General features: G+C 63.1%; 302 protein-coding genes and 6 pseudogenes. 167 read left to right on the forward strand and 141 right to left on the reverse strand.

Annotated elements, in window-relative coordinates:
• Positions 1–392: 392 nt before the first annotated feature.
• The 4 genes from QQS38_RS10870 to QQS38_RS10885 are packed head-to-tail and all read left to right on the forward strand — an operon-like array spanning position 393 to position 4,787.
• Complete coding sequence (locus QQS38_RS10870) at positions 393–1,253, forward strand: glucose 1-dehydrogenase (protein ID WP_479645388.1); 861 nt, start codon at positions 393–395, stop codon at positions 1,251–1,253.
• Positions 1,254–1,270: 17 nt separating this feature from the next.
• Positions 1,271–3,466, forward strand: a complete 2,196-nt coding sequence (locus QQS38_RS10875; RefSeq protein WP_479645389.1) for a VTT domain-containing protein — start codon at positions 1,271–1,273, stop codon at positions 3,464–3,466.
• A gap of 41 nt (positions 3,467–3,507) precedes the next feature.
• Complete coding sequence (locus QQS38_RS10880; protein ID WP_479645669.1) at positions 3,508–4,305, forward strand: endonuclease/exonuclease/phosphatase family protein; 798 nt, start codon at positions 3,508–3,510, stop codon at positions 4,303–4,305.
• A complete protein-coding gene (locus QQS38_RS10885; RefSeq protein ID WP_479645390.1) occupies positions 4,302–4,787 on the forward strand; it encodes a phage protein NinX family protein in 486 nt (161 codons plus the stop codon). Before QQS38_RS10880 ends, QQS38_RS10885 begins: the two co-directional genes overlap by 4 nt.
• A 39-nt stretch (positions 4,788–4,826) precedes the next feature.
• Here QQS38_RS10885 and QQS38_RS10890 read toward each other — a convergent pair whose 3' ends face one another.
• On the reverse strand, positions 4,827–5,990 hold the full coding sequence (locus QQS38_RS10890) for a metallophosphoesterase (protein ID WP_479645391.1): 1,164 nt from the start codon (positions 5,988–5,990) through the stop codon (positions 4,827–4,829).
• 210 nt (positions 5,991–6,200) lie between these two features.
• On the opposite strand from QQS38_RS10890, the gene QQS38_RS10895 reads away from it, so the two are divergent.
• Positions 6,201–6,524 (forward strand): hypothetical protein, encoded by a 324-nt coding sequence (locus QQS38_RS10895; RefSeq protein WP_479645392.1) that lies wholly within the window; start codon positions 6,201–6,203, stop codon positions 6,522–6,524.
• 88 nt (positions 6,525–6,612) lie between these two features.
• Here the strand turns inward: QQS38_RS10895 and QQS38_RS10900 are convergent, their stop codons facing one another.
• Positions 6,613–7,197, reverse strand: coding sequence for a malonic semialdehyde reductase (locus tag QQS38_RS10900; RefSeq protein WP_479645670.1), 585 nt, complete (start codon positions 7,195–7,197; stop codon positions 6,613–6,615).
• Positions 7,198–7,451: 254 nt separating this feature from the next.
• Here QQS38_RS10900 and QQS38_RS10905 point away from each other — a divergent pair, with 254 nt between their 5' ends.
• From QQS38_RS10905 to QQS38_RS10935, 7 genes are all read left to right on the forward strand, one after another.
• Positions 7,452–8,054, forward strand: a complete 603-nt coding sequence (locus QQS38_RS10905; RefSeq protein WP_479645393.1) for an alpha-ketoglutarate-dependent dioxygenase AlkB family protein — start codon at positions 7,452–7,454, stop codon at positions 8,052–8,054.
• 496 nt (positions 8,055–8,550) lie between these two features.
• Positions 8,551–9,117: a hypothetical protein gene (locus QQS38_RS10910; protein ID WP_479645394.1), complete on the forward strand. Its 567-nt coding sequence runs from the start codon at positions 8,551–8,553 to the stop codon at positions 9,115–9,117.
• 137 nt (positions 9,118–9,254) lie between these two features.
• Positions 9,255–9,608 (forward strand): DUF3564 family protein, encoded by a 354-nt coding sequence (locus QQS38_RS10915; RefSeq protein WP_479645395.1) that lies wholly within the window; start codon positions 9,255–9,257, stop codon positions 9,606–9,608.
• Between the two features lie 692 nt (positions 9,609–10,300).
• Positions 10,301–11,455, forward strand: a complete 1,155-nt coding sequence (locus QQS38_RS10920; protein WP_479645396.1) for a porin — start codon at positions 10,301–10,303, stop codon at positions 11,453–11,455.
• 261 nt (positions 11,456–11,716) lie between these two features.
• Positions 11,717–12,793, forward strand: coding sequence for an NAD(P)/FAD-dependent oxidoreductase (locus tag QQS38_RS10925; RefSeq protein ID WP_479645397.1), 1,077 nt, complete (start codon positions 11,717–11,719; stop codon positions 12,791–12,793).
• A gap of 108 nt (positions 12,794–12,901) precedes the next feature.
• Entirely contained in the window at positions 12,902–13,357 is a 456-nt protein-coding gene (locus tag QQS38_RS10930) for a universal stress protein (RefSeq protein ID WP_479645398.1), read from the forward strand.
• Positions 13,358–13,506: 149 nt separating this feature from the next.
• On the forward strand, positions 13,507–14,892 hold the full coding sequence (locus QQS38_RS10935; RefSeq protein WP_479645399.1) for an amino acid permease: 1,386 nt from the start codon (positions 13,507–13,509) through the stop codon (positions 14,890–14,892).
• Here QQS38_RS10935 and QQS38_RS10940 read toward each other — a convergent pair.
• The 9 genes from QQS38_RS10940 to nirB form a co-directional block, all read right to left on the reverse strand.
• Positions 14,822–15,145 (reverse strand): hypothetical protein, encoded by a 324-nt coding sequence (locus tag QQS38_RS10940; RefSeq protein ID WP_479645400.1) that lies wholly within the window; start codon positions 15,143–15,145, stop codon positions 14,822–14,824. The genes QQS38_RS10935 and QQS38_RS10940 overlap by 71 nt on opposite strands.
• 717 nt (positions 15,146–15,862) lie before the next feature.
• Entirely contained in the window at positions 15,863–17,647 is a 1,785-nt protein-coding gene (locus tag QQS38_RS10945; RefSeq protein WP_479645671.1) for a chloride channel protein, read from the reverse strand.
• 21 nt (positions 17,648–17,668) lie between these two features.
• Positions 17,669–18,085 (reverse strand): MarR family winged helix-turn-helix transcriptional regulator, encoded by a 417-nt coding sequence (locus QQS38_RS10950; RefSeq protein WP_479645401.1) that lies wholly within the window; start codon positions 18,083–18,085, stop codon positions 17,669–17,671.
• 163 nt (positions 18,086–18,248) lie between these two features.
• Complete coding sequence (locus tag QQS38_RS10955; protein WP_479645402.1) at positions 18,249–19,391, reverse strand: HPP family protein; 1,143 nt, start codon at positions 19,389–19,391, stop codon at positions 18,249–18,251.
• A gap of 219 nt (positions 19,392–19,610) precedes the next feature.
• The gene (locus QQS38_RS10960) at positions 19,611–20,717 is read right to left on the reverse strand and encodes a CmpA/NrtA family ABC transporter substrate-binding protein (protein ID WP_479645403.1); all 1,107 of its coding nucleotides are present in this window, start codon (positions 20,715–20,717) and stop codon (positions 19,611–19,613) included.
• Positions 20,718–20,724: 7 nt separating this feature from the next.
• Complete coding sequence (locus tag QQS38_RS10965; RefSeq protein WP_479645672.1) at positions 20,725–21,300, reverse strand: ANTAR domain-containing response regulator; 576 nt, start codon at positions 21,298–21,300, stop codon at positions 20,725–20,727.
• Between the two features lie 55 nt (positions 21,301–21,355).
• Positions 21,356–24,112: a nitrate reductase gene (locus QQS38_RS10970; RefSeq protein WP_479645404.1), complete on the reverse strand. Its 2,757-nt coding sequence runs from the start codon at positions 24,110–24,112 to the stop codon at positions 21,356–21,358.
• Positions 24,109–24,429 carry a nitrite reductase small subunit NirD gene (gene nirD, locus QQS38_RS10975; protein ID WP_479645405.1) on the reverse strand — a complete coding sequence of 107 codons (321 nt, stop codon included), beginning with the start codon at positions 24,427–24,429 and terminating at the stop codon, positions 24,109–24,111. Before nirD ends, QQS38_RS10970 begins: the two co-directional genes overlap by 4 nt.
• An 18-nt stretch (positions 24,430–24,447) precedes the next feature.
• Positions 24,448–26,880 (reverse strand): nitrite reductase large subunit NirB, encoded by a 2,433-nt coding sequence (nirB, locus tag QQS38_RS10980; protein WP_479645406.1) that lies wholly within the window; start codon positions 26,878–26,880, stop codon positions 24,448–24,450.
• A 540-nt stretch (positions 26,881–27,420) separates the two neighbouring features.
• On the opposite strand from nirB, the gene QQS38_RS10985 reads away from it, so the two are divergent.
• Entirely contained in the window at positions 27,421–28,074 is a 654-nt protein-coding gene (locus tag QQS38_RS10985; RefSeq protein ID WP_479645407.1) for a peroxiredoxin, read from the forward strand.
• Between the two features lie 58 nt (positions 28,075–28,132).
• Here the strand turns inward: QQS38_RS10985 and chrA are convergent, their stop codons facing one another.
• Entirely contained in the window at positions 28,133–29,347 is a 1,215-nt protein-coding gene (gene chrA / locus QQS38_RS10990; RefSeq protein WP_479645408.1) for a chromate efflux transporter, read from the reverse strand.
• 52 nt (positions 29,348–29,399) lie between these two features.
• A complete protein-coding gene (locus tag QQS38_RS10995) occupies positions 29,400–29,726 on the reverse strand; it encodes a hypothetical protein (protein WP_479645409.1) in 327 nt (108 codons plus the stop codon).
• Positions 29,727–29,943: 217 nt separating this feature from the next.
• Between QQS38_RS10995 and QQS38_RS11000 the strand changes: the two genes are divergently transcribed.
• Both QQS38_RS11000 and QQS38_RS11005 read left to right on the forward strand, forming a co-directional pair.
• A complete protein-coding gene (locus QQS38_RS11000; RefSeq protein WP_479645410.1) occupies positions 29,944–30,390 on the forward strand; it encodes a VOC family protein in 447 nt (148 codons plus the stop codon).
• Positions 30,391–30,612: 222 nt separating this feature from the next.
• On the forward strand, positions 30,613–31,266 hold the full coding sequence (locus tag QQS38_RS11005) for a glutathione S-transferase family protein (protein WP_479645411.1): 654 nt from the start codon (positions 30,613–30,615) through the stop codon (positions 31,264–31,266).
• On the opposite strand, the gene QQS38_RS11010 is transcribed toward QQS38_RS11005, so the two are convergent.
• From QQS38_RS11010 to QQS38_RS11050, 9 genes are all read right to left on the reverse strand, one after another.
• Positions 31,263–34,358 carry an efflux RND transporter permease subunit gene (locus QQS38_RS11010; protein ID WP_479645412.1) on the reverse strand — a complete coding sequence of 1,032 codons (3,096 nt, stop codon included), beginning with the start codon at positions 34,356–34,358 and terminating at the stop codon, positions 31,263–31,265. The genes QQS38_RS11005 and QQS38_RS11010 overlap by 4 nt on opposite strands.
• Before the next feature lie 57 nt (positions 34,359–34,415).
• Complete coding sequence (locus tag QQS38_RS11015) at positions 34,416–35,486, reverse strand: efflux RND transporter periplasmic adaptor subunit (RefSeq protein WP_479645413.1); 1,071 nt, start codon at positions 35,484–35,486, stop codon at positions 34,416–34,418.
• Positions 35,483–36,877: a TolC family protein gene (locus QQS38_RS11020; RefSeq protein WP_479645414.1), complete on the reverse strand. Its 1,395-nt coding sequence runs from the start codon at positions 36,875–36,877 to the stop codon at positions 35,483–35,485. Before QQS38_RS11020 ends, QQS38_RS11015 begins: the two co-directional genes overlap by 4 nt.
• An 80-nt stretch (positions 36,878–36,957) precedes the next feature.
• Positions 36,958–38,223 carry a sensor histidine kinase gene (locus QQS38_RS11025; protein ID WP_479645415.1) on the reverse strand — a complete coding sequence of 422 codons (1,266 nt, stop codon included), beginning with the start codon at positions 38,221–38,223 and terminating at the stop codon, positions 36,958–36,960.
• Between the two features lie 31 nt (positions 38,224–38,254).
• Complete coding sequence (locus tag QQS38_RS11030) at positions 38,255–38,944, reverse strand: response regulator transcription factor (RefSeq protein WP_479645416.1); 690 nt, start codon at positions 38,942–38,944, stop codon at positions 38,255–38,257.
• Positions 38,945–39,004: 60 nt separating this feature from the next.
• Positions 39,005–39,337 carry a DUF4148 domain-containing protein gene (locus QQS38_RS11035; protein ID WP_479645417.1) on the reverse strand — a complete coding sequence of 111 codons (333 nt, stop codon included), beginning with the start codon at positions 39,335–39,337 and terminating at the stop codon, positions 39,005–39,007.
• Between the two features lie 99 nt (positions 39,338–39,436).
• Positions 39,437–40,144 (reverse strand): glycine zipper 2TM domain-containing protein, encoded by a 708-nt coding sequence (locus QQS38_RS11040; protein WP_479645418.1) that lies wholly within the window; start codon positions 40,142–40,144, stop codon positions 39,437–39,439.
• A gap of 236 nt (positions 40,145–40,380) precedes the next feature.
• Positions 40,381–40,539 carry a hypothetical protein gene (locus QQS38_RS11045; protein WP_479645419.1) on the reverse strand — a complete coding sequence of 53 codons (159 nt, stop codon included), beginning with the start codon at positions 40,537–40,539 and terminating at the stop codon, positions 40,381–40,383.
• Positions 40,540–40,707: 168 nt separating this feature from the next.
• Positions 40,708–41,628 (reverse strand): bifunctional helix-turn-helix transcriptional regulator/GNAT family N-acetyltransferase, encoded by a 921-nt coding sequence (locus QQS38_RS11050; RefSeq protein WP_479645420.1) that lies wholly within the window; start codon positions 41,626–41,628, stop codon positions 40,708–40,710.
• A gap of 231 nt (positions 41,629–41,859) precedes the next feature.
• Here QQS38_RS11050 and QQS38_RS11055 point away from each other — a divergent pair, with 231 nt between their 5' ends.
• Positions 41,860–43,275: a two-partner secretion domain-containing protein gene (locus QQS38_RS11055; RefSeq protein ID WP_479645421.1), complete on the forward strand. Its 1,416-nt coding sequence runs from the start codon at positions 41,860–41,862 to the stop codon at positions 43,273–43,275.
• A gap of 225 nt (positions 43,276–43,500) precedes the next feature.
• Here QQS38_RS11055 and QQS38_RS11060 read toward each other — a convergent pair whose 3' ends face one another.
• Positions 43,501–43,935, reverse strand: coding sequence for a hypothetical protein (locus QQS38_RS11060; RefSeq protein WP_479645422.1), 435 nt, complete (start codon positions 43,933–43,935; stop codon positions 43,501–43,503).
• Positions 43,936–44,025: 90 nt separating this feature from the next.
• Positions 44,026–46,062, reverse strand: coding sequence for a methyl-accepting chemotaxis protein (locus QQS38_RS11065; protein WP_479645423.1), 2,037 nt, complete (start codon positions 46,060–46,062; stop codon positions 44,026–44,028).
• Between the two features lie 243 nt (positions 46,063–46,305).
• Between QQS38_RS11065 and QQS38_RS11070 the strand changes: the two genes are divergently transcribed.
• Entirely contained in the window at positions 46,306–48,174 is a 1,869-nt protein-coding gene (locus QQS38_RS11070) for a chloride channel protein (RefSeq protein ID WP_479645424.1), read from the forward strand.
• A gap of 23 nt (positions 48,175–48,197) precedes the next feature.
• On the opposite strand, the gene QQS38_RS11075 is transcribed toward QQS38_RS11070, so the two are convergent.
• The gene (locus tag QQS38_RS11075) at positions 48,198–49,406 is read right to left on the reverse strand and encodes an MFS transporter (protein ID WP_479645425.1); all 1,209 of its coding nucleotides are present in this window, start codon (positions 49,404–49,406) and stop codon (positions 48,198–48,200) included.
• 515 nt (positions 49,407–49,921) lie between these two features.
• Positions 49,922–52,009, reverse strand: a complete 2,088-nt coding sequence (locus tag QQS38_RS11080) for a hypothetical protein (protein ID WP_479645673.1) — start codon at positions 52,007–52,009, stop codon at positions 49,922–49,924.
• Positions 52,010–52,262: 253 nt separating this feature from the next.
• On the opposite strand from QQS38_RS11080, the gene QQS38_RS11085 reads away from it, so the two are divergent.
• The 3 genes from QQS38_RS11085 (at position 52,263) to QQS38_RS11095 (ending at position 54,632) form a co-directional block, all read left to right on the forward strand.
• The gene (locus QQS38_RS11085) at positions 52,263–52,406 is read left to right on the forward strand and encodes a hypothetical protein (RefSeq protein ID WP_479645426.1); all 144 of its coding nucleotides are present in this window, start codon (positions 52,263–52,265) and stop codon (positions 52,404–52,406) included.
• A gap of 264 nt (positions 52,407–52,670) precedes the next feature.
• Complete coding sequence (locus QQS38_RS11090) at positions 52,671–53,354, forward strand: cation diffusion facilitator family transporter (protein ID WP_479645427.1); 684 nt, start codon at positions 52,671–52,673, stop codon at positions 53,352–53,354.
• A 510-nt stretch (positions 53,355–53,864) separates the two neighbouring features.
• A complete protein-coding gene (locus QQS38_RS11095) occupies positions 53,865–54,632 on the forward strand; it encodes a fused MFS/spermidine synthase (RefSeq protein WP_479645428.1) in 768 nt (255 codons plus the stop codon).
• A 111-nt stretch (positions 54,633–54,743) separates the two neighbouring features.
• Here the strand turns inward: QQS38_RS11095 and tnpB are convergent.
• From tnpB to QQS38_RS11130, 7 genes and pseudogenes are all read right to left on the reverse strand, one after another.
• A pseudogene (tnpB, locus tag QQS38_RS11100) lies at positions 54,744–55,145 on the reverse strand (IS66 family insertion sequence element accessory protein TnpB); the annotation flags it as partial.
• Positions 55,121–55,219, reverse strand: a pseudogene (locus tag QQS38_RS11105) (transposase); the annotation flags it as partial. The pseudogenes tnpB and QQS38_RS11105, both read right to left, overlap by 25 nt.
• 177 nt (positions 55,220–55,396) lie before the next feature.
• Positions 55,397–56,161 (reverse strand): TPR end-of-group domain-containing protein, encoded by a 765-nt coding sequence (locus tag QQS38_RS11110; protein ID WP_479645429.1) that lies wholly within the window; start codon positions 56,159–56,161, stop codon positions 55,397–55,399.
• 26 nt (positions 56,162–56,187) lie between these two features.
• A complete protein-coding gene (locus tag QQS38_RS11115; protein ID WP_479645430.1) occupies positions 56,188–59,196 on the reverse strand; it encodes a tubulin-like doman-containing protein in 3,009 nt (1,002 codons plus the stop codon).
• 59 nt (positions 59,197–59,255) lie between these two features.
• The gene (locus tag QQS38_RS11120; protein WP_479645431.1) at positions 59,256–60,182 is read right to left on the reverse strand and encodes a DUF4384 domain-containing protein; all 927 of its coding nucleotides are present in this window, start codon (positions 60,180–60,182) and stop codon (positions 59,256–59,258) included.
• Between the two features lie 42 nt (positions 60,183–60,224).
• Entirely contained in the window at positions 60,225–61,550 is a 1,326-nt protein-coding gene (locus QQS38_RS11125; RefSeq protein WP_479645432.1) for a caspase family protein, read from the reverse strand.
• Positions 61,551–61,669: 119 nt separating this feature from the next.
• The gene (locus QQS38_RS11130) at positions 61,670–62,413 is read right to left on the reverse strand and encodes a hypothetical protein (protein WP_479645433.1); all 744 of its coding nucleotides are present in this window, start codon (positions 62,411–62,413) and stop codon (positions 61,670–61,672) included.
• Between the two features lie 949 nt (positions 62,414–63,362).
• On the opposite strand from QQS38_RS11130, the gene QQS38_RS11135 reads away from it, so the two are divergent.
• On the forward strand, positions 63,363–64,649 hold the full coding sequence (locus QQS38_RS11135; protein WP_479645434.1) for a PIG-L family deacetylase: 1,287 nt from the start codon (positions 63,363–63,365) through the stop codon (positions 64,647–64,649).
• Positions 64,650–64,754: 105 nt separating this feature from the next.
• On the opposite strand, the gene QQS38_RS11140 is transcribed toward QQS38_RS11135, so the two are convergent.
• From QQS38_RS11140 to QQS38_RS11160, 5 genes are all read right to left on the reverse strand, one after another.
• On the reverse strand, positions 64,755–65,594 hold the full coding sequence (locus tag QQS38_RS11140) for a hypothetical protein (protein ID WP_479645435.1): 840 nt from the start codon (positions 65,592–65,594) through the stop codon (positions 64,755–64,757).
• Between the two features lie 76 nt (positions 65,595–65,670).
• On the reverse strand, positions 65,671–66,576 hold the full coding sequence (locus QQS38_RS11145; RefSeq protein WP_479645436.1) for a vWA domain-containing protein: 906 nt from the start codon (positions 66,574–66,576) through the stop codon (positions 65,671–65,673).
• Between the two features lie 410 nt (positions 66,577–66,986).
• Positions 66,987–67,430: a hypothetical protein gene (locus QQS38_RS11150; protein WP_479645437.1), complete on the reverse strand. Its 444-nt coding sequence runs from the start codon at positions 67,428–67,430 to the stop codon at positions 66,987–66,989.
• A gap of 107 nt (positions 67,431–67,537) precedes the next feature.
• Positions 67,538–68,080, reverse strand: a complete 543-nt coding sequence (locus tag QQS38_RS11155; protein WP_479645438.1) for a hypothetical protein — start codon at positions 68,078–68,080, stop codon at positions 67,538–67,540.
• Between the two features lie 232 nt (positions 68,081–68,312).
• Complete coding sequence (locus QQS38_RS11160) at positions 68,313–71,501, reverse strand: hypothetical protein (protein WP_479645439.1); 3,189 nt, start codon at positions 71,499–71,501, stop codon at positions 68,313–68,315.
• A gap of 422 nt (positions 71,502–71,923) precedes the next feature.
• Here QQS38_RS11160 and QQS38_RS11165 point away from each other — a divergent pair, with 422 nt between their 5' ends.
• Together QQS38_RS11165 and QQS38_RS11170 are read left to right on the forward strand one after the other, a co-directional pair.
• Positions 71,924–72,631 (forward strand): SDR family NAD(P)-dependent oxidoreductase, encoded by a 708-nt coding sequence (locus tag QQS38_RS11165; protein ID WP_479645440.1) that lies wholly within the window; start codon positions 71,924–71,926, stop codon positions 72,629–72,631.
• Between the two features lie 175 nt (positions 72,632–72,806).
• Complete coding sequence (locus QQS38_RS11170) at positions 72,807–73,271, forward strand: RidA family protein (RefSeq protein ID WP_479645441.1); 465 nt, start codon at positions 72,807–72,809, stop codon at positions 73,269–73,271.
• Positions 73,272–73,324: 53 nt separating this feature from the next.
• Here QQS38_RS11170 and QQS38_RS11175 read toward each other — a convergent pair whose 3' ends face one another.
• From QQS38_RS11175 to QQS38_RS11190, 4 genes are all read right to left on the reverse strand, one after another.
• Positions 73,325–74,269: a LysR family transcriptional regulator gene (locus QQS38_RS11175; RefSeq protein ID WP_479645442.1), complete on the reverse strand. Its 945-nt coding sequence runs from the start codon at positions 74,267–74,269 to the stop codon at positions 73,325–73,327.
• An 84-nt stretch (positions 74,270–74,353) separates the two neighbouring features.
• Complete coding sequence (locus tag QQS38_RS11180) at positions 74,354–75,454, reverse strand: NAD(P)H-dependent flavin oxidoreductase (RefSeq protein ID WP_479645443.1); 1,101 nt, start codon at positions 75,452–75,454, stop codon at positions 74,354–74,356.
• Positions 75,455–75,496: 42 nt separating this feature from the next.
• Positions 75,497–76,759 carry an MFS transporter gene (locus QQS38_RS11185; protein WP_479645674.1) on the reverse strand — a complete coding sequence of 421 codons (1,263 nt, stop codon included), beginning with the start codon at positions 76,757–76,759 and terminating at the stop codon, positions 75,497–75,499.
• A gap of 242 nt (positions 76,760–77,001) precedes the next feature.
• A complete protein-coding gene (locus tag QQS38_RS11190; RefSeq protein WP_479645444.1) occupies positions 77,002–77,928 on the reverse strand; it encodes a LysR family transcriptional regulator in 927 nt (308 codons plus the stop codon).
• Between the two features lie 502 nt (positions 77,929–78,430).
• Between QQS38_RS11190 and QQS38_RS11195 the strand changes: the two genes are divergently transcribed.
• Both QQS38_RS11195 and QQS38_RS11200 read left to right on the forward strand, forming a co-directional pair.
• Positions 78,431–78,808: a copper resistance CopC family protein gene (locus QQS38_RS11195; protein WP_479645445.1), complete on the forward strand. Its 378-nt coding sequence runs from the start codon at positions 78,431–78,433 to the stop codon at positions 78,806–78,808.
• Positions 78,809–79,619: 811 nt separating this feature from the next.
• Positions 79,620–80,846 carry an MFS transporter gene (locus QQS38_RS11200; RefSeq protein ID WP_479645446.1) on the forward strand — a complete coding sequence of 409 codons (1,227 nt, stop codon included), beginning with the start codon at positions 79,620–79,622 and terminating at the stop codon, positions 80,844–80,846.
• Between the two features lie 64 nt (positions 80,847–80,910).
• On the opposite strand, the gene QQS38_RS11205 is transcribed toward QQS38_RS11200, so the two are convergent.
• The gene (locus tag QQS38_RS11205; RefSeq protein WP_479645447.1) at positions 80,911–81,285 is read right to left on the reverse strand and encodes a VOC family protein; all 375 of its coding nucleotides are present in this window, start codon (positions 81,283–81,285) and stop codon (positions 80,911–80,913) included.
• Positions 81,286–81,561: 276 nt separating this feature from the next.
• Here QQS38_RS11205 and QQS38_RS11210 point away from each other — a divergent pair, with 276 nt between their 5' ends.
• On the forward strand, positions 81,562–84,078 hold the full coding sequence (locus QQS38_RS11210; protein ID WP_479645448.1) for an EAL domain-containing protein: 2,517 nt from the start codon (positions 81,562–81,564) through the stop codon (positions 84,076–84,078).
• A 161-nt stretch (positions 84,079–84,239) separates the two neighbouring features.
• On the opposite strand, the gene QQS38_RS11215 is transcribed toward QQS38_RS11210, so the two are convergent.
• From QQS38_RS11215 to QQS38_RS11240, 6 genes are all read right to left on the reverse strand, one after another.
• Positions 84,240–85,883 carry a DUF2334 domain-containing protein gene (locus QQS38_RS11215; RefSeq protein ID WP_479645449.1) on the reverse strand — a complete coding sequence of 548 codons (1,644 nt, stop codon included), beginning with the start codon at positions 85,881–85,883 and terminating at the stop codon, positions 84,240–84,242.
• A 12-nt stretch (positions 85,884–85,895) separates the two neighbouring features.
• Complete coding sequence (locus QQS38_RS11220; RefSeq protein ID WP_479645450.1) at positions 85,896–86,174, reverse strand: hypothetical protein; 279 nt, start codon at positions 86,172–86,174, stop codon at positions 85,896–85,898.
• A 336-nt stretch (positions 86,175–86,510) separates the two neighbouring features.
• On the reverse strand, positions 86,511–87,671 hold the full coding sequence (locus tag QQS38_RS11225; RefSeq protein ID WP_479645451.1) for an iron-containing alcohol dehydrogenase: 1,161 nt from the start codon (positions 87,669–87,671) through the stop codon (positions 86,511–86,513).
• Positions 87,672–87,766: 95 nt separating this feature from the next.
• Positions 87,767–88,480 carry an RNA polymerase sigma factor gene (locus QQS38_RS11230; protein WP_479645452.1) on the reverse strand — a complete coding sequence of 238 codons (714 nt, stop codon included), beginning with the start codon at positions 88,478–88,480 and terminating at the stop codon, positions 87,767–87,769.
• Complete coding sequence (locus tag QQS38_RS11235) at positions 88,477–88,839, reverse strand: cupredoxin domain-containing protein (protein WP_479645453.1); 363 nt, start codon at positions 88,837–88,839, stop codon at positions 88,477–88,479. The genes QQS38_RS11230 and QQS38_RS11235 overlap by 4 nt, the downstream gene beginning before the upstream one ends.
• A complete protein-coding gene (locus QQS38_RS11240) occupies positions 88,820–89,359 on the reverse strand; it encodes a DUF4142 domain-containing protein (protein WP_479645675.1) in 540 nt (179 codons plus the stop codon). The genes QQS38_RS11235 and QQS38_RS11240 overlap by 20 nt, the downstream gene beginning before the upstream one ends.
• A 293-nt stretch (positions 89,360–89,652) precedes the next feature.
• Between QQS38_RS11240 and QQS38_RS11245 the strand changes: the two genes are divergently transcribed.
• A complete protein-coding gene (locus tag QQS38_RS11245; RefSeq protein ID WP_325339688.1) occupies positions 89,653–90,381 on the forward strand; it encodes a FadR/GntR family transcriptional regulator in 729 nt (242 codons plus the stop codon).
• A gap of 169 nt (positions 90,382–90,550) precedes the next feature.
• Here QQS38_RS11245 and QQS38_RS11250 read toward each other — a convergent pair whose 3' ends face one another.
• Positions 90,551–92,296, reverse strand: a complete 1,746-nt coding sequence (locus QQS38_RS11250) for an IlvD/Edd family dehydratase (RefSeq protein ID WP_479645454.1) — start codon at positions 92,294–92,296, stop codon at positions 90,551–90,553.
• Between the two features lie 415 nt (positions 92,297–92,711).
• Here QQS38_RS11250 and QQS38_RS11255 point away from each other — a divergent pair, with 415 nt between their 5' ends.
• The 9 genes from QQS38_RS11255 (at position 92,712) to araH (ending at position 103,125) form a co-directional block, all read left to right on the forward strand.
• Positions 92,712–93,683 carry an ABC transporter substrate-binding protein gene (locus QQS38_RS11255; RefSeq protein WP_479645455.1) on the forward strand — a complete coding sequence of 324 codons (972 nt, stop codon included), beginning with the start codon at positions 92,712–92,714 and terminating at the stop codon, positions 93,681–93,683.
• Positions 93,684–93,709: 26 nt separating this feature from the next.
• Positions 93,710–95,230, forward strand: coding sequence for a sugar ABC transporter ATP-binding protein (locus tag QQS38_RS11260; protein WP_479645456.1), 1,521 nt, complete (start codon positions 93,710–93,712; stop codon positions 95,228–95,230).
• The gene (locus QQS38_RS11265; protein WP_479645457.1) at positions 95,227–96,270 is read left to right on the forward strand and encodes an ABC transporter permease; all 1,044 of its coding nucleotides are present in this window, start codon (positions 95,227–95,229) and stop codon (positions 96,268–96,270) included. Before QQS38_RS11260 ends, QQS38_RS11265 begins: the two co-directional genes overlap by 4 nt.
• Complete coding sequence (gene yjfF, locus QQS38_RS11270) at positions 96,267–97,376, forward strand: galactofuranose ABC transporter, permease protein YjfF (protein WP_479645458.1); 1,110 nt, start codon at positions 96,267–96,269, stop codon at positions 97,374–97,376. Before QQS38_RS11265 ends, yjfF begins: the two co-directional genes overlap by 4 nt.
• 18 nt (positions 97,377–97,394) lie before the next feature.
• A complete protein-coding gene (locus QQS38_RS11275; RefSeq protein ID WP_479645676.1) occupies positions 97,395–98,324 on the forward strand; it encodes a dihydrodipicolinate synthase family protein in 930 nt (309 codons plus the stop codon).
• 14 nt (positions 98,325–98,338) lie between these two features.
• Positions 98,339–99,265: a Gfo/Idh/MocA family protein gene (locus tag QQS38_RS11280; protein ID WP_479645459.1), complete on the forward strand. Its 927-nt coding sequence runs from the start codon at positions 98,339–98,341 to the stop codon at positions 99,263–99,265.
• A gap of 221 nt (positions 99,266–99,486) precedes the next feature.
• Positions 99,487–100,491, forward strand: a complete 1,005-nt coding sequence (locus tag QQS38_RS11285; protein WP_479645460.1) for an arabinose ABC transporter substrate-binding protein — start codon at positions 99,487–99,489, stop codon at positions 100,489–100,491.
• A 50-nt stretch (positions 100,492–100,541) separates the two neighbouring features.
• A complete protein-coding gene (gene araG / locus QQS38_RS11290) occupies positions 100,542–102,053 on the forward strand; it encodes an L-arabinose ABC transporter ATP-binding protein AraG (protein WP_479645461.1) in 1,512 nt (503 codons plus the stop codon).
• A gap of 76 nt (positions 102,054–102,129) precedes the next feature.
• A complete protein-coding gene (gene araH, locus QQS38_RS11295) occupies positions 102,130–103,125 on the forward strand; it encodes an L-arabinose ABC transporter permease AraH (RefSeq protein WP_479645462.1) in 996 nt (331 codons plus the stop codon).
• 161 nt (positions 103,126–103,286) lie between these two features.
• Here araH and QQS38_RS11300 read toward each other — a convergent pair whose 3' ends face one another.
• A complete protein-coding gene (locus QQS38_RS11300) occupies positions 103,287–103,871 on the reverse strand; it encodes a Spy/CpxP family protein refolding chaperone (protein ID WP_479645463.1) in 585 nt (194 codons plus the stop codon).
• 382 nt (positions 103,872–104,253) lie between these two features.
• Here QQS38_RS11300 and QQS38_RS11305 point away from each other — a divergent pair, with 382 nt between their 5' ends.
• From QQS38_RS11305 to QQS38_RS11315, 3 genes are all read left to right on the forward strand, one after another.
• Complete coding sequence (locus tag QQS38_RS11305) at positions 104,254–106,323, forward strand: NAD(+) synthase (RefSeq protein ID WP_479645464.1); 2,070 nt, start codon at positions 104,254–104,256, stop codon at positions 106,321–106,323.
• A gap of 221 nt (positions 106,324–106,544) precedes the next feature.
• A complete protein-coding gene (locus tag QQS38_RS11310) occupies positions 106,545–107,999 on the forward strand; it encodes a carbohydrate porin (RefSeq protein ID WP_479645465.1) in 1,455 nt (484 codons plus the stop codon).
• A gap of 216 nt (positions 108,000–108,215) precedes the next feature.
• Positions 108,216–109,778 carry a porin gene (locus QQS38_RS11315; protein WP_479645466.1) on the forward strand — a complete coding sequence of 521 codons (1,563 nt, stop codon included), beginning with the start codon at positions 108,216–108,218 and terminating at the stop codon, positions 109,776–109,778.
• 180 nt (positions 109,779–109,958) lie between these two features.
• Here the strand turns inward: QQS38_RS11315 and QQS38_RS11320 are convergent, their stop codons facing one another.
• A complete protein-coding gene (locus QQS38_RS11320) occupies positions 109,959–110,627 on the reverse strand; it encodes a hypothetical protein (protein ID WP_479645467.1) in 669 nt (222 codons plus the stop codon).
• Positions 110,628–111,578: 951 nt separating this feature from the next.
• Between QQS38_RS11320 and fusA the strand changes: the two genes are divergently transcribed.
• Positions 111,579–113,630: an elongation factor G gene (gene fusA, locus QQS38_RS11325; protein ID WP_479645468.1), complete on the forward strand. Its 2,052-nt coding sequence runs from the start codon at positions 111,579–111,581 to the stop codon at positions 113,628–113,630.
• Positions 113,631–113,735: 105 nt separating this feature from the next.
• On the opposite strand, the gene QQS38_RS11330 is transcribed toward fusA, so the two are convergent.
• From QQS38_RS11330 to QQS38_RS11355, 6 genes are all read right to left on the reverse strand, one after another.
• Positions 113,736–115,097 (reverse strand): ATP-binding protein, encoded by a 1,362-nt coding sequence (locus QQS38_RS11330; RefSeq protein WP_479645469.1) that lies wholly within the window; start codon positions 115,095–115,097, stop codon positions 113,736–113,738.
• Complete coding sequence (locus QQS38_RS11335; RefSeq protein ID WP_479645470.1) at positions 115,094–115,756, reverse strand: response regulator; 663 nt, start codon at positions 115,754–115,756, stop codon at positions 115,094–115,096. The genes QQS38_RS11330 and QQS38_RS11335 overlap by 4 nt, the downstream gene beginning before the upstream one ends.
• A 186-nt stretch (positions 115,757–115,942) precedes the next feature.
• Positions 115,943–117,295 (reverse strand): GGDEF domain-containing protein, encoded by a 1,353-nt coding sequence (locus QQS38_RS11340; RefSeq protein ID WP_479645677.1) that lies wholly within the window; start codon positions 117,293–117,295, stop codon positions 115,943–115,945.
• Between the two features lie 222 nt (positions 117,296–117,517).
• Complete coding sequence (locus QQS38_RS11345) at positions 117,518–118,165, reverse strand: DUF4136 domain-containing protein (RefSeq protein ID WP_479645471.1); 648 nt, start codon at positions 118,163–118,165, stop codon at positions 117,518–117,520.
• 85 nt (positions 118,166–118,250) lie between these two features.
• The gene (locus QQS38_RS11350) at positions 118,251–120,689 is read right to left on the reverse strand and encodes a CHASE2 domain-containing protein (protein ID WP_479645472.1); all 2,439 of its coding nucleotides are present in this window, start codon (positions 120,687–120,689) and stop codon (positions 118,251–118,253) included.
• 11 nt (positions 120,690–120,700) lie between these two features.
• A complete protein-coding gene (locus QQS38_RS11355; protein WP_479645473.1) occupies positions 120,701–122,161 on the reverse strand; it encodes a FecR domain-containing protein in 1,461 nt (486 codons plus the stop codon).
• A 385-nt stretch (positions 122,162–122,546) separates the two neighbouring features.
• Here QQS38_RS11355 and QQS38_RS11360 point away from each other — a divergent pair, with 385 nt between their 5' ends.
• Positions 122,547–123,287 carry a response regulator transcription factor gene (locus QQS38_RS11360; protein WP_479645474.1) on the forward strand — a complete coding sequence of 247 codons (741 nt, stop codon included), beginning with the start codon at positions 122,547–122,549 and terminating at the stop codon, positions 123,285–123,287.
• A gap of 311 nt (positions 123,288–123,598) precedes the next feature.
• Positions 123,599–126,706 carry a hybrid sensor histidine kinase/response regulator gene (locus QQS38_RS11365; RefSeq protein ID WP_479645475.1) on the forward strand — a complete coding sequence of 1,036 codons (3,108 nt, stop codon included), beginning with the start codon at positions 123,599–123,601 and terminating at the stop codon, positions 126,704–126,706.
• Positions 126,707–126,841: 135 nt separating this feature from the next.
• Here QQS38_RS11365 and QQS38_RS11370 read toward each other — a convergent pair whose 3' ends face one another.
• Complete coding sequence (locus QQS38_RS11370; protein WP_479645476.1) at positions 126,842–127,129, reverse strand: H-NS histone family protein; 288 nt, start codon at positions 127,127–127,129, stop codon at positions 126,842–126,844.
• Positions 127,130–127,633: 504 nt separating this feature from the next.
• On the reverse strand, positions 127,634–128,653 hold the full coding sequence (locus tag QQS38_RS11375) for an AraC family transcriptional regulator (protein WP_479645477.1): 1,020 nt from the start codon (positions 128,651–128,653) through the stop codon (positions 127,634–127,636).
• A 342-nt stretch (positions 128,654–128,995) separates the two neighbouring features.
• Here QQS38_RS11375 and QQS38_RS11380 point away from each other — a divergent pair, with 342 nt between their 5' ends.
• From QQS38_RS11380 to QQS38_RS11405, 6 genes are all read left to right on the forward strand, one after another.
• A complete protein-coding gene (locus QQS38_RS11380) occupies positions 128,996–130,129 on the forward strand; it encodes an acyl-CoA dehydrogenase (protein WP_479645478.1) in 1,134 nt (377 codons plus the stop codon).
• Between the two features lie 349 nt (positions 130,130–130,478).
• Positions 130,479–131,186 (forward strand): succinate dehydrogenase iron-sulfur subunit, encoded by a 708-nt coding sequence (locus QQS38_RS11385; RefSeq protein WP_479645479.1) that lies wholly within the window; start codon positions 130,479–130,481, stop codon positions 131,184–131,186.
• 37 nt (positions 131,187–131,223) lie between these two features.
• Positions 131,224–131,559, forward strand: coding sequence for a cupin domain-containing protein (locus QQS38_RS11390; protein WP_479645480.1), 336 nt, complete (start codon positions 131,224–131,226; stop codon positions 131,557–131,559).
• A gap of 37 nt (positions 131,560–131,596) precedes the next feature.
• A complete protein-coding gene (locus QQS38_RS11395; protein WP_479645481.1) occupies positions 131,597–131,809 on the forward strand; it encodes a hypothetical protein in 213 nt (70 codons plus the stop codon).
• Positions 131,810–131,935: 126 nt separating this feature from the next.
• Positions 131,936–132,289: a carboxymuconolactone decarboxylase family protein gene (locus QQS38_RS11400; protein ID WP_479645482.1), complete on the forward strand. Its 354-nt coding sequence runs from the start codon at positions 131,936–131,938 to the stop codon at positions 132,287–132,289.
• Positions 132,273–132,848, forward strand: coding sequence for a hemerythrin domain-containing protein (locus QQS38_RS11405; RefSeq protein ID WP_479645483.1), 576 nt, complete (start codon positions 132,273–132,275; stop codon positions 132,846–132,848). Before QQS38_RS11400 ends, QQS38_RS11405 begins: the two co-directional genes overlap by 17 nt.
• A 606-nt stretch (positions 132,849–133,454) precedes the next feature.
• Here QQS38_RS11405 and QQS38_RS11410 read toward each other — a convergent pair.
• The gene (locus QQS38_RS11410; RefSeq protein WP_479645678.1) at positions 133,455–134,258 is read right to left on the reverse strand and encodes a helix-turn-helix domain-containing protein; all 804 of its coding nucleotides are present in this window, start codon (positions 134,256–134,258) and stop codon (positions 133,455–133,457) included.
• 748 nt (positions 134,259–135,006) lie between these two features.
• Here QQS38_RS11410 and QQS38_RS11415 point away from each other — a divergent pair.
• From QQS38_RS11415 to QQS38_RS11435, 5 genes are all read left to right on the forward strand, one after another.
• Positions 135,007–135,255 carry a hypothetical protein gene (locus tag QQS38_RS11415; RefSeq protein WP_479645484.1) on the forward strand — a complete coding sequence of 83 codons (249 nt, stop codon included), beginning with the start codon at positions 135,007–135,009 and terminating at the stop codon, positions 135,253–135,255.
• Between the two features lie 365 nt (positions 135,256–135,620).
• Positions 135,621–137,333, forward strand: a complete 1,713-nt coding sequence (locus QQS38_RS11420; protein WP_479645485.1) for an AMP-binding protein — start codon at positions 135,621–135,623, stop codon at positions 137,331–137,333.
• A gap of 145 nt (positions 137,334–137,478) precedes the next feature.
• Positions 137,479–139,005 carry a CoA-acylating methylmalonate-semialdehyde dehydrogenase gene (locus QQS38_RS11425; RefSeq protein WP_479645486.1) on the forward strand — a complete coding sequence of 509 codons (1,527 nt, stop codon included), beginning with the start codon at positions 137,479–137,481 and terminating at the stop codon, positions 139,003–139,005.
• A gap of 33 nt (positions 139,006–139,038) precedes the next feature.
• Positions 139,039–139,935, forward strand: a complete 897-nt coding sequence (gene mmsB / locus QQS38_RS11430; protein WP_479645487.1) for a 3-hydroxyisobutyrate dehydrogenase — start codon at positions 139,039–139,041, stop codon at positions 139,933–139,935.
• A gap of 71 nt (positions 139,936–140,006) precedes the next feature.
• On the forward strand, positions 140,007–141,206 hold the full coding sequence (locus QQS38_RS11435) for an enoyl-CoA hydratase/isomerase family protein (protein WP_479645488.1): 1,200 nt from the start codon (positions 140,007–140,009) through the stop codon (positions 141,204–141,206).
• Between the two features lie 80 nt (positions 141,207–141,286).
• On the opposite strand, the gene QQS38_RS11440 is transcribed toward QQS38_RS11435, so the two are convergent.
• The gene (locus QQS38_RS11440) at positions 141,287–142,009 is read right to left on the reverse strand and encodes an autoinducer binding domain-containing protein (protein WP_479645489.1); all 723 of its coding nucleotides are present in this window, start codon (positions 142,007–142,009) and stop codon (positions 141,287–141,289) included.
• A gap of 89 nt (positions 142,010–142,098) precedes the next feature.
• On the opposite strand from QQS38_RS11440, the gene QQS38_RS11445 reads away from it, so the two are divergent.
• From QQS38_RS11445 to QQS38_RS11455, 3 genes are all read left to right on the forward strand, one after another.
• Positions 142,099–142,542, forward strand: coding sequence for a DUF4902 domain-containing protein (locus tag QQS38_RS11445; RefSeq protein WP_479645490.1), 444 nt, complete (start codon positions 142,099–142,101; stop codon positions 142,540–142,542).
• Between the two features lie 248 nt (positions 142,543–142,790).
• Positions 142,791–143,411 (forward strand): acyl-homoserine-lactone synthase, encoded by a 621-nt coding sequence (locus QQS38_RS11450; RefSeq protein ID WP_479645491.1) that lies wholly within the window; start codon positions 142,791–142,793, stop codon positions 143,409–143,411.
• Between the two features lie 300 nt (positions 143,412–143,711).
• The gene (locus tag QQS38_RS11455) at positions 143,712–144,611 is read left to right on the forward strand and encodes a hypothetical protein (protein ID WP_479645492.1); all 900 of its coding nucleotides are present in this window, start codon (positions 143,712–143,714) and stop codon (positions 144,609–144,611) included.
• A 242-nt stretch (positions 144,612–144,853) separates the two neighbouring features.
• Here the strand turns inward: QQS38_RS11455 and ribA are convergent, their stop codons facing one another.
• On the reverse strand, positions 144,854–145,501 hold the full coding sequence (gene ribA / locus QQS38_RS11460; protein WP_479645493.1) for a GTP cyclohydrolase II: 648 nt from the start codon (positions 145,499–145,501) through the stop codon (positions 144,854–144,856).
• Between the two features lie 211 nt (positions 145,502–145,712).
• Here ribA and QQS38_RS11465 point away from each other — a divergent pair, with 211 nt between their 5' ends.
• The gene (locus QQS38_RS11465; protein ID WP_479645494.1) at positions 145,713–146,189 is read left to right on the forward strand and encodes a CBS domain-containing protein; all 477 of its coding nucleotides are present in this window, start codon (positions 145,713–145,715) and stop codon (positions 146,187–146,189) included.
• A gap of 45 nt (positions 146,190–146,234) precedes the next feature.
• Here QQS38_RS11465 and QQS38_RS11470 read toward each other — a convergent pair whose 3' ends face one another.
• Positions 146,235–146,564, reverse strand: coding sequence for a hypothetical protein (locus tag QQS38_RS11470; RefSeq protein WP_479645495.1), 330 nt, complete (start codon positions 146,562–146,564; stop codon positions 146,235–146,237).
• 491 nt (positions 146,565–147,055) lie between these two features.
• Between QQS38_RS11470 and QQS38_RS11475 the strand changes: the two genes are divergently transcribed.
• Positions 147,056–147,760: a helix-turn-helix transcriptional regulator gene (locus QQS38_RS11475; protein WP_479645496.1), complete on the forward strand. Its 705-nt coding sequence runs from the start codon at positions 147,056–147,058 to the stop codon at positions 147,758–147,760.
• On the opposite strand, the gene QQS38_RS11480 is transcribed toward QQS38_RS11475, so the two are convergent.
• Positions 147,723–148,052 (reverse strand): helix-turn-helix domain-containing protein, encoded by a 330-nt coding sequence (locus tag QQS38_RS11480; protein ID WP_479645497.1) that lies wholly within the window; start codon positions 148,050–148,052, stop codon positions 147,723–147,725. The two genes, QQS38_RS11475 and QQS38_RS11480, sit on opposite strands and share 38 nt — an antisense overlap.
• 164 nt (positions 148,053–148,216) lie before the next feature.
• Here QQS38_RS11480 and QQS38_RS11485 point away from each other — a divergent pair.
• Positions 148,217–148,783: pseudogene (locus tag QQS38_RS11485) on the forward strand (acyl-homoserine-lactone synthase); the annotation flags it as partial.
• Between the two features lie 21 nt (positions 148,784–148,804).
• On the opposite strand, the gene QQS38_RS11490 reads toward QQS38_RS11485, so the two are convergent.
• Together QQS38_RS11490 and lhpI are read right to left on the reverse strand one after the other, a co-directional pair.
• A complete protein-coding gene (locus QQS38_RS11490; RefSeq protein ID WP_479645679.1) occupies positions 148,805–149,473 on the reverse strand; it encodes a DNA-3-methyladenine glycosylase in 669 nt (222 codons plus the stop codon).
• A 52-nt stretch (positions 149,474–149,525) separates the two neighbouring features.
• Complete coding sequence (gene lhpI / locus QQS38_RS11495) at positions 149,526–150,452, reverse strand: bifunctional Delta(1)-pyrroline-2-carboxylate/Delta(1)-piperideine-2-carboxylate reductase (protein WP_479645498.1); 927 nt, start codon at positions 150,450–150,452, stop codon at positions 149,526–149,528.
• Positions 150,453–150,724: 272 nt separating this feature from the next.
• On the opposite strand from lhpI, the gene QQS38_RS11500 reads away from it, so the two are divergent.
• A complete protein-coding gene (locus QQS38_RS11500) occupies positions 150,725–151,579 on the forward strand; it encodes a helix-turn-helix domain-containing protein (protein ID WP_479645499.1) in 855 nt (284 codons plus the stop codon).
• 49 nt (positions 151,580–151,628) lie between these two features.
• Here QQS38_RS11500 and amaB read toward each other — a convergent pair whose 3' ends face one another.
• The 3 genes from amaB to QQS38_RS11515 form a co-directional block, all read right to left on the reverse strand.
• Positions 151,629–153,140: an L-piperidine-6-carboxylate dehydrogenase gene (amaB, locus tag QQS38_RS11505; protein ID WP_479645500.1), complete on the reverse strand. Its 1,512-nt coding sequence runs from the start codon at positions 153,138–153,140 to the stop codon at positions 151,629–151,631.
• A 152-nt stretch (positions 153,141–153,292) separates the two neighbouring features.
• Complete coding sequence (locus QQS38_RS11510) at positions 153,293–154,537, reverse strand: aminotransferase-like domain-containing protein (protein WP_479645501.1); 1,245 nt, start codon at positions 154,535–154,537, stop codon at positions 153,293–153,295.
• A gap of 40 nt (positions 154,538–154,577) precedes the next feature.
• Positions 154,578–155,525 (reverse strand): 2-oxoadipate dioxygenase/decarboxylase family protein, encoded by a 948-nt coding sequence (locus QQS38_RS11515; protein WP_479645680.1) that lies wholly within the window; start codon positions 155,523–155,525, stop codon positions 154,578–154,580.
• A gap of 271 nt (positions 155,526–155,796) precedes the next feature.
• Between QQS38_RS11515 and QQS38_RS11520 the strand changes: the two genes are divergently transcribed.
• Positions 155,797–156,696 (forward strand): LysR substrate-binding domain-containing protein, encoded by a 900-nt coding sequence (locus QQS38_RS11520; protein ID WP_479645502.1) that lies wholly within the window; start codon positions 155,797–155,799, stop codon positions 156,694–156,696.
• 94 nt (positions 156,697–156,790) lie between these two features.
• Here QQS38_RS11520 and gcvA read toward each other — a convergent pair whose 3' ends face one another.
• The gene (gene gcvA, locus QQS38_RS11525) at positions 156,791–157,657 is read right to left on the reverse strand and encodes a transcriptional regulator GcvA (protein ID WP_479645503.1); all 867 of its coding nucleotides are present in this window, start codon (positions 157,655–157,657) and stop codon (positions 156,791–156,793) included.
• A gap of 106 nt (positions 157,658–157,763) precedes the next feature.
• On the opposite strand from gcvA, the gene bla reads away from it, so the two are divergent.
• Both bla and QQS38_RS11535 read left to right on the forward strand, forming a co-directional pair.
• The gene (gene bla / locus QQS38_RS11530) at positions 157,764–158,702 is read left to right on the forward strand and encodes a class A beta-lactamase (protein WP_479645504.1); all 939 of its coding nucleotides are present in this window, start codon (positions 157,764–157,766) and stop codon (positions 158,700–158,702) included.
• A 21-nt stretch (positions 158,703–158,723) separates the two neighbouring features.
• The gene (locus QQS38_RS11535) at positions 158,724–160,010 is read left to right on the forward strand and encodes an NAD(P)/FAD-dependent oxidoreductase (protein ID WP_479645505.1); all 1,287 of its coding nucleotides are present in this window, start codon (positions 158,724–158,726) and stop codon (positions 160,008–160,010) included.
• 3 nt (positions 160,011–160,013) lie between these two features.
• Here the strand turns inward: QQS38_RS11535 and QQS38_RS11540 are convergent, their stop codons facing one another.
• The 6 genes from QQS38_RS11540 to QQS38_RS11565 all read right to left on the reverse strand — a co-directional run bounded on the left by QQS38_RS11540 (position 160,014) and on the right by QQS38_RS11565 (position 166,143).
• Positions 160,014–161,132 carry a hypothetical protein gene (locus QQS38_RS11540; RefSeq protein WP_479645506.1) on the reverse strand — a complete coding sequence of 373 codons (1,119 nt, stop codon included), beginning with the start codon at positions 161,130–161,132 and terminating at the stop codon, positions 160,014–160,016.
• Between the two features lie 495 nt (positions 161,133–161,627).
• Positions 161,628–162,398 carry a PAS domain-containing protein gene (locus tag QQS38_RS11545; RefSeq protein ID WP_479645507.1) on the reverse strand — a complete coding sequence of 257 codons (771 nt, stop codon included), beginning with the start codon at positions 162,396–162,398 and terminating at the stop codon, positions 161,628–161,630.
• Between the two features lie 56 nt (positions 162,399–162,454).
• Positions 162,455–163,780: an FAD-dependent oxidoreductase gene (locus QQS38_RS11550; protein ID WP_479645508.1), complete on the reverse strand. Its 1,326-nt coding sequence runs from the start codon at positions 163,778–163,780 to the stop codon at positions 162,455–162,457.
• Complete coding sequence (locus QQS38_RS11555) at positions 163,777–164,091, reverse strand: (2Fe-2S)-binding protein (RefSeq protein WP_479645509.1); 315 nt, start codon at positions 164,089–164,091, stop codon at positions 163,777–163,779. The genes QQS38_RS11550 and QQS38_RS11555 overlap by 4 nt, the downstream gene beginning before the upstream one ends.
• Complete coding sequence (locus QQS38_RS11560; protein ID WP_479645510.1) at positions 164,033–165,169, reverse strand: NAD(P)/FAD-dependent oxidoreductase; 1,137 nt, start codon at positions 165,167–165,169, stop codon at positions 164,033–164,035. The genes QQS38_RS11555 and QQS38_RS11560 overlap by 59 nt, the downstream gene beginning before the upstream one ends.
• A complete protein-coding gene (locus tag QQS38_RS11565) occupies positions 165,166–166,143 on the reverse strand; it encodes a 4-hydroxyproline epimerase (protein WP_479645511.1) in 978 nt (325 codons plus the stop codon). Before QQS38_RS11565 ends, QQS38_RS11560 begins: the two co-directional genes overlap by 4 nt.
• A gap of 199 nt (positions 166,144–166,342) precedes the next feature.
• Here QQS38_RS11565 and QQS38_RS11570 point away from each other — a divergent pair, with 199 nt between their 5' ends.
• Together QQS38_RS11570 and QQS38_RS11575 are read left to right on the forward strand one after the other, a co-directional pair.
• The gene (locus tag QQS38_RS11570) at positions 166,343–167,248 is read left to right on the forward strand and encodes a dihydrodipicolinate synthase family protein (RefSeq protein ID WP_479645512.1); all 906 of its coding nucleotides are present in this window, start codon (positions 166,343–166,345) and stop codon (positions 167,246–167,248) included.
• Between the two features lie 293 nt (positions 167,249–167,541).
• Positions 167,542–168,450: a hypothetical protein gene (locus QQS38_RS11575; RefSeq protein WP_479645513.1), complete on the forward strand. Its 909-nt coding sequence runs from the start codon at positions 167,542–167,544 to the stop codon at positions 168,448–168,450.
• 11 nt (positions 168,451–168,461) lie between these two features.
• On the opposite strand, the gene QQS38_RS11580 is transcribed toward QQS38_RS11575, so the two are convergent.
• The 6 genes from QQS38_RS11580 to QQS38_RS11605 form a co-directional block, all read right to left on the reverse strand.
• The gene (locus tag QQS38_RS11580; protein ID WP_479645514.1) at positions 168,462–169,253 is read right to left on the reverse strand and encodes an alpha-amylase family protein; all 792 of its coding nucleotides are present in this window, start codon (positions 169,251–169,253) and stop codon (positions 168,462–168,464) included.
• A 141-nt stretch (positions 169,254–169,394) separates the two neighbouring features.
• A complete protein-coding gene (locus QQS38_RS11585; RefSeq protein ID WP_479645515.1) occupies positions 169,395–171,080 on the reverse strand; it encodes an NfrA family protein in 1,686 nt (561 codons plus the stop codon).
• Positions 171,080–173,026, reverse strand: coding sequence for a glycosyl transferase family protein (locus tag QQS38_RS11590; protein ID WP_479645516.1), 1,947 nt, complete (start codon positions 173,024–173,026; stop codon positions 171,080–171,082). The genes QQS38_RS11585 and QQS38_RS11590 overlap by 1 nt, the downstream gene beginning before the upstream one ends.
• Before the next feature lie 254 nt (positions 173,027–173,280).
• Positions 173,281–174,495 (reverse strand): non-hydrolyzing UDP-N-acetylglucosamine 2-epimerase, encoded by a 1,215-nt coding sequence (wecB, locus tag QQS38_RS11595; RefSeq protein WP_479645517.1) that lies wholly within the window; start codon positions 174,493–174,495, stop codon positions 173,281–173,283.
• Between the two features lie 293 nt (positions 174,496–174,788).
• On the reverse strand, positions 174,789–176,432 hold the full coding sequence (locus QQS38_RS11600) for a DUF2334 domain-containing protein (protein ID WP_479645518.1): 1,644 nt from the start codon (positions 176,430–176,432) through the stop codon (positions 174,789–174,791).
• 10 nt (positions 176,433–176,442) lie between these two features.
• Positions 176,443–176,754, reverse strand: a complete 312-nt coding sequence (locus tag QQS38_RS11605) for a hypothetical protein (RefSeq protein WP_479645519.1) — start codon at positions 176,752–176,754, stop codon at positions 176,443–176,445.
• A 424-nt stretch (positions 176,755–177,178) separates the two neighbouring features.
• Here QQS38_RS11605 and QQS38_RS11610 point away from each other — a divergent pair, with 424 nt between their 5' ends.
• Positions 177,179–178,615: an MFS transporter gene (locus tag QQS38_RS11610; RefSeq protein WP_479645520.1), complete on the forward strand. Its 1,437-nt coding sequence runs from the start codon at positions 177,179–177,181 to the stop codon at positions 178,613–178,615.
• A gap of 51 nt (positions 178,616–178,666) precedes the next feature.
• Here QQS38_RS11610 and QQS38_RS11615 read toward each other — a convergent pair whose 3' ends face one another.
• The 8 genes from QQS38_RS11615 to QQS38_RS11650 all read right to left on the reverse strand — a co-directional run bounded on the left by QQS38_RS11615 (position 178,667) and on the right by QQS38_RS11650 (position 186,625).
• Positions 178,667–178,939, reverse strand: a complete 273-nt coding sequence (locus QQS38_RS11615) for a hypothetical protein (protein WP_479645521.1) — start codon at positions 178,937–178,939, stop codon at positions 178,667–178,669.
• A gap of 79 nt (positions 178,940–179,018) precedes the next feature.
• Complete coding sequence (locus tag QQS38_RS11620; protein ID WP_479645522.1) at positions 179,019–179,447, reverse strand: DoxX family protein; 429 nt, start codon at positions 179,445–179,447, stop codon at positions 179,019–179,021.
• Between the two features lie 143 nt (positions 179,448–179,590).
• A complete protein-coding gene (locus QQS38_RS11625) occupies positions 179,591–181,036 on the reverse strand; it encodes a sigma-54 dependent transcriptional regulator (RefSeq protein ID WP_479645523.1) in 1,446 nt (481 codons plus the stop codon).
• A 638-nt stretch (positions 181,037–181,674) separates the two neighbouring features.
• Positions 181,675–182,946 carry a glycosyltransferase family 87 protein gene (locus QQS38_RS11630; protein WP_479645524.1) on the reverse strand — a complete coding sequence of 424 codons (1,272 nt, stop codon included), beginning with the start codon at positions 182,944–182,946 and terminating at the stop codon, positions 181,675–181,677.
• 41 nt (positions 182,947–182,987) lie between these two features.
• Positions 182,988–183,479, reverse strand: a complete 492-nt coding sequence (locus QQS38_RS11635; RefSeq protein WP_479645525.1) for a GtrA family protein — start codon at positions 183,477–183,479, stop codon at positions 182,988–182,990.
• A complete protein-coding gene (locus QQS38_RS11640; protein WP_479645526.1) occupies positions 183,479–184,216 on the reverse strand; it encodes a class I SAM-dependent methyltransferase in 738 nt (245 codons plus the stop codon). The genes QQS38_RS11635 and QQS38_RS11640 overlap by 1 nt, the downstream gene beginning before the upstream one ends.
• A gap of 17 nt (positions 184,217–184,233) precedes the next feature.
• The gene (locus QQS38_RS11645; protein ID WP_479645681.1) at positions 184,234–185,292 is read right to left on the reverse strand and encodes a glycosyltransferase family 2 protein; all 1,059 of its coding nucleotides are present in this window, start codon (positions 185,290–185,292) and stop codon (positions 184,234–184,236) included.
• Position 185,293: 1 nt separating this feature from the next.
• The gene (locus QQS38_RS11650; protein ID WP_479645527.1) at positions 185,294–186,625 is read right to left on the reverse strand and encodes a glycosyltransferase family 87 protein; all 1,332 of its coding nucleotides are present in this window, start codon (positions 186,623–186,625) and stop codon (positions 185,294–185,296) included.
• Between the two features lie 1,056 nt (positions 186,626–187,681).
• Between QQS38_RS11650 and QQS38_RS11655 the strand changes: the two genes are divergently transcribed.
• From QQS38_RS11655 to QQS38_RS11730, 16 genes are all read left to right on the forward strand, one after another.
• Positions 187,682–187,852 (forward strand): Flp family type IVb pilin, encoded by a 171-nt coding sequence (locus tag QQS38_RS11655; protein WP_479645528.1) that lies wholly within the window; start codon positions 187,682–187,684, stop codon positions 187,850–187,852.
• A 109-nt stretch (positions 187,853–187,961) separates the two neighbouring features.
• A complete protein-coding gene (locus QQS38_RS11660) occupies positions 187,962–188,132 on the forward strand; it encodes a Flp family type IVb pilin (RefSeq protein ID WP_479645529.1) in 171 nt (56 codons plus the stop codon).
• 132 nt (positions 188,133–188,264) lie between these two features.
• Positions 188,265–188,495 (forward strand): Flp family type IVb pilin, encoded by a 231-nt coding sequence (locus QQS38_RS11665; protein WP_479645530.1) that lies wholly within the window; start codon positions 188,265–188,267, stop codon positions 188,493–188,495.
• A 78-nt stretch (positions 188,496–188,573) separates the two neighbouring features.
• A complete protein-coding gene (locus QQS38_RS11670) occupies positions 188,574–189,110 on the forward strand; it encodes an A24 family peptidase (RefSeq protein ID WP_479645682.1) in 537 nt (178 codons plus the stop codon).
• 93 nt (positions 189,111–189,203) lie between these two features.
• Entirely contained in the window at positions 189,204–190,604 is a 1,401-nt protein-coding gene (locus QQS38_RS11675) for an ATP-binding protein (protein ID WP_479645531.1), read from the forward strand.
• Between the two features lie 36 nt (positions 190,605–190,640).
• Positions 190,641–191,477: a Flp pilus assembly protein CpaB gene (gene cpaB, locus QQS38_RS11680; RefSeq protein WP_479645532.1), complete on the forward strand. Its 837-nt coding sequence runs from the start codon at positions 190,641–190,643 to the stop codon at positions 191,475–191,477.
• Between the two features lie 133 nt (positions 191,478–191,610).
• Entirely contained in the window at positions 191,611–193,569 is a 1,959-nt protein-coding gene (locus tag QQS38_RS11685; protein ID WP_479645533.1) for a type II and III secretion system protein family protein, read from the forward strand.
• A 24-nt stretch (positions 193,570–193,593) separates the two neighbouring features.
• Complete coding sequence (locus tag QQS38_RS11690; protein WP_479645534.1) at positions 193,594–193,926, forward strand: hypothetical protein; 333 nt, start codon at positions 193,594–193,596, stop codon at positions 193,924–193,926.
• A gap of 26 nt (positions 193,927–193,952) precedes the next feature.
• Positions 193,953–195,206: a pilus assembly protein TadG-related protein gene (locus tag QQS38_RS11695; protein WP_479645535.1), complete on the forward strand. Its 1,254-nt coding sequence runs from the start codon at positions 193,953–193,955 to the stop codon at positions 195,204–195,206.
• Between the two features lie 41 nt (positions 195,207–195,247).
• On the forward strand, positions 195,248–195,754 hold the full coding sequence (locus tag QQS38_RS11700; RefSeq protein ID WP_479645683.1) for a TadE/TadG family type IV pilus assembly protein: 507 nt from the start codon (positions 195,248–195,250) through the stop codon (positions 195,752–195,754).
• Complete coding sequence (locus QQS38_RS11705; protein ID WP_479645536.1) at positions 195,751–196,215, forward strand: TadE/TadG family type IV pilus assembly protein; 465 nt, start codon at positions 195,751–195,753, stop codon at positions 196,213–196,215. Before QQS38_RS11700 ends, QQS38_RS11705 begins: the two co-directional genes overlap by 4 nt.
• A 25-nt stretch (positions 196,216–196,240) precedes the next feature.
• Positions 196,241–197,452, forward strand: a complete 1,212-nt coding sequence (locus QQS38_RS11710) for a CpaE/TadZ family protein (RefSeq protein WP_479645537.1) — start codon at positions 196,241–196,243, stop codon at positions 197,450–197,452.
• Positions 197,453–197,476: 24 nt separating this feature from the next.
• A complete protein-coding gene (locus tag QQS38_RS11715; RefSeq protein ID WP_479645538.1) occupies positions 197,477–198,844 on the forward strand; it encodes a CpaF family protein in 1,368 nt (455 codons plus the stop codon).
• Positions 198,845–198,892: 48 nt separating this feature from the next.
• Positions 198,893–199,870, forward strand: coding sequence for a type II secretion system F family protein (locus QQS38_RS11720; RefSeq protein ID WP_479645539.1), 978 nt, complete (start codon positions 198,893–198,895; stop codon positions 199,868–199,870).
• 41 nt (positions 199,871–199,911) lie between these two features.
• Complete coding sequence (locus QQS38_RS11725) at positions 199,912–200,880, forward strand: type II secretion system F family protein (protein ID WP_479645540.1); 969 nt, start codon at positions 199,912–199,914, stop codon at positions 200,878–200,880.
• 98 nt (positions 200,881–200,978) lie between these two features.
• Positions 200,979–201,257, forward strand: a complete 279-nt coding sequence (locus QQS38_RS11730; RefSeq protein WP_479645541.1) for a hypothetical protein — start codon at positions 200,979–200,981, stop codon at positions 201,255–201,257.
• 171 nt (positions 201,258–201,428) lie between these two features.
• Here the strand turns inward: QQS38_RS11730 and QQS38_RS11735 are convergent, their stop codons facing one another.
• Positions 201,429–201,830 (reverse strand): Hsp20/alpha crystallin family protein, encoded by a 402-nt coding sequence (locus tag QQS38_RS11735; RefSeq protein ID WP_479645542.1) that lies wholly within the window; start codon positions 201,828–201,830, stop codon positions 201,429–201,431.
• Positions 201,831–201,872: 42 nt separating this feature from the next.
• Entirely contained in the window at positions 201,873–202,319 is a 447-nt protein-coding gene (locus tag QQS38_RS11740) for an Hsp20/alpha crystallin family protein (RefSeq protein ID WP_479645543.1), read from the reverse strand.
• Between the two features lie 245 nt (positions 202,320–202,564).
• Between QQS38_RS11740 and QQS38_RS11745 the strand changes: the two genes are divergently transcribed.
• Positions 202,565–203,464, forward strand: a complete 900-nt coding sequence (locus QQS38_RS11745) for an ATP adenylyltransferase family protein (protein WP_479645544.1) — start codon at positions 202,565–202,567, stop codon at positions 203,462–203,464.
• 65 nt (positions 203,465–203,529) lie between these two features.
• Entirely contained in the window at positions 203,530–205,062 is a 1,533-nt protein-coding gene (locus QQS38_RS11750) for an SH3 domain-containing protein (protein WP_479645545.1), read from the forward strand.
• Positions 205,063–205,074: 12 nt separating this feature from the next.
• Here the strand turns inward: QQS38_RS11750 and QQS38_RS11755 are convergent, their stop codons facing one another.
• Complete coding sequence (locus QQS38_RS11755; RefSeq protein WP_479645546.1) at positions 205,075–206,373, reverse strand: MFS transporter; 1,299 nt, start codon at positions 206,371–206,373, stop codon at positions 205,075–205,077.
• A gap of 155 nt (positions 206,374–206,528) precedes the next feature.
• On the opposite strand from QQS38_RS11755, the gene QQS38_RS11760 reads away from it, so the two are divergent.
• From QQS38_RS11760 to mdcH, 8 genes are read left to right on the forward strand one after another with little or no spacing between them, the layout of a single operon-like run.
• Positions 206,529–207,383, forward strand: a complete 855-nt coding sequence (locus QQS38_RS11760; protein ID WP_479645547.1) for a GntR family transcriptional regulator — start codon at positions 206,529–206,531, stop codon at positions 207,381–207,383.
• Positions 207,384–207,427: 44 nt separating this feature from the next.
• Entirely contained in the window at positions 207,428–209,089 is a 1,662-nt protein-coding gene (gene mdcA, locus QQS38_RS11765; protein WP_479645548.1) for a malonate decarboxylase subunit alpha, read from the forward strand.
• 3 nt (positions 209,090–209,092) lie between these two features.
• Positions 209,093–210,031, forward strand: a complete 939-nt coding sequence (locus tag QQS38_RS11770; RefSeq protein ID WP_479645549.1) for a triphosphoribosyl-dephospho-CoA synthase — start codon at positions 209,093–209,095, stop codon at positions 210,029–210,031.
• Positions 210,019–210,330: a malonate decarboxylase subunit delta gene (locus tag QQS38_RS11775; protein WP_479645550.1), complete on the forward strand. Its 312-nt coding sequence runs from the start codon at positions 210,019–210,021 to the stop codon at positions 210,328–210,330. The genes QQS38_RS11770 and QQS38_RS11775 overlap by 13 nt, the downstream gene beginning before the upstream one ends.
• Positions 210,327–211,229, forward strand: coding sequence for a biotin-independent malonate decarboxylase subunit beta (locus QQS38_RS11780; RefSeq protein WP_479645551.1), 903 nt, complete (start codon positions 210,327–210,329; stop codon positions 211,227–211,229). Before QQS38_RS11775 ends, QQS38_RS11780 begins: the two co-directional genes overlap by 4 nt.
• A complete protein-coding gene (gene mdcE, locus QQS38_RS11785; protein WP_479645552.1) occupies positions 211,226–212,044 on the forward strand; it encodes a biotin-independent malonate decarboxylase subunit gamma in 819 nt (272 codons plus the stop codon). The genes QQS38_RS11780 and mdcE overlap by 4 nt, the downstream gene beginning before the upstream one ends.
• Before the next feature lie 59 nt (positions 212,045–212,103).
• A complete protein-coding gene (locus tag QQS38_RS11790) occupies positions 212,104–212,775 on the forward strand; it encodes a malonate decarboxylase holo-ACP synthase (protein WP_479645553.1) in 672 nt (223 codons plus the stop codon).
• The gene (gene mdcH / locus QQS38_RS11795) at positions 212,775–213,722 is read left to right on the forward strand and encodes a malonate decarboxylase subunit epsilon (RefSeq protein WP_479645554.1); all 948 of its coding nucleotides are present in this window, start codon (positions 212,775–212,777) and stop codon (positions 213,720–213,722) included. The genes QQS38_RS11790 and mdcH overlap by 1 nt, the downstream gene beginning before the upstream one ends.
• On the opposite strand, the gene QQS38_RS11800 is transcribed toward mdcH, so the two are convergent.
• The 3 genes from QQS38_RS11800 to QQS38_RS11810 all read right to left on the reverse strand — a co-directional run bounded on the left by QQS38_RS11800 (position 213,715) and on the right by QQS38_RS11810 (position 216,626).
• Positions 213,715–214,467 carry a fumarylacetoacetate hydrolase family protein gene (locus QQS38_RS11800; protein ID WP_479645555.1) on the reverse strand — a complete coding sequence of 251 codons (753 nt, stop codon included), beginning with the start codon at positions 214,465–214,467 and terminating at the stop codon, positions 213,715–213,717. The genes mdcH and QQS38_RS11800 overlap by 8 nt on opposite strands.
• 205 nt (positions 214,468–214,672) lie before the next feature.
• Positions 214,673–215,836 carry a porin gene (locus QQS38_RS11805; protein ID WP_479645556.1) on the reverse strand — a complete coding sequence of 388 codons (1,164 nt, stop codon included), beginning with the start codon at positions 215,834–215,836 and terminating at the stop codon, positions 214,673–214,675.
• 334 nt (positions 215,837–216,170) lie between these two features.
• Positions 216,171–216,626 (reverse strand): hypothetical protein, encoded by a 456-nt coding sequence (locus QQS38_RS11810; protein WP_479645557.1) that lies wholly within the window; start codon positions 216,624–216,626, stop codon positions 216,171–216,173.
• A 203-nt stretch (positions 216,627–216,829) separates the two neighbouring features.
• Between QQS38_RS11810 and QQS38_RS11815 the strand changes: the two genes are divergently transcribed.
• The 15 genes from QQS38_RS11815 (at position 216,830) to QQS38_RS11885 (ending at position 230,875) form a co-directional block, all read left to right on the forward strand.
• Complete coding sequence (locus tag QQS38_RS11815) at positions 216,830–217,516, forward strand: CDP-alcohol phosphatidyltransferase family protein (protein WP_479645558.1); 687 nt, start codon at positions 216,830–216,832, stop codon at positions 217,514–217,516.
• A gap of 86 nt (positions 217,517–217,602) precedes the next feature.
• Entirely contained in the window at positions 217,603–218,334 is a 732-nt protein-coding gene (locus QQS38_RS11820; protein WP_479645559.1) for a HalD/BesD family halogenase, read from the forward strand.
• The gene (locus QQS38_RS11825) at positions 218,331–219,341 is read left to right on the forward strand and encodes a flippase-like domain-containing protein (protein WP_479645560.1); all 1,011 of its coding nucleotides are present in this window, start codon (positions 218,331–218,333) and stop codon (positions 219,339–219,341) included. Before QQS38_RS11820 ends, QQS38_RS11825 begins: the two co-directional genes overlap by 4 nt.
• Positions 219,342–219,391: 50 nt before the next feature.
• Positions 219,392–220,156: a phosphocholine cytidylyltransferase family protein gene (locus QQS38_RS11830; RefSeq protein ID WP_479645561.1), complete on the forward strand. Its 765-nt coding sequence runs from the start codon at positions 219,392–219,394 to the stop codon at positions 220,154–220,156.
• Entirely contained in the window at positions 220,153–221,853 is a 1,701-nt protein-coding gene (gene aepX / locus QQS38_RS11835) for a phosphoenolpyruvate mutase (protein WP_479645562.1), read from the forward strand. Before QQS38_RS11830 ends, aepX begins: the two co-directional genes overlap by 4 nt.
• Positions 221,850–223,022 (forward strand): phosphonopyruvate decarboxylase, encoded by a 1,173-nt coding sequence (gene aepY, locus QQS38_RS11840; protein WP_479645563.1) that lies wholly within the window; start codon positions 221,850–221,852, stop codon positions 223,020–223,022. Before aepX ends, aepY begins: the two co-directional genes overlap by 4 nt.
• A gap of 13 nt (positions 223,023–223,035) precedes the next feature.
• Complete coding sequence (locus tag QQS38_RS11845; RefSeq protein WP_479645564.1) at positions 223,036–224,109, forward strand: 2-aminoethylphosphonate aminotransferase; 1,074 nt, start codon at positions 223,036–223,038, stop codon at positions 224,107–224,109.
• A 104-nt stretch (positions 224,110–224,213) separates the two neighbouring features.
• On the forward strand, positions 224,214–225,341 hold the full coding sequence (locus QQS38_RS11850; RefSeq protein ID WP_479645565.1) for an AAA family ATPase: 1,128 nt from the start codon (positions 224,214–224,216) through the stop codon (positions 225,339–225,341).
• A 237-nt stretch (positions 225,342–225,578) separates the two neighbouring features.
• The gene (dhaL, locus tag QQS38_RS11855) at positions 225,579–226,181 is read left to right on the forward strand and encodes a dihydroxyacetone kinase subunit DhaL (RefSeq protein ID WP_479645566.1); all 603 of its coding nucleotides are present in this window, start codon (positions 225,579–225,581) and stop codon (positions 226,179–226,181) included.
• 3 nt (positions 226,182–226,184) lie between these two features.
• Positions 226,185–226,574, forward strand: a complete 390-nt coding sequence (dhaM, locus tag QQS38_RS11860) for a dihydroxyacetone kinase phosphoryl donor subunit DhaM (RefSeq protein ID WP_479645567.1) — start codon at positions 226,185–226,187, stop codon at positions 226,572–226,574.
• 14 nt (positions 226,575–226,588) lie between these two features.
• Positions 226,589–226,906: an HPr family phosphocarrier protein gene (locus tag QQS38_RS11865; protein WP_479645568.1), complete on the forward strand. Its 318-nt coding sequence runs from the start codon at positions 226,589–226,591 to the stop codon at positions 226,904–226,906.
• The gene (ptsP, locus tag QQS38_RS11870) at positions 226,899–228,554 is read left to right on the forward strand and encodes a phosphoenolpyruvate--protein phosphotransferase (RefSeq protein ID WP_479645569.1); all 1,656 of its coding nucleotides are present in this window, start codon (positions 226,899–226,901) and stop codon (positions 228,552–228,554) included. Before QQS38_RS11865 ends, ptsP begins: the two co-directional genes overlap by 8 nt.
• A complete protein-coding gene (locus QQS38_RS11875; RefSeq protein WP_479645570.1) occupies positions 228,551–229,033 on the forward strand; it encodes a hypothetical protein in 483 nt (160 codons plus the stop codon). The genes ptsP and QQS38_RS11875 overlap by 4 nt, the downstream gene beginning before the upstream one ends.
• A 79-nt stretch (positions 229,034–229,112) precedes the next feature.
• Positions 229,113–230,105, forward strand: a complete 993-nt coding sequence (gene dhaK / locus QQS38_RS11880; RefSeq protein WP_479645571.1) for a dihydroxyacetone kinase subunit DhaK — start codon at positions 229,113–229,115, stop codon at positions 230,103–230,105.
• Positions 230,106–230,155: 50 nt separating this feature from the next.
• Positions 230,156–230,875, forward strand: coding sequence for an MIP/aquaporin family protein (locus QQS38_RS11885; RefSeq protein WP_479645572.1), 720 nt, complete (start codon positions 230,156–230,158; stop codon positions 230,873–230,875).
• 34 nt (positions 230,876–230,909) lie between these two features.
• On the opposite strand, the gene QQS38_RS11890 is transcribed toward QQS38_RS11885, so the two are convergent.
• Positions 230,910–232,370: an aminotransferase-like domain-containing protein gene (locus QQS38_RS11890; RefSeq protein ID WP_479645573.1), complete on the reverse strand. Its 1,461-nt coding sequence runs from the start codon at positions 232,368–232,370 to the stop codon at positions 230,910–230,912.
• A gap of 121 nt (positions 232,371–232,491) precedes the next feature.
• On the opposite strand from QQS38_RS11890, the gene ltaE reads away from it, so the two are divergent.
• From ltaE to QQS38_RS11910, 4 genes are all read left to right on the forward strand, one after another.
• Positions 232,492–233,523, forward strand: coding sequence for a low-specificity L-threonine aldolase (gene ltaE / locus QQS38_RS11895; RefSeq protein ID WP_479645574.1), 1,032 nt, complete (start codon positions 232,492–232,494; stop codon positions 233,521–233,523).
• A gap of 81 nt (positions 233,524–233,604) precedes the next feature.
• On the forward strand, positions 233,605–234,381 hold the full coding sequence (locus QQS38_RS11900; RefSeq protein WP_479645575.1) for an arylamine N-acetyltransferase family protein: 777 nt from the start codon (positions 233,605–233,607) through the stop codon (positions 234,379–234,381).
• Positions 234,382–234,490: 109 nt separating this feature from the next.
• A complete protein-coding gene (locus QQS38_RS11905; RefSeq protein WP_479645576.1) occupies positions 234,491–235,411 on the forward strand; it encodes an RNA polymerase sigma-70 factor in 921 nt (306 codons plus the stop codon).
• 70 nt (positions 235,412–235,481) lie between these two features.
• Positions 235,482–235,934, forward strand: coding sequence for a carboxymuconolactone decarboxylase family protein (locus QQS38_RS11910; RefSeq protein WP_479645577.1), 453 nt, complete (start codon positions 235,482–235,484; stop codon positions 235,932–235,934).
• A gap of 12 nt (positions 235,935–235,946) precedes the next feature.
• Here QQS38_RS11910 and QQS38_RS11915 read toward each other — a convergent pair whose 3' ends face one another.
• The gene (locus QQS38_RS11915) at positions 235,947–237,014 is read right to left on the reverse strand and encodes an AI-2E family transporter (RefSeq protein WP_479645578.1); all 1,068 of its coding nucleotides are present in this window, start codon (positions 237,012–237,014) and stop codon (positions 235,947–235,949) included.
• 109 nt (positions 237,015–237,123) lie between these two features.
• On the opposite strand from QQS38_RS11915, the gene QQS38_RS11920 reads away from it, so the two are divergent.
• The 3 genes from QQS38_RS11920 to QQS38_RS11930 all read left to right on the forward strand — a co-directional run bounded on the left by QQS38_RS11920 (position 237,124) and on the right by QQS38_RS11930 (position 242,674).
• Entirely contained in the window at positions 237,124–238,842 is a 1,719-nt protein-coding gene (locus QQS38_RS11920; RefSeq protein ID WP_479645579.1) for a S10 family peptidase, read from the forward strand.
• Between the two features lie 448 nt (positions 238,843–239,290).
• Positions 239,291–241,042 (forward strand): S53 family peptidase, encoded by a 1,752-nt coding sequence (locus QQS38_RS11925; RefSeq protein ID WP_479645684.1) that lies wholly within the window; start codon positions 239,291–239,293, stop codon positions 241,040–241,042.
• 234 nt (positions 241,043–241,276) lie between these two features.
• The gene (locus tag QQS38_RS11930; RefSeq protein WP_479645580.1) at positions 241,277–242,674 is read left to right on the forward strand and encodes an MFS transporter; all 1,398 of its coding nucleotides are present in this window, start codon (positions 241,277–241,279) and stop codon (positions 242,672–242,674) included.
• A gap of 76 nt (positions 242,675–242,750) precedes the next feature.
• On the opposite strand, the gene QQS38_RS11935 is transcribed toward QQS38_RS11930, so the two are convergent.
• Positions 242,751–243,677 carry a LysR substrate-binding domain-containing protein gene (locus tag QQS38_RS11935; RefSeq protein WP_479645581.1) on the reverse strand — a complete coding sequence of 309 codons (927 nt, stop codon included), beginning with the start codon at positions 243,675–243,677 and terminating at the stop codon, positions 242,751–242,753.
• 109 nt (positions 243,678–243,786) lie between these two features.
• Here QQS38_RS11935 and QQS38_RS11940 point away from each other — a divergent pair, with 109 nt between their 5' ends.
• Both QQS38_RS11940 and QQS38_RS11945 read left to right on the forward strand, forming a co-directional pair.
• Positions 243,787–245,040, forward strand: a complete 1,254-nt coding sequence (locus QQS38_RS11940; RefSeq protein WP_479645582.1) for an MFS transporter — start codon at positions 243,787–243,789, stop codon at positions 245,038–245,040.
• A 135-nt stretch (positions 245,041–245,175) separates the two neighbouring features.
• On the forward strand, positions 245,176–246,387 hold the full coding sequence (locus QQS38_RS11945) for a winged helix-turn-helix domain-containing protein (protein ID WP_479645583.1): 1,212 nt from the start codon (positions 245,176–245,178) through the stop codon (positions 246,385–246,387).
• Positions 246,388–246,413: 26 nt separating this feature from the next.
• Here the strand turns inward: QQS38_RS11945 and QQS38_RS11950 are convergent, their stop codons facing one another.
• Both QQS38_RS11950 and QQS38_RS11955 read right to left on the reverse strand, forming a co-directional pair.
• Positions 246,414–246,992 carry an NnrU family protein gene (locus QQS38_RS11950; protein ID WP_479645584.1) on the reverse strand — a complete coding sequence of 193 codons (579 nt, stop codon included), beginning with the start codon at positions 246,990–246,992 and terminating at the stop codon, positions 246,414–246,416.
• A 95-nt stretch (positions 246,993–247,087) separates the two neighbouring features.
• Complete coding sequence (locus tag QQS38_RS11955) at positions 247,088–248,548, reverse strand: M20 family metallopeptidase (RefSeq protein ID WP_479645585.1); 1,461 nt, start codon at positions 248,546–248,548, stop codon at positions 247,088–247,090.
• On the opposite strand from QQS38_RS11955, the gene QQS38_RS11960 reads away from it, so the two are divergent.
• Entirely contained in the window at positions 248,497–248,964 is a 468-nt protein-coding gene (locus tag QQS38_RS11960) for a superinfection immunity protein (RefSeq protein ID WP_479645586.1), read from the forward strand. The genes QQS38_RS11955 and QQS38_RS11960 overlap by 52 nt on opposite strands.
• 60 nt (positions 248,965–249,024) lie before the next feature.
• Here the strand turns inward: QQS38_RS11960 and QQS38_RS11965 are convergent, their stop codons facing one another.
• Both QQS38_RS11965 and QQS38_RS11970 read right to left on the reverse strand, forming a co-directional pair.
• A complete protein-coding gene (locus QQS38_RS11965) occupies positions 249,025–249,324 on the reverse strand; it encodes a YodC family protein (protein WP_479645587.1) in 300 nt (99 codons plus the stop codon).
• A 579-nt stretch (positions 249,325–249,903) separates the two neighbouring features.
• On the reverse strand, positions 249,904–251,556 hold the full coding sequence (locus QQS38_RS11970; RefSeq protein ID WP_479645588.1) for an ATP-binding domain-containing protein: 1,653 nt from the start codon (positions 251,554–251,556) through the stop codon (positions 249,904–249,906).
• Between the two features lie 105 nt (positions 251,557–251,661).
• On the opposite strand from QQS38_RS11970, the gene QQS38_RS11975 reads away from it, so the two are divergent.
• Positions 251,662–252,288 (forward strand): glutathione S-transferase family protein, encoded by a 627-nt coding sequence (locus QQS38_RS11975; protein ID WP_479645589.1) that lies wholly within the window; start codon positions 251,662–251,664, stop codon positions 252,286–252,288.
• A gap of 89 nt (positions 252,289–252,377) precedes the next feature.
• On the opposite strand, the gene QQS38_RS11980 is transcribed toward QQS38_RS11975, so the two are convergent.
• The 3 genes from QQS38_RS11980 to QQS38_RS11990 form a co-directional block, all read right to left on the reverse strand.
• A complete protein-coding gene (locus QQS38_RS11980; RefSeq protein WP_479645590.1) occupies positions 252,378–253,967 on the reverse strand; it encodes a PAS domain-containing hybrid sensor histidine kinase/response regulator in 1,590 nt (529 codons plus the stop codon).
• Between the two features lie 298 nt (positions 253,968–254,265).
• Positions 254,266–254,676 carry a response regulator gene (locus QQS38_RS11985; protein WP_479645591.1) on the reverse strand — a complete coding sequence of 137 codons (411 nt, stop codon included), beginning with the start codon at positions 254,674–254,676 and terminating at the stop codon, positions 254,266–254,268.
• A gap of 282 nt (positions 254,677–254,958) precedes the next feature.
• On the reverse strand, positions 254,959–255,909 hold the full coding sequence (locus QQS38_RS11990) for a TonB family protein (RefSeq protein WP_479645592.1): 951 nt from the start codon (positions 255,907–255,909) through the stop codon (positions 254,959–254,961).
• 423 nt (positions 255,910–256,332) lie between these two features.
• Between QQS38_RS11990 and QQS38_RS11995 the strand changes: the two genes are divergently transcribed.
• The 13 genes from QQS38_RS11995 (at position 256,333) to QQS38_RS12055 (ending at position 270,606) form a co-directional block, all read left to right on the forward strand.
• Positions 256,333–256,533, forward strand: a complete 201-nt coding sequence (locus QQS38_RS11995) for a DUF3562 domain-containing protein (protein ID WP_479645593.1) — start codon at positions 256,333–256,335, stop codon at positions 256,531–256,533.
• Positions 256,534–256,988: 455 nt separating this feature from the next.
• Entirely contained in the window at positions 256,989–258,626 is a 1,638-nt protein-coding gene (gene treA, locus QQS38_RS12000; RefSeq protein WP_479645594.1) for an alpha,alpha-trehalase TreA, read from the forward strand.
• A 173-nt stretch (positions 258,627–258,799) separates the two neighbouring features.
• Positions 258,800–260,629 carry a type VI secretion system baseplate subunit TssF gene (tssF, locus tag QQS38_RS12005; RefSeq protein WP_479645595.1) on the forward strand — a complete coding sequence of 610 codons (1,830 nt, stop codon included), beginning with the start codon at positions 258,800–258,802 and terminating at the stop codon, positions 260,627–260,629.
• Between the two features lie 265 nt (positions 260,630–260,894).
• Positions 260,895–261,188: a BrnT family toxin gene (locus QQS38_RS12010; protein ID WP_479645596.1), complete on the forward strand. Its 294-nt coding sequence runs from the start codon at positions 260,895–260,897 to the stop codon at positions 261,186–261,188.
• Complete coding sequence (locus QQS38_RS12015; RefSeq protein ID WP_479645597.1) at positions 261,172–261,450, forward strand: BrnA antitoxin family protein; 279 nt, start codon at positions 261,172–261,174, stop codon at positions 261,448–261,450. The genes QQS38_RS12010 and QQS38_RS12015 overlap by 17 nt, the downstream gene beginning before the upstream one ends.
• A gap of 427 nt (positions 261,451–261,877) precedes the next feature.
• On the forward strand, positions 261,878–263,266 hold the full coding sequence (locus QQS38_RS12020) for a cytochrome ubiquinol oxidase subunit I (RefSeq protein WP_479645598.1): 1,389 nt from the start codon (positions 261,878–261,880) through the stop codon (positions 263,264–263,266).
• A 70-nt stretch (positions 263,267–263,336) separates the two neighbouring features.
• Positions 263,337–264,338 (forward strand): cytochrome d ubiquinol oxidase subunit II, encoded by a 1,002-nt coding sequence (gene cydB, locus QQS38_RS12025; protein WP_479645599.1) that lies wholly within the window; start codon positions 263,337–263,339, stop codon positions 264,336–264,338.
• 700 nt (positions 264,339–265,038) lie between these two features.
• Positions 265,039–265,359, forward strand: a complete 321-nt coding sequence (gene flhD, locus QQS38_RS12030; protein ID WP_479645600.1) for a flagellar transcriptional regulator FlhD — start codon at positions 265,039–265,041, stop codon at positions 265,357–265,359.
• A 14-nt stretch (positions 265,360–265,373) separates the two neighbouring features.
• The gene (gene flhC, locus QQS38_RS12035) at positions 265,374–265,952 is read left to right on the forward strand and encodes a flagellar transcriptional regulator FlhC (RefSeq protein ID WP_479645601.1); all 579 of its coding nucleotides are present in this window, start codon (positions 265,374–265,376) and stop codon (positions 265,950–265,952) included.
• 399 nt (positions 265,953–266,351) lie between these two features.
• Entirely contained in the window at positions 266,352–267,344 is a 993-nt protein-coding gene (locus tag QQS38_RS12040) for a substrate-binding domain-containing protein (protein WP_479645602.1), read from the forward strand.
• Positions 267,345–267,482: 138 nt separating this feature from the next.
• Positions 267,483–268,418, forward strand: a complete 936-nt coding sequence (locus QQS38_RS12045) for an ABC transporter permease (RefSeq protein WP_479645685.1) — start codon at positions 267,483–267,485, stop codon at positions 268,416–268,418.
• 78 nt (positions 268,419–268,496) lie between these two features.
• Positions 268,497–269,294 carry an ATP-binding cassette domain-containing protein gene (locus QQS38_RS12050; RefSeq protein WP_277429568.1) on the forward strand — a complete coding sequence of 266 codons (798 nt, stop codon included), beginning with the start codon at positions 268,497–268,499 and terminating at the stop codon, positions 269,292–269,294.
• 109 nt (positions 269,295–269,403) lie between these two features.
• Positions 269,404–270,606 carry an ROK family transcriptional regulator gene (locus QQS38_RS12055; RefSeq protein ID WP_479645603.1) on the forward strand — a complete coding sequence of 401 codons (1,203 nt, stop codon included), beginning with the start codon at positions 269,404–269,406 and terminating at the stop codon, positions 270,604–270,606.
• A gap of 89 nt (positions 270,607–270,695) precedes the next feature.
• Here the strand turns inward: QQS38_RS12055 and QQS38_RS12060 are convergent, their stop codons facing one another.
• From QQS38_RS12060 to QQS38_RS12085, 6 genes are all read right to left on the reverse strand, one after another.
• Complete coding sequence (locus QQS38_RS12060; protein ID WP_479645604.1) at positions 270,696–272,552, reverse strand: hypothetical protein; 1,857 nt, start codon at positions 272,550–272,552, stop codon at positions 270,696–270,698.
• Between the two features lie 291 nt (positions 272,553–272,843).
• Entirely contained in the window at positions 272,844–273,242 is a 399-nt protein-coding gene (locus QQS38_RS12065) for a DUF2384 domain-containing protein (protein WP_479645605.1), read from the reverse strand.
• 137 nt (positions 273,243–273,379) lie between these two features.
• A complete protein-coding gene (locus QQS38_RS12070; RefSeq protein ID WP_479645606.1) occupies positions 273,380–274,891 on the reverse strand; it encodes an efflux transporter outer membrane subunit in 1,512 nt (503 codons plus the stop codon).
• Positions 274,892–274,910: 19 nt separating this feature from the next.
• Positions 274,911–278,108: an efflux RND transporter permease subunit gene (locus tag QQS38_RS12075; RefSeq protein ID WP_479645607.1), complete on the reverse strand. Its 3,198-nt coding sequence runs from the start codon at positions 278,106–278,108 to the stop codon at positions 274,911–274,913.
• A 37-nt stretch (positions 278,109–278,145) separates the two neighbouring features.
• Positions 278,146–279,366 carry an efflux RND transporter periplasmic adaptor subunit gene (locus QQS38_RS12080; protein ID WP_479645608.1) on the reverse strand — a complete coding sequence of 407 codons (1,221 nt, stop codon included), beginning with the start codon at positions 279,364–279,366 and terminating at the stop codon, positions 278,146–278,148.
• A 40-nt stretch (positions 279,367–279,406) separates the two neighbouring features.
• The gene (locus tag QQS38_RS12085; RefSeq protein WP_479645609.1) at positions 279,407–280,252 is read right to left on the reverse strand and encodes an alpha/beta hydrolase; all 846 of its coding nucleotides are present in this window, start codon (positions 280,250–280,252) and stop codon (positions 279,407–279,409) included.
• A gap of 158 nt (positions 280,253–280,410) precedes the next feature.
• On the opposite strand from QQS38_RS12085, the gene QQS38_RS12090 reads away from it, so the two are divergent.
• Positions 280,411–281,415 (forward strand): LysR family transcriptional regulator, encoded by a 1,005-nt coding sequence (locus QQS38_RS12090; RefSeq protein ID WP_479645610.1) that lies wholly within the window; start codon positions 280,411–280,413, stop codon positions 281,413–281,415.
• A gap of 140 nt (positions 281,416–281,555) precedes the next feature.
• Entirely contained in the window at positions 281,556–281,855 is a 300-nt protein-coding gene (locus tag QQS38_RS12095; protein ID WP_479645611.1) for a DUF4148 domain-containing protein, read from the forward strand.
• Positions 281,856–281,987: 132 nt separating this feature from the next.
• Here the strand turns inward: QQS38_RS12095 and QQS38_RS12100 are convergent, their stop codons facing one another.
• From QQS38_RS12100 to QQS38_RS12125, 6 genes are all read right to left on the reverse strand, one after another.
• Positions 281,988–283,049 (reverse strand): purine-nucleoside phosphorylase, encoded by a 1,062-nt coding sequence (locus QQS38_RS12100; RefSeq protein ID WP_479645612.1) that lies wholly within the window; start codon positions 283,047–283,049, stop codon positions 281,988–281,990.
• 120 nt (positions 283,050–283,169) lie between these two features.
• Entirely contained in the window at positions 283,170–285,707 is a 2,538-nt protein-coding gene (locus QQS38_RS12105; protein ID WP_479645613.1) for a mechanosensitive ion channel domain-containing protein, read from the reverse strand.
• Between the two features lie 131 nt (positions 285,708–285,838).
• Positions 285,839–286,912: a selenide, water dikinase SelD gene (selD, locus tag QQS38_RS12110; protein WP_479645614.1), complete on the reverse strand. Its 1,074-nt coding sequence runs from the start codon at positions 286,910–286,912 to the stop codon at positions 285,839–285,841.
• An 11-nt stretch (positions 286,913–286,923) separates the two neighbouring features.
• Positions 286,924–291,786, reverse strand: coding sequence for an NAD-glutamate dehydrogenase (locus tag QQS38_RS12115; protein WP_479645615.1), 4,863 nt, complete (start codon positions 291,784–291,786; stop codon positions 286,924–286,926).
• Positions 291,787–291,867: 81 nt separating this feature from the next.
• On the reverse strand, positions 291,868–292,641 hold the full coding sequence (locus tag QQS38_RS12120; protein ID WP_479645616.1) for an alpha/beta fold hydrolase: 774 nt from the start codon (positions 292,639–292,641) through the stop codon (positions 291,868–291,870).
• A complete protein-coding gene (locus QQS38_RS12125) occupies positions 292,638–293,678 on the reverse strand; it encodes a M14 family zinc carboxypeptidase (protein WP_479645617.1) in 1,041 nt (346 codons plus the stop codon). The genes QQS38_RS12120 and QQS38_RS12125 overlap by 4 nt, the downstream gene beginning before the upstream one ends.
• A 422-nt stretch (positions 293,679–294,100) precedes the next feature.
• Here QQS38_RS12125 and gabT point away from each other — a divergent pair, with 422 nt between their 5' ends.
• The 4 genes from gabT (at position 294,101) to QQS38_RS12145 (ending at position 299,353) form a co-directional block, all read left to right on the forward strand.
• Entirely contained in the window at positions 294,101–295,384 is a 1,284-nt protein-coding gene (gabT, locus tag QQS38_RS12130; RefSeq protein ID WP_479645618.1) for a 4-aminobutyrate--2-oxoglutarate transaminase, read from the forward strand.
• 43 nt (positions 295,385–295,427) lie between these two features.
• Positions 295,428–296,897, forward strand: coding sequence for an NAD-dependent succinate-semialdehyde dehydrogenase (locus QQS38_RS12135; RefSeq protein WP_479645619.1), 1,470 nt, complete (start codon positions 295,428–295,430; stop codon positions 296,895–296,897).
• A gap of 364 nt (positions 296,898–297,261) precedes the next feature.
• Complete coding sequence (locus QQS38_RS12140) at positions 297,262–298,032, forward strand: ABC transporter substrate-binding protein (protein ID WP_479645620.1); 771 nt, start codon at positions 297,262–297,264, stop codon at positions 298,030–298,032.
• 205 nt (positions 298,033–298,237) lie between these two features.
• Complete coding sequence (locus QQS38_RS12145) at positions 298,238–299,353, forward strand: succinylglutamate desuccinylase/aspartoacylase family protein (protein WP_479645621.1); 1,116 nt, start codon at positions 298,238–298,240, stop codon at positions 299,351–299,353.
• 50 nt (positions 299,354–299,403) lie between these two features.
• Here QQS38_RS12145 and QQS38_RS12150 read toward each other — a convergent pair whose 3' ends face one another.
• A complete protein-coding gene (locus QQS38_RS12150; RefSeq protein WP_479645622.1) occupies positions 299,404–299,724 on the reverse strand; it encodes a hypothetical protein in 321 nt (106 codons plus the stop codon).
• 86 nt (positions 299,725–299,810) lie between these two features.
• Here QQS38_RS12150 and QQS38_RS12155 point away from each other — a divergent pair, with 86 nt between their 5' ends.
• From QQS38_RS12155 to QQS38_RS12205, 11 genes and pseudogenes are all read left to right on the forward strand, one after another.
• Positions 299,811–300,275, forward strand: a complete 465-nt coding sequence (locus QQS38_RS12155; protein WP_479645623.1) for an SUF system Fe-S cluster assembly regulator — start codon at positions 299,811–299,813, stop codon at positions 300,273–300,275.
• A gap of 4 nt (positions 300,276–300,279) precedes the next feature.
• Positions 300,280–301,728 carry a Fe-S cluster assembly protein SufB gene (gene sufB, locus QQS38_RS12160; RefSeq protein ID WP_479645624.1) on the forward strand — a complete coding sequence of 483 codons (1,449 nt, stop codon included), beginning with the start codon at positions 300,280–300,282 and terminating at the stop codon, positions 301,726–301,728.
• An 18-nt stretch (positions 301,729–301,746) separates the two neighbouring features.
• The gene (gene sufC / locus QQS38_RS12165; RefSeq protein WP_479645625.1) at positions 301,747–302,529 is read left to right on the forward strand and encodes a Fe-S cluster assembly ATPase SufC; all 783 of its coding nucleotides are present in this window, start codon (positions 301,747–301,749) and stop codon (positions 302,527–302,529) included.
• The gene (sufD, locus tag QQS38_RS12170; protein ID WP_479645626.1) at positions 302,526–303,833 is read left to right on the forward strand and encodes a Fe-S cluster assembly protein SufD; all 1,308 of its coding nucleotides are present in this window, start codon (positions 302,526–302,528) and stop codon (positions 303,831–303,833) included. The genes sufC and sufD overlap by 4 nt, the downstream gene beginning before the upstream one ends.
• 17 nt (positions 303,834–303,850) lie before the next feature.
• Entirely contained in the window at positions 303,851–305,113 is a 1,263-nt protein-coding gene (locus tag QQS38_RS12175; RefSeq protein ID WP_479645627.1) for a SufS family cysteine desulfurase, read from the forward strand.
• Positions 305,110–305,553, forward strand: a pseudogene (gene sufU, locus QQS38_RS12180) (Fe-S cluster assembly sulfur transfer protein SufU); the annotation flags it as partial. The gene QQS38_RS12175 and the pseudogene sufU, both read left to right, overlap by 4 nt.
• A gap of 63 nt (positions 305,554–305,616) precedes the next feature.
• Complete coding sequence (locus QQS38_RS12185) at positions 305,617–305,928, forward strand: DUF59 domain-containing protein (RefSeq protein WP_479645686.1); 312 nt, start codon at positions 305,617–305,619, stop codon at positions 305,926–305,928.
• A 73-nt stretch (positions 305,929–306,001) separates the two neighbouring features.
• Positions 306,002–306,148, forward strand: a pseudogene (locus QQS38_RS12190) (integrase); the annotation flags it as partial.
• A gap of 191 nt (positions 306,149–306,339) precedes the next feature.
• On the forward strand, positions 306,340–307,059 hold the full coding sequence (locus tag QQS38_RS12195) for a phosphatase PAP2 family protein (protein WP_479645628.1): 720 nt from the start codon (positions 306,340–306,342) through the stop codon (positions 307,057–307,059).
• 281 nt (positions 307,060–307,340) lie between these two features.
• The gene (locus tag QQS38_RS12200) at positions 307,341–307,595 is read left to right on the forward strand and encodes a DUF2866 domain-containing protein (RefSeq protein WP_479645629.1); all 255 of its coding nucleotides are present in this window, start codon (positions 307,341–307,343) and stop codon (positions 307,593–307,595) included.
• Positions 307,596–307,734: 139 nt separating this feature from the next.
• Positions 307,735–308,139, forward strand: coding sequence for a DUF6232 family protein (locus tag QQS38_RS12205; protein ID WP_479645630.1), 405 nt, complete (start codon positions 307,735–307,737; stop codon positions 308,137–308,139).
• A gap of 28 nt (positions 308,140–308,167) precedes the next feature.
• On the opposite strand, the gene QQS38_RS12210 is transcribed toward QQS38_RS12205, so the two are convergent.
• Positions 308,168–310,645 carry a glycogen/starch/alpha-glucan phosphorylase gene (locus QQS38_RS12210; protein ID WP_479645631.1) on the reverse strand — a complete coding sequence of 826 codons (2,478 nt, stop codon included), beginning with the start codon at positions 310,643–310,645 and terminating at the stop codon, positions 308,168–308,170.
• A 226-nt stretch (positions 310,646–310,871) separates the two neighbouring features.
• On the opposite strand from QQS38_RS12210, the gene QQS38_RS12215 reads away from it, so the two are divergent.
• On the forward strand, positions 310,872–311,111 hold the full coding sequence (locus QQS38_RS12215; protein ID WP_479645632.1) for a hypothetical protein: 240 nt from the start codon (positions 310,872–310,874) through the stop codon (positions 311,109–311,111).
• 51 nt (positions 311,112–311,162) lie between these two features.
• On the opposite strand, the gene QQS38_RS12220 is transcribed toward QQS38_RS12215, so the two are convergent.
• The 5 genes from QQS38_RS12220 to QQS38_RS12240 form a co-directional block, all read right to left on the reverse strand.
• Positions 311,163–311,885 (reverse strand): peptidoglycan DD-metalloendopeptidase family protein, encoded by a 723-nt coding sequence (locus QQS38_RS12220; protein WP_479645633.1) that lies wholly within the window; start codon positions 311,883–311,885, stop codon positions 311,163–311,165.
• Positions 311,886–312,194: 309 nt separating this feature from the next.
• A complete protein-coding gene (locus QQS38_RS12225) occupies positions 312,195–312,536 on the reverse strand; it encodes a DUF4148 domain-containing protein (RefSeq protein ID WP_479645634.1) in 342 nt (113 codons plus the stop codon).
• 195 nt (positions 312,537–312,731) lie between these two features.
• The gene (gene gndA, locus QQS38_RS12230; RefSeq protein ID WP_479645635.1) at positions 312,732–314,141 is read right to left on the reverse strand and encodes an NADP-dependent phosphogluconate dehydrogenase; all 1,410 of its coding nucleotides are present in this window, start codon (positions 314,139–314,141) and stop codon (positions 312,732–312,734) included.
• A 63-nt stretch (positions 314,142–314,204) separates the two neighbouring features.
• Positions 314,205–315,107, reverse strand: coding sequence for an NAD-dependent protein deacetylase (locus QQS38_RS12235; RefSeq protein WP_479645636.1), 903 nt, complete (start codon positions 315,105–315,107; stop codon positions 314,205–314,207).
• A 115-nt stretch (positions 315,108–315,222) separates the two neighbouring features.
• On the reverse strand, positions 315,223–316,119 hold the full coding sequence (locus QQS38_RS12240; protein ID WP_479645637.1) for a LysR family transcriptional regulator: 897 nt from the start codon (positions 316,117–316,119) through the stop codon (positions 315,223–315,225).
• A gap of 114 nt (positions 316,120–316,233) precedes the next feature.
• Here QQS38_RS12240 and QQS38_RS12245 point away from each other — a divergent pair, with 114 nt between their 5' ends.
• Positions 316,234–317,463 carry an MFS transporter gene (locus QQS38_RS12245; RefSeq protein WP_479645638.1) on the forward strand — a complete coding sequence of 410 codons (1,230 nt, stop codon included), beginning with the start codon at positions 316,234–316,236 and terminating at the stop codon, positions 317,461–317,463.
• Positions 317,464–317,472: 9 nt separating this feature from the next.
• Positions 317,473–318,357, forward strand: coding sequence for an alpha/beta fold hydrolase (locus QQS38_RS12250; RefSeq protein ID WP_479645639.1), 885 nt, complete (start codon positions 317,473–317,475; stop codon positions 318,355–318,357).
• Positions 318,358–318,474: 117 nt separating this feature from the next.
• Here the strand turns inward: QQS38_RS12250 and QQS38_RS12255 are convergent, their stop codons facing one another.
• Positions 318,475–320,325 (reverse strand): M24 family metallopeptidase, encoded by a 1,851-nt coding sequence (locus QQS38_RS12255; protein WP_479645640.1) that lies wholly within the window; start codon positions 320,323–320,325, stop codon positions 318,475–318,477.
• A gap of 258 nt (positions 320,326–320,583) precedes the next feature.
• Here QQS38_RS12255 and QQS38_RS12260 point away from each other — a divergent pair, with 258 nt between their 5' ends.
• Positions 320,584–321,339, forward strand: a complete 756-nt coding sequence (locus QQS38_RS12260; protein WP_479645641.1) for a helix-turn-helix domain-containing protein — start codon at positions 320,584–320,586, stop codon at positions 321,337–321,339.
• Positions 321,340–321,416: 77 nt separating this feature from the next.
• On the opposite strand, the gene QQS38_RS12265 is transcribed toward QQS38_RS12260, so the two are convergent.
• Entirely contained in the window at positions 321,417–322,223 is an 807-nt protein-coding gene (locus tag QQS38_RS12265) for a COG4705 family protein (protein ID WP_479645642.1), read from the reverse strand.
• A gap of 175 nt (positions 322,224–322,398) precedes the next feature.
• Entirely contained in the window at positions 322,399–322,974 is a 576-nt protein-coding gene (locus QQS38_RS12270) for a DUF1697 domain-containing protein (protein WP_479645687.1), read from the reverse strand.
• Positions 322,975–323,383: 409 nt separating this feature from the next.
• On the opposite strand from QQS38_RS12270, the gene QQS38_RS12275 reads away from it, so the two are divergent.
• Positions 323,384–325,096 carry an acid phosphatase gene (locus QQS38_RS12275; protein ID WP_479645643.1) on the forward strand — a complete coding sequence of 571 codons (1,713 nt, stop codon included), beginning with the start codon at positions 323,384–323,386 and terminating at the stop codon, positions 325,094–325,096.
• 74 nt (positions 325,097–325,170) lie between these two features.
• On the opposite strand, the gene QQS38_RS12280 is transcribed toward QQS38_RS12275, so the two are convergent.
• The gene (locus tag QQS38_RS12280) at positions 325,171–325,590 is read right to left on the reverse strand and encodes a secondary thiamine-phosphate synthase enzyme YjbQ (protein WP_479645644.1); all 420 of its coding nucleotides are present in this window, start codon (positions 325,588–325,590) and stop codon (positions 325,171–325,173) included.
• 149 nt (positions 325,591–325,739) lie between these two features.
• Between QQS38_RS12280 and mnmH the strand changes: the two genes are divergently transcribed.
• On the forward strand, positions 325,740–326,801 hold the full coding sequence (gene mnmH, locus QQS38_RS12285; RefSeq protein ID WP_479645645.1) for a tRNA 2-selenouridine(34) synthase MnmH: 1,062 nt from the start codon (positions 325,740–325,742) through the stop codon (positions 326,799–326,801).
• A 67-nt stretch (positions 326,802–326,868) separates the two neighbouring features.
• Here mnmH and QQS38_RS12290 read toward each other — a convergent pair whose 3' ends face one another.
• Positions 326,869–328,428, reverse strand: coding sequence for a methyl-accepting chemotaxis protein (locus QQS38_RS12290; RefSeq protein ID WP_479645646.1), 1,560 nt, complete (start codon positions 328,426–328,428; stop codon positions 326,869–326,871).
• Between the two features lie 316 nt (positions 328,429–328,744).
• Here QQS38_RS12290 and QQS38_RS12295 point away from each other — a divergent pair, with 316 nt between their 5' ends.
• Entirely contained in the window at positions 328,745–330,022 is a 1,278-nt protein-coding gene (locus QQS38_RS12295) for a DUF445 domain-containing protein (RefSeq protein ID WP_479645647.1), read from the forward strand.
• Between the two features lie 422 nt (positions 330,023–330,444).
• Complete coding sequence (locus tag QQS38_RS12300) at positions 330,445–331,629, forward strand: hypothetical protein (protein ID WP_479645648.1); 1,185 nt, start codon at positions 330,445–330,447, stop codon at positions 331,627–331,629.
• 147 nt (positions 331,630–331,776) lie between these two features.
• Here the strand turns inward: QQS38_RS12300 and QQS38_RS12305 are convergent, their stop codons facing one another.
• From QQS38_RS12305 to QQS38_RS12335, 7 genes are all read right to left on the reverse strand, one after another.
• Positions 331,777–332,205 (reverse strand): VOC family protein, encoded by a 429-nt coding sequence (locus QQS38_RS12305; RefSeq protein WP_479645649.1) that lies wholly within the window; start codon positions 332,203–332,205, stop codon positions 331,777–331,779.
• A gap of 200 nt (positions 332,206–332,405) precedes the next feature.
• Entirely contained in the window at positions 332,406–334,706 is a 2,301-nt protein-coding gene (pbpC, locus tag QQS38_RS12310) for a penicillin-binding protein 1C (protein WP_479645650.1), read from the reverse strand.
• A gap of 11 nt (positions 334,707–334,717) precedes the next feature.
• The gene (locus QQS38_RS12315; protein ID WP_479645651.1) at positions 334,718–340,786 is read right to left on the reverse strand and encodes an alpha-2-macroglobulin family protein; all 6,069 of its coding nucleotides are present in this window, start codon (positions 340,784–340,786) and stop codon (positions 334,718–334,720) included.
• A 162-nt stretch (positions 340,787–340,948) separates the two neighbouring features.
• The gene (locus QQS38_RS12320; RefSeq protein ID WP_479645652.1) at positions 340,949–341,212 is read right to left on the reverse strand and encodes a hypothetical protein; all 264 of its coding nucleotides are present in this window, start codon (positions 341,210–341,212) and stop codon (positions 340,949–340,951) included.
• A 206-nt stretch (positions 341,213–341,418) separates the two neighbouring features.
• Positions 341,419–342,903 (reverse strand): cysteate racemase, encoded by a 1,485-nt coding sequence (gene cuyB, locus QQS38_RS12325; protein WP_479645653.1) that lies wholly within the window; start codon positions 342,901–342,903, stop codon positions 341,419–341,421.
• Entirely contained in the window at positions 342,900–344,177 is a 1,278-nt protein-coding gene (locus QQS38_RS12330) for a dicarboxylate/amino acid:cation symporter (protein WP_479645654.1), read from the reverse strand. The genes cuyB and QQS38_RS12330 overlap by 4 nt, the downstream gene beginning before the upstream one ends.
• A 208-nt stretch (positions 344,178–344,385) precedes the next feature.
• Positions 344,386–345,288: a LysR substrate-binding domain-containing protein gene (locus tag QQS38_RS12335; protein WP_479645655.1), complete on the reverse strand. Its 903-nt coding sequence runs from the start codon at positions 345,286–345,288 to the stop codon at positions 344,386–344,388.
• Positions 345,289–345,474: 186 nt separating this feature from the next.
• Between QQS38_RS12335 and QQS38_RS12340 the strand changes: the two genes are divergently transcribed.
• The 10 genes from QQS38_RS12340 to QQS38_RS12385 all read left to right on the forward strand — a co-directional run bounded on the left by QQS38_RS12340 (position 345,475) and on the right by QQS38_RS12385 (position 354,917).
• Complete coding sequence (locus QQS38_RS12340) at positions 345,475–346,662, forward strand: cytochrome P450 (protein ID WP_479645656.1); 1,188 nt, start codon at positions 345,475–345,477, stop codon at positions 346,660–346,662.
• The gene (locus QQS38_RS12345; RefSeq protein WP_479645657.1) at positions 346,659–347,015 is read left to right on the forward strand and encodes an antibiotic biosynthesis monooxygenase family protein; all 357 of its coding nucleotides are present in this window, start codon (positions 346,659–346,661) and stop codon (positions 347,013–347,015) included. The genes QQS38_RS12340 and QQS38_RS12345 overlap by 4 nt, the downstream gene beginning before the upstream one ends.
• Positions 347,016–347,254: 239 nt before the next feature.
• Positions 347,255–348,994, forward strand: a complete 1,740-nt coding sequence (locus tag QQS38_RS12350) for a fumarate reductase/succinate dehydrogenase flavoprotein subunit (RefSeq protein WP_479645658.1) — start codon at positions 347,255–347,257, stop codon at positions 348,992–348,994.
• 51 nt (positions 348,995–349,045) lie between these two features.
• Positions 349,046–349,291, forward strand: coding sequence for a 4Fe-4S dicluster domain-containing protein (locus tag QQS38_RS12355; RefSeq protein WP_479645659.1), 246 nt, complete (start codon positions 349,046–349,048; stop codon positions 349,289–349,291).
• 47 nt (positions 349,292–349,338) lie between these two features.
• The gene (locus QQS38_RS12360) at positions 349,339–350,751 is read left to right on the forward strand and encodes an ABC transporter substrate-binding protein (protein WP_479645660.1); all 1,413 of its coding nucleotides are present in this window, start codon (positions 349,339–349,341) and stop codon (positions 350,749–350,751) included.
• A 104-nt stretch (positions 350,752–350,855) separates the two neighbouring features.
• A complete protein-coding gene (locus QQS38_RS12365; protein ID WP_479645661.1) occupies positions 350,856–351,719 on the forward strand; it encodes an ABC transporter permease in 864 nt (287 codons plus the stop codon).
• Positions 351,716–352,504: an ABC transporter ATP-binding protein gene (locus tag QQS38_RS12370; RefSeq protein ID WP_479645662.1), complete on the forward strand. Its 789-nt coding sequence runs from the start codon at positions 351,716–351,718 to the stop codon at positions 352,502–352,504. Before QQS38_RS12365 ends, QQS38_RS12370 begins: the two co-directional genes overlap by 4 nt.
• A gap of 46 nt (positions 352,505–352,550) precedes the next feature.
• Positions 352,551–353,531 (forward strand): HEAT repeat domain-containing protein, encoded by a 981-nt coding sequence (locus QQS38_RS12375; RefSeq protein ID WP_479645663.1) that lies wholly within the window; start codon positions 352,551–352,553, stop codon positions 353,529–353,531.
• The gene (locus tag QQS38_RS12380; RefSeq protein ID WP_479645664.1) at positions 353,528–353,845 is read left to right on the forward strand and encodes a DUF971 domain-containing protein; all 318 of its coding nucleotides are present in this window, start codon (positions 353,528–353,530) and stop codon (positions 353,843–353,845) included. Before QQS38_RS12375 ends, QQS38_RS12380 begins: the two co-directional genes overlap by 4 nt.
• Before the next feature lie 367 nt (positions 353,846–354,212).
• The gene (locus tag QQS38_RS12385; RefSeq protein WP_479645665.1) at positions 354,213–354,917 is read left to right on the forward strand and encodes a glutathione S-transferase N-terminal domain-containing protein; all 705 of its coding nucleotides are present in this window, start codon (positions 354,213–354,215) and stop codon (positions 354,915–354,917) included.
• Between the two features lie 76 nt (positions 354,918–354,993).
• Here QQS38_RS12385 and QQS38_RS12390 read toward each other — a convergent pair whose 3' ends face one another.
• The 3 genes from QQS38_RS12390 to prpR all read right to left on the reverse strand — a co-directional run bounded on the left by QQS38_RS12390 (position 354,994) and on the right by prpR (position 357,947).
• A complete protein-coding gene (locus tag QQS38_RS12390) occupies positions 354,994–355,233 on the reverse strand; it encodes a hypothetical protein (RefSeq protein ID WP_479645666.1) in 240 nt (79 codons plus the stop codon).
• Positions 355,234–355,402: 169 nt separating this feature from the next.
• Positions 355,403–355,831 (reverse strand): CopD family protein, encoded by a 429-nt coding sequence (locus tag QQS38_RS12395; protein ID WP_479645667.1) that lies wholly within the window; start codon positions 355,829–355,831, stop codon positions 355,403–355,405.
• A gap of 28 nt (positions 355,832–355,859) precedes the next feature.
• On the reverse strand, positions 355,860–357,947 hold the full coding sequence (gene prpR / locus QQS38_RS12400) for a propionate catabolism operon regulatory protein PrpR (RefSeq protein WP_479645668.1): 2,088 nt from the start codon (positions 357,945–357,947) through the stop codon (positions 355,860–355,862).
• A 129-nt stretch (positions 357,948–358,076) separates the two neighbouring features.
• Between prpR and prpB the strand changes: the two are divergent.
• Positions 358,077–358,209, forward strand: a pseudogene (prpB, locus tag QQS38_RS12405) (methylisocitrate lyase); the annotation flags it as partial.

A 358,209-nucleotide genomic window follows, 5' to 3' on the forward strand; every position in this document is an offset into this window, starting at 1 on the left:
CCACGCCGATGATAGTGCGGATTCCCGTGTGAAAGTAGGTAATCGTCAGGCTCCTTCTGCCTCCAAACCCCCGCTAGCCTCAGCGCTACCGGGGGTTTGTGCTTTTAACGCCTCACAAAACACTCGCTGCCGGTCAGCCGTGAAAGACGAGGCTGCGGCTCGGCAAATCGTCTCGATCTACCGTCGCAGCAGCAAATCGTGAGATCCGCGGGGCCGCATTTTTACCGTGAGAGCACTAGTGCGTTCTCTCGCCGCGCTTTCCATCCCCGATTTTTCCGTCATTCTCCACCGAGCGCCTTCTGAACCTCTAGCCCGCATACCGGGGCATGTCCGTTGCTCGCCGTCGTTCGTGGCCGCTGTGTTTGCGGCGCTTCACGTCAAAGGAGCGAACGATGACGAGCAGACCGACACCGCCCATGCCCGAGCAACAGCAGGAGCAAGTCCCGGGAAGAACCGCACCGATGTCCCCTCAACCGGATCACGGTGAGCATAGCTACGAGGGACATGGGCGTCTTTCCGGGAAGGCTGCGGTCATTACCGGCGCCGATAGCGGTATCGGCCGTGCGGTCGCAATCGCGTTCGCACGCGAAGGCGCCGATGTCGTGATCGCCTACTTCAACGAACATGAAGATGCCCGCGAGACCGCACGGTGGGTGGAGCAGGCTGGCAGGCGTGCCGTGCTGGTCGCCGGCGATCTTGCACGACGTGAACATGCGCGCGAAATCGTCGATCGAGCGGTGGAAGCCTTCGGCCGCATCGATGTCCTCGTGAACAACGCGGCGCATCAGATGGACTATGAAACGGTCGAGGAGATCTCCGACGACGAATGGGACCGAACCTTCGATATCAATATCGGAGCGATGTTTCGGCTCGTCAAGGCGGCGCTGCCGCACATGAAACCGGGCAGTGCGATCGTCAATACGACGTCGGTCAACGCAGATAAGCCGCGACCCACGTTGCTGCCGTATGCCACCACCAAAGGCGCGATTCAAAACTTCACCGGCGGCCTGGCGCAGTTGTTGGCGGCTCGGGGGATCCGGTCCAACTGCGTCGCACCAGGGCCGATTTGGACGCCGCTGATCCCAGCGACCCTTCCGCCCGACAACGTGAAGGAATTCGGTAAGCAGACGCCAATGAAGCGGCCCGGCCAACCCGCGGAACTCGCCCCCGTCTATGTCATGCTCGCAAGCAACGAGGCGAGCTACGTGTCGGGCGCCACAGTGGCCGTCACGGGCGGGGTGCCCATCATTTGACAGCCGCGCATTCAACGATGACGGGCGTTACCGATGTGCGCGTTAGAGTGCGAGCGAGCGAGCCGGCGCACGGAGCTCGGGCGTCGTCGCATCGGCATGGAACGCTCGAGGTGGGGCGCAATTGCGAATCGATCTTGCATGCCGATCGATTCGCACTCCTAATCGATGGCAGCGCCTATTTTTCGGTCCTGCGGGAGGCGCTCGCGCGGGCCGAACGCACGATCTTCATCGTCGGTTGGGACATCGACAGCCGCATGCAACTGGTCCCTCAGGGGGCGGACGACGGCCTTCCGGCGCCGTTGGGGGCGTTCCTGCAAGCGCTGTCGGCCAGGCGCCGACGTCTGCGCATCTACATCCTAGCGTGGGATTTCGCCATGATTTATGCGTTCGAGCGCGAATGGATGCCTGTCTATCAGACCGGCTGGCGCTCGCAGCGAGGAATCGTATTCCGGCAGGATGGGACGCATCCGCGCGGCGCGTCGCACCACCAGAAGATCGTGGCGATCGACGATCGCCTCGCATTCGTCGGCGGACTCGATTTGACGCGCTCCCGTTGGGATACCCCCGCGCACGCGGCGCACGAGTCGCTGCGCCGCGACGCGAACGGCGCGCCATACGGGCCGTTTCATGATGTTCAGGCCATGTTCGACGGCGCTGCCGCCGCTGCGATCGGCGCCCTGGCCCGAGAGCGCTGGCATCGCTCGTGCGGCAAACGAATCGCGTTGCGCGCGCATCGGGCCGTCGACCGGGATGGGGACCCCTGGCCGCCCAATGCACCGGTAGACGTAAGCGATGTGATGGTCGGCATCTCGGTGACGGAGCCGCCCTACCGATCCCGCGAGCCGGTTCAGCACGTGCGTGCACTGATCGCCGATTCGATTGCGTCCGCGCGCACCAATATTTATATCGAAAACCAGTACTTCACGGCCGCCGTCGCTCGAGAGGCGTTGGGTAGTCGCCTCGCGGAGGACGACGGCCCCGACGTGGCGGTCGTCGTGCCGCGCGCGCAGAGCGGATGGTTGCAAGAGGCGACGATGGGTGTCCTGCGCGCGCGCTTGTATCGTGCGCTAGTCGACGCAGATCGCCACGGGCGGTTCCGTATGTATTGCCCGCACGTCGACGGCTTGGGCGAGGCATGTGTCAACGTGCACAGCAAAGTCATGATTGTCGACGATATGCTCATGACTATCGGCAGCGCGAATCTGAACAATCGGTCGATGGTGCTCGATACCGAATGCAATGTGACGATCGATGCCGACAACGACGCGCGCGTGCGCGCCACGATCGCGCGCTGGCGCAACCGGCTGCTGGCCGAGCATCTGGACGTGACCGAGTCAGATGTCGAGAACGCGTTGGCACGCGAGCACCGGTTAAATGCCGCGATCGACTCATTGGGCCGCCCTCGGGGGCGAACATTGCGGCCATTCACGCCAGTCGTCACCGCGGATCTGGACGCTCTGGTACCGGTCAATGCTTGGTTGGACCCGGAGCGACCCATTGCGCCGGACGAACTCGTGAACGAGTTCATCCCGCAGGGGCGGCACCGGTCATTGACCACGCGGTACTTGTTGCTCGGCGGCCTCGTCCTCGCAGCCGCGATCATGGCCGCTGTTTGGCAGTTCACGTCGATCGGCCACCATCTCAATCTGGTGGAACTCGCAAAGCTCATCAGACGAATCGAGGCGCTGCCGTTCGCGCCCGTGATCGTGCTGAGCGGATACGTTGCGGCAGCAATCGTTTCGGTGCCGATCACGTTGCTGATTGCTGCGACGGGGCTGGTCTTCGGCGCATGGCCTGGAATCGGGTACGCCCTGGGCGGAACGATGCTTTCCGCGATCGCCACCTACGGTCTGGGCGTTGCGCTAGGGCGCGATGCCGTGCGCCGGCTAGCCGGCACGCGCGCGAATCGGCTCAGCGAGCGGATCGGCGAACGCGGCATCGTTACCGTCATGGCGCTGCGCTTGTTGCCGATCGCCCCGTTTACGATCGTCAACCTCGTTGCGGGCGCGTCGCATATTCGTCTGCGCGATTACATGATCGGCTCGATTCTCGGCATGGCGCCGGGCATTTTGTTGACCGTGACTTTCGCGCATCAGTTGCTCAATGCGATCCGCCACCCCGATCTCGGCTCGGTGGTCGCGATGGCGGCAATAGGCGCTGCGCTCGTTGGCATCTCCGTGTTGCTGCAACGCTGGCTGGGGCGACGCAAGTGAATGCGAACCCGAACGAACGCGACGACGCCGTACTTACCTCCATCGCGGATGCCGGCGAGCTCGAGCAGCGTGCCGATGCGGCGCGGCCCCGATCATGTGAACTGAGGATCGCCACCTACAACATTCACGGCGGCCTGGCGTCATGGACCGCTCAGGCGAAGCGGCAGATGATTGCGCGCATCGCGCAGGTCATCGGCGAGCTCGATGCCGACATCATCGCATTGCAAGAGGTGCCGCTCGGTGGTTCGGAAACCCCGGACGTTTTATCGCAACTGCGCGAGGCCACGGGTATGGCCGCGGTCGAAGGCCCCACGCTCGATACCCCGAAACGCCGCTACGGCAACGCGGTGTTGTCCAGGCTGCCCGTACGCCTGGCGCGCACCCTCGACTTGTCGTTTCACCGGCGCGAGCCGCGCGGCGCCCTCGATGCCGATATCGAATGCGGCGGGCGCTTGGTCCGGGTCGTGGCGACGCATCTGGGGTTGTCCGCCACCGAACGCAGCACGCAGGTGCGCACACTGCTCGCCGCCTTCGATAATAGCGAGCTTCCGGTTATCTTGGTGGGGGACATCAACGAGTGGTTCGTACGGGGGCGCGCGTTGCGGGCGCTCGTTTCGCATTTTCGACGAGCCCCCGCGCCGCGCACTTTCCCCACCTTTTGCCCGGTTTTTGCCCTCGACCGAATATGGATGCACCCGGGCGAATATTTGGTCGACGTGGCCGTTCATCGCAGCACGCTCGCGCGCCAGGCGTCCGATCACTATCCACTCGTCGCGCGCATACGTATGCCTCCACATCCGCCACCGCACCTGGATCCCTTCGAAGGAGAGCTGCCATGAACACGAGCGAACTCGACGGTTGCGCACTCGATTATTGGTGCGCGCGCGCATTGGTCGACGATGACGAGGAAATCGTGTTCATCCAAGTCGAGCCCAGTGTCGTCGTTACCTTCACGCACGGTGCGTTGCGCAAGCTGGCCCAGCCGTTCTCGCCATCGGGCGAGTGGGGCGATGCCATCGAGATATTGGAGCGCGCAGAAGACCTTAGGTGGCTGCGCAGCGAGCAGGGCACGCACTGCCGGGTGCGGTTTCGCGCCTGTGATCCGTGCGAGGCAGATGCAGCTCATCCGCGCATTGCGCTGCTGCGTGCGTTCGTGCGGGCTCGCTTTGGCGATGCGCTCGAGGCTCACCCGGTCGAACCGCATGCGGTGCGCGAGCGCAAGGTGCGCCCGTATGATGCGGGCGGCGTGCCGCCTACATACGGCGACAACGCCAGCGCGGACAGCGAAATCGGAAATATCCGCTCGGTGCCTCGGCCGTAGCCGTACGCTTTCCGTGAGGCGAGGCGTGGGCTTGCGCTTTCAGATCCGCGCGTGCGCCACGAGTCGCAGCCGTGTGATTTCCGACGGCGCGCCCAGCCGCTTCGGCGGCCCCCAATAGCCGGTTCCGCGGCTCGTATAGATCCAAAGGGCGCCGAGCCTTGCAAGCCCCGCGGTGAACGGCTGTTGCAAGCGAACGAAGAAATTCCACGGGAAAAACTGCCCGCCGTGTGTATGGCCCGACAACTGGAGCGTATATCCCGCGTCGGCCGCTGCATGCGCCGTGCGCGGCTGGTGAGCGAGCAGCACCTTGAGGATGATGTCGTCGGGCGCGTCGGCCAACGCCGCCGCAGGATCGCTGCGATGCGTTTCGTCGAAGCGCCCCGCTGTGTAATCGGTGACGCCTGCGAGGATGAACGGGGTGCCCCGGTGTTCGAGCACGACGTGCTCGTTCAACAGGACACGCAACCCGAGGCGCTCGAATTCCGCGATCCATTGCACCGCGCCCGAGTAGTACTCATGGTTCCCCGTGACCAAGTAGGCGCCGTAACGGGCGGTCAGCCGACCGAGCGGCTCGGTGTGGCTGGCCAATTGCGCGACGCTGCCGTCCACTACGTCGCCCGTGACGGCGATCAAATCGGGACGCAGCCGGTTGACGGCATCGACGATCGCATCGACGTATCGCGCTTTGATCGTCGGCCCGACGTGGATGTCGCTGATTTGGACGATCGTCAGCCCGTCGAGCGACGCGGGCAGTCCTTCGATCGGCACATCGACCGATACGATCCGGGCGCGCCGACGTGCGTTGACCAGACCGATCGTCGTAGCAAGCAGCGCGAGGCCGGGTACGCCTACCGCCGTATCGATTCTCCAGCGGTCGAGCGAGAAGACGTGACCCCATAACGCATCGACGGTCAATGCCGAGGCAAGGACGATGTCGCGCAGGAAGGTGAAAACGAGCAGCGATGAAAACAACCCCATCGCGATCAAGCCGACCCACGCGATGCGATCGGCGTGCGGCTGGCGTTCGAACCTTCGAGCGAGCATGCCGAGCGGGATCAAGCCGCACGAGAGCGCGAGCGCGCAAGCGGCGAGAAGCTTGGCCGGCAAACCGATCGGCAACTCGGGAATGATGCGCAGTCCCACGTACAGGTGCATCAGCACGCCGATGAAAATCGCGCGCGCAAAGAAAGAGGAGGGGCGCATAGAAGCAGAGGGAGGGAGCCGAATCGTGGCTAACCGTGCCGCGGACGCGGCCACGAGCCATTGTACCGAGCGGCGGAAAACGCTGCCGGGAGCCGCTGCACGCGAGACAGGGGTGGGTTAACGGCGACTTCCCATGTTATGAAATCGATCTAAGCTATGAATATTCGCGATTCGATTCCTGGGGATCGGTCTTCGCGAGAGAGGGGACGAATGATGACAGCCGACAAATGGGGCCATAAACCGCACCGCCCTCATCATCTCGACTACGAGGGCAGTCATGTCATGCTGCCGCTCGTTGTGCTTTCGCTGATGGCGCTGGCAGTCTATTCCATCGTTCGACGCTTCGATTGGCTAGAGGTCAGTCGCAGCGCGCTATTCGACGTCGTGATGGTATTCGTTGCACTCGGCATCGCCGGGTTGTTCGGCGTGGTGGGCGACTGGCTGCGTTCGGATGGCGATGGGAAGAGCGAAGGTTTTTGTTTCGTCGGCGCGTTGATCGGCGCAGTCGTGTTCTATATTGCGCTGTTCGCGTAGGCGAGCAGGGGCATGGCAGTGGGCTCGCCTATTCGAGCCATCTCCATATAGCCTGAGCGCCGCGGCGAAGGCGGCGTGAGGCTGCGACTCACGCGATCCGGGCCGCCTCGTCGAACGATAGTCGCGGGTTGCGCGGATGCAGCTTGGAGCGATCGCCGTATCCGAGGTTGACCAGGAAGTTCGATTTGATCGTCGTGCCAGCGAAAAACGCGTCGTCCACCTTGACTGCGTCGAACCCCGACATCGGACCTGCATCGAGCCCCAATGCGCGGGCCGCCATGATGATGTAGGCCCCCTGCAACGAGGAGTTGCGCTGCGCCGTGGCGCGAATCGCTTCGTCGTTGCCCGCGAACCAACTGCGCGCATCCGCGTGCGGGAACAATTTCGGCAGATGTTCGTAAAAGGCCAGATCCATCCCGACGATTACCGTGACCGGAGCGGCCATCGTTTTTTCGACGTTGCCGGCCGAGAGCGCCGGCTTCAGTTTCTGTTTGGCTTCGGGCGTTTTGACGAAGACGAAGCGGCCGGGGCTCGAGTTCGCCGACGTCGGACCCAGGATGGCCAATGAAAAGATTTGCCGAAGCAGCGTATCGTCGACCGGCTTGGGCAGCCAGGCATTGACGGTGCGTGCTTCGCGGAACAACTGATCGAGGGCGTTCTCGGAAAGTGGCATGATCGACGGTGGTGACGGCACGCAGCCTAGCGTTCCAAAGGGTTCCATGATAGCGGCTCCGGCCCTCCCTTGCAGCCGCCGCAATGGCCCGGCCGCCGCTGCGTCCCTTGGGCGCGAGCAAGATTTCGGATGGCGCGGTTCGTTCTTCGTGTTCTGCTTGCAATAGCGGCGTTGGAACGCGTTAGGCCGGCTTGCGGCCGGCGAAGACGTTCGAATGGACAATAGGCGTTGAAGGTATCGAAGGTATTGATCGAATGATCGAAGACATGTTCGGCGGTGTGCCGCAGGTCGATGTCGACTGGTATCCGCATTGGTTGTCGCCGGACGAGGCATCTATCGCCTTGTCCGCCCTCTTGGATGAGGTGCAGTGGAAGCAGGATGTCATCGGCACGCCCGGCGGCATCAAGCCGTTGCCGCGCCTCACCGCCTGGCAGGGCGATCCGGGCGCAATCTACGTCTACTCGGGTATTCGCAACGAGCCGCTGGCGTGGACGCCCACCGTCCAGGCGCTGCGCTCGCTGGCCGAAGCGACATGCAAGACCCGCTTCAACAGCGTTTTGCTGAACCGGTATCGCAGCGGAGAGGACAGCATGGGCTGGCACGCCGATCGCGAAGCCGAGCTCGGGGCGGAGCCGGTGATTGCCTCGGTGAGCCTCGGGGTCGCACGGCGGTTCGATCTTCGACACAATGCGACAGGGCAACTGCGCGCCTATGAATTGACGAACGGTAGCTTGTTGGTCATGCGGGGGCGCACGCAGCGCGAATGGCGGCATCGCATCGTCAAAGCGCCGGGCTTGCGGGGCGAGCGCATCAATCTGACGTTTCGCTTCGTCGCGCCTCGGGCGGCCGCGCGCTGAATCCAGAGTGCGCGTTTCGACACGGTGCGAGACGCGCACCTGAATTGCGCGGTGCCCTGCGCTCTCCACCGATCAACGGTCACCACGCATCGTGGGTTTGAGGCCCGCGCTCGTCTGCGTTCGCCGCCGTTTCTCGCTCCAGGGAGTGAGATCCACGCGACGCAGTCTCGCTGTCGCATCCGCCTAGTGGCCGCTGCGGCGATTCATTCGGACTCCTAATGAACTGCTCGCGGGCGACACAGTATTTTCGAAAGATAAATTTATGCGCATAAATTTTTAAGAAGTCTTAGTAAATCTGTCCCTTATTGCGGAGGATATGGCCGATGGTGCCGATACTCTTTCGCCATGTCCGGCCTATAGGCTCCTATGCTGGCGGTATGTCGTAGTCCGGCGCAGGTCGATTCGCTCGATCTTCGCCGGCAGAGTCTTGGCTCTCGTGCGGTGTGTCGTACATGTCAGGGAGTCGATCGATCCGGACGCGGAAGGAAGAGAGCCGATGAAGATTGCCCCGGTTGCAAGCGTAGTCAGCGTAGTTATCGTGTCGTGGTCGACGACGACCTTGGCGCAGCAGCCGGCGGTCTATCCGCTGCGCAGTCAGCCTGCGGCAACCCAAAGCGTCGACAGCGCCTATTGTTATTGGCAGGCGAAGCGTCAAACCGGCGTCGATATGACGCATCTATCGCAGCGTCCCAATCGCACCAAACCGATTCAATTCGCCGCCGATGCGGGCAAGGGCGCGAGCGAGCCGCCGCTGCCGCCTGCGCACGGCGCGCCCGGTGGCGCCGCCAAGACAGCGCAGGCGCTGACGACGGCATCCGAAGCGGGTGGCGCGTCCGCCGCCAGCGGTGCGCCGCCCGCCGCTCGCTCCAACGCCGCATCGGCTAACACAGGTTCCGCGCAGGTGGCCCCATCCGCCCCGGGCGCGTCAGGCCCAGGCGCCGCTTCGGCGAGCGCTTCCGCTTCCGCTAACCTTCCGCCTTTGCCCCCGCCGCAACCGCCTATGACGACCTATTGGCAAGCGTACGGAGACTGTATGCAAGCCCGGGGTTATGGGGTGCGATGACGGTCCGCCCGTGGCCTGCATGCGGCATGTGGCTCGCTCCGATGCTCACCGGTCGGCCCGCGACGTTTCCTCGCCTTGAATTCGAGGCATCGCGGCATAGACTTTAGTCTCGGCGAACATCGTGAGAGGAATAGCAGATGCGTCTGACCATCTTGATCAACGGTTCCGATCCCACTGTCAATCATGATTACGCCGTGCTTTGGCTCGACACGGAAGAGCGCGTATGGTCCAGAGAGTCGCATGACGGGATCGATCTGCCACCTTGGGGCGAATTGCGAGACGAGGGCGGGGTGACCAAGCTCTGCGCGCCGACGAACGAGCAACCGCTATGCACCTTGAGCGGGCTGCACGTCGAATGCGATTGTCCGACCGCGGCGCAAGGCGGTGCACAGTGGGCTTCAGGCAAGCAGATTCGAACCGATGGCGTCTGGCGCCTCCAGGCGGTCGAAAAGAAGGCCGTCCACGCCGAAAACAGTGTCTTCCGCCGGTGAGCCGATGCGCGCCGCGCCGCCGGCGCACCGAATGTTTTACCGTTCGTTACGAAGCGCCCCCGGCGAATTTCGATTAGGTATAGTCGGCCTTGGCTATCTCGAGGCCAACCCTCCTCGGCCCGTTCGGCGTTTCGCCGTCGGGCCGTCTTTTTTTGCCCCCCCATACGCCATCGTCCTTCGCGTCGAGAAAAGCCTGACGGCGGCCACTGCATAACCTCTTGCCTGAAATAGCTTGCATAGGCCCTCGAATGCGCCCCAGCCCACTTCATGATGCGGGCGCGCAAGCGACCAGCGCTTCGTTCTCCGCCGATCGATACCGTGGACGGGCGGATCCAGCGCGTTGCACTTGCTTGCAGTCGGAAGTGACGCCGTGATGAAAACCGTTGCGGATCTGCAACTAGACGCCTCGGTCGCTGGCCTAGCGCACCCGGCACGATGCGTGCCAATATCACAAAATAAATCCGTTCAAAAACAATAACCTAGGGGTTTTCACTAGGTTGATTGTTTCAATTTTCGCAAAAGCCTGTTGTGTGGCTCGCGTATACCCTAGATAGGGTCAACACGTAGACTCGGCGCTCATCGGACGGCCTCAATCGTTTCGATTACGCGGCCGCCGCTATCTCGGCGCCGGCCGCAAAACCGTCCATTCCGAAGTCTGGCAGTGAGCCAGTTTTATAAAAGGGACTTCTCTAATGAAAAAAACCCTGGTCGTCGCAGCGGTTTCCGCCTCTTTCGCAGTCGCCGCACACGCTCAAAGCAGCGTCACGCTCTACGGCGTGCTCGATGCAGGCCTTTCGTACACCAGCAACGTCGGTGGCAAGTCGAACTGGCAGCAAACGTCGGGTGGCATCAGCCAAAGCCGCTTCGGCCTGAAAGGCTCCGAAGACCTCGGCAACGGTCTGAAGGCAATCTTCACCCTCGAAAGCGGTTTCAATCTGAACAGCGGCCGTTTCGCCAATAGCGGCAGCGAATTCAATCGCCAATCGTTCGTCGGTCTGTCGAGCAACTACGGCACGGTCACGCTCGGTCGTCAATACGATGCCGCGCAAGACTACCTGGCGCCGCTGAGCGCCACGGGTAGCTGGGGCGGTACGTCGTTTGCCCACTACGGCAACTTCGACAACCTGAACACGAACGGTGGCTTCGCGGTCAACAATTCGATCAAGTTCACGAGCGCGAACTACGCAGGCTTCACGTTCGGCGGCACGTACGGCTTCTCGAACCAAGCCGGCGGCTTCTCGAACAACCGTGAATACAGCCTCGGTGCGGCTTACCAGTTCCAGGGCCTGAACGTTGGCGCGGCATACTCGCAGCAAAACAACCCGGTCGCCGGTAACACCGGTGCGTCGGACGGCTCGACCCTCGGCTTGCTCGGCAATGGCGTGGCGACGGTCGTGAACGGCGGCGTTCCGGCAACGATCGGCCACGTCCGTCAGCGCACGTACGGCGTCGGTGCAAGCTACGCGTTCGGCCCGGCGCAAGTTGGTGCGGTGTGGACGCAAGCGCGTCTGGACAACGCTCAGAATCTCCCGCTGACGCTGCGTCAAGACAACTACGAAATCAATGCGAAGTACAACCTGACGCCGGCTTTGGGTCTGGGCGTCGCATACACGTTCTCGAACCTGCGTACGTCGTTGGCCGGCGTCGATTCGGGCGTTCGCTTCCACCAGATCGGCGCGCAAGCTGACTACGCGCTGTCCAAGCGTACCGACGTCTACGCGCAGGTTGTGTACCAACACGCAAGCACCGCTGGCGTGGCTTCGGTTTACAACGGTTCGTTCGGTTCGTCGATCAGCTCGTCGGACAACCAAACGGCTGCTACGGTGGGCTTGCGTCACCGCTTCTAAGCCTGTGCTGCTGGTCTAGTTGCGCAAAAGGCGCCGCGCTTGTCGCGGCGCTTTTTTATCTCCTTGCCGCGGCGATCGGCCGCGGTCATCGTCGCGCGCTCGCGTCGCTTCCCCCTACTCGCCGGCGGGCCACTGCGGCGAGATCTCCGGGTTCTCCCTATACTTGTTCTTGTCATGCGCGTCGGGCGCGGGGTTGCACGCACGCATGCACGCGCGCGATGCAGGTTGTCGCACGGCCATCGACATCATCGAGGATCCAACGTGAGCGAAGAAGCGGCATCGGTCGACGAAAGCGTGCTACGCACGGACGTCGTCATTATCGGCGCAGGACCTATCGGGCTTTTTGCAGCCTTCGAAGCCGGTGTGTTGGGGTTGTCCTGCCATATCGTCGACGCGCTCGAGGAAGTAGGCGGCCAGTGCATCGAGCTCTATCCGGAAAAGCCCATCTTCGACATTCCGGCCGTGCCGGTATGTACGGCGCGGCAGTTGGTCGAACGCCTCACCGAGCAGTGCAAGCCGTTCGCACCGCCGATTCATCTGGCGCAGCGCGTGATGAAGGTCGAGCGCCAAGGACAGACGCAGCGCTGGCGCGTCGAGACCGATCGCGGGCTCGCCTTCGATACGGCCGCCGTCATGCTGGCCGCGGGTAACGGGGCCTTCGTGCCGCAGCGCGTGGGATTGCCCGAGGCGCAGGCGCTCGAAGGCCGGCACGTTCATTACGCAGTGCGCAAGCGCGCGATCTTCGACGATAGCCGCGTGGTGGTTGCCGGCGGGGGCGACTCCGCGCTCGACTGGGCTTTGGCGTTGCGCGGTCACGCCAGGCACATTACGCTCGTGCATCGGCGTGACGCATTCCGCGCGGCCGAGGCGACGGTGCAGGAGGTCAAACGCGCTGCCGCGGCCGGCGAACTCGATATCGTCATCGGAACCATAGCGGCGCTCAACGCCTCGGACGGCGTGTTGCAGTCCATCGACGTGAAAACGATCGGCGGCCCCACGGCGATCGAGGCGGATCACCTCATCGCACTGTATGGCCTCGTGGCCGATTTGGGGCCGATCGCCGATTGGGGCCTCGACGTACGGGCGGGTCGCGTGGCCGTGGACACGTCCTACTATGAGACGTCGGCCCCGGGCATCTTCGCCGTCGGCGATATCGCCGTTTATCCGAACAAGCAAAAGCTCATCTTGTCGGGGTTTCACGAGGCGTCGCTCGCGTTGCGCAAGGCTTATAGCTATGCGTATCCGGATAAAAAGCGGGTGCATGTGCATTCGAGCTACGACGCCACGTTGTCCGAACGCATTCTCGGTTCGCAGGCGGCAGAAGAGGTCCATTCGTAAGCTGGGCAGGCGATCGAACGCGGCAACGTCACGACACTGCTTGGGGCGCGAACGGTTTCGAGATAGTCGCGCGCCGGTTCGGGCGCGGCGCAAGTCATGGAGAGTGCCATGTACAAGCGGATTCTAGTTCCCGTCGACGGCAGCGAGGGCGCGCGTCGTGCGCTGGACGAAGCGATCGAGCTCGCGCAGTTGGCGGGGGCGCAATTGCAAGCCGTGTACGTGCTCGAGCATCCGACGCGAGTCGTCGATGTCTCGGCCGGCTTCGCCGAGCAAATGCCGGTGCGCGATACCTCGAGCGAGACGGCCACGAGCGTGCTGGGGGAAGCGCGCGAGCGCTTTGCAGCGTTGGGCGAGCAAGGCAGCGTTCGCGCCATCGACGCCTACGGGGAGAGCCTGGCGGCGGTGCTGGCGCGCGCGATCGATGACTTCGACGCCGATCTCGTCGTCATGTATTCCCATGGACGCAGCGGCATTCGCCGTCTGTTTGCCGGGAGCGTGGCCGAATCGCTGTTGCACGATACGACCGTCCCGTTGCTGTTGCTGCGCAATGGAGAGCAAGAGTAGGTCGGGGCTCCGGGTCGGGCCAGGGCACGTTTGGAAGCCGGGAATTAGCGTGAACGGGCCCTGGCTATAATGCTAGGTTTTTGTCCGGTCGAGAACGATCGATCGGCGCCTCGCTTATAGATAAATCCGATCAGGAGAGGAGGGTTGTTTTGACGGGTCACACGCAGCAGCACGACGGCTTACAGCGCGGGCTAAAAAATCGCCACATCCAATTGATCGCGCTTGGCGGCGCGATCGGGACCGGCCTCTTCCTCGGGTCGGCAAGCGTGCTGAAGGCGGCAGGGCCGTCCATGATTCTCGGCTACGCGATCGGCGGCCTCATCGCCTTCATGATCATGCGTCAACTCGGCGAGATGGTCGCACAGGAGCCGGTGGCGGGCTCGTTCAGCCATTTCGCATACAAGTATTGGGGCGACTTCCCCGGGTTCCTCTCCGGCTGGAACTATTGGGTGCTGTACGTGCTCGTCAGCATGGCGGAACTGACCGCCGTCGGCACTTACGTCCACTTCTGGTGGCCTGCCGTTCCCACTTGGGTGTCCGCGCTCGTGTGCTTCGCCGCGATCAATGCGATCAATTTGGCGAACGTCAAAGCGTACGGCGAGACCGAGTTCTGGTTTGCGCTCATCAAGGTGGTGGCCGTCATCGGCATGATCGTGTTCGGCGCCTACTTGCTCGAAAGCGGACGGGGCGGCCCGCAGGCATCGATTTCGAATCTGTGGCGCTATGGCGGATTCTTTCCGCATGGCTTCAACGGCTTGTTCATGACGCTGGCCGTCATCATGTTCTCGTTCGGCGGCCTCGAACTGATCGGCATCACGGCCGCCGAGGCCGACGATCCGGCCCGCACGATTCCGAAAGCAGTCAACCAGGTGCTTTATCGCATTTTGATTTTTTATATCGGCTCGCTCGTCGTGCTCCTCGCGCTGCATCCATGGAACGAGGTGGCGCAAGGCGGCAGCCCGTTCGTGATGATTTTTTCGCAGATCGGTGCGGGGCTGACGGCCAACATCCTGAATCTGGTCGTTCTGACGGCTGCGCTTTCGGTCTACAACAGTTCGGTCTATGCCAATAGCCGGATGCTGTATGGCTTGGCCGAGCAGGGCAACGCACCGCGAGCGCTGCTCAAGGTCGATCGCCGCGGCGTGCCGTATGTCGCCATCGGCCTGTCGGCGCTCGCCACGTTTGCTTGCGTCATCGTGGATTACCTGATTCCCGCGCGCGCATTGGATATTCTGATGGCGCTCGTCGTAGCGGCGCTCGTCATCAATTGGGCGCTGATCAGCCTCACGCATTTGAAAGCGCGCAGGGCGATGGTCGCGGCCGGCCAGCAACTCGTGTTCAAGTCGATCGCGTTTCCGCTCGCCAATTGGGTTTGCCTCGCGTTCATGGCGATCGTGCTCGGCATTCTCGCGTTTACGCCGGGGCTGTCCGTTGCCGTATGGCTCGTGCCCTTCTGGCTTTTCGTCATGTGGCTTGGGCATGCCGCGAAGCGGCGTTCGGCGGCGAGCCTGCCGGCTGGAGCCGGCGGCCGATAGGCCGGCGACGCATCGGTAGCCAGCGCGCGCGTTTGCGCAGCCGTGCCGACGCCGCGTGGCGCGCGGGCGGCGCATGACGTTTGAGCGAATCTCGCTGGGCAGCCGATGCGTCGCGCGCCAGCGCTTCGATCGCATCCGCGAAACGCTGCAGTGCCGGCAGCGAACCGGAGACGCTGTGATAGGTTTGGCTGCCGATGCGCGCATCGAGCAGCACTTGCAAGCCCGCCTGCCGGGCCAACTCCAGGATGTCCATGTCACGCCTCCCCGTTCGGCGCCGCCGCACGGCGTAGCGTTGCGAAACCGGCTGAATCACTCGCCCTAGTTTCTTGGAAGTTGCGCGCACCGATCCTGCGCGCAATCTTATTCGTGCCAAGTGTTCAGCCGGTACCCCCGCTCGCTCGTTCTCGTTTTGTGCAGACGCCATTGACGTACACGATCGTTAATTCACGTGGAAGGGCGTATTGCCATCGATATCGTTCTTCCGCGTGAGCGTATTTTCGTGCTCGCCGTCCCGTCGCGAATGTGCGGGGCCGAACCGCCCACCGCTTATCGTTCGACTTTTATTCGCGAAAGCGTCCACTGCTCCCTGCGCCGGCGCTATCGAAGCGCCCCCCGTATTCTTTCCGTCGACTATTGTTCTGAAGAATGGTAGATGAGCACCGGCGGCAGCGACAGCGTGGTAACTACCTAGACTATGCGGCCGTTATACGGGGACTGGCGCACCATGCCGCGCCAGTCGGGTTCACGCACATTCCAGGGGCGAGCCACGACCATCGCCGAGGCGCCGATGGCCGCGGGGTGGCGCAGTGCACGCAGGGGGCGGCTGCTCCGGTCAACCCATGGTGATGTTCGTCAACTCGAATCGATACGGAACGGCTGTCGTGCCGCCGCCGCCCGTCATGACGACGTCGGCGCTTGCCACGCCGAGCAGCAACGACTCCGTGTTGATTTCCGAGAATACGGCCGAACGCTAAGCCTGCCGGCGGCGTTTCGCGGGCCGCCAGGCGACGCGCCGGAAACGCTCTCGCTTCTGTTCTTCTTCGAAGTGCAAACGCGCGGGTTTGACGAGATCGCTGCGCGAGACGATGCCGGTCAGTTTCATCGATTCGCGATCGAGCACGACCGGTACGCGCTCGAGGCCCTGCACGGCAAGCCGCGCTGCGACGAGCCGGCAGGTTTCGCCCGGCAGGGCGACGGCAGGCGTGTTCGCGGAGAGTGCGTCGCCAAGCGTCATAGTGCGGCCGATGCCGTTTTCAGCGTCGGTCAACGCCACGAGCGTTTCGCGATCGGCAACGCCGACAAGCCGATCACCGCGTACGACCGGGTAGGCGCGATGACTCTGGCTCGGGCCGAAGAACGAAGCCAGCGCTTCGCGCACGGGTACGCTCGCGTCGATCGTTTTCACCTCGCGCGTCATGACCTCGTCGACGTGATGCCGCTCGAGCGGATCGACGCCGTACTCGCGATAGATGTGGTACCCGCGCCGCGCGATCTTCTCCGTCATGATCGAGCGGCGCATGACGACGGTGGTGAAGCCGTGCGCCACGAGCGTGGCGGCCAACAAGGGCAGCAGCGCGTTGCTGTCGTGCGTGAGCCCGAAGGCGAAGACGACGGCGGTAAGCGGCGCGCCGAGGGTGGCGCCGAGCGTCGCGGCCATCGCCACCAGAGGCCACAACGCGACTTCATGGCCGGGAAGCAGCGGTCCCATCACGATACCGAGGCCGGCGCCGAGCATGAGCAGCGGGGCGAGCACGCCGCCCGACGTGCCGGAGCCCAACGCGATCACCCAAATGATCGCCTTCACCACGAGGATCGCGATAGCGACCTTGACCGCGAGGTGTTGGTGCAGCAGATCGCCGATCACGTCGTAGCCGACACCGAGCACGCGCGGCTCGATCAACCCGCCCAGGCCGACCGCGAGCCCGCCGATCGCAGGCCACCACATCCAATGCAGCGGCAACTTGGCGAACAGGTCTTCCGTCGCATAGAGCGCGACCGACAGCCCCGAAGCGAGCGCGCCGCTCGCTACGCCGAGGATCAGGCAGGAGACGAGCGAGATGGCGGAGGGCGGCGCGGTTTCGAGCGGAAACAACGGCCCTACGCCGAACCAGGTGGCGCGCAGGAAACCCGCCACGGCGCACGCCAGCGCCACGGGCAAAAAGCTGCGGGGGCGCCATTCGAATAGAAGCAGCTCGACGGCCAGCAGCACGGCGGCGACAGGCGTGCCGAACACGGCCGTCATGCCGGCGGCGGCGCCCGCCACGAGCAGCGTTTTACGCTCAGCCGCCGTCACTTTGACGCACTGCGCGAGCAGCGAGCCGAGCGCACCGCCCGTCATGATGATGGGGCCTTCGGCGCCGAACGGTCCGCCGCTGCCGATGACGATGCCGGAAGAAAGGGGCTTGAGCACGGCGACTTTCGGCGACATGCGGCTCTTGCCGAACAAGATCGCTTCGATCGCTTCGGGAATGCCGTGGCCGCGAATCTTGTCGGAGCCGAAGCGGGCGATCAAGCCAACGATGAGGCCGCCGAGCGCGGGGATGAGCACGACCCAGACGCCGAGGTGGTTGTCGGCGGGCGAATGGTTCTGGAACGAGAACGTGCCGAAAAAGAACACGTTCGTGAATAAGTAGATGAGATTGAGCAGCGCGAAGGCCGCGATGGTGCCGAGCACCCCGATGACGGCCGCGAGCGCGCAGATGCCGGGCAAACGCGCGTTGGCGGAAAAATCTCTCTTGCTGTGGTCCATGCTCATCAATTCGCCTAGTTCAAACACTCATAAATCGATCTGCGGCACGCTGAACGCGCCTTGCAGCGAATTCAACTCGGCGCGGTGCAGCGCCGCCAGTTTCACCAATACCGTTTCGCCCGCTTTTTGCAGATGCACTTCCACTTGCCGCCGGTCGGTCTCGCTCACCTTGCGTTTGACGAGATCGAGCGCCTCGCAGCGCGAAACGAGCGCGACGACGCCGTGGTGTTGCGCCTGCAAACGTTCGGCCAATTCGCCGATCGTCGCCCAATCGCGGCCCGGGTAGCCCTTCACGTGCAACAAGAGCAAGTACTGGAGCGGCGTGATACCTTCTGCATGCGCGGCGCGCTCGGAAAAGCGCTCGAAGCGTCGCATCTGGTAGCGAAATTCCGACAACTGCTCGAAATCGGTCTTGGCCAGGGCACGGGAAGCGGTGAGTTTCATCGGAGTCACGCAAGGGACGAGTTCGAAAGCGGAGATAATATCACGTTGTGATATATTTTCCCGCTAAGGCCCGTCAGGTAACGCTTCAACTCTCAGCGTAGCAACCGCTGCTCAGTGCGAAGCGTGGGCGAGAGTCCGATCCTCGTCCTCGTACGCGCGCGCTTTAAGCCGTCCTCAATTGTCGCGTCTGGGCTTGCCGATGCAGGCCGCCGATCAAATCCGCCTGCGTGATCATGCCGACGAGACGTCGCTCGCCATCCACGACCGGAATATGGTGGTGCCCGTAGTGCGCGAACACCGGGATCAGATCGGCCACCGGCAACTGCGCATCGACGGTGCGCACGTTCGGCGTCATCAAATCGTCGACGCAGCGCCTTTCCGACGTATCGCGCCAGAGCGAGAAGCCACGATTGCGCGGGCCGCGCAGGCCGAATGCCGTGCGTCCGACAAAATCGGTGCGCGTCACGATGCCCACGACGCGGCGCGTCTCGTCGATCACCGGAAGCGCTTTGATGCGATTCCGCTCCAGCAGGCGCCAAGCGGCGGCGGCTGTCGTCTCGCTCGATACGTGGACGGCATCGCGCGTCATGATGTCGGCGCATGTCAGTTCGCTGAAGCTGCGCGCATAGGCAAGCAGTTGCGCTTCGCGCACGAGCGATTCGAGATCGTCGGACGCGACGTCGATCAATTCGCCGCGCTCGCGCACCAGCGCTTCGAGCTCGGCGCGGGTCACGCCGGCTGCGCCCGGCGCCCCATGCGAGGCGGCGCGGGCAACGTGCGGGTAGCGGTGGCCCGTCACCGTGTGATAGACGATGGCCGATGCGAGCAGCACGAACGATTGCAGCGCGACGGGTTCCAGCACGAAGCGAAGCCCCAGCGCGTGAATGGCAGGGCCGCCGAGCACGGCCGTTAGCGCGACGGCGCCCGAGGGAGGGTGAACACAGCGCAGCGCGAACATCACGCAGGTGGCCGCGGCCAGGGCAAGTGCGGCGGCGGCGATGGGATCGTCGATCCACATCGCGCTGAGCACTCCGACCGTCGCGGCGACGAGATTGCCCCCGATGAACGACCATGGCTGCGCGAGCGGGCTGGCGGGCACGCCGAACAGCAAGACAGCCGAGGCACCCATGGGGGCGATCAAAAACGGGATCTGCGCTTGCGTGCCCAGTAGCCAATGCATGGCGGCGCCGGTCGCGGCAATGCCGAGCAGCGCGCCGAAGCACGAGCGTAGACGCTCGCGCCACGAAACGGCGACCGGATGCGGGGCGAAGCTGGCGAACCAACGCAGAACGGCTTGACTAGGCACGGGTTTTCTTCGAATCACATGACAAAAGCGCGGCGAAAAGTCGCATGCTGCGCCGCGGAAGCGCGAGATTATATGTCAATGTGATATATGTGCGCCATCGTGAGCAGGCGACCGTTGCGGCGACGCCGCAAATGTCGCCCATTGCACGGGCAGCTCGGGCAGAGGTAGGCGGAACCGGTACTAGCGCCCGGCGTTTTTCCTAGCCGCGTTGCTCACCATCTAAACGGCATCGTCGCAGACGATATCGGGCGGGGCGGCGCTTGCCGACGGCACCGGTACTTCGACCACGGTTGCCGCTTCGCGATAAAGCGCGGTTTGATTGATGCGCGCGGCGATCGCCTCGTCGTTGATCGCTGGCGCATCCGCTTCGCGCAACAGACCCCAGCGGCGATATTGGGCGAGAAACCAGCGGCCCTCGGATTCATGCGGGAAGTTGACCGCGCCGCCATCGAAGAACGATACGGGCAGCGGCGCTCGCACGAAGCGCTTGCCGCCTTCGCGGCCGCTCAAGCGCGGGGCGATGAGCTCGAGCGGCACGTCGAGCGCATCGGGTTTCGCGAGCCAATGGGCGATTTCGTCGCGATGGCCGGGTGCATCGACCCATCGGCAAGCTTCCAGCATGGTGCAGATCAGCGCGCGCGCCGTGGCCGGGTGGCGCGTGACGAAGTCGCGGCGGCTTGCCAACACCTTCTCGGGATGATTCGCCCAGATCTGACTCGTTGCGACGACGGTCTCGCCAGCGCCGCGCGCTTCGGCTACGGCATGCCAAGGCTCGCCCGCGCAAAAGCCGTCGAGCGTTCCGCTTTCGAGTGCCTCGACCATCCGAGGCGGCGGGATGACGACGCTTTCGATGTCGGCGCGCGGATGCACCCCGTGCGCGGCGAGCCAGTAGTAAAGCCATAGCGCATGGGTGCCGGTTGGAAACGTTTGAGCGAATACGGGCGCTCGCCCAAGTGTGGCGAGCGCCGCCTTCAAATTTCCCTCGACGTCGAGCGCATGCGCGAGCTGCGTCGACAAGGTGATCGCCTGCCCATTGCGATTGAGCACCATCAATACGGCCATCTCGTCGCGGGGGCCGCCGATGCCCAGTTCGACGCCGTACACGAGGCCATAGAGCGCATGGGCGCAGTCGAGCTCGCCCGAGAGCAGCTTATCGCGCACTGCCGCCCAAGACGGCTGCCGGCACAGCTCGAGCGTGAGGCCGTGACGATGGCCGAATTCGAGCACCTTGGCCGCGACGAGCGGCGCGGCGTCGGAGAGCGAGACGAAGCCGATGCGCAGGTGCGTCTTTTCCAGGGGATGCGCGCCAGGCGTTGCGATGTCCATTGCGTTGCTACCTCGAAGATTCGTCCGCTTCGATCACGCGGCGCGCGATCTCGGCCAAGCGTACGCCGGCATCCATGGCTCGCCTGCGTAGCGTGGCGTATGCGTCGTTTTCGGAAAGTTTGCTGCGCTCCATCAACAGGCGCTTGGCCCGATCGATGGTCTTGCGTTCTTCGAGTTCGCTCTCGGCTTTCGTCAAGCGCCGTCGTAGTCTTTCCTCATGGGCAAAACGCGCGAGCGCCACTTCCAGGATCGGCGCGAGCTTGTCGGGGGACAAGCCCTCGGCCATATACGCGGTGACGCCGGCGTCGACGGCCGAACGGATCAACTGCTGATTGGCGTCATGACTGAACATGAGCACCGGGCGCGGGGCCGTCTCGTTCATCACGGCCAATTGCTCGAGCGTGTCGCGCGAAGGCGATTCGGTATCGATGATGACGACGTCCGGCCGCTCGCGCTCGACCACCTTCGACAACGCATGAGGCGCGGCCGTCTCCGGCAGCATCTCGTAGCCGAGACGAGCGAGCGCCTCGCGCAGTTCGCCAATCGGTTTGTCGGTATCGGAAACGAGCAATATACGCAGCATCGAGAGTCTGTTCACATCGCTAACGCACGTGTGTCGTCGCGCCCGGTGGCGCGGCTCACGCGGGCGTCGTCGCGTTCAACAAGCGCTTGATTTCGGGCACGCACGAGCCGCAAACCGTACCGCAACCGAGCGTCGATTTGAGCGCATCGAGCCCGGCTCCGTTCGCTATCGCTTGCTCGATCTGCGGTTGCGTCACTTGCTTGCAATTGCAGAGCACGCGCACGCGCGGCGTCAAACCGCGCCCCGGGGTGTCGCCGCCGAGCAGGACGATGGCGTGTCGCGGGCCTTCCCATGGGCTGGCCGTGCGAATTTGCTCGATCAGCGCCGCGGCGGGGCTCGTATCGCCGGTTACCAGAAAACCGTCGACCAGTTCCCCGTTCCAGGCGACGCGTTGCGCGCGGCCGCGTCGCGCATCGCGGTACTCGAGCAACTCGTCGCCACGCGCCAATCCTAGCGCATCATGCAGTCTTTCGGTCCATTGTGCATCGGCGTCGACATCGGCGGCCGAGACGACGAGCAGGTCGTCGCCCTCGACGCGAATCGAGGCGTAGCGGCGCGCCGCCAATAGCGGTTGCACCGCCTCGCGCAAAGCGAGCACGTCGCCGCGTTTTGCGGCAACGAGCCGCCACGGCAGCTTGGCCGCTTCCACGCGTACCGCCGCATGCTTGAGCTCGGGTTGCTTCGAATCGGGATCGACCGCGCCGATCGTCGCTTCGTTGATGCCGCCGCTCGCGAGAAATTGACCGCTCCAATGCATGGCGGCGAAAACGGTGCCGGATGGCAGGTCGTCGTTGGTTTCGACGGGCAACACGAGGCGGCCGCGCCGGCTCGTCACGGTGACGAGATCGCCGTCCTTGACGCCGCGGCGAGCCGCGTCGTCGCGCCGCATCGACAACGTCGCTTCCGGCGCGTGATTGAACGAAGCGCCCGTGCGCCCGCTGCGGCTCATGCCGTGCCACTGGTCGCGCAGACGCCCCGTCAGCAACCGGAACGGATAGCGTGCATCGGCCGGCTCGGCCACGCCCCGGTATGCGGTCGCGTGAAAACGGGCGCGGCCGTCGGCGGTGGCGAAGACGCCGTCGGTGTAGCGGCGCGCGGCGCCCGTCGCCGCATCGGACGCATAAGGCCATTGCTGCGGGCCGTCGGCTTCGAGCCGCGGGTATGACAGCGCGCCAATGTCCAGATCTTGCCCGACGGTGAGCGCACGATGTTCGTCGAACACCTCTCCGGGCGATGCGAAAGGAAAAAGGGTGGAACGATCGGCTCGCGTCTGGCCGGCGGCAAGCCGCGTCTCGAGCCTGCGCGCGATCTCGTTGGCGATCCACCAATCGGCGCGCGCTTGGCCCGGCGCATCGACTGCGGCGCGCACGCGCGAGATCCGGCGTTCGGAATTCGTCACCGTGCCCGATTTTTCTCCCCAGCTCGAAGCGGGCAGCAGCACGTCGGCGTATGGCACGGTGTCCGTCTGCGTGAACGCTTCCTGCACGACGACGAACTCGGCCTTGCGCAGCCCCTTGCGCACGCGTTCGATGTCGGGCATCGAATGGACCGGGTTGGTGCAGGCGATCCAAACCGCTTTGATCTTGCCCTCGGCGAGCGCGTCGAACATCTCGACGGCCGGCAAGCCGGGACGCGCCGACAGCCCGCTCACGCCCCACAGCGCTTCCACTTGCGCACGATGCTCGGCGTTGCCGATATCGCGGTGTGCGGCGAGCATCGTCGCCATGCCGCCGACCTCGCGCCCGCCCATGGCGTTCGGCTGGCCGGTCAGCGAAAACGGTCCTGCGCCCGGCTTGCCGATCTGCCCCGTCGCCAAATGAAGGTTGATCAGCGCAAGGTTCTTATCGGTGCCGTGGCTCGATTGATTCAGGCCCATGCAATAGAGCGACAGCGACGCGGGGCTGGCGGCGAACCATTGGGCGGCCTGCAGCAGATCGGCCTCGGCGATGCCGCAGATTTCTGCCGCGATACTGGGCGTGTAGCCGCGCACGAGCGCCTTCAGCGCCGCGAAGCCGTTCGTGTGCGACGCGATGAAAGCGGCGTCCACGGCCCCTTCCCAGATCATGTGATGCAGCATGCCGTTGAACAGGGCGACATCGGTGCCCGGTTCGATCGCCAGGTGCAGGTCGGCCAGCGCGGCGACGTCGGTGCGGCGCGGATCGACGACGATCCACCGAATCGACGGGTCCTTGGCCTTTGCCTCCTCCAAGCGCCTGAACAGCACCGGGTGCGCGTAGGGCATGTTGCTTCCCGCGAACAGCACGGTGCGGGCAAGTTCGAGATCTTCGTAGCATGTCGGCGGACCGTCGGCGCCGAGCGACTTCTTGTAAGCCGTCACCGCGCTCGACATGCACAAGCGCGAATTGGTATCGATGTTGTTGGTCCGAATCAGCCCTTTCGCGAGCTTGTTGAAGACGTAATAGTCTTCCGTGAGCAACTGCCCCGAAATATAGAACGCGACGGCGTCCGGTCCGTCGCGCTCGATCACCTCGGCAAAACGCGCGGCGACGTGATCGAGCGCGTGGGACCATTCGGTCGGCTCGCGCGGCGCTTCGCGGGTGAGCCGAATCTCGGGATGCAGCGCGCGGCCCGCCGCGCTCGCGGCGGTTGCCGGCAGCGAGCGACCCTTCGTGCAGAGCCGGCCGAAGTTGGCCGGGTGCTCGGGGTCGCCCTCGATGCCGGTGATGCGGCCGTTCTGCGATTCGATCAAGACCCCGCAGCCCACGCCGCAGTAGCAGCAGGTCGAGCGTGTGACCGTTTTGGCGACACCTCCCTCGCGGTCGGTTTTCATCGCGATGTCATCCTCGCTCATGCGAAGCGAACGAATACGGCTTCACCGTCGACCTTCACGGCGAAACGCATCGTGCAGCCGTCGTCGGGGGCGCACGCTTGACCCGTCTCGAGCGAGATGTTCCAGCTGTGCAACGGGCACGTGACGGTATTGCCGTGAACGATCCCTTGCGAGAGCGCGCCGCCCTTGTGCGGGCAATGATCGTGCAAGGCGAACACCTCGTCGTTGGCCGTCCTGAACAAGGCGACGTCGCCGTCGTCACGTTTGACGACGCGGCTGCCCAGACGCGGAATGTCGGACACGCTGCACACGTGCGTCCAAATGGAGGAAGTCGGCATATCCATGTATCGATGACCTCAAGCGATGACTTTGATCGGAATGTATTCGCGCTGGTGTTGCCCTTCGATGCGCGCTTGCCACGGATCGGGCAGCCCTTCGAGCGAGTAGAGCAGGCGCTCGTAGAGCGCGCGGCGACTGGCGTCGTCGTCGACGATCTTGCGCTTGATGTAATCGAGGCCGACGCGCGCGATGTAATGCACGGTGCGATCGAGGTAATGCGCTTCCTCGCGATAGAGCTGCAGGAACGCCGCCGTATATTCCTTCACTTCCTCGGCCGTTTTGACCTTCGCGAGAAACTGCGCGACTTCGGTCTTGATGCCGCCGTTGCCCCCGACGTAGAGTTCCCAGCCGCTGTCGACCGCGATCACGCCGACGTCTTTGATGCCGGCTTCCGCGCAATTGCGCGGGCAGCCCGACACCGCGAGCTTGACCTTGTGCGGCGACCACATGTTCGCGAGCATCGTCTCGAGATCGATCCCCATCTGCGTGCTGTTTTGCGTGCCGAAGCGGCAAAACTCGCTGCCCACACAGGTTTTGACCGTGCGAATCGACTTGCCGTACGCGTGGCCCGATTTCATGCCGAGGTCTTGCCACACGTTCACGAGGTCTTCCTTCTTGACGCCGAGCAAGTCGATGCGCTGCCCGCCGGTGACCTTGACCATCGGGATGTGGTACTTGTCCGCGACATCGGCGATGCGGCGCAATTCGTCCGGCGTCGTGACGCCGCCTTTCATTTGCGGCACGACCGAAAACGTGTTGTCCTTCTGGATGTTGGCATGCACGCGTTCGTTGACGAAGCGGCTTTGCGGATCGTCGAGCGCTTCGTGCGGCCAGGTGGAGACGAGGTAATAGTTGATCGCCGGGCGGCACGTGGCGCAGCCGTTCGGCGTGCGCCATTCGAGGAAGTCGAACACGGCGCGATGCGTGAGCAGCTTGTGCTCGCGAACGGCTTTGCGCACTTCGTCGTGGGTTCGATCGGTGCAGCCGCAGATGGCCTTCGTTTTCGGCGTTTCTTGAAAGCTCGTACCCACCGTGCTCATCAGAATCTGTTCGACGAGGCCCGAGCACGAACCGCACGAGCTCGCGGCCTTCGTGTGCTTCTTCACTTCGTCGAGCGTGAATAGGCCCTTTTCGGTGATGGCCTTGACGATGGTGCCTTTGCATACGCCGTTGCAGCCGCAGACTTCATCCGAATCGGCCAACGAGGCGGCGCGGTTGTGGCCCTGCACGCCGGCGTCGCCGATGCTCGATTCGCCGAACATGAGGCGATCGCGCAGTTCGCCCAGCTTGCGTCCCTCGCGCAGCAATTTGAAGTACCAAGCGCCGTCGGCCGTATCGCCGTATAGGCAGGCGCCGACCAAGCGATCGTCCTCGATCACGAGCTTCTTGTATACGCCGCCCGCCGGATCCGACAGCACGATTTGTTCGGTGGTCTCGCTGCCGATGAAGTCGCCGGCGGAGAACAAGTCGATGCCGGTCACTTTCAGCTTCGTCGAGAGCACCGAGCCCTTATACGTGCCGATGCCCATCAACGCGAGGTGGTTCGCGCAAACTTTGGCCTGTTCGAACAGCGGGGCGACCAGACCGTATGCGACGCCGCGATGGCTCACGCACTCTCCCACGGCATAAATGCGCGGGTCGTAGGTTTGCAGCGTGTCATTGACGACGATGCCGCGGTCGCAGTGCAGCCCGGCCGCTTCGGCCAGCGCCGTGTTCGGGCGGATGCCTGCCGCCATGACTACGAGATCGGCTTCGATTTCCTCGCCGTCCTTGAAGCGCACGCCCGCCACTTCGCCGGCGTCGTTGCCGATGATTTCGCTCGTGGCCTTCGACAGAAGGAATTGCAGGCCCCGCGCCTCGAGCGAGCGCTGCAGCAGACGGCCCGCGTTCGCGTCGAGCTGACGCTCGAGCAGCGTCGAAGCCAAATGCACGACGGTCACGTCCATGCCGCGCAGCTTCAGGCCGTTGGCCGCTTCGAGACCGAGCAGGCCGCCACCGATCACGACGGCGCGCCGTTTCACCGTTGCCGCATCGATCATGGCCTGCGTATCGCCGATGTCGCGATACGTGATCACGCCCTTGAGCTTGGCGCCGGGCACCGGCAGGATGAACGGCTGAGAGCCCGTTGCAATCAGCAAACGGTCGTAGGGCGCCTCGACGCCATCCTCGGCCACGACGACGCGGCGCTTGCGATCGATGCGCGAGATCGCCTTGCCGGTATGCAGCCGGACGCCGTTTTGCTCATACCAATCGAGCGGGTTGAGGATGATGTCCTTGAACGTCTGTTCGCCGGCGAGCACGGGCGAGAGCAGAATCCGGTTGTAGTTCGGATGCGGCTCCGCGCCGAAGACGGTGATCTCGTAGTGATTCGGCGCGAGCGCGAGCAGCTCTTCGATCGTACGGATGCCGGCCATGCCGTTGCCGATTACGACGAGTCGGGGCGCGTTCATCGTTGCTTACTCCTTGAACCGTTGAGGTCGCAGCGTCATTGCTCGACGGAAAGAAAAAACCAATCAAAAGGCATGCATCAACGAAAACGGCGTCCGCTCGTGTCGAGGCACGAGGGGACGCCGTTGTCCTTGAAGCGTGCGCGGGGTGAATCGGCGTTTGGGCGAACCGCCTTCGACCATCACCACACAATCGCGTTGCGTTGCATGCATCCCGACGCCATTGCCGGGTACGGGCGAGATCTATGCAAGGGCTATGCCAAGCGCGTGAAAGGCTTATCGGGTGGGGCGGGGCGGCAAGCTGCGCCCCGCGCGAAGGCATGCGGTGCGGCGCTTGCCGCACCGCAGCAGTGCAGCGCCGGCCGATGTCGCACTCGTTCGGCGCGATGCCGTCCGCTTCGGTGCGCGCTTGCACTGATGGACTCGCTCCACGCGGTCTATAATTCGGAGCCTCATCGTTCCCATGCTGCGCGGCCGTCGTATATCGATAGCACGGCGCGTGGATTACCGGCTTGCCAACGTACCTAACCCAGGAGGTTCGATATGACCATCCGTATTGGCGACGTCGCCCCCGATTTCACCGCCGAAACCACCGAAGGCACGATCAAGTTTCATGAGTGGATCGGCGACAACTGGGCCATTCTGTTTTCGCACCCGAAGGATTTCACGCCGGTTTGCACGACCGAACTCGGCTATATGGCGCGCTTGAAGCCGGAGTTCGACAAGCGCAAAACGAAGATCATCGGGCTCAGCATCGATCCCGTCAGCGACCATAAGAATTGGGTTGGCGATATCGCGGAGACGCAGGGGCATGCGGTCAACTATCCGATGATCGGCGACGCCGATCTGACGGTGGCCAAGCTCTACGACATGATTCATCCGAACGCCAGCGGCGGCGCGCGCTCGGCGAACGACAACGCCACGATTCGTTCGGTGTTCATCATCGGCCCGGATAAGAAGGTGAAGGCGATGCTCGTCTACCCGATGAGCGCGGGCCGCAATTTCGACGAAGTGCTGCGCTTGCTCGACGCGCTGCAGATGAACGCGCAGCACGCGGTGGCCACGCCCGTCAATTGGCGTCCGGGCGATGACGTCATCATCCCGACGTCCGTCTCCGACGAGGAAGCGAAGAAGAAGTATCCGCAAGGGTTCAAGACCCTCAAGCCGTACCTGCGCACGGTCGCGCAGCCCAAGTAACGGCGGGCGCGTTCGCGCTGCCGGTGCAGCCGAACGCGAGCAAGGGTGGGCTTGAGCGCTACCCCAAGACGGCGGCCGCGATCCCCGCGGCCGCGCACAGCGCAACCACGGCCAGCGGCGGCGTTTTCCATCTGACGAGTAGCAGGCACGCAATCGCCGCAATGGCGAAGTCGAGCGGCCGATGCACGGCGCTCGTCCAGACCGGCGAGTAGAGCGCCGAGGCGAGCAGTCCTACGACAGCGGCGTTGATTCCGGCGAAAGCGGCGGCCGTCGAGGCACGAGCGCGCCACGCTTGCCAGTGGGGCAGGGCCGCGACGACGAGCAGCAGCCCCGGTAAGAAGATCGCAACGGTAGCGAGCGCCGCGCCGGCGATCTTAGCGCCCGGGCCCGACATCATCCAGCCCAGATAAGCGGCGAAGCTGAACAGCGGCCCCGGCACCGCCTGCGCGGCGCCGTACCCCGCAAGCAACGCGTTCGAACTGACTGCGTGCTGGATCGCGCTCTGCTGCTGCAGCAGCGGCAGCACGACGTGGCCGCCGCCGAACACGAGTGCGCCCGAGCGAAAGAAGGCATCGAAACCCTGCAATGCTTGGGTAGCCGAGCCACCCGTGCCAGGAATGAGCCGCACGGCTGCGGGAATGCCTACCAGCAACAAGAAGAACAAGGCGAAGGCGAGCGCGCCGGCGGTGTGAGAGACCCTTCCCGGCAGTAAAGCGCCGGCATCGTCGGCAGCCGGGGCGGCGCGAATCCCCAGCGTGCCGCCGCGCCGGTAGAACGCGAATCCGGCTGCGGCGCCCAATGCAATCACGGCCAGTTGCGCATAGGCCGAATGCATCACGGCGAGGAGCGCAATCGAAGCGAGCGCGATGGCCGTGCGGCGCAAGTCCGGGCACAGCCGCCGGCCCATGTCCCAAACCGCCTGAGCCACCACCGCGACCGCCGTCAGCTTGAGCCCATGGACGAGTCCTTGGCCGAGAGGTCCTCCAAGATCGGGCGCGAGCGTTGCGAACACGAGCAAAAGCAACACCGAGGGCAGGGTGAAGCCGCACCATGCGGCGAGGCCGCCCAGCCATCCGGCGCGCAACAGCCCCACGGAAAACCCTACCTGACTGCTTGCCGGCCCCGGAAGAAATTGACAAAGCGCGACCAGATCGCCGTAGGCGGCTTCGTCGAGCCAGCGCCGCCGTTCCACGAATTCGCGGCGAAAGTAGCCGAGGTGTGCGACCGGGCCACCGAACGAGGTCAATCCGAGTTTCAGGAAAACGGCGAGCACTTCGAGCGCGCCGTAGCCGCGCGCGGCCGCGGCGGCGCCGAGTGCAAGCGGTTTAATGGTTGAACCTCTTCATCGCTTCCGATTCCATCGCAGCCTGCCATTCTTCCGATGCTTCGATGGGGTTGGTCTCGTCGTCGATCGAAAACTGCGCGCGCTCGGCCGCGGTGCGCGCGTCGCCGAAATCGGGGTCCAGGTCGTCGTCGCCGAGCGTGTCGTCGTCCGGCGGCTCGAGCATGTCGCGCAGCATGGCGTCGAGCTCCGGGGTGTCCCACGGTTTGCCGTGCTGCTTGCACACTTTGATGTAATGCCTGATTTCGGCGTCTTGCTCGGGTGTGAGCGGAAGCCCGCGGAAGGTCCGCGCGGGATCGATGTCGGTCATGATGGCGCTCCGCGACGAGGGATATCTGAGTGTAGCCCCGTTGCCCCCTGCGCGCTAGACCGAACGGTTCGGCGATTCGCATTCGCAGCCCGCCGCGTGGGCGGCTGTTTCGCCGTCGCGGCTGTCCGAGCCGCAATGGGCTACGAAAAAACGTAAGCGCGTCGATGCACAACCCGGCCTACAATCTCTGGCGTTCCCCACCCACTTGGAGACGCCGATGCGCACGACGAACGTACGCCCTATACCGGAGGGATTTCATACCGTGACGCCGTACATTACGGCGTCCGACGCGCAAGCTGTCATCGATTTCCTGCAACGTGCGTTCGACGCTGTCGTCTTCGAGCGCATCGACGATGACAAGGGGCGCATTCGACACGCGCAGTTGAAGGTCGGGGATTCGATCCTCATGCTGAGCGACGGCAACGACGAGTGCCGTCCGGCGCCGGCCGCATTCCATCTGTACATGGACGATGTCGATGGGGCTTATGCACGGGCGCTGCGTTCCGGCGGGGAATCGGTGATGGAGCCGGCCGATCAGTTCTACGGCGATCGCAATGCGGGTGTGCGCGATGCGTGTGGCAACACGTGGTGGCTCGCAACGCACATCGAGGATGTCTCGAGCGAGGAAGTCGCGCGCCGCGCCCGAGCCATCGGGCGCACGTAGACGGTCCGTCGCGGCTTTCTTCATCGCGAGCAAGCGGAGGCTCGACACGCAGCGCCGCATTTCTTTGGCTGCGGGTGTCGATTTCCGGATTCGTCGCGCGTCGAGCATATGAGCTCGGCAGGGCTTCGATCGAAGCGAATCGAACGCAAAACGACAGGTCGTTCGTCGCCGAGCCGCCTGCACGCATCGGCGTGCGCCCGAATCCATGGAGCCAAGAACGCTATGAAGCTGTACGCCCACCCGTTTTCCGCCTACTGCCAGAAGGTCCTCACAGCGCTGTACGAGAACGGCGCGCCGTTCGAATTCGCCATGCTTTCCCCCGAGCACCCTCAGACGGGGGCCGAACTCGCAGCGCTTTGGCCGATGCGGCGCTTTCCCGTGCTCGTCGATGACGGACGCACCGTGCTCGAGTCGAGCGTCATCATCGAGTATCTCGATCTTTTCCATCGCGGCGCCGCGCCGATGATTCCCGATGACCGGCGCGCGGCGCTGGACGTGCGCATGTTGGACCGCTTCTTCGACAACTACGTCATGACGCCGACGCAGAAGATCGTCGGCGATCGGCTGCGTGCGCAGGCCGTGCGCGATCCGCATGGTGTCGAAGAGGCCAAACGGATGCTCGAGGTTGCATACCGATGGCTGGACGAACGAATGCGCGAACGCGAATGGGCGGCCGGCGATGCGTTCAGCCTGGCGGACTGCGCCGCGGCGCCATCGCTGTTTTATGCCGATTGGGCCCATCCGATCGACCGCTCGCTGCGGCACGCCTTTGCCTACCGGCAACGTTTGCTCGCACGCCCCTCGTTCGCTCGCGCGGTCGACGAAGCGCGCCCCTACCGCTCGCTGTTTCCGCTCGGGGCACCCGATCGCGATTAATCCGCCGGCTCGTCGCGCGCGAAACGCAAGCCCCGCAGCGCCAACGTGGGCAGCACGAGCAGATTCAGGGCGGTCGACGTGAGTAGGCCGCCCAGGATGACAGTCGCCATGGGGCCTTCGATCTCGTTGCCTGCGGCGCCGCTCGTCAGCGCGAGCGGCAGCAGCGCCAGCGCCGTGGCGAGCGCGGTCATGAGGATCGGCACGAGGCGTTCCGACGCTCCTCGCAGGACCGTGTCCGCATTCCATGGTAAGCCGTCGATGTGCACGAGATGTTCGTAGTGGCTAACGAGCATGATCGAGTTGCGCAGCGAAATGCCCAGCAGCGTGACGAAGCCGACCATGCTGCCGAGCGTCAGATTGCCACCGGTCGCGGCGACGGTGATCACGCCCCCGACGAGCGCGAACGGCAAATTGAGCATGACCACGGCGACGGCGCGTGCGCTGCGCAGCGCGAGCGAGAGCAACACGACGATACCGGCCAGCGAAACCGCACCGTAAGCCAGCAAGTCGTGCTGCGACTGGCTACGCGCCTCGCTTTCACCGCCGAAGACGGCGTAGACGCCCGCCGGCATGCGAACGTCATGACTCACGCACGCCTGTGCTTCGCTCACGAAATCGCTCACTGGCCGGTTGCCGAGCGTAACCGAGACGGTTTCCACCCGCTGGCCCCCGTCGTGTGTGATTTGATAGCGGCCCGAGACCTGGCGAATCGTCGCCAGCGTGCCGAGCGGCACGGCCAATCCGTCAGGGTTCCTAACGACTAGCGCGCTCACGTCGCTCAGCCTGCGGCGTGCGGAGGGCGCGAGCTGAACGGAGAGGTCGTAAGCGCGGCTGCCTTGATGAACTTGAGCGACCGTTACGCCCTCGTAAGCGGCCTGGATCGCGTCCAGCACCTCCCCGGGGCGCAAGCCTTGCCTGCTCAGCTGCTCCGGTCGGAGCCGAACCTCCAGCTCCGGGATACCCGGGGGCGATTCCACGTTGACGCCCGCGACGCCATGAATCGTGGCCAGCACCTGGGCGATCTGTTGCGCTTTGCGGTCGATGAGATCGAGATCGTTGCCGTAGACGTTCACGACCACGGGGGCGGTGACACCCGAAATCGTCTCGTCGATCCGCTCCACGAGAAATGTATTGATCGAAGTCGTCAGGCCGGGAAATCGTGCAAGAGCACGACGCATGGCGGCAATCGTGGCATCTTGGCGCGACGGGCTCATCGGGTCGAACTCGACTTCGAACTCGGAGAGTTGCACGCCTGTCGGATCGACGACTTCGTTGGCGCGGCCGGCGCGCTGTGCGACGAGCCGCACGCCGGGAACATGCATGAGCGCATTCGATACCTTCGTGCCGATCCGGATCGCTGCCGGCAGCGAAGTGCCCGGCGCGAGGCCCATATGCACGATGTAGTGCCCTTCGCGCAACTGCGGAATGAAATTGCCGTTCATGAAGGGAAGCGCGCCGAGCGCGGCGACGCATAACAGTGCGACGAGGACGATCGTCGCTCTGGTGCGTCGTTCGACTGCAGCGAGCATGCGCGCGTAACGCGCCTTGAGCGCAACGATCGAGCGCGGCTCGCGCGAAGGCAATGCGCCGCGCGATAGCAACGCCAGCGACATCGCCGGTGTGACGGTCAACGCGACCGCCAACGATGCCAGCACGGCGAGGATATAGGCGACACCGAGCGGCGCGAACAACTTGCCGGCCACGCCCGATAACGTCAGCACCGGCAGAAAGATCAACATGACGACGAAGGTGGCGAACACGACGGCGCTGCGCACTTCCAACGATGCTTTGAGCACGACGCGAAGCGCAGGCAGCGGCGTTGCGCGAAGTCGATTCTCCCGCAACCTTCGATAGATGTTCTCCACGTCGATGATCGCATCGTCCACCACTTCGCCGAGCGCAATCGCCAAGCCTGCCAGCGTCATCGTGTTCAGGCTGGCGCCGAAGGAGGTCAGTACGACGATCGCGGTCAGTAGCGACAACGGAATCGCGGCCGCCGAGATCGCCGCCGTGCGCAGATCGAGCAGAAACAGAAACAACACGAGGACGACCAACAATGCACCGGCCAGCAGCGCGGTGCGCAGGTGCTCGATCGCTGTCGTGATGAAATTGGCCGGCCGAAACACGTCGCGGTGCAGCTCGACGCCTTGCCGGGCCAAGACCGGGGCCAGCGCGGCCAGCCGCTGCTCTATGCTGCGCGTCACGGCCATAGTGTTGGTGCCGTATTGATTCTCCATGACGATCATGACGCCGGGCTGGCCCATGATCGTCGCAGCGCCGACTTCGGTGGCCTCGCCCCATGTGATCTCGGCGACGTCGGCCAGATGCACGGCCGCGCCATTGCTCCAGCGCAGCACGAGAGCGCCGAGCGTCTTCGGATCGGCGATTTGTCCATCGACATGCACGGCGATGCGTTGATTTTCGTTTTCGATGAAGCCTGCCCCGCGCGTGCCCGTCGCTTGGCGGGCGGCTGCGATCACGTCTTGCAGCGAGAGGCCGTAGCGCAACAGTTGTTGCGGGCCCACTTGCACCTGCAATTGCCGCGCCGCCGCGCCGAATACGATGGCGTCGGCCACGCCGGGTGCACTGAGCAGTTGCGGTCGAACCGTCCACTGCGCGATATCGTAGAGTGCGGTCGGCGAAAGCGTCTTCGAGGTGAGGCCGATCGTGCGCACCACGCTCGTCGTCGTCGTGAGCGGCAGCAGCGTCGGCGGCATCACGCCCGCAGGCATAGCCGCGGTCAGCATATTGAGCCTTTCCGAGACCAACTGCCGTGCTTGCAATACATTGGCGCGATCGTCGAAGACGAGCGTGATCGAGGCCAACCCTTGCATCGACCGTGACCGGATCGACTTGAGTCCGGCCATGCCGGCGAGCGCGTTCTCGATCGGCTGCGTCACCAGCGTTTCCACTTGCTCGCTCGTCAAGCCGGGTGCTTCGGCTTGGACGATGCTCATCGGCGGCGCGAATTCGGGAAAGACGTCGAGGTTCGCACGCGTCGTCGAATAGATGCCATAGCCGGCTGCGGTGAGCGCCAACGCGTAGATGACGCCGCGAAAGCGCAACGAGAAACGGATGATGGCTTGGAGCATGGGCGGCCGGGGCGCAAGTGGAAGGGCGACGCGCCGCGCTGCGGCCGTCGGCTGCGATCAGTCGTCGCACTCGGGCGGATCTTTGCAGGCAGTCGCAACGCCTTGTGGCTTCAGCTCTTCGGAGAGCAGCAATTGCGCGCCGCGTGTCACGATCGAATCGCCCGCGCGAAAGCCTGCAGTCACGGCAACTCCCGCATCGTCCTCGCTGGCCGATTGCACGAGCCGGCGGGCGAATCGGTCAGGGGCGGTGCGCACGTAGGCCCAGGTCTGCCCGCCATACCAGACGATCGCATCGGTGGGGATCAACCACGCAGGGGCGCTCGTCTGCGGCGCTGCCGCAACCGCCAGCGTATGCATCCCGGCCGGCAGTGCGCGCGGTGCGGCATACAACCATGGCGTCCCTTGGACGGAGGGGTCGACGATGGGCGAAGGCGACAGCTTGTTCGCCGCGATCGATTCGCCATCGGGCGTGCGCAAGGTCAGGCGCTCTGGTGCGCCGCTTCCGAGCGTCGAGGGCAAGGTGATGCGCAGGAGCGACGTGCGCCCGGATTGCAGACGCGTGAGCCATTCCGAGCCGGGCGCAGCGACTGCGTGCGCGAGCACGTCGCCGAATTGCGCGCGTGCCGTCGCGCTCAATCCAGCAAGCGCCGCTCGCGCCGATTGCAGCTTGTCTCGGTCCGCTTGCATGAGCGCATGCGCATCCTGTAGCGCTTTTAGCGAGACGTTGTGATCGTCGTCGAAGAGTTGGCGGCTGCGCTGATATTGAGCCTCCGAGTTTCGCGCCTGCTCGGCGAAGGTAGTGACATCGGCTCGTGCGGCGGCGAGCTTCGTGCTCAGATCGAATAGCGGCTGCGGATCGACCACGATCGCATACGCCTCGTATTGCGCCCGCACGCGGGTGGCGGTGACCGGTGCGACCTCGATGCCGCTCGCTCGTTGAGCGTCGAGCCCGACTGTAAGGACCCTTTCAGCGCCGATGGTTTGCGCCGCCGGCGTGGATGCGGGCCGGGGCGCGGACGCATCGGGCGTCGCCGTGCCCGGGTTCGCGACGGTTTGAAAGACGTACCAGGCCGCCGCCGTGGCGATGGCCAGCGAGGCTGCTAGCGCCAATGACAGTCGTAGGTTCATCGTGGCTCCTCCTGCCGATGCGCTTGCAAGTCATCCAACCCTTCACGATCGAGCGGGCGCTGCATGGCATCCTCGAGCGCCGCTGCCGCCTGCCAAGCCGCGACGAGCGCAGACAATCGGAGACCGCCGTTGCCGTCGAAATCGACCTTCGCTTTCGTGTAGGCAAGCCGATCGATCTCGCCGGCGGCAAATCGAGCGGCCTCGCCGGCGAGTTGCTCTTGCGCGCGCTTCAGTTGTTTGTCTGCGAAATCGAGCGCGCGAAGCGTCAGCCGATAGCGCGATAGCGCTTGATCGAGATCGCCGATGATTGTGTCTTGCAGCGCGGCGGTGCGCGCGGCAGCTTCTTTACGCCTGTCCTCGGCTTCGCGAATGCCGCCTTGGTTTTGATCGAAGATCGGCAACGTGATGCCGGCCAAGCCGAACGCGATGCGCCGTGTGCCCGTGTCGTATGTGTAGCCGGGCCCCAAATGCACATCCGGGTATTGTTTGGCGACTTCCAATTGCAACGCCGATTCGGAAGCCGCATAGTCGGCCAGCGAAGCGAGCAAATCCGAGCGATGAAAAATCGCGTCGCGCTGCGCCTGGGCAGGGGGTGGCGCGGGCGGGGGCGCCATGAACGAAGTCGTGTCGATACGGATACCGTCGATGGCCGCAAGCGGCACGCCGATCGCGGCGGCCAGTTGCGCGCGAGCATCGGCCAGCGCGGCGCCGGCCGCAGCGTAGTCGTGCTGCGCCTGGTCCAGCGCCAACATTGCAGCGCCGAGTTCGGCTGCGGAGTTCTCGCCAACCGTCTGTCGTTTCTCCATCATGGAGACAACGTCCCGTTCATCGGCGACATGGCGTGCCGACAACGCGCAATGTCCTTGGGCACTGTAAAGCGCGATCAATGCGTCGCGCACTTGGCCGCTCACCTTCCATGACTCGGTTTGGATGGCCAATTGCGCCGCATCGGCGAGGTGCTTCGCCTGGCCGATCCGATAGCCTCGTTTCCCTGCGGTTTCGATCGGGATATCGAATGCAAGCCCCATAGTGAAAGGCGCGCCGGGTCCCGGGTTCGGCGTTGCGTATTCCGCGGGCAACTGAAGCGTCGGATTCGGCAAAGCCCCTGCGACGTCGACACCCGCGCGTGCCGTGTCGGCCTGCGCACGAACGATTTCGAGCGCAGGGTTGTCGTACCAGGCCGCCAATGTCAGCAACCGGCGATTCCATTGCTCTGGCGGCCAGGGCGCAATGTCGCGGCCCAGCGCACGCGTGACATAGTCATGCAGGCCGGCATCGGCAAACGAACGGAGCTCGAACCGGCGCGCAAGATCGTCGGGGGCGAGCGGCTGCGCATGGTAGGCGGCGCAGCCGGTCAGCAGGCAAAGGGCGAAGGGCAGCAGGCGGCGCATTTCGGCATTCGTCGATCGATGAGGCGCTCGAGGCGAGGCCTTCGACTGTCGATGCTACGCGCCCGCCTGTGAAGTTTTCGTCAAGAAAGGCTCGGTGCGGGGCTGGTCTGATCGGGGCCTGGGTGGGGCAGCAAGAGCGATACGCGCGTGCCGCGCGACGGCTCGCTCTCGAGCTGTATCTGCCAACCGTAACGCTCTGCGATTTTCTTGACGATCGACAGGCCGATGCCAACACCTTGTTCCGTATGCCGAACCGGATGCGCTTGGTAGAACCGATCGAATACGTGCGGTGCTGCGCAGGGCGCGATACCCGAACCGGTATCTTCAATCCGCAACCATGGATGAGCGTAGGTGAAGCTCAGGTGACCGCCCGCCATGTGGCGCTCGGCGTTGTCGATCAGATTCGATAAAACGATCGCCAGTGCGGAAGGGTTCGCCGCTACGCAAACATTCCGCTCGATTTCAACGCGCGTATCGATGCGTTTTGCGGCGAGGCGATCGGCGAACGGCGTCAACGCCTCGCCGATCGCGGTGGCCAAGGGAACGCTGACGGTGTCCCGCACGCTATGTTCTCTGGCGAGCGTGAGCAGCGCGTTGACCAACTGGCGCATGTTCTCCGTTGCGCGCTCGATTTGAGCAACCCGTGCACGCGCTTTCTCGCCGAGCGAGGCGTCTTGTTCCAATAACTCGCAACTGGTTTTGATCGCCGTGAGCGGGGTGCGCAGCTCGTGGCTCACGTTGCCCGTGAATTCCTTTTCCCGCTCGATCATCGCAGCCATGCGGTGGTGATAATCATTGAAGGCATCAACGAGCGCGATCAGTTCGGTTTCATCGTACTTCCCCGGTTGGATCGGGGCGGAAGGTGTCGATCCGAGCGTTTTCACTTGCTTGGCCAAGCCGGCGACCTGTCGCACGAGCAATCCGGACAGACCGAATGCGAGCCAGATGGTGAGAAGGGCGAACACACCGGTGACTGCCATCAGCGCGTCGATAACTCGCTTGAAACGCTGCTCGTAGGCATTGAAGTTATAAACGCGATAAAGACGCGCATCGCCGAACGGTACCGCAGCAACATGAATCTCGCGGCCGCTCAAGATGATTTCATGGACGCCGTCGGGCAACGCGGCGACCGAGGCGGGCAGCGAGACCGGCGAACGATCGGCGCTGGATACATAGGCCCTCAGGCGCGAATCGAAAGGGGGGAGAAGCGCGGAGTCGGAGCGATAGGCTTTCGTGACGCTGGCCATGTCGTCTTCGACGAGCGCCGTGATGAGCCTTTCTTCCTGCGCCTCGGCCAGTGTGCGCACGCCCAGCGCTTGCGCCACGAGCAGCGCGATGGTGAGCATCGAAAAAACGACGGCGACCTTGAAGCGAAGGCTACGATGCGCGCGCATGGGGAGCGACGAGCCGATAGCCGATACCGTGGACCGTTTCGATCAGGTCCTCTTCGCCGTGCGCCGTCAAAGCGCGGCGCAATGTGTAGACGTGGGAGCGGAGCGTATCGCTGTCAGGCAGTGTATTGCCCCATATCTGCGTTTCCAGTTCCTCTCGGCCGAGAACGCGGCCTGGCGATTGCATCAGGATGCGCAACAAGTGAAGACATTTGGGCGGTAGGCGCAGCGCGCGGCCCGATCTCAGCACTGCGAGGGTCGAGACGTCGAGCCGCACGTCCTCGAAGCGCAGTTGGCTTGCCACGACGCGCCCGCGATAACGCTTGATCAGCGCCTCCAGCCGTGCCCCCACTTCTTTGAGCGAGAAGGGTTTGACTAGATAGTCGTCGGCGCCGTGATGGAATCCGGCCAGCTTATCGTCGAGCGTGTCGCGAGCGGTCAGCATCAACACGGGGGTGTCGCGATGGGCTTGCTCGCGCAACTCGCGGCAAAGCGAGAGTCCATCCATGCCCGGCAGCGAAAGATCCAGCAAGATGGCGTCCCAGGTTTGCGCCACGGCAAAGCTCAGCCCCGCCAGCCCGTTCGTCGCCAGATCGACCTCGTAGCCCTGGCTCGTCAGGTAGTCGTATAGGTTGGCCGCAATCGCGGAATCGTCTTCGACGATGAGCACTTTCATGAGCAGTCGTTGCGGCGGCGCGGCGCCGCAACGTGGGCAAACCCGCTACCCGTGATTGGGTTAGTGATGACCATACATAGCGTGCCAGCCGACGCTCGTCGTCATGCGCGAGCCTGACAGCGTGGCGCCCGCTTGTGCCCCGCCGACGCCGCTAGTCGATGCCGTGCTCATGCCGGGTTGCACGCCGGGCTGCATGCCGGCGCGTGCTTGCGCTGCCTGGATATCGGCAGGATAGTGGATTTTGTTCGGGACGTAACCATTTTGCCGCAACTGCGTCAGTTGGTTCAGCACCTGAGCGTGCGTGAGCGGCTGATCGCTGGGTTGCGCTTGCGCGAACGCCGCGGCGGATGTGAGCGCAAGGGCGAGCGTGGCGGTTCGGAATAAGGTCTTCATGATCGGTACCTCCTGTTTCGCGTCAGCTGCGAGCGGCGATCGCCCGCAGCCTGCCATACCAGTATGTCCGATCAAGCTTAAGGCTCGGTTAAGCGCCTCTTAGGCGGCCGCCAGGGAATCGCCTACCACGCGCACATGCTCGCCCGGCTGGAACTGCGGCTGCGTCGTGTAGTTGAAGTTCCGGTAGCTGCCGTCTTGCATGCGCACCTGCACCTGGTACGACGTTGCTTTGTGCACCTCGTGCTCGATGCCGTTGCCCGCGAGGCCGCCGCCCACCGCGCCAGCGATGGTGGCGAGCGTGCGGCCGCGGCCGTTGCCGATTTGGTTGCCGAGCAATCCGCCCGCAATCGCGCCGCCGACTGCGCCGATGCCCGTCGTCGGCGCCGGGGCTTGCACTGCGTTGATCGCAACGACTTCGCCTGCGTTCGGGTCGTAGGCCGTGGTGCGCGCATTTCCCTCGTAAGCGCCGGCATTTTGCTCGACCCCGCCGTTGCCGCCATAAGCGGGCGAGGGCGCGACCTTCACCACATGGTGACGACGGCGGGCTTCGGCGGCCGCGGCGCTGCTCGTCTCGCGGGGCTCGCGATACACGGGGGCGACCGTCACGGGGGCGCTGGCGACTTGGGCGCTCTGCATCGCCAAAGATGCGTTCTGCTCGGACGGTGCGGAGACGGCATGCGATGTCGGCAGCCATCCGGCAATCGCCGCGATGCCCGTCGCGCTGACGAGGATGACCGCAACGGCCGCGCCGGCGATCAAAGGATGAATGCGGTTGCGGGTTTGATTCGAAGGAAGGTTTGCGTTCATGACAGACTCCGGACAAGGATGTCTGCAGAAACGCCGGATTGCGTGTATCGGTGGACCACGCATTGGTGACATCTGTAAGCAGTTGTAGCGCCGCGTGCGGCGGCGGCGCCAATTGCCTAGCAAGCGAACGCGCCGGCTGGGGAAGCCGGTGCGAAGGTCCATGCACACCCGCCTCGAACGGGGCGGGCTGCCAGCGCCGCGGCGTGCGCGGCGACCGGCGATGGGCGTGACCCGTATTAATCGACGAGACGAATGCCGAACACGGTCGCCTGCGAGCGACGGACGCGCTCGGCTTCGCGGTGACGGGCCTCGAACGAGTAGTCCGAATCGAGCGGCAGGTGCGGTGAAGCGAAGAGATCGTTGATCTTTTGAACGAGGGCGAAAACGAAGCTCATGGCGACTCCCGGGTTGAATGCGTATCAGGGTTTATCCTTAGAACGAATTTTAGGGTTTTCCCTTACGCAAGTCTAGTGCGGCGCACAAAAATACCGCGAGAACGCCGGTTTCATAGCCTCTATAGCGATGTCGCGTTGCACAAAGACAACAGCTTTATCGGGACGCGATCACAATTCACGGCCCCAGACCTGGCCGACGAGATCCTTACCGAAGCTGTGGTGGGGCGCCTCTTCGAGTAGTTCGAATCCGGCTTTTTCGTAGATGCGCCGGGCATCGGCGAGCACGCTGTTGGTCCACAGGATCATCCTCTTGTAGCCGGCGAGCCGGGCGAAACGCAGACATTCGTCGACTAGGCGACGCCCGATTCCGAGGCCGCGCGCGCTGGCCTCGACATAGAGCAACCGCAATTTCGCCGTGTCGTCGTCCTCTCGCACGACGAACACCGACCCCACGGCTCTTCCGTCCTTTTCCGCAATCCAGCACCGCTCCGACTTCGGATCGAACTCGCGAATGAACTTGGCGACGATTTCTGCGACGAGCGCTTCGAACTCGGCGTTCCAGCCGTGTTCGTGCGCATAGAGCACCGATTGCCGATGCACGATCCAGCCCATATCGCCGGGGCGCGGATCGCGCAGGACGTAGCTGGGCTCGGCTTCGCCGAGCAGCGCATGGATCTGCCCCATGGCGTCGACGAGGTCGAGCTGCGCGGGCTCCGCCAGTCGCTCCAGCATGGCGCTGACCTCGCGCTTCGATGCGTCGTTCAATGGCTGAAACGCTTCGTGTCCTTTCTTCGTCAGTTGCAGTTGCGCTACGCGCGCATCGGTGGCCGACCGCGTTTTGGCGAGCAACCCCTTCTTCTCGAAGCCGGTGATGACTCTGCTCACGTAGCCCGCGTTCAAGCCCAATTCGCGACACAAGTCGGACGACGTGATGCCGACGCGGTGGGCGAGTTCGTACAAGATGCGCGCCTCCGTCAACGAGAACTCGCTATCGAGCAGGTGTTCGTGCAGAAGACCGATCTGACGTGTGTAGAAACGATTGAAGCGACGTACGGCTTCCGCGCGATCGTCGAGCTGGGCAGAGGTCATGGTAAGGTCTCCATATTTGCTTTTAGCACATTATTAGTTGCTGAAAGCACATATGTCAACGACTCATCGACGGCCGGCGCGGCGAGCGCATCGACCGAAAACGCCGAATGCTTGGCGCAATGCGTGGACATGCGCCCCACTGTTTCGTGAGTTACACCGGCTATCGTTGTGATCGCGCCCGCCTCGCGGAGAAAGGCGGCGCTGTGCGAATTTCAATCTTTGGAGACAGGGATGGCCGAAAGTATCGGATCACAGACCGAGGGTGCTGCTCGCAGTAGTCGTGGGTTGGAGGTTGGACGGTTTGCGCGTAGACGGCCGCTTGCGGGGCTGACCTCGATCGCCGTGGCGCTGTGGGGTTGGGGCGTGCCGACGACGCCGGCGCAGGCCGCCGGCCCGCTCCCGAGCGGCGGCCATTTCATCGCCGGTTCGGGAGCGATCGGCGGCAACGCTGCCGCTTTGACGATCGATCAATCGACGAATCGCGGCGTGATCGAATGGTCGAGTTTTTCGATCGGCGGCGGCAACCGGGTGACGTTCAACAACGGCACGGGCGCGACGCTCAATCGTGTGACGGGCGGCGATCCGTCGGCGATATACGGGACGCTGTCCGCTACGGGCAGCGTTTACTTGATCAACCCGCAAGGGATATTGATCGGCCCGAGCGGCGTTGTCAGCACCGGCGGCCGTTTCGTCGCCTCGACGCTCGATACCTGCAATTGCGGCTTCATGAAGGGCCATCGGCTCACGTTCAGAGGCAATTCGAACGCGAGCATCATCAATCTCGGCACGGTGGGCTCGACGGGCGGCGACGTCATGCTCATTTCCAGCAACGGCATCGTCAACGCGGGGCGAATCCTAGCGCCCCACGGCACGGCCGAGTTGGCCGTCGGACAAAACGTGATGCTGCAGGACTCGTCGACGGGCAGGCAGGTGTTCGTCCAATCAGGCAGCGGCGGCAACATCGAGAATGCCGGGCCGATCGATGCCGCACAAATCAGTTTGCAGGCAGCCGATGGCAACATTTTTGCGCTGGCTGGCGAACATACGACGCTGCGCGCAACCGGGACCGCGACGCGCGGCGGGCATGTCTGGCTCGTGGCGGATACGGGCGCCGTTGCGCTCGGCGGCACGATCGAAGCGAAGAACGCAGACGGCAGCGGCGGTACGGTGGATACGAATGGCGCACTGCTCGAACTCGGGGCGGACGGCATCAAACCATTGGTCAAGGCCGGAAAGTGGAACGTGACCACGCCGGACTTGACGATCGACGATGCGGCGGCGGCCACGTTCGATCGGAGCTTGAACGCAGGGACGTCCATCGATGCGCAAGCGACCGGGGCCCAAGGCGGGATCGGCGATGTCGACGTCATGTCGTCGGTTCATTGGAACGGTGCGGCATCGCTCACGCTCGGCGCCTATCATTCGCTGACGATCGAAGCGGGCGCAAAACTCAAGAACTGCGGCACCGGAAATTTGACGCTCGATGCGGACAGCGCGGCCGTCGACAACGGCGGCAGCATAGCGAACGGTGGTCTCATCGATTGGTCCAGGAGCAAGGGCGCTGTAACCGTGCTCTACGATATGAACGGCAGCTATAGCCCGGGCGCTCATCCCGTGCTGCAATGGCAACTCCAAGCGCAGCAGTGACGCCCAGCCCGTAGCGCGCAATTAACTGCGCCGTCCCGCGGGCACAGCGCTCGTGAGCGGGGCGCGCCTTATGCCGAACGAATGGCTCGGAGCACGGCGGCGCAACGTGTCGACCGTCATTCGTGCAATCAGGACCCGTTGCCGCGAAGGGGGCAAAGCGCCTGGCGGAAGCACCCCGCGCTCGGCGGCATGCCCGCGCGTGGCCCGCGGCGCAGGACGGAGGGGTCAGTTTGGAGTGGGAGCGGCCTTGCGCGTGTGATGTTGATGACGCGTCGAGACGGCCACGCTGTGGTGCTTCGACGCCGGGCCCACCGCATCGGTATCGCCCACTCGATCCGCTTGCGTGTCGGAGCGATCTTCCGCTCGCGCCAACCCCTTGTCCCGATCGCCGGACGTGGGGCCGTTGGTGTTGCTCATTCCTTTGGCGCTCATATGTCCCGCGGACGTCCCGCCTGCGCCCATGGCTGCACCCATCGCGCCTCCATGGCCGCCGCCCGCACCGGCGCCTCCATTGCCGCCACCGCTGCCTCCGCCACCACCGCCACCACCGCCACCGCCGCCACCGCCACCGCCACCGCCACCGCCCGCAGCGAACGCCGCCGAAGAAACAGCCAGCGCCAAACCAGTCATCGCGATGACTGCGAAACGATTCGTTTTCATATAGTCCTCCCAAGTTTTCATATAGTCCTCCCAAGCGAGCGCCTGTGAGGCGATTGTACGAACGTCGCGCCGCAAATCAACGCAACCTTGTTACCGGTTGTATCGAGACGCAACCGGCGCGGACGGACGCAGGGTAGCTGCGTTTCCGCCGGCAAGCTTGAACGTGGAGACGGCGCCATCCAGACTCGCTGCTTGCGCTTCGAGCGTGCGCGCTACATCGGCTGCCGCCTCGACGAGGGCCGCATTTTGCTGCGTGGCTTCGCCGATCTGCGCGACGGCGCCACCCACTTGTTCGATCCCCGCGGACTGTTGACGGGAGGCGACGGCGATGTCCGCAATGATCGCGCGCACTTCTTCCACGCGGGACAAGATGCCGTGCATGGCTGCGCTCGCTTCTTCGGCCACCTTGTAGCCCCCTTGGACGGTCGACGTCGACTCGGCGATCACCCCGGCGATCTCCTTCGCCGCCGCGGCGCTGCGTTGCGCGAGCGCGCGCACTTCGGCGGCCACCACGGCGAAGCCCCGGCCGTGCTCGCCTGCGCGCGCCGCTTCCACAGCGGCGTTCAGCGCCAAGATGTTCGTTTGGAAAGCAATCCCTTCGATGACGGTGGTGATGTCGGCGATCTTCTGCGATGAGCCGTTGACCTCGCTCATCATCGATACGACCCGTTCGACCGCGCGGCCGCCCTCCATCGCGGCGTCGGCCGCACCGCTCACGACATCGCTCGCTCGGGCGGCGTGATCGGCGTTTTGCTGCACCGTCGACGTAATTTCTTCCATGCTGGCCGCCGTTTGCTCGACGCTTGCCGCTTGGCTCGCAATGCGCGCCGCGATGTCCCCGCTACTGCTCGAAATGCGCGTCGTGCCGTCCGTCACCCCGGCCGATGCTTCGCGCACTTGCGCCACGATTCGGGCTAGCCCTTCGCCCACCCCGTCGATCGCCTGGACGAGCCGCCCGATTTCATCGCTCGGCGCTTGGCCTTTGCTCGCAGCCGCGCCCCGTGCGCCCAGCCGCACGGTCAGATCGCCCGCCGCGAGATGCCCCGCTGCGGAGGCCACTTCCTCGAGCGGCCGGCTCACGAGGCGGCGCACGACCATGAGAAAGACGACGGCGAACACGATGAGCAGCGCGAAGGCGATCGCGGCGAAGCGATTGCGGATCGACGTCACATCGGCCATGACTTCATCGCGCATCGCGACGCCGCCGATCAACCATTGCCATTCAGGCACGGTGAGAAAGGAAACGGTCTTCTCGCGTGCGTGCGTTTCGCCGAGCGTTGGATCGGTCGACGTATAGTCGATGCGGCCTTGCTTGGCCTCGAGCATGTGCGAGTAGGGGCCATTGTTGTCGTCGAAATGCTGGCCGGCCGCATTGGGATGCACGATGAACTTGCCGCGATCGGCGCCCGCCGATGCGTCCATGACGAAATAGAAACCGCTGTCGCCCACTTTCAGCGCACGAATTTGATCCTTCAGCGCTTGGATTTGCGCCTCGACATCGACGCCGACGAACAGCGCGCCGATGACATGCCCGGAGGCGTCGGCAACCGGCTTGTATTGCGTGATGTAGCGTTTGCCGAACAACGCGGCGAGGCCCGTATAGGTGTGCCCCGATAGCACGAGCGCATAGGCAGGGCCTTTTCGATCGAGCAGGGTGCCGATTGCGCGCGAGCCGTCTTGCTTCTTGAGCGAAGTCGTGACACGCACGAAGTCGTCGCCGTTGCGAACGAACAGCGTCGCGATGGCGCCGCTGCGGTCGAGGAATTGATCGGGGATCGAAAAGTCGAGATTGAGCACGCGCTCGCCCGCTTTGAACGTTGGCGTGGCAACGCCGTTGACGTCGACCTTGCTGCCCTCGTCGACGCTGAAGCCGCCCGGCAAGAAGCTCTCGAACAATGCCATCGTTCGGCCCACCTCGGCCGTCAATGCATGATCGAATAGCCCGATCATGTCGGCGATCGAGCGATCTTTCTCGTCGATGCGCTTCATGACCTGCTCGCGCACCTGTGCGCCCGCGGCTTGCGTGAGCGCCCACGAGAAGGCGACGAAGATAAGCCCGACGAGCACGCACGAAAAAGCGACGAGCCGCGCGCCGATACTAAGCCTGGGCCGGTAGGGTACGGTCATCTGCATCCCAAATATTGAACGAGTGTTGTGACGAAGTGTTATGACGAATAGGCGCCTGCGCGGACGATGCTTCCGCTGGGCCTTCACGCATAACGGCACGGTTCTGGCTAACTTGAGCGGCATTCGGCGAAGAGCGACGGCGCGGCGACGGGCGGCTCGCACATATTGCATCACGTTGTGATATAAATGTGACCCTGCGGCCGGGAAGGCCATTGCATCAGTGCATGTCTATCGAGGAATTTCATGAGCGAGCACAAGGGCGATTTTGCGACCGACGTCAGGCTTTTACGCATTACCGCGATCGCCGCAGTGGGGGGCGCGCTGAGCACGGTTGCTGCCGATTTCTTGCTCCACTTGATTCGGTTGTTCAACAACCTGTTTTTCTTTCAGACGATATCGACTGCCAACCGCTCCCCCGCGGAAAACACGCTCGGGTGGATCGTGATTGCCGTGCCCGTCGTCGGCGGACTGCTCGTGGGGCTGATCGCCCGTTTCGGGTCGGAGCAAATTCGCGGGCATGGTATTCCCGAGGCGATCGAAGCGATCTTGTTCGGCAAGAGCAAGATGTCGCCGAAGGTGGCCGTGCTCAAACCGCTCGCTTCCGCCATTGCAATCGGCAGCGGCGGGCCATTCGGCGCCGAAGGTCCGATCATCATGACGGGCGGCGCGATCGGCTCGCTCGTCGCGCAGTTCTTCCATCTGTCGAGCGCCGAACGCAAGGCATTGTTGGTAGCCGGCGCCGTGGCAGGGATGACGGCGGTGTTCGGGACGCCCGTTGCCGCGGTCCTGCTCGCAATCGAATTGCTGTTGTTCGAACTGCGGCCGCGCAGCCTGTTGCCGGTTGCCATCGCATGCGCCGTGGCGGGCTTTACGCGCCCGCTGCTGCTCGGCAGCGGGCCGCTGTTTCCGCTGCATACGCTGCCGCTCGGCCCCATCGGCATCGTGTCTTCGGCCGTGGCCGGTTTGATCGCGGGCTCGTTGTCGTGGGGCTTGTCGACCTGGCTCTACAAGGTGGAGGATGCGTTCGGCAAGTTGCCGATTCATTGGATGTGGTGGCCGGCGTTGGGGGCCATCGCGGTGGGCATCGGCGGGTATTTTCAGCCGCGCACGCTCGGGGTGGGATACGACGTGATCGGTGACCTGCTGCAAAACCACCTCGTGTTGCATGCCGTTGTTTGGATCGTGATCGTCAAAGCGGTGATTTGGGTCATCGCGCTGGCTTCGGGCACGTCGGGCGGCGTGCTCGCGCCGCTGCTCATGATGGGCGCCGGGGTGGGGGCCATCGTCGGGCCGTACATGCCCGGTGGCGATCCCACCGTTTGGCCGCTCATCTTCATGGCCGCCGCCCTGGGCGGGATGATGCGCGCGCCGGTGATGGCAGCGGTGTTCGCCTTCGAATTGACCGGCGATGCGAATGCGTTGCTGCCGCTGCTCGCGGCGGCCGCGGTGGCCTACGGTTTCACCGTCTTGCTCATGCGCCGCTCGATTCTGACCGAGAAGATCGCTCGCCGCGGGTATCACATCTATCGTGAATACAGCATCGATCCGTTGGAGCGGCACTACGTGGATGAAGTGATGACGGTCAACGTCCAGACGATCGATTCGAATACGCCCATCGCCGATGTCATGCGCGAGTATTTCGGCGCCACGCAGAAGTTTCGCGCCTATCCGGTGGTGGAGAACGGGCGGTTGGTCGGCATGGTGGATAAGGCCGTGCTCGACCGTGTTCGCGCGGGGCGCGGCGATAGCCCGGACGGCCTCGTCGGCGAGGTGTTCGCCCGATCGCGGCCCGAGACGGCGTTACCGGACGAGACTTGTCGAAACGTAGCTGCCCGGCTCGCAGCGATGGGGCTCGAGCGTGTTCCCGTCGTAGAGGATCAGAAAAGCTATCGGCTGGTTGGCATCGTGTCGCGGCACGATCTGCTGAAACCGTCGGTGTCCGTCTTCGCCGAGGAGCGACAAATGGAGCAGTTCCGGCGCGTGTGGCCTTCGAGCGGGTCCCTGTTCGCCACGATCGAGCGCAATGAGGATGGCCAAAGCGGTGACGAAGCCTCGAGCCAAGGCGTCAGCGTCATCCGGCAGAAGATCACGGCAGAGCACCGCGACGGGTAGGTTCTCGCGCGGTTTCGGTTCGTCTAGGAATCTGTCAATCGCTCCCGCTGCGCCAGCGACGGAAATACCTTCGTCCAGAGCGCAACGATCAAGATCGTCCCGGCGCCACCGATCAAAACCGACGGAACGGCGCCGAACCAACCGGCGGTGATTCCCGATTCGAATTCGCCGAGCTGATTCGATGCGCCGATGAAGATCGAATTGACGGCGCTCACGCGGCCGCGCATGTCATTTGGCGTATCGAGCTGAACCAACGATTGCCGCACCACCACGCTCACCATATCGAATGCGCCCGTCAGCGCGAGCGCTGCGAGCGACAACGAGAACGAACGGGACAGCGCGAAGAGCAAGGTGGCCAGGCCGTAAAGCGCCACGCACCCGAGCATCGTTTTTCCGGCGCGACGTTCGATCGGGTTTCGCGTGAGATAAAGCGAAACCGCCAACGCGCCGCCCGCCGGCGCCGATCTCAACAATCCCAAGCCCCACGAGCCGACATGCAGGACATCACGGGCGAAGATCGGCAGCAGTGCCGTTGCACCGCCGAACAACACGGCGAGCAAATCGAGCGAGATCGCCCCCAAGATTTGCTCGCGTTGCCAGATGAAGCGAATGCCCGCTAGTAAGCTGTGCAGGGTAACGGGCTCGCGGGCGGGCCGCACGTGGTCGTAGTGAATCAAATAGAGCATGGCGGCGGCGAATACGGACAGCGCGGCACATGTTGCGTAGACGACGGCCGCCCCGGCTACGTATATGAAGCCCCCCACTGCAGGGCCGAGAATGGTGGCGAGCTGCGATGCGGCCGAGCTGATGGCCAAGCTTTGCGGAAACGATGCGAGCGGAACGAGGGTAGGCAGCAGCGCTTGCTGCGTTGGCAACTGGAATGCCCTCGCCGCACCCAACGCAAGCGATGCGAGCAGAAGCACTTCGCGCCCGAGCCATCCATACTGCGTGCCTGCGGTCAGCAACAAGGCGGCGCCGCCTTGCACGAGCTGGCATCCGATCAGGATGTAGCGGCGATCGCACCGATCCGCGACTTGCCCGACGACGAGGCACAGTGCGAGCGCCGGGAGGAATTGCGCCAAGCCGACCATGCCTAGATCGAAAGCGCTATGGGTAATGTCGTACATCTGCCAGCCGACGATCACCATCAGCATTTGATTGGACATCGTCGTCGCTATGCGGCTGAAAACGAAATAGCGAAAGGACGGAATTTCAAGAACCGTGTTCTTCATGTACCGATAGGCGCAACGAAAGAGGCACGGTATTGTAGAGCGCTGTGCAGCGATCGATGCCGAATTGCGGTCTTCGCACCGCAATTCGCAGGTGTTTTTTGATTTTTCGGTGCGGATGCCTGTGTGCTACTGCTTGCGGCGCGCGATGGTGAAGCGGACGAGTCACAAGAAGGCGCCTTGCGCTATTGCGAGACCCTTGTACGCGCTCGGATACTTTTTTGAACCGGAGGATTGCCTATTGCGCCAAGTCGACAAGCGACAAGGATTGCCGGCTAGGCGCTTGGAACTGCGCTCGCAGGACGGGCGGTTGATCGGCCCGGACGACGCGGCGGTCGTGTCGATCGGCGAGATCGGGTTCCCTTACGTGGCGCCTTCTTCGTTATTGCATGCCCGTGAGATGTCCAATGACGGCGAACGATAGGGCGCTTCGCGATGAGGACCCGCACAGCGCGGCGGGTCCGTTTCCATGTCGATTGCGGTAGCAACGACGGCTCGTCACGGCGATCGTTCTAGCGCTAGCGCGCCGCAACCCTTTCATCTCCGTTTCGCGTTTGCCACCAGTATCTTCCCGCTCGCAGGTTCGGATCGGTAATCGCAAGGTAGGTGGTGCTCCACAACTGCGCGGCGTTTGCCTCGGTCGCATCGGCGCTGTGCGTGCCGAACGCTTCGGCCTGATAGGCGCCGTTGGCATATGACCACGTCCACATCTCCGATGCACGCATGCCGGACGCATTCGAAATCACCTGCCAAATACGTGAGCGCGCGTTGGTGAGCAGCGTTCTCGTGTCGGCGGGCAAGTCCTGACGAGCAAGTTGCCGGTCGAGCCCGGCCACCCACATCGCCTGCTGCCAAGACCAGATTACTGTGCCGTGATACGCCGCGTTCGTGAAGCGTGGCCATAGCGAAGCATCGGCATAAGCCGGATTGGCGATCAGCATCCCGGCATCGGTGACGAGCCCTACCGGGAACGGCTGCACTGCGGCGGTCACGATTCGGGAGAGGACATCGGTCGATGGCGTGCCGAACAATAGGGCGAACCCGCCATCGGAGTTCATGATTGGGATCGGATTGCCTTGCTCGTCGAGCGACAGCGCGTAGAACGATGTGGTCGTGCTCGGTAGCGTGCCGGCTGGGACGCCGGTTTGGGCGGCGTAATTCGGCACGGCCGTCGCGGCTTGTGCGGCAGGAATCGACACTTGGAACAATGCGGCCGCGGCCGCCTCCCAAACCGATGCCTGCTGTGCCGCATCCGCCAGCGCGGCGCGCTGCTCGCTATTCAGGTATGGATCGAGCAGGCCGCTATCGAGGAAGCGGCTCGCGGCACGCAGTGCGGCCGGAACCAGTATCGCGTTGACATCGTATGGGTACACGCCGCCGCCGAGGCCGTCGGTGCTGTCGCGCCAATTGCCGACAATTTGGCCCGAGCGTAGATGAATGAGGTTCGAGGCGACGCTTTGCTGCGAAAAAGGTCGAGCAGTAGTGGCGACATGAACGAGATTGGTGACGAAGCGGCTGCCGTTGGTCTGTCCGTTTTCTTCCGTTTGCGCAAGATAGGCGGCTGCGCGGGCGGCGCCGCGCGCATCGTCGATGAGCCAAGCCGCCATCACCGGGGCGAGTAGGTAATCGCCGTCGATCATTTTGTAGTCATAGGTGGGCGTGGCCGTGTTGCCGCGCCCATTTCGGTCGTTGTCGATGACGGCAAATTCGCCAATGCCTTCTTCGTGCGCCACGATGCCGTCGGATGAGAGCCGGCTCAAGACGGCGGTGAGCCCCGCCTCGATCGCGGGGGGCTGTAGGACGGGCATCAGCATGCGCACGGAGATGAGCGTGTCGCGGCCGAAGTAGGTGTCGTACTGCCAAGAGCCCGCGAGGAGTTTGTCCTGGTAGCTCAGGAATTCGACGACGTTTTGGCTCTGCGTATCCGGGTTGACGGTGTTGTTGAACAGGCTGACGTGTGTGATCGGTGTGAGCGGCGTCTCGCCGGTCCAGGCAAGAACGCGAAAATGCAAGGCGTTATCGCCATTGGCCGCAGTGAATACGAGCGAGCCCGTCGCATTCGTGGTGACCGTGCCGCCGTTGATCAGTTGGAGCACGAGCGCGTAACCGGGCGCACCGTCCACGCGATTGCGCTGCCAATGAATCGTATTGCCGCTTATGACCGGCTGCGTTTGGATGTTCGGCGGAACTGAATAGCCGCCGCTGAAGTCGCGCATGAAGCGCACCGAGGTGAGCAATGCGCCACGCAAGGTCAATTGATTGGTATTCACGGAAACATTGGCGGAAATTCCGTAGAGGTTGCGGCCCTGGTTGTCGCGATTCACACTGGGGGAGATCGGTGAATCGAGGCTCCAGGCGACGGGCTGAGCCGTATCTTGGAACCATAAGCCCGTGCCGCTGTTTCCGGCGGGAAACACGACCAGCAGCCTTGGTTTGGTCGATGAGCGCATGAGTAAATGCGCGGCTACGTTGCCTTGGCGGTAGAACGCATTGGTTTGTCCACCGGCCTGCATTTGAAAGGAGAGGGCGTCGCCGCTGGGTTGCGCGCTGTCGTCGTTGCCGCCGCCAGAGCAGGCGGCGAGCAGGCTCGTGAGGCCGATGAACATGTAAAAAACGCGATTCCAAACGAATTTCTTCACGTATGCCTCCATGTTCGTTTTGTTATGGAAGTTGGGTGATATAGATTGGCAATGGGGTGAGGCGTGCTTGCATGTTTTTGTTGGGAGTTGCGGAAATGGCGCGTGGGGACGAGCAAGTGATGTGCCTCGTTTTTTTGAAATGACCATAAATTCTGGATTGATTGTTGTCGCGCCTTAGGGCGGCGAAGGTCATTGGAGACGCATCGCATGATGCGAGGGAATGGAGGACATCCCCGAATGGACTCTGCCCAATTACGACGCCATCGGTTCGGGCAACGGCCAAACGGACGGGTCCGGTACGCTGGTCCACAAGGACTTTGCCGCGAATTATTCGCGCGTATTGACCCAAGCCGAGGGACTGTGACGCAATTCCTCACGACAGGCTCATGCATCGGTCATGCACACGCCAGCATGCCGAATGATATTGAATCCGATGCCGGGGCAGGCAACACACTCGATGAGCGTGTCGAGCTAGCGATCGACGGCCACGCGGCCGTACACTTGTCCCTGCGACCGGGAAGACCCAGCCATTCGGTGTCGATCACGGAACTCGGTGCGACGACGGTTCTATTTTGACCGTTTCGATCGACGCTGCTGCGACGGTAAGGTCGAACCTGCGAGAAGCGTCATGGCAAATTGTTGCGAAGATAAAAGTTGTGAGGTGAATGCGCTCCGGGAAAATCATAGTCGCGTGCTATGGGCCGTTCTCGCCATCAATGCCGTAATGTTCGTCGCGGAAGGCGCAGCAGGCCTCCTGGAGGATTCAACTTCGCTGTTGGCGGACGCTCTGGACATGCTGGGCGATGCCCTGGTGTACGGTTTCACTCTCGTTGTGCTGGCGCGCTCGGCGCGATGGCAGGCGGGCGCCGCTTTGGCGAAAGGGGGCTTCATGGCGCTTTTTGGCTTTGGAGTGCTGGCAGAAGCCATCTACAAGGTGTTGCACCCGGTGATGCCGGCTGCCGTGGCGATGGGGATCGTGGGTGGGCTGGCGCTGTCCGCCAATCTCATCTGCTTCAGCCTTCTTTATCGGCACCGGGGCGACAGCCTCAACATGAGCTCGACCTGGCTGTGCTCGAGAAATGACCTGATTGCCAACGTCGGAGTATTGCTGGCTGCTGGCAGCAGCTACACACTGGGCTCGCGGTGGCCGGACATCATCGTCGGGACCCTCATCGCAGGTGTTTTTCTGAGCTCGGCGCTAGGCGTCTTGCGGCAGTCCCTTCGTGCACTACGGATGGCTGACTCTCTGCCACCGTCGGCTATGGAGCCAGCGACTATCCGTCTATCCAGAAAAGACTGCCGTGATCCTTAAGGTACGAACAAGCCCGTTTCTCGAGGGTGCCCCTCGGAAGATTCCCAAAGCGCGGAAGAGCGCTCGCGAAGCAGAATGCTCGGGCGCACGAAGTCTGTCGTACAGTTGATTTGACATAATGACAATTATCAACGTTTCAGGTGTAGGAGCAAAGTTCTAATGTCGTATCTGGGCAAAGTTCAAATGTCGTAGTGCCGTGCTGTTTGAGCGCGACATTTGAATCTGGCGTTGACATTAGAAATGTCCGTTTTTGAGTGGCGTACGCTGGCCGCCACGCAAATCAGCGCATCTCATGCGGCATGTGCAATCCGCAACGACGACTTCAAACGCGCGGCAATCGACTCGATGTCACCGACGCGGTTCGCTGCCGGACCAACTAATTCGTTGCGCGACGCGAACCCCAGCCGATACGAACCTAAACTCACTCCAACCTATCGCACGGCACGCGATACCCCCGAAAACCGGCATGCAAATACGTCCCCGAGAATGCGCAAATGAAAGAGGCGCCCAATGATCGCTGAGGATTCGCGTGTGGCGAGCACCGGAAAATATCGCGTTCGTGAAACCGACGGCCGCCTCTTCCTTCACCTGGCAGACGACGAAGCCAGTGCGATGTCGGTCATGAACCTATCGCAGCCCGACGCGCTTCCTGCGCTCTACACGCAGAAGATGTTGCTGCCGCTCGCGTTCATTGCAGCGCCGACCGATGTCATCCTGATCGGGCTCGGCGGCGGACAGCAGGCGAAGTTCATTCACCGGCATTTGCCTGAACTACGAACGATCGCGCTCGAGATCGAGCCCGAGGTGGTCGAACTGGCGCGAACACATTTCAGCCTCCCCCCCGACGACGAACGGTTGCGCGTGGTGGTGAGCGATGCTGCGCACTTCATCCGAGGCCATGGCAACGCGCAGTGCGACTTGATCCTCTCCGACGCGTTCGACGAACGCTATGGTCCGGTCGATGCTTTGCATACCGTCGAATTCTATCGGGCATGTCATCGAGTCCTACGCACGGGCGGCATAATGACGGTCAATGTCTATCGGCCTACGGCCGCATGGGCAGCCGAATTCATGTCGACCGTCTCGTCTGTCTTTCCGTGCAAAAAATTCATGCTCGTTTCCGAGGTACAAGGGGTCATGGTGCTTTGGAAAGATCGGCCAAACTTAGACTGGAGCGCTATCCGCAATCGAGCCGCCGAGTTGAACGAGAAAACCCAGTTGGATTTCTCGGCATTCGTGGATGCGTTGGAAAGTGAGTGCGCAGAAATCAACGTCTAGCAATTAGACGTATGCGGTCTTTAATTCACGCCTCTCAGTGTTGTAGCGTCGAACTCTGAGGTGTGGCAGCGGGGACTCAGCGGAGATCGGCGGGCATCTTCCACGGCAACAAGGGGCGTACCCGTCGGTCATCAGCACCGCGCCTTCGCGAACGTCGTCGAACAGCTTGTCGGCCAGTTTGCCGCCGCGACCAGGCGTGTAGGTAAACTCGCGCACGGACGTGTCCGAGTCCGTCATCTGAGCCCAGAGATAACGCTTTGTCTGCGGCTGTCGGCCTTCTTCCTTCAGGACGCCCGCTTCGAGCCGCTTGAGCAGGAGCCAGAAACCGTTGGGCTCCCAGCCCAGGATCTTGATGCGATCGCGGCGCCGGTTACCGAACACGAACAGTGCGGGCGCCATCGGGCTCAGGTGCATGGCCTGTTCGACCAGGATCGACAGACTGTTGATCCCGCAGCGGAAATCCACCGGATCGCGATGGACGTAGACCTTCAGTTCGTCGTCGAACCGGAACACGGCAGCCTCCCGAACATCTGGACCAGCGTGCTCAGTTCGTCGATGCCGGCCTGGCCCAGGTTGAACTCAACACCGACGATTCGGTCACGACCATACGGTGAGGAACGATTCCAGCGCCTTCAGGCGTTCACATTCCGACGTGGTGACGCCCTCACGCTCGCCGCTATCGAGAGACAAGTCAGATTGCGTTGAGCAAGCAGGGAGCAGCGCCGCCGGCACCATCACGGTCGCGGCCAGAAGACGCAATGATGCTATACCGCCATTCGATACTTTTTCACAAGGCCGATAAAACGCGGATCATTCCGAATCGCGTTCAGATCAGGATCCTTCGCCATCTCATCGAAGTAATTGAATCCGTTGAGAAAGCTAGCTTCGAACTGCTTGAGTGCCTCGTCCGTGCGCCCCTGCTTCAGGCGCAGCACGCCCATGTTGTAGTACACGAGCGATTGCTTGGGGTCACGGGCGGCCGCGTCGTTGAGTTCCTTTTCGGCGTCATCGAGCTTGCCTTGCGACATCTGGGCGATGGCAACTTTGATCATTTCTTTTGCCGCCACCTCGTTGCTCTCTGACTCTGCACCCTGCGCATCGCCGCTCGAGAGCTTCGTGTCACTATCCTTTCGCTGGGCGGCAATCTCTGTGTCCGCCGGAGCGATGCCGCCCGCATGGTCTGCCACAGGCACACTCGCCGGCTGATCCTTGGCGGCAGCCGCGAACTGGGTTGTGGGAGACGAAGCCGCAGTGGCGGTCGCGACGGCAGTGATCCCGGTTGTGGCGATTGCATGCGACTTCTTGAAGTAAAGTCCCCCGCCTACGCTAGCCGCAATCACGAAGACAGCGGCGGTGGCGATCGTGATGATCTTCGGATTGGCAGGCGTAGGCGACTTGTGATGCTCCTGAAGCACCATCAGCGTCGAACATTCCGGACAGCGGATATCTTCGGCCGCGGTGCGCTCAAAAATCTCGCCGGTGTTAGCCTTGTCGCAGTCACCGACGGAGGGGCATTTAAATTTAGGCATAGCTGTTGGGTCCAGTCAGGGTTCGCTCAGTCGATATTCGCAGGCAACCCGATAATTTCGCGTATGTGCTTCTGCATTGCGCTCAACGCAAGGAATTGGGGATCCTGATCGTCTTCGCCGGCTTCTTCAAAGCGTGCCGTCGCGAATTCGATATAACGCTGGAAGACCTTTTCCTTCTCGTCCTTATGTTTTAGGTCAACGTCGATACGACGGCCCACCTCGCGTTCGATCAGTCCCTGCAGATCGACCGGGTGGTCTTCGTCAATGATCGCCTGCCATGTCGCTCCCCGTAGAACCTTGGAGGCGGGCAATCCGTTCGCCTTGTAAATGAAGGCCCACTCCTGCGCACCTGTCGTCTTGTTCTGCCGCTCCTTGAGCATTTCCAAGAGGCGTGCGAGAAGCAGATATGGTTTGCGCTTTGCCTGTGCACTGACTTCCGCCGATGAGCGCGCGTAAAGTGGCGGCAGTTTCTTGCCGTCGCCTTCGCTATGCAGCAGAAAAGATTCGTTGATGTCCTTTAGTAGGCCGTCGTAGTGCCGTCGCATTATGTCGAGGGGCTCGATGAATCGCGCAGGCATGAGCGACGCCACTTTCAGAATGACAATCTCGTTGGACAACTTACCTGGCGCTACCACGGTGTCCGAAGCCGGATCCTTCTGCTGCTCGAAGAGGCGGGTCAGATTGGCGTGGAAATCTTTCTGACTTTCGCATTCGGGCAGGAATACTGCAACCGTGTTCCGCGTGCCGCGCGTGCCACCTGCATTATTGGCCACCGATCGGTCGACTTCCGTCTTGTTGTAGCGGATCATTGTTCCCGATTTTTCGTACAGATCAGACACGAACGCCTTCAGAGCATTGGGGTTGGCGTCATACTGCTTCTGCAACCGCTCGACGATATTTACCTGAAGGACCGGTTGAAGGTTCTTCGCGATCTCCGCGTGCGCCATCTCGACAACGACCGCCGACGTTTGCGAAATCGTTGAAATAATGGCGCCGAGCGACACCCCTCTCACTAGGCGATCGAACGAATCCACCTCTGTGCCAGCAAGGTCGATGACCGACTGCCGTATCTTCTGGGTGCGCGCAATCTGAGCCTGCTCGTCGACGATTACCGCCTTCATGATGTTCGCGATGGCCTGGCGATCAAAGATCCGCTGCTGGTAGGCCGAGTCGGCGCCGGCCAGACGTGCGGCCTGTTCCTGATGCACCCGCTCGGTTGCTGCCGCCAGCATCTGATGCATATCGTCGATTTGGCCGCGAAGTGTCGTCAACTCGTCCTTGATGAAGGGAATCAGGCTGAGCGCAAACTTTTGCCCTTCCTGAATCGTACGCATCACATACAAGTCCTGATGACGCGCGGCGACCTCCGCGAATAGCGAGCTCCGCTTGTCCGTCAGATGCTGGCCCAGGAAGCCAACCTTGTTGAACTGGGTGACCAACTGCTCGATGTTCTGCTGGACCGCACCCTGAGCCGTCGGCGCTTTGGTTAGTTCGTCGGCCAGGACCTGTAGCCGCTCATCCAGCACGCCGAGAAGCGCATCGATAAACTGCCGAAGCTGAATCAGCGAATGCGTGCCGATTTTCCATCGGGCGAACAAGTCTTTTTCAATCTGGCGAACGACGTGGCGTGCCATCTCGAGACGAGCGCTCCCCTTGATTTGGTAGAACTTGCGCACCCCGCCAAGCTTGCGGTAAGTCTCGTCGAAGACCTTCCCTAGCCTGGCATTCAGTGCGGAAGCCCAACTCGTCGGCGGAACCGTGGTGTCGGTACGCACTTCGGTCGAGATGACGCCAACCACCTGCTTCCAGAACTCGGCCGCAGGCTTCCATCCTCCGCTGCGCGCATCGTCTTCGAGTATGCCCACCTCGAGCGTGAGATGCTGGTCACTGAGCAGCATGTTCTGCAGTGTGTCGGGCTTGCGCGCCTCGCTGCCCCAGTCCTTTTGGACCGGCTCGTCAGCGTAGCCTTCTCCCTGGCGGAAATTATTGAACATGAGCTGACGAGTGGCCTGCTCCGCAAACCCGTAAGCAAGATACTCTTTGATCTCCTGCTCCGGCACGACTATCCGTTCAACGCCAAATGACAGGAAGAGCTTCGCCCGGGCTTTGCCATCCTCTTCGCTTTCGAAGTTCTTGATGTCGTTCTCGCCCTTCTCGGCACGACCAAGGCCGTCCCACTCTTTGTTCAGCGTCTTCTGGTAGATGAACTCGCCGACCATCCGAGGAAGCTCGGATTCAACTTCGAATTGGATGTTGTGCTCGTTCAAGTTGCTGACGAGATAGCATCCGTTGAAATACACGTCGTGCTCCATCGGGGAGCCGTCGAGGATGTTCACCGGATGGTAGCGCCCGACAGCGATCGCGTTGAGTTCAGCCAACGCCGCATAGCCGTTCGCGTAGTAGTTGGAGAAACCCGCTACGTCTGCAACACGTCGCGAATCCTTCTCCGGCAGAATTGCGTAGATGATGATGCGGTATTGATCCTGGTTCGGATATTTATTGCGAATCTGTGCGACCGCATCGACGACAGAACCACTACCCGTGCCGCCCGCGAGACCGCATACAACGTGGATGACAGCGCCTGCGCGGCCTCCGGGCGCCTGCTGCAGCACACGCATGCGGTCTTCGACCGCCCGGACGAAGTGCGGGGCGTTCTGTGCGAACACAAGGCGCCCAAGCTTGCGCCGCTGTGCAGCGCCGACCGTGCTGGGCTTTACGAAATCGAAAACACTGCGCGGTTCGATCCAATCTCGAAGACCGGGAAATGAGTCAGGGTCGTCCAGCACCGGCCGGATACTGCCTGCGGTGTTGATCATGTACTGACTGCGGGCAAGGTCAATTTCCTTGCCCAGCACTTTCCACTCATCATGCTTGTCGATCTCATCGCTCGACGTGTCGACGTACAGGTATTCGAACCGTGCATCTGACGGGCTGTTGCTCTGAGCGTCGCGGTTGCGTTCGATGGTCTTGCGAAGGTGACGGATGATCTTGCCGCCAGAACCACCCAGACCGATGATGAGATGATTGTGTTCCATGTTTTCCCGCTTCGATGACCTATATCTCGTTGGCTGACGCGTGCTTGCGGCGCTGCCGGTTACTCGTGTGCCAGGTTGATTTTCAGGAAAAGCGTCGAATTCGCTTTGCTTGTCTGTTTCACTACGTAGGACGCGGGATGCTCTCCGGCCGCGGGTGCAGCGTCGTCGCTGAATACGATGCCCTTCGAGACGTATGCGGAATTACCGGCCTGAGCTACTACCCCCGGGCACGCGTCGGTGCTTTCCGGCGCGAACGCGATCCCCTTCGCCGAATAATCGGTCGACGCACCGGCAAGCTGAAGCGGTGCTGTCACGTCTGAAGCTGCTGGCGTTGCCGCGGCGACAGTAGCACCTGTCGACGGGCAGGCATGATTGTCCGCAGCCGTCTGTGCAACCGGATTTGCGACAATGTCGGGAGCCATGCCGCGCAGGCGCCGCGTGACGTTGTCGCGCGCAGGCTGCGGCGAGAGGAAGACCAGCAGCTTTTCCATTCCAGGCTTTTCGTCGAACTGGAACGATCCCTTCGCGGGGAAGAAGACGACGCCCATCGCGTCGACGAAATTGTCCTGAGACGTCTGCGGGTAGATCTGCGTGATCGTGCCGTCGGGCGCCTCGTTCAGGATATAGACATACGAAGGCTTATTGACGCGCACGCCCAACTGGATCTTCTCACCGCTTTTGAAGATGCGGCGGGTAAGCACATCGTGCGTCGTGCCATCTTCGTCCTTCAGGCGGATGAAATAGCTCGCACCGATGTGTGCCACGTGCCTTTTGCTCGAAGTTTTGACTACGGACAGTGACGACTTGTTCGCCGCAGGTTGCGCCGCCGCCACGGCAGTGGGATCCTCTGCCGACTTGTGATTTGTGTTAACTGCGACGACCGAGTTATTCGCCAAAAAAAACAAAGACTTCGCGGTGTACCCTTCCTGGGCATTTGCATGTACGGCCATCGCTACCAGGCTCAACGCGATGATGGGGTATCGCATGATTCTCTCCAGTTCAGGGACGCTAGCAGCACGCCCATTGCTTCAATTGATTACGTTTGCTCCGTCCGGGACGGTTGAAAATTCCCGTGGAGTCTGGTGCGCTGCGCCCCTGCTCGCTTGACTCGCCGTTTCCGATGTGAACACCTTAGCGCGCTGGAAAGCAGAGTCGAGGTGGCCACCGGATGCGTATAGATAGGCGAACAAAGATTGCGTGAAATAGGAGCCGTACAGCTGGCCGCTACCGGCAGGATTCTTAAAAGTTTGACCCTTGGGCGGCCCTAGCGACTCTTCGTTGGGACTCGTCGCGGTAATAATGGTGTACCCGTTGCGATTGCGATCCCCATGCGCCCCATTGCCATGCTGGGGGCTGCCTATGCCGCTTGCCGTATCGGCCGCAAAGTGAATTCCTTTCCGCGTGAAATCGGGCGTCGTCCAGGATGCCAACGATATCCCTGCGACTTCCTTCTTTCCGCCATTTGTTTTCAGAATGTAGGTGGTGCTCTCGTTCTGAACGTCGTCGAGCATATCACCGCTATAGCAGGTATCGATAACAATGCGGGTCATTCGACTGGGGTGTCGGGCCACGTCTTGCACAAGTGTGTCGGGCACCGAATGACGTTGAACATACAGAAAAAATTCCGCCGCATCCTTTATTGCCATCGTATGGCTGTCACCTGAGTCAAACGCGAGGATGGACATCTTTCGCTGGTCGACGCCGCCCGGCGTGGGAACTGGCGGCGCACCATGACTGGAAATGAAGACGAAGACGTCATCGTTAGGGCCGATACTTCGGTCGAGTGTGCGTAAGGCACCTTCGATGTTCGCCTTAGTGGCTTGTTCATCGAGGAACGTGGTGACCTCGTACCCTGCCCGGCGGAGATAGTCTTGGACCACGATGGCATCGTCACGGCCCTGTATGTCCTTCATGTTGTAGGGATCGCCGAAGCGGTTCAGTCCCACGACCAGAGCGCGCTTGATAGGAATCGCTGAACGGGGCGCAGTTGAGTGGAGGGTGGCCTCAAGTGCCTTGCCGGCCGCTATCTCCCAGCGCTTGTGCTCGATATTGTGCGGATAGAACGGAGAAGTCGATTTGATACCGACAATCGACTGCACGATGACGAAAGCCGTATCGACCTCGTCCTCGTCGTGGTAGATCCCGGTCAACTGGATACGGCCGGTGTTGTCACGTGCTACCGAAGCTCGGGCGAGGCCATGTTCCCGGAATTTGACATTGATGCGATCGACCAGGCTTTGCGGAACGTTGTATGCCTGATAGGCGTTCTGATAGCCAGGTAGGCTGCTGGCTGCACAGGCGGACAGCACGAGGGCACAAAGAACCGCCGATACGCGTTTGCAGAAGGAAATCATCGCTCGAAGACAGAAAGACCGCTGCGCCGAGTTCTCATTGATTCTCGACGGTCCCAGGAACATCCAAAGACAGACATCAAGGCCGCGTCCATTGCAACGCGGCCCGAGCCGCGAACGGCTTATTCCGAGATGGTGAATTTCTGTGTGCTAGTCGAAGCCGGCTTGTTATCGGCTGCAACGCTGAATTCGATGCGGTAGACGCTGCCCGCCTTTGCATCGTGAGGGATCGGAATTCGCACCGTATCCTGCTGACGGCCGGGCGCAACCGTATACTGTTGCGAGGCATTCCCGGGAAAAGGAACAAGCGCCTCTTTGCCGTCGGTACCCACGACATAAAGCTTGCGCTCGACGGTTACGGGTACCTCGGCGCCATCTGGCGTCATGACAATGAACACGCTGTTTACGATCGCCCGACCGTCGGCCTTTACAGGCCCATCAACGGACACCGCAGCTGCGCGGGTAATTACGCCTTGAGAGGCCTTGTAGTGGATTTCGTTCTTTACGTTTTCATACGACTCGGTGCGTTGAATCTGGGATTCGGGAATCCAGGACGGATTCTTTTTGTAGCACGTATCGATAGCCGTATAGTAGGCGGTTGCAAAGCCGGCAGCGCCTCCGACAGCAGCGCCAATCAGAGCACCTTTGAGCGCGTCATCTTTCTTGTGTGACACCAGCACGGCCGCGAGGCCCGTGAGCGCACCAATACCGGCGCCCTTTGCCGTCGTCAAAAGCTGCTCCTTTTTCACACAGGAGTTCAGTTCCTCATTGGCCGACTCTTGTGCGCAGGCACCTGTTGACAATAGCAGCAACCCCGTCGCAATGGCGGTCAAGGCCGTTGCGCCCGCATTCGATCTTATGGTCATGATTTTTCTTTTGTTTTCAATCAGTTATTTCCGGCATTTACCCCACGGATGCCGCGCCATCGAACCTGAAGTGGCTTCTCTCGTTTGCCTGCGCATTCAACGTCGGCGCCGACTAGAATGTTTGGAACTTTAGCATCCGGCACATCGAATGTTGATGATCCGTCAAAGTATTTTTATTTTCTTATGTATCTCTACAGAGACTTGACAGTCGATGTAAATCGTGATCAATTGCAATTTAACCATGCCTCCGATGTGCGCTAATTTGTCGCGACTTGGCCAAAGTCATTATCGTCACGAGAGCCTCACAAGGGATCGGAGCTGAAACCGTTAGAGCGTGCTGGGAGCAAGGCTATTGCGTCGTCGCCAACGCTCGTCATATCACATCGGCAATCGACCCAGATTATATCGCTGTGGCCGGGGATATCGGCGAAGCGGTCACAGCACGGCAGATGCCGTTTAGTATGTGCGACCGCCCCCGATTTCATTGCGGCCGCCGTTCGTTCAAATTGTCCAACCTCGGAACGGTCGGTCCGATCATCTTCTTCAACGTCAAATCTCCAATCGTGGGATCATAGCCCGCGCGCCGGGCATCGCGCATTTCCGCTCCGATGGCTTCTTCCAGAAGCCGCTGCCAGATGAACGGGCAGAGAAGTCGCAAGTGAAATGAATTGGCGACTACCGCGCATGCGGCCCTGTGCCGGTCGTTGCCCCTGTCCTCCAGTATGGGCGCTAGAGCCCCCTCGACCGTCGATATATACGAACGACAGGCGAATCTCGCGGTTGGCGGGACTGACGAGCATCGATGCACCGCATGTCGCCTGCCGAGCGTTGCGAGATTCGCTGCTGCTTCTCGCATTTCTTCGGAAATCATCGACGCGCTTCGCGTGGCATGCTATGCCTGCCGGCAGACGGCTCTACTATCGCCGCAATATGCGAAAAGGAGTGCCTCATGCGCGTTGGCGACAATCAACCTCCCCGTCCGACCGTCCCTGCTCAGGCGAAGGGCGGCAAACAAGAGCCGCAAGAGCCCATCGCGAGGCCGAGCGCAGCGGCGCAAGGCGTTCCTCTGCCGGCTCGCACGCCGGGGGCCGGAAAGACAGCTGCCTTCGGGAGCGCGGTTTCTAAAGCCGACGACACAGCAGCCGCAGAAGCCTCGCTGAGTGGTCCGGAAGGGGCTGCCGCATCGCAGGCGATCGTATGGCCGCCGCTTCAGCCGGAGCCGAAGCGGCCTGCGGTGCTCGGCTTCTATCCGCATCGCGACGACGAAACCAATGCTAGCGGCGGTGTACGCCGGCTGATCCGCCACGGCGTGCAATTCGACGAATTGCATGCAACGAGCGGAGAAGGCGGCAAAGAAGTCGTCACCGATCGCAGCACGGGTACGATCTCTCAGCAAGACCCTGCCGATCCCGCGGCGCTCGCCGCCCGGCGAGGCCGCGAATCGCAGCGTTTCCTGCGCATGCTGGGTGCGGGACGAAGCTCGACCATCACCTCCATACGGGGCAACCCCGACTGCGATCCGTTCGCCCCTGGGGCACGTCAGGACACGGCACACCTGCTCGATCCCGAGCAGGGCGTGTGGCGAACCTTCGAAACGAAACAGCAACTCATCAACCTGTTGGCCGAGCGCCGGCCGGTCGCCGTGTTGACGATGACGCAAGACGGCGCCGTCCACCAGGCGCATCGCGCAATGCATGAACTCGTTCAAGAAACCGTCGCAGAGTTCGCCGCTCATTACGGCATCGACGCGCCAGGCGTGTTCGGCGTACGGGAAACAGGATGGGCGCCGGACGACCGCTTCGACCCGATCGACCCCGAGCGCAGCGTCCGCATCGATCTGTCTCGCAGCGAGCAACGAGCAAAGGTGCGGGCATTGGTACAGTCGTTCGAGTCACAGCCGCCCGGGCACCCCTATCGCGCGGAGAGCGCCAAGGTCAACCCCCTTCATCGCTTCGACGTCTATCTCGACAGCGCGGGGACGCTGGCCACCGAAGGCACCGAGCGCGAGCGCGAAGAAAACGTGCACGGCTGGGATCATCTACGCCCCGAGGAATATTTCATCGCCAGCGACGAGACCGGACAGGCGCAGATCCAGGCATTTCAAGCCCTGTTCGAACGCAATGTTTCGGTTCGGAAAGCGATCCGGCAAGCGCTCGCGAGTCGCCTGCCGTTGCCCGGCCCTCGCAGACGAACGGTCGAGGTGGGGCCGCCTCCGGGCGATACGCAAGAAGGCTAACGACGCGCGCGTGAAGCGAATCGCGAGGGCGGACGAGCTGGGCATCGTCGAGCACGCCCACATCGCCGTCCTCCCCTCGCGTCTTCTGCTTCGCTGCGCATCCCATCAAGCCGAACATTCGGGCCGATTCGCACCCGATTGGTCCTCGACGGCGTGAACTTGCGGCTCGGTCCCGTGCAACACCAACACTTCCAACACCTCACGTTGCTTCGCGGGATCCAAACACTTGATGGCATCGAACATCGCGCGCTTACAATCGCCGCGGATCCTGTCATCCAGTCCCGCAACCGCGCGACAGAGCGATTTAAGCGGTCTTGACCTAGCACCTACCGGCAGGTGTCTAATGGCATCGACCATCTCGTCGAACGCCTCCGCCTGCGCCGGATACGGGACCCGCTCGAATTCCCAGCAGGCGACCGCTTCCAGCAACGCGCGCCGAAGCCGCGAAGTCAGGCTCCTATGCGTCCGCAAGGCCGTGTCGATATTGATCGCCAACACCGCGGGCGGCTGATTATCCCAATCGCTCACGACGCTCAGTAGTTCGAGGCTCTGCTTCTCCGGTAACTTCTGCAGCGCACCCATCAAGCGGCGGAAGTCTTCGATGTTCAGTTCATCCGCTTGCGAAGCATCATCGCTCAGCAAGTAAAGCAGTGCTTCGTATTCGGATTGAAGATCCAGATCCGACTGCTGCGTGTCCCCTGCACTATTTGGCGATTCTGTCCGCACGTCGTAGATCGATCGAGTCGACGCAATGAATCGCGGCAGGCCACTCAGCGACGCCGACATGTTGCCGCTTGGCGACTCGGCCTGAACATCGGCGAGCGATTCGCCGACACCCGGCTCGCTTTCGGCGGCCGAAGGAAGAACTAGGTTGGGTACCGCCGATTCTGGAACGCGTGTCATAAGCGGGTCTCCGCGAGAACGGCAAGGTTCGATTCCATGCAACCGAAGCCTGCCGGTGTGAGTGCAATTGGGCCGTGCATCAATGGGGGCGCCGGTGCGACCCCACCGGGCGCCGATTTCATTGGCGCCGCCGTTCGTTCAAATTGTCCAACCTCGAAACGAGCGGCCCGACCATCTTCTTCAGCGTCAAGTCTCCAGGCGTGGGATCGTAGCCCGCCAGCCGGGCGTCACGCATTTCCGCTCCGATGTCGTCAGACACGTCCAGGTTCTTGATGCCGCCACGCTTGTCATCGTCCAGCGCCGCGTAATAGGCTCCCGCGCTCCCACCTTTGCGGACCGCATCGAGCAGGAACTGCTTGGCTTCTTCTTCCGAAAGACCGGGGGGCACGGGCGGGTAGTTAAATGGTGCGTCATCGTCACCGACATATTGGATCGAGACGTACACCTGTCTTCTGTATGCCTCGTCATCGCTTACGATACCGTCGTCGATCATGTGCCTCAACTGCGTTTCGAACGCCAAGCGGCTTGCCGTTTTGTCGAAGTAACCCCAGCGGTCGGTGACATCGGTGGCGTCGCCATCCGTCGAGATGTAGATCACGACGCGCTTATTACTTTTTTCGTTCTTCAGATCGCTCTCGATTTTCTTCAACGTCTCGGCCAGCGGCGTGCTGCCACCGATCGCTTCGAACAGACGCCGGGTTGCAGGATCATCGGGAGACGCTTCGTCGATCCGTTCGCCTTTGAGGTCGTACATGCGGGTCGGCTGCTTGGCGAAGGCATTGAGCATCCGAAGCAACTGCGTGCCACTCGCCAGTTGCTCCTTGAACCTAGGCTCCGGTCGCAACGGCGTGCCGTCGAGCGCCGTCTTCGTCACCATGGTCGTCATCGATCCACTCGTATCGATCACGAGAATCGGCTGCTTGTCGGCGAGCAATGCCGCCTCCTCGGGTGTGACGAAACTCAGATCGAGATCGTTGTCTTTGTAGAAATCGACCCGATCCTCGTGCGTTTTGAGGAAGCTCACTCGAGCACCGGATCGCTGACCACCGAGGTCCGGATTCGCAACGTTGGATGGAGGTGCAATGCCTTGACTCTGCGTGCCGCCTGGAGAAAATCTGGCTGACCGACCGTCGCCGGTCGGCGCTTCGTCGCCTCTTGCACGGAGTCCTCGGATTAAGCCCCTCATTCCGTTACGCCGGGCTTCCGGCGCTTGTTGAGCGCCATCGCCGTGATCCGACGGCGTGACGCTCCCAGCATTGTTCCAGCCCGGTCGTCCGGGCCCGGTCGATCCAACATTGTGCGACATCAATATCTCCTTAGGCGTAGGCGAGCCAATGCTGTCGGGCCAGAGGCAAGACCACGAGTCCGTAGTCGCATCCCAATCCCGTTTCTCGCTCGGATGATTGCGTTGGCCCTGATGGCGAACTCGCCTCGTCAGTTCTTTCCATGTTCGATCAAGATTTCCAGCAACCGATGTTGGTCCGCGGGATCCAACCACCTGATCACATCGAACAGCGCACGCTTGCAATCGCCCCTGATCCGCTCATCCAATTCCGACAACGAGCGACAGACAGGTCTAAGGGCGTCAGCTCTCTCGCCCAACGGGAGCTGTTCGACAGCCACGAGCGCCCGCTCGAACGCTCGTGCCTGCTCGTCCACTGCGGCTGTATGCTCGGTGCCGCTTGGCGTTACTGGCCGCGTCTCGTAGGTCGACCGCGTCGACGCATTGGGTCGGGCAAGCTCCGAGAGCAACGCCGACGGATTGCCGTTTGGCGATGCGGCATGCACGGCGACGCATGGTCCGTCGGCGTCGGCCTCGTTATTCACGAGCGACGAACGAATCGGTTTAAGTCCAGACGATTCTGAATTGCATTTCATGTGCGGATCTCCAGAAAGGCACATTTCGTTTTCAGCAAACGGACGCCCTCGATCCCGTCGGATCGATGACTGCAAGAGAAGCGAGGTATAAGTTTGGGCGCTGAGATTTACGCGCGACGCAACTCGTCGGCGCGAGCCGCGTAGTCGGCCAGATTCACCGTTTCAGTCTTGACACGAGGCGTCCATAGCGGCGGCCGCCGTGGCGGCGACGAAGAAGTTGCCGAACCTTCCCTGATTTTCGCCTCGAGGTGGTAAATGCTGTTCTTGCCTTCAACATCACTGACGGCCGCCATTCCTACGGGCCATAATTCGAATCGCTCTACTTCGATACCGAGGGCATTCAAAGCCAGTTCCATGCTTCGACCGGCCTTCGTTTCCGCCAGCTTATTCGTGGCGACCGCTTCCTCATCAATCCCATCAGGAAGCTGTCCAAAAAAAGCGCTGTGTTCCGACGCTAGTCGCGTGCTCGGTGTGAGACGGAAATGGTCCAGGAAACTTGCGAGCACGAGGCCTGCTTTCTCTTCGCTTTGACTTGCTCGGTGCAGCCCGCTCACCAGTGTCGAAGTTGGCGCCTGCTTCCTTCGTAGCTCGGTGGTGCTCGAAATCCGGAAGCTGAGATCTTCCGGCAGCGAGGCCGAGAACGTCTTCATCCCGTGCTCTACGCGTCGGCTGAATCGGATCGTCGTCAGTCCATCGACCTGATCCGAACCACGCGGGGCCGACAAAGGCTGCCCGATGCGCGCCGAGTCTCCCTCTCCGCCTCGAGGTGTTGCGCGGACGGGATCACGCTGCAAACCGTCTTCCCGATTGATTCTCCGGTGCACGATGGGTATCTCCGTTTTCGACGTGACGATTGTGATGAGGCTGGGAAGACGCCGACGTTTAGCTGCCGGACTCGCGATCGATGCGGCGCGGGCGAATCCCAGATGCTTCCGCGATCCGCGTGGATTCCCGCTTGACGGTTTCATCGACATCGCCGGCGCCCGCTTCGATCACGTGCACGCCCATATCGCCCAAGATTTGCCGTCCTTTCGCAATCCGTTCCGCTCGCGTGGTCAACGACTTGTCCGCTGCTCCAAAGAATTCCATATAGCCGTCCGCGAGCCGCTTGCCGTCCGGCATGAGCGAATTGATCAGGACCATGGGCTTGTCTTTGGCCAGCGGATGCCCCGCGGCTTTTAGCGCGATTGCAAAACCGATTTCCTGCGCGGTGCCGATGCCGCCTGCCAGAAAAGCGCCCATATCGGCGCCGAACAGCAATGCCATGCGCGACACGATATCGCGCGTGATATACGGAACGTCGAGTTCCTTCGGCAATTCGTTCTTCGCGGTTTCCTTGCCGACGACCATGTCGGTGCTGACGCCCGCGATTCGTCCGTCATCGCCGAGATCGCGGTTCGCCAGCTTGAAATATTTGATCACCGCACCCATCAAGCCCTTCGCACCGCCACCGGTACGCGCGTCGAATCCGCTTTGTGCGATCCATTCGGCCACCGCCTTGGCTTCGCCGACCAGTCCCGGCTGCTCCGCCTTGCCGGAGGCCAACACCACCACGCTCGGCGGCGCAGTCTCGCGCCCACGCGCAAGCGCCCCATCGAGATCGAACTCGCCTTCCGCTCGCGCCGGCTCATCGGATAAAAGGACGCGTTCATAGCCGTTCCAATGCCGTTGCAGCGACCGCATCGCCTCTTGCGCGTTGCGATAGGGTTTAGCCATCGTCACGAGTTCCTGACTGAGACCGTATGTGTGCTGCACGTCCACCAGCTCGCCCAGGATCTTCAATTGGGGATCGTTGGCGTTGACCAGCACCTGCATGCCCGCGTAGTCCGGATGCAGGCTCTTGAAGACCAACGCCGAAAAATAGTCGTAGAAGAGCTTTGCTTGTCCCACCTTCGACGAGGGCACCGAATCGAAGACGATCGCATCCGATCGATCAACGCGTTCAAGAATGTCGTAGGGGTCGAAGCTCGAGCCGGCGAACATGTCGCGATACGGCGTGTGCAGCGCTCGCCGGGCCCCGTTCTTACTTTGAACCGAACCGCCCTTGCTCGGCGTTGTGCGGAGCTCGTGCGTGACATAGTCGTCGGCCTGTTGCTGCAGCGCTTGGCCGCGCGCCGCATCTGCTTCGCCGACGAAGTCGATCCGATAATCGTCGACGCGCTCTTTGCCGCGCGCATTATGGAACACGAGGCCGGCGGCCTCCATGGCTCGCCCAGCCTTGACCCAGGGCAGCAACGCTTCGAAGTCTGGAACGCCGCGCTCGCCATCCATGAACTGCTGAATGGAATATCCGCCCGGATTGTTCTCCATGGGCACGAACCAGCACTCCGTCGTATCGGCGCGCTTGCCTTGCTCCGGACGCCGGATCTCGTAGGTCGACGCGCCCGTGAAGTTGCGGATCTGCGCCTTGCCCGTCGCAAGGTCCATTCCGACCAAGCTGGCGGCAACGACGCTGGTCGTCTTGCGCGAGAGCTTTTCGCCGGTTGCTCGTTCGTACGCATCGAACGCGTTCGCGAAATGCTTCATCAATTGCTCGACACCGCCGGCTGCGTTGATCCACCAGGTGGACTCGACGCCGGGCACCGCTTGCAACGTCGTATCCTGTCCGCCTACTTTCTCGGCGATGAGAGCCAGTGCCGCCTGTTTGGTCTTCTCGTCGAAATACGGCTCGATCTTGCTCCACTCGGGGACTTCGAAGCCGCGGTCGTCACTCATGAAGAAGAGCTTGTCGCCCCGCGCGACATCGACGCCTTGCGACTTCAGCCGCTGCAGAAAGGCGTCTCGGCTCAAATCGCGATGTCGGCCTTGCAGCACCTGCTGGATCGTTTCGATATAGGACTGCGCCTTACCGGAGTTCGCGGGGTGCTCGTTTAGCGCCGCTTGCGGACGCGCTCTTCTCGACATCCATGCAAACGCCCAGGGATAACGCGCGAATGTCGCGTGGCGCGAAAGTTCATCGGCGACGGTGCCCCGCGCGTTGGCCACATAGGTTCCGTGCCGCTCTTCAGGCTCGCCCAGGATGTCGATGCCTTCCATCAGCAGGCGAACGTCGACATCTTTTCCGTTGATGCTCGCGCGCCAATGCTCGGCCTTGTCCTCCTTGGTCGTGCCGATATACAACTGAGGGATGATGATTTGCTCGGTTTCTACGAGGAACGGATCCGCGCGCCTGACTGATTGAAGTGCAGACGCGATTGCCGACGGAGGCGAGGCGTGCTGCGCCGCCTTGATGTCGCTGTCGGCGATGTCGTACAGAGATTTCGGCGTCAGTACCACCGCATTGCGGTCGCTATGCTTGCCGCCGCGTATCCATTGTTGAAGTTGCTTCTTATAGAAAGCGCTCGCCGTCGAGTCCTGCGGGACTGGACCGAACAGCCCTGCCCACAGCGGCTCGTAAAACTCGAGCACCGGCTCGCTGACGACCAGCGGCGTGTTCTTGACCTTGCCGGAGCGCAGATGATGTAGCGCTTCGATGATCTGATGCGGCGCATGCAAATCCCCTTCGGCCAATACGATCGCGTCCGCGGCTTTGAGTTGCTTGAGTCGTCGACGTTCGTCGGGCTTGCGGCCTCGGTAGCCGGGAACGACGATATCTAGCGAAAGGAACAAATTCTTCGCGTTTTGAGCCGCCTTAACCGTGTCACCGGAAAGTTCGTTCCAGCGCGTGTAGATGTGATCGGTATCGAAGCCGTCGCGGTTGACGTATTCCGCGCCGTTCTGCACCAAGTGATTGCCGGCCTTCATCCGGTCGAGTAGGTCCGTCACCCATGATTCGTGCGATTCGAGCTGCGGCTTGCTGTTGCTCGACTCGTCGATCAACGTACGAAATACGTCGCGTGCGCGCGCGATGCGTGCTTCCGTTACGCGCGTTTGAACGTCGTCGTTCAGCGGGGGACGATTCCGGATACCGGCGTTCCGCAGTGGCCGCAATGGCCTCGTCAGGGCCGACAGGACGTTCGCCGAGCTAGAGGGTCCGCCCTCTGGTGTCGATCTCGTTGGGTCGGTGGCTGCCCGTCCGTTCGGTTGATCGAAGTTCGTGAGATGGAGCGCCCTGCGGATGTCGAATGCCATTTATTTACCGGTCGATGGATTAACCGCTACCCAACTGGCTCGAGGTAATGCGGCGACGCAAGCAATGATGCGACATCGTCCTCGAGGGGGCGCGCGCCGACGCGAAGCGAGCCGTGGCTCGGCGAAGAAGTGTTTGACCGCGCGAATGAGTGTCCAGTGAAACGAACAAGTACGCAGCTTTGGGGGGGCGGTGCCACGGGGCCGCCGGACCGGCCGGGCTGGTTGCGGCGCGGGAAGGATAGCGACCACCCAAGCCGCATCAGCGGGGAACCGTCGCGCGTGGCCCATTTGTTCCCGCGACGCAAGACTCTTTGTCCACCGTGTGTGTTCGAATCCGCGGCGGATACGCCTACAGTGCTTCTCCATCGGATCCATCGATTCGCACGGCCAGCAGGCCGGATCAATCAACTGTGAGAGAAACCATGGGCACTTCAAAAGTCGTCATCGTCACGGGCGCGTCGCAAGGCATCGGCGCTGAAACTGTCAAGGCGTTCCGTGCGCAAGGCCATCGCGTCGTGGCCAACGCGCGTTCCATCACACCGGCAATCGAGGTGGATTACATCGCTGTGGCCGGGGATATCGGAGAAGCGGCCACTGCACGTCGCGTTGTCGATGCCGCCATCGAACACTTCGGACACGTCGATACGCTCGTCAACAACGCCGGCATCTTCATCGCCAAACCCTTCACGCAGTACACGTCCGAAGACTATGCAGCCATCCTGAACGTCAATCTGAATGGTTTTTTCCACATTACCCAGCGCGCCATCGAAGCGATGCAGAAGCACGGCAGCGGTCATATCGTGAGTGTCACCACGACGCTTGCCGAGCAGGCAAACAGCAATGTGCCGTCAGTGCTCGCGTCGTTGACGAAGGGAGGGCTCAACGCCGCGACACGTTCGCTAGCAATCGAATACGCCCGCTCGGGTATCCGCGCCAATGCAGTAGCGCCGGGCGTGATCAAATCGCCGATGCATCCTGTCGGAGCACACGCGACGCTCGCGGAACTGCACCCGGTCGGCCGCATGGGCGAGATGAGCGACGTAGTCAACGCGATCCTCTATCTCGACGCGGCCCCGTTCGTAACCGGCGAAATTTTGCATGTGGACGGCGGTCAGAGCGCAGGGCATTGAGCAGCCGAGCGCCGCCCCGCTCTACCGCTCGCTTGCAACGCGGTGGCGACGCTCGAGCAGCGCGCCCGCACTCGCCCGCATCGGCTCGCGGCAATGCACTGATGCGGGCATCCGCGGATTCCGCGCGCAGCCCGCAATCCCGTTACGCGTCCGATACGATGCCCAAGGAGCCCCCATGTCTGTCCAACAGAAACTCGCTGCATTGGGCCTTCGATTGCCTAGCCCCCCGGAACCGTTGGGCAGCTACACCGCTGTCAGCGAAGCTGGAAATCTGCTTTTCATTTCAGGTCAGGTGCCGCTGGCCGAAGGCAAAATGGCCTTCACCGGGCGTGTCGGCGAGAACTTGACCCTCGAACAGGGCCGCAAGGCTGCCGAACTCGCTGCGCTCAACGTGCTGGCGCAGATTTCTCGGCATCTCGGAGGCTTCGAGCGTCTGCATCACTTGGTTCGCGTCGAGGGGCACGTCAGTTGCGCCAATGGATTTTATGCGCAGCCTGCCGTCATCGATGGCGCGTCAGACCTCTTCGCCGCCGTACTTGGCGACAAGGCCGGGCATGCACGGTCGGCGTTCTCGCATAGTCAACTGCCCGCGAATGCCGCCGTGGTCCTCGTGGTCATCGCTCAGATCGTCTCGGCGTGATGCACCGCAGCCCGGCTAGTAGAGCGCCGCGCTCGTCACGAAGCGCGAGCCATTCATCGCGCCGGCTTTCGTGGCGCGATACTCGACACTTTGACTACCTCCTCCGCCAGAAAATCGACGAAGGCCCGCACGCGTGAGGTCAGATAACGAGCGTGCGGATAAAGCAGAATGAATGGCCGCGTGTGTCCGCCCGCGTCGCGCAACACCTCTATCAGTCTGCCTTCACGAAGATCTTCTGCTACGACGAAGCGATAGGTTTGAAACAACCCCGCGCCGGCACGCGCGAGCGTGACCCCTGCCAGCGCATCCCCCGACGTTGCATAACTTCCCCTCGTCGGCACGTCGCCATCGTCGCGTGACCCCTCGAAGCTCCAGGCGATATGGCGCCCGCTACTCGGCAATTCGAACTGTATGCATTCGTGCGCTTGCAGATCCGCAATCGTGTTCGGCACGCCTGCGCGCTTCAGGTAGGCGGGCGCCGCCACCACGACTATTTCCGCGTCTTCGAGCTTGCGCGCCACGAGGTTCGAATCGGCGGGCGCACGCCCCCGTATCGCCAGATCGAATCCGTCTTCCGCAAAGTCGATGTTGCGATTGCTTAGATGCGTCTCGACCTGCACTTGAGGATACCGTTCGCGAAACGCCGGTAGCAGCGGCAAGACGCGATAGTGCCCATAGGGCGTGGGCATGCTGATGCGCAATACGCCGGCCGGCGTGGTCTGTTCCCCCGTCACTTCGCGTTCCGCATCCGCAAGTTGGGACAGGGCCAGCCGGCACTGCTCGAAGTAACGCCGCCCAGCGTCAGTCAGGCGAATTTGGCGCGTGGTGCGTACGAACAGTCGCACACCGAGGCGCTCCTCGAGCCGCGCCACCGATCGGCTCACGGCCGCCGGCGTGACGCTCGCGGCATTGGCCGCCAGCGTGAAGCTGCCCAATTCCGCCGCGAGGCAGAAAAGCTCGATGCTGCCCAGCAACAGATCGTCGAATTTACGTTGCATGCGTTTGGTCAGCTTGCTTCAGTTAGAACGACTCGTCGATCCGCTGCCATGCAGCGCCCGTCAATTCGAGAAAGGAAAGCGCGCTCAAGCCCACGCCGATCGCAGCCGCTCGATACTCTCTCTCGTTTCGCGCTCGAGCTGCGCCACCAGTTCGCCCGCGGGCAGCGCGCGGGCCAGCGGCGCCGCCTGCCCCGCCCATTGCGCGCCGTAACCGAACTCGCCCTTGGCCTTCGCGGCTGCATGCAGCGCTTTGCCCGCATCGTAGGTGATCGGGTAGGACGGGGTGCGTGGCGCCTGCGGGTCCTCACCCAACGCGGTGAAGCGATTGACGATGCTACGTGCGAGACGGCCCGAAATGGCAGCCGTGAGGGTGGTCGAGCGAGCGGCATCGCTGAGCAAAGCGCGGCGGTAACCCTCATCGATCGAGGTCTCGGGGCAAGCGACGAACGCCGTGCCCAACTGCGCCGCTTGCGCGCCGAGCGCGAGCGCCGCAGCGATACCCGCGCCGTCCATGATGCCGCCCGCCGCAATCACGGGCACGTCCAATCGGCTCGCCAGAAGGCGCGTCAGCGCGAAGGTGCCGAGGCGCTCGTCGCGCGCGGTCGTGTCGAACAGGCCGCGATGGCCGCCTGCTTCGATACCTTGGGCGACGATCGCGTCGACTCCCGCCTCGACGGCTGAATCGGCTTCGTCGAGATTGGTTGCGCTCGCAAGCAAACGGATGCCCGCATGCTTGAGTTCCGCGATCACCGCGTCGGGCGGCAAGCCGAAGTGAAAGCTCACCACGGCCGGTTTCTCCGCCAACAACATCGCCTGCATTGCTTTATCCGCGACGAAGCTCGTATAGATCTCGGAGAGCGATTGCGGTGGTGTTGCGCCGTATTGCCGGAAGACGGGCTCGAGCCAATCGAGCCATGCGCGTTCGACCTTCGCATCGGGCGTGGCCGGACGATGGCAAAACACGTTGACGTTGATCGGATTCGGCGTCAGCTCCCTCGTTTGATGGATCGCGCGGCGCGCGGTCTCCGCCGTCATCGCGGCAATGCCGAGCGAGCCCAGACCGCCCGCGTTCGATACCGCGGCCGCGAGCGCCGGTGTGGTCACGCCGGCCATCGGAGCCTGAATGATCGGCTTTTGGATGCCGAGCGTGCGCAGCAACGCCCGATTGTCCGCTTGAGTGTTCATGTCGTTTCCTCCTATCCGTTGGAAAGTCCAGCATGCTCGCCGTCAGGCGCGCTCGCCGCGGTGCGCCCAGTGCGCAAGCGCGCCGCAAGCGATCAGCAGCGCGCCCGTGACGAAGAACACCGCGCGCAGGCCGAGATGGACGCCGATCAACCCGCCGATCACCGGGCCCACCACCTGGCCGCTGAATTGCGCCGATTGTAGATAACCGAGCATCCGCCCTCTCCTGCTTTCATCTACGGATTGCCGCGCCAGCTTTCCGATGGACGGCAACAGACCCGCGAGCGTCATGCCCATCAGCACACGCAGCGCAGCGAGTTGCCACCAATGCGTGACAAAGGCCTGAGGCGCCATCGCCAGCCCCGTCAGCACGAGACAAACAATGATCACGCGCCAGCTCCCGAAGCGGTCGGCCAGCGCGCCAAGGCGTGCGGCGGTCAACATGCTCCCGAGCGCCGAGCATGCCATAACCACGCCCGCCACGCGCGCAAGATGCGCCGCGCCCACGCCGAGGCCACCGATATACAGCGTGATGATCGGCTCGATCGACATGTTGGCGAGCAGCACCATCATCGCCGTGACGAGCAGCGCCGCCATCACGACATAGTTGGCGCGAACCGCAGGTGCTACCGCTTGGCCGTGCGCCTGCGCTCTTGCGTCGCGCTCCGGTTGAAAATCTTCCTTGACGAGCACGATGGTCAAGAGCGCCGCCACGGCGATCATCGCGCCTCCGGCGAAGAACGTCCCGCGAATGCCGATCCAGTCCGGCAGTACGCCGCCCACTAGAGGACCGACGAGGTTGCCCGCGAGCGCGCCCGTCGACAGTATGCCGAGCGCCCATCCGGCGCGCTCGTGCGGAGCCTGGGTACCCACCATCACCGTTGAAGCCGATGCATAGCCGCCCACGAGGCCAGCGATCAATCGCAACGCGACCAGTTCGTAAACATCGTGGGCGACGCCGATCAAGGACATCACTACGGCCATCCCGATCGCCGCGCGAACGAGCATGGGCTTGCGGCCGAAGCGGTCGGCCAGGCGGCCCCACAGCGGTGCGGTCAGCGCCGTGCCGAAGAATGTCGCGCCGAATGCGACCCCCGACCATTGGATGACCGCGGACTGCGAGTCGACTCCGAGTTGCCGTACGTAGAGCGGCAAGAACGGCAGCAGCATGCTCAGACTCACGAGCGTCGTGAACGAGCCGAACACGCAGACGATCAGATTGCGGCGCCAATACCGGACGTTACGTTCGGCATAGCCGAGCGGCCGTGGACGCGGCTGGTGTGGATGCGGCTCGACGAGCGCAACCATCGAGGAAGAGGCTGGTGAATTCATTTCGCGCTCCGCGTGGAAAACCGGCCCACGGCGAACGCGAGCAATCGCGCTGCCGTACGCGGCCCAAGCGAAGGTGGTGTGCTGCGTGGCGACTCCCTTGGGTCCGATGCTGTTAAACATCCGATGAAGATGGAACTCACTCTAGCCGATCTCGCGAGGCGAGAGAACCGCCGCGGCGCGTAAGTCATTCTTCCGCGAATCGATCGAACGGAGGCCTGTCAATCGGCGGCCGTGATTTGCCGCGCTTCATCGAAGTATTTGCTCAGGCGGGGCGCCGCGAAATCGACGAAGCTGCGGACTTTCGGCACGGAAAGGCGTCCATGCGGCGTCAAGAGACTGACGGGAATCGGCGCATGCTCGCTGTCGCGCAACACGATTTTCAGCGCGCCTGCCTTCACTTGCTCGGCCACGTGGTAGGAAAACAGGCGCGTGACGCCATGCCCCGCTACGGCCGAAGCCAGCGCCGCGCGAATCGTATTGACGATCGAGCGCGGTGTGAACTGCACGGTTTGCGGCAAGGCAGAGCGCCCCGTGGCCGGAAAGCTCCACGAATCGAGCCCGAAGTGCGTCATCGAAATGATCGCGTGACTGGCGAGATCGGCCGGGGTCACGATCGGCGGATGCGCGGCGAGATAGTCGGGTGACGCGACCACGACCCGCCTCACCTCGCCCACCGGAATCGCGACGAGCGTCGAGTCCTGCAGATGCGCGATTCGCAATGCCAGGTCGATGCCTTCATCTATCAGGCTCACGGGCCGGTCGAGCAAGTGCAGACGGATCGACACCTCGGGATGGCAGTCGAGAAAAGCATCGACGATCGAGTTCAGCACTTCCTCGCCCACTGCCACGGCGGCGGTCACGCCCAGCAAGCCTCGCGGTGCGGAATGCGCGTTCGCTGCGAGCAAGTCCGCTTCCTCGAGATCGGCAAGGACGCGCCGGCACGCCTGCGCATAGCGCTCGCCCGCCTCGCTCAATCGCACCGTGCGCGTCGTGCGATACAGCAGCGCGGTGCCCGTATGCGCTTCGAGAAACGCAATGGCACGACTTACCGCCGCGGGCGAGCGGCCCAGGCGGCGGCCCGCGCCCGCGAGGCTGCCCTCGTCGAGTGCGGCGACGAATACCTTCATAGCCTCGATACGATCCATTGCGCTTTCGATCTTGATTTGGCTTCGGCTTGGGGACCGGGTTTGATGCTGCGCCGCAGCCGGTGTGGCCGGTGGATTTCGGTCGATCTTAGCGGAATACGAGAACCGCGGGGATGGCCGGCCGCGCGTGCTCCGAGGATCGATGAGAGGTCCGTGTTTCCGCTTGGAGCGGCCCGCCTCGCAGCCGCCCCGTATGGCATAATCGGTCCCGTTCCTTTGGGCGATCGAGCTTCGCCGCGACGGTGCGAGCCGTCCAGCATACCGTCGTCAGGCGGTTCGAAAGCGCTTGCCGCGTGAAACCCAGACGTCTGCCCCGCCCGCGCCTTCATTGCCATCCTGGGCGGAGTCCGATCCCGGCGGTGCAGCGCCTGAGCTTACGTGTCGGGGCATCCGGCGTGCGGCGGCATTTCGCTGTCTCAGCGAGCCGCATAGCGCTTGCGGTGCAGCGCCGCCCCAACTGTGATTCATGCTCCCCGACTTACCGAAAGATCATCGACCGATCGTGAGAACTTTTACGCCACGCAGTCTTTGGGTCCGCAGCCTAGCTGCGGCGTTTTTGCTGACCGCCGCGCAATTGGCCCATGCGCACGCCTATCCCACGCATCAAACGCCGCCCGCCGGCGCCAGTGTGGCCGCGTCGCAACGAGACGTGGTCATTGATTTCGACGACCGTCTTGAACCGGCGTTCAGTTCGATCGCCGTGACCGATAGCCGCGGAAAATCGATTACCGCCGGCAAGGCGCTCGTGGATGCCGCGAACAAGAAACGGATGTCCGTCGCGTTGGGCGAGCTCACGCGAGGCGTGTACACAGTCGCGTGGGTGGCCGTCTCGGCAGACGGACACCGGACGCAGGGCCGCTACAGTTTTACGGTCAAGTAGGTAGTAGGCGCGAAGGCCGGTCACGCGCGGCCGAACGAGGTGTAGGTCGCCCCGCTGCACGGAATTTCGCATCCGGCGAAGATGCGGTCCCCTCGAAAATGGCAGCATCGGTGCGTGTATTCCACCGGAGACGACCTTGCGCGCGCTCTCGCCTGCCCTCGTTTGTCGCGTTTGCTGCGCGGTCATGCTCTTGTCGACGAGCGCCCTCGCTCGACCGATGCCGCCATCCGCCGACAAGCCCCAGTGTGCCGCCGCGCGCGCTCGTTTGATTCTCGTCGGTGCGCGCGAGGATGATCTTCGCGCCGAGAGAGTTCGGCAAGAACGAATACATCGGCAATCGCTGCATCAAGAAGCGTTACACGAAGAACGATTGCGGGAAGAACGTCTGCGCGAAGAACGATTAGGACAGGAGCGCCTTCAAGACGAGCGCCTCCAAGACGAACGGCTCCAAGCACAACGCATGAGCGATGAACGGCTGACACGAAAGCGGTTGCACGAACGGCGCCTGCGTCTTCTGCGCTGCCGAAGCGATGCGCGAACTGCCACCGACGACTACTGCAGTCGCCTCCTAGGTCGGTAGGTCTCCTGCGTCGGAGGCAGGCGCTCGCCTCCAATTGTCCCCCGCGCGCATCTCGGAAACTTGCTGCGCTCATCGGAAGTACACTATCGTCCGACGACGCTCGCCATCTCGGCGGCATCCGAATCGCCATGCATGCGCTGCAAATCGGCCGGCTCACGCCGGGCCTCTTTCACGCCTGAATCACGTCGACGTATCGTCGCGCTACAACCGATCCCTTAGCAGAAGTCAGAAGTGACCGACTCCCATTACTCCCACACCCGCGCGATCATCTTGGCGGCGAGCCTCGCATTGATCGCATTCTCGCTGCGCACGCCTATTACCAGCGTCGGCCCGATCCTGCTGGAAGCGGCTAAAGCCACTCGCCTTTCCCCCGCCGGCGCCAGCTTGCTGACCACGCTGCCGTCGTTGTGCTTCGGGCTCTTCGGTCCGCTGGCGCCGATGCTGGCGCGCCGCGTGGGCAGCGAGCGCGCCTTGCTGTGGCTGCTGGTGTTGCTCACGACGGGCACCGCTTTGCGCGTCGTGCCCGTGTGGCAGACGCTATATCTCGGCCAGGTCGTCGCATGCTTTTCGATCGGGTTGATGAATGTGCTGCTGCCAGGCGTCGTGAAGCGCGATTTTCCGGAGCATGTCGCTTTGATGACCGGGCTGTACAGCGCGGCCATGTGCGCGGGCGCAGCAGCAGCCGCAGCGGTCACGGCGCCGGCGGCCAACGCAATAGGCGGGCTGCTGGGCGATGCCAGGGCCAACGCATGGGCGTGGGCCTTGGCGCTATGGGCCGTCCCCGCTGCATTGGCGATGCTCGTATGGTCCACGCAACTGCCCCCCGCCGAGGCCCAAGCGGGAAAAACGCGGCGCAGCGTGCGTGCGTTGTGGCGCGACCCGCTTGCGTGGCAAATCACCCTCTTCATGGGGACGCAGTCGTCGCTCGCCTACATCGTTTTCGGTTGGTTGCCCACGGTGCTGCGCATGCGCGGCATGAGCGCCGTCGACGCTGGGCTCATGTTGTCGCTCAGCGTGATTACGCAAGCGGCCGCCTCGCTGTCGTTGCCGTTCCTTCTCGCCCGTCTTCGAGATCAGCGTGCGGTCAACGTCGCCGCGCTGGCGTTGGCCGGTGCGAGCCTGCTCGGCTGCTTCTTCGCGCCGCTATCGACGATGTGGGGCTGGGCGCTGCTGCTCGGCGTCGCTCAGGGTAGCTCATTCACGCTGGCGCTGACCGTGATCGGATTGCGCTCGCGCGATTCCGACGTGGCAGCTCGATTGTCGAGCATGGCGCAGGGCATCGGTTATCTGCTCGCCTCGAGCGGCCCGTTCATCGCCGGCTCGCTGTTGCATGCGACGGGATCGCTTCACAGCCTGGCTGTTCTGTGCCTCGCTGTCTGCGCCGTATCCGCTTGGTTCGGTTATGCAGCGGGCGGGCGCAGATACGTAGCGGCTGGCTCGCAAGCGAGCAGGGCTTGACCGCTACCTCCATCTCGCGCGGCGCCCATCGATGAGCGGCCGTGCAACGCCAATTGCGAGCGAGCTAGCTAGCGCTGCAATAGGCCTCGAGCCGGTATCCGTCCGGGTCGATCACGAATGCCGCGTAGTAGTTCGGGCCATAGTCGGCACGCAGTCCCGGCGCGCCGTTGTCTCGGCCGCCCTCTGCGAGCGCCGCCGCATGGAAGGCGTCGACGCTCGCACGCGTAGGCGCGGAGAAGCAAAAGTGCAGGCCCGACCTCATGTCGGGCTCGACAGGCCGATCCGATTGGGAAATCCAAAGCTGCACGGATTGCTGGCCATATCCCAACGAGCCCTCGCTCGAATGCAGGCAGCGGTAGCCTAGCGCACCGAGCGCGGCATCGTAGAACGCCTTCGTTTTCGTCGTATTGGGCACACCGATCGACACGTGGTCGAGCATGGTCGTCTCCTGAATGAGTGATAAGCCAGCCTCGATTCTGAATGCGACGACGCCTCCCTACTTTGCAAAAATTGCGCTCGAAGCGAGCGCCGGACCGCTCGCGCGAGCCGGACGCCCGTCGCCATACAGGCCCATTCCGTCGCTGCTAGTTGAAGCGGTTCGCCGATGGCAGGCCACCGCCTCGACGTTGACTTGCATCAATACCGATCGGTCCACAAAGTTCGAGCATTGCAGGCATCTCAATGGATTCTTTCGCCTCCCGAAGTCACTCATCGCATGCGTTCCATCAACTACGATGTTCCGATCGAGCAAGTCCTCGCCGCCCCCCTGCTCACATGCCCCTCGCACACCTCGTTGAGGGAAGCCGCTCGGCTCATGACGGCTCACCATTGCAGCGCGATCGTGGTGCAGGACGATGCAATTGCAATCGGCATCTGGACCGAACGCGATGCGCTATCGGCCGCCGCCCAGGGCCACGGGCCGGAGCGGCGCATTGGCGGCCTCATGAGCAGTCCTTTGATCACCGCGGACGCAAGCCTGACGACGGGCGAAGTCACGGCGCGGCTGGGGCGCGCCGGCGTCCGTCACGTCGTGGTCGTCAAGAACGGCAAGCCCCTCGGGGTGTTGAGCCAGTCCGACCTGATCGCGAGCCCGAGCGTCGATTTCTCCCATTTCCTGCTGCGGTTAAAGCCTATCGAGTCGCTCGGCGTACCCTCTGCTCTCGTCGCTCATTCCAATGCATCGGTGCAGCAAACCGCGGCGCTGATGTTGTCCCGCGGGCTCGATGCCGTCGTGGTGGACTATGTCGATTCCTCGCCGGGTATCCTCACGGAGCACGACATCGTTGCAGCCATCGCGCAGGAGAGGCATCGCGGCACCGTTGGCGAACTCGCCACGAGGCCGATCGAGACGCTAGCGGCAACGGAAAGCCTGTACGCCGCCCAGCAGTGCATGTCGAAGGGGCGCATTCGGCACGTCGGCATGCTGGATCGCGAGGGCCGCCTTTCCGGCCTGGTCGGGTTCGCGGACATTCTGCAGTTCGTTCGCACCGAATATCTCGAGGAACTGCGAAATGTCCTGCTCGGCCGCGCCAAGAGGGCCGAGCTATCGCCTAGCGGCGCCGACTTGGCCGATCGCGTCATCGAGTCGGCACTTGAAGGGATTATCGTTACCAGCAAGGACGGCATCATCGAACGCGTGAACCCGGCCTTCACCCGCATCACCGGCTACACGCAGAAAGAAGTCGTCGGACGCAATCCCAGCTTGCTGTCGTCGGGGCGCCAATCGGCGCAGTTCTACCACGATATGTGGCAATCGCTGACGAGCACCGGCCAATGGCAAGGGGAGATTTGGAATCGGCGCAAGAGCGGCGAGTTGTACCTCGAATACTTGACGATCGCGAGCATTCGCGACGATGCCGAGAACGTCTTGCATTACGCTGGGATATTCTCCGACGTCACCCAAAGGCGGCAGGCCGAAGAGCGCCTGAATTACCGCGCAACGCACGATGCGCTGACCGGATTGCTCAATGGTTCCGTGCTGGACGAGCGACTCAAGCGCGCCATTGCGCATGCGGCACGCGCCCGAAAGAAAGTCGCGGTCTTGTATATCGACCTCGATGGATTCAAGCTCGTCAACGACACGCTCGGCCATCTGGGCGGGGACGAAGTGCTGAGAGTGGTCGCGCAGCGGCTCACGCAGCAAGTTCGGTCGAGCGATACCATCGTGCGCTTGGGCGGCGACGAATTCGCACTCGTGATCGAGGAAGTCGACGAAGTCCGAGACGTGGTGCGCGTTGCGCATTCGCTCCTAGATGCCGTTGCCGCACCCATCGATTACCAGACGCATCAGGCCTGCGTGACGCCGAGCATCGGCATCAGCGTCTATCCCGACGATGCCGCGGACCCGCGCCAACTGGTATCGCTTGCCGACCTCGCGATGTACGCCGCGAAGAACAACGGCAAGAACAACTACCAGCTCTTCAATCGCGACGTCGAATCTTCGGCGCGCGCGCAATTGCAAATGCTCACGGACCTGCGGCATGCCTTGGATCAGGGGCAATTCTGTTTGTATTACCAGCCGCAATGGAAACTTGCGGGCAATGCGATCGTGGGCGTGGAGGCGCTTCTTCGATGGCGGCACCCCGAGCGCGGCATCATCGAGCCGCCGGAATTCATCGCGCTAGCCGAGCAGTCCGGGCTGATCACGCCGATCGGCGCATGGGGGCTGCGCGAAGCTTGCAGGCAAGCGCGCCATTGGCTCGACGGCGGCCTCGAATTCGGGCGCGTCTCGGTGAATATCTCGGCCAGGCAGTGCTTGGCGCCGGGCTTCCTGTCCAATCTCGACGCCGCGCTCGCGGATAGCCAACTGCCGCCGGACCGGTTGCAGCTCGAAATCGTCGAGAGCGTCGCGATGAACGAGCAAGCGGAGATCGTCGCCCTGCTGCACGAGGTGGCCCGACGCGGCATCTGCCTTGCCATCGACGACTTCGGCACGGGCTATACGTCGTTGGCGTATTTGAAGGACTTGCCCGTGAGCACGCTCAAGATCGACCGGTCGTTTTTGCAGCAAACGACGGCGAAGGACGGTCGTGCGATGAACGCCGCGGTCATCAAAGCGATCGTGGCGATGGGACATGCTCTCGAGATGAACGTCGTGATGGAAGGCGTCGAAACCGAAGAACAATTGGCGTTTTTGCGCGCGGTCGGCTGCCCGGAAATACAGGGATTCCTGTTGGGCAGGCCCGGACCGCCCGAACGCGTGCCGCTCGTAGACGCAAGCGCGCAGACGTGAGGGAACGCTTGACTCGTTCATCCGCGCGGCCGACTTGGTTGCCGAGGCAGGCAACTTCGCGCCCGACGTATGCGGGGAACGGTCCAAGGCGATGCAAGCGCCCGCATGAATAAGCGGCCATGCCCGCATCCAGCAGGCATGACCAATCGCGCTATCCGCTATTACTGCACGGTATCGGCGGCAACCCAACTGAAGCCGAGCCCGGTGATGCCTTGCACGAGGTTCTTGAAGTCTTGAAAGCCCGGTGTGCCGAGGTCCGGCTCGAGCCAGAACGGGTGAAAGAAGAACGAAGCGAACCCATCGCGCACGACCAACGCATATTGCGCGTTGGTGTAGAGGTCGTTCCACGTATAGCTCAGGCACGAGAACGGATCGACCGAGCAGATGTTGTACTCGATATTGCCCAGATTCTCGGGGATGATCCGCTGCCCATAGTAATCGCCATTGATGATGTACGGAAAGAACTGACCTACCGCATAGTCATGGTTGGCCGCGGTGGAATTCAAAACCGGGGTATCGGACGTGTAATACACGGCCCGTTGATACGTGGTCTTGAACAGTGGCGGAACGGCTTTCATCGCGAGCGGCGACGATTGATAATGCGGCGCTTCCCAAGCAAATGGGGTGTAGCCGTTCGATGTGAACTCCTGCAGCCCGGCGCTCAGGCGGCCGCTAGCCCATTGCACCGAGTCTTCGTCGACCGGGCGGTTTTGGGTTGCCAGCCAGAACTCGTAATCGTTGCCGCTCACCGCGTTGTCGATATTTGGCGTCGAATTGTATTGATGCGTATAGCCATGCATCAGCACTTTTCCCCCGCGCGCAAGTGCATAGTCGAGCGATTGCTTAAGCCCCGTCGCTTGCGATAGATGAACCGTCAGCGGCACGCCGCCGTTGTATGCGCCGAGCGGATCCATATAAAGCGGGATCGTGGCAATCGAAAATGGAATGCGCTTGTTGTAAAGGTAATCGGTCAGCGTTTTCATCGATGCGGTCGTGGTGAACGCATTGACGTCCTCGAAGCGCACGAGCGCGCGATGCAGCACCGCTTGATTGGTTCCGAGAATGTCGTGCAGCAGATCGCACAAAACCAGGTACCGGTCTCGCGGCCCGATGTACGACAGCGGCAAATCGGCGAAATACCAAAAGTTGCCCGAACGCATGACGTACGGTGCCTGAGCGCCCGTTTGACTGTCCTTGATCGTGACGAGCGAAGCGGCTTTGGTCGCATCGCTCACGGCGGTCAAGCCGATGTCCGGGTCGGCGCTAATCACCCCGGTGCTTGCGTTGAACGCATAGTACTTGACCATGTTCTGGTTCTTGTACGTCACCGTATCGAAGAAGTCCGGCGTCGGATTGGAGCTCGATGGCGTCGTGGCCAGCCCGCGCAGGCCGGTGAACGTGAAGCCATAGCGCGTGGTGAATCCGTAGCTCGAATCCCATGCGAGTTGCCACAGGTTGTACTTGAACCATACGACCGTCTTGTTCGTCTTGGCAACATCGCCGAGGAACGCGGCCGGGATGGCGTTATCGAAGTAACTGCCCAGATAGAACGTCGCCTGATAGTTTTCCACGTTGCCGGACGTGTAGCTCGAAACGGGAGCGAGCGTCACATTGGTGTTGAAGTGGCCGAGCAAGTTGCGAAGCATGATCGCGTAAGCGAAACCGAGCTTCGTGTAGGGATCGTTCGGCGGGGCGTCGTAAAGCACGAGCACGTTCGCGGTCGTCGTTTGCGCGTGGGCGGTGCCGGACCATTGCGCAGTCAAAAGACCGAGCGACAGTACGCATGCGAGCAATATTCTTTTCATGGTGGTCCCCTTTCAGTCGCGCTTGTAGTTGCCATTCGGCAACCGATGACGGCGCGCATCGAAACCGCGCGGCTTGCCTTTTCCCTGCTCGGTCACGCTACGCTCGTACTCGGGAATGCCCGGCATGATTTCCGTGACGACGAGGGGTTTCGCGGGGGGAACGACGCGATGGGGCCGTGACGATGACGCGGTGTTCGATGCGAGCGGCTCGACGGCCTGGGCGCCTGCGGTGAGCAGCGCGGCCACACAGACGGTCGGCGCTATACGAAAAGATAGCTGGAGAATCTTCACAAGAGGCTCCGATGGACGATGGCGAGCGAAGGACGCACGTCGACCCAGCAAGCATTGCGAGCTGTCGCACGTGACGCCGTGGGGGCGCATCCGCAACGCAGCCGTGCCCGTTGCATCGGCGTTGCGCGGGGGCGCGCAGACCGATGCAAGCCGCCATACACAGTGTGCGAACACTGCGAACGCGAGCGACCGCCTCAGGGCGCGCTAAAGCGCCCTCAGGTGCGGCTCGACTGTCTTACGGTGCGTAAGGAAATCGTAATCGACGGGCGCAAACGTTACTGTGCGCGCAGGCACACTCGTGCCCGGCCAACGGACTGTCTCTCGGGACGGCTGTCGTCAGAATGCGGCGGTGTAGATCGCCAATGCGTCCGTTTCGGAAACGGGCCGGGGATTGTTGACGAGCAAGCGTTGCTGAAGCATCGCGTCCTTCGCCATGCGTTGCAGTCCTTCGCGTTCGATTCCGACTTCGCGCAAGGTACGGGGGATGCCCGTTTCGGCGATCAGGTGCTCGATATGTCCGATCAATGCGCGAGTCTTGTCGTCGTCGTTGCCCGCCACCGAGGGCAACACGGCTTGCGCCAATTCAGCGTAGCGCGGCGCGGCAGCCTCGGCATTGAACTTCAACACGTGCGGCAGCACGAGCGCGTTCGATAACCCATGCGGTACGTGATAGATGCCGCCGATCGGGTAAGCGAGCGCATGCACGGCCGCCACGGGGGCATTGGCGAATGCCTGCCCGGCGAACGTCGCGCCGAGCAACATCGCTTCGCGCGCGGCGCGGTCTTGGCCGTTGCGGCAAGCCGTGAGCAAGTGGTCCGAGAGCAATTGCAATGCGCGCACGGCCAGCATGTCGGAGATGGGGTTCTTCAGCCGAGCCGACGTATAGGCTTCGATCGCATGGACCATCGCATCGATTCCCGTCGCGGCCGTTGCCGCCGCGGGTAGCCCCAGCGTCAGCTCGGCATCGAGAATGGCAAGGTCGGCGAGCAATTGCGGGGCAACCACGCCCATCTTCGTCGCCTCGCCCACCGTCACGATCGAAACGGCCGTCACCTCCGAGCCGGTCCCCGCGGTCGTCGGGATTTGCACGAGCGGCACGCGCGAGCCCTCCACCCGATTGACGCCGTACATCTGGGCGAGCTGCTGTTCGTTCGGAAGCAACACCGATAGCAGCTTGGCGACGTCCATCGACGAGCCGCCGCCGAGCCCGATCACGATTTGCGCTTGCGCATCGCGCGCATGCGCCGCAGCATCGAGCACCACCTGCTCCGGCGGATCGGCCACCACGTTATCGAGGACGGTCACCTGCCACCCATTCGCGGCCAAGTCGCCGAGCGCGGGCGCGAGCAACCCGCTGCGGTGGAGAAATCCGTCAGTGACGAGGCAAAGCCGCACGAGCGCGGGATACCGCTCGCGCAGCAATGCGCCAAGGCGCCGGGCCGCGCCGAATTCGACGACGATCGTAGGGACGGTTTGAAAGCGAAATGGCTCTGCCATGTGAGGTCTCCGCGCGCGATATCGCTATGCATTCGCCATGCATCTTAGCCGAAACGCGCGAAGCATCGGCCGTGGTCGTGCGGCCGGTGCTCGAGTCATGACTTCGCCGATTCGTCGAGGCGTGCGAGGACCGTGGCGACGATGCGATCGCACCGGGCGCCGTCGAACGAAAAGACATCGCGCTCTGCTAGATCGAGATCTTGAGCCAGCGATTCACGCAACAGGCTGCGCGCGCGGAAATGGCGCGTGCGCACCGTCGCCTCGGGGATGCCGAGGCACTGCGCCGTTTCTTCCACGCTCAGTTCCTCGACGCAGCGCATGACGAAGACGACACGAAACGATTCGGGTAGCGCATCGAGCTTGCGCTCGATCAACCGGCGCAGTTGAGCGCGCGTCAATGCCTCGTCGGGCGATGCAGCGTGGGAAGTATCCATGAGTTCGCGATCCGATCCGTCGTTCGCCGATGTGCTGACCATCGGTGCAGCGGCCTGCCTGCGTGCGTCGCGCCTGAGCCGTGCGAGGCAAGCGTTCGACACGAGCCGCGACAACCACGTAGACAGCTGCGCGTCGCCGCGGAACGTGCCGATCGCGCGATAAGCTGCGAGGTAGGCGTCCTGCAACGCGTCTTGCGCCTCGGCGTCGTCGCGCAAGATGGCTCGCGCCAGGCGATAAAGCCGACGATTGTAACGGCGCATCAAGGCAGCGAATGCATCGCGCTCGCCGGCGCCGACGGCGGCCGCGAGCGTGCGATCGTCGGCGAGTTGCCAGTCTCGCGCGGCCGTGCCGCCGGCGGCCGGGTCCAAGGTCATGGTGTCCCCTTCACGATCAGCGTCGCGTGCATCGTCGGATGAAACGTACAGGCGTACGGGTAGCGTCCCGGCGCCGTCGCACGATAGCGCCAATTGCCGCCGGGCGCGATCGTATGCGAGTCGAAGCGCGAGGCCGAGGATGTGACGGTATGCGGCACGAGATCATGATTGACCCAAACGATTGTGTCGCCGCGCGCAACGGTTACGCTCGCAGGTTGGAACTGCATGTCGGCGATCGCGATCGTCCAAGTCTTCGCCGATGCGGGAAGGGCAAATGCGAGCGCGCCCGCACCGGCGGCGCAAAGGGCCACCGTGATGGCGCGAAAGCGCCGCCCGCGCCTATTCCTGACCGTGTCCATCGAGTTGCTCATCGAGTGCTTTGGCGTGGCTGAGGTGAGCGACGAACGCCGGCCGCACTTTGACGAGCAGCGCCTTCAACTCGGCATTTTTGGCATCGGGTATCAAGGTCTTGTCCATCGCATCCAATACCGCTTGATGGTAAGCCACTTCGTGGGCGACGTAGGCTTTGTCGAACGCTTTGCCCTTCAACGCTCGCAGCTTCGCCAGGTTCTCATCCCCACCTTGCTTGAGCGATGCGCTCGTCGCATTGGGTTCGGGAGTGACGTTCAGCTTGTGCACCAGATCGGCGGCGGCTTGATTGACACCCGTGTGATCCCGCACCATCGTTTGTGCGAACGCTTTGACGTCGTCGCTGCTGCCCTTTTGCTGCGCGAGCTTCCCGGCGTCGATGTCGACTTGGTTGGCCGTGACGACGATAGCGGCGATTTGGGCGTCGGTCGGTGCGTCGGCACCCGCTTGCGCATACAACGCCGGCGCAGCGAGTACGACGGCCAGCAAGAGCTTGGGTATGGGTTTCAGGTTCACGTGGTCTCTCCTAAGTCGTGGTGGCTTCCGTCCGTTCAGGGAAGAAAGCGGGTGGGTCTTGCCGCGATAGATGTCACGTCGCGCCGCCGCGTTCCCGTTTTTTTGCGTGACGTTCGCCGCCCGGCCGAAATGCGAAAAGACTCCGCAATACAGGGGACATCAAGGGTTATTCGGGTCGTAATGAGGATATTGCCTGTGCTATGCTGGCGAACACCTCGCCGCCTATGCCGCCGCGCGTTCCGCATCGGATCTGACGCTGAGCTCGGCCGGCCGCAATCTCGAACTCTATGGACTATCGACATCTCAAGAACCGCAAGAGCATGCACGCGCGGATCGTGCAAGAACTCGGCATCGAGATCGTCAGCGGCAAGTTCGCACCCGGCGAACGGTTGCCGCCCGAACCCACGCTGTGCGAAGCCTACGGTGTAAGCCGCCCCGTCTTGCGCGAGGCCACGCGTGTGCTCGTCGCGAAGGGCCTCGTCGTATCGAAGCCGCGCGTGGGCAGCGTCGTGCGTCCGCGCGAAGAATGGCACATGCTCGATCCGGATGTGTTGTTTTGGACGATCAGCGTGACGCCCGAGGGCGAGTTCTTTCGTTCGCTACTCACGGTGCGCCGCATCATCGAGCCGGCTGCGGCAGCGCTTGCCGCGACGGAAGCGACCGAAGAAGACGTCGCGCGCATTCGGCGTTGCTATGAGCGGATGGAAAGCGCGCAAACGCCCAGCGATTTGCTGGAACCCGATCTCGAGTTTCACCGAGCCGTCATGGCTGCCACGCATAACGACATGCTCGCCTTTATCGGCAATATGATGTCGCTCGCGTTGATGGAATCGATCAAGCTGACCAGCCGCCATCCCGATACCCATGCCCTTTCATTGCCGCGGCATCGGGCGATTTTGACGGCGATCGAGCATCGCGATCCGCTTGGGGCGCGGCAAGCAAGTCTCGTTCAACTGGAACACGCGAAGGCGGATGCCGAGACGATCCTGGTTATCGGGCAGCCGGGGCGGCCCTAATCCCGCCTAATTCGAATGTCAGGCGAGCCGATGAGGGCTCGCGTGCCGTATCGGCTTTCCCTCCTCCGGCTGGGACCGGGGTAGGTCGATAAGAGAAGAGGTTCGCTGCGCAATCGTTCCGCTCGTTCCGATGCGCGCGAACCTCCCTATATGGCAGCCCCTCGCGATGTCAATGCGAGTGCGGCGGCACCTCCGCGCCGCGGCAGCCTACCAGGAAGTCGAAGTCGCATCCCTCGTCCGCTTGCAGCACGTGATCGACGTAGAGGTTGCGATAGCCGCTGGCGTCCGCCGCGTTCGGCCGCGCGTTCGTCTCGCGCCAGGCGGCCAAGCGCTGGGTCATTTCCTCTTCGGTAATGTCCAGATGCAAGCGCCCCGCTTCGCAATCGAGCTCGATCCAATCGCCGTTGCACACGATGGCGAGCGGCCCGCCCGCCCGCGCTTCGGGCGCGACGTGCAAGACGACGGTGCCGTACGCGGTGCCGCTCATGCGCGCATCGGAAATGCGAACCATGTCCGTCACCCCTTGCGCCAAGATCTTGGGCGGCAAGCCCATGTTGCCCACCTCGGCCATGCCCGGATATCCCTTCGGCCCGCAATTTTTCATCACCAAGATCGAATCGCGCGTCACGTCGAGTTCGGGGTCGGCAATGCGTGCTTTGTAATCGTCGAAGTTTTCGAAAACGACGGCGCGGCCGCGATGTTTGAGCAGCGATGCCGTTGCAGCGGACGGCTTCAATACTGCGCCGCGCGGCGCGAGATTGCCCCGCAGCACGCACAACCCGCCGTCCGGAACCAGCGGTTTCGCGAGGGGGCGAATCACCTCGTCGTTGTAAATCGGCGCTTCCTTGCAGTTTTCCCAGAGCGAATGGCCGTTCGCCGTCAACGCATCGGGGTGCGGCAGCAGCCCTACCTCGCCCAAGCGCCGCAACACCGCCGGCAACCCGCCTGCGTAATAAAACTCTTCCATCAAGAAGCGGCCCGACGGTTGCAGATCGACGAGCGTCGGCGTGCCGCGCCCGATGCGCGTCCAATCGTCGAGTTCGAGCTCGACGCCGATTCGTCCGGCAATCGCCTTCAAATGAATCGCGGCATTGGTCGAACCGCCGATCGCCGCGTTGGCGCGAATCGCGTTTTCGAACGCTTCGCGCGTCAACAACTTGGAGAGCCGCAGGTCCTGCAGCGCCATTTCGACGATGCGCATGCCCGATAGATGCGCGAGCACATAACGGCGCGAATCGACCGCCGGAATGGCCGCGTTGTGCGGCAAGGTCACGCCGAGCGCCTCGGCCATGCACGCCATCGTCGACGCCGTGCCCATCGTATTGCAGGTGCCGGCCGAGCGGGACATGCCCGCTTCGGCAGCCATGAACTCGTGAATCGAAATGCGGCCGGCCTTCACCTGCTCGCTCAATTGCCACACGACCGTGCCCGAGCCGATGTCGCGCCCTTCGTGTTTGCCGTTCAGCATCGGCCCGCCGCTGACGACGATGGCCGGCACATCGCAACTCGCCGCGCCCATCAGCAGCGCGGGCGTCGTTTTATCGCAACCGGCCAGCAACACGACCGCATCGATCGGATTGCCGCGGATCGACTCTTCGACGTCCATGCTGGCAAGGTTGCGGGTGAACATCGCCGTCGGCCGTAGATTCGATTCGCCGTTGGAAAACACCGGGAACTCGACCGGAAAGCCGCCCGCCTCGAACACGCCGCGTTTGACGTGCTCGGCGAGCTTGCGAAAGTGCGCGTTGCACGGCGTGAGTTCCGACCAGGTGTTGCAGATGCCGATGATCGGCTTGCCCTGGAACTCGTGATCGGGAATGCCCTGGTTCTTCATCCAGCTGCGATACATGAAGCCGTTCTTATCGGCAGTGCCGAACCATTGGGCGGAGCGAAGCTTGGCGGGTTTGTCTGTCATTGCTCGATGCCTGTCTTAGGCAGATATAGTAAAACGATTGAAGATCAGAGTGCTTGCGCCGCGATTCATCGTAAGATGACTTTTCTTGCTAGGCCGTGCACCGAAATTTCCCACATATTGACACGATCAAGCGGCTTCGCGGCGACTTTTCTTAAGATCGGACATAGAAATAGCATGACTATTGAGGTAGCGAAGCTGGGGAAAACGCTAATCGCTTCGAAGGAAGGTGATGCCTATAGTTTGGCTATTTACAAAATCACGCGCCGAACAGCGGGAAAGGGCAGTGCTGGCGCGAGGCGGATCGTTGCGACCGATTGACGCGGCCGCGCGGGCCGCCGACCAACCGCTCGCGGTGAGCGGGTGAGCAGTTCGTTCGATGTAACAAAATCAAGCACGCAGACAAACGGAGACAAGCATGGGACGTACGGTACGGTTGGCGCTGAACGCATTGCTCGGAGTTGCGGTCGCAATGTCGGTCGTCGTGGATAGCCACGCGCAGGATGGCAAGAAAATCACCCTGGGTTTTGCTCAGGTCGGCGCGGAAAGCGCATGGCGGACGGCTAACACGGTTTCGGTCAAGCAGGCCGCGAAAGACGCCGGCATCAATCTGAAGTTTTCCGATGCACAGCAAAAGCAAGAGAATCAAATTCGTGCGATTCGTTCGTACATTGCGCAGAAGGTCGATGTGATCGCCTTCTCGCCCGTCGTCGAATCGGGTTGGGAGCCGGTGTTGCAGGAAGCGAAGAATGCGCATATCCCGGTGGTCTTGACCGATCGCAACATCGACGTCAAAGACAAGTCGCTCTACGTCACGATGATCGGCTCGGACTTCCTCGAGGAAGGACGTCGGGCGGGCCGCTGGCTGGAAGAGAATTACAAGGACAATCCGGGTCCGATCAACATCGCCGAATTGCAGGGCACGGTGGGCTCGGCTCCGGCGAACGATCGCCATTCGGGTCTGATGGAGATCATCAAGAACGATCCGAAGTTCAAGATCATCGCTTCGCAAAGCGGCGACTTCACGCTCGCGGGCGGCAAGCAAGTGATGGAGGCGTTTGCCAAGACCTACGGCAAGCAGATCAACGTCGTCTACGCGCATAACGACGACATGGCGCTCGGCGCGATCCAAGCGATGGAAGAAGCGGGCATGAAGCCGGGCACCGACGTCAAGGTCGTTTCGTTCGACGCCACCAAGGGCGGCTTCCAAGCGATGATCGCGGGCAAGATCAACGTCGACGTGGAATGCAGCCCGCTGCTCGGGCCGCAATTGATGAGCGCCGTGAAGGACATCGTCGCCGGCAAGACGTTGCCCAAGCGCATCGTCACGAACGAAACGGTGTTCCCGATGAACGTGGCGGCGCAAGTGCTGCCGCAGCGTAAGTACTGATCGCGCCCGGTAAGCGAGCGAAGCCCATGACCGGCCCTCTCGTACTCGAAACGCTCGGTTTGACGAAGTCGTTTCCCGGCGTGCATGCGCTCTCGAACGTCGACTTCCGTCTATTTGCGGGCGAAGTCCATACGTTGATGGGCCAAAACGGCGCAGGCAAGTCGACGCTCATCAACGTGCTGACCGGCGTTCATGCGCACGACGCGGGAGAGATCCGCGTCGATGGTCGAAGCGTGCGCTTCTCCGCCCCGCTCGAAGCCGAAGCGGCCGGGATTCGCACGCTCTACCAGGAAGTCAATCTGTGCCCCAACCTCTCGGTTGCCGAAAACATCTTTGCGGGCCGCCAGCCGCGGCGCCGCGGAGCGATCGATTGGAAGGCGATTCACGCGGGCGCTCGCGAGGCGCTCGCGCAGTTGAATCTCTCGCTCGACGTCACACAGTCGCTCGATACCTACCCCATCGCCGTGCAGCAAATGGTGGCGATCGCGCGCGCGGTCAGCGTGGACGCGCGCGTGCTGATCCTCGATGAGCCGACCTCGAGCCTGGACGATTCCGAGGTGGCGAAGTTGTTCGAAGTCCTAACCAAGCTGAAGCAGTCGGGCATCGCGATCCTGTTCGTCACGCACTTCTTGGAGCAGACGTACGCCATTTCCGATCGCATTACCGTGATGCGCAACGGCAAACGTGAAGGCGAGTATTTGGCGAAGGATTTGCCCGTCGACGAACTGGTGCGCAAGATGGTGGGCGAGGTTCCGGTGTCGGTCGAACGTAAACGTTCGCCGTCGGCTAGCGACGCCGCCAGCGCGGGCGGCAGCACGTCGCCGCGCTTCGAAATGCGCGGCATCGGGCGGCGCGGCGCGGTGCTGCCCATCGATTTGACGCTCGAATCGGGGCGTATCGTCGGGCTCGCCGGGTTGCTCGGCTCGGGACGCACCGAGACGGCGCGGCTCTTGTTCGGGGCCGATCGCGCCGATACCGGCTCGATCACCGTGGACGATGTGCCTGTGAAGCTCGGTTCGCCGCGCCACGCGGTGAAGCATGGCATCGGCTACTGCCCCGAGGATCGCAAGAAGGAAGGGATCGTCGCGGCGCTGTCGATCCGCGAGAATATCGTGCTCGCGCTACAAGCCAAAATGGGCTGGTGGCGCCCGCTCGGCCGCGCCAAGGAGAAGCGTATCGCCGAGCACTACGTGAAGGCGCTCGGGATTCGCGCACGCGACATCGAGCAGCCGATCGAATTGCTCTCCGGCGGCAATCAGCAAAAGGTGGTGCTCGCGCGTTGGCTCGCGATCGATCCGAAGATGTTGATTCTGGACGAGCCGACTCGCGGCATCGATGTGGCCGCGAAGTTCGAAATCATGGATCGCGTGATGCAGTTATGTGCGAAAGGGCTCGGCATTTTGTTGATTTCTTCGGAGATTGGCGAAGTGCTGCGCGTGAGCGATCGTATCGCCGTCTTGCGCGATCGCCGTAAAGTTGCCGAGCTCGCGGGCGATGCGCTCGACGAGCATGAAGTGTATCGACTCATTGCCGGGGGCCAAGCATGAACTCGCGTTCGTTGCAGACGATCGCGCGCCATCCGCTGCTATGGCCCATCGTCACGCTGCTGCTGCTATTCGCACTTGATGTCGCGCACCGGCACGATTTCCTGATGATCACGGTGCTCGACGGACACTTGTTCGGCGCTCCGATCGACATTCTCAACCGCGCTGCGCCGCTCGTCGTCGTCTCGCTCGGCATGACGCTCGTCATTGCCACCCGGGGCATCGACATTTCGGTGGGCACGGTCGTCGCGATCGCCGGGGCCACGGCTGCCGTGTTGTTGGCGGACGATCCGAACCGGGTCGGTCTCGCGCTTGCCGCCGCACTGGGTGTCGGCTTGTTGGCCGGCGCATGGAACGGGCTGCTCGCCGCCTTCGTCGGTATGCAACCGATCATCGCGACGCTGATTCTGATGGTTGCCGGGCGCGGGGTCGCGCAATTGCTCACGGGCGGACAGATCATTCCGATCGGCGCACGCGGCTACTTGCGGCTCGGCGACGGCTTCGTGGCGATGGTCCCGTGTGCCGTCTGGATTGCGCTGATCGTCGTCGTGATCACTTCGCTGCTCGTCAATCGCACCGCGCTAGGCTTGCTGGTGCGCGCGATCGGTGTCAATCCCGTCGCGGCGCGGCTGGTCGGCTTGCGCTCGAGCGCGATCGTCTTCGGCGTGTATGTGTTCTGCGGCCTGACCGCGGCGATCGCCGGGATCTTGGCGAGCTCCAACGTGCGCAGCGCCGACGGCAACAACGCCGGCCTGCTGCTCGAGCTCGACGCGATTCTGGCCGTGACGCTCGGCGGCACGTCGCTCGCAGGCGGGCGCTTCTCTCTGATCGGAACGGTGCTCGGCGCGCTCATCATTCAGACGCTGACTTACACCACGTATTCGATCGGCGTTCCGCCGGAAGCGACGCTCGTCGTCAAGGCGATCGTCGTGCTCGTGGTGAGCGTCATTCAATCGGCGCGTGCGCGCGAGTTGCTGGCCCAACTGGCAACACGGCTCGCAGCGTCGGTTTCTTCCACTCGCGCCCGCACGGAGGTGCAATGAGCGCGTTCATTCGTCGTCTTCTCGATCCACGCACGCTGCCTATCGTCGTGACGATCGCGCTGTTCGCGGCATTGTTCGGTTTCGGCTCGTTCATGTATACCGGCTTCGGTTCGATGCAGGTTCTGCTCGGCCTGCTCGTCGACAACGCCTTCTTGCTCATCGTCGCCATCGGCACGACGTTCGTGATCTTGTCGGGCGGCATCGATCTATCGGTCGGCGCCGTCGTGGCCTTCACGACGATCGTCTGCGCCGTCTGCGCCGAGCGTTGGCATTGGCCGATTTGGGCCGTGGCGCCGCTCGTGCTCGCGATCGGCGCGGCCTATGGCGCGGCGATGGGCGCGCTGATCCACTACCTGCGCCTGCAACCGTTCATCGTGACCCTTGCCGGCATGTTTCTCGCGCGCGGCGCGTGCTTTCTCGTCACCACGCAATCGATCACGATCAGCGAGCCGTCGTTTCACGCCGTGGCGAGCTATAGCTTGCCGATCGGCGGCGGTGCGCTCAACGCAGGCGCGCTGATCGCCCTCGTGACGCTTGCGATTGCGATCTACGTGGCGCATTTCACGCGCTTCGGGCGCAACGTCTATGCGCTCGGCGGCAACGAAAAATCGGCATTGCTGATGGGTTTGCCCGTCGCGCGAACGAAAGTCGGCGTCTATGCCTTGGGCGGTTTGTGCTCGGCGCTGGGCGGCCTCGTGTTCACGTTGTACGTGCTGTCGGGGTACGGCTTGCAAGGCCAAGGCATGGAACTCGACGCGATCGCGGCAAGCGTCATCGGCGGCACGCTGCTGACGGGCGGCGTCGGCTACATCATCGGCTCCGTGTTCGGCGTGGGCGTGCTCGGCACGATCCAAACGCTGATCACGTTCGACGGCACGCTCAGCTCGTGGTGGACGCGCATCGTCATCGGGGCCCTGCTCTGCGTGTTTTGCCTGCTGCAGCGCGTGATCGAGCGGCAAGCCGCGCGGCGCAAATCGAATGGCTCTGGGCTCGGCAGCACGGCCATGCGCGATCCCGCCAAGCGCGGCGCCGCGGACGAACAGGGCGACACCGCCCCGCTCGGGTTGCGCGCCCGCCTGACGCGCCTGAACCGGATGCATGGATAGTTTTTATTAGGAGTACGAATAGTGACCGTATCGACCCGCCCTTTCTCGGGTGTATTCCCAGTCGCACCAACGCCGTTTACGGAAACCGGCGAACTCGATCTCGAAGGCCAGCGCCGCGTGCTCGATTGCATGATCGATCAACGCGTGGACGGTATCTGCATTCTCGCGAACTACTCCGAGCAGTTCCTCCTGACTGACGCCGAGCGCGACGTGCTGATCGACCTGTGCTTGACGCACGTAGCCGGGCGTGTGCCGGTGATGGTCACGTGCAGCCACTTCAGCACCCAGATCGCAGCTGAGCGCGCACAGCGCGCCGCTGCCGCCGGCGCCAGCATCGTCATGGTGATGCCGCCGTACCACGGTGCGACGCTGCGTGTCGATGAAAACGCCATGTTCGACTTCTTTGCGCAGATCGCTGCGTCCGCGAACGTGCCGGTCATGATCCAAGATGCGCCGCTTTCCGGCGTGACGTTGAGCGTGCCGTTCCTCGTGAGGATTGCGCGCGAGCTGCCGCTGGTTCGCTACTTCAAGATCGAAGTGCCGCAGGCGGCCGCCAAGCTGCGTGCGCTGATCGCCGCGGGCGGCGATGCGATCGAAGGCCCGTTCGACGGCGAGGAAGCCATTACCTTGTTGCCGGACCTCGATGCCGGCGCAACCGGCACGATGGCGAGCGCGCTGCTGCCCGACCTGATTCGCACCGTGTTCGACGATCACCGTGCGGGCCGTCGCGATCAGGCGCGTGCCGGTTATGCGCGGATCCTGCCGCTCATCAACTACGAGAACCGCCAATGCGGCTTGCGTGCGGCCAAGACGGTGATGAAGGAAGGCGGCGTGATCAAGAGCGATGCGGTGCGCCGTCCCTTGGACCCGCTCGCGCCAGCCACTCGCGCCGAGTTGCTGGAACTCGCACGTGAGGCGAACCCGCTCGCGTTGCGTTGGGGCCTGTGATCGCCGAGGCTGAGATGAAGAAGATTTCTATCGCGCTCGTCGGCATCGGCAAGATTGCGCGTGACCAACATTTGCCGGCGATCGCGGCCGACCCGCGTTTCGAGCTGGTCGCCTGCGCCAGCCGCAATGCCAGCGTGGAGGGGGTGCGCAATTACCCCACGCTCGAAGCGCTGCTGGCCGCGGAGCCCCATGTCGAAGCCGTGTCGCTGAGCGCGCCTCCGCTGCCGCGCTTCGCGCAGGCCCGCGCGGCGCTCGCCGCGGGCAAGCATGTCATGCTGGAGAAGCCTCCAGGCGGTTGCTTGAGCGAAGTGCGCGTGCTCGAGGAAATGGCTAGCCGCGCCGGCCTGACGCTGTTCGCGAGTTGGCACTCGCGGCATGCGCTGGGCGTTGAGGCGGCACGCACCTGGCTCGCCACGCAAGAGATCCGCTCGGTGAACGTGCGCTGGAAAGAGGATGTACGCCGTTGGCACCCAGGGCAAACGTGGATCTGGGAACCCGGCGGCCTAGGTGTGTTCGATCCCGGCATCAACGCGCTATCGATCGTCACGCGGATCATGCCTCGCGAACTCGCGCTCGTGTCGTCGACGCTCGGCATCCCGTCGAACCGGCAAATGCCGATCTCGGCGGATCTCGAACTGTTCGACGCCGCGGGCGTACCCGTGCATATCGAGTTCGATTGGCGCCATGGGCCGCAGGAATTGTGGGAAATCGAGGTCAAAACGGCCGATGGCGTCTTACTGCTGTCCCAGGGCGGCAATCGTCTGCAGATCGACGGCCGCGAAGTCGCGCTCGGTGCGGTGCATGAGTATCCCTCTCTCTATGCTCACTGGCGCAATCTGATCGCGCGCGGAGAGCGGGATGTGGATGTGCGCCCGCTTGGCATCGTCGCCGACGCCTTCCTGCTTGGAAGACGGGAGAGCCTCGAACCGTTCGTCGAGTGATTTGCGGGAGCGGTTTTCGGCCGGAACGCCGGTTGCCGTATCGAGCCGGCCGGACCCGAGCTCGGCCTTGACGCCGCTCCCTACCCGTCGCGTTGACTGACGGGCTCCGAACGAGCCCGCTATCGGGGAACGCAGGCAGTTGATTAGGACTACTAACGTTTGTATCGATTCGCTTTTGAGTCACAACACGGTCCACTGAGACCGACAAGAAGGAGACTAGTATGACCAGCAAGCTTCGCCGCTTCACGTTGCGCGCCACGATGGCCGCTCTTTTGGCCGCTCCCCTCGCGGTCCCGCTTGGCGTCCACGCAGACGAGCCCTTGAAAATCGGCTTCCTGGTGAAGATGCCCGAGCAGGCGTGGTTCATCAACGAGGAGAAGGCAGCCACTGCGCTTGGCAAGAGCGAGGGCTTTTCGGTCGTCAACATCGGCACGCCCGATGGCGAGCGCGTTCTGAGCGCGATCGACAATCTGGGTGCACAAGGTGCGAAGGGCTTCGTGATTTGCGCCCCCGACGTGCGCCTCGGACCGGCGATTCAAGCGCGTGCCAAGAAGTACGGCATGAAGTTCGTCACGGTGGACGATCAGCTCGTCGATTCCGCCGGCAAGCCGCTTGCCGATGTGCCGCACCTGGGCATGTCCGCTTTCAAGATCGGCAATCAAGTGGGCCAAGCGATTTCCGACGAGATGAAGCGGCGCGGCTGGAAGCCGGAGGAAGTGGGCGCGATCCGCATCTCCGACTATGAACTGCCGACGGCCAAGCTGCGCACGGACGGTGCGACGCAAACGCTGCTCGCCAACGGCTTCAAGAAGGAAAACATCTTCGACGCGCCGCAAAAGACGACCGACGACGAAGGCGGCTTCGTCGCTGCTTCGCCGGTGTTGTCGAAGCACCCGAACATCAAGAAGTGGGTGGTGTTCGCGCTGAACGAGGAATCGGTGCTGGGCGGCGTGCGGGCCACGGAGCAGTTGCATATTCCGTCGGCCGACGTGATCGGCGTGGGCATCAACGGTGCGGGCGAAGCGTTTGCCGAGTTCCAGAAGAAGGAACCGACGGGCTTTTACGGCACGATCGCGGTGAGCTCGACGAACCACGGCAAGGACAGCGCCGAGAACTTGGTGCAGTGGATCAAGACGGGCAAGCAGCCGCCCGCCGATACGCAAACCACGGGCAAGCTGATGACGCGCACCAACTGGCTCGACGTGCGTAAGGAACTGGGGATTTAAACGTCATGCATGACGCGAACGATGCTACGGTAGAGAGCGGCGCAAGCCGCATGGACGCGACGAATGCCGATCCGGCTTCGTCATACCTGCAGCTGGACGGGATCACCGTCAGTTTTCCCGGCGTGCTCGCCCTCGATCGTGTGTCGTTCGCGGTACGCGCCGGCGAAGTGCACGGCTTGATGGGCGAGAACGGCGCCGGTAAATCGACGCTGCTCAAGGTGCTTTCGGGTGTCAACGTGCCGCAATCGGGCACGTTGAAACTCGGCGGCGTCGAGCAACACTTTTCCGGCACCAAAGCGGCGATCGAAGCCGGGATCGCCATCATCTACCAAGAATTGCACCTGGTCCCGGAATTGACCGTGGCCGAGAACCTGATGCTCGGCCAGTTGCCGAGCCGTCTTGGCGTGCTCAGCGAACGGGCGCTGATCGAGCGCGCCACCGAGACGCTCGAACGTTTGGGCGAGCGCATCGACCCGCGCGCGCAAGTGAAGGATCTTTCGATCGGGCAGCGCCAAATGATCGAGATCGGAAAGGCGCTCATGCGCGATGCACGCGTGATCGCCTTCGACGAACCCACGAGCTCGCTCTCGGCGCGCGAAACGACGCAGTTGTTCAAAATCATCAATGGCCTTCGCGCCGAAGGCCGCGCCATCGTCTATGTCACGCATCGGATGGACGAGGTCTACGAGCTGTGCGACCGTGTCACCGTGTTTCGCGACGGTCACTCGATCGAGACCTTCGACTCGGTCGATGGGCTCGACCGCGATCGCCTGATCAGTTCGATGGTCGGACGCTCGATTCGCGATGTCTACGGCTATCGCGCGCGCCCGGTCGGCGACGTGCGGCTCGAAGCCAAAGCGTTGCTCGGCCCGGGCTTGGCGCAGCCTGTTTCCTTCAGCGCGCGCCGTGGCGAGATTCTCGGGTTTTTCGGCCTCGTCGGCGCGGGGCGCTCCGAGTTGATGAAGCTCGTGTGCGGCGCCGTGCGCCCGAGCGCTGGGCACATCGAATTGGATGGCCGCGCCAGACGCTTCGGCACGCCGCGGGACGCGGTGCGGGCCGGCATTGCCATGTGCCCTGAAGACCGCAAGCAGGAAGGCATCGTCGCGATCGCGTCGGTGGCCGACAACATGAACATCAGTGCGCGACGCCATTCGAGCTTCGCTCGTTGGCTGCTCAACGAGCGGCGCGAGCGCGAGCTGACGGACGACTACATCGGGAAGCTGTCGATCAAGACGCGCGACGGCAATACGCCCATCGGCACGCTCTCGGGCGGCAACCAGCAGAAGGTGATTCTGGCGCGCTGGCTGGCCGAGCAGATCGACGTGTTCGTCATGGACGAGCCCACGCGCGGGATCGACGTCGGAGCGCGCGCGCAGATTTACGACCTGCTCTATGGCCTTGCCGAAGCGGGCCGGACCGTGTTGCTCGTATCGAGCGATCTGGCGGAGGTGATCGGGGTTTCCGATCGCATCATCGTCATGAAGGAAGGCTGTGTCGTGGGCGATTTGCCCAAGGAGCAAGCTACCCCCGATCAACTGATCAAACTTGCACTGCCCCGCTGACGCATCGATTTCACCGATTCATTAGCACTACTGATTTTCCTGCCGCGCAGCCAGCGGCAACGAACGAGACGAGACCATGCAACAACCTCAAACCCTTTCGCAACCCGCTGCGCGCGGGCCGGCCGCCTATGCGGCGAAAACCTGGCGGCTGCTCAACAAATCCGGCATCGTCATGGTGTTCGCGATTTTGTTCATCGTCCTGTGCTTCACGGTGCCCGATTTCCTGACGAGCCGAAACATGCAGGGGTTGCTGCTGTCGGTCACGTTGATCGGCTCGATCGCGGTCACGATGATGTTCGTGCTCGCGCTCGGGGAGGTGGACCTTTCCGTGGCTTCGATCGTGGCCTTCTCCGGGGTGGTCGCATCCACGCTGATCACGGTCACGCATAGCGTGTTCCTTGGCGTCACGGCGGGTGTGCTCGCGGGCGGCGCCGTCGGTCTAGTCAACGGCGTGTTGGTGGCGCGCTATCGCATCAATTCGCTGATCGTGACGCTCGCCATGATGGAAGTCGTGCGCGGCCTCGCCTTCATCGTGTCGAACGGCGACGCCGTCATGATTTCCGAAGAGCGCTTCTTCGACCTCGGCGGCGGCTCGTTCCTCGGCATCTCCTACCCGATTTGGAGCAACATCGTCGGCTTCGTCGTGTTCGGCTTCATCTTGCGCAAGACGGTGTTCGGCAAGAACGTGCTCGCCGTCGGCGGCAATGGCGAAGCCGCGCTGCTGGCAGGCTTGCCGGTCACACGCATCAAGGTCCTCGTGTTCGTCTTGCAAGGGCTGGTGACGGGATTTGCCGGCGTCATGCTTGCGTCGCGGATGAGCTTGGGCGATCCGAAGACGTCGGTCGGGCTCGAACTGGGCGTGATTTCGGCGTGCGTGCTGGGCGGCGTGTCGTTGACGGGGGGCGTCGCCACGATCTCGGGCGTGCTCGTCGGCGTGCTGATCATGGGTTCCGTGCAAGATGCGATGAGCCTGCTGAACGTGCCCACGTTCTATCAGTATTTGATACGCGGCGGTATTTTGTTGCTCGCCGTTTTCTTCGATCACCTGCGCCGCAGCCGTCGCGTGCACTGAAATGAACACCGGCGCTTAACTTCAACCCTTACCGGGCAGCGTACCGGGCGCAGCATCGCCCGGCCGCTCCCACCTTCTTCGCGGGCGAGACCCGCATCGATCTCCGACTGACGAGGCGATTTGGCCGAACGATTCGTTCGGCCTTTTTTTTCTACGCGCGGTTACCAGCCCCAGCGATCCTGCTCGCGATAGGCGCGCAGCTTCTCGAGCTGCTTGGCGGTGAGCACCGCCTCCATCCGCTTGTGCGCTTCGACCGAAGAGTCGATCATTTTTTGCCTCAGATCGCCGATCGTCTTGTAGGTATCGTCGATCGCCGCCGAATCGCGCTTGGGCGCTTCGTACAAGTCGCGCAGTTTGGCCTGCTGATCCATCATGCTGTTCATGAGCGCCCAATGTGCGTGCCGCGTATCGTCTTGGATCCGATTGATCTTGGTTCGCTGCTCGTCGCTCAGGCCCAACGCGTCCAACCAGCCGCCGCCGTAGCCCATCATGCCGGGACCGCCGCCGAATTCGCCGCCCATCATGCCTCGACCAGGGCCTCCACCCATCATGCCCATGCCCATGCCCATGCCGTAGCCATAGCCGCCGCCCATCATGCCGGAACCCGGACCATAGCCATTTCTGCCGCCGGAACCCCTGGCGCCGGACGCTTGGGCGAACGCCGGTGCGGGCGCCACGGTGATCGAAACGAGCGCCGCGCCTGCCGCGGCAAGCGCGGCCATCTTCAGATTCTTTATGGACAACATCACAATCTCCCTGATTTGCCTGGATCGCACGTGACGAATGGGTGGTCATCTTCGATGCATTGACTATAGGCATGCGTGAAGACGCGGCGGTTGACCAAGGTCAACGGTCGGTCGCGCGATATGCCCTGCGGCGGCGGCAATCTTCCCGTAGCGGGCGCCGTCGAGCGATCCCCCGCGGGATCCATCGGCCCTTGCGCGACGCGAAAGCGCGAACGAACGGCATGTGCCGCCCCGATCTGCTATCAATACGGAAAGCGCGCCCCGGCATCGCGTAAGAGCGGAGACCACGGCCGTTCGCGAGGGACCCGCCGCGCCGTCCGCTGCGTGCCGAGCGCCGCTTTCCGCCAGCCGATTTCGCCTTTTCGACCGAGGGGGATGTGCGATGACCGATGGACCGAGTTTCTTCAATTTGTACCGGCACAACTTCGCACGCATCGCGGTTGCCGTACCACGTACCCATGTGGCGGACCCCGCGTCGAACGCCAAGGAAACGATAGCGCTCCTGCGTGAAGCCGAAGGGCGACACGCAGCCTTGACGCTGTTTCCCGAGCTGGGACTGTCGGCGTACTCATGCGACGATCTGTTTCATCAGCGCGCGTTGCTCGATGCGAGCCTCGCCGCACTGGGCGAGGTGGCGGCTGCTTCGCGCGACGTCGAATCGGTGGTCGTGGTCGGTTTGCCGCTCGAGATCGACGGCATGCTTTTCAACTGCGCCGCGGTGATCCACCGAGGGTGGCTACTCGGGGTCGTGCCCAAGACCTATTTGCCGAACTATCGGGAGTATTACGAGCCGAGGCAATTTGCGCCTGGCGATCGTTTGCTGCGCGAATCTATTTCGCTGCTGGGCCAAGCCGAGGTTCCATGCGGCAGCGCCCTGCTGTTTCGCTTCGAACAGCAACCGCTGCTCACGTTCCACATCGAGATCTGCGAAGACCTATGGGTGCCGGTGCCGCCATCGTCGTTCGCGGCTTTGGCCGGCGCCACGGTGTTGCTCAATCTGTCCGCATCGAACGTGACCGTGGGCAAGGCCGATTTTCGCCGCGCGCTAGTGGGCGATCAATCGGCTCGATGCTTGGCCGCGTACGCATACAGCGCGGCGGGCTACGGCGAATCGACGACGGATCTCGCCTGGGACGGTCACGGCGTCATTTACGAAAACGGGAATGCGCTGGCCGAGACGCGTCGCTTTCTCGACGCGCCGCAATGCGTCTTCGCCGATATCGATCTCGATCGGCTCGTCAACGAGCGCATGAGGCAAACGACGTTCGGCGACACGGCGCATGCTCATCGCGACGCCTGCGCCCGCTTTCGAACCGTATCGGTGCCCGCCGCGTTGCCGCGCACGATTCGCCTGCCGCTCGCGCGCACGTATGAACGCTTTCCCTACGTTCCCTCGGACCCCGCGCGCCGGGACGAGCGTTGCCGCGAGGTCTACGACATTCAGGTGCAAGGGCTCGTTACCCGCATGCGGGCGGCCAATGTGTCACGGCTCGTCATCGGCGTCTCGGGCGGTCTCGATTCCACCCAGGCGCTGCTCGTATGCATGCGCGCTGTCCAAGCATTGCGGTTGCCCAGCACGGCGGTCATCGGTTGCATCATGCCCGGTTTCGGCACGAGCGCGCGTACGCTCGACCAGGCGCGACGCCTTGTCGCCGCCATGGGCTGCGAGGCGAAGGAGATCGATATTCGGCCGAGCTGCCTGCGCATGCTCGAGGATATCGGCCACCCCTATGCGAACGGGGAACCGGTGCACGACGTCACGTTCGAGAACGTGCAAGCCGGCGAGCGCACGAGCCATTTGTTCAGGATCGCTAATCGACACGGCGCGCTCGTCGTGGGCACGGGCGATCTTAGCGAGCTCGCACTGGGTTGGTGTACGTACGGGGTCGGCGATCACATGTCGCACTATGGCGTGAACGCGAGCGTGCCCAAGACGTTGATTCAATACTTGATTCGCCGTAGCGCGCAATGGGGCTCCGTGAGCGAGGCGGCCAGCGCCGTTTTGCTCGATGTGCTCGATACCGAGATCAGTCCCGAACTCATCCCTGTGGGAGAAGCTGGGGACATTCAGCGCACGGAGGACAAAGTTGGGCCCTATGAATTGCAGGATTTCAACTTGTACTATCTCCTGCGCTTCGGCTACCGGCCTTCGAAAGTCGCCTTTCTCGCATGGACGGCGTGGCATGACGTCGCGCTGGGATCATGGCCGGATTTGCCGCCGGAAAAGCGGCGCAGCTATGAGATCGGGGCGATCAAAACGTGGCTCGGCGTGTTTCTCCAGCGCTTCTTCGGCGGGCAGCAGTTCAAGCGCAGCTGTTTGCCCAACGGCCCCAAAGTCGGCTCCGGCGGCTCTTTATCGCCGCGCGGCGATTATCGTGCGCCGAGCGATTCGAGCGCCGACGCATGGCTTGCCGAGCTTGCCGCGATCCCCGACGAAGACCCGGGCGCTTAGGGGGAACGCGCGCAACGATGGCGAGCGGCGCTGCGCGAATAACATCGAGGACTAATGCGAATAAGTCGCATTACGGTTTCAATTTTCCGGTTTGCTGAGTAGAATGCGTTCCCATCTCGCGCCAAGTCATTCGGCCACGCGGCGCGATGCGTCATTTCGCAAACCGGGTCCCCGCCATGCAACCGGCGGCGGCCGCGTCATGAAAAAATTAAGGAGTTTCGATGTCTCAAGCTGTTGCCCGCTGCGCCTGCCTTCCTTTGAATCGTTGCGCCGCGCTGGTCTTGAGCGCGCTGACATCGTGCGCGGCCGTGGCTGCGGGCGCGCCCGATTCGCCGCCGCAATCGGCCGGAGCCGACAGCAGCGCCCAGGCCGCATCGCCGGAGGCATCCGATAGCCTCGCCACGCGTCAGAATTTGCTCGGCGACATGGGCGGACTGCGTCCGTGGCTCGATAAGCACGGCGCAACCTTCACGCTGACAGAGACGAGCGAATACCTCGCGAATCTGCGCGGCGGCCTTGCTCGCGGCGGCGCGTACGACGGTTTGACCACGGCGACGTTCGGCATCGACACCGCCAAGGCCTTCGGCCTGCCGGGCGGCGCTTTCAACGTGAGCGCGCTGCAGATTCATGGGCGCAACCTGAGCCAATACAACCTGGGCACGCTCAACACCGCGAGCGGCATCGAGGCGGACGACACCACGCGTCTGTGGGAACTCTGGTATCAGCAGTCGATCCTGGGCGAGCGTGTCGACGTCAAGATCGGGCAGCAGAGCCTCGACCAGGAATTCATGGTGAGCACGTACGCCAACACGTTCGTGAACACGATGTTCGGGTGGGCCGGCGTGCCCTCGTACGATATGCCCTCGGGCGGCCCCGCTTATCCGTTGTCCTCGCTTGGCGTGCGCGTGCGGGCGCAACTCACGCCGTCGCTCATGGCCCTGGCGGGCGTATTCGACGGCAACCCGGCGCCCGGCGTGGGCGATCCGCAGCGATTGAACGGCAGCGGCACCCGCTTCGATCTGCACAATGGGGCGCTTTACATCGGCGAGCTTCAGTACGCCGTCAACCAGCCGCCGCAAGGTCAAGCCGGCTCCGATGCAGTCAAGGCGAGCGGCGGATTGCCCGGCACCTACAAGCTTGGCCTCTGGTACAACAACGAACGGTTCGCCGATCAGCGCTCGGATGGCGCGGGTCTTTCGCTGGCCTCCCCTGCTTCGACCGGCGCCGCGGAGCAACACCGCGGCGATTACAGTTTTTATGCCGTAGCCGATCAAATGGTGTGGCGCGCGGGCGCGGATAGCCCGCGCAGCATCGGCGTGTTCGCGCGGGTAATGGGTGCGCCCGGGGATCGCAACCTCATCAGCATGAGCGCCAATCTGGGTGTGGTCATGAAGGCCCCGTTCAAGGGCCGGGACAACGACAGCGTCGGCTTGGCCCTCGCGTACGTGAAGGTGGGTAGCCATGCGCGCGCGCTGGACGCCGACAGGGGCTACGTCGTGCGCGGCAGCGAGACTGCGCTCGAAGCAACCTACCAATATCAAGTGACGCCGTGGTGGATCGTACAAGGCGACGCGCAGTACACCTTCAATGCGGGGGCCGGCCAGAATCCAAACGATCAAACGCAAGCATTACGCAATACGTTCGTCGTCGGCGTGCGCACGACGGTTACGTTCTAACGCAGTCGTTCGAGGTTTCGCTCTTCTGAACGTCGCGGCCGGGCCGGCACGCCGCTGACGGTCCTTTTTGCCCCGAGCGGCCACGCTCGTGCGCCCGGTTGTCTATCCGCTCATTCATTCGCACGCCCTCTCTATAGGGGGCTGCCGAAGTCTTGAAGTAGTTCCTCGCGGTGCGGCGGCGGCTCTCGCGCAGAGCCGCTCGCGCCGATTCAGGTCATGTTCGCGTCCATCACACATGACCTGCCAAATCCGACCAACCTTCCTTCGCCGCGGCGGCCGGCCCGTGCAGACGCCTTCGATGGAATGCAACCCAGTGCGAATGCACGGATGCACGACACCATTGAACAGGCGGAAACGTTTTCCGTCCTGCCGTACGAGTGTTCGCCGATTGTCGCAAGGTTGTCGCAATACAGAACACACGAGCCGACGCATCGCTCTTCGATGAGATCGATCCGAGAACCCAGGGCTTGGGCTATCGGGGGCTGGCTTGCCGGCTCCCGCCCGATGCATAGGCGTCCTAACTATCGGGCCGACACGGCAAGTAAAAACTGGCATGCATGTTGCATTCGCTCGCGGCGCCGTTCCCTCAGGGGATTGGTGCATTGCTCGACAAAGGAGCCGACCCGGTTCGGCCAATTCAAAATTGATGGAGACACTATGCGGAATCAGCACTATCGACGATGTGTTCTGGCGGTCATGCTCAGCTGCACGGCGGGCGCAGCCGCCGCGCAATCGTCGGTGACGCTCTACGGAGTCATCGACGCGGGCCTGCTCTATACGAACCACGCGGCCACCGGCTCCGGCAGTCAGGTGCAGCTCGCGACCGGCGGTATCAGCCCAAGCATCTGGGGGCTTCGCGGCGTTGAGGATCTCGGCGGCGGCATGAAGGCCGTATTCGATCTCGAAGGCCACTTCAGCAGCAATTCCGGCACGCTGACCAGCGGCCCGGGCTACTCGGCGGAAATCTTCCGGCGCCAGGCCAATGTCGGATTGAGCACGACGTGGGGCACGGTGACGCTCGGGCGCCAATACAGTCCGTCGTTGCTTGCCGCGCTGACCACCGACCCGCGCGGCATGAAGGAGAACCTGTCGGGTCTGTATCCGTGGGCTTATACGCAGCTCGCCGCACCGGGCAATGCCATGGGCGCGGGCACCAGCCCCGGCAACGACGTCGGCGTGTTCATCGGCAACGCGGTGCAATACTCGAACACGCTGGGCCCCGTCTGGATGGGTGCGGCCTATTCGCTCGGTGGCGTCGCAGGCAGTTTGAAGCGCGGTAGCGAAATCTCCCTGGGCGCGACCTATACCGGCCCGCTTACGGTCTCTGCGTCATATCAGACGATCGCAGACAGCGTGACTGGCGCGAACGTCAGCCGGCTGTGGAGCGCCGGTATCGCGGTGCCCTATGGCCCGGTAACCGGCAAGTTCAACTATATCGACGTGATCGATCGCACGCTCGCCGGGACGGACATCTCCACGGTTCATTCGTTCGGCGCGGGCATCGACTACCGGTGGAGCAGCGCGAACACCGCAACGCTGGCCGGTTACTACAACGCATACAGGGGTGCGCACAATAGTGCAGCGAAAGCGCTGGTGCTGAGCAACGACTACTTCCTTTCGAAGCGCACGACGCTGTATGAGCAACTCGCGTACATCGATGCCGGGGCGGTCGGCACCGTCGATCCGCTGGAAGGACTGAAGACGTCGATCCTCGCCGGTGGAACGGCGACGGCGGCGAGAACGGTCGCGGCCAACATCGGGATCAAGCACAGTTTCTGACCGGAGCGAGCGTCATCCGCACTCGTGTTCGATGCGGAACGCGAGTGCGGCGCTTTTCGTGATTCCAAGTGATTCCGATTCAAGTTCCAGCAGGCCGCTGAAAGCGCTGGTTCGTTGGCTTGGCGATGAGGCGTGCGGGGCTCGGCGCAGACCAAGCGCGCCGAGCCGGCCACGCGTCCCCTAGGCGATCGAGAGCGCGCGCGCTGTCCCCGCGCGCACCGATAGCGCGCCTTGCACTGCGCGCGCGGGCGATACGCGTTCGGGAAGCGAGCGTCGGACGTGCCACCATGTCGCCGTCCCGGTCTCGGGCAAATCGTCGAGCAATACGGTGCGCTTGCGCAGAATCCGGTATTGGTCGTCTATCGCGGCCAGATATCGCGCGCCGTTGACGAGTCCGACGTAGTTCAGCTCTCCATACTTGAGATGTGGCGACAGATCGCCCGAGGGGCAGACGTGGCCGTCACGCCCCACCCTCAGTTCGCTCGTGTACGTCACCCACCAGGTGCACGAGTCGACGCAGGTCGGGCGCCGTTCGGCCATGATCGACCGATTATCCAAACGGCTGACCGAGAGCATCCGCGAGTTGCCCTTGTCGTCGACCGCTTGTAGCCGGAGGCGATCGGCGAACTGAACGGGGTCGCCCCATTTTCGCTTCGCGCCCACCACCGGCAGCAAGCGCCACTGATAATCGCTTGCCGGATGCTTATCGGCTTCCGATACCTCCGTCGACAGCAACAGCGGATTGCGGCGGCCTTCGAACCGCCTGACGAACCCCAAATACAAAGGGTCGCTACCGTCGCAACTTTCCAAGACGATTGAATCTCCATAACGCACGACATCGCCGCCCATGTTTATGCCCTCGGTTATTTAATGAATAAACACGTCGCTACTACTCGAACCGAACATCCTGGTAATCCTCCGTGCCGGCACGCGGGGGGCATCGCCATCGATCAGGTGCAGTTACCCCTCGGCGTCAGGGCCGAAAGCATCGGAAAAACGTGGCAGCTTTGTGTGCCGCTGCGTTGACGAGCCGCTATCGGGCTTTCTCGCGAACCACGGACTGGTAAGGATGGATTCCGGTGCGGCCAGGGACGGCATGTGGCCGTCTCGGGTCCGGACGATGAAGCGCCGAGTGCCGCTGTCGCCACAGGCCGCGCGCGGCGCGGCGATCAGTACCGCTTTGCTTCGGATAGCATTGCATCCAAGGTGCCCCGCGTCAAAAACTCGTCTCCGCACGAGCCGCGCTACGGCGGCTTCACGATTGATTCGCGCCCACTCGGTCGGAATCTTTTCGAATACATGTTGAGAGAGAATCTAGTGAGTAAGAGTTTCGCTGTCAAGGAAGCACAGGAAAATTTAGGATTGTTATTCCATAACGGAAAGCCATCGTGCTTTTTCACATGTTCAAAATTCGACGGTCGAAAAACCCGAATTGCGGACGAAAGAACTGCGCAACACCGAACCACCACCTAGAAACCCATCGACTCCGCTTGGAGAGGCGGCACTTCGCAATCGGTGACTTAACAATTGTTATGTATTGAATGTTTGGATGCAGAAATCGTTTCAACCGGAAGAGCTCGATTTATCTCGAATAACCACTGGACTCATCCTGCTCGCGCGGCCTAATTAGTATGATGATAGATCTCATGATAGGCTTCCTGCGCGGTTGCCCCTCACCGCTATTGCGCACCAGGCCACGCGGGCGGCCCGCCGGCAGGGTCGACCGGCGCGCATCCACCTGGCGGTAGGCCGCGTTTTCGCCAATAATTGCCCCATTGCGATCGCAGGACGAGGGCGGCCATGGACCATCACCCCGAAGCCATTCGTACCGTCGCGTTGGTCGGCCATGCCGGCTGCGGCAAGACCTCGTTGATCGAAGCGTTGCTGCATCGCAGCGGCGCCATTCACAACGCCGGCAGTGTGGAGCGCGGCACCACCGTTTGCGATTCCGATCCGCTGGAGCGCAAATACCACCATTCGCTGAGCTCCGCCGTGACGCACCTCGATTACCACGGTACGCGCGTCTACCTCGTCGACACGCCGGGCTACCCCGATTTCTGCGGGCTTTCGATGAGCGCCCTCGCTGCCGTGGAAACGGTGGCGCTCGTCATCAATGCGCGCATCGGCGTGGAAATGGCCTCGCGCCGCATGATGGCCTGGGCTAAAGCACGCAAACTCTGCACGATGATCATCGTGAACGGCATCGACGGCGAGAAGGTCGATTTGCCGGGACTCGTCGAACAGATCCAAGACGCATTCGGCAAAACCTGTTTGCCGATCAATCTTCCCGCGCAGCAGGCCCAGCATGTGGTCGATTGCTTTTTCAATCCCGCGGGCGAGGCCGATTTTCTCAGCGTCCAATCGGCGCACGACGCGCTCGTCGACCAGGTCATCGAACTGGACGCCGATTTGATGGAGCTTTATCTCGAGCAGGGCGAAGCGATCGAACCGGAACAATTGCATGCGCCCCTCGAGCAAGCGTTGCGCGAAGGGCATTTGGTGCCGATTTGCTTTGCATCGGCCGCGACGGGCGCAGGGATCGAGCAGCTCTTGGACGTCTTGGTGCGCTTGCTGCCCAGCCCGCTCGAAGGCAACCCTCCCCTCTTTTACCGCGAAGTCGACGGTAGGCGAGAAACGGTGCGCGCGGCGCCGGACGCCGGCAAGCACGTCCTAGCACACGTCTTCAAGATCGTGGTGGACCCCTACATCGGCAAAATGGCGGTGTTCCGCGTGCACCAAGGAACGGTGCGGCGCGACGCACTGCTGTACATCGGCAGCGCGCGCCAGCCTTTTCGCGTCGCCCACCTGATGCGGCTCCAAGGCAAGGAGCACGCCGACATCGCGCAAGCGGGGCCGGGCGATATATGCGCAACGGCGAAGGTCGACGAGATAGGCTACGACGCCGTCTTGCACGATGCGCTCGAGGATGGCGACATCCATCTCGCGCCGCTCGAGTTTCCGAACTCGATCTACGCGCTCGCCATCGAGCCGGAACGCCGCGGCAACGAGCAGCGCCTGTGGGAGATTCTGCAGAAGCTCGCCGCCGAAGATCCCTGCTTGCGGATCGAACATCCCGCAGGAACGAACGAAACGGTCGTGCGTGGTTTGGGCGAACTGCACTTGCGGCATATGCTCGAGCGGCTTGCCGATCAATATAAGCTCGCAGTGCTCACGCGGCCGCCCAAGATCGCCTACAGGGAGACGATCGGCGCGGCGGCCGAAGGGCACTACCGCCACAAAAAGCAAACGGGCGGTGCCGGTCAATTCGGAGAAGTCATGCTGCGCGTGGAGCCGTTGCCGCGCGGCGCCGGTTACGAGTTCGTCGATGCGGTCAAGGGCGGTGCAATTCCAGGGCAATTCATGCCCGCCGTCGAAAAAGGCATTCTTCAAGTCATCGAAAGCGGCCCGCTCGCCGGTTTTCCGATGCAGGACGTTCGTGTGGTGGTTCATGACGGCAAGTACCATCCCGTCGATTCGAAGGAGGTTGCATTCGTCGTCGCGGGCCGCAAAGCATTCATCGATGCCGTGCTCAAAGCGCAACCGACCTTGCTCGAGCCTGTCGTCGATCTCGAAGTCACCGCGCCCGAGGCGGCGATGGGCGACATCATCGGCGACTTATCGTCGCGGCGGGCGCAGGTTCACGGCTCACGGACGCTCAACGGCCAATCGGTGGTGGTGACCGCGAAAGCGCCGTTGTCCGAACTGAGCGAGTATCAATCGCGCCTGAACGCGATGGCGGGGGGCGATGGCAACTACAGCATCGAACTGAGCCATTACGATCCCGTGCCGCCGACGCAACAAGACAAGCTTGCCGCCCAGTACCGGCGGCAAGAGGAAGCGGGCGAGCGATGAGATACGGCTCACTTGCGGACCTCTCCCGCCCCGCCTGCGTTGGCGCTCGCAGCGCCTATCTACCTCCGACGGCTACCAAGTGGAAAGGGAAAGCAAACGCGCACATCAGCCCGCCCTCTCATGAAGGGTGGGTGAAGCGGCTTGCAGAGGCGATACCGTGACCGACAATCCAATGCCGTGCGCATTGTTGCGCAAGGTCAGAGCGGCCCCGTGGCGGCTCGCGATGCGCGAGGCAATCGCCAAGCCCAGGCCGCTGCCCTCGCCCGCCGCCCCTTCCCCTCGATAGAATCGATCGCAGACTCGCGCGAGCTCGGCTTCTGCGATACCCTGGCCGGTATCGCAAACCTCGAAATCGACCCGCGAGCCAATGCGGCGCAGAATCAAATCGACGCGGCCTCCTTGCGGCGTGTGCCGGATCGCGTTGTCGACGAGATTATTTAGGAGTACCGATAAACCGTTCGGATCGCCGCGCACTTCGAATGGATCGTCTTCGCCTGCAGCGGCGGCAAGCTCGAGCCCCAGATCGATCGATTTCGCTTCGGCTATCAACGAGAAGTCCCCCACGGCCTGCTCCGCAAGGCGACGCAACGAGACAGGCGCCAGTAACGCCGATGGCTCCGCGTCTTCTCTCGCGAGCGCAAGCAATTGCTGCACGAGGCGGATGATGCGATTCAAGCGTGCTTCGATGCGGGCGAGCGTCTCCCCTTCGCCCTTGAGCGAGCCATCGCGCTCGGCAGCTTGCAATTGAAGTTTGAGCGCCGCTAGCGGCGAGCGCAGTTCGTGCGCCGCATCGGCGATGAACGTGCGCTGCGCGCTCGACGCGGCGTGCAGCCGCTGCAGCAAGTCGTTCAACGCGTCGACCAAGGGCCGAATCTCTTCGGGCACCGAGCCTTCGGGGTGCAAGGGCTCGAGCGCATCGAGCGAACGCGTCGACAAGGCGCGCGAAAGCGCACGGATCGGCGATAAGCCGCGCGAGACCACGATCAGCACGAGCACAACGATCAACGGCAGCAAAAGGCCGAGCGGCCACAGCGTGCGCAATGCTAGACGCACCGCGAGCGCCTCGCGTACGGACACAGGCTGGGCGACTTGCACGAAGCGCTCGTTCTGGCGCAGGCCGAACACGCGCCAATGCTTCTCCCCGCGTTCGATCGTGCGAAAGCCTTCGGTTAGCTGGCCGATGCCAGGGGCATCGGGCGAGCGGTAGATGCCCCGGCCCTTCGCGTCCCATACTTCGATCGCGATGCGTTCGTCGGATATTTCCCGCGATTGCACCGGGGCGTGCGTCAAGGCGTCGGCCCCGGCGAGCGTGGGCGGCACCGAAAGCGCCACCGCGTGCAATTCGTAGTCGAATAGCTCGTTGGCCTCTTCGTGCACGGTTCTGAAAATGCCATAGCCCGCGATAGCCGATGCCGCCATGAAACCAAAAATGAGCCAGCCTAGGAGCCAGCGGCGGATCGAACTCATGCAATGCGCTTCAAACGATAGCCGACACCACGTACGGTCACGATCTGCTCGGGGCCGATCTTGCGGCGCAAGCTGTGAACGTGGACTTCCACCGCGTTACTGCCCACCTCCGCCCCCCAGCCGTAGAGCTTCTCCTCGAGTTCCGGCTTGGTATGCACACGTGTGGGCGCTTCGATCAGCGCGTGCAGCAGTGCAAACTCTCGAGGGACGAGCGCAACGGGCACGCCGTCCTTGGTGACTTCGTGAGCCGCGGGATCGAGCGCGAGTTCCCCATGGGTGTAGACAGGCTGTTTTTGCCCGGTGCGCCGCCGCAGCAGCGCTCGCACGCGCGCCGCAAGTTCGTCGAGGTCGAACGGTTTGACGAGGTAATCGTCGGCCCCCGTATCGAGGCCGCGCACGCGTTCATCGACTGCGTCGCGTGCCGTCAGAATGATGACAGGCGCGATGCCGCCCGCGTCGCGATAAGCCCGCAAGACAGCGATACCGTCTTTCTTCGGCAGCCCCAGATCCAACAGCACGAGATCGTAGACGTCGTTGTCGAGCGAGAGCTCGGCCGCGCGCCCGTCCTCGGCCCAGTCGATCGCATAGCCGGCACGGCGCATGGAATCGAGCACGGGCTCGGCAATCATTCGGTCGTCTTCGACCAACAGCAAACGCATGATTCATCCGTTTCGAAGTGGCTTTGCTCGGCGCAGCATGTCACAGGGCTGCTTAACGCAGCCTTAAGTCCGGCTGCATCGAGTGGCGTCGATCGAACCGCTGGCGCGTTGCCTTTCGATCGGGCCGCTGCTGCGCTTCTATGGGCGTGCGGCTCGAACGGCTCGGACCGCTACCGCTTTGACGGCTCAGACGGCGATGACGCAGTTGCGGCCGTGCGTTTTCGCTCGCTTCAAGCGTTCGTCGGCCGTGCGCATGACGGTGTCGCCCGTCGTACCGTCGGGACCGAATTGGGCGATGCCGATACTCGCGGTGACCGAGAAACGTTCGTTCCCGCCCTCGAAATACAACGATTGAATTGCCGCGCGGATGCGCTCCCCTACCATGAGCGCCGTATCGAGTGCGGCATGGGGTAGCATCGCCATGAACTCGCCACCGCCTACGCGCGCGAGCCCTTGATAGGGCCGCATCGCTTCCATGCATGTCGCCGTCACGGCCTTCAGGATCTCGTCGCCCATGCGTTCGCCGAAACGCTCGTTGATACGCTGCAAATTGTCGATGTCGAGGGCCAGCAGCGAGAACGGCGTGCCGCCTCGCTTAGCCGCACCCGCCTCCGCCTCCAAGCGTTCGACGAACGCGCGCCGGTTGATGGCTCCCGTTAGCGGATCGACGGCCGCCAGCGATTCGAGCTTTTGATTGCTGCGTTGCAGCTCTTGCAACGCGCCCTCGGTGCGGGTCATTTCTTGTTGCAGGCGAGCCAGGAGATCGGCTTGGCTGTAAATCGTCGAAAACGAGCGCGTGGTGTGAAAGGCCTGAACGATGCCGTAGCTGAGCAAGAAGAACCCGCCCGCGAATATAGCGTGGGCCAGCCACCACATATGATTCCACGGTTTGCCGAGGATAAAGGCAAGCGAAGACAAAGCGAACGCCATCACGGAAATACCGAAGATTTGCATGAGCGGCGAGCGAATTCTGCGTGCGACCAGACAGCCGGCGTTGAGTAGCGAAATCACCATTGCGCCGCCTTCGAGCGATAGCCGCACCGCCAGCGAACCCGCGATCGCCGAATTCGCGAGCACGGCGACCAAGAGATCGACGACGACGAAGGCAACCATCCACATCCCCCACAGCCATCGATCGGTGCGCCGGTCGACGGAGTCGGTGCGCGCTTCGTAGGACAGCAGGCCGATGAACAGCAGGATCGCCATCACGAGACGTGAGGCCGGGCCGTACAGCAAGAACAGCCACATGTGGTGGTGCGCGAGGGGCGTGAACGCGCCATGCGGCGCATAGACCAGTACGAACCCCGTGAAGCCGAGCGTCAACCAACGCAAAATCGGCTCGCCCGAGAGGCGATAGCACTGCCAGGTCACGTAGCTGACGAACGCGCCTTCGAGCGTCGCGGCGGCAATGGCGAACTCATGGAACGTGTGGCTTTCGAACAGCAGCCGAGGGTCTTGGAAGTAGTAGAGATAGGCGATCAGGTAGCCAGGCAGCAGCGCGAACGCTGCTAGGAGAAAGTTCGCGTACCAGCCCGTCATGCGGCGAACTGACGGCAGGGTGGCGTCGGACGGCGTCGTTGTTGTGCTCATCGCATGTCTCCACGGAGAGTGAATCGGCCCGACTGCGCATTCTACGGAAGATTTGCGGTGAGCACGAGCCGGGGCTGTCGCCCGATGCAAACCCTCACCGGCCGATCCCGGCGCCGGCGAGAAGCCGGAACACGAAACGCGCATGGCGTCGTCCCGGCGCTTCGCCTCCCCTCAGCGTGGCATCGGAGCGACGCCGGTCACGCGCGGTTCCGTATCACGCTCGCCCTCGCGCAACGTGACTTTCCATTCGGTCGGCCCGCCTCCTTCTGCGTCGCTTCCGGCCTCGTTCGGCGTTTCGCGTTGGAACGGCACCCGCGCCAGCGCGCTGGCGACGAGCGCGTCGACGGCGGCCGACGCGCTCGATTCGCGGTCGCGCGTGGTCGCGCTCACGGCATAGATTTCCCGGCCATCGGCGCGATCGAAGAACCGCAGCGTGAGCGAATGCGCGTAGGTTTTCATACCGGGCCACGGAAAGCCGGGAGCGCGCAATGGCGGCGGCGGGCCGCACGGGCTCGCCCCTGCGCAGGGTGCATAGGCCAGGGTGGCGGACGCGAGGCGCGTGTCGTGCGAGAGTGCGACGCGATATTGCGCCGATCGAGCCGGCGCGGCGGAGAACCCGAACTGCGCGAGCCGCCTGGCGACAGCGGCCTCCCAGCGCATTTTGTCGGGATCGGCGACGCCCGGCGGGCTGTCCGCAAACGCGTACGTGTGCTCGCCTGAACTCAAGCCCGGCGCGGCTCGCACGCGCACGGCCGTCTCCGTTCCCGCGCATCCCGTCAGCACGGCCACGCAAGCCGCGAGCAACAAAATCTGTCTCATGTTCGATCGAGTCGTTGTTTGGTCTTTGTCATCGGCATTGCAGCGCCCGCGTGGCGCGCGGCAGCGCCGCGCAACGCGCTCGCATTCAAGTCGCGCCGTCCCACTGCGGCACCGACACGGTGACGACCGTTCCGCGCCCGGGCTCGCTCTCCACTTTCACTTCCCCTTCATGGCGGGTGACTACGGTCTTGACGAGCGCCATGCCGAGACCTGCCCCTTGCGAGTGCGGCTGCCCCGGCACTCGGAAGCGGCGGAAACGCTCGAATATGTGAGCCCGCGCTTCCTCGGCCATGCCGTAGCCTTGATCGGCGATGCGGCAGTCGATGCGCCTCGGCGCACCCGGCGCCAAGGTCACCTGAACGACCGTGTCGTTCGGGCTGTACTTCACGGCGTTGTTCAGCAGGTTCGTGATCGCCCGTGTCATTAGCGAGCGGTCGGCGCGAATCCAGTGCGCCTCCGAGTCGAACCGCGTCTCGATGCGAATGCGCTTCGCGCGGGCCTGCGGCCAGATCTCGTCGCTCGCATCGAGCACGACGTCGACTAAATTCACCGGTTCGAAATCGTAGGCTTGCGATTCCGCGCGCGTCAGTTGCACGAAATCGTCGGCCAACGTCAGCGCGCGCCGCGTATAGCGCTCGATGTGCTGCAACAGCGTGCGCATGCGATCGGAAGGCGTCGAGGCGATTTCTTCTTCGATCAACGCGAGCACCGATGCGTGCGGCGAACGCATATCGTGAGACAACAGCCTCAATGCATCTTCCCGCGCTTGTTCGGCCGTATGAAGCGCCGTCACTTCGACCAGGCCGACCACCCAAAATCCCGACACCTCACCGCGCGCATTGCGGCACCGGGCGTAGCGCAACAAGTAGTCGCGACCGACGCGGTCGCGCACTTCGATACCGCGTTTGACGGTCCATACGCGGCTCATATCGGTCGGGTCGAGCACGGCCGGCCAATGCGCTTGAATCTCCGCATCGGCAACGGCCTCAGGACCGATCGTCTTGATGAACGTCAGTTCGCCAAGGGCGTGAATCAATGCGCGGCCCTCCGGCGCGGGACTGTCCATGCGCGCGAAATAGTTACGCGCCGCTTTGTTCGCGACGCACACGAGACCTTGGCTGTCGGCAATCAGAATCGGCTCGGGCAGGCTATTGAGGCAATCCCAGACGAACCGCTTCATATCTTGCACGCGATCGGCCGCTTGCTCGACCAGCGCGATGTGCCGCTCGAGGGCATCGCCACGCACGCCGCGCGGTTGAGCCGAGAAGTTGGGCAAAATGTCGGCATCGTCGGCAAGCCGCTGAAGCTCGCGTTGCAACCGCCACATCGTCATTTCCAGCCTGCGCCAGCTCCACAGCGGGTAGACGATCAGCAATGCGACCAAGGCTGGCGTTGGGGAGATCCAGACATAAGCGCGCTCGAGCATGACGGCGCTCAGCGCGATCGAAACGACGGCCAGGCCGAACGTCAGCACCAGCGTTCGCCACGGCGAAAAGAACAGGAAGCCCGCGAGCAAAACGGCCAACAGCGTCACCGATATGGCGAACAGCCACGTCGAATCCGTCTGATGGATCGCGCGCCCAGTCAACAACGCACTGAGCACATTGGCGTGCAGCAAGGTATCGGAGGTTGGGCCCCACTGCCCCGATAGGGGCGTCGCCAAATGCGTGTACAGGCCCGAGGCGGTCAACCCGACGAAAACGACTTTGCCGCGTAATGCGTCGGGCGGGAGGTTGCCTCCGAGCAATTGTCCGGCAGAGATGTAGTTCTCTCGCGGCAGCCGCGCCGAAAACGGCACGAGTATGCGTGTTCCCGCGCGTTCGAACGCCTCGTCCGACGACCCCACGGCCGTGGCCATCCCTTCGCCGGGCTCGGCGCGGTACCGTCCGCCCGCAATCGCAAGCTTGCCGCTGCGAATATCGTTGAACAACGGCATGACGATGTAAGGCCAGCTAGCTCCCCCCGCGTTCTCTCGCAGGGAAACGCCGCGGACGATGCCGTCCGCATCCGGCTCGACGTCGATATGCCCGCTGGCTGCCGCCGCTGTCGCGAACCGGGGCAACGGACGGACGACTTGCGTGCCGCTGCGCGGATCCACGAACAGCGGTAAATAGGTCGGCGCGGTGTGCAGCGCCCGAGCGAGATCGTCGTCTCCCGGGGCGGGCTCCGTCAGCAGCACGTCGTACACGATCGCGGCGGCGCCGGCATGCGCCACGGCATCGATCAAGCGAGCCTGCTGATCGCGCGGCCAGGGCCAACGCCCGTGCTCCGCTATGCTTTCGTCGTTGATGCATACGATCGCGATGTCGCCGGCGAGCGGCTGCGTATGCAACGTCAGCAACCGATCGTAGATGAGCCGATCGAGGTTGGCCGCGACTTGGCCGTAGATGCAGGCCGAGACGATTGCCACCCCAAGGCTGCCGATGAAGAGCCATTCGCACACGAAGCGTTGCCAAACACTGAGCGCCGGCCGCCAGTTCGAGCGATGCTGGGACGGCGTCGCAAGCGTCTGCTCATGGGTCATTCTGCCATTCCTCAATGTGCCAGCGTGAATTCGCGCACCGGTCCAATCGTCTGATAAAAACGCCCGTCTTCATATTGCTCGGCGATGACGCACCAGTAGTAATCGCCGGGCGGCAGTCGTGAAACGACGAGCGACGTGGCAGTCAAATCGACTGCGTCGACAACGGGGTCGCGCAAGTCTCGATGGTGCGAGAGCATCACGCGGAACCGCGTGCCGGCGGTGTCGGCGCGCGAGGCTCGCCAAAGAAAACGGTATTCATGGGAGCCGTTGGTTGGCTCGGCGGCGGTGTCGACCTGGTTCGCGCGGCGTTCGAACGCATAGACACGGGGCAGCCCTTCCAAGCCGTGACTGTCGATTGCGGATACGCGCACGAAGTAGGTGCCGTCGGGCACGTCGGTGAACACGGCCGTAGGCGCTTGGACGCGCGTGTCGCGGATCAAGTCGAGTAAATCGGCGTCACGCGCGATCTGCACACGATAGGCTCGCGCGTCGGCTTCCGGCTCGAGGTCGAAGGTGACCGCTTGGCCGTCTTGCACCTTCCCGGGATCCACGAGGGCCGGTGAGGGCAGCAACGGCAAAGGCGCGCCGATGTCGCCGCCGGTGGGCGTGGCGCTGCCTTCGCCGGCCGCCACCAATTGCGCCGTGCCGGCAGCGGGGCGACTCGTTTCCGGCCGGACGGCGTCCTTGGTCACACCCAGTGCGACCTTGCCGTCCAGCACCTCGACCGCCGTCATCGAAGGCGCGATCTGCACGCGAAAGTGCGTCCCGCGCACGCCGGCGACAATCGACGGCGTTTGTATTTCGAAACGGTCGCCGGGCTGTTTGGCGTGCGTCACCTCGTTGCTGACCTCGCCGTGCTCGAGCTCGATCACGCGTTCGTTGATGCCGGTCAACGCCATCTTGCGCAATATCGACAGCACGATACTGGTATTAGGCGTGAGGCTCACGTACGAGCCGTCGGCCAGTTCGAGCGTTGCAAATCCGTTGGGGCCCGTGCTGACCGCATCGTTTTCGCCGAGCACCCGCCCGACGAGCAACGGCACGGCCGGCGCCAGCGCGACGCGAGCCACGGCGTCGCGGCTTCGGAGCATCACCGGACCGCTCGTCGCAATGACGCTCACCGGCATCGCATCGCGGCGCAGCAAAGCAAGCGGCAAGCGCAACGCGATGCCGGCAGGCAGGCGCCGTGGCGCACTGACGTGGTTCAAGCCGGCCAATTCGCGCCACCCGCGCACGTCGCTCAAATAGCGCTGCGCGACTTCGTAGAGCGTATCCCCCGCCGCGGTCACGTAAGTGACCGTCTTGTGCGCGTCGATCGTTTGCGCCTGCAGGGGTGCGGCAAATAGTAGAGAAAGCGCTATGCCGACTATCGCCGCAAGCGAGCGCGCTCGACGCGAAAGACGGCCGCCGTTGTCGATATCGAATGTTTCGCCGGTCAAGGCTGCGCAAGAGACGGCTAATCGGCTGTGCATCGTCGTATCTATCAATGCTCCGTTGTTTTTTTACGAAACAGCGCTTGCGATGAGCGATGAGGGCAGCCTCGGAATGGGCACCTCTTCGAAGAATATTTACCGCGCAATGGCGGACACGCGCTGCCAGCCCGCGAGCTTAACGAATTTCGCATGGTTTTGCATCGAATTCGTTCATGCGTAAGCACAGTGCCGCATGAGAACCCGTTATGGGGCCGCGCAGATAGACAAAAGCAGAGAGAAAAAGCGATTGCAAACAAATGTCAAGCGGGGCTCACGCCGCGCCCGACTCAATCCACACTTTGGTAAAAACGCTACAATTCGCTTGAAAAAGCGAGCCGCACGCTTCAGAGGCATACGTCATTCATCCATTCGAGACCAGTACGAAATGAAGATCGCTTATTTGGAAGACGACGACATTCTCGCGGAACATATGGAGTCGATCTTGACTTCAAACGGTCACGAATGCGAGGTGTTCCGCGATGGCAGTCAACTCATCCGCCGATTAAAACGCGAGCGTTACGATTTGCTGCTGCTCGATTGGAGCGTTCCCGGGGTCACCGGACACCAGGTGACGATCTGGGCGCGCGCCAATTTGACCGAGCGCATTCCGATCTTGTTCATGACGAGCCGCTCGCTCGAAACCGACATCGTCACGGCGCTCTCGTCCGGCGCCGACGATTACATGGTCAAACCGATCGGCAACTCCGAACTGCTTGCGCGCATCGATGCGCTCGCCCGCCGCGCCTATCCCGGCGCGGGGGCAGCGCAAACCGTGATCGAGGTGGGCCGCTACCGAATCGATGCGGTCGGCCGCACGTGCTTCCTGCACGATGTGCCGATCGAATTGACCGGCCGCGAATTCGATCTCGTGCTGCTGTTGTTCCAACATGTGGGACGAATCCTATCGCGCGAACATATCGGCGGCACGCTTTGGGGGCAACCGCCCAATGCTATTTCCCGCACGCTCGACACGCACATGTCGCGCGTGCGGTCGAAGCTGCAACTGAAGCCCGAGCACGGGGTCAGATTGATGCCGGTTTATGGGCATGGTTATCGGCTCGAAGTGGTGTCGGATGCCTCGCAGGCTGCGCTGCCGGACGCCGAGCCGCGCACGAGCCACGCTTGAGTGCAAGTCCCCTGCTTCGAGCAGAAAAAGCGCTGCGATCGCTTAAATCCGGTCTAGCGCTCGCACTATGGGCGCCGGCCGACATCGCATGTTCGCTTCGACCGAGCTATCGGAGCGCTAAATCGCGGCCGGGCCCACCTGGAACCCGTGTCGATCGGATTCGATCGATACGGGCCGTTCCAATTCGTCGCCTCTCGCCCCTTGCACTTCCAAAAAACAAGTCTGAAGTTTCCGCGCCGCGCGCCGTAATAACGGTTATCCGCGCGATGACTGCGTCATTGCAGCTTCCCCGTTTTTTGCGAGTGTCGCATATGGATGCTCCCCCAGTTTCCGAAGAAGACACACCGCGCGTTTCGGCGCCTGGCCCGTCGCGCAAGTCGATGCTGCCCCGCTTCACGCGCGTGAAGCTGCAGACGCTGCTCTTGATTGCATCGCTGTGGTTCGCGCTCGGCGCGCTGACCATTTGGGACGCCAACGCAGAAATGCGCAGCGCGCGCTCCGGCGCGATGGCGCTCGCCGACGCCCTGACCGCCCACACCGTGCGTGTCATGCGCGAAGCCGAACAAGTCGCCGCGCTCGTTTCCTGGCAGGTGCAAAACGACGGCGTATCGATCCCGCTCGCCTACTACGTCAGTTCCGGATTGCTCAAGCTCGATGTGTTCGTGCAGGTGGCCGTGCTCGATTCGCACGGGTACTTGCGCGCCTCCACCGTGCCCGGCTTCAAACCGATCGACTTGTCCGACCGAGAGCACTTTCGCATTCATTTGAACAACCCCAGCAACGCTTTGATGATCGGCCGGCCGGTGATCGGCCGCGCGAGCGGAAAGCCATCGCTGCAACTGTCGCAACGCATCAGTTCGCTCGACGGTCGCTTTCTCGGCGTCGTCGTCGTATCGGTCGATCCGAGCTACTTCACCGAGCTGTACAACGGTCTGCGCATAGGCGCGGACGGCGTCGTTGCGGTCGTCGGCACGCGCGACTATATCGTCCGCGCGCTGCGCTCCGGTCGCAATCAAGCGGTCGGCGCGACGCTGCCCCCACGCGACCCGCTGAGGGAGGCGCTCGCACGTTCGCCATCGGGCAATTTGCGCGCGGCGTCGTTCATCGACAGCCGCGACGCGGTCATCAGCTATCGCACGCTAAAAGACTATCCGCTCGCGGTCGTCGTCGGCTACTCGACCGACGAGTTCCTGGCGGCATGGCGCACGCGTAGCTTCCTGTTGCTGGCGGCCGCCGTCATGCTCACCGTTTTGATCGTCGCAGCGGAACGCCGCACGAAGGCGTTGCTCTCGAATTTGGCCGCCGCACATGATCGGGAAATCGCCAAGGGCGCGCAACTCGAGCAGGCGCGTTGCGATGCGGAAGCGGGGTCTCGGGCGAAAAGCGCTTTTCTCGCGACCATGAGCCACGAAATTCGCACGCCGATGAACGGCGTCGTCGGCATGACCGAGGTCTTGATGCGATCGTCGCTGTCGGCCGATCAGAAGGAAATGGTTTGCACGATTCGCGATTGCGCGTCGGCGCTGCTCAAGATCATCGACGACATCCTCGATTTCTCGAAGATCGAGGCGGGCAAGCTGCAAATCGATCGCGTGTCGACATCGATCGAAGAGGTAGTCGACGGGCTGTCGACCTCGCTCGTCACCGTGGCCGACGCACGCGGCGTCGCCCTGCGCACTTACGTTTCGACGCAACTGCCGCCGAGCGCGATGTTCGACGATACGCGTCTGCGCGAGATTCTCTACAACCTCGTCGGCAACGCGATCAAGTTTTCCGCAGGCCGCCACGGCGTGCAAGGCCAGGTGGCGCTGCGCGCGACGCTCGTCGAGGGCGCCGCTGCGCAAGTGCGCTTCGATGTCAGCGACAACGGGATCGGCATGACGGCCGACACCCTCGGAAAACTGTTCCAGCCGTTTAGCCAAGCCGAGGCATCGACCACTCGGCGCTTCGGCGGGACCGGCCTCGGACTTGCGATCTGCCGCCGTCTCGTTGCAATGATGGGCGGGGAAATGTCCGTGCAAAGCGAGCCGGGGCGCGGATCGACCTTCACCGTGGTGCTCCCGCTCGAGCTGGCTGACGGCGGCACGCAGCGCGCTGTCGCCGACCTATCCGGCTTGTCGTGCATCGTCGTCGCGTCGCCCGACTGGCACGGCGAAGATGCCGCCGAGTACTTGCGTCACGCAGGCGCGCAGGTCGAGATCGTGACGGGCCCGCACGATGCCGCGCAAGCCCTCGCACGCGCGAATGGCGCGCGGGTGCTGGTTCACGACGAACGCTGCGCCGCCGAGGCGGTTGCACCTCGCGGGTCGCATACGGCCTCGATGCTGCTCGGCGACGTGCAAATCGCGGCGTCGCGCAGCCTGGCCTTGATGACGCGAACCGGCGGCACGGTGACGCTCGGCGCTCAAGCGCTGCGCCGGCGGGTGCTGGTCGATGCGGTTGCCCTCGCGGCCGGCCGCGGCCATGGCGATGCCGTTGCCGTCGGCGGGCAAGAGGATGAAGCGAGCGTGCGCAGCGTCGCCGACGGCGTCATGCTGCTCGTCGCCGAAGACGACGAGATCAATCGGCGTGTGATATCGCGGCAACTGGCGCTGCTCGGCTATGCGGCCGATATGGCCGTGGACGGTGAGCAAGCGCTGGAGATGTGGCGCACCAAGCCCTATACGCTCGTATTGACCGATCTGCACATGCCCCGACGGGACGGCTATGAGCTCGCACAGGCCATCCGCGCCGAGGAAGCGCAAGAGGCCCGCGCACGTGTGCCGGTGGTGGCGCTCACTGCCAATGCGATCACCGGCGAAGCTAATCGCGCCAAGGCGCTCGGCATCGACGATTACCTGACGAAGCCGCTCAAGCTGCACTTGCTCGAGCAGGCCCTCATCCAATGGACCGCCGAGCGCCGCCAAGAAGCCCAAGCGCCGCACTCGCCTGGTGCCGCGGCGCCGGAGCCCGTCGCGCCCGCGCCCGGTCATGGCGGTCGCGATGCGGCTGCGGCAGTTGCCGAGGGGCCGAGCGAGCGCGGGCTCGACGAGCGGGACGAAGCTCGCCCCATCGGCGAACAAGCCGATGCAGTCGTGGATATAGGCGTGCTCAAGAGCATCGTCGGCGACGATCGTGAGACGGTGCAAGCGTTGCTGATGGAATACATCGAATGCTCGGCGGAACTGGCCGAACAGTTGCGCGAGCACTTGGCGAACGGCCGCGCTCGCGAAGCCGCGTCCGTTGCGCATAAATTGAAGTCCTCTTCGCGTTCGATCGGCGCCCTGCCGCTCGGCGAGCTTTGCGCGGAAATCGAAGCGGCGGCATCCAAAGGGGATGCCGCCGGTTTCGAGCAATTGGGCGTGCAATTCAACGCGTCTTACCGGCGTGCGATCGAAATCGCTCGCGATATCGCCATGACGATCGATATCGAGCGTTAGGCGCTGCCGGCCGCCGGAAGAATTTACGAGAAAGGACGCGCAGTTTTACCGTCGGCCGAAGGGCGAAGCACCGGTTCCCGGCACTCGTTTGCCGGCGCTGCGCATCAGCCCCGTTCGTGATTGAGCCGCCCCCCCTCAGTTGCCCACGCGAAATTGTTCGGGGTCTTTGCCCTTCAACCAGCGAGGACGGGGCCCGCGGCCACCCCACGTTTCGCCGGTTTCCGGGTGGCGAAAACGCGGAGCGGTATTGTGCGCGGCTCGCGATTTCCGGCGCGGACCAAATACGTCGTCCGGGGTAAATCCGAATGCGGCGATAGTCTCGCGAATCGTTGCGAGCGCCGCATCCGCTTCCTCTTTGCGCGCCTGCTCAATTTCTGCGTCGAGTGCTTGTTTTCTTGCTAGTAATTCCTTGTACGTCGTCACGGACTCATTCCTCCATACGGTTAATCGTAAGCGCTGGGGCTCCGCCGCTCGGACCTGGACCAGACGCCCTGGTCTTCGCAACAGCGCAATTGTGCGCACACTGCCGTGCTCATAGGCATTAGGCGGAACGGCAATGAGCAATGCGCGTGCCTGATCCGTTCGAGCTAAATGAAAATGGGCCGTTCAATAACGGTAAGGCAAAAGGCCATGCTATCTGCTGGGCATTATAGAGCCGGGATAAACGAGTCGATTCGACGCGCGCATTGCGTGGACGGCCCCGGCCGTAATCAGCATCAGTACCGCGATGACGGCAAGCCCCATCCGACCCAACTCGATGCGGTACCGCGGAACCGGTTGACGGTTTTATCCATGTCCCTCACCTCGAACTCCTATGCACGGCTCGCCTATACGTTACAAGATAGGCAATTGCGCTGAAGAGTCGAGCGACAATTCGTAGGCGGCATCAAGGCGCCTCAACGTGCTGTGGTGGAGCAATCGGCGTGCTCAGCGGCGGGCAGCCTTGGGCGGCCGATAGTCGGTCGGTCGAGCGCCGGTCCACTTGCGAAAAGCACGATGGAACGCGCTTGGCTCGGCGAAGCCGAGCGCGACGGCGATGTCGGCAATGGTTCGGTCACCGCCTTGTAAGGCGGAGATGGCCATGTCCCGCCGCAACGCGTCTTTGATCGATTGAAAGGTCTCCCCTTCGCGCTTGAGCCTGCGCCGCATCGTCGCTTCGGCGAGACCCAGTTCGACGGCCAGGGTATCGGCGCCGGGCCATGCCTCGATCGGGTGCGTCCGCAGCGCGCGCCGCACGCGCGCACCGAGCGAATCGGGGTTGCGGTACTTGACGATGAAACTCGCAGGCGCATTGCGCAGAAACGTTTTCAGCGAGTTCGCCGTTTGAATGACGGGCAATTCCAAGAACGCCGGCGCGAGGTCGACATAAGAGGCGAGTTCGCCGAAGCGCAGGTCGTCGCAAAACATCGAGCGGTATTCGTGCCCCGCAGCAGGCTCGGCGCAACTGAAGCGTGCTGCATGCACCGGAATGCGCCGCCCGACCAGCCAACAGACGACGCCATACACGAGGATGAAGTGGGTCGCGTAGGCGAACATTTCCTTCTCGCGCACGCCCTCGCGCAATCGGTACACCAGGCGTACGCGTTCATGCGTCGCGTCGACTTGGGCAGCGAGATCGTCCAGCACGAGCCGCATGAATCCCGTCGTGCGTGCGATTGCCTGTGCGCCGTTACGTGCGGTCAGCGCCGCTTGGCACATCGCGATGAAACTGCCGCTGCGCATCGGGTGCGAATCTTGACCGAAGAACTCGTCGTCGAGCCCACGGCCGATCGCATTCCACAACGCGCCGTATTGCGCCGAGGAGACGCGGGCGTGCGGGGCCGCCAGCAACTGCGGCGAGATGCCCGCTTGCTCGAGCATGGGCGCAGGATCGGCGCCGCGGCGCTTCACGCAACGAACGGCTTCTTCGACGAGCCTGACGGCGATGGTCCCTTTTTCTTTGTCCATGTCTTGTTGCTTTCGACCTGCCGGTGCACGCAGCCGCCCCGTGGCAAATGCGCTCACGACGAATGAGCGGCCTGAGCATCGAAAGCGGCCGCCGCTGTGCCTACACTTCGTCGCATGCCGGCCGCTCGCTGGCGGCGCCAGGATGCCAGCCTCAGCCGGCCGCGCTCTCGCGTGCATCGAGTCCGAGAGTGTAATGCCGGCGCAAGGTCTCGCCAAGACCGAGCCGCCCACGCCCATGGTCGCGATACGTCGCCGTTCGCTCGTTACCGATCCATGCGGTTGCAATGGCTGGACGCGGGCTGAATCGATTTCACCCTTCTCGAACAATTGACTGCCACTGCGATGGACGAGCTTTACACCGACGAACAAAGAATGATTCGCGACGCTGCGCACGAATTCGCGACACAGTGCTTGGCGCCGCATGCCGCCGAGTGGGACCGTGACGGCGCCCTGCCCGCGCAAATCGTTCGCCAGATGGGTGAGCTTGGACTGCTCGGTATGATGGTGCCGCCCGAACTTGGCGGCACTTATACCGACTACATTGCCTATGCGCTAGCCATCGAGGAAATCGCAGCCGGTTGCGCGGCCTGCGCGACACTCATGAGCGTCCACAATTCGGTCGGCTGCGGCCCGATCTTGAAGTTCGGCACGCCCGAGCAGCAGGCGCGCTGGCTGCAGGCGCTTGCGCTCGGCAAGACGATCGGCGCGTTCTGTCTCACGGAGCCGCACGCGGGCTCCGAAGCGCACAATTTGAGGACTCGCGCCGTCCTGACCGACGGGCGATGGGTTATCAACGGCAGCAAGCAATTCGTCACGAGCGGCGGGCGTGCCGGCGTGGCGATCGTGTTTGCCCTCACGGATCCGGACCTGGGAAAGCGCGGCTTGTCGGCCTTCATCGTGCCGACGGACACCCCTGGTTTCACGGTCGGGCGCCCTGAAAACAAGCTAGGGATTCGTGCCTCAGACACCTGCCCGATCACGCTCGAAGATTGCGCCGTGCCCGAGGAAAACTTGCTTGGCGCCCGCGGCGAAGGGCTCAAGATCGCTTTATCGAATCTGGAAGGCGGCCGGATCGGGATCGCGGCGCAGGCCGTCGGCATTGCACGCGCCGCTTTCGACGCGGCTAGGGAATATGCTGGCGACCGAATTCAATTCGGCAAGGCGATCAGGGAGCATCAAGCGATCGCCCATATGCTCGCCGATATGGCCACGCGCCTGAATGCGGCACGTCTGCTCGTCCATCACGCCGCACGGCTGCGCAGCGCGGGCAAACCTTGCTTGTCGGAAGCCTCTCAAGCGAAATTGTACGCCTCCGAAGTGGCGGAACAGGTGTGCTCGAAGGCGATTCAAATTCACGGGGGCTACGGCTACCTCGCCGACTACCCGGTCGAGCGCCACTACCGCGACGCGCGCATCACGCAGATCTACGAGGGGACGAGCGAGGTCCAGCGGATGGTGATCGCTCGGCATTTGTGACCGTGGATTTGTGACCGTGGTAATCACCGGGTCTGCCATCTGACGCAGCCACCCTTCACGGAGATCTTCCGCAAGCCGCGCCACGGCGCACGATCGTGCCCGGCGGGGTCACCGCCGCCTGGTTCGTCAGCATCTATATATCATGTTGTGATATAACATCGATATCTTGATCTACCGCAACCGCCTCCGGTTTTGCCGAGCTAATCTACGGAAAGCATAGGAGTGCAATCGCGACGGCCGGCTCGAGAAGGTGGCGCCCAGCAACGCGTTGCGTCGCCGGGTCGGACACGACCTTCGAATCGCTCAACGCCAACGCACCACGAGCGCTGCTCCACGAGGAGGAAACATCGTGAGTGAGACAAGAGTCTTCGAAATCTTTCGCTACGACCCGGACCGGGATCCGAAGCCGTACATGCAAACGTACGAGATCGAGGTGTCGCCGCATGACCGGATGTTGCTCGACGTTCTCATCCGGCTCAAGGCGCAAGACGAGACGCTAAGCTTTCGACGCTCGTGCCGCGAAGGCGTGTGCGGCTCGGATGCCATGAATATCAACCGCAAGAACGGACTCGCCTGCATCACCAACCTGAACGAGCTCCCCCGTCACACGGTGTTGCGCCCGCTGCCGGGATTGCCGGTCGTTCGCGACCTGATCGTGGACATGACTGCGTTCTTCAAGCAATACCATTCGATCAAGCCCTACTTGATCAACGACACGCCCCCACCCGAGCGGGAAAGGCGCCAGACGCCGGAGGAGCGCGATCAACTCGACGGCCTTTACGAGTGCATTCTGTGCGCGTGTTGTTCGAGCGCGTGCCCCTCCTTCTGGTGGAATCCGGACAAATACGTTGGCCCCGCGGGGCTGCTACAGGCCTATCGCTTTCTCGTCGACTCGCGCGACGAAGGTACGGGCGAGCGGCTCGACAATCTCGACGATCCATATCGCCTATTCCGCTGCCGCACAATTTTGAACTGCACGGACGTCTGTCCCAAGGGCCTGAATCCGGCAAAGGCAATCGGCGAAATTCGCAGCATGCTTGCGCGCAGGGCAATTTGAACGATGCGCCGAGCAAAACTAAAGTAGCGAGGCAGTGATGGCAATTCCACGGGCGACACAGGGCGAGTTGATCGACGTTAGACCACTCGGCGATGCATTGCACGATTCGAAGTCCCTCACGCTCATACGCACGGACCACCTGGAGGTCGTTCGGCTCGTACTTCCGGCCGGTAAGCACATTCCCGAGCACCGGGCGCCGGGAGAGATCACCGTGCAGTGCCTGGAAGGTGCGGTCAAATTCGGCACCGCCGCGGGAGTGCAACTGATGCGCAGCGGCGACATGTTGTTCCTGCCCAGCGAGGAAGCGCATTGGCTCGAGGCCGTGGAAAGCGCCTCTGTGCTCGTCACCCTCTATCTCCCGCATGATCGTTAGGCCGGCCGGGCCCGGTCGGCCAGAGGAATAGATGCCCATGAGCGAGCAGCGACGCATTGAGTTTCTCGTCGAACGCGAGGGCCTGCAGCAGGCCACCGAGTGGGTGCGTCGCACGATGCAGATCTACCGCCGGGCGGTCCTCAACAAGGGACATTTCGCGCACTCCTATCCCTACCGGCGCCGCTTCATCGTGGCGTATCTGGAGTTCAAGAGATGGTTGAGAGCGGGTTCCACGACAGGCCCGACGTAACGGCAGGCTTCGCGGCTCACGCAATTTCTCGCGGCGTCGGCACCGGCGCGTCGTGCGCGATTGGCGGCGACCATGTCGAGTGCGAACGTCCGCGTTTTTCGTAAGAGGTGAATGATGGAAAACTCGATGTATCCACAGTCAAGCCCGGACATTGCCCGGCAACGCAGGGAACTCGCACCCGATACGCTCGCCGCGTTCCGGGCTTTCAGTGCCAGTGTTTTTGCCGACGGTGCGTTGCCGGCAAGGACGAAACAACTCATCGCAGTGGCCGTCGCGCACGTCACGCAGTGCCCTTATTGCATACGGGGACATACGAAGGAGGCCTTGAAGGCCGGCGCATCGGAAAACGAGATCATGGAAGCAATCTGGGTCGCGGCTGAGATGCGAGCCGGTGCAGCGTACGCGCATTCGACACTTGCACTCGACGTCATGAGGCAAGAGGGGCTATCGCGCGAGGCTCAGCATGGCGAGCATCATTGACAACTTGATCGCCGAACACCGGCGTTTGGAGCAGCTCGTGCGACTGCTCGAACGCCGATCGATGCTACGCGATGCACAAGCCGCGGCCAACAGTGCGCTGCTCGTGGATGCCCTGTACTACTTGACGCGGTTTCCCGACGTGAATCACCACGCGTTGGAGGACCGCATTATCGATCGCCTGCTCGAGAAGAAAATGTTGCCCCCCGAAGTGGGAAGCGAACTGGCGGCGCAGCATGCGACGCTGGCTCGCCAAGGTCACGAGCTGATTCAGGATCTCGAATCCATGTTGCGCGACGAAAATATGTCCGGCGAGCTCCTCGAGTTTCGTGTCCGGCTGTACGCTGAGCGGCTGCGGCACAACATGGCGGTCGAAGAACTCACGATGTTTCCTATCGCGGCGCGCCACCTGGATTCCGTCGATTGGGCCTCGATTCTGCAGGCAAGCGTGCAACGGCCGGCCGACCCGCTCTTTCAAATGCCGGTGCATGAGCGGTTCGTGCAACTGCACCGCGTCATCGCTACCGAAGCCGATTGCGGATGCCAGGAGGGCAGCGAGTAGCGGCGCCGGCGCCACAAGGCGGGGCCGTCGACCGCGTCCGTGATCCCGCTCCGCTTGCGATCTATGACGGCGTTCTCCTCGATGCTATCCCAGTTGCGACGTCCGTTGCCACTGGCCGCGGTTCCGGATGGACCGCGGGAGGATCGCTTGCCGGGAAGCTCTCGGCCCCCGCCTCGTCGATCAGGGCTTCGAGGTGATCTGCGCGCTGACTGGCCGCGCGCTCGACTTCACGAAGAATTTGCATGATTGGCCTCACTGATGGCCTCGACCGAGATTAGTCCGAGGATGCCACTTTGGATGCCCGTCGCGGCGAGCTACAAAGCCGGACAACGAGATTATCGCCCAATGGCGTGACGAGCGGTTTGCCCCGGCACCTTCGGCACTTGTCGATTTTGATCAGATTGCAGCTCACTAACGGCTGTAGGTCGGGCCATTCGATGCCGACCTCGTCGGGGGTACGAGCGACCAGCATGAGGGTAGCGATTTCATGCGGCGTCAACATCGGGAAATTCGTGGCGCATTCGCGGGGGTCTTTCATCAATGTCCTCCTGGCCGGCTTTTTTGACAAGCGATGCTCGAGCACGTAACACGTACGCGTACTGCGTCCTACTGAACCAGGAAGGCAGAACTGCAAACGTCCGGCTCCTGATTGCGCAACCCATCGATATCGAGAATTCGCAGATCCCTGCCATGCACCTCGATCAAACGCCGCGCCTGCAATTTCGATAACATCCGGCTAACCGTCTCGAGCGTCAGTCCCAAATGACTACCGATTTCCTCACGCGTCATCTTCAGCGTGAACGCTTCGGCAGAGTAGCCACGTGCCTGCCAGCGCCGCGACAAGTCGGCCAGAAAGATGGCCACCCGCTCCTCTGCCGTCGCGACGCCGATCAGCATCATGAGCGCGGATGCTCGTACGATCTCGGCACTGAGCATCTGGTGGACATGGTGTTGGATCGCTTTCACTTCCCGGCATAACATCTCGAGCAGATCGAACGGCATCACGCACACGGAACTGTCTTCCAGTGCGATCGCCTCGCAACGATAGCTGCCACTGGCAATGCCATCGAAGCCGAGTGTTTCGCCCACTATCGCGAAACCCGTGACCTGCTCCCGCCCCTCGCGATGGGTGACCACCGTCTTGAACGACCCTGAGCGGACCGCATAAATGTTTCCGAATGTGTCGCCCGGGCGAAACAACGCATGCCCGCGCCTTACGGTGCGCACGCACTGCACGGCATCGTTGAGGCGCTCGTGTGCCAGGGGGTCGCTTGGGCGAGCGGCGCAAAGCGCTGCCATCGCGCACGTTTTGCAGCCGATGTCCCGCGTGCCTTGATTGCCCTGTTGCGCGATGAACTCACGATACGTGCTAGAAGGGCGGACTCTCCGAGGTTCGATTGGAGTCGACATATTTTCCTCTGGCCGTGAGCATCGAGGTGGCCGGACGTATGGGCAAGGCGGACCAAACGCGAGGTTGGTCATCCTCGACTCGCGTTTAACGTGTACCAACTATACATGTTTTGCAGTAGATTAACAATGTCAGTTGGCGGGCGACTCGATGCCGCATCGAGTTACCGGCTGAGCACCGCAGCACCAGCGACATCCCGCCAACCGGTGCTCTGGACGCCATCGCGTGGCGCATTCACCTCGCAAGCGAGAGATCTACTCGGAATCGGTCGGGGTCCGTCTGTCGCCGCTAAAAGATATGCAGCTTGTATATGTTATAAGCGAGACAGCGCCCCATGGGGTGTACCACCAATCGAGTCCGGTTCTCGTCTCCCCGCCCGTCCCGCCACGCCAAATTCGAGCACGTGAAGACGGGCCCCCATCGACGCGCCTCACTACCGCCTTAGCGGCCAGCCGCCGGCGAAGCTGCAAATGGCCCAAGCGCGATGCAGGCGCCAGGCCAATCCCCGATGAACCCGAGGCCAATTTTCGATGCGTCTGGCGTTTCCCGCCCAGCTACTCGATTACTCGTGAAATGTGTAACACCGTGATACGCGATGGCACCCGACGGCACGCAATCATCCTTTGTTTTCATGGTGTTATCGCCGTGGGTCGCACACGGAGCGACGCCAGAAACGTTCTCGTCTTAAGGATCGTTTAAGCCGGCTTGAGCAACATCGGCGCGCTGCTATTCGCGATGGAGGCCGGCCCGATGACTGACCCGCAACAACATGCCATGCCGCGCAAGCCGTCTACGATGCTGCGGCGCATCCTGAGCCATCACGAAATCGCCACGCTGCTGCTGTTGCTGCATTCGCCGATCGACGTGTCCGCCAAGCCCGAGATCCCGATGCTGCAAGAGGCGGGCCTCGTCGAGCCGATCACCTCCGAATCGGGCGACACCCGCTTTCAATTGACCGACGACGGCAACGCCGTCCTTCGCGGCCTGGGCGTGCGCTGATCAGCGCTTTGCATCGCATCGGCATTCGGCCTGCCCGGCTGCGTGTTCCCCGCTTTACGCGCACCCGGGTTTCTCGGCGCAACGCTCGGCCAATTTGCGATCGCGTCCTCATGCTTCGGAGCGGGCCACAGGTCTCTATGACTGCCGCGCTTGCGCGGGGTGGTAAATGCGCTCACGCAAAGTGAGCGGGTTGAGCATCGAAACCGGCCCGGCCGCTGCCTACACTTCGACGCGTAGCACATCGGCATAAGCGGCCGTAGGCGCGGCGCGACTACGCTGCCAGCATATCGGCGTCTATAAATAAGAATCGACCCGGCGCGCATCGAACGCGCGAGACATGGCCAAAGCGACACAGGAGACAAGCTATGACGCCAGCACAGCGCTTTCTGACGGCGCGCGACTTCCTATTGCGCCATCGCACCGACTATGAGCTCGCCTACCGCGAGTTCGCTTGGCCGGCTCTGGATGCGTTCAACTGGGCGCTCGACTACTTCGATCCAATGGCGCGCGGCAACGATAACCCGGCGCTCGCGCTCGTCGATGCGGGCACCGGCGAGGCGACCGTGTTTTCTTTCGCGCACATGTCGGAACGCTCGGCGCGCATCGCGAATTACCTGCGTGGGCTCGGCGTCGAACGCGGCGACCGGATCTTGCTCATGCTGCCCAATCGCGTCGAGCTGTGGGACGCCATGCTCGCTGCGATCAAGCTGGGCGCGGTGCTCATGCCCGCCACCACGCAGTTGTCGACCGACGATTTGCGCGACCGGATCGGCATCGGCCAGCCGCAGTTCGCGATCGTCGACGCCGCCGAATGCGGCAAGTTCGACGCGATCGATGCCCGCCTCGTCAAGATGGCCGTGGGGACGAGCGGCGCCGCGCCGGCCGGATGGCACTCCTTTGCCGAAGGCTACTCGGCGAGCGCCGCATTCGAGCCGCGCGGCGTGACGCAAGCGCGCGACCCGCTGCTGCTCTATTTCACCTCGGGCACGACGTCCAAACCGAAGCTCGTCGAACATACCCACGAGAGCTACCCCGTCGGCAGCTTATCGACGATGTATTGGATCGGCCTGCAGCCTGGCGACGTCCATTGGAACATCAGCTCGCCGGGCTGGGCAAAGCACGCGTGGAGTTGCTTTTTCGCACCATGGAACGCTCAAGCGTGCGTCTTCATCCTCAATTACGCACGCTTCGATGCGCAGGCCACGCTTGAAACGCTGGTGAGTCGCGGCGTCACGACGCTGTGCGCGCCGCCAACCGTCTGGCGCATGCTCGTGCAAGAGCCGCTCGCCTCGTACGCCGTTTCGTTGCGGGAAATCGTCGGCGCCGGCGAACCGCTCAATCCTGAAATCATCGAGCGCGTGAAAGCCGCGTGGGGCATCACGATTCGCGACGGGTACGGCCAGACCGAGACCACGTGCCAAATCGGCAACTCGCCAGGGCAACCGGTCGTCCCGGGTGCGATGGGGCGCCCGATGCCGGGGTACCGCGTCGTGCTGGTCGACCCCGACGGCCAGCCGGCCGAGGAAGGTGAGATCGCCCTGCCGCTCGATCCTGCCACCGGCCGCGGGCCGCTCGGGTTGATGACGCGCTACGCGAACAACGCGGATGCCACGGCGCACGTCCTGCGCGACGCGCGCTATCACACCTCCGACATCGCCATGCGCCGCCAGGACGGCTATTACGTATACGTGGGCCGGGCCGACGACGTCTTCAAATCGTCGGACTATCGTCTAAGCCCGTTCGAACTCGAAAGCGTGCTGATCGAGCACGAAGCGGTCGCCGAGGCCGCGGTCGTGCCCAGCCCAGACCCGTTACGGCTGTCGGTCCCGAAAGCGTACGTCATGCTGCGTCACGGCTATGAGTTCACCCCCGAACTGGCCAAGCGCATTTTCGCGTTCTCGCGCGAGCGGCTTTCGCCGTACAAGCGCATCCGGCGCCTCGAGGCCTACGACTTGCCGAAAACCATCTCAGGCAAGATCCGCCGCGTCGAACTGCGTCGCCGGGAAATCGACCGGGGGGACGCCGCCGAGCGCCTGCCCGGCGAGTATTGGGAAGAAGATTTCCCGGACCTTCGATGACGATCCCCGCGATGCGCCCTGCGCCCCACTCGCCTCACCCGCTGCAACGATCCTCGCAAGCCGCGCAATCGTGCGCGCGGGCTTGCCGTTTCGCGCCTGGCTCGCGCCAGGCGTGTTTTCCCATTCAATGAACCGGAGCCTATCGATGAGCGCATCTTCCGCCAACGGCGCCAGCATTCCGACCGTCAAGCTTCTGATCAACGGCGAATTCGTTCAATCCGTTTCCACCGAGTGGCGGGACATCGTCAACCCGGCCACCCAGGAGGTGCTCGCGCGGGTGCCCTTCGCAACCCGTGCCGAAATCGACGCCGCGGTGGGGGCCGCGCAGGCGGCCTTCGCTCAGTGGAAAGCCACCCCGATCGGGACGCGCGCGCGAATCATGTTGAAGTACCAGGCGCTCATTCGCGAACACATGCCGCGAATCGCCAAAATCCTGACGGCGGAACAAGGCAAAACGCTGCCCGACGCCGAAGGCGACATCTTTCGCGGCTTGGAGGTGGTCGAGCATGCCGCTTCGATCGGCACCTTGCAACTGGGCGAGTTCGCCGAGAACGTCGCCTCCGGCGTCGACACCTACACGCTGCGCCAGCCGATCGGCGTTTGCGCCGGCATCACGCCGTTCAACTTTCCGGCAATGATCCCGCTGTGGATGTTCCCGATGGCGATCGTCTGCGGCAACACGTTCGTGCTCAAGCCGTCGGAGCAGGACCCGCTTTCCACCATGGCGCTCGTCGAATTGGCGCTCGAAGCGGGCATTCCGCGCGGCGTGCTGAATGTCGTGCATGGTGGCAAAGAAGCGGTCGACGCGCTGTGCACGCACGAATCGATCAAAGCGGTTTCCTTCGTCGGATCGACGGCCGTGGGCACTCACGTGTACAACTTGGCGAGCCAGCACGGCAAACGCGTGCAATCGATGATGGGCGCGAAAAACCACGCCGTCGTTTTGCCCGACGCCAATCGCGAACAGACGCTCAACGCGCTCGTCGGCGCCGGCTTCGGCGCGGCGGGGCAGCGCTGCATGGCGACTTCGGCCGTCGTACTCGTTGGACAAGCACGCGAATGGCTCCCCGATCTCGTTGCGCGCGCGAAAACGCTGAAGGTCAATGCCGGCATCGAGCCGAATACCGACCTCGGCCCCGTCGTCTCCAATGTGGCCAAAGAGCGCATTTTGTCGCTGATCGCCAAAGGCGTCGACGAAGGCGCGACTTTGGCGCTCGATGGACGCGGCGTGACGGTGCCCGGCTACGAGTGTGGCAACTTCATCGGCCCGACCGTCTTCACGGGCGTGACGACCGATATGACGATCTATCGCACGGAAATCTTCGGTCCCGTGCTCGTCGTGCTCGAAGCCGCAACACTCGACGACGCGATCGCCCTCGTGAACCGCAATCCGTTCGGCAACGGCGTCGGGCTCTTCACACAAAGCGGCGCCGCGGCCCGCAAGTTCCAAAGCGAAATCGACATCGGCCAAGTCGGGATCAACATCCCGATTCCGGTGCCGGTACCGTTTTTCAGCTTCACGGGTTCGCGCGGCTCGAAGCTGGGCGATTTGGGACCCTACGGCAAGCAAGTCGTTCAGTTCTACACGCAGACGAAAACGGTCACCGCGCGCTGGTTCGACGATGCGGGTCCCGCGGCCGGCGCCGTCAACACGACGATCAGCCTGCGCTGAACCCGCGCCTTTACTTCGCGAAGGAGACTTGCCATGAAGGTTGGATTCGTCGGCTTGGGCAACATGGGCGCGCCGATGGCGCGCAATCTGCTGAAGCACGGCCACGCGCTGCAAGCATTCGATTTGAGCGAAGCGGCGCTGCGCGCTCTGGCCGATGCGGGGGCGGTGGTCTGCAGCTCGCCCCAGGCGGCCGCGACCGACGTCGAACTCGTGATCACGATGCTGCCGGCAGCGGCGCACGTGCGCGAGGTGCTCGCGGGCGAGCAAGGAGTGCTGGCCGGTATCCCGGCCGGCGTGACGATCGTCGATTCGAGCACGATCGATCCGGCCAGCGTTCAGGGCTTCGCCAAGCTCGCGGCGGCGCAGGGCAACGCCTTCGTCGATGCGCCGGTTTCGGGCGGCACGGGCGGCGCCGCAGCCGGAACGCTCACGTTCATGGTGGGCGCGAACGAGACGCTCTTCGCCGCCGTGAGCCCCGTGCTCGGCGCGATGGGCAAGAACATCGTCCGCTGCGGCGACACGGGCATGGGCCAAGTCGCGAAGATCTGCAATAACCTGCTGCTGGCGATCACGATGACGGGCGTGGCCGAAGCGATGTCGCTCGGCGCCGCGCTCGGCATCGATCCGAAGGTGCTGGCGGGCATCATCAACACGTCGACGGGCCGCAGTTGGAGCTCGGACACCTACAACCCGTTTCCCGGGATCGTCGAATCGGCGCCCGCATCGCGCGGCTATACAGGCGGGTTCGGTGCGGACCTCATGCTCAAAGACCTAGGCCTCGCTGCAGAAGCGGCGCGCTCGGCGAAGCAGCCGATCTTCATGGGCGCCCTTGCGCAGCAGCTTTACCAGGCGATGAGCGCGGCGGGGCGCGGGGGGCTCGACTTCTCGGCCATCATCTCGCTCTACGAACGACGCACCGGACAGTCATAAAGGTGCGGCGATGCGCCGCACGACATCCTTTCGTTCAAAACACCAAACCCCAACACCAACGGAGTCCCGCAATGAATGCACGTGTCGAACCTTCGCAGGCCGCTCGCGATGGCGCATCGGGCGCACCGGCCGAGGGGCGCGTGCTCCATCACGTCGTCAATGGCGTCGCGATCTTGACGCTCGATCGACCGCAAGCGCTCAACGCCCTCTCTCACGCGATGTTGCGCGAGCTTGCCGCGCACATCGAGCGCTGCCGCAACGACGAGCGCATCGTGGCCTTGGTGCTGCGAGGCAGCGGCGAAAAAGGCTTTTGCGCGGGTGGCGACGTCCGCGCGCTGTACCACGGGGCCCTCGCGGGACGCGTCGACGGCGCAGACGGTTGGCGCCAATTTTTCATCGACGAGTACCGGCTCGACTTCGCGCTGCACGCGTTTCCCAAACCGATCGTCGCGCTCGCGGACGGTATCGCGATGGGCGGCGGCATGGGTCTAGCGCAGGCGGCGGGGCTGCGCGTCGCCACCGAGCGCAGCAAGATCGCGATGCCAGAAACGCGGATCGGATTCGTTCCCGACGTCGGGGCGACGCGTTTCCTGAGCGTCATGCCGGTCGAACTGTCGTTATACGTTGGTCTGACTGGCGTGGTGCTATCTGGCGCCGACGCGGTTTACTGCGGCTTGGCCGATGTTTGCGTGCCAAGCGAATGGCTGTCCGGATTCGAGGAGCGCCTCGCGCGCCTGCCGCCGAATCAAGTGCTCGAGCGCCTGCGCGAAGCGTTCGTGCCGCCCGCCTCGCCTAGGGCGCCTGCGACGATCGAAGCGTTCGTCCCCGCCATTGAAAAGCATTTCAGCGCGCGTTTGGCCGTCGACGAAATGGCGGCATCGCTGGCGTCGGCGCTGATCGCGAACCCATCGACCGAAATGCGCCCTTGGCTGCAAGCCGCACTCGACGCGCTGCACGGCTACTCGCCGACGATGCTGCACGTCACGCGTGAGGCGCTCTTGCGCGGAAGGCAGGTCACGCTGGCCGACGCTTATCGCATGGAACTGGGCATCGTCTCGCGTGCGATCGAAGAAGGCGATTTTCGCGAGGGCGTGCGCGCGCACCTCGTCGACAAGGACCGCGCGCCGCGCTGGCAGCCGTCTTCGCTGGGCGAAGTACGTCTCGAGCGCGTTGCGCATTTCTTGAATTCGCCTTGGCCGAGCGACACTCATCCGCTCGCCGATCTCGGGGCGTTGCCGCCGCTGCGCTCCTCGTCGCGATTGCCGTCTTGATCTCCACGGGCGGCCTCACGCAGGTCGCCCGCGCATCGACGGCCGATTCGACGAGATCGATCAGCCAACGCGGCGCCGCTTCAGCAAGAAGCGATCAACCCCATCGCAATGGCTTTGACCACGGCTTGCACTTTGTTGGTGGCGTTCAGCTTCAGCAACACGTTATTGACGTGAAAGTTGACCGTGCGCTCGGAGATATTGAGGATCTGGCCGATTTCGTGGGCGGTCTTGCCCTCCCCGGTCCAGCACAGCACCTCGCACTCGCGCGGCGTAAGGACGACGCTGGCCTCCGGCGCGAGGCTCGGCACCAGAAATTCACTCATCAACGAGTGCGACAGATTGGCGAGCCAACTCGCTTGCAATGTCAATTCGTCGACCTCGGCGCTCGTCAGGGCATCGGCGGAGCGCGCCAGCGTCAGCAAACCATACACGCCATGAGCGGCCCAACTGGAATGGGCCACCCCCACCCGCAAGCCGAAATCGTGAGCGTCGCTCCATAACCGGGGGGCGTTGGACGACGCCTCGGGCCAGAGAATGAGCCGCGAACTGGACATGCCCTCGCGCACGGTGGGATCGATGTCGATGAAGCGATTTTCTTGATAGTGCTTCATCCATCCGGACGGATACGTGTCGTAGATGGCGACGGCCGGATTGGATACGGGCAGCGGCACGCGGATCCCATAGCAGCAGTACTCGAAGCCGAGCCGCTTGGCGAATTGTGCTATCCGATCGAACAACTGCCGCTCGTCGCTCGCCGCACGCAGCTCTTCGTAACTGTCCTGCCACCGCAAGGGCGCTTCCATGATTACCCCGAAACGTAACAAAAAGTGGGACACAACGCTGTCATAGTTGCCAGGTCCCACGGCCGCGCCGGACTGCTACAGTCCGGCGCATGAAACATTCTTCCGCCACGCAGTTCAGCCCGAGTGTCGACGGCTATGTCCGTCTCCCGGAGCAGGCCCTCGCCGATCTCCACCTCGTCCACATGGATTCGGCGTCGGACCCCGACTTGCTCGACGATCTTCGCGCCGAAGGCGTCGATGCGAGCAGCGCCGGATATACCGAATGGCAGCGTCCGCGCGGCCCTGGGGGCGCGCACGTCACGCTCGGATGGGATTGGTATGTCGATCGGGCATCCGGTGCGCTGGTCGTGGCGTGGGACGACATCCGCAGCAATGTCATGTGCGTCGACCCCCACGGCTTCGATCTCGGCCCGGCCCAAACCGCGCGAGCGCTGTTGCGACGCGTGGCCGACCTGAACTGGCCGAACGCCGTCGCACAAACCGCGCTTGCGCCGTGGGGACAACCGGCCTTGCGCGGCTCGACGCTCCAATAAGGCAAAGCGCGACCGCCGTTTCGGCCGGGCCGCGCTCGATTGATCTGCTAACCCATTCACAGTGCTCATTTATAAGCAAATCGCCGCCTAATTTCAATCTCATTATTAGAAACGACCGCCATGCCCTGAAGCGTCTCAAAGCTTCGGCAGGCTCGTTCGCACCTGCGCAGTCCTGTCAACGTTGACAGTTACCGACCCTCGGAGCGCGCGCTGTAATGCGCTCATCAAAAACATAAGCGAGGGATTTCATGCGCACATCCGTTCACGGCGACGGGAGCCTGCCCGACGAACTGGGTGCCGCGCTTGCGCATTATCGGCACCGGGTCTTCGTCGAGCAGTTGGGGTGGAAGTTGCCGTGTGCTGATCAACGGTTGGAGCGAGACCAATACGACCGCGACGACACCGTGTATGTCGTCGCCCATGATGAATCGGGGGCCATTTGCGGCTGTGCAAGACTATTGCCCACTACGCATCCTTATCTATTGCAAGAGCTTTTTCCGTCTCTGTTGGCCGACGGGATGCAGTTGCCGAAGTCGCTGCATGTCTGGGAGCTCTCGCGCTTTGCCGCGAGCACGGCTGGCGACGAGGATGGCGCTTGGGCCGTGCGGCCGATGCTCGCAGCCGTCGTCGAGTGCGCACTGAAACTCGGCGCACGGCAATTGATCGGGGTCACGTTTCTGAGCATGGAGCGCCTATTTCGTCGAATCGGCGTGCACGCGCACCGGGCAGGGCCCGCGCAGCGCATCGACGGGCGAATGGTCGTCGCTTGCTGGATCGATTTGGACGAGCAAACGTTGCACGCCCTGGGGCTCGACCCGGCGCCGGCGGCGGAACGTCTCGGCGAACCGGCGCTGCAAGCCTGCGCGTGACCCGGCCGCGGCGCGCGGCCCGTCCCGCTCGAAGACTGATCCATGGGGGCATTGCCCCCGAGGCGCTCGTGAAGCGGCTCAGCACCATGACTTCGCCATCGCGCCCGCCCCCATCAGCCATCACTGGTATCGAAGCGCATGTTTTGCAATCGAGCGATCGTCTACGACGGCGTCTGCGCGCACGGCGAGGCGGTCGCCCCGCTGGGTCGCCCTGTTTTGCGCGTCGGTCGATCACATCAATGGCCGCTCGCACCGGGTCGCGGACGCCATCGAACCCGCGCCTTTTGAAGGAGAACTACTGTGTACACAGCCTGCGACGCGCCCCCCTTTGATTTCGATGAAGCGTTCGCCGCGTGGGCACGAATCGGGGTGAAGATCGTCGATCTCGACGAATCGATGCCGATCGTGCGGCTCGGTCGTAACGGGCTGACGGTCGCGGTCGGCGGCCGGGCGACGCTGCCGCCCATCGGCCTGCCGCGACGCGCTTTGATCATCGGCGAGGCGACCGAGCTCTGCGAGTTGCGTCTCGTTGCGCGCGCGGTGACGCGCATCGATGAACACGCGGCCGAACTCACGTTGCAGCCATCGCGTGCCGACGATCATGCCTTGCTATGGCAAGCGTTACGTGCGTACCACTTGCAGTCCGGTGCGGCTTCGTGGGACGAGGCTCCTGCCGTCTCCCGTCAGTTGAGCGACGCTGGCTCGACCGAGCATCTGACGCCCACGGCTAGACGCGAACGCCCCATGACGCGGGAGACGCCATTCGCCCCGGCTGGGGCCGAGGTTGCAGGCGCAGTCGTGGATGGGCGCGGCGATGCGCCGCATAAGCCGGTGCGGTGCGATACCGTCTTCACGCTGGCTAGCCCAGGAGATGCATGGTTCTTCGCGCATTGGCTCGAATACCATTTCGCCGAAGTATCGGCGCGAGCGCGAATGCGCGATGCGTCGGCGCTACTGCACGAAATCGCGATGCGAGTAGCCGATCACGAAGTGGAGGTGCGCTTCGTCTTTCTGTCGGCCGGACGCGTGGTTCGCGCGGCGACCGATGCATGCTGCCGCTGGATTGCCTCCGAAGCATCGCGCCAGTTGCATATGACGGTCGAGCATTGGCTTGCTGGGGTGTCGCCGGTTGAACACGGGACCGCCGGTTGGCCGCGGCACGAGATTCGTGTCCCGCGCTCGGTGGGCTGCCGCTCCTGACGAAAGCGGGTGTCGGCCGTTATTCGATGAGAAGCGAGCAGGGGCGGCACACCGCCTAATCCTCTCCACGCATACGTGCGACCGTTCCCGTCGAGAAACGGATGGCCCCAGGCGAAAGCGCCCATGACCATTCCCGGCGTCCCAGTCCGCCAGATCGCCCCACGTCGAAGAGGTTCGTTATATTTCAAACGCCTCTGGCGCAACACCCAAGCCCAGATGGGCTCTCCCCACCTGAGGTAAAACTACTCGTTCTCGTCGAAGTAATGCCCGAACTTCGCCTGCTTGGTCCGAATGTATCGCTCGTTCTCATCGCGCACTGGAATCGCGAGCGCAACACGCTCGCAAACGGGAATACCATGCTTGGCGAGCGTGTCGAACTTTTTCGGGTTGTTGCTCATGAGCCGCACTGACGCTACGTTGAGCTCGCGCAGAATGGCGACGGCGGAATCGTACTCGCGGGCGTCGTCGGGCAACCCGAGTTCGAGGTTCGCCTCCACGGTGTCGAGCCCCTGCTCTTGCAGCGCATAAGCGCGGATTTTGTTCGATAGCCCGATCCCCCGGCCTTCGTGGCCCCGAAGATACAACAGGACGCCCCGCCCTTCCGCGGCGATATAACGCAATGCGAGATCGAGTTGCTCCCCGCAGTCGCAGCGATACGAACCCAGCACATCTCCCGTCAAGCACTCCGAATGCAGACGCGTGAGCACCGAGGCCTGGCCGCTCACGTCGCCCATCACCAAAGCCAGATGTTCGGCTTCTCCCGCCGAAACGCGAAAGGCGTATGAGGTGAACGTTCCGTACCGGGTGGGCAAAGTGGCCTTGGCGGCGAGTGTGACGCACTGCGTGGCGCTATCGCCGCCGACGCGCGGCGGCTGGGAGGGCGTGGACATGACTTCTCGAGAATAACGTTATAACGGTTCGTCGGCACACCGACAGCCGGCGCGCGCACCGCGAGTTTAACCCCAATCGCCATCGGCGACCGCGGGCGCAAGCCGCCGCAGCCGCCGCCAGCGCCTATACTGGGAAACAAGCCCCCGCGTCGCAGATGCCGCGCACGCCGGCGCCGATCCCCGCCCACCGAACGAGAAGACGGAGACTCACATGCCCAACGTAGCGCAAATTCTGAAGTCGAAATTGGACGACCCAATAGCCGCCAAACGAACGGGCGAGCAGCCGGTCCTCACGATCGACGCCGAGGCGTCCGTCTTCGAGGCGGTGAAAATGATGGCGCAATACCAGATCGGCGCGCTGATCGTGACTCAGGGCAGCGAGAAGAAAATCGCGGGCATCGTCACCGAACGCGACTACGCGCGCAAGATCGTCCTCATGGATCGCTCGTCCAAATCGACGCCCGTGCGCGACATCATGACGGCGCAGGTGCTCCACGTGCGCATGTCGGACACCGACGAGACGTGCATGGCCTTGATGACACAGCACCGAATGCGTCACCTGCCCGTGATCGACGGCGGCAAGCTCGTCGGGATGGTTTCGATCGGCGATCTCGTGAAAAGCATCATCTCGGAGCAACAGTTCACGATCCGGCAGCTCGAGCACTACATCTCGGGCGTTCACATGTAACCACGACGGCGCGGCCGGAGCCGGCCGCGCCGAACCGCCGCTCGATCACATGCCGAAAAAGAGCGATCCGGGACCCTTCGGCTCGCGTGCGCCCGATTCGCTTCGCGGCCCCATTGGCCGACCGTAACCGGTACTATCGGCAAGTCGCGCGTGCCCCGCCGGGCTTCGCCCGGCGCGTTGCACAACCGCTTCAACGTTCCCTGGGTAGGCCGTTTCATCGCCGGTGGCGCGGTAGCCCACATCGGCCAGCTCGCGCATTTGCGCCGCGACTGCCGCACGGCTGACGGGCAGTGTCTCCTGCGCGAAGACGGCCGAAGGCGTGACCGATGCCCCGCCCATCAGTATCCCTGCAATTGCGAACAAAATCGATTTCACCGGTTCTCCTTCACGTTTGAGTGCGCAACTCCGTAAACTGCGACGAAGTTGAAGCCCAAGTCTACGATTCGGACCCGTAGCCGAGAAGCCCTCTTTCTGTTAATCACCGTTGCACGAATCGAAAATATCGAAATCCAGTTTACGCGAAATACTCCTACCATCTCGCGAAGCCGCAGGCAAATGGAATCGGTTTTTATCAATGCTCGCCATGAAGGAGCGCTAGCATCGTCCCGATAGACATTTTAACGAACGCCATCGATCTGAAATCGATCCCGCGCGCGCCATGATCGAAGTTCTATTCAAAAGCACCGGGTTTTCAAAGATATTCAGCCATCACATCTGAAAAACCAGCGGATGGTAGAGGATGTGTCTGATATGATTTCGCAAAAAAAGACGCCCCGAAATAAATAAGCTAGAAATTCCTTTCGCTGTTTCGGGCAAGTAATATTTTCGATATGTGAGGGTATATGCCGCGCCAGTTCATTGAACCGATGTCATCGCTTTGGCGTGCGGTCGACGAAAAATCGTGGTTCGAGGCTCTTGCTTCGCTCGGAAGAAAATATGGTTTCGACCATACGCTCTTCGCGGTCATCCCGAGGCCGGGCTTGCGGTTCAGCGACGCCTATTTGCGCAGCACCTATGACGCGAGCTGGCGCCAAACCTACGACGAGCGTGCGCTCTTTCGCATCGACCCCACCGTGGCACATTGTTTGACGCAAACTTCGCCGCTTATTTGGACCTCGGCTCATTTCGCCGAGCGCAACCAGCAGGCAATGTACGAAGAAGCCTGCCAACACGGCCTTTGCACCGGCATCTCGTTGCCGATTCACGGTCCCAAGCAAGAGGTCGGGATGCTGTGCTTCGTGCAAAGCAACCGCACCGAGTGCGCGCTCGATGCCGACGTGGAAGACAAGCTGCCGATGCTGACGCTTTTGCGCGACGTCGCGTTCGATACGAGCCAGCGCTTTCTGGACGGATACACTGAACGGCTCGTGCCGAAGCTGACGCCACGCGAATACGAATGCTTGAAGTGGACCGCCCAGGGTAAATCGACCTGGGAGATCGCAAGAATCTTCGGCTGTTCCGAGGCGACCGTGAACTTCCATATGACGAACATTCGCAGTAAGTTCGGGGTCAACTCGCGAAGCGCCGCCGCGGTCAAGGCGACCCGTATGGGGTTGATCGATCCTGATTGATCAGCGAGGGGCGAAGCGCGGGCGGCCGCTTTTGCGAGACGCTGCGAATATCGTCGTCGGATATCAGCGCTTCGAAATACAACCGGAGCAAGATCATGACCGGCTTCGGAATATTGGCGCCTAGCTCGAAGCGGCTTCCTCGCGATTGGGTAACACCGAAGCGAGCCCAAAAAGTCTTTTGACTTTCTCTTACTTGCTTTCGATAAGCTTGGATGAATGCGCTGTCTACTTCGGTCCGAACCGGCCGAACTGAGGCCTCGGGCTCCGGTTGACGAATATCGGCTATGGACATGGCTCTCTCACCTGATCGGGAACGTACTCGATATCCGAATCATCCCAAGGGTTACCGGCGATTTGTACCTATCTTGCTTGACAGTTACGCGCGGCACGCAAACTGCATATGGTCTATGCCCCGCAGGTCACAAGCAATCACAATCAACGATCCCGGAGAGCGAGATGAATGCGAAGATCACCATCGATAAGCAGCACGGCTTCGATCTCGACGCACTTGCGCAGATGTATCGCTTGCGCGCGAAAATATTCGGCGAACGCATGGGATGGGAAGTCGCCGTTTTATCGGGAATGGAAATCGACCATTACGATGCGCAGTCGCCATACTACATGCTCGTACGGGACGGTTCCGGCGCCGTTTGCGGCTGCTGGCGGCTACTGCCGACCCAAGGGCCCTACATGCTGCGCGACACATTTCCTCAACTGCTGCACGGGCAGCGCGCACCGGCCTGCGCGCACGTGTGGGAATTGAGCCGCTTTGCGATCGTCTCGCCCGAACGAGCGGGCTACGGCTTCGGTGAACTCGCGCTCGATGCCATGCGCGCTGTCGTCGATTTCGCCGATCGCCTGGGCATCACGCGCTATGTAACCGTCACGACCACCGCGGTCGAGCGGCTACTCGCGCGCACGCGCATCGAAATGCATCGTTTCGGGCCGCCCGTGAGGATTGGGTGCGCTCACGCGGTCGCCTTGACGATCGACCTCGGCAAGCAAACCCACGAGGCCCTGTTTGATCACACGCATCCATGCGGCTCAGCGCAGCGGCGGCTCGAGCAACCGCTTCGGGCCGCTGACGAACGCGCTGCCCGGCTCGTAAAAACGCAGGAGCGCATGCATCTCGCGCGACAGCCCGATTCGCTTGGTTGCCGCAACGCGGGCGACGGGCGGCTCGCAACCACTTAAGCGCCCAAGCCAAAGCGCACCGCGTGCGCACAGGTCCGCCCCGTCGGCTTCAGAGCCGATACCGAAAGCGGCGCACAGGCGCCCCGGCCCACGCGCTAGATCGACGAGTTTCGCGCCAGGGCGCTTCGCCTGCATGAGTGGAACGCCATCGAGCGGTTCCACGGCGCGAAGCAGCACGGCGGCGCCTTCGCCTTCCGGCTCGGCCGATAAATTGATCATGTAACACGCGCCGTAGACGAGCCGCACGTAAGCATGCCCCGGTGCGCGAAACAGCGCGCGGTTGTATGGACGCAGGCCGCGATAAGCGTGGTTGGTCGTATCTCCGAGCGGATATGCCTCGGTCTCCACGATCCGCCCGCTCAGGCGGCCGGGCGCGGAATCGTGCACGAGACATTTGCCCACCATGAAACGCGCGAGTTCCACGGTATCGACGGGCAATTCGTCGCGAGAGAGCGGCACGATGGGATGGCACACGTCGCTCATGCCGCTCATGCCGCTCATGCCGCTCATGCCGCTCATGCCGCTCATGTCGTTCGCGCCGACCATGCGGTCGAGCCCCCTCCCCAGGCCGCTAACCCAGCACCTGCCGTGCAACTCGGCACGCGGCCAAATCCCACGCGGCACAACCGACGCTTTTGAAAACGACCGGTTCGGCGTCCGCGCCGGCGCTGGGCGCCGCCGTCGATTCGAGGGGCAGCGCGTCGGCAAGCGCACCGACGCGCGCCCAATCGATGCGCGCCTGGATGAAATCGCCGGCCTCGTGCGCGGCCCCAGGCAAGTCGTCCACGTACAGCCGGCTGCCTTCGAGCGTGCGCGCGCCGATTTCCGCCATCTCGGGCGTGAACGCCCCGACGCCGATCACGAGCCGCCCACGGCGCGCGGGTTCATCATATACAGGCTTACGGCTGGTCGTCAGCGTAATGACCGTGTCGCAGGCGTCGAACGTCTCCGCGTCCGTCAAGGGGCTGAGCGCCATCAAGTGACCATGTTCCTCGCAGAACGCCTTGGCACGCGCCAACGAACTGCCGCGCACCCGCACCTGCGCGCCGGGATAGACCGCCGCCAGCGCATGCACATGGTGGGCAGCTTGCGTCCCAGTCCCGACGAGCAGAATGTTCCCCGGCGCCGAGCGCGAGAAGGTGCGCATGGCGAGCAGCGTCACCGCGGCCGTGCGCCGCCCCGTCACCGTGGGACCATCCAGCGCCAGCAGCGCCTCGCCCGTATCGGGATCGCAAACGCTGACATGACCGTGGATCGTGGGCAACGAGCGTTCGCGGTTCACTGGGCACACCGTGACCAGCTTATGGATGGCGAGGTCGCGCGCCGCGGCAGGCATGGACAGCATCGTTCCACCCTGGTTGAGCGGCACGACGAGCCGCGCGGGGCTCGCGATTTCACCGCGCGACGCCTCGACGCATGCCTGGGCGAGCGCATCGACGAGCGCGGGAAACGGTGTCAACCGCGCCGTTGCCGCGGCGTCGAAAAACTGCATCCTCATAGGGTTTTCTCCAATGCGACGGCGCCCGACGGCGCGTCGAACGTGCATTGTCGCGGTCGAGCGCGCTCGCGGCAATGTTTCGGGCGAATTGTCGCCGGCCGCGCCATTGACTACCAGTAACGAACGTAACCTGTCGATACATATTTGACGGCCGTGCGCAGGTGCGTTGCCCGTTAAAATACGCCGCGCCTACTCACTTTTGAATGCGGTGCGCGACGCACGGGTTGCTTATCGCGCATCCCTTACTCCGCAGCATCGATGCATCCTGAAGTATGACCACTGAAGCCACCCTAGCGGACTCTCTGACCGTTGCCGACCGCGTGCGCGCGCTGATGGTTCGCCATGGCATAGGCAAACGACAGCAGACGACCGAGCTGTGCCGGATCCTCGATTTGAGCTTTTCTCAAGGGCACCGCAAGTTGCGCGGCAGCAGCCCTTGGACGCTTGCGCAAATCCGCAAGGTGGCCGAAGCATTCGGCGAACCGCCCACGCAACTGTTCGGTGCGCAAGAAAATGGCATCGGCGGTGCAGGCGTGCAGCCGCGCGAGGCCGTGATCAACGTCGGCGCTTTCGAAGGGCCGTGCATCGCGTGGATCGGCGAACAACTCGGTCCGTATGAGCGCGCGGAATTCGTCGCCTATGGCGAGGGCGATCGCTGGCGCATCGTTTGGTGCGACGGCGTACCGGGCGAGCGCGCGCATGAAGTCCTCAAGATCGAGATTCACCCGCGGCGCACGGAGGCGCAGCGTGCGAGCGTCGCCGTGGTCGACGCCGACCCCGCCGCTGCCGAGGCGCTGTGCGACTATCTCGAGCAAAACGGCTTTGCGGCCACGGCGTACGACGATCTCACGACATTCACCGATGCCTTGCGGACGAAAACGTTCGATGCCGTGATCACCGATTGGCTCTTCGGCGAGCGCACGGCCGCATTCGCCGTCGAAGCCGTGCGCCGGTCGCCGCGGCCCGATGCCGCGATCTTTCTACTAACGGGCGATCTGCTGACCGGTAAAGCCAGCGAATCGGACATCAGCGAAGTCATTCGCCGGTTCGACGTTGCCTGCTATGAAAAGCCGGCGCGCCTGGCGATTCTCGTCGCCGATCTTTCCAAACGCCTCGGTCGCGCGTGACGCGAGGCCCCGGCTCGAGCCGAGGCCGGCCGCGACGCGACGCTCGCCCTCAGACGTCGAACTTCACCCCCTGTGCAAGCGGCAACTCACGGCTGTAGTTGATCGTGTTCGTCGCCCGGCGCATGTAGTTCTTCCACGAGTCGGAGCCCGATTCGCGTCCACCACCCGTTTCTTTCTCCCCGCCGAACGCACCGCCGATCTCGGCGCCGCTCGTGCCGATGTTCACGTTGACGATGCCGCAATCGCTGCCGGCGGCCGACATGAATTGCTCGGCCTCGCGCACGTCGTTCGTGAAAATGGCCGACGAAAGTCCTTGCGGCACGGCGTTGTGCACGGCGAGCGCTTGCTCGAAATCGTCGTATACGAGCACGTAAAGGATCGGCGCGAACGTTTCGCGCTCGACGACGCCCGTCTGCGCCGGCATGCGCACGATCGCGGGACGCACATAGTAGGCGTTGTCGTGACCGACATCGACGCGCTCGCCGCCCGCCACTTGGCCGCCGTCCTTGCGCGCCTCGGCCAGCGCCGTTTGCATCGCGTCGAACGAACCGCGATCGATCAGCGGCCCCACGAGCGTATCGGCGTCGAGAGGATCGCCCACTTTCACCGAAGCGAAGGCTTTTTCGAGGCGGGGCAGCAACGTCTCGACGACACTGCGATGCACGATCAGGCGGCGCAGCGTGGTGCAACGCTGACCGGCGGTGCCCACGGCCGCGAACGTGACGGCGCGCACGACCAGATCGAGATCGGCGCTCGGGGCGACGATCATGCCGTTGTTGCCGCCCAATTCGAGAATGCTGCGCGCGAGCCGTTTGCTCAGCGTTTGCGCTACCTCGATGCCCATGCGCACGCTGCCGGTCGCGCTAACGAGCGGCACTTTGTGCGAACGCGTCAACGCTTCGCCCACTTCACGGCCGCCGATGACGAGCTGCGTCAGCCCTTCGGGCGCAACGCCGGGATGGGCTTGATCGAACTCCCGAACGGCTTGGGCGAAGAGCGCCTGACAAGCGATCGCGGTGAGCGGTGTCTTTTCCGACGGCTTCCAGACGATGGGATCGCCGCAGACGAGCGCAAGCGCCGCATTCCAAGCCCATACGGCTACGGGGAAGTTGAACGCCGAGATCACGCCGCATACGCCGAGCGGATGCCATGTCTCCATCATGCGGTGGCCCGGGCGTTCCGATGCGATCGTCAAACCGTAAAGTTGGCGCGACAGCCCGACCGCAAAGTCGCAGATGTCGATCATTTCCTGCACTTCGCCGAGGCCCTCGGAGCGGATCTTGCCCGCCTCGAGCGTCACCAAGCGGCCAAGCGGCTCCTTGTGCTTGCGCAGTACGTTGCCGAACACGCGCACGAGTTCCCCGCGCAGCGGCGCGGGCACGGTACGCCACTTCGAGAATGCGGCGTGGGCGGCGTCGATCTTGCGCTCGGCGTCCGTCGCCGAATCGACGGCGAGCGTCGCAAGCGTTGCACCGTCGCGCGGCGAACGGGACGTCAACGCGTCGCCCTTCCAGGTCGAAAGGTCGACGCCCAGCGTTGCAAGAATGTCGTTGACTACCATCACGTCCTCTTTAGGTCGAATCGAAACAATGTTGCGCGGAATGACCAGGATGCTCAGCTTGCCCGATCATACGGCGAGAGGCACCCTGCTTCAGCAATTCAAACGCGTTCGCGCCGCCTGCGCAAGCCGATGCATGCGGGCGCGAGCGCAGCCTATGCTTGCGCCAGCGCGACAGCGAGGCGGCGAGCGCCTTCGAACGCTTCTGCCTCGCTCGGCGCGGCGAACGATAACCGCAAGCTGCTTGCGTCCGGCGTGCGGACGAAAAACGCCGCGCCGGGAACGAACATCACGTTCTGTTCGATGGCGCGCTTGAGAACCTCGGCGGCATCTCGGCCGGCCGCCAGCCTTGCCCATACGAACATGCCGCCCTGCGGCACAGTGAACGCGATGTCGTGCGGCGCAAAATGCTCGAGCGCCTTGAGCAATGCCTCGCAGCGCGAGCGATAGGCGCCGACGATCGAACGTAGATGCAACGCCAAGCTGCCGCTGTCGAGGTAGTGTCGCGCCGTTTCTTGCGAAAGCGGCGCCGTGCACAAGTCGCTGGTCTGCTTGGCGACGATCATACGCCGCGCGATCGGTGCCGGCGCGATGGTCCAACCGATACGCAGCCCCGGCGCGACGATCTTGGACAGGCTGCCGAAATAGACGACCCAATCCCTCGCACCCGGGCACGCGTCCGCGAGCGCCAGCATAGGTGGCACCGCCGTACCGGAGAATCGCAGTTCGCCGTAAGGATCGTCTTCGACCAGCACGATGCGCCGCGCCGCGGCCAGCTCGATCAACGCTTCGCGCCTTTCCCGCGGCAACGTCGCACCGGTGGGATTCGCAAAGGTGGGCACGGTATAGAGCAGCTTGGGCCGGCTCGCCGCGGGCAACGCATCGAGTTGCGCGGCGAGCGCCTCGACATCGATTCCGTCGGCATCGGTGCGCACCGGCACGATGTTCGCGCCCGCCAGGCGCAGGGCTTGGATCGCGGCCGGATAAGCGGGCTCTTCGATGAGCGCCGTATCGCCAGGGGCGATCAGCGTGCGCAGCAGCAAATCGAAGCCTTGTTGCGAACCGGTCGTGACGACCACATCGTCGGCACTGCAGCGCACGCCGCGCGCCATCATGAGTTGGGCCAGCGATGCGCGCAGCAACGGCGCACCCGCGGTCTCGCCGTATTGCAAACACGCGATGGGATCGCTCCGATACGCGGCCTCGAGCGCGCGCGCGACACCGTCGCGATCGAACAAATCCTTCGACGGATAGCCGCCCGCGAACGAAATCATGCCGGGTCGGCCGACGTACTTGAACAGCTCCCGGATCGGCGAGCCTTGCGGCGCGCGAAAAGGCGCCGCGAACGCGTAGGCTTGATCTTTCTGCGCCGGAGGCGCCGTGGTGCATGACGTGGTCAAGGTTACCTCCGCCTCGAGATTGGCTGCGCGATCGTCTCGTTCATGCGGCCGCGGTCATTTTGAAAATGCCCGTCGCATTCCCGGCGTCGAAACCGAGATCGAGTGCCTCGCGGCCCGATTCCTCGTCGGCATACATCTCGCGCGTGATGAATTCGTAGAAGGAGCCCGGCACTTCCCGGCGCACCTTGCCGCCCTGCTCATCGATAAAGTCTCGCACGACGCGATCGGCTTGGAACGCCGTCTGCTTCACGCGGCCCGACTTCGACACTTCGACGCGTTCCTTGATCGGCCGGCCCAAAGCCCGCTGCGCCTCGGCCACCGCGAATACGTCGGCGACGCGATCCGTGGCGTGGTTGAACGCGTTGCCCTCCGTGGCGATCCACGCCATTTCCGCCGATTCTTCGAGCAATGTCAGGTAATCGGCCAAACGCGGCGTCCCGTGCTGACGATCGAAGCAGCGCACGAGGACGGGCAGCAACGCGCACGCTTCGGCGATCGGCAAGGCGGCATCGCGCTCGAGCTCCGCGAGCCATGCGACGGCCTGCGGCGTGAGCGGATCGGCCGACGCGCCGACGACGTCCGTCACGGCTTGCTGAAACTTGGGCGAGAACCGTTCAGGATGCAATTCGCTGACGAAGAATTGAGCGATGTGTTCGGGCGCATCGAGATGGGCGTAGGAGCGCCCGGTCATCTTGATGCGCTCGAGCGGATACGTACCGTTCAAGCGATAGCCGAGCGGCCTCAGAATGCGCGTGAATGCCGCTTCGCCCGGCGGCAGCGCCCCGCAATGCGGCCATCGTACCGTGCGCAGCGCGCCATGATCGAATTGCACGCGCGCGCCGTGGCGAACGACGTCGTCCGTGTAGGCGCGCCCTGTCGGCGCACGTTCGAGCAGCCCCGCGAAGAGCGCCATGGTCAGCGCCTGTGCGAGCTCCGCGCGCGTCGCAAGGCCCGCCTCCCAGCGTGCCATCGAAGGCGGTACGTTCATCAATTGCACCAACCGCTGGGCAGCGCCGGAGCCGCAGGCCGCTTCGAGCAGCGCGTCGAGATTGCCGTTCATCGAATCATCCCCTGTTTTACGAGTTAAAGCCGTGCCTTCTAGAGCGAGGCTCGTGGCGCTTCTCGCGAGCACGTGGGAGCCCTGCCGACGAAGGCGATTGTCGCCGCCGCGACGGTTCGTCACAATTGATTTAAACTCACGACTTCATTCATAAAACTCACTAAGTCGCCGCCGGGGCCGCTCGACGCGCGCTCCAACGATGAGAAAGGGCATCCCCAATTTGGCTGCGCTGCAGATATTCGAAGCCTCGGCGCGGCACGAGAGCTTTACCCGAGCGGCCGACGAGCTCGCCCTCACGCAGAGCGCCGTATGCCGCCAGATCGCGGCGCTCGAGAGCCGGCTCGGCGTCGCCTTGTTCCTGCGCATCAAGAAGCGCGTCGTGTTGACGCCGCACGGCAGGCACTATGCCGCGCAGATCCGCAAGAGCCTCGAGCGCATCGAACGCGACACCCTCGAATTGATGGCGCAGCGCGGTGTGGGCCGCGTGCTCGAGCTGGCCGTCGTGCCGACCTTCGCCAGCCAATGGCTGATTCCGCGTCTGCCGCAATTCCAGGCGCTGCGTCCCGATATCACGGTCAATCTTTCCATCCGAACCGAACCGTTTCTCTTCAGCGATTCGCCGTTCGACGCCGCCGTCTATTTCGGCCGCTCCGTTTGGCCGGGCACGCAGGGCGCGCTCCTGTTTCGCGAAGGCAACGCGGTGCCGGTCTGCAGTCCGGCTCTCGCGGCTCGCGCCGCGCCGCTCACGGAGGAGCGCCTGATCGATATGCCTCTCTTGCATCTTTCGACGCGGCCGGACGCCTGGCGCGAGTGGTTTCGCGCGCATGGCTTCGGCGATGACGCACGCGCCGTGCGCGGTCCGCGCTACGAGCTGTTCACGATGCTTTCGAGCGCCGCGCTAGCCGGTATGGGCGTCGCGCTGATGCCCGAAATCCTGATAGCGGACGAGTTGGCATCGGGGCGTTTGACCGCCCCGCTCGACCTGCCGCTCGCCAGCGATGCCGGCTACTATCTGGTCGCGCCCGACGCGGTCGCGAACGACGAGCCGTTCGTTGCGCTCACGCAATGGCTCTCCTCGTTGGTGCCGCGGGCCGATTGACCGGCCGCGACAGGGTGCGCTCCACAAGGTCGATTGCAGCGGCGCCTCATGATCGAGGCCGACGGTGTCGACCTGCGCGTGCGCGGTAGCGGGGCTATAGCGCCGCCTCGGCCACGATCCACGTATGAAATGCCTGCATGGCCGGCGTCATCCGTTTGGATTTGAGCCAGATCAGCCAATAGCTACCGGTGTCGACCTCGAGTTCGAACGCGCGCACGAGGCGCCCGGCTCGAATCTCGCGCTCGAACATCCGCGCCGGCGCGAGCGCAACGCCCGCGCCTTGCATCGCGGCCTCGACCATCAAGCGCGACGAATCGAACACCGGCCCGCGAATCGCCCCGCCGGGCAGTCCCGCCCGAGCAAGCCAGAGCGCCCACTCATCGCTGCGATACGAGCGCAGCAGCGTTTGCCCGGCAAGGTCGCGCGGCGTGCGCAGGCGTGCCGCCAATTCGGGCGCGCACAGGACGGTCAGCGGCGCATCGAGCAATGCCGCGGCCTGCGTCCCCGGCCAATTGCCATCACCGAAGCGAATGGCGAAATCGAACCCTTCCGCCGCGAAATCGACCAGGTTGTTGTGCGTCAGTAGCCGCAGTTCGACGAATGGATGGGCCGCACGGAAGCGGTTCAATCGCGGCATGAGCCAGCCGACGGCAAATGTGCCGACGACGCCCACGGTCAGCACTTCGTGAAAATGTCCGCCCTCGAACTGCCGCAGCACCGCCTCGATCCGTCCGAATGCGTCGGATAGGACCGGCAGCAACGCAAGCCCCTCGTCGGTCATCCCGAGACCGCGGGGCAAACGCGTGAATAGCCGAGCGCCGAGCTTCTCCTCGAGCGCCCGCACTTGCTGGCTGACGGCGGCCTGCGTCACGTTCAGCTCGCGCGCCGCACGCGTGAAGCTCAAATGGCGAGCCGACGATTCGAACGCGCGCAGCGCATTGAGCGGCAGGTGTTTGGCCATGCTCACGCACCCAAAAGAAATGGTTATGTGTCTGAAAAGTTATCATCGATTGTCACTAACCGCTGGAAACGCGATATTCATTGCCTTTTCCAATGGAGCGAACGAGATGCAAAGAAGAAAATTTCTGGGAACTGCAGTGGGCGGAATCATAGCTGGCCTATCGACTCAGGTGTTGGCCTGTCCTACCTCGAAAGCGCGGGCAGGCTCCCATGGGCTCGCGGCGAAGCAATCGCCGCGGCTCGCCGCCCGAGCGAAAGCAATCGAATCCGACCTGGCTGTCATCGAGCGAAACGTCGACGGGCGGCTCGGCGTAGCGGTACTCGATCTCGAAACGGGGATGCGCGCCGGCCATCGAACCGGCGAACGATTTCCGACTTGCAGCACGTTCAAGCTGTTGCTTGCCGCCCAAGTGCTAGCGCGCGTCGATCGCGGTCAAGAGGATCTCGAGCGGCGCATCGTGTTCGGCGCGGACCGTATCGAACGATATGCGCCGGTCGCCAGCAAGCATATCGGCGCGCCGGGCATGAGCATCGGCGAACTGTGCGATGCGATCGTCACGATGAGCGACAACACCGCGGCGAACCTGCTGCTCGACACCGTGAACGGTCCGCCCGGGTTCACTGCCTTCCTGAGGCAGTTGGGCGATACTGTCACGCGCCTCGATCGGAACGAGCCGTCGCTGAACGAGGCGATCCCCGGCGACCGACGCGACACCACGACGCCGCTGGCCATGCTCGGCAACGTGCAAGCGGTGTTGCTCGGCGATGCCTTATCGGCGCCTTCGCGGGCACGACTGCTCGCCTGGGGGGCGGGCAATCGCACTGGCGACGCGCGGCTGCGCAAAGGTGTGCCGCGAGCGTGGCGCGTTGCCGACAAAACGGGCACCGGGGAGCGCGGCACGACGAACGATATCGGGCTTCTTTGGCCGCAAGATCGGGCCCCGATCGTCGTAACTGCTTATCTGACACAAACGGATGCGCCTGCACGCGCGCGCGACGCGGCAATAGCAGACGTCGCCCGGGCGATCTGGACACACCTGGCGTAACCTTCGACATAGGGCGCATGAATGCGAACAGCCGCATCGAGTTACTACGAAGCTACGGTCGAACGCCCCGTTTATCCGTCGTCGAGCACGTCGCGCGAAGAAGCGCGAGTGTGCATCGTGGGCGGCGGTTTTGCGGGACTGGCCACGGCGCTCGGCCTCGTCGAACGCGGGATGCGCGGCGTCGTCTTGCTGGAAGCCGAACGCATCGGCTTCGGCGCATCGGGGCGCAACGGGGGGTTCGTTTTTGGCGGCTATAGTCTCGAGTGCGCGGATTTGCTGCGCTCGCTGGGGCCGCACGACGCTCGTTCGCTCTACAGGCTCACGCTCGACGCCGTCGAACTCATCGGCAAGCGCATTGCGCGTCACGGCATCGAGTGCGACGTCGTACAGGCCGGCATCATTCTCGCCGATTGGTTTGGGCGTGCAGACGCGCTGGCCGCCCAGCGCGAATTGATGCGCACCGCTTTCGGCGTCGAATGGGAGCCGATTTCGAGAAGCGCCTTGCGCGAACGCCTGAAGACCGATCGTTACCGCGGCGGTCTGCTGGAGCGGCATGGCTTCCATTTCCATCCGCTCAAGTACGCGCTCGGTATAGCGAAAGTGCTGGCGGATGCGGGTGTGCGCATCTATGAACACAGCCCCGCCCTCGCCTTCGATGCTGAGCGCGATCGCCATTTGGTTAGGACGCCTAATGGTTCGATCGCGGCGCAGCACGTCGTGATGGCGGCAGGCGGATACGCGCGCGGCGTTTATCGCGCCGTCGAGCGTGCAGTCCTGCCGATCGCCACCTACGTCGTGGCAACCGAGCCGCTCGGCAACCGGTTGAAGGATGTCATGGACTGCGCGGCCGCGGTCTACGATACGCGGTTCTCGTTCGACTACTACCGGCCCTTGAGCGACACGCGCATCCTTTGGGGCGGCCGCATCTCCATCTTCGAGCGTGACCCGCGCACGATCGCGAAGCTGCTCATGCGCGATATGTTGCGCGTCTACCCGCAGCTACGAGGCGTGAAGCTCGAGCATGCATGGAGCGGCCTCATGAGCTACGGGCGACGCAAGATGCCTCAAATCGGCCGCTGCCGCGACGGCGTTTGGCATGCGGTCGGCTTCGGCGGTCACGGCGTGGCGCCGACGACCGCGGCCGGCGAACTGCTCGCTGCGGCTATCGCCGAAGAACGGCCGATTCCCGCGCCTTTTGCTCGCTTCGGGTTGGAGTCGATGCACGGGGTGTTGGGACTGGCCGCCGCCGAAGCGACGTATTTGGCGAAGATCGCAGCCGATGCAATTGCGGATTTCCGGCAGCGATGAACCTCACTGCACCATCGGCACCTGAACGTTGTCCGGTCCCGGGCCCGCCGGGGCAGTCGCCGCGCCCGACTCGATGATCGCACGGTCCACGAGCGCTTTCGCCTCCGTGCTGCTCGCATCCACCGAGAGCGCTGCGCCGGCGTTGTGCCACACGCAGTGCCAGCGCGACTGGACCACGCAAGCGCGCGCGGCGTTCAACGACGCATCGCGCGCTTGCTCCCGAGAGGCCAATTGGTCGCGCAACGAGAGCGCGTAACCATTATGCGGATCGGCCGCTAATACCCCTGCAAGCGAAGCCCGGGCCCCGCTCAAATCGTTTTTCGTCAGGCGCGCTTGGACGCTGTCCAACGTGCGTGTCACCGAGCCGCTACCCGAGCGCGCCGCTTTCTCCTGGAAGCGCGGTTGCGGCTGAGCATCGGATGGCGACGGCACGCTGGTATGCAGGTACGTCGTATCGCCGGGTCGCACACGAGGGTCGTTGCCATGCCCGTGCCCGCGCGTTCGCGCATGCGCTTTGCCGCGTCCCACACCCCTTTCCGGAACGTCCGCGTCGTTCGGCTGCGCTTGCACGACGCCTTCGGTTACCGCAGGCTGCGCCGGCGCGCCGGGTGCGGCCATCGACTGACTTTGCACCGGCGCCGCGGTTGACGGATTGGGCGCCGGGGCGCTGGGCGCTTGGCTTTGCGCCGGAGCAGCAGGCGCAACGGACGCCACGGGCGGTGCGACGGACGCGACCGGCGGCGGCAAGTTCGCGATGGACAAGTCGGGCGAGACCGAGTCGTCGAGCTTTCCGCCCGGCGGCGCGTTACCCGCATCGTTCGTCCCATTAGGGCCGATCGATCCTTCGACCGCTTTGGCCGGGTTGTCACTCGACACTCGCGACACGGCAGGTTGGTCGTATCCGTACTTGTGCATCAGCACCGCGCCGCCGTAGAGCACCACGAATGCGGCAAGAATCAATCCCATCCCGCCCTTGACGTTCCACTGACGCCCGCCGCGAAATGCAGGCGCGCGCCCTCGCCCGCGCGCACTGCCGCCTGCCGAAGCGAATAGCGGAGTGGGAGGGCCGGGCCACGGTGTGTCCAGATCGCCTTCGAAATCGGCGGGTTCGAACGCGCGCATGGACGGCTCGACGCGGGCGGGACCCGCCGGGCGAACGCTCTCCTGCGCAGCGGGCGACGGCGAGGCGGCCGCAGCCAAGGCAAAGCGCGCGTGTGCGCCGCAGTGGGGACAGAAAGCAACCGGCTCCGAAATACGGCCGCCGCAACGCGCGCAGGCGACGGGAAACTTCGGACCGCGAGCGGTTTGATCACGCATGTCCGTGCTCCCAGCGCACGAACGAAGACGAAGCGCAGATAACGCCTCGCTTCGAATAGGCGCTCGTTGGTGGGAGTGGGGAGAGGAGCGCGACTAACCGCTCGATTCGATGAAGAAACTTGACCATGAGACTGACCACTCGAATCGAACTAGTAGCCCACTATGGTGGAGCGGCTTGCAAGCGTCAAGAATGCCGCGGCGTATTCGCCACGGCCAAATGCGCCACATCGCCCGCGATTTGCGCCAATCGCGTACGACCCGATTTGTTTCGCGGCCGCGTAGTTGCATCCCACGCTCATTTCAGCGAAGCGTCGTCCCGTGCAGCATCGCGCGATATTCGCTTGGCGTGACGCCTACCGTGGCCTTGAATTGGCGCGTGAACGCGCTGTGATCCGTGTAACCGCACAGGGCGGCGACGTCGGTCACCTTGTCATCCGATGCAAGCAGCGCGGTAGCCGCGTCCAGGCGCGTTTTGAGCAGGACCTGCCGCGGGGTCAAATGAAAGACTTTGTGAAAATATCTTTCCAATTGTGCGACCGACATTCCGGCCATGCGCGCGAGATGCGTCAAATTGAGGGGCTGTACGTAATTCTCTTGAATGTATTGCACGACTTCCGCAAGCTTCGTATAGGCCGGATGGGTGCGCTCGTTGGCCTTCAGATCGCGCGACGCGCCCGCGATGCCGACAATCTGCCCCGCACTATTTCGCAGCGGCACCTTCGACGTCAAGCACCAACCGGGCTGGCGCCCCGGATACAGATGCAACTCGAGCTGGTCGATCATCTGCGCGCCGCCGTTCAGGATCGATTGGTCTTGCTCCAAATAAGCCGCGCCGAAACGGGACGGGAACACCTCCTCCGTCGTCTTGCCCACGATCCCGCGTTTATCCTTGCAGCCGCACCGAGTCGCCAAGGTGCGATTGACGAGCGCATAGCGCGCCTCGCGATCTTTCACGAAGAACACCAAATCGGGCAAGGCATCGAGCACCGGCTCGATCTGCGCGTAGTACGGCAGCATGTCATCGAGCGTTTCAGCGGCAGGCATTTGCGGCAAGGGTATCGTCGGAGGCATCGTCACAAGGCGCAGGAAACGGCGCGGCCGGCATGCGCCCGCGCAAAGCGCCTCGATTATAGGCGAGCAGTGTTCTCGAACCGCACTTGTGGCTCGTGCGGCTCGTGCGGCTCTTGTGGCTCTTGCTCGAGCGCTGCCTCCAACAAAGCGCCGATGGGCGCGGGGGCGAACGGCGGCCGCGGCGTCGCCGCATTCCAACCGAAATAGGTCTGTGCCGCCGCGCCGCAAATCCGCCCCTGGCAGGGACCCATGCCGCACCGCGTATGCAGTTTCGCGTCACGCCAATTTCCATGAGCGGCAACCTCGCCGTACGTGACGTCCTCGCAGCGGCAAAAAATCGTTTCGGCGGGAGGGCGCGTGCGCGCGAGCTCGCAGAGTTCGAATGCGGTCGCTACGCGCTGCGCAAAACGCCTCCATCGTGCGCGCGTGTGCAGGAGCGGCAAACCGATCGGACGGCCACTCGCGCCAAGGCCCGCGATCTCCCCCTCCGCCCGTGCGAGTTCCATGCCACCGATGCCCGTGCATTCGCCCGCGGCCCAAACGCTGGGCACGGATGTGCGCTGCGCGTCATCCACTTCGATGGCGCCATCGGCGAGACTGCATCCGAGTGCTTGGGCAAGCGACACGTTCGGCACGAGGCCATAGCCGCACGCGAGCCGGTCGCATTCGAGGGTCGTTTCGCGTTCGCCGCGCCGAACGACGACGGCTTCGACGCGCTCGTCGCCAAGCGCCTCGCGCACCACGCTGCCGGGCCAATAGCGGGTTGCTGCGAACCCATACGTCAGTTCGATCGCTTGCAGTGCTTTGGACGGTGTGGCGCCTAGGGAAAGGCCGAAGCGCAGCAGCGCCCGCCACGGCGCCTGCTCGAGCACGGCGACGATGTGTGCCCCCGCCGCCCGCGCCGTGGCCAACGCAGCAATCAACAAGGGGCCGCTGCCCGCAAGCACCACCCGCTCGCCTTGCAACGGCATGCCGCCTTTGATGAGCGCTTGCAGCGCGCCCGCGCCGGTCACTCCCGGCAGGGTCCATCCGGCGAACGGCAACAAACGCTCGCGTGCCCCCGTCGCCAAAATCAGTTGGCCAAAGGAAAGCACGACGCCCCTTGCGCATGCCGTCGAAACGATCATCTCGTGTTCGCCGGAAAACAAAGACACGCGTGCCCCTGCGTAGTGCGTTACTTTAGGATTCCTAAGCAAATCGCACAGCATCTCGCGCATTGCCACCGGCGAGCTGGCATGGGGTCCTTGACGCCACACTTGCCCGCCCGCTCGAGGATTATCGTCGACGAGCGCGATACGCATGCCGCTAGCAGCTGCGGCACGCGCGGCCGCGAGGCCGGCCGGTCCGGCGCCGACGACGACTAGATCGAATGCCGTCTTCATGACGACGCGGCCTCGGTTGAAATCGTCATTCCGTTCCTGCAAACCGTTTGACAAGCGAGAACATGGGCACGCCCATCGATCGTCATTCGACACTCCTGACATATGCCCATCGCACAGAACGCAGCGCGCGGCTGCCCGCTCACCGAGACGCGTGTGCCGCGCACGCCGTAGCGGCTGAAAACGGCAGCGACCACCGTCGTCTGCGCCGGCACCTGCAAGGGGACACCGTCGATCGTCACGACAACGCACGCATCATCGGCCGCCACCGCTTGCCTCCATGCAGAAACGATCGACTCGATACGGCGCCGCATCGATGGCCGTATCCGCGCCCGCGATTTGCGCCGCCAACAGCTTCGCCGTCGCCAGCGAAGTCGTGACGCCCAAGCCTTCGTGCCCGGCGGCAACCCAAACCCCGGGCGACGACTCGCCCGCCGGCCCGATGAGCGGCAACCCATCGGGCGTCGCAGCGCGAAATCCGGTCCATGCCCGCATTGCATTGAGCGACGGTAAAGCCGGCAAATAGCGCGCCGCGCGTTCGACCATCCGCGCCAGCACGGGCCATTGCACGGCGGCATCGAGCGTATCGAACTGACGCGACGAGCCGAGCAAGACCTGTCCAGTCGGGCGTGGCTGCGCGTTGAACGCGACCGAGGCGCCCTGTGTCTGATGCGCGCTTTTGATGTAGCCGAGCTCGAGCACTTGATGTCTGAGGTAGCCGCGATAGCGGTCCGTAATCAACAGATGCCCCTTCTTGGCCTCGATCGGCAGCGTTGGCACGAGTTCGCGCGCGGTCAATCCATTTGCGACGACGATGTGGCCGCCCGCGATCCGGTCGCCGTTCGCGAGGCGAACCTCGCCGGGCGTGACCGCGGCGGCCGCGCAACCGAGGCGCACGCGAATATTTCGGTGTCCTGAAGAATGTTCGAGTAGCCACTGCGCGGCGCGTGGCGCATAAACGATTGCATCGTCTGAAACGAGCAAGCCGCCCGTGAGCGACGGCGCCAGCGACGGCTCGCATTCGCGCAACGCAGACGCATCGAGCATATCGGCCTTCACGCGCGCGCCGGTCAACGCATGATGGAGCGCCTGTGCGGCTTGCCATTCATCCTCATCGGCCGCCACCCAGAGCGTGCCGCAGCGGGCGAACGCATCGGTCGCGCGTAACGATGGCGCAAGCGCTAGCCACAAGTCGCGCGAGAAGCTCGACAGGGCCAATTCCGCAGGCGAGTCGTTCATCACGACGATATGACCCATGCCCGCCGCGGTGGCGCCGCCTCCGATACCCGGCGCGGCATCGAGCACTTCGACCGTCATGCCCTGCGCGGCCAACTCGGCTGCGCAGGCGGCCCCCACTATGCCTGCGCCGATCACGACGGCATCGGCCGTCATACCGGACGTGTACCGGGAATGCCAAGGGCGAATGGATCGTCCGCTTCGAACAGCAATCGACCTTCGGCCATGATGTTCGCGCGGCCAGTGATCGTCGGTTCGATCGCCTCGATGTCGGGCGATATCCCATCGACGGGCCCGAGCGTCGTATAGCTCGCCTCGAAGACGCTGCCGATGATGCTCTGCTGGCGCCAGCGAGCGCCCGGCGCGAGCTTGCCGTCGGCGGCAAGGCACGCGAGCTTGGCGCTCGTGCCGGTGCCGCACGGCGAGCGGTCGTATGCGTCGCCCGGGCACAACACGAAGCTGCGGCTATCGATGCCGGCGCCCTGGCCGGGCGCGAACAACTCGATGTGATCGATGAGCGCACCGTCGGCGCCCATCACGCCCTGCGCGATCAAGGCCTCGCGGATGTCGTGGGTGAAGGCCGTGAGCGCGCCGATGTTCGACGGCTCGAGCGTGCGTCCATGGTCAGCCACCAGAAAGAACCAATTGCCGCCCCAAGCGATGTCGCCGACGAGCATTCCCGCGCCCGGCACCTCGACTGCAACGTCGCGCCGGTACCGGTACGCCGGCACGTTGCGCACGGAAACGCTGCGGTCTACGTTCAGGGTCGCTTCGACGATGCCGACCGGCGTCTCGATGCGATGCGCCCCCGGCGAGAGCCGGCCCATAAAAGCGAGCGACGCCACGAGGCCGATCGTGCCGTGTCCGCACATGCCCAGATAGCCGACATTGTTGAAGAAGATGACCCCCGCCGCGCAACTCGCATCGAAGGGTTCGCACAGCAATGCGCCGACCATCACATCGGAACCGCGCGGCTCCGTGACTACACTTGCGCGCCAATCGTCGTGGCGCGTGCGTAAGATCTCAAGCCGCTCCGCGAGCGGGCCGTTGCCCAAGTCGGGGCCGCCCGCGATCACGAGACGCGTCGGCTCGCCGCCTGTATGGGAATCGATGATATGGATGGTTTTCATGCGGCAATGGTAGAAACGCAAAGCCCACGCGTCTTGGTGCGTGTGCGCGTTCCGCATGACGATTTCGGCATAATCGGCGCAAGCCTGCGCTCTGTGCCGAAATCGGCATCGCAAATGCGTGAACGACGCAAGACGCGATCCTTACCGCGGCCTACACTGCTCTCGCAATTTGCTCATCGACCGTATTTGGAGAACCGAAATGGCACCAGTCTGGCAAGGCGTCATGCCCGCCGTCACGACGAAGTTTCACGAAGATTTCAGCATAGACAGCGCGTGGACGAAGAAGAATATCGAAGCGCAAATCGACGCCGGCGTGGACGGCATCATCGTCTGCGGATCGCTCGGCGAAGCGTCCACGCTTTCGCTCGACGAAAAGCTCGACGTGCTCGATATCGCAGTGGACGCCGCAAGCGGCCGGGTTCCGGTATTGCTGACGATCGCCGAAGACAGCACGCTGGAAGGATGCCGTCAGGCCGAGCGCGCCGCGCAGCACGGCGCAGCCGGCTACATGGTTCTGCCCGGGCTGCGCTATCTGTCGGACCGGCGCGAAACGATCAATCACTTCCGCATGGTGGCCAAGGCGAGCCCGCTGCCGCTGATGATCTACAACAACCCGCTCGCCTACGGCGTCGACATGACGCCCGACATGTTCAAGGAAATCGCGGACGAACCGAAAATCGTGGCGATCAAGGAGTCTTGCGGCGACGTGCGCCGCGTGACCGATTTGATCAATGCGGTCGGCGAGCGTTATGCGATTTTCTGCGGGGTCGATAACCTCGCGATGGAAGCGATATTGATGGGCGCGCATGGTTGGGTTGCCGGGCTTGTCTGTGCGTTTCCGCACGAAACGGTGGCGATATATCGGCTCCTGCAGGCGGGGCGTATCGGAGAAGCACGCAACCTGTACCGCTGGTTCGCGCCCCTGCTTGCGCTCGATGTTTCGTCCAAGCTCGTGCAGAACATCAAGCTCGCCGAAGCGATCGTCGGGCTCGGCACCGAACCGGTACGCCCGCCTCGGTTGCCGCTCGTCGGCGAAGAACGGAAAGCGGTCGAGCAACTGATCCGCCAGTCGATCGAATCGCGCCCCGCATTGCCCTCGCTTTGACCCTCCTCGAAGCGGCAATTTCTGCCGCTTTGATGCGCCTACGCGACGCCCATCAGGTGTCGATCCCCCTTCGAAGCAACCGTTCGCTGCGCTCGGACCGCCGGCGAACGGTTGTGTGCGCAACCTTTTTCGTGCCGATCCCTCACACGAATATCGAGCCTATCGTCGGATAATTAGTATTTATTTCCATGTAACATCGCGCTTCTTTCAACTGGCCCCGAGGAAGAGACGTGACGTTCAGACGATTTAAAATCTTCTCCAAACTTGCAGCCAGCGCACTCGTAACGTGCGCGATGTCCTTGCCTTTGGCGCAAACGGCGCATGCGCAAGTGGAAACGCCGAAAGCGCCCATCTACGGCGTGACGCTCGACGACTTGAGCAAATTCAACGCGATCATTGCCTCCCTGCAAAATCTGCCCTACCGGCCCACCGTTCGCGTGGTGTTCGACCCCGGTACGTCGGCAGCGGACTACTACCCCTATATCGTCAAGCTGCATCAGTACGCTTACGTGATGGGCGAAATTTATGACTCGTATTATTTCCCGACCGATTTGACGACGTACACCGCACGAACCAAGGAACTTGTTTCGACCTTGGGCGCAAACGTTGACGTGTGGGAAATTGCGAACGAAATCAACGGCGAATGGCTGCGCGCGGATTCGAATGGACCGACTTCCACGGCAACGACGGAAGAGCAGCAAATCGGTCAGATGGTTCAGTCGGCCTACACCGTCGTGAAAGGCGCCGGGGGCAAAGTGGCGGTGACCCTGTACTACAACCAAGATCCTTCGGGCAACAACTGCTGGCAGTTGCCGATGGACAACTGGCGCACGTGGCCGACGCAATTCCTTTCGTCGACCGTGCGTAACGGGGCAGACTATGCGCTGTTCAGCTACTACCCGTATCAGGATTGCTCGGGGCTGACCCCGTCGTGGAAGAACGACTTCGCGGCGCTCGAGAGCCTATTCCCGAACGCGAAGGTCGGTTTCGGCGAAATCGGGACCTCCAGTACGGGGGCCCCTTGGTCGGTCCAATCGAACTTGATCAAGACGTACTACCCGATGGTGAACACGATGAACGATCCGAAGTTCATCGGGGGTTTCTTCTGGTGGTACTACGCTGAAGAAATGCTGCCCTATTCGACCAGCCAGTACTTTCAGTTGCTTCGCAACACGATCATCAACCTGAAAGCGCCGTCCTGATCGACGGTTCGTCAGCGAGCCGCAGCGCGTCGACGCGCTGCGCGCGGCGCCAAGGCTTTAGTCAGGTCGTTCGACACGTAATGCGGCCCGTCGAATAGGTACACGGCATAGCCGCGATACGCCGCCAGTTGCTGCTGCAACTCGTCGGCGGTCGCGGCGCGAAAACCGCCTTGTTGATTGGGGCGGAACGCTTCCGCGATGACACGGACGCGATCGCTGCCGAGCTTGGCCGACAACGCATCGAGATATTCGCGCGTGACCGTCGGCACCCGGGCATAGACGCCGCAGCCGTCCTGAAAGAAAACGCCGATATCGGACGGCAGCCACGACGCAAGCCAATCGGCGAGCGTCTTGCCGCCGACATTGGAGCGGTCGTACACGGAAATCCATAGGGGGCGCGGCAAGTCGCGCAGCAGCAACGCGAGCTTGCGGGCGTCGGTCCAACTCGGATCGACCTCGACAGGGAAGTAATAGCCCGTGACATGCAAGGGCAGCGACACGCCCGCGATTTGCGCCGACAGCTTCGCCAAATGCTCGACATTCGCTCGGGCCCGGTTCTCGTCCGCATAACCCGCAAGACCGAGCACCACATCCTTCGCCCAAGGCTCACGGCCGATACGAGCCCAATCGGGCATGTTCGCCGCCGCCGGCAATCCGAGGTTCGGCGCGAACGCCGTATCGTCGACGACGATCCATTGAATCAACAACTGGCGCACGCCCAGCAAATCCCAATCGCCGACGGGACGCGCCGTAGCATTGTCGATTTGCCAAACGATGCCCTGCACTCGGCTATCGCTTGCCATGTTCGCACACGAAGCCGTAAGCGTGACGGAGGCGCATAACAGGCTGAGGGCCGCCAGACGACGCGTCGAGCGGGCGCCCAAGCAGGCCCCGGGTGAGCGCAGCCTTCGCCCTCGCATGAAGCGCAACATGATGGCCTCCGCTCAGTACCACAGCGTCAATTGCGCGGCGAGCCCGCGAGCCCGGGCCGCCGATGTCAGCGGGATATGGTACTGCACCGTCAGGTCGGCGTAGCTTGCGGGCGCGCTGTAGTGGTGCTCGCGGAACCAGAAACGGAACTGCACGCCCGGCCCCACGCTGATCGCCGTTCGATTTTGCGCCTTGCTGTCGTGGTCGAAAATGAGCGCGAGGTGGGGATACACCGTCAGATGATCGCTGACGGCGGGCACCGCCCACGTGTGTCCATATCGTAACTGAGAATACAAAATGTAACGGCCTTGATGCAGGAAGTAGTCCGCTTCCGCATACACTTGCCACGCGCGCCAACTCGGTTCCGTCACGCGCAGATCGTTGCCCGCTTCCGAGGAATACCCCATGCGCAAGAGCCAATCGTTTTGCGAAAGGCTGCCCAATTTGACGAGGCGTTCGGCGCTCAATACGAGGTTCTGATCGACGAGCGGCTTATAGCGCGCGCCGACCGATCCTTGCAGCGTAGGCAGTCCCGTGACGTTTCCCGATCCATCGTATGCCGTGCCGTAGCCGCGCACGAAGAACTGCAAGATGCGGCCATTTCGATAGCCGATTTTCGGCGGCTGCCAATATGCTTCGATACCCGGCTGCAAGACGCTGACGGTGCCTTGATACGAAAACGCCGAGACTTGATACGGCAAGCTGAGAACGAAGCCCCACGTCCGCTCGAGTTGCTGCACTTCGCGGCGATACCCGAAGCGCCTTTGTTCGTCGAACGCGTGCTCGTGATCGTCCGCGTCGAGGCTCGCCTCGAATAGCTTCACGGCGGCGTCGTTCTCTCCCGCACGTTTGGCTGCATAGCCCGCGTCTGCGTAGTTGCCGGCGTTGCCTCCGCCCAGCGCGAAGCCCTTCTGGAATTCGACGAGCGCTTCGCTGTCCTTGTTTTCCCGCAGCAAGTCGTAGGCGCTTTGCAGCGTCTTTTGCGCTTGCTCGTTGCGCGGATCGGGCTCGGGTTGCTCGGCGTAGGCGATCAGCGCAGCAGCGCTTTTCTTGTCGTCGTCGGAAACCGCATGCGCTTGCGCGAGTTGCGCTGCCGCGAGCGCGCCTTTGCGGTCCCCATTGCGCAAGCGCAGTTGTGCAACACGCAACTGTATCGCGACGTCGGGATCGTGTTCGAGCGGCGCCAATGCCTGCGCCGCTTGCTCCGGGCGATGCGCCATCAGCGCGCTGTCGGCCCAGGCGAGTCGGAGATTGCGCTGCTGCGTGTCGTCCCACTGCCCCTTGACGAGCGCGGCCGCGAAATCGTCGGCGGCCAAGTCGTACCGCTGTTGTTTTTGTTGCAGGAAACCATGTTGTGCGAGGACGTTGCCATCGTCCGGATAGCGCTTGAGCATCGCGTCGGCCTGCACCTGCGCCGCGTCGATCTTGCCTTCTCGAACGTAGACGTCGAGCAGCAATAAACCCAACTGCAAACTCGACGGCTGCGCGCGCAGCGCCTTGGACGCATAGTCTTCCGCCCGCGGCAAATCCCCCGCCGCGATCGCTTTATAGGCGGCGTCGGCCAGACGATATGCGCGCGGCGTCAAGGGCTGCGCCCACGAACAATTTGCGTGAAGGGCGAGCGCGGCAAAGGCCGCAAGCCCCCCCGTGCGAACGAATGCGCGCAGGCGCTTCGCTCGCTTGGATGCGGCGCGTTTCATTAACATTCCCCCGGATGAATCGACGACGCGACGCGACGCGCGGCTTCGCTGCCGCGATCGCCATCCGAGAAACGCGCACGACGCGCGAGCTCGGATGCGATCTCGGCGTCGCTCGCCACGAAGTACGCGACGTTGCAGCCCGCGGCTCGTTTGACGGTCTCTCGCTCGTCTTCCGTGAGGGGACTGCCGACAGCGACGTTCAAGGTCCCATCGTCCGCCGTCGAAAATGGTATGGCTCGATAAGTCTGCTGCAGCTCCGTTGCAAGCGTGGCTTTGAACCGCCCCGCCACCACGTTGGCCAAACTCACACGCGGCAGTTCGGCTTGCTCGGCCAGCGCGTCGGCAAGCGACTCGGGGCTTATCGCCTCGCTTTCGAGCAACAGCTCGCCAAGCCGCCTGCCGCACGTCGCTTGGCGCTCCAAGCAAGCATCGACCAGCGCCGGGGTGACGACACCCCAGTCGACGAGAATCTCACCGAGCTTGCGCCGCTCTTTGCCCAACTGATCGTTGGACAGATACGTGTGGCTCGTCTTATCCCACGCGATCGGCTTGCCTGTGATGAGGTGATGGATGAAGATCCGCCAGGCTCGACAGACGGCCAGGAAGTTGATGACGTTGTTGACGAAGAGTCTCGGCAGCGACAGCGCGCCTTGCAGCACGCCGTTCAGCTTGGCCACGAAGTAGAAACGCTCTGTGAGCCGTAAAGCGAGCATGACGCTGTTGAGCGCCAATAGCGGCGCGAGCGATCCGCCCACCAGTGCTTGACGTGCGGCGCCTGGGGGCGCGATGCCGGTCGCGCGCAAAAGCGCAACCGATACGTAATTGATCAAGACCGCATAGGCAACGACGGAGATTAGCGAGGTCACCATGCCTTTGCGGTCGCGGAAAAACATATAGCGGTCGCGCCAGCTGCCCCTCCACCCGAGCTGCTGCCAGCCTTGAAATGAAATGCCTAGGATCCAGCGTGTACGTTGCCGATAAGCCGTGCGTAACGTGCTCGGGAAGTACTCGCGGGTCGCGAGCAGGTTGCGCGCCGTCGCGAAGCGCTGCCGGTGCCGGCGCACTTGATCGAGCACGACTTCGGTGATCGGGAAACGCGCGAACGTCTCCTTCATCCCCAGTGCGCGCAACCGGAAGCTGAAGTCGTAATCCTCGGTCAGCGTCGTCGTATTGAACGGCTTGCCGTCACGCTCGACCGAAGCCGCCTCGATCGCGCGCCGGCTATAGCACGAGGCAACGCCGGCGCCCGGCACGATACCGGTGAGCAGCTGACGCGATGGAATATCCTTTTGATGCGTCTCGCTGAAGTCGTCCATATATGTGCCGGCCACGAATTCATTCCATTTCCGAGGCAGAGACAGCACGGGTAACTGAACCAAATCGTAATCGCCGATCGCGTAATTGAAGTACTTCAGCTCGATCGGATGAATAACATCTTCGCAATCGTGCATGATCACGCCGGCAAATTCGATGTGATGGGCCGTCTCATAGCGGCGAATGGCCGCAACGATCCAATTGAGGCAATCGGCCTTGCAGGTGGGCCCGTCGTTCAGAACGGCCGCGCGTACGACTCGCCCAGGGTGCCTGCGCACCATGCGGTCTACTTCGGCCGTGGTCTCGGCGTCATTGTGATAGGTACCTGCGAAGATGATGTAACGCTCGTACTCCATCGTTGCGAGCGTGTTCTCGATCATCTTTGCTATGACGTCGTACTCCTTCCATGCCGGCACCATGATCGCCAAGTAGCGTTCGTCCAGCGCACGCAACGCATGCGCATCCACGCTCGTCTTCGGCTCGCGGCGCAACATTCGTTTGATTTCGAACAGCCAATAATAGCCATCCATGAACAAATCGTCGATTGTGCTGACGAATATGATGATCGCCGTTGCCATAGCAACGGCATTCAGTCCGCCTAGATACCAACCCCACATCGAAATTGCGTGCATTTTTCACCAGCCGCTTTTAACATTCGCGCATTTATCGTATGGCGAATGCCTTTGATTGACTGTTCGTCGTCACACACAGAAATCCGGTCAATGACGAATAAACAAGGCGAATAAGACCGGCTCGTTCGATAGGAAAATCCAACGAGTCGATTTTGCGAGCTTTATGAAATAGCGGTTGAAAATTCACCGCATGGCGAATTCGATGAGACGCTGCGAGGCAGCGCAATTGCCGCCTACTGCCTCGCGTGCATCGATCAAGCCGAACGCAGAGCTTGGAGTCCGGATGCGATCGCGTTGTGCAACAGCACCGGCTGCGGTGCAACGTGAGCCATCGCGGGGATCTCCGCGGGAATGGACATCATCGCATCGACTATCCTCTCGCTTGCATGTCCGTCGCCGTAGGGATTGTTGGCGTGCGCCATGGCCACGTACTGACTGCGGTCCTCCAGCAGAGAGCTCACCTCCGATACGATGCGCTCGGTTTGCGTGCCGACGAGCCGCGCCGTACCGGCGCGAACGGCCTCGGGCCGCTCCGTCGTCTCGCGCGTGACCAGCACCGGCTTGCCGAGCGCCGGCGCCTCTTCCTGAATACCGCCCGAATCGGTGATGATCAAATACGCCTTGGACATCAGGTAAACAAATGGCAGATAGTCCTGAGGATCGATCAGATGCACATTCGGCACATCGCTGAGAACGGCGTTGACGGGCGTTCGCACATTTGGATTCAAATGAACCGGATAGACCAGTTGCACGTCGTCGTACTTGAGTGCGATTTGCCGCAGGGCTTCACAAAAGTGCTTGAACGGTTCGCCGAAGCTTTCGCGCCGGTGCCCTGTGACGAGAATCAAGCGGCGCGAAGGATCGAGAAACCGATAGCGGGCAGCGACCGAATCGTTCAATCGCTCGTCGACGTCGAGCTTGCGTTTGACGTGGACCAACGCGTCGATCACCGTATTGCCGGTCAGCACGACGTGCGCGGCGGGCGCGCCTTCGCTGAACAGGTTGTGCTTGGCCTGTTCGGTGGGCGCGAAGAGCCACGACGAAACGGCATCGGTGACGCGCCGGTTCAACTCTTCTGGCCACGGCGACCAAACATTGCCGGTGCGCAGTCCCGCTTCCACGTGCCCCACCGGAATGTAGCGATAGAACGCTGCCAGGCTCGCGGCCAGCGTGGTGGTCGTGTCGCCGTGAACGAGCACCGCGTCCGGCTGCCACTTGTCGTACACCGTGCCGATCGACTGCAAGATGCCCGAGGTCAAATCGCCGAGCGTTTGGCCTTCGCGCATCAAATCGAGATCGAAGTCGGGAACGATCTCGAACAACTCCAATACCTGATCGAGCATTTGGCGGTGTTGTGCGGTTACGCACACTTTGGCGTCGATGCCATCTTCATCTGCGAGCGCTTTCACCAACGGCGCCATCTTGATCGCTTCGGGTCGCGTACCGAATACCGTTAAGACCTTCTTCATTTTTTCCCCGCTGCCTGGGCCGACGCCCGCAATATGAGAACGTGTAGGTGCAGCACGCGCACCCATCACGCACCTCGTCAGTCGAAACCTTTCAAAAACGCAAGGTTACGTTACGGTATCGGCGATTACTGCGTCTGTGGCCCTTCGCTCACACGGCTCGCACGGGCGCAGCGACGAAGCGCTGCAATCAGGCCGGCGAACGACGCCATTGCGATGAGCCCCCTCGTTCGTGCGCATCGCCGGCAACGGCGACGCGCACGATGCACTCGATGCTCTCCTGCAATGCGCGCTCATCACTTGGCGGTGGTGCCGTCGACCCATGTGAAGCCCAGCTTCGAAACACCCGAAACGAGGCTCTTGAAGTCAGACATCGCCGGCACGCCCAAACCGGGCTCGAGCCAATATGGATGGAAGAAGAACGAAGCGAAGCCGTCTCGCACGACGAGTGCGTATTGCGCGTTCGTCAGCACTTGCTGCCATGTGTAGGCAACGCACGAGAAAGGATCGATGTTGCAAATGTTGTATTGGATACTGCCAAGATTCTCGGGAACGATGCGCTCCCCGTAATAGTCCCGATTGATGATGTATGGAAAGAATTGCCCTGCGGAGAAGTCCTGATTGGCCGCGCCCGTGCCGATCTGCGGGTCGGTGGCGGTGTAATAGACGGCTCGCTGGAACGAGGTGCCGAATTGAGCCGCCGCTGCCTGCGACGCAAGCGGCGACATCTGATACTGAGGCGCGCCCCAGCCTGCCACCTTGTAGCCGTTGCTCGTGAACTCGGCTAAGCCATCTTGCATCCTGCCCTGCGCCCATTGCTGAGAATCCTCGTCGACAGGCCGGTTCTGCACCATGAACCAAAACTCATAGTCATTGCCCGATACGGCGTTCTGCACGTTAGGCGTCGAATCGTATTGGTGGGTGTAGCCGTGCATCACGATCTTGCCGCCGCGAGGCAGCGCATAGTTGAGTGCGGACTTCAATCCGGTGGCTTGCGCGAGGTGAATCGTCTCCGGCACACCGCCGTTGTAGTAGCCGTTGGGGTCCGTATAGAGCGGGATCGTCGCCATCGTGAAGGGGATTCTCAAGCTGTAGAGGTAATCCGACAGCTGCCTCATCGAGGAAGTCGTCGTAAACGCATCGAGGTCCTCCAATCGCACGAGTGCCCGATGGTTGACCGGCGCGCCCGTATTGAGAATGTCGTGCAGCATGTCGCAGATCACGAGATAGCGGTCCGTCGGGCCGATATAGGTAAAGGGCATGTCGGCGAAATACCAAAGGTTGCCGGAACGCATCACGTACGGTGCGGTGGCTTTGGTTTGGCTGTTCGTGATCGTGACCAGCGACTGCGCCTTCGTCGCATCGGCGACCTGGGTGAGACCGATGTCTGGATCGGCGTTGACGACGCCTGTCGCGGCGTTGTACGCGTAGTACTTCACCATCGACATGTTCTTGTACGTGACCGTATCGTAGAAGCCGGGGTTCGGATTGCTCGAGGAAGGCTGCGCATTGAGCCCCGCCAAGCCCAGGAAATTGATACCGTAGGTCTGCGTAAACGTATAGGCCGAATTCCACGCGATTTGCCAGAGGTTGTACTTGAACCAGACGACCGTTTTGGTCGCCGTCATCACGTCGCTCATGAAGGCGGCCGGCAATGGGTTGTTGTAGTAATCGCCGATGTAGAACGTGGCGGTGTTGGCGCCGATCTGCCCCGCCGTATAGTTCTGCACGGGTTCGATTGCAACCGTCGTATTGAAATGCCCGAGCAAGTTGCGCAGCATGATCGCGTACATGAGCCCGAGCTTCGAGTACGGATCGTTGGCCGGGTTGTCGTAAAGGATCAACGTGCTCGCAGTCGTTGCTTGCGCGCGCGCGGTGCTGGGCAGCATTAGCTGCGCGAACCCGGCCAATAGCGCAAGGATCAGAATGAGCTTTTTCATGTCGGTCTCCCTAATCGCGTTCAACGGTGCCGCCGACGTGCTTGACGGTATGACGTTCGAACTTGGGACGACCGGTTTCCTTGTATGCGTCGTGCCAATCCTTGTCCGACATGCCGGGTCGAAGCTGGACGTGCGCCGAGCCGAGCGGCAGCGGCGGCACTTTGAAGCTCTTCGTGGGATCGAGGGATTTCACTCCGTTCGCGGTCGCGCTTTGTGCATTGGCGCTGCTCGGCGCAACGCCGCTCGACAAGACGATCGTCAAAAGCGCAGCCGTCACCGATGAGAGAAGCTGGGTGCGTGCTGACATATCTCGGACAGGCATAGCGGACTCCTTCTTCTGCGCCCGTTCGCGCGCTCTGCGGCAACGGGCTTTTGGACGTGCAGCGGCCCGTCGGGATGCTCGGGGGAACATCTCGATGGAGGCGTCTCAGATTTGAAAAGCACGGGGCGAACAGATCGAAGGGGGTTCGAACGCCGTTCGTTGCCCTGCGTTATCAGCATGCACGCTCGCGCGCGCTTGCGCGCTATCTATCCGACCGACTATGTCTGAAGCCGCACACTGATTTAGCCGGTGCCGTGATAGCGCAGTTGATATGTTGATAATTTCTTATTCCGAATGGCGGGAATAAATGCCGTTATTAAATGCCGCCTGCACGTGGCCTACCACAGCGCTTTCCAATGCGCGAATTCGACGATTCATCAGACCGCGAAACATCTCTGCGACGACGCTGCTAGCATCCCCCGGCATGAACGCTCGTCACTCCACCCCCATCGTCGGCCCGACGGTCGCGCGCGTGCTTGCGACCGTCAGCGTCGCATTCGTCGTCACACAGCTCGACGTGACGATCGTCAACATCGCATTACCGAGCATCGGCTCGCAATTGCACGCGCCGGTGTCGACGCTGCAGTGGATCGTCGACGCTTACACGCTCGCGTTTGCCGTGCTCATGCTATCGGCCGGCGTGCTGGGCGATCGGTTCGGAGCCCGGCGCATGTTCGCCTCGGGCCTGTTGCTGTTCGCCGTATCGTCGCTCGCCTGCGGCCTCGCGCCGAATGCCGCCTCGCTGGTCGCGGCGCGAGCGGCGCAGGGCGTGAGCGCGGCGGCGATGTTGCCCAATTCGCTCGCGCTGCTCAATCGCGCCTGCAGTCACGATCCCCGCCTTCGTGCGCGGGCGGTCGGCCTATGGACCGCGTCGGGTTCGATCTCGATCGCAGCCGGTCCCGTGCTTGGCGGCATCCTCATCGCCGCCTGGGGTTGGCGTGGCATTTTTCTCGTCAACGTCCCGCTCTGCCTCGCCGGCCTAGCGGCCGCGCTCGCCTGGATACCGCACCGGGAGCGCACGAGCACGGAGCACGCGCATCGGCCGGCCGGCATCGATCTGCCCGGACAATGCATCGCCATCGTTGCGCTGACCGCGTTCACGGGCGCCGTCATCGAAATGCGGCCGCTCGGCGGGAGCCACCCGCTCGTCGTCTTCGCGCTTGCCGTGTCGGTGCTTGCGGCCCTTGCGTTCGTCGTCGTCGAGGCTAACAGCCGCGCGCCGATGGTGCCGTTGACGTTGCTGCGCGATGCGACGTTCAGCGCCGCCGTGGTTTTCGGCATCTGCGTCAATATGGCGTACTACGGCGCCATCTTCGTCATCAGCCTATACCTGCAGCGCGTGCACGGCGACACGCCGTTACAGGCCGGGCTCGCGTTCTTGCCGCTAACGGGCGGATTTCTCGTATCGAACATCGCAAGCGGCTGGGTCGTCGCCCGCTGGGGGCCGCGCCGGCCCATGATCATCGGCGCCGCCGTGGGCGCGCTCGGCTACGCGCTGCTGCACATGGCACACGCCGGCACGCCCGTCGTTGCACTGCTGGCGCCGTTTCTACTCATTCCCGCCGGGATGGGACTGGCCGTGCCCGCGATGACAACCGCAGTGCTCGCGTCGGTCGATCGCAGCCGTGCCGGCACCGCTTCCGCGTTGTTGAACACGGCGCGACAAGCTGGCGGCGCGGTGGGCGTCGCCGCGTTCGGCGCGCTTACCGACACGGGCGCCGCCTCGTCGGTCGTCTGGGGGTTGCAAACCTCGGCAGCAATCGCGACCGGCCTACTGCTGGCGGCAATGGCGTTGGCCACCCGCGTCCATCCTGACTCCCATGCCCGGGCGAGCGCAGAAAACGAAAGCGCAGCGCGTTAAAGACGGCCTACCGCCTTCTCGCTACTCGCAGGTTTGCGTGAAGCGCCAGCGCTACAGGGTAGCGTTCTGAATGGCTCCCGTATCGAGCGCGCGTTGGATCAGCCCTTCGTCGCACGCTTTGCGGATGGCGTCGGCGAGGAGTCTATCGGGCGCGGCCATTTCTGCCTTCAAGGTCCCGATCAGCCCGGACGCATCGAATACCACTAGAGTCTCGGCGGAGTCGTCGCGGCTGATGATGACGCGATGCGTCGACTCTCCCTCGCCGAGGCTGGCGCAAAAATGCATGGTGCGTCCGTCGATTTGCTGCTCGAAGCTTTGAATCATTCGCAGGCCCTCCCTCTCGCGCACGGATCGAATATGAAAGCGCAAGCAAACTCCGTGCGCGCCGCGGCTCAAAATGCGGCTAGAGCGATGGGCGTCTCGGCGCACGAGCAGCATCGATGCTCGCGCCGCCCGCGCCAGTGACGAAGAGCAGCAGAAAGCCGCCCGCCAACCCGACGTTTTTCCAGAAGTGAATGACCATATCGTGCTGAAGCGCCGCATCGGCCACGTTCCAAAAGTCATGGCCCACCACCGCCGTCGCAAGCGTATACACGGCCATGACCAGCCCGAGCGGACGAATCAAGAAACCGACGACGAGCAAGACTCCGCCGAGCACCTCGACCGCCGTGGCGAGAGCAGCGGCAATTTGGACGAACGGTACCCCCTTCGAATGCAAGTAGGCTACGAAGGCGCCGTAGGCCAAGACCTTCATCACGCCCGACCATAAAAACAGCACCGATAGCGCCAAACGTGCAATGAGAATGAATACCGAATCGACGGCTCGCGTCATGAACCTTGTCCTCCAAGTCCGCAAAAAGGAACCGCGCGCCTCGCGGGCGCGCGGACGGTGAAGGTCAGGATATGCGGTGCGGGCGGGTTTTCCAAGCGCGTCGCACGAGACGCGCCGCTTCGACCGTCAGGCGAAGGCGCGCCTCACGGCGCCGTGTGCTCGATGCTGCGTTGCGCCGGCTCGACCGCGCAGGCGTGAGCTTCCGCGGGTGCGCGCGAGGGACGTTGACTCGATCCTTCATCACGGAGCCCGACCGCATTGAGCAAGCGATACAGCGTAGCGCGCGAAATGCCAAGTTCGGCCGCGGCGTTGGAAAGGCTATAGGCGTGGCGCGCGAGCGCTTCTCGCACGGCCGCGCGCTCGGCGTCGCACCGAATTTCCGCCAAAGTGCGGCCCACTTTGATTTCTACACCCGGCAAGCCAAGATCGACCGCCGTGATGAAGCGCCCCTCCGCCATCACGAGCGCCCGCCGCACGCAGTTGATGAGCTCGCGCACGTTCCCCGGCCAGCCATAGTTGTACATCGCCGCAATGGCGTCGCTCGAGAACCCGCGGATCTTGCGCGCGCCATCGCCGCGATGAAGATCGAGCGCGTACAGCGCGAGCAGCTTGATGTCTTCTCCGCGTTCGCGCAGCGGCGGCTCGTCCAGGCGCAGCACGCACAAACGATGATATAGGTCCAACCGGAACCGCCCCGCTTGAATCGCGCTCATGAGATCGACGTGGGTGGCCGAAATGACACGCACGTCGACCTTGATCGGGGCCGTGCCGCCTAGCCGCTCGATCGTACCTTCCTGCAGGAAGCGCAGCAGCACGGCTTGGCATTCTTGCGGCATGTCGCCGATTTCATCGAGAAACAGCGTGCCGCCCGCGGCGGCTTCGATGCGGCCGATTTTTCTTTGCAGCGCACCGGTAAATGCGCCGCGTTCGTGGCCGAACAATTCCGATTGCAACAATGCGGGCGGGATCGCCGCGCAATTGATTGCAACAAACGGCTGCTTGGCGCGGGCGGAACGGTCGTGGATTGCGCGAGCCGTCAACTCCTTGCCGGTTCCTGACTCGCCGGCGATGAAAACCGGCGCTTCATTGCGCGCGCATTTATCGACGCCGCGATTCAGTTGCTGCATCCCATCGGACTGGCCGATCATCGTACTGTCGGCATGGTCCGGCTCTGCATGGCCCTCCGAAGCGCGCAACGTCCATAGGCCGTCGGCATGCCCGATCAGGATCGTCAGCCGGGCGTCGTTACAAGGCTGGGTGACGAAGTCGAAGCAATAATCGAGGATGAACCGGCGAATAGCCTGCTCCTCGGCTTGACCGGGTTGCACCTCTGCAATCCATGCGACTTCGGTGTCCGAAATGCACGCTTCCAACTCGGCCAGGTGCTGCGCCGTGCAGGGGTGGGGCAATTGCACGAGACCGACGTGAATCGCGCCGCGCGCGGCCGCCCGTTGCACTTGTTGCGGCGTCTGGGCGTGAACGATGTGCCACCCAGCTGCCATCAGCGCATCGATGCCCGCTGTGTCGGGTTTGAGCGAAACGAGAAGAACGCTACGGTCTTCCGGCATCGGACTGAAAGCGGTGCTCATGTACTGCCCCCCGTGTCGAAAACCGAGTCTTGCCCGAGAACAGGGTAACTCGCCAATTCGACGTTATTTTGATCTCGGTCAGCGCGCCCATGCATCATTGCACCAGCGCAACTGCCCGATTTCCCGTAGGCACGCCGTCTAATGCGGCGTTGCCTCCCATCGCGCTTCGGTGCGCGTCGTCCGCGACGTCTGCATGACTACCGCTAAATCGTCACGCCGATATGCACACCACCACCTCGGAATCTCTCGTTAAAGCTCCGGCAATCTGCCCGCCGTGCTTTTCTTGCTTTCATGCATTGCAACATAGGCTCGTACCTTACGAAATACTATAGGAAAAAACGCCATCAGGCTGAATACGGAGTCGCAGTATTTTTTACCTATTTTTGTTGGCGACGGCACACAAAGCTTGATTGTTTTCCATGAGGAGGCGGCGCAGTCTCCAATGGGGGCCGCGTCTCCGCGATGCGACAACCTCGAACCGGCGCTTTTCCAGAACTCCGCGTTTCGGCCCTACTGGAATGACGAATGCGGTCACAGTTACGCGTAGATGCGCTGACGCACTGCAGCAATGGCGTCGAAAGGGCAATCCGAGCGCTCGTTCCTCCCCGCGCAAAGCGCCTGTCAATCGTCGGCTTCAATCAATTGCGCAACCTCGCGGCGACACGGCGGTTATTGCTTCGAAGCCGTGGCGAATGCGCCCCCGATTTGCCGTGCTCGCCCGGTTGCGCCGCTCGCTGCTTATGCCGGCAGACGATCAGGACAAGGAGCAACGCCAGAACCGCTGGCGTCCAATGCCCCATCCCTTGAATCAGCCTAGCGGCAACGGACTGCAAGGGCATGGCCCACGCAACGACGAGCAAGAGCCATTCGAAGGTGCGCGCGGCGTGCCGATACAGATCCACTCCCATGAAAGCAATGGGGATCGCGAGCCAAGCGAGATCGTAATAAAGCAGATAGGGCTGAACGAGCAGCGTGCAGCAACACAATGCCGCAGCTTTCAGTTCGTATCTTGCAGCCTCCCGCCATAGCCATGCCGTCACTGCGCAAGCAGGTACCGCAACCACCATCTGTAGAAAATAAGCCAATCGAGCAGACGCGCCCACTCTTCGCGCAGTTGCATAAATCGTCGGCATACAGCGCCACATCTCAGGATTGTGCTCGACCCAAGTGTCTTTAAACCAGGACACGGTATGAACCCAAGCCGACAGCATTTCACCGCCCAGCGCCAGCGTACTAACACCCCATAGCAGGACCGAGCATACCGCCGCCGATGCGAAACAACGCCACTGCCGCGCGCAGATCAGTGCCAGTGGAAAGACCAGCCCTAGTTGAGGCTTCACGCTAAGAAGCCCGACGAAGGTACCGGCCAATATCGGTCGCGTAGGCATCAATACGAGGGCGGCTGCGGCCGCGGCTGCCGTGAGAAGCGAGTTCTGCCCGTAACAAAGCGCAAGCCAAAACCCGGGGAATGCCGCCACCGGAACAAGCACCAGAAATCCGGCACGGTGCACTATTCCCCACATCGAGCGAAGATAAGCGACTGCCCCAACGATGCTGAACGCGGTCAGCGCGACGCCCAAAGGCACCATCCCGAGCGGCAAGAGAAAAATGAGAAATGTAGGGGGATAGAGCCACGGCGCACCCGCGCCCGCCAAGAGCGGGCCCGATCGGACCGCACGCTCAACGGTCATCATAAGATCTTGATCGAATACGGCTAGCGGGCCGTGCGTAAGTGCCACCGCTGCCGCGCTCCAGTACACGGAAAAGTCGATCCCGAATCCCCCTTGCAGCGGCCCGAAACGTGTAAATGTGCTCCAAGCTAAACTTGACGCGAAGCCGAGCTCGATTGCGAGAACAACGCCTGAGCATAACGCAACCCGAAATAGCCACGGCGCATTGAGTTGTCTCATGGTTTTCCTTCGGAGGTCGCAGTTGGTCTTTGCCCGAAGCTTCAGATCTTCGGCCGGCAAGACAGCAGGTGGTTGCTCGGAAATACGAAATACCGTGCCCCGATGTAGGCAACCAAGGTGTAGGTCAGCATCCCATCAATCTGAACGAACAGGCTGCCTTGACTCAGCCACCGCTCTAGTAGTATCACCACGAGCAGGTTCATCCCGTAGGCCACTAGCATCACTAGCACGTAACGCAGCAAGGCAGATCTCACATCGCCTTTGTGATAAAACGTCCACTTCCGGTTGAGTGCAAAGCTCCATAAGATCGCAACCAAGTAGCCAGCGGCATTGGCCGCGACATTGCTGAAGCCAAAGCAGCGCAGCGCGACCCAGATTACCGAGAAGCCCACTGCCGTATTTGAAAGCCCGACCAACAAGTACCGCACCGATGAATGAGCGAACGGTCTCATGAGCGTCTTAGCCGGACGAGTATGGCCGGGGTCCCACGCGATATTCGAAGCGTGGCCCGGCGAGCATTTCGGGCCGGTCATCACGAGTCAGCCTTCAATACGGCAAGCAGTGAGACACCAAAGGGGAATCCATGACGCGCGAGCCATGACGATTCACTCTTGAAAATGCCGTATAGCGCGGCATTCAACGGCTCAGCCGGCACCGCATCTCCGCTCGATTTTCCGCGCCGAAGCAGCCGATCGCACAATCGGGCCGCCACCGCAAGCGGAAAGAGTAGCGTGTTGAAATAGGTGATGCGCTCGATGCGATAACCTGCCGCCTGCGCACACCTCGTCAATGACGCACGATCGTAGCGCCGACGATGATGCAGAAACTCGTCGTGTGCACTCCACAACCATTGATAAGCCGGTACCGTCAGCACGATTGATCCGCCCGGTGCTAGCAGCCCATGCATGCGCTTGAGCGTGCCGACGTCGTCCGAAATGTGCTCCAGACAGTCCAAGAAGCAAATCAGATCGAAGGTCCCATCATGGAATGGAATCTCGTCAGGACAGCACCCTGAACGTATGTCGAAGCGCCCCCTGGTCCGCTCGACACTGATTGCAAGCGCATTCGCATCCATCTCCAATCCGCTCACGGCGCCGAATTCAGCCAGGAGATCGAGATTTCCGCCCGTGCCGGACCCGACTTCGAGCACACGCGTTTGAGGCGCCAATGCGAGCTGGCGAAGAATCGAACCAAGAACATCGCGTCGGCCGCGGAACCACCAGTGCTCGATCTCGGTCTCCGCCATCTCCAAATAGGCTTCCGGTGACATAACACTCTCCTCCCAGATTAGCGACCCATCCGCGCATGGGTCGTCGCGCGCCTGCGCGGGACCTGCAGCGCAGCGACGTTGCGCGCGCCAGCTTCGCCGCGCCGCAGGGGCAGCGCGCTCACGTTGCTGTTCATCTGATAGCGCCGCCGCACGATGTAAATCGGGCGTTCCTTTGTCTCGTGATAGATGCGTCCGACATATTCGCCGATCACGCCGATGCCGATCAGTTCAATCCCGCCCATGAAAAGTACGATCGAGATCAGCGACGCATATCCAGGCACGGGGTTCCCGAACAGCATCGTGCGCCCGACAATCGTCCCGCCGTAGCAAAAAGCGAGCGCCGCCATCGCGAGGCCGATATATGTCCAACTGCGCAGCGGTACCGTGCTGAAGCTCGTGATCCCTTCAAGGGCGAAATTCCAGAGCCGCCATCCCGAGAACTTCGACTTCCCCGCTGTGCGCGGCTCGCGCTGATATTCGACTATGACCGTCCGAAAGCCGACCCATGCGAAAAGCCCTTTCATAAAGCGATGGCGTTCCGGCAGACGCCGCAACGCATTGACGACTGACCGGTCCATCAGGCGGAAATCCCCGACGTTTTCGGGCAGCTTGACATCGGAAAGCGCGTTATGGACGCGATAGTAAAGCGCGGCTGTCGTGCGTTTCAAAAACGTATCGCAAGCCCGATCGCTTCTTTTCGCTGCGACGACCTCTGCCCCTTGCAGCCAGTGCTCGATCATGACCGGAATCAGACTAGGCGGATCCTGCAAGTCGGCATCGATGGGAATTACGGCATCACCCGAAGCTTCCTCGATACCTGCGGTCAGCGCAGCCTCCTTGCCGAAATTGCGGGTGAAATCGAGCACACGCACGCGCGTGTCGCTCGTAGCAAACCGCACCAGCTTATCGAGTGTGCCATCGGTGCTGCCATCATTGATGCAGACGATCTCGAACCTTATCGTTTCGATCGTCTCTAGCAACGGCACAATGTGGGCAAAGAATCCGTCAACCGCTTCAACCTCGTTATAAAACGGCACTACTAGCGAAATCAATGGTTTGCCGATAGGCGTATCCATGTTATCCCCCGTTATTTCCACTCTGCGCCGCATTGAGACCACATGGGCAATCACCAGCCACCCTTTTTGCAGCGATCACATTTTCCGCCCGTGAAAACGTCCCCTCGGCCGTTGCACGCATACGCCGCGGTATGAGCAGCAACGCGGCAAGTAAGATGATCGGGCCGATCTGGGGTAGATCCAAATACGGATTGACGTATTCATAGAGCGGCAACAGCCACGCAAACCCCAGGACCTCCTGCTCCCCCCACAGCCATCCCTCCTTTGACCCCAGCGACGCCAGGCATGCCAGCGCGAGGCCAAGCCAAGTCAGCTCGTAATGCCATACGTAAGGATTTGCGACCATCGTCGAAATGAGCAGAACCGAACCACGCAGTCTGGTGTCTCTCGTTCTCCTCCAGACATGGCACGCGGCCGCGATCGCGGCGATCGCTACCCACGCCTGCCCAGCCTGTGCCAGCGCGAGTCCGACGCCGTTGATGCGCAGCGCAGCGAAGGTAGTTGGTGATGCGCGCCAGAAGTGGAAATAATGCTGGATGACTACGCTGCGCTGAATGTCCGCGTTGAGAAGGAACAGGTGCACTGTCTCCATGCCGCCCGCAAACACGCCAAGCGCAGTGATCGACAACGCGCTGATAGCAGCAACCACAAAAGCCCGCCAAGCCCCCGCGGCGATCAAAACAAAAGGAAACACAATCGCCATCTGCGGCTTGATCGCGAGCAAGCCTATGCAAATGCCGGCGAGCACGGGCTTGCGATCAACCCAGTGCACGGCGAGCGCGGCGAATGCCGCGGTAAGCAATGAGTTCTGACCCGCGAGAGCGGCCACGAACACGCTCGGGGAGCCTGCCACGAACAGTGCAGCCACGCGCGATCTTCCGATCGCCTGGCCGAGCCCCGAAACACGCAACGTTGCGAAGGTGAACAGCAGGACACCGATGCCAACAAACAAGAGGTACGAGACTGCGAGCGAAAGCAACGCAAGCGGGGCGACTACGAAAAGGAACGCCGGCGGATACAGCCAAGGCAGAAAGTGGCTCGATTGAATGCTAGGCAAGAGCATCGCTTCGGCCTTGGCGAACGCGAGGTGGTTATACACTTGCCACGGCGAACCATGGAGCACGACGTGCGAAGCCACCCAGAACACGGCGAAGTCAATGCCCGGACGAGCGACATCCGATCTGCTAAAACCATGTGTGGTCCACGCCCACGCGCCCAGCACTATCGCGTATACCACGATCATCGCGCAGCTGTAGAGCAGTAACCGGCTAGGCGTCAACCAGCCGTGCACGCAGCGCTCGGCGCCGCGCTCCCCCCGACTCAAACCGTACATATCTTTCGCCTTATGTGGCCATCACTCGAAATGCGATGACCCGGTTCGTATTGATTTTTTTCTCTTGTTTCTATCGAGTGATTTCGACCGGGATACCCATGTGCGAATCACGTGACTCATTGTTGGCAGAAAACGATCTGGCTTTCAAGAGCGTCTTCCCCCTGGGACGCAACGCTTGCCTTGGATACGTGCGGTAGCGCACGCAAGCAAGTGCGTGCGGTAATTGGTGACTTATAGGGACGAGTTTCAATATCGATACACTTCGGTCAATCGCGCCGCCGGGCAGTTCGATATGTGTTTCTTCGAGCGTGCACTAGAACAAATGCGAATCCGCGCGCTGCGCAGTAGGGTGCCATGGTCTCTAAATCACCTCGAGGTTGTCGCAAACCTGAGACAGTTAATCCACAAATCGTGCGAGGCACGGCATCCGGCTCTTCCGGAAACCTTGTAGATCAAGGGATTTGCTGGCGTTGGTCCAGACCTTGCATTGGAAGCCGCGCAGTCGACGACGAGACGACCCCAGTGATTTGAACCGCTCGACAAAGATCGAGCTGAAGAACACGAATGGGCGTCACCCGCGGGGAGGGTCCTTCCCGTTCCCGCCACCCATCCGGATGGCGGGAACGAGGCGGGGACCTCGGGGGAATCGCCGACTGACAAGTTGGCATCGGTCTGGACCAGATGCCGGAGAAAGGCGCTGAACGCCCGGGGGGGGATCAGCATGAGCACAACGAATCGACGCGGTGTATCTCCTGTCGCAACGGCGAGAGGAGTCACATGCATCGGGCCCATCGTCCGCGATGCCTTCGCCGCTGCCCGCCCCCGCGTCCCACGCCTGCCGCTTCAACGTTTCATGCTCGGCACCGCGCGGCATAGATACGTGTTCGCGACGTTAGACCGTCTCTCTCTGCACACACGTATTGCGATCCCGATACGCGCACGCGTCCGCCGACAGGCAAATTGCCCAAGTTTTTTCCGCAGCACCTTCAGCAGTGCCTTCCCGAAGCCAATCCCGGCAAGGGCCTTGTAACTCTGTATCTCATGGAGAGTCAGAAAATGCAAACCATCCTTAACCAAGCAAAGCGTTTCCTTCGCGACGAAGACGGCGCCACGATGGTCGAGTACGCGCTCATGCTCGCCCTCATTGCAGTCGTATGTATCGTGGCCGTGACGGCGATCGGTACCGGCGCAAACGGCATGTTCAACAAAATCGCGAACGATCTTTGACGAGCTTGGGCGGACGGAATCGTTTCATCGCCTCGTCCGCCGTTTCTCCAATTTAGCGGTCTTTCCTCAATTAACCGAGACCCGAGGTCTCTTCAGAAGGAGAGTACGAATGCAACGCTTTCTCATTCAGGCAAAGCGCTTCATGCGCGACGAGGACGGCGCCACCATGGTCGAGTACGCACTGATGCTCGCCCTGATTGCGGTGGTTTGTATCGTAGCCGTTACAGCGATCGGCACCGGCGCAAACGGCATGTTCAACACAATCGCGAATGACCTTTGAACGGCGGTCATGCAAAGAAAATTCAAGGTGATTGCGAATGGACTTTGGTGAAACGAACGAACTCGCTCCAGAGCGTTTGTTTCACCGCTCGACAAACATGAACTCGATGGCAACCTGCCGAAGGAGTTGATCGTGAATGCAAATGTCTTCTTTGGACGTCCCGTTATGCATGACCTCGTGAGCTCTGTACGACGCTTGCGCGCCGTTGCAGAGGCGAAGGCCTTTCTCCATGACGACGGCGCCGCAACGATGGTCGAGTACGCGTTCATGGTCATGCTCATCGCCATCGTATGCGTTGCGACTGTTTCAACCATCGGTTCAAAACTGAGTACCGTCTATAACACCGTCGCGAATGATTTCTGAGTGGGTCTTGCTGCGCAGCTAACGCGCGCGATCGCCGCTCCCACTGCAAGCCAACCAACCGGACCGAGGCTCTTGATGTTGACCGTACCCCTTCCACCTCAACCGATTCCGCTGCTCGTAGTCGGACTGGTCGTTCTGACCGCAAGCACGGATATCGTGTGCCGTCGCATCCCGAACCCGGTAATTGCGATGGGCCTTATTGCCGCATTCGGGGTTCAGGCTTGTCTCCTCGGCCCTGTGACGGGTATCGGCAATGCGCTCGCGGGCACGCTTACCGGTTTCGCCTTGCTGATTCCGTTGTATCTGCTGCGCGCAACCGGGGCGGGAGACGTCAAGCTGCTCGCGATGATCGGCGCATGGGTCGGCCCAACGATGATTCTGTACGTTGCGCTCGCGGCCTTCGTCATTGGCGGCGTTTGGTCGATCGCCTTGACGCTGTTCCGAGGCCGCATGCAGCAGTTTCTCTTGAATCTTTGGTCGATCACGCACGGAGGCTGGCGTCTGCAACAAGATGGGCCGAGAGATCAGTCAGGCATCAAATCGGTCGGGACCTTGCCGTACGGCGTCGCCATCGCCGCCGGGACTTTGGTCACGCTCTCTATGTCCGTGGCCTAGGGATCGGAAGCAACGGGAATTGCGGACAAGAGCTTGAGTAATCGACGTTTCTCGCGGTTGCATGCCAGCTAAAAACTATCCGGGGGTTTGGACATGGACGAACACAACATCGAACAGGGCGGCTCGGCGCAAATCACGCGCCTGCCTGAGCCGCAGCTCTTGCGCGCGCGCAATGCGGATGTTTCGCCCGTCGCGCTGCGCGCACCGCGCACGTTGGCGGACACGGGCTTGCCACACACGTTCGTCGGCCGTCTCGTGTTGAAGTCCACGTTGCTGAACGGCAAGTCGACATTCTCCGATTTGTCCGAGCGCCATCGGCTACCTATCGCCGTGCTCGAAGATGTGCTGTCGTTCCTGGTGCGCGAGCATCTCGCGGAGATCACTCACCGCGGCGCGACCGATATCGATGTCACGCTTCGCCTCACCGAGGCGGGCCGCACGCTGGCCGCCGACGAGTTGGCACGCTGCAGCTATTGCGGCCCCGCTCCCATCGCATTCGAGCAATACGCGGAAATCGTACGCGAGCATTCAGTTCGTCGGCAGCGCATCACGCATGCCGACGTGGATGCTGCGTTTGGAGATGTGCGTGTCAACCACGCGTTGCTCGATAGTGCTGCCGCGTCATTGAATGCCGGACGGCCCCTTTTGATGTACGGGCCAGCCGGCAGCGGCAAGACGTACATCGCCGAACGGCTCGGCAACCTGCTGCGCGGCGATGTGCCGATCCCCTACGCGCTTTATATCGGCGGGGAGATTGTGCAGCTATATGACCCCCTCGTTCATCGCGACGCGCCCGCGGCAGCCCAGAGCGCCGTCGGCGACAAGCGATGGCGGCTATGTCGCCGGCCTGTGATCATCTCCGGGGGCGAACTGACGCTCGAGGGCCTCGACCTTCGCTATGACGTCAACGCAGGCTTCTACCAGGCGCCGCCGCACCTGAAGGCGAACATGGGACTTTACATCGTCGACGACCTTGGGCGTCAGCGCGTAGCGGCTCACGAACTGCTCAATCGCTGGATCATGCCGCTCGATCGCGGTATCGACCTCTTCACACTGCAGTCGGGAACGCGCTTCACGGCACCGTTCGACGTATGGCCAGTGTTCTCGAGCAACCTCGATCCGGCTCAGATCGGAGATGAGGCATTCCTGCGCCGTCTTGGCTCGAAACTGCAAATCGGCCCGCTTTCACTCGACGACTATCGCGCCGTTTTCGATGCATGTTGTGCATCGATCGGCTTCAGGATGTCGCCGCCGGCGTTCGAATTCTTGTTACACGACCTGCATATGGCGACGAACAAGCCATTCCTTGCGTGCTACCCGCGCGACTTGCTCCACCTGCTTGCTGCTTCTGCGGAATATCGCGGGGCAGCGCGCGAAGTCACCGAGGACGGGCTTCTCGAAGCATGGCAGAGCTATTTCGGCGAAGTCGGAAGTCGCACCGGGCCTCATCCGCCCGCCATGAAGCAGCCCGATAAACGATTGGCGGCGCGTTGAACGACGCTCGTCCCTTGATCCACGAGGAGTCTTGTCATGAAAAACAGTCGCGCTCTCATCATGTTTGCGATGGCCATGATCGCCGGCCTTGCAGCTGTCGTCTTTGCGTCTCGGTGGCTGATCCACACCTCGTCGAGCGGCGTCACACAGGTCGCCGTCGCGAGGGATGACATCAATCTCGGCCAGCCGCTCAACGTAAACATGATCCGCGTCGTCAGCTGGCCGACCGGCAGTGTGCCGCCGGGCGCGTACACGGATATCAAAGCGCTCGACGGACGCGTGCTCCGCACGAGTCTTGCTCGAGGGGAGCCCGTCCTCGAATCGAAGCTCGCGCCGATCGGCACGAAAGGCGGCCTATCCGCGGTGATCGAAAAAGGCGATCGGGCCATTACGGTTCGAGTGAATGACGTCGTAGGCGTGGCGGGCTTCGCCTTGCCGGGAAACTATGTCGACGTCATCGTGAACACTCAAGAGCCCGGTAAAGGCGACCAGCAGAGCATTTCGAAAATCGTGCTCGAAAAGATTTTGGTCTTGGCCGTTGCGCAGCAAGTGAGTCGAGACGATACCCAGCCGAAGGTGGTTAACGCGGTCACCCTCCAAGTTTCGCCCGATCAAGCGGAAAAACTCGATCTCGCACGCAGCGTCGGCACCTTGTCGCTCGTATTGCGCAACCAGGTTGACAAGGACGCGCTCGCGACGAAAGGGGCAACCAAGGTCACACTGCTCGGTGCGCCTGTCGCCGCGTCGGCGCCAGCACCCGCGCCCGTCAAGACGACGCAGGTGCGCTACGTCGCCGTGCGCCCTGCCCCGCAAGCGAAGCGCAATTGCATCGGGGTGCTTTCCGGCGTGACGGGCAGTCAAGAATGCTTCTAGCGGTACACGCGGTACGCATGCGAGGACCGATACGCATGCGGGAAAAGCAAACGCGTGAATAGCAAAAAACACGGCAAGACCAATCAACGAAGTACAGGGTTCACAGATATCAGTAACCGGGGGGCATCATCAAATGGATACGAGAACGGAGTTGATTTCGGGCCGGAGCCCGCGGCGCTGCAAGACCGGCAGCGCGGTATTCGCGGCCCTTGTTGCAGCGGGGGTCATAAGCATGCAGCCCGTTATCGCCAAAGAGGCACCCAAGGGCAACCCGGATCCCAAAGCGGTAGCGCCGGCCGCCGCGCAGCCGCTGCGTGGTCCGAGTTGCAGGGGCGAAGTGCGCGAAGGAACGAGCGTCGTCGTGCCTGTCGGCAAATCGACACTCGTTTCGCTCGACGAACCTACGATCGCCCGCACGATCGGTAATCCAGTCGTTGCACAAGCAACGCTGGTATCGCCACGGACGCTGTATGTCGTCGGCATGTCTATTGGCACGACCAATATGATCATTCAAGGGCACAGCGGCGCCTGCCAGATGATTGACGTCATGGTAGGTATCGACGCCGATGGCGTGCAGCACACCTTGAGGCAGCTGATGCCTGCCGAACGAGGCATCCGCGTCACGACCGCAGCGGGCAACCTGGTGCTTTCGGGAAATGTATCGAGCGCACCGGCCGCAGCGCAGGCGGTACAAATCGCCACGGTCTACGCTGCGTCGCAACCCACCCAGCAATCGCAATCGAACTCATCGAACGCCGGGGGCGTCAGTTCGAGTCAGCAATTTTCGAGTTCTGGCGGCTCGACAGGCGTGCTCAATATGATGACGGTCGATGCGCCCCAGCAAGTGATGCTCGAGGTCAAGGTTGCGGAAGTCGCAAAGACGGTCGTCAATCAGATGGGTTCGGCGCTCAACCTTCAAGGTGGCTTTGGAAGCTGGACCGGCGCCTTGGTAAGCAGCTTGCTGACCGGCGCACAGACGGCCATTGCGGGCAGCAAAGCGAACCGCCTGCCGTTTTCGGCGGCAATCGATGCACAGAAGACCGACCAACTCACGAAGATCCTTGCCGAACCGAATCTCGTCACCATCAGCGGTCAGGAAGCCTCGTTCCTTGCGGGCGGCCGTGTGTTCATTCCGGTACCTCAAAGCAATTCGAACGGCGGTACCACTATCACGCTGCAGGAAGAGGAGTTCGGCGTGGGACTCAAGTTCACGCCGACGGTGCTGGCCAACGGCCGCATCAATCTGAAGGTGTCTCCTGAGGTATCGGAGCTATCGCCGACGGGTGTCGCCGTCAGCGCGGCGGGCACGAGTTCGACGGCCATCCTCCCGCTCATCAATACGCGCCGGGCTGCGACAACCGTACAGATGAACGACGGTGAGTCCTTCGCGATCGGTGGCCTTATCGGTAACAACATCACTGGCGCGTTGAAGGCGTTTCCCGGGTTAGGCGAAGTCCCCGTTATCGGTGCTTTGCTGCGTAGCACGAACTTCCAGCAGGACCGCACGGAGCTCGTGTTCATCATCACGCCGCATCTCGTGAAGCCGCTGGCGAACCCGAACCTACCGTTGCCGACCGATACCTTCACGCAACCGAACGAGGCGGACATCTACGCGACCGGCAACATGGAAGGTCGAGGCGCCAAGCCGCGCACGGCCCCAGCTGCCGCGCCGGCCGCGTCGAACGCGCCGGCCACCCCTGCGACGCCCATGCTTGCGGCGCCGACGGGCACCTCCACGCCGCCGAGCGTTCCACCATCGAGTTCGACGACGCAACCGCCTGCAGCAGTCGCGCCCAGTGAAACCGGGTCGACGTCGTCCGCGCGGTTCCCATCACCGGCCGTATCGCAGCCTGTACCGACCGTCGATATCACTGCCACAGCCCTGCCCCACTCGGAATCGGGCAGGCCGGCCACGCCGCGCACATCGCCGTCTACGCCTGCGACACAGTCACCGAGTGCGGACGCGGCAGCGATCGTCGGCGACGCGGCGCGCATCGAACACATCGAACGCACGGCGGCGCGACTTGACTCAACTCAAAAGCGCAACCAGCTGGCGATGTCGAAGGAATCGAACGGTTCAGCCAAGCAGTAACGCTTGGGGATCAAGGGGAATCTCATGAAAGTCAAACACAATCTCATCGCACGCCGGGCCTTCCTGTTGGTCGCAGCCCCGGCTTGCGCCGCGCTCGGCGGTTGCATGTCGAGTACGCCTATCTGGGACGCGCACTTCGGCGAAGCAGTCAAAACGGTAACGCAAGCGCAAGTCATCGATCCGGATGCGGGCGCACGCAACCCCTCGACACCGGGCATCGACGGCAAGGCGGCCAATTCGGCGATGGGCCAATACCAGAAGTCTTTCGATGCGCCGCCGCCGACCTTTACGCCATTCGTACTCGGTGTCGGCAACGGCGGCGGGGGGGGCGGTGGCGGTAGCGGAGGAGGTCAGTAAACAAATATATCGAGGGGGAAGTCATCATGCGTCGCCAATGGCAATCAGGAAAACGAAGCAGGACTCGTCGCACTCAGGGCGGCGCCGTGGCGGTCATCGTCGCCCTGTCGCTCGCGGTGCTGATCGGGGTCGTCGGGCTCGCGCTCGATCTCGGCAAGCTCTACATCGTGAGAAGCGAGTTGCAGAACAGCGCGGACGCCTGCGCGCTCGCCGCAGTGCGCGACCTCACCGGCGCGACGATCAACCTCTCGGTATCGGAGGCGGCCGGCATCACGGCCGGCAGCCTCAACCGCGTGTTCTTCCAGAGCGCGGGGGTACAGTTGGCGACCGACAGCAACGTGACGTTCAGCGATTCGCTGGCCAATCCGTTCCTGACTAAGGGCTCGGTCGCGAACCCAGCCACTATGAAGTTTGTGAAATGCACGGCCTCCCTATCGAACGTTTCGAACTGGTTCGCCCAAGTGCTCAATGTATTGCCCGGCAACTCGGTCGCCAATGCGTCGGTAGCGACCGCAGCCGTCGCTACGATCAGCCCCGCTCAAACTACCTGCGCTATTCCCGTGTTCGTCTGCCAGGCCGGGACTCAGGTGAGTCCGCCGATCGCGGGACAAAGCTACACGCGCGGCCAGTGGATCGCGTCCAAGACCGGTTCACCGCCCACTTACGGCCCAGGCAATTTTGGCTGGGCCGCCCTCGACGGCAGCAACAACGCGAATTCCATCAGGGATGAACTGACTGGCAACTACTGCGCGTTGCCGGCCGTCGGCTCGAATGTCGGCTCGCCGGGGAACAAGATCACGGACACCGGCGCATGGAACTCCCGCTTCGGTATTTATGCGAATCCGTATTCGCAATCCGCCGACACGCCCGATTTCACTGGATTTGCCTACACGACCACGAGTTGGCTTGCCGGCAGCAACGCGTATAGCGATTTCGTCGGCAAGCGCTCGACGTTCACGCCGTATCAGGGGGACGCGAATGCTTTTGGAGGAACCGCCACCACGAAAGGATCGTATTCGACGACGACCTATTCGGCTGGCGCCGATCGGCGGCTTGCTCTCGCCCCCGAAGTCGACTGCACCCAGTTGCTGAGCGGCCATAAGGCGAACATCCTTTGGTGGGACTGCGTACTGATGCTCGATCCGATGGACAAGGCCGGAGACGCAGTCCACCTGGAATACGAAGGAAAGTCGACTGACGCAAGTGTTCCGTGTGCCACGGCAGGTATTCCCGGCGACGGCAGTTCGGTCGGTCCGCTCGTTCCCGTGTTGGTGCAATAAGCGAGACGATCATGAAAAATCACCGCCCCACTCCCAAACGCATGCGCGGCGCAGCGATGGTGGAATTCGCCATCGTGGTGGTCCCGCTCCTGCTGCTCGCCATGGGCGTTGCCGAATTCGGCCGGGCGATCTACCAGTACGAAGCACTCACCAAGTCGACGCGAGACGCGGCGCGCTTTCTGTCGTCGTACCTGTCGACCGATCCCGCTTACCCGATAGCTAGCGCCCAATGTCTCGCCGTCTATGGCACCTCGACCTGCCCGAGTGGCACGGCAACGCCGCTCGTCGACGGTTTGACGACCTCGATGATCGTCGTCTGTGACTCCTCGCATACGACGGGTTGCCAGGATGCCTCCGACCCTCCGCAATTCGCGAGCGTCGCGACTTACGACACGAACAACGGCGCCTCGAACGGATCCCCCACGGGTAGCGTGAATCTCGTCGAGGTCAAGATCACAGGCTACCAGTACACCCCGATCGAAACCTTCTTCAATTTGCAGGGACTCACCTTCGGCAACATCTTCACTGTGATGAGGCAAGCATCATGAAGCCGCAGACGCGATCTTCGATCCCCAGGCGGCGCAAAGAGCGTGGCGCAGCCCTCGTAGAGTTTGCGATCGTTGCCGCACTGTTTTGTACGGTGCTGGTCGGTATCCTCGAGTTCGGTCGCGTGCTGTTCTACTGGAACACAGCAAGCGAAGCGGTGCGACTCGGCGCGCGCACCGCCGCCGTGTGCGATGCCGATGCCTCTGTCGTCAAGTCCAGGATCACCGGGTTGCTCCCCTTGCTAGCCTCGTCGAACGTGAACTTGAGTTATACCCCGTCCGGCTGCGACTCCGATCCGGCCACGGCGCGCTCCACTTGCACGTTCGTAACGGTCAGCATCACCAACGTAAGCGTGAAGACGATGATCCCGTTCGTTCCAGTCACGCTCACCATGCCGCCACTCACTACCACGTTGCCCCGCGAAAGTCTCGCGACGTCAACGGGCGGCACCGTGTGCCAATAATCTCGATAGCTCGGGCAGAAACATCATGATCGATATCCTCAGCATCTCAAGCGACGCCTCGCGCCTTTCCCAGATCTCGCGCCATATCGGCGAATGCGGCAGCTACCGGACGACGCGCATCGTTGGAACGCCGGCGCAGCTCGCAGAACGCGGCGACAGTCTGGAGTCATTCGATGTGCTGATCGTCGATGCATTTACGCTGCAAGACGCGCAGCTACCCGTCATCGCGAATCTATGCCAGCGCCTGGCGCGGCTCACCTGCATCTTGTTAACCCCCGATACATCGCAGCAGACGCTGATCGAAGCGATGCGTGCCGGTGTGCGCGACGTCCTCCCCTGGCCGCTCGAGAAGCATTCGCTTTGCGAGGCGCTGCACCGCGTCGAACAAAATCGCATGCTGCAGGGCGGACATGTGACTCGCGTCTTGTCCTTCATGTCATGCAAGGGCGGCGTGGGGACCACGTTTATTGCCTGCAATGTGGCGCACGCACTATCCGAGTTTCAGAAGAAGCGCGTACTTTTGATCGACCTCAATCAACTTTATGGCGACGCGTCGTTTCTCCTCACGAGCGAAACCGCCCCTTCAACCCTGCCGCAGGTGTGCGGAAACATCGAGCGCATGGACTCGGCGTTCCTCGACGCGAGCCTCATGCATGTGAGCGACACGTTTCATCTGCTCGCCGGCGCGGGCGATCCGGTCAAGGCGGCCGAAGTCCAAAGCGACCGGCTCGAATGGCTGCTCGGCGTCGCAGCTCCGCGATATGACTTCGTCATCTTCGATCTCGGGCAATCGATCAATCAGCTTTCGATCGTCGCACTCGATCGCAGCGATGAGATTCATGTCGTGCTGCAGCCCGGCATGCTGTATGCCCGCGCGGGACGTCGTCTCCAGGAAATTCTGACTTCGCTCGGATATCCACACACGCACCTGAGATTCCTGGTCAACCGATATACGCGACACGCAGAACGTGAAAAGGCGGCGCTCGAGGAGGTCCTCGACATGTCGCCTCACCTCGTGCTACCCGAAGACGACGAAGCCGTCACAGCGGCGTTGAACCACGGCCTGCCCGTCTTCGAAGTCAACCGCAAGAGCGGCGTGTCACGCGGTCTGCAGCAATTTGCGGAGGATATCGCCAATGGGACCCCCGCGCTTTCGCAAGTGCACAAGGGATCCACCTCGCAGCGGCCGGGTTGGTTCAACCGCCTTGCAGCGCCCAAGCTCAAGACCTCGATGTAACCGACACAGGACGAGGAGAACAACATGTCGCTACGTGAACAGATTTCCAGTCAATTCCTGCAGCCGCTCAGCGAACGCAATCCAGCGGGGAGCATGCACAATGGCATGGCCCGCGGCCCATACCAGAAACTCAAGCGCGAGGTCCACCAATTGGTGCTCGAACGGGTCGAACTCGAACGCATCTCGCGTCTATCGCCCGATCTCGTTCGTCAGGAACTGACTACGCTCATCATGCGTATCCTCGACGAGGAAAAAGCGCCCGCCAACGATCTCGAGCGCAAGCAACTCGTCGTCGACGTCTATGATGAAATGTTCGGCTTCGGTCCGCTCGAGGTACTACTGCGCGACCCGGGCGTGTCCGACATACTCGTCAATACGTTTCAACAAACGTATGTCGAGCGCAAGGGCCGCCTCGAACTGACCGATGTCACGTTTTACGACGATGCGCACTTGATGAAGGTGATCGAGAAGATCGTGTCGCGCGTAGGGCGGCGCATCGACGAGTCAAGCCCGATGGTCGATGCGCGCCTGCCCGACGGATCACGCGTCAACGCCATCATCCCGCCCTCCGCGGTAGATGGGCCGCTCGTGTCGATCAGGCGCTTTGCCGTCAATCCGTTGCAGGTGTCGGATCTGATCGAATTGCAGACGCTCACGCCGCCCATGGCCGACCTGCTTGACGCTCTGTCTCGAGCCAAGGTCAACATCCTCATTTCCGGCGGCACGGGCAGCGGCAAGACGACGCTGCTCAATATTCTCTCGGGCTTCATCCCTGCCGATGAGCGCATCATCACGATCGAGGACGCGGCAGAACTTCAGCTTCGCCAGCCTCATGTGGCGAGGCTCGAGACACGTCCTCCCAATATCGAGGGCCGCGGCGAGATCACGCAGCGCACACTAGTGCGCAACGCCTTGCGGATGCGCCCGGACCGAATCATTCTGGGCGAAGTGCGCGGCGCCGAGGCCATGGACATGCTCGCCGCAATGAACACCGGCCATGAAGGGTCGCTTGCGACGATCCACGCGAACACTCCGCGCGACGCCCTCACCCGCCTCGAAAACATGATCAACATGGCCGGCATGTCGCTTCCGCCGAAGACGATGCGTCAACAAATTGCGTCGGCGATTCACGTCGTCATTCAGGCTACGCGGCTCAACGACGGCCGACGCAAGATCGTCAGCATTCAGGAACTGACCGGAATGGAAGGCGAAGTCATCAACATGCAGGAGATTTTTGCCTTCAAGCGCACCGGCGTCGATCCGAACGGAAACGTGCGTGGCTATTTCTGCGCGACCGGCGTGCGGCCGAAATTCGTCGAGCGCTTGCAGGCGTTCGGGATCAATCTTCCAGATCAGCTCTACGATCCGGCGCGCCGATTTGAAACCAATTAGCAAGACGGCCGGGGGCGCTGTCTGAGCTACGGAACCCAGGAGACTCGCATGGATTCGATCTTCTACGCATTTATCGTCTTGATGTTCGTCGCCGTCGTGCTAGCGTTCGAAGCCATTTACATATGGTGGAACAGCCGCCATGGCGCCGCGGCACGCCGCATCGACTCTCGCATCCGCGCGTTGTCCGCCGGCGGACACGTGAACAAGGAACGCCTGTCGATTCTCAAAGACAACATGCGGAAAGAGGGCAGCTTCTTTGAAAAATTGATGCTGCAGATGCCGCGTGTGAAGTCGCTCGAACTTCTGCTGCAGCAATCTGGGGCGCGAACGAGCGTCGCGCGGTTGTGCGCCACGAGCCTGATCATGGCGTTCTGCGCCTTCGTCGTAACCGCACTCTTGCCTGTGCCGGTGGCAGTTGAGCCGATTGCCGCAGGGCTCGCGGGCGCCCTTCCGTACCTCAATATCATCCGCCTGCGCAACAAGCGACTGCACAAGCTTGAAAAGCAACTGCCCGACGTTGCCGATACGATGAGCCGTGCCCTGCGCGCCGGGCACTCGTTCGCGAGCGCCATCGGCATGGTGAGCACGGAGTTCCCTGAGCCGATGGGCGGCGAATTCCGGATTACCTTCGATGAAATCAACTACGGTGTGCCCCTCAACGAGGCCTTGCTGAATCTCGCGAATCGAGTGCCGATCCGTGATTTACGGTATTTCGTCATCGCCGTTCTGATTCAGCGAGAAACGGGCGGCAACCTTGCGGAGGTGCTCGACGGAATTGGTTTTCTGATCCGTGAGCGGTTCAAGCTCTTCGATAAGGTCCGGGTGCTGGCTGCAGAAGGCAAATTGTCCGCATGGGTGCTGTGTCTGCTTCCGTTCGTGACGGGCGCGGCGGTCATGATCTTCAACCCGAAGTTCCTTCCGGTGCTTTGGGAGGATCCGCTCGGCCAGAAAATGCTCGCGGGGATGGCGGTCATCATGGTGACGGGCGTGATGTGGATGCGCAACATCATTAAAATCCGCGTGTGAGTGCGCGAGCACTCGTCGCGATGCTGCTATACGGGGGTGTCATGGAATCGCCCAATACGGTAAACATGGTTTTGCTGGCCGGTCTGTTCGTCATCGTGTTCGCGGGAGCATTCGGCGCGATGGTCTTGTTCGCACCGCGCGACATGCGCCGGCGCATCGAGCAGGCTGGCGGGGGGCCACAAGTCAAACTGCCGTCCGAACCCGAATCGATCGGCTCTGCCTGGCTTGAAAGGATTGCGGATATATCACAGCCGATCGCGAAGCTGTCAATTCCCAAAGAGAACTGGGAGAAGTCAGCCTTGCGGCTGCAACTCATGAATGCGGGCTGGCGGTCGCCTCACGCTGCCGCCGTCTATTTCGCGGCCAAGACCGCGCTTGCTCTGGCGCTGCCGCTCATCGCGTTGCCGTGGCTTGCCACGAGCTCTGTCTCGACCAATCCGACCGAACTGAGCGGAATCTTGATCTTGATGGGCGCATTCGGCTACTACCTGCCGAACGGCGTGCTCAAGCGCCGCGTGGCTGCGCGCAAGCGCACGATCTTCGAGGATTTTCCCGATGCGATCGACCTGCTGACCGTCTGCGTCGAGGCCGGCCTGGGCCTGGACGCCGCATTGGTGAAGGTGGCCGAGGAAATCAAGCTACGCAGCCCTGTGGTGGCCAGTGAGCTCCAATTGATGCTGCTCGAATTGCGCTCTGGCTTTTCGAAAGAACAGGCGCTGCGGAACCTCTCTTTGCGCACGGGCGTCGAAGACATCGAATCGTTCAGCACGATGCTCATCCAGGCTGAACGCTTTGGCACGAGTATCGGCGACTCGCTGCGCGTGCTTTCCGAAACGCTGCGCACGCGCCGACGGATGCGCGCCGAGGAACAGGCGGCGAAAATTGCCTTGAAATTGCTGCTTCCGCTCTGTTTCTGCATCTTTCCCGCGATGTTCATCGTGTTGCTGGGACCTGCGGTCATTCAGGTCTACAGGGTTCTCTTGCCGATCATGAACAGCGGGAGCATTTGAGCATGTTCCCATGGATACGGCGCGGGAGCGCCGCGTCCATCATCCCGAGCGGGGCGGCGTATCGTAGACTGTCGTGCAACTTTAACGAGGAACTCGACATGACCCGCAAAATGCGCAACGCTTCGCAGTTGCAAGAGAAAGTGAGCCGCCGCATCCATCGCGCTCATGAAATCGTCGAGGACGGCGTTAAGATTCGCGTGCCGCGTCCGCAAAAACAGCAGCCAGACACAACCGGCTGCAATTGGACGATGAAGCACTTCGGCAATGCGGTTGGGTATGAGCGATTCGTCGACGAAGTGCTGACGGCCGTGCGAGCGGAATACAACTTGTCCGACGCCGACGAGGGGAAGGATATCCGGAGCCTCTTCGGTGAATAGGTTTTAATCCTGGGCGGCTGCCCGGGAGGGCGGCAAGACATTCGTGCGGCATGCGCTGTCGCCTCATCCCGCTGCTCTCCCCAGGCCCGGCGCCGGCCGTCAGCTCGGCCGCTTGCCGCCGCCTGCAACGCGGGCGGCAAGCGGGTTTCGCACCGCGTCGCAGCGTCCTTCTCAGCCCGCTTTGACCTCGATGCGGCGCGGCAGTGCCGCATCGCGGCGCGGGATGCGCAGGGTTAGCACACCATCTTGCAGGCTCGCATCGACCCGGCCGGTATCCAAGTCCGAACTGATCGAGAACGCCCGCTCGTAGCGCGGCGCGCGTACCTCGACATGGGTCACGCTCAGGCCGGCCGGCGTCGGCACGACGGCCTCCGCCTCGATCGACAAGTGTCCGTCATGGACTTTGACTTCGAGCTTGTCCTTCGGCACGCCGGGCAAGTCCGCCCAAACCGTCACACCGGTCTCGTCCTCGACAATGTCGACGGCCGGAAGGAGCGCGGCGCGCCGGGCCGGCGTATCGCGCTGGGCCAATGTCCCCGCTTCGCGGGGTGCCAGATCGGTTTCGCTGCTCATGGAAGACTCCTTCGCCTAGTCGTTAGGATGACTGATTAATGGTTACTGAACCGTGATGCTGCGCGGCTTCGAAGATTCGTGCTTGCCGATGCGAATCGACAGACAACCGTCACTGTACTTCGCCTGCACGTCGTCCGGGTTCGCGGTCGGCGGTAGCTCGACCACGCGCCGGAACGCACCGGCGAAGCGTTCTCTCGCGTACGAACGCGCATCGTCGAGAGTCGCGGCCTCAGGCCGTTTGCGCTCTCCGGCGATCGTCAGCAAACCCTTATCGATGGAAACATCCAGCCCAGCGGGATCGATGCCGGGCACAAAGACCACGATCTCGATCGACTCGTCCGTAGCGCCGATATTGATCGCTGGAAACACGCCTTGGCTTGCGCGCAGGCTCGCCGGTAGGCCGGCAGTGAGCGTGGACATTTGCTGCTGCAGCCGGTTGAATTCGCGAAACAGATCCGGTCCCAAATTTCCGAAGAAAAAATCGCTCATGATGGGTTCCTCCAAGTTGTTCGGCGCGTCCGCATGAAGTCCCGCGCTGTCCGTCTACGCATCCAAAATAGCGTCGCCTCGCACGATTTCAAGAGGGTGGCTCGTCAGTGGTGCGGCAGTGGCAGAGGGGCCCCGGGTGAGGCCTAGCGCGCCCACCGCTTCGTGGGTTATTCCGGTGGCGATCGATCGCTAGCGTCCCCACTTGCGCGACAATCTCGGCATTCACCTTTCCGTAGAAGAAAACCATGCCACTGCCTTCGTTGCAACCCGGCACGCTATGGGCCGCCCTGACCGCGCGCACCGAGCGCGCCCTCGCCCGCGGCGCGTTGCTGCCAGTCGAAACCGTACAAACGGCGATCGACGATAGCGGCTTGCGGTTCGTCGTGCGGCAGGTCTCGAGTTTGATCTTCAAGCCGCGCGTCGATACGGCCGCCCCCACGCCATTCGTCGACCCTTTTCTCCCGTACGACCCCGATCTGTTCGTCGCCGATATTTCCGCCACCCATGTGGCCTTGCTAAACAAATACAATGTCCTACCGCACCATCTCCTGATCGTCACACGCGCGTTCGAGCCGCAGCAGGCGCTCGTCGATCTCGACGATTTCGTCGCATGGTTTACCTGCCTCAATGAGTTCGACGGCTTGGGCTTTTACAACGGCGGGCTCGAAGCCGGCGCAAGTCAGCCGCACAAGCATATGCAAGTCGTGCCGTTGCCGCTCGGCGAATGCGGGCAGTCATTGCCGCTTGCCCCGCTTCTCGAAGCCGCGACGTTCGACGGCCCGATCGGCGCCTTGCCCGGTTTTCCGTTCGAACATGCATTGGCGCGATTGACGCCGGGTCCGGTCGAGCAAGCTGCGGCGCAGGCGCTCGATCGTTATCGGATGCTGCTCGATGTCGTCGGAGTAGGCGCCATGGCTGTCGACGGGCGTGCGCATCACCGCACTCCGTACAACCTGCTGCTAACGCCGCAGTGGATGCTCCTCGTGCCGCGCTCGTCCGAGGCTGCGGCAGGCATCTCGATCAATTCCCTAGGTTTCGCGGGGTCGTTTTTCGTCAAGGATGCGGAGCAACTCGCTGCGCTGCGGCGAATCGGGCCGATGACGCTGCTTCTCCGCGTCGGCCTGCCGCGGCGAAGAAGCGCGTAGCGGCGCAGCCGGTAATAGGCCGTATCATGTTGGCCTCACGCTTTCTTCGTCGAGTGCCTTGCCCCATGTCCGTCCATCCCGCGCCTACTCGATCCGCACTCCCCGTGCGCGCCGCTCTGGCCGCGCTCGTGCTGGCGCTTGCCGCCTGCTCCACGAACCCGCCGAGCACCGGCCGCGCCGAGGTCGATCCGATCGGGCTGTTCCCGATGGCGCACTACGATCAGAACGTCGACCACTGGATCGATCCCGCCAGCCCGAGCTACGACACGCCCTTCTTGAGCCCCGCCGAGCAACACGCCCACTGGAACGCGTTCCTCGCGAGATACTTCGGCACGAACGAGCGCGATCCTTCGCCGTGGAATCCGGCCTTCATCGCCAGGCGGCTTTACGGCGGGGGCGGGGCCGATATCGTGGATCTCCAATTGCGGCGCATCGGCAGTTACGACAACGAAGGCAAGCCGAACCGCGCGGTCGGCTACGGTCAGAACTTTCGGCCGCATACACAAGAGTGGCTCGACGATATCGAACGCAACATGAACCTGCAGCAGTTCGCGGCGGCGCCTCGCTACACCCCCGCCGCGCGCGCCATCGCAACCGATGCGCTGCTCGTGCGCGAATTGCCGACGATGGACCCGTCGTTCTATTCGCACCGGCTGGCCGGACAAGGCTACCCGTTCGACAATCTGCAGATCTCGTCCGTGCGCCCCGGCACGCCGCTGTATGTGCTCGGACAGAGCGCCGACGGCGCGTGGGACTACGTGCAAACGCCGGACGTTCAAGGGTGGGTGCTGTCTAGCGGCGTCGGCTTTGTCGACGATGCGTTCATATCGACATGGTCGCATCGCGGCTCCGGTGGTTGGGTGGTGGTTACCGCGGCGAGCTCGCCGGTACGAGACGATAGCGCCACCTTCCGATTCAACGCGACCGCGGGCACGTTGCTGCCGCTCGCGCAACCACGAAGCGCCGCGTCGAACCAGCAGCTTGCCGCACTCGTCCCCGCGCGAGGTATCGACGGTCGTGCGGTAATACGCGAAGCTCGGTTGCCCGATACGATGGCCGCACAGGCGCCGATCGCCGCTACGCCGCGGCATTTGGCCCTGCTGATGAAGTCGCTGATCGGCCGCCCCTACGGCTGGGGCAACATGAACTTCTACAACGACTGCTCATCGGAATTGCAGAGCATCTTTGCCGCGTTCGGCGTCTGGCTGCCGCGGCATTCGTCGGCGCAGATGTCGGCGGGCGACATGACCGATCTTTCATTGAATTCACCCGCTCAGCGGCTAGAGTATTTGGTTCGCAACGGCAAGCCCATGCGTACGCTGATCTATATCGGCGGGCATGTCATGTTGTATTTGGGGAATACGACGCGAGACGGTCATACCGTCCCCGTCGTCTATCAGGACATTTGGGGCTTGCGTCCGGCGGACAACAGCCGTCGCGCCGTGATCGGCGGATCGGTCATCTTCCCGCTGCTGCTGACGATCCCTGAAGACCTCAGCCTCGAATCGCTTGCGGCAACGCGCATCTTTCAAGTGAGCGTGCTCGGCATGCCAAGCGGCGCAGCGCCGCCGGCAACCGACGAAAACCCGGCGAGCTGAGGCTTCGCCAGGCTACTGCGGCAACACGTCTCCCTTGGTCTCGGGCGCGAACGGAATAATGAACAGCCCGACCACGAACGCGCCGGCAGTCAACGCAACCGGCAATCCAAGCGTATGCGTATGCAGCACGGCCGCGCCCAAAACGAAGTTCACCCCCGCCCCGATGAAGCGGCCGAAGGAGGTGCAAAACGCGAATGCGGTCGCACGCACGCGTGTTTCGAACTGCTCGGGCAGCCACAAACTGAATAGCGCGAAGTTGCCGCCGAAGAATCCGAGCGCGAACAGCCAAGCGATGAACGGCGCCAACCCGTTCGGCAAGTAGAACGCCCAACCGAAGCTGCCGATGATGGAAGCCGCCATGCCGGCGAAATACACCGCGAGCGTCTTCTTTCGGCCGATGCGTTCCGCGAGCGGCGGCAGCGCCAAACACCCGAGAATCGTGCCGATCGAAAGCAAACCCGTCGCCAGCGATGCGGTCTTGATCGCGCCGGCTTTATCCATGCCCGACTTCATCGCGAGCTGAATCACGGCCGACGGTTCGTACACCGCGCCTGCCCACAAACCGACGATTGCGATGGTCAACAACGCACACGCCACCCAGGTGCGCCGACGATAGCCGGGACCGAGGATTTGCGCGAGCGGCTTCACGTGCACCACGCGCGCCTCCGATTGCTTCCACTTCTCGGGTTCCTTCACGCGCAACAGGATGAGAATCGCGATCACGACAGGTACCGCTCCCGTCAAAAACATCGCGCGCCAGCCGAAGTGAACGCCGATCGTATAGTTCAGCGCAGCAGCCAAGAAAAAGCCTGCGTAATAGCCCGTCTGCAAGTAACCGGCCCCCATCTTCCGGCGATCTTCGGGCCACGCTTCGGCCACATAGGTGCCGGCCAGCGCCCATTCGCCGCCGATGCCCACACCGGCGAGAAAGCGGTAAATGCCAAGCTCGTAGACACTGTGCGAAGTCGCGGAAAGACCCGTGAAAATCGCGAACGTGAAGATCGTGCCGGCCAATACTTTGGTGCGCCCGAAGCGATCGGCTAGCGGCCCCCAGATGAAGGACAAGCCCCATCCCACGAGAAACAGCGCGAACAGGATCGAACCGGCAAGCCCGATGTTCGCGGCGCTCGCCTCGAACCCCGAACGCGGCAACAGTTCGGTCAGCGCCGGCGTGAGCACGAGCGCGTAAATGAACGAATCCATGCCGTCGAGCGTCCAGCCCGCCCAAGCACCCCAAAATCCCGCTATTTGCGAGCGGTTCAGCGGCGTGCGCTGTCGCGCCGAACGCGCGCTGTCTGTCATTGAACTCATCGACTCCTCCGGTGAAACGGTTTTAACTACCCACGATGACGGCGCAAGCGCGCGACACCTTTGCCGCGCCTGGCTCCAGGTCTGCATCTAGGGCCCGATGTACCCCGGGTTTGCCCCATTTCCTATCGAATATTTTGTATATAATATCTAGCACCATGGATGATGCAACGAATCGTTTTCCCCTAGAGATCGAGGTTCCCGAAGGCCTGCCGCTTGCGGCGGTAGCCGTCGCCCCTCGCACCAGCGCCTCGCGCATGGTGGCCGACGCCTTGCGCGCGGCTATCGTCGACGGCCGGCTGCCTCCCGGCGCGCCGTTGCGCCAGGACGCCTTGGCGCGGCATTTCTCGGTCAGTGCGATCCCGGTGCGCGAAGCGCTGCGGCTGCTCGAAAGCGAAGGCTGGACGAAGGCCGAGATGAACAAGGGGGCCACCGTCGCCCCGCTTTCGGCGGACGAGGCCCGCGAGATCTATGAGATCCGCGCCGCATTGGAAGGTCTCGCGCTCACGCTTGCCATTCCGAACCACACGAGCGAGACCTTGCGCGCGGCGCAATCGCTGTACGAAGCCGCGGAACTCGAGCGCGATCCCGCGCTCTATGTCGCTCGCAACGAGGCGTTTCACATGAGCCTTTACGCGCCGGCGGCGCGACCGCAGTTGCTCGAGATGATCGGCACCTTGCACCGTCGCGGCGAACGCTACCTGCGAGTGAAGTTCGGGTTGCCCGAGCACAAACGCGTGTCCGATCACGAGCATGGCCAGCTCATGCGATTCGTGAGGCGCAAGGACATCGCCGCCGCGCAAAAGCTCATCTCCGACCACTTGCTCGGCACCGGCGATTTGCTCTATCGCTTGCTCAGCGAGCAGGCGCCGCACTCCCCCGCTGCAGGAGGTAAGCGCGCTGGTAAGGGCGCGAGCAAACAAGCCAGGGCAGCCAACGATGCCGAGGCATCGGAGCACATGCCGATGATCGCAGCGAAGAAGCGTCTGCCTTCGCGGCGCAACAACGGATGAATCTCGTCCGCCGTCGTTTCACGTATTAGGAGCCGCTTCGCCCGATGATTCCCGCCGCCGAACCCCCGGTCCCGCGCACGTGGACCACATTGCGTGACGAAAAAGCGCGACGCCTCGCTGCCGTAGCGCCTTGGCTCGAAGATGGCATCCTGCCGTCGGAGCGGATCGTCGATGCGCTTCAAACGCTGATCCGTCCGGGCGATCGCGTCGCGCTCGAGGGCGACAACCAAAAGCAGGCCGATTTCCTGTCTCGTTCGCTCGCCCGGGTCGATCCCGACATCGTCAACGGCATCCATCTCTTGATTTCCAGCATCAGCCGCCCCGAGCATTTGACGCTGTTCGAGCGCGGCATCGCGCACAAGGTCGACTTCTCCTTCGCGGGGCCGCAAAGCCTGCGCGTCGCTCAACTGCTCGAAGATGGGCTGCTGGAAATCGGCTCGATCTATACCTACGTCGAACTCTACGCACGCATGTTCGTCGACTTGACGCCTCAAGTCGCGTTGCTGTGCGCCGAAAAAGCCGATCGCCACGGCAATCTTTATACCGGGGCGAACACCGAAGACACGCCCACGATCGCCGAAGCGGCAGCGTTTCGCCACGGCATCGTCATCGTTCAGGTCAATGAAATCGTCGACACCCTGCCGCGCGTCGATATTCCCGCGTCGTGGGTCGACGTGGTGGTCCAGGCGGACCGCCCGTTTGCGGTCGAGCCCTTGTTCACCCGAGATCCGCGGCACATCGGCGACTTGCAGGTGCTCACCGCGATGATGGTGATTCGCGGCATTTACGCGCCCTACGGCGTGACCTCGCTCAACCATGGCATCGGGTTCGATACTGCCGCGATTGAACTGATACTGCCCACGTATGGCGCCGAACTCGGATTGAAAGGGAAAATCTGCCGCAACTGGACGCTCAATCCGCACCCCACGCTGATTCCGGCGATCGAATCGGGGTGGGTGGAAAGCGTTCATTGCTTCGGCAGCGAAGTGGGCATGGAAGACTATGTCTCGGCGCGTCCCGACGTGTTTTTCACCGGGCGCGACGGCAGCCTCCGCTCCAATCGCGTGCTGTGTCAATTGGCCGGCCAGTACGGCGTCGATCTCTTCATCGGCTCCACGCTGCAGCTCGATGCCGATGCCAATTCGTCCACGGTGACGCGCGGGCGGCTAGCCGGCTTCGGCGGCGCGCCGAACATGGGGCACGATCCGCGCGGGCGTCGCCATGCGAGCGAAGCTTGGCTCAAGCTGCTCAAGGCCGCCGACGGGCCCATCGCGCGCGGGCGCAAACTCGTCGTTCAACTGGCCGAAACCTATAAAAAAGGCGGCGAACCCACGTTCGTCGACGAGCTCGATGCGGTCGCCGTCGGCGCCAAGAGCGCGATGCCGATCGCACCCGTGATGATCTACGGCGACGATGTCAGCCACGTCGTGACCGAGGAAGGCATCGCCTATCTGCACAAGGCCGAGGGCATCGACGAGCGGCGCGCGGCACTTGCCGCCGTGGCAGGCGTGACGCCGATCGGGCTGCGAGCGAAGCCCGAACGTACGGCCGAACTGCGGCGGCGCGGCATCGTCGCCTACCCGGAGGACCTCGGCATTCGGCGCGCTCAAGCCAAGCGCGCATTGCTGGCCGCACGCAGCATCGACGATCTCGTGGCTTGGTCCGGCGGCCTGTATGCGCCGCCGGCGCGCTTTAGGAGCTGGTGAGCGATGCCCGCGACGGCAGTTCGTCTGGTGAATCGGCGCAGCCGAGGGGCGAACCCGACGTTACGCGGCGACGATGCCGCCGCGTGGCTCGCGCGTGTTGCCACCCATGCGCTGCTCGAAGAAGCGCGGCTGACGCCCAAGCCCGCGCTCGTCGATCGGCGCGGCAGCGGCGCCCATCGCGATCTCGATCTTGCCTTGATGGAACGCTCGGCTTACTCGCTGGAACCGACTTTTGCCGCACTCGCTCGCGCATCGGCGGGCATGCGGCCGTCGGCGCTGTTGCGAGCGCGATTGGCCGCCATCGGCCGCGAAGGCGAAGGCGCAATGATGGAAGCGACGCAAGGCAGCAACGCTCACCGCGGCGCGATTTGGATCGTCGGACTGTTGGTTTCGGGCGCAACGATCTGCGACATCGGCGCACCCACGCGGCCCCAGCCGGACGTTGCACGGTCGATCTGCGCCACCGCCGCGCAGATCGCCTGCTTTCCCGATCATGGTGCGCCGGTCGTCGATAGCAACGGCTCGCGCGTACGTGCTCGCTACGGCGTCGGGGGGGCGCGACGGGAAGCGCAGGAAGGGTTTCCCCATGTCGTGCGCATTGGTCTGCCCGCGCTTCGCGCGGCAAGAGATCGTGGCATCGGCGAAAACGCCGCACGCATCGACGCCCTGCTCGCCATCATGACCTCGCTCGACGACACCTGTCTTTTGCATCGCGCCGGGCCGCCCGCGCTCTCGGCTGCGAAAGCGGGGGCGCATGAAGTGCTGGCGCTCGGCGGTTGCGCCACCGCGCGCGGCCGCGCCGCGCTCGAACGGCTCGAAGCGCGCCTGCTGTCGCTCAATGCGTCGCCGGGCGGCGCCGCCGATTTGCTCGCGGCCACCCTTTTCATGGACAAGCTGGCGCAGCACGGCGCCGGCGGGAGGACATCATCATGGAGCATCTGACGTTCGATTACCCTGCGCGCAGCATAGTGTCCGCGCGCGCGCATGTGGGCGTGGTGGGCTCGGGCGACCTCGAAGTGCTGCTTGCGCCGAACGATGCGATGCAGGCCCGGGTCGTCGTCAACACGAGCGTCGACGGTTACGGCCATATTTGGAAAAGCGTGCTGGATCGGTTCTTCTCGCGCTACGACGGTGCGGCGCAGATCGAAATCAACGATTTCGGCGCGACGCCCGGCGTGGTTGCATTGCGGCTGGCCGAGGCCGTCGAAGCCGCACAAGGCGCACAGGGAGAGAACGCATGAACGCTGCGTTCGAAGCGGCCACGCCGAGCTTCGCGGCACGCGAAAGCTTCATCGAACTGACCGCACGCGAGCGAGCGCGGCGTCTCCTGGACACGGGCACGTTTCGCGAACTGCTGGGCCCGTTCGATCGCCTCACCTCGCCTTGGCTACCGCTGCAGGGCATCGTCTGCCAAGCCGACGACGGCGCGATCATCGCGCGTGGAAGCATCGACGGCGAGCCGGCGGTCGTCGCGGCGATCGAATCCGCGTTTCAGGGCGGCAGCATCGGAGAGGTCTCGGGCAGCAAAATCGCAGGCGCGCTGGAACTCGCGTTGCGCGACTGCGAGCGCGGTCGCACCGTGCGCCCCATCATCGTGTTCGAGACCGGCGGCGTGCGCTTGCAGGAAGCGAACCTCGGGCTTGCGGTCATCGCCGAGATCCAAGCCGCGATCGTCGCACTGCGCCGGCACGTCCCGGTCGTGGGCGTGATCGCCGGCATGGTGGGATGCTTCGGCGGCATGTCGCTGGCCGCGGCCCTGTGTTCGCGGTTGATCATGACGCGCCAAGGGCGGTTGGGCATGAACGGGCCGGAAGTCATCGAGCAAGAGGCTGGCATCGAGGAGCTCGACGCCAGCGACCGCCGTCGCATATGGCAATTGATCGGCGGCGAGCAGCGCGCCGCATCGGGCCTTGCCGACCGCCTCGTCGACGACGATGTCGGCGCAGTCTGCGCCGCGGTTCGAGAGTGCTTCTCGGCGGGTGTGCCCCTGGTACATCGGAGCGAGGCGGTCGATCATTACCTGTCGCTGCTCTCGCAAATCGATCCCGATACGGTCACGCCGGAATCGATGAGGTCCGTGTTCGGCGATATCTCATGCGGGGATCGCAACCGAAGCGCAGATACTAAGGAGTCCGAATGAACGATACCACGGCACTCTCCCGTGGCCAGCGCTGGCTGCGCGCGCTTGCGGGCGAGCCGAGCGGCGCAGGGCCGATCTGGCATGCCGATGCGCCGCTCGGCGATGACCCGGCGCGCTTCATCGCTGTGGTGCCGGACCCCGTGAACCGGTTTGCTCGCGCCCGCGACAATGTGGTCGGGCTGGAACAAGGCTGGCGGCTCGCGCAAACCGTGCGCGCGGTCGTCGAGGCCGATGCGCACGCTCCGCGCCGGCGCCCGATCGTCGCCATCGTCGACGTAAAAAGCCAAGCATACGGTTATCGCGAAGAAATGCTGGGCATTCATCTCGCGTGCGCCGCGGCGGTCGACGCCTATGCTTGCGCAAGGCTCGCGGGCCACCCCGTCGTCGCGCTGATCGTCGGACCGGCGATGTCGGGCGCGTTTCTCGCCCACGGCTATCAAGCCAACCGCATTCTAGCGCTCGATGCACCGGGGACGATGGTTCATGCGATGGGCAAGGAAGCCGCCGCGCGCGTCACACGCCGCTGCGTCGAAGCGCTCGATGCACTCGGCGAAACGATCACACCGATGTCGTATTCGCTCACCGGCTTTGCGAAGCTCGGTTTGCTCGATCATCTGATCGAAGAGGTCGACGCAGATGCGCCCACGCAAGAGCAGATTGCGCGCGTGCACCGCGCGCTCGCGGACGCGGCGCTCTCGGCCCGAGCCGATGCAGCCGATCTGTCGCACCGGCTCGACTCCGAAGCCGCGCGCGCCACTCGCGCGGCTTCGATCGAGGTTAGACGCCGGCTGGCCTTGCAATGGGACGCTGCTTGAGCGATGTGCGGGGCGAAGTCGATGCAGCGGTGGGCAATACAAGGCACGGTGGGCCGCAGATGAAAATGGACACCTTCGTAACGGGTAAGCAGTACGAAGCACATGACCTGCTTCGGCTGCGTACCCTGCCGGCGATGAGCGACACGCCCCCTTGGCTAAGCCATGCTTTCGCCGATGCGCCTTATGCCGTCGTCAGACGGGCCGAAGCGCCGCCCGGTTTCGTCGCCGTGGGTTTTCGCGGGCCGTCGCGGGCGCAACGATACGGCGCTTTCGTCGCACTCGATTCGATTGCAGCGGCGTGCTCGCCGGAGCATCTCCTAGATCGCACCCGGCACCCGGAGCGGCGCACGCTCGGCGCGTTCCAAGCGCTCGATGCCCTCGCCCAGGAGGGCTGGCTCGATGCACTCACTTGGGGGCCGACCGGCAGCGTCGGCTTCGAACTGGCGACGGAGCACCCCGTCGTCTCCGATACCAGCGATCTCGACTTGCTAGTCCGGATGCCGAGGCCGTTGCCACGCGCGAGCGCACGGACGCTGCGCACGCGTTTGTCCACCGTGGAAGCTGCCTTCGGCGTGCGCATCGATACGCAGCTCGAAACGCCCGCCGGAGGCGTCGCGCTCGACGAATGGGCCGACCACAAGCCGCGCGTGATGGTGCGCTCGATCCGCGGCCCGAGTCTCGTCGCAGACCCTTGGTTTATGCCCGGACCATATGACGAGGTGCAACGCTGATGTTTGCGCTGCTCTATCCCGGCCAAGGCGCGCAGAGCCCAGGGTTCTTGCATCGGCTGCCGCCCCACGCCGCTGTAGCCGCAACGCTGGATGAAGCATCGGATATCCTGGCCCTCGACGTTCGTCGACTGGATACGGCCGAAGCTCTGCGCTCGAGCATCGCCGTGCAGATCACGCTCGTCGTGGCCGGGGTTGCAGTGCAACGGCGGCTCGCCAACGCCGGCATAGCGGCGCACGCTCACGCCGGGCTGTCGGTCGGCGCCTACGCCGCCGCGGTGGGAAGCGGCGCGCTATCCTTCGCCGATGCCTTGCACATGGTGCGAATGCGGGCCGAGTTGATGGAGCGGGCGTATCCGAGCGGATATGGTTTGTCGGCAATCGAAGGGTTGACCGAAGCGCAAGTCGAAGCGCTGGCCGATACCTTGGCGCGTTCGTCGAACGCGCAGGTCTACATCGCCAACGTCAACGCACCGCGTCAGATCGTCGTTGCGGGTTCGATCGCGGCGCTCGATGCGTTCAATGCGTACGCCACCGCCGCCGGCGCGCATCGAGCAAAGCGGCTCATGGTCAGCGTGCCTTCGCACTGCGAATTACTGCGCGAAGCATCGGATGCGCTCGTCGCCTATGCCGCCGATGTCGCGTTCCGCAGCCCGGCGTCCGTGTACATCGGCAACCGGCGCGCCCGCGCGCTGTATCGGCCCGCCGATATCCGCGACGACCTCGCCACCAACATGCGCTACACCGTGCGCTGGTTCGACGCGCTCACGGCGCTCGTGGAACGCGGCGCGACGCTTCTCGTCGAAGCGCCGCCAGGCCAAGTGCTGACGGACATCGCGCGGGCGGCGTACCCCGAAATCCCGGCGCTGGCGGCAGCGTCGTTCGCGGACGATCGCTTGGTCGCCGTGATCGAGCGGCGACTGATGGACAAACACAGCCCGTCTACTTGATCTCGAACTCGATTTTCCCGAAACCCTCGACGGTTCCTCGAACGATGCCGGGCCCCGACGCAATATAAAACGGCGTATACGAACCCGTCGTCAACATGGTCCGCGCCGGAATCGAATGCCCCGTCTCTAGCGTGCGCGCGACGAGCCAGGCAACCAAGCGCCGTGGATCGCCCGCTGGGTGCTTTGCCCTGCCTCGAAAAATTTCATGGTTGTCCCAGTAAAAATCGAGGCGCGGCGCACTGAAATCGAAGTTGCGGTCGTACGGCCGCGTATCGCCTATCACGAGTGCGCCGTTGTTCTGCAAATCGGCCAATTGCAGCAGCGGGTCTACGTTTGGCCAGCTCTCGAAGCGGCTATCCACCACTTCGACGACGACCGACATCGTGTCGATGGCGTCGATTACCTCCTCCGCCTGCTCAGCCGACGAACGGTCCACGTCGCTCGCAAAGCTGAACGCGATTTCGAGCTCCAAACCAAGCTGCGCATAGTCGCCGCGACGCAAGCCCGTAGCCGCGCCAAATACCCGGGTTGCCGGCAGCGGCGCAAATTGCGGCACGGCCGTCGGAGATCCGGCGCCGATCTTATAGCCCGCGCAGCCACCCAATTCGTCGAGCACGAGTTGCTGCACGAGCAAGGCCTCGTCGACGCTTTCCGGTTTGCAGGAGCCGAGCGACTCGGGATCGATGAGCGTGTGCGTTCGTCTGGCCTGCAATAAACGCGAAGCAAGTTCTTGGGTCCGGGCCATGTTGTCTCTCCCTAGTTATCGTTCGGGCGACCGGATAAACGCGAGTCGCAGTCAAGAATACGCCCCTTCGCAAGTTGCGCGCCACATCGACGCCGCAAACCGAGCGCATTGGCGCGACAGGCAAATAAAAACCCATCCGCGCATGAGCGCCGGATGGGTCGAGACGAAACACGCGGCGCCATGCGCCGCATCTTGTTCGTTTTTATTAGAACTTGTGGCGAATGCCCACGCGCGCGACGGCCTGCTTCGACGAGCTCGAAACGTCGTCCGCCCCGGGCACGTAAGCATGATCGAGCGAAGAGCCGGTGCTGTCACCCGCCACCTTTTGGAACGCGCCTTGGATGTATACGTCGGTGCGCTTGGAAAGGTTGTAGTCGACCATCAGCCCGAACGTGTGAATCTTCGGCTTCACGCCGCCTAGCGACGTGTCGTAGTTTTCCATGGTGTAGACATACTGGGCGCCTACGTAGAGCGCCGGCGTCAACTGATATTTCCCGTTCAGCTCGAAGTTCTGAAACTTGAGCGAGTTCAAGGTCGAGCCGGCAAGCGGCCCTGTGATCGGCACGAGCGAATCCGCGGCCGTGAGGTACGCATCGGAGGTCGGATTTCGCACGGTCGTATTCGTATACACGAAGCCGGCTGTTGCAGGCCCGAACGTGTAATTGACGCCGCCGCCGAACACACGCAAGCGAGACGAGACGAAATTGGCGTCGTTCGTCGCGATCGCGCCGCCCGCCGTTACGCCGGGATTGTTCGCTTGCAAGTAAGCGCCGGCCACCAACAGGCCGCCGTTCTGATATTGAGCGCCGATGCTGTATTGGCGGTTATTCGAGAATCCCGGATCGTTGCTGAAGCTGTACGTGCCGCCGAATTGCAAGCCCGCGTAGTCGGGACTTGCATATTTAATGGTGTTGTTGACACGAAACGAGTTATCGGTGTTGTCGTTATCGAACGGGTGCGACAACAAATAGCCGCCCCAATTACCGTTCGCGGTAGTGGGGGCGAGATAGTCGACCAGCGCATCGTATTGGCGGCCTAGCGTCACCGTGCCGTACGGGCTGGCCAGCCCGACGAACGCTTGGCGGCCGAACATACGGCCACCCTGGTTCAACCGGCCCGTATTGACGTCGAAGCCGTTTTCCAACTGGAAGATCGCTTTCAACCCGTTGCCCAGATCTTCGGCGCCCTTCAAGCCCCAGCGGCTGCCTTGCGCGAAGCCGCTTGCAAGCTCGTAGTTGTGGCTGCCGCGCACGTTGTTCGTATAGTTCAACCCTTCGTCTATCAGGCCATACAACGTCACGCTATTTTGCGCGAACGCGGGAACGGCGAACGCCGTCGACGCGGCGAGACAGAGGACGTGCTTTTTCATTTCGTGCTCCAAACCGGCCAATTGATTCGAGAGACCCCGTAGATCGGGCCAAGCCCGCAGTCTTTGGCGACCGGCGATGCAATCGCTGTCGTCTCATCCGAACCGCTCGTCATCATCGTGACGCGATGGACCGAATGGTTGCACGACCCCGACGGCAAGTCCATCCCGACTAGATGCGCCGTCCAGGGTCGTTGCTTATTGCCAACTGCCGCCGCGATGGTCGTTCGGCCGCACCGATAGCCGGCAGCAAGAAATGCACACCGATAGGGTGTAACCCTGAGAAGCAAATACCGCCTGACCGGATGCGGCGCGCCATTCGAAAGGCGGTCGAAAACTAAGGGCGATCCGCCGCACCGCTTTGGTCCATTTGACAGAAAATCGCCGTGACGAACGGCGCCACGTGATGAACGATCGCCTTGCTGCCGGCCGTCCTGACGGCGGCTGCCACGCTGTCGGTCGTCCCCATCACGACCGCACCATAAGCCGAATCGGCAAGCGGTTTGCCCTTGCCCCTCTGGAACATCGGATCGTCCTTTTGAAAGCCGACGATCGCGAACACGTGATAGCCGAATGCGGTCAAATCCGCGCCGTGAGAAGGATCGAACGCATTGATCGAATTGGGCTCCACCCGCGATGGATGCGGATCGATCAAGCCTTTGTCTTCCAATTCGCCGATGAACGCATGGGCGGACCGATCGCAATGCAGCGGCTCGTCGAGCGATGCGGCCAATAGCGGGGCCGAACGCACGGCCGATAAGAATACGAAGGTGGCGAGGGCGAGACGTTTCATGGCGGCAAAAAAATTACGCACCGTTACACCGGAGGGCTCAGGATTCGGAAGGGACCGAGCGCACGAACCATGCCGGAGCGGCTTAACGAAGAAAGATGGCACTCTACCGGGTTTGGCAACTCGGCGTTCGCCGCCCCGCGCCGGTCCGGCGCGAATGCGCCGTTCGCAAACAACGCTCCGTAAAAGCGTATATATTGCTTCGGATGGAAAATCGCGCCGAACCTTCCCTTCGCGCCATCGCTCCCATGCCCCGAACGTGGGACGCTCGGCTCGCTCGCCTGCTCGTCACGCCGCTGAAAGACACGCGCGTCACGCCCAATCACCTGACCACACTGCGCCTCGTCGTCGGCATGGCCGGGGCGGCCGCGCTCGCTCAACCCGGGTTCGGATGGCTCAACGCCGGCGCCCTGCTGGTCGTCCTGTCCAATTTCTTCGATCACACCGACGGAGAACTGGCGCGCATCAGCGGTAAATCGAGCAAGTTCGGGCACTTCTACGACCTTGCAAGCGATGCGTTCGTGACCATCGCATTGTTCGTCTCGATGGGCGTCGGCATCGCGAGCGGCCACGGAGATGGCGTGTTTGCGCAAGCCACCTGGTTAGGCGGAGTGGCGGGCGTCGCCGTCGCCCTCATTTTCTATTTGCGAATGCGCATCGAATCGCTGGCGGGTAAAGCCGGGACTCGGCAGGCGTCGGCGGCCGGCTTCGAAACGGAAGACGTGCTCTATCTGTTGCCGCTCGTCACGCTCACGCGCACGGTCGAGCCGTTTCTGATCGCCGCTTCGATCGGCGCTCCGATCTTTGCGCTGTGGGTCGCATTCGATTATCGGCGCATCGTGCGGCGCGCGCCGCCGCGCGAGCCGGCAAACGAAGCCTGGGTGTCGCGATGAATGCACGGGTACATGCAAGCGATGCCCGAGTACCGGCATCGTCTCCGGGCCATGAGCCGCAGGCCCGCGCTGCGTCGATCGACACAATGCTGAGCGACACGCTGCGCGGGCTCGATCGCAATGCGCTGCGGGCGCAGTTCATGCGGCAGGGCGCATTCCTTTATCTCGACACGTTCCTCCCGGACGGGCTCACCGCTCGGCTCGCCGACAGCGCTCGCTCGCTCGAGCCTGCGGTCAACCGCAACTACTTGCCCGGCCATAAGCAAGGGGGCAGCGTCAGCCGCCATACGATCGATCGGCTCGCGCCGCAGATCGCCGAGCTGTACCGCTCTCGCGCCCTGATCGAATGGCTCGAAGCGATCACCGGCGACAAGCTGCTGCTTTCGCCCGACGACGACCCGCACGCGTATGCGCTTTATTACTACACGCGCGCGGGCGACCACATCGGCTGGCATTACGACACCTCCTATTACGACGGGCGCCGTTATACGCTTCTGATCGGCGTCATCGACGAATCGTCGTGCCGGCTCGACTACGAGTTGCATACGCGCACTCCCGGCGTTGCGACGATCGCGGATTCGATCCAGTATCCGCCGGGCGCGATCGTGCTGTTCGACGGCGACAAGCTTCGTCACCGAATCACACCGGCCAAAGCCGGCGACATGCGAGTGTCGTTGACGTTCGAATACGTGACCGACGCGCGCATGCGCCCCTGGCGGCGCTTCGTCTCGAACATGAAAGACGCGATCGCCTACTTCGGTTTTCGCCAAGTGTTCCGCTCGCGCGACGCAGCGTCCGCCGAGAAGGGCGCGACATGACGCGAACGGCGGCGATCCTGCTCTCGCTCGGCGCGGCGGTTTTCGTGGCCCTGCTGGCGCGGCAAGGCGCAGGCGCGGTCGCAGCCACGCTCGCGTCGGCGGGCTGGGGGCTGCTCGCCGTTGCGGCGTTTCACGCATTCCCGCTCGCCGTCGACGCCGCGGCGCTCGCCGTGTTGCTCGCGCGCCCAGCCTCGTTCGTCGATGCGCTGCGCGCGCGGTGGGCCGGGGAATCGGCCAACAGCTTGTTGCCGGCGGGTCAGATCGGCGGCCCTGTCCTCATGGCGCGGCATTTGGCGCAGCGCGGCGTGCCGATGCCCGAGGCGGCCGCCGCCGTCACCGTATCGACCACGCTGCAGTCGGTCGCGCAAATCGCTTTCGCATTGATCGGGCTGACGGCGTTCGCCGCTTTTTCGGCCACGCATCATGAAAATGTCCACGCGGCGCACACGCTGCACGTTGCGACGCTGGGTGCGGCGGGCGTCTTCGCGGCTGCGCTCGCGACGTTTTATTACGCGCAGCAACGCGGCCTGTTCGGCCGCTTCTCGCGCTTGATCGGCAAGGCGCTAGGCGCGCAGCGGGCTTTGCGCGCGACCGCGCGCGCCGATGCGATCGACCAAGCCGTGCGCAATCTCTATCGCGCGCACGGGCGCGTCGCCGCGTCGTTCGCGCTGAGCTTTGCGGGGTGGGTCGTCGGCATCGGCGAGGTATGGCTCGCCCTCGCCTTCATCGGACATCCGGTCAGTTGGCTCGATGCGCTGCTGCTCGAAAGCGTGGGCCAGGCGATACGCGGCGCGGCGTTCGCGATTCCCGGCTCGCTCGGCGCCCAGGAAGGCGGCTTCCTGCTGCTCGCCCCGCTCGTCGGGCTCACGCCCGATGTCGCGCTGGCGCTGTCGCTTGCCAAGCGCGCGAGAGAGCTTGCACTCGGCTTGCCAGGCATGGTCTATTTGCATTGGAGTGAACGGGATTGGCGGCGCCGGCGTGCGCCGCGCGTGCCGCTTACCGATTGACGCGAGCCGGCCGCCGCGTCTTTCGGCTTCTTGCCAGGAGAAAAACAAACATGCGAGCGATCATTCTCGCCGCGGGCCTCGGCCTGCGCCTGCAGCAACCGCCCGGACAGCAATTTCCCAAGTGCTTGTTGCGCTTTCAAGGCGTGACACTGCTCGAACGCCACTTGCGTGCGTTGCGCGCGACCGGCGTCGAGCAAATCGAGCTCGCCCTCGGGTTCCAGCCCCAAAGCATCGAAGCGGAGCTCGATCGCATCGAGTGGCGGCCACGGCCGCGGATCGTGGTCAACCCGCGCTACGACCTGGGCAGCGTCTTGACGGTGCATACGATGGCCGAGGCGCTCACACGTGGCGGCGACGTGTTGCTGATGGATGCCGACGTGCTGTATGACGAAGCGATCTTGCGTGCGCTCGTGGCGGGCGCAAGCGTCGATCGGCTATTGATCGATCGAGACTTCGAAGCCGGCGACGAGCCCGTCAAATTGTGCTTGCGGGAAGGCATGCCGGTCGAACTGCGCAAGCAGCTCGCGGTTGGGTTGCAGTACGACACGATCGGCGAATCGATCGGCTTCTTTCGCTTTAGGGAGAGCACCGCACGCCGCCTTGCCGAGATCGTCGCCGGCTATGTTGCGAGCGGCCGCACCAACCTGCCGCACGAAGAAGCCGTGCGCGATCTGTTGTTGGAAGGAGCTCGCCCCTATGACGTCGCCGACGTCACCGGCCTGCCGTGGATCGAAATCGATTTCCCGAGCGACGTCGCCCGCGCCGAGCGCGAGGTGCTGCCCCGTCTCGCGCAACCGGCGGGAGCCGAACGATGAACGCACGCGAGCCAGCTATCGTCACCCGTTCTCGCTTCGAACGATTGCGCGAGATGCTCGTCAGCGACGAGCTCGAATTCTTGATGGAGGCACATAACGGTCTATCCGCTCGCATCGTGCGCGAGGCCGGATTCAAAGGCATATGGGCGTCCGGGCTCGCGATTTCGGCGCAGTTCGGCGTGCGCGACAACAACGAGGCAAGCTGGACCCAGGTGGTCGACACACTCGAGTTCATGGCCGACGCGAGCGACCTGCCGATCCTGCTCGACGGCGACACGGGCTACGGCAACTTCAACAACGTTCGGCGCCTCGTGCGCAAGCTCGAGCAACGCGGCATCGCCGGCGTGTGCATCGAAGACAAGCAGTTCCCGAAAACGAACAGCTTCATTGGCGGCGAACGGCAGCCGCTTGCCGATATCGACGAGTTCTGCGGCAAGATCAAGGCCGGCAAAGATTCGCAGTCCGAAGCGAATTTTTCCATCGTGGCACGCGTGGAAGCGCTCATCGCGGGTTGGGGGCTGCAGGAAGCGCTCGCACGCGCGGAGGCCTACCGGCTCGCCGGCGCGGACGCCATCTTGGTCCACAGCAAGCTGTCGCGTCCCGATGAGATCCTCGCGTTCGCTCGCGAATGGGCGGGCCGCGCCCCGCTCGTCATCGTGCCGACGAAGTACTACAGCACGCCAACAGAAGTGTTTCGAAAGGCGGGGATCAGCACGGTCATTTGGGCCAATCATCTCGTTCGCGCGGCAGCGTCGTCCATGCAAGCGGTCGCGAAGGAAATTCACCGCAGCGAGACGCTCGTCAACGTCGAAGAACGAATCGCCAGCGTAGAGGAAATCTTTCGGCTGCAAAACGCAGACGAATATGCGGCGGCCGAACGTGTCTATCTGGCTGCCTCGCGCAAGCCGAGCGCCGCGATCGTCCTGGCGGCGAGCCGCGGGCGCGGGCTCGAAGCCGTCACCGCCGAACGCCCGAAGGTGATGCTGCCCGTTGCGGGCAAGCCGCTACTGCGCTGGCTCGTCGATGCATTCAAGAAACATGGGATCAACGACATCACCGTCGTGGGCGGGTACCGCGCCGATGCAATCGATACGGCGGGCATCAAGCTCGTCCTCAACGAACACTATGCGCAAACGGGCGAGCTCGCCTCGCTAGCCTGCGCCGTCGACGCCGGCGAGCTTACCGCCGACACGATGATCTCCTACGGCGACTTGCTCTTTCGCAGCTACATCCTGCGCGACCTCGTCGAAAACGATGCGCCGTTCACTGTCGTCGTGGATTCTTCGCACTCCCAGGCATCGAATCGCACTGCGCGCGACTTTGCCTATTGCTCGGCGCCGGACGAGCGCGCCCTGTTCGGCCGCAAAACCCTGTTGCAGCGCATTCGCAGCGGCAAGGCGGACAGCGCGTCGCCCGACGGTAGATGGATAGGCCTGCTGAGTGTTCGCGGGCGAGGCATCGAACGCCTGCGATCGATGCTTGCAGAACTGAGGTTGCAACCGGACTTCGACTCGCTCGACGTTCCGGCGCTCATCAACGCGCTCATCGACGCGGGCGAGCAGATCGAGGTGCAATACGTCCATGGGCATTGGTGCGGGGTGAACGACCTGGAAGATTTCAGGCGCGCGGGCGATTTCGCGCATGCGCAAACGCCATTCGCGCTCGGGCGCGGCAACGGTCAGGGGGACGGGCAATGATCGAAGCCGCACAATTCGTCGAGGCGGCGCGGCGCCGTGGCTTCTCGTGGTACGCAGGCGTGCCCTGCTCGTTTCTCACGCCATTCATCAACTACGTCCTGCAAGACCCCTCGCTGCACTACATCAGCGCCGCGAACGAGGGCGATGCGGTCGCGCTGATCGCAGGGGTTGCGCTCGGCGCGCGCGCCGGCGAGCGCGGCGTCACGATGATGCAGAACTCCGGCCTAGGCAATGCCGTCAGTCCGCTCACGTCGCTGACGTGGACGTTCCGCCTGCCGCAGTTGCTCATCGTGACCTGGCGCGGAGAACCGGGCGTGGCCGACGAGCCGCAGCACGCGCTGATGGGGCCGATCACCCCGGCACTCATCGAAACCATGGAGATAGCCTGGGAGCCGTTCCCCACCGACGCCGAAGCGGTCGAGCCCGCACTCGAGCGGGCCGTCGCGCATATGGATAAAACCGGCCGCCCCTATGCGCTCGTCATGCGCAAGGGTAGCGTCGCGCCGTATCCGCTCGCGCAAACGAAGGCGCCGAGCCGAGCTTCATGCACGGCACGCACGCAGTGGCGCGGCGCGCCTGCGGACGGCTTGCCGTCGCGGCGCGAAGCACTCGAGCGCGTCGTTGCGCACACGCCGCTCGACGCGACGGTGGTGCTTGCCTCGACGGGGTTTTGCGGGCGCGAACTCTATGCGTTGGACGATCGGCCCAATCAGCTCTATATGGTGGGCTCGATGGGATGCGTGACGCCGCTTGCGCTAGGCCTTTCGCTCGCGCGCCCCGACTTGAACGTCGTTGCCATCGACGGCGACGGCGCCGCGCTCATGAGGATGGGCGCCTTCGCCACACTGGGCGCATACGGCCGCAACAACCTGACGCACCTGCTGCTCGACAACGGCGCGCACGAGTCCACCGGCGGGCAGGCTACGGTCTCGCCGCACGTGTCGTTCGCCGCGATCGCTGCCGCGTGCGGCTATGAAGCCGCGATCGAAGGCGACGACCTTTCCGTCGTCGATACGCTGCTTGCGCAGCCACGCCCTGACGGCGCCGCTGACGGGCCCCGTTTCGCGCGCTTGGCGATTCGGCGCGGCACCGCGGACAACCTGCCGCGCCCCACCATCACGCCCGCAGATGTAAAAGCACGCTTGATGCGCCATATCGGCGCGACATAAGGATATTTGCCCGATGAAGACGCTCTTGCTCAACCCCGGCCCCGTGACCCTATCCGAGCGCGTGCGCCAAAGCCTGCTGCAACCCGATCTATGTCATCGCGAAAGCGATTTCTATGACCTGCAGGATGAGGCGCGCAAGCGGTTGCTGGATGCCTACGGCCTCGATCCGCAAAAATGGGCGGCGACTCTGATGACGGCCTCGGGCACCGGCGCCGTCGAAAGCATGATCGCTTCGGTGGTTCCGGCCGATGGCCGCTTGCTCGTCGTGCAAAACGGTGTCTACGGCGAGCGCATCGCGAACATCGCCAAGCAGTACGGGATCGAATATCTCGCGCTCGCACACGATTGGATGAGCGCCCCCGATCTCGCTGCGGTTGCGAGATGTCTCGACACGGAAGGCCCCTTTTCGCACGTGGCGGTCGTCCATCACGAGACGACGACGGGCCGCCTGAACGACTTGCATGGGATCGGTGCGTTATGCGCATTGCACGGCGTGCAGCTACTCATCGACGCGGTCAGCAGCTTCGGTGCGGAGACCATCGATTTCGATGCGGCGAACATTGCCGCGGTTGCGGCGACGGCGAATAAATGCTTGCACGGCGTGCCAGGCGCGTCGTTCGTCATCGCTACCCACGAGGCGATCGAGCGGGCGGCAAGCCGGACCTATTATCTGGATCTGGGCCGCCTTGCCCGAATGCAAGCGGCGCGCAACACGCCGTTCACGCCCTCTGTCCATGCGTATTACGCGCTGGTCGAAGCGTTGCGCGAGTTCGAGGACGAAGGCGGTGTGCCCGCAAGGCACGCGCGCTATGCGGCGCTGGCCGAGCAAGTGCGCAGCGGCCTCGCCGCGCGCGGCATGGCCTCGATCCTGCCGCCCGAGCACTCGTCGGTCGTGCTGCGTGCGTATGAGTTGCCGAGCGGCGTCGCCTATGAGCCGTTGCACGATGCGCTCAAAGCACACGGCTTCGTGATTTATGCGGGGCAAGGCGATTTGTCGAAACAGCTGTTCCGAATCTCCACCATGGGCGCACTGACCGCGGCCGACATCGAGCGCTTGCTGCAAGCCTTCGACGTACTGACGCGGTGATGCAGCTCGCACTCGATGTGCGATGGACGATGGACGATCCACGGTTATCCAAATTATACCGATAAAGTATAATTATCAATTATCTGTTAACTCAGGATAACCCAATGGAGCTAACCGAACTGTGGCACTTCCCGCGCCCCGATCTTGCGCGCGCCTATCTCGCCACGCTCGATGCCGGACTCATTACGTCCACGACGATATTCGCACCGCGCCGCACCGGTAAAACCGCGTTCTTATTGCGAGACCTCAAGCCGTACGCCGAGGCCGAGGGCTACACGGTGGTCTATGCGGATCTCTGGCAAACGCGGCAAACGCCGGGCGCCGCCTTGGTTCGAGCCCTCGAAGAGGCCCTCGAACCGCATTCGCTGCTCGAAAAAGTCATCGCACGGCTTCAGACGCCGGTCAAGGCCCTGAAGGGCAAAGCGGAATTCGCCGGCGCCAAGATCGAAGGGCACATCGAACTCGAAGACGATCAAACGCGCAAGATCACCGACACCGCCCTGCTCCTCGACGCCCTCGTGGCCGAGCTCGCGAAACGCAGGCCCGTGCTGTTCCTCATCGACGAAGCACAAGCGCTAGGCCGCAGCAAGGAGGGCGAGGAAATGGCGCGCGCGCTGCGCACCACGTTGACCAAACATCAGCGCAAGCTTCGCATGCTGTTTACCGGGTCTTCGCGCACCAAGCTCGGCCATGTCTTCACGAATGCGAACGCACCGCTTTACTCGGCCGCCAGCACGGTGCAGGACTTCCAGTTGCTCGGCGACGAGTTCGTCGATTACATTGCCCGCCGCTTCAAGGAATCGACCAAGCGCAAGCTCGACACGGCCGCCGCGCGCGAGGCGTTCGCTCTCTTCGGGCGGCGGCCCGAGCCCCTGATGGAAACGGTGCTTGCGCTCATGATGAGTCCGGCGCTGACCTTCCCCGAGGCGATCGCGATGCAACAGGAAAAGCTCGCACGCACCGAGAACCACGAGGGAACATGGAATTCGCTGGACGCGACCGAACGCGTTCTGGTGCGGATGTTTGCCGACGATCCTTCGATGAAGCCCTTTGCCAAAGCGACGCTCGTGCGGATTCGCAAGCGCGTGGGTATCGAAGATCTGCAGGCCACCCACGTCCAAAAGGCGCTCGGCCGCCTCGCGGAAAAGACGGTGGTGGCCAAGAGCCCGCGAGAGGTCTACGAATTCGAGAACGATAGCTTCGCGGACTGGGTACGGAATATCGTCGACTGAACGAATCACTCAACAATAATTCGTTTTCATTAAACAATTACGACGGCCGCGCGCTCGCCCGCCTCGCTCCGCCCGCACCGCCATCCCGCTTAATTTCCAAGGGTTTTCCATAGTTCAAGTCGGCCGCAGCGCTGCTAGACTTCGCCTCAAGTTTAGTAACTCAACAATCAACTAAACAATCGTCGGCGCACCGGCACGCGCCGCTCCGATTGCGAACGGCTGGACATGGAGGTGGCAATGACGCCCGAAACTCTGGAAGGACTGCTACGCGCCATCGCACGAACGATCGTCGAACATGCCGATGAATTGACGGCGCTCGATCAGGCGATCGGTGACGGCGACCACGGCCTGAACATGAAACGCGGCTTCGAACACGTGGCGGGACGAGCGGCCGAGCTTTCCCAGCGGCCATTGGCCGAAGCCGTGACGGAAGCGGGCAAAATGCTGGTCATGACCGTCGGCGGCGCGTCGGGCCCGCTTTATGGCACGTTCTTCATGACTTTCGGCAAGGCGCTGCCCACCCAGCCCGGATTGCCCGATCTGGCCGAGGCGTTCGATGCCGCCGTGGCGGCCGTCGAGCGGCGCGGCAAATCCACGGCTGGCCAAAAGACGCTGCTCGACGTGCTCGTGCCCGTGCAGCAGCAACTGCGTGTCCCCGGCGAGCGACTGCTCGCACGCATCAAGCAAACAGCGCTTCATGCCGCGCAGGCCACCACGCCGATGCGCGCGATTCGGGGCCGCGCGTCGTTTCTTGGCGAACGATCGGTTGGCCACATGGACCCGGGCGCGCGTTCTTGCGCGCTCGTCATTGCAACGTTGTGCGATTTTCTCGAGGGTTGAACCGTGTCGAATGTCGGAATCGTCATCGTCTCTCACTCCGCCAAAGTTGCCGAAGGCGCGGCGGACATGGTGCGGCAAATGGTAGGCGATAGCGTGCCGCTCGCCTATACCGGCGGCAATGCCGACGGCGGGCTCGGCACCGATGTCGGCGCCATCGCCGACGCCATCGAGCGCGCGTGGTCGGACGCGGGCGTCGTCGTGCTCGTCGATCTCGGCGGCGCGGAAACGAACAGCGAGATGGCCATCGAAATGCTCGACGACGCTCGCCGCGACAAGGTATTGCTGAGCAATGCGCCGCTCGTCGAAGGCGCGGTGATCGCCGCCGCCGAAGCATCGGGCGGCGCAAGCGCGCTGCAAGTGAAAAGCATGGCCGAAGAACTCCAGTCGCATTGAACGAGGAACATCACATGTCGGATACGGTTGTCGCCGGTCACGCCTGCTTGTCCAACCCCACGGGGTTGCATGCTCGGCCGAGCGTGAGGCTCACGCAACTTGCCAAATCGTTCGTCGCGCAAGTCGAAATTGCCCTCTCCTCAGACGGCCCGTGGGTCAACGCAAAAAGCCCTGTCAAAGTGATGGGCTTTCAGGCCGAAGCGGGTGCGGTGCTGCATTTTCGCGCCACCGGTGAACAAGCGGCGCAAGCCGTCGCGGCGATGATCGCGCTCGTCGAGGGCAACTTCGGCGAAGCTGCCCACGCTCACCCGGAGGACCACCGACATGGTTGAGCGCGTGCTCTCGGGTCAACCCGCCTCGACTGGCTTCGCGGCGGGACCGCTCATGCGCCTCGCGCCGGCTCGCACGCCGGTGCGCGAGCGCGTCAAACACGCCAAGATCGAGCATGAGCTGCAGGCACTGCGCGAGGCAGTGTCGCGCGCGGCGCAGCAATTGCAAGCGCTCACGGAACGGGCCGATACCGCAGCCGCCGACGTTCTCGGCTTTCAGTTGGCGCTCATCGAAGACGAGACGTTGACACAGCCCATCTATGAAGCCGTGCGATGCGGACAAGCTGCCGATCGTGCCTGGGCCGGCGCGTTGGACGATGAGATCGAGCACTACACGGCTTCGTCGAATGAATACTTCCGCGCGCGTGCATCCGATTTGCGCGATCTGCGCGATCGTGTGCTCGGCATCCTGTTCGGAGACGATGCAACGCCAATACTGCGCCCAGGGGCCGTCGTCGTGGCCGACGATCTCTCACCCTCGGCGTTTCTTGCGATCGATTGGTCCTCGGCACGCGCGATCGTGCTCACACGGGGCAGCGCCAGCAGTCACGTCGCGATGCTTGCGCGCGCCAAAGGCGTGCCGATGATCGTCGGCCTCGCGGGCGAGCTCCCCGATCAAGCAAGCGAAGTGCTCGTCGATGCGGTGTCGGGCACACTCCACGTCGACCCCGACGAGGACGATCGCCGCCGCTTCGCTACGCGGATGGAACGCGAGGCGGCTCGGCGCGCTTCGGCTACGCGGCGCATCCGCGAGGCCGCCGTCACACGGGACGGCGTGCGGGTGGCCGTGCGCATCAATGTGGCCAGTCTCGAAGAACTCGAGCGCTTCGATGCCGCCGCTTGCGACGGCATCGGGCTCGTGCGCACGGAGTTGATGTTCGGCAAGAACTTCGCGCACGCCGACGAAAACACCCAATATCACGCTTATCGATGCCTCCTCGATTGGAGCTTGGGCAAGCCCGTCGTCGTTCGTACGCTCGATGCCGGCGCTGACAAGCCCATGGACGGCATCACGCTCGAACATGAATCGAATCCGTTTCTCGGCGTGCGCGGCGTGCGGCTCTCATTGGCGCGCCCCGACCTGTTTCGCGTGCAGTTGCGCGCCCTCGCGCGGGCGGCCGCACACGGCAATCTCAAGGTGATGATCCCAATGGTGACGACGCCGAGCGAACTCGAAGCCGTGCGCGTCATGCTCGCCGACGAATTACGGCAACTCGAGCGCGCGGGCGTCGACGCACGCATGCCGCCGCTCGGCATGATGGTGGAAGTGCCCGCCGCCGCGCTTGCGCCCGAGTCGTTCGACGCCGATTTCCAGTCGATCGGCTCCAACGATCTCACGCAATACGTGACGGCCGCCGGGCGCGACAACGCCGCGGTGGCGAGCCTGGCCGATCCGCTCAATCCAGCCGTGCTGCGGCTCATTGCGCACGTCGCGCGACACGGCGCCGCGAGCGGCGTCGAAGTGAGCCTGTGCGGCGATGCCGCGGCCGACACGGCCGTGCTCCCATATTTGCTCGCTTGCGGGCTGCGCACGCTTTCGGTCGGAGTCGCCAGCGTCGCACGCGTGAAAGCAGCCATTGCCGAACTCGACCTCCGCGCATCGATCTCGACGCTCGCCTTCGATGTCGCCCCGCTTCGACTCCAATCATGACCGACGACTCCAAAAGCGCCGGCGCGCGCGAAGACTTCGTCGCCGAATACAAGCGCATCCTCGCTCGCGTGCTGGACACCCGCCCTTCGGGCACACGCCAGCATTTGGCAGCGGCGCTCGGCAAGCATCGCTCATTCGTCTCCCAGATCAGCAATCCGGCATACGCGACGCCGATTCCCGTCGATCACCTGAGCACGATCTTCACCGTCTGCCACTTCTCCACCGCGGAGAAGCGCGTCTTTCTCGATCTGTACCGGCAGGCGCATCCCCGCCGTCAGTTGCCCACGGGCAATGGACACGGGACCCGGACCATTAGCGTGACACTGCCCGATTTGGGCGACGAAACGAATCGCCACGTCGATCACCTCGTCGCCGAGTTCGTTCGCACACTCACGCAGATGGCGCAAACCTTCGCATCCGATACGTCCGGCATTGCCGACGCTTCCGAAAGGCAGCGGCCTTCGGCGGGACTCGACTAGCGCTGGCCGGTGGCTGCCGAGCGACTGTCAGGTAGCCAACGGCCGAACCCTGCAACGACGCAAAACAGGAGGGGACATAGTGAAAAAGCTCATCAACGCACCCGAGACCGTGCTAGCCGAATCGCTCGATGGCTTCGCACTCGTGCATGCCGACCTCATCGAACTCGGCGAGGAACGAAAATTCGTGCGGCGAAAGCAGTTGACGCCGGGCAAAGTCGCCCTGATTTCCGGCGGTGGCTCCGGGCACGAACCCCTGCATGCGGGCTTCGTCGGGCGCGGCATGCTCGATGCCGCCTGTCCCGGACAGATCTTCACCTCGCCCACGCCCGACCAAGTCGTCGCCGCCATGCAGTCGGTCGATTCGGGCGCGGGATGCCTGCTGATCGTGAAGAACTACGAAGGCGACGTCATGAACTTCGACATGGCCGCCGAAATGGCCGAGGGCAATGTGCGCACGGTGATCGTCGACGACGATGTGGCCGTCGATCGCTCGACCTATTCCACGGGCAGGCGCGGTGTGGCCGGCACGCTGATCGTCGAAAAGCTCGTCGGCGCCGCGGCCGAACAAGGGCGCGACATCGAGCAGTTGGTCGCGCTCGGCAAAGCCGTGAACAGTCGAACGCGCTCGATGGGCGTCGCGCTGACCTCGTGCACCGTGCCCGCGGCGGGCTCCCCGACTTTCGTGCTCGGCGAGAACGAAATGGAACTCGGCGTGGGCATCCACGGCGAGCCGGGTAGGCGCCGCGTCAAACTGGATCGCGCCGATGCGATCGCCGAGGATTTGGTCGCACCGATCGTCGAAGACCTCGCGCCCGGCAACGGACGCGAATGCGTTCTCCTCGTCAACGGCTTCGGCGGCACGCCGCTATCGGAGCTCTATTTGATGGTCAATGCGGCGATGGGGCGATTGCGCGCACGCGGTGTACGGGTTGCGCGTTTCTTGACCGGCAACTACGTGACGTCGCTCGAGATGGCCGGTTGCTCCATCACGTTGACGGAGCTGAACGACGATTGGCTTTCGCTTTGGGATGCGCCGGTCCATACCGCCGCTTTGCATTGGGGCCAGGCGTGAACGCGCGCATGCGCATGTAGTCGAGAACGATCGAATCGATGGAGAACGTCATGAACGGATTTGTCGGTGAATTGATTGGCACGGCTATTCTCGTGCTCATGGGCAACGGCGTGGTGTCGAACGTGTTGCTGACGCAGTCGAAAGGACAGAACTCGGGATGGATCGTGATCGCGACCGGTTGGGCCTTCGCGGTGCTGGCCGGCGTGGTGGCCGCCGTCGCATTGGGCAGTCAAGGCCACCTGAACCCCGCCGTCACGCTCGCGTTTTACGCCCTCGGGCATTTCCCCGGCAACGAAGTATTGCCTTATCTGGCCGGGCAAGTCGTCGGCGCATTCATAGGCGCGGTGCTCGTGTGGATCACGTACCTCGCGCATTGGAAAAAGACCGATGACGCGCGCATCAAGCTCGCCTGCTTTTCGACCGGGCCGGCCATCCGCGCGCCATTCTCGAACATGTTGACCGAGCTGATCGGCACCTTCGTGCTCGTGTTTCTCGTCGTGGCCATCTTCACCAAGGCCGTCGGCACCACGGGCGTGCTGGGGCCGCTCGTCGTCGCCCTCATCGTCTACGGCATCGGCCTCTCGCTCGGCGGGCCGACGGGCTTCGCGATCAACCCGGCTCGCGACTTCGGCGCTCGCGTCGCGCACGCAGTGCTACCGATCGCCGGCAAAGGCTCGTCCGATTGGTCGTACGCCTGGGTGCCGATCGTCGGCCCCATTCTAGGCGGTATCGGTGCGCTCGGCGTCGCGCGGCTCGCCGGGCTGATGTGAACGCCAAACGAGCGAAGCCGGCCATGGCACGAGCCTATGCCGCGAGCTCGCCGAGCCGGCGCACGGCTGCGTCGAGCTCGCTCGTCCAGCGATTGCCCGCATTCAACCTGAGGCAATCGTCGAACGCCCCGCCTTCGCCGAACAAATGCCCGGGCGCGAAGCTGATCCCTTCCGCCCGCGCGCGCTCGAATAATTCACGCGTGCTGCGGGGCGGCCCGTCCCCGCTAGGCAGCTTGGCCCACAATACCAAGCCTCCGGCCGGGCGCGTCACCTCCGTGCCGGCGGGAAAATGGCGCAGCACGGCCTCGCGCAACGCTTGTTGCTGACCGAGCAGCGCGGCCTTCAGGCGGCGCAAATGCAGGGCATAGCCGCCGCCGGCCAACAACTGCGCCACCGCGGCTTGCTGCAACTCGGCGGTCGCCATGCTCGTCGTGTACTTCAACGCTTTCACGCGCTCCGTGAAGCGTCCCGGCGCAATCCATCCCAACCGCAAGCCCGGCGACAAGCTCTTGGAGAAGCCGCCGCACAGCAAGACGTTGCCGTGCGTGGCGTCGAACGCGCGCACCGGCCTCGGGCGCGTCTCCCCGAAGCATAGATCGCCGAAGATATCGTCCTCGATCAAGACGATGTCGCGCTCGCGTAGCAGTTCGACGAGTGCACGCTTGGACGCGTCGCTCGGCACGCTGCCTAGCGGGTTGTTGCCGTTGGCAACCGTCACCACGGCCTTGATCGGTGCACCGCGGTCGAGCGCTTGCTTCAAGGCAGCGAGGTCGATGCCCGATCGAGGCCGGCATGGAATCGGATAAGCGGGCATTTCCAAGGCGCGCAGAATCTGTAGGAGTACGAAATAAGTCGGCGATTCGACGGCGATCACGTCGCCTGGACGCGCAACGGCTCGCAGCGCCAGATTCAATGCTTCGACACAGCCGTTGGTCACGACGATTTCGTCCGGATCGAGCTCGCAGGCGTACTGCATTGCCTGGCGCGCGATCTGCGCGCGCAATGCCGGATACCCCGACCCGCGCACGTGTGAGCCGACAAGGTCCCGATGCTGATAAGCGAGCCGTCGCAACAGCACGCTAAAACGCTCGATCGGATAAAGGCCCGCTTCCGCCGAGGCGAGATCGAGCCGCACCGCCGTGGGCGCGCCGGCAATCGCCAGATGGTCGCGCGCCTGCGCATCGAGTTCCGCCGCGGGGCGTGCCCATCGCTTCGATGCCCCGCTTTTCGGCTCGCTTTGGCCGCCTGCCCGCTTGCCGCGGCGCGTGCGCTTGGCAACGAAGTAGCCCGAACGCGGCCGAGCCTCGATATGCCCGCGCGTCTCGAGCCAACGCAGCGCCTGGAGGGCAGTCGTCAAGCTCACGCCGTGCTGCGCGGCAAGCGTGCGCACGGACGGCAGCCGCTCGCCCTCGTCCATGGCCGCCCCTTGAACGTTTTCCCAAAGCCGCTGCGCCAGTTGCCGATACAACGGCTCGTCCCGCTCTGCCGAATCCATGACGCCTCTTAGAATCGCAAAATCTGTTATGTAACAGATTGGGCACAGTTGTGTATAGGGTCGAAGCGCGGCGCGTGCCACCATGAGCGCATCGAACGAGGCATGCCATAGGAGAAACGCAATGGAACAGGCAGCATTGAAATACGACTTTCGCAGCGATACCGTCACGCGGCCCAGCACCGCCATGCGTGCCGCAATGGCCGCGGCGGAAGTCGGCGACGACGTCTTCGGCGACGACCCGACCGTGAAGCGCCTCGAAGCGCGCGTGGCCGAGACGATCGGCAAGGAAGCCGGCCTCTTCGTTCCGTCGGGCACGCAGTCGAACCTGATCGCCCTGATGACGCATTGCGAGCGCGGCGACGAATATATCGTCGGCCAGCAAGCGCACTGCTACCGCTGGGAAGCCGGCGGCGCCGCCGTGCTCGGCAGCATCCAGCCGCAGCCGCTGGAGAACGCCACCGACGGCACGATGGCGCTGGCCGACATCGAAGCGGCCATCAAGCCGGACGATCCCCACTTCGCTCGCAGCCGGTTGCTGGCGCTCGAGAACACGATCGGCGGCAAGGTGTTGCCCGCCGCTTACGTGCAAGCCGCGACGGCGCTCGCCAAGCAGCATGGCTTGCTTTGCCATCTCGACGGCGCGCGCCTATTCAATGCAGCCGTGGCCTCCGGCACGAGCCCGGCGCAACTCGCCTTGCCCTTCGATACGGTTTCCGTCTGCCTCTCCAAGGGCCTCGGCGCGCCGGTGGGCTCCGTGCTCGTCGGCTCCAAGGCCGCGATCGCGCGCGCGCGGCGTTGGCGCAAGATGCTCGGCGGCGGCATGCGGCAAGCTGGGATTCTCGCGGCCGCCGGCCTATATGCCCTCGAACACAACGTCGAGCGCCTGGCTGTCGATCACGCCAACGCGCGCACGCTCGCGCAAGGATTGGCGAAGCTGCCGGGGCTGACCGTCACCGCACCGGACACCAACATCGTGTTCGTCAACGTCGAAGCGTCGCTTGCCCCTGCGTTCGCGTCGCACCTGGCCCAGCAGGGCATCGGGATCGTTTCGTCTTACGGCAGCACGCGCCAACGATGGGTCACGCATCTCGACGTCGATTCGGACGCGGTGGATTACGCGCTGTCCGTGGCGTCGGCGTTCACCCCGCAATGAACCCCGAATTGTATGAGTGAAGATATTTAGTTGCGCAGGCAACGATATCGAAGAGACAACCAGAACAGAAACGAGCACGCCATGCACGCCGACAATTTTTCCCTCACCGACTATTTCTCTCGCATCGACTATTCAGGTCCGCGCACGCCCGACATCGAAACCGTGACACGCATGATGCGGCGCCAGTTGTTTTCCGTGCCCTTTGAGAATCTCGACGTCCAAGCAGGCAAAATCGTATCGCTCGTGCCCGAGGAGATCGTCGACAAAATCATTCATCGCAAGCGCGGTGGCTACTGCTACGAAGTCAATGGGCTGTTCTCGATGGCGCTCGAGGCGCTCGGCATCACGTATCGATGGGCCGCGGCGCGGCCGATGACCTACTCGATGCGCCGCCCCAGGACGCACATGGTCGTCATCGTCGAGCTGGGCGCGCAACAGTGGCTGTGCGACCTCGGTTTCGGCGCCAACGTCATCCGCGCGCCGATTCCCCTCACTGCGCTAGGGATGGAAATCGACCAAGAGGGCGATATTTATATGCTCACCCTCGGCGACGACGGCTTCTACGTTCTGCGCACGAAGATCGAAGGCGAATGGGCGAATCTATACGCGTTCGATCTTTCCCCGCAGGAGTGGGTCGACTTCATTCCGGCTAATTATCTGAACTCGACGCATCCCGACGCGATCTTCGTACAAAAGCTCGTCGCCGTTCTGCTGACCGACTCGGGCCGGAAAACCTTGGTCGGCGATACCTTCAAGACCGTGTCCCACGGCCGCATCGAAAAGCGGAGCGTCGCGCCAGACGAAGTGCCCGGGTTGCTGGCGCGCGAATTTGGCCTCACGATGCCGCCCCGGCTATAACCCTTTATAAGCGCCTATAACAATGGCAAGTGCTGTCACAAAACGCCGGGGTGCGCCGTCTAACCGTGGTTGAGGCCGTCGCCTCGATCCACCCGCTTTCGAGCCCCATATGACTACGCATCCCCCCGCCCCGGCAACCGATACCGACCCGTTCGACGCCTTGCGTTCGCGCCTGTTTCTCGTGGCGTACCGCATGCTCGGCACCCGGGCGGACGCCGAAGACATCGTGCAAGAGGCATGGTTGCGGTGGCGTCAGAACACCGACCGCGCGGCGGTGCAATCGCCCGAGGCTTGGCTCGTCACGATCGTGACGCGACTGTCGATCGACCGGTTGCGCTCGCTCAAAGCCGAACGCGAAGCTTACGTCGGCGGGTGGCTGCCCGAGCCGCTCGTCGAGGCCGACGAGCGCAAGCCCGAAGCTGCCGTCGAACTCGCCAGCGATTTGTCGATGGCGCTGCTATGGGTGCTCGAACGATTGTCGGCGGAAGAGCGCGCCGCATTTTTGCTGCGCCAGGTGTTCGACCACGGCTACGATGAAATCGCCGCATTGCTCGGCAAGACCGAAGCCGCTTGCCGCCAAATGGTTCATCGCGCCTCCGAGCGCGTGCAGCAAAACCGCACGCGGTTCGAGGTGCCGCGCGAGGCGCACCGGCGCGTGGTCGAAAAATTCATTCGCGCGGCGCAATCGGGCGAGCGCGACGCCATCCAAGCACTACTGGCCGAGGATGTCGAACTCGTCGGCGACGGTGGCGGCAAAGTGCCAGCCGTATTCAAAGTGCTGCACGGCGCCCATAGAATCGCCAATCTCTTCTGGGTCACAGGCCGGCGCTTCGGCGATCGGACGGCGTACCGTCATGCCCTGATCAACGGCGAACCGGGGTTTCTGCGCTACGTCGACGGCAAGCTCGAATCGGCAATGGCGCTCGCAACCGACGGGGAGCACGTGCTTGGGATCTACGCCGTGCGCAACCCTGACAAGCTCACCGGGATTGCCCAGTCACTGGCGCCTCAAGAGTTGTCACAAAAATAGGCGGCGCCTCGTCTTGGAAGCATGGGCGCCGCATGGGGCGGCGCTCCGCTTCCACTCGAAAGGCACCGCAATGACGCACACCGCCCGAATCAACTATGCCCAATTGGCCCCGGCAGCGTTTCGCAATCTCTACCAACTTTCGGCCGGCTTGCGCCGCGATTTGCTGGGGCACCGTCTGGTCGATCTCGTCCTGCTCCGCGTTTCGCAAATCAACGGCTGCGCTTACTGCATCGACATGCACTGGCGCGACCTCATCAAGATGGATGTCGATCCGCGCCATGCGAACGCGGTGGCCGGATGGCGCGAAGCGCCATTTTTCGCCGAACGCGAGCGCGCCGCGTTGGAATGGGCCGAACTGGTCACGGGGCTGCCGCATACCGACCCGAGCGACGAAGCTTTCGCGCGCCTACGCACGCAATTCACCGACGAAGAAATCGCCGAACTCGGGTTCGTGATTGCGACGATCAATGCGTGGAACCTGCTGAACGTGAGTTTGCGCAACCCGGTGCCGGAGCAGGCCTGACACGCGTGCGGCTCAGCGCGTCCCTTCGCGCCACAGGAGCGTCAGAACCGTCATCAGGGCCGGACCGATGAAAAGTCCGACCAGACCGAAGGTTTCGGCGCCGCCGAGAATGCCGAACAAGACGAGCAGGAACGGCAGTCGCGTCGTACTGCCGATGATGCCCGGGCGCACGAAATGCTCGGCGATGAAGACGACGATGGTCCCCGTCGCCAGCACGGCGAGCGCGCCCACGACTTGGCCGTGCAAGAACAGCCATAGCGCCGCGCCGCCGAATGCGAGCGGCGCGCAAAACGGCAGCATGGCGGCGACCGCCGTCACGAGGCCCAGCTCCGCCGCATGCGGCAAGCCTGTCGCGAAGTAGGACGCGCCGATCAGCACGCCTTCGCCGAGCCCCACTACCACGAGGCCTGTCACCGTCGCACGCACGGCGGCGGTCATTCGTATCGCAAGGTGCGTGCCGTCCGCACCGAATACACGCCGCACGCTACGCAGCGCCTGCTCGGCCACGCGCGGGCCCGAACGCAGAAAAACGAACAGCGTGAGCAACATGAAACCGAAATGCACGAGGCCTTTCAACGCGGCGCTACCGAAGTGCCGCCCGGCCGTCGCCACGTGCCCGCCGCGCAGGGCGTCCATGGCGGGCGATCCTTCGAGAGGCCGGGCGAGATTGGTCTGCCACCAGGCCGCGATTTGATTGCCGAAGGGCAACCGGGTCACGAACTCAGGCACGGCAAAACCGGTTTGCGCGATTTCTTTGATCCACGTGAGCAATTGATGTGCTTCGTGCAGCACCTGCGTGAAAACGAGCACGAACGGCAGGACGACGAACACGCCCACGACCGTCGTCAACAGCAGCGCGACCATGCTTGCGCGGGTCGCACTCTGCTTGGCTTGGCTCAGGCGCTGCAATAGCGGCCAGATGACGATCGCGATCACGAGCGCCCAAACGATGGCGGGAATGAACGACCGGATGATCCACAGTGCCAGCGCCACCAGCACCGCGTAGAGCGCGAGCGTCGCAATGCGCTGACTGCGCTTTCCGTCTGCGGTATCTTTCGTGGCAAGCGGGGGATTTGACATGACAAACGCCTTGGTGAGGTGACGGTCGATCGTCGACATGTTAGCGAAGATCGCGCCCGGTACGCTCCGGCGACCGACCAGGGAAGGCTGTTTGCTAGGAAATTCCTCCATGTCACGGTCCGCGTCCGTCACACAAGGTCCAGCCATGCCCCATCGTTTCGCCTCAGCGCCATCCGGCAATCGTGCGGCCAAGCTCGCCGCGCTTTCGATTGCGCTCGCGTGCGCACTGGGCGCGAGCCGTCATGCCGCCGCCGACGATGAAAGCGACAGCGACGCCGCTGCCGCCACCGCAGCCGCAGCCGCCTCGACCGCGACGCTGGCCACAGCGCCGAACGCCAAGGTTCATGGCAGCCTTTCGGCAAACATGGCGCATGAGCAATCGGTCGGACCCAACGCCGCGCTGCCCGTCCCGCGGGAAAAATCGACCGTCACCGACCACACCCTGAAACTCGGCGGCCGCACGATCGATTACCGCGCCACGGCGGGCAATCTGCTGCTGCGCGACGACGCGGGCGAGCCCGAGGCCAGCGTGTTCTACGTGGCGTATACACGTGCCGCTCGGCACGACGCCCCGCGCCCCGTGACCTTCCTGTTCAACGGCGGGCCGGGTGCGGCGAGCGTGTTCTTGCTGATGGGATCGGTGGGCCCCAAGCGCGTACATACCTCCAGCCCCGCAGCCACCTCGCCCGCGCCCTACGTGCTGGCCGACAACCCCGACTCGTTGCTCGACAAAAGCGATCTCGTCTTCATCGACGCGGTGGGCACGGGCTACTCGAAGCTCGTCGGCCACGGAAACGGGAAACGGTTTTGGAGCGTCGACGGCGATCTAGACGCCTTCACCCGATTCATCGACCGCTACCTGAGCGTGAACGATCGATGGAATTCGCCGAAGTTTCTGCTGGGCGAATCGTACGGCACGACGCGGGCGGCCATGCTGGCCTACCGCCTCGCGCAGCACAACATCTCGCTGAACGGCGTCGTGCTGCTCTCGTCGGTCCTCAACTCAGGCGTGCGAGCCCCCGGCTTCGATCTCATGTACATACGCTATCTGCCATCGTATGCAGCAGCGGCGTGGTACCACGACAAGCTCGGCCCCGGCAAAAACGCCGATCTGCCGGCGTTTCTCGACGAAGTGCGCGCATTCGCGGCGGGGCCGTATGCCGCGGCGCTGGCCAAGGGCGACGCGCTGCCCGATGCCGAGCGCGACGCGATCGCGGGCCGGATCGCCCGTTACACGGGGCTGGACCCGCAGTATGTGACCGGCGCGCGACTACGCATCTCGCCCTCGCACTTTCGCAAACAGCTGTTGTTGACGCAAACGCGCAGCGTAGGCCGCTACGACAGCCGCTTCGAAGGAATCGAGTACGACCAGGATTCCTCCTCGCCCGATTTCGACGCGTCCGAGAAGTACATCACCGGCGCCTTCGCCGCCGCGTTTCACCAACATCTGGCGCAGGATCTGCACGACGACGCGCACGACAGCGCTTATCGCGTATTCAACGATCGCGTATTGAGCGCCTGGAACTGGAAACATCATGTGTGGTGGGGCGAGACGCTCAGCGCGCCGTATGCCGCCGCCGACCTCGCGGAAGCGATGCGGCAGAACCCGCACCTGCGCGTGTTGTCGGCCAACGGCTACTTCGATTTGGCCACGCCGTTCTTCGCGACCGAATACGACCTCGAGCACATGGGCCTCGAGCCCTCGCTGCGCAAAAACCTGCGAGTGACGTATTACGCGACGGGTCACATGATCTATCTCGACGATTCGGCCCTGCACGCACTGAAAGGCGACTTGGCGCGTTTCTACGACGAAGCGATCGGTCGATGAGCTCGGGTTTTAAACGCATGACATCATGCTCTTTAAAACTAGAAGTGAATTTCCAAACGAAAGAATGGGCTCGGCGGTAAATTGAAACCGTTCAGAACCCCCCGTCTACGGGACATTAATACCGATTATTCTTGCCGAATCGATTCTTCTGAATTATCTTCCCTTGAAGCTTGCATTCGATGCCACGCAACCTTCTCATATGGCGCGAAGCCGCTCCTCCGCCGGACAGACCCGCATTTCCACTACCACTCCTAACAGCTACACGACCACGTTTTTGACCTGTTAGGTTAAACATGCTCAATAAATCATTGAGTGTCGTTATCTCCATTAATTAATCACAACGTTGGCTCGAGACGGCAGCTTAACTCAAATCCGTTGACTCACCGCATTCCCGCGGATACGGCGTCTCTTGACGTTGAAATCCTAGGAGGTTCAATTGAAGTCGACTGTGAAATCGAAAGGGGCGGTATCGGCTATTTTCAAAACCGCGGCGTTGGCGTTGCCGCTCGCTGCCGCGGCGCCCGCGCATGCGGCCAGTTCGCCGACGACATGGGTCGGCACCGAGACCAGGGCCTTTCTCACGCCCGAGCAAATGCACGCTTTCACGGCGGCGCCCGCCGCGCAAGCGTCGGCCGGCGAACCGGAGCACGTCGTCGTCGGTCTACGCGTGCGCAATTTGAAGAAGCTCGAGGCGCTAGGCCGGGCCGTGAACGAGCGAGGCAACGCGCGCTACGGCCATTTCCTCACGCCGAAAGCGTTCCTGGCCGAGTTCGCGCCTAGCGAAGCGCAGGTGCAAAAGGTCGTCGCACACCTGCGCAATAGCGGGTTCGTCAACATTCGGGTTTCGAAAAACCGCATGCTGATCTCCGCCGACGGCACGGCCGGCACGGTGAAGACGGCGTTCAACACGCCGCTCGTGCACATGCGCAAGGGCGAGCGCACCGTCGTTGCCAATTCAGCGCCGGCGCAAGTGCCCGAAGCGCTCGGCGACACCGTACTGTCGGTGCTCGGCCTGCAAAACGTGACGCTGGCGCACACGATGGCGGTCAGAGGCCCACGTACGCAACCGAAGGCTCGAGCCGCGGGGACCGAGACCGGGCATTACCCGCTCGAATTCGGTTCGATCTATGGCGCGGGGAGCCTGCCGAGCGCAGCGCAAACGACGGTGGGCGTCATCACGATCGGTGGCGCCAGCCAGGCCACGCAGGATCTGAACCAATTCACGGATGCAAATGGTCTCGCGCAAGTCAACGTCGCCGCCGTGCAAACGGGGGATCCCAACGGCAATTACAGCGACGATCAAGAAGGGCAAGGAGAATGGGATCTCGACAGCCAAGATATCGTCGGGGCCGCGGGCGGCGCGGTCAATCAGTTGATCTTCTACGAAGCCGACATGAATGCATCGGGCAATACGGGCTTGACGCAGGCGTTCAATCAAGCCGTCAGCGACAACACGGCCAAGGTCATCAACGTCTCGCTCGGATGGTGCGAAGCCGACGCCCAGGCCGACGGCACCGTGGCCACCGAGGATCAGATTTTTGCCGCAGCGCTCGCGCAGGGGCAGACATTCTCGGTTTCGTCGGGAGACGAAGGCGTGTACGAGTGCAACAACCGCGGCTATCCTGACGGCAGCACGTACTCGATTTCGTGGCCGGCTTCCTCGCCCAATGTCATCGCCGTCGGCGGAACCACGCTTTTCACTTCGAGCGGCAAGTGGGCCAAGGAAACCGTATGGAACGAAGGCCTCGACGGCAACGGCAAACTGTGGGCCTCGACCGGCGGCATCAGCGCGGTCGAGCCCGTGCCTTCATGGCAAAGCGCGCTTTCCGTAAGCCCCGCGCCGAGCGGGCGCGCCGTGCCCGATATTTCCTTCGACGCGGCGCAAGGCTCCGGGGCGCTCGTCTACAACTACGGCCAGATCCAGCAGATAGGCGGCACGAGCCTGTCTTCGCCGATCTTCGTCGGCTTGTGGGCGCGGCTGCAATCGGCTCACGCCAACTCGCTGGGATTCCCCGCTTCGAGCATCTATAGCGCGGTGAAATCGACGCCATCGCTCGTCCACGACGTGACGTCCGGAAACAACGGCTACAGCGGCTACGGGTACAAAGCCAGCACCGGCTGGGACTACCCGACCGGCTGGGGCAGCTTCGTCATGTCGAACCTGGCCTCGTACGTGAGCGGGCATCCGTTCGGGCAATGAGCGGAAAGACCGCCTGAACCGAGCCCGCGGCGGATCGCCCTTAGACGGGCGGTAAGCTCTACTCCAAGGCGACGTCCATCGCATGCCGGTCCGGCCCTGTTTGGCGGACCGGCAGCCGTTTTCGTTGCGCACGCAACAATCGCTTGCGCGTCCGCACGCAAGATTGCGCGAGTCGGCGCATAATCGCTGCTTTGCGTCCTCGCCCGCGATTCGCCGCTGCAGCGCCGCTCGTCCATGCCGCTCGCCATCAAAGCTTTCCTCGCTCCGCTGATCGTGGCTTGCGCCATGTTCATGGAGAGCGTCGACGGCAACATCATCGTCACGGCATTGCCGTCGATGGCGCGCGATTTCGGCAGCGACCCGGTCGCCCTGAAGGTCGCCATCACGAGCTACGTCGTCGGGCTCGGCGTGTTCATTCCGATTTGCGGATGGCTTGCCGACCGGTTCGGGGCGCGCACCGTCTTTCGCACGGCCATCGGCATCTTCATCGCCGGTTCGATCATGTGCGCCGTCGCGCGCTCGCTGCCCGTCTTCACGGTCGCGCGCTTCCTGCAAGGCATCGGCGGCGCAATGATGGTCCCCGTCGGCCGCATCATCATCTTTCGCGCCGTACCCAAGAGCGAATTCGTACGGGCCATGAACTACCTGAGTTTGCCTGCCATGTTCGCGCCGGCCGCGGCGCCGCTGCTGGGCGGGTTCATCACGACGTACCTGCACTGGCGCCTCATCTTTTTCGTCAACGTGCCCGTCGGTATTCTCGGCATCTATCTTACGAACCGCCACATCGTCAACACGCACGAGCCGCATCCCGGCCCGCTCGATTGGTTCGGGTTCATGCTCTCGGCCAGCGGCGCGTCGCTTCTTCTGCTCGGCCTTTCGCTGATCGGCAGCGAACTCGTGTCCGACCGCGCCGCCTACGAAATGTGCGTGACCGGCGCCCTGCTCGTCTCGTTTTACGTGCTGTACGCGCAGCGCGCGCAACGGCCCTTGCTGGACCTGCGCCTGCTCAGCGCACCGACGTTTCGCGCCAGCGTGCTGGGCGGCTCGATGTTTCGCATCGGCTTGGGCGCCGTGCCGTTCCTGCTGCCGCTCGCGCTGCAGGAAGGACTCGGCATGTCGGCCTTTCAATCGGGCGCGATCACTTGCGCCTCGGCCTTCGGCAGCATGTTCATGCGCTCGTTGACTTCGTCGGTGTTGCGCAGGTTCGGTTTTCGCACGGTGCTGATCTACAACGCGGTGTTCTCAAGCATCGCGATCGCCGCGTACGGCGCCTTCTTCCCCGGTACCCCCGTCTGGGCGATGTGGCTCGTCGTGCTGCTAGGCGGCTTTTTTCCCGCGCTTCAGTTCACCGCTTTGAACTCGATGATCTATGCGGAGATCGCGAGCCGGGACGTTGGCCGCGCAACGAGCCTCGGCAGCGTCGTGCAGCAGATGTCCCTCGGCCTGGGTGTGACCGTCGGTGGCATCGTGTTGCAGATCGCCCGCGCGCTGCATGGCCATACGCATGCAATGTGGTCGGATTTCTGGCCGTCGTTCGTGGTCGTCGGCCTGTTCTCGCTCGGATCCATCCCGATCACGCGCAAGCTCTCGCCCAACGCCGGCGACGAAATCGCCCGGGGCACGAGAGGGTAAGTCCTTTGCTATCTCGCCGAGCCAATGCGACATCCGGCTCCCGAAGCGGCAACCCTGCCGCCAGCGACCCAGTCGGTCAAGCCGCGATTCGCTCGACGCCCCGCTCGCTCGCGAAGCCACGCACGGCTTCGACCACGATCTGCGCGAGTTGATCGACCGGAGGCGCGGCGACGCTCGATGCGCGCAGCAACGTAAGGCCCAGCGCCGGCAACGCAGGCAAGCCGTATGCGCCCGGATCGATCGTGCGCACTGTCGGCGGCAAACCATAGGCCGTGCGCACGGTCATGCCGAGCCCTGCCGCGGCGGCAGCCCACAAACCGGCGAGGCTCGGGCTAGTCAGCGCAACGCGCCATGCGATGCCCGCGCGATCGAGCGCGTCCGTCGCGAGCGAACACACCACGCACCCGCCGTCGAACAACACGAGCGGCAGCGGTTCGCCGCAATCGCGCGTCCATTGCAATGCGTCCGAGCCGATCCAATGCATGGCCGGCTTGGCGAGATCGACGCTGACGCCCGATGCGCGCCGCGAGCGCGTCGTAAGCTTGAAATCGTCCCACACGAGCGCAAGATCGAGTTCGCCCGCATCGAGCCGCTCCGTCAGCTCGGCGTTGCGCGCGACACGCGCTTCGATGCGCACCTTCGGGTGCGCCCGAGCAAAGCGCCCGAGAACGCCCGGCAGCATCGACTCGCCGAAGTCCTCCTGCAAGCCCAGCCGCACCCAGCCCTCGAGATCCGTTCCGCGGGCAGCGGCAACGGCCTCGTCGTTGAGCTCGACGAGCCGGCGCGCATAGCGCAGCATCACCTCGCCGGCGTCCGTCAGCCCCAGACCGCGTCCCGCCTTCCGAAACAGCGGCGCCCCCACCTGCTCTTCCAACTTTCTGATCTGCGCACTGACAGCCGAAGTGGAGCGGCCCACGCGGTCCGCGGCCTTCGCGAAGCTGCCCAAGTCCATGCCCGTGACGAAACTGCGCAGCGCCGCCACATCGAAGTTCGCTTGGCTCATATCGCTTCTATCGTCCTATTTTTCCGAATGATAGGTTTTAAATTATCCGATTTTCAGCACGATGATAGGGTGGGACACTCCCTCCGTCAAATCTGACGCGGAGTGATTCATGGATGCGCAATATCTCGTCGACACACGGACCAAGACGTTCCGCGCCTCGCATCGATGGAAGGTGCTGGGGGTGGGCGTCGCCGCGAATGCCGCTTTTTCCGCCGTGGCGGCCGGCATTCCGACGACGGCCGTCTGGATACGCACGGGCTACCATCTCGGCAATGCCCAACTCGGACTCGTGCTGGGCGCCACCGGACTCGGGATCGCCCTGTCCGAGCTGCCGTGGGGCGTGGCCACCGATCGGTTCGGCGATCGGCCGGTGCTCGTGGCCGGATTGATCGGGACCGCGCTCGCGCTGCTGTCCATGGCGCTTTATCTCGTCCCCTCGCCCACGACCGTCCCAGCGTTATCGCTGCTCGTGTTCGCCATGGCGCTCGTCGGGTTGCTGGGCGGCAGCGTCAACGGGTCGAGCGGCCGCGCGATCATGAGTTGGTTCAAGGAAGGCGAACGCGGCGTCGCCATGAGCATCCGGCAGACCGCCGTGCCAATGGGCGGCGGCATCGGCGCCTCGTTGCTGCCGTGGCTCGCTTCGGCGCACGGCTTTGCCGCCGTCTACAGCGTGCTGGCGCTCATGTGTGCGGCGCCCGCGATCTTCGCGCTGCGCTGGCTCCACGAGCCGCCGGACGCACCCGCTGCGCCAAGCGCGGCGCAGCCGACGGCGGTCGCGAACCCACCCAGCGCGCTGCGTGAAATACAAATATGGCGCGTGGCGTTGGGCATCGCCACGCTGTGCGTGCCCCAGTTCGCCATCCTGACGCTCGGGACCGTGTTCTTGCACGACTTCGGACACCTCGGCACATTTGGCATCAGCGCAGCGATGGCGTCGCTCCAGGTGGGCGCAATGGCGATGCGCGTCTGGAGCGGCCGCTATACGGACCGTCACGGCAATCGGCGCGCCTATCTGCGCGGCTCCACGATTGCAGCGGCCTTGCCTTTCGCCGCATTGACCGCGGTCGTATCGCTCGGGCACGCGGCGCCGCTGGCCGCCATCGTCGTCATCACCGTTGTCGCTGGCGTGTGCGTGTCCGCATGGCACGGCGTCGCTTATGCAGAACTTGCGACGCTTGCGGGACCGGCTCGCGCAGGCACCGCGCTCGGCATGGCCAACGCGCTCGTGTATGCCGGCCTTTTTCTCGTGCCGATCGCGCTGGCTCATCTGCTCGCTGCTACGTCATGGACGCTCGTGTGGTTCGTCGCCGGGCTCGCTCCTCTTCTCGTTCGCCCGCTCTTTCCTCGGCCGCTTTCCGAATAGCCCTCGAAGGCTGCATCGGCTACGGCGGCCCGAGCTTGGGGCCGGCCGCCCTTGCTCGGCCCGAATGCACGAAGCGCCCCGCCGGTGTACGCCGCGGCTTCCGCTACGAAGAATAGGTATCGCGAGACCTTGCCGATGACGACGATTCCGCTCGCCGCCGCGCGCACGCTGCATCTGGCCGCGCAGGGGCTACTATCGCCGCCGCGCCGCAAAGCGAATAAAGACGATGTGCTGGCCGCCATTCACCGCATGGCGCAATTGCAGATCGATACGATCCACGTCGTCGCGCGCAGCCCTTATTTCGTCCTGTTCAGCCGCATCGGGCCGTACGTTCCGCAGTGGCTCGACGAGCATCTCGCACAAGGGCGCCTGTTCGAATACTGGTCGCACGAGGCTTGTTTCTTGCCGATCGAAGACTACGGACTCATGCGCCATCGCATGCTCGATCCGAGCAAGATGGGCTGGAAATACGCGGCCGATTGGCACGAACGGCACCGCGACGATATCGAGCGCCTGCTCGCTCACGTGCGCGAACACGGGCCGGTTCGCGCGGCCGACTTCGCACGCGAAGCCGGCCGCGGCAATGGCTGGTGGGATTGGAAGCCCGAGAAGCGCCATTTGGAAGTGCTATTCACGCTGGGGCGCCTCATGGTCGCACAGCGGCGCAACTTTCATCGCGTGTACGACATCGCCGAGCGCGTGATGCCCGACTGGAACGACGAGCGCGACCTGTCGCCGGCCGATACGGTGCTGCAAACGCTCGTGGCCCGTACCTGCCGTGCGCTTGGCGTCGGCCGTGCCGACTGGATTGCCGATTACTATCGAATCGAGCGCCGCCCCTACACGGCCGAGCTCCATGCGCTGGCCGATCGGGGCGAAGCCGTCGTCATACGCGTAGAAGGATGGAAACAGGATGCTTTCGTGCCGATCGAGTTGGCGCCGTTGATCGACGATGCCGCGCAGGGCCGCCTGCGCTCGACGGTAACGACGTTGCTCTCGCCGTTCGATCCGGTCGTGTGGGACCGCAAGCGCGCCGCGGCCCTATTCGACTTCGACTATGCGATCGAATGCTACACGCCGGCGGCGAAACGCAAGTACGGCTACTTCTGCCTGCCGATTCTGCATCGCGGTAAATTGATCGGCCGCGTCGACGCCAAAGCGCATCGCGAACAAGGCCTGTTCGAATTGAAGTCGATTCATCTCGAGCCGGGGGTGCGCACCGGTGTGTCGATGCTCTCCAAGCTACGCCGCGCGGTGCATCGTTGCGCACAGTGGCACGGCACGCCGGCGTTGAAGATCGGCTCGGCGCCGCCCGAAGTCGCACGAGCGGTCCTCGCCATGGATTGAACGGCCGAGCGCCGGCGCGATACCCCTCACCCCAGCGGGCTCATGCCGATCAGCCAGCGATGCAGCACGAAGGCGAACAGCGCCCAGGCGATCAAGCCGACGATCACGACTTTGGTATCGCCCGAAACGGTCCCGGCCGGATATTGCACGCCGACCATCCGATCGCGCCGCCGCGAAACGACCGCGCCGGCCGCCCCCCAAAGCAGAAATACGCCGAAGAGCACAACGGCGTTGAGCGTGCCGTTCGCCAGTAGATGGGCAAGCGCCCAGACGGCCACGCCCACCATCATCGGATGCCCGATCGTTCGCTTGATCCGATTGCCCGGCACGTAAGCGGCGGCGATCAACACGAACGCCATCGCAACGAGCAATGCCGTAAGATGCCGCGCGCCGATGGGCGGCGACCACAATACCGCCGGCGTTCGCCTCGCGACGCCGTAACCCCATACGATCAATACGAATCCCACGAGCGACGCGACAGAATAGAGGCCCTTCCAGCCATGCTCGCCGAATCGCGCGACCTGCTGATTGCGCCATGCCGGCGCGACGAGCCGCGTGCTATGAACACCGATAAAAATGAGCAAGCCGAGAATCAATATCGCCACGTCGAACCCCCTTGTTATTGTCCAATGCCATTCGTGCTGCGAGCGCGATCGGCAGACGCCCCGCGGCATCCGCGCTTAAACAGAGCCCCTGCGCGTCACGGCGTTGCCGCGATGACATGCGCCATTGCGGCCGTCAACTTTTTGGCGAACGGCACGTGCAAGAATTCGTTCGGCCCGTGGGCATTCGATTTCGGACCCAGCACGCCGCAGACGACGAACTGAGACTTCGGGAATCCTTCCTGCAACACGTTCATCAAAGGAATGGTGCCGCCCTGCCCGATGAAGGCGCAGTCGGCGCCGAAATGTGTGCGCGATGCATCGCTGACCGCGCGTGCGAGCCACGGCGCCAGGTCCGGCGCGTTCCAGCCGTCGGCGCTGGCATCGGGCTTGAACGTTACCTTCGCGTTATAGGGCGGATCGAGTTCGAGCAGCGCCTTGAGATCGGCGACCGCACGCGCCGCATCGACGAGCGCCGGGAGCCGCAGGGACAGTTTGAAGGCCGTTCGCGGACGCAGCACATTGCCGGCGCTGGCGAGGGGCGGCAACCCTTCCGCGCCCGTGACCGACAGCGAAGGCCGCCAGGTCGCATTGAGCAGTGCTTCGTAGGGGTCGGCCGTCACCGGCAATACAGGCTTACCGTCTTGCCCACAAGCCCATGGCGAGGCCTTCCACACCTCGTCGCCGAGAATGGCCGCCGTCGCGCGCGCTTGCGCCAGCCGGCTGGGCGGTATGTCGCAGTGAAATGCCGCCGGCAGCAGATTGCCCGTCGCCGCATCCTCCAAGCGCTCGAACAACTGCCGCATGACACGAAAGCTCGATGGCACGATGCCGCCGTAAGAGCCCGAATGAACGCCCTCGTCGAGCACTTGCACTTCGAGTGAACCGCCGACGAGACCACGCAGCGACGTAGTCAGCCAGAGTTGGTCGTAATTGCCCGCGCCCGAATCGAGACAGACGACGAGCCCGACATTGCCGAGGCGCGCGCGCAGCGCATCGACATAGGGCAGCAGATCGTAGCTCCCCGATTCTTCGCAGGTCTCGATCAGGCCGACGCAGCGAGGGCGGGCGACCCCCTGCTCGTCCAGCGCCGCAAGCGCGCACACGCTGGCGTAAATGGCGTACCCGTCGTCGGCTCCGCCCCGTCCGTACAGCTTGCCGTCCTCGTACTTCGGCGTCCAAGGGCCGAGATCCTTGCGCCATCCGTCGAACTCGGGCTGCTTGTCGAGATGGCCATACAGCACGACGGTGTCGGTGCTGCCGGGTGCCGTGGCCGGCGCCTCGAAGAAAATGACGGGAGTGCGCCCCGGCAAACGCACGATCTCGAGCGTCAGGCCTTGCACCCGCTGCGCTTGCGCCCAGCTCGCGGCGTCGGTCACCACGCGTTCGAGGTAACCGTGCTCTTGCCAATGCGCATCGAACGCGGGGCTTTTGGCGGGGATCGCAATGTATTCAGTCAGAGCGGGGACGATTTCTTCATCCCATTTGCGTTCGACGAACTGAGTTAATGCGCGCGGATCTATCGATTTATTTTGCTGCTTCGCATCATGTGCTGTCATGGCGGCGGGCTGGGGCAGTCAAAGCGCACATGATAGCCCCGATCGTCGTGCGCAGCCGTAACGAATGCGCGACAATCGAACTCACCCCATTCATCGAGGGGAGTGCCATGTTGGGCCACGTAGCCTTAGAAGTCGTCGAGGTTGTCTTTGCTCTGGCGATTTACTTTTTGCCGGCCATCGTGGCAGATCGCCGCGACCGCTACGACCTGCTCACGATCGCGCTGTTCAACGCATGTATCGGTTGGACGGTATTCGGCTGGCTGCTCGCGCTTTACTGGGCGTTTCTACCCAATCCCCCGGCCGGCATCGCTCGCGATATCACGGCAAAGCGCCGCCTAATGACGATGAGCGCCTTCTCGAGCGCACTCTTCTCGCATATCGAACAGCGCGCGGCCAAGCGCGGTGACAACCGCTGATCACGCCCGAGCGGTGTCTTCGCGCTGCCGGTCGGTCCGGTTGGGTTCGGCTGCCCCCGGCTACACGGCGGATTTGAGGGCCGTCTGCGCGAACGGGGAGACCACCGCCAGCGAACCGACCCATGCCCCGGCGCCGTACCCGCGAACGTGAACGAGCCCGGGCGGAATCGAGCGCGGCTCTTGGTCGAGCACCTCCCGTGCGAACGTACCCTGCCGAAACTCCCCGTGCTCGTCGAACCATTGGCACAATACGCCTTCGGCGGTAATGGCCGTTACCGTCATGCGCGAGCCGCCCCCTTTGAGCGTTACGACGTCGCCTACGCAATACTGTTCAACCGGGTCACGGGTAGCAATCGACATAAGGACTCCGTCGCCAAGCATTTGAACCGTCGCGTGCGCGACGGCGTTCCAATTGTGCGGTGACGAACGGAAAAGAAAATAACCATGCCGTCCGCCCCTAGCCCCTCTTCATAACCGCCGAGGTCAAGCACAGACTAACAATAGAATTTTTATTCTACAAGTAATTCTAGGGAAAACATGGAGAAAGATTTTGTCGCAATCGGGATCCCGACAATGCGCCATGCGATTTTTGGAAGATAAAGCAACCCCGCCTCGATTAGGGCCGGATTATCATCAACCCTTAACAATCGTACTTTTCAAAGTGCTCGCGCGGCTCCGCGCGAAGCCCGCCAGGCAAGCCTCATGATGCATTCCATAAGCACCGGCTTGGCGCCCCGCCCCTCGATATGCGAGCAGGATTCGGCCTTCGCTAACTTGATCCAAATCAATTGATGCATTGCGTCATGATCCGATTCGTATATTCTCCACGCGATGAATTGCATTCGGAACATGGAAACGTTTTCTGCCCATCGGTTTATCTTTGAATAATCGATAGTATCTGTGAAACGAACCCAGACCTGATTGATTCGACGTATGACTTCAAACGTTCGCGCCGAGCATTAAGGCTGAGCGGTGCGAAGCCACCACGATCAGCTTCATCGTGGCGCGCGTCGCCCCGACGAACAGCTTGCGGGCCGCGCGTTCGTCAAACGCCTCGAAGTCGACTTCGGTCAGCACCACGCACGGCGCCGACTGCCCTTTGAAGCGATAGATGGACTCGAGCAGCACGTCGCCGTCCCGGTATTCCGGGCTGCCGAACAAGTCGTACTTGCCCGTAAAGCTGCGCAGCCGGTGCGGCCCCAGGTGTTCGAGCGCAGTCAGCGCCGAGCCTTCGCGGCCGCGGAACGACAACACGGCGATGTCTTGCTTGCGGAACCCCAACGCAAGCGCCTGGGTAATGGCGCGCTTGGTCGAATCGACGACGGTCTCGCCGGCGGCTTCGTCGTACGAAGCGATGGAGATGTCGGATCCGTCGAAGGGACTGCCCGCGACGAGCGCAGTCGCGCGCGGCACCGCTCCCCCCACCTTCTCGCGCACGAAATCCAAGATGTCGCGAGGACTGCGATAGTTGGTCGTCTCGGTCAATACCGTCCATCCTGGCAATGCGACCGGTTCGCGCATGTAAAGGTTCTGCAGCGGGTCTTCCAACCACCACCAAGCGCCGCCCGGACGAATCAGACGCGACAGGGCGGCCACCCAAGCTTCCTGAAAGTCCTGCCCCTCGTCCACGATCAAGACGTCGAAGGTCCACCGCTCGCCGATCGGCGCGTCGGCAAATACCGTTTCGAGCCGGCCGAACGCGTCCGGCGCCTGGAAATCCTGCACCGCGCCGACATCCCTGGCGACCCAATCGCACAGCTGATGGTAGTTGGCGACCTTGGCACCTTCGGGCGCGACCCGCGCGATATGGTCGGCCAGCGGCCGGTTGAAGCAGACGTACAGCACGCGCTTGCCGGCTGCGGCCGCATCCTTCATCACTTGCACGGCCAACTGAGTCTTGCCCGAACCCGCCGTGCCCACTACGCGCAGACGAAACGGCGAGAATTCTAGCCTGCGCGCCCACGTGGCCAAGCCACCGGACAAGCGCGTCACGAGCGTGCCCGCCTGTCCGACCAGCGCGCTCGTATCGGGCGTGAGCGACAACTCGTCCGACAAAAAGTGATGGATCTTGGCGGCGCAGGGCAGCTTAGGCTCGTCGGCAGGCAACGCCGCGAGGATGATCGAGGCGAGACGATCCTTTCGAGCGGCATCGACGATGGCTTCCGCAGGCACCCCGGCGATCGCCGTCTGCTTGACGACATAATCGGGACAAAACAACAGCGCTTCGATACAGTAGGTGCCGGCGCCGAAGGCCGCGGTGAACCGGCGATGCATCCGTTCGACGGTCTGGGCCAACTGAATGGAAACGTTGCGCTCGGTTTGCAGGTAGACCTTGACGAGCCCCTTCGGCGTTTCGCGCAGGAACCCCGCCTTTTGTTCGATGAGCATGACGCGCCCCGCCGGGCTCACGATGACGAAGTCGGCCTCGCCGAATACGGAGAAAGCCCGATTCAGCCGAGTCCAATGCACGCCGTGATACACGGTGTAATCGGCGGGCAACGCGGCTTCGAGCAACATGAGCGTTTCGCGCTCGCGCTGCGCGGCGCCGGTTGCGGCCAAATTCTTCCAATCATCGGGAATTAGGCGAGCCATGGCGGGTCGATCCTCGCTTTGACGTTTTGGATTCGGCGTATTGTACAAACCGCGCGCCGGATGCCTCGTTTCGAGGCGTCGCCGCATTCTTTCGGAGGACAGGTAATGCTGAAGATTTGGGGACGCGCCAACTCGGTCAACGTGCAAAAGGTGCTGTGGTGCTGCGACGAGCTCGGCCTCCCGTTCGAGCGGATCGATGCCGGCTTGCAATTCGGCCGCGTCAACGATCCGGACTATCGCGAACTCAACCCGAACGGGCAAGTGCCCACGCTCGTCGACGGCGCCTTCGTCTTATGGGAGTCCAACGCCATCCTGCGCTATCTCGCGATGCAATATGGCGCTTCGAGCGCCCTGTATCCCAGCGAACCGAAGCTGCGGGCCAGCATCGACCGCTGGTTGGATTGGTCGCTCTCCACGCTTGCGCCCGCGGAGCGGCCCGTGTTCATGACGCTCGTGCGCACGCCCGCACAAGACCGGGACATGATCGCACTCGCGTCGAACCTCAAGACGCTCGTCGTGCGTTGGAAGATTCTCGACGCGCACCTTCAGGGACGCTTTCACGTCGAAGGCGACCGCTTCACGCTCGCCGACATCGTCCTTGGCGCATTCGCGAAACGCTGGTTCGGCGTGGAAGGGATCGATCGTCCGCCGATGCCGAGCCTCGAGCGCTGGTATCAGCGTTTGACGCAGCGCGCGCCGTTCAAGAAATACATCGATCTGCCGCTGACCTGAGCCGGTACGTTGCATGGGCCACGGCCGTGCGGCGCGCTGGCCTCGTTGCGATCAGCCGGGCCGCGCAGCCGACGGGAGCGCGGCGGCATTCACGGCAAGCGGCCGCGCTCGCCTGCCGGCCATAGCAACGAATCGAGCAGCGGCAACTGCACGGGCTTCGTGAGATGCAGATCGAAACCCTGCGCGAGCGAACGCGCGACATCGCTTTCTTGCCCAAAGCCCGTCATCGCGGCGAAACGAGCGCCGCGCATCGCTTTCGTGCTCTTCAACTGACGCAAAACGGTGTAACCGTCCGCCCCCGGCATGGCTAAGTCGACGAGGGCGGCGTCGATCGCATCCGCGCATTCGGCGAGCTGCACTGCTTGTGCGCCGCTGTAGGCTACCTGCACGCGGTGCCCCATCATGCGCAGCAACATGGCCATGCTATCGGCGGAATCGCGATTGTCGTCCACGACGAGCACGGCCAGCGCACCACGCGGGCCACCGCTGACGGCATCCTCGCCCATGCCTTCATCGTTGGCGGCGTCGTGAACGGCGAAGAGCGGCAGCTTCACCGTGAAGGTGGCGCCGCGCTCCAACCCGTCGCTGGTCGCGTCGATCGAACCGCCGTGCATTTCGACCAGCCAGCGGCACAACGTCAGACCGATGCCCAACCCGCTTTCCCGGCGCTCGAAGCGATTGTCGACTTGCACGAACAAATCGAAAATCGAATCGATTGCGCTCGCCTCGATGCCGCAACCCTCGTCGGTCACGCGCAAGCGCGCGAACGCGCCTCCGATCTTATCGAGGCTGACAGTGATGCGGCCGCCTTGCTCGGAAAACTTCGATGCATTGTTCAGCAGGCTTTGCACGACTTGGACGAGCCGCGTCGCATCGCCATTGACCACGATGCCACCCGCCGCGGCGTGCACATCGACCGATTGCTGGCGCAACGACACGTGCGGCCGCGTCATTTCGACGGCGCGCACGACGATTTCCGACAGATCGACGGGCGCGAGGCGCAGCGACACCTTGCCCGTGGTCACGCGCCCCGCGTCGAGCAGATCGTCGACGAGCCGTGTCAGATGCGAGATTTGCCGGTCGATCATATCGCGGCACTGTCGCAGTGTCGGACTCACGAGCGGCTCCAGCATCATGACGCTGAGCGCATTGCCGACGGGCGCGAGGGGGTTGCGCAGTTCATGGGCGAGCGTGGCCAAGAACTCGTTCATGTGCTGGCTCGCGGCTTCCAACTCGCGCAGGCGTTTGCGCTCGGTCATGTCGCGTGTGACTTTGGCATAGCCGCGGACTTGACGGCCGTCGCCGCCCGCGGCATAGACGGCCGTGAGCACGACGTTGGCCCAAAACATCGTCCCGTCCTTGCGCACGCGCCAACCTTCGTCTTCCGCTCGGCCGGTGCGCGCCGCAACCGCGAGTTCCGCCTCGGGCTTGCCATTGGCGATGTCGTCCGGCGGATAGAAGATCGAGACGTGTTGCCCGATGATCTCCTGTGCCGTGTAGCCCTTGATCTTTTCGGCGCCGTTGTTCCAGCTGACGATCACGCCGTCGGCGTCGAGCATGTAGATCGCATAGTCCTGAACGGACTCGAGCAGGATCCTCAAACGTTCCTCTGGAGGAACCACCTGTTCTGGCGGTGGCGAAAACGACTGGCTATCGCTGGCGAAGCTATCCGGACGCATGACGGCGGCTTTCGTTTGGAAGAAACGCGACAGGTATATTGCCGCTGGGGACCAATGAAAGCACGACCCATGCCTGGTCTGATCCTCCGTGCCTCGTCCCGCAATGCGGTGCTGCCGTGGCCGCAGCGCGACGCTGCCGCATGGCCGATCGGGCGTGCTTCGCCACGCGATGCTTGCGCCGCATCGAGCGGGTCGAGCGCCGGCTCGAATAGTTGCTAAAGCAAGTTTGACAGGGCTTTTTTGCAAAAACTTCCGCACGCGCGATAGCGCGGCCCGGGGCGACGCGTCGTGCGCGACGCTACCCTAGCGCGCGAGCATCGACGGCATCGGCGAGGAGCGCGACGAGGCGCTCCGGGTCCGCGGGCTTTCGAATGAAATGATGAAACCCTTCGCCTATGCTGCGCAGCCGGTATGCTTCGCCGGCATGCCCGGTGATGGCGACCGCAACGGCGGGCGAGCGGCCACTACGGATCTCGTCCTCGCGCAACCGTTGAACGAGGTAAAAACCGTCCATGGCGGGCAAATCGATGTCGCAGACGACGACATCGGGCGCCAAGCTCAACGCAGCTTCGATGCCTTCTTCGGCATCCGCTGCGGCCACGACTCGCGCGCCCTCGGATTCGAGCACCATTGCGAGCGACTGTCTGCTGGAGGGGTCGTCCTCGACGAGGACGACCGTCACCTGCTCGAGTCTCATGAGTCCGTTCATACGATTTGTTCTAACTGTCCATACCTGCACTTGAGCCTCGGACCGTTGCACCCACGCGGAAGTTGCATGTGGCACCAGATTACGGCCGATAAGCTGCACCTCGACCATCGAGGGCCGAGGACGGACGAACGATAGCACGTCGATAAGTTAGATCGATGACCGTGCGCTAGGCCCGAAACACGACGTATTACCATCCAAAGGCGCAAACGCGCTTCGTCGAACGATGTCGCAGACGGGCGCTTACGTTGCTCGAGAAACCAAACTGCCGAACCGGAACGTCCCCTAATTCGCTGTACCCGTTTTATCCGCGCGGAGCGCGGAGGAATCGGTCGACGGATCGAACTCGTATGGCTGCAGGAACACGAGGCGTCGTTCAAGCCCGCTGCAAACGGTGCCGACAGCCGCCTTCATCGCCTCGGCGTCCAGCGCCGTACTGCCGCTGGATTCGGCCAGCGTTACTTGATTGACGACGCTCGGCGGCGATACCGTAATGCGTACGATGACCGTACCCGATTGGCGCGGCCGCTGATCATCGCCGGTTGATTCTGCCAGCGGAACGAGGCAAAGGACCTGCTTGCCCGCAACGACCTTCGTGACCGTCCGAGTTCGCGAGTGAGGCGCAGAAGCCGCGGCGGGCATTGACGCGGCAGTAAGCTCGCTAGGCTCGGTGGCTGCTTGGGGGCGCGTTCGTGCGACAGTCGGCGACAACGCCTGCGACGCGCAGACCGGCTCTCGAATACCATGCCGCAATTGAATGGGACACTGGTCGGACGCCAGCGACGAAGGCGTTTCTTTGTTGGACGAATCGCTCGGATCGACAAACGTAGTGCGCTCGAGCAGCGCTTTGGCATCGGCCTCGTTGACGGGTTCGATCTTCGAGCACTTCATACTGGGCGAGATCGAGAAGTAGCGCGTCGCACCACCCTGTGCGACAAACGCCTTGCTGTCTTCCTTCCAGGTGGGCGACCATCCGCCGAAGCACTTCACGGTAATCGTGTGAGGTCCGCTAGGGATCGCGAAGTGCGTGTTATCGCCCGAGCGAATGCTGAAAACGTCCTTACCGTCCAGCGCGACATAATTGCTGTTGGCCATGCCGATCACATTGCTAGGGCGAATTAGGACCAATGTCGCCGAGTCGGAGCTATCCGCAACGACCGGCAGATCGCCGATGCGGCCGGCGCTGGCGCACCCTGCCAGGATAAGCGCGGCAATGCTAGTGGTTATCTTTTTCATGCTGACTCAATTCGATGCGAGAGACGATCGTGTCGCGGAGCTTACCGGCCTACGCGCGCATTGTTTATCGGCCGAACGATATGATTCTTTAGCTCGACGCATCAGAAAATTTCAATAGTCGACGGCACGGATTCCTTACAGGATCAAAACAATGATGCGCACTGGCGAGTGCCGCATCATGCGTTCTCGACGCGGCACATACGCGCTCTTCTATCGCTATTGCAAAAATCGAGATTCGAAATCCCAGCGCTTGCAGCCTGCGACGAATCGCCTCGACGGTAGCGCACACATCCGGTGCACCCGCCCGCCCCATGGGCCGCGCTACGAACCCTCGCAGCGCCGATAGGCCAATTCAATTGGCATACGCGCGAGGTCGCCTTCTATAGTGGTACGCGTTTTCGCCCGCCCTTCCTGGAGAATCAAATGGCTCAGCCGAACGTCGACGATTTGGTGGAATCGATTGCGAAGGACACGGGCGCACCGACCGAGACCGTTTCGCAGATGGTCAGCCAGACGTGGGAAGCGTTCAGCAATGGCGCGCACATCACCGACTATCTCGCTGTGCTCGTCACCAAACGTGTGCGCGAAGACCTGCGCAGTCAACGACGGTCTGGTCACCACTGATTCCTCCGACGTATCCTCCAAGGGATGCGTCCTTAGCCGGCGCATCGCTTGGCGCGGCTATTGACTGCCCGCGACGAACGCGCTCGAGTGTGTGCGAAGTGCGCCAGCGATTGCTCCGTCCGCGAATGACGCCTTGTCGCATCGTCTCGCGTTTTGTCGCAAATCTCGCCCGCATTGCCAATTCCAAATACGGCAAAAGCTCGAGTAGCGTGGCAATCGCCCCCTCATCGATCGTTTAAACCGATCGCCCCCGATCGATAAACTATCTACGTAAATTCGTAGCAGCCTATCGCGCGTGCGGCTAGTGTCACCGATTCCGCTTGCGCAAACGTTTTACATCGATTTATTTTCACTTCTTCTTTGGCAAAATCGCCAAGCCGCCGCAGGGAGAAACGCGCACCGGCCGACATAACAAAAGGGGACCAAGAACGAACCATCAACCCCATGGAGGAGTCATGTTCGAATCGTCCCTCGCGCGCTGCCCAAGCGCTTGGCGCGCGCGCACGACCCGGCTTGCAGGCATCGTCCTGCTGGCAGGGCTCACGGCGGCGTCCGTATGCCGCGCCGATACCGTCGCCTCCCTCCCCCCGCCGCCTTCGGAACTGTATGGCGACCTGTTCGTCGCGGTTCAAACCCAGCAGATCTTCCCCGACCAAAAGACGTTCGTCGATGCGGTGCCGAACGGCGATCCGGCCTCGATCGTCCAGATGTACGACCTACAGAAGGGTCAGCCGAACTTCGATCTGAAGCGGTTCGTGCTCGCCAACTTCACGTTACCGAGCGAGCCCGTCATCACCCCGCCCAGCGGCCAAACGCTGCGCGAGCACATCGACTGGCTCTGGCCGAAGCTCACGCGCACGACCACTGCCGCCGACGTGCCGGCCAACAGCTCGCTGATCCCGCTGCCCAAGCCCTATGTCGTGCCCGGCGGACGTTTTCGCGAAGGCTACTATTGGGACACCTATTTCACGATGCTGGGGCTGCAGGAATCGGGACACGAGGATCTCGTCGACGACATGCTCGACGACTTCGCCTACGAGATCGATCGCTTCGGCCACATACCGAACGGCAACCGCACGTACTATCTGAGCCGGTCGCAGCCGCCATTCTTTGCCCTCATGGTGCAACTCGCGGCCAAGGTGGAAGGCGAGCGCGTCTATCAGAAGTATTTGCCCGCGTTGAAGAAGGAATACGCCTACTGGATGATGGGCGCCGCTACGACAGCGCGCGGACAAGCGACGCGCAACGTCGTGGTGATGAACGACGGCACCCTCCTGAACCGGTACTGGGACGCACGCGACACGCCGCGCGACGAATCGTATCTGGAAGACGTGACGACCGCGAAACAGGCAGTCGGCCGCAACCCTAACGAGGTTTATCGCGATTTGCGCGCCGCTGCGGAATCGGGCTGGGATTTCAGCTCGCGTTGGTTCGGCGACAACAAGACGCTCACGTCCATCCGCACCACCTCGATCGTTCCGGTCGATCTGAACAGCCTGTTGTTCGCGCTCGAAGCAACGATCGCGAAAGGGTGTGCGCTGTCGCTCGATTTCCGGTGCGCGGGCGACTACGTGCAGAAAGCCGAACACCGGGCGCAAGGCATCAACCGATATCTATGGAATCCGAAAGGCTATTACGCCGACTACGATTGGCGACTCGGCAAGCTGCGGGACAATGTATCGGCGGCCGCCGTCTACCCGTTGTTCGTTCGCGCCGCATGGCCGGAGCGTGCCGTCCACACGATCCACGCCGTTTCCGATCAGCTCCTGAAAACGCGTGGGCTAGCGACGACGACGTTTCAAACGGGACAGCAGTGGGACGCGCCTAACGGATGGGCGCCGTTGCATTGGCTGACGGTTAAAGGGGTGCAGCATTACTTGCCGGGCGCCCCGCTCGCCAAGGAAGTCGGAACGCGTTTCCTGGCAGACGTGAAACAGGTGTATGCGTCCGATCAGAAACTCGTCGAAAAGTATGTGGTCGAGGGGCCTAATGCCGGCGGCGGCGGTGGCGGCGAATACCCACTGCAGGATGGCTTCGGCTGGACCAACGGCGTCACGCTGAAACTCCTCGATATGTACGCGCCGGGCGAGTAAAGCCGCGCCTTCGGCTTGCGCGGGAGCGCCGTGCGCCTCCCGCGCCGTGCAGCGGCCGAAAAATCTGATTAGTCGAGATGGCAATCGTATATCGGTAATAATAGGCGGATCGCTCGATATATCGGCCTAGCCGCGAGCCGCAAATAGCCCGCCCTCTCGATATCGGATTTTGAATGGAAGACCTGCTTCCGCATTACGAACGCGAACTCGCCATGCTGCGCCGATCCTTGCATGATTTCGCGGCGAAATACCCCAAAATCGCTGCGCGTCTGGCAATTTCGGGCGAGCATTCCGACGATCCTCATGTCGAGCGCATGCTTCAATCGTTCGCGCTACTGGCTGCGCGCATCGACACGCGCCTTCACGACGACTATCCCGAATTCACCGAAGGCATGCTGCAAACGCTGTATCCGCAGTATCTTCGCCCTTACCCTTCCTGCTCGATCGTCGAGTTCGACGCCGAGAAGATTTTCGAAGCGCTCACGGGACCGGTCAAGATCGCGCGCGGGGCCGATCTCGTCAGCAAAGCGCAGCCTTGCCGCTTTCGCACGGCCTACGACGTCACGCTCGCGCCGGTGCGCATCGCGTCGGCGCGCTACTTGCCGAGCGCCTCGGCGCCGGCCAATGCATCCTTGCCCCCCGAAACGACCGGGCTCGCCGCGATCACGTTCACCTCGGCATCGACGGCCGCCGGGCTCAAATCCATCGCGCCCCCGACGATCCGCATGCACATGCATGGTCAACGAGAAATCGCGACGGCGCTCATCGATACGTTGTTGCTGCGCGCCGCGAAGGCGTTCGTCGAGCCGGACGGCACGGGACGTTGGATACCGCTCGAGCGCGTTCCCATCGCAGCGGCCGGCTTCGCCGAGCACGAGGCGCTCATCGAAGAGGAGCGCGGCGAATCGGCGCCGTTCCGTCTACTCGCGGAATATTTCGCGTTCCCGGACAAATTCGATTTTCTCGATCTCGACGCGGCGTCGATGCTCGCCGCCGCGGGCCCTTGCAGAACGTTGACGCTGCATGTAGCGATCGAGGGCGTGCACGAAGACTCATGGGCCGCGCAGCGCATCGCTCAGTTCAGCGAAAGGCACTTGAAGCTGTTCTGCACGCCCATCGTCAACCTGTTTCCGACGAAGGCCGAGCCGATCAAGATCGATCCGCTCAAGCACACGTACGTCGTCACCCCCAAAGTGCAGAAGGCCGCGAGCGCTTCGGACTTCGACGTCTATCGCGTCGATGCCGTCTACCCGGAGAAGCAATCGGCCGCGAGTCCCTCGGCGTTCCAGCCGTTCTTGGGGCTCATGCATGGCAGTGCGGCGGCGTTGAGCGGGCCTTATTGGGTCGCTCGCACCGACGACGCACCGGAGCAGCCCGGTATGGCGCACACGCAGTTGGCGTTCGTCGGCTTGGACGGCCAACCGGCGGCGGTCCCGGTCACCCAGGTGGCCGCCGACGTGACCTGCACGAACCGAAACATGCCCGCCTCGCTGCCGTACGGTTCGGCAACGGGCGATCTCGTCGTCGAAGGCGGCTCGGTGGCGGCGCGCCTCGTGCTGCTGCGGCGCCCGACCGAAAGCGTGCGCGCTCAACAAAACAACGGCTCGCTCTGGCGCTTGCTTGCCCAGTTCACGCCGCACGCTATGGCGCTGAGCACGGAAGGACTCGAGGAAATCAAACGCCTCTTGCGACAATTCGCGGCGCTCTCTCCCGCGCCGGCTCGGCACATCGAAGGCATCGCCTTCGTGGGCGCGCGCTCGACCATGCAATGGATCGTCATGGATCCCTGCCCTTCGCTCGTGCGGGGAATCGAGGTGACGCTCGCCGTCGACGAGCAGGCATTCTCGGGCAATAGCATCAGCGCTTTCATCGACGTCATGGACCGCTTCTTTGCCCCCTTCGCACCGGAAAACAGTTTCGTTCAATTGGTGGTCGTTTCGAAAACGAGCGGCGCCCCACTGCGCCGGTGCGAGCCGCGACAAGGCGCGCTAGCGTTGCTTTGAGGCGATCGCGCCTCGGTCTTCTCGCGCCCCTGGTGTTGCGCGCCAGGAGGCGCGCATACCTCTTCCCTTTGGCCAGTCCGGCCGTGCTTTCAGCTGAAATTCGACTCCAACGGACCACACGCTAAAACGCGACAGCTAGCCTGGGCGACGGCGGCCCGTGGTCAAGCATGCTCCCGTCCCTGGCTCCGATCCGCGCGCCAAGCACCGAGCTGACTCCCCCATGGTGTCGCCCGTTTTCGTTACTACAACAACGGGCTTGTGAACTATGTTTTTTGTAACTACAATAACTAGGAAAGTTACCTTCGACGCGGCGAAGAACGAAGCGAACCGGCACAAGCATGGCGTATCGCTGGAATTGGCTAAAGCCATCGACTGGTCGGAGCTCTGGTGTGCGCCGGACAACCGGCGCGACTACGGCGAGCTGCGCGAAATCGGCTACACGCAAATCGAAGGGCATCTGTACTGCGTGGTGTTCACACAGCGCGGTCGCACATTCCGAGTAATCAGCCTGCGCAAGGCAAATTCGAGAGAGGTCAAACGCTATGTCGAACAAACCTAAGCTTCACGTTCCGACTCCAGCGGAAGATGCCGCCATCGCACGCGGCATCGATAGCGATCGGGATACCTACATCCCCACCGACGCGCAATTCCAGCAAATGAAGCGGCGCGGCGGAAGGCCCAAGCTCGAGCATCCCAAAATTGCGCTCACCGTCCGGTATGACGCCGACATCATCGAGCGCTTCAGAGCAACTGGTGAAGGGTGGCAAACACGCATGAACAACGCGCTCAGGGAATGGCTCAATTCACACCGGCTTGCATGACGCCCTGCATGCTCTTCCCCGGTCAGGTCCGCACGCGCGCCGCCGGCCACGGTTCGAGCCGGCCGCGCCATCGGATGTAATCGGTATTCCCAACCATCGCCTGGCCGGCCGTCCGAGACGGCGCTAGCACGCCATGCGCGCCTGGACAGCCGACATCCATCAAGCAATCGGCACGAAAATGCGCGGTGTATTGCCGCAGCGGGGGGCCTCGTCAGCGAAGCACGCGCGCTGCGGCGCGTCAATTTTTTGCTTGCGCTTCAGCGCCTTAACGCATGTCGATACGGTAAATTGCCGCATGCGCGCCCCTGCCTGCGTCGCGCCCGCAGCGCACCATTTTTTCTCCCTCTGATCTACTCTTGCGACCGGCTGCTCATGCAGTGCGCGTCGACACGAGCCGGCGCGCGTCGCTCGTCATCGGTATAACGCTATGGAATCGTCTTCGTTCAGCGCCCTCGACCTCGCGCGCATTCAATTCGCCTTCACCGTTTCCTTTCATATCGTCTTTCCGGCCCTGAGCATCGGGCTATCGAGCTTCATCGCCGTGCTCGAATGGCGCTGGCTCAAAACGGGCAAGCCCTATTACAAGGACTTGTGCCTGTTTTGGTCGAAGATCTTCGCGATCGCGTTCGGCATGGGCGTGGTATCGGGCGTCGTGATGGCCTATGAATTCGGCACCAACTGGGCGAGCTTTTCGAAGTTCGCGGGGCCGATCACTGGCGCGCTATTGACCTATGAAGTCATGACCGCGTTTTTTCTCGAAGCCGGCTTTCTGGGCATCATGTTGTTCGGTTGGAACCGCGTGGGGCCTCGGGCCCACTTCGCCGCAACGCTGACCGTGGCGGTCGGCACGCTGATGTCGGCCTTTTGGATCCTCGCATCGAACAGCTGGATGCAAACGCCGCGCGGCTTCGCGATTTCCGACGGCCACGTCGTTCCGGTCGATTGGTTCCAAATCGTCTTCAATCCCTCGTTCCCCTACCGCCTCGTTCACATGACGCTGGCCGCCTTCCTCGTCGCCGCATTGCTGGTGGCTGGCGCCGGCGCCTGGCACTTGCTCAAGGGCCGGCGCGATCGCGCCATCAAGAAGACTTTCTCGATGGCGCTGTGGATGGTGCTCGCGATCGCGCCGCTGCAAGCCTTCGTCGGCGATCAACATGGCTTGAACACCCTGCGCTATCAACCCGCGAAGATCGCGGCGATCGAAGGCCTATGGGACACCGAGCAGAACGGGACCGCGCTCAATCTTTTCGGCCTGCCCGACATGCAAGCCGAAACCACACGGTACGCGTTGTCCGTGCCGCATCTGGGCAGCCTGCTGCTCACCCATACTTGGGACGGCGAGATCCGCGGGCTCAAGTCGTTCCCGCCCGAAGAAAGGCCGAATTCGACCGTCGTCTTTTGGAGTTTTCGCATCATGGTGGGGCTCGGCGTTCTCATGATCGCGCTCGCCGTCATCGCCTGGTTCCTCGATCGGCGCGGGCGGCTCTATGAGACCGCATGGTTTCATCGTTTCGCACTCCTAATGAGTCCCACGGGCTTCGTTACGTTATTGGCCGGGTGGGTCACGACCGAAGTCGGGCGACAGCCTTGGGTCGTGTACGGCGTCATGCGGACCTCGCAAGCAATGTCGCCGCTCAGCGCGCAGCAGGTGGGCCTCTCGCTGATGGCGTTCGTCGTCGTGTACTTCCTCGTATTCGGCACGGGCATTTACTACATGCTCAAGCTCATGCATGCAGGCCCGCACGTCTCGGCGCCGGACAGCGACGACACCGCACAAGCGCAACATCGGCCGCCCGCGCTCACCGCCACGGCCTGATTCCGCGGCGTCGAGCTCGCGTCTGCAACACCGCAATTTTCGGCACTGTTTTCGTCATTTGAGGATCACCATGGATGTCACCGTCGTCTGGGCCGCGATCATCGCGCTCGGCCTGCTCATTTATGTCGTGCTGGACGGCTTCGATCTCGGCATCGGGATCGTGTTTCCGCTCTTCCCCGACGAACGCGAACGCGATCTCATGATGAATACCGTCGCGCCCGTATGGGACGGCAATGAAACGTGGCTCGTCCTGGGCGGCGCGGCGCTGTTCGGCGCATTCCCCATCGTCTATGCAACGGTGCTCTCCGCCCTCTACCTCCCCCTCGTCGCGATGCTCACTTGCCTCATCCTGCGCGGCGTATCGTTCGAAATTCGCGGCAAGGCCACCCGCACGAAACACCTATGGGATCTAGCGTTCATCGGCGGCTCGACCGGTGCGGCATTCTTTCAAGGGATCTCGCTCGGCGCATTCATTCAAGGCATCCCGCTCGCAAACGGGGAATTCTCCGGCGAAGCATTCGGCTGGCTCACGCCGTTTACGCTGCTGACAGGGCTTGGGGTCGTCGCGACCTATGCGCTGCTCGGCTGCTGCTGGCTCGTCGCGAAAACCGAAGGCGATCTGCAACGGCGCCTGCATCGGCTCGTATGGCCTGTCACGCTCGTACTGATCGCCTTCATCGCTGCCGTGAGTATTTGGACGCCGCTGCAGGAACCCGATGTGGCGGCGCGGTGGTTCAGCGCCCAATGGTTTCACCGCATGCTGCCCGCCCCGTTCCTCGTCGCGGCCTGCGCATACTTGATGCGGCGCGCGGCGCGCGAGCGCCATCACACGCGCCCCTTCGTGCTGGCGATGGCATTTGTCGTTCTGGGCTATGCGGGCCTGCTTGCGACCCTATGGCCCTATGCGATTCCATCGTCCGTCACGCTCTGGCAAGCGGCCGCGCCGCAGCGCAGTCTCACGTTCACATTGACGGGCGCCGTCGTGATTTTGCCGATCATCGTGGCTTACACGATGCTCGGTTATTGGGTGTTTCGCGGCAAGGTGCGGCATGGCGAGCATCGGTACCATTAAACGGAGCGTCGCGGTGCGGCGCTGGGTCTGGTTCGCCGCGCTCTGGTGCGGGGGCGTGGGCGCGGCCGTCCTGCTCGGCGAAGCCTTCAAGCTCTTGATGAACGCGACGCTGTTTGCCGTCTCCAAGTGACGGCTCACGTTCCGGCCGGGGCAGCGCGCGGATCGGCCGCATGCCGCGGCCAAAGCGCGGCGCCGTAGCGAATTCCAGATCGGCCAGCGCTGCGCTGCGCGAAGCGCCGCGATTGATGATGCAAGGCGATGCGCGCCCAGCGCGCTCGTCGTGTCGATGGTCACTCGCGCTCGCGGCGTTGTCTTTCCAATCGCTGCGCCCGCCCGCTATCCGTAGGTCGAGCATGAAGTCGACCCGACCGGAAGCGTACATTTTTCCTACATCCGCTCTCCATCGCCCAACCTGCGGGTCGCGCGACCCAAAGTCCAGATCGAACTCGGTCAATTTTTCCTGTTACAGAAGCATGAAAAAATTGCCGAAAACCCTAAGTGTGCTTTTTTCCTACATTTTATTGGGAAGGGATTGCTTTCGGTAAATATGGTTCTTAGAATTGGCCCCATGGTGTTACAAGATGTAACGAGCTGTATCAGATTCGCAGCCGGACGCGCAAACGATGTCGTGCTCGTCAAGGCAAAAAATATACGGTAAATAATGCCGATCTGGATCAACGGGGCTTCGGAAACGTGAGAAATGGACCTGAACAGCGATACGCTGGAATCAATCCGCGAAATTAACCTGTCATACGTGATGCTCGCGCAACGCATGTTGCGCGAGGACAAGGCCGTCGGCATGTTTCGCCTGGGCTTGTCCTCGGAACTGGCCGACTTGCTTGGCGGGCTTTCGCTCGCGCAGTGCGTCAAGCTGGCCTCCTCCGATCAACTACTGTGCTTCTTTCGCTTCAACGATCATGCGATGTTCTCGGCATTGACGCAAACCGCCAAGAACACCGAGGTCGCCGCCACTCATACCGCGATCCTGCTTGCCAGCCAACCGGCCGAACAGTTCGCTTAACTTGGGGGTGCGCCATGGTTCAGAAGAAGAGCCTGACGGAAGATGCTCAGGAGGTGTTTCGCGCCATCGCACTCATCGAGTTGGGCGCACGCCTGCAGGTGCTCGAAAGCGAACTCTCGCTGTCGCGCGACCGCATGATCCGTCTGTACCGTGAAATCAAGGGTGTGTCGCCGCCCAAGGGCATGCTGCCATTCTCGGCCGACTGGTACATGACTTGGCTCGCGAACCTTCATGCGTCGCTCTTCTACAACACCTACGTGTTCCTCAAGAACGAAGCCGGATGCTCGCATCTGGACGCGCTGACGAAGGGATACCGCCTTTACGTCGAGCATTGCAAACACAGCGACGCCGAGCCCGTGCTCGACCTGACGCGTGCATGGACGTTGGTCCGCTTCTTCGACGCAGACATTTTGCAATTGACGCCATGCTGCCGTTGCGGCGGTAAGTTCGTCGCGCATCAGCACGATTTGCAGCACAACGTCGTTTGCGGCGCCTGCCAGCCGCCATCGCGCGCCGGAAAGACCAAGCGCGCGAGCACGGCGAAGCCAGCCGTCCCTGCTCCATTGGCCGACGAAACCGTGCGAGCCGCATAGGCGCCAGAGAACGCCCCTTGCGCGTGCACTGCTTCATCGGGGGGCCTGACCGACGCGTTGGGCGGCAGTCTCCGGAGCTGCGATGTATGAGCGCCGGCAGCGCGAGATCGCATCGCACGGGCGAATAAACGCGGCGTCACCCGCACGAAGCTGACTTAGGACATTCCCTGAGTCGGCTTTCTTTTTTCTGCATCGCAACATTCCTTCTTTCCCTCCATTGGCGGCGGCTCGACACGCTCGGACACCGCTGTCTTTAATGCACCGCAGCCAAGACCCGCCCTTGACTCGCTCACCGTCGCCTGCTGTACTAAATCCAGGCAGTTGATTTAGTCGAGCAGCTAAACGCGATGCGCCATACGCTGCCAATTCGTTGTCAACCACTTGGAGGAGGAGCGTTCGATGAAGACCCGTCCCTATCTTGCCGTTGCGCGTCGTGCGATGCTCGGCGCCGCTGTTGCCTCGGTCGCATGTACCGGCGCAGCTTTCGCCGATCAACCTGTCATCGGCCTCATCACGAAGACCGATACCAACCCGTTCTTCGTGAAGATGAAAGAAGGCGCGCAAACCGCCGCCCAGAAGGACGGCGCGAAGCTGTTGACCGCGGCCGGCCGATACGACGGCGACAACGGGGCGCAAGTCACGGCGCTCGAGAACATGACGACGGCCGGCGCGAAGGCGATCTTGATTACACCGAGCGATACGAAAGCGATCGTGCCGTCGATCAAGAAGGCCCGGGCGGCAGGCGTCATGGTCATAGCACTCGACACGCCGACCGACCCGCAAGACGCGACGGATGGACTGTTCGCCACCGACAACTTCAAGGCGGGCGTGTTGATTGGCGAGTATGCGAAAAAGGCCCTCGGCGGCAAGCCCGCGAAGATCGCCACGCTCGACCTCGCGCCCGGCATTTCGGTGGGCATCTTGCGGCATAACGGCTTCCTGCAAGGCTTCGGCGTCAAGCAAGGCGATCCGAGCATCGTCTGCAGCCAAGACACGCGCGGAGATCAATCGAAGGGACAAGCAGCCATGGAAAACTGCTTGCAAAAGGCGCCCGACATCAACGTCGTCTACACGATCAACGAACCCGCGGCAGCAGGCGCTTACCGCGCGCTCAAGACGGCGGGCAAGGAGAAAGACGTCCTGATCGTCTCGATCGACGGCGGCTGCGAAGGCGTGCGCAACGTCAAAGCGGGCGAAATTGCCGCGACCGCTCAGCAATACCCGCTGAAGATGGCGTCGATGGGCGTCGACGCCGGCGTCAACTACGCAAAGTCCGGCAAGAAAGTCAGCGGCTACACGGATACCGGCGTCACGCTGATCACCGATAAGGCAATGCCTGGTGTCGACAGCAAAGACACGAAGTTCGGTTTGGAAAACTGTTGGGGTAAGTAACGGCGCTCGGCGCGGCGCCCCTCCCCTCGCCGCGCCCGCTCAGTTCTCGATTTCGATCGTAGGAGACGACGCATCATGACGACTCAATCTGCCGGACCGCTCGCACCGGCCCCCACTCCTCACTCGCGCGGCCATCGCATGCCGACCATCGCCGAGGCAGGCCCGTTGATCGCCCTTATTGCCGCGTGCGCCTTCTTCATTTCGCAAAGCCATCGGTTTCTATCGTTTCAGAATCTATCGCTGATTCTGCAGCAGACGATGGTCGTCGCCGTCATCGCCATCGGACAAACGCTGATCGTGCTCACGGCCGGCATCGACTTGTCGTGCGGCATGGTGATGGCGTTCGGCTCGATCGTGATGACGAAATTCGCGGTCAATCTCGGTGTGCCGCCTGTCCTGGCCATACTGTGCGGCATCGGGGCAAGCACTTTGTTCGGGCTCTTGAACGGTGTGCTCGTCACGCGCGTGAAGCTGCCTTCTTTCATCGTGACCCTGGGCACGCTGAACATCGCCTTCGCACTGACGCAGATTTATTCGAATGCCGAAACCGTATCGAGCCTGCCCGATGCCATGATGTTCCTCGGCAACACGTTCCGCCTCGGGCCGGCAGAGGTCACGTACGGCACCGTGCTCGCGCTGCTGCTGTATTTGGTGACTTGGTTCGTGCTGCGCAACACCGTGCCTGGCCGGCACCTGTATGCACTCGGCAACAACCCCGAAGCCGCGCGGCTGATGGGCTTGTCTTCGCAACGCATTTTGCTGACGGTTTATTCGCTCGCCGGCCTGATCTACGGCATTGCAGCGCTGCTGCTCATCTCGCGCACCGGCGTGGGCGATCCGCAGGCTGGGCAAACCGACAACCTCGATAGCATCACGGCAGTCGTACTGGGCGGCACGAGCCTGTTCGGCGGACGCGGCTCGATCGTGGGCACGCTGCTTGGCGCGCTCATCGTCGGCGTGTTCCGCAACGGGCTGACGTTGATCGGCGTTTCGTCCGTCTATCAAGTGCTGATCACCGGCATTCTCGTGATTCTCGCCGTTGCGGCCGACAAGCTGTCGCATCGTCGCGCCTGACGCACCGCTTTCGGCCGAAGCGTCGATTCGACTCATCCTCATCCTCGTATCCGCATTTGCATTCGCCAAGGAAACGCCATGTCGACCTCAAGCTCACGCTCCACGACGACGCCCGTGCTCCAAGCCCGCGGCCTCGTGAAGCGCTACGGACAAGTGACCGCGCTCGACGGCTGTGATTTCGAAGTCATGCCGGGCGAGATTCTCGCCGTCATCGGCGATAACGGCGCGGGAAAATCCTCGCTGATCAAAGCGCTTTCGGGCGCAACGGTGCCCGATGAAGGCGAAATCCTGCTCGATGGCGCACCGGTCAAATTTCGCAGCCCGCTCGATGCGCGCGAGAAAGGCATTGAGACGGTTTATCAAGAGTTGGCCGTCGCCCCCGCAATGACGATCGCCGAGAATCTGTTCCTCGGCCGCGAGCGGCGGCTGCCCGGGTGGCGCGGCTCGCTACTGAAAATGATCGACAAGCGGCGCATGCTCGAAGAAGCGACCGGCCATATGAAGGACTTGCAGATCGGCATTCGATCGATGCGCCAGGCCGTCGAAACCTTGTCGGGCGGTCAGCGCCAAGGCGTCGCCGTTGCGCGTAGCGCGGCGTTCGCGCGCCATGTCGTCATCTTGGACGAACCTACGGCTGCCCTCGGCGTGAAAGAAGGCAACATGGTGCTCGAACTGATTCGACGCGTGCGCGATCGCGGCCTGCCCGTCATCCTGATCAGCCACAACATGCCGCACGTTTTCGAGATCGCCGATCGCATCCACATTCAGCGGCTCGGGCGGCGCGCAGCGCTCGTCAATACGAAGGACATTCATATGTCCGACGCCGTTGCAATCATGACGGGCGCCAAACAAGCCGACGTTCGGGCGATCGCTTGATGGTTCGCAAGCGGCGCGGCGCTCTGCGGTGCTCTGTAGTGCTCACGGTGCTTCGCGCTGCGCGCAAAACCGTTTCGATGCCCGCGCCGATGCTCGAGGAACCTTTGATATGAATGCCCGAACGCAACCGCACGCTTCGAGAACGGTCGGCTCGAACCAAGTGGGCATGCGGCAGTTCAACGAGCGAATCGTCCTGCAAGCGATTCGCTTGCATGGGCCGCTGCCGAAGGCCGACGTGGCACGGCTGACGCGACTCAGCATGCAAAGCGTATCGACGATCGTGGACCGGCTGATCGACGACGGCTTGCTCGCCAAGCAAGCCAGGGTGCGCGGGCGTATCGGCCAACCCTCGGTGCCGATTGCGTTACGGCCCGAAGGCGCATATACGATTGGCGTGAAGGTCGGGCGGCGCAGCCTCGACGTCCTCGCGATGGATTTCACCGGGCACGTCCGTACCCGTGACGTCCTCGACTATGCATACCCCGATCCGAACACGTTGTTCCCTGCGCTGGAAAGCAAGGTCGCACGCGTCATCGATTCGCTGGGCGAGCACGCGGCCAAAGTCGTCGGCATCGGCGTTGCCGCCCCGCTCTGGCTGGGAGGGTGGCGCGATTTCCTGGGCGCCCCGCCCGCTGCGCTGGAAGCGTGGAACGCCATCGACATTCGAACGCGGATCGAGGCGATGACGGGATTGCCGGTCGAATTCGCCAAGGATACGACGGCCGCATGCGCCGCCGAACTGGTCATGGGGCAAGGGCGCGGCATTCGCTCGTTTCTCTACCTGTTCGTGGGAACCTTCATCGGCGGCGGCTTGGTCATCGACGGCCGCTTGCACGGCGGCCCGCACGGCAATGCGGGCGCCGTGGGCTCGATGCCGCTTTCGCTCGGCAATGGGCATGCCCCGAGGCAGTTGTTGCACACTGCGTCAGGCTTCGTGCTCGAGCAACGGTTCGTCTCGGCTGGCGCCCCGGCCGCTGCCGCACACGATCACCGCGCGCTGGCCCCGGACGTATGGGCGGTAACCGAACGTTGGCTGGAGGAAGCGTGCCCGGCGATTGCGATGACGATCGCTACGTCTTCGGCATTGCTCGACTTGGAAGCCGTCGTCATTGATGGCGAGATCGATCGGCAACTCGTGCGGGAGATGATTCGGCGCACGCAGGGCGCGCTCGACCGGATCGAATGGGAAGGCATGGTGCGGCCGCAACTGATAGAAGGGACGATCGGCGCCGATGCGCGAGCGATGGGCGGAGCGATCCTGCCGCTCTATGCGCACTTCGCGCCGATGCACGAGTTGTTCTTGAAGGATTGATTGCACGCGCTCGTTATCGGAATGGAGTCTGCCGGGCCAAGGTAGGTTGTGGACAAGACATTGGCCGCGCCCTCGATTCGAGCGGGCCGTCAGCTTTGCTCTTCCTCCTTGTCGTTCCGGACCGCTGCTTTCGCGCCTTGTTTTCCTGTTTGCGCCACGTGCTTGAACGCGCCTACTCCATTCGCCCCCTGCACCACTCCGTATGACGCTTCTGCTATGTCGTTGCTGCCTGACCCGACGACTGCTTCGGCAATTCGCTGTGGTGTCTCGCCAAGGTGTTTTCCGATAAATTTCGCCTTGACCAACCATTTAGCCCCACTCCCAAGAAACGGGATCAGTTCGAAACCCAAAAAAACCGCGGCATTCTTGTAATCCCTCTCGAGAACCGCCTTGGCGAAATCATAGTATGGAACAACAGTGCCGAGTATCGCGTGAAAAGCGTCCGCGACCGGCGATGCGTTGCTCACGAGGCCTGCCATGTTCGTCAACGTCTGATCGATGATCGGTTTCAGTGTGTGTATGATGCCGAGCTTCACCGTATCGAGAGAATTGGTCTCGGTCGCTATTGCCGGGGTGACGAAAAATTCCGTGCGATCGGGTATCGACCCGGGATCTTGAAAGAACAAATGCTTGCCGATCGAGTTCATCCATCGCTTCCACAGCGCGGCGTCGCGGGGAACATTGCTCACCACCATATTGTGGGCATGAGGAATGATCGCAAACCGCTGGATGTGTCCGTTCTTCTCGACTTCGATTATCGAGCCGAGCGTTGCTCTGAGCCCGGTGTGAGGCTGCATCGAGCCAACGAAGCTTTTGCCGGCGGTACCGTCTACATGGTACACGGTTGCCGGATCGTCCAAATCGATTCCATATGTCTCGAGCCTTTTGCCGATGATTTCAACACCCTCGCTCTTGAATTTATGCTTGAGCGGCTTGATTCCCTCGTGCTCGAAAAAATTCTGCCGATGATGCTTCCAAATATGTTTGATTCGCCCTATCAATTTGGCAGCTTTCTCGGAATCCGGCGTCATCGTTATCGCATTCTTCTCCGTGGTCGAAAAATGCTGCACGACTTCCGCCGCCGAGAGTATCTTGGTCTGCGAACCGCTATTGGTTTGAGTGTTCAGTTCGCCCGCATGAACGACCGTCACCACCAACGGCGTATCCGGTTCGAGACCAAGTTTCTTCAACCCCGGAGCAATTAAATTCTCAAAGGACCCGACGGCATTGATTAGGTCCCGCATATACTGGCTCAATCTATCGGCCGGATAGACGGTAGCATTCCGTAAATGGGCATGGCCGTGAGGGTGCGTCCCGGTGCGATGATGTTTCCCTGCGCGAGAAGCCGTAACGTGATAACGGCCGAATTGGTTATCGCGCTTGTTCCGATTCAAAGGCAAAGAAATCTGCCCCGAGGTAGACGGTGCCTCGCTCGAAGGGAACGGGTCGCCGCTGCCGTCCGGCCCCGGACCGGGCGCAGGTCCGCCTTCGCCGCCTCGGAATCTCGTGAAAAATTTCAAGAGATCCGATGAAGAATCGGGGTGATTGGTGGAGGCTCGACCGTCATGATCGTTCGGGCCCGGCCCTGGCACGGGCGGCGCTTTCGGCAAGCGGTAAGGCTTCACCCAAGTGCCGGCGTAAGCATCGCCAAAAAAGTTCAATATCATCATTAAGAACAAATACAGCCCCGCTCCGTCCAATCTGGGCAGGCTCGGCGATTCGTCCTGCGGCCCTTGTCGTAGCGCGTGGGCGATATCGAACAATGTGGCCTGCCAGATCTCCCGGTACCAGCTTTGTTCGTTCAGCGCTTTTGCATGCTCATGCGGGTCTGGGCGCCTTTGGCCCAGATTGCGGCGAATCCTTTGCTCTAATTTCTGTCGCCCTTTCTTCGTCTGCGGTCTCTTATTCGGCGGCTTCTTGTTGGGTACTTCATGGGTCACTGTCATATGACGGGCCCCTGTAGGTTCGATCTTGCTCAACGCCTATAGGGGCGCGCCGAGGTTGTGCGTGGGATCGTCGACAGCGTTGCACGAGCGGGGCCGAACTCGCTCCATTACCGCAAGCAAATACGGCACGATCCTCGATCGGTTCGCCATCTGCTCGTACGCTAACTGATGGGCGCGCGCGCGTACAACCGTCGCCCGCGCAAGCACGTTTCCGGACTTATCGTTGGCCCACATATTGAAAAGACACGAATGCCGAACCGCCGTCGCGGATTCACGCCGCCCGAGTGCGGCTCACCGCTGGCGCAGCACGATATACCGCAATACGTCTTCGGTCCGGCCTGCGCACACGAGCTGTTCCGCCGTCTTGTACTCGAACTCCGACAACGGCTCGTTCCGGTACCAGAACAGCGCTTGCTTCACGCAGCCCTGTACGTCCGTCGCCGCGCGAATTACCCGCAGCGCCTCGCGCAAAAACCGCTGCACGCTCTCCGATGCGGGCATCCGGCTCAGCGTATTGCGATGCACGCCTGCCTGCTTGGCAAGCGTCTGCAGGTCGATATGCAATGCATCGGAAAAACGCCGCGCCGAAACGATGGGCGCAGCGAAAGCCGGATCGCGCAGCGAAGTCATGAATTGCTCGAAGCTCACGCCCTGCTCGATGTCTTCATCAACCGCAACCGTCGAGTTCATCTACCGTCCCTCGCTTCCTTCGTGCACCATCCAGCGCACACAGACCGGAGCCCTCTCGCGCAAGCGACTGCGCGACAAACGCTCCGTCGGTTCGAAACGCGCCGCCCGCTCGGGCGAGCGGCGCACTGCACACTGCGTCACTGCTTGGCAACCTGCTGGGTATCGGCCGGCTTCGCATCGCCCCAGCCACCGCCGAGCGCGCGAATCAGGCTGACCGTCGCCACGGCCTGCGACCCCGCGAGCTGGCTCGCCTGACGCTGCGCCAACAACACCGTGCGCTGGCTGTCCAGCACATCGAGATAATTGACTTGGCCCTCGCGATATTGCGCTTCCGACAAATGCTCGGCGCGCGCCGCCGCGTTCACCGCATCGTTTTGCGCACGGATTTGATCGTCCAGCAGGCGCAAGTCCGCCAAGCTGTCTTCGACTTCGCGGAAGGCCTGGAGCACTTGCGAGCGGTATGTTGCGACCTGCTCGTCGTATTGCGCGCGCGCTCGCGCAAGATCGGCCTTGCGGCGCCCGCCGTCGAAGATCGGCAACGTGAGCGCCGTGCCGGCGAACGGCCCGAGCAGGAACGTGCGGCTCGACCATTTGAACAACTGGCTCAAGCCCGAGGCCTCGTAACCGAAGGCGCCCGTGACGTCCAACTGCGGGAAAAACGCCGACTTGGCGAGACCGACGCGGGCGTTCGCCGCGGCCATCGCCCGTTCGGCCGCAGCAATGTCGGGGCGGCGTTCGAGCAGCGACGAAGGCAAGCCGGACGGCACGCGCGCGAGCACAGGCGCGAGCGGCTGCTGCGCGAACGTGAACTCGGCAGGCGGTTTGCCTAGCAACACGGCAAGCGCATGTTCGGACGCGGCCCTTTGACGTGCAACGCCCGCGGCTTCGGCCTTCGCCGTGGCAAGCGAGTTCGTGGCTTGCTGAAGATCGAGTTCGCTGACCTCGCCCGCGTCGTAACGATGCTTCACGAGCTTGAGCCCCTCCTCGCGCAATGCCACCGTGCGGCGATACAGGTCCTGCTCGGTATCGAGCTCGCGCAGCGAGAAGTAATTCGCCGCGACGTCGGCCTGCAACGCGAGCTGCACCGAGCGGAACAATGCCTCGGATTGCTGCGAATCGGCGCGCGCCGCGGATACGTTATCGCTCACGCGGCCGAACAGCGGCGCCTCATAGGACACCGTAGCCTGCGCGCGCCACAACGTCACCGGCGGCACGTACGCATTCTGCGGCAAGCCCTGCGACGCCGGCGAAAGCCGCTCGCGCGTCGGGCCGAAGCCAACGCCCAGATCGGGAAACCATGCCGAGCGCGCGGCGTCGAGCCCCGCCCGCGATTCGCGCACGCGCGCCGCGGCCGCCTTCAAGTTTTGGTTGGCCGCGAGCGCCTCGTCCTCGAGTTGGTTCAGCGTCGCATCGTTGAAAATAGCCCACCACTGTCCGCGTTGCGCCGCATCCGCAGGCTGCGCGCTCTTCCACGTGCCCGCCTCGGACGCCGGCAGCGGCGCTTCCTTGAACGCGGTCGGCGTATCGACGTCGGGCCGCTTGTAGGTCGGCCCCATCGAGCAAGCTGCGACGAGCGTCATCAAAAGGCCGCCGGCCAAAGCGCGCCGTGCGAGACGCGAGCCGCCTGCAACCGAATCAATTCGTTTCATTGTTGTTTCCCTCTAAGCCTCAAGCATCCGACAGAGCGGGTTCGTCGACGTCCGCATCGTCTTTCGAGTCCTTGCCCGCCACATGGATCTTGCCCCCGGCAAGCGTGCGCAGCACCACGTAGAAGACCGGCGTCAACATCAGGCCGAACAGCGTCACGCCCAGCATCCCGAAGAACACGGCGATACCCATCGCATGGCGCATCTCCGAACCCGCGCCCGTCGACAGCACCAGCGGCACCACACCCATGATGAAGGCGATCGACGTCATCAAGATCGGACGCAGCCGCAGGCGGCTCGCCTCGATCGCGGCCGCGACCGGGGTTCGGCCATCGTGTTCCAACTCACGTGCGAATTCGACGATCAGGATCGCGTTCTTGGATGCCAATCCGACCAGCACCATCAAACCGATCTGCGTGAAGATGTTGTTGTCGCCCCGCAGCAGCCACACGCCCGTTAGCGCGGACAGCACGCTCATCGGCACGATCAAGATGACTGCGAGCGGCAACGTCAAGCTCTCGTACAACGCGGCAAGCACGAGGAAGACGAGCAGCACGCTGATCGGGAACACCCAGATCGCCGAATTGCCTGCCAGCACCTGCTGGTACGTGAGGTCGGTCCATTCGAAGCTCACGCCGCGCGGCAGCGTTTCCTTGGCGATGCGTGCGATCGCGTTCTGCGCTTGATCCGACGAGTAGCCCGGCGCGGGGCCGCCGTTGATGTCGGCCGCCGTATAGCCGTTGTAGCGGACCACCATTTCGGGACCAAACGTAGGCGACACCTTCACGACCGATGACAGCGGCACCATATCGCCCGCGGCGTTGCGCGTCTTCAACTGCAAGATGTCGTCAGGGTGTGCGCGGAACGGCGCATCGGCCTGCACGCGCACCTGATAAACGCGGCCGAAGCGGTTGAAGTCGTTCACGTACAGCGAGCCGAGATAGATCTGCATCGTGTTGAAGACGTCGGTCACCGATACGCCGAGCTGCTTGGCCTTCACGCGATCCAGATCGACGTTCAACTGCGGTACGTTGATCTGGTAGCTCGTGAACAGCGGGCCGAGCTCGGGCGCTTCGTGCGCGCGCTTGATGAACGCTTGCGTCGCCTCGTCGAGCTGCGCGTAACCGAGCGCGCCGCGATCTTCGAGCTGCAGCTTGAACCCGCCGAGCGTGCCCAGGCCGAGCACGGGCGGCGGCGGGAACACGGCCACGAATGCGCCTTTGATGCCCGCGTACTTTTGGTTCAGCGCACCCGCGATGGCCCCGGCCGACAACGCCTTCGAACCGCGCTCCTTGAACGGCTTGAGCGTGACGAACACGATGCCCGCGCTCGAGCTGTTCGTGAAGCCGTTCACCGACAAACCGGGGAACGCCACCGCGTGCTCGACGCCCGGTTGCTTCATCGCCAGGTCGCCCATTTCACGGATCACGCCCTCGGTCCGATCGAGGGTCGCCCCGTTCGGCAACTGCGCAAACGCGATCAGATACTCCTTATCCTGCGCGGGAACGAAACCGCCTGGCACGACGTGCGTGACCAGCAAAGTTGCGCCGACGAGCACCGCATAGACGCCGAGCATCAGCGATTTGCGGCCGAGCACGCGCGTCACGCCGCGGCCGTACGACTGCGAGCCGCGCTTGAACACCTTGTTGAACTGCTTGAAGAATCCGCCCAGCACGCTGTCCATCGCGCGCGTCAGCCAATCTTTGGGCGCATCGTGCCCGCGCAGCAAGATCGCGCACAGCGCGGGCGACAGCGTCAACGAGTTGAACGCGGAGATGACCGTCGAGATCGCGATCGTCATCGCGAACTGCTTGTAGAACTGGCCCGTCAATCCGCTCATGAACGCAAGCGGCACGAACACGGCAACCAGCGTGAGCGCGATGGCGATGATAGGTCCGCTCACCTCGCGCATCGCCCGATAAGTGGCGGCCCTCGCACTCAAGCCCGCCGAGATGTTGCGCTCGACGTTTTCGACCACGACGATCGCATCGTCGACCACGATACCGATCGCAAGCACCATCCCGAACAACGACAACGCATTGATCGAGAATCCGAACGCAAGCAGCAGCGAGAACGTCCCGACGATCGACACCGGCACGGCGACGAGCGGAATGATCGACGCGCGCCACGTCTGCAAGAACACGATCACGACGATGACGACGAGCGTGATCGCTTCGAGCAGCGTATGGATCACCGCTTCGATACTCGAACGCACGAACTGTGTCGGGTCGTAGACAATGTCGTAGTCGACCCCCGCCGGGAAGTCCTTCTTCAGCTCGGCCATGTCCTTGCGCACTTGATCGGAAATCGCGAGCGAATTGGCGCCGGGCTGCTGATTGATACCGAGCGCGACAGCCGGCTTGTTGTCGAGCAACGAACGCAAGCCGTACTCGGATGCGGCCAACTCCACCCGCGCGACGTCACGCAAATACGTGACGCCGCCGTCGGGCGAGCTCTTGATGACGATAGCGCCGAACTGCGATTCGGTCTGCAAGCGGCCGCGCGCATTCACCGACAATTGCAGCGGTACGTCCGGCGACGACGGCGAGCCGCCAATCACGCCGGCAGCCACTTGCACGTTTTGCTCGCGAATGGCGCTGACGACGTCGTTGGCCGTCAAGTTGCGTTCAGCCAGTTTGTTCGGATCGAGCCAGATCCGCATCGCATAGTCGCCCGCGCCCCACAGTTGCACTTGGCCTACGCCCGCGATGCGCTCGAGTCTGTCCTTGACGTTGAGCAACGCGTAGTTGCGCAGATACGTCATGTCGTAGCGGTTGTCCGGCGAGATCAAGTGGACGACCATCGTGAGCGTAGGCGAGCTCTTGATGGTCGTCACGCCGAGACGCTGCACGTCGTCGGGCAGGCGCGGCATCGCTTGCGACACCCGGTTCTGCACGAGTTGCTGCGCCTTGTCGGGGTCGGTGCCCAGCTTGAACGTGACGGTCAACGTCATGTTGCCGTCGCTGTTCGCCTGCGCCTGCATGTAGAGCATGTTCTCGACGCCGTTGATCTGCTCTTCCAGCGGCGAAGCGACGGTCTCGGCGATCACCTTCGGGTTCGCGCCCGGATACTGCGCGTGAACGATGACCGAGGGCGGCACCACTTCGGGGTACTCGGAGATCGGCAGCTGAAACAGCGAAATCACGCCGGCCAGCAGGATCAGGACCGACAATACCCCCGCGAAGATAGGTCGGTCGATGAAAAATTTTGAGATGTTCATGTGGCGTTCTGAGTGTGCTTTAAGTCGAAGCTAAAGCTCAGGAATTCGTCGATTGGCCTGCACCCGCTTGGCCCGCATCGGCGCTCGCGCTACCCTCGCTCGACGGATCGTCTGTCATCGGCACCATATGCGCCCGCACCGTTTGGCCCGGACGAACACGCTGCACGCCGTTCACGACGATGCGCTCGTCGGCCGAGAGGCCGGCCGTGATCACGCGCAAGTTGCCGTGCAATGCGCCGAGCTTGACCTCGCGGTACGCCACGGCGCCCTTCTTGTCGACGACGAGGACGTATTTCTTGTCCTGGTCCGTGCCGATCGCGGCTTCGTCGATCAGCAGCGCGGGATGCGGCTGCCCGCCGCCCACTTTGATGCGCGCATACAGGCCCGGGACCAACGTGCCGTCCGGGTTGTCGAAGCGCGCACGCACGCGGATCGTGCCGGAGGACGTATCGAGCCGGTTGTCGACCGAGGCGATCGCGCCCTTGCGCGAGTAGCCCGTTTCGTTCGCTAGGCCGAGCTCCACCGGCACGGTCGTACCGCTGCGGGCACGACCGATGTATTGCAGATACGTCTGCTCGTCGACGTCGAACGACGCGTAGATCGGCGACACCGACACGAGTGTGGTCAACGGCGCCGCGCTCGCGCCTGCGGACACCACGTTGCCAACTGTGATCTCAGCGCGGGAAACGCGTCCCGCCACCGGAGCGACGATGGTCGTATAGCCGAGGTTGATTTGCGCGGCTTCGAGCGCTGCCTGCGCCGCCTTCACGTCCGCAGCGGCGCCCAGGGCATTGTTCTGCTTTTCGTCGTAGTCGCGCTTGGCGATCGCGTTGTCGGCCATGAGACGCTGCGCGCGTTGCCAGTCGGTCTGCGCGTAGCTCTCACGCGCCTTGGCCGCCGCGAGCTGGGCTTTGGCGCGATCGACTTCGGCCGCGTACGGACGCGGATCGATCACGAACAGCGTTTGGCCCTTCTTGACGAGTGCGCCATCCTTGAAGTCGACGGACACGATCGTGCCGGACACTTGCGGGCGAACGTCTACTCGATCGACGGCTTCGAGACGGCCCGAATAGCTTTGCCAATCGGTGACGGTCCGGTTCAAGACTGAGGCGACATCGACCTCGGGCGCCATCGGCGCGGCTTGTGCGGGCGCGCTCGCGTTGACGCGAATCGCACTGAACGCACCGATGCCGGCCACCGCAGCCACGGCAAGGACGGCGTAGGCGATGCGAGTACGAGAAAGAGGCTTCTTTGGCATGACGAGGCTCCGGTGTGGTGTTGTTGTATGACGTTTCTGGTCAACCGATTGTGACAGCGCGCGGTTCGAGGTGACGCTCGAAGAAGCGCGCGGCGTCTTGCAAAGCTTGCGGATCGTACGCGATCCGCTCATGTGTTGCATTCGAGTAGCGCATGACCTGCGTCGGCACGCCGGCGCCGATCAGGCGAGCGGCGTAGGTTTCCGCTTCGACGTGCAGCACGTCGTTGCGCGCCGTCGCGATGAAGGCCGGCGGCAACCCCGCGAGCCGCATCGATTCGAGCGGCGCCGCGTACGGATGCAGTCTCTGCGACGCTTGCGGCAGGTAGGCGCGATAGCTCGCCAGACACTGACGCGGCGTGATGTCGGACGCCACGTGGCGCTCATCGGCCAGGCACGTCATGCTCGGATCGAGCATCGGGCTGAACAGCGCTTGCGCGGCGATGCCCACGTCGCCGCGATCTCGTGCGACGAATGCGAGACCGTTGGCGATATGCCCGCCCGCGCAGTGCCCCGCCACCAGCAGCCGCTTGCCGTCGCCGCCGAGCGCTCGGCCCGCGCCTTCCACCCATCGGGCGGCACGGTAGGCGTCTTCGAGCGCAGCCGGAAACGGATGCTTCGGCGCGAGCGAATAACCTACGGATATGACCAATACCGATAGATGCTCCGCGAAATAACGCGCTGCAAATTCCGCATCGTCGAGCGAGCCGCTCACGAAAGCGCCGCCATGAAAATAAAGCATGACCGGCAATGAGCGTACACCGGCGCGGCGATAAAGCCGCAACGGTATATTGCTCTCGTATCCTGCAATCCGGACCTCATTGACCTCGAGCGGATCCGTGCCCCAAGGCGATCCCGCGGAAACCCCACGGGAATGCGTAGTTCGCATGATCGAACGCGCAAAGCGCGACAGTTTCACAATGATGCGAATTGTGGGTTCGGCAGACTCCGGGATAAATGCCTATAATCCGGCAACACAATTCACCGCGCCCGAACAATTGTTCTCATTACTTGGGACAGTCGACGGGAGTATTCCGGAGAACGACGATGGATCGGCTTCAGGCCATGCAGGTGTTCACGCGTGTAGTCGACACGAACAGCTTCACGAAGGCTGCGGAAACGCTCGACCTGCCGCGCGCATCCGTTACGACGATCATCCAGAACCTCGAAGCATACCTGGGCGTACGGCTCATGCACCGCACGACGCGGCGGCTGAGCCTCACGCCCGACGGCGCCGCTTATTACGAACGCTGCGTGCGCATTTTGGCGGATGTCGACGAAACCGAAAGCAGCCTTCAGAACGGCAGCAAGAAGCCCCGCGGCAAGTTGCGCGTCGACATGCCGGGTGCGCTCGGGCGCACGGTCGTCATTCCCGGGCTCTGCGAATTTCATCAGCGCTACCCCGATATCGATCTGCAGCTCGGCTTCTCCGACCGCCCCGTCGATTTGCTGCAAGAAGGCGTGGACTGCGTGATTCGCGTCGGTGCATTGGCCGACTCGTCGCTGGTCGCGCGCCGCATCGGTTTGTTCGAGGGCGTGACTTGCGCGTCCCCCGACTACCTGGCGCGCGCGGGCGAGCCGCAAACCATCGACGAATTGGGCCAATATCAGGCGGTCAATTACTTTTCTAGCAGAACCGGCCGGATCATCAACTTCGACTTCCTCGTCGACGGCAAGGAAGTCGAGGTGAAGATGCCCGGTTCAGTGTCCGTCAACGACGCCGACGCTTATGTAACCTGCGCCCTCGAGGGTTTCGGCCTGATCCAAGCGCCGTTGTTCATGGTCCTGCCGCATTTGCGCTCGGGGGGGCTCAAGGAAGTGCTGCCCGCATGGAAACCGCTGCCGATGCCGATTTCGGCCGTCTACCCGCACAGCCGCCACCTCTCGCCGAAGGTGCGGGTGTTCGTCGACTGGATTGCCGAGGTGTTCGACCGCTGCCCGTTGCTGAGCGGCCGTCAAGGCCTCGATGCGCCTTGCAGCAAGCGCACGCTCGAGGAACGCGAAAGCGCCCCGGCGCTCGATACGCCCGTGCTCACGGAGTGGGTGGCGTGAGATCGAGGGCGGCGATTGTTTTGCCGCACCGACAAATCATTTCGTCAAATTCGGGTTTATCCTGATTCCGCCTGAGCCTACATTTGCTCCTGTCGCGACGCCGATCATCGACGCCGCACCCTACAAGACAGGAGCAAATCATGAAGCGCACTCTCGCAGCAGCACTTTTCGTTTCCCTCTTCGCCAGCACGGGCGCATTCGCCGACGGCGGCATCGGCCACAACGGCTCGTATCAAGACCAATCGTGGGTCGGCGCCAGCACGAAAACGCGTGAGCAAGTTCGTGCGGAACTCGTCGCTGCCCGGCAAGACGGCACGCTGCCCTCGCTGAACAAGCAAAGCTATCCGAGCTTGAGCCTCGAAGGCCAAACGCAAGCGGCCCGCTACGCACGGCGCGACGAAGGCAATGCGCGTGTCGATCTGGCCCGCGCAGGACAATGATGAGTAGTCCTAACGTAAAGGAATCCTAAATGTTCGAGGTATCGCCTTCCATGCTCGATCATTGGGACAGCGACGCGCCCGTTTGGACGCCGTTTCGGCCGCCGCGGCACAGCGCCGCCGCGGCCGGTGCGCTCAGCGTTGCGGCACGCCGTTGCGCCATTGCCCCCAATGCATCGCAATTTCCTGCACGAGCGGGTTGCCCGCCGCATACAGGTTCGCGATCGCCAGCGGGAAACCGCCCTGCGCTTGGTAGTTGAGCAGGTTGTCCGCGCTCGTTTGGCCATCGTACGGACGATCGAAATCCGAACCCGTGCGCAGGACGGCGACGCGCGCGAGATCGACACGATGCGCATTGGCAGCGCGCGTGAGCGCCTCGTAGGTCGCGTTGTCTTCCTGTTGCGTGGTGCAGTAGGTGCCTTTGCCGTCCGTCATGATTTTGGTCCAATCGCGCGCGCGTTGGCCTAGATCGGTACCGGAAAACCATGTGTCGCCCGCCAAGGTGTCGCATTGAATCACCGAGGGCGGCTGGTTCGCGGGTGCGTAACTGAACTTCGCTCTGGCGGCTTGCGCCTGCGCGCTGTCGGTCAGCACGACATTGCGCGAGAGCGCATACGCGGCGTCGGCCAACTTCGCGTTCAGTTGAAATACCTCGGTCTTGTAATCGAGCGGCGGTTTTTGCGTCGGGCTCGTCGTATTGATGCCGAGATAACCGGTATTCCAGCCCGGCGGGATTTCGCGCCCGTCGAGTTCCCATTGGATTCCGAAATCGACGAGGTATTTCGCCCACGCCGCCGACCCGAGCGTACCTTGCGCGGGGTCGATGCCGGCGATGCCGGCAATCATGAAGTACGTGTGGCGCAAGTCGAAGCGCGGCGAAAACGTGAGGGCCATGGTCGAGGCAGCCGCGTTCGCATGTCCCATGCCGGTGGTCATCACACAGATCTCTTGCTTGTTGCAATGCACGTCAGGGTAGTCGGGCGAGAGCCCGGCGACGGGGATCGATTCCCAGGGACCCAGATGATCGAGCCAGACTTGCCCTTCCGGTGCGAACATCGAAATGATCATGACTTTCACGTGCCGGCCGTGCGCGCCGGATTCGGCAAAGGCCGCGTCGTTATCCTGCGCGATCGAAGCCGTGGCCGCGCAGGCGGTCAGCGCGATCGCGCCGAGCGAAGCGATGGTGCGAGTATGCATGGACACTCCTTGGATTCGTGACTTGTTGGAGAGAACCGCTCGCTGAAGCTGATACCGATACTCCTACTGATGCGAATGCCGGTGCTGCGCGCGTCAGTATAGAGGCGTGCTCATCGCTCGTCATGGGTGCGTCGAAGGCTTCTTGTCCGGTTCGGGGCGCTGAGTCTGCGCGCCGTCGTTCGTGCCGCCGTTCGCGCCTTCGTTCATGCCCTCGTTCGCACCGTCGGCCCGTGCGTCACCGTCGGCGAGCGGCTGATGGGCCACGGCCGGCACCAACACGTTTCGCAACGGATTGGCGATGAGGATGCCGCGCTCGCGGAAGGTCTCGGCGATGCGCCGGTTGAATTCGCGCTGCGTCGGCCAACGCGCCGTATCGCGGCATTGCATTTGCCCCAGCAGCGTGATCATCGAGCCATCCACCTGATCGACGCCCCAGAAGCTGAAGTCGCCGACGATGCCGTCCTTGAATGCCGGGTCTTCGCGCAAGCTCGCCCCGATCTCGTTGAGCGTACGCACCGCGAGATCGATGTCTTGCCCATAGGCGATGCTCACCTTCACCGCGGCATTGCCGAGCCCGCGATTCGCGTTGCTCACGGTCGACACCGAGCTAAACGGTATGGTGTGCAGCGCACCGTCCCCGCCGCGCAGGCGCACCGTACGAATCGACAAGTATTCGACCGTTCCCGACAGGCCCGCCAGCGTGACCCAGTCGCCGACTTGCATCGCGTTTTCCATCAAGAGGAACGTGCCGGTGAGGAAATCCTGCACGACCTTTTGCGCGCCCAAACCGAGCGCGACGCCGAACACGCTCGCGCCGGCCAGTAGCGGCCCGATGTTGACGCCAATCTCGCTCAAGCCCGTCAGACCCACGATGAGCCCGATTCCGATCAGCAATGCGGAGCGAAGCATCGGCAACAGCGTGCGCAAGCGCGCCGCCCGCATCAGATCGCCGGCGTCGGTCCAGCGGCGCAGCCGCCGCTCGATCGACACGTTGATCGATTCCCAGACGAGCAATGCGACCAACACGGCAATGGCGATCGTCGTGCAGGCCGATGCGAGCCGGCGCCCCACGAAGTTGCTCGTGAACGCGTGCCAGACGTGGATGTTCCACACCCACAGCACCAGCGAGACGGCCGTAACGACGATGGCGAGCCAGATCAAGCGGCGCAGCATGGGGTAATACCGCTGCGCGCGCTGCACCGCCACGGATGCGGCCCCGCCGTTTTGATCACCGAACATGCGCCCGAGAATGCCGAAGGTGACGATGGCGACGACGCGCGCGCCTATCAGAATCAGCAATGAAAAACCGCCGTGCTCGAGCAGCGCCTGGTACCCGTTACGCACGTCCAGGGCCCAAATGAACCAAAGCGCCATGACGAGAAAGACGGCGAGCGGCGCCCATATGTCGGCCAACCAGTTCCCGAAGAAGCGCAGCACGTGCGAAGAAGCGGCTTTCGTTCGCAGCCAGTCCGCCACGGGACGGCGAATCTGCAAGATCAGCATCGCGATCATCACGTGGCCCGCCAGCGCCACCGCCTTCGCGATGCCCAAGTGCGCTTCGGCCGTCAGGCCCAGCGGCACCGGTGTTTCGGCGAGCGCCACGCCGATGCCGAGCACGACCACCAGGCGCAATACCCAGTTTTGCCCGAATGCGGCCCAGGCGTCGCCGAGCGGCAGCATGCGCAGCCTCGGCGCGCCGCCGGCGAACAGGAACGCGCTCACGAGCACGACGGCCCGAGCAATGACGTAGATTTCGATCACCGTCTCGACGACATCGGCCTCGGGCGTGCCATCGTCCGTCAACAGCGACATGGCGACGATCGCCACGCCGATGAACGCGGCAAGCGGAATCGCTTCGAGAAACGTGTGCAGCAACGCATACGGCAGCCGCTGCAGCACCGACCAGTGGCGCCCGGCATGTACCGCGTCGTGCCCGCCGCGTGCCGCGCGCAGCGCGTTATCGTCGATGTTCGCGCCAGGCACGTTCGCGTTGAAATGCCGGACTGCCGAATCTGCCCGGGCATCGGCAGCCGCAGCCGCCCCGCTTGCGGCGCCATCGCCCGCGCTGGATGCGCTAACCGGTTCGGCTTCGCCCGTCGCCAAAGCCCGAACGCGCTTTCGCAGCAGCCATGAGAAGAACCAGCTAACGAGCCAGGCCGGCACGAACGTCGCGGCAAGCGTCCACGCGAGTTGCTCGAGTTGCGCGCGCCCTTCTTTGCTCGTCATCTCGTAGGCCCACCATGCGCGGACCGAACGGATATCGAGCAAAGCGGCCGCGGAGTGACGCAACGAGGCACCGATTGCGCGAATGCCTCGCACCGTCTGGCGCGATACCTGCGAGACCAGCCCGTTCGACGCGATCGCCGCCAAAACGGCCGACGCGCCGCTGGCCGGCGCGGCCGCAGGCGCGCTTGCAGCCGGAGGGCTCGCCAATGCGCCCGCCGCTGCAATTGCGCGCAGCGTGTCCTCCATCTGAGCGCGCGATTTGGGGTCGCTCAGCACTTGCAACGCGTGCTTGGCCTGCTCCGGACTCAGTGCGACCGTGGAAGGATTCGAGACGGGCTCGGCCGCAGCAGGCGTCGACGCGGGCGCGGCCCGAGCGGTAATCGATAGACAAAACAGTACGAATAAAAGGCCGAGAAACGTGGATTTGCGCATAGATACGTGAGGAAGAGACAGCAACGACGGATCGCGAGCACGGCGTGGAGCCTGCCGCTCGCGCGATCCTCATCTGACTTCGTTCTCACCTGAACGATCCCTGAAACTTCGCCGCAACCCGACGCCGGCCGTCACTCGACGCTGACGCGCGCCTGCCCGCCGATCACTTCGCCAATCACCGCCGCATCGGCGAACCCTTCGGCGCGAAAGCAAGCGAGCACTGCTTCGACCGATTCCGGCGCGCATGCCGCCAGCAGGCCGCCCGAAGTCTGGGGATCGGTGAGCAATGAACGTGCCGTTTCGGGCAATTGCGCGCCGAGATCGATATCGGCGCCGTATGAACTCCAATTGCGCGCCGACGCGCCCGTCACGATCCCACGCGCGGCCAATGCCTCGACGCCGGCCAGCAGCGGCAACGCCCGATAGCGCAGACGAATGCCGAGATCGGCGCCGCGCGCCAATTCGAGCACGTGCCCCAGCAGCCCGAAGCCGGTCACGTCGGTCAGCGCATGGACGCAGGACAACTCGGCGAGCGAGATGCCGGGGCGATTGAGCCGCGTCGTCGATTCGATCATCGCCGCATACCCGCGTTCGTCCAACTCCCCTTTCTTCAAAGCCGCAGACAAAACGCCGACGCCAAGCGGCTTGCCGAGCACCAGCAGATCGCCTTCGCGCGCCGTGCAATTGCGCTTGACGCGCGCCGGATGCACGACACCGAGCGCCGCCAAGCCGTAGATCGGCTCCACCGAATCGATCGAATGCCCGCCCGCGATCGGAATGCCCGCCTCGGCGCACACGCTTTCGCCGCCGCGCAATATCGCCGCGATCGTCTCGCGCGGCAGCACATTGATCGGCATCCCCACGATCGCCAAGGCGAGAATCGGCCGAGCGCCCATGGCGTAGAGATCGGACAGCGCGTTGGTTGCCGCGATCCGGCCGAAGTCGAATGGGTCGTCGACGATCGGCATGAAAAAATCCGTCGTCGCGACGATCGCTTGCTCGTCGTTCAGCCGGTAGACAGCAGCATCGTCCGCCGTTTCCCTGCCGACGAGCAGATCCGCAAACGCAGCGACCGGCGCCGCTGCGGGTTGCGTGGCCAGCAATTCGGCAAGCACGCCGGGCGCGATCTTGCAGCCGCATCCGCCTCCGTGCGAAAGACTGGTCAAGCGCGGCGCTTGCGCGTGGTCATCGTGTCGATCGTTCATACCCAACTCGTTCATCTCCGTTCCAATACCGCCATTTCCCGTACCAGCACGAGCAACATCGACAAGCTCGCGCCGCCCGACGCGCGCTGCTCGGCAACCAACTGCGCGAAGCGGTCCAGTTGCGGTGCGCGTTGCTCGCGCCATGCAGCCGCGATTGCGTCGGCCGATGCGCGCTCGGGCGCATGCGCGAGGGCGCTCGCCGTCAGCGTGCGCTTGAGCCGCGCCAGCTCGGCCAGCGCCGCCGCGCGCGCAAGCATGTCCCAATGCGTGTGCGTTGGCAACGCACTCGCGCGCTCGCTGATGAACGCATAGTCGAGCAGAGTGCCCAGCGCGAAATAGACCCCCGCCACGAGTTCCAGAGGCTGAGCCGCGCTCGAGGCCACGTCGGCGATATCGAGCACCGCCGCCGAAATGTCCCCGCTGGCAACCCGCGCGGCCAAATCGGCGTCGACGCCCGCGTCTTCCAGCGCGCGCCGCCGCTCGTCCAGCGCCGCCAGCTCCGCGCTCGGCAACAGCGCCGGCAAACGCGGAGCCAGCCGCGCCGCCGCCTCGCGGCAACGCTCGATCAGCGCCGCGACGCCCGCGCTATCTCGCGCGAGCTGCGCAGCCTGCAATTGTCGCAGGAACCAGAGCGCCGCGCGCTCCACGAGCCGCGCGACATCGACGAACATGCGCGCCTGCGCATCGTCGGCGACGCGATTGTCGAGCGCGTCGATGCGCACCCATAGCTCGCCGATATCGAAGACGTCTCGCGCCATGATGCAGGCATGCACGATGTCGCTGGGCTTGGCGTCGGTTTCCTCTTGCAGCCGATGCACGAAAGTGCAGCCGACGCGATTCACGAGCGCGTTGGCCAAATGCGTCGCGAGGATCTCGCGCTTGAGCGGGTGGCGGGCGGCGGCGCCGGCAAAGCGCGTTTGCAGGGGCTTGGGGAAGTAGTCGCGCAGCATGTCGGCGACGAGCGCATCCTCGGGCAAGTCCGAATCGAGCAGTTCGTCATAGAGCCACATCTTGCTGTAGGCAAGCAGGACGGCGCGCTCGGGCGTGGTCAAGCCGAGCTTGTCCGCTTGCCGCTCGGCGATGTCTTCGTCGCTCGGGAGGAATTCGATCGCCCGATTCAGGCGGCCGAGCCGCTCGAGCGAACGCATGAGCCGCACTTCGGCTTCGAGCAGTTCAGGCGCATAGCGTCCGGCGATCGACAACGCCTGGGTCTGCTCGTAGTTGTCGCGCAACACCAGTTGCCCGACCTCGTCCGTCATCTCCGCGAGCAGGGCGTTGCGCTGCTTCTCCGTCATTTCGCCGTCGGCCACCACGAGGCCGAGCAGGATCTTGATGTTCACTTCATGGTCGGAACAGTCGACACCGGCGGAATTGTCGATCGCATCGGTGTTGATGCGGCCGCCCTTCTGCGCGAATTCGATGCGTCCCAACTGCGTAAGCCCGAGATTGCCGCCTTCCGCCACGACTTTGGCGCGCAGTTGCGCGCCGTTCACGCGCACCCCATCGTTCGCGCGGTCGCCCACTTGGGCATGCGTTTCGCGCGTCGCCTTCACGTATGTGCCGATGCCGCCGTTGTAGAGCAAATCGACCGGCGCGAGCAAGATTGCGCGAATGAGCTCGTTCGGCGCCAGCGCCGCCGCTTGAATGCCCAGCACCGCTTGCACCGCGGGCGAGATCGGAATCGCTTTGGCCGTGCGCGGGAACACCCCGCCGCCGGCCGAAATCTTGGCCGGATCGTAATCGGCCCAGCTCGAACGTTCGAGCGCGAACATCCGCTCGCGCTCGGCGAAGCTCGCTTCCGGATCGGGATCGGGGTCGAGAAAGATGTGCCGATGATCGAACGCGGCGACGAGCCGGATGTGGCGCGAAAGCAGCATGCCGTTGCCGAAGACGTCGCCCGACATATCGCCCACGCCCACCACCGTGAAATCGGTCGTCTGCGTATCGAATCCCATCTCGCGGAAATGGCGCTTCACCGATTCCCACGCACCGCGCGCGGTGATGCCCATCTTCTTGTGGTCGTAACCGACCGAGCCGCCGGAGGCGAACGCATCGTCGAGCCAGAACCCGTATTGGCGCGCGATGGCATTCGCGTAGTCGGAAAAGGTGGCGGTGCCCTTGTCCGCGGCCACGACGAGATAGGGATCGTCGGTATCGTGACGCACGACGTCGGGCGGCGCAGTGATCGCATCGCCTTGGCGGTTGTCGGTCACGTCGAGCAACCCTCGCAGGAACGTTTGATAGCAGGCGATGCCCTCGCGCAGCATCGCCTCTCGATCGCCCCCCGCGGGCGGATTCTTGACCACGAAGCCGCCTTTCGATCCCACCGGCACGATCACCGTGTTCTTGACCATCTGCGCCTTCATGAGGCCCAGCACTTCGGTGCGGAAATCCTCGCGCCGATCTGACCAGCGCAACCCGCCGCGCGCCACCCGCCCGCCACGCAAATGCACGCCTTCCACACGCGGCGCATACACCCAGATCTCGAACATGGGCTTGGGCTCGGGCAGCCCCGGCACGCGCGAGGGATCGAGCTTGAACGACAGATACGGCAGCGGCGCCCCCACATCGTCCCGGCGAAAATAGTTCGTCCGCACGGTCGCATTGATGACGCCGAGAAACTGACGCAGGATGCGATCTTCGTCGAGATTCGGGACCTGATCGAGGGCCGTTTGGATACCTTGCAGCAGGCGTTCGGTGCGCTCGGCCCGCGCGGCGCCGACGGCCGGATCGAAGCGCGTGAGAAATAGATCGACGAGCCCGCGCGCGAGCGCCGGATTGCCCGTTACCGCGCGTTCGACATACGCGTCGCTGAATGTCGATCCGACTTGGCGCAAATATTTCGCATAGGCACGCAAGATCGACACCTCACGGGCCGCGAGCTGCGCGCGCAGCACGAGCCGATTGAAGTCGTCGTTCTCCACTTCGCCGGCCCACACGCGTGCGAAGGCTTCCTCGAACAGCGCCTTCACGCGCTCGATGTCGAATTCGACGGAATCGGTCAGTTCGAGGCCGAAATCATGCACCCATGCCGGCGCACCGCCGTGCGGCTCGATCAGGTAAGGACGCTCTTCGTCGACGCGCACCCCCAAATGCTCGAGCATCGGCAAGCTGCGCGAGAGCGCGATCGATTGCCCGACCCGGTAGACCTTGAACCGAAACACGCGCGGCGCCGCTTCGATCGGCCGGTACAAGTTCATGGATAGCGATTCGCTGCGCTGCGCGGCCTCGATCAGTTCGATGTCGCGCACGGCCGTGCGTGCAAGGTAGTCTTCGCGATATCCCGCCGGAAACGAATCGCCGTAGCGTTGCAACAGGCGGTTGCCCTCTTCTTCGCCGAAGCGTTCGAGCAGCGCGTCCGCGAGATCGTCCTGCCAACGGCGCGTCGCTTGGACGAGGCGCTTCTCCAACTCCGTGGTATCCACCTCGGGCAGCACACCGTTATTCGTGCGCACGACGATGTGAATGCGCGCGAGCGGCGACTCCGACAAGAGCGGCGTGAACTCGACGCCGGTCCCGTTGAATGCGCCCGCGAGCAGCTTCGCGATGCGCTGGCGCAAATCGGTGTTGTACTTTTCGCGCGCCACGAAGATCAGGCACGACACGAACCGCTCGAAGCGGTCCCGCCGCACGAAAAGCCGGGTGCGCTGGTGCTCTTGCAGACGCAGGATGCCGAGCGAGATGTCGTACAGCTCGTCCTCGTTCGTTTGAAACAACTCGTCGCGCGGATACTGCTCGAGTACCGAGACGAGCGATTTGTGCAAATGCCCTTTCGCCAAAAACCCGGCGCGCCGTACGACGTTCGCGCACTTGCGGCGCACGATCGGAATCTTGTCGATCGAATCGGTGTAGGCCGTCGACGTGTACAACCCGAGCATGCGGCGCTCGCCTGTCAGCTTCCCGTCGGGACCGAACAGCTTGACGCCGACGTAGTCGAGATATCCGGGCCGATGCACGGTGGCGCGCGAGTTGGCCTTCGTCAGGAAGATCGGCATCGTTTCGCCGATGATCGCACCGGCCGCCTTCGGAAGAGGCGTCAAATCGGGCGCATCGGCCAGCTTCTGGTCGTCGCGCAAGATGCCCGCGCCGGTGCCGTTTACGCCCCGCAGCGCAAAATCGTCGCCATGCGGCACGAGCGCGTAATCGCGCAAGCCGAGAAAGGTGAAGTGATCGGCCACCATCCATTCGAGAAAGGCGCGCGCCTCCTCGGTCTCCTCGCTCGTTTCTCGCGCGGCCAAGGCCTTGATCGTCTCCTTCGCCACGGCTTGCATCTTCGGCCAGTCTTCCACCGCCGCGCGCACATCGCCCAGCACGTGCGCGATGCTCGAACGCAATTGCGCGAGCTTGGCCGCGTCGCCGCAGCGATCGATCTCGAAGTGGATGAACGATTCCAGGCGCGAGCCGTTGGTGGCAGCTTCATCACCGCTCGTCGCGCCGCCCGGCTCGATGCGCACGATCGCCGCTTGCGCGTCGCGCCACACACGATAGACCGGATGGATCGCCGAATGCAGCGTGAGCCCGCAGCGATTGACCTCCATCGTCACCGAATCGACGAGGAAAGGCATGTCGTCGTTGACGATCTCGATCACGGTGTGATCGGAATGCCAGCCGTGTTCGTCGAGCACGGGGTTGTAGACGCGCAGCGCCGCGACCCCGCCCGGTACGAATCGTTGCGCCGTCTGCCAATGCGCCATCGCGGCGCCGTACAGATCGGCGATGCTGCGGCTTTGCAAATCCTGCGTGTCGACGAGCTCGTAGTAAAAGCTCAAGAATGGCTCGAGCGGGATGAATGCGTCCGGCGACCAGCGTCCGCGCGCATACTCGACGAGGTCGGCGAGCAGATGGGCGATGGCTTCTTCGTTGTTCGCTTGCATGGTGCCCTCCGCGGCGGATGACGCTGCTTGACGATGTTCTGTGGGTTCGGCCTGCTCGGCCGGTGAGCGCGATTATGCGCCCTAGCGCGACGCCGCGACAGCGCAGACGCTGCCCACCCATGCAGCAATCGTCCCGGCCAGCCAAGCGGGATCGTCGTGCGGCAGGTCATGTCCCGCCCAAGGATGCTCGATCGAGGCCGCGCGCCATGCGGCTGCCAACTGCGCTGAGCAAGCAGGATGCACGAGCGCGTCGGCCCGCGAGGCGATGGCGAGGATGGGGCAGCGCGGGGCGGCCGCCGGCCCGCGATAACGCGCCGCGGCGAACAGTTGACGCAGCGCATTCGTGCGCGAAGGCGGCGCGCTTGCGTAGATGGCGGTCCATGCGTCCAAGTCGGCCTCGCGACTGTCGATGCGAGCGCAGGTCAGCTCATGAATCGCCGCTTCCGCGCGACGCCGCGCGCGCCAAAACCGAAACACACGTGCGATCGCCGGCCAAGCCCCGGGGCGCAGCCGCCGAATCAGCCCGCAATGGCGAGCCATGCTCGTGTTGATGAGCACCAAGCCTTCTACTTCGCCGGGATAGCGGTGCGCCCAATCGACGGCTACCATTGCGCCAAGCGATAGTGCAACGATGCGAAATGGCGGCGCATGGCCTTGCGCCAGGATTGCCCGCCGCACGAAGTCGGTCGTCGCGGCTATCGTCAACGGTGAGCGCGCATGCGCGTGCCGACCGCTTCCGGGCAGGTCGGCAGCGACGATCTCGCCTTCGAGGCCGCACGCACGCAATTCATGAGGCATGTCCGCCCAGTGCCTCGACTCGCGCGTCAAGCCGCGCAGCAAGATCCATGCGCTCACGCCCGGGGCCTCCGATACCAGTGCTCGACGGCGCGCGTCATCAATTGCTGGCGATGCGTGCCTTGCGGCAGCCAGCGCGGCGAGGCGTAGGCCGCGCGCGCCAGAAAATCGAGCAGGTTCGTATGACGTCGCAGCACACGCTCGGTGCGGTGCGCCTTGATCGGGTTGAAGATGCCCTCGCGCCGCAAGACCTGCATCGGGTTCTTCTTGATCCAGAGCCACGAGCCGAGTTCGAGCGTCAGCGGCAGAAAGATCGCCGGCGCGCGGCTACGGTCGTAGGCGCAATCCCAAAGATCGCCGTGCGCAAGGTACTGTCTGCTTTGCGGCTCGAATAGGTAACCGTGATGCGGGTGGGCCTGTTCGAACATCGCCTTGAGCATGAAGATCTCCGGCAAATGCTCGATGTGCTTCGTCGATTTGGCGTAGGGAAACCAAATGCTGTCGTGAAAGCCGTACCCCGAGTGGCAATCTAGCGCGATACTGAGCGGGCGCGAGGCGAGTTCCTCGTCTACGACGCGCAGCAGCGTCGCGGCTTCGGCCTCCATCGGCGCGCCCCTCGCCCCGCGGTACCAGGGCAGCCACGGGCCGATGCGTTGGCCGCCTGCCAGAAACGGCACGCGCCCTTCCGCGTTCTGCGGCGCGTTACGCATCAGGTCGACACCGTTGGGATTGGAACGCCGCATCGCCCACATGCCGCCCGGGTTGACGATCGGCATGAAGACGAGCCGAATCTCGCTCAGTTGCGCGTGCAGCAGTTCATCCCATTCGAGCCGTCCGAGCAACGCGCGCATGTAGTCGAGCAGAAGCAGCGTGCCGATCCTTTCCAGCCCGTGAATTCCCGCGAAAAACCCAATGGCCGGGGCGCTCGGATCGAGTGAGCCTAGCGTGGCGACGTAAATGGGAAAGGTGAGCCCGGACGCGCTGACATCGCATACGACGCGCACGGTCATGCGCCGGCTGCCGGCATCGAGAATTTGCTTGAGCGCTTCGTATTCGGCGAAGGTGGTCTCGGGCAACGAGGGAAGAACGGCGGTCATCGCTGGCACCGAGCGAGAATCGAAAGTGTGCACACGCCCGTCAGCGCGGACGACTCACTCAATATAGGCTGTTTGTCGCAGATTTTCGGTTCGCGGCCGCGCCTTTTTTGCAGCCGAGCGGGCAAGCTGCGCCGTCGCCTCGAATGCCGGCGGCCGCCCGGCCACGCAACGCGGGCGCGTCCCGGCACGCCCGCCCAGCCCGCCGCGCGGATGGCATCGCCGACCGATGGGCTCCCGCACGCGATGGCTTTCAAATGCCTGTCCGAGCGGCGCTGCCCGCTCGGTTCGCACCAAAGTGGTTCCCTCGTTCGAGCGAAAATGGCTCTGAAGCTAAGAGCCAAAGCTCGTTATAGTCGCCGTACCGAGTCGGCGGCGGGCCCGTCGACAAGCCACCATCGATCAGGCACGACGAGGAGAACACCGTGAAAAATTCCGATCTGCAAGCCCGTAAGAACGCCGCCACGCCGCGCGGCGTAGGCGTCATGTGCGATTTCTACGCGGCGCGCGCCGAAAATGCCGAGCTCTGGGACATCGAAGGCCGCCGCTTCATCGATTTCGCCGCGGGCATCGCAGTGGTCAATACGGGCCATCGCCATCCGCGCGTCGTAGCCGCCATTCGCGAGCAGTTGGACCGCTTCACGCACACGGCGTATCAAATCGTGCCGTACGCATCGTACGTCGAGCTGGCCGAAAAGATCAACGCGCGTGCACCGGGCGCCTACCCGAAGAAGACGGCCTTCTTCACGACCGGCGCCGAAGCCGTCGAAAACGCCGTGAAGATCGCGCGCGCGGCCACGGGCCGGCCCGGCGTGATCGCGTTCGCAGGCGGGTTTCACGGCCGTACGCTGATGGGCATGGCCCTCACCGGCAAAGTGGCGCCGTACAAGATCGGCTTCGGCCCCTTCCCGTCCGACGTTTATCACGCCCCCTATCCGAACGCCGTTCACGGCGTGTCGACGGCCGACTCCCTGCGCGCCGTCGAAACCCTTTTGAAAGCCGATATCGAGCCCACTCGCGTTGCCGCGATCATCTTCGAACCCGTGCAAGGCGAAGGCGGTTTCTATGTCGCGCCGCCCGAGTTCGTACGGGGCTTGCGCCGCCTGTGCGACGAGCATGGCATCGTCCTCATCGCCGACGAAGTGCAAACGGGTTTCGCCCGCACCGGCAAGCTCTTTGCGATGGAACACTACGATGTCACGGCGGACCTGACGACGATGGCCAAGAGCTTGGCGGGCGGCATGCCGCTGTCGGGCGTCGTCGGCCGGGCCGACTTGATGGACGCGGCCGCACCGGGCGGGCTCGGCGGCACGTACGCGGGCAATCCGCTCGCGCTGGCCTCGGCCCATGCGGTGCTCGATGTCATCGACGAAGAAGGCCTGTGCGAACGCGCAACGGTACTGGGCGAGACGCTCAAAGCGCGCCTCCAAGCGTTGCGCGCCCAGGTCCCGCAGTTGGCCGACGTGCGCGGGCCGGGCGCCATGGTCGCCGCCGAGTTCCTGCAGCCGGACAGCCGCACGCCGGACCCGGCGTTCGCCAAGCGCGTGCAGGCGCTCGCGCTCGAGCGCGGTTTGCTGCTGCTGATCTGCGGCACGTACGGCAACGTCATCCGCTTCCTGTTTCCGCTCACCATCGAGACATCCGTGTTCGACGAAGCCTTGGGCCTGCTGGAAGATGCATTGAAGGAAAGCGTCGGCACGATGGCGTAAGCTTTTCGTCTTAGGCCTTCTCGATTCACGCGTTGGAGCTGACATGCAGAACCTGGAACCGATCGATTTGAAAGACCCGTCGCTGCTCGAGACCCGAGCGTTCATCGCCGGAAGCTGGCAAGACGCCGATAGCGGCGCCTCGTTCGAGGTGCGTAACCCGGCCACGGGCGGCGTGCTCGCCACCGTGCCCAAAATGGGCGCGGCGGAGACGCGCCGCGCCATCGAGGCGGCGAACCAAGCGTGGGCCGCTTGGCGGGCGCAACCGGCGAAGGCGCGCGCAGCGGTGCTGCGCAAATGGAGCGATCTGATGCTCGCCAACGCCGACGACCTCGCCGCCATCATGACGGCCGAGCAAGGCAAGCCGCTGGCCGAGGCCAAAGGCGAGATCGGCTACGCGGCGTCGTTCTTCGAGTGGTTCGGCGAGGAAGCGAAGCGCGTGTACGGCGACACGATCCCGAGCCCGACGGCCGACAAGCGCATCGTTGTCGTGAAGGAACCGGTGGGCGTCTGCGCGGCAATTACGCCGTGGAATTTTCCGGCCGCGATGATCACGCGCAAGGTGGGACCCGCGCTGGCCGCCGGTTGCCCGATCGTGGTCAAACCGGCCGAGGCCACGCCGCTGTCGGCGCTGGCGCTCGCCGTGCTGGCCGAGCGCGCTGGCGTGCCGGCCGGCGTGCTGAGCGTGGTAACGGGCGAGCCCAAGGCGATCGGCGCAGAAATGACGAGCAACGCGCTGGTTCGCAAGCTTTCGTTCACCGGATCGACGGCGGTCGGCCGCTTGCTGATGCAGCAATGCGCCCCCACGGTCAAGAAGGTGTCGCTGGAACTGGGCGGCAATGCGCCCTTCATCGTATTCGACGACGCCGATCTCGATGCGGCCGTCGTCGGGGCCATCGCCTCCAAATATCGCAACAGCGGCCAGACCTGCGTTTGCGCGAACCGCTTCTACGTTCACGAAAAAGTCTACGACGCGTTCGCGGACAAGCTGCGGGCGGCCGTTCAGCAACAGTTGAAGGTTGGCCGCGGCACCGAGCCCGGCGTCACGCAAGGCCCGTTGATCAACGAAGCGGCGTTGCTGAAAGTCGAAACGCATATCGAAGACGCCCTTGCCAAGGGCGCGCGCGTCGTCACGGGCGGCAAGCGCCACGCGCTCGGCCATAACTTTTTCGAGCCGACGATCCTTGCGGGCGTGACCTCTGAGATGAAAGTGGCGAAAGAAGAGACGTTCGGTCCCGTCGCGCCGCTGTTCAAGTTCGCCAGCGACGAGGAAGTCGTGCGCCTCGCGAACGACACCGAGTTCGGCCTTGCCGCCTACTTCTACAGCCGCGACATCGGCCGCGTTTGGCGTGTGGCAGAAGAGCTCGAATACGGGATGGTCGGCATCAATACGGGCATCATTTCGAATGAAGTGGCGCCTTTCGGCGGCGTCAAACAATCGGGGCTCGGGCGCGAGGGATCGCATTACGGCATCGACGAATACGTGGTCGTCAAGTATTTGTGCATGGGGATATAACTCGCATAACGATTCAACACGTTGATTCTTTAGGTGTATTCCGGTCATGGCGCAAATGGCGCGGCATAACGAGCGCGCACTAGAGGAACGATTCGAAGACCGGTGACGCAATGCCGCGTCTTTGATTCGAGCCGCAATTGCCCTGTTTGGACGGGCTTGCGGCGGCATTCGACGGCTTTCGAAATGTTGCGTTTGCGCGCCAAGCAGTGTTTTACTAGCTGCGCCTCAATTTGTCTTGGTATGCTTTGCGCCGCGCTGCCGCACTCGGCAGCCAGGAAAACCATCGGGCCGCCTGCCGCGCAGGACGGCGCCTCGATGCGGCTCGCGCAGCATCGAGGTCGATCGAACCACTCGAGGAGTCAACGTGAAGAAATTATTAACCGCCGTGACCGTCGCCGTACTCGCCGTCTCCGCCGGCGCAGCGCAGGCCAAAGACTGGAAACAAATCCGTATTGGTGTGGACGCGAGCTACGCCCCGTTCGAATCGAAAAGCTCCGATGGCAAGCTCGTCGGCTTCGACATCGACCTGGGCAACGAAATCTGCAAGCGGGTGCATGCCAAGTGCGTGTGGGTCGAGAACGACTTCGACGGCATGATTCCCGGCCTGAAGGCCAAGAAGTTCGACGGCGTGTTGTCGTCGATGACGGTCACCCCGGAGCGCGAAAAGGAAATCGCGTTCTCCAAGCCGCTGTTCGAGACGCCTACCGCGCTCGTCGCCAAGAAAGGCTCGGGCTTGAAACCGACGGCCGAATCGCTCAAGGGTAAGTCGGTCGGTGTCGAGCAGGGCACCACGCAAGAAAAATACGCGAAAGACAACTGGGCCGCCAAAGGCGTCAACGTCGTTGCTTATCAGAACCAAGACCAGGTCTATCAAGACTTGATCTCGGGCCGCCTCGACGCCGCCTTGCAAGACAAAGTCCAGGCCGAGCTCGGCTTCCTGAAGCAACCGCGCGGCGCGGCGTTCCAACAAGCCGGCGACGAAATCCAGAGCGGCGCGGCCGCCATGGGCCTGCGCAAGGACGACGCGGACTTGAAGGCCGCTGTCGACAAAGCCATCGACGGCATGATGAAGGATGGCACGTACCAGAAGCTCGAGAAGAAGTACTTCGACTTCGACGTCGCGCCGAAGAGCTGACGATCCCGGGTCGGCCGCACGCGCGCGCCGACCCGGGCGACATCACGTCGCACCAAGCCGTACGAAGCAAGAGGCTCCGCGTCGAACCGGAGCCTTTTTTGCATGGCGATCAGATCGGCTTTTGTCCGTCATGGCGCGGCCGACGTACAATCGAACACTATCCTTTCGATGTGCGGCGTGCACGAGCGGCGCCAAAAAAATCGCTATGCAAAAGAAGATTCATCCGCTGATTGCCCCTTCGCTCGGTACCGAGCGCACGTTGACGAGCTTCCACTACGGCCCCGAAGGCGGGCAAAAAGTTTACGTGCAATCGTCGCTGCACGCCGACGAGCTACCCGGCATGCTCGTCGCGTGGGAACTGCGCCGCAAGCTCGCCGCGCTCGAAGCGGCGGGCAAGTTGAAAGCCGAATTCGTCGTCGTGCCGGTGCCCAATCCGATCGGTCTCAATCAACACGTGCTTGGGCAATTGATCGGCCGATTCGAAACGAATACGGCGACGAACTTCAACCGCAACTTCTACGATTTGACGGCATTGGTCTCGCCGCGCATCGAAGGCCGCTTGACCGGGGACGCCAACGCCAATCTCCGCGCGGTGCGTCAAACCATGCGCGAAGCGCTCGATGCGCAAACCCCACGCACCGAACTCGAATCGCAACGACTCGCTTTGCAGCGGCTATCGTTCGACGCCGATATCGTCCTCGATCTGCATTGCGATTTCGAGGGCGCGATGCATCTGTATACGAATCCCGAGCTGTGGCAGGACGTCGAACCGCTCGCCCGCTATCTGGACGCAAAGGCGTCGCTGCTCGCGCTCAATTCGATCGGCAATCCGTTCGACGAAATCCATAGCTTCTGCTGGTCGGAACTGCGTGCGCGCTTCGGCAGCCGCTTCCCGATCCCGAACGGCTCGATCTCGGTGACCGTCGAGTTGCGCGGCCAAGCCGACGTCTCCTACGGTCATGCCGAACACGATTCGCAGGCCATCGTCGAGTACTTGACGCAGCGCGGGCTAATCGACGGTACGCCCGCGCATCTCCCGCCGCTCGCGTTTCCCGCCACGCCGCTCTCCGGCACCGAGCCGCTGATCGCGCCGATTTCGGGCGTGCTCGTCTTTCGCACGCCGGCCGGTATCTGGATCGAGCCTGGACAGGAAATCGCCGATATCGTCAACCCCTTGACCGACCACGTGGAAACGGTCTGCGCCGGCACGGCCGGCGTGCTGTATGCCCGGCATCGCACGCGCTTTGCGACGGCCGGCATGGAAGTGGCGCGCATCGCCGGGGCCAAGCCTCTGCGCACAGGCAGCCTGCTTTCGGCTTGACGGCAAGGCGCTGGCGGCGGGCCGGCACTGCACGAACCGCCAGTCGGTAATCATGCGTGCGACGCCGCCACCATTGCCCGGCACGCCCCAAAGCCGACCCACGTAAAACCCTCGCGCTCGCACCACCCCTGCAGAATCAGCGTGTCGTCGTTCTCGACGAAGGAGCGCCGCACGCCGTTGCCCTGCGGCACCGGCGTGCGCGCCAACCGCGCCAACCGCGCCAACCGCGACAACCGCGACAACTCGATCAGCGCGCCGGCCCGCCCTTCGCCCGGCCCGAGATCGTGCCGGAGCCCAGCAAATCGCCGACGTTCATTGGACAGCCGTCCGACGTGCGATACGCGAGCATCTCCAAAATACGGTGCTGGCACATCGCGCGTCCACATTGCTCACACAGCTTGCAAAAATCCCTAAATAGGACTAATTTAGTACTGTTTGAAATGACGCGTAATGGACGATGCTAAGACTGAGCAAAATGGCCGACTACGGCACGGTGATTCTGGCCGCGATGGCCGACGAGCCGCAACGCAGCCGCAGTGCAGCCGAAATCGCCGACACGATCCGAGTGCCGGCGCCCACCGTCAGCAAAGTTCTCAAGATTTTGGGGCGCGGCGGGCTGGTCGCATCGCAGCGCGGCGCACGCGGCGGCTATCTGCTGAGCCGGCCACCGGGTGAGATTACGCTGGCCGAGATCATCCTTGCCATGGACGGACCGATCGGCATGACCGAATGCAGTGTCACGCCCGGCTTGTGCACCCAGGAATCGTCGTGCGCGGTGCGTGCCAACTGGCTGCGCATCAACCGCGCTGTGTTCGGCGTGCTGCGCGAGATCACGCTCGACCAATTGAGCGCGCCCATACCGCAACCGGTCGACACTAGTGCGCTCGCCCGCAAGATCGCCCCGGCAACGAAAAGGAAATGACATCATGACAGACGCAGCGATGACGCTCGACGCCCTCATCGGCAGCGAATACCGGCATGGATTCATCACCGAATTGGAAACCGATACGGTGCCGCGCGGCTTAAGCGAGGATACGGTCCGCCTTATCTCGGCGCGCAAGAACGAGCCGGCATTCATGTTGGAATGGCGCTTGAAGGCGTTTCGCCACTGGCTAACGATGAAGGAGCCTGAGTGGGCGTCGGTCTGCTTTCCGAAGATCGATTACCAGGACATTATTTATTATTCGGCTCCGAAATCGCTCAAGGATGGGCCAAAGAGTCTGGACGAAGTCGACCCGGAGCTGTTGCGCACCTATGAAAAGCTTGGCGTGCCGTTGCACGAGCGCGAGCGCCTCGCGGGCGTAGCGGTGGACGCGGTGTTCGACAGCGTATCGGTCGGCACCACCTACAAGGACAAGCTGGCTGAACTCGGTATCGTCTTCTGTTCGTTCTCCGAAGCGGTACAGGAGCACCCGGACCTGATCCGGCAGTATCTGGGGTCGGTCGTGCCCTCTTCCGACAACTTCTTTGCCGCGCTCAATTCGGCCGTGTTCTCCGACGGCTCGTTCTGCTACATCCCACCCGGCGTGCGCTGTCCGATGGAACTGTCCACCTACTTCCGCATGAACGCCAAGGATACCGGGCAGTTCGAACGCACGCTGATCATCGCAGACAAAGGCGCCTTCGTCAGCTATCTGGAAGGCTGCACCGCACCGATGCGCGACGAAAACCAACTGCATGCCGCGGTGGTCGAACTGGTGGCCCTGGATGACGCCAGGATCAAATACTCGACGGTGCAAAATTGGTACCCCGGAGACAAGAACGGCCAGGGCGGCATCTATAACTTCGTCACCAAGCGCGGCGATTGCCGCGGCGCGAACTCGCATATTTCATGGACCCAGGTCGAAACGGGCTCGGCCATCACTTGGAAGTACCCGAGTGTGCTGCTGCGCGGTGACAACTCGACCGGGGAGTTCTATTCGGTCGCGCTGACCAACAACTACCAGCAAGCCGATACCGGCACCAAGATGATCCATCTCGGGCGCAACACGCACAGCACCATCGTTTCGAAGGGTATCTCGGCCGGCAGAGGACAAAACGCCTACCGCGGGCTGGTGAAGATCATGAAGAACGCCACGGATGCGCGCAACCACACGCAATGCGATTCGCTGCTGCTGGGCGACCAGTGCGGCGCGCATACCTTCCCTTATATCGAAGTGCGCAATCCGACGGCGCGTGTCGAGCACGAAGCCACCACGTCGCGCATCGGCGAAGACCAACTCTTCTATTGCCGTCAACGCGGACTGTCGGCGGAAGATGCGGTGTCGATGATCGTGAACGGCTTCTGCAAGGAAGTGTTCAAGGAACTACCGATGGAATTTGCCGTGGAGGCGCAAAAGTTGTTGAGCGTGAGCCTGGAAGGCAGCGTGGGTTAAGCAAAGGAAAAGACAAGCATGTTGACAATCACCAATCTGCAAGCGTGCGTCGACAAGACGCCGATCCTTCACGGACTGAACCTGACCGTGAACCCGGGCGAGGTGCACGCGATCATGGGACCGAACGGCTCGGGCAAGAGCACGCTGGCACAGGTGCTGGCTGGCCGCGAGAGCTACGAAGTCACCGGCGGCGAAGTGCTGTTCCAGGGGCGCGATCTGCTGCCGCTGGCGCCGGAAGAACGTGCGCGCGAAGGCATCTTCCTGGCGTTCCAGTATCCCGTGGAAATTCCCGGCGTGAGCAACGTCCATCTGCTGAAAGCAGCCGTGAACAATGTTCGCAAGCATCGCGATCTGCCGGAACTCGACGCGATGGAATTCCTCAAGCTAATCAAGGAAAAAATGAAGCAGATGGAGATGCGTGAAGATCTGCTGTACCGCTCGGTGAACGAAGGTTTTTCCGGCGGAGAGAAGAAGCGCAACGAAGTGCTGCAGATGGCGCTTCTGGAGCCGAAGCTGGCGATCCTCGACGAAACCGACTCCGGCCTCGACATCGACGCACTGCAACTCGTGGCCAAGGGCATCAATGCCTTGCGCAGCACCGAGCGTTCGATGATCGTCGTGACGCACTACCAGCGTCTGCTCGACTACGTGGTGCCGGATTACGTGCATGTCCTGTCGAAGGGGCGCATCGTCCGAACTGGCGGCAAGGAGCTAGCGCTCGAACTCGAGGAGCGCGGCTATGGGTGGCTGGACGAAACAGCAGCCGTGAAAAAAACACCGGTGCGGGCGGGGGCACGATGAATAGCGACGCACGCAGCCATTATCTGGCCGAGTTCGCGCGTGTGGCCGATCTGCTGCCTGGTCGCGGCGTGCCGTGGCTCGCCCGGTTGCGCAAGGATGCACTGGATCGGTTCGCCCAACGCGGCTTTCCTACTCGGAACGATGAGGACTGGAAATACACCAGCGTGGCGGCGCTCGAAAGGCAACGCTTTCACGTTGCGACGGACGGTAGTGCGCATGCCGGCGCGAATCCGCTGATGAATCACCATGCGCTTGCCACCGACGTGGGTCATGTGCTGGTGTTCCTCGACGGTCGTTATGCGCCGTGGCTGTCCAATATCGGTGCGCTGCCGACCGGCGCGCGCCTCGCCAGCCTCGCCGATACACTGGAGGCAACGCCGGATCTGCTCGAGTCATATCTTGCCGCCGACGAGCATCAGACGGTGTTCGGTGCGCTCAGTACCGCCTTCATGGCCGATGGCGCCTTCCTCTGCCTGCAGCGCGGCATTGTGCTGGAAGCGCCGGTGCACCTGCTGTTCCTGTCGACGAAATCGGATGCCGCGCACCACATACGAAACCTGATCGTCGCCGAAGGCGGCGCGCAGGCCACCGTGATCGAGCACTATGCCGGCATCGACGGCATACAGTATTTCAACAACGTGGTGACACGGATCTTCGCCGAGGGCAATGCAGCGATCGCGCATCACAAGCTGCAGCAGGAAGGCTCCGCGGCCTTTCACGTGGCGGGCATCCATGCCGCGCAGCAGCGCGACAGCCGGCTGGAGTCGCATTCGATCTCGTTCGGCGCGGCGCTGGCCCGTAACGACATCACGATCGCGTTCGATGGACACGGCTGCGAAGCCACGCTCAACGGCCTGTATCTGGTCAGCGGCACGCAGCATGTGGACCACCACACCTGCATCGACCATCGCCAGCCGAACGGCACCAGCCGCGAGCATTATCGCGGGGTGCTGGAGGGCAGCTCGCATGCAGTATTCAACGGCAAGGTGATCGTGCAGCCCGGCGCGCAGAAGACGAATGCCTATCAGACCAACCACAATTTGCTTTTGTCGCGCGATGCGGAAGTGGACACCAAGCCGGAGTTGAAAATCTATGCCGACGATGTGAAATGCAACCATGGCGCAACAGTCGGCCAATTGGACGAAGCGCAGCTGTTCTATTTACGCTCGCGCGGCATCGACGAAGCCGTGGCGCACAGCCTGCTGGTGCATGCGTTCGCGCACGACGTGATCGAGCGCATCCGCGTCGCGTCGCTGCGCACCCGTCTTGAGCAGATCCTCTCTGCCCGCTTGCCGCAGGCATAACGCATCGAAGAATCGTGATGAAAATGGAAACGGAAGTATTTAGTAGTCCTGATCATGCCGAAAGCGATGTTTCGCGCTGGCGAGAAGATTTTCCGGTGCTGCGCGAGACCGTGCGCGGCAAGCCGCTGGTATATCTCGACAACGCGGCTACCACGCATAAGCCGGCATCGGTGATCGACGCTGAAGCAGCCTTCTACCGCCACGCCAATTCCAACGTGCATCGCGGCGTACACACGCTGAGCCAGCGCGCCACCGACCAGTACGAAGAGGCGCGCGAGAAGGTGCGGCGCTTCATCCATGCTGCCAGCACGAAGGAAATCGTTTTTGTGCGCGGCACGACCGAGGCGATCAATCTGGTGGCGCAATGCTTCGGCCGGCCTCGTTTGACCGAAGTAGACAACATCATCGTCAGCGCGATGGAGCACCATTCCAACATTGTGCCGTGGCAGATGGTGTGCGGGCAGACGGGAGCGGAGCTGCGCGTAGCGCCAGTGAACGATGCCGGCGAACTGGACATCGAGATGCTGGGACGCCTGATCGGGCCGAAAACCAAGCTGGTCGCGATCACACATCTGTCCAACGCGCTCGGCAGCATCACACCGGTGAAAGATATCATCGAGATGGCGCATGCCCACCAGGTGCCGGTGCTGCTGGACGGCGCACAGGCTATCGCGCATCTTGACGTGGATGTGACTGCGCTGGGTTGCGATTTCTACGCGTTCTCCGGACACAAGATCTACGCGCCGACCGGCATCGGCGTACTGTACGGGAAGGAAGCTTGGCTGGACGCGATGCCGCCTTACCAGGGCGGCGGCGACATGATCAGCTCGGTTACCTTCGGCGAGACGCTGTACAACGACCTGCCGTACAAGTTCGAGGCAGGCACGCCGAACATCGCCGGCGCCATTGGGTTGGGCTATGCACTGGATTATCTGGCATCGATAGGCATCGGCGCGATCGCGGCTCACGAGCGCGACTTGCTGGAATATGCCACCGATCTGGCGAACGGCATCAGAGGCCTGAAGATCATCGGCACTGCGCACGATAAGGCGAGCATTCTGTCGTTCACGCTCGAAGGCGTGCACCCGCATGATGTCGGCACAATCCTCGACCATGATGGCATCGCCATCCGCGCCGGCCATCATTGTGCGATGCCGATCATGCAGCGCTTCGGCCTGGCCGGCACTGCACGCGCATCGTTTTCGCTGTACAACACGCGTGCCGAAATCGATGCATTGATGGCGGGCATTGCCAAGGTACAGGAGATGTTTCAGCGATGAGCGATCTGCGAGACCTATATCAGGAAGTGATCTTCGATCACTACAAGAAGCCACGCAATTTCCACGCGATGACTAATGCCAACCATGTCGCGCACGGCCACAACCGGCTGTGCGGTGATGAACTGACGATCTATCTGCGCCTCGACGGCGACGTGATCAAGGAGATCAGCTTCGAAGGCACCGGCTGCGCGATTTCTACAGCGTCGGCATCACTGATGACCGATGCACTCAAGAACAGGAATGTGAAAGAGGCCGAGCATCTGTTCGAGCAATTCCACCATCTGGTCACCCATCACGCCGCCGAGCCGGCGCCCGACCTAGGGAAGCTGGAAGTGCTGGCCGGAGTGCGCGAATTCCCGGCGCGCGTGAAGTGCGCGACGCTGGCCTGGCACACCCTCCAGGCTGCGCTGAAGGACCACGCCGGGTCCATAACCACCGAGCAGTTATCGATACGAGATACAACCATGGATCTGGAGAATGCAAGCCCGAGGCAAGAAGCGACCATGGACGAAGAGCAGTTGCGCAAAGACATCATCGCCGTGCTGCGCACGATCTACGATCCCGAAATTTCCGTCAACATTTTTGACCTCGGGTTGATCTACATGCTCGACATCGACCCGGAAGGGACCGTGCAGATCGAGATGACGTTGACCGCGCCGGCCTGCCCTGTGGCCGGCACCTTCCCTGGCGTTGTCGAAGGCCGCGTGGCCGAAGTGCCGGGCGTGAAATCGGTGCATGTAGAGCTGGTATGGGAACCACCGTGGAGCATCGATTCCATGTCGGATGAAGTGAAGCTAGAGCTCGGACTGCTTTAAACGGTTTTTCCAACGCCTGCGCTTGGGTCGCCCGCAATACGCGGCGGCACACGATGGCTCACGTAAATTCTTTTATTCGATCGGCCTCGACGCGACCGCATACGGTTCCCGCACGAAGCGCCGCACAAAAGCTTCGCTGATCTACCGGCGAACGAAGAACCTTCGGGCGGTGCAGTTGCTGCTCGGACCTACGAAGCTGGAAAGCACTGTCCATGCCTGACAAATACTCCTGGGACATACGCGCCAGCGCACATACCCGGGTGCATGTCCATTCGATGATCGTCGTTGCCAGCCATGGAACGCTTCGTCGGGTAATGCGGGGGAGTATCGATGCTCGATGCGGCATTGTGGCAACGGCCGCGGCCAACCATGAAATTCTGGCGATTGGCGCGCATAAGGGAGCAAAAACTAATGAATACCATCGATACGGGGCTCATCGCATCCATCAGTAACGTGGCCGCTCACTCTCCAGGCTTCACCCATGTAGTTGAAACGGTCGTGAGTTCGTACATCGCCAAGGGCGTCGTGTTGGTTGGGCTGCTATGGTGGGTCTGGTTCAAACCCGAACGTGCGGAAGGTCCCGACCGTGAAGCCATCCAGCGATACCATCGCGAACTCGTCGTGATCGCCATCGTGAGCGGCCTCATCGCGCTGGCGGCGGGACGCCTGCTTGCGCACAACCTACCGTTTCGCCTGCGGCCGATGTATGAACCGGCGCTGCGTGCGTTCTATCCGGAGGCCAACGTGGAGGAGCCGGTGCTACGAACGTGGAGTGCGTTTCCGAGCGATCACGCCATGCTCTGGTTCGCAGTTGCCATGGGCATTTTGCTAGCGTCGCGGCCCGTTGGGATCTACGCACTCTTGCACGCCGTGGTGCTGATCGCCTTGCCGCGCATCTATCTCGGCTTGCATTACCCGACGGACGTGCTGGCCGGCGCCGCGCTTGGCATCGGCATCACGTGCGTGCTGAACGCTAGGGTGATACGCACGCGCATCGCCGCCCCGTTTCTGGCTTTCGCGCAGCGCTATCCGGGCGTGTTTTATGGTGCCTCGTTCGTCCTTAGCTTCGAGTTGGCCACACAGTTCGACGAGTTGCGCGTGTTGGCGCACGGTTTGATACACGGGATGTAGCTACGCGTCGTAGCTACCAATCAAATGTGTAACAGCACGATACGCGACGGCACACGAGGGCACGCACAAATTCTTCTATTTCAGTGAGTTAGCGCTCGTTCAGACACACACCGAGACACCCAGAAACACCCCTCGCCTTAAGTTTGGCTTAATTCTGGGCTGCGACTATGCAGCCATACCACCCCTGTTGAGCCGCCGGAGCATCGGCGGCGTTTTTTTAGACTCCTTCACGCGGCGGCCGCACGGCCCTTGCGGCGCCGTAAAACGGAAACGGAACGGCAATGATCGAAGATACGGTGTTCAAGCATCTGCGCACGAAGCTCAAACGCGAGCATGCGTTGCCGGTCCAAAGCTGCCGTGTATCCATGCCGGTGCAGCGCCCTTGGGGGCGCACCTATCGATTGGTCGAATGGACGATGTACAAAGACGCGCCTTCGCATCGCTGTGTCGTGCCGGCCGAGTACACCGACACCGACATCGCACGCCTCGTCGCATCGCACATCCCCGGGCGGCTCTACGTCAGCGAAGTGTGCTGAGTCCCCGCCGCCTCATCCCCTAGCTCGTCCGCGGCTTCGGCTGAGCCGCGCCCAAGGCGTGATGGCCGCGCGCTCGATGACGCACCGCCTCGTTCTCTGCTAGGCTGGCGGATCCACACCTACATTCCAACGTTTTTCGATGGACAACACCTTCAACGAGCGTGGCGTCATGATCACGCGCAACGGGCTGAGCGCGGGCGGCCAAATCTTCTCGTTGCGCGAAATCCTCGACGCACGTACGGAGACGATCCAAAAGAACAAAATCGTGCCGCTCTCGCTTTCGCTCATCGGCGCTATTGCCGCCATCACGGGCGGCGTGCTCGGTTCCGGTGCCGGTTTGACGCTTGGCGTCATGCTGGCCGTCGTGGGGATGCTCGCCTGGTCGACGCAAGACATCACGCACCGGCTCATGCTAGTAACGCACACCGGCGACCGAGAAGCACTGTCCAGCCCCGACCTCGCTTTCGTCAAACGCGTCGAGCAAGCGCTACAAGGCGCGCTCGAAGCATTGCGCCAAGCCGCCGCCCAGCAGTCTGCCTCGTAGCGCTCGTTCGGCGCCGCCGGCCCGTTACTTACGCAGCGCGTCCCGCTTCGTCCTCGTCGACGAGCAATGACTTGACGCGCCAAATGTTGCGCGCGTATTCGGCGATCGTCCGGTCCGACGAAAAACGCCCCATTCCCGCCACGTTCTCGATGGCGCTCGCCGTCCATGCCCGCGGGTCGCGAAAGCGCGCGTCCACCGCATCCTGCGCGTGCGCGAACGCGGCGAAATCGGCCAGCACCATGTAGTGATCGCCCCAATCCACCAGCGTGTGAAAGATGTCGGAGAAACGGTGAGGGTCGCCGTCGGAGAAGTAGCCGGTGCGAATCTGATCCAAAGCCAGGCGCAACTCGGGATCGCGCTCGTAGATCTCCCGCGGCCGGTAGCCCGATGCGCGCAGCTCGCTCACGCTGTCGGCAGTGTTCCCGAAGATGAACATGTTCTCGCGCCCCACTGCCTCGCAGATTTCGATGTTCGCCCCGTCCATGGTGCCGATCGTGAGCGCACCGTTGAGCGCGAGCTTCATGTTGCCCGTGCCCGAGGCTTCGGTACCGGCCATCGAGATCTGCTCCGACAAATCGGCAGCGGGAATCAACATTTCCGCCACGCTAACGCCGTAGTTCGGCACGAACACGACTTTCAACCGATCGCCGATGACCGGATCGCGATTGACCTTCTCGCCCACGTCGCCGATCAGCCGGATGATGGTCTTCGCCATCTTGTAGGCCGACGCCGCCTTACCGGCGAAGATCACGACGCGCGGCACCCAGTCCTCGTTCGGGCGAGCGCGGATGCGGTTATAGCGGACGATCACATGCAGCACGTTCAACAGTTGCCGTTTGTACTCGTGAATCCGCTTCACCTGCAAATCGAACAGCGCATCCGGGTGGATGGTGCAGCCCGTTTCGTGCAGCAGATGCTGGGCGAGGCGAATCTTGTTGCGCCGTTTGGCGGCGCGAAACTCCGACGCAAACGCGCTGTCGTCCTTGAACGCTCGCAGCTTGCCGAGCTCGAACAAATCGGTGCGCCAGTGCGTGCCGATACGCTCGTCGATGAGTGTCGACAACGGCCGGTTGGCTTGAGAAAGCCAACGCCGCGGCGTGATGCCGTTCGTCACATTCGTGAAGCGCTCGGGAAAAAACCGCGCGAACTCGCTGAAGAACTCGCGTTCCATCAATTGGGAGTGCAGCTTCGATACGCCGTTCACCTTCTGGCTAGCCACGATCGCGAGATGCGCCATCCGCACGCGCCGCTGCCCGTATTCGTCTACGAGCGACACGCGCCGAATCACCTCGATGTCATGCCCGAAATGCTCGCTCGCTTCCTTCAAGAAACCGGCATTGATCTCGAAGATGATCTCGAGATGGCGCGGCAACAAACGCGCGAGCAAATCGACGTCCCAAGTCTCGAGCGCTTCCGGCATCAATGTGTGATTCGTGTAGGAGAACACCTGATGCACCATTTTCCAGGCGCGCTCCCACGGCACGTGATGTATATCGACGAGCAGGCGCATGAGTTCCGGAATCGCGAGCACCGGATGCGTGTCGTTCAGATGGATCGCCACCTTTTCCGCGAAGCGGCCGAATGTGCTGTGCGTGCGCTGATAGCGGCGAATCAGGTCTTGCATCGTGGCCGAAACGAAGAAGTACTCCTGACGCAAACGCAACTCGCGGCCGGCGGGGGTCGAGTCGTCCGGATAGAGCAACCGCGACACGTTCTCCGAATGTTCCTTCGCTTCGACTGCGCGCCGATAGTCGCCCTGGTTGAATGCGGATAGATCGAGTTCCTCGGTGGCCCGGGCAGACCAAAGCCGCAGGGTGTTGGTCGCGCTCGTGCCGAAGCCTGGAATGACCGTATCGAACGCCATCGCATTCACATGCTCGGTATCGATCCACTCGCTGCGTCCATCGCGCACGACCGTGCGTCCGCCGAAGTGCACGATGTACTGCACCTCGGGACGCGGAAACTCCCATGGGTTGCCGGCGCGCAACCAGTAGTCAGGCGTCTCGATCTGCTCCCCGTCGACGATCTGCTGACGGAACATGCCGTACTCGTAACGAATCCCGTAGCCGAATCCGGGAATCGCAAGGGTGGCCATCGAATCGAGGAAGCAAGCGGCGAGTCGGCCCAGGCCGCCGTTACCGAGCGCCGCGTCCGGCTCGAGATCGACGAGCGCCTGCATGTCCACGCCCAGGCTCGCCAGCGCTTCTTTCATTTGGTCGTAGATGCCGAGCGCGAGCAGCGCGTTGGTGAACGTGCGCCCGATCAGAAACTCCATCGACAGGTAATACACCCGCTTGACGTCTTGCTCGTATTGCTGCCGCGTGGTTTTCATCCAACGGGCGACGAGCCGGTCGCGGACGGCGAGCGCGGCCGCATTGAGCCAATCTTGCGGTCTGGCGGCCACGGCGTCTTTGCCGACGCCATACATCAACCGATTGGAGATAGAGCGCCGAAGCGCATCGACGGTACTGTTGAGCTGGTCGAACTCCAGATCGACGGCTGTCATCGAACTCCTCCTCGTGGGCAAACAGCGGCATGCGCTTTGCTGACGAGCGGCGCTTCGCGCCTACCGCGTGAACGTTCAGGTTACGCTCTTTTGAGCGCGCGCGAAGCCGATGCTTCCATCCATGCCTCGTGTATCGCATCCCGCGTGTTTCGACCGACGTTGGCGCATCGATCCTCACGGCCTAGTATTAGTATGGAACGCATGCGCCCCCTCCTCGGAGATCCGTATGACAACGCACACGAACATCCATTCGGTCTTGGGCATGCTGCACGCGCAGGAACTCCTGACGCTGTCGATCATCCGCGCACTTCCTCCCGATACTCGATGCAAAATCGCCGACGAGTTGAAGGTTCACGCCGAGCTCGCGGCTCAGCCTCAATCCAACGCGCCCGGCGAACGAGACACGCTCGAAGCGTTTCGAGCCAACGTGCGACGGCTGTCGATCTTGCTCGCCTCGCTGGCGTGAATCATCCGCACGCGAATGCGAGCACAACCGGTGCCTGCGCCGGAGGCGGTGTCAGCGAGGTAGATAAGCCAAGGGGTCGACGGGCTTGCCTGCGCGGCGGATTTCGAATTCCACCGTGCCGCGCCCCGAGGTATCGGCGCCCATCTCGGCGATCTGCTGGCCTTTCTTGACGGTATCGCCCTCTTTGACGAGCACTTCGCCGTTCACCGCGTAGCCCGTGACGACGTCGCCCCCGTGCTTGACCACGACGAGCGACTTGTATTGGTCGACGCCCGTGCCGACATAAATGACGCTGCCGTCGGCCGAAGCCTTGACGGGCTCGCCGGGCCGCCCGGTAATGACGATGCCCTTGACGTTGCCGGCATCGGTCAGCCGCACCACTTGCCCGTAAGCGGGCCACGCCGGGCGCACGATCGGTGCATCGGCCGGGTTTGCGCCGGTGCCGGCACTGACATTGGCGCCCGGCTGCGGCGCCACGCGCAGCACTTGACCGGGCGTTAGCCTAGCGGTGCTGGGCAGGTTGTTCCACGCGGCCAGGTCGTCGACATGCTGGCCGAACGCCATTGCGATGCCCGGCAGCGTATCGCCGGGATTGACGCGGTAAAAGCCTGCCGGCACGCCGGGGCGTTGCTGCAGTGCGGATTGCGATGCGAAAGGCGACTGCCCGAGCCAGTCGGTCGTTGCACAGCCGCCCAAAAAAGTCGCGCCGGCCAGCGCCAGCGCGAGCTGCGCCCATGCCGGGCATTGTCGTGCGGGAATGGTCACCGTGTTCACCCTCGGCCCTCGATCGATGCGATGTTGCACTCAGAACTCGCGAGCGCCGCTAGCCTACGAGCAGCTTGCGGCGTTCGCCCGAATCTCCGACTTTCGCGGCCCTTTGAAGGTCCTTCAACGGTGTTGCCGATGATGATGATGACGGCCTGCCGCAGTCGTGTTCGGCGAGGATCGCACACCCTGGCGGGAAAAAGCAAAACGAAACTGGCCCGCACCCCCTTGCGGGAGCTGCGGGCCAGTGTGCTCGGAACCGGCCGCTCCGCTCATCGAGAGCGTGTGCGGCAGGGTTCCCGTCTACGGCTGTAAAGCTTAGCGGCCGAAATACAGCGGCTGTGCGCCGTCGGCGCTAGCGGGCTGCACCTGCATGCGCGCCCCGGACTGCACGGAACCGGCCGCCACGCCGCCGTAGCCGCTCGTTTCGCCCGTCGCGCCAGCCGCGCCCTGTTGTTGATGGACACGTTGCTCCGCCGCTTGGATGTCCTCCGGGTAGTACGCGTCTTTCGCCGCGGGGTTATACCCGGCTTGCTCCAACTGGATCAATTCTTGGCGCACTTGCGCGCGCGTCACCGGCCCGTTATCCGATTGAGCGAACGAAGCGAGGGGGATCGACAAAGCGGAAGCCGCAACCATTGCATACGCGAGTGATTTCATGATGAACCTCCGAAAACTGTGATTCGCCACGTGCGGGGCGCCGCGGCGGTTAACCACAGTCTAGGCAGCGGATCACCTAGGGAAAACCCCTCATTCGATCAAATTGAATTTCGCTACCAGCAACAATGACAAATCGTTACCAAGGTTTGCTGTGCAAAATCGCTGTAATCGATTTCTGCCGGCGTCCGTGCGCATTTAGGACCAATCGGCGTGAAAGCTCCCCTCCCGGTCGATTCGTTCGAACGTGTGGGCGCCGAAGAAATCGCGTTGTGCCTGCACCAGGTTCGCGGGCAGACGCTCGGACCGGTACGCGTCGAAGTAAGCGATAGCCGACGCAAACGCCGGCACGGGCACGCCCGCCGTGACGGCGGCCGCCACGATCTCGCGCAGCGCCGCTTGATAGCTTTCCGAAACCTGACGGAAATACGGGTCGAGCAATAGGTTTTCCAGTGCTCGGTCGTGCGCGTAGGCATCGGTGATCTTCTGCAGAAACCGAGCACGGATAATGCATCCCGCGCGAAAAATCTTGGCTATGCCGCCCAAGTCCAACCCCCAGCCATATTCTTGCGACGCCGCGCGCAACTGCGCAAAGCCTTGCGCGTAGGAAATGACCTTGCTCAGATACAGCGCACGACGCACCGCTTCCACGAAGGCAGCGCGGTCGCCGTCGAACGGTTTGCGGGCCGGGCCGGACAAAACCTTGCTCGCGGCGACGCGCTGATCTTTCAGCGACGACAGCACCCGGGCGAACACCGATTCGGTAATGAGCGGCAACGGCACGCCGAGGTCCAGCGCGTTTTGGCTGGTCCACTTGCCGGTGCCCTTTTGCGCCGCCCGATCGAGAATCATGTCGACGAGTTCGCGGCCCGTTTCGTCGTCACGCTTACCGAATATCTTTGCCGTGATCTCGATCAGATAACTATCGAGTTCGCCTGCGTTCCATTGCGCGTACACCTTCGCCAATTCGGCGTTGGTCAGCCCGGCCACTTGCTGTAGCACCGCGTAGCTTTCGGCAATCAGCTGCATGTCGCCGTACTCGATGCCGTTATGCACCATCTTCACGAAGTGGCCAGCGCCATCGGGGCCGATGTAGGCAACGCAGGGTTCGCCGTCGGGCGCCTTCGCGGCAATCTGCGTCAAGATTGGCGCGATCAAGTCGTAGGCGTCGCGCGGGCCGCCCGGCATGATCGCAGGCCCCTTCAGCGCTCCCTCTTCTCCCCCCGATACGCCCGTGCCGATGAAATGCAGGCCGGCTTGCGCGAGTTCCTGATTGCGCCGCACGGTGTCGGTGAAATGCGTATTGCCGCCATCGATCAGTACGTCGCCTCGATCGAGCAGCGGCTTGAGAGCCGCGATCGTCGCATCGGTCGGCTCGCCGGCCTTGACCATCATCAGGATGCGCCGCGGCTTCTCCAGTGAATCGACGAACTGCTCCAGCGAGTATGCAGGGACGAGCTTGCGATCGGGAAATTGTGCAACCAGTTCATCGGTCTTCGCGCGGCTGCGATTGTAGACCGCCACCGCATAGCCGCGGCTTTCGATATTGAGCGCTAGGTTGCGGCCCATCACTGCGAGACCGATGACGCCGATGGCGGGTTTGGTCATTTGTCGAATTCTCCAAGAAACGGGCAAGGGCGCGTGCAACGCCCCGCCACGACGGCTCGGCCGTCAACGATAAGAAACCGGGGAAGCGAGTTGCGCAGCCACCGCGCTCAATGCGTCGCCGCACGGCGACTCTATCTTCAGCGCAAACAGCGCGTCGGCACGGGTGCGCCCGATGTTGATCGCGGCGATCGGCGTGCCCGCCTGCGCCGCCCACCGGCAAAAGCGATACCCGGAAAAGACCATCAGCGAGGAGCCGACGACGAGCATGGCATCTGCCGCTGCGAGCGCCTGCTCCGCCGCGGCCACCCGTTCGCGCGGCACGTTTTCGCCGAAGAACACGACATCGGGCTTGAGCATGCCGCCGCAATCGGGGCAATCCGGCACGCGAAAGCGATCCAGCGCCTCCCATTCCAGATGAGAATCGCCATCGGCCGAAACCGCGGCGCTCACGCCGGTCAGGGCGGGATTGTCACGAAGCAGCAAAGTCTGAATCGCGGCGCGGTGGTGACGCGCGCCGCAGCTCAGACAGATCACCGCGTCGATGCTGCCGTGCAGTTCGATCACTTCGGCGCTGCCCGCGCGTTGATGAAGACCATCGACGTTTTGCGTCACCAGCCGCGTGATACGGCCTGCGGCGCCGAACCGCGCCAGCGCGCGATGCGCGGCATTGGGCTCGGCGCAAGACAACATCGGCCAGCCCACCATGCTGCGCACCCAATAACGCCGCCGCGCGTGCTCGGAATCGCGAAACGCTTGCCATTGGATTGGTTGCGCGCGCATCCAATCGCCGTTCGCGTCGCGATAACCCGGAATGCCGGACCCGACGCTGACACCTGCTCCGGTCAGCACGAACAATCGCTCGTGGCGCGCCATGAACGCGCGAAGTGCATCCAACGCAACGGCGCTCGACGCCTGCTCGGCAGGCAAAGGCTCGGCGAATCGAATCGAAAGGGACGATTCGGTCATGATGGGCGGCAACTCCTTTCACGGCTTACGGCCCGCAGGGACAACGACGCGAATTTTACGCCGTTCGGCGCTGGCGCGTCATTGCAACGCGCACCGGCCGAAGGTGGCCCCAAGCCTACAGCCTTTCGCCCGCCAGCCGCGCAGCGAGAAAGTCGATCAACAGACGTGTCCGTGCGGGCATGCGACGCGTGCGCACCCACAGTGCGAATAGCGGCAAAGGCGCCGGCTCGTATTCCGGCAGCACGATGCACACGCGGCCCGCTTCGACGGCTTCCCGGATTTGCCAAAACGTAGCGAGTCCGACGCCGAGCCCTCCCGCGACCGCCGCATTGACGGCCGCCACCTGATCGCTTTCGAAGCGGCCCGATACGGTGACGACCCGCTCCTCGCCCGTGCGTGCTTTGAAAGACCACCGGCAGGGGTGCGTCACTCCGGTTCGCACGACGCACGCGTGGGAGGCGAGGTCTTCGGGCGCTTGCGGATGACCGTGCGCGGCAAGATAGGACGCGGACGCGAAGGCGACGCGCCGAACCTCGGCAAGTTTGCGCGCCACCAATCGCGAATCGGGCGTCTCGCCGATACGCAGCGTCACGTCGGCGCCGCTCGCGGCGGGATCGCTGAAGCCGTCTTCAAGTTCCACCGTGGCGCTCAAACCGGGATGCCGTTGCAGGAATTCGGCAAGCAACGGCACGACGTAAGCGGGCCCGAACAGCGTCGGCGCGTTCACGCGCAGGTTGCCTGCGAGCCGCTTCGCGTCTTCGGCCAGTTCCGTTCGTGCGATCTCGAGATCCGCGAGCGCGGCCTTGACGCGCGCATAGAATCGCTGCCCTGCCTCGCTCAATTGCGACGTGCGCGTAGTGCGCACGACGAGGGTCGCGCCCACGGTGCTCTCGAGTGTTTGCAAGCCGCGACTCACTGCTTGCAACGACCTGCCGAGCCGTCGCGCCGCCGCCGTCAAGCTGCCTTCCTCCGCAATCGCAACGAAAGTCTCGAGTTCGCGCAATGATTGCATCCGATTCTCCCGATTTTATGGATTATGTATCAATGCTTCCGTCGATTACTCGCATCGAACGAGAGAGTAGCATCGACAGCGTTCGTCTCCCAACATGGATCAAAAGGCAAAGACATGAATTCCTGTCCGCTGGCCGCCACGCAGGCAGCCGCGCGCGGCGTCCCGACGTTGCTGTTCGGCGTGCTCGTCGGAATCGCGGTGCTCCCGTTGTACGCATCGCAAGTCATGCTCGAAGCGCTCGATGCGTCGCTGCATCTGCACTCATGGACCGCCCTAGTCACCGCGCTGACGATGCTCGGCTATGCGGCCGGTCTCGTCGCACTGGTGCCGCTCGTCGATCGGCTACCGAACCGCCCACTGATCATCGCGACGCTGACGGCGCAGGTCGTTTGTCTCATCGCCGCCACCAGCGCTCGTGCGCCGTTCGTCTTTCTCGCCGCTTCGTTCGCGATCGGCGTCACGGCGAGCGCAATTCAGATGCTGGTGCCGGCCGCCGCCTCGTTGGCGCCGCCCCAAGCGCGCGGCGCCGTCGTAGGCAACGTCATGAGCGGCCTGATGCTAGGCATCCTCTTCTCCCGCCCGCTCGCCAGCCTCGTTACGCGCTACTTGGGATGGCGCGGCTTTTTTTTCGCGGACGCCGCGATCCTCGCAGCCGCCACCGCGTGCGCCGCGCCACGTCTGCCTGTTCTCGTGCCGCTCGACCGGCCGTCTTACCGTTCGCTGATCGCCTCGCTCGGACGGCTCGTCGTGACGACGGAGGTCCTGCGCCGACACGCGCTATATCAAGCGCTTTTGATGATCGGCTTCAACGCGTTTTGGACGAGCATTGCCGTTGTACTGTCCGGTGCCCCGTTCCATTGCAACGCGGCGCAAATTTCCGCGTTCGCGTTGGCGGGCGCGGGTGGCGTCGCGGCCGCGCCGCTGGCGGGCTTCGCCGCCGATCGAGGCTATTCGAGGCAGGCAAAATATGCGGCCCACTCCATTGCGATCGTCGCCGTGCTCGCCGCCGCCTGGGCGCTGACGGCTAGCCTGCCGCGCACGACAGCGATCGTAGTGGCCGCAGCGGCGGCCTTTTGCCTCGATGCAGGTGTCATCGCAGATCAAACGCTCGGGCGGCGAGCCATCAATTTGCTGCCCGCCGAATCGCGCGGGCGTGTCAATGGGCTCTTCACCGGCCTATTCTTCGTAGGGAGCGCGCTAGGCGCGGCTCTCTCCGGGCCGGTATCGGCTCAGGCCGGATGGCTTGGCGTCAGCGCCGTCGCATTCGCCGCATTCGCCGCCGCGGCCGCCATTCATCGAATGCATTGCAGTGAACGTTGTCCCGACCCACCCAGGTTCGATTAGGAGAATCCAATGAACTGGACTCGTGCAAACGTCAGATATCGATCGGTCGACATTGACGGTCTCGACATCTTTTATCGCGAAGCCGGCCCCGAGCAGGCACCGATCCTGCTGTTGCTGCACGGCTTTCCGTCGTCGTCCAGGATGTATGAAACGTTGTTGCCGCCGCTTGCGGATCGATACCGCCTCATCGCGCCCGACTATCCGGGGTTCGGGCATAGCACGGCCTTGCCGCCGAGCGAATTCGTCTACACATTCGATCATCTCGCCCAGGTGATGCAGCGCTTCGTCGATCGACTGGCGCTCGATCGCTTCGCCCTGTTCGTCCAAGACTATGGCGGCCCTATCGGCTTTCGGCTAGCGCAGGCACAGCCTCATCGGATTCGCGCGATCGTCGTGCAAAATGCCGTCGCGCACGAAGAGGGCCTCGGTCCCCTCTGGGAGACGCGCAAAGCGTTCTGGGCCAATCGCGCAAGACATGAAGCCGCATTGCGCGCCAACCTCCTTTCGTTCGATGCGACTCGACTGAGGCATGTCGGGCACACGCCGCACCCCGAGCGGTACGATCCGGACGCATGGCACGACGAGTTCGCGTTCTTGTCGAGCCCGGGCCAAATCGACATTCAAACCGAACTGTTTTACGACTATCGGACCAATGTCGAGCGTTATCCGCAGTGGCAACACTACATGCGCGAATATCGCCCTCCCATGCTCGTTCTCTGGGGCACATACGATCCTTCGTTCACCGTGGCCGGAGCGCACGCCTACCAGCGCGATGTTCGCGATGCGCAAGTTCATTTGCTGGAAGCCGGGCATTTCGCGCTCGATGAGGCGTGCGACGAAGTGGCCTCGCACACGCGGCGGTTCTTGGCGTCGCTCGACGACGCAACGCATTGACCGGGCAGCGCCGTGGCTTCGGCAATCCGCACTCGTTAGCCGCGCTCTCCGGCGGCGAAGAGACGGCCCGCGCTGCACGGCGCTACGGCCGTGCGCATTCGCTAAATCGCTAGATCGCTACAGCAGCGGGCATGCGGTGACGCTATTGCCGAGCTCGGCGCACGTTCGCTCGTATTCGCGCAAGTACGCGCGCTCGTCTTCATCGAGCAGCTCGAGATCGATGAGGTCCCAATCGTAGCCCACCGCGACGAGGTTCTCGAACTCCACTTTGCCCCTTTCGCGCGAACTGGGATGGATCACGACGACGTTTTCGATGCGCACGCCGCCCCTGCCCGCCACATAGATGCCCGGCTCCACCGAAACGACGGCGTTCGGCACGAGCGCATAGCGCGATCCGGGCGCAAAGCGCACACCGCCTTCGTGCACGTGAATGCCGATTCCATGCCCCGTGCCATGGTTGAAGTCATAGCCACGCGCGCGGCAGACATCGCGCACGGCTCGGTCGACGTCTTCCCCTGTGGAATCGCCGGGAAAGCGCGTCACGAGCCCCTTGATGCACGCCTTGAGCGCGACCGTATAGATTTCGCGCTGCCACGGCTGCGCGTGCGTTGCCGCATCGGTCTTGCGCAGCACTACGCGTGTGCAGTCCGTCGCGAAGCCGCTTTCGTAGTAAGCCCCGCTGTCGAGCAGCACGAGTTGGCCATCATCGAGCACGATGTCCGGGCTGGCGGCCGCGTAGTGCGCCAATGCGCTGTTCGGGCCATGCGCGGCGATCGTCGTAAACGTGAGCCCAACCGCGCCGCGCGCGCCGTAAGCATCGTTGATCCGCCGCGCGAGATCGTGTTCCGAATGGCGCTGCCCAGGCTCGCCGTACTTGGCCCAGCGCATCGTCTGCGCGATCGCGGCGCTGCTGCGCGCAAAAGCGTCGCGGAATCGATCGAGCACCTGCGGCGTCTTGGACGCGCGCATCGCCTCGACCGGGCTGAAATTCGTATGGCGCGCGTCGGGCCAAATCCGGCGCAACGCATCGGGCATCGCGCAATTGACGGCGTCGGCGCTGTAGCAAACCTGATCGACGTCGAACAGCGCAAGGAAACGGCCGAGCGCAGCCAGGTCGTTTCGGAACACCTGCAGCTTCGGATAGGCTTCGAGTTCGACTGGGCACCGCTCGCAGCCCTCGGGCAAAAACAGCGCCGCTTGATCGCCGATGACGAACAAGTAACCCAGGTGCGACGACGCATTCGGCATATGGTAGCCGCGGCTGTTCAACAGATGGCCGATGTCGTCCGCGGCGCAAGTAAGCCAGCAAAGGCGGCCTTTCGGTGCGCGCAGCTCGGCACGCAAACGATCGTTCAACGTCTTGATGTTCGCCGTTACGCTCACGCCCGTCACGGACTCGGGCAGCTCGAATATCGGCCGCTCGACCTGCCACCCCGGCAACGCGATGGCACGATCGATTTCGCGCGCCGCCAGGGCTGTCCACCGCTGCGCCGCATGGCGCGTACCATCGAACAGCCGGTCCCGCTGGGCGGCGCTCACGCGCAGCGCGTCATACCCTAGCGAGCGCAATGCGCCGGCATGCTTGGACACCCAATCGACCAGCGCGCCCCAGATCGGTACGCCGAGCTCCAGCTTTTCCAGCCGCACGTGCGCTCTGTCGCACTGCGACTCGGCCTGCAAATGGTAGCGGCCGTCGACGAACAAGATAAAGCGGGGGCTGCCGATTTCCGCCGCCGCGGCGGCGCTCAGGAATATTCCCGATCCCGCCGACCCGTCGAATCCGGTCAACGCGAAACGCTGACTATTGCGGCGCGGCACGTATTCGCTGATGAATTCGTCTTGCGACGTGACGACGAGCGCGTCCAGTTCCATTCGATCGAGCCATGCGCTCAGACGCTCATGCGTTTGCGCCACCGAAGGTTCGTAGGCCGCCAGATCGGAGAAGTTGTATTTAAGTCGATCGATCATCGCATCAGCTCGTTCTGTCCATGCCGGCATGCTCGCCATGCACCCCATATATCGATGGCAAAAACTACCGTCGGCGCGAATTTACGTCAAGCTAAAATTTAGGTGGGACTAAAAAAACGGCTCGAATGCCCCGAACGACGGCGTTCTGGGAGCGCGGTACAATGCGCGCTTGCGGCGGCGCGGTCCGCGGCGCCACCGTGTTGCGTCGGTGCGGTACGGCGGCGGTGCGGCCGCCCGCGAACGCCTCCAAGAGGATTCATGGATTCGGATATCAACCATATCGGCCAGCGCATTCGGCGGCTGCGGCGCGACTCGAAAATGACACTGCTGGAAGTCGCGACGGCGTCGAGCCTATCGGTGGGCTTCTTGTCGCAGGTAGAGCGCAACCTCACCGGCATTTCGATCTCATCGCTCGTGAACGTCGCCAAAGCGCTGGGCGTGCCGCTTGGCGCATTGCTCGAACAGCCGCGCCAAGCACAACCCGATTCGCACGCCGGGCGCCGCGAATCGTATCGCGTCGGCCCGATGCGCCAGCGCTACGAGCGGCTGTCGACCACCTTCGACGGCAGTCAATTGAACGCCGTCAAAGTGCAAATGCTGCAAGGCTATAGCTCCGAATGGGTCGCGCACAGCGGCGACGAGTTCGTGTACGTGCTCGCGGGCCAAGTGCGTTATACGCTGCGCAAGAAAGACTACCTGCTGTCGGCGGGCGACTCGCTGCATTTCGATGCGCACGAGCGGCACCGGGTGATCAACGTCGGACCTGAGCCGGCGGAAATGATCGTCGTCGGCACGCTGCCCTTGTTCGATGACGATCGGTCGGAGTTCGCGCCGGTCGACGTCAAACGAAGCTCGTCGCGCACGAACGCGGCCAAAAAGAAAGCGGCCACGCCACGCGCTGCAACCGCTAACGCCGCGCAGGGCAAGCAGCCCGCTGCGAAAGCGAAACGCCCGGTAAAAGCGAAAACCCCTTCGCCGAAACAAACGCCGCGAGCCGTGACGAAGAAGCGCTGAGGTTGGCGCGTGCGCAGCGTGCGCACCGCCGTTGCGCTCGATGTTCGGCTCGACCTCGACCGGCGGCGTTGTCTCGATCATTCGGAGGATGAAGCCGCCACGGCGCGCCTCTCGCCCGACTTCCAGTGCTGCCGAGCGATCACCACGGCCATGGCCGCCAAAATCGCGAGCGACGCCGAAACGCGGTTCAAGTTGAGGCCGCCTTCGGCGATGGGCTTCGTCAACGTGTCGCCCAAGGTCGCGCCGAGCGGCCGCGTCAATACATAAGCGGCCCAAAACAGCACGCCTACGGGCAGGCGCTTCGCGAAACGCCACGCCAACGCGACGACGAGCAACAACGCAGCGAACACGAGCGCGCCACGCTCGAAGCCAAGTCCCGCACTGTCTGCGGCAAAATCGCCAAGCGCGGTGCCGAGCGTATTCGACACGAGGATCGTGACCCAATAGAACACCTCGTCGCGCGGCCGCACGATGCGGTCGTATTCGATCCGCCCCGCTACGGCCCGCCATAGCGCGAGCACGATCAATACCGCGGCCAAGAGCAGCGCCGAGGACCACACGTACCCAAGGCCCGCCGTCCGATCCAGGAAGTCGGACGTCGTCGTGCCCACGGTCGTGGTGGCGATGACAACCGCCCAATAAGCAGCCGGATGATAGCGGTCCGCCCGGACCTGAACGGTCAGCGTCACGGCGAAGTACACGAGAAAGACGAGGGTCGCCACGGCATAGCCGAGATGAAAGGACATCGAAAGCGCGTCGCCCCCGGTTTCTCCGACTGTCGTCGCCAAAATCTTCACGAGCCAAAATACGGCGGTCGCTTCTGGCACTTTGCTGAACCAGGTGTCGCTATCGTGCCGGTCGGCGATTGCTGTTCGGACGGTCATGCGGTGTTCTCCTAAATCGGTTCGGGGCGGCTGCATGCGAATGCGTCGCATTATCTCCGGATAGCCTTAAGGGACGCTTATCCAGCTCATTGGCATCGGTAGCATCGCGCGGGCCGCGGCCCACCCCGGCGCCAAGCGCACAGGCCTACGCGCAAGGCGCCCTGTCGCCCTGCGGTCACGCTCGCATCGAAGCCGCGACGCACTTGCGAATCGTGTCCCAGGTTCGGGTCGTGACGTCCTTGCCGAACGTTTTCTCGAGCAGCCCCAACGATGTCGGAGCGGTGGGACTCGGCACGTAAGCGGCGAACGCGTGATGTTCGCAGGCCGAAAAAACGCTGACGTCGTTCAGAGCGAGCGGTAACGACACCTCGTGCCGCGCGGGGTCGCGAAAGAACGTCACGATGCGCTTTGCACCGGCCGGCACGTCGAATTGGGCGTAGGGATCGGTATCGAGCATCCCTTGCAACTCGTCGGTGCTGCGCACGATCGTCAAAAAGCTGCGCGGCAAGTGGGACTGCATCGCTGCTTCCGCTTTGCGCTCGATCGCCCCGATCGATGTCGCGCGCGTCTGGAACACGACGTTGCCGCTCGAGCGCACCGTTTTCACCGCATCGAAACCCGCGCCTTCGAACGCCCGTTTCAATTCGGCCATCTTCGCATTCATGGGGCTGACGCCGCGGAGAAAGGCAACATATCGACGCACGGGGCGATGTCCTTTAGGAAGCTGAACAGGGAGGCAGCCCGAGCGCACGCCGCCCGACGGCATGACTGCGCTCGATACGAAATCGCGTATGGCGCAGCGCGGCTGCTCGAGAGCCTAGTGGATCCGGTCGCGGCACAGCATAGCGCAAACGCATCGATCAATGCGTCATCCCACTCGAACGGCGATGCGCCGAGACAAGCGCCATCGGCTTGGGCATACACGTGGATGGACGCAGCGTTCGGCCACGGACAACGTACCGCAAAGGTCGGTTGCGCCCGCCCCCTGCGCCGCCGCCCCCTCGACCTGCATAGGATCGAAAACCATCGCCCGGCGCCGGAGCCGAGGTACCATGTCGCGCGTATCGACGTAGCCGCCGCGCTCGGCCCGCCCGGCGGCCAACCGCCTGCGCGCACGCACCCGCGCGCGCCAACTCACGGCACCCGACGGAGATCTGCCGATGAAGAACGAAACGCCGAACGTCACGTCAACCGAAGCGCCGCACGATCGCCATGGCGACCAACCGGACAACCCCGAGCGGCGCCGCGTGCTTGGCGGCCTGGCCGCCGTCGGCATGGGACTCGCGCTTCCCGCCTGCGCGACATCGACCGGCGGCGTGCCGCCGCACGACAGAGCGATCGCGCATCCCGCGGCCGATGCGCAGTTCGATAAAGCATTGCGTGCGCACGTGCGCCACATCGTCGTCATCTATGCGGAAAACCGTAGCTTCGCGAATCTTTACGGCGACTTCCCGGGCGTGCAATACCCGCTCGCTGAGGCGGCGTCCGGCGCCCCCCCGCAGTTGGACCGCGACGGCAAGACCGTGCTGCCCCACCTGCCGAAAATTTGGGGCGGTCTCGTGCCGCAGGCGCAGCAAGTCGGCACGACCCGTTATCTCATCGGCGAAGACGACATCACGGGCTTGCCGAACCGGCCGTTTCTCGTTTCCGATACGCGCGGCCGGCCGCTGCCCAACGGCGTCATCACACGCGACCTGTGGCATCGCTTCTATCAAAACCAAATGCAAATCAACGGCGGCCGCAACGATCAATTCGTTGCGTGGGCCGATTCGGGCGCGCTCGCCATGGGGCATTACCGCAATTCGGCACAATCGCTTCGCCTCTGGAATCTCGCTCAGCAATACACGCTATGCGACAACTTCTTCATGGCCGCATTCGGCGGCTCGTGGCTGAACCACATCTTCTTGATTTCCGCGCAGGCGCCGTTCTATCCGAACATCGCGGCGAGTCCAGCCAGACATCTAGTGTCGGTGCTCGAAGGGGACGATCCGCTGGGCACACGGCTCAAGCTTGCGCCCGATAGCGAAGCGTCCGCGCTCGGCGGCCCGCCCAAGTTCGTGCGCGACGGCGCGTTCACGCCCGACGGTTATGCCGTCAACACCATGGCGCCGCCGTATCAGCCCAGCTACGTCGCCCCGGCGCCGGGCGGCGATGCGGCGCTGGCCGACCCCGCGAACCCGCGCGTCATGCCGCCGCAAACGTACGCGACGATCGGCGACCGCCTCTCGGCTAAGGGCATCGACTGGGCATGGTACAGCGGCGGTTGGCAATACGCGCTCGAGCACCGCGACACGGGCATGTCGCCCGACTTCCAATACCACCATCAACCGTTCAATTACTTCGCGAACTATGCCCCGGGCACGGCCGCCCGTGAACGGCATCTACGCGACGCCGGCATCGGTAACGACGCATCGACGAACCGGTTCATCGCCGACATCGACGCAGGCCGGCTGCCCGCAGTGACCTTCTACAAGCCCCAAGGCGATCTGAACATGCACGCGGGGTACGCCGACATCGAATCGGGCGACCGGCACATCGCGCATGTCATCGATCGTATTCGCATGGGGCCGCAGTGGGCCGAGACGGTCGTCATCATGACGCACGACGAAAACGGCGGCTGGTGGGATCCGGTCGCTCCGCCCAAGGGCGATCGCTGGGGGCCGGGGTCGCGCGTTCCCGCGCTCGTCATCGCGCCGTTCGCGAAGAAGGGCGTCGTCGACCACACCTTTTACGACACGAACTCGATCCTGCGCTTCATCGATCGCGTCCACGGTCTCGCGCCGCTCGACGGCGTGGCAAGCCGCGACCGGGCCTTCGCCGCAAGAGGCGAAAACCCGCCGGGCGACCTGACGCAAGCCCTCGACTTAGGCTGAGCGCAAAACCGAGCCGGCGCAGCGCGCGCCGGCCGCTCCCGCGCGCACGCGATCGAGCATGATGCTCGAGCGACTCATTCGCCGATCACGTGCACCACGATGTCGCGCCGGTGGGCTCGATGGCGATGTTCGAACAGGTAGATGCCCTGCCACGTGCCCAGCACCAGCGCGGCATGCTCGATCGGGATCGACAACTGCACTTGCGTCAATGCCGTGCGCAGGTGCGCGGGCATGTCGTCCGGGCCTTCCGTATCGTGTTCGTAACGTTGCGGATCCTCCGGCGCGATCGTGGCGAAATAGCGTTCCAGGTCGCGCCGCACCGAAGGGTCAGCGTTTTCCTGAATCAGCAACGAAGCGGAGGTATGCCGGCAAAACAGCGTCAGCAAGCCCGTTTCGATCGAATGGCGCGCAACGCACTCGTGCACTTGGGCCGTGATTTCGACGAGCCCGCGTCCGCGCACGTCGATTCGCAGATGTTCCAGCGCCTGACGCATCGGTTCTTCCTCTCTCGTACGATGGGCGCCGGTTCGGCGCTCCAAAAGCAATAAGCATAGGCCGTGCACGGTGCGGTTCGGACGTTCAAGGGACCCGCGAGCGCGCCATGTCATAATCGCCGCCAGATTCTCTCTCGATTTTTCCGCCCTTGAAAGACCTCAGCGTCACCCTCGATCACGTGGCCGATTTCACCGAAATCGTCGACGTGCGCACGCCGCTCGAATTCGCGGAAGACCACATCCCCGGCGCCATCAATGCCCCCGTGTTGACCAATGAGGAACGCGTCGTGGTCGGCACGCTCTACGTCCAATCGTCGGCATTCGAAGCCACACGCATCGGCGCGGCGATGGTCGCGCGCAACATTGCGCGCCATCTGGAAACGACCTTCGCCGATCGTCCGCGCGGGTGGCGGCCGCTCGTCTATTGTTGGCGTGGGGGAAAGCGCTCCGAGTCATTGGCCGTCTGGCTCAATTTGATGGGCTGGCAGGCACGGCGGCTCGACGGCGGCTACAAGACGTATCGACGCACCGTGATCGACGAATTGGCGACGTTGCCGCAGCGATTGCAATACATCGTGCTGACGGGTGCGACCGGCAGCGGTAAGACGCGCCTGCTCGGCGCGCTCGAACGCGCAGGCGCACAGGCGCTGGATCTCGAACGGTTGGCCGCGCACCGAGGCTCGCTGCTCGGCGCAGTCAAAGGGGAAGCGCAGCCTTCGCAAAAAGCCTTCGACACGGCGCTGGCTGCGACGTTACGCCACTTCTCGCCCGACCGGCCCGTCTTCGTCGAAGCGGAGAGCCGCGCGATTGGCCGCGTCAAGCTGCCCGACGCGTTGCTCGGGGCCATGCACCGCTCGCCCTGCGTCGCCGTGCAGGCTCACCGGGACGAACGCATCGCGTTCTTGCTCGACGATTACGCGCATCTGTTCGACACGCCCGACGCGTTCAAGGGGCAATTGAGAAAGTTGATCGGCTTGCATAGCCGCGAGCGAGTGGAGCGCTGGTGCCGTCTCGTCGACGAGGGCGAGCGCGCCACCCTGTTCGGCGAACTGATCGAACTTCACTACGACCCGGCTTATGCTCGCAGCAGCACGGGACATTTCGCCGAGCTAGCGCGGGCCACGCAATTCGTGCTGCGGCCCAACGACGCCGACATCGACGAACAGGCGCAGGCGCTGCTCGACTTGCTACGACTGCCCCGCCCGGCCTGAGCCGCCGCCCGAATGCGGGGCACGCATCATGCAGGCAAGGCTGCGGCTCGCACGCGCCGAGCGCGTCTTAGCGCGCCGTGCCGCGCACGCGGAAGGTGCTGACGACATCGGCAAGCAGACTCGCTTGCTCCTGCATCGATTGCGCCGCCCCCGCGGCTTGTTCGACCATCGCCGCGTTTTGCTGCGTGGTTTGGTCCATCTGTGCGATCGCGATGTTCACTTGCTCGATGCCGCGGCTTTGTTCCTCCGATGCCGCGGAGATCTCGCTGATGATATCGGTCACGCGCTTGACCGAATGCACGAGCGAATCCATCTTGCTACCCGCGCTTTCGACCAACGTCTTGCCGTTCTCGACGCTGCCGACCGATTCCTCGATGAGCGCCTTGATTTCCTTGGCCGCGTCGGAGCTGCGACGCGCCAAATTGCGCACCTCCCCTGCCACGACGGCAAAGCCGCGCCCCTGCTCGCCGGCGCGCGCCGCTTCGACGGCTGCGTTCAACGCGAGAATGTTGGTTTGAAACGCGATGCCTTCGATGACGGAAATGATGTCGACCACGCGCACCGAGCTGGTCGCAATGCTTTGCATCGTCGTCACGACCTGCTGCACGGCTTCTCCGCCCTCGCCTGCGATGCGCGAAGTGTCGGCCGCCATCTGATTGGCCTGGCGCGCATTGTCCGCATTCTGCTTGACCGTCGCGGTGAGCTGTTCCATGCTCGCCGCCGTCTCGCCGAGCGACGCGGCCTGTTGCTCGGTGCGTGAGGACAGATCCATATTGCCGGCGGCGATTTGCTGCGCGGCGTCCTTGATCGTCTCGGTGCCGACATGGATGCGTTGCATCGTTTCCGCCAAACGATGCTGCATGCGCTGCATCGCGAGCACCATGCTGCCGCGATCGCCTTCGCGCACTTCGACGTCGTTCGTCAAATCGCCGCCCGCAATCGATTCGGCGACCGCCGCTGCATAAGCGGGCTCGCCGCCCAAGCTGCGTTGGACGTTGCGAATGATGACGAAAAGCGCGAAAGAGCTGAGACTGCCGATGGCGAGCATCGTCAGCAAGTACCCGATCAAACGGGTGCGGAATGCTGCATTGATATCGTTGATATAAACGCCCGAAGCAATGTACCAATCCCATGGCTCGAAACGCTTGACGTAGGAAATCTTCGGCACTTCGGTCGATTTGCCGGGCAGCCGCGCCATGTAGTCGACGAAGCCCTGCCCTTCCGCCCGCGCCACCTTCACCAATTCGACGAACAGGTACTTGCCGTTCACGTCTTTGTACTTGCTTTGATCCTTGTTCACGAGGTCGGGCAGGACCGGATGCATGATCACGACGCAGTTTGCGTCGGTGACGAAGAGGTAGCCGTTGCCGGGATAGCGCATCGCGGCGAGCCGCGTCATCGCGCGATGCTTGGCTTCGTCCTCGGAGATTTCATGCCGTTCGGCCATTTGCTGAAACTGCGCGACAACGCCGGCTCCGGCCTCCACGATATTGCGCACTGCCGCTTGGCGCCCCGCCAACATCGTTTCGCGCGTTTGAAAGGCCGCGAAGGCGGCGAAAAACAACAGGCCGAGCCACATCACGAGCAAAGCCAGTCCCAATTTCTTCCCAAGCGTTAACCGATCCACACTTCCCTCTCAAGCAATCAGCTTCACGCGCTCTAGGCGGGCGCGGTCGGCATCTCAACCAAATATGGTTCCCAATTGTTTAACGGCGCGACGCGGCAGTTCTAGAGGGCGGGTTGTCCGTAGTGCGACATATTTGTCGGCGATGCGGGGATAACCCTAAAACATCAGATGATTGAGTACGTATCACATGGACCGATCGGTCGCACGGCAGCCTGCGCCCTGGGACACCTTGCGCGACTGACGCGCGAGATCGGGTAGCCTTGCGGTTTCGGGCGTCGAGCGCCGGTTGCTTAAGTAAAATGCCGAGGATCAGCCGATGGAACAAACACCGTCGTCATTGGGGGATGGGACACTGCACGCGAGCAGTAAAACGCGAGCCTACGCGCGCATGAAGCACCTCGCGACCGCACTGTTGGGCGCGATGGCCTGCGTGTACCTGCTGGCCAGGGCCTACGAGAGCGCCCACCCTGTGCTCGGCTACGTGCGGGCTCTAGCGGAAGCGGCCATGGTAGGCGGCATCGCCGATTGGTTTGCCGTCACGGCACTGTTCCGGCAGCCCTTGGGGCTGCCTCTGCCGCATACGGCAATCATTCCGCGCAACAAGGACCGCATCGGCGAAAACTTGGCGAAGTTCGTCGAGACCAACTTCCTCGCGCCCGAGCTCATCGCCGCCAAGCTCGAACGGATCGACTTCACCTCGCAATTCGCCCGGTGGTTGTCGGAGCCGGCGCGGCAGCGCCAGATCGCGCAATGGACGCTCGATGTCCTTCCGCGCCTGCTCGCCACCGTCGACGACGAGGAGGTTCGGCGCTTCCTTCACGCGAATCTGTCGCGGCGCGTGCGCGAAGCCGACACACCGCTCCTCGTCGGCACGATCGCGCAAACGCTGCTGCAAGACAATCGCCATCAGGCCGTGGTGACCGAACTTCTGCGGCAATTGACGCTACTGTTCGAGGAACACAAGCCACTGATTCGGCAGCGCGTGCGCGAGAGCACCGCGTGGCTGTGGAAGAAGCTGTCGATCGACGAAAAAGTTTCCGACAATCTGATCGCGGTCGTCGACGAGACGCTGAAAGACCTCAGCGAAAATCCCGATCACGCATGGCGGCGGGGCTTTGACGATGCAATCCGTCAATTCGTGACCGAATTGAAAACCTCGCCCGATTACCTCGCGAAATGGGAGGCCCTAAAAGAGCGCTTGCTGGATCACCCGGGCCTGAAGGACTACCTGACGTCCATCTGGAGCGACATTAAAGCGAGCATCGCACGCGACATCGCATCGCCCGATTCGCACATCAAGGCACGCCTCGAAACAGCCCTCGCGGGCATCGCGTCGGGTTTGCAGGACGATGCCGTGATGCGCGAGCGCCTGAATACCTGGCTGCGCGAAACGACGCTCGCGATCATCGGCGCACAGCGCCACGCGATTGCCCGGCTCATCTCGGACACGGTCAGGCACTGGGATGCCGAAACGGTCACGCACAAGATTGAAACCGAAGTCGGGCGCGATCTACAGTTCGTTCGAATCAACGGCACGCTGATCGGCGGCGTCGTAGGCCTCGTGCTCCATGCAATGGACGTCTTGCTGTTTTAGCGAATTTTTTTCCATTTTTTTCAACGCCGCGTCCCGCGCCGCCTCGTTCGCGGCGCCCTTACGCTCGACTTTTTTTCCTTGCTGCATAAAAACCTCGCGGCTACGCTTGACTCCGCATAGATAGAAACGAGCTCCGACCCTCATCCACCGCGTATTCGTGCGGCGAGACCAATCGTTCCGGCGTAAGACCGGGAACGCTAGCAATGCGGCTCGTGCGCGAGCATTCGTGCGAGCCACGCAGCCCCGACATGTTCCGCCATGCACGTCATGGCTTCACATGTCGTGCAACCCAGCCAACTAGGCAGACAAAACGATTCGCTTCGGCCGTCGGCGCTTTTGCGTCTCGTCGGCCTGCGAAGGATGTCTGCATCGAAGGCAGGCATGCATTCAATTCAACATCGACTACCAAAAGCAGAGGCGACATGTTGCACAACTTGAGTTCACGTTTCATTGCGATGGGCGTCGTGCTGGCGCTCGCGGGCTGCGGTGGAGGCGGCGGTGACGGCGGCTCCCCGGGTGCGGGAAGCAGCGCGGGCGGCGGCACGTCCGGCGGTTCTTCTTCGCCGACCTTGGCGGCCGCGACCGCCGTCGTCGACGGCGCCACGCTTGGCAAGGAGAATTGGCAAGCGGGTTCGACGACGACAGGCGGGCAAGGCCAAGCCGTCGGCGCGCTCAATTGCGCCGTGGCCGGCAGTAGCTATAGCTACACGCATCTGTCCATCTTCATGAACGGGACACAAGTTGCCATACCCGCGAACATCGGCACGGTGGCGCCCACGCTCGCTGCGCCCAAAGGCTGCGTGTATCCGCTCAATACGGTGGACGAAACGGGCAAGATCCGCATGGATACCACGAGCGGCGCGTCTTACACGCTCGGCCAGTTCTTCTCGATCTGGGGAGAGCCGCTGACGACTACCAACGTGGCAGGACTGCAGGCCTCTTCGGTCACCGTCTACGTCAACGACGGCGGCACGCTCACTAAGTACACGGGTGACCTCGCGAGCCTCGTGCTGCCGCCGCACGGCGAAGTGACGATCGTGCTCGGCACGCCGCTCGCGCAAATTCCGACCTACACGTGGAGCGACCCGCCTGCGTTCGACCCGAGTCCGATCACGCTCAGCTACGGCGGCGTCTTGGGCACGGCCTTCTGGCCGGACGGCAATACGCCTTCGGGCGGCACCGGCGCCGATGTCGACGGGCTGACCTGCGCACCGGGCATGTCGGTCAACTACCACGTGCATGCGCACCTTGCGATCGTCAACAACGGCACGAGGCTGGCGCTTCCCAAGAACATCGGGATTCTGTCCTCGTGCGACTACGAGATGCACACGCACGACCAGACCGGCATCATCCATATCGAAGCACCCAGCGTGAAGAACTTCACGCTCGGCGATTTCTTCGACATTTGGGGCGAGCCGTTGACGAGCACGAACGTTGCGGGCATCACGGGCAATGTCGTTGCCTACATCAACGACAACGGCGAAGCGCGCCGTTACATGGGCGATTTGCGCGCGATCACGTTGACCTCGCATCGCGACGTCACGTTGCAGATCGGCACACCCGCGGTGAGCACGCTCTCGACTTACTCGTGGTATGAGCCGCAGTAAATAGCGCCGCTCGCGGCCGAGCACCTTCGCCGGAAGGTGCTCGGCGCATAGCGAGGCGCAGCGGACGGGCGCCGCACGCCCGCGAAATTCGGTGGAAACAGCGCCAGGTTCGAAGCGCCAACTCACCCCCGGAGTCAGCGCATCGGCTCACTCCTTCGCGAACAACTGCCCGATATCTTTGAACGCCTTGAATTCGAGCGCATTACCGCACGGATCGAGGAAAAACATCGTCGCTTGCTCCCCCACCTGCCCTTGAAACCGGACGTACGGCTCGATCACGAACCGAACGCCGGCCGATTTCAGGCGCTCCGCCAAGGCGTCCCAATCGCTCCAACCGAGCACGACCCCGAAGTGCGGCACGGGCACATCGTGGCCGTCGACGGGATTGGTATGCGCCCGCTCCTGCGACGCCGTTCGCGGATGCTCGTGAATCACGAGTTGGTGTCCGAAGAAATTGAAATCGACCCATCGCGCGCTCGATCGCCCCTCCTCGAGACCGAACACGCGTCCGTAGAAATCGCGTGCGGCGGGCAGATCGTGGACAGGAATCGCCAAGTGGAACGGGGACAGGCTCATTGGAACACTCCGAGTTGAAGGCTGGGCGGGACGCCGCGCACTGCGCACAGTGTCGCTACCATGAACAGCCGTGGGCCCGCGACCCAAAGATACCCCAAAATGCAACGGCGCCTTCGGCCTGAGCCTCGCGATCATCATTGCGACGATGGCCGTCGGCGCGTTTCACGCCGAAGTCGGTGTATACGGTGCGTTGCCCTCGATCATGGCGGGCCGCGATGGCCCATCGTGGTCGGCGCGGCATCCGGTTTCGCCGCGGCGTTCGTCGCGGCGCGCGCCGTTGCACCGCGCACCTCGAAATGAACCGCATCGACGCTCGCACCCTGACCATTCACGAGCTCCAGCACATGACGACCGGGCCAAGGCGGCCAAAACACACGCTCGGCATGGCCTAGCTGCTTGCCGTCCAAACGCCAAACGCTGCGCGTTGACGAGCCGCTCACGCGCTCGAACACGATACGCTGTTTGGCGGCCGGGATGTCGGGGTCCAGCGCGAACAAGGTTCCGTCCGTCGGCGATCCGATGCGGGGGGCGCCGCTTTGTGCGTCCGACGCCAAGCCGTGAGGCGCGGCATTGCCGGCGTCGGCGGCAAGGCCGACCGTCTTGACCTCCGAACCCTTCAGGAACCACTCGTCGCGCGCCGGTTCGATGTTTCCTTCGAATGCGATGCGCGTTTTGACGACACCGGGGGGCATGGCCGGCGGCGTGCTGGGCACGCGCCGATGCAAGTAACCCGTCACGGCCGCCCAAATGGGCGACGCCCCGGTCACGCCAGAGACATCCCACATCGCGCTGCCGTCCGCATTGCCCACCCAGACGCCCACCGTGTAACGCGACGTGAAGCCGATCGTCCAGTTATCGCGCATGTCCTTGCTCGTGCCGGTCTTCACCGCCGAGAAGAAACGCGTCGCCAGCGGGCTGTCGAACCCGAAGGTACGCGTTCTCGCGTTGTTGTCGGACAGCACCGTCGTGATGATGTACGCGGCATCGGCACTGAATACGCGATGCGGCCGATTCGAGCCTGCGGCGCTTCCCGCCGTTTGCAGCGCAGAGCCTGGCATATCGCGCGTAGCGCCGGCCACGCCGCCGTTGGCCAGCGCGCGATAGGCGTTCGTCAACGACAGCAAGGTAATGTCAGCGCTGCCGAGCGCGAGCGAGAAGCCGTAGTAGTCGCCGCTTTCGGTCAACGGCAAGCCCAACGCCCGCAACGTCGCGGCGAAGCGGTGAGGCGTCACCATCACGAGCGTACGCACGGCCGGTACATTCAACGAAGAACCGAGCGCCGTCCGCGCACTGACCCAGCCCTTGAAATCCTTGTCGTAGTTCTGCGGAATATACAAGCCACCGCCCGCGGCCAAGTCGAGCGGGGCGTCGTCGAGCAATGAAGCCGTCGTCAAACGGCGTTCGTCGAGCGCCTGCGCATAGAGAAAGGGTTTCAGCGTCGAGCCGGCTTGACGGTTCGCCAGCACCGCATCGACGTCGCGCGCCCCGGACAGCCCGCCCGACGATCCCACCCACGCGAGCACATCGCCCGTCGCGTTGTCGAGCACCACGATCGCGCCGTCGTGCACATTGCGCGCGTGTGCCGGCGCATTCAATTCGGCCAGCGTTCGCTTCAGCGTGTCGGTGGCGAAGCGTTGCAACTTCGCGTCGAGCGTGGTTACGATGCGCGCTCCCGCGGCGGGATGCATTTCGCCCGCAATGCGGCGCGCGAAATGCGGGGCAAGCATGTCCGCTTCGGCCGCTACCGAAAGCACGGCAGGCGCCGGGCGCGCGAAGGCCAGTTGAACGTAGCTCGCCAGGTTGTCGCACCGCGACGGCGCTTTCATATCGCGCAGGATACGGCACGCCCTTGCGCTCACCACCGTGTAGGGCGCATTGGGCGCGCGGATCAACGCAGCGGTGACGGCGGCCTCCCGCTCGTCGAGACCCGACGGGGCCTTGCCGAACAGCGTGAGCGACAACGCCGATAAACCGATCGTTTCGCCGCGAAACGGCACGAGGTTCAAATAGGCTTCGAGAATTTGGTCCTTGCGCCATGACCGTTCGAGCCAAAGCGCGCTGACTGCCTGCCCCGCCTTCTGCGCAACCGACCGTTGTCCCGAATGTTGAGGGTCGTCGCTTAGGAGTCCCGTCAATTGCATCGTGACCGTGGAAGCGCCGCGGGTGCGCGTATTCCACAGATTCGCCCAAGCCGCCGCGGCCGCGCCGCGCCAATCGACGCCGCTATGCTCGTAGAATCGTTTGTCCTCCGATACGACGATCGCCTCGCGCAGCGCCGGCGAAACGTCGGCCAGCGATACCCAATCGCCGCGCCGCTCTTTCAAATCGATGCGCGTTCGCTGCAGCGGCGTCCCGTCGCGCGCAAGCAGAAGCCAATCGGAGCTGCGCCATCCGGTGCGCACTTGATCGAATGCCGGTACGGCCTGCGCGCACGGCGCTGCCGCCACCAACAAGCACAGCACGGCGGCGCACAGCGGCCGCGCGCCCAGCATCGATTGCATCGGCTCCCTCACTATGGCTTGGCTGCTGCGGGCATACGGACCACGACGTTCGCATTGGGCAGCACACCGTAGGTCGACGGCGCATAGAGCGCTTCGACGCGCGTCGGCGGCAAACCGAAGGTGCCCGCATTGTTCAACCGCACGGTGTACTCGATCGAAAATTTGCCTTTGGGCACATAGTCGTAGTACGCGCGGTACCCTTCGAAGCCGCGCTCGACGAACGCGGGTCCCACGCCATCCTGCGATTTCTCTCCCGTGGTCGCGGCCTCGGAATCGCGCCCGAGCCCCGAGCCGAGAATCGTCGCGCCGGCCGGAACGGGATCGTTGACGACGACCCAGGTCATATCCGATTGCGCGTCGATGTCCAAATGCACGCGCAACACATCGCCACGCGTGTACACGCCTTTCACTGCGGGATCGACGAGGGTCACCGTCTTGGTGATCCGGTAGCCTGCGGCAAACGGCGCTTTCAGCGCCACTGCCGCGAGGCTTTCGATCGTCGCCCACGGCTTGCCCGTGCCTTGCTGCGTAAGCGTCAGCGAAGCAGGCGCCGTGCGTGCATCGGGCGGCCAAGGCAGCCACTGGCTGCGCGTATTGGCCGTCTTCGTCACGGCCGTCGCCGATGCCGCATTCACCGTGGAAGCCGCGGCCTGCGACCAGTCGACCGTTCTAGCCGTGGCACCCAACTGCAACTTCGTCTGGCCCGTCACCGGCGTGCTCTCGAAGGCGCGCGAGAACGCTTGCACGGCCAAGGAGCCCCACAGATTGGACGTCGTCGTAGACCACGCGCCGTGGCTTTGCAGTGCGAGCAGACCCGCTACCAGGCGGGGCATTTCATCCTTCCATCCGGGCACACCGACGAACGTGAGCGCGGTACGCGCGGCGTTCGTTTCCGACCCGGTCATCAACCACCAAAGGTCGTCGCTGTCGGCCGTCGAGAAGGTCAAGCGCGTACCCTGGTAGGTCAAACGCGCGCGAATGATCTGCTCGGCTTGCGCCAGCTTCTGATCGCGTTGAGCGATGTCTTTGACGCGGGTCAGGATGGCGTAATAGTCGATCACCGCCGACGTCGGCCATTGATTCGGCGCGATCTCGAGCGAATCGAGCATGCTCGCTTGCGCAGCGCCGAACCGCGACAGCGCCTCGATCGCTTCGAGCTTGCGCAAATCCAAATCCTTGCGCGGCGCCCAAACGTTGCGAGTGATCTTGCCTTCGACGAAATTGACCAGACCGGCTTCGAGCTTGGCCTTCAAATCGTCGGGCAAAGCAAAGCGCCGATCGAGCTTGGCCGCTTCGTCGGTCACCGCAAGCAGGTAGGCGCTCAGCGTCGTGCTACCGGTCGCGCCGCTGTCGTCGCCAGGCGGGAAATAATTGGCCAGGCCGTCGCGATCGAGGTAGACGGGCATCTTGGCGGTGACGGCCTGCCATTGAGCGACGTCACCCAGCCCCAGCGCGCGCGAGCTTTGCTGCTCCAAGCAGCCGTAGGGATAACGCTCGAACCATCGACGCACGCCCGGCAGGCCTTCGGAAAGCTTCGGCTGCAGCGACACGGCAATGCCGCCGCGCAGCGCCCCGCCCGTCGTTGCGGTTGCGTTTGCCGGCGCGGCGACAGGCAAAGTGAAGGTCCCGTCCACTTGCGTGAGCGTGGCCTGCTGTACGGTGACCGGGATTGCCGCGGCCACGCGCTGCGACACCTTAAGCGCATCGGCGGCGTGCGGCCCACCCTGCTCCGTAGCACCGATGCTCCAGGTCAATGCGGGAAGCGCCGCGTCCGACAGACCGTCCGGCGGCGTGACCGTCCACGCGACTTCGCTTGCCGATCCGGCGGCGAGATCGATCGCTTGCGGCTGCAATGACAGCCCGGGAACAGTGGGCGTGACAATGACCTTCATCGCACGCGCCGTCGTATTGCGGACCGTGAATTGAGCGCGGAATTGATCGCCTTCACGTACGAGCGGCGGTAAGCCGGAGATCAATTGCAAGTCCTGCGTACTGCGAATCGACGTACTGCCGGTGCCGAACGCGCCATCGCCGACTGCGGCGATCGCGACGATGCGAAAACTCGTCAGCGCATCGTTGAGCGGCACCTCGACGGCCGCTTCGCCGTGCGCATCCAGCGTCACACGAGGATTCCACAGCAACAGCGTGTCGAACAATTCCCGCGTCGCGCCGTGTCCGCCGCCCCCGCCCGCAGGGACGGCCTTCCGCCCGAAGTGCCTTCGCCCCACGATTTCCATTTGCGCCGTGGCCGTCTCCACGCCGTAGGCGCGCCGCTGCAGCATCGCATCGAGCACATCCCAACTGTCGTTCGGCATCAATTCGAGCAACGCCTCGTCGACCGCGGCGATCGCCACTTGCGTGCCCGCGGGGGCAGGCTTACCCCCGGGCATTTGTACCCGCACTTTGACGTGCGCCTTGCCGCGCACGGTGTACGTTTTTGCATCGGGGACGACGGTCACGCCGAGCTTATGCGCCGCCGTCCCCACCTTGATTTCGGCCAAGCCGTATCGGTACGCGGGCTTGGACAGGTCCACGAGCGGCGTAGGCGGCTCGTACCGGCGGCCTTCGTACCAAAACGCATGCACCCATTCGAGCGGCGCCTTCCAACCCCACGTGAAGAACGAATACCATGGCACTTCGTGAATGCGGCCGCGCAACGCCAGCACCGATACGTAGACATTCGGCCCCCAGTCTTGCGCCACCTTGAGCGAAATGGTCGGGTCCTTCCCGTCGAGCTTGACCACATGCGTCTCGATGATGCCCTCGCGCTCGACCGCAACGAGCGCGGTCGCGAACCGGAACGGCATACGCACCTGGAAGCGCGCCGTCTCGCCCGGCTCGTAGGATGTTTTCTCCGGCAGGACGTCGATCCGATCCGTGTTTTCGTTGCCGAACCAGAGATCTTCCTCACGTGTGACCCAGACCGAGGTGGTCGCCGTCGATGCGTTGCCGTCGCCGTCCTTGGCCGTCACCACGAGATCGACGTTGCCCGCTTCCTTCAGCTTGGCGTCGCAGGTCATGATGCCGTGCTCGTCGCTCTTTCCGCTGCACAGCGTGCCGAGGTCCTTCGTTTCCGTGCGATTGTCGTAGGCATAGAAGCCGCCGACCATCCGCTTGCGCGTCGAAATCGTGATGCGCGCGATGCCGCGCACTTCGAGCGGCACGCCCGCGCGCGGCTTGCCTTGCAAATCGACGGCGAGCGCCTTGACCGGCACGGTGTTGCCCACCGACACCCATTGCCCCGACTTCACGCCCGCGACGACGGCGGACGGCCACAGCGTCGCATTGCCGCCGATCGTCTGCACCTCGCCGTTCGGATCGGCGAAAGTCGCTTCGAGCGCAAGCGCCTTCGGCGCATCGATCTGCGGCAAATTCTTCAGCGTCAGCGCCCCCGATCCGTTGCGATCGAGCGTGACGGGCTCCTTGTCGGCGATTAGCTTCGCGGTGTCGTCGTCGGCCTGTTGCTCCGTTTGCGCATCGTCCGCGGGCGAACCGGCAGCGGTTTCCTTCGGCTTCACGTAGGGGGTGAAGCTAAAGTCGGGGAACGTGTCGGCAAACGAAGGGGCGGTCGTCTTCATCAATACCGAAACTTGCACCGGCAAGCCGGCGGCCCCGCCGCCCGACGTGTAGTCGATCTGCAACGTCAACGGCGCCTGCTTCGCGGCCACGAGCGGATGCGCCTTCTCGTCGCGCACGCCGATCGTGCCTTTGAATACCGGGAGACGAAACTCCTCGACACGGAAGCTGCCCGAATCGTAGCTATGCCCCGGCGAGTCGTTTGCCGCATCGGTGTCGGTCTCGGTGTCGCTCTTATCGCTGGCATCGCCCGAACCCGCATTCGCCTTGCCGTCGTCCAGCGAAACGTCGTACTCGCCCAACTTCGCCGCGGCAGGAATCGCAAACGTCGAATCGGCCGTATGATCGGCCGCCCATGTCAGCGGGAAATGCCACGTTTGTCCGCTGCCCAGATGGCGAATCGTCAGGCGCGTCGGATAAGCCTGCGGAAATCCCAGGCCATGCATCGTCTCCACACGAATGAAGTGTTTCATCGAGACCGTCTCGCCCGCGCGCAGCAGCGTACGGTCGAACACCGTGTGCGCGCGGACCGTGCTTGCAAGGCTCGTATCGGTCGGCACGTTGAAGCGCCACGCTTCTATGCCGCGATCCCAATCGGAGCGCACGAACGCCATGTCGGGCCCGGTCTTCGGATCGTCCACCCGGGCCGACACGAACAACCCGTCGAAGCTGTCGTCTTTGCACGCTACCCGCGAACTCAGTTGCCCGGGAATCGTCAATACGCCCTGCCCGTCGGTTTTTCCGGATGCAAGCTCGGCGCCGTTGCAGTCGCTGACGTGGATCTCGGCGTTCGGCACGCTTTGCCCTTTGTCGAGCGTCGTCACCCAGACGACGCCATTCTCACGTCCCACCTTCAGATGAACGCCGAGATTCGTCACCAGCACCGCCGTGCGCACGTACATTGGCGCCTGCTTGCCCAACAGCGACGCGCCAAGCGCCGGAGAGGAAAGCTCGATCACGTAGAAGCCGGGCTTGTCCACCGGCACGCCCACGACTTCGAACGGCCGCAGCGTCTTCGGATCTGCCTTGGGCAAGGTAAGCCGCTCGACGCCCTGGGCGCCGGCAAGCAACGACAACGAACGCACGTCGATCGTGGGATCCTTGGCCTCGCGCTTCGCGTCGGCCGGTTGCCCAGCCTGCCGCACGATCACGGGATGCGGATTGTGAGCGAGCAGTTGCGGCATCTGCCGATCGATCTCACTTCGCGACATCGTGAAGCCGTCGAACCGGTCGACGTTGCGCATCCACCGGCGAATATCGGAATCCGCATCGACGCGAAGCTTCGTGAACTGCGCGGCGCCCGCGTTCAGACCGGAGATATGCAAATCGGCTTCGACGTTTCGCAGCGTAACGGGGACGAGTGCAGGCATGCCCGGTTCGGCGAATCGTTCGATGATGCCGAAGGCGCCGGACGAAAATTTCGCCAGGGGAGGCAGCGGCGCCGTCGCGGTCTTCAGCGGGAACAGATCGGCGTTCGACAGGGCGCGACCACTTACATCCTTCAGATTCGATGGCAGCACGATCGTCAGGGCGCTGCGTTCGGGCAAGGGGGCGGCAAATTCCACCGCCTCGGTTTGCGGATCGTTGTCGTCGTCGGAGAACTTGGGTTTGATCTCGCCGCCCGGCCCCTCGATGCGGATTTTTTCCGCATCGGCGCGCGCAATGGGCGCGTTGAACGACAGCCGCAGCGGTCGCAACGGCGTGCAAGGCGCCTTGGCGTTTTCTCGCTCGCAGCTAAAGCTCGCGGCGAACGGATCGCGCACGGTGAAATTGAAGCGGCGCTCGACGTCGTTGGCGATACCGCTCGGGCTCGCGACGCCTTTGCCGTAGACGAGCTGAGCCTTCGTGCCCGACGGCAACGCTTGCTGACATTGCAGCGTCAGCACCCGCGACGCTTGCTTTTGCAAGTCGAAGCGCTTGAGTAGCGCCGTGCGCGTCGCGGGATCGACGTTCTTGACAGGGATACGATTGCCCAGCGCGCTCGATTCGCACCAGATGTGCTCACGCGCGGACGCGTCCGTGCTGGGCCCGTTCAGCGTAACGACAAAGGCCTGGTCCTCCTCGATTTGCCCGCCCGAGGGCCGCATGCTTTGGACGAACGGACCGCCGGTTTGGAACGCGTAATGTGTCGGGCCAGTCAACGCGGCGCCCGCCGCCGATTTCAGGCCATCTTTCAACTCGACCGAGCAGGCAACGCCAGGCGGCAGATCGTCGGTGAAATCCCAGGCCCAGGTTTTATCGTCGATCCAGCGCGATTGGCCCGCGCTCGCCTTCGCGTCGTTGCATTTGATCGAAGCCGGCGCCGGCAGATCGGCGGCACCGAACGCCACCATCGATTCGTCGAACTTCACGAGGACCTGGCGCACCTTCGCCACCGTGCCTTGCGGCGAGACCCGCGTGATACGTGCCGCTTCGGCTTGCCACGTCGTGGCCGAGAGCACCCCCAACGCCGCGACCGCCGCGGCAACCCTTTTGCATTGTCGTTTTATCGTGCCGCGTCGCATGAAGCGCGCTCCCAGGTTTGTCGGTTCTTCGGAATTGGGAGCGATTCTAACTGAGTTGTATGGCAATTCCAGCGCGACCAAGCGATGAGTCGCGAATAGTGAGATGCGATTCTTCGAGTCGAGATACCGCGCAGATCGGCTTCGACGTTTGCTGTTCTTTCGTTAGCGGATGAACTTCATGAGACCAACGATCAAAGCCGTCATAGCGAAGGTCGAACCGAGGTACCACTTGATCAAGTCGGCCTTCATTTCAGCCAGCTTCGCCGAGATACTCGAGTCTAGCGCGGCCATATCGTGTGTCGTCGCAATTTGGTCGTCGATGATCTCGCGCAGCGCATGGGCCTGGCCTTTTGCCTGTTCCGGCGCGAACCCGGCGGCCTCGAGCCGTTCAGCGTATGCCAGTGTGTCAAAAACAGTAGCAGTCATGCGGTTTCGGGAAAGAGTCCTGAAGTGGCGCATCGTATCTCGCTCCGTGGGAAAAAAGCGATTTGTACGTAATATTCGGACGCAATTACAAGCCAGCGCAACGGTGAGCGCCGGCATTGGGCATCTGCGATCCAGCCGCAATCATAGCCGCGGCATGGCGCGATGTGTGAAAGCATCGGGCAAACAAGATACGCGTAGTCGATCGCTTACGCAGGAGGGCTGTGCGCGCTCGCGGCTCCGCTTGCGATCAACGCCGACATCGCGTGTGCGACGCACTGCCGCGCCAGTACGTCAGTCGGGTCGACGAGCCTCACACTCGTCCCTCGGCTGCCGGTATAGTCGCTTCCCGGCAGCAGCAGCGGCAATTCCGTGCAACCGAGCACGATCACTTCGACACCTGCGCCGACGAGTCCGTCGATCGCCGCGGCGATGTCTTCCTGACACTGGCCGGTCGTAAACCCCGCTTTGACGCCACGCTTGCCGTAAATGGCTTGCATGACACGCGCCTGCAATTCGCGCGAGGGAATGACCTGTCGCAGGCCTTGGGCGGTCAGCGCATCGCGATAGACGCCGCTCTCGATGGTCCCCGACGTGGCCAGCACGCCAACTTCGCGCAGCCCCGGATAAGCCGCTAGGAGATGACGCACCGTCACCGTGAGCATGTTGACGATCGGTATGCCAAGGTATGGCTGGATCCGATCGACGAACGCGTGCGCCGTATTGCATGGAATGGCGATGAGGTCGGCGGCGCCTTCTTCGAGCTTTTTGCATGTCGCGTATAGCGAAACCGTTGGGTCTGCGCCGTCGCCGATCAGGTGTTCGGTGCGATCCGGAATTTGCGGATTGTGCTCGACCAACAGCTTGATGTGATCCTGGTCGCGCACCGCGGGCGTGTTGCGCACGATCTTTTGCAGGAAGTCGACCGTGGCTGCAGGGCCGACGCCACCGACGACACCGACCTTGAAGGCGCGACGATCGGCGCCGCCTGCCGAATCGAGCACATGGTGCGCGTAAGCCAGATTGGAATCGATGATCGGCACATCGAGCGCGCCGAGCTGTTCCGCCACGAGCGCGATCTCGGTCACCCCGGGCACGATGACATCCACGCCCTGTTCGATCAAGTCCTCGCAGGCACGGCGCAGCAGCGCGACGGGCCGCCCGCGCAGCGTCCCCGCTTTGATCCCGTCCGCGCCGTAGACGGCTTGCGTCACGCAATCGATGCCGCCTTGCGTGCGCGGGTGGACCACATCGAATCCCGGCGCGGCGAAGTAGCGCTCGAACAGTCGCTTTTCGCGCGTGTAGGCGGAAGCGAGTATGCCGATTCGCGTTGCCGCCGGCATTCGCCTCTCGACCCAGTTGCGTGCCGCTTCCACGATGTCCACGACCTCCAATCGAGAATTCGCGCGTAGCTCGTCGATGAACGTGTGACTCAGAAAGCACGGCAGCACGACCGTGGTGACGCCGCGCTTCTCGAAATCCTTCATCAAATCGAATATGTAAAGCTTGCGCTCGAAGGTGGCGGTGTCGATAGGCCCGGCGCTGCGCCACGCGTGCTGCTCGAAGATCACGTCGAAGTCGGCCGCGCCGGTCGCAGCGGGCACGGCCTTCATCATCTTGAAGAGCACGTCGGCGCTCGCGAGTGGGCCCAGCCCGCCGATCACGCCGAACCTGCGCATCGTATCGCGCTTCATTTGGCTTCGAACTGCGCTTGCGCGAGCGGCGGCTCGACGGCGCGGCATTCGCGAGCGGCCTCCCACTTGGCGACGACCGCCGTCGCCACGCTGTTGCCGACCACGTTCGTCATCGTGCGGCCCATATCGAGAATCTGATCGATCGCCAAGACCAAAGCCACCCCCGCCGCGGGCAGATGAAACAGCGGCGCCACCGCGGCCACGACCACGACCGAGCCGCGCGGCACGCTCGCCATGCCCTTGCTGCTGAGCATCAGCACGAGCAGCATGAAGATCTGCTGCGAAAGGGGCATGTCGACACCGAACGCCTGCGCAATGAAAATCGCCGCGAACGATTGGTACATCATCGAACCGTCCAGATTGAACGCGTAACCGAGCGGCAATGCAAAGCCGACGACCTTCTTGTCCACGCCGAACTTCTCGAGCTGCTCGGCAAGACGCGGATAAGCGGCTTCGCTACTCGCCGTCGAGAACGCGAGCAGCGCGGGCTCGCGCACTTGCTTCAGTAGCGGGCCCACCCGGCGGCCGAGGAACAGATATCCCGCACCGATCAATACCGCCCACAAAATGACGAGCCCCAAGTAGAACGAGCCGATCAGCTTGCCGTAGGTATAGAGGACATCGAGCCCGCGCAGCGTGACGGCCGAAGCGATCGCACCGAACACGCCGAACGGCGCAGCCCTCATCACGTAGTCGGTCAGGCGCAGCATGACGGGCACCATGCCGTCGATCGCCCGCACGAGACCGGCCACTCGCGGATCCTCCTTCAATGCGCCCAGCCCTAGCCCGAAGAACAGCGAGAAAACGAGAATCTGCAAGATGTCGTTGCGCGCCATCGCATCGAGCAAGCTCGTGGGAAACGCGTGCGTCACCACGTCTTTGACGTTCAGCGCGGCCGTATTGAGGCCCGTCGCTCCGTCGCTCGCACCGCCAACGAGATGCAGGCCCGCGCCGGGCTGCAGCGTGTTGGCCAACAGTAGCCCGAGTGCGAGCGATATCAGCGAAGCGCAGACGAACCAGCCGAGCGTGCGCACGCCGATGCGCCCGACGTCGCGGCCGCTCTCCATGCCCGCCAGCCCGGAAACGAGCGTGACGAACACGAGCGGCGAAATGATCATTTTGATCAGCCGCAGAAAGATATCCGTCACGATCGAGAAATATCCCGCTGCGACTTTGGCCGCGGCGGCGTCGGGTGCGCTTGCGTGGCATACGTAGCCCGCAACGACGCCGAGGATCATGCCTGCGGCAATGTACAACGTAAGTCGATTCTTCATGGTCATCCGTCCTGGGTTGCGCGCCGGCGCTCGCCGAAGCGCCGCGCACGCGAAAATGTCCAGCGCCGTCGTTGGCTCGACGGCGCTCCGCTCATGAGATGGAACAGATGGTATTGACGGCCAAGAAGGCGTCGATGCTGGTGCTGCATCGACCTATGCGGTTTCCGCATAAGCCGGGAAAACCCTGGGTTTTCTCCCTGTGGGCGCTCTAGGCGCTGGCGCGCAAGTGCTGCCACAGCGCGTCGAGAAATTCGCCGCGGTTCGATGCGTCGCGATAGACGCGCAACTCGACTTCGAGGTTCCAACTGCTCTCCCCCGCGGGTACCAGGACGCCGCTCGCGAGTTCTTCGGCAATCGCGCTCTTGGGCAGCCACGCGATGCCTTCACCCTCGATGACCAGCTTCTTGAGTACCTCCGCCATGTCCGATTCGTAGTGCGGCTGCAAAGCGGCGGCCCCTGCCGCCCGCTCGAGCAGCAAAGCCAAGCATCGGCCGAAGTAGCTCGTTTCGGTGTACGAAATGAGCGGCAGCGGTTGCTTGGCCGTGCCCGGCAAGCGGTAGCGCGGCCCCGAGCGCGCATTGGGCCTGCTGGCCGGCATGAACGTATCGATGCCCACCGTGAGGTGCTCGTAACGCACAGGGTCCAAATGCAGGGGCAATTCGGGATGGTGATAGGCGAACATCAGCTCGCAGTTGCCGTTCACGAGCATCAAGATCGAGTCGTGCACGTTGGTCGGGATCACGCGGGCACGCACGTCACCGACGTGCGCCGTCAGCGTCTTCAACCACCCGGGCAGGAAATTGAGCGAGATCGTATGCCCGGCCGCGATGCGCAAGCTCTTGCCCGAGATGCGCTGCTCGGTGCGAATGACCGCGCGCGTGTCGAACAGTTTCTGCAGGAGGTCTTCGGCAACTTCCCGAAATAGCCGGCCCGCCGGCGTGAGCACCGGCGGGAAACTGCTGCGATCGATCAATTCGGCGCCGACCCACTGCTCGAGGGATTGGATCCGTCTGCTGAATCCCGATTGCGTGACGTTCCGGAATTCGGCCGCGCGCGAGAAGCTTTGGTACTGTGCGAGCGCGATGAAATCCTCGATCCACTTGATTTCCATAGTCGACGGGCGCGTGCAGCGGCAAGCGCCGCTCAGGTTCTCGGAAGGCGGCATTTTACGCCCGCGCGAGCCACGGCAGTCGCTCCGGCTCGGGCCGCCGCGACGCGGCACATTTCGGCTCCCGCTGAAACATGGACGATGGTCTGCGACTTACACTGCTTTCATCGATTCATCGACGAGGCCCCCATGACGCAGACGCACCCGACCGATCCGCTGCAAGCCGTCACGCACCCCAATCCCTATCCGTACTATGCAGCGCTTCGCAACCGCGCGCCGCTCGTACGCGACGAGACATCGAACCTGTGGGTGGCGGCCCGCGCGCAGACGGTAAGCCGCGTGCTGGGGGATGAGCGCTTGACGGTGCGCCCGATGAGCGAGCCCGTACCGCCTGCCATTGCCGGGCGGCCGGCGGGCGAGGTATTCGCGCGGCTAGCCCGCATGAACGAGGGCGAAAGCCATCGCCTCGCCCGGCAGGCGCTCGTCAACGGACTCGGTTCGGTCGATATCGGCGCGCTGTTTCGTTCGGCCAGCGATCGAGCGGCCACCCTCATCAGGCGTTTCGATGCGCGCGACGCCGCGCTGCTCGACACGTTGGCGTTTGCGCTACCCGTGCGAATCGTCGCCGAGTTGCTGGGACTGCCGGCCGACGACGCCCTCGAAGCGACGGTACGCCGATTCGTAGCGTGTCTGTCTCCGGCATCGAACGCCGAAGCGTTGCGCGAAGCGCACGAGGCCGCTTTGCGAATGCAATCGGACCTGCATGCGCTGACGCTGGAAAGCACGGCCGCATCCCCGCTGCTCGAGCGCATCGTCGCCGGGGGGCTGACCAGGAGCGCCGATCTGCCGAACCCACTCGTCGCCAACTTGGTCGGGCTGTTCTCGCAAACGTTCGACGCGACAGCCGGCTTGATCGGCAACAGCGTCGTCACCCTCGTCCAGTATCGCGACGTGGCCGCCCAACTGCGCGCCGCGCGGATCGACATTCATGCATTCGTTCGCGAAGTGGCCCGTTTCGATCCCGCAGTCCACAATACGCGCCGCTTCGTACGCGATACCGTCGAGATCGAAGGCGTGAGGCTGCAACCGGGCGATGCCGTACTGGTCGTATTGGCAGCCGCCAGCCGCGACGACGATGCCTACGACAACGCCGAGAGCTTCATCGCCGAGCGCACGAGCGCACCGCTGCCGGGTTTCGGGGCCGCACGTCATGGCTGCCCGGGCGAGGCCATCGCAATGGCCATCGCGGCGGGCGTCGTATCGGCGCTGCTCGAGAGCGGATTCGATCACGCCAACCCTTCGCTGAGCTGGACCTATCGGCCTTCGCTCAACGCCCGCATACCGAGCTTCAAATTCTACGAGAGGAGCCCATCATGATTGCCGTCATCTTCGAAGTCACCCCCAAGGCTGGCCACCGCGACGAATATTTGGAGATTGCAGCGAGCCTAAAGCCGTTGCTCGCGGACATCCCCGGCTTCATCTCGATCGAGCGCTTCCAAAGCCTGAGCGATCCGACCAAGCTGCTCTCGCTGTCGTTTTGGGCCGACGAGGAAGCCGTGGCGCAATGGCGCAACGTCGAGGCGCATCGCCATGCCCAGGCGAAAGGACGCGAGTCGGTGTTCGCCGACTATCGGCTGCGAATCGCAGCCGTCGTGCGCGACTATGGCATGACCGAGCGCGAGCAAGCGCCCGTCGACAGCCGCCGCGTTCACGATCGAACTGCGCAGTGAAGCGGTACGCCCGAGCGGTCGCATCCGTCCGCTCGGCGCCTATCCTCCCCACGTGGAATCGATAGCAACATTCGTTGGTTCGCCGCTTCCACGCCGCAAACTACACTGGGCTCGTCTCGATACGACCAGCCCAGCATGCCCGCCTCCTCTCCAGCACCTTTTTCGCGTCCGCCCGCTCTCTCCCAGCACAGGCTATGCATCGCCCGACACATGGCGCGCAAGCCCGCGAGGACGACGTCATGAATATCGAAGTGCTCGATTACGACGTGGTCGTCGTGGGCGGCGGCACCGCCGGGCCCATGGCCGCGATCAAAGCGAAAGAGCGCGCGCCGAACCTGCGTGTCTTGCTCCTCGAGAAGGCCAACGTGAAACGCAGCGGCGCAATTTCGATGGGAATGGATGGCCTGAACAATGCCGTCATCCCCGGCCACGCCACACCGGAGCAGTACACGCGAGAAATCACGATCGCGAACGACGGCATCGTCGATCAGCGCACCGTCTACGCCTACGCGAAGCACAGCTTCGCGACGATCGAGCAGCTCGACCGTTGGGGCGTCAAGTTCGAAAAGGACGGTAACGGCGATTTCGCCGTTAAAAAAGTACATCACATGGGCTCGTACGTGCTGCCGATGCCGGAAGGCCACGACATCAAGAAGATTTTGTATCGCCAATTGAAGCGCTCGCGCGTTGCGATCACGAACCGCATCGTCGTCACGCGCGTGCTGACCGATGCGCAAGGCGCCGCATGCGGCGTGCTCGGCTTCGATTGCCGCACGGCCCAGTTCTATGTCGTGCGCGCCAAGGCCGTGATCCTCGGTTGCGGTGCGGCGGGCCGCCTCGGCTTGCCCGCTTCGGGATATTTGATGGGCACCTACGAGAACCCGACCAACGCCGGCGATGGGTACGCCATGGCGTATCACGCGGGTGCGGCCCTCGCCAATCTCGAATGCTTTCAAATCAATCCGCTGATCAAGGATTACAACGGTCCGGCCTGCGCCTACGTAACGGGGCCGCTCGGCGGCTTCACGGCGAATGGCAAGGGGGAACGTTTCATCGAATGCGATTACTGGAGCGGCCAAATGATGTGGGAGTTCTATCAAGAGCTTCAGAGCGGAAACGGCCCCGTCTTCTTGAAGCTCGATCACCTCGCAGAGGAAACCATCCAGACGATCGAGCGGATCTTGCACACGAACGAGCGCCCGAGCCGAGGCCGCTTCCACGAAGGACGCGACACCGACTACCGTAAGCAGATGGTCGAAATGCATATCTCGGAGATAGGCCTTTGCAGCGGTCACAGCGCGTCGGGCGTGTATGTCGACGAACACGCCCAAACGAGCGTCCCCGGCTTATACGCAGCCGGCGATATGGCCGCTGTGCCTCATAACTACATGCTCGGCGCATTCACGTACGGGTGGTTCGCCGGCGAACATGCCGCGCAGTACGTCGCCGGTCGCGAACTCGCGCCAGTCGATTCCGAACAAGTGCAAGCCGAACGCGCTCGCGTGCTGTCGCCCCTCACGCGCGAGCACGGGCATGCGCCCTCGCAAGTCGAATACAAGCTCAGGCGGCTCGTCAACGATTATCTACAGCCGCCCAAAGTCGCACTCAAGATGGAGATCGGTTTGCGCCGCTTCGCCCAGATTGCCGAAGACATCGAAGCCATCAAAGCGAACAACCCGCATGAGCTGATGCGCGCCGCAGAAGTGCGCGCGATTCTCGATTGCGCTGAAATGGCGGCGCGCGCGTCGTTGTTTCGCACGGAGAGCCGCTGGGGGCTCTACCACCATCGTTTGGACTATCCGCAGCGCGACGATGCTCGATGGTTTTGCCACACGCACCTGTACAAGGGCGAGAACGGCGACATGATCGTGGCAAAACGTGCGGTCGAGTCATACATCGTGCCGCTCGAAAAGGAAGAGCGCGCCGCCTATGACGCGCTGCGCATTCGTGAGCACGAACCCGCGCCGCAGGCGACTTGACGCCCTCGTAGACCTATGCCGAACCGCAACCAACCAAACGATTCCGCTTTTATGCCTCATACCCCGCACGAGATCTTCCAGCGCGCCAGCGCGCCGGTATCCATCGACGAATCGCGTTGTATCGCCGACAAAGGTTGCACCGTCTGTGTCGACGTCTGCCCGCTCGACCTGCTCGCCATCGACCTCACCAAAGGCAAGGCCTACATGCAGTTCGACGAATGCTGGTACTGCATGCCTTGCGAGGCAGATTGCCCCACCGGCGCGGTCAAGGTGGACATCCCTTACCTGCTGCGCTGATCGATCAGCCCGTTGCTCACGGCAACATCATGAACCATCGATACCGGATGATATTGCGATCCGTCGTTGCGGCAATCGTCGGCGCGGCCGCGACGCTTGCCCATGCGCAGACCATACGCGTGGCCATCGGCACGCAAGATACGACGATCAACTGCGCGACGGGCGGCTTGCTGATTCGCGAACTGCACTTGCTCGACAAGTACCTACCGCACTCGGGCAAATACCAAGGCGTCCGATACGACGTCCAATGGAAAGATTTCACGTCGGGCGCGCCGATGACCAACGAAATGGTCGCGGGCAAGCTCGACTTCGGCGCCATGGCGGATTTCCCCGGGTCCCTGAACGGCGCGGCGTTTCAAAAGGCCGGCAAAAAGAGCATCTTCATTTCGGTTCTCTCGGGGAGCATCGAAGGCAGCGGCAACGGCATCGTCGTGTCGCTCGATTCGCCCGTTCGCACGATCGCCGATTTGAAGGGCAAGACCATCTCGGTGCCATTCGCATCGACCGCGCATGGCATGCTGCTGCGCGCCATCAAGGCTCAGGGCTGGAACGCAGACACCGACCTGAACATCATCACGCAAGCGCCAGAAGTGGCCGGCAGTGCGTTGAAGGCGAACAAGATCGACGCGCATGCGGACTTCGTCCCGTTCGCCGATTTATTCCCCTATCGCGGCTTCGCACGCAAGATCTATGACGGCGCGCAAAGCCATGCCGCTACCTTCCATGGCGCGCTCGTCGACGCAGCGTATGCGCAGAAGTACCCGGAAATCGTCGTCGCGTATTTGCGCGCGGCCATCGAAGCGAATCGCCTGATGACCGAAGACCCGGAAAAATACAGTCTTCTGATTCAAAAAGTGGCCGGCATCGAAGCGCCGGTGGACTATCTCTTTCACGGACCACTCGGGATCCAGACGCGCGACTTCACATGGAAGCCCGAATACCGCCGTGCGCTCGGCACCGCTATCGATACGCTCAAGCTGCTGAAGAAAACGGACACCACACTCAGCGCCGACACCTTCATCGACGATCGCTATATCCGCGAAGCATTCAAGCAGTCCGGGCTCGATTACGACGCGGCGCTCGCGAACTACGCGAAGTCGCCCTTGAAGGCGAACGACGCGGCGACAGGCAAGCCGATTCGCGAATTCAACGATGTCGCGCAGGTATGGCTCGAAGACGAAGCGCGCGTGCGCGATTATGCGAACCCCGCCGAGGCGTTCGCCGCGCTGGACCGACTGCGGCATGGCGGCGCCAAGGTGCGCGCGGTATTCGTGCATGACCACGCCGACGGACTGAAATTGTTTGCGAACCAAGCGTGGTACGTCAAGGCCGAGCGCGGGGCGCTCGTGGCGTTCTGGCTGCGCTCGACGGCGAACGCTTACGCGCAGCGCGTATCGGGCAAGGTTCTCGACTATGCGGCGGTATCGGCGCTGCCGCAGAAGTCGGTCGCGGCGCGCTGAACCACCCCCTCTGCGCTGTCAAGCAAGTCGGCGCACGCACCACGATTTCTCCATCGATCGCCCAAACGCGCCGTTGGAGCCACTGAACCGGGAGCTTCACCTGCATGGCAGCCACACTCGATTTAGCCGAATCCCGCGCACGCCCGCTACGCCGGGGCTTGCCGCGCGCGTCTAGCCGGCGCACCGCATCGAATACCATGCGCCGCCTACTGCGCGTTGCGTCCGTGCTGGTTTGCATCGCGCTTTGGCAAGCCCTCGTCCATCTGCGGGTGTCGCTTGGCATCGTCACGTTTTCGAATCTGCCCTCGCCGATCGACGTGATGCAAGCCTTCGCGGCGCAACTGCACTCGCCGAAACTGCCGATGCATTTGGCGGCGAGCGTCGTTCGTGTGCTGAGCGGCTTTTGCGCAGCTGCGGTGACGGGGGTGGCGTTAGGGCTCGCCATCGGCCGACATCGGCTGCTCGAAGACACCCTGCTGCCGCCCCTCGAGATGCTGCGGCCGATCCCCGCCGTGGCCTGGATTCCGCTCGCCATTCTCATGTTCCCGTCCTCGGAGCTGAGCATGGTGTTCATTACGTTCATCGGCGCACTATTTCCGATCCTGCTCAATACGGTGCATGGCGTCGATGCGGTGGACCAGCGTCTGGTCTCGACCGCGCGCAGCCTCGGCACGGGGCCGATCGCGCTCTATATCGAGGTGATCGTGCCGGGCGCGGCGCCCGCGATTTTCACGGGGCTCGCGATCGGCATGGGCACCGCATGGTTCTGCCTCGTCACGGCCGAGATGATCGCGGGACAGTACGGCATCGGTTACTTCACGTGGGAGTCCTACACCTTGCAAAACTACGCCGACATCGTCGTCGGCATGGCCCTGATCGGCACGCTGGGCATGGGCAGCAGTGCGCTCGTCAAACGGCTGGGCCTGCTGTTGACGCCCTGGTATCGCCCGCGTGGAGAAAAACGATGACGGTCCAGTCCGTTGCACGGCATCGGTCGGCGCACGTCGCTTTGCGCGCGTTGACCGTCGAAGTAGGGCCACCGCATAGGCGAGTGGCTGCGCTCGACAGGGTCGATCTCGATGTGCCGCCGGGTCAATTCGTCTGCGTGCTGGGGCCGTCGGGGTGTGGAAAATCCACGCTGCTCGCGGCGATTGCGGGGCACATTGCCGCCAAGGAAGGATACGTCGACGTCGACAGTGCGCGAGTCGAACATCCGCATCCCGATCGCGGCCTCGTCTTTCAGACGCACACGCTGTTTCCGTGGAAACGCGTCATCGACAACGTCGCCTTCGGGCTCAAGATGCAAGGCATCGGCGCGGCCGCGCGGCGACGCGAGGCCCAGCGCCTGCTCGATCTCGTGGGCCTAGGCGGCTATGCATCGCACTATCCGGCGCAATTGTCGGGAGGCATGCAACAGCGCGTCGAGATCGCTCGCGTACTCATCAACCGCCCCCGCGTGCTGCTGATGGACGAACCGTTCGGCGCCCTCGATGCCCAGACCCGCCGAAAGATGCAGGCGCTGCTGCTCGATCTCTGGGCGAGCATCCGCACCACGGTGATCTTCGTCACGCACGACATCGACGAGGCACTGTTCCTCGGCGATCGCGTCGTCGTGCTGTCGCGGCAGCCAGCGCGCATCGTGGCCGACTTCGAGGTCCCGTTCGCACGGCCGCGCACCGAAGCCGCCACACTCGATCCTGCGTTCGTAGATATCAAGCGCGAGTGCTTGGCTTGGCTGAGCACGCCGGTGTGACGCGGCGCGTTGTCCGATCCTCAAACTTTCATCGAAGCCCATCGACATGACTGCGTTGCCCTTTACTGCCCCAAGCGCCGCCGTTGCGTCCTACTCGGCGCGCTTGGACGACGCCGATGCTCAAGTCCGTCGCGTCGCCCTGCTCGAACTCGCCGACCTTGGCGACCCGCAATGCGTACCCGACTTCATCGCGAGCCTGCAAGGCGACGCATCGCCCGAAGTTCGCGCACAAGCCGCGCGCGTGCTCGGCGACTGGGAGCGAGACGATGTCGTTCAAGCCCTATGCGGCGCGTTGCTGGACACACATGAAGCCGTTCGCGAAGCCGCCGCGCTAAGCTTGTCCGAATTGAAGGACGCCGGCTCGGCGCTGGTATTGCTAGGGTGGGCGCAGCGGCCCGAACCGTTCGTTCGAGTATCGGTCTTGCGCGGCTTGCGCGAATTGCGATATGCCGATGCATTCGGCGTCGCCGATCGCGCACTCGCCGACGATGCGCCCGCCGTGAGGATCGAAGCCATTGCCGTGCTGGGCTGGCTGAAGGACCGTCGCGCGTTGGCGACGCTTGCCGCGCTGACGGCGGCCGATCCGGAACCGAGCGTGCGGCGAGCTGCCGCAAGTGCGCTCGGCTTCGCGTCCGCGACCGATCCACAGGCCGTCTGCGCGTTGCTCGCCGCACTGCGCGATGCGGCCTGGCAAGTGCGCGAGCAAGCGGCCACGACACTGGGCAAGCTACGGCCGAGCACCGCACGCGAGCCGTTGATGGCGGCGCTGAACGACGCTTATTGGCAAGTCCGCTTGCGCGCCGTGCGCGCGCTGGGACAATTGCGCGATGCGCATGCCGCTGCATCCATTGCGGCCTTGCTCGGTCATCCGATCAGCAATCTGCGCAAGGAGGCCGCGCTTGCGCTGGGCGAGCTCGGCGTACGCGAGACGCTCGCTGCACTACAGCAGGCGCTGCGAGATCCCGATCCCGATGTACGCAAATCGGCTCGCATTGCGGTCGCGCAAATCGAAGAGACGCAGCTATGACCCCAGCCATCGCCGAAATCAAAATCGACCGCCGCGCTCGCCGTGTCATCGTGGTGGGAGGCGACGGCCACGATAGAGTGCTCGATGCGACGCAACTGCGGCGGGCATGCCCCTGCGCGCAGTGCCGCCTCTCGAGCCGGCGAGGCTGCCATGTCGAACCGACCGAGCGCGTGCACGTCGAGCAACTGCAGCCCATGGGCTACGGCGTGCAAATCGGCTTCAGCGATGGACATGCTCAGGGGATCTATCCATGGCCCTACCTGTTGGCATTGGCGTCCGACGCCTCGGAGCCGGGCGGCGCGCCCGCGCCGTGACCGCGCAAACCCGAGGTCCGATTCACTGCCTCTTTCAGGCAGATTGCTCGATGCAAGCGTTTCGATTCTCCGCTCGGCCGCACGCCTCCCCACATCGGCCATAACACCGCTTCTTCTCCGTCCCTGCGCCCACGCGGCGATTCCCCCACGCCGTTCGCCCTTTCTCGCCCGAACTCTCGCGCCACGCGCGCAGCGACGGCATCTATCTTGTCGTCTCATCGGGCTCGGCTCGCCCGTCGTTCGAAACGTCGCCCAGCAGACGCCTCGTTGCGCGTTTAGAATCCCTGCTGCGCTTGGTTTTTCTCCGGGCGGTTTCGCTCGCGTCGAGGCCGCCATCGAACGTCGCCGTCGTTTTCGAGGACACTGAATGACCGCTCTCTCCGCCTTCCCCATCACCCGCAAATGGCCGGCACGGCATCCCGACCGCATCCAGCTCTATTCGCTGCCCACACCGAACGGCGTGAAGGTTTCGATCATGCTGGAAGAAACGGGGCTGCCCTATGAGCCGCATCTCGTGCGTTTCGACGCAAACGAACAGATGTCGCCGGAATTCCTTTCGCTGAACCCGAACAATAAGATTCCGGCGATCATCGATCCTCACGGCCCCGGCGGCAAACCGCTGGCGCTATTCGAATCGGGCGCAATTCTGATTTATCTGGCCGACAAGAGCCGCAAATTCATTCCCGCCGATGAAGCAGGCCGCTACGAAACCATTCAGTGGCTGATGTTCCAAATGGGCGGCATAGGCCCGATGTTCGGCCAAGTGGGGTTCTTCAATAAATTTGCAGGGAAAGACTACGAAGATAAGCGGCCGCGCGATCGCTACGTGGCCGAATCGCGCCGTTTGCTCAATGTGTTGAACGACCGGCTGCGCGAGCGTCAATGGATCATGGGCGACAGCTATACGATCGCCGATATCGCCACGTTCCCTTGGGTGCGCAACCTCATCGGCTTCTACGAAGCGGGCGAGCTCGTCGGTTTCGCCGATTTCCCGCACGTGCAACGCGCGCTCGACGTCTTTCTCGCGCGGCCGGCCGTGATCAAGGGCCTCGATATTCCGAGCCGCGGTTAGTCGCTACCGGCGAGACGCCGCGCTTGCGAGCATCCCTGCCACCGGTGGAAGCCACGCAAGCGCAGCGCCTACCCAATCACTGCGCTTGGGCCGCTTGCTGCGCGGCCTTTCTCTCTTGGTCTTGCTTCTTCGCCATGTGCCGCCCGACGATGCAGCCTCCAACGGCGCCCATGACGGCATGATGCCCGGCGTAATGCCCGGCCACCGCGCCGACGGCTGCGCCTTTGACGCAGCCCTTGGCCTGAGCGGCCGTCCCCGATGCGGCAAGCACGAGCAGCGCAGCGGACAGCATGATTTTCTTACGATTCGTTTTCATCGATGACACCTGTTTGTTCGGTCGGTTGCCCGAATGTAGGGGCGCGGATTCGGATTTAAAGCTAACACACCTACCGACGCGGGTGAGATGCCGCGATGCACACTCGCTCGTGCCGCTTACCATCGGTTGGGATTTGCTGCCGCCCATCGTCGGCGTATCCGCGGCAGCGTCAGAAAGGCTTGACCACCACGAGGATGGCGATCGCGATCGCACTGACAACGATCGCAGCCGGGACAGCACGCAGCCTGCGCGGCGCAGTGCGCCCCTTGTTGCGCCCCATTCGACGCAGCGTGCCCGACAGAATGCCATGCAACGCCGACAAGAACACTGCAAAGCAGAGCTTGACGATCAGCCATGGCGAGCTGAACCATCCGCCCATGACGCCGAGCGCGATCCCCAACGCCCACACGAGCCCCAGCGCGGGCGAAGACAAGCGGCGGTCCCAGCGAATGACGGCATCGATCAAATCGCTACGTTCTTGCGGTGCACTGTCGCTAGCCCGCGTGAGTATGACCGCTACCACGGACATCGCCAGAATCCCGCCCATGAACACCAGCACCGCGCCGACATGCAACGCCTTGAGCCAAAGATAAAGCATCGATCGCCTCTCGTTCCAATGGTTGTACTTAGCTGCGCTTACCGTTGAGCTTGCGCCACAACGTAGTCTTACTTATCCCTAGCGTATGACAGGCCGCATCTCGATCGCCGTTGCACGCGGCCAACACGGCTCGCACTTCCTCGGCTTCGACGTGCCGGCTTCGTTCGCGCAGCGTCGTCGCGGCGTCGGCGCCCTCATCGCGCTCCGGCGAGCGGCGCGCGAACAGCTCGGGCGCGATCGTGCGCATTGCCTCGACATCGAGCGGTGCCGCATGCCCAGGCGGTGCGGCGATGTCGGCCAGATCGACCGCGATTCGTTCGATGACGTTTTGCAGCTCGCGCACATTGCCAGGCCACGCATACGCGCACAGCACACCCTCGACGCCCGCCAACAAGCGCAGCGCTGCCTCGCTGCCGCGAACGCGCGCGGCGAGCCGCGGCTCGCGTTGCACCGCCTGCATGAACAGCGACACGGCGAGCGGCATGATGTCGCCGGCTCGCTCGCGCAGCGGCGGCAGCGCCATGCTCAAAATGTTGAGACGATAATACAGATCCGCCCGAAAGGTGCCGCCCGCAATCCGCTCTGTCAGCGTGCCATGGGTGGCGGCGATGACGCGGATATCGACGCGCATCGGCTCGGTCGAACCGAGCCGCACGACCTCGCGCTCCTGAAGGACGCGCAGAAGGCGGCTTTGCAGCGGCATCGGCATTTCGCCGATTTCATCGAGGAATAACGTGCCGCGGTGAGCCGCTTCGATCAAGCCGGCCTTGCCCCCTTTGCGCGCCCCGGTGAACGCTCCCTCCTCATAGCCGAACAATTCGCTTTCGAGCAACGCCTCGGGAAATGCGCCGCAGTTGATCGCGACGAAGGGAAACTCGTGCCGCGCGCTCAACCGGTGAATGCTTTGCGCCACCATCTCCTTGCCGGTGCCGCTCTCTCCGAGCACGAGGACCGTCGCATCCGATTTGGCGTAGCGCTGCACGAGCGTCTTCACCCGCTGCACCGGCGCACTATCGCCGATCAGATCGTCGAGCCGGTAGCGGGCGGCGAACTGATGCGTCAGTTGTTTCGACCGCAACGTGCGATCGAGGCGCTCGACGGCGCGCGATTCCTGAAACGTCAAGACGGCGCCATCCTCGCCGCTGTCGCCCGCGAGCGGTCCGCGGTGCACGAGATAGCTGACGCCGCGAATCGAGACCAGCACATCGCCATCGGCATCGGGCAGCTTGCGTGCGAGGTCGGGGGCGAGATCGCCGAGCGAGCGCCCCACGGCGCGCGCCGCGTCGATGTCGAGCGCCTGCGCCAAGCGCCGATTGATCGCTTCGACGCGACCGCCGGCATCGAGCGCAACGACACCGTCGCGCAGATGCTGAAGCAGGTTGTCGATGTGGCGGCGACGCTTGGCCTCGGCGCGCGTCGCTTCGGCCAGTTCGAGCGCGGTCTCGAAGCCCTGGCGAATCGAAGCATGCGAGTAAAGGAACACGGCGTCGATCCCGGCCGCGGCAGCCAGATCGGCGATCAGCCCCGGCCCCACTACGGCGCCCACCCCGCGTTCGCGCAGCGCCTGCACACACGCGCTGGCATCTTCGGCGGAGCGATACGACTCGAACACGATGTCCAGCCCATACGCCACCACGAAATCGCGCACCTCTTGCGGCGTCTCGCCGGGGCTGACGAGAGCGACCTGCCGCTGGCCCTGACGCCGCGCACGCGCGAGCGAATGCATCACGTCGAAGCCTGTCGGATTGATCTGCACCACGGGCACCGACAAGCGCGTTTTCAGGTATGCGGCGTTGGAGCCGCCCGCGACGACGACATCGGGACGCCGCTCGCCCGCCGCCTCGACTTCGCGGACCGCATCGTCGTAGGCGCGAGCGATCACCCGTAAATCGGCAAGCGCTTCGTATTCGCCCGCGATGTCGAACAACAGATCGCGCAATCGGCTGATGCCGAACGCCCAGATGCGAGGGCGAGCGGGAACTTGGAACGATGGGTCGGAAGAAAGACGGCTCACTGAGCAACCTCGTGGGACAACGACACACACGGCGGACGAAGTTCGCATTATGCGCGCGACCGCTCCACTTTTGAAATTTAAAATTTCATTAGTGAAATCCATCGCACCTTACCATCTCCCATCTTTCCTTATGAATCAATGCGTTACCTTAGCGAGGACAGGGTGGCCCGCACTTTGCTCTAAGGGAGCACCTTTCCGGGAGCCAACGTGAACACCGAACATCAGCAACCCATGCAGGCCGGCGCGGCATTTCGCGCCGCCGTTGCCCAAGAGCAGCCCTTGCAAGTCGTCGGCGCGATCACCGCTTATGCGGCCAAGATGGCGCAAGCCACCGGCTTCAAAGCCGTCTACCTCTCCGGCGGCG

This window comes from Trinickia sp. Z7 (assembly GCF_056498045.1).

Excerpts from the sequence above, each read along its gene's own strand:
- QQS38_RS10870 (WP_479645388.1), top strand. The coding sequence starts at position 393 with ATGACGAGCAGACCGACACCGCCCATGCCCGAGCAACAGCAGGAGCAA.
- QQS38_RS10875 (WP_479645389.1), top strand. The coding sequence starts at position 1,271 with ATGACGGGCGTTACCGATGTGCGCGTTAGAGTGCGAGCGAGCGAGCCG.
- QQS38_RS10885 (WP_479645390.1), top strand. The coding sequence starts at position 4,302 with ATGAACACGAGCGAACTCGACGGTTGCGCACTCGATTATTGGTGCGCG.
- QQS38_RS10890 (WP_479645391.1), bottom strand. The coding sequence starts at position 5,990 with ATGCGCCCCTCCTCTTTCTTTGCGCGCGCGATTTTCATCGGCGTGCTG.
- QQS38_RS10895 (WP_479645392.1), top strand. The coding sequence starts at position 6,201 with ATGATGACAGCCGACAAATGGGGCCATAAACCGCACCGCCCTCATCAT.
- QQS38_RS10900 (WP_479645670.1), bottom strand. The coding sequence starts at position 7,197 with ATGCCACTTTCCGAGAACGCCCTCGATCAGTTGTTCCGCGAAGCACGC.
- QQS38_RS10905 (WP_479645393.1), top strand. The coding sequence starts at position 7,452 with ATGATCGAAGACATGTTCGGCGGTGTGCCGCAGGTCGATGTCGACTGG.
- QQS38_RS10910 (WP_479645394.1), top strand. The coding sequence starts at position 8,551 with ATGAAGATTGCCCCGGTTGCAAGCGTAGTCAGCGTAGTTATCGTGTCG.
- QQS38_RS10915 (WP_479645395.1), top strand. The coding sequence starts at position 9,255 with ATGCGTCTGACCATCTTGATCAACGGTTCCGATCCCACTGTCAATCAT.
- QQS38_RS10920 (WP_479645396.1), top strand. The coding sequence starts at position 10,301 with ATGAAAAAAACCCTGGTCGTCGCAGCGGTTTCCGCCTCTTTCGCAGTC.
- QQS38_RS10930 (WP_479645398.1), top strand. The coding sequence starts at position 12,902 with ATGTACAAGCGGATTCTAGTTCCCGTCGACGGCAGCGAGGGCGCGCGT.
- QQS38_RS10940 (WP_479645400.1), bottom strand. The coding sequence starts at position 15,145 with ATGGACATCCTGGAGTTGGCCCGGCAGGCGGGCTTGCAAGTGCTGCTC.
- QQS38_RS10945 (WP_479645671.1), bottom strand. The coding sequence starts at position 17,647 with ATGAGCATGGACCACAGCAAGAGAGATTTTTCCGCCAACGCGCGTTTG.
- QQS38_RS10950 (WP_479645401.1), bottom strand. The coding sequence starts at position 18,085 with ATGAAACTCACCGCTTCCCGTGCCCTGGCCAAGACCGATTTCGAGCAG.
- QQS38_RS10960 (WP_479645403.1), bottom strand. The coding sequence starts at position 20,717 with ATGGACATCGCAACGCCTGGCGCGCATCCCCTGGAAAAGACGCACCTG.
- QQS38_RS10965 (WP_479645672.1), bottom strand. The coding sequence starts at position 21,300 with ATGCTGCGTATATTGCTCGTTTCCGATACCGACAAACCGATTGGCGAA.
- QQS38_RS10970 (WP_479645404.1), bottom strand. The coding sequence starts at position 24,112 with ATGAGCGAGGATGACATCGCGATGAAAACCGACCGCGAGGGAGGTGTC.
- nirD (WP_479645405.1), bottom strand. The coding sequence starts at position 24,429 with ATGCCGACTTCCTCCATTTGGACGCACGTGTGCAGCGTGTCCGACATT.
- nirB (WP_479645406.1), bottom strand. The coding sequence starts at position 26,880 with ATGAACGCGCCCCGACTCGTCGTAATCGGCAACGGCATGGCCGGCATC.
- QQS38_RS10985 (WP_479645407.1), top strand. The coding sequence starts at position 27,421 with ATGACCATCCGTATTGGCGACGTCGCCCCCGATTTCACCGCCGAAACC.
- QQS38_RS10995 (WP_479645409.1), bottom strand. The coding sequence starts at position 29,726 with ATGACCGACATCGATCCCGCGCGGACCTTCCGCGGGCTTCCGCTCACA.
- QQS38_RS11000 (WP_479645410.1), top strand. The coding sequence starts at position 29,944 with ATGCGCACGACGAACGTACGCCCTATACCGGAGGGATTTCATACCGTG.
- QQS38_RS11005 (WP_479645411.1), top strand. The coding sequence starts at position 30,613 with ATGAAGCTGTACGCCCACCCGTTTTCCGCCTACTGCCAGAAGGTCCTC.
- QQS38_RS11010 (WP_479645412.1), bottom strand. The coding sequence starts at position 34,358 with ATGCTCCAAGCCATCATCCGTTTCTCGTTGCGCTTTCGCGGCGTCATC.
- QQS38_RS11015 (WP_479645413.1), bottom strand. The coding sequence starts at position 35,486 with ATGAACCTACGACTGTCATTGGCGCTAGCAGCCTCGCTGGCCATCGCC.
- QQS38_RS11020 (WP_479645414.1), bottom strand. The coding sequence starts at position 36,877 with ATGCGCCGCCTGCTGCCCTTCGCCCTTTGCCTGCTGACCGGCTGCGCC.
- QQS38_RS11025 (WP_479645415.1), bottom strand. The coding sequence starts at position 38,223 with ATGCTCACCATCGCGCTGCTCGTGGCGCAAGCGCTGGGCGTGCGCACA.
- QQS38_RS11030 (WP_479645416.1), bottom strand. The coding sequence starts at position 38,944 with ATGAAAGTGCTCATCGTCGAAGACGATTCCGCGATTGCGGCCAACCTA.
- QQS38_RS11035 (WP_479645417.1), bottom strand. The coding sequence starts at position 39,337 with ATGAAGACCTTATTCCGAACCGCCACGCTCGCCCTTGCGCTCACATCC.
- QQS38_RS11040 (WP_479645418.1), bottom strand. The coding sequence starts at position 40,144 with ATGAACGCAAACCTTCCTTCGAATCAAACCCGCAACCGCATTCATCCT.
- QQS38_RS11045 (WP_479645419.1), bottom strand. The coding sequence starts at position 40,539 with ATGAGCTTCGTTTTCGCCCTCGTTCAAAAGATCAACGATCTCTTCGCT.
- QQS38_RS11050 (WP_479645420.1), bottom strand. The coding sequence starts at position 41,628 with ATGACCTCTGCCCAGCTCGACGATCGCGCGGAAGCCGTACGTCGCTTC.
- QQS38_RS11055 (WP_479645421.1), top strand. The coding sequence starts at position 41,860 with ATGGCCGAAAGTATCGGATCACAGACCGAGGGTGCTGCTCGCAGTAGT.
- QQS38_RS11060 (WP_479645422.1), bottom strand. The coding sequence starts at position 43,935 with ATGAAAACGAATCGTTTCGCAGTCATCGCGATGACTGGTTTGGCGCTG.
- QQS38_RS11065 (WP_479645423.1), bottom strand. The coding sequence starts at position 46,062 with ATGACCGTACCCTACCGGCCCAGGCTTAGTATCGGCGCGCGGCTCGTC.
- QQS38_RS11070 (WP_479645424.1), top strand. The coding sequence starts at position 46,306 with ATGAGCGAGCACAAGGGCGATTTTGCGACCGACGTCAGGCTTTTACGC.
- QQS38_RS11075 (WP_479645425.1), bottom strand. The coding sequence starts at position 49,406 with ATGAAGAACACGGTTCTTGAAATTCCGTCCTTTCGCTATTTCGTTTTC.
- QQS38_RS11080 (WP_479645673.1), bottom strand. The coding sequence starts at position 52,009 with ATGTTCATCGGCCTCACGAGCCTGCTCGCCGCCTGCTCTGGCGGCGGC.
- QQS38_RS11085 (WP_479645426.1), top strand. The coding sequence starts at position 52,263 with ATGGAGGACATCCCCGAATGGACTCTGCCCAATTACGACGCCATCGGT.
- QQS38_RS11090 (WP_479645427.1), top strand. The coding sequence starts at position 52,671 with ATGGCAAATTGTTGCGAAGATAAAAGTTGTGAGGTGAATGCGCTCCGG.
- QQS38_RS11095 (WP_479645428.1), top strand. The coding sequence starts at position 53,865 with ATGATCGCTGAGGATTCGCGTGTGGCGAGCACCGGAAAATATCGCGTT.
- QQS38_RS11110 (WP_479645429.1), bottom strand. The coding sequence starts at position 56,161 with ATGCCTAAATTTAAATGCCCCTCCGTCGGTGACTGCGACAAGGCTAAC.
- QQS38_RS11115 (WP_479645430.1), bottom strand. The coding sequence starts at position 59,196 with ATGGAACACAATCATCTCATCATCGGTCTGGGTGGTTCTGGCGGCAAG.
- QQS38_RS11120 (WP_479645431.1), bottom strand. The coding sequence starts at position 60,182 with ATGCGATACCCCATCATCGCGTTGAGCCTGGTAGCGATGGCCGTACAT.
- QQS38_RS11125 (WP_479645432.1), bottom strand. The coding sequence starts at position 61,550 with ATGATTTCCTTCTGCAAACGCGTATCGGCGGTTCTTTGTGCCCTCGTG.
- QQS38_RS11130 (WP_479645433.1), bottom strand. The coding sequence starts at position 62,413 with ATGACCATAAGATCGAATGCGGGCGCAACGGCCTTGACCGCCATTGCG.
- QQS38_RS11135 (WP_479645434.1), top strand. The coding sequence starts at position 63,363 with ATGCGCGTTGGCGACAATCAACCTCCCCGTCCGACCGTCCCTGCTCAG.
- QQS38_RS11150 (WP_479645437.1), bottom strand. The coding sequence starts at position 67,430 with ATGAAATGCAATTCAGAATCGTCTGGACTTAAACCGATTCGTTCGTCG.
- QQS38_RS11155 (WP_479645438.1), bottom strand. The coding sequence starts at position 68,080 with ATGAAGACGTTCTCGGCCTCGCTGCCGGAAGATCTCAGCTTCCGGATT.
- QQS38_RS11160 (WP_479645439.1), bottom strand. The coding sequence starts at position 71,501 with ATGGCATTCGACATCCGCAGGGCGCTCCATCTCACGAACTTCGATCAA.
- QQS38_RS11165 (WP_479645440.1), top strand. The coding sequence starts at position 71,924 with ATGGGCACTTCAAAAGTCGTCATCGTCACGGGCGCGTCGCAAGGCATC.
- QQS38_RS11170 (WP_479645441.1), top strand. The coding sequence starts at position 72,807 with ATGTCTGTCCAACAGAAACTCGCTGCATTGGGCCTTCGATTGCCTAGC.
- QQS38_RS11175 (WP_479645442.1), bottom strand. The coding sequence starts at position 74,269 with ATGCAACGTAAATTCGACGATCTGTTGCTGGGCAGCATCGAGCTTTTC.
- QQS38_RS11180 (WP_479645443.1), bottom strand. The coding sequence starts at position 75,454 with ATGAACACTCAAGCGGACAATCGGGCGTTGCTGCGCACGCTCGGCATC.
- QQS38_RS11185 (WP_479645674.1), bottom strand. The coding sequence starts at position 76,759 with ATGGTTGCGCTCGTCGAGCCGCATCCACACCAGCCGCGTCCACGGCCG.
- QQS38_RS11190 (WP_479645444.1), bottom strand. The coding sequence starts at position 77,928 with ATGGATCGTATCGAGGCTATGAAGGTATTCGTCGCCGCACTCGACGAG.
- QQS38_RS11205 (WP_479645447.1), bottom strand. The coding sequence starts at position 81,285 with ATGCTCGACCACGTGTCGATCGGTGTGCCCAATACGACGAAAACGAAG.
- QQS38_RS11210 (WP_479645448.1), top strand. The coding sequence starts at position 81,562 with ATGCGTTCCATCAACTACGATGTTCCGATCGAGCAAGTCCTCGCCGCC.
- QQS38_RS11215 (WP_479645449.1), bottom strand. The coding sequence starts at position 85,883 with ATGAAAAGAATATTGCTCGCATGCGTACTGTCGCTCGGTCTTTTGACT.
- QQS38_RS11225 (WP_479645451.1), bottom strand. The coding sequence starts at position 87,671 with ATGGCAGAGCCATTTCGCTTTCAAACCGTCCCTACGATCGTCGTCGAA.
- QQS38_RS11230 (WP_479645452.1), bottom strand. The coding sequence starts at position 88,480 with ATGACCTTGGACCCGGCCGCCGGCGGCACGGCCGCGCGAGACTGGCAA.
- QQS38_RS11235 (WP_479645453.1), bottom strand. The coding sequence starts at position 88,839 with ATGGACACGGTCAGGAATAGGCGCGGGCGGCGCTTTCGCGCCATCACG.
- QQS38_RS11245 (WP_325339688.1), top strand. The coding sequence starts at position 89,653 with ATGGACTATCGACATCTCAAGAACCGCAAGAGCATGCACGCGCGGATC.
- QQS38_RS11250 (WP_479645454.1), bottom strand. The coding sequence starts at position 92,296 with ATGACAGACAAACCCGCCAAGCTTCGCTCCGCCCAATGGTTCGGCACT.
- QQS38_RS11255 (WP_479645455.1), top strand. The coding sequence starts at position 92,712 with ATGGGACGTACGGTACGGTTGGCGCTGAACGCATTGCTCGGAGTTGCG.
- QQS38_RS11260 (WP_479645456.1), top strand. The coding sequence starts at position 93,710 with ATGACCGGCCCTCTCGTACTCGAAACGCTCGGTTTGACGAAGTCGTTT.
- QQS38_RS11265 (WP_479645457.1), top strand. The coding sequence starts at position 95,227 with ATGAACTCGCGTTCGTTGCAGACGATCGCGCGCCATCCGCTGCTATGG.
- yjfF (WP_479645458.1), top strand. The coding sequence starts at position 96,267 with ATGAGCGCGTTCATTCGTCGTCTTCTCGATCCACGCACGCTGCCTATC.
- QQS38_RS11280 (WP_479645459.1), top strand. The coding sequence starts at position 98,339 with ATGAAGAAGATTTCTATCGCGCTCGTCGGCATCGGCAAGATTGCGCGT.
- QQS38_RS11285 (WP_479645460.1), top strand. The coding sequence starts at position 99,487 with ATGACCAGCAAGCTTCGCCGCTTCACGTTGCGCGCCACGATGGCCGCT.
- araG (WP_479645461.1), top strand. The coding sequence starts at position 100,542 with ATGGACGCGACGAATGCCGATCCGGCTTCGTCATACCTGCAGCTGGAC.
- araH (WP_479645462.1), top strand. The coding sequence starts at position 102,130 with ATGCAACAACCTCAAACCCTTTCGCAACCCGCTGCGCGCGGGCCGGCC.
- QQS38_RS11300 (WP_479645463.1), bottom strand. The coding sequence starts at position 103,871 with ATGTTGTCCATAAAGAATCTGAAGATGGCCGCGCTTGCCGCGGCAGGC.
- QQS38_RS11305 (WP_479645464.1), top strand. The coding sequence starts at position 104,254 with ATGACCGATGGACCGAGTTTCTTCAATTTGTACCGGCACAACTTCGCA.
- QQS38_RS11310 (WP_479645465.1), top strand. The coding sequence starts at position 106,545 with ATGTCTCAAGCTGTTGCCCGCTGCGCCTGCCTTCCTTTGAATCGTTGC.
- QQS38_RS11315 (WP_479645466.1), top strand. The coding sequence starts at position 108,216 with ATGTTCGCGTCCATCACACATGACCTGCCAAATCCGACCAACCTTCCT.
- QQS38_RS11320 (WP_479645467.1), bottom strand. The coding sequence starts at position 110,627 with ATGGGCGGCGATGTCGTGCGTTATGGAGATTCAATCGTCTTGGAAAGT.
- fusA (WP_479645468.1), top strand. The coding sequence starts at position 111,579 with ATGGACCATCACCCCGAAGCCATTCGTACCGTCGCGTTGGTCGGCCAT.
- QQS38_RS11330 (WP_479645469.1), bottom strand. The coding sequence starts at position 115,097 with ATGAGTTCGATCCGCCGCTGGCTCCTAGGCTGGCTCATTTTTGGTTTC.
- QQS38_RS11335 (WP_479645470.1), bottom strand. The coding sequence starts at position 115,756 with ATGCGTTTGCTGTTGGTCGAAGACGACCGAATGATTGCCGAGCCCGTG.
- QQS38_RS11340 (WP_479645677.1), bottom strand. The coding sequence starts at position 117,295 with ATGACGGGCTGGTACGCGAACTTTCTCCTAGCAGCGTTCGCGCTGCTG.
- QQS38_RS11345 (WP_479645471.1), bottom strand. The coding sequence starts at position 118,165 with ATGAGACAGATTTTGTTGCTCGCGGCTTGCGTGGCCGTGCTGACGGGA.
- QQS38_RS11350 (WP_479645472.1), bottom strand. The coding sequence starts at position 120,689 with ATGACCCATGAGCAGACGCTTGCGACGCCGTCCCAGCATCGCTCGAAC.
- QQS38_RS11355 (WP_479645473.1), bottom strand. The coding sequence starts at position 122,161 with ATGCACAGCCGATTAGCCGTCTCTTGCGCAGCCTTGACCGGCGAAACA.
- QQS38_RS11360 (WP_479645474.1), top strand. The coding sequence starts at position 122,547 with ATGAAGATCGCTTATTTGGAAGACGACGACATTCTCGCGGAACATATG.
- QQS38_RS11365 (WP_479645475.1), top strand. The coding sequence starts at position 123,599 with ATGGATGCTCCCCCAGTTTCCGAAGAAGACACACCGCGCGTTTCGGCG.
- QQS38_RS11375 (WP_479645477.1), bottom strand. The coding sequence starts at position 128,653 with ATGGACAAAGAAAAAGGGACCATCGCCGTCAGGCTCGTCGAAGAAGCC.
- QQS38_RS11380 (WP_479645478.1), top strand. The coding sequence starts at position 128,996 with ATGGACGAGCTTTACACCGACGAACAAAGAATGATTCGCGACGCTGCG.
- QQS38_RS11390 (WP_479645480.1), top strand. The coding sequence starts at position 131,224 with ATGGCAATTCCACGGGCGACACAGGGCGAGTTGATCGACGTTAGACCA.
- QQS38_RS11395 (WP_479645481.1), top strand. The coding sequence starts at position 131,597 with ATGAGCGAGCAGCGACGCATTGAGTTTCTCGTCGAACGCGAGGGCCTG.
- QQS38_RS11400 (WP_479645482.1), top strand. The coding sequence starts at position 131,936 with ATGTATCCACAGTCAAGCCCGGACATTGCCCGGCAACGCAGGGAACTC.
- QQS38_RS11405 (WP_479645483.1), top strand. The coding sequence starts at position 132,273 with ATGGCGAGCATCATTGACAACTTGATCGCCGAACACCGGCGTTTGGAG.
- QQS38_RS11410 (WP_479645678.1), bottom strand. The coding sequence starts at position 134,258 with ATGTCGACTCCAATCGAACCTCGGAGAGTCCGCCCTTCTAGCACGTAT.
- QQS38_RS11415 (WP_479645484.1), top strand. The coding sequence starts at position 135,007 with ATGACTGACCCGCAACAACATGCCATGCCGCGCAAGCCGTCTACGATG.
- QQS38_RS11420 (WP_479645485.1), top strand. The coding sequence starts at position 135,621 with ATGACGCCAGCACAGCGCTTTCTGACGGCGCGCGACTTCCTATTGCGC.
- QQS38_RS11425 (WP_479645486.1), top strand. The coding sequence starts at position 137,479 with ATGAGCGCATCTTCCGCCAACGGCGCCAGCATTCCGACCGTCAAGCTT.
- mmsB (WP_479645487.1), top strand. The coding sequence starts at position 139,039 with ATGAAGGTTGGATTCGTCGGCTTGGGCAACATGGGCGCGCCGATGGCG.
- QQS38_RS11435 (WP_479645488.1), top strand. The coding sequence starts at position 140,007 with ATGAATGCACGTGTCGAACCTTCGCAGGCCGCTCGCGATGGCGCATCG.
- QQS38_RS11440 (WP_479645489.1), bottom strand. The coding sequence starts at position 142,009 with ATGGAAGCGCCCTTGCGGTGGCAGGACAGTTACGAAGAGCTGCGTGCG.
- QQS38_RS11445 (WP_479645490.1), top strand. The coding sequence starts at position 142,099 with ATGAAACATTCTTCCGCCACGCAGTTCAGCCCGAGTGTCGACGGCTAT.
- QQS38_RS11450 (WP_479645491.1), top strand. The coding sequence starts at position 142,791 with ATGCGCACATCCGTTCACGGCGACGGGAGCCTGCCCGACGAACTGGGT.
- ribA (WP_479645493.1), bottom strand. The coding sequence starts at position 145,501 with ATGTCCACGCCCTCCCAGCCGCCGCGCGTCGGCGGCGATAGCGCCACG.
- QQS38_RS11465 (WP_479645494.1), top strand. The coding sequence starts at position 145,713 with ATGCCCAACGTAGCGCAAATTCTGAAGTCGAAATTGGACGACCCAATA.
- QQS38_RS11475 (WP_479645496.1), top strand. The coding sequence starts at position 147,056 with ATGTCATCGCTTTGGCGTGCGGTCGACGAAAAATCGTGGTTCGAGGCT.
- QQS38_RS11480 (WP_479645497.1), bottom strand. The coding sequence starts at position 148,052 with ATGTCCATAGCCGATATTCGTCAACCGGAGCCCGAGGCCTCAGTTCGG.
- QQS38_RS11490 (WP_479645679.1), bottom strand. The coding sequence starts at position 149,473 with ATGAGCGGCATGAGCGGCATGAGCGGCATGAGCGGCATGAGCGACGTG.
- lhpI (WP_479645498.1), bottom strand. The coding sequence starts at position 150,452 with ATGAGGATGCAGTTTTTCGACGCCGCGGCAACGGCGCGGTTGACACCG.
- QQS38_RS11500 (WP_479645499.1), top strand. The coding sequence starts at position 150,725 with ATGACCACTGAAGCCACCCTAGCGGACTCTCTGACCGTTGCCGACCGC.
- amaB (WP_479645500.1), bottom strand. The coding sequence starts at position 153,140 with ATGGTAGTCAACGACATTCTTGCAACGCTGGGCGTCGACCTTTCGACC.
- QQS38_RS11515 (WP_479645680.1), bottom strand. The coding sequence starts at position 155,525 with ATGAACGTACCGCCTTCGATGGCACGCTGGGAGGCGGGCCTTGCGACG.
- QQS38_RS11520 (WP_479645502.1), top strand. The coding sequence starts at position 155,797 with ATGAGAAAGGGCATCCCCAATTTGGCTGCGCTGCAGATATTCGAAGCC.
- gcvA (WP_479645503.1), bottom strand. The coding sequence starts at position 157,657 with ATGGCCAAACACCTGCCGCTCAATGCGCTGCGCGCGTTCGAATCGTCG.
- bla (WP_479645504.1), top strand. The coding sequence starts at position 157,764 with ATGCAAAGAAGAAAATTTCTGGGAACTGCAGTGGGCGGAATCATAGCT.
- QQS38_RS11535 (WP_479645505.1), top strand. The coding sequence starts at position 158,724 with ATGCGAACAGCCGCATCGAGTTACTACGAAGCTACGGTCGAACGCCCC.
- QQS38_RS11540 (WP_479645506.1), bottom strand. The coding sequence starts at position 161,132 with ATGCGCGCGTTCGAACCCGCCGATTTCGAAGGCGATCTGGACACACCG.
- QQS38_RS11545 (WP_479645507.1), bottom strand. The coding sequence starts at position 162,398 with ATGCCTCCGACGATACCCTTGCCGCAAATGCCTGCCGCTGAAACGCTC.
- QQS38_RS11550 (WP_479645508.1), bottom strand. The coding sequence starts at position 163,780 with ATGAAGACGGCATTCGATCTAGTCGTCGTCGGCGCCGGACCGGCCGGC.
- QQS38_RS11555 (WP_479645509.1), bottom strand. The coding sequence starts at position 164,091 with ATGCGGCGCCGTATCGAGTCGATCGTTTCTGCATGGAGGCAAGCGGTG.
- QQS38_RS11560 (WP_479645510.1), bottom strand. The coding sequence starts at position 165,169 with ATGACGGCCGATGCCGTCGTGATCGGCGCAGGCATAGTGGGGGCCGCC.
- QQS38_RS11565 (WP_479645511.1), bottom strand. The coding sequence starts at position 166,143 with ATGAAAACCATCCATATCATCGATTCCCATACAGGCGGCGAGCCGACG.
- QQS38_RS11570 (WP_479645512.1), top strand. The coding sequence starts at position 166,343 with ATGGCACCAGTCTGGCAAGGCGTCATGCCCGCCGTCACGACGAAGTTT.
- QQS38_RS11575 (WP_479645513.1), top strand. The coding sequence starts at position 167,542 with ATGTCCTTGCCTTTGGCGCAAACGGCGCATGCGCAAGTGGAAACGCCG.
- QQS38_RS11580 (WP_479645514.1), bottom strand. The coding sequence starts at position 169,253 with ATGGCAAGCGATAGCCGAGTGCAGGGCATCGTTTGGCAAATCGACAAT.
- QQS38_RS11585 (WP_479645515.1), bottom strand. The coding sequence starts at position 171,080 with ATGAAACGCGCCGCATCCAAGCGAGCGAAGCGCCTGCGCGCATTCGTT.
- QQS38_RS11590 (WP_479645516.1), bottom strand. The coding sequence starts at position 173,026 with ATGCACGCAATTTCGATGTGGGGTTGGTATCTAGGCGGACTGAATGCC.
- wecB (WP_479645517.1), bottom strand. The coding sequence starts at position 174,495 with ATGAAGAAGGTCTTAACGGTATTCGGTACGCGACCCGAAGCGATCAAG.
- QQS38_RS11600 (WP_479645518.1), bottom strand. The coding sequence starts at position 176,432 with ATGAAAAAGCTCATTCTGATCCTTGCGCTATTGGCCGGGTTCGCGCAG.
- QQS38_RS11605 (WP_479645519.1), bottom strand. The coding sequence starts at position 176,754 with ATGCCTGTCCGAGATATGTCAGCACGCACCCAGCTTCTCTCATCGGTG.
- QQS38_RS11610 (WP_479645520.1), top strand. The coding sequence starts at position 177,179 with ATGAACGCTCGTCACTCCACCCCCATCGTCGGCCCGACGGTCGCGCGC.
- QQS38_RS11615 (WP_479645521.1), bottom strand. The coding sequence starts at position 178,939 with ATGATTCAAAGCTTCGAGCAGCAAATCGACGGACGCACCATGCATTTT.
- QQS38_RS11620 (WP_479645522.1), bottom strand. The coding sequence starts at position 179,447 with ATGACGCGAGCCGTCGATTCGGTATTCATTCTCATTGCACGTTTGGCG.
- QQS38_RS11625 (WP_479645523.1), bottom strand. The coding sequence starts at position 181,036 with ATGAGCACCGCTTTCAGTCCGATGCCGGAAGACCGTAGCGTTCTTCTC.
- QQS38_RS11630 (WP_479645524.1), bottom strand. The coding sequence starts at position 182,946 with ATGAGACAACTCAATGCGCCGTGGCTATTTCGGGTTGCGTTATGCTCA.
- QQS38_RS11635 (WP_479645525.1), bottom strand. The coding sequence starts at position 183,479 with ATGACCGGCCCGAAATGCTCGCCGGGCCACGCTTCGAATATCGCGTGG.
- QQS38_RS11640 (WP_479645526.1), bottom strand. The coding sequence starts at position 184,216 with ATGTCACCGGAAGCCTATTTGGAGATGGCGGAGACCGAGATCGAGCAC.
- QQS38_RS11645 (WP_479645681.1), bottom strand. The coding sequence starts at position 185,292 with ATGGATACGCCTATCGGCAAACCATTGATTTCGCTAGTAGTGCCGTTT.
- QQS38_RS11650 (WP_479645527.1), bottom strand. The coding sequence starts at position 186,625 with ATGTACGGTTTGAGTCGGGGGGAGCGCGGCGCCGAGCGCTGCGTGCAC.
- QQS38_RS11655 (WP_479645528.1), top strand. The coding sequence starts at position 187,682 with ATGCAAACCATCCTTAACCAAGCAAAGCGTTTCCTTCGCGACGAAGAC.
- QQS38_RS11660 (WP_479645529.1), top strand. The coding sequence starts at position 187,962 with ATGCAACGCTTTCTCATTCAGGCAAAGCGCTTCATGCGCGACGAGGAC.
- QQS38_RS11675 (WP_479645531.1), top strand. The coding sequence starts at position 189,204 with ATGGACGAACACAACATCGAACAGGGCGGCTCGGCGCAAATCACGCGC.
- cpaB (WP_479645532.1), top strand. The coding sequence starts at position 190,641 with ATGAAAAACAGTCGCGCTCTCATCATGTTTGCGATGGCCATGATCGCC.
- QQS38_RS11685 (WP_479645533.1), top strand. The coding sequence starts at position 191,611 with ATGGATACGAGAACGGAGTTGATTTCGGGCCGGAGCCCGCGGCGCTGC.
- QQS38_RS11690 (WP_479645534.1), top strand. The coding sequence starts at position 193,594 with ATGAAAGTCAAACACAATCTCATCGCACGCCGGGCCTTCCTGTTGGTC.
- QQS38_RS11695 (WP_479645535.1), top strand. The coding sequence starts at position 193,953 with ATGCGTCGCCAATGGCAATCAGGAAAACGAAGCAGGACTCGTCGCACT.
- QQS38_RS11700 (WP_479645683.1), top strand. The coding sequence starts at position 195,248 with ATGCGCGGCGCAGCGATGGTGGAATTCGCCATCGTGGTGGTCCCGCTC.
- QQS38_RS11705 (WP_479645536.1), top strand. The coding sequence starts at position 195,751 with ATGAAGCCGCAGACGCGATCTTCGATCCCCAGGCGGCGCAAAGAGCGT.
- QQS38_RS11710 (WP_479645537.1), top strand. The coding sequence starts at position 196,241 with ATGATCGATATCCTCAGCATCTCAAGCGACGCCTCGCGCCTTTCCCAG.
- QQS38_RS11715 (WP_479645538.1), top strand. The coding sequence starts at position 197,477 with ATGTCGCTACGTGAACAGATTTCCAGTCAATTCCTGCAGCCGCTCAGC.
- QQS38_RS11720 (WP_479645539.1), top strand. The coding sequence starts at position 198,893 with ATGGATTCGATCTTCTACGCATTTATCGTCTTGATGTTCGTCGCCGTC.
- QQS38_RS11725 (WP_479645540.1), top strand. The coding sequence starts at position 199,912 with ATGGAATCGCCCAATACGGTAAACATGGTTTTGCTGGCCGGTCTGTTC.
- QQS38_RS11730 (WP_479645541.1), top strand. The coding sequence starts at position 200,979 with ATGACCCGCAAAATGCGCAACGCTTCGCAGTTGCAAGAGAAAGTGAGC.
- QQS38_RS11735 (WP_479645542.1), bottom strand. The coding sequence starts at position 201,830 with ATGAGCAGCGAAACCGATCTGGCACCCCGCGAAGCGGGGACATTGGCC.
- QQS38_RS11740 (WP_479645543.1), bottom strand. The coding sequence starts at position 202,319 with ATGAGCGATTTTTTCTTCGGAAATTTGGGACCGGATCTGTTTCGCGAA.
- QQS38_RS11745 (WP_479645544.1), top strand. The coding sequence starts at position 202,565 with ATGCCACTGCCTTCGTTGCAACCCGGCACGCTATGGGCCGCCCTGACC.
- QQS38_RS11750 (WP_479645545.1), top strand. The coding sequence starts at position 203,530 with ATGTCCGTCCATCCCGCGCCTACTCGATCCGCACTCCCCGTGCGCGCC.
- QQS38_RS11755 (WP_479645546.1), bottom strand. The coding sequence starts at position 206,373 with ATGAGTTCAATGACAGACAGCGCGCGTTCGGCGCGACAGCGCACGCCG.
- QQS38_RS11760 (WP_479645547.1), top strand. The coding sequence starts at position 206,529 with ATGGATGATGCAACGAATCGTTTTCCCCTAGAGATCGAGGTTCCCGAA.
- mdcA (WP_479645548.1), top strand. The coding sequence starts at position 207,428 with ATGATTCCCGCCGCCGAACCCCCGGTCCCGCGCACGTGGACCACATTG.
- QQS38_RS11770 (WP_479645549.1), top strand. The coding sequence starts at position 209,093 with ATGCCCGCGACGGCAGTTCGTCTGGTGAATCGGCGCAGCCGAGGGGCG.
- QQS38_RS11775 (WP_479645550.1), top strand. The coding sequence starts at position 210,019 with ATGGAGCATCTGACGTTCGATTACCCTGCGCGCAGCATAGTGTCCGCG.
- QQS38_RS11780 (WP_479645551.1), top strand. The coding sequence starts at position 210,327 with ATGAACGCTGCGTTCGAAGCGGCCACGCCGAGCTTCGCGGCACGCGAA.
- mdcE (WP_479645552.1), top strand. The coding sequence starts at position 211,226 with ATGAACGATACCACGGCACTCTCCCGTGGCCAGCGCTGGCTGCGCGCG.
- QQS38_RS11790 (WP_479645553.1), top strand. The coding sequence starts at position 212,104 with ATGAAAATGGACACCTTCGTAACGGGTAAGCAGTACGAAGCACATGAC.
- mdcH (WP_479645554.1), top strand. The coding sequence starts at position 212,775 with ATGTTTGCGCTGCTCTATCCCGGCCAAGGCGCGCAGAGCCCAGGGTTC.
- QQS38_RS11800 (WP_479645555.1), bottom strand. The coding sequence starts at position 214,467 with ATGGCCCGGACCCAAGAACTTGCTTCGCGTTTATTGCAGGCCAGACGA.
- QQS38_RS11805 (WP_479645556.1), bottom strand. The coding sequence starts at position 215,836 with ATGAAAAAGCACGTCCTCTGTCTCGCCGCGTCGACGGCGTTCGCCGTT.
- QQS38_RS11810 (WP_479645557.1), bottom strand. The coding sequence starts at position 216,626 with ATGAAACGTCTCGCCCTCGCCACCTTCGTATTCTTATCGGCCGTGCGT.
- QQS38_RS11815 (WP_479645558.1), top strand. The coding sequence starts at position 216,830 with ATGGAAAATCGCGCCGAACCTTCCCTTCGCGCCATCGCTCCCATGCCC.
- QQS38_RS11820 (WP_479645559.1), top strand. The coding sequence starts at position 217,603 with ATGCTGAGCGACACGCTGCGCGGGCTCGATCGCAATGCGCTGCGGGCG.
- QQS38_RS11825 (WP_479645560.1), top strand. The coding sequence starts at position 218,331 with ATGACGCGAACGGCGGCGATCCTGCTCTCGCTCGGCGCGGCGGTTTTC.
- QQS38_RS11830 (WP_479645561.1), top strand. The coding sequence starts at position 219,392 with ATGCGAGCGATCATTCTCGCCGCGGGCCTCGGCCTGCGCCTGCAGCAA.
- aepX (WP_479645562.1), top strand. The coding sequence starts at position 220,153 with ATGAACGCACGCGAGCCAGCTATCGTCACCCGTTCTCGCTTCGAACGA.
- aepY (WP_479645563.1), top strand. The coding sequence starts at position 221,850 with ATGATCGAAGCCGCACAATTCGTCGAGGCGGCGCGGCGCCGTGGCTTC.
- QQS38_RS11845 (WP_479645564.1), top strand. The coding sequence starts at position 223,036 with ATGAAGACGCTCTTGCTCAACCCCGGCCCCGTGACCCTATCCGAGCGC.
- QQS38_RS11850 (WP_479645565.1), top strand. The coding sequence starts at position 224,214 with ATGGAGCTAACCGAACTGTGGCACTTCCCGCGCCCCGATCTTGCGCGC.
- dhaL (WP_479645566.1), top strand. The coding sequence starts at position 225,579 with ATGACGCCCGAAACTCTGGAAGGACTGCTACGCGCCATCGCACGAACG.
- QQS38_RS11865 (WP_479645568.1), top strand. The coding sequence starts at position 226,589 with ATGTCGGATACGGTTGTCGCCGGTCACGCCTGCTTGTCCAACCCCACG.
- ptsP (WP_479645569.1), top strand. The coding sequence starts at position 226,899 with ATGGTTGAGCGCGTGCTCTCGGGTCAACCCGCCTCGACTGGCTTCGCG.
- QQS38_RS11875 (WP_479645570.1), top strand. The coding sequence starts at position 228,551 with ATGACCGACGACTCCAAAAGCGCCGGCGCGCGCGAAGACTTCGTCGCC.
- QQS38_RS11885 (WP_479645572.1), top strand. The coding sequence starts at position 230,156 with ATGAACGGATTTGTCGGTGAATTGATTGGCACGGCTATTCTCGTGCTC.
- QQS38_RS11890 (WP_479645573.1), bottom strand. The coding sequence starts at position 232,370 with ATGGATTCGGCAGAGCGGGACGAGCCGTTGTATCGGCAACTGGCGCAG.
- ltaE (WP_479645574.1), top strand. The coding sequence starts at position 232,492 with ATGGAACAGGCAGCATTGAAATACGACTTTCGCAGCGATACCGTCACG.
- QQS38_RS11900 (WP_479645575.1), top strand. The coding sequence starts at position 233,605 with ATGCACGCCGACAATTTTTCCCTCACCGACTATTTCTCTCGCATCGAC.
- QQS38_RS11905 (WP_479645576.1), top strand. The coding sequence starts at position 234,491 with ATGACTACGCATCCCCCCGCCCCGGCAACCGATACCGACCCGTTCGAC.
- QQS38_RS11910 (WP_479645577.1), top strand. The coding sequence starts at position 235,482 with ATGACGCACACCGCCCGAATCAACTATGCCCAATTGGCCCCGGCAGCG.
- QQS38_RS11915 (WP_479645578.1), bottom strand. The coding sequence starts at position 237,014 with ATGTCAAATCCCCCGCTTGCCACGAAAGATACCGCAGACGGAAAGCGC.
- QQS38_RS11920 (WP_479645579.1), top strand. The coding sequence starts at position 237,124 with ATGTCACGGTCCGCGTCCGTCACACAAGGTCCAGCCATGCCCCATCGT.
- QQS38_RS11930 (WP_479645580.1), top strand. The coding sequence starts at position 241,277 with ATGCCGCTCGCCATCAAAGCTTTCCTCGCTCCGCTGATCGTGGCTTGC.
- QQS38_RS11935 (WP_479645581.1), bottom strand. The coding sequence starts at position 243,677 with ATGAGCCAAGCGAACTTCGATGTGGCGGCGCTGCGCAGTTTCGTCACG.
- QQS38_RS11940 (WP_479645582.1), top strand. The coding sequence starts at position 243,787 with ATGGATGCGCAATATCTCGTCGACACACGGACCAAGACGTTCCGCGCC.
- QQS38_RS11945 (WP_479645583.1), top strand. The coding sequence starts at position 245,176 with ATGACGACGATTCCGCTCGCCGCCGCGCGCACGCTGCATCTGGCCGCG.
- QQS38_RS11960 (WP_479645586.1), top strand. The coding sequence starts at position 248,497 with ATGCGCGCGGATCTATCGATTTATTTTGCTGCTTCGCATCATGTGCTG.
- QQS38_RS11955 (WP_479645585.1), bottom strand. The coding sequence starts at position 248,548 with ATGACAGCACATGATGCGAAGCAGCAAAATAAATCGATAGATCCGCGC.
- QQS38_RS11965 (WP_479645587.1), bottom strand. The coding sequence starts at position 249,324 with ATGTCGATTGCTACCCGTGACCCGGTTGAACAGTATTGCGTAGGCGAC.
- QQS38_RS11970 (WP_479645588.1), bottom strand. The coding sequence starts at position 251,556 with ATGGCTCGCCTAATTCCCGATGATTGGAAGAATTTGGCCGCAACCGGC.
- QQS38_RS11975 (WP_479645589.1), top strand. The coding sequence starts at position 251,662 with ATGCTGAAGATTTGGGGACGCGCCAACTCGGTCAACGTGCAAAAGGTG.
- QQS38_RS11980 (WP_479645590.1), bottom strand. The coding sequence starts at position 253,967 with ATGCGTCCGGATAGCTTCGCCAGCGATAGCCAGTCGTTTTCGCCACCG.
- QQS38_RS11985 (WP_479645591.1), bottom strand. The coding sequence starts at position 254,676 with ATGAACGGACTCATGAGACTCGAGCAGGTGACGGTCGTCCTCGTCGAG.
- QQS38_RS11990 (WP_479645592.1), bottom strand. The coding sequence starts at position 255,909 with ATGAAAAAGATAACCACTAGCATTGCCGCGCTTATCCTGGCAGGGTGC.
- QQS38_RS11995 (WP_479645593.1), top strand. The coding sequence starts at position 256,333 with ATGGCTCAGCCGAACGTCGACGATTTGGTGGAATCGATTGCGAAGGAC.
- treA (WP_479645594.1), top strand. The coding sequence starts at position 256,989 with ATGTTCGAATCGTCCCTCGCGCGCTGCCCAAGCGCTTGGCGCGCGCGC.
- tssF (WP_479645595.1), top strand. The coding sequence starts at position 258,800 with ATGGAAGACCTGCTTCCGCATTACGAACGCGAACTCGCCATGCTGCGC.
- QQS38_RS12010 (WP_479645596.1), top strand. The coding sequence starts at position 260,895 with ATGTTTTTTGTAACTACAATAACTAGGAAAGTTACCTTCGACGCGGCG.
- QQS38_RS12015 (WP_479645597.1), top strand. The coding sequence starts at position 261,172 with ATGTCGAACAAACCTAAGCTTCACGTTCCGACTCCAGCGGAAGATGCC.
- QQS38_RS12020 (WP_479645598.1), top strand. The coding sequence starts at position 261,878 with ATGGAATCGTCTTCGTTCAGCGCCCTCGACCTCGCGCGCATTCAATTC.
- cydB (WP_479645599.1), top strand. The coding sequence starts at position 263,337 with ATGGATGTCACCGTCGTCTGGGCCGCGATCATCGCGCTCGGCCTGCTC.
- flhD (WP_479645600.1), top strand. The coding sequence starts at position 265,039 with ATGGACCTGAACAGCGATACGCTGGAATCAATCCGCGAAATTAACCTG.
- flhC (WP_479645601.1), top strand. The coding sequence starts at position 265,374 with ATGGTTCAGAAGAAGAGCCTGACGGAAGATGCTCAGGAGGTGTTTCGC.
- QQS38_RS12040 (WP_479645602.1), top strand. The coding sequence starts at position 266,352 with ATGAAGACCCGTCCCTATCTTGCCGTTGCGCGTCGTGCGATGCTCGGC.
- QQS38_RS12045 (WP_479645685.1), top strand. The coding sequence starts at position 267,483 with ATGCCGACCATCGCCGAGGCAGGCCCGTTGATCGCCCTTATTGCCGCG.
- QQS38_RS12050 (WP_277429568.1), top strand. The coding sequence starts at position 268,497 with ATGTCGACCTCAAGCTCACGCTCCACGACGACGCCCGTGCTCCAAGCC.
- QQS38_RS12055 (WP_479645603.1), top strand. The coding sequence starts at position 269,404 with ATGAATGCCCGAACGCAACCGCACGCTTCGAGAACGGTCGGCTCGAAC.
- QQS38_RS12060 (WP_479645604.1), bottom strand. The coding sequence starts at position 272,552 with ATGACAGTGACCCATGAAGTACCCAACAAGAAGCCGCCGAATAAGAGA.
- QQS38_RS12065 (WP_479645605.1), bottom strand. The coding sequence starts at position 273,242 with ATGAACTCGACGGTTGCGGTTGATGAAGACATCGAGCAGGGCGTGAGC.
- QQS38_RS12070 (WP_479645606.1), bottom strand. The coding sequence starts at position 274,891 with ATGAAACGAATTGATTCGGTTGCAGGCGGCTCGCGTCTCGCACGGCGC.
- QQS38_RS12075 (WP_479645607.1), bottom strand. The coding sequence starts at position 278,108 with ATGAACATCTCAAAATTTTTCATCGACCGACCTATCTTCGCGGGGGTA.
- QQS38_RS12080 (WP_479645608.1), bottom strand. The coding sequence starts at position 279,366 with ATGCCAAAGAAGCCTCTTTCTCGTACTCGCATCGCCTACGCCGTCCTT.
- QQS38_RS12085 (WP_479645609.1), bottom strand. The coding sequence starts at position 280,252 with ATGCGAACTACGCATTCCCGTGGGGTTTCCGCGGGATCGCCTTGGGGC.
- QQS38_RS12090 (WP_479645610.1), top strand. The coding sequence starts at position 280,411 with ATGGATCGGCTTCAGGCCATGCAGGTGTTCACGCGTGTAGTCGACACG.
- QQS38_RS12095 (WP_479645611.1), top strand. The coding sequence starts at position 281,556 with ATGAAGCGCACTCTCGCAGCAGCACTTTTCGTTTCCCTCTTCGCCAGC.
- QQS38_RS12100 (WP_479645612.1), bottom strand. The coding sequence starts at position 283,049 with ATGCATACTCGCACCATCGCTTCGCTCGGCGCGATCGCGCTGACCGCC.
- QQS38_RS12105 (WP_479645613.1), bottom strand. The coding sequence starts at position 285,707 with ATGCGCAAATCCACGTTTCTCGGCCTTTTATTCGTACTGTTTTGTCTA.
- selD (WP_479645614.1), bottom strand. The coding sequence starts at position 286,912 with ATGAACGATCGACACGATGACCACGCGCAAGCGCCGCGCTTGACCAGT.
- QQS38_RS12115 (WP_479645615.1), bottom strand. The coding sequence starts at position 291,786 with ATGCAAGCGAACAACGAAGAAGCCATCGCCCATCTGCTCGCCGACCTC.
- QQS38_RS12125 (WP_479645617.1), bottom strand. The coding sequence starts at position 293,678 with ATGACCGCCGTTCTTCCCTCGTTGCCCGAGACCACCTTCGCCGAATAC.
- QQS38_RS12135 (WP_479645619.1), top strand. The coding sequence starts at position 295,428 with ATGCAGAACCTGGAACCGATCGATTTGAAAGACCCGTCGCTGCTCGAG.
- QQS38_RS12145 (WP_479645621.1), top strand. The coding sequence starts at position 298,238 with ATGCAAAAGAAGATTCATCCGCTGATTGCCCCTTCGCTCGGTACCGAG.
- QQS38_RS12155 (WP_479645623.1), top strand. The coding sequence starts at position 299,811 with ATGCTAAGACTGAGCAAAATGGCCGACTACGGCACGGTGATTCTGGCC.
- sufB (WP_479645624.1), top strand. The coding sequence starts at position 300,280 with ATGACAGACGCAGCGATGACGCTCGACGCCCTCATCGGCAGCGAATAC.
- sufC (WP_479645625.1), top strand. The coding sequence starts at position 301,747 with ATGTTGACAATCACCAATCTGCAAGCGTGCGTCGACAAGACGCCGATC.
- sufD (WP_479645626.1), top strand. The coding sequence starts at position 302,526 with ATGAATAGCGACGCACGCAGCCATTATCTGGCCGAGTTCGCGCGTGTG.
- QQS38_RS12175 (WP_479645627.1), top strand. The coding sequence starts at position 303,851 with ATGAAAATGGAAACGGAAGTATTTAGTAGTCCTGATCATGCCGAAAGC.
- QQS38_RS12185 (WP_479645686.1), top strand. The coding sequence starts at position 305,617 with ATGGACGAAGAGCAGTTGCGCAAAGACATCATCGCCGTGCTGCGCACG.
- QQS38_RS12195 (WP_479645628.1), top strand. The coding sequence starts at position 306,340 with ATGAATACCATCGATACGGGGCTCATCGCATCCATCAGTAACGTGGCC.
- QQS38_RS12200 (WP_479645629.1), top strand. The coding sequence starts at position 307,341 with ATGATCGAAGATACGGTGTTCAAGCATCTGCGCACGAAGCTCAAACGC.
- QQS38_RS12205 (WP_479645630.1), top strand. The coding sequence starts at position 307,735 with ATGGACAACACCTTCAACGAGCGTGGCGTCATGATCACGCGCAACGGG.
- QQS38_RS12210 (WP_479645631.1), bottom strand. The coding sequence starts at position 310,645 with ATGACAGCCGTCGATCTGGAGTTCGACCAGCTCAACAGTACCGTCGAT.
- QQS38_RS12215 (WP_479645632.1), top strand. The coding sequence starts at position 310,872 with ATGACAACGCACACGAACATCCATTCGGTCTTGGGCATGCTGCACGCG.
- QQS38_RS12225 (WP_479645634.1), bottom strand. The coding sequence starts at position 312,536 with ATGAAATCACTCGCGTATGCAATGGTTGCGGCTTCCGCTTTGTCGATC.
- gndA (WP_479645635.1), bottom strand. The coding sequence starts at position 314,141 with ATGACCAAACCCGCCATCGGCGTCATCGGTCTCGCAGTGATGGGCCGC.
- QQS38_RS12235 (WP_479645636.1), bottom strand. The coding sequence starts at position 315,107 with ATGACCGAATCGTCCCTTTCGATTCGATTCGCCGAGCCTTTGCCTGCC.
- QQS38_RS12240 (WP_479645637.1), bottom strand. The coding sequence starts at position 316,119 with ATGCAATCATTGCGCGAACTCGAGACTTTCGTTGCGATTGCGGAGGAA.
- QQS38_RS12245 (WP_479645638.1), top strand. The coding sequence starts at position 316,234 with ATGAATTCCTGTCCGCTGGCCGCCACGCAGGCAGCCGCGCGCGGCGTC.
- QQS38_RS12250 (WP_479645639.1), top strand. The coding sequence starts at position 317,473 with ATGAACTGGACTCGTGCAAACGTCAGATATCGATCGGTCGACATTGAC.
- QQS38_RS12255 (WP_479645640.1), bottom strand. The coding sequence starts at position 320,325 with ATGATCGATCGACTTAAATACAACTTCTCCGATCTGGCGGCCTACGAA.
- QQS38_RS12260 (WP_479645641.1), top strand. The coding sequence starts at position 320,584 with ATGGATTCGGATATCAACCATATCGGCCAGCGCATTCGGCGGCTGCGG.
- QQS38_RS12265 (WP_479645642.1), bottom strand. The coding sequence starts at position 322,223 with ATGACCGTCCGAACAGCAATCGCCGACCGGCACGATAGCGACACCTGG.
- QQS38_RS12275 (WP_479645643.1), top strand. The coding sequence starts at position 323,384 with ATGAAGAACGAAACGCCGAACGTCACGTCAACCGAAGCGCCGCACGAT.
- QQS38_RS12280 (WP_479645644.1), bottom strand. The coding sequence starts at position 325,590 with ATGCGTCAGGCGCTGGAACATCTGCGAATCGACGTGCGCGGACGCGGG.
- QQS38_RS12295 (WP_479645647.1), top strand. The coding sequence starts at position 328,745 with ATGGAACAAACACCGTCGTCATTGGGGGATGGGACACTGCACGCGAGC.
- QQS38_RS12300 (WP_479645648.1), top strand. The coding sequence starts at position 330,445 with ATGTTGCACAACTTGAGTTCACGTTTCATTGCGATGGGCGTCGTGCTG.
- QQS38_RS12305 (WP_479645649.1), bottom strand. The coding sequence starts at position 332,205 with ATGAGCCTGTCCCCGTTCCACTTGGCGATTCCTGTCCACGATCTGCCC.
- pbpC (WP_479645650.1), bottom strand. The coding sequence starts at position 334,706 with ATGCAATCGATGCTGGGCGCGCGGCCGCTGTGCGCCGCCGTGCTGTGC.
- QQS38_RS12315 (WP_479645651.1), bottom strand. The coding sequence starts at position 340,786 with ATGCGACGCGGCACGATAAAACGACAATGCAAAAGGGTTGCCGCGGCG.
- QQS38_RS12320 (WP_479645652.1), bottom strand. The coding sequence starts at position 341,212 with ATGACTGCTACTGTTTTTGACACACTGGCATACGCTGAACGGCTCGAG.
- cuyB (WP_479645653.1), bottom strand. The coding sequence starts at position 342,903 with ATGAAGCGCGATACGATGCGCAGGTTCGGCGTGATCGGCGGGCTGGGC.
- QQS38_RS12330 (WP_479645654.1), bottom strand. The coding sequence starts at position 344,177 with ATGAAGAATCGACTTACGTTGTACATTGCCGCAGGCATGATCCTCGGC.
- QQS38_RS12335 (WP_479645655.1), bottom strand. The coding sequence starts at position 345,288 with ATGGAAATCAAGTGGATCGAGGATTTCATCGCGCTCGCACAGTACCAA.
- QQS38_RS12340 (WP_479645656.1), top strand. The coding sequence starts at position 345,475 with ATGACGCAGACGCACCCGACCGATCCGCTGCAAGCCGTCACGCACCCC.
- QQS38_RS12345 (WP_479645657.1), top strand. The coding sequence starts at position 346,659 with ATGATTGCCGTCATCTTCGAAGTCACCCCCAAGGCTGGCCACCGCGAC.
- QQS38_RS12350 (WP_479645658.1), top strand. The coding sequence starts at position 347,255 with ATGAATATCGAAGTGCTCGATTACGACGTGGTCGTCGTGGGCGGCGGC.
- QQS38_RS12355 (WP_479645659.1), top strand. The coding sequence starts at position 349,046 with ATGCCTCATACCCCGCACGAGATCTTCCAGCGCGCCAGCGCGCCGGTA.
- QQS38_RS12360 (WP_479645660.1), top strand. The coding sequence starts at position 349,339 with ATGATATTGCGATCCGTCGTTGCGGCAATCGTCGGCGCGGCCGCGACG.
- QQS38_RS12365 (WP_479645661.1), top strand. The coding sequence starts at position 350,856 with ATGGCAGCCACACTCGATTTAGCCGAATCCCGCGCACGCCCGCTACGC.
- QQS38_RS12370 (WP_479645662.1), top strand. The coding sequence starts at position 351,716 with ATGACGGTCCAGTCCGTTGCACGGCATCGGTCGGCGCACGTCGCTTTG.
- QQS38_RS12375 (WP_479645663.1), top strand. The coding sequence starts at position 352,551 with ATGACTGCGTTGCCCTTTACTGCCCCAAGCGCCGCCGTTGCGTCCTAC.
- QQS38_RS12380 (WP_479645664.1), top strand. The coding sequence starts at position 353,528 with ATGACCCCAGCCATCGCCGAAATCAAAATCGACCGCCGCGCTCGCCGT.
- QQS38_RS12385 (WP_479645665.1), top strand. The coding sequence starts at position 354,213 with ATGACCGCTCTCTCCGCCTTCCCCATCACCCGCAAATGGCCGGCACGG.
- QQS38_RS12390 (WP_479645666.1), bottom strand. The coding sequence starts at position 355,233 with ATGAAAACGAATCGTAAGAAAATCATGCTGTCCGCTGCGCTGCTCGTG.
- QQS38_RS12395 (WP_479645667.1), bottom strand. The coding sequence starts at position 355,831 with ATGCTTTATCTTTGGCTCAAGGCGTTGCATGTCGGCGCGGTGCTGGTG.
- prpR (WP_479645668.1), bottom strand. The coding sequence starts at position 357,947 with ATGGATTTCACTAATGAAATTTTAAATTTCAAAAGTGGAGCGGTCGCG.